Origin of the sequence: Microcystis protocystis FBCC-A270, from assembly GCF_050500235.1 — a bacterium.
GTDB classification, from domain to species: domain Bacteria; phylum Cyanobacteriota; class Cyanobacteriia; order Cyanobacteriales; family Microcystaceae; genus Microcystis; species Microcystis ichthyoblabe_A.
The window spans coordinates 3229950-3691322 of sequence record NZ_CP191407.1; the positions used below are offsets into that span (position 1 = coordinate 3229950).

Sequence of the window (461373 nt, forward strand, 5' to 3'; positions counted from 1 at the left end):
AAGTGGAACTTGATCGGTTCGATGTCGTGGATTTTCCAACTCCGCTGATTGCGCTCTACGATTTCGTCAAGTCCGTTGAGCAAACAACTCTCAAAGGCAAAAACGATGAGAGTTCAGCAGTTGGATACTGGCAGCGGCAAAAGGCGATTCAGTACAAAGAGTTTTTCGATTCTCTGGATTTTTATGTAAGGGAAGAAGGTATGGAGGGTTCCTCCGTGGGCTATTTCGACTACAACAACAGTCCAGACTTCAAGCTGCCGGACTAAATAAGATTAGGGTTCTTCTGGCTCTAGTCCCTAGGTTCGCAGGAGTATCAATGTAATTAGAACGAAACAACAATGTTAGTAAAAAAAATTGCCCTTCCACTGCTCTTTTGTGCCATCACTCTACTGTCCTCAATCGCCACTGCTGAACCTACCAGCAATTCCCTAACGACAGCCAGAAAACCTGTTTTACTCTACCTTACCCAGCTTCAGGACTTTGATGCTTTGCTGGTTCCCGCACCACGCGTGCTGGCTTATGGATATTTCAAAAACTTCCTCAAGCCTGCCTACGAGAGCCTGCAAGGAGGAAAAGTTGACCTGCCTGATTACAAGCTTCCCAACGTCGATAACGAGGGCAACGAGGGGGGGGAAAATGCGGTGATGACTCTGTCATTTTCGACGTTTCGGATCAGAATCGCGAAGCCGGTCTCATGGGAAGATGCCACCGACGCGGCTGTGGTCAACTTACGAAAAAATCGTCTAGCAGAAATTAGCATCAAGCAACCCGGGTCGCGCCGCGCCTTCCGCGTTTACGTTCCGACCGAGACAAAGCAGCTTCTCGATAACGCGATGCGTGATAATCTGAAACGTGCCAAGAAAGCTGAGGCGCTGCTATTGAACGTGGAAGTTGACCGGCTCGATGTCGTCGATTTTCCAACGCCGCTGATTGCGCTACACGACTTCGTCGAGTCTGAAATGAGCGATGAGACTTCGGCCGAATCCTGGCAAAAACAAAAGACGCTTCAATATAACGAATTTTTCCGTTACTTAGAATCACTCCTACAAAAAGCAGGCATAAAGTATCCATTCCTGAGTTATTTCAATTACAATAACAGTCCAGACTTCAAGCTACCGGACTAAATAGGTGCAATCATCGCTCTTTTCGTCACTTGGGGGCTGTTATTGGCGTAAATAAACCAAGAACAGCCCCTTTGTCTTAACCAGCACATTAAAGAGCCATGTTCAGACCCTCGGTCAGCTAATCAAGTCACGGTACAGTTACAGTTATTCGATCGATACGATAAACTAAACGATATCCACTCCAGAAAACCGCGATGGTTCAAGCGACCGAATATCTCTATATCGTTCGAGACGACGAGATCTTACACGGGGAACCAATTATCAAAGGAACGCGTACACCCGTCCGCGCCATCGTCGAAACTTGGCGTATGGGGGTCGCTCCCGAAGAAATCCCCCTAGGAATGCCCCATCTGACGTTAAGTCAGATTTTCAGTGCGTTGACCTATTACAGTGACCATCTAGAGGAAATTAACGCTTATATCGAGCATAACCGCGTTCCCGACGACTTAATCGATCCGCTGCTAAAAAATTCGTGAATAATCTCTTCGGCATAAAGGAACCCTTGTCACATCGAAACATTTCCTTAAGATATAAGACCGAAGGTCCAGTCTGGATACAAAATTGATATACCTAGAATCGCTACTCTGGCTCACCCTCTAGGCCATTCCCTTCCAGACTGCTAGGCTATTAGACAAGATGAATAACAATCAAACTCCACGGAAACAAGGACTATACGATCCCCAATTTGAACATGATGCTTGTGGTGTCGGTTTTATCGTTCATAAAACGGGGAAAAAGTCCCACGATATTGTTGAACAGGCCTTAACAATTCTACTAAACCTCGATCACCGTGGCGCGTGCGGTGCGGAAAAAAATACCGGAGATGGGGCGGGTATTTTATGCCAAATCCCCGACCTATTTTTCCGGAAAGTGACCAGTAATCTAGGTTTTACCTTGCCGGCAGCGGGACAATACGGGGTAGGAATGCTCTACACGGCCCCTGATGCCGAAATTCGCGGGAAAAGTCGCCAGGAATTCGAGAAAATCGCCGCCGAAGAGGGGTTAAAAGTTCTCGGTTGGCGTGATGTTCCCACGGATAACTCCAGTTTGGGTAATTCGGCCAAATCTACCGAACCCTTTATCGAACAGGTTTTCATCGAACGCGATGCCAATTTAAGCGATGATCTGGCCTTTGAACGCAAATTATACGTTATTCGCAAGCGTTCCCACCTCAGTCGTCAATCCTTTAATCGTTACTGGTATCCTTGCAGTATTTCTAGTCGTACCATTGTCTATAAAGGGCAATTAATGCCGGTACAGGTGGGCGACTATTTCCCTGATTTACACGACCCCGACTTTCAAAGTGCTTTAGGATTAGTCCATTCCCGTTTTAGTACCAATACCTTCCCCAGTTGGGAACGCGCCCACCCCTACCGTTATATTGCCCACAATGGCGAAATTAATACCCTGCGAGGTAATATTAACTGGATGCACGCCCGTCAGTCGATGTTTGCCTCACCCTTATTCGGGGAAGACATCAAAAAAATCCAGCCGGTCATTAATATCGAAGGTAGTGACTCCTTAATTTTTGATAATGCCCTAGAATTAATGGTTTTATCGGGGCGTTCTCTTCCTCACGCTGTCATGATGATGATTCCTGAACCCTGGGCAGCCCACGAATCGATGAGTGACGAGAAAAAAGCTTTCTATGAATACCATTCCTGTTTGATGGAACCCTGGGATGGTCCGGCCTCGATCGCTTTTACCGATGGTACGATGATGGGAGCAGTGTTAGACCGCAATGGTTTGCGTCCTTCCCGTTACTACGTCACCAAAGATGACCTAGTAATTATGGCATCGGAAGCGGGAGTTTTACCCATTGAACCGGAACGCGTCGCTTTTAAAGGTCGTCTGCAACCCGGCCGGATGTTCCTTGTGGATATGAAAGAAGGTCGTATCGTGGCCGATGAGGAGATAAAAGAAGGTATTGCCAAAGCCAAACCCTATCGTCAGTGGTTAAACGAAAATTTAGTCAATTTAGACGATTTACCGGCCGTTGAAACTGCTCCACCGGAAACTGCTGTTTCCCTAATTCAACAGCAAACCGCTTTCGGCTACACTTTTGAAGAATTACGTCTTTTATTAGCCCCCATGGGCCGGGATGGAGTGGAAGCAGTGGGTTCCATGGGTTCCGATACACCCCTAGCCGTCTTGTCCGATCGGCCAAAACTGCTTTATGATTACTTTCAGCAGTTATTCGCCCAAGTCACTAACCCCCCGATTGACTCGATTCGCGAAGAAATTATCACCTCTCCCATCACCACTATCGGTGCGGAGAGAAATCTTTTGGATCCGCAGCCGGAAAGCTGTCACCTGATTAAACTTAACTCTCCCATCCTCACTAACGCCCAATTAGCGCGTTTACAGGGCAATAGCGAATTTAAAACCGTGACTATTCCCATTCTCTTCGATCCCACTTCGGGAGTCGAGGGAATGCGTTGCACAATTGAGGCAATTTGTCAAGAGGTGGACGAGGCAATTTTAGCGGGCGCGAGCATTATTATTTTAAGCGATCGAGGTATCGATAAAAATCACGCCCCGATTCCCTCACTGCTGGCGGTTGCCGGTTTACACCACCACCTCATCCGGCAGGGAACCCGCACCAGAGTCGGCCTTGTCCTGGAATCCGGCGAACCCCGGGAAGTGCATCACTACGCCCTTTTACTCGGTTATGGTTGCGGTGCGATTAATCCCTATCTAGCCTTTGCCACCCTCGGCAGTATGATCGAGGAAGGTTTATTGGTAGGAGTTGACCACCAGAGTGCCTGTAAAAACTACATAAAAGCCGCCACCAAGGGCGTAATTAAAGTGGCCTCTAAAATTGGCATTTCTACCCTGCAAAGCTACCGTGGGGCGCAAATATTCGAGGCTATCGGCTTAAATCGATCGGTAGTCGATCGCTATTTTACTTGGACAGCTTCCCGCATTGAAGGGGCCGATTTAGAAATTATTGCCCGGGAATCCCTACTCAGACATGGCCACGCTTTCCCCGACCGGGATGTTAATGTGCATACCCTCGATATTGGCGGTGAATATCAATGGCGTAAAGACGGGGAAGCCCATCTTTTTAGCCCAGAAACCATTCATACCCTGCAACAAGCGGTAAAATTGGGCAAATACGACCTCTTTAAGAAATATTCCCAACTGGTCAACCAACAAAATCAAAAATTCTTCACCCTGCGGGGACTATTAACCTTTAAAAACCGGGAAAGTATCCCCATCGAAGAGGTGGAACCGATTGAAGCGATTATGAAACGCTTTAAAACCGGGGCCATGAGTTACGGGTCCATTTCCAAAGAGGCCCACGAATCCCTCGCTATTGCCATGAATCGTATCGGTGGCAAGTCGAACACCGGGGAAGGCGGCGAAGATTCCGAGCGCTACACTTGGACAAATGAACAGGGAGACTCGAAAAATAGTGCCATTAAACAGGTAGCTTCCGGCCGTTTTGGTGTCACCAGTCTTTACCTCTCCCAAGCGCGAGAATTGCAGATAAAAATGGCCCAGGGGGCAAAACCGGGCGAAGGCGGTCAATTACCGGGTAAAAAAGTCTATCCTTGGATTGCCAAAGTCCGTCACTCCACCCCCGGAGTCGGTTTAATCTCTCCCCCACCCCACCACGATATCTACTCCATTGAAGACCTAGCGGAGTTGATTCATGACCTAAAAAATGCCAATCGTGCGGCCAGAGTGAGCGTAAAACTGGTTTCTGAGGTGGGAGTTGGTACAATCGCCGCCGGAGTCGCTAAAGCTCACGCTGACGTGGTTTTAATCTCTGGTTTCGATGGTGGGACCGGAGCCTCACCCCAAACCTCGATTAAACACGCGGGTTTACCCTGGGAGTTGGGACTAGCAGAAACCCATCAAACATTGGTGTTAAATAATCTTCGCAGTCGCATTGCGGTGGAAACCGATGGCCAGATGAAAACCGGCCGCGATGTGGTGGTAGCGACGCTATTGGGGGCCGAAGAATTCGGTTTTTCGACCGCGCCACTGGTGACGTTAGGCTGTATTATGATGCGGGTTTGTCATCTTAATACCTGTCCGGCGGGGGTAGCGACCCAGGATCCGTTATTACGGAAGAATTTCATCGGAGATCCCGAATATACGGTGAATTTCATGAAATTTATCGCCCAGGAAGTGCGGGAAATTATGGCCGAATTGGGATTCCGCACCTTAAATGAAATGGTGGGGCGAACTGATGTATTAGAGCCGAAACAGGCTGTAGAACATTGGAAAGCGAAAGGAATTGACCTAACTCCGATTCTCTATCAACCGGAGGTAGATGCAGAGGTAGGACGCTATTGTCAGATTCCCCAGGACCACGGTTTAGATAAGTCCTTGGATATAACCGTTTTAGTGGATTTATGCAAAGATGCCATTGAAAAAGGCGAAAAAGTCAAGGCGACACTACCGATTAAAAATATTAACCGCGTGGTGGGGACGATTTTAGGCAACGAAATCACTAAACGTCACTGGGAGGGTTTACCGGAAGATACCGTACATCTCCATTTTCAGGGCAGCGCGGGGCAGAGTTTCGGTGCTTTTGTTCCCAAAGGGGTGACACTGGAGTTAGAAGGGGATGCCAATGATTATGTGGGTAAGGGTTTAAGCGGTGGCAAAATCATCGTTTATCCGCCCAAAGGTTCCACTTTTGTGGCCGAGGAGAATATTATCATCGGTAATGTGGCTTTATACGGTGCAACCAGTGGTGAGGTGTATATTTCTGGGGTTGCTGGGGAACGTTTTGGGGTGCGTAACTCTGGGGTGACTACGGTGGTTGAGTCCGTTGGCGACCACGCTTGCGAGTATATGACTGGGGGTAAAGTCGTTGTTTTAGGGCCTACCGGTCGCAATTTCGCCGCCGGAATGAGTGGTGGTGTCGCCTACGTCCTCGATGAGTCGGGGGATTTCGCCACTCGTTGCAATACCCAAATGGTAGCTTTAGAGGCGCTAGAAGGGGAAGAAATCGACGATTTACGCGAGTTAATTCAACGCCATGCTGATTACACCCAAAGTCAAAAAGCGTCCCTAGTTTTAGCAAATTGGTCGGAAATGTTGCCCAAGTTTGTTAAAGTAATGCCCAAGGATTATAAGCGGATGTTGCAGTGTATTAAAGAGGCGTTAGATTCTGGTTTAACCGGCGATTCTGCCCTCGATGCCGCTTTTGAAGCCAACGCCCGTGATGTGGCAAGGATTGGCGGTAGTTAGGGTTTTATGGGGGGCTGAATAAGCCCCTTTTTTTAATTGATGATCTAGAATCTACAGTAAATACTAACCATCTGTCTATAGAGGTGTATGATGAAAAAGTTTATTGGTTATGCCAGTGTTTTCATTGTTAGTTTCTCTGGTTCGGCTGGAGCTTTTGATAATGAACAATTAATCGCTTTAAATAATTCTGATATTGCGGGTACTTGCTGGAAAAGTTCTTTTTCTAGTGGAACTGTACAACGTAGGTTTAATTCTAATGGTACCTTTGAACAATTCCAGTTCAACAATAATCCTACAAGCGTAATAGTATGGCGAGGAGCTTGGAAAATATCTTCTAATGCAATTTGGGAAAGAGTAACAGATACAACTATTGCGGGCGTAACTCGTAGTGCGCCTAATAGTAAATGGGAACAATCTTTTGTAGTTAGTAATGGACGACTAATTAACAGTTCTGGTTATGTATTCACATTAGGTTGCAATTAGAAACAAAAAGAGATTTATCTAGAGGTCGGGATATTAAAAGTATCCAGTCGAGGGATTAGAAACGGGTTATAGTGTCGAGTTTTCCGATAGGTTGGGAAAAACGATTACTGTTGTCACCATGGACGAAAATTCCCTCCGTTTCCCCACCCCGCTAAGGACTCGTGTTAAACTGATTAATCATGCTGGTGTCTAGAAGCGACCTATGCCAAACTTAACCTTAAGCAACGAACAAGTAATCGAATTAGTCAAACAACTCCCCGAAGCACAGCAACAGGAACTATTTAGATTCCTCATCCAGCGTCAGTGGGGAAATATGGAAGCTATAACCGATTACGGAAGCCAACAGGCAAAAATCGTCGCAGCAGAACGCGGCTACGATTGGGATACCATGACGGAAGACGAAAGAGAAGAATTTATCGATGAAATCGTTCATGAGAAGTAGTGATTTATACTGTTGTCTTCGACACAAATATTCTCATATCTGCTGCGCTTTCTAAAGGCGGTAGCCCGAATAGTTGTTTTTCCCTAGCCCAAAGCAAACTGATTCGATCGGTCACTTGTCCAGAGATTTTAGGCGAATTATCCGAAAAACTTCTACTAAAAATCAAATTTCCTGAAGAACGAGTTAGAAAATACATTGAGGAAATTTGTGATGCTTCTAGCATTGTTTCTATAGGTGGAACACTTAGAGCCGTTCCCAATGATCCCGATGACGATATGATCATAGAATGTGCGATTGTTGGCAATGCGACCCATATTATCACGGGGGACAAACATCTTCTTTCACTGGTTGAATATCAAAATATTCAGATCGTGAAAGCAAAAGACTTTTTGGACTTTTTAGATCGAAATAATAACCATGAATTATGAACTTTACTCAATGGGATTTTATTAAAAGATATTCGCGAAGCAAGATTATCCGCAGGAGACGTGGGGACATTGGTAGAAAAACATCAAATCGAGGGATTAGAAACGGGTTATAGTGTCGAGTTTTCCGATAGGTTGAGAAAAACGATCGCCCTACCAAAGACGTTGAATACCGTACCGATCTAAAATAGTATCTACACTAATAATCGGAATATTTTCAACAATGGCTTGAGCTACCAGAAGGCGATCAAAGGGGTCTTTATGATAAAAAGGAAGGGTGATCAGCGCATCCGTATGTTCTGGTGTGATGGCAAGGATATTAAATTGATATTGATTAAGGCATACGTCGATAAAATCTTTGTAAGATTGATGTAAAATGAGTTTACCGATACTGATTTTGATGGCGATTTCCCAATAGGATGCTGGGCTGATTAATATTTCGTTATTTTGGTTAATAATTAGTTGATGGGCGGCGCTACTTAGTGGGGATTCGTTGAGTGTGTACCAAAGCAGAGTATGGGTATCGATTAGACATTTCAATGCAGATACTCCGCAAAGTCTTGTAAGTGTTCTTCATCATCGGCCACGATGGTAATCATTCCTTTACATAGGCCAGGCCCCGGACGTTGGGGAGATGTGGGGGTTTGCCCGATTAATTTGGCTAGTGGGAGATTATTATCGGTAATCAACAATTCTTCTCCCGGTTTGAGATTGTATATCAGTTCGGGCAGTTTGGCTTGAGCTTCTTGGAGAGAGACAATCATAATTTTACGGCAAGCGCGAAGATGAAAGGACTTTCTAGGCCGATAATTTCTCGATTCTAACCGATCGAAGCCCGGAAGGTGTAGGCGAACCGAAAACCTTCTCCATTGAGGACCGGTGTTAAACTGATTAATCATGCTGGTGTCTAGAATTGACCTATGCCGAACTTAACCTTAAGCAACGAACAAGTTATCGACTTATTCAAACAACTCCCCAAAGCACAGCAAGAATGAGCCTTAATACTATGAGCAAAATTTCGATCGAAGTCAGTCCCGAAGCGGCAGAAGTCTATCAATCCGCATCCCCGGAGGAACAAGAACGCGTCCGGGTTCTTGTCGATTTGCTAATTAGAAAGCCAGTTAACAGCGATATCGATTTCTTGAGAAAACTAATGGACGAAATTAGTGATGAGGCGGAAGCTAGAGGATTAACCCCCGAAATTTTAGAATCTTTACTAAATGAGCCTTGAATATTCTTTTATTCTCGATACCAACGTTTTAGTAAGCGCGCTTCTGTCGAAAAACGGCAAAGCTCGTCAGGCATTAGACAAAGCCCAAAATATCGGCAAGCTTTTAATGTCCGAATCTACTTTGTTAGAATTGATCACTGTTTTCAATCGTGCCAAATTCGATAGATATGCCTCCTCAGCAAAAAGGCGGCTATTTATAACGGCGATAGAAAGAACCGAGGAAATTGTCGTGATTCGAGAGAAAATCAAGGTTTGCAGAGATGAGAAAAATAATCAGTATTTAGAACTAGCGATCGATGGTCAAGCTACCTGTATTGTAAGCGGCGATTCTGATCTATTAGTTTTAAATCCATTTCGAGAAATCCCAATTTTAACGATTCAAGAATTTCTAGATCATGACTTTTCCCGTTAGCGATCAGTCCCCCCACCCACGAGCCGGCTAGAGACTCGTGTTAAACTGATTAATCATGCTGGTGTCTAGAAGCGACCTATGCCGAACTTAACCTTAAGCAACGAACAAGTGATCGAATTAGTCAAACAACTCCCCGAAGACCAGAAACAGGAAGTTTATAAAATTCTCATCCTCAGTCAGTCGGACCGATGGGAATCCTTGTCTAACTACGCCATTGACAAAGCTCGAATCGTAGCCAAAGAACGCGGCTATGATTGGGATACCATGACGGAAGAAGAAAAAGAAGAATTTATCGATGAAATCGTTCACGAACCATCATAATATCCACCGAATTTACAGAGTGTATTTTACCATGAATATTACCTTAAATCCCGAATTAGAACAATTAATTAACTCTCAATTAGCGACAGGAAACTATAACAGCGTTGAAGATTTATTAAAAGACGCTTTGTTAAATTTAGCGGACAAACAAAACCGTCAGACTTTAAGCCAAAAAGTTAAAGAACTCTTTGATAAAACTCAATCCTTACCCGGCGTTCAGGATATTACCGAAGAAGATATCGCCGCAGAAATTGAAGCCTATCGGAGAGGCGAATGAAAGTCGTGATCGATACGAATATTCTAGTTTCGGCAATTTTAAAAGGAAGGTTGCCGAGAACGGTTATACAATTCGTGATCGAGTCTAATAAAATCGAATGGATTGTTTCCGAAGCTATTTTAACTGAATATAAAGATGTTGTCAGCCGTCCTAAGTTTAAGCTGTCGGAAGGAGTGATAAGAGAATGGTATAGGATTTTCGATACAGTTCCTAGATTAATTGATGTTCACAGCACCGTTGATTTCCCTAGAGATCGATCGGATGCTAAATTTCTAGCTTGTGTGATGACAAGTGATGCTGACTTTTTGATCACAGGTGATAAAGACTTTGAAGAAGTAGATAATTTAGGATCGACAACTATAATTTCTGCCTCAGAATTTAAAGCACTCGTGATCGATCCCGTTGCGGATGAAGAATCTTGAAATCCTGTTGATCCCGCGATACTCGATCGAAGGAGTCTTTATGATAAAAAGGAAGGGTAATCAGCTCCTCCGTAGGTTCTGGTGTGATGGCAAGGATATTAAATTGATATTGATTAAGACATAATTAGCTGGTTATAATTAAATTAAAAATGGACTATGCGGAACTTAACCTTAAGCAATGAACAAGCACTCGAATTAGTCAAACAACCCCCCGAAGCATAGCAAGAATGAGCCTTAATAATATGAGCAAAATTTTGATCGAAGTCAGTCCCAAAACAGCGGCAGCCGATCAATCCGCATCCTCTGAAGAAAAAGAGCGTGTTCGGATTTTTATTGATCTGTTGATGAGAAAGCCGAGTAAAGACGATAGGGACTTTCTTGGTAAGCTGATGGACGAAATTAGCAATCGATCCGAAGCTAGAGGATTAACACCCGAAATCCTAGAATCTCTATTAAATGAGCCTTGAATATTATTTCGTTTATATATTGACTAATGCGACAACTTTTTCTAAGCTTATAGCACTAATTATTGAAATATTTCTTCCTCTTTTTTGTGGTTTTATTTCTCGATCTCTTTGGGCAATTAAGGCTCTAGCATAGAGTCTCAAAAGGGCTAAATTTACCCCCGATTCATCGATAAAAATTAGTTTTGATGCCTCAATTTTCCGAACTTGGAACCAGTACTCTACTCTTTTTTGCTATACCCTGTCACTTTCTTTTTCCGCCGCGTGTAGTGTTTTTTTTTGAAACTGTAATTGAGTTTTTGCGTCAGCCGTCCTAGGGTGGCTCTACTGACTTTCACCTGTGTCTTTTCATACAGTAATTCTGATAATTCTTCGAGAGTTGCATCATTGTTAGCTTCGATGATTTCTATTAAAATTATCAGTTGTTCACTATTTAACTTGGTTGGCGGACTTCCCCCTTGCGGACGAGGACGGATATCTCCTGTTTCTTTATATTGCTTCAATAACTTCTGAATAAAGCTTTTAGCCACGTCAAATCTCTGGGCTAGTCCTCGAATGGAAATTTTTTCTTTCTTCCAGACATCGATAATTTTTTGGCGAAAATCTACAGAATAGGGTCTCATAGGAAGCTGGCGAGTTCTATTATTTGTCTATTTGCTTTCTATTGTACCTCATAGCTCCAAGAATTTCTATAGACAAGATTTAGGATCAGAGTGATCGCTAGATTAAAGGTTAAGTAATGTTAAGATCATAATTCTTCATGAAGAAAGCGCATGATCGCCGAGTGACTGTAGCTAAGAATACCAAATTTTGCCCCAGTCACAATAAAGTAGGGATCAAGCGCATTCGATCGAAGCAAGAATTTTCTCCCCAGTATCTATGAATCAATCAGAAAGTTGCGGTAAGGTCTATCTCGTCGGTGCGGGTCCCGGGGATCCCGGTTTGTTGACCTTAAAAGCGAAAGTTCTCTTAGAAAATGCCGATGTTGTCCTCTATGATGCCCTAGTCAGCCCCTCGATTCTAGCCATGATTAACCCCAAGGCCGAACAAATCCATGGGGGTAAGCGTCGCGGTCGTCATTCTCTGGTACAGGAGGAAATCACCGATTTACTGATCCAAAAGGCCCAGACTAATGCCGTGGTTGTTCGTCTCAAGGGAGGTGATCCCTTTGTTTTTGGTCGCGGGGGTGAAGAAATGCTCGATCTGATCACCGCCGGAATTAGCGTCGAGATCGTGCCGGGGATCACTTCAGGAATTGCCGTGCCTGCCTACGCCGGTATTCCCCTCACCCATCGCGATTATAGTTCCTCCGTTACCTTCGTCACCGGCCACGAGATGGCGGGTAAATATCGTCCCCAGGTTAACTGGTCAGCGATCGCCCATGGTGCAGAAACAATTGTCGTTTACATGGGTGTGCATAATTTACCCCATATTATCGGCGAGTTAACCAAGGCGGGCAGAAGTCCAGAAACACCAATCGCCCTGATTCGCTGGGGAACAACACCGCAACAACAGCAATTAATCGGTACTTTCAGCACGATTATGGACCAGATCGAAGCCACCGGCTTTGAAGCCCCAGCGATCGCTGTTATCGGGGCAGTGGTGGACCTTAACGATCTCTTGCAAGCGGGACAACCTTTGCTCTCCAGGACAATCCCCCCCACCCCCATTTCTCCCTGATTCGGTTGCCATGCGTCAATATCAAAAATCCCTGACGATTACCACCAGTCCCAAGAATTTCCATCGTCTCACTGCTCCCATAGAAGCGATCGTGGCTGAATCGGGCATAACGACGGGATTATGCAGTCTATTTGTCTGTCACACCTCCGCTTCCTTGCTGATCCAAGAAAATGCCGATCCCGATGTTCTCACAGATTTGGCCAATTTCTTCGCCAAGTTAGTCCCGGAAGATAGCAGTCTCTACTATCACTCTACCGAAGGGCCAGACGATATGCCCGCTCACATTCGCTCAGTCCTAACCCGGACATCGGAACAAATCCCGATCGCTAGGGGTAAATTAGTTTTAGGCATCTGGCAAGGTATCTATCTCTGGGAACATCGTCAGAGTCGTCACCAAAGACAAGTGGTGGTTCATATCACCGGGATCTGAAGCTTTGCGTATAGTTTTGTAATAGAAACTTTACTCGTACCCCTCATCGGAGTAAGATTTTTTCCGTGTACGATCAAATTGTTCGCTTTTTGAACAAAGAACTTCATATTTCGTAACAAAAGGAAACAATTTATGCGAAAATTGTTCGCTCTGGCCCTGGTGCTATCCCTCTGGTTCACCTTTGCCGCTCCAGCGTCGGCTGATTTGTCCAATCTGACCCCTTGTAGCGAAAATCCCGCTTTCCTACAAAAAGCGAAGAGTTTCCGCAACACCACTCCCGACCCCGAATCGGGAGCCAAACGCGCTCAAATCTACTCCCAAGCTCTCTGTGGACCGGAAGGCTATCCCCACCTAATTGTTGATGGTCGTTGGGACCACATGGGCGATTTCTTTATCCCTAGCATCCTATTCCTGTACATTACCGGTTGGATCGGTTGGGTTGGTCGGGCCTATTTAATCGCCGTGCGCGACGACAAAGATGCCGAAATGAAGGAAATCATCATCGATGTTCCCCTCGCTCTCAGCAAAATGTTAACGGGTTTTCTCTGGCCTTTGGCGGCTTTACAAGAAGCCACTTCCGGTAAATTAACCGTTAAGGATTCGGAAATTACCGTTTCCCCTCGTTAATTTTTGTGTCAAACCCTTGACTTTTTATTCCCTAGGAGAACTCAGATGGAAGGACTTACTAAATTTCTCTCGTCCGCACCCGTGTTAATTATGGCGCTGCTGACTTTCACTGCCGGGATTTTAATCGAATTCAATCGCTTTTATCCCGATCTCTTATTCCACCCGCTAGGTTAAAGCCAATCTCAGGTGATTAAAAGGGATACAGAGTCCACTGTATCCCTTTTTAATGGCAATGATCACAGGGGAATATTAAGAAAAGAAAGACACTGGAGACGACAGGCTCTCAAAATCGATAAGATACAGGTATCTGCAACCCCAGAGGTGGGACAAACCATGCTGTTAGATAGAGATTTGATGCTAGAAAAGCGGCTGCGGTATCAAGAATTACAAGAAAAATTAAAAGAGATTTGGCAGGGAGAAAACGTTCTCGAATCGGATGAATGCGATTATGATATCCTAGTTATCCCTTCTTTTAGTATCGATCAGAGAGTCGGTCAAAAAGTGGCGGGGTTTTTACATTACGAAGAAAGATTATTATTTTCTCTGATTCGATTGCGACACCCGAAAACTCGTTTAATCTATGTAACAGCGCAGCCACTTTCGCGGATGGTGATTGATTATTACCTGCAATTGTTGCCTGGGATTCCTTTTTCCCATGCTAATAATCGTCTGTTATTACTGACAACTCACGATAACTCTTTTCAACCTTTAACCCAAAAAATTCTGGACAGACCGCGCTTAGTAGCAAGAATCCGGCAAGCGTTGCGTCGAGATCGGGCCTATATGGTTTGTTTTAATTCTACTAATTTAGAGCGAGAATTGTCTTTACAATTAGATATTCCTTTATTTGCCTGTAGTCCAGATTTATTGTATTGGGGTTCTAAAAGTGGCAGTCGCGAGATTTTTGGTCAAGGCAATATTCCCCATCCTGACGGTAGTTTACAGGTAAATACGGTCAAAGATTTGTTATACGAAGCCGCTAGTTTGTGGTCCCGTCAACCGCAACTAAAACGCATGGTAGTGAAGTTAAATGAGGGGTTATCGGGAGAAGGAAATGCAGTTTTAGATTTACGTCCTTTAGGGGAAATTGTTGATAGTAACAGCCTAGATTTAAGCGAGAAAATGAATCTCTTGGCTAAACTATTAGACAAGATGAGTTTTCAAGCAAGGGATGAAAATTGGGACAGTTTTTCTGGCAGAATTGCTGAATTAGGGGCAATTGTCGAAGCTTTTATTGAAGGAGAAGAAAAGCGATCGCCGAGTGTGCAAGGTTATATTACACCCACGGGAGAAGTGAAGATTCTTTCCACTCACGATCAAATTTTAGGGGGTCCCGATGGTCAAATTTATCTAGGTTGCCATTTTCCCGCTGATGAAAATTATCGCCTGCAATTACAGGAATTAGGTCTAAAAATAGGGGAAATTCTGGCAGCCAAGGGAGCAATTGAACGCTATGGAGTTGATTTCGTCGCTGTTAAAAATCCAGAAACTTTAGTCTGGGATCTACAGGCGATCGAAATTAATCTGCGAAAAGGAGGAACCACCCATCCTTTTATGACTTTGAAACTTTTAACTAATGGTAAATATGATCGAGAAACTGGATTATTTTTCAGTCAACCTCACCAAGAAAAGTATTATATTGCCTCCGATAATCTCCACAAACCCCAATACAAAGGTTTACTTCCCGATGATTTAATGGATATTATTGCTAAACATCACTTACATTTTGATAGTAGCAGTAAAACGGGAACGGTTTTTCATCTCATGGGTGCGCTGTCAGAATTTGGTAAATTAGGGTTAACTTGTATCGGCAATTCTAGTGAGGAAGCGGCGGCAATTTATCAGCGTGTGGAACAGGTTTTAGATTGGGAAACAGAGCCTAGTTCCATAAATTTAGGTTATTATTCTGGATTACCGATCACTTGGATATAACTAGACTGATTTACTGGGTATAATTTTTTGTCTGAGAGATTTAATCATCCAAGCAGGCAGTTTCTGGCAGCCAATGACCGATAGTTTTACCTTGGTTAAAAGTTGTCTTGACTGCGATGCACTTAACTGGTTTAAATGACCTCTAAATATTTGCTATCGAGCAGAAATGAGCCTCGATCGAATTTTACACCCCAATAACCCCCCGGCCGGCGATCAATCACCGTGCCTATATCGTCAATATTGAGCAGATCCGGCGGCCGTAACATAGGCATGGGATCGGCGGTTTTCAGGTAAGGGGGAATGGCAATCAGACGGACTTTTCCCCCGATGCTAATTTCACTCATGGTACTGACTAGATGCGATCGTGATAATCTTCCAAGTTAGCATATTTCAAATCATTCTCAAGATAGATTCCCCAAAGAATAGGTGTTGTGTAAGCTGTTCTCGTCACATTTTTCCCTTGGGTTGGGGTGTTGCCTGACCTAGCGGCGAGGGTGGCGATCGCTATCAGTACAACCAAAAAAACCAAAATCTGAATCGTTAGTTGGGGAGAAGAATGTAAAGATTTCTTAAATTGTATTTTTTGATACAGTTGTGGGAAGAGAAATGTGTAAAAAAACGTTGTCTCCCTTTGTTCTTGGGTTGGGGTGTTGCCTGACCTAGCAAAGAAACGACAAAAGTAGGCTAATAGCCTCAAAGCATAAGACTACAAGCTTACACACAAAAAACACTACTCAGGAATAAAAAGTGTCTGAAATCGACGAAGGGCAAGCTATAATTGAGGATTGCTCTCTCCAAAATAAAGTTTTTACTGGCGATGCTTTACACTGTCAGAAAAAAACAATCAGCTTAATAATCAAGAGTAAAAATGATTATGTTATCACGGTTAAAGGAAATCAGAAAAATCTTTATCAGCGAATACAAGACCTGAGTAATTCCTCAAAGCCAGAAAGTTGCTTTCTCAAACAAGATAATAGTCATGGACGAAAAATATCAAGAAAAATAGAAGTTTTTAAAGTGAGGAAAAATGAAAGACAAGGGTTTGAAAATCTGCGCCGAATTATTAAAGTAGAAAGAAGGGGTAGTCGCGGGGATAAAACTTATGAAGAAACAGCTTACTATATTAGTAGCCTAACCGCGTCCGCTCAAGTATTTGCTAAAATTATTCGAGGACATTGGAAAATAGAAAATCAGTTACATTGGGTAAAAGATGTAATTTTTGAGGAAGATAAAAGCGAGATAAGTGATTTTCAAGGGGCAAGCAATTGGTCAATTCTCACAACCATAGGATTGAATCTTTTCAGAGGTTTGGGTTTTCTCTCAATAACGGAGGGACAGAGGTGGTTAGCTGAACGTTGGGAAAAACTGATAGTTTTATCGACGTAAGAAGCAGAAAAATTAGCTAAATTAACAGGATGTACTCTCAGGGAATTTCACGAGAGATAGGCTTTTAGTGGCTTGATAAAAAGCTTTATCCATCTATTCATAATAAATATTGGCAGGGTATTAAAGATTAATTATTGTGACTAACTCTTTTGATTAGAGAAAGATAAACTTGAGAATTTTGAGTTAAATTTATTGACTCAAAATCAGCTGTACTTAATTTAAATGAAACAGCCCTAGGGAAGACAGGGAGAGGTGCGATCGAGTTTTGCCTGATATAAAAAACGACGAATTCGGGGAACTCCGGCAATGGTTTCGTCTGGGACTATGTTACTAAAACCACTCTGATTTTTTGGCAGTTCCGGGGGTGGGGGAAATCCGTCCGGTTGCGGGTAATTATTAAACTTACAAATCGAGATAAAATTAGGAGTATTTTGTAATTGTTTGGCTAGGGGTGGATAATCTTGACTGGCAGCGATGGGACGGAGGATATCTAAGGCGATAATTTGCGGTTCGTAGGGCAGTAATTTATTTAAAAGCTGCGATAATGCTTCTCCTGCGAGGGAACGTTTTCGATCGCTTCCGGGTATTGTTGGTCTTTTCATACCCATGCGATCTTGATAGGCCCAATCTTGGCGATCAATGGTAATAATTAATAATCTGTCATCGGGTTTATCTTTGGGTTTTAGTTGCATCAGGCGATCATAAATATTTAATTCTAAGGGTTCTAAAATTCCCGTTTCTCTTATTGCCAAGACTGTCATGGCTACGGCTAAACCTAAACCGAAAGTTAGAGCAAATTGTCGCCAATTTTGTTGTTTTTGAGGGGAGTTACTGAAACTATGCCAAGTGGGGGGTTCTTCGGTGGTATTGGGGCAAACTACGGGCAGCCAACTGGCACAGGGATAGTCTTTTTCCCAGTCATCGTGCAGATTTTTTTGGGCTTCATGTACGGCGCTATAGAGAGATTTATTATTGGTAAAAGCGGTTAAAAAGTATTGCAGAAATTTGGGAGAAACGGGATCGGGTAATTTCTCGCGCATAAAGATTAGATGGGGTAATGCCATCCCTTTTTCCCGTGATAGTTGTTGTGCTAAACCGATACCATCACAGGAGTTAAATATCGCTAACTTTAACCCGTTTTTAGTGGCTTCTCCCAGGGAAAAGCTAAAATCAGCTATCTTTAATTTATGAGTTTCTGTTAGTTGAATTTCGCAATCTTGGCCATCTTCTGTACTGGCACTATGACCGCTAAAAAAGAGAATATTCCAAGTTTCTTGACGCAATAACTGATTTAATTTTTGCGGGTGAGGGGCTTTTTCCCAGATAATTTCGGCTCCTGCTTTTCCCGCAATATCGTCTAAAGTTTTGCGATCTTCTTCGAGAAATCTTAAGTCGGTGGCATAGCCTAAAATGGCTAAAATCCGAATTTTTTCATGATTTTTTAATTGTCTGGTTAAGGTATCGTATTCCGAGACAATAATGGCTATATCTGCGCCGGTATTTTGGAGGATTTCCCATTTTTCCCAGGGGAATCTTTGCAGCCAAATATTATCGGTTTGTAACCAGATACGAAAGTTATTACCAGAGCGCAGAATTGCGGTTTTGATCGGTTCAAATTCTGGGCTATTATTCAACCATTTGTTTAAGTTATCCTCAAATAATTTGGCTTTTTCTTGGCAGTTTTTAAAAACTAAACTCTGCTGAGAACTATTGGTAATTTGTTGGGGATTACTATCTTTTAAGATTTTAAAAAATCCCTCTAATTCACTATAGTGACGTTGCCATTGACGGTAAAGAGTTAATAACTCTAAATTAGCTGGTAGCCTTGCTTTGATCACAGTTTGGGGACGAGAATTAAGATCGGGACGAATTTCTAATTTTACTTTAAATCCCCGATCGAATGTGCCATCTAGTTCGAGAGTTAAGAGTTTAATCATTAAGTTTTTCCTCGCTTATACTTGTAAATATTCGGTGACTCTTGCCGATTCTAAGGCCACTTCAATGAAGAATTTATCCCCCAATTCAGCATCAAATCTATAACGAATAAATTCATCGTTATCTGTGGCAATTACTTCTCGAAAAACCTGACCAGTTTCGGTGAGAATAGTTAATTTTAAATGGGGGGGTAAAGTGCTTGTTTCTCCCGTGGGGTAAACAGTCGCTTGCAGGCTAAATACTTCTTCAATTTTAGCGATAGTAATCATCAAAGCGAGGGGATTTCCCAGTAATTCTACTCCTAAATCTTTGATGCGTTTAATTTCTGTATTTTTGAAAGCTGTAACCAGTGACAGTGAGCTAAAATCGAGGATACTTTGCCAATCAATGGGGAAATTATCAGTAAACCAATTGGTTAACTTGACGGGGGATTTTTGCCGACGGGTAATTAAAATTTTTCTCCAGTTACTATTGACGATAACTGCTGCCCATTCCTGAAAAGTAACGGCTTTTCTGGGAAAGATTAACTGAGGATTAGCTAAGATGTCTAGTAAGGTTGTCAATCTATCTAAAGATAGTTTTTCTTCCATCTTTTCCCGTTCAATCTTCACTGGTTGTAATTGACACTCTCCCCATAAATCTAAAGAATCTGATCCTGATTGCAGTTGATTTCTCGGTAGAGAGTAGTTAAGATTACGCTTAATATATTGTCCTTTTTCCTTAATATCTTTATGGGTAGTAGAACCCCAAATTCTCAGATGACTTTCGGCAGTGTTTACCTGTACCGCTAGATAATAATCACCAATTAATTGAGGAATATCTACCCATTCTTGAGGAATTTCGATCGCTTCTAGATCCAGAGTTTCGCTGGCAATAACTATTACTGACTTTTCGCCTAATTTAACGGTAAAACCATTAACTCCTAGTTGCCAGAAATCCTCTTGATTTTCTACTAAGCTAACCCCAGGCATCCCTGACTGTAGATAGTTAAAAATAACTTGTTGACAGAGATAATTAATATAAAATCTCTGACGAATACTGGCATCAGTAAAACTGGCACTTTTTGCCCAACTTATCTCTTGAATATCGGCGGGTATTTCTAGCCAAATGCTATCAGGAGTTAGTTCTAACCAATCATTAACCATAATTAATCCTCCTGAGTTGTTGCGCTGGTTTGATAGTAGTATGTTAGCCATGGTTCTATTGCCTTACTAATAACTTCTCTATCGTGAGACTGGAAAGAAATATGCAGGTTTTCGCTGGCCCAGGGTAAAAACTTTTTAGCGAGGTGACGATAAACTTTATCCAGTTCCCTAGAAACCTGATATTGTTTGATAACCACCGTGGTAATTTCTGTAATCTTAGCGGCAATTGCCACTTGTCCCAACCCCAACCCATAAGTCATCTCTAGAATTAACTGAATTTGCGGATGCAGTTTTGCCTGTTGCGGCTGCTGACAAATCTGTTGAATTTCTGCCCCTAACCAAGCTAGAATTTTTTGGTGGTTTTGTTGCGACTCGCGAAAATTTTCCGCCGCTTCTAATTGCTGCCAAGGGGTATCATGGTCAGTATCTTCGATCATTTCCTCCCTCGTGCTACTTTCCTCACCCCCTAAAGGTTGCTGTAGAGAAATTGTTTTTCCTTGGGGAAATAAATAATCAAAAATAGCTTGTCCCGCATCCTTTAACCATCGGGTAATTGTCGCAGAATTGATTTTGATGGTAGAGTGGCTATCCGAGTTATAAGCAGCGGCGATTTTTTGCCAGATTTCTGGACTAGGTTCCTGAATTTTACCATCGGTTTTTATTTTTGCCTGGGCATAAATTTCTTTATAGTAATCCCAAGCTAAAAGGTAATTTTCGAGAGTTTCCCCCACTAATCCCCTCGCCTGGAGAGCTTGGCTGAGACGCGCTCCGGTAGAATTAAGTAGTAGGCTCCAAGTATTATGGCCGAATGCTTGACTAATCTGACGGATGCGATCGATTAAGCGATATTTAATCCTCTGAGTGGCAAAATTATCGAAGCGAGTGGAGAATAAAGGCTTAAAGTCGGCTAAGATAGCCTCAAAACCAAGAATTCCTTCGTTAAAGTAGTCTTCGATCTGATAATCTAGTTTAGCTTGATATTTTTGATAGATTTCGGCAGCAGCCCAGTAGCAAGGTTCCTGCAAATAAGCATATAAATGCCCACGAAAAAGATGATTTTTGGAACCGGGATTCTGATACTGTTGCTGAAAGAATAGGGACCAATATTCCTCGGACTCGACATTAGGATCGATTGGGCCATAGCTTTCCATGTTACGACGCAAACGCCGATCGCAATTCCATTCTGTCCTATTTTGCTGCAAAACTAAAAAGCAACAAAACTTCTCCAGCAAAGTCTCTCGTTTTTTCATCTAGCTAGTCCCCGTGGAGGTCAACTAAACTCTCTATCGTTCCACTTGCAGCTTTTATGCAGTATTTTGGCATTTTGTTACAAATTGATCATACTCGGTCGAGGAGAGTCACAGTAAATGGCTTTTTTACCCACTGCCAACCCCCAACAGCTAACCCCCAGGGAGGACTACGAGGGGCATCTTTTAAAAAAAACCTGTCCACTGTTCCTGAGAAACGTTAACATAAGTTAACAACCCCTTAACAACCGATAAGATCATCCTCAATTTATCAGGAGTTCGACAGCGTGAACAAAAACGGTAATAACAAAAAATGGCGCAATGCGGGACTATATGCCCTATTGTTAATCGTAGTCCTTGCCTTGGCCTCAGCTTTCTTTGATCGCCAGCCAGCAGTGCAACAAACTTGGAAGTATAGTGAATTTTTACAGGAAGTACGGGAAGGTAAAGTAGAAACCGTGCGCTTAAGTGCCGACCGGCAACGAGCGATCGTACCCACCCAAGATGGAGCAAATGTATTAGTTAACCTGCCCAACGATCCGCAATTAATCAACATCTTGGCAGAAAATAACGTTGATATTTCCGTACTGCCCCAAAGAGAAGAAGGAGTATGGGTAAGAGCCTTCAGTAGCCTATTTTTCCCTATATTGCTTCTTGTTGGTCTATTTTTCTTGCTCCGTCGCGCTCAAAGTGGTCCCGGTTCCCAAGCGATGAACTTCGGCAAATCGAAAGCAAGAGTACAGATGGAACCCCAAACCCAGGTTACTTTCGGTGATGTGGCCGGGATTGAAGGGGCAAAATTAGAATTAAACGAAGTGGTGGACTTCCTGAAAAATGCCGATCGCTTCACGGCAATTGGAGCAAAAATCCCCAAAGGAGTCCTTTTAGTCGGTCCTCCGGGGACTGGTAAAACCCTACTCGCTCGCGCAGTAGCTGGAGAAGCGGGAGTCCCGTTTTTTAGCATTTCCGGTTCGGAATTTGTGGAAATGTTCGTCGGGGTGGGTGCTTCTCGCGTCCGCGACCTATTTGAACAAGCGAAAGCGAATGCACCTTGTATCGTCTTTATCGATGAGATTGATGCTGTCGGTCGTCAACGGGGTGCCGGTTTAGGGGGTGGTAACGATGAACGGGAACAAACCCTCAACCAATTATTAACGGAAATGGACGGTTTTGAAGGTAATACAGGTATTATCATTATCGCCGCCACTAACCGTCCTGATGTATTGGATGCCGCTTTATTACGTCCGGGTCGTTTCGATCGCCAAGTGGTGGTGGATCGTCCCGATTACGCTGGCCGTAAGGAAATCCTTAATGTCCACTCCAGAGGCAAAACTTTGGCCCAAGACGTGGATCTCGATAAAATCGCTCGTCGTACCCCCGGTTTTACCGGTGCGGATCTGGCTAATTTGCTCAACGAAGCCGCAATTTTAGCGGCACGTCGCAATTTAACCGAGATTTCCATGGATGAGATCAACGATGCGATTGATCGTGTCTTGGCCGGCCCTGAGAAGAAAAATCGCGTCATGAGCGAAAAACGCAAAACTTTAGTTGCTTACCATGAAGCTGGTCACGCTTTGGTGGGTGCTTTAATGCCGGATTATGATCCTGTCCAGAAAATTAGTATTATTCCTCGCGGTCGCGCTGGGGGTTTAACTTGGTTCACTCCTAGCGAGGATCGCATGGAATCCGGGTTATATTCTCGCGCTTATCTGCAAAATCAGATGGCTGTAGCTTTGGGGGGTCGTTTAGCTGAAGAAATTATCTTCGGTGAGGAGGAAGTGACTACGGGTGCTTCTAATGACCTGCAACAGGTGGCACGAGTAGCGCGGCAAATGGTAACTCGTTTCGGAATGAGCGATCGCCTGGGACCGGTGGCCTTAGGTCGTCAAAATGGTAATGTTTTCCTAGGTCGTGATATCGCTTCCGATCGAGATTTCTCCGATGAAACTGCGGCCGCTATTGACGAGGAAGTGCGTAACCTAGTAGAACAGGCCTATCGTCGCGCTAAAGAGGTTTTAGTCAATAACCGCGCCATCTTAGACCAGTTAGCGCAAATGTTAGTGGAAAAAGAAACCGTGGACGCGGAGGAGTTACAAAATATCCTCGCTCATAACGAGGTGAAAATGGCGGCTTTAGCTTAAGTTTTGTAACATTTTCTTGACAAACAGCATCCTGATGGGTGCTGTTTTTTTGTTAAATGAAAATTAATGACAAACTTAATTTCTTGCTGATCAGCTGTTAATCAGCTTAACAGGCGTTGCTGATTTGAGATATGATACTAAATCCGTTGAGTATAGGCTACATATCAGGAAAGGCAAAAGGCAAGAGGCAAAAGGGGGGATAAATAATCAGTTTTTAATAACCAGATTTAGTATGAATCTTCTCTTGTGGGATTTTTAAAACCTAGACCCAAACTAACTTTTGGACACGATGCACAGTTGGCATTCATACCTTGATTCAGCAACGCCTTCTCAGTTATCAGTTATCAGTTATCAGCGATCAGTCAACAGCCCTAAATGAAACTGGCATTAACCTGATAGGAGATCAAATCTCCCTCGACAAAGAAGCTGAGGCCGTAGCGACCCGGTGTTAAATTCAAGGATAATCGATAGCTGTACTGAACCGAACCGACGACGGTGGCGACACCCTTACTATCGAATCGCACTAACTCGGTGATCACGTTGGGTTCGGTGGCGAGTTCCAAACGAAGGTTACGCGAAGTCCTGATCTTAGTCTGTCCACACTATCCCAAACGCCGCAGCGATTAGTTTCCCCTAAATGACCGTCAACCTCGAAGCTTTTGCCCGTCCTTGCGGTTCCCAGATCGAGCGCCCCGCCCCATTCCCGACTCAGATCCAGTCTGGCATAAATCTCGCCGTCCATTCCAGTAATGATGTCTCTGTTCATAATTCACCCTTGCAATTTCCCTATATCTACAGATCAAAAACTAGCGATTCCGTCGTCGCCATTCCCAGGGTGGCATCGGGTTTCCCCCGCAAATTCCCTTGCGGTTCGATCGAGCTTCGGTAAAAGCCCTTTCGATTTCTTTCCAGCTTGGACAGTTGCCCTTGAATCGATCGTAAGCCCAAACCATACCATCTTTTACCTGCTGCAGTTGAACTAGCTGACCGTTGGCGTACACCTCGGCCACGGTGCGCCCAAATCGATCTGTATCGATAGCATTGATAGTGACTTGGTTATTTGCCCGGTTAAGAAGCGATCGCAAGTGATCACGACTGGCGATGCCGTTTTCCTGTTTGATTTCTGGGGCATCAACACAAGCGAATCTGATTCTCTGCTCTTTTCCGTCACAATCGACCCTAATCGTGTCGCCGTCGTGTACCGAACCCCTGACCACCGTGCAAGTGCGGGTATTGGCTAAGGTTGAGGAGGGAAGGTTCTGACAGGACACCAACAGTAAGGCGATCGCTAAAAGGAAAAAACGCTTCATGGTTTTGGGGTGGTATTGCCGTCCATTTTAAGGTGGTGAGGATGTCAACGGCAAAATTTCCGTAAAGAGGTTGATTCCCATTGATTAATATGTCAAGTTCCCTGCCGTAAAGAATCAATGGATACTTGAGGCAATGATGATTACAGAATTAAATATCCGGTTAGAAGCCACCGAAAAAACAACCAGAGAAATAAGGCGACGGAAAGAGGCTATCGACCGGCAGTCGGCCGAGTTTAACCAGTGGATGACCGGAATCAAAGCAAGACTAGATGCGATCGCTGGTAAGATCGAAAAATAGCGAAGATTTAAAAGGGAATCCAATCAACTCGGTCAATCCATTCTTCTGCTTCGGATGCTTCCTAAATCAGATATAATTCTTCTGCCCAGATTTCTAAATTATACTTTAGACGTTCATAATCTGAGATTTATTAAACTTCTGAAATCGTAGAGTCAGCAAGGAATCCAGTTCTTTTTTATGTTTCAGATGGGCATCATTCAGACATTCATAAATGGCTGAAGAAAAGTCAGAAAAGTTTTCATAATATTTACCATGTAAACATTTCTTTTTGACAAATTTCCACAGCCTTTCAATTAAATTTAGATTAGGCGAATAAGACGGCAGATAGAGTAGCTCTATTGACAAAGAAAGAGCCAATTCTTCAACAATTTTACATTTCTGATAGCGGGCATTATCTAAGACTAGAGTGATGGGAATCATTAGTCCTAAAGCAGCTATTTTTTCAAGAAGTTCACAGACTTGAGTTGCCGTAATATAAGTGTCATTAGTAACTAGAATAACTTCATGAGTTATTGCATTTAATGCTCCTAAAACATTGAAGCGTTTACGCCCGCTCGGTGACTTAACAAAAAGTCTCTCAAAACACCAAACAAAACCGAGAAATGCTCCCATGACGAAGTGAGCGGCATCAACAAAAAAAACAGCCCTTTTTCCTTCTTTAGCCTCATTTAGTCTGGGTTCTAGCTTTTTTTCTTTGTAGTCTTCTTGTTCATCTGGGTCAGCTTTAGAAGGAAGAGAACCTATTTTTAAACATTTCATTCCCAAGGATTTTAAGAATTTCCTCACTTGGGTAGGACTTCGTTTTATCCCTGTCAATTCTTCTATTCTATATACAGCTTCATTTATTGTGGCTGGTGGATTTTTCTCGAAATATTTTTTGAGTGTTTCTCTTTGAGACTCTAATTCACTTTTAGGGCGATAGAAGTTGATTTCTTTTAATTTTTCTATTCCGCCCTCTTGATAATCTCGAAGATAGGTTAATAAGGTATTTGGCGAGATTCCTGCTAACTGACAAATTTTTTTGTGCGGTATCTTTTGGCTTTTTAACCAGAGAACTTCCATCTTCAGTTGAACCCGGGGATAAGGATGATGAAATCTTTCATAATACAGTGAGTTCTTTTCTTCTTCCGTGAATTCTAGGTTAATCATGTTTTTAATGAGTGCTTTGCTTCTAATTATGACTCTTGAACTATATTATTGTCTTTGAGTAAAAAATGCAAGTTATAACCGTGCAAAGTATAGCACTGGGACGCAACCATAGTAAACCCCAAATATGTCCCCCCTTATCCCAATGGTTTTTCAGGTGTCCGGGCATACTGCGACAATTATTTGGTAACTAACAACCGTTGAAATGATGCAACATAATCTAGGATTTCTGAGTCTAAAGTTCCCAGTGGTGGTGCATCGGGTTCACCTACTCGCAAAATATCGAGATTAGGATTCAATCGCAACAGAGATATTTTGAGGTCTGGGGATAAGTTTTCATCTAACAAAAACCGGATTCTCAGAAGAGTTAAAATAGTCTATAGTTACTTGCGCCATAAAAGCCCTTTTCTTAAAACCTGTCAGCTTTTTTGCCGCATCTTTCAAGCTTGATTTGATTTTTTCAGTCAGTTCAGTTACCATAGTTGAGAGTGGGAGTAACAAGTTGCTTCTCTAGTCTAGATGGTAATTTATTAATACGCAAGTCCCTTACTTTTTCGTAAGTCATCTTTCAATCTTAACTCTTAGACTATTTTATCCTATTTTGTCTAGACTTATGCAAGAGATCTAATCTTTAGGTTCTATCCCCAAGGCCCTTAACTGTTCCGCTAGGCGATCGGCTCGTTGTCGTTCCTGTTCGGCTCGTTGTCGTTCCTGTTGAGTGGATTCCTGGGAAGTTAACAACAAGTTACCTTCCCCATCCCACCAGCGAAGCCAGGGAAAGAACTGATTTTGGTATTCCCCTTGCCAAATTCCTAACTCTACCTTTAAAGGAGTAATGGGATAATGACCGCGCTGATTAGGAGTCATTTTTTGGTAACGACCATTAACTAACTGGTACATCTCGATCTGAGCCTTGTTAACTTCATAAATCCCATAAAAAGGAATTTGAATCGCTCGCTCATAGATCCAAAATTTACCCTTAACAGGCGTTTTATCCCGTTCTTCTTCACCATTACCAGAGACAAATTCTAAGGCAATAACCGGTTCAATGGTTTCTTTCCACATCACAAAGGAACGGCGAACTTGACCATCAATCGTTGTGGGGACATGGGGAACATAAAACCAATCGGGAGCAACAGCACCCTTTTCTAGGGATTCTGGATACTCTGGCAATCGCCAATAAATCCCACAATCTCGACCCAGACAGTAATTACCGTCAGGATGTAATTGTTCTAAAAGGGGTGTAATAGTATGCGTTAAAAGGTCTGCTTGGGGAGGCTCTTGATAGTTTTTCACAAAACTTCCATCTTTATCGGGGAGTTGGGTGTGGTCGGGTAAAGGGGAAGCGCAATACGCTGTGGTCGAAGGTTCCTGAATTGTGGTTGAGGGTTGTACAGTTTGGGTCATTGAACTCATCTTTAATTCCCCTATTTTTGTTATCTAGCTTTTATTCTATAACTGTTCTTCAAAACCTGCAAAAACTATGCCTGATCTCAATGCTATCCTCGGAATGACCGCTCTTCGCTCCCAGACAAAAGGCGATCCACGCATCAAAATCGCTGTTCTTGATGGACTAATTGATTTAGATATCGTCTGTTTCCAATCAGCAAATATTACCCGCCTTGATCCCTATTAGTCGGAAGAATTTACCATCGATCCGCAACACTTACAAGCCTTTTTAGATGTAGAAAAAAGTGGCAAAAGTGAGGAAGAAAAAGAGCATCTGTTCAAAGAAGAAATCCCCGAGGAAAACATCCGCAACAGTTTGCATTTGCGCTTCCATGCTAACCATATTATCAGCACCATTTGCGGCCAGCCAGATTCACCGCTCCCCGCTCCCCGCTCCTCTATACCTTCTCAACGGAATTTAGTATAACCACTGAGGCCAGGGTTAGCTGTCGATCAAATTCAATTATAATTAACTTCTTATTCAAAATTTTAGTTAATTATGCGTTACAAACTTTTAGGTAATAGTGGTCTGCGAGTTTCCGAACTATGTCTAGGGACGATGACATTCGGGGAAGATTGGGGTTGGGGAGCGGATAAAGAGGAAAGTCGGGCGGTTTTTCAGGCTTTTGCGGAAGCGGGCGGCAATTTTCTCGATACTGCTAATATCTACACTAACGGAACCAGTGAAACATTAGTGGGGGAATTTGTCAAGGGCGATCGAGAAAAATGGGTAATCGCCACGAAATATTCTCTCAACACCCGTCCCGGGGATGTCAATGCCTGCGGAAATCATCGAAAAAACCTCTTTCAGGCGGTAGAAGCTAGTTTAAAGCGTTTAGGTACTGATTATATCGATTTACTCTGGCTTCATATTTGGGACTCTCTCACTCCTATGGAGGAAGTGATGCGTGCTTTCGATGATTTGGTCAGGATGGGAAAAGTGCTTTATATCGGCATTTCTGACAGTCCTGCTTGGATTGTCTCCCAAGCAAACACCCTGGCCACCCTACGGGGATGGACACCCTTTATCGGACTACAAATAGAATATTCTCTCAAGGAACGCACCCCCGAACGGGAATTATTGCCTATGGCCAAAGCATTAAACATCGGTGTGACAGCTTGGAGTCCCCTGGGAGGAGGAGTTTTAACGGGAAAATATAATCAACCCAACCCCGTCGATGGTCGTTTAAGCATGACCGACCAACCTTTTCAAATTCTCGATCGCGATCTGAAAATTGCCGAGACCGTCCTAGAGATTGCCAGAGAAATCGGGAAATCACCGGCACAAGTGGCGTTAAATTGGCTCAGAAATCGCCCTAACCCTATAATTCCTATCATTGGCGCTCGAAGATTGTCCCAATTGCAGGATAATCTCGCCTGTGTGGATTTTAACCTGACTGGGGAACAGCTGCAACGACTTGATAATATCAGTGCCATTTCCCTCGGGTTTCCCCAGGAACTTTTAGCCAGTCAATTTGTTCGCGATATCCTATTAGGAGGAGTAGCGGCACAATTGGACCGATGATGGAAGTCTTTGTTTATGGAACCCTGAAACCTAAAGAGAGTAACTATTCTGCCTACTGTGCAGGAAAAGTGATCAACTCTAAAACCGCCTACACAAGGGGGCATTTATACCATCTTACCGCCCTCGGTTATCCCGGACTGACCGAGGGGGATGGCTGGGTGAAGGGAATTTTATTGACTTTTAACGCAGATTATGATATTGGGCTTTTGGATGGTTTGGAAGATTATCAACCCGGCAGATCTCCAGAAGAAAACGAGTATCAGCGTCGCAGAATCCTTATTTATAATCTAGAGCGAGAATTAATCTGCGAAGCTTGGGGATATATGATGACACCGGCAAAAATAGCTTTTCATGGCGGTGTTTGGCTGCCTTCCGGTTGGTGGACCAGTAGCGATCGAGAATAGGGATGAGGGGGCCGATTCTGTTAAGATATACAAATTAAAAGCTTAATCGTGAAAAAATTATGTATCTACTCCTAGAAGTGGCCAGTGGCAAATTCCCCGTTTATTTCGTGGCAGTTTATGTGGTCGGTTTTCTGGCTGCTGTCACCATCGGTTCGATCGCTTGGTATAATTCTAAGCGCCCGGTTGGTTGGGAAGATGCCCAAAGACCGGATATTATCCCCGAAGTGAAGACAGATATAGATTCTGATTCTCGATCCTAGAAAAAGGCAGTTATCAGTTATCAGCTTCTCAAGGCAAGAGGCAAGGGGCAAAACACAGAATCTGGCAATTCTCCTACCTAAAAAGAAGGTTAGAAACTAAGCACATCAAAGCTTTTAGCTTAACAAATTAGGTTTTAGATTCAGACCTTGTTATCAGATGTGGGTTTTCAGTTCACTGATTACTGATTACTATTTACTGACAGAACTACCCATTCCCTTCCATCTTCCCTATTCTCCATTTTGCTATGAAACTAACAGCGATGTCCTTTAATATTCGCTACGATAAACCCGATCCTGATGAGCGTAATTGGCGAGTAAGAAGGGAAGCAGTAGCGGCTTTAATTGCTCACTATTCTCCCGATATAATTGGTACTCAGGAAGCTCGCGCTAATCAACTATTGGATCTACACCGTTTATTGCCAAAATACCAAAGTTTAGGTAGTGATCGCAGAGGGACAGGATTAGATGAACATTGTGCGATTTTATATCAACCAAGTCGGTTAAAATGTTTAGAAATATACGAATTTTGGCTATCAGAAACTCCCGATGTTATTGGCAGTATTACTGAAGCTTGGGGTAATCCTTATCCCCGCATGGTAACGGGGGCTAAATTTCGCACTCTTGAGGGGCAAACTTTGCAGTTTTATAACACCCATCTCGATTACTATAGCGACAAAGCTAAGGACTTAGGTGCTAAGTGCATACAGGAGCGTTTTTGTCAACTAAATTTAACAGAAGATTACCTATTTTTAACGGGGGATTTTAATGTTAATTCTCAGCAATTACCCCGTCAGATTTTAACTCAACCTCTCCAGTCAGAAATTAAATTAAAGGACGCTTTAGCCGATTTGGAATTAGCGGAACAAATGAGCTTTAATAATTACACCGATACCCCCTATTTAGCCATCGATACCATTTATTATGATAACCGTTTGCAGTTAGATTGGGCTAAAGTCGATCCTTGCCGTTGGTTGAATCTTATTCCTTCCGATCATTATCCTGTAATTGCTGCTTTTACCTTGCCCTAGAAATAGATTATTTTTGTATTTAGCAAATATATAGAGGGTGAAAGCTTCAGCAGACTTTAGTAATTCAATGGTTAAATTTTTTCGGTGTTTTCAACAGGAAAAGACTCAAGAAGTGCTATTTTCGTGGCTATTATCGAGGCAATTCTGTTTATTTTCCTCCGGGGATTAGTTACCAATTATCTGTTTATTTGATTAATTCCACCCCATCTTTGCCGTCAATCTCCTGTAGATAAACTCTTACCTGTTCCTCGGCTGCGGTGGGGAGTTTTTTGCCAGTAAAATCTGGGTGAATTGGTAATTCCCGATGACCACGATCAACGAGGACTAATAAGCGGATTTTTTGCGGTCTGCCATACTCAATAATAGCATTAAAAGCGGAGCGGATTGTGCGACCTTTGTAGATAACATCATCAACTAAAATCACGGTTTTTCCCGTGACATCTAGGGGCATTTTGGTTTTAGCCGGAGTGCGGGTTTTAATGCGATCAAGATCGTCGCGATAGAAGGTAATATCGATCGCTCCCACGGGAACTTTTACCCCTTCTAAGCTCTCAATTTGACTAGCAATTAAATTAGCTAAAGGCACTCCTCGCGTGTAGATACCGATCAAAATCAAATTATTCAAATCGCCACTTTTTTCGATAACTTCGGAAGCTAAACGGGTAATAGTGCGACGAATTTCGTCAGCCGAGAGAATTTCAATTAACTGTGGGGTCATAATTTTCAAAGACAAGGGGGAATAGGGGATAGGGAAATTTTTACAGTAATGGTCTTTTTTTACTTTTTCTTTTAAAACCATCTCCATCACTAACGAATATAATTATTTTCACTTACCTATTTTAACTCGATCGCTCATGAGTGATGAATTATTGCAAAAATCTGCCCTAGAATTAGCCCAACTGATTCGCACTAAACAAATCTCCCCCCTAGAATTAACCCATTTATACCTCGACAGAATTGAGAAATTTGACTGTCAAATTGGTAGTTTTGTCCATGTCGCCAGGGAAAGCGCCCTAGCCACCGCGGGCGCCCAAACGGAACAATTAAGTCAAATCGCCGCTACTGCCGAATTACCGCCTTTTTTTGGAGTTCCCACCGCCATTAAAGACTTAAATGCCGTCGCTGGAATGCCAGTTAGTTACGGAGTCGCCGCTTTACAGGGAAATATCGCCCAATACGACGAAGGAATCGTCACCAGAATGAAAATGGCGGGTTTTATCCTTCTGGGCAAAACTGCCACTTCCCAGTTAGGGTCCTTTCCCTACACCGAAAATCCGGGTTTTTTGCCGACTCGTAACCCCTTCAACTGCGATTATACCGCAGGAGGTTCCAGTGGTGGCGCGGCGGCGGCGGTAGCGGCGGGTTTCTGCCCGATTGCCCAGGGTTCCGACGGTGGCGGTTCGGTGCGTACTCCGGCGGGTTGTTGCGGTTTGGTGGGGATAAAACCCAGTCGCGGGCGCGTTTCCTATGCCCCGGTGGGGGAATTTCAAAGCGGTATCGCCACTAACGGCACTCTTTCTAAGACGGTGGCAGATGGGGCGGCGCTGCTTACCGTGATTTCGGGCTATACGACGGGCGATCCCTACTGGCTACCCGATCCGCCCTTTTCTTTCCTAGAAGCCACTCAGAGAGGCGTAAAACCCCTAAGAATCGCTTTTTCTACTTCCATATCCCCCTTCGGCGAAGCGGCTGCCGTCTATAAAAATGCTGTGATCGAGACGGCTAAAATTTTAGAGGGTATGGGGCATCACTTAACGGAGTATTCTCCCGATTTACAGGCTTTAATCGCTCCTTTTCGCCGTATTTGGCAAGCGGGGACGGCAGCGGCGGCAATTCCCAGGGAGTTATTAAGTCCCCTTAACCAATGGTTATTGGACAATTCTGGCAGTGCGGGGGAATACCTGCAAGCGGTGCGGCAGATGCACGTTATTTCGCGGCAAATTGTGGCGATGTTTGATAATTTTGATGTCTTACTTTTGCCAATTTTTCTACATCAACCCCCCGGAATTGCTGAGTGGGAAAATTTACCACCGGAAGAAGCGGTTGATAAGATGATTCGTTGGATTGCACCTTCTCCGATTGCTAATGCGAGTGGTTTACCCGCGATTGCTTTACCCACAGGAGTGGATAGTCAGGGTTTACCCGTGGCAATTCAGTTAGTAGGTAAACCTGCTGATGAAATCACTTTGTTAGGTTTATCGGCACAATTAGAGGCAGCTAATCCTTTCGGTTTGATGGCTAATTTTAACTAGCAAGACTTTCGGTAAATTGGGGAATGGAAGCGATAAGTTTACGCGTGTAATCGCTTTGGGGAGAGTTGATAATTTCGTTAGCTGTACCGATTTCCTCAATTTTACCTTTATTCATCACCATAATCCGATCGCTCATAAATCTGACGACACTTAAATCGTGGGAAATAAAGATATAAGTGAGATTAAATTCCTGCTGTAATTCTTTGAGTAAATTTAAGACTTCCGCTTGTACGGAAACATCTAAAGCAGAGACAGATTCATCACAGATAATAAACTGAGGATTTAAGGCTAAAGCGCGAGCAATACACACCCTTTGTCGTTGTCCTCCCGATAATTGATGGGGATAGCGATCGAACCAAGTAGGATCGAGTTTAACTCGTTCTAATAAATATTCTACTCGTTGCCGTCGCTTTTGGGAATTGCCGCCAGTATGATGAATAACCATCGGTTCTAAAATTGCTTTACCGATGGATAAACGGGGATTCAGGGAGTTGTAGGGATTCTGAAAAACTATCTGTAATTCCCGTCGCAGTAGTCTTAATTTTGGATCGCTGGGATTTAATTTAGCGAGATTTTCTCCTCGGAAATAAATATTTCCGGAAGTGGCAGGAATTAAGCGCAGAATTGTCCTTGCTAGGGTGGATTTTCCGCAGCCCGACTCACCGACTAAACCGAGGGTTTCCCCCCGTTTAACGGCAAAACTGACCTGATCTACGGCATTAAAAAAGGTCTTTACTTGCCCGAAAACTCCCTTAACTGGAAATCTAACCGATAAATTTTCTACTGATAAAATATTCTCATGATTCTGTAAACCTGCGATTCTGCTTTCTTCCTCCTGGAGAGTAATAAATTTAACTGCTGGTGGAGTAATTTCCTGTAATTCAATAATCTTACCTTGAGAGTCTTTTTCCACTTGTAAAAAATCGCTGACGGTGGGCAATTTTTCTGGACGAGAGTTTAAGCGAGGACGACAGGCAAGTAAACCTTTTGTGTAGGGATGTTGGGGATAATTTAATACTTCTTCTTTAGTTCCCTGTTCGACAATTTCTCCTTGATACATCACGACAATTTGATCGGCAATTTCGTTAATAACTCCTAAATCGTGGGAGATAAAAACCATTGACATTTCTCGATCGCTTTTACACAAATCGCGTAATAATCTTAATATTTCTGCTTGGACAGTCACATCTAAAGCGGTGGTTGGTTCGTCAGCAATTAATAGAGTAGGATTACAAGAAATCGCCATGGCAATCATTACCCTTTGTAATTGTCCCCCCGATAATTCGTGAGGATAACGCTTGAGAATTGCTTCTTTTTGTTCTTGAATATAAGTTCTAATTTTTTCTCTAACATGACCCTTATTTTCTAAGGGAAAAGTTTCTATATATTTCTCCTCTAACTGTTGATCACTGGGTAATAAGCGCACTTCTTGCAGTAGAGAGATGGCTTGATTTTTTGCCTGTTCGGGGGTGACTTTTTGATGCAGTAAAATTGCTTCGGTGAGTTGAAACTCGATGTTATAGACTGGATTAAGAGAACTCATTGGTTCTTGGAAAATCATTGCCATTTCTCCCCCGCGATAATAACGAAATTCTTCCGGGGGAATAGATAATAAATCTACTACTTGCATTGACTGACCTTTTGCTGGACGAAAGCAAATTTCTCCCCCGGTAATTTTTCCCGGAGAGGGAACCAATCCCATGAGTGCGAGGGAGGTGACAGATTTTCCTGAACCCGATTCCCCCACACAACCGAGAACTTGACCTTTCTGCAAGCTAAAACTAATGTTATTAACGGCGACTGTTGTTCTTTTCTGATTGGAAAATTCAACGGTGAGATGGTGAACGTCGAGAATTTTGTTATCCATAGGTCTTTATTCAGAAAAACAGATTCGATTTACTTATTAAATATAGCTTTTTCTGTTCCCAGTAGCTGGGTGCAATTAATTGGTAGATAGCTGGGGGAATCTCCCTTGCAAGGGAGAATTTTGCCAGCATTAGTGAATATTTTCGTCTCTCAGCGATCGCCATTTACCGGAGACTGGCGACTTTTTTAAAGAAAAAATTTTCTTTCCTGTCTCCCCTTTTAGATTAGACTGGTAATTGAGAATAATTAGCATTTATTTAAGCGATCGCAAGTCTTAGACAGTTTCAAAACCGTTGACTGAGGCTGACAGTAGTGCAGTTCTCACCCTTTGGCTACTTCAGTAAACTCGATGAGCTATCAAGGAATTATTGTCACTCTTGAATGAAAGACCTTCATTACCTTTGGAGATAAAAAAAGCATGGACGATAAAATTAGACCTAATCAACCAGAAAAACTAGAAAAATCGCCAAATAAAGCCCAATTTTTCCGTTGGGGTGGTAAAAAGACAGAATTATATAATGTCACTCCCACGGGTAATGACTTGGCTGCCACCTATCCCCTCGCACAAGTGGAAATGGGAAAAACCGTCTGGTTAGTGGGATTTCAGGGGACAGGAGGGATCAATCGACTCCTAGGTATGGGATTAAACCCCGGCATTCAATTACAGGTAATTAGTTCCCAAGGGAGGGGATCAGTTTTAATTGCCATTCAAGACAATCGTATCGGTATCGGGGCAGAAATGGCCGAAAAAATCCTCGTTAGTGACAGTCAACCGAAAAAACTGGAACCCAAAAAAGACCTACCTGAAGTAAGAACATTTCTGCGGGAGATACCCATAGGAAAAGCGGGTAAAGTCGTCGGTTATGACCGAGCATTGCGCGGATACAAAGGAAAATTGTTATCAATGGGATTAACTCCGGGGACAGAGTTTACCGTTATTCGCGTCGCACCTTTGGGGGATCCCGTCGAGATTCGAGTGCGGGGATTTCATCTCAGTCTGCGTAAACAGGAGGCAGACACTTTAATCGTCGAAGAAATAGACCCAGAAAGCTAAATTTAATCATCTAAGCCTATTCGTAACTAAATATCCTAAATTATGGTCAAACCGATTATCGCCTTAATTGGCAATCCTAACTGTGGCAAAACTACCCTTTTTAATGCTCTCACAGGGGCCAATCAACGGACCGGCAACTGGCCGGGAGTAACAGTCGATCGCAAAGAGGGACGATTTCAAGTTAACGGGGAAGATATCACCCTTGTGGATTTACCCGGAGTCTATTCCCTCGATGTGGAAGAAGGGGAGACAGGAATGGATGAATTAGTCGCTAGGGACTATCTGCTGTCAGGAGAAGCGGATTTAGTGATTAATATCGTCGATGCTTCTAATTTAGAGCGCAATCTCTACCTTACTACCCAAATCATGGAGATGCGTTTACCGATGTTGATTGCCCTGAATATGATGGATGTGGCCAAAACTAGGGGTATTGTGGTTAATCCGCAACTCTTAAGCGCTCGCATGGATGCAATTGTCGTGGCGATTAGTGCGGTTAAAGGGGAGGGAATCGGAGAATTAAAGCAAAAAATTGGGGAATTAGTCGATGATATTAGCCATACTGCCGCTTATGTGGCTTATCCTGCGGTAATTGAGGAAGCTCTGAGCGAGATTGTTGCCTACATTAACGACCATAGCAGTAAAAGGATCGTTGAGCCAAGATGGACCGCTTTAAATCTACTGCAATACGAGGATCGCATCGCCCCAGAATTGCGCTCCCAGGAACTATTAAGCATTATCGTCAAGCATAGACGACAAATACACCAAGTTTTAGGGGAAGACCTTGATATTTTAATTGCTGATACTCGTTATGGCTTTATTCAACAAGTTACTCAGGGAGCCACTCAACGGACTGGACAAATAAATGATACCATGTCCGATCGCCTTGATCGGATTGTTCTCGATCGCTGGTTAGGAATTCCGATATTTTTGGGCGTAATGTACCTAATGTTCTTGTTTACCATCAATGTTAGTGCTGCCTTTATCGATTTCTTCGATTTAACTGCCCAGACTATCTTTGTCGATGGTTTTGGCCAAGTTTTACAAAAAATCCATACCCCAGGTTGGCTAATTGCTCTGCTCGCTGATGGAGCGGGGGGAGGTGTGCAAACCGTCGCCACTTTTATCCCCGTAATTGGCTTTATGTTCCTCTTTTTGTCAATTTTAGAGGATTCCGGCTATATGGCCCGGGCAGCCTTCGTCATGGACCGATTGATGCGTTTGGTGGGATTGCCGGGTAAATCCTTTGTTCCCATGCTAGTGGGATTTGGTTGCAATGTACCGGCAATTATGGCCACCAGGACCCTAGAAAATTCTCGCGATCGTTTAATGACGATTATGATGAACCCTTTTATGTCCTGTGGGGCCAGATTACCTGTTTATGCCCTATTTGCGGCGGCTTTTTTCCCCATAGGAGGTCAAAATATCGTTTTTGGTCTTTATATCTTAGGAATTCTCGCCGCTATTTTGACGGGATTGGTGATGAAAAAAACCCTACTCAAGGGAGAAGTCAGTCACTTTATTATGGAATTGCCTCCCTATCATCTACCGCGTCTGAAAGGGGTTTTAATTCGCACTTGGGAACGTCTGCAAGCGTTTTTATGGAAAGCTGGACGAGTTATCGTTTTAATGGTGATGATTTTGGGACTACTCAACTCCCTTAGTTTTGATGGTTCTTTTGGTAATCAAGACAGCGAGCGATCGGTTTTAAGTGCTACCAGTAAAGCTGTAACTCCTATTTTCTCACCCATGGGACTAGAACCGGAAAATTGGCCGGCAACAGTGGGAATTTTTACGGGAGTTTTTGCCAAAGAAGCGATGGTAGGGACATTAAACTCGATTTACAGCCAACTAGCAGGGGAAGATAACCCGAATAAGGGGGCAGCACAGGTAAAATTCGACTTTTGGGGGCAAATTAAGGAAGCTATCGCCACTATTCCCGCCAATTTAGCGGAATTACCCAATCAATTACTTGATCCCTTGGGTTTAAATATTGGTAATTTGCAAGATCAAAAAACGGCTGCCGAGAAGCAAGAAGTAGATTTAGGAATCTTTGGGGCAATGGCGAAAAGATTTGATGGTCAAGCGGGTGCTTTTGCCTATCTATTGTTTGTTCTGCTCTATTTTCCCTGTGTTTCGGCCACATCGGCAGTATATCGCGAAACTAATGCCGGTTGGACTGCTTTTATTGCCCTCTGGACCACAGGAATGGCCTATATTGTTGCCACTTCCTTCTATCAAATCGCTACTTTTTCTCGACATCCGGGATTTTCTCTCTTTTGGATAGTCTTGATGGGTTTAACCGTAGTCGGGGTTTTATTCACCTTAAAAAATCTCCGTCCCCGAAAAATCAATCGTCCCCTCTCCACTTCCTAACTCCTAAATTTACCTTTCTAGGTTGATAAAGATGATTTTAATTGATATACAGGCTTATCTTGCCAAAAATCAGAAAGCATCTCTGTCTGACTTATCCACACACTTTCGGATGTCAGCGGATGCCTTAAGTCCCATGCTCGATCGCTTGCTGAAAAAAGGGCGAATTCGCCTGATTTCCCTAGAAAAATGCGGAGGATGCAGCCGTTGTTCTCCGGAATCTATGGTTTTTTACGAATGGATTGAAGGCAATTCCGCAGGGACAAACAGATAAAAGTTTAATACTACAGAAGTGATCTAAGTAGGTAGGCGTTAAAAGTTGTCAGATCCCCCCGCCTATCGGCACCCCCCTTATCAAGGGGGATCCCCCCGCCTATCGGCACCCCCCTTATCAAGGGGGATCCCCCCGCCTATCGGCACCCCCCTTATCAAGCTATCCATTAGTCGGATCTTTCTTAACAAAAAGAGAAGAAACTTAAAAAAAGGGGAAACGATTGATAGGTATAGTTTTGAAAGAAGGAATTAAGGTGGAGGTAAGCAAAAAAATGGAGAAATGGGCAGCCCAAGAATTACAATATGCAGACCTGGGGGACACCAGAAGAAAGAAAAGGTTAATCAGTATCGTAGAAAACTTGGCCAGCCAACCTAGTACAAGTGTGCCACAAGCTTCGGGAAATCTAGCCGCAGCGAGTGCCACCTACGACTTTTGGAATTCCCCCTATTTTCACCCCTCAGATATAATTGCCGCCCAAGCCAAAAGTACAGTAGAAAGAATCAAAGAACATCCAATAGTTTTGGCAGTGCAAGACACAACAAGTTTAGACTTTACGACGCAAAAAGCCAAAAAAGGAATGGGTTATCTAGATTATAAAAAATCCTTTGGTCTCAAAGTTCATACCACCTTAGGAGTGTCAGCGCAAGGAATACCTTTAGGACTGATTAATCAATATGTCTGGGCAAGAGAAGAAAAGAATTTAGGGATTGCCAAGCAAAGAAAAAAAAGAGAAACCGAAGAAAAAGAAAGTCAAAGATGGTTAGAGTCTGTATCAGAAACACAACAACAAATACCCGAAGATATTCAAGTAGTAACAATCGGAGATTGTGAGGCAGACATATTTGATTTATTTGCCCAATCAAGAAGTCCTAACTCTCATTTATTAATCCGAGGAACTCATAACCGAAAAGTTAACTATCTCGAAGACAAGCAAAGGTCAGGGCATCCAGAACCTAAATATTTACATCAATCCATCAGAGAAATAAAAGCCTGTGGTAGCCTAGATGTGCAAGTAAAACGCAATCCTAATCACGAGGCTAGACTAGCTAAACTAACAGTTAGATTTGCCAGTTTTGAAATACAAGTACCTAAGCATCACTCGAAAGCGAACCCTCGTCAACCGGTCAAATTACAGGTAATTTTAGCTGAAGAAGAAAATCCGCGTCCTGGAGTTAATCCTATCAGTTGGCTCCTCTTAACTAGCCTAGACATTAGTAGCTTTGAATCAGCGATAACCTGTGTGCGCTGGTACAGTTATCGCTGGTTGATAGAACGCTATCATTTTGTTTTAAAAAGTGGTTGTGGATTAGAAAAACTGCAATTAGAAACGGGTCGTAGAATTGAGATGGCCTTAGCTACCTATTCAATTGTAGCTTGGAGATTACTCTGGTTAACCTATCAAGCACGCTTACACGGAGAGGAGAGTTGTGAAAGTTTTTTGGAAGAACATGAATGGCAATCTTTGTGTGCCACTATTCATAAAAAGAGTCCGCCACCTGAAAAGCCGCCCTCCTTTCGAGAAGCGGTCAGAATGATTGCTTCTCTTGGGGGGTTTTTAGGTAGAAAAGGTGACGGTGAACCAGGTGTTAAAACTATTTGGTTGGGACTGCGAAGGTTACATGATATCAGCCAGACTTGGAAACTATCTCATCAAATTAGTCCCCCCATAGAACCCCCTTGAGCCATCTTGCACACTTTTCTCTTTTTGTCAAATTTTATGTTAAGAAAGATGTGACTAATGGATAGCTTATCAAGGGGGGCAGGGGGGATCGAACCTAAAATCCATTTTTAATTTAATTATAACCAGCTACTTAACTATTAAGATAACTGCTGTATTATCAGTCGCTTTCAACGGGGATAGTTAATTTCTGGCGAGGAACCAAAGTCACTCAACCGCAGAACCTCAAGGTTGTATAATCTTTAAGAGTTATTAAGCTTTGTATCAGTTTGCTCGGCAGCATTTAATGAATATACTTTTGCTGACATCATCTTTAGGTTTACTCCTAGCGATCGCTATCGTCGTCTATTTTGTTTCCTCTCGCAAGTACCAATCGTCGGACTCGGTGGCCAACTCCTACGACCAATGGACCGAGGACGGGATTTTAGAATATTATTGGGGCGAACACATCCATTTAGGTCACTACGGTTCCCCACCAGAAAAAAAAGACTTTCTAGCGGCAAAAGCCGACTTTGTGGCGGAAATGGTCTCTTGGGGAGGTTTGGATAAACTACCCACCGGTGCAACTCTCCTCGATGTCGGTTGTGGTATTGGTGGCAGCAGTCGCATTCTGGCCCGCGACTACGGATTTGCCGTTACCGGTGTCACCATTAGTCCCAAACAAGTGGCACGGGCCAAAGAACTAACACCCCCAGATGTAAATGCTCGCTTTTTGGTCGATGATGCCATGGCCCTTTCTTTTCCCGACGAGAGTTTTGATGTGGTCTGGTCAATTGAAGCCGGTCCCCATATGCCGGACAAAGCCGTTTTTGCTCAGGAATTACTGCGAGTTCTCAAACCAGGGGGAGTCCTAGTGGTAGCGGACTGGAATCAGCGAGATGACCGTCAAAAACCGCTCAATTTCTGGGAAAGTCCTGTAATGCGCCAACTTTTGGATCAGTGGTCCCACCCCGCTTTTGCCAGTATCGAAGGTTTTGCCGAACAGTTAGCGGCCACGGGATTGGTAGATGGGGAAGTGATGACTGCTGACTGGACAAAAGCCACTCTACCCTCTTGGATTGATACCATTTGGCAGGGGGTGATTCGTCCCCAAGGTTGGTGGCAATTTGGTCTAACTGGGTTGCTTAAATCCGTCCGAGAAGTGCCGACAATTCTGCTGATGCGTTTGGCCTTTGGTACGGGTTTATGTCGTTTTGGGATGTTCCGCGCTGTTCGCGCTCAATCCCATCTGCAAGTAAGTCAGCAAGAGTCTCTTACCTCAGTTATCTAGCTGGTTATAATTAAATTGAAGATAAATCCCCCCTTGATCCCCCTTGATAAGGGGGGTGTCTGATAATTTTTAACACCTACCTACTTAAATTAATCTTTAATATTTAATTAATCTCTGAAAGATTAATAAGGTACGGTTCTAAACTCCACGCAATTATTACTAGGATTATAGAGAGTGTAAACTGCTTTATTTAATTCTTTACCAACGCTACCAACCCCAATTAAACGCTTATCTTGAATCGTCAAAGTTTGACTTGGTTGCCGTTTATCTAAAGTAGTAACAGTGCTAGTTAAATTAGCGGACTGTAAAGAATAATCAAAAACTTTTCCCGCACGACCACAAAATAGATTATTAACTCCCACCCGTTGCAGTCGATCTAAAATTTGCCATGGGGGAGTATCGGGGGTTAATTCTTCACTAACACTGACACTACTGCCATGAATTAATAAACAATCCAACTCGACAAAACCAAAATCGAGATTTCGTAACCATTGCACCGTTTCTAAAGAAACTGCATCCCAGAGTTGTTTAGTGCTGTCAATTCCATGTTTATCGATTAATTCCGTCGGTTCTCCTGTGGCTCCTAAACTGTGTAAAATTAAACATTGTTCTTCCCACCATCCCCGACAAACCTGTGGATATAAGTTATTTTTAGTGGGATAACGTATTTGTTCTACTAGCATTTCACTATCGGGATTAACACCGATAAAATCTCCTAAAATATATAAATTTTCTACAGTAACTGACCGTTGCTGAATATCTTCCAAGACCGCTTGATAGGCTGGTAAATTGCCTTGAATACCGCTTAAAATTGCCCACATAATTTCTTGATTTATCACAAATTAACGTTCGCAAACATGAGTCGGATCATCGGCTTTTTCCGCATATTCTAGACCCTTAGCCAATCGCCAAGCGAAAATAGGAGGTAAACCCGATGCTAAAATAGCCTGACAGGTTTCCTGATAGTTATAGGCCACTTCTCGCAGTTGTACCGCTGCCGTTTCTCGATCGTAAATCACATAGGTGGCATTTGGACGACCGTGACGCGGTTCTCCCACCGATCCCACGTTGATGATACGTTTAACCGGTGTGGTAAATTGCCGCGACTGTTCCCCATCGGGTTGATACACTTTTATTTGCAAGCTTCCCGCGTCGAGAGTGCGAATGTAGGGGATGTGGGTATGTCCACAGAATAAAACCTCTGTATCTACCGATAAAACCCGTTCTAAAGCCGTAAAAGCGTCCATTTCGGCTAAAAGATACTCATGGTTACTTTGGGGACTACCATGGACAAAACAGAGGTGATCTAGCTTAAAAATTTCGGGCAGTTTTGACAAATAATTACGGTTTTCTGGGGTGATTATTTGATTTGTCCACTCATGAGCTAATCTACCGCGTTTTTCTGCTAAAAGCGACGGATAACTGCACTCACAGGCATTTAATCCCTCGACGATATCCTCATCCCAACACCCTTGTACCGTGGTAATCCCCAGTTGACGGATTTTTTCCACCACTTGGTTAGGATGGGGTCCATACCCAACCAAATCCCCTAAACAGTAGATTTCTTGACAACCCTGTTGGTCTAAATCTTCCAAAACAGCATTAAAAGCGGGCATATTGCCATGAATACAGGATAAAACGGCTATTTTCATCAGATTAACTCCATTTCTGGCTCTAAAGATTCTTGAAATTGTTGTTGATAATACAAAAGTGCCTCATCGGACAGACAACAATCACTCAGGGTATCGGCAATTGTCGGTTTATCGAGATTGCGACCGACGATTTCAATCCCACTAAAGCGATTCGGTCTCCCATCGAGATTTAAGGGGAAATTTAAGCTTTGAAAGTCTTTTTCTGGCCATTCATCCATAAATTCCCCATAAATACACTGACCATCGATGATATCGAAGATACTTTTAACCCGCAGCACTTCCCCATAGGCCCCTTGGGTTAATTCTGTCCAAAAGGTGGTTAAACTGGAAAAATCGAGGATTTCTCCCGTTAAAACGGCTCTATAAATCTGTATTTCTCGTTTTTTTAACCATTGATCACCTTTTATGGTTGTTTTGACGGGACTGATGACTATTTCATCGACGGGAACTTGTCCTTCGGGGATTTCTCCGTCTGGAGACGTAATCGCTACCCGATGACAATTGAGGGGTTTTAGAAAGCTTTCGAGGGATTGCGTGTCTAAATGCCATGGTACTTCCATATAGATCGTGTTTTCCATGGATAAACTGCTCAAAAGGTCTTCTTCTTCCCTGGAAATAGAGGACAACTGGGGAAAGTCACTCTGTAAAGTGAGATGATCAATGGGAAAAGTTTCCGTCTGGGGACTAAAATATAGACTTGGCTGCTTGCTTTGGGCGATTTGTTGGCGAATCCAATGGGTTTTTCCCGCAGCTATACCCCCCGTCACCACGATAATCATTTTGCTCCTTCTTTATTGTGGTAATGATAATCATTCTAGCATAAGTCAGATTGGGGCAAGTAATCTTCCTTAAACCAATCCTCTAGACTTAGTAAGGTTATTTTGGGAAAAATTGGCGGTTTCTTGGGATATTAATCATGGTTATGGCTCTTTTCTCTAGGATACCATTGGCTTTGTCCATCGGGTAAATCAACTAAGATAATTCCCCTCATTTTTAATTGTGATCGCCGCTTCCGTAAAGTGCAAGGGTTTGCGATAATGAACTTAGAGAACAAAGAGATGTAAACCATGGGATCGAGGGTTCGTTAAATTTTAAAGTTTTTATCCATAAATTATTAGAGTTCTTGCATAATTAATTTTTGAGAGTTCAAAAACGACAAAAATAAGGATTAAATGGCATAAAATCTGTAAATAGACCATTTAATTGATTATTATTCATTCTTAATTCTCCTGACTACTGACTACTGGCTACTGACTCCTAACCCTAACAACGATTTTTGATTTCTGCAAGAGGTCTATTCATAGTTTGTGCTTTTTAATTTTTTGAGAACTAGCCAAGCATTCGTTTAGTTGTGTCAAGATTTCCTCTTTATTTAAATTTCTGCCGATAAAAACTAACTGATTCTGAGGAGATGTATCCCATTCTACCGCTTGCAGATCGTAACGAAGACCGCTCAATTGAAAAATATGTTTTAAATCGCTTTGTTGAAACCAGAGAATCCCTTTAGCTCGAAAAACATTTATCGGCATTTTTTCCGTGAGAAAAGGCTCAAATTTATCTAGATTAAATGGTTTATCGCTAACAAAGGAGACAAAATTAAAGTCTTCAGGAGATTGATTATCACTGGAGCTTTGGCGATTTTTTTGAAAGTCTCTCAACTGGACTTTATACAATTCTTCTTTAGTTAAACCTAGATCTAACAATAAACCCAAAGGAACCTGACCATAACTACTTTTTAGGAGTCTTATACCCTCTTTTTCTCGACGAATAAACTTTTCTAAATCATCTAATTTCTTGGGACTGACTCGATCTATTTTATTGAGAATTACCACGTCACCATAACGAATTTGACTAAGGGCAATATTACTATCAAAATGATCGGCAGTAAAGGTTTCAGAATCCACGAGGGTAATAATAGAATCTAAGCGAGTCAGATATTTTAATTCCGTGGCCAGGAAAGTGAGGATAATTGGCAAAGGATCGGCTAATCCTGTGGTTTCAATAATTAGATAGTCCACGGGTATTTCTTTTTCTAAGACCTTATAGACTGTCTCAATTAAACTATCATTAATCGTACAACAAATACAGCCATTACTCAATTCTACCATATCTTCATCGATGGAAACAAGCAATTGAGAATCAATATTAATATCCCCAAACTCATTGACTAATACGGCAACTTTTAACCCTTCTTTATTGTCAAGAATATGATTGAGTAAGGTGGTTTTTCCACTCCCTAAAAAACCAGTAATAATCGTCACAGGCATTCCTGATTTAGGTAAACAAGGGAGGGAATCGGAGAGGGGAATTATCAAAGAACTCATGGCAGCTAACCCACTTGTAAGTTAATTAATTGGCAGAAAATAGGCTTTTCTCAACCCTGTTAAATTCGTCTAGAGGGGATCGATCTCCACTAATTGCCGGTTTATACAAAAGTTTCAGAGATTAGTTTTAGATAGGATCGCCGTTTGCATTTTTTCTAATAAATCTGCCAGCGTCATCGAACCTAAATCACCCCCTTGTCGAGTGCGAACACTTAGAGTTTTACTGCTAACTTCTCGTTTTCCAATCACAGCTAAGACAGGGATTTTTTCTAGTTCTCCTGTACGAATTTGTTTGCCTAAACGCTCACCACTTTTATCGATTTCCACTCGATAACCAGCTTGTTTTAACTGCACTGCTACCTCTAAAGCATAATGCTGCTGTTCATCACTAACGGGTAATAAACGGACTTGAATAGGTGCTAACCAGAGAGGAAAATCTCCCGCATAATTCTCGATTAAAATACCAAAAAATCTTTCCAAAGAGCCAAAAATAGCTCGATGAATCATAATCGGTCTTTCGCGACTACCATCCCTAGCTACATATTGCATATCAAAGCGTTCTGGCAAGTTAAAATCGACCTGAATCGTAGAACATTGCCACATTCTACCGATCGCATCTTGAATTTTTATATCAATTTTCGGACCATAAAAAGCCCCACCTCCCTGATCCTCAATATAATCCCACTTTTTAGCATTTAAGGCCTCAATTAAAGCTGCGGTTGCCAATTCCCAAACACTATCGCTACCCACGGATTTACTGGGACGAGTCGATAAATTTACCTCATAATTAGTAAAGCCAAAATCGGAGAGAATTTTCTCGGTTAAGTTCAAAACTCCTAGAATCTCTGCGGCAATTTGTTCGGGCAAACAAAAAATATGAGCATCATCTTGAGTAAAACCTCTTACCCGCATTAATCCGTGTAAAACCCCCGATCGCTCGTAACGATAAACTGTGCCTAATTCTGCCCATCTGAGGGGAAATTCTCGATAGGAATGCAGGTCATTTTGATAGGTTAAAACATGAAAAGGACAATTCATCGGCTTAATTTGATAGCTTTGCTGTTCTAACTCGATCGCCTCAAACATATTGTCGCGATAAAAGTCCCAATGTCCAGAAGTTTTCCACAGATCTAAATTAGCTAGATGGGGAGTATAAAGAAATTGATAACCCGCTTCTAAATGAGCTTGGCGCCAATAATCTTCGATTAAATAACGCATTGTTGCACCCCGGGGATGCCAAAAAACTAAACCGCCACCGGCATCTTCTTGGATGCTAAATAATTTTAATTGTTGTCCCAATTTGCGATGATCTCGTCGCTGCGCTTCTTCTTTTTGTTGGAGATAATTTTGTAATTCTGCGGGGGTTTGCCAAGCTGTGCCGTAAATTCGCTGTAATTGCGGCTGTTTTTCATCTCCTTGCCAATAAGCACCCGCTACACTCTCCAAGGCGAAAGCATCTGGGTTAATTTCCCCCGTCGAGTTGAGATGGGGTCCCGCGCACAGATCCCACCAAAATTCTTCCGGGGGAGAAACAGCGCCATCAATTAACGAGGGTTCTCGTTCGCTCCGTCCTGCGTCCGGACTACCGATAAAATAACGGGTAATGGTTTCATCTGGGGGAATTCTCTCTAAAATTAACTTTTTGTAGGGTTGATTAAGGCGCTCGATTTCTGCGGCAATTTCGCTTCTTTCCAGCACTTCTCGGATAATTGGCAGGTTTTTCCCGATAATTCGCCCCATTTCTGCCGCTATTTTCTCCAAATCTTCGGGGGTAAAGGGTGTTGGGCGATCAAAATCGTAGTAAAATCCCGTTTCTGTCCAGGGACCAATAGCGACTTTGGTTTCAGGAAAGAGAGTTTGTACAGCCATCGCTAAGATATGGGCGCAAGTATGGCGTATTTTTACGATTTTTTGCGAATCTTCTTCGATAACGGAGCTTTCTGCTCGGGGGTACTTAATCTGATTGACCATTGCCAGCTAAAATGATAATGATTATCATCTTAGCAGAGGAGGGCTGATGTCTGAGAGAAAAATGCGCTCAAATCCTCTAGCGGCAAGCTCAACGCTGATAGCTTACCGCTCAAACTGGAAGTCTCCCTACTTTAAAAAGCAGGTATTATCGACGATATTCTCAACTTAACAGCCAGAATCCAGGTTATGATGACGAGAAAAGAAACTGAGAAAACAGGTTTCTTCAAGAAACCCATTTTCTGATTTTCCTGAATTTCTCGCTCAAAATCCCGACAATCGATCGCCTCTTCCGAAAAGGCACGCATTGGATGCACCGCACATTTCAAGCGATAATCTCCGGTACAAAAAACACAGCGACTACAGGGAATTCGATGCAGCTTTTGCAACTGCCGGCGCCCTTGGGCAACAGCAAGAAAAAGAGCAGTAAAAAAGAACAGCAGCGTTATCCAGATTGCGATCGGACAAAAGAGCGGTATTAGCCTTAACATAAATCTCGATTTTTGTCAATTAAGGAATAATTACAGTTTGCTCAGAAAGAAATTCCTGTGGAACTAGAGATCGCCAGAAACTAAAAATCTCTTGACTGACGCTGTAGGGGTGGGAATAGTGGAAAAAATAACGCCCTTTGTGACAACTCCAAATGCGATCGCCTGACTTTAACCAGGGTTGCCATCCCTGCAATAAATGCTGATCGATAATCGTATCGATATCTCCCCCACAGACTAACAGGGGTACGGGAACTGTCCCCGGGGGGAAATGGGCATTCTGATAGAGATTATGGGGAGAAAGGGACAATAATAAATCCTCTTCCAAGAGATAGCGATATTCTTGGGTTAAAGCGCAGGATTGATGACCAAAAAGATTGTGAACCGATTGATTGAGCAGAGTTTGACGAGAACAGGGTAGTAATTTTGATAGCACATAATAATGAGCTTGCCAATCGATCGCCGGATAGACTCCCACAGAGAGCAAAGTTAAGGATTTTACCCTTTCTGGATAACGACGCGCATACAGTAATCCTACTAATCCCCCCGTGCCGTGGCCGACTAAATGCAGCGGTCGATCGCATTGTTTCAGGTAATCTTGTATTAATACTAAGGCAATATCAAGAGAAGCTGGCTGATCAAGAGATTGACAGTATTGCCAATCAGCGATCGCAATTTCCCTGGCTAAACAATCCAACACCGGGCGATCAAAACGGCGAAAACTGGGGTTAACATTAATCCAAACTGCATCAGGTAATCGAGACATAATAATCAAGGATATAGGGGATTTTTTAGCGATCAGTAAACAGTAATCAGTAATCAGTGAAAAGAAAGCTGCGAACTAGCCACTTAATACTATTCACTGGTAACTGATAACTGATAACTGATTGATAGCTAACTAAACGCCAAATTCGCCCTTAAGTCCCGCGACCCAGGTTTTGATCCGTTGTTCAGTTAAATCGGATTGGTTGTCTTCATCGAGGGCTAAACCGACAAATTTGCCATTTTTTAGGGCTTTCGACTCGTTAAAATCGTAACCTTCTGTCGGCCAATAACCGACAGTTTTACCCCCCAGAGAGGCGATTTTTTCTTCCAGTATCCCCAGAGCATCTTGAAAGTTATCCGCATAACCGATTTGATCCCCCATCCCGAAATAAGCGACCTTTTTGGAGACGAAATCAATGTCATCCAATTCATCGTAAAAACCCGCCCAATCGCTTTGTAATTCGCCGATATTCCAGGTGGGACAACCGATAATCAGGGCATCGTAGGGGGCAAAATCCTCGGTAGAAGCGGAGGAGATATCGTGTAATTCTACAATTGCCTCACCTCCAAATTCTTTCTGAATCATTTCCGCCACCGTTTCGGTTTTGCCGGTTTGCGTGCCAAAAAATAAGCCAATTTTTGCCATAAAATTTGTCCTTGTTGCGAAATAAGTGAGTTTAACTCTTAATTCTCCTTGATAGGGAATAAAGCCCCTGATTACAGTTTTCTCTCTCTGAAACTGGCATTTCCTGCCGGCAAGAACTACAGTACCAATAAGAGCGAGAGCGTCCAATGTGATGCAGCAATTTGGTGTTACAACAGGTACAGTAAGGCATAAGGGACAGTTAGAAAGATTGATCAGCGGGGAAAATTAGGAAAATCGATAATTTATCCTAATCTTCCTTGAAAAAACTAGGCTTCTATCGCATTTAAGGCTTTTTCTACTCGTTTAAAGTCAAAACCCATCGCGCGTAAAGCGTGCCAGAGATGACCTTGTAAAAAGAAGAAAGCGAGGAAAAAGTGGGCATTAGCCAACCAACAGCGCGCCGTATGTACTCCAAAGGGCAATTTCACCGTGTCGGCAAAGTAGGGAGCAATTCCTAACTTCACTTCTAAAATTGGCCCGTAAAATTCGACTGGATAAGCGAGGGTATTTACCCCACAGAAATAGGCGGCCACGAAACCAGCTAGGGCAATTCCGCCCAAAGAATAGGATAAAATGGCTTCTCCAGAGAAAATCAGCACATTTCTCGCCCATTTGAGCGGGGGAACGATAATATGCCAGATACCGCCCCCAATTAACATTAAACCGACGTAGATATGACCACCGACTAAATCTTCGAGATTGTCCACAGTAGCGAAGTGGGTTTGATAGCCATAGATAACCCAAGGATCGAGGGTTGGTTCACTAACGACTCGGACAGCGCCGATAGTTGCGTCGTATAATCCCCCCCAGTACATAGCTTTGGCCACTAATAATAATGCAGCTATACCTAAAAAGAGCAGGTGATGACCGAGAATAACTCCTAATTGTCGGGGTTCACTCCAATCGAAATGGAATTTTTTCCCCAGACCAGAGGAATCTTTCAGGGTTTCTGGGACTCTTAACAGGTGAAATAAGGCTCCTGCTCCCAAAACTGCCGAAGAAATCAGATGAATTGAGCCAATCACGAAAAAGGGATAGATATCGATGATTTGCCCCTTTTCTCCGACTCCAAAGCCTAAAGTGGCCAGGTGCGGCAGTAAAATTAAGCCCTGTTCTGCCATGGCTATATCGGGGCGATACTGGGAAATTTCAAATAAGGTGAAGGCTCCTGCCCAAAAAGCGATTAAAGCAGCTTGGGCAACGTGGGCAACGATAAATAAGCCTGATTTATCGGCAAAACGGGCATTTCCTGCCCACCAGTCGTACTTGATCTGAGGATTGTCGTAGGTCTGCATGGCATCTTTTAACGAAAATAGAACCAAGCTTATTGATAATAATATGCAATAAGCTTTAAGTCTTAGTCTAGAATAATTCTCAATAAAGTCAAGTTAAGAATTGTTACAGTTGCTCGGTATCCTTTAATACATTAGTATTTTTAGCCGGTTTAGCCTTTGAAAATCAAGGCTTTTCAGCATGAATCTTGGATTGCAGCTAGAGTAATCTTCTCAAATAATTGAGAATAATTATTAATTAATTTTTTCTGAAAAAGGCCTAGAATAGGGTCAGGCAGAATGATCCGAGGCTGTGAGGCAGGAGTTTCAGGCTTTGTTGCCCCCTTTTCTTGTACCAGTTTATGTACTGTAAGAAGGATAATGCAAGGTTTTTGAAGGTTCCAATCCTATTTTCGCAGCATGAACATCGGATTTTAACAGGTCAAAAGCCTTATCTAAAAAGGGTTTTACCATTATTCAGCAAACCCTAATTACTTCCTCAGCAGTTCTTCGGCATTTTGGAGGATTTCGAGAACTTGTTCGGCACTAATCAAGCGTTTTAGCACCACTTGCCCGATAGTGGGGACAGCATCGGCAATTTCTGCACTCTTGGGGGCAACTTCCACCATAATCACAGTTTCTTCCACCTTATAAAGCCATAAAACCGGTTCTCCCTCTAAAATACCGATATTTAATCGCTCTATCTGTGGTGGTCGTCGCCAACTACTCGCATTGTCCCACAAACCACCAAATTCCCACACCCGTCCTATTGTCCAGCCTGCCGTTAAGAAAAAATATTTCACTTTGTTACTCAATCTAGAATCAATCTCTAGCTTTCTGGCTTAATTGGTTTTCAGCCGTCAAATTTTATCAAAAAACTGCTAACGTCCCGTTAATTTCACCACCCCAATGCCCCCAAAGTATAGACCCAAGACCGCCCCTGCTAACAGGGATTGGGTGAGAGGATCTGTGGAAGGGGTTAAAATCGCGCCTAAAATCACCGCACCTAAAACCACGAAACGCCAACCCGATAACATCGTTTGCGAGGAAATAATGCCCAAAAAGCTCAAAATCAATTGAATAACGGGAATTTGAAAGGCGATGCCAGTACTAAACAGTAAAAGTAAGACAAATTCAAAATAGCGCTCGATCGACCAAGCTTGTTCGACCACTTCCGCCCCATAACTGACAAAAAAGTTTAAAGCGGCGGGAATCAGGGCAATATAGGCAAAAAATAAACCAGCAAAAAATAAAACACTCGAACCTAACACTACCGGGACAATTAAACGCCGTTCGCGACGGGTTAACCCCGGCAGCACAAAGAGGATAATTTGCAAGAGAATGACGGGACTAGCCACCAGTATGCCGCTATATCCAGCTACTTTTAGGGAGACGAAAAAAAATTCTCCCGGGGCCAACTGCAAAAATTTTACCCCTTGGGCGGGGACTTCCAGCACTTGTACTAGGGGTTTAACGAAGATAAAACATCCCACCGCACCCACAGCCACGGCAATTAAACTATAAAAAATCCGGCGCCGCAACTCCTCCAAGTGGTCAAATAAGGACATTTCCACTTCTCCGGGCAATTCGTCGAGAAATTCGGTACTGTCTGGGGGCGGGGTTTTTACTTCTGTCGATGACATGGCTTTGGCTCGATCGTTCTCTACTCAAGCCTTTATCCTAGCATTGATAACCCTTAGCTATTAGCCGTCAGCTATCAGAATCATTCCAACATCGTCGGGTTTGCTCGGTGACAGGTTGCCAATCGAGTTTGAATTAAGTGGAAAATTCTCCCTGATAGCGATCGCACTATTCTCAGGGTTCAGGTGGAATCTGTAACTGCAAGTCTTCAATCAGTGACGGGATTTCAGCCTGAACCACATCCCATACAATATTGAGGTTGACATCATCATATTCATGTACTAACCGATTTCTCATTCCATTGATTTCTTGCCAAGCAATGTTGGGAAAGGTCTGGCGGGTTGTTTCGGAAACTCGTCTGGCTGCTTCGGCAATCACCAATAGCCGTCGAATGACTGAATCTTGAAGCTGCACATTGGCAACGAACTCAGCTTTTGAGCATTGAGCCGTGTAGGTTATGATCAGTTCTGCGGATTGCAGTATATCAAGCAGGAATTGAAGATCCCGTTGCATAAATCACCTGGGCAGAGGAAAGAATTTCGTGGCGACGTAAATAGTTACGGCTAGTTTCAATACCTTGACGGGTAATCAGATCAATGTCTCGGTCAAACATAGTTTTTAATTCTGCTTCCATCTGATCGAGGCTGCTGAAGGTGGGGTGTGCCTCTGGGTGAAACTGCACCATAATATCAATATCGCTGTCGGGGCGAAAGTCATCGCGCAGGACAGAGCCGAAAAGGGCAAATTCCATCACTTGCCAGCGTTGGCAGAAATCAGCAATTTTTTCTGTCGGCAGATCGATCGCAACGCTAGACATCTTCAGTTCTCCTCCTTGGGTTTCAGCTTGAAGACCAAGCTTGTTCAACCACTTCCGCCCCATAACTGACAAAAAAGTTTAAAGCGGCGGGAATCAGGGCAATATAGGCAAAAAATAAACCAGCAAAAAATAAAACACTCGATCCTAAGACTACCGGGACAATTAAACGCCGTTCGCGACGGGTTAACCCCGGCAGCACAAAGAGGATAATTTGCAGGAGAATGACGGGACTAGCCACCAGTATGCCGCTATATCCAGCTACTTTTAGGGAGACGAAAAAAAATTCTCCTGGGGCCAACTGCAAAAATTTTACCCCTTGGGCGGGGACTTCCAGCACTTGTACTAGGGGTTTAACGAAGATAAAACATCCCACCGCACCCACAGCCACGGCAATTAAACTATAAAAAATCCGGCGCCGCAACTCCTCCAAGTGGTCAAATAAGGACATTTCCACTTCTCCGGGTAACTCATCGAGGAATTCAGGACTGTCTGGGGGTGGGGTTTTTACTTCTGTCGATGACATGGCTTTGGCTCGATCGTTCTCTACTCAAGCCTTTATCCTAGCATTGATAACCCTTAGCCTTGAATCAGTTATCAGAATTCAGGAGTCGGGAGATTATTTTTAGGACTTATACCAAATTTCTAAATCCATGACAGACATCCACGCTCGAATGCTTGCCAAGCTTGCATTCGTTGTGACGCAAATAAAGAAAAATGGTATTAGAGGAGAGCATCTCACCTTTGTAACCCATATTCCGTACTGGTTAAGAGGAGGTAAAAAATAAACTCAGAAATAGCGACGGAATAGCTACAATCAAATCAACCAGTCACTCACCTGACAATGACTCAACTAACCGTTAAAAATCTCGACCATTTAGGCATCATCGCCGCTATCATTGATGAGCTAGGTATTGTGGACTATATGAATCAACAACTTGGAGAAAAAGACACCACCCACTCACTTAGGAAATCACCATGGAACTTTATCAACGAATAGCCGATTTTTATGACTCCTCTAGTGGACTATGGGAAAGGATTTGGGGCGAACATATGCACCATGGTTACTACGGTCGCGGCGGCAAGATTAAACTCGATCGCCGTCAGGCACAAATTGATTTAATAGAAGAATTATTAACTTGGGGTGGTGTCACCGGCGCTAATCAGATTCTCGATGTCGGTTGTGGTATTGGTGGCAGTAGTCTTTATCTGGCCGAAAAATTTCACAGCCAAGGAGTGGGGATTACCTTATCCCCGGTACAAGCCGCTAGAGCCAGCCAAAGAGCGCAAGAGTTCAATTTAGAAGAACAAGTGAGTTTTTGCGTGGCTGATGCCATAAAAACCCCCTTTCCTGAGAATAATTTTGATCTGGTCTGGTCTTTGGAAAGTGGCGAACATATGCCCGATAAAAGGCAATTTCTGCGGGAATGTTATCGGGTTTTGCAGCCTGGGGGGACTTTTTTGATGGCTACTTGGTGTCATCGTTCCACCACTTCCCTGGCTGGTAATTTAACGGAAGGAGAGATTAAACTATTAAACGAGATTTATCAGGTTTATTGTCTGCCCTATGTGATTTCTTTGCCAGAATACGCCGATATTGCCCGTGACATTGGCTTTCAAGACCTAAAAACCGATGATTGGTCTCTATCGGTGGCGGCCTTTTGGGATGTGGTGATTGACTCGGCCCTAACCCCAGATGCGATCGCAGGTTTGTTAGCCAGCGGTTACACTACTATCCAAGGGGCTTTATCTTTAGGGTTAATGCGGCGCGGTTACGAGTCGGGTTTAATTCGTTTTGGCTTACTGCAAGGGAAAAAATAAAGGCTGATCTCTCCATTTCTTTTTAACAAAACTTAACAATTATTGGCAAAATTTTGCTTGCTTTTCTGGGGAGATTTTGAGATAATATTTCTAAAAGATTTTATTCATAATGGAAGTATTGACAATCATCTAAATTGGCACAGATTCCCATTATAAAAAAAAGCATAACGCAAACCGCCGCCTAAGTCAATCCCTTTCCCATACTTATGGGTGCGAATTTCCAGAAATCAAAAAAAAGGCTTTGGTGGGGGGCAGTGATCAGGTAGAACCGGGGAACGAGATAATCTTCAAACAAGATTCTGTATTTCTAAAATTCTACACTTAGGTTTTCCTAAAATGGCTCAGGGCAGATTTGAACTGCCGACCTTGGGCTTATGAGTCCCCTGCTCTGACCAACTGAGCTACTAAGCCGTTGTTTACACAGTTACCAATCATAACACATAATCACCCAATTGCACAAGAGCAAAAAAGGGAAGATTTTTTCTTCCCTTTGGGGGCATCTTTAACGTCTGCCTGGCAGGAAAGCCATGGGATTAACTGCTCCCCGGCCGGAGGGGTGAACCTCGAAATGTAGGTGGGGGCCGGTGCTAAAGCCACTGCTGCCCATCTGGGCGATCGGCTCGCCTTGCTGAACAGTTTGGCCGCGACGCACCAGCAGACGGCTGTTATGGGCATAGAGAGTGGTGCTACCATCGGGGTGACGAAGTTTCACCAGATTGCCATAACCGCCAGAATTCCAGCCGGAGGAGATTACTTCACCGGCTGCCGCCGCCACAATCGGAGTCCCCACTGGACCGGCGATATCGATGCCGCGATGAGGTCTGCCCCAGCGCCAACCGAAACCGGAGGTTAATACACCTCTAGTGGGCCAAATAAAGCCGGTAAAAATCGGGGCGGGGTTAGGTAAATGCTCATCGGGATTAGTGAGGGGAGGAAGGGAAGGTTCTACGGTTTCGCCGACGGGAATTCGGAGGCGGTCATTATATTCTTCCACATTGGTAGGAGCCGAACCGATAATCTGGGGGGGGGTGCTTTGGTTAGAACGCGAACGAAGGGCAGTCCATTGGGGATTAGGGGTTATTTGCGGCTCATCGAGGGTTTCTGTGGGATTATCGACGGGAATAGCGATACTTTTCTGGGTTTCCGAAAGGTTAGTTTCCCGCAGATTAGCCACCTCTTGGCGCAATCTTTCCCGATAGCTGCCGGTGATATTTTCGGGGAATTCTTCCGTCCCCGTGGTGGCAGTTTCCGCGGGCGGATTTTGTCGATTGCTGGGGTTAAAGGACAACCTAGGGCGATCGCCGTCCAAAGGGGTAAGATTTTGATTAACTCTAGCGTTGGCAGAGCGATCGGGAACCACTAGGGTTTGATTAACTTTAATCCGGTTGGGGTTGTCAATGCCGTTTTCCCTAGCTAATTCGGCGGGGGTGATGCCGAGAGCGCGAGCGATCGTGTTTAAGGTATCTCCTGGCCGAACCCGATAAACTTGGTTTTCTGGGGGAACTATGACCCGAGGATTGGGAACGGCGGGAATTTCAGTCACAGGAGCCGGATTTCGTAGGGCAACGCTAGGAATTTCCGGTCTGCTGGTTAAGGGAGGATTAAGGGGAATTGTGGCTATCGGGCGATCGCTTTCAGGGGTGGGAACGGGAATCGGGATCACCTGACTGGTTGGTCGGGGGGATTCTTCGGGAGCAATAACGGGAATCTCGACGCTAGTTGGCGAATTATCGGGAACGAGAGCGGTAGTTTCGGTGACGATTACCGTTTCCCCGGAATTGGACTGATGGGGGTTTTCCTCGGTTCGCAGGGCGGCCAAACTTTCTTGGAGACGTTGACGGGTTTGACGGAGACTAGCAGAGGAACTATCCAACTGCTCAGGAGTTGCTGCCGGGGCTGCCGGGGGCAACTGCTCAGGAGTGGGAATTTTTAAGGTTTGTCCGATAATCAAATCGGATTGGGGGGAGAGATTATTGCGGGCAGCGATCACTGTGGGGGTGGTTTGATAGCTGTCGGCTAAACTCCACAGGGATTCTCCCGGTTTTACCTGATGCTCAACCACTGATGTGGCGATGAATTTGACGGTGGCGAGTGCTTGGGATTGGATTATTTGCGGTTCTTTTAGTTCTTTACCCGCAGCTTTGGCTTTTTGGGCCAGGTCAATCACTTCCCATTCTAAGGGTACAGAATTGGCGGCCTGGGCTGATTCTGAGGTGGAGTTGAGAATGCTAGGTACTCCCAGAGAGAGTGCTAATCCCAGTAGAGCAACTGAGTAACGGACTCGGTTAGACTCAGCGGTGCAATTCTGTTCTGGGGTAGCAGATGTCATGGGGTTGTGGATAAAAGTCTCTTTCAAACAGACCTCCTGTGGTGTAAAGAGTTAGCTAGAGCCAGTGGATTAAGCCGATGGGTCTAGCTTTCAGCATTAGCCTTGAGGCTAGAGTAGAAGTTAAGCAACTTTACTTTTTAGTCAAAATACCTAAAGGTGACTTTTAGGTGAGATTAACTTAGATTTTGAAATTATGCAAGTCTATCTCTGACCATTAGCACCGGGATCACGGCAAGTTGGTGACATTTTGAATGTCCAGATTGACGATGCTCTATCTCAGATGTTCCAAGCTGATCAGCATTTTTCGTCCTGCCAATTTTTGCCAGTTTTTTGATAGAAAATTTTTATCGGTTTTGCCGTTTACTAAAGAAATTATTAATGATTCGCCGCTCGCAAGGAGCAATGATGGCTATTGGGGGGGGCAATAATTAGGGTTTGCCCAAAAAGTTTTTCGTGGGGTGTGGGGTGTGGGGTGTGGGGTGTGGGGTTTTACCGAGAACAATACGGGGCGTTGATGTCAAAACAAATACAGCCTAACGCCTACCGGCTCTTCATAGAAATTCCCCAAGCTAGAGAAAATTATTGGGATGAGCCTCAAAGATATTATTGATGCGTTACCTGCGGGTTTTTGCACCCGACAAGAGCGGTGATCGTACTATCCTTATAGTTGGTATCCTAATGTTATCAACACAACATCTTCTAGTTGAGCTATTGTTTCAGTCCTAAGTAGTCCTAACCGCTGAATTAAACGGGTCTTATCTAACACTCTAATTTGAAAACAAAGTGCGACTGAATCCTGCGATAACCCGCCATCTCCCTGTCTAATCAACATACAGATTGGTAATAAAGCACGGCGTTGGTTTGTCGTTAGGGGAATAGCAATGGTTGTTGTGGAAAATTGAGAAACAATATCATTTTGAAAAATAATGATGGGACGAATACCTGCCTGCTCAGAACCTTGAGCAGGATTGAGGTTTGCTAACCAAACTTCCCCACGTTTAAGCTGTTCAGTCATTGATGATCTTCCTGAGCAAGCATCACTGCATAATCATCCATTCCAGCTTCGGCAAAGATACGGTCTTCCTCGGCGAAATCAGTCGCAAGGGAAACAAGTTGACTAGGATCGAGAATGATCCGGCGGCGTTTATCTTGGAACTTGAGAAAGGCAATGAAGTCAGCAACTTGCTGAAGTTGATCATTAGTTAGTTGGTCAAGGTCTTGCTTAAGAGCTTGGCGAGTGACTGGCATAGCAGCGAGTTAGAAGATTGTAAGCTTTTAATTTATTTTACCTTTTTCGTCCCTGAAACTGAACCTCTCTATTTTAACTTAAGCGATCGCATTTTCAGAAATTCATAGTTCTAGAGTAGCCCAAGTCAAAAAAGCCAAACATCTTCAACTTTTGATAACTGCTCTGAGTCCAGTTCACCTAATACCAATCGATTTTAGTTTTGATCCCCCCTGCCCCCCTTGATAAGGGGGGTTTGATCCCCCCTGCCCCCCTTGATAAGGGGGGTTTGATCCCCCCTTACTCCCCCCTTGATAAGGGGGGTTTGATCCCCCCTGCCCCCCTTGATAAGGGGGGTTTGATCCCCCCTGCCCCCCTTGATAAGGGGGGTTTGATCCCCCCTGCCCCCCTTGATAAGGGGGGTTTGATCCCCCCTTACTCCCCCCTTGATAAGGGGGGTTTGATCCCCCCTGCCCCCCTTGATAAGGGGGGAATCTGATAATTTTTAACGACTACCTACTTAACTCTAGGAAATGACAGGTTTCAATCATTTAATTAAAAAGAATACACGGCTGTTTTGATATTTTGGTAGTTATCATCTAGATCTGATTCTAGGAGAATAATCGCAGTAATTCTTCTCGTCATCTCGCTTACTTCCTGCACTTCTGCGATAGTTAATCCCCGTCCTAATAATTTTTCCTCGCGATAACTTAGCCATTTTTTAATAACTTGATAACCCCCGATGGTATATTCCCAAACCCGGGCCGGTATATTTTGCCAATAGGCTCGATCATTGAGATAAATATCATAGGTGGTCGTTCCTAATAATTTTCGCATTTCTGGGCTAATTACGCTCATTTCTGCGGTTGTATATTGTCTGGCGATCGCTTTTCCTTTACCCGGCATTGTCACACCATTTTTACCCCCATGTCCCCAACCGACGTTAATAATTAAATCCCCCTTATCTGGGTTTAAATTTCCCCCATCAGTGCAGGAAATCAAGGCGATTTTTTGCAGTGCAGGGGTCGGTTTTTTGGTGACTCCTATAACGGGGTTTTCTGTGTCTAAAAGAGATGCGATCGCTTGTCCTAGTTGGGCAGATTTAATTAATAATTCTTGGCTATTAGGAAGGGGAATTCGTGGGAAGTCTTGACGAATACCGTCGGCATTTTCCCCAAGATACAAGGGAGAGTACCCAATCGCTAATGCGTGCAGCCAAATTAAGGAAGCATTCTCGATATTTTCATCAAGATTATTAATACCCAGTTGATTTAAGTATTGACGAGATTTTTCTGAGAGATTGGCTTTTGTTTTAACAGTTGTATAACTTTCAACATTAAATAATTTATCTTGTTTTTTTGCTTCATGTTTCGCAGAAGGATAAATTAACATGGGAAATGCAACTGCATGACCTCTCATACAATCCCTAGCAAAAAGACTTTGAGTAAATAGAAATGGAATTCCTTCTGGTTGAGCAACTCCTTTAGAACGACTTAATAAAAATAAATTTTTATATGTGTATTGTACATATAAATCTGGCCTTACTCTTTTCCAAACATTAGGGGCTAAAGTAATATAACACCATCTTGTATCATAGGGACGGAAATTATATCTTTTCAGGTTATTTTCTTTAAACGAATCTAATTGATGTGCTTTTTTTCGTACAGTTTTAGCATCAAAAGACGCACTATCTCGACTTAACCCAGTTTTTAAAGTTAAAAATTCATCCCAGTCAGTTGTTTTATCAAAATACTTTTGCATTCTTAATGATAAAATATCTTGATCATAATCTATCAGTGCATTTGCACGATCTTCATCCATACCCTGTAATGGAATAATTAATGATGAATCTTGACAAGATAAATCTGTTAACTTTGGCCATGCTAAATAGTGAGAAGAAACATCGGAGGGACGGAAAGAATAACGATTAGATTGTTCTGGGTTAGAGACTTGATAAAAAGCATCAAAATCTTGATTATTTAAACTATCTAATAACTGTTCTCGTTTAGCAACTCCCCAGAAATGGCGAAAATAGACATCAACATTTTTATTCCTTACTTCCTTTCTTACCATTAGTCCGATAGTTGTCCCGACTCGAATTCCTTCCTTATTGTATTGAGTAGAAAAAACACTAGGATCTGGATTACCTTCAGGGGTTAACTTTCCCGTTTCGCGACTATCCCCATTGAGACAATCAAACCAAAGACGATCAAATTCTTGTAAAAATCTTTGTCGCATCACCACAAAAGAAGGATCACCGAGATAGGAAAAATTAGAAATATAACAAACAACTCCTTTACCAGTATTTTCTGAAATACATCTTTCCGCTAAACGAAAAAAGCGCACATATAACTCATCCAAATTAAACTTTTTAATCCCCCAATCGGAGATTAAACCCTGTTTATACACTTCCACTAAACCTGCTTCTTCCGCGGGACTGGTTCCAGCAAAAGCATTGTAGGGAGGATTACCGAGAATAACTAAAATCGGTTTACCGCGCTTAACTTCATCGGCTGCTTCTCGTTCCTTATTTAACTCTGGAAAACTCAATTGTAGCTGTTGAATTTTCTGTTTACTTTCCTCATCGGGAGGTTGCCAACCGGTTAAAGCATTAGTCAGATAAATCCCCACCCGTTCACTATCTTCTATTAAAGGTACACCCAAACTTTGCAGGAATAAACCTAATTGTAGATGAGCGACGACAAAAGGAGCGGTTAAAATCTCGAAACCGAAAATTCTTTCTATGGCTGCTTTTTTCACCAAAGCCATGGCTAAAGCACCCGCGCCATTTTCCTGTAAAGTATCGGTAATATAGCGCAAAACCTCGACTAAATAAGCACCAGTTCCACAGCAAGGATCGAGAACATAAACATCGGGATTAGCTAAACCGTCCTCGATATTTAATTCTTCTCGTAAAACTCGATCGACTCGCGCTACCATATAGCGAACAATTTCCGGAGGAGTGTACCAAACTCCCAATTCTTTGCGTAAATCAGGATCAAAAGCTTGCAAAAATGGTTCATAGAAATACTGTACCGCTTGTCCCTCATCGAATTGACGAAAAAATTCCTCTCGTCGCACTCGATTTAAAGCTGCACCGGTCCAGTTCAAAACTTCTACTAATCCCAAAGATTTTAACTTACTCGGTGCGGCGATCTGCTCGAATAGGATCGCTAACATGGGAACATGGAGATGGTGGGCTGCGGATTTCCAATCGAACTTATCCTCTTTATCCTCGCGATTGAGGTTTTGCTTGTGCCATAATACCCAAGCAGAAAATAAACCATAAAAGAGGGTTTGCACGAGGGTAGAACGGAAAAATTTATTCCCCTGTTCCCGTTCAAATTTGATACCTAGGGCATTTTCTAAAGCTTGACGAATATTGGCCAGAGCGGGAAGATCGGAATGATGTTCTAAGCGTGCTTTTGCGTCCCGCGCATAGGAAGCAAGAAACCAAGCAACATCGGCCGGTGAGGTGATAGGAGCCGCCTGTAAAAGCACTCTCTTTAGGTATTCTAAGAGGCTATCACCGTGTTCGGCGGCAAATTTGGATGGATTTGAGGTTTTTAGCCAAAACTCGGCTTCTGACGGGGCTAAACTATAGGCTTCTAATTCTACCGGTTGACCTTGGCTATTGCGACCGATGAGCAGAAAATCGCGATAATTGCTGACTAATACTTGACCGTATTTTTGCCAGTATTTTTGTACTTGCTCGCTGGCGGCGATTTTTTTGATATCTTCTTTGGTTCCCTTAATCTCGATCGCGCCTCTTTCGGGAAAAATCGCCGTAAAAGGTTCTAATTCTTGATTTTTGGGGAATTGATCGACGTTAAAAAGTCCCCCGTCCGGCAATCCCGCACCCTGATTTCTGAGGTTGATAATGCAGCGCACTCGCGGTTTTAGGGTTTTACCGATTTCGTTGAGGAGAGTTTCAAGAGTGCCGTAGTAAGAGGTTTCTTTTACTGCTGCTTGGGAGGAGTGGATTTCGTGCAGGTTGCGAAAATAATTAACGAGGGGATTCATTAGGAGTGTTGTAAAAATCAAAAATTGTTGTTAGGGTTAGGAGTCAGGAGTCGGTCGTCAGGAGTCAGGAGAATTAAGAATGAATAATAATTAACTAAATAGTCTATTTACATATTTTATGCCATTTAATCCTTATTTTTGCCATTTTTGAACCCTCAAAAATTAATTATCGGTCGCAACTAGCTTCTGAAGCCTAATCCTGGTCAGGCGTTTGCTTACTGGCCCTCTCTACTCGCACTTAGAAATTAATTGAATGGAAAGAGCTTCTACAGTACAGTGAAAGTTAACGTTACTGTTGGAAAAAACCTAATCCCATGAATCGTCGTGAATTTGTTGCCCTCGTTAGTGTTGGCGGAGCCATGGCCTGCGCCCCAGAAATACTAGGGACGGCTACCGACCAAGAGATGACCCCGGCCCAAGCGGCGGATGGCTTTGTGAAAGTGACGGGCATTACCCTCAAAGAATTGGAAGCCAAAGGCAGTTTTCTGGATAAAAAATCCCCGGTCGGCTCCTTGCTCCTAATCTGGGAGAAAAAGACGAAAAAGATCAGTGCAGTAAACCCGACTTGTACCCATGAAGGCTGTACGGTGAAATGGAATACTGGCGCACAGATTTTAGCTTGTCCCTGCCATCCGGGAAAATTTACCGCCACTGGAGTCGTCACGAATAAACCCCCAAAAGGCAATCTAACCACCTATCAAGTCAAGGTCGAAAAAGACGTTATTTTCGTGAAAAAAGCTTAACGGGGTTGACGGAATACCATGCCTTTGGTGACACGGGTAGAATTAGTGACTCTCTACTCGCACTTAGAAATTAATTAAATGGAAAGCCTCCATAAGGGAGAGGGACAAGTAATTTAGCTTCACTCTCGCCTCTAAGAAGAAATTAAGCTAGGGATTTAGTCAATTTGGTCAAGAATAATCGGTTAGAGATGAGAAATCAGACCCCTAATTTCTTCCCTGCCTGAAATCTCTCAATTTCTCAGACTAAATTTGAGTACCAAAATCAGGGTAAATAGCCCAAATATAAACTTAATAAAGTTTTAATAGACATTTAAGCCCTAATAGATTAATCTTAGTTTTTTTTAAGCCGATATGCTGCCTCGCTAATCCTTTTCAGACTTGAAAACTGGCTATTCTGTTAGGGGTTGGCCGTGAGAGAGGTCAATTTTCAAGGATAATTTGTAACAGAGTGTTGAAAATTCCCTTAATCTTAGTCATGAGCGATCGCCCACCAGAACTAACCCTAGCCGACCAGGCCCCTGCCAACCACGAATGTCGCTCCTGCGGCTACGTTTACGACCCCAGCAAGGGAGATAGTAAAACCAACACTCCCGCTGGAACCCCCTTCGAGGAATTGCCAGAAACGTGGCGCTGTCCCGTGTGTGGTGTGCGTCGTTCCCAATTTATCAACATCGGAGCTAAAGATGCTCCTTCGGGATTCCAAGAAAATCTTAGCTATGGTTTTGGAGTCAACCGTCTCACTCCCGCACAAAAAAATATTTTGATTTTCGGGGCTTTAGCGCTAGGATTTGTTTTCTTTATTAGTTTGTATGGTTTAAACTAACTCAAGCACTCATTATCTTTAAATCTAACGGCTCTTATGAGCCTGTAACTCATCGGGTACAAACCTTAATCCGTCCCGATTCCTTGACCAATACCTCTGAACCATTGATGAGAAAACTGAAACAATTTGTAATAGTTCTAGCTGTAGCCTTTTTCTGCTTTAGCTGTAGTAGTGTGCCATCCCTGAGCAATAGTCCTTGGCAAATCCTCACCCTCGACACTGACTCCACTTTTGCCGATATCGCCTTTACCGACGACCTGCAGCACGGTTGGTTAGTGGGAACCAAATCTACCCTCTTTGAAACCAGCGATGGGGGGAACAGTTGGCAGCAAAAAGTCCTCAACCTTGGCGACGAAAAAGTTAGCTTTAGCGCCGTCAGTTTCCACGACCAAGAGGGTTGGATTGTCGGTAAACCCTCAATTCTTCTCCATAGCGAAGACGGGGGCAGCAGCTGGTCCCGTATCTCCTTAAGTGAAAAATTACCCGGTTCTCCCTACGGAATTATCGCTCTGAACGACAAAACCGCCGAAATGGTCACGGATTTAGGCGCTATCTACCGCACCAAAGACGGAGGCAAAACTTGGCAAGCTTTAGTGGAAGGTGCTGTGGGTGTGGCCCGGACAATTGTTCGTTCCCATGATGGTAAATATGTGGCCGTTTCCGCACGCGGGAACTTTTATTCCACTTGGGAACCGGGGTCAACAGAATGGCAACCCCACAATCGTCTTTCTTCCCGCCGTTTACAAAAAGTCGGTTATGGTGAAAAAGGGGAATTGTGGGCCCTGGCCCGGGGTGGTCAACTACAATTTACTAGCCCCAATGATCTCGATACATGGGAAGATAAGGTATTCCCCGAGTTTTCCACCAGTTGGGGACTTTTGGACCTCAACTACCGCACCCCCGAAGAAATTTGGGTCGCTGGTGGTAGCGGCAATCTCTTGGTCAGTCATGACAACGGCCAATCTTGGCAAAAAGATCGCGCGGTGGAAAGTGTCCCCTCCAATCTCTATCGAATTGTTTTTATCAATTCCGACAAGGGTTTTGTCTTGGGACAAGATGGGGTTTTACTGAAATATAATCCCCCCAGCGAACCGGCCTAAAACTTGTCTCAGGGTCAACAAAGTCTCTATTATAGAGATTGAATTTTTCAAGTCCTATCATTCCGAGGAGAACCGTCCATGTCAGGTAGTACCGGCGAACGTCCTTTTGGCGATATCGTTACCAGTATTCGTTACTGGATTATCCATAGCATCACCATCCCCATGCTCTTTGTCGCAGGTTGGTTATTCGTGAGTACCGGTTTAGCTTACGATGTTTTTGGCACTCCCCGTCCCGATGAGTATTACACTCAAGAGCGTCAAGAATTACCGATCATTAATGATCGCTTTGAGGCCAAAAATCAAATCGAGCAGTTTAATCAGTAGTTTACTTTAATTAAGGATAAAAACAATGGCTAGTGGTAATCCCAATCAACCCATTTCTTACCCCATTTTCACCGTTCGCTGGTTGGCAGTTCATACCTTAGCGGTCCCCACTGTCTTCTTTATCGGTGCGATTGCGGCAATGCAGTTTATTCAACGCTAGGAGAACAATTATGGAAAGAACACCTAATCCGAATCGGCAAGCCGTCGAGTTAAATCGTACTTCTCTTTATCTAGGTTTACTCCTAGTTGCTGTCTTGGGAATTTTATTTTCCAGCTATTTCTTTAACTAATTAGTCCCGATTCATTGTCATCGCAATTAGGAGGTGTTATTCATGTTCGCAGAAGGTCGTATTCCTTTGTGGTTAGTCGCCACCATCGCCGGTCTAGGCGTTATCGCTGTGCTTGGTCTTTTCTTCTACGGAGCTTACGCCGGTTTAGGTTCCTCTATGTAATTCCATTACGGGTAATTTCCCCCAGCAAAAAGCCGTTAGTTATAGAAATAACTAGCGGTTTTTTCAGTATTCGGTGAAAAGTAAAGCTCGATCGAACTTTAATACCAAATCCGTTTTTAATAGTGTGATTAACTCTCAAGTTATGAATTGTTTTTCCCTGCTCCCCACTCCCTGCTCCCTTCTCCCCACACCCTGCCCCCACGAAAAACTTTTTCAGCATACCCTAATTAAAAAAAGGAGTCAAAGACTTGACTCCTTTAGTTATAGGGATGATTTAGCTAAAACTAAACTTCTTGTTTACGAGTGCTAAGATCACCCAATTTTTGGAATAAACCGAATTCCACTTGTTCTTCCAGATCTGGATCGACCCCGGCGAATACGTCGCGGTAGATGGTACGAGAACCGTGCCAGATGTGACCAAAGAAGAATAGTAAAGCAAAGACAGCATGACCGAAAGTAAACCAACCTCTTGGAGAAGTGCGGAATACCCCGTCAGACTTCAGGGTTTCGGTGTCAAACTCGAAAGCTTCACCGAGTTGCGCTCTACGCGCAAATTTCTTCACATCAGCAGGATCGCTGAAGACCTGACCATCGAGAGAGCCACCGTAGAAAGAAACGGTAACACCACTTTGTTCGATACTCAGTTTCGATTCCGCACGACGGAAGGGAATATCAGCGCGAACGATACCTTCCGAGTCAGTCAGGACAACGGGGAAGGTTTCAAAGAAATTAGGCATCCGACGCACGCTGAGGACGCGACCTTCGCCATCTTTGAACACGGGGTGTCCTAACCAAGATTTAGCGATACCGTCACCGCTATCCATGGCACCAGTACGGAATAAACCACCTTTAGCGGGGCTATTACCGACATAATCATAGAAAGCCAGTTTTTCGGGGATTGCTTGGTAAGCTTCGGCGATGGTGGCTCCATTGGCGATGCTGGCCTCCACACGACGCTCAATTTCTTCTTGGAAATAGCCCTTATCCCATTGGTAACGGGTCGGGCCAAAGAGTTCGATCGGCGTGGTAGCATTACCGTACCACATGGTTCCAGCCACGACGAAAGCGGCAAAGAAAACGGCGGCGATACTGCTAGAAAGCACCGTTTCGATATTACCCATTCTCAGGGCTTTATAGAGTCTTTCGGGGGGACGAACGGTTAAATGGAATAAACCGGCGATAATCCCGACGATACCCGCAGCAATGTGGTGAGCTACCACACCCCCGGGGTTAAAGGGGTTAAAACCAGCAGGTCCCCATTCCGGAGCTACGGGCTGCACATGACCGGTTAAACCGTAGGCATCGGAAACCCACATCCCGGGACCCCAAAGGCCTGTTTGATGGAAAGCACCGAAACCAAAGCAAAGTAAACCAGATAAGAACAGGTGAATACCGAACATTTTCGGCAAATCGAGCGCAGATTCGCCCGTGCGGGGATCGACGAATAATTCTAAATCCCAGAAAACCCAGTGCCAAACCGCCGCTAGGAATAGCAGACCGGATAAGACGATATGAGCGGCGGCAACGCCTTCAAAAGACCAGAAACCGGGGTCAACACCAGTTTCGCCGGTGACGCTCCAGCCACCCCAAGAACCAGTGACACCTAAACGGGCCATGAAGGGCAGCACGAACATTCCTTGCCGCCACATCGGGTTTAATACGGGGTCGCTGGGGTCGAAAATAGCAAGCTCATAGAGGGCCATGGAGCCAGCCCAACCCGCTACCAGTGCGGTGTGCATCAGGTGAACGGAAATTAAACGGCCCGGGTCGTTGAGAACGACTGTGTGTACTCGATACCAAGGTAGTCCCATTGACTACGCTCCTCCTATTGACAATTTAGTGTCCACTTAGACGCTTTTTATATTCAGGGTCAAAATATAAGCCCAACAATCTCGACTGTTAAGTGCAAGAGTTAGCCAACCTACATTATCCCTTGAAAAGTGTATCTATTCTAAAGAAGTGTAACTATTGTTAGAACAGATTTCAAGTGCTTGCGATCGGTCTTCCGCCAGAATATTCCAGATCAGGGTGTAGGGTGTAGGGTGTAGGGTGTGGGCTGTCGGGTGTGGGCTGTCGGGTGTGGGCTGTGGGGAGATGGGGAATTATGACTGATAACTGATAACTGATAACTGATAACTGATTACTTCCTCAGTAGTTCTTCGGCATTTTGCAGGATTTCGAGGACTTGTTCGGCACTAATCAAGCGTTTTAGCACCACTTGCCCGATGGTGGGGACAGTATCAGCAATTTCGGCACTCTTGGGGGCAACTTCCACCATAATCACGGCTTCTTCCACCTTATAAAGCCATAAAACCTGTTCTCCTTCCAAAATACCGATATTTAATCGCTCTATCTGCGGTGGTCGTCGCCAACTACTCGCATGGTCCCACAAACCCCCAAATTCCCACACCCGTCCTATTGTCCAACCTGCCGTTAAGAAAAAATATTTCACTTTGTTACTCAATCTAGAATCAATCTCTAGCTTTCTGGCTTAATTAGTTTTCAGCCGTCAAATTTTATCAGCTTTTTAGCCCCCAGCCATCAGTCAGAAAAGGCAATAGGCAATAGGCAATAGGCAATAGGCAATAGGCAATGGGCAATGGGCAGCTTTGTTCTCCCTGGGTGCATCCCACATTTGCAGAAATACCGACAATCAGTAATTATCAGTTGGATGAAACGGACTATCTGCTTTCCACAGAAGCTAACCGTCAACATCTCCAAGAGGCAATAGAATCTCTTAAAAATCCTGATAGTTATATTTATGTAGATGCTGCTAACTTATGAGGAAAGTCGCCTTTCTAACCCGAAGTTTTGATGAGTTTAACCAATGGCGATCGCAGACAAGAAAGTTTACGCTAAAATTGTCAGCCTTATTAAAGATGTTCAAAGAGAGCCTTTTTCTGGACTAGGAAAATCAGAAGCATTAAAACATAAACTATCAGGATTATGGTCACGACGCATTACAAAAGAACATCGCCTAGTTTATAGCGTGTCTGATTATGACACAAAAGCTAGAACCTCTGGAAATGCGTTGCAAGGGAGTTCCTTGCAACGAGATAGAAATGAGAAGAACCCTTTACTGATTAATTTTCCACAAAAGTAAATTTACCATTTTTACCATCGGCATCCATTTTAATTTGTGCCACGGAGAATTTATCCTGAATGATTTCCCCTTCGGGAGTAAAAGCAATATCTCCCAGGACAGTCACATACTTACCCGCTAAAATTTCCTGATTTAATTGTTGGCGAATTTGTTCGAGGGAAAGTGTACTGAGTTTATTTTTATCATCTACCCGTTTTAGGGCCTCGACAAAAACTTGAATTCCCGTAAAAGCTTGAGCGGTAAATTGGGGCGGTGCTTTTTTATTTTCTGCTGTATAATCGGCGACAAAATCCCGATTAATAGGATTATCTAATTCCGGGTTATAAGCTTGAGCGATGAGAATACCATCACATTGAGCTTGACAAACCGGGAAAATATTAGAAGTATTTAAACCATTGCCCCCAATAATTAACCCCTGATAGCCTAATTGTCGCAACTGTTTGACCAAATTGCCCCCGTCAGCAACCAAACCAGAAATAATCACTAAATCCGGTTTAATATTAATAGCGGCGGTGGCTTGGTTTTGAAAATCTGTATCGGTGGTTTGGAATTTCTGCACGGTGACAATATCAAGATTTAAACTTTTTAGGGTTTCTTGAAAAGTTTCCGTTTCCGATTTACTAAAAGCATCATTTTGGGCAAAAAAGACAGCCACTTTTTTAATCTTGGGATCGATTTTTAAAGCGGTTTTAACTGCATTGGGGGCGACCACAGCCACAGGAGCGGACACCCTACCCACATATTCACCGATCTGGGGAATACCTTTAGCCGTGTTAGACGGGCCGAGAATGGGAACTTTAGCTCGATCGGCGATCGGACTAGCGGCAAAAGCTTGCTGGGACAAGGACGGACCAAGAATACCCACCACCTTATCTTGAGTGATTAGGGTATTAATGGCGTTGATTGCGCCCTGTTCATCCCCGGCCACATCCTGGATAATAACTTTAATCGGTGTTCCATTAACTCCGCCCTTTTTATTAAAATATGTTTCAGCCATCTTGACACCGATCACCTGTTCCTGTCCCAATAGGGCGAGATTGCTGGTTTGAGCTAAAGCTGCACCGATGGGAATAGCAGCAGTGGCGGCGTTTTCTGCGGGACTGGGGTTAGTTTGACTGGTGGGAGTGCCGGAATTGCAGGCCACCACTAGACCGAAAGTGACTAGGGATAGTATTAAGGGGATTAATAAACGTTTTCTGAGCATCTTAACTCTCCGGGGACTGATATTGTTGATGACACTATTATTTCGCTAATCGGGTTGATTTCAGCGATAATTCTCGACGAGATCGAAGCAGATTTTGCTCCCTTAGCGCCTTTTGTTTCCCCTAATTTTGTCGATTAACCTCCCCGTCTCACCTCCCTTTTCAGAAAAACGATTTGCCTTTTCTGGTTCTGTCGCCTAACCTAGTAGTTAGGGAATTTATTATCGCCTTTCCCGTCCACAAACCCCGAAGCGAAAACATCCATTTAAGATTATGACTAACCCGGTTATTCACGCCTTTTTCCTCGGACGAGCGATCGCTGAAGTAGTCAGTGAACAGCTAGAAGATGCGTTTACCAACGCTTTAAGCGAATTAGGCAAATTTGATGCCGAACAACGGGAAAACCTGCGGCAATTCGTCGAAGAAGTGCAAATGAGAGCCGATCGAGCCATGGAAAAGGGAGTATATGCTGAGACAGACTCCAGTGGTTCCTCCAGTGCCGATGTGCAGGAAAACATCGACGAAATGCGGGCTGAAATCGCCCAATTGCGCTCGGAACTAAAAAACTACCGAAATTAACCAAAAACCCTCTTTTAGTCGCTTTAAAGCCCCAAAAATTGCGTGTCAGCCCTTCTACCCGTCCCCGTTACCCTAGAGTTAAACCCAGCAATGCCGGCCCTTCAAGTCGCCAAAAATAGCTATCGTTGGAATCAAGAAAACTATTCCATCAATCGTCGTCGTCTAGATATTTGGCGATTCGTTCTGACTGTACTTTATCAATTCTGGCTCAACGGTAAAAAATGGAGCTATAACGGCAGCTATAGCGAGGAAAAACTCGCCAGCAGACGCAGAAAACAAGCCGCTTGGATTCGGGAAACCATGCTAGAATTGGGACCGACTTTTATTAAAGTCGGTCAACTGTTCTCCACCCGGGCCGATCTTTTTCCCCTCGAATATGTGGAAGAACTCTCGAAACTACAGGATCAGGTTCCCGCATTTACCTACGAACAGGCCAGCAAAATTATCGAGGTATCCCTCGGTAAACCCCTCAATCAACTCTTTAAAAGCTTTGATCCTATTCCCCTGGCAGCCGCTAGTTTAGGACAAGTTCACCGGGCCCAACTGAAGAGCGGGGAAGATGTGGTGGTCAAAGTCCAACGGCCCGGATTAAAAAAATTATTTAGTATCGATCTGACCATCCTAAAAAAAATCGCCCAATACTTCCAAAATCATCCCAAATGGGGTAAAGGTCGCGATTGGACGGGTATTTATGAAGAATGCTGTAAAATCCTCTGGGAAGAAACCGATTATCTCAATGAAGGTCGTAACGCTGACACTTTTCGCCGTAATTTTCGCGGGGAAGATTGGGTGAAAGTACCGAAAGTCTATTGGCGCTACACCGCTCCCCGGGTTTTAACCCTAGAATACCTCCCCGGCATCAAAATCAGTCATTATGAAGCCCTAGAAGCGGCCGGACTCGATCGCAAATTGTTGGCTAAACTAGGGGCAAAAGCCTATCTAATTCAACTACTCAATAACGGCTTTTTTCACGCAGATCCTCACCCCGGCAATATTGCCGTTGATAGTGATGGCTCCCTAATTTTCTACGATTTCGGCATGATGGGACAAATTAAAACCAACGTGCGCGAAAAATTAATGCAGACTCTCTTGGGAATTGCCCAAAAAGATGCCGATCGCGTGGTCACTTCTCTGGTGGATTTAGGAGCATTAACTGCTAATGGTGATATGGGAGCAGTGCGGCGATCGATCCAGTATATGCTCGATAACTTCATGGATAAACCCTTTGAGGAGCAATCCGTGGCCTCTATCAGCGATGATCTCTATGAAATCGCCTACGATCAGCCTTTTCGCTTTCCCGCTACCTTTACCTTCGTCATGCGAGCATTTTCTACCCTAGAAGGGGTAGGCAAAGGACTCGATCCCGAATTTAACTTTATGGAAGTGGCCCAACCTTTTGCCCTGCAATTAGTAAATGATATGACAGGAAATAATGGCAGTAATATCCTCGATGAGTTAGGACGACAAGCAGCCCAAGTGAGCAGCACCGCCCTGAGTTTACCCCGACGCATCGATGATACGATCGAAAAATTAGAACGGGGTGATATCCGTGTTCGGGTACGTTCCAGCGAATCCGATCGACTTTTGCGGCGATTGGGTATGATTCAAATGGGAACCAACTATACTTTACTGATCAGTGCTTTGCTTATCTCAGCGACGCTTCTATTCGTCAGTGGTTTTGGTTGGTTAACTTTAGTACCGATGGCGATTTCGCTGCTGCCGGGGATAGCTTTTGTGAGACTCTGGCAGAAAATTGAACGTCAGGATCGTATGATGTAATCGATTGCGGGATAATAAATATTGTGTTAGCACCAAAAATTTCGATGAACAATCTTTCTTTTGGAGGAATGACTGATCCAGGTGTAGTGCGATCGGTTAATCAGGACAGTTATTATATCGACCCCGAGCAGCGCTTTTTTATCGTTGCTGATGGTATGGGAGGTCATGCGGGAGGCCAGGAAGCTAGTCAAATCGCCACTGAAACTATCCAAGTTCATCTAGAAGAACACTGGAATTCGCCCCTGACTGCTGGAGAATTGCTACAGGAGGCAATTACCGTCGCTAACGAGAAGATTATTGAAGATCAACTGAAACATCCCGAAAGACAGGACATGGGGACAACTCTAGTCATGGCTATCGTCCGAGATGATGGCTCTTGGTACACCCATATTGGTGATTCCCGTCTCTATCGCTTTCGTGAGCAAAAATTAGAACAGGTGACGGAGGATCATACTTGGATAGCTAGGGCGATCAAAATGGGTGATCTGTCCAAAGAAGAGGCGAAAAACCACCCTTGGCGACATATTTTATTTCAATGTCTTGGTCGTCGCGATTTGCCCCCAGTGACGGTATCTCCCCTCGATCTGCAATCCGGCGATAGTTTAATTCTCTGTAGTGATGGTTTGACGGAAGAACTGTCCGACCAGGAAATTAGCGATTATTTGCAAACTGGTGCCGATTGTCAGGAAATTGTCAAGAATTTAGTGGCAGCGGCCAAAGAAGCCGGCGGTTCTGATAATATCACCGTGGTCATGGTAACGCAGAATTGAGAGGAAATAGCGATCGCTGATCGCTAAACTTGCACTTCTACTCGATCGCTCCTGCTTGTTGTAATAAAGAAACGATCGCCTGATGGTGATTAAATTTAGCTAACATTAAAGCGGTCATTCCCCCTTGATTTTTCTGATTTAAGTTCACCTTTCCCCCGTCTAACAAAACTTTAACCGTGTCGAGACAACCGTGATAACTCGCCCACATTAACGGGGAAGCGCCGCTAAAATCGAGTTTATTGACATCAGCGCCGATATCGATTAACCAGCGCACCAATTGACTATTATTGCCCTCACAAGCTTTCATGAGGACGGTTTTGCCATCGGGATAAACGGCGTTGGCATTGGCCCCGTAGTCGAGGAGATAACGGCAGATTTCCGTAAATTGGCGCTGTAGAGCCAAAGTTAATGGTGTTTCTCCCTGCTGAGTTAGGTTAGGCTCCGCTCCCTGTTTTAACAATTCTAAAACGATCGCTTCGTATCCCTGCACCGTGGCAATGAGCAAGGGTGTATCACCAAAATGGTTGCGGTGATTGACAAAAGCACCGGCTTGTAGTAGGGCCTGAACGATCTCTAAATGTCCTTCGATCGTGGCTAAATGCAGGGCCGTTTCTCCGGCCTGATTTTGATTGTCAACACTGGCCGCCTGAGCGAGTAAAAGTCGGACAATATCGAAATATCCCTCAGCAGCGGCGAGCATCAGGGCAGTTTCTCCCTCCTCCGTGCTGATATTCGGATTTGCTCCCGCTTGCAGTAAAGTTTGTACGCTGCCGAGATTTCCCCTCTCTACAGCCAAAATGAGGGGAGTTTCCCCAGATAAAGTGGGAGCATCGAGAGGCATACCACGGTTAATAAACAATTGGAGGATTTCTGGACGATTAGCGTTGAGAGCCTCTAACCAAGCTTCTTGACGGATTTCTTCATCTACACCACTATCGAGCAGTAAACCGACAATTGCAGCGTAATTTTGGCTAATTGCTACAGATAAAGCCGTATCTCCATCCCGATCGCGCATATTGACCCGAGCGCCGGCGGTTAATAACTGTTCTGCGATCGCTGTATAACCCTTATAAGTGGCGATCATTAGTGCTGGTGTACCATCTTGATTAACCTGATTGACATTAGCACCGGCGGCGATTAATTGAGCGAGGATTTCACTGTGATTGAGGGCAGCCGCTAACATGAGAGGGCTTAAACCTTGAGGTTGTTTACTTTTGTTGATATCTGCCCCAAATTCTCGCAAAATTGCCACAATTTCCCGATGACCCCCCTGCACGGCATAGATTAAAGCCGTCGTATTTTGGCCATCGGTGGCGTTGACATTTGCCCCCTGACTCAGTAAAGCTTGAACCCGCGCCAGATTGCCCTGACGTGCCGCTTGTATTAACAAGATATCCCAATTAGAAGCCATTAACAGTGACCGATCGGCAGAAAGTATTTTTTCTATTATCGATCGTTATAGGCGGGTAAACGGACAGAAAAGCTACTACCCCGTTCTAATTCTGAGGTAAGGTAATTCTACTAGCTGTGGTACTTAGGGTTTGCTGAAAAAGTTTTTCCTGGGGGTAGGAGTCAGGAGTCAGGAGTCAGTAGCCGGTCGTTTCAGGCTTTGTTGCCCTTGTTTTTTGTACCAATTGATGTACTACAAGAAGGATAATGCAAGGTTTTTGAAAGTCCCAATCCTATTTTCGCAGCATGAACATCGGATTTTAACAGGTCAAAAGCCTTATTTTAAAAGGGTTTTACCATTATTCAGTAAGCCCTACTTAAGTGTTCTGATAATTAGAATAGCGATCGCAATATATTCGATATGCTATAATCTTGAACAGTTTCGTTAGGAGTTAAATCCATGCTAGTTTTAGCCGGTGATATTGGTGGCACTAACACCAGGTTGTGTTTGGTAGAAACGGACGGAAAAAATGAATCAACTCTCCGGGAAGAAATTTATCCGAGCGGCAATGAGGGTTTAGTTCCTTTAGTGCGACAATTCCTGGGTGATGAGTGTAATGTTTATAAGGCTTGTTTTGCTTTGGCTGGCCCTGTTCTGAACAACAAATGTAAAATCACTAATTTACCTTGGCCAGAATTAGATGCGGCCCGGTTACAAGAAGAATTGAACATTGCTAAAGTGAGTCTTATTAATGATTTTGTAGCAATTGGCTACAATATTGTCTTAGAAAAAAATAAATCTTTAGTTACTTTACAGGAAGGTGAATTTTTGCCTGATGCGCCGATCGCTATTATTGGGGCGGGTACGGGTCTGGGAAAGGCGTTTGCAGTTCCTGAAGGTGATAGCTATCGAGTGTTTCCAACGGAAGGAGGCCACGAAAGTTTTGCTCCTGATAATTTGTTAGCTCAGGAGTTATTAGCATATCTTCGGGCCGACGGCAAGGTTGATGTGGAACGGGTGGTTTCTGGCCCAGGAATTGTTGATATTTTTCGTTTTTTGCAGGATCGCAAGTTTGCTTCTGAAGATGCGGGTGATTTTTTAAGTCAACCTGATCCTGGGGCAGCAATCGCTAAAGGAGCAGCAGCAGGTCATTTTCTTTGTCAGCAAACAATGGCAATTTTTGTAGAAGCTTTTGGGGCTGCGGCAGGGGATATGGCGGTGAGTTTTTTACCGTTTGGCGGTTTATATATTGCGGGGGGAATTGCAGCCCAAAATATTGAATTGATGCGGAATGGCAGTTTTATTAAGGCATTTACAGATAAGGCACGGGTTAATCCTGTTTTGCTAGAAAAAGTTCCTGTCCATATTGTTTTGAATACCCTGGAGGGATTAAGAGGTGCAGTAAAATACGCTGCTACAAAAATGTAGAAGCATAGGATAGACAATCCTAGAAGTTGTCTTGATTGTGAGGGTATTCAATGCCCTTTTTGTTGATTTGCCCTCATAATTGCAAATCTACCATTAGTTACAAAACCCGCCTCAATAGCGTGTCGAGCTGCCCCCCACATGACAATGCTGTTATCTTGAAAAACTTTAACAGAAATGCCTTCGTTATAAGCTTTGAAATTTCCCTCTTTATCAATAAAGGCATTGATAAATTTGCCTTCTTTCAAGATTTCAATGGGAATATCAATACCGCCAATATAAACTCCGCCACTGGCTTTATAGGTAAGAGCCAAATTCCCTGCTTGCGCTCCCCAAATAGAGATAAAAAAATCCAAAACTTCTTTACATAATGGATTCCCTTCCTGGGCAGCTTGAATGATAGCATCAGCATCATTGATATTTGGCTGATTTTCCCATTCAGAAAGACTTTGAAAAAAATGATAAATTCTGGTTAAACCAGGAGCAGATAGAACATACTCATAACTAACGGGGCTATTATCCCCCTGCTCTTGTTTCAGTTCTTTCAGAAATTGTAAAAGTTCCCAATCTTTATCTATTCTAGCACCGAAGTCCGCATGACCACCTTCCGAGGAGATTGGTTTTAACCCTTTTTTTTCATCATGGCTATACCATAATGCTTGACCTAAACCTCCACTCACTAGCATTAATACTCGGCGATCTTCAGGATTTGGGTGAGATTTACCAGGATAAAGTTCTTTTAGCTGATCTTCTCCATTTCCCAAAAAAATACCATAGCCAATTGCTTCCATATCATTGATAAAAGAGACAGGAACATTGTTATAGGGAAGTTTTTGTCTGAATTCATGCTCTGTAAAAGTTGCTTTAAATTCCTTGCGATCAACTCTAGCCTCGCCATGATCAACAGGTCCTGCTATACCAAAACAAGCACCATAAATATCTTCATTATCACTATATTGCCCATAATAATATTGCTCTAAAAATGTCTCTATCATGTTTTCCAAGCCTTGAGCATAATCCTTAGTTGTATAAGTTTCATGGGCAATTAAGGCATCCAGCATCACTTTTTTTTGAGAGTCATCTTTTTTGTGAGTAAAAAGACCGAATTCGCTTTTATCACCTGCAATTTTGCCAGCGAGAATGACCATAAAATTGACTCCTTTATAGTAAATATATCTAAATGAAAACAGCAACCAAAAAAAGACTAAAAACCTAATTCTTCTAGCTCATTTTTAATCTCCTTAATTTTTGCTTGTGAGCGTGTTACAACCAGTCCTAAATTAATTCCATCAGGAGCGATAAAGCAAATAGCAAAAGGTGTTGTTAGTTCGACAAAATAAACCATCATCGTTCCCCCCGCCAATTTAAAAATTGAGTATGTGAGATTGCCAAAGGCAGTTACCTTGCCAAAATTATCTAAAGCTTCTTGAATCTTGCTGAGGGATTCAAATCCTTCAATTGCTTCTCCTACTGCATCACCACCGTCTGCAAAAAGAGCACGATAAAGCTCTGGATCATCAGATTTGAGTCGTTTATTGTGATACAGTGGTAGTCCATTCTCTAGATTAAAAATAAGGATTGATTTTAGGTGTCCTTTTGAGGTGGTAACAGTCTCGTCCAGAAGAACATCAAGTTTTTCTTGTTCGGGTCGTTGTTGTGTCATAAGAGAGATTCTCGCAATTTTAGTCTTGAGGAAGTTAAATACTAATTCCTGAAAATAATTTTCGTTTAAATTTTGATATTTGTCAAGTATTTTTCCGCATTCTTTTAGGGGTTCTTGGATTTGAGATTGGTCTATTTCCCCAAGACAGTATTGGTCGAAGGTAATAAAAATTCTTTGTTCTCTCTCAGGGTAAGAGCTATGGGGAGCAAGAGCAAAGTCAAATAGTTCTTGATAACTCCAGTTTTTGATCTGCGATCTAACAAGAAATTCTAGGTATTTACGGATATTTTCGACAGGAATATCAGACTCATTTACCCATTCTAAAAGCTTTTTTAAGGCAGCAGTTTGAGAGGTTGTCCATTGTAAAATCTCTCGGAGTAGAAAGTCAGAGTAGTTATTTTTCCCTTGTAATGATGGTCGAGAAGTTGTGATCAATGAAACAGCTTCAGATTGAACAGAAGGTGAAGCAGTTGTCCAGACTTCCGCCACTAAACTGGTCATTACAAATTTAATCTCTCCCTCCTCTAATGTCGGTGTAGGCTTTTTCCCTAGCCATTCTAGGGCCAGTTTTAGATCATTATTTTGTAATAAATAAGATGATTCTTGACGATCCGAATGTTGCCAATCTCGAAAAGCTTTTGTATAGGGACGGAGTCCCGCCATGACTTCCTTGATCCAGTTTTGATCTAGAATTTTTTCGTAAATCTTGTTGAGTATTCTTAAATTATGCTCCTTATCTAGAATTATAAAACACATATCTTTTAGTTTACGATGTTGTGGATTTTTTTCATCGAAGAGAATCGGCTCGTTTTGAGTAATTTTTTCAAAGAGAGAAATTAACTCAAAACTGTCGTCCTGATTTAAAAATTGGTCTCGATCTTTCTGAAACTGATCATATTCCTCAAAAAGATTGAGATGTGAGAAAACTAAATCTTCTAGCCGACCGTGAACTTCATTCTGTTGTAAATCTACAACGTTATTGTTTTTAGCAATAATATCAAAAATAATATTACTAAATTGATAAAATCCCCCTGTAAGGTTATTAATCGCTTTAACAATTGTTTCCCATTTATCCTCAGATTCGTTAGGAAAAATGTCCTGAACTTTATTCCAAAATTGCCTAGATTCTTCAAAAAATCTATTTTCTAAATGTCTAACGATGTTTTCATGGTCTTTTGCCCATTCTAAAGTACGTTTTAATATTTTTCCAGTAAGTAAATAAAGTTCTTTTTGCCGTTCATCAGCGTTATGGTAATTATCATAATCGTCTCTATAAAAAATAAATTCTCTTTGTTGAAGTTCAATCCAATTTAGATTGAAGATTTGTTTGTATATCTCACAATAAGGCTTAAGAACATGATCTTCTTCTAACACTAATCCCAAAAGCTTAAGCTCAATTTGCAGCATATCACTACTTTTTGAACGTACTGTAGAACAATTATTCAAGCTACTTAGCACGATTTCCTTGTATAAATCTAATAAATCCATAGACCTTTTGTTTGGTTCTGATAGAAATCTTATTATTCTCTGAAAATGCTCTTCACAATCTAAATTTCGCCAACCTCTGATAATTTTTTCTTCAACTAATTGATCAATATTGGTATCAGTACCAGTATTGGTGTTGGTACTTTCCTCAATAACTAATTTACAAAGGCAATGTGTTAAGTATGGGTGTCCATTTGTAAATGATAAAATTTTTACCATTGCCTCTGTAGCTTTAGCTTCAGAATAGTTAATCTCTTTGACTAATTTATCTTTCAAGGGAGTTATTTCGTGAGGTTGAAAGGGCCTCAATTTAATATTTTTGCCAACGTCAAAAGGACTAATCCTTTCATTTGGACATAGCTCTGAAGGAGTAGCAATACCAAAAAGTGCAAAAGTCAGACGTTTGTAATCGGCTGTCATCTCGCGACGGTTATAAAATAAGCGAATTAATTTAAAAAAATCACTCCGAGACTCGAAATTTAAAGTACAATTAATTTCATCAACAAAAATGACTAATTTTTGAGAAGTTTCTTGCAGTATAATATCAGTAATAAAACTTTTCAGACGATAAAGAGGACCTAGGCTACTCTTTGTCAGCCACCAGTTGTCTAGATCAAAACTCGATAAAATTTTATTTTCTGTTAAATTGTTTAATAATTCTTGACTAAAATCTCTATAAAATTCATCAGAAGTATAATTTATCTTTTCTACAAAAGTTAAATCTATTGATATACAAAGAAAGCCCTCTTTTTTCAAATCATTAAATATTTGAACCATAAGACTGCTTTTCCCAGTCTTCGGAGAATTTAGAACACAACAAAAATCCCCATTTCTAAGGGATCCGAGCAATTCTTCATCCGCATTGCGCTTGATATAATCAGGATGCTTATAAGGTAACGCAGAAGGTATAGAGGAAGTTGAAGGGTTTTGGGCGTTCATGCTCTTCTAATTGTATTTTGAAAGAAAATTCTATATAGCTCACAAGAAGGATCAGCATAATGGCTTCCCAACTTAATTAATCCCATCTCCTCTAATTCCTCCGCAATCAGGGGGCTTATGTAAATTGGTTTCGGTGTAGATATAACCCTATATAGTGCCTCTTCTAATGATTGATCACGGATAACTTGAATTTTTCTGAGTAATTTATTTAGATGCGGTGTATAAATACCTTCCAGTTCTTTATGCACTGCATCTAGTAATGATTGCTCACCTGGTGATGATTGCTCACTTTGAATTTTTCTGAGTAATTTATTTAGGTGATTTGGGTTTTTTAGATGTTCAAAAGATAAACTGATCAAATAAGGGTGTCCCCCAACTAATCGCATGATTAGGGAAATGGTTGTGAAATCCATCTGAATTTCATACTGACTGGCAAGAGATTGTACCTCATCAACAGTGAATTCAGGTAATCGAATTACTTTTCCCACACTAAAAGGAGATTCGTTCTCGTTCAGGACTGGCATTCTTGAGTGTGCAATAATTAATCCAAGCCTGCTCCAACTTCCGTGATCTTGAGTACTACTTCTTGCACATCTATTGTAAAACGCTCTTAGCATTGAACAAAACTCTTTATAGGTTGGATCCTTGTCAAGTTTGTTCAGATCGTCGATAACTATAACGATGGGAGAGTTTTTAGAAGGTAATAAAAACCTTTCAAAATATTGAATACATTTTAATTTATATCCTGAACTCCTTATGCTTTTCCAATCGTCTATAAAATTGTGGTGTAAATCTACTTTATTACTAATTTCTTGACAAAAACGATAGAAAAGCCTTCCCGCCTCAGCTTGGTCTTGTATATCGAATTCCTCCATGCTTAATAGAACCTTTCGATAATTGTTGGAATTGAAAGAATTAAAAATATGATTAACTAGCCGAGTCTTTCCCATTTTATCTGGGGCTTTTATATGGATCAAAGAATGTTCTTGGAGAAGTGATTGGTAGTTTTCTAAATAAGGAGCCGTGTTTATGTGGGGGCGGCAAATTACTGTTACTTTGTTGGCTGCTTCGATGACATCAGGCATTTTGTCTATGCCCGCTTCTTTCAATAGCGCTTCTAAAAGAGGTTTATTTTGCTCATCAGGATTATCCACTAAATCTACCGCTTCGTTGTGATCTTTTTCCTTAAGCTTTTTCTTAAGCAAACCCTTGAAGTAATCATAAGCATCCTTTGCCGCCATCTTGACAGGTTCCTGAACTGCGGAAGTTACCCCAGCCGCCAATGCTGTCAAAATAAGAGCTATGGGTTCCATTGCATTAACACCTCGACTTAACAAACGCTATTTTGAGTTATGGGTTTCAGTATAGCAAAATTGGGCAGTTCAGCAATTCCCCCTTGAAATACAGTTCTTCTCCAGAGCAACTGATCTTTACACCGGTTGCTTTATTACTTTGGCACAGCCAATTCCCTATTCGATAAACTTTTTGATCGCTGTGGACGAATCTGGTTAGAAGCGGGTAAATTTAGCTAATATAAACAAAATTTGGGAGCATCTCACCTTTGTAACCTTTAAATCAGGTTTTTATGTCAAGCTATTTTGAAAGCCTTGCTAGAAAACAGTTTTAGTGACAAGTATAATTACTCACCTGGATAAATGAGATGCTCCCCAAAATTTTGCCCGAAAAGGAGTTATAGATTTAGCTAAACAGGTTTTATTACTGTAACTGATGACCACAGCTACTACAAAAGCGATCGGTTGCCGCTACTTTTGCCCCGCATTGACTACAAAATCGCGTTTTACTGACGGTTTTTGCGTCTCCCATACTCATTTTCATATCTCCCATTTGCATTTCCATGGGGGTAAAATTCATCGACATATTACCCATTTTCATGGGTTGCATCGGTTGCATTGGTTGCATTGGTTGCATCGGTTGCATCGGTGAGGAGGAGAAACTGGTAGCAGTGGTCGATTGAGAGGACTGAGAAACTCCAGAGGTATGAGGAGAGGAAAAACCGATACTGCTTCCTTGAATTTGGATTCTGTGGGGTCCGGTTTCAGTGATAATTTCAATAATTGCCCCTTGGGGAATTATCTCTATTTGGGGTTCTTGTGTCCAAACTCCGGTGGCAAAACTACTGCTAGACTGCTGTTGTTGTCCCACTGCACCACTAGCGAGGGTTACAATCGTCTGCAGCCCTTGATTATCGAGATAGAGACGTTGTCCTGTGGGTAATTCACTATAAATAGCCATATTTTTGACAGTGAAAACTAAAAAGTAAAAAGCTAGTTAACACCCCTAGGATCCAGTCTAGCGAGGATAAAAATGTTAGAGGATTTTCTTAAGAATTTTATCGACAAAAAAAGGGTGGTTTTACCCACCCTCACCATGTCTCAAGAAAACAAACTTTTTAACGGACGCTACCGGCTAATTTATCGACCCGAATCGGTTTCATCAGGTACAATTTGAGGAATTGCCAAGCGTTAGAGGCGAAGATAGGCAATTTCTTCAGGAATTTAACTGGTGCGGCACTGTTTTCGCTATCGATCGCCCGTAATCCCTCGTTATTGCGAACACAAATCTCTAGGCGATCATAAAATTCAGGACTATCCACATCAAGAACAATCGGGAAGACGCGGCCGGCGGTTTCATTGGTCTTCTCGATTACATACTTATCGTACTCGCGAGCGTCCAAACCGAGAATGGCGTAGAAACCGGAACGCTGAGTATCATTGAGATACATCGTAGCGAAGACCGAAAGCAGGAAGAAACGACACCAGAGACGAGCGCGCCAATCATTAAGAATATCAGGCTGCGCACGCATGATCGCATCAAAGAAGTCCCCGTGACGGTTTTCGTCTTGACACCAATTCTCGAAGAAGTTAAAAATCGGATAAACCCGATCTTCGGGATGTTGTTCGAGATGACGATAAATGGTGATATAGCGCCAATAACCGATTTTTTCGGAAAGATAGGTGGCGTAGAAGATAAATTTCGGTTTAAAGAAGGTGTAGTTACGGCTTTTGGTTAAAAATCCCAAGTCAAGGGAGAGGTTAAAATCCGATAAAGCCTTATTAAGGAACCCAGCATGACGCGCTTCGTCCCGGGACATGAGGTTAAAGCATTCTGCGAGGACGGGATTTCTGTTTTTTAAACGTCTGCCGAGTTCTTTGTAGAGAAGAAAGCCAGAAAATTCAGCCGTGCAGGATCTTTCCAGAAATTCCACGAATAAGCGGCGAGTTTCGCCATCAATATGCTCCCAAGAGCGATCGAATTCTTGATTGCGAACGAAGTGATGCCGGTTATAATCGGTACGGAATTCCTCTAAAATCGCTTTCAGTTCTTCCTCGTTAGCGGCGATCGACATTTCCGCCATCGCTTCAAAATCAGTGGTATAGAAGCGGGGAGTGAGGATCGTTTCTTTAGCGGGAACTTTTATACCCGGACGGATTTCCTCGAATTCTGGTTTTTGGATCGTGCTGACCATAGGGATTATTGATTTTACTCTGGGATGATGATTGAGACGAGTAAAGGCTCTGAGATGATAATGACCAGCCGTGAAAAAACGGCTAGGATTCACTATAGCAAGCTCTCAGCCCTAGACTCCCTTCCTGTTCATTAAAAGTTACAACTCTTAATTAAGCTGTGTGAACAAACGCGGATTTTTCGCTGGGAGTCTTGACAAATGTTCGGGGGTGTGGGGTTTGTTCGGTGATTGGTAAACAGTCATGGCTCTCTTATTCTTTGTGTGATCAGTTTAACTTACATCGGATCGATCAATCTTTGTGTCCTTTGTGTCTTTGTGGTTCCTTCCACCCCCTCACTAGGAGGAATGTATCTTAGAATACATTTTACCCACCAAATCCAAGAGAGCCTTTAAACCTCTAGCTTGATCATGACTTTTCTGATAAATATCTTTTTCTGGCTTCTGTCTGGCTTACTGAAATATCAGTCTAGCACCGAACAAAATCCCCCCTTCACCTCTATTCCCCTGTCCTAATTGTGGTTCTCATTATATGATTAAGAATGGTTCTATTCATAATGGAAAACCCAAACGTCAATGTAAAGAGTGTGGTCAACCGTTTGTAATCAATCCCACTAATAAAACCGTCTCTGACGAAACCAAACAATTAATTGATAAACTCTTGCTCGAACGAATTTCCTTGCGAGGAATTGCTAGAGTAACAGGGGTAAGTTGGTCATTGTTACAAAATTATGTCAACAATAAACTGGCGGCTGTACCCCGTCAAATAAAGGTTTCGGACAAACTAAAAGGTAAATTAGTTATAGAATATGATGAGATGTGGTCTTTTGTTTTTTCTAAGACGATAAATATTTATATTTGGCGGTTAATTGATAGAAAAACAAGGGAAATTATTGGTTGCTATGCGCGGAGATAGGAGTTGTCAATCAGCTAAAAAACTTTGGGGCTAGTTTACCAGGTGTTTACCGACAATGCGCGGTTGCTTACACAGACTTTTGGGAGTCCTATAAGACAGTAATTCCTAGTAAACGTCATCGACCAGTCGGAAAAGAAACTGGTAAAACTAATCCTATTGAAAGATTAAATAATACCTTTCGACAAAGGATTTCTCGGCTGGTGAGAGAGAGTCTATCTTTCTCTAAAAAAATGGAGAATCACCTTGGGGAACCCTTTGGTATTTTATCCATGACTACAATGCACAGCAAAGCAAAGGATTAAGCCGCCATCACTACTACCGAATCACCACCAATAATCAGTCTTTAATAACCAGATTTAGTATTATCGCTCTTCCTGGACTTCTGGAAGGGCGATAACCCGAAACTCTCAACCACGGACAAAACCCTTTCAAGTCTATCAATGGCTAGGTGAGGTGAAGAGAATCAAACCCGACAGCAACCCCGAAAATCGTGTCAGAATAGATCAGTGTAGTCACTGATTATCTTTGAGAAAAATATTTATATGTTAGGACGGGACAACTACGATTTAATCATTGTCGGGGGTGGTATAGTCGGAACCACCCTAGCGGTGGCTTTAAAAAATACAGGATTAAATATCGCTATGATCGAGGAACGTCCCCTAGAGGTGGCCGCCTCCCGTCGTCAAGCTTATGCCCTCTCCTTGATGTCCAGCCGGATTTTTACAGGCTTGGGTATCTGGGATAAAATATCGCCCAGTATCGGTAAATTTCGTCATATTCGCCTTTCTGATGCCGATTTTCCGATTTTTGTCCCCTTTGTGGTCGATGAGCTAAAAACCGATTATTTGGGCTATGTGGGCGAACATCAAGTGATTTTAACCGCCCTGCACAATGCCAGCCAAGATTGCGATCGCATTGATTGGTTATCCCCTGCTAAAGTGTTAGAAGTGGAGTACGGAGCAGAAACAGCCACTGTCACCTTGGAAGAAGCTGGTCAAACCCGAAAAATCACCGCAAAATTAGTTATCGGGGCTGATGGAGCCAAATCCGCTATCCGGCAAGGGGCGCAAATTAAAACCAAAGGTTGGAAATATTGGCAATCCTGTGTCGCTTTCACCATTAAACATCAACTCGATCGCAACGATACCGCCTTTGAAAGATTTTGGCCCACCGGTCCGATGGGCATTTTACCGCTCCAGGGTAATCGCTGTCAGATCGTTTGGACCAATCCCCATGAAGAAGCGAAAAAACTGCAAGAAATGCCCGAAGCGGAATTTATCGACAAATTAGAAGCATATACAGGGGGATTACTGGGAAAAATAGCATTAGTTAGTCCCCGCGCTCTCTTTCCCGTACAGTTAATGCAGAGTGATACTTATGTTAAACCCCGACTGGCTTTAATTGGTGATGCCGCTCACTGTTGTCATCCCGTCGGTGGTCAAGGTTTAAATTTAGGCATTCGCGACGCAGCCGCTTTAGCGCAGGTATTAAAGGAAGCAGCGGAAAAGCAAGAAGATATAGGAGCGCTTTCTACCCTAAAATCCTACGAAAAATGGCGTATATCGGAGAATTTAGCGATTTTAGGCTTCACAGATTTTCTAGATCGCCTGTTCTCCAATAACTGGCCGCCTATCGTTCTCATCCGTCGTCTCGGATTGGCAATTATGCGCGGTTTCCCCCCGTTGAAATTGTTTGCCCTGCAATTAATGACGGGATTAAAAGGACGTATTCCCCAATTAGCTAGATAGCTGGCCGCTAATTCCGGGGATGGGGGAGAAAGGAAGAAAAAAAAAGCTTGCAAAATGCCGCGATTATCGCTATGATGGTTAAGGTTCAATATCGGGGCGTAGCGCAGCTTGGTAGCGCACTACTTTGGGGTAGTAGGGGTCGTGGGTTCGAATCCCGCCGCTCCGATTGCAGGAAAACAGAGAGTCAGGTAGGGATGCACCTAATCCCTACTTTGTTCTGTTTACTCGGAATTTTCTTAATTTATCAGCGTTTCTGATCAAGTTAGTTCACCATTAGAATCACTGCTTTAGTCGAAAATGTCTCATCAAATATCAGCTTACGGTTCCTGGAAATCACCGATTACCTCCGATCTAATTGTGGCAGCATCGATTAGTCTTGGTGGTGTAACTGTAGATGGAGAAGATATTTATTGGTTAGAAGGCAGACCACAGGAAAAGGGGCGAAATGTTTTAGTTAAATTAAACCCCGACGGCACAACTACAGACATCACTCCAGTGCCTTTTAATGTGCGAACTCGTGTCCATGAATACGGGGGAGGTTCCTATCTAATTGTTGCCGGAATTATCTATTTTTGTAATTTTGCTGACCAAAGAATTTATCGCCAAACTGCTGATAGTTTACCCCAACCTCTGACCCCAGAAAATTCCTGTCGTTATGCGGATTTAATTCTCGATAAATTTGGCAATCGTTTAATCTGTGTTTGTGAAGATCATAGCCAAAAAGATCGAGAACCAGTTAATAGTATTGTCAGCATCGATGTGGATACAGGAGAAATAAAAACTTTAGTATCAGGCGACGATTTTTATACCTCTCCTCGCTTAAGTGCCGACGGTTCTCGATTAGCTTGGATTAGTTGGAATCATCCTAATATGCCCTGGGATAGTTCTTTTCTCTGGGTGGCCGATATTAATAATCTTTATTTGAGTAATATTCGGGTCATTGCTGGTGGTGAAAATGAGTCAGTATGTGAACCGCGCTGGTCTGCCGATGAACAGTTATATTTTACCAGCGATCGCAATGATTTCTGGAACTTTTATTGCTTTAACCATGATGAACAAATCGAACCAGTTCTCGAACCAATAGAGGCTGAATTTGCCTATCCTCATTGGGTTTTTGGTTTATCTAACTACGGCTTTGCTGGGGAATCAAAGATTATTTGTAGCTATACAAAAGATGGTCGTTGGCATTTAGGAAGTATCGATACTGTTAATCGAGAATTTCAAGAAATTATTACTGATGATACTAACATTTCTTCCCTACAAGTTAGGGAGAGTAAAATAGTTTTTATTGGCGGTTCTTTCAGGGAAGTAACGGCGGTTATCTCACTGGATTTAGTGACAGGAATGAGAGAAATTCTCAAATCTTCCAGTAGTTTAACTATTTCTAGCGATTATTTATCGATTCCAGAAATGCTCGCTTTTCCCACCAGTCAGGGACTAACGGCCTATGCTTGGTATTATCCCCCCAAAAACCCCGATTATACCGCCCCCAATGGCGAATTACCGCCCCTTTTAGTCAAAAGTCACGGTGGACCGACGGCTGCGGCGACCTCTAGTTTAAGTCTGCGGGTGCAATACTGGACCAGTCGCGGTTTTGGCTATCTAGATGTCAATTATGGCGGTAGTACGGGTTATGGTCGTCAATATCGTCAGCGTTTGCTGGGAAATTGGGGAATTGTCGATGTCGAAGACTGCATCAACGGGGCAAAATATTTGGTTAATCAGGGATTAGTCGATGGGGAAAGATTGGCAATTTCTGGAGGCAGCGCCGGTGGTTATACAACTTTAGCAGCCTTAACTTTTCATGATACTTTTAAAGCAGGAGCTAGTTATTACGGAGTTAGTGATTTAGAGGTTTTAGCCACCGATACCCATAAATTCGAGTCGAGATATTTAGATAAATTGGTGGGACGCTATCCTGAAGAAAAGGAAATTTACTATCAGCGTTCGCCCATTCATTTTACCAGTCAGTTATCCTGTCCGGTGATCTTTTTCCAAGGTTTAGAAGACCAAGTGGTTCCACCCAATCAAGCGGAAATGATGGTAGAAGCTTTAAAAGCGAAAGGTTTACCCGTTGCTTACGTTCCCTTTGCTGGAGAACAACATGGATTTCGTCAAGCTGAATCGATAAAACGAGCATTAGATGCAGAATTTTATTTTTATTCCCGTCTCTTTGGTTTTACTCCTGCTGATAATTTAGAACCCGTAGAAATTAAGTAATCGTGCAAAGTTAATTTCCTAGGTCAGTAATCGGTGAACAGCAGCTCTAGACGTAATATTATCTAAAGACTAAAAGTCTTTTTAGTTAAGAAACTTCCCCGAATAGAAATAATTTTAATTGTCCCATGTTTTTCTTAGAGGATGTTTGAAAAGTCAGGAGACCACCAGGGGTAGTGTAGTGATATATAGCGGTTCTCACACCTGTGTGGCACAGTTAAACCTTTGCTAATTAAGCTTTTTAACATCGATAATATACCTCTTGCGAACAGGAAACGCTATAGGCGCTTTTAGGCTTCTGTTATTGAAAAGAGAGGCAATTTTTCGAGGTTGCTTATATTACAATGTTTCATTATACAGCTTTAAATACTTAGATGCTTGAATCTCAAGAGTAAATTCTTGCTCCACTTTTTGCCTTGCCCGAATGCACAATTGGTTATACCTTTCTGTATCTTCTAATACCCAATTAATTCCCTGTGCCAAGTCTTCCACCTACAAGGGTTTGGCCAGATAGCGTAGCCACTTAAAATGGAAAAGTCATAATCTGATTGATCCATTCCTCAGCCGTAGATGCTTCCCACACTAAGATAATTGCATCGATCGCTTCGCCGATTGGAAGATTCTGAGAAAGAATTAGAACACCAGAACTCGTTTGCGACAAGATGAATTGACCAAACTCAGTCGGCATGGTTTTGCGATCGTGCGTGACCAGCACCCTACCATCCCGTGCTGCAATGGTTAAAACTTCTGGATCTTTTATTCCTTCAAGCCCTGCTTCATTGGCTGACTGAAAATCCAGATTTGGTTGTCCGCGGATTGCGCCAGTCACAATTGCCTGTCTGAGATCGGCATCAGCTTGAAAGCGAATTTTTGTCATGCTGCTTTCTACTTCTTGGCTTGAGCCGCCTTCAATTTTTGGTACAGCAAAGGACTCTTTTCTCTACAAGACTGTTGTAGTCGCTGAAACTCGGCTTCACCCTTTTTCAGATAGGCATCGACAAGCTCTCGATTGGCCAGATAGAAAGCGATCGCACCATAAACCTGTTCGAGGGAAAGGATTGGGAAATTTTGGGCAATGCTTTCGGGCGATTCTCCGTTTAAGAAAGAATAGACAACTGAATCAAGGGAGATACGAGTTCCTTCGAGCCAATATTCTTCGTCTCGTTGCTCGATGTACTGTTTTGTTGGGATGGGGGCTAATTTCATAGGAGCAATGTTGCTGTTTAGCTAAAGGGATAAGAAATCGCATTACCAAGTAGGAATACCATTGCTAGGACTGGAGCATAGATTTTTGGAGATGTCTATTTCTTATGATGATATTAGCGTCGAGAACGAGGAATTTGAGTCTCACCCACCTAAATCCTTTCTCTGATTCGCTCTGTCCGCTTCACACATCTGACGAAACTCACGAACAATATCGTCCTCGGAAATTCCTTTTTGACTTAACAGGTACTCAAATTGAGCGGCCACCGCTTGTAAGGCAGCGATATCGGCGCTTTTACTCCTCTGTTTAACGGGGAAATAGAACCCAACAGTATGACCGTGACGTAGTACCTCAACGGGAGTCTCACCGTATATGTATTTAGGGAGTTCGCTCCGAAATTCTCGCACCCCAATTTTCTCAATGTCATGCTTATCCATAGTCTCTCTCGTTGTGTACACATTATGTACATAGGGTAGCACTATTTGAGAAAGGATATCAACAAACAACTTTACTCATGTTTTACCAGATTAAATTTTTAATCTGGTTTAAAGAAAATGCCATCCATTTGCAACATCCTTCCAAATTTTATTATTTTCATTTATTACTTATAATCTTTTTGATTAAGAGCTTCATTTTTGCTTTAGTTGCTTGAACAAGGTTTCCAATATAATAAAAATCTCTTAATTGTTTATAATACAGAAATCTCATCACGCTTTTACCCCTTCCCTGACAATGAATGCACAAAAATTTTATCTCTTTATTTAAATTTTTATTATATCCATAAGGAATTCCATTTTTGAATATAAGTTTTTTTAAACCAAATTGCATTTGGTATTCATCCTCTAAGTAATTAGTTGATGAATTAATATTGTGATCTAGTGTCATATTATTATTTATGACTGTAGTAAGATTAGCCACTTTGGGATTGTCTTTAGACCATAGATATAATAGAGTCATGTCTATAATTCCTCTTAGCTTATGATTATCAATATGCCATTGCCATTTAGCTTCTAGCTTATCTCGTATGTTTTTATTGCTGTATGCTTCAATACAAAAATCCGTAAAATCCTCCAATGCCTCAAGGGTTCAATATGAAAAATGAGGAGAAGATGCCCATCTAAAATTATCTTGATTTTTAGGAGTAGATGTCATTAAAGCAGCTATACAATCATTAGGTAAGATTGGATAAACTTCCTCTGAATAATTTGCAAAGGTCATGGCATCACTATCTACTAGAAATATTCATCTATGATCGTTCTCTTTCATCCATTTTCCCAACACAAACATACGTTTCCAAACGGGAATCTCATATTTTTTCGAGTAATCGGACATCTCAACGTAGCATTTCTGAAAATTTTCATATTTATCAAACTCTACTAGAGTGGTATCCCAATGATTTTGCCAAAAATCTTTATTAGTGTCATCTCCTATAAGCACAACTTTATTATTAAAGTTTGCCGCTGATTTCAAGGCAAATTTTAAATAATTTGGCTTACCGCCAAAATGGGCAATAATTACAGGAATTTCTAAGGTTTCTATTGATTTCACGGTTTAATAACCTCCATTTTTTGAATTAAGTTCTGAGTTCTGGAATCTGGTCGTTGCGCTGTTAGGACACTTCAAGGAATCAAGGTTATTGAGAATGATCGAGGAATTTATGCGCTTTTAGGCTTCTGTTATTGAAAAGAGAGGCAATTTTTCGAGGTTGCTTATATTACAATATCTCATTATACAGCTTCAAATACTTAGATGCTTGAATCTCAAGAGTAAATTCTTGCTCCACTTTTTGCCTTGCTCGAATGCACAATTAGTTATACCTTTCTGTATCTTCTAATACCCAATTAATTCCCCGTGTCAAGTCTTCCACCTCGAAGGGTTTGGCCAGATAACCATTCTCTTGATGTTTGATCATATCGCTCTTCTGGAACTTTCGGAAATCCCTGACCGAATCCAGATTCTGAAACCCTTGGTTGACGAGTGATCGCTAACTTTTTTTCTAATAAAAACTCAAATTTCGGGTTTCTGTTAGTTAGCGATAGCTTGAAGGTGGGTCTATTGGACTGATGGTGATCGGACTGGCTTGACTGGCAGCATGAATGATAAAATCTATTTTCAAGTCTAAACAAATCGGACTAGAAACATCCTGCTCAATTAACTCTAAATCGGTTCTATTCTGGTAAAACTCCAATCGTTTTAATGCTTTCTCCTTATTTCTGACTAAGCCAATAACTTTGATAGAAGAATGTCTTTTTTGTTCATTCAAATAGAGCAAGGTTTCCACGATGTAAGCTGGTAAAAATCCATTGGCTCCCGAAATAAAAACTGTTTTCCCTGCCAAAGTTTGCCAAGGTAAATCAGCTGCAATAATTTGCCTCAAATCTTGTTCAACAATTTTATGTCTCATAATTTTCTAACTCAGAAAAATATTGGTTTGTGATCCCGAATAATATCTAGTATCCCATCGAGGATAGATTTCCTTGTCGATGCTTTTAAGTCTAGCTGATCATTAGCCCAGATAAAACTTTCTAATAACCAACAGCCAAAAAAGCCTGTACCTCCGGTAATAAATATCCGCTGTCCCCGCAATTCTTCCCAGAGGTCTTTAGTGTGGGCAAGAATGTGATTTAAGTCATTTGTTAGGTTAGGTTGCATCTTTAGCCAATCCATTTCGTAGAAAAAGACAAATCGACACAAAAATCAAAAGCAATAGATTTTTACATTCACTTTATCCAATGGGATAAGAAAAGGGTAACTCAAAAAAGAGATAACAAACAAGTCTATTATATTGTCTAATCATAAAAAACATCCAAAAAAATAAAAATGTTCCAAAAAATGCCAACAATGCAAATTTACCTACTCTAACATCTCCTCCGTTAATCCTAGAAATACCCCGATCCAGAAGATACATTCTATGATTTTATCAGCATTTGACAAGTATGCTACAAGGTTTCTGGTTCAACGCCTAATTCTCTTAATTTTTCAGCTAATTTTTGTCTTAACATTCGCTCCTGTTCGAGTTGATATTCAGTTTGTGTGACTCGTTCACTCCCCCATAATAACAGATTTCCCGACTTATCCCACCAGCGCAACCAATTAGTAGTAAATTCAGCTTTGCTTCCTTGCCAGATACCGATAAACAAATTAAGTTCTTTTATCCAGTAACGATTATTCTCATCTGGCAACTGCTGCTCATACTTTCCTGCCACTAAACAATAAACATCTAATTCTCCTGTTTTTGGCTGAAATATTCCATAGACAGGTACTTGTAAGATTTGCTCGTAAAAATACCATTTTCCATAGGGATAGTGAGGGTTGATGGAATATTCACCCTCTTCGGTTTCCGAGATAAACTCTAGGACGATGGTAGGAATTTCTCCTTCAATGTGGGGAGTATAACTGCGCCGAATTGTTCCGCTAGGAATCGGTTTTACCGAGGGAATATAAACCCAATCAGGCGCTTTGACAACAGTTTGAGTTTTAACGGTAGCACACAAGCCAAAATTAGAGGCAATTAGCATCGATTCTAGAATTAATCCTGCTAATTCTAGGGATTCGCGTAAAGCTGCTGCTAAGAGAGGTTGCAAGTTGTTGTCCACAGGTTCGTCAGGTAGAATAAAATCATCTGGCAGTTTTTCCCAAGTAATAGTTGGTAAGGAGTTTGACTGAAGTAGTTGCATGGCTGTCATAAGTAATTTTACTAATTCAAATATCTAAAATGGGCTATAGATTCTCAGGATTAACTCCCAACTCTTTTAACTTTTGCACCAAACGTTGGCGAGAAATTTGTTCTCGCTCAAGTTCTAACTCAGCTTGTTCGGCTCGTTGCTTTTCCTGCTCGGTTCGTTGCTTTTCCTGCTCGGTTCGTTGCTTTTCCTGCTCTACTAACTCATTGCCCCATAATAACAGATTTCCCAACTTATCCCACCAGCGCAACCAATTAGTAGTAAATTCAGCTTTGCTTCCTTGCCAGATACCGATAAACAAATTAAGTTCTTTTATCCAGTAACGATTATTCTCATCTGGCAACTGCTGCTCATACTTTCCTGCCACTAAACAATAAACATCTAATTCTCCTGTTTTTGGCTGAAAAATTCCATAGACAGGTACTTGTAAGATTTGCTCGTAAAAATACCATTTTCCATAGGGATAGTGAGGGTTGATGGAATATTCACCCCCTTCGGTTTCCGAGATAAACTCTAGGACGATGGTAGGAATTTCTCCTTCAATGTGGGGAGTATAACTGCGCCGAATTGTTCCGCTAGGAATCGGTTTTACCGAGGGAATATAAACCCAATCAGGCGCTTTGACAACAGTTTGAGTTTTAACGGTAGCACACAAGCCAAAATTAGAGGCAATTAGCATCGATTCTAGAATTAATCCTGCTAATTCTAGGGATTCTCGTAAAGCTGCTGCTAAGAGAGGTTGCAAGTTGTTGTCCACAGGTTCGTCAGGTAGAATAAAATCATCTGGCAGTTTTTCCCAAGTAATAGTTGGTAAGGAGTTTGACTGAAGTAGTTGCATGGCTGTCATAAGTAATTTTACTAATTCAAATATCTAAAATGGGCTATAGATTCTCAGGATTAACTCCCAACTCTTTTAACTTTTGCACCAAACGTTGGCGAGAAATTTGTTCTCGCTCAAGTTCTAACTCAGCTTGTTCGGCTCGTTGCTTTTCCTGCTCGGCTCGTTGCTTTTCCTGCTCGGTTCGTTGCTTTTCCTGCTCTACTAACTCATTGCCCCATAATAACAGATTTCCCGACTTATCCCACCAGCGCAACCAATAGGCTGTCACTTCAGCTTTTTTTCCCTGCCAGACTCCCAAAAATAAGTTAATCTCTGCTATCCAGTAACGATTATTCTCATCTGGCAACTGCTGCTCATACTTTCCTGCCACTAAACAATAAACATCTAATTCTCCTGTTTTTGGCTGAAATATTCCATAGACAGGTACTTGTAAGATTTGCTCGTAAAAATACCATTTTCCATAGGGATAGTGAGGGTTGATGGAATATTCACCCCCTTCGGTTTCCGAGATAAACTCTAGGACGATGGTAGGAATTTCTCCTTCAATGTGGGGAGTGTAACTGCGCCGAATTGTTCCGCTAGGAATCGGTTTTACCGAGGGAATATAAACCCAATCAGGCGCTTTGACAACAGTTTGAGTTTTAACGGTAGCACACAAGCCAAAATTAGAGGCAATTAGCATCGATTCTAGAATTAATCCTGCTAATTCTAGGGATTCGCGTAAAGCTGCTGCTAAGAGAGGTTGCAAGTTGTTGTCCACAGGTTCGTCAGGTAGAATAAAATCATCTGGCAGTTTTTCCCAGGTGATTATCGTTGATTTTGTCGGTAAATCAATAGCAGATGGTGTCATGTTTATCTCTTTTTCATTAAGAAAAGCCAAGAATACTTAAAAAGTCGGTTTTCCCTTAATCACCCTTGTCAAATGGTTTATCTAGGCAATCAAGTGTTTTTTTGAATGACAATATATCGATTTTCAATGTCGTAGTTTCGGCTATTTTTTTTCGGCATTTCTCTATACATAGTCATCAAAAAATATCGAGGCAATAAAACAATGATCGGCTTTTTTGCGATTACTTGGATAATTTTTATCTACGCTTCCTCTAATTATCCTGATGAGCATTTTTATTCCCATCGTAAAATCTTACTCTGGTTTGCTTCTATACTTCTGGCGATCGCCAGCCTAGCCTATCTAAACTTGACTAAGACTTTCCACAGGATCCTCGCTCTAGTTCTAGCAATTATCATCGGCTATTCTATCGCAACTAATCTGTATTTTAATCAACGTTATCTTGCTAGTAAATACGGTTCCGAAAGACTCCTATCCGTGGCCGATACAGTGGAAATTATCAATCAGATTCCGGTCGGTTCAACCCTTTGCGATCCAGCTAAGAAAGGCAAAAGAAAAGAGCATGGTCAGTATGATTATATCGATACCTTTATGACCAAAAGAGAGCTAATGATCACCAATGCCTGCCCATCGGGTAGTTATTACATACAGCCGAAATTTAAAATGGCTATGCAAATGAACGATTTATTTCCAATTTTTACCCTCGTCAAAACTCCCCCTATCGCCCGATGACTTCCCTTCTGGAAACCCCAGAAGCCTATCTCTATAAAATCGAGTAGAAATACCTCAACCATGATAGCGGAATTTGCTTGGGATATTCTTAGGAAGTTTTCCTTTTAGGGAGTCGGTTGTCAGCAATTTCATAGCCAAGACGAAAAGTCCATTAAAAAGGGTGCATCTCAATAAACTCACTGACCACGATGCGCCCCTACCATAATATTATGGTAGGGGCGCATTGCATTCGCCCTCTTTTAATAACTGCTGCTGATCACTACAAGTACGAGAGAGCCACAAATATGAGATGCAGCCGATTAAAATGGACTAAAGTTCTTGTACCTAGTCGGTGACTGACTAGAGCCATCGGACAAAAAATAAATTCCCTAACTGCGGATGATTAGCTCACCTTGGCGGCGTATTATTGACAATATTGAGCGCATAAAGGCGAAAACGCTCTAGATCAGCTTGCAGGGTTGATTCCACCACTCGACCGAGGAAAAGATTATCCATCAATTTTCCTAACCAACCCGGTATAGCATAGGCTGCTGTCAGTCGCACAATACTCCTACCATGACGGTCATAAAAACGAATCGCCCCGCGGTTAGGCAACCCGTCCACGGATTCCCATTGAATCATCTGATGGGGGACAATTTTCATTATCCGTGACAACCAAGTAAATTCTAGACCACCACTGGCTAACTTCCAACGGGAAAGTTCTGGCTCCTCCTCGAGAATTTTCACCGATTCGATCCATTTCATCCAGTGGGGCATTTGTTCTAAATCTGACCAGAGTTCCCAAACCAGATCGATCGGCGCGTCCACTTCTACCTGTACACTATGTTCTAACCAAGTCATTCGTTAATTCTGGCGATGCTGAATATTTCTATGATAACGGCTATTAGTCTTTAGCTTTTCACTCAATGATAAAATAAAAACAATCTTCGAGGTTTAATTTTACTATGTTAATCAGAAAACTGCTCGAATGTGAGGAATTCATCGCCGGTGATCATACCCGATTGCGTGAGTTATTGCATCCCGATAAACAGCCGTTAAATCTACGTTATAGTTTAGCCCACGCGCGGGTAGATGTGGGGGAAACTTCTACTCCCCACGCTTTAAAAACTGCGGAAGTTTATTATATTCTCCAAGGACAAGGAGAAATGCACATCGATGAGGAAGTGCAATTAGTGACTGTCGGTGCTGCCATTTATATACCTCCTCTAGCTAAACAATATATTCATAATTGTGGAGAGGAACCCTTAATTTTCCTGTGCATTGTTGATCCAGCTTGGCGACTGGAAGACGAAATTATCTTTGAGTAAAAATAATGAATATTGGGATTATTGGACTGGGTTTAATTGGTGGTTCCTTGGGGTTAGATTTCCGCGCACAAGGTTATAAGGTTTTGGGAGTTTCCCGTCAACCATCCACCTGTGATATCGCTGTACAAAAAGGAGTGGTAGATGAATCTAGTATCAATTTAGAATTATTAGCCACTGCCGATTTAATCTTTATTTGTACTCCCATACATTTAATTGTGCCAACTTTGGAAAAATTAACTCCCTATTTAAAAACCGAAGCCATTGTCACCGATGTGGGATCAGTTAAAGGGGCAATTGTGGACAATTGTAGTCAATTATGGCCGAATTTTGTCGGTAGTCATCCCATGGCTGGGAAAACCGAACAGGGAATTAATGCTGCACAATCGGGTTTATTTGTCAATACCCCATATCTGATTACTCCCCTTGAATCTACTCCTAACTGTGCCGTGGAAATCTTAACCGAAATAGTACGACAATTAGGCTGTAAAATTTATTATTCCTCCCCCGAAGAACACGATCAAGCCGTGGCATGGATTTCCCATCTGCCAGTAATGATTAGTACCAGTTTAATCCAGGCTTGTGGGAAAGAACAAGATCCGAATATTCGCCAATTAGCGGAAAATTTAGCTAGTTCTGGTTTTCGCGATACCAGTCGCGTCGGTGCTGGCAATCCCGAATTAGGTTTAATGATGGCTAAATACAATCGTCAAGCTTTATTGATATCCTTGAAAAATTATCGTCAAAATCTTGATCAAATTATTGACTATATTGCAGGAGAAACATGGCAGGAACTAGAAGAAATTCTCATATCGAGTCATCAATATCGAGCCAATTTTCTTCAATCAAAATAACATTTTTTCTAACAATTATACCCCAGCACTGTATTATAGATTTATCCTCAGTAAATCAATGAAATAATATGAACACCTTTTTTGACTTTGAAGCCGAATTTGTTGAATCCTTACGTTGCATACCGATGGCCGTGAGAATGAAACTAGATACCTGTGGAGTTAAATTAAAATTATCCCATTGGATGCAGTTGAGTCAACCAGAAAGAATGGTGTTAGTTAATATGGCTTGTACGACGGCAGCAGAAGCTGCAATTTATCGAGATTTTCTACAAAAATTAATCACGGAAAAAACTGGCAATCCCGCAGGAGAACTAGCAATAGATCCCCATCCTCCTTGGCTAAATGATAGCCAGATTCCTGATACAGTCCGAGAAAAAGCTAGAGAATTACAGATTGAAATTAGTTTAGAACAATGGCAAAAATTGCAACCATTCCAACGTTTTGCCCTGATTAAACTCAGTCGTCCCAGTCACGAAAATCTCAACTTTTATCCAGCCCTCAAAGAGTTCCATATAGTCGATGTCTAACTCAAGAACCTATGCCAGATTAATTAAGTCCCTTCCTATCTTACTATCATGACAAGCAAAAAGGCGATCGAGTCGATAAATTAGTATTTTAGACCAGATCGATCTCGATTATACCGTTTCCATCCAGTCAAAAACTTGATTCAATTGCGACAAATCAATTAAACCGTACTGCCATAAAACCATCGGCAAAGAACCCACCGATGCTTCACAGAGACGCACAGCCATATCGAGGGAACGGGGGGAAATTGCTAATTTTTCCAAGAGGAAAGTGCGGAGTTGTTTTTGTTGATGAGCTTCCATGATTAAAGATCATTTATAATGACAATCTGATTATTGAATAACTTATCCTCTATTAAAAAGAGATGCTTCCCTCACGGGGATCACCCAATTGGGTGATTTTGTCCAGCAATCACAATAATTTAAGAATTTATCCATAATATGTCCTACTATCCCGAAATTGCTAGTGGGGATATCAACACTTTATTTACTTAGAAAAACGATAAAGGGGAACTTTTGGGATAAGCTATTGATAACCTAGTTTTTGCTCGAGTAGGAGAGAATTGCCCCCAATGAGTCATGCTCCTCAAGTTTCCGTGATTATTCCTTGCTATAATCACGGTCGCTATCTTGATGATGCGATCGCATCTGTTTTAGTGCAAACATACCAAAACCTTGAAGTCCTTGTCATTGATGATGGATCCACAGAACCAGAAACCATCGAGGTTTTACAAAATTATCAACAGCCAAAAACTAGGATCATCCGCACAGAAAATCAAGGGGTTGCCGCAGCCAGAAATCTAGGAATTGCCCAAGCGCAAGGAACTTATATTCTTCCTCTCGATGCCGATGATAAAATTGCCGATTCCTATCTAGAAAAAGCGGTTACTTTGCTAGAAAGTAATCAGCAATTAGGTATAGTTTATTGCGAAGCGGAGTATTTTGGGGATAGACAAGGAACTTGGCCGCTGCCTGAGTATAAATTTCCCGATATATTAGTAGATAATATGATATTTTGCTCCGGTTTGTTTCGGAAATCCGATTGGGAAACTGTGGGGGGATATAATAGCAATTTAATTTATGGTTGGGAAGATCACGATTTCTGGCTATCGCTGATCGAATTAGGTCGAGAAGTCTATCGTATCCCAGAAGTGTTATTTTTCTATCGACAAAAAGCTGATTCTATGAGTCGCTCAATGACCGCAGAACACTATATCTATTCCTACACCCAACTTTTTTATAATCATCCCCAACTTTACTCCCAAAATATCCAAGCCATTTTTGCTGCTTTAGTCACCTTAAAAGTTGATATATTCGCTCAGTTGGAACAGGCTAGAGAACGAATTAAACAATTAGAAATTCATGAACAAGAATTGCAACAAGACTTGCAAAAAAACCAATTAGATTATCGAGAAAGAGACGAGGAATTACAAAAAGCTGAGAGTAAAATAGCCGCCATGGAAAAAAGTAAATTCTGGCAAATGAGAAGGGCTTGGATTAAAATGCAAAAATTGCTAGGTTTGCTGGAAAAAGACCCGATTTACTCCTAAAAGTCAGGTAAAAATGGCCATGGATCAAGACGGGGGTGGGTTGCCCTTCCCTAACCCACCCGACTTTGTTAATCGACGGCAATTAAGGAACGATTGCGAAGATAAGCCAAATCTTTTAATAACTGTCCGCTATCACCACCGTTATTAAGATTAATCCCCAAAGCCGCTAAATCCGCATCTACCATTAATTTTACCAGTCCCTCGAACGTCACCGACGGCTGCCAGCCTAATTTCTCTCTGGCTTTTGTAGAATCTCCTATCAATAAATCCACTTCCGCTGGACGCAAATAACGTTGATCAAACTCCACATAATCCTGCCAATTTAAATTAACGTATTGGAAAGAAATATCGAGAAACTCCCGGATAGAATAGGTTTCATTGGTCGCCACCACATAATCATCAGGTTCTTGCTGTTGTAACATTAACCACATCGCCCGCACATAATCCTTAGCATAACCCCAATCCCGTTTAGAATCGAGATTTCCTAGATAGAGTTTTTTCTGTTGTCCGGCAATAATTCGGGCCAAAGCGCGGGTAATTTTGCGCGTGACAAAAGTTTCTCCCCGACGGGGGGATTCATGGTTAAATAAAATGCCGTTACAGGCAAATAAGTCGTAGGATTCCCGATAGTTGATTGTTTGCCAGTGACCGTAAACTTTGGCGCAAGCGTAGGGACTGCGAGGATAAAATGGCGTGGTTTCTTTTTGGGGAACTTCCATGACTTTCCCGAACATTTCCGAGGAACCTGCTTGATAGAAACGCACTTCGATGCCGGTTCTTTTTTGGTAATCCCGAATTGCTTCTAGTAATCTTAAAACTCCCACCCCCACAGCATCAACGGTGTATTCTGGAGCATCAAAACTAACTCGCACATGGGATTGGGCCCCTAAATTATACACTTCTACCGGTTGCACTTGTTCGAGGATACGCCGCAGGGTTGTCCCGTCGGTGAGGTCGCCATAATGAAGAAATAATTTAGCATCGGGCTGGTGGGGGTCAATGTAGATATGATCGATGCGATCAGTGTTAAAAGTTGAAGTACGACGGATGATACCGTGGACTTCATAGCCTTTTTCTAATAATAATTCGCTTAGATAGGAACCATCTTGACCGGTGATGCCGGTAATTAGGGCGCGTTTAGCTTCAGTCATCAGTAATTTACCTAATCGGAAAGAATAAAGACCAGGGCAGGGTCTGACTGCTTATAGCACACTTTAGCCCCTCATGACAAGTTTGGCGATTAGTTATCGGGACAGTCTTGACAAGATTCCCTGAACCTGAACTCAGGTTTGGCAGTCCCTTTAACCCTTAATCCTTTCCCATCTGTGGAGTCCAAATCCTGAAAATATCTCTTCTTGTCGGGAAAACTCTTGCCACAAATAGCACAAATCTGTTATGATGGTTTGTCTGTGTCCCGATCAACCATACCAGTATTGAGAACAAGAAACGACTGTGGCTAATACAAAGTCTGCACTCAAACGAGTCCAAATCTCCGAAAGAAATCGACTACGCAACAAAGCGTACAAGTCAGCCGTAAGAACCCTGATCAAAAAATGTCTTGTCGCTGTCTCGGCCTACGGAGCCAACCCCAGCCCAGAAGGGCTAGAAAGCGCCCAACAAGCTCTATCAGAAGCTTACAGTAAAATCGATAAAGCCGTCAAGCGCAACGTCTTGCACCGGAACAACGGTGCTAGAAAAAAAGCCGGTTTAGCCAAAGCTTTGCAAAAAGTTAGCCAAGCTTCCTAAGGAACAAGTAAGCTGTAATCAGGACAGACGCAACAAGCGATCGGGGGTCGATGCAATTAATAGATACGCACGTTCATCTGAACTTTGACGTTTTGCAAGCCGACTTGCCCGCTATCTCCGAACGTTGGCGAAGTGTGGGAGTCGTTCATCTGGTTCACTCCTGTGTTGAACCAGAGGAATTTGCGGCGATTAAAGCCATTGCTGATCAATTTGAGGAAATTTCCTTCGCCGTCGGTTTACATCCCCTAGATGCCCAAAAATGGCGAGATAATAGTGCCGAGCAGATCGAATCCCTAGCCCGATCTGATCGGCGCGTCGTGGCGATCGGGGAAATGGGGTTAGACTTCTATAAAGCGGATAACCAAGAGCATCAAAAACGGGTGTTTTGGACGCAATTGGAAATCGCCCATCGTCTCGATAAACCCGTGATTATCCATTGTCGAGATGCGGCTAAGGAAATGCGGGAGGAAATCAGTGCCTTTCGGCAACAAGTGGGCAAAATTCGCGGCGTGATGCACTGCTGGACTGGCAACCCCGAAGAAACTCAATGGTTTTTAGATTTGGGTTTTTACATCAGCTTTAGCGGCATTGTCACCTTCAAAAACAGTAAAACCGTGCAAGCTGCCGCCCAAATTGTCCCCAGCGATCGCCTACTGATCGAAACCGATTGCCCCTTTCTCTCACCCAATCCCCACCGAGGTAAACCTTGTGAACCCTCTTTCGTCTTCCATGTAGCCGAAACCGTCGCCCGTCTGCGCGGCTATCCGGTCGAAACCCTAGCCGAACAAACCACCCACAACGCCCGCAAATTATTTCAACTCCCCAGTTAAAAAACATAGTTTATTAGACAGGAGAAAGGAGTCAGGAGTCAGGAGAAAGCTTTCATTTATTCTCCGGTGTTCCCCTACTCCCCCATCACCCATCCCCTCACCGCTCACTGATATCCGACCGTCGCTATCGTGTCATCAGCCCTTGTAACCATAATGAACAATCTTACCTTTAACCTCTTACCCGACCTCATCGAAATCCAACACTCCAGTTTTCGGTGGTTTTTGGAAGAAGGACTAATCGAGGAACTGAACAGCTTTTCCCCCATCAGCGACTATACAGGTAAATTAGAACTACATTTCCTCGGCCAGGACTACAGACTCAAAGAACCGAAATACAACGTCGATGAAGCCAAACGACGTGATAGCACCTATTCCGTTCAGATGTACGTTCCTACCCGTCTAATCAACAAAGAAACGGGAGAAAACATCGAACAGGAAGTGTTTATCGGCGATTTACCCCTGATGACCGAACGGGGAACCTTTATCATTAACGGGGCCGAACGAGTCATCGTCAATCAGATCGTCCGTTCCCCCGGTGTTTACTACAAAGCCGAAATCGACAAAAACGGTCGCCGTACCTACTCCGCTTCCCTGATTCCCAACCGAGGAGCTTGGTTAAAATTTGAAACCGACAAAAACGGCTTAGTCTGGGTCAGAATCGACAAAACCCGCAAATTATCCGCCCAAGTTCTCCTGAAAGCGATCGGATTGAGCGATAACGAAATCTTTGACTCCCTACGCCATCCCGAATTTTACCAAAAAACCCTCGACAAAGAAGGCAATCCCACCGAAGAAGAGGCACTCCTCGACCTGTACCGCAAACTACGCCCCGGGGAACCTCCCACCGTCACCGGCGGACAACAACTGCTCGAATCGCGCTTTTTTGACAATAAACGCTACGATCTCGGTCGCGTTGGTCGTTATAAACTCAACAAAAAACTACGCCTCAACGTCCCCGATAACCAGCGCGTTCTCACCACCACCGACATCTTATCGGCGATCGACTACCTAATTAACCTCGAATTTGACATCGGCAACACCGACGACATCGACCACCTCGGCAACCGTCGCGTCCGTTCCGTGGGTGAACTGCTCCAAAACCAAGTGCGAGTAGGTTTAAACCGCTTAGAAAGAATCATTCGGGAACGGATGACCGTCAGCGAATCCCAAAACCTCACCCCCGCTTCCCTAGTCAACCCGAAACCCCTAGTAGCGGCGATTAAAGAATTCTTTGGTTCCTCGCAACTCTCCCAGTTCATGGATCAAACCAACCCCCTAGCGGAATTGACCCATAAACGCCGCATTTCCGCCCTTGGACCTGGCGGTCTGACCCGGGAACGGGCCGGTTTTGCCGTGCGCGACATCCACCCCTCCCACCACGGTCGCATTTGTCCGGTGGAAACCCCAGAAGGTCCCAACGCCGGTTTAATCGGTTCCCTGGCCACCTACGCTCGCGTCAACGACTACGGTTTTATTGAAACCCCCTGTTATGCGGTGGAAAATGGCCGAGTACGCTATGATCTCCCCGTTAAATACCTCACCGCCGACGAAGAAGACGATCTCAGAGTCGCACCGGGAGACGTGGCCACCGATGAAAATGGTTATATCCTCGGCGAAACTATCCCAGTGCGCTATCGGCAGGAATTCTCCACCACCTCCCCCGAACAAGTGGACTACGTTTGTGTTTCCCCCGTGCAAATTGTCTCGGTGGCCACTTCCCTGATTCCCTTCCTCGAACACGACGACGCTAACCGCGCCCTCATGGGTTCTAATATGCAACGACAAGCGGTTCCCCTGCTGCGTCCCGAACGTCCCCTGGTGGGTACTGGATTGGAAGCACAGGCCGCTCGCGACTCTGGCATGGTCATCGTTTCGCGTACCAATGGGGTCGTTTCCTACGTCGATGCTAACCGGATTCGCATCAAAGTGGCGGATGAAGACAAAGATATTTTTGGCAAGAGCGAGATCGAGTACGAAATTCAGAAATATCAACGCTCTAACCAAGATACCTGCCTAAATCAGCGTCCTTTAGTCTATCAAGGTGAACAGGTTGTGCCGGGGCAGATCCTCGCCGATGGTTCCGCCACCGAAGGAGGAGAAATCGCCCTCGGACAGAATATCCTCGTCGCCTATATGCCCTGGGAAGGCTATAACTACGAAGATGCGATTTTAATCAGTGAAAGACTGGTGGCACAAGACACCTACACCAGTATCCACATTGAAAAATACGAAATCGAAGCCCGTCAAACTAAACTTGGGCCAGAGGAAATCACCAGGGAAATTCCCAACGTCGGTGAAGATGCCCTGCGAAACCTCGATGAACGCGGCATTATTCGCATCGGTGCCTGGGTAGAAGCCAGCGATATCCTCGTCGGGAAAGTCACCCCGAAAGGCGAATCGGATCAACCACCCGAAGAAAAACTACTGCGGGCAATTTTCGGCGAAAAGGCCCGGGATGTACGCGATAACTCCCTGCGCGTTCCCAACGGCGAAAAAGGCCGGGTAGTGGATGTGCGCGTATTTACCCGCGAACAGGGAGATGAATTACCCCCTGGGGCCAATATGGTGGTAAGGGTTTACGTTGCCCAAAAACGCAAAATCCAAGTGGGCGATAAAATGGCGGGTCGTCACGGCAATAAAGGGATTATTTCTCGGATTCTGCCCCTAGAAGATATGCCCTACCTCCCCGATGGTCGTCCCGTCGATATCGTTCTCAATCCCCTAGGGGTTCCCAGTCGCATGAACGTCGGTCAGGTGTTTGAATGTTTACTGGGTTGGGCCGGCGAAAATCTGGGCGTGCGCTTTAAGATTACTCCTTTTGACGAAATGTATGGGGAAGAAGCCAGCCGTTTAACCGTTCACGGATTGCTAGAAAATGCCTCGAAAAAACCCAATCGCGATTGGGTGTTCAAGGAAGAACACGCCGGCAAAGTCACGGTTTACGATGGTCGCACCGGCGAACCCTTTGACCGTCCCGTTACCGTCGGTATGGCCTATATGTTAAAACTGGTTCACCTGGTTGATGATAAAATTCACGCCCGTTCTACCGGTCCCTACTCCTTGGTTACTCAGCAACCCTTGGGCGGTAAAGCTCAACAGGGTGGCCAGCGCTTCGGAGAAATGGAAGTCTGGGCCCTAGAAGCCTACGGGGCGGCCTATACTTTGCAGGAATTGCTAACGGTAAAATCCGATGATATGCAAGGACGGAATGAGGCTTTAAATGCGATCGTAAAAGGCAAGCCGATCCCCCGCCCAGGTACGCCAGAATCCTTTAAGGTTTTGATGCGAGAATTGCAATCCCTCGGTCTCGATATCGCCGTTCACAAGGTGGAAAATGCCCCCGATGGTACTTCCCGCGATGTGGAGGTGGATCTGATGGTCGATGTCGGTCGTCGCGCCCCCTCTCGCCCCACCTACGAATCCTTAACCACAGAAGACCTTGAGGAAGAAGAATCGGAAGTGTAATTTCAGTTATCAGTGAGCAGTAATCAGTAATCAGTGAGAAGTCAGGAGTCAGTAGTCAGGAGACAGGAGAGAATTTTCCAGGAAAAAGCAAAAAAAAGGACAGTAAAGTAAAAATTTGCCTATTCCCTATTCCCCGTTCCCTATTCCCTGTTCCCTTTTCTAACTGAATGCTGAATGCTGAATGCTGATAGCTAATAGCTGTTTACTTGTTACCCGGATCGAGATGTTTTATAACCAAACTGTTGACAAAGGAAAACTGAAAAAACTGATCGCTTGGGCCTATCAAAACTACGGTTCGGCGCGCTGTTCACAAATGGCCGATGAATTGAAAAACCTCGGTTTTCGTTTCGCTACCAAAGCAGGGGTTTCCATTAGTGTGGATGATTTAACCGTACCGCCGGCTAAACGACAAATGATCGAAAGTGCCGAACAGGAAATCCGGCAAACCGAACAGCGTTATGTGCGCGGGGAAATCACCGAAGTGGAACGCTTCCAAAAAGTAATCGATACTTGGAATAGTACATCTGAATCACTTAAAGATGAAGTAATTCGCAACTTCCAAGTTACCGATCCCCTCAACTCCGTCTATATGATGGCTTTCTCTGGAGCGCGGGGCAATATGAGCCAAGTGCGTCAGTTAGTGGGAATGCGGGGATTAATGGCTAATCCCCAAGGGGAAATTATCGACCTCCCGATTAAGACTAACTTCCGGGAAGGATTGACCGTTACCGAATACGTTATTTCCTCCTACGGGGCCCGCAAAGGTTTAGTTGATACAGCCTTACGGACGGCAGATTCCGGTTATCTGACCCGTCGTCTCGTCGATGTGTCCCAAGATGTCATCGTCCGCGAGGCCGATTGTGGCACCAATCGTTACATCGAATTAACCGCCATGACCGATGGCGATCGCGTGTTAATTCCCTTAAGCGATCGCCTATTAGGTCGTTCCCTGGCCGAAGATGTGGTGGTCAATGGAGAAGTGATCGCCACCCGCAACCAGATTATCGATGACGAAACCGCCGAAAAACTAGGGCGACTCGTCGATAAAATCAAAGTCCGCAGCCCCTTAACCTGTGAAGCGGCCCGCTCGGTTTGTCAAACCTGTTACGGTTGGAGTCTGGCCCACGGTCATCCGGTGGATATGGGGGAAGCAGTGGGAATTATTGCCGCCCAATCGATCGGGGAACCGGGGACTCAGTTAACCATGCGTACCTTCCACACCGGGGGTGTATTTACCGGAGAAGTGGCCCGGCAAGTGCGGAGTCCCTTCGAGGGAAGCGTGCGTTTTCTGCCGGGGTTAAGTATCCGTAACGTGCGAACTCGCCACGGAGATGAACGGGACCAGGTGGAGGCACCGGGGGAAATTAAATTAACACCCAAGGATAAAACTAAAGAAACTGTCACCTACTCTTTGACTCCTGGTTCGCTGCTATTCGTCACCGATGGGGCAACGGTAAGCGAGGAACAGTTACTAGCGGAAATAACCTCCGATAAAGTCCAAAAATCCACGGAAAAAGCCACAAAAGACGTAACCAGTGACTTAGCCGGCGAGGTGCTATTCTCCCAATTAGTCCCAGAGGAAAAAACCGATCGCCAAGGCAATACCACCCGCATCGCCCAACGGGGGGGATTACTATGGATTCTCTCCGGAGAAGTGTATAACTTGCCAACCGGGGCCGAACCTGTGGTCAGTAACGGCGATCAAGTACAAGTGGGGGATGTTTTAGCAGAAACTAAGCTGGTATCCACTAACGGCGGTTTGGTGCGTTTAGCCCCCAATAGCCGGGAAATCGATATCGTCACCGCTTCCGTGTCCTTGGATCAGGCCGAAGTAAAAGTAGAAAGTAGTGCCGGTCGGGAACAGTTTATTATTCATACGGGAGATGGTCAAAGCTTCCTACTGAAAACCACTCCGGGGACAAAAGTACAGAATCATGCCATTGTCGCCGAGTTAATCGATGATCGCTATCAAACCCACACCGGCGGCATGATTAAATACGTCGATATCGAAGTCGCCAAAGGCAGCCGTAAACAGGGTTATGAAATCACCAAAGGCGGCACGATCCTCTGGATTCCCGAAGAAACCCACGAAGTCAATAAAGATATTTCCCTCTTACAGGTGGAAGATGGGCAGTATGTGGAAGCAGGGGAAGAAGTGGTTAAAGACATCTTCTGTAACTGTAGCGGTGTGGTGGAAGTGATCCAGAAAAATGACATCCTCCGGGAGATTATTGTCAAACCAGGGCTGTTATTTATGGATATCGAACCGGAATCCTCCGGAATTGCCCAAGAACAGTTAATTTACCCCGGGACACAGTTGACTCCCGAAGTGACGATCGAGGAGTTACGGCAAGCGGAATGGGTGGAAACTAACGAGGGTTTGGGATTACTGCTGCGACCAGTACAGGAGTTCGCCGTAGAAGACCAATCCACTTCTCCCACCCAAGGTTCCGCTAACCAAGAAGGAGGACGACATATCGAACTGCGATCGGTGCAGCGCATTTTCTTTAAAGACGGGGAAAGAGTTAAATCCGTCGAGGGTTGTCAACTGATCAGCACCCAATTAGTCCTCGAAATTTCCAGCGAAGAACCAGAATCAGTCTCCCATCTGACGGCCGATATCGAGTTAGAACCGATTGAGGACAGGGATTGTCAGCGTTTACAGTTAGTTATTCTCGAATCCCTGGTGCTGCGTCGGGATAGTGATAATGATCCTTTAGGCGGTAATATTCAGACTCGCGTTCTCGTCCAAGATGGCGATGAAATCCCACCGGGGGCAGTGGTGGCCCGGACTGAGATTCAGTGTAAGGAAGCTGGAGAAATTCGCGGGATTCGCAAGGGTAGCGAACCGGTACGCCGTCTTTTAATTGTCAGTGACCGTGACGAGTTTATTCTCCCGCTCGCTGTTGCTCCCACCGTCAAAGCTGGGGATCTGGTAATCGCCGAAACCGAGATCGGCGCTGGAGTTTTAGCCCCCAATTCCGGTCAAGTGCTGGCCATTGACCAAACCACCACCGGCTATGAAATCCGTCTGCGTAAGGCCCGACCCTACCGAGTGTCGGCTGGAGCGATTCTGCACATCGATGAGGGGGATTTAGTCCAACGGGGCGATAATTTGGTGCTGTTGGTGTTTGAGCGCTCGAAAACCGGGGATATCATTCAAGGTTTACCCAGAATCGAAGAACTGCTCGAAGCACGCAAACCGAAGGAGGCTTGTGTACTAGCACGCAAACCGGGAGTTTGTCAAGTGGAGTATCAAGATTCTGAGATCGTCGATATTAAGGTGGTCGAGGATGACGGCACGATCAGTGAATATCCGCTTTTAGGCAGTCAAAACCCCCTGGTGAGCGATAATCAGCGTATCGATGTGGGTCAGGCGTTAACCGATGGTCAGGCTAATCCCCACGAGATTTTAGAGGTGTTCTTTAATTATTATGTGGATAGCTTGGGCAGTTACGAAGCGGCCCTAAAAGCCTTGGAAAAAACCCAGATGTTCCTCGTTGATCAGGTACAGTCGGTTTACCAATCCCAGGGGATCGATATTGCTGATAAACACATCGAAGTGATCGTGCGTCAGATGACTTCTAAGGTGCGGATCGATGACGGTGGTGATACCAGTATGTTACCCGGTGAATTGTTGGAATTGCGACAGGTGGAGACGGTAAATGAAGCCATGTCAATCACCGGTGGGGCGGCAGCTAAATATACGCCTGTACTACTGGGAATCACCAAGGCTTCCTTGAATACCGATAGCTTTATCAGTGCCGCCTCCTTCCAAGAAACCACCCGCGTCCTCACGGAAGCGGCGATCGAAGGCAAGTCCGACTGGTTACGCGGTCTCAAGGAAAACGTGATTATCGGTCGTCTGATTCCGGCGGGTACTGGCTTCAATGCCCACGAAAACATGGCGGGGGTCAGCGATTACACCCCCCCGGAGGAGGAATATAACTACAACAACAATCGTGGTTATTACGCTCCTCCCGGCGGCCTCGGTTTCCCCCCTCGTCCCGGTTTCGGCGACAGTAGTGAGGATAGCGATATGATTCTTGACGATCAAACCGCTCGCGCCTACGCTGAGGGTGATGTGGTCGATTTAGAGGATGATGAAATGGCTTTCCTATCTTCCCGCGGCAGCAGTCGCTTTAGTCGCCAACCCATCAGCGACAGCTGGTCAGAAGTCGATGAGGAAGGGGGAGAGGAGGATTTCGAGGGGGATTACGAAGAAGAATAATCGTCTGTAGATATCTTAAAAGGAGGAGTGGCAGGAAAAACCCTTGTTATTCCCCAAAAACCTCCTCCTTTTCCCGACAAACTCCCTAATTTTTTAGCTAACTCACCAGAGTTTGGCAATAAAAGAAGGCAGAATTTTTTGTCAACCAGAAAGGGTACAAGGTTGAGATTTGAAGAATTTTCTCTCAAGTCGGGATGACAGGATTTGAACCTGCGGCATCCTGCTCCCAAAGCAGGCGCGCTACCAAGCTGCGCTACATCCCGAAGTAAACTCTTTTTTTAGTATAGCCTAAGAGCCGCATTATTAATCGGGATACCAAAACATCCCTTTGATACCTTCGGGATCGAGAACAAAACCGAGACGACGATAGAAATCCACCACCTGCGGATCGGCGAAAAGAGTTATATTACTGATGTCCTCACCCCGCAACTTCCTGATCATAAATTTCATTAATGCTTTACCAAAGCCTTTACTTTGATAGTGAGGATGAACAACCACATCCCAGACCGTAGCATTAAAAGCGTGATCGGAAGTGGCACGAGCAAAACCCACTAAACGACGGCGATTACCTCGCACTTCCCACATCGACACCACTAAAAAACTACATTCGATCGCTTTTTTAACCTTGCGTAAAGGACGACGGGCCCAACCTACCGAGTCACAAAGTTCTTCTAACTCATATAGATCTAGCTCTCGATCGGTACTAAAAAATACTCGCGTCTGTCCGAGGTCATTCTGGGCAACCTCTACCAAGTCTCCCGAATAGTCAGGTGATGCAGTGACTTCCGAGCTATTAAATAATCTCTTCCAAAAAACCATGCCGGGGGGCTACTGCCTCAATATTATCCTTTTAGCCTAGTATATTTTATTTTCCCCTCTCTAAGAACAATCGGGCAACCGGAGTCCAAATGTGATTGGGTGAGTACGGAGAGGGTGGGATTTGAACCCACGAACCATTGCTGGTTACTCGATTTCAAGTCGAGCGCGATCGACCACTCTGCCACCTCTCCAAGGCAGCTAGACCTATATCCTATCATTAGATTCCTTGCATAAATCAAAAAATTTTCCGCAAATGAAAGGAAAAGGTGTGCATATTAGACCTCTTGCAGAAATCAAAAATCGTTGTTAGGGTTAGGAGTCAGTAGCCAGTAGTCAGTAGTCAGGAGAATTAAGAATGAATAATAATCAATTAAATGGTCTATTTACAGATTTTTAGCGTTGGCTGAATAAATCTGTTGGTGGAGTCAGGAGATAGGAGTCAGGAGTCAGTAGCCGGTCGTCAGGAGATAGGAGATAGGAGTCAGGAGTCAGGAGATTATTTTATTTATTCTCCCCACACCCCACACCCCACTTCCCACTTCCCACTTCCCACACCCCACACCCTGTCCCCACGAAAAACTTTTTCAGCAGACCTTGATTATGCAAGAGGTTTACTATCGGGTTAAAGATTAAAATTTCCCCTTTCCCCCTTCCCCGACTTCTGCAAGAGGTCTATTCTAGTACATTAGAAGTGTGATTAGGGGTTTCTGAGCAGGATGTTGGGCGGAGGCCGATAGGCCCGACTACTTCCCCTCACTACCCCCGCCGGGATGACCGACTTATTCCTTTAATTTCTGTAATTTTCGGCTTTCAAAGGGGAAAACTCAAATTAGAATAGGGAGGGGTGCCTTAAAATTGCTGTTTTGGCGTATAATCACCTCAATAAAATTTAGAAGCTCCTAGAGTTGATAGTTTTAAACATTTCTGTGAGGAAAATGTATTTATTATGAGTTCAATTATTGAAATCGGCGACCAAAAAATTAGCGAGTCAGAGGTATTGCCTCTTTTGGCAAAATATGGTATGTTACCCCAGTTAATCCGGGAAGTAATTATCGAACAAGCGATCGCCAATATCACCTGCAATCCCGAAGAAAGAAACGCGGCCTATTCCCGTTTCTATCAAAATAATCAAATTGCCAACGATGAGCAAATGAAATCTTGGTTACAACAAAACGGGATGGATTCCGAGCAACTAGAATATCTAATTCTGCGGGACATTAAATTAGAAAAATTTAAACAGGAGACTTGGGATAACAAAGTAGAATCCTACTTCTTGCAAGTCAAAAATCAATTGGATAAGGTGGTTTATTCCCTGATTCGGACAAAAAATATCGGCATTGCCCAAGAACTATTTTTCCGGATACAGGATCGAGAAAATAGCTTCGCTGAACTGGCCAAAAAATACTCCCAAGGATCAGAAGCGGAAACCGGAGGACTGCTTGGACCCGTGGAACTGAGCACTCCCCATCCCCAGATCGGGCAAATTCTCAAAGCAAGTAAACCGGGGCAACTGTGGCCACCGACGCAAGTGGGAGAATGGGTCGTGATTGTCCGGTTAGAAAAATATTTATCCTGTGAATTGGACCCTCCCACCCGTCAACGCTTACGGAATGATTTATTCCAACAATGGTTAATGACTCAAATGCAAACAGTGAAATCTATCCCCGAATCAACCCCAGTCAATAGCGAGCAGGGATCGATTACATAGCATTTCCTTGCAAAACTGGGTAAACCCAGTCTTTTCGCTTAATTATTTGTCAACTTAGTCAATTTTCGCCTAGCTAATGAGTTATACCACTTTAGATTTTACCGCCTTTCTGGAGACTGTACAGCCCTTTGATCGCCTGCCCGTAGAGGTTAGACGTTCCCTCGGTCAGAAATTACAACCCTTTCGCTATGAGATGGGCAATGCCATACTCAAGTGCGATCGCTTACCCTCTCACCTCGTTCTTCTCTACGAGGGAGAGGCCAGACTTTTGGGTTACGATGCTAGGGTTAACAATTCGCTGCCGGTTACTTTGGCTAAATTACAGCCCGGGGATTTATTCGGGTGGATGAGTCTTCTGCGCGGTACCCCCTGTGAAACGGTGATCGCTTCTTCGGAAGTCACGATCTGTTTAACCTTAAAAGAAGAGGATTTTTGGTCTTTAATCAATAATTACCCGGAATTTAAGCAATATTTCTTTGAACAAACCTCGATCGCTGAAGTTTATGCTGTCCTAGGTTCCTATCTTAATCAACAGGCCTGGGGTGGGGGAGACCTGAAAGAAATTGCACAGGCTCTTTTAAACAGAGCTTGTGTGTCCTACAACCAGATTAACGATGATTATCTCTGGTTAGTCAGCGAAAATACCGACAATTATCCTATCGGCACAGTCATTACCCAAAATAATCCGACTAACACCCGTTTATTAGGTCTTTTCTCCAATCAGTTAGATGAATTCTTCGACGTAGCTCAGGGCAAGTTCTTGACAGTTGCAGCCGAATCGGCTGCGGAAACAAAAACCGATGATATCCTGGAAACCCAAGTCATCAAGGGAAATAAACCTACCCAGGTATTAGATATACCTCAAGGGAAAATAAGCGACATCACCAGCGATATCGACCTTGAAAACACTGTCGAGAAAAACCGGAAATCCTATCCCTTTTTCAGGGGAAAAACGGAACTAGAGGCGGTGAGTGCCTGTTTTCAGATGATCTGCAAATATTTTAATATCCCCTTTCGCAAGGACGTGATCCAACGCATACTAGGGGATCAACTGCAAAGAACTGGCAGCCTTTCCCTGCCCCTGTGTGGGGCTGTGGCCGAGGTAGTGGGACTCCATAGTCAATTAGTGCCTTTACCTGCTACTTCCTTGCCCAATATCAACCCTCCTGCCCTAATTCGCTGGCAAGACAGCATCGTTATCCTCTACGAAATTAATCAACGGGAAACCACGATCGCTGTTCCCGAACGGGGGATAATTAAACGCAAAACCAGCGAATTTCTGGAATCTTGGGGCGAAAAAGGGGAAGTAATTCTGCTCAAACCCACCAAACACACCCAGCAACAGCGTTTTGGCCTATCATGGTTTTGGCCTTCTGTCAAGAAACATAAACGAGTCTTAATAGAAGTTTTTATTGCTTCTTTCTTCGTGCAGTTATTTGCCCTGGCCAATCCCTTGATGATTCAGGTGATCATCGATAAAGTGATCGTGCAGAATAGCCCAGAAACTCTGAATACCCTCGGGGTTTTCCTGTTAGTAATTGCCGTTTTTGAGGGAATTTTAACCTTTTTGAGGACATCCCTGTTTGTCGACACCACTAACCGCATCGACATGACCCTCGGTTCAGAAATTATCGATCACCTGCTGCGCTTACCCCTGAAATACTTTGAACGGCGACCTGTGGGGGAAATTTCGACAAGAATCAATGAATTAGAGAATATTCGGCAATTTTTAACGGGTACAGCCCTAACGGTGGTGTTAGATGCCATTTTCTCGGTTATCTACATCGTGGTTATGTTGATCTATAGCCCGATTCTAACCGTTTGGGCCCTGGGAGTCGTACCGATTTTAGTTCTGTCCACAGCTATTTTCGCACCAATCGTGCGGCGACAACTGCGAGCAAAAGCGGAACGAAACGCCGAAACCCAATCCTATCTGGTGGAGGTGATGACGGGAATCCAAACAGTAAAAGCACAGAATATCGAATTGCGTTCCCGTTGGCAGTGGCAAGAACGTTATGCTCGCTATGTGGCCGAAGGTTTTCAAACGGTAATGACCTCAACTTTGGCCGGTTCCTTTAGTCACTTCTTTAACCAATTATCGGGTTTATTAGTGCTGTGGGTGGGAGCAGCCTTAGTTTTAGACGGACAACTCACTCTTGGTCAATTAATTGCCTTCCGGATTATCTCTTCCTACGTTACCTCGCCGATTCTGCGTTTGACCCAACTCTGGCAAAACTTCCAAGAAACCGGCTTATCCCTGGAAAGATTAGCCGATATCGTCGATACTCCCCAAGAAGCGGAACTCGATCGCCAAAACATCCCCATGCCCTTAATTAAAGGCACTGTCACCTACGAAAACCTCGCTTTCCGCTTCAATCCCCACGGTGCCCTGCAACTATACAACATCAATTTAGAATTCCCCGCTGGCACTTTTGTCGCTTTGGTGGGAGAAAGTGGCGCTGGGAAAAGTACCATCACTAAACTATTAGCCCGTCTCTACGAACCAGAATCGGGACGGATTCTCATCGATGGCTATGATATCAACAAAGTGGAACTCTATTCCCTGCGTCGTCAAATCGGCATGGTTCCCCAAGAAACCCTATTATTTGACGGTACGGTACAGGAAAATATCGCCCTGACTAACCCCGATGCGACTGTGGAGGAAATTGTCTCGGCAGCGAGAGCAGCTGCAGCCCACGAATTTATTATGACCCTACCCAATGGCTATAATACCCGCGTCGGTGAACGGGGGGCATCCCTATCGGGGGGACAACGACAACGGGTTGCGATCGCTCGTTCCGTCCTGCAAAGACCGCAAATTCTCATTCTTGATGAGGCCACCAGCGCCCTCGACTATAACACCGAACGGCAAGTGTTTCTGAATCTCAAGGAAGTTTTCAAGGATCACACGGTCTTCTTTATTACCCATCGTTTAGCTTCGATCAAATCCGCCGATATTATTGTCATGATGGATAAAGGGACAGTAGCGGAGGAAGGCACCCACGAGGAATTAATGGCCAAAAAAGGCCTTTACTATACTCTCTATAAACAACAGGATTCGCAAATCTAGTTAGTCAGTTATCAGTTATCAGTTATCAGTTATCAGTAAACGGTTATCGGTTCACTGATTACTGTTTACTGTTCACTGCTCACTGAAAAAATAAATATAGGAGAATCCCCATGAACAGCAATTCTAATAACGGTCAAAACGGCAAGGGCAATGGTAAAAGCGATGAACTGACCCAAGCGGGTAAAAACGTGGCCACTACCACGAAAAATAAAAGTATTACCCCTTCTTTACCCACTTTCAGCCCACCGGAACAATCGGTGATTCTGAAACAATCGCCCATTTGGTCGCGGACGATTATCTGGACATTAATGAGTGTCACCACTGCCGCTTTAATTTGGTCAGTGTTCGCCAAAATCGAGCAGGTGGTCGGTGCCCAAGGACAACTTAAACCCCAGGGCAAAGTGCAAGAAGTACAAGCACCGGTGAATGGGGTGGTACAGTTCGTTAAAGTTAAAGATGGCGATCGAGTTAACAAAGGGGATGTACTGGTTTTAATGGATTCCAGTGCCTCGCAAGTGCAGTTAGAATCTTTGAAAAAAATTCGCGCCACTGCTGAGAAGGAAAATCAATTCTATCGTCTCTTAATGGCGCAGGATCTGACACCGGCAGCAGTGGAAAGTTCGATCGCTCAATTAAAATTACCGAGTGAAATCGCCGATTTAGCCCGTAATCGTGCCGCTTTGGTAGCAGAAAATCAACTTTATCAAGCACAGGTCAGTGAAGGTGCCTCTAGCTCTGCTCTACAAGGGGAAGAGTTAGCCCGTTTAGAGGTTGCCCAACGAGAGGCCAATTCTCGACAAGCGGCCGCTAGATTGGAAATGGAACAATTAGCAAAACAATTGAACCAAACCAGGGTACAGTTGGCCGATGCCCGCTCCCAATTAATCAATGATCGCTTCGTCTTAGAAGAAATTAAGACTCGTAATGCCAATTCGATGAAACAAGGCCAAGAAGGCTTGGATATCGAGCGTAATATTCTCAAAGATATTGAACCCTTGGGGGATGAAGGAGCGATCGCCCGTTATCAGATTAATAAACAAAAACAATCGGTAACTGATCGCCAGAATGAATTACAGCAGCAAGAGGCTAATGGCAAAATCGATCGAGAAAAACAAGAGCAAGAAGTACAAACCCGCATCGCCGAAATTTCCCGTTTGGAACAGGAAGAAAAGCGTTATTCCCTGTTGATCTCCCAAGCGCGAGAAAGGCTGATTAACACCACAGTAATCACGGAAAAAGATGTGCGTGATAAAATGGCGGATAATTACAAAAGGATTGCTGAAATCGATAGTCAGATCAGTCGCGTTATCATTGATAACAACAAGCGCATTGCTGAGTTAGATAGTCAAATTAGTCAAGCACAACAGACGATTAAATATCAAAAAATTACCGCCCCCATCGATGGTGTGGTCTTTGATCTCAAGGCGCGGCCTGGGTTTGTTCCCCAACCAAGTCAAGCGGAAGCATTGTTAAAAATTGTTCCCGATGGCTGTCCCACCCAGATCAAAGATGCTGCTAAAGGTTGTTTAGTGGCAGAGGTGGACGTGACTAACCAAGACATCGGTTTTGTGCGCGTGGGACAAAAGACCGATATTCGCATTGATTCCTTTTCCTACAGTGAATACGGCGATATTAAGGGAGAAGTAATCTCGATCGGTTCTGATGCTTTACCTCCCGACGAAAATCACCGTTTTTATCGGTTCCCTGTCCGGGTAAGCTTGAGCAGTCAAGAGTTAGTTTTGAAAGATAAATCTACTCTGCCGCTGCAATCGGGGATGTCTGTGAGTGTCAACATCAAAGTCAATGAAAATCGCACGGTTTTGGGACTATTTACCGATATGTTCAATAAACAGGTGGATACTCTCAAACAAGTCCGTTAGGCGAAAAAATTCGGGGGTAGATCCTGCCAACGGCCTGAACCGATCGCGCTAATCGCTTCCGAGAGGTTAACCGCACCGGTATAAAGAGCGCGGCCCACGATTACTCCCGTTACTCCCAAAGGTTCCAAAGACAATAAACTCAGTAAGTCTGTCAGGGAACTAATACCCCCGGAGGCGATGACGGGAATTTCGACAGATTCGGCTAATTCTCGCAAAGCGGCGAGATTCGGGCCAGAAAGGGTGCCATCTCGATGAATATCAGTGTAGATAATCGTGCTGGCTCCTCTTTTTGCCATATCTTGACCGAGTGCGATCGCATCTACTGAGGAAGTTTCTAACCACCCCCTGGTGGCTACTTTACCATCGCGAGCATCAATACCAACAATTATTTGCCCCGGAAAGCTTTGACAAAGTTCGCTGACCAATTCTGGCTTTTCTACGGCTACTGTCCCCAAAATCGCCTTTTCTACCCCGATTTTTAGGAGATTACTCACCGTTTCTAGATCTCGCAGTCCACCCCCCACCTGTACGGGAATGGCAATATCATTAAGAATTGTTTCAATGGTTGACAAATTAACCGATTTACCCTCTTTGGCTCCATCCAAATCGACTAAATGTAATCTGGTTGCCCCCTGATTGACCCATTCTCGCGCCACTATTGCGGGATTATCATTAAAAACCTGCGATTGTTGGTAATCTCCCTGATAAAGTCGCACACATTTGCCATCGAGAATATCAATAGCGGGGATAACTTCCATGTTTTTCTCAATATCTAACTAAGGAGCGTTTTTTATTATATATTACCAGCCTTGTCAGTTATCAGTTATCAGTTATCAGTTATCAGTTTTGAGTCTGAGAGGGGAACAATCCCTCTCAAAGCATTGTCCACAAAGATTTTGAGGCTCTTCAGTTACAAACAGACACATCGCTAAACCTTGTTGGATAAGACTTTTAGACTTTTTTTCCCTCAAAAAGTGCCAGCCATTGCGGGGATCGGGGGGAAAATTCCTGGACTTTTTCCCTGAAAATTAGGTAACTGACTACCTCAAAACTGGTAAAACCCCACACCCCAAACCCCATACCCCACTCCCAGGAAAAGCTTTTTGCCGCAAACCATCTATATTAAGTGTGCATGATCAAATGGCAGTAACAGTGCTGTCTTTTCACTGATTACTGTTTACTGATCACTGATTACTGATTATCGATTCCTAGGGGAAAAAATTCTTCTAGAATGATAAGTACATATACGAGAGGAATTATACTCATGTCTGCTGGGAAGTTTCAAACAGCCGCTTCATTATCCGATCGAGAGCTAGAAATACTCGATTTAGTGGCTAATGGTTTAACTAATCAAGAAATCTCGGAAAAGCTGGAGATTAGTAAGCGTACCGTTGATAATCATATTAGTAATATCTTGACGAAAACAAAAACCGATAATCGGGTGGAATTGGTGCGTTGGGCATTGCATTGGGGTAAAGTTTGTCTTGATGATATTAATTGTTGTATCCTTCCTTCCCCGGCGCTGACCGATGATCAGGTTTCCTAAACTTCTTCGACTTTTGCTTGCGGTTAATATCATCAGTCTGGGGGGATGTAGTGATGCGGGTTTTGTCACCCCTCCCCAACAGCTTTTAGGAAATACTTTAAATACCCCTTCCTCAGAAGATAATCCCCGTTTTAACTACGATGGTCGTTATCTGGTTTTTGCCTCTGATCGCAGGGGTCAACGAACGATTTATTTATTCGATCGAGTGGCTAATCGTTTAGTTCCCCTACCGGGGTTAAATCAAGCAAAAACCTATCAAGATCAGCCAGATATTAGTGCCGATGGTCGTTATATTGTTTATGTGTCGGAACAGTCCGGTAAACCCGATATATATATTTATGATCGACAAACTCTGCAAGCAAAAAATCTCACCGAAAATATCTTAGGAGAAGTGCGTCATCCGACGATTAGTGGTAACGGTCGTTTTATTGCTTTTGAAAGTAATCGTTTCGGTCAATGGAATCTGGAAATATTCGATCGAGGTGGCGAAATTTCTCCTTCTTTACCCCCGATAAATTCTTCCCCGTCCCGATAGTATTGGGAGAGAAGGGAGAAGGGTGCGGGGAACTCACAGGTGTAGGTATTTTACAAACCTGTGAAGAGAAGACAAGGAGGACAAGGAGGGAAAGTGGACAAGGAAGTTTTTAGGCGCAAAGAGCAAAAGTGAGATGAGGAAGTATTAACAGCAAGAGTAGATTTTGTCAGGGACTGTTGTGGAAATAAACCATTTAAAGAAATAGCGGCTCTTCTCATTTCTGTTCAGTATTTTTATCAGCTACTAATTGGGATTTTAAAGTATGATAACCTCTTTTACTACCCAAAAAATCTTTCTGTTTCTTTTGGTGGCGTTCCCTGGGAGTTTCCGTTACATCCATTACCGTTACGACCGGTATCTCTGCTTGATTTAGTAGAGCTTTTTTTCCTTTTAAACGGAAGTTTCCCGATGGTAAAAGCATCCGTCTTTTTGAATTGTTCATCTGGTAAGTTTTGATAATCCATACTTTTGCTAATAAACATAGCAAAAGTATAGATGATTTCCTGACCTAAGATCACATTTTATTCTTTTTTCCACTTCCATCTAAAAATCGAGAAAAAAGAAAAACGCTGCATTATACCATAAAAAAATTATGTAAGAGGTTTATTCTTTGACAATAGAGTTGAATTCCTTGCAGCTTGGCTAAGGAGAATTTGGGTTTAATGGGAAGGAGCAGTAAAGACATAAAACTCATCCGCAGCAAGCGATAAACAAGGATAGTTAAAGTCGTATGTTTTTCGAGACTGAGAAGATAACCATAGATATTATGAGTTAGTCTTAGATAACCATAGCGTCGGGTGATAGAAGATGGTTCATGAATAATTTTAATCTGATTGGTAACAACGACTAAATAGCCTTGATTTGCGTATCTTCGGGAAAAATCAAAGTCTTCGTAGTAGAGAAAGTAATCGGGATCAAAATGGGGACAAGTGGAAAAATTAGAGAAATTAATTAATAAACTGCATCCCGTCACCCAGTCAGGAATAAGATAGGGTTTATTTCCATAGTCTAAGGATTCCTCTACCACGTTAATTGTGCCGATTTTAGCATTAAATTTTCCCCAACCAAACCAGATTTTACCATCCGGTTCGTAAATTTCTGTACCAGCGATGGCAACTTCGGGATATTGCTGAAAAAATTTGCTTGCTTTCTCCAGAGAGTCCGGTAATAAGTAAGCATCGGGATTAACTAACCAAACGATAGCTTCTTTGTCTTGTTGATAAATCCAATCAAGTCCTAGATTACATCCTTTCCCAAATCCTAAATTTTCTCCCGCTTCAATAATCTTGACTCTTTGCGCTGCTAAAGATTGGATATTTTTATCTTCAGTGGAATTGTTAATAATGATGAGAGTAGCAGATAAGTTATCGTTGAGGGAAGCGATTAAACGCTTAATTAATGCCCCGCAATTGTAGTTAACCGTCAATAGATAAATCATTACAGATAAAAGGTAGGAGTCACTGGCAATTAATAATGGTTAGAGAATAGCTTTTCCGTACTAATTACTCTTTTTGGAGAGGACAGAGATTATACTTTTCAATTTTACTGGAAAAGGGTTGACAATTTTGGAAGTCAATCTCTAGATTTTCTTTAGCTAAATCCTTCCCTAGCTCTGGAGATTTGCTATTAAAGTCAGTCATCAGAATATAGAGATTACCCACGGGGGTTTCTGCGATAAACTTTTCAGCATTTTTTCGCATTAAAGTTCCCTCACTAACTCCCATATTTCCTCGCAATCGCACAAAACGAGTCGAAGCGGGAAAATGGGGAACTAGATAACCCGTTCCTTCATCTCCCCACATAACAATCGTGGAATTTTCGTAGGGTTTTAATGCTTGACTATCGATACCAAAGTAATTATCTGACCATCCCATTCTCCACCAGTCTAAGGGTTTGACTGTAGCGGCAATTAAGGCAAAAATAGCGATTGAGATTATAAAAACTGTCCTTTTATGAGGATAAAGATAGGCAATGATCAGGATAATTAAAACTGGTGTAATTAACTCTAAAACTATCAAGTAACGATAGATAGAAAAACCCTTTAACCAGATCAGATAGGCACTACAATAAAAAGGTAATAGAAATCCGAGAATGGGTACATGGACTAAATTATTTTTTTGCTCTAGAGAACGGCGAGAGGTGTACTGATAAATAATCACTCCCAGAAGAATGACAATTAAAAGATAGGCAATGGCAAAACGAGTCTCTTTAAATTTTACCTCAGCCACTAGGGTTTGTTCCTGCACAAAATAAAAGGGATAAAATAAAAATTGCCAAACATCTTTCGGTAAAAACCGGGTATCTTGCAGGTTAAAATCTGTTTCGATGTAGGGAGATTGAAAAATTTTGTTGAAAAAGGGAAAAAGGGGATTAGCAAAATTAGTCCACATCAGGATTATCCAATAACCCATCGTCAGGGAAAAACCCACAGCCATAGAGAGAATTAAAGTCAGAAGATTACGCAGCTTTTCTTTGATGGTATTGGTTAAAAAACTAATCGCCACGATTAAACTGATACTATACAGTGCCGTGGTCAATTTTAGTCCCGTTGCTAGTCCTAAAAGCAATCCTGCGAAAATTATCGTTTTAAGCTTAACTGGTTGATTACGACCAAGACAAGCGATAATCAAAAATAATCCTGCCAAAACAAAAACACTGCTGGTACTATCTCCGATACTGGTTCCTAATTCGGAAATATAGGCTGCGCCAAAAATACTGGTAATCGCTGCCGCTATGCTTAAAGTTATCTTGTATCTTTCGCAAACCTTATCAAAGGAGTGATAAGTGATTAAATGAACTAACCACTGATTTAAACCGTGAAATCCTCCCAAGAAAAACCCAACCACCACCGGAGGTAGTTTTAGGTAATAGATAGCAACAAAAAAAGGAACATCCATCAAAGGATTAAAGAAAGTTTGTATCTGTGCTGGGAGGACATCATACTTAAAACGTCCCGTTAATAACATATAGGGATTATAAAAATGATAATTGCGTAAATCCCAGCTAACATCTTGACCTAAGATAACTGATAAAATCCCTAGTCCGATAAAATAAACTACTGCCCAGAGGAGGGGATGAGTCAGGTTGAACCGTTTTAATAATGTCATAACTTAATCAATAATTCTGGTGAATTTGACGAGAAAACTAACCCGTTTTTGTGCCATTAGACTAATTAGTAGCTCTGGGACGAGTCGGACTTTTAGCTGATAGCTTTTTACTTGATATACCATGTTTGGCTAACAAATACAAACGGAAACTTTTAACTCCCAAAAACGTCCTTAGGCGAGTTGACCAAATTTTGATATACTAAGGTGATAAAGTTGCCCACCATACTGACTCGATCGCCCATGAAGTCCGAAAAAGGGTTAATCTCGGTCAAGCAAGCTTATCTAAAAATTCTATCGGTCATCCTAGTTCTGGCGATAATTGGTTTATCGGTAGTCGGAAACTATGGTATCACTTGGGACGAACCGATCGAAGTGGATATGGTCAATCATAATCTCGAATATATCCGAGAAAACAAGCCCATATCAGAAATGTCCCGTCATTACGGCTTTTATTTTAACTACATCTCCCAGCTCATCTACGAGAGCAAAGAAAAATTTTTCCCTGCTACCCCCAATCTTCCTCCCAATCCCACTGATAAGGATAAATGGCTATCGAGGATCTGGCAAATAACCCGGGTTAAGCACGTCGTCACCTTTCTTTTTTCCCTGATTGCCTATCTATCGGTGGTGGGAATCGTCGCTATCCTAGCAGGAATCGAATCCGCTTGGTTAGGTGCGCTAATTTTAGCCCTATTTCCCGCTTTTTGGGGTCATACCTTCTTTAATCCCAAAGATATTCCCTTTGCAGCCATGTTTACCCTCGGAACCTTCGCTGGTTCCCTATTACTAGATAAATATTTTCAGTCCGAAAATAAGGCTATTAAACTAGGATTTAACCGTTTAACCGTTTATTCTTGCCTCTACGGGATTCTCGCTGGTTTAATCACCGGAATTCGCATCGGTGGCTTTTTTATCCTCTTTTATCTCATCTTCGCCCATCTAGTGGCCCGTTGGGATATCAAAACCCTCCCAAAAACCGTCTGGCGTTTTCTGCCCCTATACGCAGTTATTATACTTTTTTGGGCAATAACCACCTATATAGTCTATCCTGCTGCTTGGAGAAACCCGATTACTTGGTTTATCGAAGCGATAACCCTCATGTCGAAGTATAACATCTGGGATAATACGGTTCTCTTTGACGGTCAAAATATCCCCGGTCGTTCCTTGCCTTGGTACTATCTACCCCGGCTATTTTCCCTCACCACCCCCGTCCTCCTGCAAATCGCCGTCCTATTGGGTGTAATGGGGATTTTGACAAAAATGACCAAATTAACGCCAAGCCAGCGTGCTTGCGCCATAATCACCCTACTGCAAGCGTTTTTACTGCCCACCTTTGCTATCCTGCGTCAATCCACTCTCTACGACGGCATCCGTCACTTTTTATTTGTCATTCCCGCCCTAGCAGCGATCGCATCTACGGCCATTATTTGGACATATCATAAACTCAAGCGAAAGTCAATAAAAATCTTTCTAACGACCCTGCTAATCCTCAACTTTAGCGTCATTGTCTATGACATGATCAGTCTGCATCCCTACGAATACACCTACTATAATCGCGCCTACGGAGGCTTAAAAGCGGTCCAAGGTCAACAGGAAACCGATTACTGGGGATTAAGTCTCAAGGAGGGGATGGAATGGCTTAATCAAAATGCCGCCGCTAACTCTACCATTGTGGTTGCCGGTCCGATATTTGCGGCGGAAATGGTAGAGAATCACCAACGAAACTTTACGATAATCTATCGAGATGACTTTGCTTGGGGAAAAGCTCCCGAACCCGATTATTACATGGGTTTATCCCGATACGATTATTTCCAAGCTTTCCCCCATTGTCCCATTGTTCACGCCGTCCAACGCCAAGACACCCCCCTAACCATCATTAAACGTTGTCCTCAGCTATGATCGAAATGACCGCTATTCCGCCGATTTCCTTGCAAAACTACCGTATCGCTGCGATTATTCCCTGTCACAACGAAGAACTAACGATTGCTAAAGTTGTCTCCCAATTCCAAACTTTTCTGCCAGAAGCGGCAATTTATGTTTATAACAACCGCTCTAGCGATGATACCGTGACCGAGGCCCTGAAAGCGGGGGCGATCGTGCGTCAGGAAACCCAACCGGGAAAAGGCAATGTTGTCCGGCGGATGTTTGCCGATATCGAAGCGGATATCTATATTCTCATCGATGGTGATGATACCTACGAAATTGCGGCAGTACGACGCTTAATTGAACGAATGCTGCGGGAACAATTGGATATGGTGGTCGGTGCGCGTCGGGAAGCGGTAAAATCCTCCCAGGCTTATCGCCGGGGTCATCGCGCTGGTAATCTATTTTTAACAGGATTCGTTAAATTTCTGTTTGGAGCGCGTTTAATCGATATGCTCTCTGGTTATCGTGTCTTTTCCCGTCGTTTCGTCAAATCTTTTCCCGCTTTGTCCAATGGTTTCGAGATTGAAACCGAGTTAACTATCCACACTTTAGAATTAAAAATTCCCTTCGCTGAAGAACCAACCCTCTACGGGGAACGTCCCGAAGGTTCCCAAAGTAAGTTAAAAACCTTTCAAGATGGCTGGCGGGTATTGGGAACCGCTATCCTACTTTTTAAAGAAATTCGTCCTTTTCTCTTTTTTAGCCTTGTCTCGCTAATTTTAGCGGTTATTTCCCTTCTCTTAGCGATTCCCATCCTGTTTGAATACCTCGAAACCGGCTTAGTGCCACGTTTTCCCACCGCTATTTTATCGGCCTCGATCATGCTTTTAGCCTTTTTAGGTTTGACCTCTGGCATGATCCTCGATTCCGTCTCCCGGGGACGAAAAGAGATGAAACGAATGGCTTATCTAGCTAACAGTTGGCTGAAAGCTTAGGGAAAAAAGCTCCCTAAACATACAAGTCTAGGTCACATCTCCAGTTAAACCGTCTCTAACCGTTGCAGCACGGAGGAGGGTTTTTTGTCAATAAATTCCGCCGGCGGAATTTGATATTTAATCAGATTGGCTAATTCCTGTAGTTGGCTGATGGCTTCCGCGCCTTCGAGTTTCATTAACTCTCGATCATCGCGCATTTCTGTCCAAGTGATGCCGTAATCGGACACGAGAAACCGAATTAGATGGGTTTCACCCAATCCCACCATAAAAGATGCGCTATTCATTTGACCGCCACAGGTGTAGCAAGATGCTAGATAACCTTGATTTTCTAAGGCGATCGCTAAAGCCTGTAAATCCATGACTAAGTCTTTGACCAGTTGGCGATGCTGTTCTGCAAGTCGTTTAAACACAATTTTCCTCCTGATAACACTCCTCAAGTATAAAACCTTAACACTTTTTTAAGATTCTTTTCTGAGAAAATAGGGTACGTGAACTAAGTTTTCTTACGGATGGTAAGTAACAAAATGTAAAGAACCCTAAATCTAGGGTAGCGTAAATTTCTGAGATAGCTAAGTATATATAACTACAGAGCCACCAGTTTATCTATCTTTCCACCCCCTCGATCCCAACTATTCCCATCATGCCTATTTTTAAAGTTTATGATCCAGTTTCGACAAAAAAGTTCGTAAATCTATATTGACAATTACATAAACCTATGCTTCTATGCCGGATGCGGAGGGGTGTGGGGTGTAGGGTGTGGGGTGTGGGTTGTGGGGTGTGGGGTGTGGGGTGTAGGGTGTGGGGTGTGGGGTGTAGGGTGTAGGGTGTAGGGTGTGGGGAGAATAAATAAAAATAATCTCCTGTCTCCTGACTCCTGATCACTGATCACTGATCACTGATTGCTGATAAGATTGTTACGAAAATATAAACACGAAATTCTATAGTTAGCCATGACCCAAAACGGAAGCTCGAAGTCGATCGTTGTCTCTCCCTCGATCCTATCGGCGGATTTTAGTAAATTAGGAGCCGATATCGAGGCTGTGGATAAGGCAGGAGCCGATTGGATTCACGTTGATGTGATGGATGGTCGTTTTGTCCCGAATATCACCATTGGACCCCTGATTGTCTCCGCTATTCGTCCCTATACGAAAAAACCTTTAGATGTGCATTTAATGATCGTGGAACCAGAAAAATATGTGGCTGACTTTGCGAAAGCGGGTGCTGACATTATTTCTGTTCACGCTGAACATAATGCTTCTCCCCACCTCCATCGTACTCTTTGCCAAATTCGCGAACTCGGTAAACAAGCGGGTGTGGTGTTAAATCCCTCCACTCCCTTAGATTTAATCGAATATGTGCTGCATTTGTGCGATTTAGTCCTAATTATGAGCGTTAACCCCGGTTTTGGTGGCCAGAGTTTTATCCCGGAAGTTGTCCCCAAAATCCGTCAATTACGTCAAATCTGCGATGAAAAAGGCTTGGATCCCTGGATTGAAGTGGATGGCGGCTTAAAACCAGCTAATACTTGGCAAGTTCTCGAAGCGGGTGCTAATGCGATCGTAGCAGGTTCGGCGGTATTTAATGCCCCTGATTACGCAGCAGCGATCGAAGGTATCCGTAACAGCAAACGTCCCCAACCTCAATTAGCCACCGTTTAATTGTCGCAGGGGTGGGTTAGCTGTTGATTAATTATCTTGCTATTCGCACTAACCCACTCTGCTGATTTGTTCTAAAACCTGCCGCCATAAACCCGAATTAGAGACGGCTAAAACTTCGCTAGAATCAGCTTGTAGGGGATTACCAGACCAATCGCTAATTATTCCGCCCGCACCTTCAATAATCGGGATTAAAGCACAAAAATCGTAGTATTTCAGGTCTGATTCTAGGATTACCATCGGCATGGCAGTGCAGCCAGTGGCTAACATCATATAGTTATAACAATCACCCCCAAAAGCGGTACGTTTACAGACGCTTTGCAGCTGACGAGCGATCGCTTGTTGTCGTTCTGTGATAAACATTAAGGGAGTGGTGGAGGCTAAACAGGCATTTTTTAAGGCAAGTTCTTGATCTTGACAGTAGGGATTAACAATCATCTGGTTATTATAAAGACTCCCTTTTCCCTTCACTCCTAACCAGCGATCGCCTAAAATCGGTTGATCGACAATTCCTAAAATCGGTTGATTTTCTGCCACTAGGCCGATTAAAGTCCCAAAAATCGGCAATCCCTTGACAAAAGAGGATGTGCCATCGATCGGATCCAATACCCAATAACGACCACTTTGGGAAGGAATATTGGCTCCTTCTTCCCTAATAACCCCATCTTCAGGCAATTCTCGCCGAATAATCGCCACCATCGCCTCCTCAGCTTCTTGATCGGCGATTGTTACTATTGAGGAAACTTGATCGAGTTTTGTTTCGGTTTCTAGATGAGGCTGCCGAAAATAGCGCCGGATAATCTCTCCAGACGCGTCCGCTAATTGATGAGCTAGTTGGATAGTGCGATCAATATTCATCAAGAAAAGTTATCCATACAGGAAAACAATAATATTTATTTATGGGAAAGGGAAGTGGGGAAGTGGGGAAGTGGGGAGATGGGGGATTTAGCGGAAATTTCCCTATCACCCTAAATCCCTATTGCCTCTTGGATAGTGCGATCAATATTCATCAATAAAAGTTATCCATAGTGGAAAACAATAATATTCATTTATGGTAAAGGGAAGTGGGGAGATGGGGGATTTAGCGGAAATTTCCCTATCACCCTAAATCCCTATTGCTGTGTCGAACCTAGAACTATCAGTGGGGAACAGCTTGATTTTGACTCCATAATTAAATTAGTCAACGATCAACTCAATCTCAAGACGAGAAAAAATTAATCTATTAGGAGTTTAGCTGATGACGGCTTTTACGGAAAATGACCTAAAAAGGTTAGAAGATTTGATTATCAATGGACAAAAAGCGATCGAAACTCGTTTAACCTCTCTGGAGAATGGACAAAAAGCGATCGAAACTCGTTTAACCTCTCTGGAGAATGGACAAAAAGCGATCGAAACTCGTTTAACCTCTCTGGAGAGTGGACAAAAAGCGATCGAAACTCGTTTAACCTCTCTGGAGAATGGACAAAAAGCGATCGAGAATAGCATCGGAGAGATCAAAAGAGAAATTCAGGTCTTAGAGATAGGACAGACGGAAATTAAGGGAGAAATCAGGACTTTAGACGCAAAAATCACCGGTTTAAATGAAAGAGTGCAACTCATCGAGGCATCCGTGGGAAAAATTCCCGATTTAGCTGAAAAAATTGGGGAGGTAAAAAACTGGAAACAGATCGGTATATCGATTGTGACTGCTTTTGTGGGTGGGGTAATTGGTTGGTTAATTCGGGGAAAATAAAACTAGGCAATGTAACATAGTATTAAGCATTTGTATATTTTTATTAATTTTTATGGAACAGACAGCTTTAAATCTGATCGCGATTACCGTTTTTTCGATCACTCTTTCCGTATTTGTCACCCCTTTGCTGTCTATTTCGCCTTTTGTCCCCGCTTTAGCTACTTTTAGCCTCTTGGGATTAGTTACCGTTGATACTCTCACCTTTAATAACCGAGGCGTGACTTTACTACTGGATGCTCTTTCTCCCAGTAAACACCGTCAAAGAGTTATTCACCACGAAGCCGGACATTTTCTCACCGCTTATATTTTAGGCATTCCGATCGCCAGTTATAGTTTGACCGCTTGGGAAGCCTTTCGTCAAGGCCAGGAGGGAGTCGGCGGCGTTCAATTTGACCTAGCAGATTTAGAGCAAAAAGTCAAGAACTTTACCGATTTTCCTGCTTTTTTAGAGCGAATTTCTACGGTGTGGATGGCGGGAATTGCTGCCGAAACCTTAGTTTATGGTAAAGCGGAGGGGGGAGAAAGCGATCGATTTTATCTGCAATCGGCCTTAAAATTAGCGGGGGTTCCTGAGAATAATTATGCCCAAAAAGAGCGCTGGAGTTTATTACAGGCAAAAACTCTTTTAGAAAAACAACAGACTGCCTATCAAGCTTTAGTGATAGCTATGGAAAAAAGGACCAGTGTGGAAGAATGCTGTCGGGTGATTAGTGAAAGTTTAGTATAACGGGAAAAGTAATCAGGGATGAATTTGATGATTTCCCCGTTAAATTATTTATGAATAATCAGAGCATTCAATCGGATCAGCGATTAGCTTTAATTGTGCGCGGAGCAGTACAAGGGGTCGGTTTTCGTCCTTTTGTTTATCGATTAGCAACGGAATTAAACCTAACTGGTTGGGTGAATAATACAGCAGCGGGAGTTTTTATTGAAGTTGAGGGCAATCGAGACAAACTAGAAACTTTTTTGACTCGATTATCTTTAGAAAAACCACCTCGATCGCTAATTGAAAATATTGAGACTCAATGGTTAAATCCTGTCGGTTATCAAAACTTTAGCATACGTCATAGCAGCGGCGGTGAAAAAAATACAATTGTTCTGCCCGATTTAGCCACTTGTCCCGATTGTTTAGCCGATATTTTTGACCCGAATAATCGTCGTTATCGCTATCCTTTTACTAACTGCACTAACTGCGGTCCTCGCTACAGTATTATCGAGAGTTTACCCTATGATCGCAGTGCCACAACTATGAGGGGTTTTAATCAGTGTCCCGAATGTCAAAGGGAATACGAAAACCCTCTGGATCGCCGTTTTCATGCCCAACCGAATGCCTGTCCTAGTTGCGGACCCAAAATTAGTCTTTTAGACAGTCAAGGCTCTGTATTAGCGGAAAAAGATCAGGCTTTAATAGCCACTGCTAGAGCAATTCAACAGGGAAAAATTATAGCGATCAAAGGATTAGGAGGATTTCACCTAGTTGTCGATGCAAGAAATACGGAAGCAGTGCAAAAATTGCGACAACGTAAACAGCGACTGGATAAACCTTTTGCCGTGATGTATCCTAATCTTGAGTTAGTGAAAAAGCATGGTTATGTATCTTCTTTAGAATCGCAATTATTGCAGTCTCCTGCTGCGGCAATCGTCCTGATCAAACAAAGAAAAAATTATCTTTCTGCTGCCGTTTCTCCGGGTAATCCCTATCTAGGAGTCATGTTACCCTATACTCCCCTACATCATCTTTTATTAGCAGAATTAGGCTTTCCTATTGTAGCAACCAGTGGTAATCTAGCCGATGAACCTATCTGTATTGAGGAAAAAGAAGCTTTAGAAAAATTAGGAACTATCGCCGATTTATTTCTAGTTCATAATCGTCCCATAGTTCGACCAGTGGATGACTCTATTATCAGGGAAATGGCGGGAAAAGCGATGATTTTGCGGCGAGCGCGGGGATATGCTCCCTTTCCCGTTAAAGTTAATGAGGGAGATTTCCCCCCGATTCTGGCCGTGGGAAGTTATTTTAAAAATACCGTGGCTATCTACCAAAAAAATCAAGTTTTTATTAGTCAACATATCGGCGATTTAGATACAGTTAATGCTGTTAATCATTTTGAAAATATCCTCGATAGTTTAAAAAATTTATACGAGTTTGCACCCGAAGTTATTGCCTGTGATGCCCATCCTGAATATCTAGCAACCAAGTACGCTTATAGTTTAAATTTACCCGTTATTCCCATTCAACACCATTACGCTCACGTTTTATCCTGCATGGCAGAACATCAGCTACAACCTCCAGTTTTAGGGGTTGCTTGGGATGGAACAGGATACGGTTTAGACGGCACAATTTGGGGGGGAGAATTTATCCATATTGCTGCCGATTCTTGGCAGCGAGTCGCCCATTTTAAACCCTGGCCATTACCCGGAGGAGAAAAAGCGGTTAAAGAACCCAGACGAGTGGCTTTAGGATTACTAGAAGTTATGGAAAATACTGATAGGATAAAATCAGCTTTTAGTGAACAGGAATGGTCGATTTTTAGGCAAATGTTAACAAAAAAAATTAATTGTCCTTTAACTTCTAGTGTCGGGCGTTTGTTTGATGGTGTGGCGGCGATTCTAGGTTTATGTTATCAATTAAGTTTTGAGGGACAGGCAGCAATGCAGTTAGAATTTGCCCTTGATGGCATTAAAACGGAAGAGTATTATCATTTTTCTTTATCCTCCGACTCCCCCATAGTTATTGATTGGAATCAGATAATTTTAGGAGTTGTTGAAGATTTAGAAAAACAAGTACAAATCGGCATAATTGCCGCTAAATTTCATAATAGTTTAAGTGAGATTATTGTAGAAATTGCTCAGAAAATAGGCAGAGAAAAAATTCTCCTGACGGGAGGCTGTTTTCAAAATCGTTATCTGACGGAAAGAACAATTAATCGCTTACAAGCTTCGGGATTTCAACCCTACTGGCAGCAAACAGTTCCCACTAATGATGGTGGTATTAGCCTTGGTCAAATTATCGGAGCTTTTTCTCAACTTAAACAGTTCTAGAATAGCCGACAATCTACCTTTTTATTAGGTTATGTCAGCAGCGTTAAAGATAAACCACAGAGACACAAAGAACACAGAGAGCCGATTTTTTTCTAGACTGTTAAACGATGCCACTCAACGATTTTATTGCCTACTTTCAAAATAATTGCTTGACCTAAACCGAGTTCTTGTGTCACATTAACTAGATGGGCGAAATTTTGACGAGTGATTGCTAGTCCCTGCAAACAGGCTAGAAAATCGAGACAGAGAACCGTAGAAAATTCCCAAGTTTGTCGGTAAACACGGCAATTATCCGGTAAAAAAGCCACAAGAGCGCGAAAATGAGTCAAAGCGGCTTTCTCAAAATTGGCGCTAGTGCAGTCAAAAGACGAGTGCTGATAGCTCATAAAAACTTTGCCTGATAGGGAGATAGCAGGGTTTCCCTCAGACTAGCACCTCGCTTCTGGGGATCACGTTCCCTTTAGAATTTCTCAATAGACTGGCAAATCCCCCCAGAGGAGTATCGTTACCCGCGAGCCAATTGCTAGAAGCTAGGTTTCTTCCCAGAGATAGTGTACTGTAGATATTGATGTCCTTCCGGCTGGCAAGATAACCTATAAATTTCCCCACTCGTCCCCAGCGATAAAAGGCTGTATTTAGTCAAAAATCAAGTGTTGACTTTGATGCCAAACTTGCCTAGTAAAAAATGATCACAGCCTCAAGTTGCCGCTTAACTAATTGACTACTTAACTGATAACTGGTAACTAAGATTATGAATAATGCAATTGTCAAACCGAGAGATGTACAAGTAGCACCTATTGCCGTCGATACTTTTGTCTTTCGTTCCCGCACTTGGGACCGGTTAAAATTCGAGATCGAATATGGATTACAAAAGGGAACTACCGCCAATAGTTATCTGATTAAAGGTGAAAAAGTCGCTCTTTTTGATCCACCGGGGGAATCATTCTCGGCTATATTTTTAGAGGCTTTAACTAAAAGAATCGATCCGAAAACTATTGATTATATTATCCTCGGTCACGTTAACCCCAATCGTGCCGTCACCCTCAAGGCACTTTTAGAAATCGCGCCTCAAGTCACTTTTGTTTGTTCTAATCCGGGGGCAATTTCCCTGAAAAAAATTCTCGAAACCGAAGCATTAAATCTGTTGGTTGTCAAGGGGGAAGAAATATTAAATTTAGGAGCAAACCATCAATTAGAATTTATACCCACTCCGAACCCCAGATTTCCCGATCAACTCTGTACCTACGACAGCAAAACCGATATTCTCTACACCGATAAATTATTCGGAGCGCACGTTTGTGGCGACCAAATTTTTGATGAGGGTTGGAGCGTTTATAACGAAGATCGGCGTTATTATTTCGATTGTCTCATGGCTCCCTATGCCAGCCAAATTAGCAACGCTTTGGAGAAATTAGCCGCTAAATCGCCCTTATTTTATGCTGTTGGTCACGGCCCTCTGGTGCGTTACGCGATGCACGAATTGACCCTTTCCTATCAACAATGGTTGGCAGTACAAAAGTATCAAGAGTTGACAATCGCCCTGATTTATGCCAGTGCCTACGGCAACACGACCACCCTCGCTCAAGCGATCGCCATGGGGATCACGAAAGCGGGAGTAGCAGTCACGGCGATTAATGCCGAGTTCGCTGAACCGGACGAGATCAAAACGGCGATCGAAAAAAGTGTCGGTTTTATCTTTGGTTCCCCCACTTTGGGAGGACACGCACCGACTCCCATCCAAACCGCCTTGGGGATTACCCTAGCAAATGGCGATAAAAGCAAGCTGGTGGGAGTTTTTGGCTCCTACGGTTGGAGTGGGGAAGCGGTCGATCTTTTAGAAGGTAAATTCCGGGATGGCGGTTATCGCTTCGGTTTTGAGCCAATTCGGGTTAAATTTAAACCCACGGAGGCAATTTTAAAGACCTGTGAGGAAGCAGGAACCGATTTCGCTCAAGCAGTCAAAAAAGCTCGCAAAAGCAGACAACCGAAAACTAATGTTAACCAATCCCAAAGCGATCGGCGATCGCAGGCTCTGGGCCGTTTGGTGGGTTCTCTCTGTATCGTCACCTGCGAATTGGGGGAATTGCGCGGCGCCATGTTAGCCTCTTGGGTGTCGCAAGCGACGTTCACCCCCCCCGGATTGACTATTGCCGTGGCGAAAGAACGAGCGATCGAGTCTCTGCTTTATAGTGGTACGCCTTTTGTCCTTAATATCCTCCAAGAAGGTCAACATTTGGCTTTAATGAAACATTTTCTTAAACCTTTTTCCCCCGGAGAAGATCGTTTCGCTAATATCGAAACCACTAAAGCTGAGAACGGTGGGCCGATTCTGGCCGAAGCGCTCGCTTATCTGGAATGTCGGGTGGAACAACGAATGGAGTGCGGTGATCATTGGCTGCTTTATGCGATCGCAGAAAAAGGCAAGGTTTTACACCAGGGTTTAACCGCTATCCATCATCGCAAATCCGGCAGTTATTATTAGTTTGTCGTTATGATCATTTCAGGGGGTGTTTTCAGGCAGGATAACCCACCCTGATTGGTCTAAAAATATATTCTTATGAAAAGCATTGTTTTAATTGTTGGCTTTGAAACCTTTAACAGTAATTTGTATCGGCAATCGGGCCTGTTGGCTAGTTCTAAATGTCCCGATTTAGAGGTAAAAGTATTCAGCGATAAATCCTTGACTAGCGAACCGGAAATAGTCGAGCAAGCTTTAGCCACTGCCGACGTTTTTTTTGCTAGTTTGATCTTCGATTACGATCAAGTTACTTGGCTGCGGCAACGAGCGGCAGAGATTCCGATTCGCTTAGTTTTTGAGTCTGCTTTAGAGTTAATGAGTTTAACCCGTTTGGGAGAATTTGCCATCGGGGATAAACCAAAAGGAATGCCAAAACCAATTCAATTTATCTTGAGTAAATTTTCCAGTGGCAAGGAAGAAGATAAGTTAGCTGGTTATCTCAGTTTCCTCAAAACTGGTCCGAAACTGCTGAAATTTATTCCCGCTAAAAAAGTTCAAGATTTGCGTAATTGGTTAATTATTTACGGTTATTGGAATGCGGGAGGAACCGAAAATGTTGCCGCTATGTGTTGGGTAATTGCCCAAAAATATCTAGGATTAAAAGTACAGGAAATACCCGAAGTTATTGAAACTCCCAATAAGGGACTATTACACCCAGATTATCAGGGTTATTTTCTCACTCCCCAAGAATATTTGACCTGGTATAAAAAAAATAAATCCCTTGATAAACCAGTGGTGGCGCTGCTGCTTTATCGGAAGCACGTTATCAGTAAACTACCCTATATTAATCAATTAATCCGTCATTTTGAAACGGCTAATTTAATTCCCCTACCCGTGTTTATTAACGGAGTGGAAGGTCATACAATTGTTCGGGATTGGTTAACCACAGACTACGAAATTCAGCAAAGAAAAAAAGGAATCATTGAAACTCCTTCTTTAAGTGAAGATGCGGTGACAGTAGATGCAATTGTCTCGACGATTGGCTTTCCTTTGGTGGGAGGTCCTGCGGGTTCTATGGAAGCAGGAAGACAGGTAGAAGTGGCTAAACGAATTCTGTCCGCTAAAAATATTCCTTATCTTATCGCTGCCCCTTTATTAATTCAAGATATTTATTCTTGGACAAGACAGGGAATCGGTGGTTTACAGAGTGTGGTTTTATACGCTTTACCAGAATTAGACGGGGCAATTGATACAATTCCTCTGGGGGGATTAGTCGGGGAAACTATCTATTTAATCCCCGAAAGATTACAGCGTTTAACTGGACGTTTAAATAGTTGGATTAAGTTACATAAAACCCCTCCGCAAGAACGCAAAATAGCCATCATTCTTTATGGATTTCCCCCGGGTTATGGGGCAGTTGGTACGGCAGCTTTATTAAATGTTCCCCGGAGTTTAGTTAAGTTTTTACAAGCTTTGCAAGCGCAGGGTTATAATGTGGGAACAATTCCCGAAGACGGGGAAGAAATTATTCAAAAAGTTAAATTTGCCGATGATGAAAATCTCTCTAAACAAAATCGTTTATCGATAGAAACTTTAGAAAATTGGCTGGGTTATCTGTTAACTTCTCGCATTGAAAAACACTGGAAATCTCTGAAAGATGCGGGGATAAAAACTATTGGCGACCAGTATCATTTAGGGGGAATTGAGTTAGGTAATATCTGGATTGGAGTGCAACCACTTTTAGGAATTGCTGGGGATCCGATGCGGTTAATGTTTGAAAAAGATTTAACTCCTCACCCTCAGTATGCGGCCTTTTATCAGTGGTTACAAAAAGATTTTAAGACCGATGCGCTCGTTCATTTTGGTATGCACGGAACTGTCGAATGGCTGCCCGGTTCACCCCTAGGAAATACTGGTTATTCTTGGTCAGATATTTTATTAGGAGATTTACCGAATTTATATATTTATGCCGCTAATAATCCCTCGGAATCTATCCTAGCTAAACGTCGCGGTTATGGGGTGTTAATTTCCCATAATGTGCCTCCCTACGGACGAGCAGGATTATATAAAGAATTGATGATTTTACGAGATTTGATTGCCGAGTTTCGAGAAAATCCTGAGAAAAATTACGCTTTAAGAGATAGTATCCTGCAAAAGATTATTGATACAGGTATCTCTAAAGATTGTCCTTTTCTGGAAGCAGAAAAACAGGGAATAGAATTCACTTTAGAAAATGCCAAATTATTTAGCCGCTATGCACTAACCGATTATTTTGTCAAGGTGTATAATTACCTACAAATCGTCGAACAAAGACTATTTTCTTCGGGTTTACACACTCTAGGAACTGCTCCCAATCAGGAAGAATTAAAAGGTTATCTTGACGCTTATTTCACCGATTTATCTGAGCGAGAATTTCAGCGAATTATCGCTGATGAAGCAACCAATGAAAAGCTTAAAGAAGGCATTGCTATTAAAAATTTATTAGGACAAAATAGCGAAGAATTAACTAATCTTTTGCGGGGATTAAATGGGGAATATGTACCACCGGCACCGGGGGGTGATTTACTCCGGGATGGTGCGGGAGTTTTACCCACAGGACGCAATATACACGCTTTGGATCCCTACCGAATGCCTTCCCCCGCAGCCTACACGCGCGGACGAGAAATCGCCAAAAAACTGCTACAACAAAACTTAACCGAAAAAGGAAAATATCCCGAAACTGTAGCAGTTTTACTCTGGGGATTAGATGTGATTAAAACTAAGGGTGAATCCCTGGGTATTCTCTTAGAATTAGTCGGTGCGGAACCAGTCAAAGAGGGGACAGGAAGAATTGTCAGGTATGAATTAAAACCTCTAGGAGAAATTGGACACCCGCGCATCGATATTCTGGCTAATTTATCGGGAATTTTTCGCGATACTTTTATCAATATTATCGAGTTATTGGATGATTTAATGCAGCGGGCAGCTGAGATAGAAGAATCGGAAAATGATAATTATATCCGTAAGCACTATTTAGCCTTAAAAAGTCAAGGGATTGACAATGCCAGCGCTCGTTTATTTTCCAATCCTGCTGGGGATTTTGGCTCTTTAGTTAATGACCAAGTAGTGGAAGGAAATTGGGACAATGACAACGAATTAGCGAAAACTTGGGAAAAGCGTAATGTTTTTAGTTATGGTCGTCAAGATAAGGGACAAGCGCGGCCAGAAGTGCTACAACAGTTATTAAAAACCAGTGAAAGTATTATCCAAGAAATTGACTCGGTAGAATACGGTTTAACCGATATTCAGGAATACTACGGCAACACGGGAGGATTAAAATTAGCCGCAGAAAAACAAAGCGGTAAACGGGTAATGACAAGTTTTGTCGAGAGTTTTTCCAATGATACAACTCCCCGCAAATTAGAGGAGGTTTTGCGCTTAGAATACCGCAGTAAATTACTCAATCCTAAATGGGCCAATGCCATGGTTAATCAAGGTTCCGGTGGGGCCTACGAAATCTCCCAAAGAATGACCGCTTTAATTGGTTGGGGCGGTACGGCTAATTTTAGTGACGATTGGGTGTATGATCAGGCAGCCGATACCTACGCTTTTGATGCAGAAATGGCGGAAAAATTGCGTCAAGCTAATCCCGAAGCTTTCCGTAATATTGTCGGTAGAATGTTAGAAGCACAGGGTCGCGGTTTTTGGCAAGCAGACCCCGACAAATTAGAGAAATTACAGGAATTATATCAATTGACCGATGAAAAGTTAGAAGGGGTTACTTAGGGTTTGCTGAATAAATCTAAAAACCTTCTTGGATAATATCTTTAGGCTTTTTTGAAATCAACAAGTGCCAGCGATTGGAGTCAGGTACTTTTTCCCCGAAAATTAGGTAATTGACTCCCTGAAAATTGGTACAACCCCACACCCTACACCCCACACCCCACACCCCACACCCTGACACCAGGAAAAACTTTTTGCCGCAAACCCTACTTAGAGTTTTCATCGCAACAGGGAATCCTTGTGATAATCTGATTTTCCTCCTGTTTTACTCAGCAGACGGATATTTTCAATCAGGATTGATTTTTCTAACGCTTTAGCCATATCGTATAAAGTCAAGGCTGCCACAGATACCGCCGTTAAAGCCTCCATTTCTACCCCAGTTTCCGATTTTGTCACCACTTCTGCGCGAATTTCGTAACCGGGTAACTCTGCTTTCGGGATAATCTGAACATTGATTTTTTGCAGGGGTAAGGGATGGCAAAGGGGAATTAAGGAGGAAGTTTGTTTGGCCGCCATAATTCCCGCTAGTCTGGCCGTCCCTAAAACGTCACCTTTAGGCGCATTTCCCTGTTCTATGGCTTCAAAAGTCTTTTTTAGCATTCTCACTTGTCCTAGGGCGATAGCAGTGCGTTTAGTGGGCATTTTCTCCGATACATCCACCATCTGGGCCTCGCCTTGGCTGTCGAGATGAGATAATTTTTCTTTACCCTCTTGCGTCATTGAATGAACCTGTGCTATAGTAGTTTACTGTTGAGAAAAACAAGGGCTTGTAGCTTAGTGGATTAGAGCGTGTGGCTACGGACCACAAGGTCGGGAGTTCGAGTCTCTCCAAGCCCGTTAGATACAATGGCATATACTACAGGAATTAGGGACCTATGGTTCCTAGTTTCTTTGGTTTTTTGCCCCATCTTCCCACTTTCCTATACTTTTTAAACAGGATTTAGTATCAGCAGCCAGTTTTGCTGGAGTATTTTTTACCCTCAAACAGTGAAAGAAACTAAACTTTTAGGATTGTATAATACTAAATCTGGTTATTAAAAACTGATTATTTATTCCCCCTTTTGCCTTTTGCCTCTTGCCTTTTGCCTGTCCTTATAAGTAACCTATGCTCAACGGATTTAGTATAATATGAATTCTCCTGCACCTGTGCCGACACCCTTTCAAGTTGCTTTAGAGCGTTACCAGAATGCTCTAAATTATTTAGATACTTCTCATAATAAATCTCTGAAAAAAGCACAGGCTTTAGAAATTATTACCGCCAGAGATGCTCTTCAGAAACGAATGGAAGCCGAGGCGGAAATTTCGGTTGATATGTGGTCAAAATTAATCGAACAAGATAATAGATTAAAACAGAAGAGTTACAAAATTACTCAAGTTATTGACTTAGCTGAATATCGGGAGACTTTACCTATGTCTGCTCAGGCTTGGTGGTGGCATTTAGAAAGTAGAGAATCTCTGCATCCTTGCAATCGCTTTGATTGGCTATGGAGAATCGGTAAACTGGTTTTATTAGGGGTTAATTTTACATTAATCGGAACGATTGCTACTCGGTTTCTTAGTGGTGGTTCAGGTTTGCCAGAAATAGGGGGTGTTATTTTTTCGACTTTCATTTCTTTATTACAAACTGAAAATGCTCTCACACGGACGCGCCAGAAGGGTTTTGTTAAGTTAATGAAATTTCTTGGGATTGCTGAACATTGGTATGAAGAAATACAGTTTTCTGTAACAGTAATAGTCTTTGCTTTTCTCTTGGGAATTTATCTAAATTTCTCTTGGTTTTCTGAGTTTTATAAGCAAGAAGGAAGCCATTTACAATCTCCTCCGCCAGCAAGTCAAGAACTTCCCAATTTAGCCTTAGCAGAAGAGAAGTATTTAAAAGCGATTGAGTTAGATCCAGATAATTTAGATGCTCATTATAAGTTGGCAACACTTTACGAAGAGTTACAGGATTTGACTAATGCGAAAAAACACTATTTAATCGCGGCAAAAGGTGGTTTTATAGATGCTTATAATAATCTCGCTTATTGGTATCTGCGCGATAATAAGAATGCAGAAGCAGTAGAGTTACTGGAAAAAGCCAAGAGATTATTAGCAGAAAAAGATGAAAAACTAGACCAATTTACTGAAGAGGAGAAACGCAATTTAGCAGTACAAAAATATAGTATTTATAAAAATCTAGGCTGGGCCAGATTTAAGCAAAATCGCAGTGAAGATGCAGTTCCTAATCTTTTAGTTGCTATTGGTATCGCTGAAAATCCAGCTTATCAGAAATTTATCCGCAATCCCGGTGCTGCTTTTTGTATTTATGCTCAACTTTTAGAAAAACAAGATAAGAAATTATCTCAGGAAAATTGGCGTAAATGTCTTAATTTAGCCGAAGGGAGGATAATTAATACAGAGGAAGAACAATGGTTATATGAAGCGAGAAAAAAATTAAAGTGAAGTAAAGTTTAGTGACTATTCTCTGAGTAATGCGCTAAATCCTTCTTGCTGAAAATGCTTATCAAAGGTTAAGATTTCATTGATTTCCAGTTGTCTCATAATCTGCATGGAAGCACAATCAGTTAAACTGTAACCTTTATCTAATCGTCTTTGATAAAAATCAAAAGCCTGCTGAAATTGTTCACTGGTTTGGGGAATGATTATGGTTTTGCTGTCATTGCGTAAATCATGAGTTAGACGAATAGCTGATTTACGCAAAAATTCCCCTCTACTGCATAAAGCATTGAGTAATTCTGTGAGAACCATTTCACTGGTAACACCTCTAAAGTTACGGAGTCGTCCTGTCATAGCTGTAGCTAATGGATTAAGATTATCGCCAAAATCAGCAAGAGCCTGTAAATAGGATGTATCTAAGAAAATTGTTCTCATTCTTCCTCATCTTCTCTCGGTGCGCCGTACATATAGTGTTCAAAATTACGCGCAAAGTCTGTAGGTAAGTGTTTTCGCCATTCTGATTGGGGAACAACTTTACCAATCTCAACAATTCTTTGCCAAAAAGGTTTTTTGCGAAATTCAGGGTCATTTTCTAGTGCATCCCATTTAGCATCGAGTTCTTCCATTGATAACTCAGGCTCTTCGGATGTGTTAGAGGTTGAATGATTGTTTAAGTTAGTCATGATTAAAGGTTCCTTAGTGATAATAGGTTACTTTTATCATAGCATTTTCGAGTTGGAGCGAGGTACGGAGATTATCGAGGGTAATTAACCACAGAGACACAAAGAACACAGAGATTATTCACCGATGTTATAATTTATAATGATGATGGCAAGAGAGCCGAATGTTTAACTGAAAGCTTGACATTATTTTATGTACAGACTATATTATAGTTATGGAATGGAATATTATATTTGATCCAGATTTTAGGTTCTGGTTTTATCAACAAGAACAGGGACTTCAAAATGAAGTATTTGCTGTTTTAACTGTATTGATGAAACTTGGACCAGCACTGGGGAGACCACGAGTTGATACCATTGAAGGATCTTCTTTTAAGAATATGAAAGAGCTTCGTATTCAGTATAAAGGTGAACCTTGGCGTGTTTTATTTGCCTTTGATCCTCATCGACAAGCAATTTTACTTGTTGGGGGGAACAAGTCAGGTAACAAAAGATGGTACAAAGAAAATATTCCTATAGCAGATCAACGTTATCAAAAATATCTGGAAAAACTTAAGGAAGAAAAGTCATGAAAGAATATACCAACTTCTCGGAAGAATTTAATAAACTTTGTGGAGAACGACAAGCAATTATTAAAGCAAGAGCTTCCCAAATTTATCTGGAGGAACTTACGCTTAAGTATTTGCAGGAAAAACTAGGTTTATCTTTATCAGAATTGGCAAAGTATCTTGAAGTACAGCAATCAATAGTACCTAAACTTAAACAAGAGCAAAATCTAGAGCTAAATACACTGCGCGAAGTAGTTAACGCCTTAGGTGGAACTGTCGAAATTATTGTCAAAATTCCCAACAAAGAACCTATAATTATTGGTGACTATTCAGAAACGAAGTGTAATTAACCACAGAGACACAGAGGACAGGTAGATTATTTGCCAATGTTATAATTTGTACTCAATAATAAAGGTGTTCGCTTTTGGAACACAATATTTAAGATGGAATTAACGGGAAGACTCCATGAACGCTATAAAGCAAAAATCTTAAATTGGTAAAAGTCTAATCCGAAAAATACGATCTGTCACTGACACAATTGCTCCCGTCTTTAATGCTTTTGTACAATCTCGTAAAACTATAGTTAAACGCTGATTAATTAGATTGTAGTTTTCATTGCCTAAACGGAATAGGATGACACTTGGTAAATTATCACCACTAATAGCGAGAAGTTGAGAAAAATCTAGATCGACAGTTAAAATTATCCGCTTTTATCTTTTTGCTTTGGCAAGAATTTCCTGATCAGATAAAGTTTGTAAGCCTTCATCTCGAAGATAAACGACATCATAAACTTGTTCTCTTAACCATGAGACTGTACGCAGAGAAATCCCCATATCGGCTAGAAACTCTATCTCCATTACTCGATTAATTCAAAATGATGAACTTGTTCTCTGGCTAACCAAGAAGCATATAATAAACATTGGTGAATATCTTCTCTTTCTAGGTCAGGGTATTCTTCTAAGATTTCCTCTATCGGCTTTTCGTTAGCAAGTAGATTAAGAATTAAAGAAACAGGAATACGCATTCCTCGAATACAGGCTTGACCTGCCATAATTTTGGAGTTAAAAGTAATTCGGTCTAATTGTTTTAAGGTCATATAGTTTCCAGAAATATGAAGATGATACCTGTGGTAATTTTATTATAGCTAATTCTATAGTTGCGAGTGGAAGTGGGAAATTACTCCTTCAGTGAGGGTGCAAAGCTTGTCTCCAACCCCATAGGGAAGATTAGGGAATGGTGAGGTTTTAAGTTGTAGTAGTATAGTATAACAAGTTAGACGAGAAAACGGTTTTTTTAAAAAAACCCGTTTTCTGAAATCGCACCGGATTATGACTAAAGTTCAACAACGAACCTAATTAAAGCCAAACCCCAATTGATTCAACCCATGAATAAATTTCTCAAACTCTTTACCCCCATTTCCCTGATATTAATTACGGTAGGATTTCCGGCGGCGACTTTTAGCAACACTGTTGGAGTTAACACAATTTTTCAGGTAAAAGGGAAAGTTACCGTTAAAAAACCACAATGGAAAAAAACCCTTCCCGCTTCTGTCGGACTTACCCTCAGTTTTGATGATAAGTTAGAAGTGGCAGCTAACGCTTCCGTTAAGGTTTATTGTAGTAATCTCAAGCAGTGGACGGTTAAAACAGGAAAGTATATTGTTTCTAGTGGCTGTCCTCGGGGAAATCCTGTGATTTCACTTCCCAATAGTAATAATCTTACCATCCGTCCAACAGGAAATAAAGAGAAAGTTTTAGCAAAATTACCTTACCTAATTACTCCCCGTGAAACGAATATTATTACCAATCGTCCTTCACTGCGGTGGAATGCTGTTCCGGGTGCAACTAATTATACTATCAAAATAGATGGGGTTAATTGGGAAACGCAGACAAATAAAACTGAGATAGTCTATCCCGGTGAACCTCCTCTGGAAGCAGGAAAGCGATATCGAGTAACAATAAAAGCTGATAATGGTGCGTCTTCTAGACGTGATGATGAAAACGTCGGGTTTACAGTATTAGATGAACAGACGAAGAAAACGGTTTTAGATGCTGTTAAAGCTGTTCAACAGCAGCAATTATCCCCGGAGGAAGCAGGGTTAGTTTTAGCGCATCTTTATCGAGGTTATGGGTTGTATGGGGATGCGGTTGAGGTATTAGAAGGATTGGTGAAGCAAAATAGTCAGGTTGCTACGGTTTATCAACTGTTAGGGGATACTTACCTTAAGATGGGTTTACCTCAGTTGGCAAAAAAACCTTATGAAAAGGCGTTAAAACTGGCAACAAATACGCAGAATTTGTCAGTGCAAGCGGAGATACAAGCGGGTTTAGGAATAGCTTATCGTATCTTGGGAAATAAGAATGAGGCGATACAGTGGTTAACCAAGGCGAAGGGGACTTATAATCAGTTAGGGGATACTTCGCAGGTTCAGGAATTGGCTAAAACAATTAATGAAATTTTAAAGAGGGAGTAAGGATGGAAGTTATAGCACTCCCGTAGGGGCGAAGCATTCGGGCAATAACCTATCGCTGAAACCGTAGATTTCTTATCCGAATGCTTCGCCCCTACAACTTATTTGAAATTACTATAAATTATGGATAATGGCTACTACTTTTGTACGGAGGTAATTACACAATGGATAAAGATAAACTCATAAAATATCGTCAAGCAGTGCAAAATTTGTTAAGTCGCTATGTAGCAGAAGATGTTACCGGTGAAGACGTAGAAGTACAATTAATATTTGATGTGGAACGGGATCATTATCAGTGGATGAATGTAGGATGGGAAGGTTTAAAACGAGTTTACCGCTCGATTGTTCATTTTGATATTCGTGATAATAAGATTTGGCTACAACAAAATTTAACGGAATTGAATCCAGCAGAGGATTTAATTTCAATGGGTGTTAAGAGGGAGGATATTGTTTTGGGACTGCAACCACCTTATAAACGGCCTTATACTAATTATGGTACTTAAAACAAATTCTCCTTGTCCCCTTGTTCCAAGGCAAAGCCTTGGAACACAATATCTAAGGCTCTGCCTTAAAGTAATGCTATAACTGTGGTGAGGTTGTTTTTAGTAGTGAAACAGCAGAAAAAATCAGAATTTTACTACAGCACAAGGCTCAACCCGACAAATCTATTCAAGTTGATGTTTTTGCCTATCAATAAACTCTAGGGATAAAAAACCAATGAAAGTATCAATCAAATCAGGGATAGCGGTTGTCGTCATTACCGGGATGATGGGATTATCGGGAGTCATGTTAAACCCAACGGTGGGACAGGTGATTTCTCAGGTTTCACCGCAAGATAAATTAGCCGAAGCAGAGAGGCTAACTCAGCAAGTTATTCAATTGTATCAGCAGGGGAAATATAACGAGGCGATTCCTCTAGCAGAACAAGCTTTAGCTATCAGGAAACAACAATTAGGAGACAACCATCCCTCTACCGCCACCAGTCTCAACAATTTGGCTGCACTTTACGAGTCTCAAGGAAGATACAGCGAAGCCGAACCCCTCTTAAAACAAGCTTTAGCTATCAAGAAACAACAATTAGGAGACAACCATCCCGATACCGCCATTAGTCTCAACAATTTGGCATTACTTTACAAATCTCAAGGAAGATACAGCGAAGCCGAACCCCTCTACAAACAAGCTTTAGCTATCAGGAAACAACGATTAGGAGACAACCATCCCTCTACCGCCTCCAGTCTCAACAATTTGGCTGCACTTTACGAGTCTCAAGGAAGATACAGCGAAGCCGAACCCCTCTACAAACAAGCTTTAGCTATCAGGAAACAACAATTAGGAGACAACCATCCCGATACCGCCACCAGTCTCAATAATTTGGCAGGACTTTACGAGTCTCAAGGAAGATACAGCGAAGCCGAACCCCTCTACAAACAAGCTTTAGCTATCAGGAAACAACAATTAGGAGACAACCATCCCGATACCGCACAAAGTCTCGGAAATTTGGCAGGACTTTACGAGTCTCAAGGAAGATACAGTGAAGCTGAACCCCTCTTCAAAGAAGCCTTAGCTATCAGAAAACAACAATTAGGAGACAACCATCCCTCTACCGCCACCAGTCTCAACAATTTGGCATTACTTTACAAGTCTCAAGGAAGATATAGCGAAGCCGAACCCCTCTTAAAACAAGCATTAGCTATCCATAAACAACAATTAGGAGACAACCATCCCAATACTGCCGTCAGTCTCAACAATTTGGCAGGAGTTTATCAGTCTCAAGGAAGATACAGTGAAGCCGAACCCCTCTACAAACAGGCTTTAGCTATCAGGAAACAACAATTAGGAAACAACCATCCCGATACCGCCGCCAGTCTCAACAATTTGGCAGCACTTTACAAGTCTCAGGGAAGATACAGCGAAGCCGAACCCCTCTTAAAACAAGCCTTAGCTATCATCAAACAACAATTAGGAGACAACCATCCCTATACCGCCACCAGTCTCAACAATTTGGCATTACTTTACGAGTCTCAAGGAAGATACAGCGAAGCCGAACCCCTCTACCAACAGGCTTTAGCTATCATTAAACAACAATTAGGAGACAACCATCCCGATACCGCCACCAGTCTCAACAATTTGGCAGGACTTTACAACTCTCAAGGAAGATACAGCGAAGCCGAACCCCTCCACAAAGAGGCTTTAGCTATCAGAAGAAAACAATTAGGAGACAACCATCCCGATACCGCCACCAGTCTCAACAATTTGGCAGGAGTTTATCAGTCTCAAGGAAGATACAGCGAAGCCGAACCCCTCTACCAACAGGCTTTAGCTATCAGGAAACAACAATTAGGAGACAACCATCCCGATACCGCCACCAGTCTCAACAATTTGGCAGCACTTTACAGAGTTCAAGGAAGATACAGCGAAGCCGAACCCCTCTTCAAACAAGCTTTAGCTATCTTCAAAAAACAATTAGGAGACAACCATCCCAATACCGCCACCAGTCTCAACAGTTTGGCTGCACTTTACCATTCTCAAGGAAGATACAGCGAAGCCGAACCTCTCTACAAACAAGCCTTAGCTATCTGGAAACAACAATTAGGAGACAACCATCCCCTAACCGCCACCAGTCTCAACAATTTGTCAGAACTTTACAGAGTTCAAGGAAGATACAGCGAAGCCGAACCCCTCTACAAACAAGCTTTAGCTATCCATAAACAACGATTAGGAGACAACCATCCCGCTACCGCCACCGGTCTCATCAATTTGGCTTTATTTTACCAGTCTCAAGATGATATTCCTCAAGCAATTAATTATCTCAGCCAAGGACTTGCAGTAGAAGAATACAACCTCTCAGAAAATTTAAAAATGGGGGATGACAAGCAAAAACAAGATTATATGGCAAAGGTTTTAGGGAGGACTGATGTGGTGATTTCCCTCAATCTTCAAGCTGCACCCAATAACCCAGAAGTAACCCGTCTCGCCTTGAAAACTATCTTAGAACGCAAAGGACGAATTTTAGATGTTTCAACCAATAGCTTACAAATTCTCCGACAACGTACTGATGACCCCGAAAGTCAACAATTATTAACTCAACTGATTGAAGTTCGGACTCAACTATCTAACCTGACTTTTAAAAAGCCTGAAGATATTAAAAACACAGAAATTTACCGTCAACAACTTGACGAAGTTACCGAAAAAGCAAAAGAAATAGAGGGTAAAATCGGTGTTCGTAGTGCCGAATTTCGTAGCCTATCCCAACCCATTACCCTGGAAGGTATTCAAAAACTAATTCCTGCTAATGCTGCTTTAGTTGAAATAGTCCGCTATCAACCTTATAATCCTAAAAATGATAGTTTTGGCATTCCTCGCTATGCTGTTTATATTCTCTATCCTAATGGTGACATCAAAGCTAAGGATTTAGGGGAAGCTAAACCGATTGAGGACAAATTAATTTACTTTCGTGACAATCTTGCAGACGCAGAAACTCCTATTCCTCAACTGCAAAAATCAGCGCGTCAACTTGATGAGACATTGATGCAGCCTATCCGTCAATTATTAGGCAATACTAAAACAATTCTGCTTTCTCCTGATGCTGCACTTAATTTAATTCCCTTTGAAGCATTAGTGGATGAAAATAATCAATACTTAGTGGAAAATTATCATATTACCTATCTCACTTCTGGACGGGATTTACTGCGTCTTAAAGATAAATTTGCTAGTCAACAATCTCCGCTTATTGTAGCTGATCCTTTCTACGGTAAAGCAGGGGAAAAAGTCGCTCTCACTCGTTCCATAGACCTGTCTGAGTTTACTTTTCCCGGTCTTCCGGGTACAGAACAAGAAGCTAAAGCGATTAAAAATCTCTTACCTCAAGCCACTGTTTTAACTGGTTCTCAAGCCACAGAAAACGCCGTCAAACAAGTTAAAAAACCGAATATTCTCCACATCGCTACCCATGGTTTTTTTAAACCAGAAAGCAATTTGAGTGAACGCAATCCGGGCGAACGCAATTCGCCCCTACAAGGTGAACGTAATGTGATTGAGAATCCTTTATTGCGTTCTGGGTTAGTTTTAGCAGGAGTTAAAATCGGTCAAAGTGCAGGAGATGATGGGGTTTTAACTGCTTTAGAAACTACCAATTTAAACTTAGTCGGAACCAAATTAGTTGTGCTTTCCGCTTGCGATACGGGGAGAGGAGATATTAAAATCGGTCAGGGAGTTTATGGATTGCGCCGCGCTTTAGTTATAGCAGGTAGTGAAAGCCAATTAATTAGCCTTTGGAAAGTATCTGATGACGCGACTAAAGATTTAATGGTCGCCTATTATGGACGCTTACAAAAAGGAGAAGGACGCAGTGAAGCTTTACGACAAATTCAACTAGGAATGCTCAAGGGTGAGAAGCAAAAACATCCTTTTTATTGGGCCAGTTTTATTCCTTCTGGTGATGCCACTTCGATGCAATTTGACTGATTAAGGGTTAGGAGTTAAACTTAGGGGTAAAATTATTGGTATCACAAACAATTACTAGGAGAGTCACACAATGGCAACATTTACAGAAAACGACCTCAAAGAATTAAAAGACTTTATTGTAGGACAATTCAAAGAAGTTAATGACAAAATAGACAAGTCATCTGAACAACTTAATGGCAAAATAGACAGATTATCTGAACAACTTAATAGCAAAATAGACAAGCTATCTGAAGAAGTGAATAACTTAAGAGTTGACCTAGCAAATATTAAAGGAGAATTAACAGGCGTGAATAAACGACTAGATAACTTGGAATTTACTAATCGAACCATCTTTGTTGCTATTGTTACTGCACTAATGGCAGGATTAGTTAAGTTATTTTTCCCAAATTTTCCTACTAATCCTTAACTGTGATTCAAAAAGAAAACGGATTTTTTGAAAAAACCCGTTTTCTGAAATCGAATTCAAAATAAGAAATAGCGCTGGGCCATGGGTAAAACCGTAGCGGGTTCACAGATTAATAATTCCCCGTCAGCACGCACCTCGTAGGTTTCGGGATTAACTTCCATGCGCGGTAAAGCGTCATTTAGCTTCATACTAGCCTTACTGATATTGCGCGTATTCGACACGGCCACGGCGGTTTTTTTCAGCTTTAACTTCTCAGGGATGCCCGCTTTCATAGCATATTTAGAAACAAATGTCAAGGAAGTTTTGGCGATCGCACCACCAAAAGAGGCAAACATGGGACGCATATAAACCGGTTGCGGTGTGGGAATACTGGCATTAGCATCGCCCATTTGCGCCCAGGCGATTAAACCGCCTTTCAGGACAATTTCCGGTTTTACGCCAAAAAATGCCGGTTTCCAGAGAACCAAATCGGCTAATTTGCCCACCTCGATGGAACCGACATAATCGGAGACACCATGGGTAATAGCAGGATTAATCGTATATTTAGCAATATATCGTCTTGCCCGCAGATTATCATTCTCTCCCGTTTCCCCGGTCAGTCTGCCTCGTTGTACCCGCATTTTGTGGGCAGTTTGCCAAGTGCGGATAATTACTTCCCCCACCCGTCCCATAGCTTGAGAATCGGAGGAAATGATGCTAAAAGCCCCTAAATCGTGGAGAATATCCTCGGCAGCAATAGTTTCGCGGCGGATGCGGGATTCAGCAAAAGCCACATCTTCGGGAATACTCCGGTCTAAATGATGACAAACCATCAACATATCGAGGTGTTCCTCTAAGGTATTCGTCGTATAGGGACGCGTGGGATTAGTAGAGGAGGGTAAAACGTTCATTTCCCCGCAAACCCTGATAATATCGGGAGCATGACCACCGCCGGCCCCTTCCGTGTGGTAGGTGTGAATGACCCGATTTTTAAAAGCGGCGATAGTGGCCTCGACAAAACCGGCCTCATTGAGAGTATCCGTATGAATCGCCACCTGCACATCGTACTTATCGGCCACGCTTAAACAGGTATCAATGGCTGCCGGAGTGGTTCCCCAATCTTCATGGAGTTTTAAGCCAATTACCCCCGCTTTTACCTGTTCCGCTAGTCCTTCCGGCTGACTGCTATTGCCTTTACCCAAAAAACCCAAATTCATCGGGAAAGCTTCGGCCGCCTCTAGCATTCGATAGATGTTCCATTCTCCCGGGGTGCAGGTGGTGGCATTAGTTCCCGTTGCAGGTCCGGTCCCGCCACCAATCATCGTGGTAATCCCCGACGCAATCGCTGTCTCAATTTGTTGGGGACAGATAAAATGAATATGGGCATCAATCCCCCCTGCTGTCAAAATCATCCCTTCCCCGGCTAATGCCTCGGTAGCAGGACCGATAATAATATCGACATTATCTTGAATGTGGGGATTACCCGCTTTACCGATTTTATAAATTTTGCCGTCTTTAATGCCCACATCGGCCTTAACGATGCCCCACCAGTCGAGAATTAAGGCATTAGTAATCACTAGATCTACCGCCCCATCTTCCCTAGAAATGGGGGATTGGCCCATCCCATCGCGAATTACTTTACCGCCGCCGAATTTTACCTCATCGCCGTAGGTGGTGAAATCTTTTTCGACTTCGATAAATAATTCCGTGTCTGCCAGGCGAACTTTATCTCCGACGGTGGGGCCGTAGGTTTCAGCATAGGTGCGGCGATCGATGCGATAATTCATAGGGGGAATTCTTGAAAATCGAGATTGATTATACGATCGATTTTCCGGCAATCATCGCTTTTTGGGGATTTTTTTCCATTTTTAATCTGGCTCATTTTCCAGGATTTCTTTGGCTTTCAGTAAAGCTTGGTGATGTTCTTCGGTGACGGTGGGATATCGTAAACCGAGGGATTCGAGGGTGTGATAAATAACTGCCCCCACAGCTAAACGGGTAAACCATTTGGGTTCTTCTCGACTTTGTGTGATAATTTTTGTCTATAGAATCATGAAGTGTTTACCGGAAAGACTTTTGGGACTATTTTGCTGAAGAAACTATCAGTATAGACCCCGTTTTTTATAATTGAGATATAGCGTTTCCTAAGCTAGTGAGGTACATCTATTTTTCTTCCCTTTTGCCTTTGGGGACTTGCGCTTTGATAATGTACCATTTAGGGCTGGTCTTATTCTTCTACAGAGCGATTTTCTGGCTGGGATATTATTCCCACGCAAGTCCCTTGGCCTCTTGCCTTTTGCCTAAAACCCATAACTTTTGTACCTCAGCAGACTGAAAAACGCTATAGTTTGTGCCGCTTAAATAAAGAGGTTTGGGTTTTAGACTTGGCGTTCAACGAGGATGCCTGTTCTACTCGTCAGGATTTTGCCCCTGCCCGCTCCCTGGTGGTGCTTGACATAAATTCCGCAATAGTGTTATAATAAAGGACTGGCTTAAGCCAAAGACAGCAGGTGCGAAACAGCTTAAATACCCTGCCGAGGTCAAAGCGAGAAAACAGCAGCCAAAAAGACTAAAGAGAGATTTTTTCTGTCTTGGTCGTGCCTGAACTGATTCTCTCCACTCAACCCCGGCGCTACAAGGGGTTATTTTTGTGCCTGTGGAACCGGTCCCCCGCATACAGGAGGTGAACAAGGGATGGGGAGAAGCAGAGAAAGCAAGGGAGTAATTCTAGAAGAATTAAAAACCTCCCTGAGCGAAGCTCAATTAACGATGGTCATCGACTATCAAGGTTTAACCGTCGCTGAAATCAGCAATCTACGCCGCAAATTGCGCCCCACGGGAACGATTTGTAAAGTCACCAAAAATACTTTGATGGGCTTGGCGATCGCTGAAGATAGTGGCTGGGAACCGATGAAAAGCCTTTTATCGGGAACATCCGCCTTTCTGCTCGTAAAAGAGGATATCGGTGGAGCTTTCAAGGCCTATCAAGAGTTCAAAAAAGAAAGCAAAAAAACCGAATTGCGCGGCGGTGTCCTCAAAGAAGGGACAAAAGGTCAACTGTTAACAGAAGATCAGATCAAAGCGATCGCTGATTTACCGTCGAAAGAACAGTTAATCGCTCAGGCCGCCAGAGCAATCAACGCCATTGCCACCAAACTGGCCCGCAGCATCAACGAAGTTCCCGCATCTTTGGCCCGTGCCGTCGATGCCGTGGCCCGTCAAGAAGAAAAAGAAGCGGCTTAATACCGCGCCAATCAATCACTTACAAACAATTAGGAGTCTAACCCATGTCTGCTGTAGCTGAAATCTTAGAAAAACTCAAAACTCTTACCCTCTTAGAAGCTGCGGAATTAGTCAAAGGTATCGAAGAAACCTTCGGAGTTAGTGCCGCCGCTCCGGCCGGTGGCATAATTATGGCGGCCCCTTGGGCCGCTCCCGCGGCTGCTGCTGAAGCTGTGGAAGAACAAACCGAATTTAACGTCGTTCTCGAAGAAGTTCCCGCCGACAAGAAAATTGCTATCCTTAAGGTGGTACGCGAATTGACCGGTTTGGGACTCAAAGAAGCGAAAGACCTAGTAGAAGCCGCTCCCAAAGCGGTTAAAGAAGGCACTAACAAAGATGATGCCGCCGCCATCAAGAAAAAACTGGAAGATGCTGGGGCAAAAGTTAGCGTTAAATAGATTGCCACTGATTCTGGGGATGTAGATTACATCCCCAGACAAGCTGAAAAGCTCATTTCCTGATACTATAGGATTGTTATAGCAGTCTTGTAGGATGTCTAACCATGGAAAGCGTCGCTTACATTTTAGTTTTAACTATGGCTTTGTCGGTAATTTTCTTCGCCATTGCCTTCCGGGAACCTCCCCGGATTCAAAAGTAAATTTCTTAACTCCGTTTAGGTTAATAATTTTCTTCCCTGAGCCGCCCGCTTGTCAAAAGCAGGTTAGCGGCTCTGGTTTTCGTATTTAAAGGCTTAAATTAAAGGTTCCCCTCACCGAGCGCCTCCTATGCAATGCCCTAATTGTCAGCATACCGATAGTCGCGTTTTAGAGTCCCGTTCCTCCGAAAACGGTCAGAGCATTCGTCGTCGTCGTGAATGCTTACAGTGTAAATATCGGTTCACCACCTACGAGCGCATCGAATTCGTGCCGATCACGGTGATTAAAAAAGATGGTAAACGGGAATCTTTTGATCGCTGCAAACTGCTGCGAGGGATCGTTCGCGCTTGCGAAAAAACCGGCATTCCTCACTCAAGATTAGAGGCGATCGTCAATGATATCGAATCCCGTCTGCAGCAAGACTCAAAACGGGAGGTAACAAGTCAGGAGATCGGTCAATTAGTCCTAGAATATCTCCGGCAAGAATCGGAGGTGGCCTATGTGCGCTTTGCTTCGGTTTACGGCAATTTTCAGGGAATTAGAGACTTTATCGCCGCTTTAGCGCTGCTGCAATCCTCCGAAATCGAACGCGCCTATCCTTCTTGGTCTCCAGTGGAAGAAGCCAGCGTGATCACCTCGTCTTAAATAGTTCCCGATTCAGTTATAATTAGGATCCCTTGTGCTATTTCAAGCCCAAGCTCTGGTTAGATTCTTAAAAGTCATTCTTGAGGCGGATTGCCTGCAAGAAAGCCGGATGCGGCAGTTCATCCCCTAGGCCCTACCTAGAAACTAAATTAGGAGGCATCTCCTTGATTTAGAAACTGTACATCACATAGGAGGAAAAACCTACGGAAATTCCGAGGCCCAAACAACGTACATGACCACCCAAAAAACTGCAAACAAAAACATAGGCTTTACCCATGAAGATTTTGCCGCCCTTCTAGACAAATACGATTATCATTTCAGTCCGGGAGATGTTGTCGCCGGGACTGTTTTCAGCATGGAACCCCGGGGAGCGCTCATCGATATCGGTGCTAAAACCGCCGCTTTTATCCCCGTGCAGGAGATGTCGATCAACCGCGTCGATAATCCCGAAGAAGTTTTACAACCCAACGAAACCAGGGAATTTTTCATTCTTACCGACGAGAATGAAGATGGACAGCTAACCCTGTCGATCCGTCGCATCGAATATATGCGCGCTTGGGAACGGGTGCGTCAATTGCAAAAAGAAGATGCTACCGTGCGATCGAATGTTTTCGCCACTAACCGTGGTGGAGCATTAGTCAGAATTGAAGGTCTCCGTGGCTTTATCCCCGGTTCTCACATTAGCACCAGAGAGGCGAAAGAGGATTTAGTCGGTCAGGAATTGCCCTTAAAGTTTTTAGAAGTGGATGAGGATCGCAACCGTCTGGTTTTAAGTCATCGTCGCGCTTTAGTGGAACGCAAGATGAACGGTTTAGCCGTGGGACAGGTGGTAATCGGTTCCGTGCGCGGAATTAAGCCCTACGGTGCTTTCATCGATATTGGTGGAGTCAGTGGTTTACTGCATATTTCCGAAATCTCTCACGATCACATTGACACCCCCCACACGGTTTTCAATGTCAATGATGAGTTAAAAGTGATGATTATCGATCTCGATGCTGAAAGAGGTCGCATTTCCCTCTCGACTAAACAATTAGAACCAGAACCGGGAGATATGCTCAAAAATCGCCCGTTAGTGTTTGAAAAAGCGGAAGAAATGGCGATTAAATACCGAGAAAAACGTCTAGCGGAAGCGGAAGGCCGGACCGTCTCGGAAGTAGTGGAAGAAATCGAAGTTCCCCCCGCCTTGGAGGAGGAAGATTTAGTTCTCGCCGCTACCGAAGAGTAGGTCAGTTATCAGTTATCAGTGATCAGTGATCAGATTTGAGTTTTAAGTGGACAGTGTTTATTCTCCAAAACCAGCACGGCTGGCAAATCCTGTGATTCCAGTCATCTCCTCACTACTATTGGCATCAAGGAAACGATCCAAGTGATCAAAAGTGGTTCCGTAGGTAATAGTTTTAGCGTCGTATCCTTTCAGACTGACGGTATGTGGCTCGAAAGCTTGGTGGAGATAGGGTAAACCGATGAGATGACTGTAGGTAGTGGCTCCGATGGCTAAATCCCTACCTATTTCTTTAGTGGCCGACTCTAAACGAAAAGCGGCGTTGACTGTATCCCCGATCGCTGTATAATCTGGATGTTCACCGCTGCCAGTATTGCCGACCATGGCATAACCAGTATTCACCGCCGCACCGATGCGTAATTTAAAGGGTAAGGGATATTGTGCGCTTAAGGCGCGAGTCATGTTATGTAGTTGTATAATTGCTTGGAAAATTTGCAGGATATCGTCTTGATTGACTTCCTGTTGGCCGTGAAACCAGATGGCCATGATCGCATCACCAATATATTTATCTACCCAACTGCCAGAACTGCGGACAATACCCCCGGCATGGCGAAACCAACTGCCAATCAGAGAAGAAAGCACTTTTTCGTCTAATTGCCTAGTTAAAGCCGTAAAATTCCGCATATCCACCACCATCACCGATGTTAAGCGCCGTTCATGGACGGAGGAGGTAGGGGTGTCCCATTCTAAATTGCGCGGTTGCTTGCCTACATTGGTGGGAGTAGCACGATAGAACTGCACCTCGGTTTTGCCAAAGGTGATCTGATCTGTGTTATGGATAGTCACGGGAATAGCTACCCTTCTGCCATTGACAAAAGTTCCATTGAGACTACCGAGATCGATCAGATAAAAATCTCCTGTTTCCGTGGATTGTAAAATAGCGTGATTGCGAGAGATACAGTGATCCTTAATCACGATATCGTTATCTTTGCCCCGTCCGATTGTCCAGTAAGATCTCCCCACGAGAGGGAAAAAACGCTGTCCCTTATCGGTATGGAGTAGTAAATAGGGATTTTCTCTTGGCAGTATATCCACAGGTACATGAGCGGCAATAGATAGACAGTCGCAACTACACATTATATAGCATATAGCAAGATTCCGCACATTTTCATCTATCTAAGTAAATAGATGGAAACGGGAATTAGCTAGGAAAACCCTTAAGCCAGAGAAGCGGTAATCCAAAATAAACCATCGACTAAAATTGTACTCAATACGGCTCCGCTAAATGCCCACCAATGACATACCCTTTTTTGCAAAGGATAAATACCGATCGCTAAGAGCAAGTTGAGCAGCACGATCGCCCAACTGATGCCCCAGGGGGTCTCAATTTGGGCCAAGGCGTTATGAAATATCGGCGATACTAGGTTGGGGTCTAGTTCCACGGTCATTAATTGTCGCCAGTAGGGAATTAGTCCCGTTAGATAGAAATATACATCGGTGATGGCAGTCCCTAACAAAGAACCCAGATAGAAAAGATTGCCCACTTTGCCGCGACCTTTGTATAGTCCCCAGAGAACAAAGGGCAGCCCGATCGCTTCCATGGGAATATGGATCAACGGTTCCCAACGCCACCAACCCCAGTAGAGAGAACCTGCTAACCAACTCCAACTAAAGCCCAAAAGTAAATCCCCCCAAAGACTGATTTTTTCTTGTTTGAGCAGCCAAACCCCTAACCCCACCCAAAAAAAGGTTAAACCTAGGCTAACTTCGGGATAGTAGCGCACTAGGGGCGCTTGCATGAACACGGGGACCGAGACCAGAAATGCTGCCGTCCAAAAGACGGATTGACATTTTTCCCAGTTGGGGACTAGGGGTTTCAGGCGATCGGGATTGCTGGGAACTAGGGTAGAGTTGAGCAAAGGATTTCAGAATTGTTACGAAACTTTACTTATATTAAGATACATCATTCTCTCTACACTATATCCCCTCTAGAAGATTTTGATAAAGTGAACTACTCTCAAGGTCGTTGAGAGCTTCCTATTTCACGGGGGATTGCCTCAAGACGGACTTTACACCCAGCTTTTGGTTTTACATCCCCTCTATGGGCAGTATCGCGCTTTTCCTAACGACAATACCCTTCGACGTAGCTCAGGGCAAGCTTCGGCTGGCTCTTTTGGTTTTTGTGTGTTAATTTTTGTTATGAATTAAAGCAAGCAAACAGCTTAATTGGTAAATTCATAACTTATTCTTTTAATAAGCTTTATTTTGGTATTCATTCCCTCAATTAATCCGTCGGTTGTATGATTTTCAAAGTAATTACAAATACCAGGCAAATGCTTCTGGATCATACTGGCACTACTTTGATATAATATCCCGCCTATTCTTATCCATTTTTCCAATTTTCTCTCAGCACCTCTGAACGTTCTACAACTTTGATAAATTTGTCTAATTTCTTCTTTCATTTCCCAGGCTATTCCCAAGCATGAATGTTCTTTCAGGATAACTTCTAGTTGTTGTTTTTGCTCGTGCTTTAAGTCCTCTTTATTCTTCCATAATAAATGAGGTAATCCTTTTTCATGCACCCCCATTAACTTTCTCAATTTATTAAGCTCGTCATTGATGATAGCCATTACATGAAAACGATCATAGATGATTTTAGCATTGGGAAATAATTCCTTGCTCACTGCTGTAAATCCTGACCACATATCGACGCTCACTTCTTTCACCTTCTCCCGAACTGTTTCTGGCTGTGCTTTTAAGGATTCCCAATTCATCTTGCTTATGTCCTTTAATCACATCTAGTAAAATTTTCTTGTCCAGATCTACGACCGTTGTTATGAAATCTTTATGTCCTTTTAAGTTACTAAATTCATCTAAGCTTATTCGTTCTGGTGCTTCCCACTCTTCCTTTTCTAGTTCTTTAGCACAGTGATTAAATATTAACTGAACTTCTGACCATCCTAACCCTTCTTCTCGACTTATTTCTTCGATACTACAATTTTTTACTCTCTCATAAATCATCGATTCATAGCGAATTGTCTGATGCTGTCTTAATCTCATAAAACATAGTCTTTCGCTGATATACTTTTGGCACTTTTGACAATGAAACTGGCGGCGTGGTACTTCCAAATATACTCGATTGCCTAATATTGACAAATCTCTGACTAGATTATACTCTGTCTGATTGATTCTGTCCAAGGTTTGATGGCAATTCGGGCATTCAATTGTTTCATTTAAAAGAGCGAGCTTTAGGAAAATTGTTTGAGTAATTTTTTGATAATTGACCACTGTTACATTTGGTAAATCGAGGAGTTGATCAAAATTTATCCACATAACTCACCTCCTGTTCTGTGTTACTATTATACCATGCTCACACAGAACCTAGAAAGGCCAATGCGTCTTAGTCTAGAATTGTGATAGAACAGATAGTAATCCCCTAAACCCTTGACAATAAGCAGCTGAACAATGGTATTAAGCTCCTTGCCCGTTCACGAATCATTTAGAATTGCTGTAGCTACTCAATTAAAGTAGTATTTGCCTGAAAGAGGGCAAAAAATCTAGAAAATCTACATAACTAAACCCAAAATCTAGGACAGAAATATGGAAACTCTGACGTTTAGTCAACCAATGCAGTTAACTGCATTACCCACCCAAGATGAACTTCCCTGCGATGATGGAGTACCCATGGAAACTCAAAGGCATAAATGGCAGATGGATCTGTTAATAGACAGTATATCCCCTTGGCTAGACCGACGAGAAGATGGTTATGCCAGTGGCAATATGTTTGTCTATTTCAGTACAGCACAACTGAAAAATCAAGACTTCAAAGGACCTGATTTTTTTGCCGTCTTAGGTGTACCAAAAGGGGAGCGAAAAAGTTGGGTTACTTGGGAGGAGGGAAAAGCCCCCGATGTAGTGATTGAACTCCTCTCGGAAAGTACCACTCAAATAGACAAAACTGAGAAAAAACAGATTTATCAAGATAAGTTACGAGTGCCTGAATATTTCTGGTACGATCCTTTTAATCCTGAAGATTTTGCCGAATTTGTCTTAGTTGATGGCCTATATGAACCGCGGCAACCCAACGAGAAAGGATGGCTAATCAGTGGTCGTTTGGGATTAGCTTTAGTTCGTTGGCAGGGAGAATATAGAGGGGTAACAACCGTCTGGATTCGCTGGGCGACTTTAGATGGAATGTTGTTGCCAACCCCGCGAGAGTTGGCTGAGGAAGCACAACAGAAAGCTGAGGCAGCACAACAGCAAGCTGAGGCAGCACAACAGCAAGCTGAGGCAGCACAACAGCAAGCTGAGGCAGCACAACAGCAAGCTGAGGCAGCACAACAGCAAGCTGAGGCAGCCGAAGAAAAAGCCGAACGATTGGCGGCTAAACTCAGGGAATTGGGGATTAATCCTGAAAGTCTCTGACTTCGTCTGGGTGGATTTTGGTAGTCCCACTAGCCTAGAGTTGACAATTTGGTCAGGCTGGGTTATGATGCTGCGAGTTAAAAGTAAATCCGTCTATGACTGACTTCCAACTGACCACTCCTGTGGCCTTCCTGATTTTTAATCGACCAGACACGACGGCGAGGGTGTTTGAAGCCATTCGTCAGGCGAAACCACCTAAGTTATTAGTGGTTGCCGATGGTCCGCGTCCTGATAGACTACAATAGTTTATGGACTACACCATTTAAGCCGAGGAGAGATTGTCAAGATGTTAGGATTTACCGAGATTGATGTTAGACAGATAGCGAAAACTCTAATATACAATAGAGTCTCCAGAAAGTTTTACGATACTTTTGATAAGCTAATGAGAACTCATATTTCCCCTGATATTCATAATTGGATAATCGATGTTCACAATAATCAGTATACTTTTGATCCTGAGTTAATAGGGATAGTACATATCCCGAAAACAGGAGGAACCTATTTAAGATATATATTAGAAAAGTCTAACTATTCGGCTAATTTTATTGGTATGGGTAAACATTTACCCATATCTATAAAATGTCCGCCTGAAAGATTTAAATATGTTGTTTTTTTGAGAAATCCTATAAATAGATGTTTTTCTTATTTTCAAATGTGCCAAAGAAATTCCAACATTCCCTGGCATAAATATTCAAAAGATATGCCAGATTTTTTCAAAAATTGCCGGGAGGTGCGAAATATGGCTTGCAGGTATATTTCTGGAAGGATGAAAGAAGTCGATTCGAGTTCTTTTGCCAAAGCTGTTGAAAATTTAAACAAAATGTATTTTGTTGGTTTATTTGAAGATTTTGAGTCCTCAGCCTTGGTGTTTTTAGATAAAATAAATTTAGACAATTCAAACAATGCCGCGCCACCATGCCAGACAAAAATAAAAGTTCCTCATTTGAATCAATATGATTATAAATGCAATGATATCATGCCCGAATCTACATATCATTTGATAGCCGAATATAATAAATATGATATTCTTTTGTATAATTATTGTATAAAAGAATATTTTCCAGAAAAAAGTAACTTTTTGATTAAAAATAACTAAGAGGATAGTACAGTAATGGATTATTTCCAATTAACAACTCCTGTCGCCTTCCTAATTTTCAATCGACCAGACACGACGGCGAGGGTATTTGAAGCTATCCGTCAGGCGAAACCGCCTAAGTTATTAGTAGTTGCTGACGGTCCGCTTACTGATAGACCAGATGATGTTGAAAAGTGTAAGTCTGCTCGTGCTATTATTGATGGAGTTGATTGGGATTGTGAGGTATTGACGAATTATTCTGATTTAAATTTAGGTTGTAAGAATCGGGTGTCGAGTGGTTTAGATTGGGTTTTCCATACAGTTGAAGAAGCAATTATTCTTGAAGATGACTGCTTGCCACATCCTAGTTTTTTTCGCTTTTGCCAAGACTTGCTTGATTATTATAGAAATGATAAACGAATTATGGCTATTTCGGGGGATAATTTTCAGTTTGGCAGAAAGCGCACGGAGTACAGTTACTATTTCTCTCGCTATAATCATATCTGGGGTTGGGCAACTTGGAGGAGAGCGTGGCAATATTATGATGTTAAAATGAAGCTATGGCAAGAAATTCGTGATGGTAACTGGCTTGAGTTTATTTTAGGAGAAACTCAGGCTGTCAAATACTGGACGAAGATTTTTCAAACTGCTTATGATAATCAAGTTGATACTTGGGATTATCCATGGACGTTTGCCTGTTGGATTCAGAATAGTCTAACAATCCTTCCCAATGTAAATTTAGTTAGTAATATTGGTTTTGGTGAAGATGCCACTCATACAATTGGTAGTAAAAGTAGAGTGGCAAGTCTTCCTGTTAAAGAAATGAATTTTCCGTTAAAACATCCTCCATTTTTGCTGCGTCATGTTGAGGCAGATGATTTTATTCAAAGAAATGATTATAATCTAAGTCTATTTACCAGATTGAATAATAGATTGAAGCGAATTATAACAAAAGCAAAGTAATTCTAACGGAAAATACCTATCATGAGTAATAATAAATGTCCAATTTGTCAATCAGGCAGAGAAAAAATTTTTAGAGCCAAACTTTTACAAAAATATGAAGTTGATTACTTTTTCTGCCAAAATTGTGGTTTCCTGCAAACTGAAAAACCCTACTGGTTAGAAGAAGCCTATCAAAATGCCATAGCATCTACAGATACAGGATTAGTAGTGAGAAATATTACTATATCAAAAAAATTAACTTGTATTTTGTATTATTTATTTGAAAAAAATGGCAAATATTTAGACATAGCAGGTGGCTATGGACTATTAACAAGGTTGATGAGAGATGTAGGGTTTGATTTTTACTGGTCAGATCTATACTGTCAAAATATATTCGCAAATTATTTTGAAGCTAGTAATACAAACAATGCTTTTTCGGCAGTTACTGCATTTGAAGTTCTTGAACACCTGTATGATCCTGTAGAATTTATATCCAAATCGCTTGAAAGTACAGAATGCAAAACTTTGATCTTTTCAACTCAGCTTTTTGATGGGCTTCCCCCAGCACCAAATGATTGGTGGTACTATGCCCATGAAACAGGTCAGCACATATCTTTTTTTCAGCATAAGACTCTCGATTTCTTAGCAAAACAAATGTCCTTAAATTTTTATTCTACTAGCAATTATGGTTTGCATATCCTTACTGACCAAACGATTAATAATCGATTATTCAAAATTTTATCTGGAAGGCTTTCTAAGTTGTTATATGCATATATTAGTAAACGAATGAAAAGCAAATTATTTTCAGATAGAGATATTATTTTAAAACAAATTTCAACAAAATAGATCACATAACTACAGACAAATTAATGTCATGAAAATTGTCTACGATCATCAAGTTTTTACCTTCCAAAAATATGGGGGAGTTTCTCGGTATTTTTACGAGTTATCCACACGAATGGCAAACTTCGACGATTGTGAAGTAAAAATTCTGGCGGGTTTATATATAAATGAATATTTAAAGCATTGTCCTCCTAATTTGGTTAATGGATGGAAAAGACCATCAATACCTAAAACAACTAGGATTGTAGATTTTATCAACGCTCTAATATCTAAAGTCTGGATAAAATCTGATACTCCTGATATTCTTCATGAAACATACTACACTTTTAATAGCATTGCCGCCAATTCATCTAAAACTAAAAAAGTAATTACAGTATATGATATGATTGATGAAAAATTCGCTGATTCTGCACCTAAATCTGCTAACTTATTCCTAGGGAGAAAAAAAGACTTTTCCTCTATTAAATTACAAGCAATTAAGAGGGCAGATCATGTTATATGTATTTCTAACAGTACTAAGGAAGATATGATAAATATTTTTGATATAGATGCTGAAAAAATAGCGGTGGTCTATCTTGGTTACTCTCTAATTTCTGCGCCTTCAGTAACTTCTAAATTATATAAGCAAAATTCTTATCATCCTTATATTCTCTATGTTGGACAGCGGGGATGGTACAAAAACTTTTCTCGATTAGTTAAAGCCTATGCCAGCCATTCTAGTCTTAATAGTAACTTCAATTTGTTATGCGCGGGAGGTCAGAAATTTTCTCAAGATGAACTTAATTTAATTGACGGTTTAGGACTAAGTGAAGATAAAGTTCTACATATTAATGGCAACGATCAAACTTTGGCAAAATTATACAGTCAAGCATCTGCCTTTGTCTATCCTTCTCTCTACGAAGGATTTGGCATACCAATCCTAGAAGCTATGTCATTTGGCTGTCCCGTTGTCTGTAGCAACACAAGTTCATTTCCAGAAGTGGCTGGTAATGCAGCCGAATTTTTCGATCCCTATGATATGGAGAGTATTGCTAATGCGCTAGAAAAAGTATTATTTGATTCAGATTTAACAAAAAAGCTTGTAGAATTAGGAAAGGCAAGGGTAAAGAGTTTTTCTTGGGAAAAATGTGCAGAACAAACCCACTCAATCTACGCCTCACTACTTTAGCTTGATCGAGAAAGTTGCTAAAATATGCTAAGCTATTACGATCAAGAATTATTATAACTTTTATTTATAAATAGCCAGAGTTTGTATAGACTTTTCTGATAGCAGTTTTCTTATCCACTCATCACTAGCAGCAATCTTACGACCACATATACGGTTAATTAACTATCTGTCATGATCAAAAAAACGATTAAGAAACTCTCCAGAAGTTTAGGAATTGATCTAAAAAGATACAATATCCAAACATCCGAAGCGGCGAAAATGCAGCGCTTGTTGGCCTATCACAATATTGACTTAGTATTCGATGTTGGCTCTAATATTGGGCAATATGCTAAATTACTGCGAGAATTAGGCTATTCGGGGAGGATAGTTTCCTTTGAACCACTGTCAAGTGCTTACTCTCAGTTAAAAGCTGTTAGTGAAAAAGACCCTCTGTGGGAAATTGCTCCCCAAGCTGCCATCGGCAACCAAGAAGGTGAAATTATCATCAATATTGCTGGTAATAGTTATAGTAGTTCAGCTTTGCCAATGCTGGATGCTCACTTAGAATCTGCACCGGAATCAGCTTACTCTGGCTCAGAAACAGTAAAATTGAGCAGGCTAGATACCATTGCCAAGGACTATATCAAAAGCGAAACTAAATCCATTTTCCTCAAAATAGACGTGCAAGGATTGGAAAAACAAGTGCTAGAAGGAGCAACCGCAATTTTGCCTTTGGTTAAAGGTATTAAGCTTGAATTATCTTTAGTCCCTCTCTACGAAAGTCAAGTCCTGTTTAAAGAAATGATTCATATCGTAGAAAAATTAGGTTACGAACTGTACGGTATTGAACCAGGGTTTACTGCCGAAAAAACTGGGAGGATGTTGCAGATGGATGGCATTTTCTTTAAACCAGATTAAAAATTTCATCTGGTAAAACATGAGTAAAGTTATTTGTTGATGTCCTTTCTCAAATAGTGCTACACTGTGTACACAATACATTGAGAAAATTGGGGTGCGAGAATTTCGGAGCGAACTCCCTAAATACATATACGCTGAGACTCCCGTTGAGGTACTACGTCACGGCCATACTGTTGGGTTCTATTTCCCTGTTAAACAGCAGGGGGAAATATGGTGGCATAAATTAGAGTTAGTGGTCTTCGGTGCCTCTGAACCAGTGAATCCGCCTGATTTCGGCTTAAAAACCCATTATTTAGGCAGATTAAATGATGATATTTCCCTAGCTTTAGTCTATGCCGCCGCCGATATTTTTGTCGCTCCCTCAATTGAGGATAATCTTCCCAATACAGTCATGGAAGCTCTCGCTTGTGCCACTCCATCTGTTGCCTTTAAAATTGGTGGAATGCCTGATATGATCGAACATCAAGAGAATGGTTATCTGGCTCACCCCTTCGAGGTGGAAGACTTAGCAAGCGGAATTAATTGGGTATTAGAAGATACAGAAAGGTATAACCAATTGTGCATTCGGGCAAGGCAAAAAGTGGAGCAAGAATTTACTCTTGAGATTCAAGCATCTAAGTATTTAAAGCTGTACAATGAAATATTGTAATATAAGCAACCTCGAAAAATTGCCTCTCTTTTCAATAACAGAAGCCTAAAAGCGCCTATAGCGTTTCCTGTTCGCAAGAGGTATATTATCGATGTTGAAAACCCTAATTAGCAAAGGTTTAACTGTGCCACACAGGTGTGAGAACCGCTATATATCACGACACTACCCCTAGTGGTCTCCTGACTTTTCAAACATCCTTTAAGAAAAACATGGGACAATTAAAATTATTTCTATTCGGGCAAGCTTCTTAACTAGAAAGACTTTTAGTCTTGAGATAATATTAGGTCGAGGTCTAATGACTCTCAAGATAAAACAGTCAGCATATTAGAGCAAATCTCTCAAAGCGACTCTAGAGTTAAAATTATCATTAACGCTAGGAATTTTGGCTTTGTTCGTTCTAGCTATTACGGACTTTTACAAGGAACTGGGGATGCGTTTATTTTAGTCTTCGCCGACTTTCAATATCCCCCCGAACTAATCGTCAATTTTTTGGAGAAATGGGAGGAAGGCTATCAAGTTGTTAAAGGAATTAAAGACAAAAGTACAAATGTGAAGACAAAAGAAGGAATTTATCCAGAAATGAGAGAGTTAGGTTTAAGTCCAGGAACTAAACTATTTTTGAAGGATGTCAATATTACAAAAGAGCAGGGATTTGGACAGTTTAACTTAGCGGGTAAGTGGAAAAAAACCTATGGGGGTTTTCAAACAAAAGAACCTTAATATATTCTGACAAATTTTGGGGATTTAGAGACGGCAATAATTGCCGATCAAAAAAGATTTGATATTGAGGAGATGTTCCGAGATTTTAAGTCGGGATGCTATAGCTTAGAAGGTTCTCAATTAGCACCGCAATACCTATCAAAGCTGATAATTGTTATAGCTATCGCCTATACAAGTGCCACACTACAAGGTAAAAAAATTAAGGATATGGGAATCCAAAAATATGTCACAAGACCCGAAAAAAGATATAAAGGTCAACGCAGACACAGCAGTTTTTATGTGGGTCAACATCTCTATCATTGGCTCCAGCTACATCAAATGTTCCTAAAAAATATAGAAGAGCTAATGCAAATTAGCCGCTATCGGTTGAAGGATTGCATCAAAGGACAAAGAGCAATATCGCTTGCCCTATCTACCTTCTAGCTCGCTTGTCCCCCTCTCAGGAGTTTTATGAGATTAAGACAGCATCATACAATCCGCTATGAATCGATGATTTATGAGAGAGTAAAAAATTGTAGTATCGAAGAAATAAGTCGAGAAGAAGGGTTAGGATGGTCAGAAGTTCAGTTAATATTTAATCACTGTGCTAAAGAACTAGAAAAGGAAGAGTGGGAAGCACCAGAACGAATAAGCTTAGATGAATTTAGTAACTTAAAAGGACATAAAGATTTCATAACAACGGTCGTAGATCTGGACAAGAAAATTTTACTAGATGTGATTAAAGGACATAAGCAAGATGAATTGGGAATCCTTAAAAGCACAGCCAGAAACAGTTCGGGAGAAGGTGAAAGAAGTGAGCGTCGATATGTGGTCAGGATTTACAGCAGTGAGCAAGGAATTATTTCCCAATGCTAAAATCATCTATGATCGTTTTCATGTAATGGCTATCATCAATGACGAGCTTAATAAATTGAGAAAGTTAATGGGGGTGCATGAAAAAGGATTACCTCATTTATTATGGAAGAATAAAGAGGACTTAAAGCACGAGCAAAAACAACAACTAGAAGTTATCCTGAAAGAACATTCATGCTTGGGAATAGTCTGGGAAATTAAAGAAGAAATTAGACAAATTTATCAAAGTAGTAGAACGTTCAGAGGTGCTGAGAGAAAATTGGAAAAGCGAAATATTATATCAAAGTAGTGCCAGCATGATCCAGAAGCATTTGCCTGGTATTTGTAATTACTTTGAAAATCATACAACCGACGGATTAATTGAGGGAATGAATACCAAAATAAAGCTTATTAAAAGAATAAGTTATGAATTTACCAATTAAGCTGTTTGCTTGCTTTAATTCATAACAAAAATTAATACAGGAAAACCAGGAGAGCCCGCAATTTAAATTACGAACAGCTTACTGCTGAACTCCCAATACTCACCACCAGAGGAGCCGATCCTTTAACAAATACAAAGAGACGATACCCCCTCAAAACCAGTTGATAGGATTATGGTAGTGACCGAAATCAACTTTTAAGAATCTATAATGGGCTTTATTGTCCATTATTATCTAATATAACGGCTTTAAAGCCTGTTATATGCACTTTTCCTCGGTATTATCATGGCCTATCCTCTCTACGTCGCTTTTATTTGGCATCAACACCAACCCCTCTACAAATCCTGTCAAACTAGCACCGATGCTTCGGGACAATATCGCTTACCCTGGGTGCGACTGCATGGAGTGAAAGATTATCTCGATTTAATCTTAATTCTAGAACGTTTTCCCAAATTACACCAAACTGTCAACCTTGTCCCCTCTTTAATCCTGCAATTAGAGGATTACGTCAACGGACTAGCTATAGACCCCTATCTTGCCCTCACCGTCACCCCAGAAGCGCAGTTAACCCTGGCACAAAAACACTTTATCCTCGAACACTTTTTCGATGCTAACCATCGTACCCTGATCGATCCGCACCCCCGTTACGCCCAATTATACGCACAGCGTCAAGAAAACGGTCATAGTTGGTGTATTAGCCATTGGCATCTCCAAGATTATAGCGATCTCTTGGCTTGGCATAACCTCGCTTGGATCGATCCTATCTTTCACAGTGACCCAGAAATCGCTGCTTGGTTAGAACAGGGAAAAAACTTCACTTTAAGCGATCGCCAGCGAATTATCTCCAAACAGCGTCAAATTCTGCGTCGTATCTTGCCGCAACACCGGTTAATGCAGGAAACCGGACAACTAGAAATCATTACCAGTCCCTACACCCATCCGATTTTACCCCTGCTGGCCAACTCGGAAGCCGGCCGGGTAGCGGTGCCGAATATGACCCTTCCTCGCCAATATTTCCACTATCCTGAAGATATTTGCCGCCATCTCCGGAAAGCTTGGCAAATCTATATCGATCGCTTTGATAAACAACCTCGAGGACTTTGGCCCTCGGAACAATCCGTTAGTCCCGCAATTCTCCCCGCTGTCGCTAAACAGGGTTTTCAGTGGTTATGTTCCGATGAGGGGGTGTTAGGTTGGTCTCTGGGACATTACTTTCATCGCGACGAAAAAGGCAATATTAGCGAACCAGAATTGCTTTATAGTCCCTACCTTCTGGAAACTAGCAACGGCAATTTATCGATGGTTTTCCGCGATCATCGTCTCTCGGATCTGATCGGATTTAGCTATAGTGGCATGAAAGCGCAAGAGGCCGCTACAGACTTAGTTAAACACCTAGAAGCGATCGCCGAACAACTGAAAACCAACGCAGAAACCACGACGCTAGAAAAACCCTGGTTAGTTACCATTGCGCTAGATGGCGAAAACTGTTGGGAAAACTATCATCAAGACGGTTTACCCTTCCTAGAGAATCTTTATCAACTTTTAAGCGACCACCAAGCGATCGAATTAGTCACCGTCTCGGAATATCTCGATCGCTTTCCGGCTAATGCTAAAATCCCTGTCAATCAACTTCATAGCGGCTCTTGGATCGATGCCAATTTTACCACTTGGATCGGCGATCCCGCTAAAAATAAAGCTTGGGAATATCTAATTTTAGCCCGTCAAACCCTCGCTAATCACCCGGAAGCGACGGAAGATAATAACCCCGATGCGTGGGAAGCATTGTATGCAGCGGAGGGTTCCGATTGGTTTTGGTGGTTTGGTTATGGCCATTCCTCCAATCATGACGCAATTTTTGACCAACTTTTCCGCGAACACCTAATCGCTCTTTATCAAGCTTTAAATGAGCCAATTCCCTCCTATTTGCTCGAACCGGTGGAAGAACACGGGGATAAACAAAGTAATCGTCCGCTGGCTTTCATTCACCCCATTATCGACGGTTTTGGGGACGAACAGGATTGGGATAAAGCTGGACGGATCGAAATTGGCGGCGCCAGTGGTACAATGCACCGGACTTCCTTAGTACAAAGGCTCTTTTTCGGTTGGGATCACCTCAATTTTTATCTGCGTTTCGATTGGAAACCGGGGGCAGAATTAGGCAAAGATATCCCGCCTGAAGTACATTTATATTGGTATTATGATGAAGTGCATCGTCTGCAAAGTCCAATTCCCTTAGCAGATATTCCCCCTCGATCGCCCCTCGATTACGGTTATCATCATCATCTAGGAGTTAATTTAATCACGGAATTTACTTGGTTAGAAGTCGCTCAAGAATATTTTACTTGGCAACGAGTTCCTAGTAGTGCCAAAGCTTCTTTTAATCAATGTTTGGAGATTGCTGTCCCCTGGGAAGGATTACACATTGAACCCGATGCTCGTCTCCATTTAATCGCAGTTTTAGCTAATCAAGGTCAATACTATGATTTCCTCCCCGTTGAAGAATTAATCTTCCTGCAAAGACCTTAAATCAGTGATCAGTGATCAGTAATCAGTAATCAGTTTTTTAGTTATCAGCTATCAGCTAGAATCATTTATTAGTAAGTGATCAGTAATAGTAGAAAGATATGTTTTAGCTTTAACTAATCAGATAGATGGCTCTCTTAGGTTTGGTGGCTAAAATGTATTCTAAGATACAGTCTTGGGGCAGTGAGTGGAACGAACCACAGAGACACAAAGGACACAAAGATCGATCACTAATATATAAGTTAAACTTATCACACAAAGAATAAGAGAGCCTCAATTTTTCCATTAATGCCCAATTTGCTCAAGAAGCGCAGGAGAAATTAAACGCTATCCTTGGGGAAATGGATGCGGATCACTGACAAATTCATCACATCTGTGCAGCGGTAAATTAGCTAGATATTCCCATGATCTAGCTTTTTCAGGGCGCTAAGAGCATGAAGACGGACGATTGCTTCCCCATCGGCTGCTAAAGTCAGCAAAATACTTTTATTGTCCCGATCTAATTCTCCTAAAGCGATCGCTAGAGACTGTTTAACTCCCGTATCAGTGAAGAGCGCCGGACGGGAGTGATAAAAATTACTGAGAATTTCCCCTGCTTGTTGGCGTAATTTCTGGCAGGTTTGCCGGCCGAGAATAGCGATAATTTCCCGACAAATTAGGACATTTTCGCTATATAAAGCCTTTTCTAGATAATTTAAAGCTTCTCTATCCTCGATCCAGCCCAATGCTCGCACTACAGTTAATTTTAAACTATCGGGAGTTAAGGAAGATTGCAGCAGTGGATTTAAAGCTTTAGCTGAGGTTGCTGTGCCGATACGACCGAGAGCGATCGCCGTTTCTTGACAGATCTCGAGGTGGACATCGAATAACAGCGGTTGCAGATGGTTAAGTAAATCTGCTTGGGGATAATTCGTCCCTAGGTAACTACTAGCTTTAATTGCTTCCCGTCGCACCTCGATGGCCGGATCCTGTAAAGCATCGAGGATAATCGCAGTAATCTGGGGATGGTGAAAACTGCTTAAAGCTTCGATCGCCATGGACCGAATGGCGCTAGATTGATCCTTAACTACAGTTAAAAGCGGTTCGATAATTTCCGGCCGGCGAATTTGTGATAAAGCTTGTACGGCTAAAAAACGGGTATTAGAGTCGGACAGTAATTGTCCTAAACTAGAGATGGCAGAACTGCCGATATTAGCTAAAGCAGCCGCAGCCATTTGGCTGAGTTCCTCCTCCTCCGATCTTTGCAATAATTGACTGAGAGCGAGAATACAGGCTCGATCGTCAAATTGACTGAGAATTCTCGCCAGAAACCAGCGCATTTCCCCATCTTGTTCCTCGGATTCTAACAGGGCAATTAGAGGAGCGATCGCCGATTGACCGATTTGAGGAAATAGTTTCGCTATCTCCCATCGCTGTTGAAAATCGCATTTTTGTAAAGCTTCTAGGGCTAAATCGAGGATTTCATCGTTAATAATCGGTTCAATCGCATCTTTTTGGTTTAAAAGTCGCTGTATGCTGGCGTTTACTGTCTCCCAGTCCTTTTTATTCAACGCTATCTGAGCTTTTTCTAGCAGAGCTTGCATCGTGAGAAATGGCCTCGATTTTCGTGCTACCTATCTCAAGAATGTCAGACTTTCTCGCTTTTGTCCTCTCTCATAATGCAAGAAACCGATAATAAATCTCCAAATTGTGCATCAGACATCAGTATAGGGGGCATCAGCGATCGCACAGTAGGGACGACTATAACAAAGGGGTGTTTCCAAGTCGTGTTGTTCCAAAAATTCCCGATTACTTAAAATCCTAGCGGTTTCTCCCTCAGCTACCACCTGACCACGACTTAACACCACCGTGCGATCGCATAGTTCTAAAGCCAGATCGAGATCGTGGGTGGCGATCACTTGGGTTTGGGGTAAAGTGGCCAACAGTTGTATTAATTGCCGACGGGACCGGGGGTCCAGTTGGGCGCTAGGTTCATCAAAAACTAAGACCTCCGGTAACATGGCTAAAACCCCTGCAATTGCCACGCGTTTTTTTTCACCCCCCGATAGATTCTGACTGTTTCTCTTACCGTAATGCTGGGAATCCAATCCCACCGCGTGTAAAGCATGATGACAGCGATGGTTTAAATCCTCTCCCCGAATTCCCTGATTCATCGGGCCAAAAGTCACATCTTCCCAGACAGTGGGCATAAATAGCTGATCGTCGGGGTTTTGGAAGACTAAACCGACAAAATTGCGGATATTTTCTAAATTCTCCGGTTTAACTTGGTACGGACCGACGGTGATTCTACCGGTTTGCGGCGGGAGAATACCGTTAAAATGCAGTAATAAGGTGGATTTTCCCGATCCATTGGCCCCTACCAAAGCCACCTTTTCCGTAGCTTCAATGGCTAAATTAATACCTTTTAACGCTTCTGTACCGTCAGGATAGGTATAAACTAGGTTTTCAATAAAAATCGGGTTGTGGTGCATGAAAAACGAGACTTTTACCTGAGTAGATGTACCATTTGACCCCAGAGGATCAGAATTACTATGGCAATTATAGCGAGATAATCTTTCAGCTTACTTTGGGGAACCTGTACAGAAGGCAAGGAACCAGTGTAACCCCTCGATAACATGGCTTGATAAATGCGATCGCCACGTTCGTAGGTGCGGATAAATAAAGCGCCGATCATGTGTCCCACTAGCAACCGTTGCCATCGGGGACTACTCATTAAATTGCGCGCAATTGCTGCCCTTCGCATGGAATTAAATTCAGTGATCAAAACAGCTAGATAACGATACATAGAAGCTAAAATTGCCACCAATAAAGGGGGAGTTTTCAGGGTAACTAAGGCTTGTAACAGGTCGGGAATTGCTGTGGTTAAAACCAGAATATTGACCGTACAAAGACAGAGAAAAGCTTTAAAGGCCACACTGCCTAAAACCAGCAATCCCTCGCTAGTTATCCGCAAAAATCCCCAAGACCAAAGAATTTCCCCGCCATCACGAAAAAGAGTTCCCAATAAAACCACACCGATAAAGACAAATTCGATCGCTACTCTTCGTAAAAGTACGCTAATAGTCACCCGACTGATCAGAATTAAAATAATTAATCCTAATCCGTAAATCCCCCAAGTTTCCCAGCTACCATTCGGGGTTAAGGCTGTGGCAAAAACTAACAAAAGAGTCACTAAAACCCGGGTATGGGGCGCAAGTTTCTGCCAAAAACCGCAATTTTGGCACTCATTTTCGCGAGAAAAAGTGGCAATGTGTAGCATTTATTCAGTTATCAGTTATCAGTTATTTAGGTATTTAGGGATTTAGGGAAATTTCAGCCAAATGCCGCACTACCCCACTACCCCACTACCCCACTTCTCGACTCCTATCTACTTATTCCTGATTTTGGGATTTTGGAATCACTAATTTACCGATACCCCAAGCGATGCCGAAAGTGGCAAGAGTTCCCAGAAAACCGGCGAGGGGAGTGGCGACACCTTCGGGAACACCTTTGAGGGCATAACCATCAAAAATTCGGGCGAAGGGTAAATGATTACCGAGGGCGTTGGGGTCTTCTTTTTGGCTAAATTGCAAGTCTTCCGCCACTCGATCGAGTCCGTCGGGATCGGGACTGGCAAAGGGAGAAAGAAAAACGGCAACAATTAGGGAGCATACCAGACCAATCAGAAAAAATTGGCTATTTTTGCGAATATTCATCGAATTAATTGCTTTATTGACGAGAAGCTTAGGAAGGGGAAACAGAAGTATTAACGGAATGGGGCGGATCGTAGAGGAGATCGGGACGAGTTCGCCAGATATAACCGACAGCGAAAACGGTAATCACCGCTTCCCCGATACCGATGAGGATATGCCAAGATAACATGGCCACAAGGGCGACTAAAGGCGGTACAGTCCCCGATAAAGCCAATTGCAGGGCGCAAGCCAACGCAGCCACCACCACACTTGTCCAAGCAGCGACGGCAACAGCGATCGCCATACTGCGCCAACGATGAAAACCGAAGGCTTTTCTAATCCCCAGATAGAGATAATAACCGCCAAACGTCCCGATCAGACCCATATTGACGATATTAGCCCCTAAAACCGTTAAACCACCATCTTGAAAAAATAAAGCTTGCACGATAAAAACCACCGCCATCACCAGAGAACCCGCCCAGGGACCGAGTAAAACCCCCGCGAGAGTCCCCCCTAACAAATGTCCGGAGGTTCCCCCCGGAATGGGAAAATTAATCATCTGGGCGGCAAAAATAAAGGCGGCACAAACTCCCATCAAAGGTACAGCCCGTTCAGCGTAGTGACCGCGCACTTTTTTGAGAGAAAAGCCAATCAGGACAACGGCAATTATCCAAGTAAATAGACTCACCGATGGACTCAAAAAGCCGTCGGGTATATGGAGGGCGAGATAAGGGGTCAGGAGAGGGTGAAACAAACCAACCCCTAGAAAATTAACAGACATTAAAATTCAGTCTCCTTGGCAATTTGGGTTAAAGATTTCCATAGAATTGCGTCGCTAGGACGGAAAAGTCCTCTCTTCTAGTAGATAACTAACCGCTTCATTTTACAATGCCCTCTCTGGGGATTTAAACCCTTTAGCTTCTTAAGAATTTCTGTTATTTTTCTGGTCGTCAGGGTTTAGCTATCAGCCAAAATCTCAATTATTCTCAAGCAGTCAAATTATTTAAATTATTATTAATTTTTCGAGGTTTTTTCAGTTTTTATGCTATTCCTTAATCAGTGAGCAGTTATCAGTTAGAAGAGGCTGGTGACTACATTGACTACGCGATCGGTAGTCAGGGTAGTGCTTTAATTGGTTTAGAGGTCAACTAATGATAAGCTATCAGAGATAACCCCCTCTTTTTCGCTTTTTCTAGCTTGGTATGAAACCGTGATCAACTCTGAAGAAAAAAGACCGACTTGGGACGAATACTTTTTAATGATCGCTAAATTAGCCGCCACCAGATCCACCTGTTTAGCTTTTCCCGTCGGTGCGGTAATTGTCAAAGATCGGCAGGTTTTAGCCACGGGGTACAATGGTTCCCCATCGGGAACGGTTCATTGTACTGCCCAGGGTTTTTGTTATCCCGGTTTGGGAACCTGTCGGGAATCCGGAGAAATTCCCTCTCGGGCAATTCATGCCGAAGCTAATGCGATCGCTCAAGCGGCTAAACACGGTATTTCTACCCAAGGAGCTAGTATTTACGTTACTTTAGAACCCTGTATTTCCTGCTTGAAACTAATTATTTCTTCGGGAATTAAAGAAGTTTTTTACGAAGCGGACTTTAATAGTGGGACAAAAGCCATGTTAAGGGATTCTTTTCTAGAAACGGGGATTATTAAATATAAAAAGATTTATTTATCAGAAGAAATGGCTAGTCATGCGGCCTTATTTTTATTAAATCCCATTTCGATCGATCTCAGGTAGTTAGGGACTTGCGCTTTGATAATGTACCTTTTGGGCGAACGCAGTTCGCCCCTACATTGTGGACAAAATCCGTTACTGTAGGGGCGCAAGCAACCTGCGCCCTCCGAAGTTACCGTTTAAATGTCCAAATCCGTAAGATTTAAACGCGGTCCGTGGGTTTCGATAAATTCTCGCCGGGGGGCAACTCGATCGCCCATAAGAATGGTAAATAATTCCTCTGCTTTGGCTGCGTCTTCGATTTCCACCCGTTTTAAAGTGCGAGTTTCGGGATTCATGGTGGTATCCCAAAGTTGTTGGGGCATCATTTCTCCTAACCCTTTAAAACGTTGGATTGTGTAGTTAGCATTGGAGGGAAATTCCGCTATCTTTTGCTGTAATTCTCGATCGCTATAGCAGTAGGAATGATTTTTACCGCGTTCCAATTTATAGAGAGGAGGACAGGCGATATATACATAACCTTGGTCAATTAAATTCTTCTGATAACGATAGAAGAAAGTTAACAACAAAGTTCGGATGTGTGCGCCATCCACATCAGCGTCAGTCATTAAAACAATGCGATGATAGCGCAATTGTGAGGGGTCGAAATCTTCTCCTTTAATTCCTAAACCGAGGGCGGTAATTAAGGATTGAATTTCCGTATTTTTGTAGATTTTGGCATCATCGGTTTTTTCGATATTGAGGATTTTTCCCCGCAGAGGTAGAATCGCTTGAAAACGACGATCGCGCCCCTGTTTGGCACTTCCGCCAGCGCTGTCCCCTTCGACGATGTAAATTTCTGACTTTTCTGGGTCTCTTTCGCTACAATCAGCCAATTTACCCGGTAAAGGTGAGGATTCCAAGACCGATTTCCGTCGTACTAAGTCCCGGGCCCGTCGGGCTGCTTCCGCCGCCTTGTACGCTTGTACTGCTTTTTCGATAATCGTGTCGGCCACTTGGGGATTTTGTTCTAGGTATTCGTTGAGAGTTTCCCCCACCAGGGAATCAACAATACCCCGGACTTCAGTGTTACCTAATTTGGTCTTGGTTTGTCCCTCAAATTCCGGTTCGGGGACTTTTACGGAAATAACGGCGGTTAAACCCTCGCGGACGTTTTCCCCCGCTAGATTAGGCTCGTTTTCTTTAATTTTATTGCGTTTACGAGCAACATTATTTAAAGTACGAGTCAGAACTGCCTTTAATCCTTCTAGATGGGTTCCCCCGTCAATGGTGCGGATATTATTAGCAAAACCGAGAATATTGTCGCTATAGGCATCTATACACCACTGAAAAGCCACTTCGATATTAATTCCCGTCTTTTCCCCCGATACATAGATAATATCTTTGTGCAGGGTTTCTTTTTCCCGACACATATAGGCGACGTATTCTTTAATACCCCCCTCATAACAATAGGTTTCGATGTGGGGTTCTTCGGGACGGTAATCGCTAAAGGTGATTTTAACACCCGCATTTAAGTAGGCTAGTTCTCGTAAACGTCCGGAGAGGGTACTGTAATCAAATTCGATGCCTTGGCTAAAAATTTCGGTGTCTGGCAGGAAATTAACCCTAGTTCCCGTTTTTTCCTCTTGACTGGGACTGCTGACCAATTCTGTGACGGGGATACCTCTTTCGTAGCGTTGGGTATGTACTTTATGATCGCGCCAGACTGTCACATCGACCCATGCAGAAAGAGCATTAACGACGGAAATCCCGACTCCGTGTAACCCTCCCGACACTTTATAACCACCACTGCCAAATTTACCGCCGGCATGAAGTATAGTGAGAACGGTTTCGAGGGCAGATTTACCCGTGGTGGGGTGAACATCGGTGGGAATACCCCGGCCATCGTCAGTGACGCTGACGGAACCATCGGCCTTGATATCCACTTCGATATGAGTACAGTAACCCGCTAGGGCCTCATCGATCGAGTTGTCCACCACTTCATAGACTAAATGATGTAGTCCCCGCGGCCCGGTCGTACCGATATACATCCCCGGCCGCTTCCTGACTGGTTCTAACCCTTCGAGAACTTGTATCTGTTCCGCGCCGTAGTTACTTGTCATAAAATTTCCCTAAAAAGGCTGTGATCCCTGATTGAACCTAAATGAATGGCAAAATCTTCAAAAATTGTAGCACATAAGGGTTAAAGACTGCTTAAATGCCTTTAGAGAGAATTTTTTATTAGGGATAGGACATAGGGAGACATTTTTGTTACAAGCTAAACCACTGGAAGGCAGCAAGGAGAGGAAATTCAATACCGTGTCTTTCTTCCCTGTCATTAGACCTCTTGCATAAATCGGAATTTCCGATGCCTGATTGAATAAAAGTTACAGCCATATTCAGCTTTAGAAAAAAGATCATTTGAAGAGGCTAAAAACCGCTAAGATGGGTGGGAACCTGTTGCACCTCTTTGTCTAGAATAAATGTATCGCCAATCTGAATTCGTTTCTCAGAAGACAAACATATCTCACGGAGCGGTACCTTCCTTCTCAGAAATCACCTAAAGAACACTATCGGTAGAAAATGAGCGAACCGTTAGTTCTAAGCGTTCTAAGCACTTCTGCTTATTGTAATTATGGGATGCTCTCCTGTACAATTACGGTAGCAGTATGTGTACAGATGAAGTTGAATCGTGGGTTGGGCAGGACGAGGCTTAACCGTGGTCTCCCCAAGGTCTTCAGTCCTTTTTTCTGATTTTACCTTGCCCACTTTAACAGAATTACATACACTACCAAGCAATGTTGCCAAACTAATCACCTTGAGATCAGGGGGTAGCAACTTCATCATGACAAATACTTCTCCACAATCTTGGACTTGTACAGGACATTCAGGTAAAACACACGATGAAATCGAGAATTGGGGAGATACCTGCTCTTTCCCTGGATGTCCAATGGTTCGTGGGCAAGACGGAAAAGCAACTTTACCCCAGCGAAAGCAACCTCCTAAACTACCAGTCAAACCTATCATAGCGGCAGCATTATTGTTAGCCGCGTTGGGTGTGGGTTTTCTTTTAAAAGATAAAATTTTTGGTGGTTCGGAATCTGCCGTTACTCCTACCCCTACCTCTACCATTTCACCTTCGACTCCTGGCACTCCTTATTCCCCTACTCCAACTACCTTTGACCCCACTTGGATCAGTGCTGGTGAGCGCACCTTAAATAGAACACAAGCCAATCCCTTTCGAGATCGAGGCGTAGAAGCATTTATAGCAGGGAATTTTGCTGAGGCAGTTACTCAGTTCGAGAAAGCAGTTTTAGGAAATCGCAACGATCCAGAAGTACAAATTTACCTCAACAATGCCAAAGCACGTCTTAAAGGCTCTCCTTTAGTTGTGGCAACTGTCGTTCCTATCGATAATCGATTGAATATTGCCCAAGATATGTTACGCGGAATGGCTGATGCTCAAACTCGCTTTAACGACGCAGGAGGAGCAGGGGGGCGTTTAGTCGAGATAATGATCGCTAATGATGGTAATGAACCGGCAAGAGCGCAAATGATTGCTCAAAATCTGGCTAATAACCCGAATGTCTTAGGAGTGATTGGGCATAACTCTAGCAAAGCAAGTCAAGCAGCCCTTCCTGAATACGAAAAGGTAGGACTAGCCATGATTTCACCAACCAGTACCAGTGATTATCTATCGGGTAATGTTTTCTTGAGAACGGTGCCTTCAGACGGAGAGAGCGTAAAAATACTAGCAGAGTACGCTAAAAATAAACTGTCGGTTCAAAAGATAGCAGTTTTCTACGATCCCAATAGCCCATTTAGCAAGAACTTATTTGAGGTTTTTGAAAACGCCTTTAAGCAATTAGGAGGTGAAGTCTACACGGCGATCGATCTAACTCGACAAAATTTAGATGTTAAGCAAGAAATACAATCCCTTCGCAATCAAGTCACTGCGATCATCTTGTTTCCAGACCCTAGTAACATTTCCAATGCTATTTCTCTCGCCCAAGCTAATGCTCAAGTCCCTGGAACGAAGTTTCAGCTTTTGGGAGGAAATTCACTGTATGGTTCTGATATCCTCACAAGTGGGGGAAATGCTATAGAGGGTCTAATCATAGCGGTTCCTTGGGTTGCCAATAATCAACCCTATGCCCAAGCTGCATATCAGCGTTGGGGTGGAGCTATTAACTGGCGAACAGCAAGTAGTTTTGATGCGACTATCGCACTGCTTAAAGCCTTGTCTGAAAATCCGACTCGCGCTAGTGTCTTACAAGACTTAAAAGCAACTAATCTACCAGCTTCAGAAACCTCTGGACAGCAGCTTCAATTTAATGCTCAAGGAGAACGACAAGAAGAATCAATGTTGGTCAAAGTCACCAAAGGGGCTCCTAATCGGCCCCCAAATGTTGATTACGGATTTCAATTAATTCAATAACAAATGATTTTACACACTCCTCAACCTGTTTGGCGTTATCCCTATTTTCAAATCCCAGCCATTTTGACAGGATTGTTTCTGATTCTTGCTTTATTAACTAGCTCTCTTAAATGGTTTCCTCCAAGTGTATCAGTACAAATAATGCTCGATCTGAGTTCAAGCACCTATCAATCAACGAATATTTTTCGAGGAACAGGAACAATTATGGCTGCAGAAATCGAAGCGGTTAAAGAGTACGCTCGCCAAAATGCTAGAGCAGAAAACCCTATTCTGCTATCTTTGTATGGGTTTGCCGATCAAGTAATTCCTATTACCCAAAACTTCTCTAATAACCCCAGAGAAATCGAGCAGTCTTTAGATCGAGTCGTGCAACCTAGTATAGCTTCTCTGATTGGAGGTGGAACGAACTTAAATATAGCTGTAGAAAAAGGACTAGAATCGCTCAAACTCCAAGTTGGAAGATGCAAAGAAATGTTAATTATTACCGACGGTCAGACTGAATTGGAGGAAAACTTGATTTCTCAAACTGTCAATAATGATGTTCGGCTTAATTTTCTGATTATAGGGCAAAACATTCCCACCAATTTAGCAGATATTTCCTCAAAAACTGGCGGTATTGCTTTACTCGCTAACGTTTCTAATATCCAAAAGTTAGTCAGCGAAGATTTTCGTCAAAAATTTAGTTCTAATTCCAAGCAAGTCAATTTTTTTCTAGGAGCAGCTTTCATTTCCTTGATGTGGATGTTGGTACTACCTATAGATCGATTTCTGCAAAACTATAGAAAAATGCCTTTTGATTGGACGGGAAGAATTGCCTTATGCAATGCCCTATTTTGGACAGTTTTTATCCTTTTGAGGATAGGCTTTCCTTTCTGGAGTGAATGTTAGAGTTACCAACTTTTATTAATGACGGAGAACATTATGTATAGCGTTACCCAAACAGATAGAAAAGATATTGTTCCTACTTTAGTTATTGGAGTAGGGGGAACCGGATTAGAAGTAATTTTGCGAGTTCGTCGTTTAATTACTGAATCCTATGGCAGTTTAAAAAATTTTCCCATTGTTGAATTTTTATATATTGATACTGATTCGGGTTATAAACCTTCAAATCCTCTGATGATTGGTCCTCCTTTAGAAGAAGGAGAAAAATACTATTCAAAAGTTACGCTTCCACAAGTTCAAACAATTGTCCAAGATCCCAGTGGATGGGACTGGTATCATGAGTGGCTGCCTCCTGAACTCATAAGTAATCCCCAGTTATTAGCCTCGCAAGAAGGTGCTGGGCAGATTCGAGCTTGTGGGCGCTTTTCCTTCTTTTTTAATCGTGACAAGATTGGAGCCGCTTGTCAAAGACTAAAAAAAGAGATTCGCAAAAGTGAACATATATCATTCATGCAAGAAAACTATCAATTAAAAGTCAAGTCTGAACTAAATGTTTTTGTAGCTTGTTCAATTGCTGGAGGAACAGGCAGTGGAATGTTAATCGATCTGGGATATTCTCTGCAAAACTGGTTATTTGGTAGAAAAGAAAAAGAACAAGGAGAAAAAGGAGACCTGACAGCAATTATTTGCACTCCTGATGCTTTTAGTAATGTCAATTCTAATGACAAAGTTCACTGTAACGGTTATGCTGCTTTAGCAGAATTAAACTATTTTTCTGATCGAGGCGACGATCCAAAAACCAGATTTAGTGTTCGTTACGCACCAAATGAAGGTTCTCGTATTGAAAACGATCAAGCTCCCTATGATTATACTTATCTGATAGGTTCAACTAATGGATCTGGCGTGAATCTGAGCTTAGATCAAGTCAGAGAAGTGATGGCTCAAAACATCTTTTTAGATTTAGTTTCAGATTTTTCACCTTATAAACGCTCAATTCGAGATAATATCAAACGAGCAGCTTCGGGGAGCAACGATAAACCTCCAATTGGACGTAGCTATCCTCGTAATTTCATGAGTTTTGGTTTAGCCAGCATTGAAGTTCCTATTCATCATATTCGCTCCCATCTAGCTTCTCGACTAGCAACTGATTTATACAAGTGGTGGCAAAATTCTGAAATTAAATTGCCAGCACAACCTGAAACAGTGATTACTTCGCAATTGCGAGAAATTAATCTTTTAAGAGATGAACTTCGTAAAGCAATTTTACGCGCTAAAGATCAATCTTTCCCTTATCAAGCAGTTGTACAAACTTGGCTAAGTCAATTACGTCAAGACATCATTACTAATAACCAATTGCAATGTTCCCAGGAAGGAATTGTTGGTTTCTTTTCTAAGGAAAAAGGTAAGATTGTTAACTTTATTGATCAATATCTCCGTCCTCAAGTTGAGGATTACAAGCGCCATTTTGATGATTCATCACCAGACAAAAGGACTCATGGTGATTACTTGCGCGTGATGTATGATAATCAAGCAATGGTAATTAAAAAAGCCGAAACTGAACTTCGAGAACAAATATACGCCAACTTAGCAGATCGTAATTTAGGACCCAAATTTGTTCAGCTAAAAATTGAGGAAATTAAGCGCAGCTTTGATGCTGATATTGAAAGACTTTCCAAAGAAGCAGAGAAGAATTGGCTAGTCATCGAGGAAGAGGCTCGTAAGCAGTATGAGGCTAGTTTATCTCGAATGAACGAATTGAGAGATCGTTGGGGATTGCAAAAAGAATCGCAAATGAATAAAGAATGTGACGATATTTTAAAATACTTAGGACAGAATTTAAATGCTTTCTTGGAAAGAAAATCAAGAATTTTAGCAGTTGAAGTTCTCCGTCGCATGAAAGAATATATTAATCAACTCGAAAGACAGTTTAATAAATGGCAAACTCGGATCGAAAGATTAAAAATTGAATCTGACACTCAAGCTAAAAATTTTATGAACCAAGCAGATGCTTTAGAAATTGTTGGAATTAAATTGTTTAAACGTCAGGAACTCAACGAATGGTACGAAGATTTTCTCGCTAACGTAGTCAATACAAACGAGATAAACCTCAAGGTTGCGGCGCAAAAAGGTTTAAATGTATTGTGCGAAAGATTGACAGAAATAGTTCTGGCAAACAGCAGTTCTTTATGGGTAGAAGATAGACCTGCTAACGCTTATTTCCGTCTTTTTGATATTGAGAAAATTAAAGACATTCAATATCCTGATTTTTCTCAAATTGTTTATCAGCAGACGCAGACTACTATCAAAAATGCTGGGAATAATACAAGGCTTGTCCAAAATATGGATGCTTGTACTTACTTTATGCAAGATTATCCCGACGAATTAGAGCAGAAAGCCAAGATTCAGGAGTTGTTTGAACAATCGAAACCTCTAGTAAGATTAGACCAAAATATTCCTCAAAACTCTGGATTTGACTATATTGATTTTGCAAAAGCTGGTTTGCTAGGAGGTGATAATCCCCAAGAGCCAGGAGCAAGAAAACAAGCTGATATTTTAAGGATATATTTTAATGAGCAGCAAGCGATCGCACCCCTGACAGAAAAAGAACGCCACAAAATTTTAGCCATTCATGAAGTGGGAGGATTTTCCCTGCGGTGTATTCAAGGAATGGATAAAATGCGCGAGTCATATCAACTCTGGCGAGGGCAACGTATTGAAGCCGAACGAAAAAGACTACGAGGGCAAAGGGCTGATCTTCCTCCTTCGGTTCATATTCAAAAGGATCTCGTTTTTTGGGACTTTATCCCCCCCGACTCTCAAATAGAAGAATTAGTAGTAATTTATCGAGCTTTAGAAATTTTGCTCGATGAGATTAACCAGAGTAACAATCAGCGTGTTATTCGTTACACAATAGAAGTTCACGGAGAACAAGAAAAAGTGACCCTGGCTGCTAATTGGGAAGATGCAGTTCAGGTTTTGCAACTTCCTGATTGTCGCAATGATAAAGAGGAATTAAAACGCCAACTTGATGAATTAATCTATACAGCGGAAACACCAGCCCAAAAGCAGCAAATCCAAGAAAAATTAGAATCATATCTTCAAAAACGGTTGTCTGATTTTCGCAGACAGGGAGCAGAAGATAATCCCAGATATTTACGAGAAAGAAATATTATTCGTGAATTCAGTACCGCTAATCGATTGAAACCCTCTCCTTCTTCTGATGCTCAATCGCCTACTAAAACTGAACGTCAACAAGAGAGTACCTCTTCATCTAATCCAGTTCTAGGTTTTGAGATTGACTCTGGCTACGAAAAATACGAACAATATCTCGCTCAACTATGGAATCTCAAAGTACCTCTGGACGCATTTATCAGTGCCGCTCGCTCCAAAGCTTCTGAATTACAGCTAGATGGGCAAAAAGCAGAGGCTATCTGGAATAAGTTTATCAACCCATCTCCGCCTCCTCTCACTCCTCAAGAAGTCGAATATGAAAAATATCTCGGTGACTTATCAAATCTGAATGTTCCCCCAGAGGCTTTTATGAGTTCTGCGGAAGCCAAAGCATCTGCTTTAGGGTTGGATTCACAAAAAGCAGATGCCATCCGAAATAGGTTTTTGAGCTAACCCTTGTTTTACTCAGATTATTGCATCAGACTGCTTAAATGCCCTTAAGGAGAATTTTTTATTGGGGTTGGGTGTGGGGTGTGGGGAGAACAAAGCTGCTTTTTGCCTTTTGCCTTTTGCCTTTTGCCTTTTGCTTACTGCCAATTACCGATCAATAGTTTCTAGATAATGTCATCCTCAAATTTATAACCGACACCGACCACAGTTTTGATAAAGATAGGATTAGCAGGATCGGGTTCTACTTTTTTGCGTAAGCGTCGGATATGGGTATCTACTACCCTTTCATCGCCAAAAAAATCATTTCCCCAGAGATTATCGATTAATTGGGTGCGACTCCAGACGCGATTGGGATAACTGACAAAGGTAGCGAGTAGATTAAATTCTAAGGTGGTTAAATCGAGGGTTTCCTCCGGCATTCCCTCCAATTTACGAAGAGCAGAATGTTGATCTAAGTCGATAATAAAATGACGGCTGCGATGGAGTTGCTGGGGTTGACTATCGTGTCTTAAACTACGTCTTAATAAGGCTCTTACGCGAGCGGTTAATTCCCGGGGACTAAAGGGTTTGACCATATAATCATCGGCTCCCGTAGATAGACCGATAATGCGATCAATTTCTTCTCCCCTAGCGGTTAACATTAAAATATAGGGGTCTTTTGTCCCCGGTTTTTGGCGAATTCTAGCACACAATTCCAGTCCGTCTAATTCGGGTAACATTAAATCTAAAATCACTAAGTCTGGTTGCTTTTGATAAAATAGTTCTAGTCCTACCCTACCATTATAAGCCAGATGACAAGTAAAGGACTCCCGCTCTAAAGTTTGCTGAATCAAATGGGCGATTTCAATTTCATCTTCGATAATAACGATATCCATACAAGGGAAAAAGTTTACAAATATCTAGGCACATTTTAACATATTAAGGGCTGATTCAAGTCTGAATTGCATCACTATCTGATCTACCTTTATAGAATACCTCATTGGGGGTCTGATAGTCAAGACATTTTCGAGGACGATTGTTAATCAAGTTGAAGCAGCAGCGATTGCTTTCTATCATCAACAAACTGATTGGCCAGTAGTGCAAACTCTGGTCTGTGATCATGCTTTCCAATTCAAATTACTGACTGATAATATTACTTTGTGTTGGGTACATGAGGAACGACATTATAAGAAGTTGACTCCTTATGTTGCTTGTCACCAAAAAGCTCTTGATCAATTGCTGGATGATTTCTGGGATTACTACCGAGACTTGCTGGCTTACAAAGATGCACCCAGTCAACAGATGGCAGCAAAACTCCGATCTGAGTTTTGGAAACTTTTCGATACTTAAAGCGGTTATCAACAGTTGAATGAGCGAAAACAATTAACACTGCTGAAAATTTCGGAGTTGCTTTTAGTCTTAGAGCATCCCGAATTGCCCTTGCATAATAATCCGGCGGAGTTAGCTGCTAGGACGATGGTGCAGCGACGTAATATTAGTTAGGGACTTGCGCTTTGATAATGTGCCATCTGGCTGGTCTGGTTCTTCTACAGAGCGATTTTCTGGCTGGGATATTATTCCTACGCAAGTCCCTTATGCTACTCAAACTCTGACAGGGGACTCAGGCTTGGGATGCTTTTATGTCCCTTGTTGCTACTACTCGGAAATTAGGAATCAGCTTTTTTGAGTATGTTCGTGACCGCATTTCTCAACTTGGTAATAGTCCCTCTTTGGCAACTATTATTCGTGAGCAGTCTTCTCTCAATCACCTTGCTTGTTCATGAATACCAGAATAACTCCTGACCCCGATATATTGAGGGGATATGGGAGATCGAACCCAAAATCTATCTTCAATTTAATTATAACCAGCTACCTAGCCAAAAATTTGGTTAGGTATTTTTTTAGTAAACTATCATAACTTCTACTGTTTCTCCTGCTTGTATAGTAGTTTTACCCTGGGGAATTATGACCAAAGCATTAGTACCCGCTAAATTAATTAAATTAGCTGAATTGTGTTGTCCAGAAGCGAGTTGAAATTGATAGACTCCCTCGATAATTTCTATTTTTCCCCAGAGATAAACTTCTCTTTGTCCCTTAGATTTGAGAGTATCGCGGGTGATAACTCGCAGAAATTTGTTCTGATAATCTGTCAATCCTGATAATTTTTTAATGGCCATTTGTACGAAGCGCCAACAGGAAACTAAAGCAGAGACGGGATTACCGGGGATACCAAAGTAAATACAACCGTTAGGAAAAGTAGCAAAGGTTAAGGGTTTACCCGGTTGAATAGCAACGCTGCGAATCAGAATTTTTCCCCCTAATTCCTCTAAAATTCCCTCAATATAATCGTAATCTCCCACGGAAACACCGCCGGTGGAAAGGACGATAGCACTAGAATTAATGGCTTTTCTGATAGTTTCTCTGAGAAGTTCGGGATTATCTTTGATTATACCTAAAGGTCTAGGAATTGCCCCTAAACTGGTGATAAATGCCGTTAAAGCGTAGCGATTTGAGTCAATAATTTGACCTTTTTGGAGGGTTTCATCGGGATTAATTAATTCATCTCCCGTGGAGAAAATTGCCACTTTCGGACGGGAAAAAACTGTTAATTCGGTAGCTTGTGCCGTGGCTAAAACTGCTATTTCTGGAGAATTAAGGGCAATACCGGCTTTTAATAAGGCATTTCCTGCTTGATAGAATGTGCCGCGTTGACGCACGAAAAGACCTATTTTTTCGGGAGGGATAAGAATCGCCACCCGCTCCCCTTTTTGTTGAGTATTTTCCTGCATAATAATCGTATCACTGCCGGTGGGTAACATCGCTCCTGTAAATATTCGGGCTGTTTCTCCCGGTTGAATAATTTTTTCGGGGACTTTGCCGGCGGGAATTTCGGCGATAATCTTTAGAGTAACGGGATTTTCTGGGTTAGTGTCTTTAACATCTTCGTAACGGACAGCATAGCCATCCATTGCGGAATTATCCCAATAGGGAAAGTCTAAATCACTGCTGATATCTTCGGCTAAAATGCGCCCAAAAGCTGCCTCTAGAGAAACTTTTTCTGTTTGCTTTTGGGGTTGAATTTGAGTTAAAATTATAGATTCTGCTTCTTTGACTGAGTACATGGATTAAAAAAATGAACCGATTAGCTAGATTAAGGGTGGAAGATATACAAGCTTGGATTGGGGAAGTGCATTTATTGGATAGGAAGGGTCAGACTCCCTATTATATACCGGTTTTGAACCGAGTTAATCCCGAGGTTTTCGCTCTTCAGATTCACTGTTTTGAGGGGGAGATTTTGTCTTGGGGAGATGAAACTGTAACTTTTCCTTTGATGAGTGTGATTAAACCTTTTTTGTTATTATATCTTTTAAACCATTTAGGGGAAGATGCTGTTTTTCGTCGCGTGGGAAAACAAGCTTCTAGTTATCCTTTTAATTCTTTAACTCAACTGCAAGAGGATAGCGGTTTTCCCCGTAATCCTCTGATCAACAGTGGTGCGATCGCTTTGGCGGATTTATTAGGAGGGGAAACGCCAGAATCTCGCTGTGAAAATTTGCTTTTATGGTTAAATAAAATGGGTAATTGTCAATTATTTCTTGATCGCTCTGTGCTTGAGTCTGTTCACTCTTATCCTAATGTTCACAATCAAGCTCTAAGCTTAGAATTAGAAAAAAATGGTTATATCAGTCATCGTTACTTAGCTCTGGAAACCTACAATCGAATCTGTTGTTTATCTGGAAAAATTGCCGATCTTACTAATTTAGGTAAGTTAATTTTAGCTGCTCCTTTTGGCAAAATTATTCTAGAAATCATGACTAATTGTGGACTCTATGAAGCTTCCGAAAAATTTGCTATTGAGGTGGGTTTTCCCACTAAATCGGGAGTTAGTGGAGCTTTATTATCTATTCTGTCAGACGAGGGAGTTATTGCTTGTTATAGTCCTCTGTTAAATGAGCAAGGTAATTCAGTTTTAGGTCTGGATTTATTAACAAAATTAAGTAATTTTTTCAAGGAAATTTAAGCCATGAAAACAAGATTGAACTTTTCAAAAAAACACCGATTCTATTTAGTAATTATCTTGCTGATATTTATGGCTTTATGCGTCACCAGTTTATTTTTTCCCCTACCAGAATCCCTCAACTATGATGAAGGTTATCATTATGAAAGTGGAGTAGAAATTCTCAGAGGTACGGCAGCGAAACGGGGCGATGAAGATATTTACCATCGCAATATTATGCCAGCTTCAGCACTGCATCCCCTAGTTGATCAAACAATACAAAATATTTTTCCTATCTCTAAATATCTAAACTTAGAAAATAAGTTTTTTGGACGGTTTGCTACGATTATTATCTCAGTAATTTTAGCCATATATGTTTTTATCTGGTCAAAACAACTCTATGGAGTGTTAGCAGGATTTTTAGCCTTAATTCTCTATGTTCTCGATCCTAATATTATCGGAAATTCACGGATAATTACTCAAGATTTATTCGGAGCAGCTTCAATTTTTATTGCCATTTACTATTTCTGGTCTTTCCTAAGATTTGGTAGCAGAAAAAATCTGGTTTTAAGTATATTAACTTTTGGAATTGCCCAGATTTGCCGCTTAACAGCCGTTTATTTAGCTCCCATTTATATAATTTTAGGTCTTGGTTTTTACCATCGGGAAATTATTCAATCTATTCAAACCAAAAATATTCGCGTAATTCAACGGGTAATTAAGCGCAGTATCTTCTATATACTAGCTCTGATTTTATCAACAATATTAATCATAAATATTAGTTATTCTTTTGAGAGAAGTGGCACTCAATTGCAGAATTATCAATTTCTCAGTCATAGTTTTAAGCAACTGCAAACCTATCCTGTCTTAAAATCTTTGTCGATTCCTATTCCCGCTGCTTATTTGCAAGCATTAGACTTCGGTAAGTATAAACAAGAAACAGGTTTTGGTAGTGGAATGCCCTATCTTTTGGGACAGTTAGGATTTATAGTTGATCCAGTACAAGGATTTAAAATTAAGGGATTTCCCCAATATTTTCTGATCACTTTTCTCTATAAAGTACCGATAGCTACCCAAATATTTATCTGGTTGGGATTTATCAGTTTATTTCTCTGGAGAAAACAGTTAAATTTTTGGCAGAATGAAGCTTTTTTGATTATTCCCAGTCTATTATATTTCATCTTAATGAGTTCTAACACTGCTCAAATAGGTATTAGATATATTTTAATGATTTTCCCCTTTTTATTTGTCTTTGCTAGTCGGATTGTTACCGGTTGGCCAGCTTATAAAAGACCCTATCGCATTTTAATTATTGTCCTGACCCTTTACTTACTAATTTCCAATCTTTCCTATTTTCCCCATTATATTTCCTATTTTAACGAATTAGTTATTGATCGCAAAATGAGCTATCAAGTTCTGGTCGATTCTAATTTAGATTGGGGACAAAATAAAAATTATCTGCAAGACTATCTCCAAAAACATCCCAACGCTCTCTTTATTCGTTATGACGGAGATAATAAACTTAATTTAGTCATCGAGAATCAAAAAGTTGCACCCTCACAGGTTTCTCTCGATAATCCGATTAATTTACTGGTGATAGAAGCTAATCAATTAATCGGTATTACCACCGATTCTAACCATTTTTACTGGCTGCGTTCTAGTCGTCAACCTATTGATCATCTTGCTTATAGTTACCTAATTTTCAAGATTTCCTCTCAAGACGCAGCCAATATTTTTGGTAAAAACTAGAAACTGTTCACCAATACTTTTTCTGATTTTTCTTGCCAAGTACCATAAAAAATGGGAGGGATAACACTGGGTAATTGCAGACAGCAAAGGGGTTCTTTTTCTAACTGCTGACTATCATAGATTCTCCCTTGGCTGCTGTGATTATTGCCGTCGTAAACCACGACGATTAACCATTCCGTTTCTGGAGATAAACCATCGCAGACAAAAATCGGTTCACTTCCATAACAGTTATTTTCTAGATAAGCAATAGTTAACTTACCCGTGGAGTGATTAGAGTTCTTAAGTACAGGGTGAGAGCATATCAAACGCTATTGACAATTGGCCAATTTTGTGATCCGCTTGCTGTGTGAGCATTTCAAGTGATACCAGTCAATTAGAATAGTTACGAAATCGACCAAATGGGTCGATTTTTGCTTAACAATTGAGATGGCAAATTCTCCTTGAATATGCCTAAATCGCACTCTGGGTAAGCAACTCACATAAAGTTCATTTTGTCAAGGATTGTTAAGATGCGTTTACCCTGATAATTCCAGTGATCAATTGGCTATCCTGATCATCTCTGGTGATTTTCCCGCAGCATAAATATCCCACATTGTCCGATAAGCTTTTTCTAAATTGCGGGTAAAATGAAGGGTCTCAAATAACGGATAAGTAAGACGATTTTGTGCTAGTTTCTGTTTAATTTCGTGCAATTTATCAGGAGATTTTGCTAAATTAATCGCTAAATTTTTATACTCCTCTAAATTCTTAGTAATTAATTCAGGTAGGCCAATAGCTGTCAGTAAACTAGCACCAACACGGGAAGGAAAAGTCTCCCCCAAACAAGTTATAATCGGTAAACCTGCCCATAAAGCATCACTTCCAGTCGTATGAGCATTATAGTATAAAGTATCAAGAAATAAATCAGCTAGTTGATGCCGCGCCAAATGTTCCGACTTAGGTTCGAGATGGGCAAAAATTAAGCGATCGCCTTCAATTCCTCGCGCTTTTGCTTCCCGACGTAGATTTGCTTCAGCTTCAGCTACTCTCGAAAATAACCATAATACACTACCGGGAACATTGGCCAAAATTTGCATCCATACAGTGAATATTTGCGGCTCAATTTTATAGGTATGGTTGAAACAACAAAAGACAAAACCCGATTCAGGAAGACCATAATGGGAACGAGTAACAGGTTTAGATGATATAATTTGTTGATAATCATTAGCCTGATAACTATCCGGTAAAATTACCAATTTTTCGGTAAAATTATCAGCAGACTCTGGTGGTGTAACTATGGCATCACCAATAATATAGTCGATAAAATCTGCTCCCATTGTCCCCGGATAAACCAAATAATTAACTTGAATCGGTGCCGGTTTTAAAGCCAATATTTGTGTCCGCGCTTTATCAATATATCCCATCAAATCAACTAAAATATGCACCCCATCATTGAAAATCCGTTGTGCAGATTCCGTAATTGATAAAGTAGCAATATCATAAAAGCGATCGCAATCATTAGCAATGCGATGACGATACTCACTACCATCATCAGGATCATAGGAATAGGCAATTATTTCAAAGTTATTGCGATCATGTAAACCAAAGACACTTTGCATCAAATGACTGGTAGGATGATTACGAAAATCATGGCATAAATAACCTATTTTTAATCGTCCAGATCGGGTGCGGGAATGGTTAAAGTTTAGGGGTTTAGTAATCAATGCTAATTGTCTTTTAATTTCTTGAGCATAGTTAGAAGCTACTTTTAACTGTTGAGTAGCAGACCAAGGTTTATATAAGCTATCAAAGGGAGTTACTGCGGTAGTTTTTCTCTCTTGTAACTGTTTTTCTGTTAATTGCCAAAGTTGAATTAAATCAGCTTCTCTTGTCTCCCAATTACAAGTCATTTCCTTCATAGAAAATAAGCAAGCAAAAGCCTCTGGGGAATTAGGTTGAATGGCTAAAGCTTGCTTAAATACGCTCATAGCTGCTTCTACTTTGTCCTGTCTTCCTAACGCTAAAGCTAAACTATTGTAAGCTTTAATGTATTTAGGATTAAGCTTAATTGCTGTTTGAAAATAAGAGATCGCTTCTTAAATTTTTCCCTGTAGTTGTAACACATTGCCTAAATTAAAGTGTGCTTCTGGATAATTAGGGTTTTTCCTGATTGCTTCTTGAAACTTTACCCCAGCATCCCCTAACTTATCCTGCATTTGTAAGACTAAACCTAAATTATTCTCAGCAAAAGCATAGTTTTGATCGCTACGAATAGCTTGGTTAAAGCAAATAATCGCCTCGTCTAAATCTCCCTTGCTAACTGCTATTATTCCTAAATTATTGTGGCTTTCTGCATAATTAGGGTTAATAAGTAAAGCTTGCTTATAAGCCAAAATAGCTTGATCAATTTGTCCTAAACTATCCATGATTACCCCCAACTGATGCCAAGCAGCTGCATATTGGGGAGATTGATTAATTAATTGTTGATAGAGAGCGATCGCTTCTTCAAGCTTAAGCTGTTTTTGCAAGGTGTATGCTTGCTGATAAAGGGTATCTGCTGGCGAAGTATCAGGCTGATTATTTGCTATATTTCCTCCAACTAAAGGAGAAATAGGATCGAGAGTAATAATTTTACTGATGTCATCATTTTGGAATCCTAAAGCTTGGGGACGTTTAACTCCTTCTAATACCAATTCTCCAAAGTCTGACTACAGAAGTTTAATCCCCCTAAATCCCCCTAAATCCCCCTTAAAAAGGGTGACTTAAATTCGATGTGTAGTTTTCATTTAGAGAAATGGTATAAGATTTGTATATCATAAAGTTCAGTCACTTCACCTTCTAAGCGTATCCAGTGAACAACTTCACCTGTTTTCAAATCAATAATTAGCAGACCACAGCGAGGTTCTGCTTCTTTAGCCATTAAATTATCATCTAAGATTAACCCCGAAAAAGTCTTATCTACCCCACGATTTTTAGATAATCCAACAATGGCATAATTTCCGACAAATGCTAAACCACGCAGAAAACCAGGACAAAAAGTAACAGGCTCAAAAATGCCCTTATTTTGATCAATATAACCAAAGTAACCCGTACCCGCATTTAATAACCATAACTTACCCTGATAAAATCGGGGAGAATGAGGCATAGATAAACCAGTAGCAATCACTTCATTAGACTGAATATCAATGACACAACCGCCAGTTTGTCTTCTGTCTCTCCACCCATCCACCACATCTGATTGACTACAAGCGGTAACATAACGCGCCTTCCCATCTACCAAAGCTAAACCATTGAGATGACAACGATCTTCATTGACTAAAGCGGAAATAAACGATGGTTTCCATAGGGGAATACAACTATGGCGATCGCTGACTGTCGCCAGACAATTTAACATCGTACTGATAAATATAATTCTTTCAGAGAGATTTTCTATTGCCAAATCGTGAATATCTAAATCCCCAGTAGTATAACTAATGCGGGGGATATAAAGTTTATCGTAACCATTATAAAGCTGTTCGGATGATAGCACATTATCTAGTTGCCAGATTTGATAGCGGGAACTAAGATAAATCCTTTCTGGGGTAGTATATAAACCCATGGCGCGGTCAAATATCCGCTCAAATCCCGACATCCCCCTGTGGGGGTTAACTCCTAAAAACATCAGTCGAGAACTTTGATAGGTAGTAAAAGCCAGACTAATCTGCTGAGACTCTAACCAATCAATGAAATTACGGGAAGCAATTATCTCTACGGGGATAGATTGATTAGTATTGGGATTTGATTGATTCATCATAACCACAAAGACACAAAGATTAGCCAGTAGGGTGTGAAGCGCGATAGCATAACGCACCAATTTAATGATAGAGGTGGTGCGTTACGGCGGCTTGTTAATTTTGGTTTTTTGACCGAATTGATGGCCGCAAATACGCACCCTACACCTAAATTAGGTGTGTCAGTCCACTACGATTTATGTTTTTGTTTGAGCGCGATCGTTTATAATCAAAATATCATTATTTTGGGGTAAAAGAAAAATGCGTAAACAGACCATTCAATATACATCATCTTTAGATGCTTTGATTGCTGTTGCCAAGCGACTTAGCGTTTATGAGAACCAACATAAAATGGATTCCGAAGATTTTTATAACCAATACAATCAGGGAACATTGTCAGATGATATAATATTTATAGAATCGGCAAACGATTATCGTCATTACCTTGCTTTGCGTCAAGAATTAGAACAAATATTAAATCATGCTGCTTAAACTTTTATCTGATTACCTCAATCAAGTAGAGCAAGCAATTGTGCAGCCAGTAGGGTGTGAAGCGCGATAGCGTAACGCACCAATTTAATGATAGAGGTAGTGCGTTACGGCGGCTTGTTAATTTTGGTTTTTTGACGGAATTGATAGCCGCAAATACGCACCCTACGCCTAGTTAATTAAACAAAGAAATTAGTCACTGGAATGCTTTCTAAAGCAGGTAAAGTCCCAGTAAATCCGGTGATATTTATTAATAAATCATTGCTGGATTGGAAGCCAGCCGCGCTATCATTAATAACGAGGTAAGTTCCGGCTATCGCACCAGTTGTTACCTGCACTAAGGCGGCACTATTAACCGCTAATTCTTGATTACCCGTAGTGGCTCCATTGGCATCAGTAAATACCTGATTGACTAAATTCTGTAAAGTGGTGACAGTGCTATTAGCAGCACGACTGAAACTAATCGGTGCATTGGTGGCGAGTCCACCTTGAGTTAATAAGTCAATTTTATCAGTATTGATGGCAAAATCTGTGATACGATCGCTGGCGGATATGGTAGATTGTCCAAATTGGAAGATAAAAGTATCTGCACCTGGACCACCGGTTAGAATATCAGCACCATTAGCACCATTGATTTGATTATTGCCACTATTTCCGGTAATAGTATTGTTGTTATTGTTACCCGTACCGTTAATATTATTAGTGCCAATTAGTTTGAGGTTTTCGACACCGTTAGGTAAAGTACGAGTGAGAATGCTTTGCCAAGTATCAGTAATGATAACTCCTGCTGTTTCTTCATCAGGATTAATGATAGCATTAGTCGCATTTGACAAGGTTACTGCAAAGACTTCATCCGGTTCATTAAGGTCATCATTGAGAATGGGAATGGTAATAGTAGCAGTAGAAGCATTAGCGGGAATGATGAGAGTTCCTGTCTGGCTAGTGTAATCTACATTAGCATTAGCATCAATGGGTGCAGTAGCATAATTAACACTAATTTGTTGTGGATTGGGATTATTTACAGTGACGGTGAGAACTGCATTACTATTTTTACCTTCGACAACAGTAATGATGTCGTTGATGGAGAGTTGGGAAAAGTCGTCATTGGTAATTGTCCCCGTCACTGCGGTTGGTGTACCTATTGTATAACCTGTCCCCGCAGCAAGAGTTAAAATAACAGTTTCGTTACTTTCTACTATTGTGTCAGCAGTGGGGTCAACGGTTACGGTAGCAGTGGATGAACCAGCAACAAAGGTGACTGTATTGGTAGTCCCTGTACGAGTGTAGTCGGTATTTAAAGTCGCTGTCCCTCCGAGGGTGTAATTGACTGTTAAAGCATTACTTGTTACTCCGCTACGGGTGAAAGTATAAACCAGATTATTTGTCCCGTCTTCGGTAACACTTCCAGGAGAGACCGCAAGAGTAACATTGGTATCATCATTATTAATCGTCCCCGTCACTGCGGTTGGTGTACCTATTGTATAACCAGTCCCCGAAGTAAGAGTTAAGGCGACCGTTTCATTGTTTTCCACTGTAGTATCAGCAGTGGGGTCAACGATTACGGTAGCAGTAGTAGCATTAGCTGCGAAGGTGACAGTATTGTTAGTCCCGCTGCGAGTGTAATCGGTATTGAGAGTCGCAGTCCCCCCAATACTGTAATTGACTGTCAAAGCACTTGTTGTTACTCCACTACGAGTGAAGGTATAAACCAGATTACTTGTCCCGTCTTCAGTTACGCTTGCGGGAGAAACCGCCAGGGTGACACTGGTATCATCATTTTGAATGGCTCCGGTGGCAGTAGCGGTAGTAATAGTAGCGCCGTTGGTGGCATTGGAGAGGGTAACGGTAAAGTTTTCGTTCGGTTCTACTGTTGTATCTCCCTGAACGTCAACAGTAATCACCTTACTGATTTCCCCCGTCGTAAAACTCACTACCCCACTGGGTAACACTCCCCCGACAAAATCAGTGGCATTGGCAGGATTGCTGCCGCTGCCGGTAACTGCCCAGTTGACGTTATTGCTTCCCGTGGTATTAACCGCACGAGTGACGGTGAAGGTAAAGGCTTTACTGCCACTATTGCCCTCGGTTTGATTGGCACTGGTGGCGGCAATAGCGAGGGTGGGAACTGCGGGCGTACCCACATTTAAAGCCCACAAGTCATAACCGTTAACGCCGTCATTGGCGCTGAAGTACAGGGTGCTGCCCACTACCCTCAAATTGCGGGGGTTAGAGCCATTGGAACCAGGGCGGATGTCGGCTACCAGAACTGTACCGGCCGCCGTGCCGTCGCTTTTCCACAATTCCTTACCGTTAACGTCGTCAAAGGCAGTGAAGTACAGGGTATTGCCCACTGCCGTTAGATAGCGGGGGAGGGAGCTAGAGTAACCAGGGCGGATATCTTTGACCAAAACCGTGCCGGCCGCTGTGCCGTCACTTTTCCACAATTCCTCACCGTTCACGCTGTCAGAGGCAGTGAAGAACAGGGTATTGCCTACTGCCGTTAGATTGTTGGGGTAAGTGCCAGGGATATAGGGGTGAGAAACGCCGATATCTTTGACCAGAACCGTACCCGCCGCTGTGCCGTCGCTTTTCCACAATTCTCTACCGTTAACGCCGCCGTAACCGCCGCCGTCATTGGCGCTGAAGAACACTGTGTTACCCACCGCCGTCAGATAGCTTGGGTTGGACGAACCGGGGGCGATATCTTTGACCAAAACCGTACCGGCCGCCGTGCCGTCGCTCTTCCACAATTCCCGACCATTTACGCCGTTATCGGCAGTGAAAAAGAGGGTATTGCCTACTGCTGTCGGAAAGCGGATGTTGGAGCCGTAGGAACCAGGGCGGATATCTTTGACCCGAACTGTACCGGCCGCTGTGCCGTCGCTTTTCCACAATTCCTCACCGTTAACGTCGTCAAAGGCAGTGAAGTACAGGGTATTGCCCACCGCCGTCAGATTGCGGGGGCCAGAGCCATTGGAACCAGGGCCGATGTCGGCTACCAGAACTGTACCGGCCGCTGTGCCGTCGCTTTTCCACAATTCCTCACCGTTAACGTCGTCAAAGGCATTGAAGTACAGGGTATTGCCCACCGCTGTTAGATTGCGGGGGTTGGAACTCAAGCCACCAGTGATAACGCCACCGGAGCTAGAGGAGCCGGGGCGGATGTCCTTGACCAGAACCGTACCCGCCGCCGTGCCGTCGCTCTTCCATAATTCCTTACCGTTCACCCCGTCATCAGAGGTAAAGTACAAGGTGTTGCCCACTACTGTAAGACTGCCTGGCGAGGAGCTAGAGGAACCAGGGCGGATGTCCTTGACCAGAACCGTACCCAGCGCCGTACCGTCGCTTTTCCACAATTCAGTGCCGTTATACTTTGCACGGTTATAACTTGCATTTTTTACTCAAAGACAATAATATAGTTCAAGAGTCATAATTAGAAGCAAAGCACTCATTAAAAACATGATTAACCTAGAATTCACGGAAGAAGAAAAGAACTCACTGTATTATGAAAGATTTCATCATCCTCATCCCCGGGTTCAACTGAAGATGGAAGTTCTCTGGTTAAAAAGCCAAAAGATACCGCACAAAAAAATTTGTCAGTTAGCAGGAATCTCGCCAAATACCTTATTAACCTATCTTCGAGATTATCAAGAGGGCGGAATAGAAAAATTAAAAGAAATCAACTTCTATCGCCCTAAAAGTGAATTAGAGTCTCAAAGAGAAACACTCAAAAAATATTTCGAGAAAAATCCACCAGCCACAATAAATGAAGCTGTATATAGAATAGAAGAATTGACAGGGATAAAACGAAGTCCTACCCAAGTGAGGAAATTCTTAAAATCCTTGGGAATGAAATGTTTAAAAATAGGTTCTCTTCCTTCTAAAGCTGACCCAGATGAACAAGAAGACTACAAAGAAAAAAAGCTAGAACCCAGACTAAATGAGGCTAAAGAAGGAAAAAGGGCTGTTTTTTTTGTTGATGCCGCTCACTTCGTCATGGGAGCATTTCTCGGTTTTGTTTGGTGTTTTGAGAGACTTTTTGTTAAGTCACCGAGCGGGCGTAAACGCTTCAATGTTTTAGGAGCATTAAATGCAATAACTCATGAAGTTATTCTAGTTACTAATGACACTTATATTACGGCAACTCAAGTCTGTGAACTTCTTGAAAAAATAGCTGCTTTAGGACTAATGATTCCCATCACTCTAGTCTTAGATAATGCCCGCTATCAGAAATGTAAAATTGTTGAAGAATTGGCTCTTTCTTTGTCAATAGAGCTACTCTATCTGCCGTCTTATTCGCCTAATCTAAATTTAATTGAAAGGCTGTGGAAATTTGTCAAAAAGAAATGTTTACATGGTAAATATTATGAAAACTTTTCTGACTTTTCTTCAGCCATTTATGAATGTCTGAATGATGCCCATCTGAAACATAAAAAAGAACTGGATTCCTTGCTGACTCTAAGATTTCAGAAGTTTAATAAATCTCAGATTATGAACGTCTAAAGTATAACGCCGTCAGCGGCGCTGAAGTAGAGGGTATTACCCACCACCGTTAGATTGCTGGGATTGATATCCTTAACTAAAAAAGGAGTTGACATGATTTTTTCCTGAATAAAGAGTAAAAATTAAACAATTAAGCCCCTAAAGAAGGCACCATCCACACCGATTGAGTGCCGTCGAGGTCGGTATCTCTCAAAGAAACCCGTTTTCTAAAGAAGTTCTAGGATTGGATTTTTGCCAAAGACTGCTTAAATTCTGCGAGAGAATTAGCGGTAGCTGCTAATTTTAGTAGCTCTTCTAAGATAGTAGGGTTAGTCATTTTGCCGATTATCTCTTCAATTTCTGAAGAAATCTCGCCAAACCGCACAGTTAAAACTGTTTTGATGTCATCACGGCTTTTTTGTAAAGCCCCAATTTCCTTGCCAATTTCCTTACCAATTTCCTTGCCTATTTCCTTACCGCGTTCTATTCCTCGTAACTCCATATTACTCATTAAAGGCATGGTTCTTTCCTCCTCAAATTGTTTAATTTTACTCTCTAAACTTGACTGCAATTCAGAGGATAAAGTCATCATATTGTCGATGATTTCAAACAGTTTAATTATCTGTTCTCTCTCGAACTCCTTTTCATATAATCCCCTGATTAACCTCCACTTCCACTGTTCCCGTTCTGGCAGCTTCCCAGTAGTCGCTTTTGTTTTCAGGTGTGCCATGACGATTATAGCAAAGGGATTGCTACTTGCTTCCAATTAGTCACTGATAACTGATAACTGATAACTGATAACTGATTAGTTGGTGAACTTCAGGAAAGAAGAAATGTAAAAACGCCTCAAAATACTCGGTTAAAGCTTCTTTCCAAGGTTCATCATAATTGGCAGTTGCTGGGTTCATTGGAGAAGAAAATTACTGAGACTATTGTTCTAAAAGTTGATGCAACTCATCAAAAGAATTAACGGTTAATGCCGATTTCAGTAACTCGTCTAAAATCGATAATACAGAAATTTTATCAACAGCTTGCTCAATTTCTATTGGAATGTCACCCAATCGCATTTTCAGCACCGTTTTAACATAGTTACGAGCATTTTCTAACGCTCCAATTTCCTTACCAATTTCCTTACCGCGTTCTATTCCTCGTAACTCCATATTACTCATTAAAGGCATGGTTCTTTCCTCCTCAAATTGTTTAATTTTACTCTCTAAACTTGACTGCAATTCAGAGGATAAAGTCATCATATTGTCGATGATTTCAAACAGTTTAATTATCTGTTCTCTCTCGAACTCCTTTTCATATAATCCCCTGATTAACCTCCACTTCCACTGTTCCCGTTCTGGCAGCTTCCCAGTAGTCGCTTTTGTTTTCAGGTGTGCCATCACTATTATAGCAAAAGGATTACTACTTGCTTCTAGTTCTGACCAGCTTTCCTCATAGTCCAGTAATTTAACCGTTGGGAATTTCAGACTCACTTCACAACCAGCGATAGTATAATTATAAGAATCTGGTCGCCAATTTACTCGTTCATCTCCTAATATAGCGAGACTGATAACTGGTTTCTGATACAAATCAAAGGCCCGATAGTTATAAATATACATCCTCTGAGGAAAATTTTCTTCGTATTGACTTTGAATTTCAATATGAATCAAAATCCAGACTTCTTCACCCCTGAGTAACCAGACTTTATAGAGTTTGTCAGCGAAACGTTTTTTTGTCTTTGCTGAAGCGGTAATCCGTTTAAGTTCTTTTTCTAGGGATTCGGGAGTTTTTGTCCAATCAATCAATTGGTGAACTTCAGGAAAGAAGAAATGTAAAAACGCCTCAAAATACTCGGTTAAAGCTTCTTTCCAAGGTTCATCATAATTAGCGGTTGTCTGTTTCATTATGACAATTTTAGTGGGTTGTTGTCAGAAGGTGAACGCTAACCTCAAAACTAAGCAGTTAAAGTATTTAACCAATTGATTAAATCTTTAACTGTAGAGAAATCGAATAAAGCTTCTGCTAATGCTTCGACATCATCAATACTTAACTCCATGATTTTAGTTTCTAATGAAGGATTAATCTCCCCTAACTTGCGTTTAAGTTGACGAAGAATCAATGTCTTTTCCCGTTCAATACCTTGTTCGATACCGCGTTCAATACCTTGTTCGATACCTTGTTCGATACCTTGTTCGATACCTTGTTCGATACCTTGTTCGATACCTAGTTCAATACCTTGTTCGATACCTAGTTCAATACCTTGACGCATCCAACTGGTGGTAATTTGCATGACTCCCTCCTGTACGGGTTGACTAAATGTGCTAATCTCTTCTTGAAATTGTCTCTCTTCCACCGGATTTAGATTGAGATATGTATCAATAAATCCAGAAATTAATTGCATTTTCGCAGGATTTAACCTTAAAGTAATTAACAAGCGCAGACATTCCGCTTTTACCTTGGCTCGCTCTTTCTCGGCAATGTTCATCTTCGCCATCAAAGCTGAAGCAACCGGATTCGGTTGATTAAGAAAATCTCGCCAATTTAATTGATTTAACTGCACTACTTGATAGTTAAATTCTAATACCTTAAAATCGGGAAAATCGACTACATATTGACTAATCGCTTCTCTTTTTGGCTTTGAATAAGAAAAAATTACAATCGGATAAATCGGTAAGACAAATTTCTCATGAAAGCGAGCAAAATAAGTAAACATTCGCCGATTAAACCACTTGCGGGAACTTTCCTGCGCCTCCAGATGAATCAGAAAAAAAGATTCTTTTCCTCTAAACTTAACTTGTGCGACTAAATCGCTTTCATACCTTTCTCCTTCCGTGACATCGGTAAATACTTCTTTGTCTAAAAAAGTAATCGAGTCCCTATCTAAATAATCCATCAATTGAGGAAAAAATAACTCGATAAATTCTACAAAAAAGGTGGAGATTAACTCCTTAAATAAGCGATCATGGTCAATATTGTTAGTCATGTAAATGTGTCTGTGATCGCTTCGATGGGTACAGTCAACAGTTCAAAGAACATGGCATTATGGGGAAAGTAGTCTAATTCTGGTAGATATTATAACACATAAAAGCCAGATCGAAAAAAAGTTTTCGATAACTCCGTCTTGAGGCAGTCGTAAGAACTAAGCAGTTAAAGTATTTAACCAATTGATTAAATCTTCAACCGTAGAGAAATCGAATAAAGCTTCTCTCTCACAAGTCCAGAAAACGGGTTTCTCAAAGAAACCCGTTTTCTAAATAGCGCCTTTTTCTGATTTTTCTTGCCAAGTACCATGAAAACTGGGAGGGATAACACTGGGTAATTGCAGACAGCAAAGGGGTTCTTTTTCTAACTGCTGACTGTCATAGATTCTCACTTGGCTGCTGTGATTATTGCCGTCGTAAACCACGACGATTAACCATCCTGTCTCTGGAGATAAACCATCGGAGACAAAAATCGGTTCACTGCCATAACAGTTATTTTCCAGATAAGCAATAGTTAACTTACCTGTGGAGTGATTATAACAAGCAGGAAGTCCGATAATTTCCCGACGAATATCGCTATCAGGACGATGGACAGCTAAAAAAGTATTTTGCCATTTTTGTCCCACCAGTTGCGGGGAAACCACTGGAAAATCACAGCTTAAATCCGAGAGAATTTCCTGATTAATCACTTTTGCTGATAGGGGATTAATAGTAATACTTGCCAATTTTCCAATGGCTAAGGTTTCGGTTTTACCCGTGGGAACTTCTTTTAAAAATTGATTAGTTTTAAAGTCATCATAACGGACAAAAACAATTTCAAGATTGCCTTGCTCATTCACACAACCATTAGCAAAGTGCCATTGAAACCATGAATCGGTAACACTTTCACTGACTAATTCCAGAGAATCTCGCTCAAAAATTAGTATTCTTGTTCCTAATTTTGGCTGCCACTGCATGGCATCACTAAAAGTTTTAAATCCCAACAGTATCAATAATTTATCCGCTTTTATCGGTGGAACGAAAAAGACCAAATACTGTCCTGCTAAAACAAAGTCATGCAGCAGAGACAATCTATCTAAATCAAAAGTTTTTTTGTGGATAATTTGACCAGTGGAGTCAGACTTATAGAGATTTAAACTAACTTTGGCACTGATTGTCACCCCGAAATTAAAAATCTCTCCTCTGGACAAATCTAGCTTAGGATGAGCGGAAAAAGTTTCCTTTGCTTGTAACCTAGATAAATTATCTAAACCTAGGGTTTCTAAAGATTGTAAATCTAATTTATGGGGAAAACCCCCTTCCCAGAGAGCTAATAATTTATCGGGTAAAGCTAACACCGAGGTGTTAGCGGCATTTTTTACCTCTTTTCCCCAATTATTCCAAAAGAAGCTGGGGGCATTCATGCCATAATTAGGAAATAAATATTGATTAGCGGTACTTTCTTGCTGATAACCAGCAGTCTGAACATAACGATAGGTGGCACTGGCTCCATTATCATGAAAATGTACAGCTAAAACTGCCCCATCTCCGTCAAACCAATGACCAACTTTTTGCTTACCTCTTTCTAATCTCCCCGGACCATTGCGATAGAGACTCCCCCGCAATCCGTCGGGAATTTTCCCCGATAGTAAGGTTAATTGCGTTTCAGAAAATTCCACTGCTGGTTTTTCTAAAGATTTTGCCCAAGCTTTCATAGATTTGCTTTTTTAGTAATTACATAGTTGAGTATAGCCCTAGACTAGGTTCAATGACAATAATTTCGGCAGTTTACCAGTTAATTAGTATTCGTCACAACCGATAAATTATATCATTATAAAGTATCGGGATCAATTCCCAGAGAACGGATATATTCGGCTAAACGTTCAGCTTTAAGATGCTCTTGTTCTAATTGTAAACTTGCTTCTTCAGCTTTAAGACGCTCTTGTTCCAATTGTAAACTTGCTTCTTCAGCTTTAAGACGCTCTTGTTCCAATTGTAAACTTGCTTCTTCAGCTTTAAGACGCTCTTGTTCTAACCTTTGAGATAACTCAAGAGAAGTTAAAAATTTCTGACCATCTAAACTATAAATTTCTAACCCATCTTCTCTCAAATCAAATCGGATACTTAACCGAGGACTAACCCATCCCTTAATCTCAGGTATAGAACTTAATAGTCCTTCCTGTCTCAACCATCCTTGAAAATTATGAGAATCGGGATCATAAAGATAGTATTCTTCCACTCCATAACGTTGATAAAACAGTAGTTTTCGCTCCATTTCTTCTAAGCTATTAGAAGGGGAGAGAATTTCAAAGACCACTTGAGGAGCAATGTTATCTTCTTGCCATTGTTTATAGGAACCCCGTCTTCCTTTCGGACGACCAAATACTACCATAACATCGGGAGCAACCGGTCCAGTAATTTTCTTATCTTGGACAGGATACCAGAGCAGATCTCCCGCAATAAAAACGTTAGGAGAATTAGCAAAGAGAATCTCAAGATTTTCTTTAATTTTCACGATCCATTCGTATTGTTCGGTGTTATCAGCCATGGGTTTACCGTCACTGTCGGGGTATTCAATATCTGGATCAATAGCTGGTGTAAAGGTCATAATTTATACTCCTTTAAATATTCATAAAGTATCGGGATCAATTCCTAGAGAACGGATATATTCAGCTAAACGTTCAGCTTTAAGACGCTCTTGTTCTAATTGTAAACTTGCTTCTTCAGCTTTTTGAGATAACTCAAGAGAAGTTAAAAATTTCTGACCATCTAAACTATAAATTTCTAACCCATCTTCTCTCAAATCAAATCGGATACTTAACCGAGGACTAACCCATCCCTTAATCTCAGGTATAGAACTTAATAGTCCTTCCTGTCTCAACCATCCTTGAAAATTATGAGAATCGGGATCATAAAGATAGTATTCTTCCACTCCATAACGTTGATAAAACAGTAGTTTTCGCTCCATTTCTTCTAAGCTATTAGAAGGGGAGAGAATTTCAAAGACCACTTGAGGAGCAATGTTATCTTCTTGCCATTGTTTATAGGAACCCCGTCTTCCTTTCGGACGACCAAATACTACCATAACATCGGGAGCAACCGGTCCGGTAATTTTCTTATCTTGGACGGGATACCAGAGCAGATCTCCCGCAATAAAAACGTTAGGAGAATTAGCAAAGAGAATCTCAAGATTTTCTTTGATTTTCACGATCCATTCGTATTGTTCGGTATTATCAGCCATGGGTTTACCGTCACTGTCGGGGTATTCAATATCTGGATCAATAGCTGGTGTAAAGGTCATAATTTCTGCTCCTTTAAATATTCATAAAGTATCGGGATCAATTCCTAGAGAACGGATATATTCGGCTAAACGTTCAGCTTTTTGAGATAACTCGATAGAACTTAAAAATTTCTGACCATCTAAACTATAAATTTCTAACCCATCTTCTCTCAATTCAAATCGGATATTTAACCGAGGACTAACCCATCCCTTAATCTCAGGGATAGAACTTAATAGTCCTTCCTGTCTCAACCATCCTTGAAAATTATGAGAATCGGGATCATAGAGATAGTATTCTTCCACTCCATAACGTTGATAAAACAGTAGTTTTCGCTCCATTTCTTCTAAGCTATTAGAAGGGGAGAGAATTTCAAAGACCACTTGAGGAGCAATGTTATCTTCTTGCCATTGTTTATAGGAACCCCGTCTTCCTTTCGGACGACCAAATACTACCATAACATCGGGAGCAACCGGTCCGGTAATTTTTTTATCTTGGACAGGATACCAGAGGAGATCCCCCGCAATAAAAACGTTAGGAGAATTAGCAAAGAGAATCTCAAGATTTTCTTTGATTTTCACGATCCATTCGTATTGTTCGGTATTATCAGCCATGGGTTTACCGTCACTATCGGGGTATTCAATATCTGGATCAATAGCTGGTGTAAAGGTCATAATTTATACTCTGAGGTTATTTGTTTGAAAATTAAATTCTAGCAGTGAGGTTATCTTTCCCCTCTAGTCCCAAAATAACATCGCCAATAAGATTGATCAAAATGTTTGTGTACTTTTGTTAAAAAGAAAAAGTTTTTTTGACAAAAAGAACAACTTGTGATAGGGCATAAATCTCTAACTTGACAAAAATTCCCCGCACTAGAAGCTGATCCAGGATAGCGATCGAGAGTTATAATCGAGCCATTACCCCGCGCTCCCAGTCGGGATGAGAAATCTATGATGACCGCTCTCTACGAGGAAGATTTTGTTCTCTGGACAGAAAAAACCGCCGAACTGTTAAAGCGAAAAGAGTTTGACCTGGTGGACTGGGAAAACCTGATCGAGGAAGTGGAGTGCATGGGAAAAAGCGAGAGACAGGCAATAACGAGTTTATTAACCGTTTTAATCGAACACTTGCTCAAACTATCCTATTGGGAATCGGAAAAAGAACGGAATGCCCGTCACTGGATAGTGGAGATCGCAGCTTTCCGATCGCAATTAGAACAAAAAATAGATAGTGCCACCCTCGTCAACCATGCCCGCGATTCTTGGGAAAAAGCCTATTTAACCGCCAGAAAATCCCTGATTAACGCCAGAATCGTCGATAAAAACGTGATTCCCCTAGAGTTTATATTCACTCTCCAACAGGTATTAGACGGGGACTGGTTCCCGATCGATATCGAACCTTTTTTGGAAACCCGTCCATAAATTGCAGTCATATCCCCGCAAAAAGATTAGGATTATCAGCGAATATAACCGAATATGAAAGATATCGAGCAAATCCGCCGCCAACTTATCGAACGCTACCAACAATTATCGGCACTCGATCAGGTGATCGTCCGTCTTTTTTCCCTAATCTATGAACCGATCGCCCGCAGCACTTTTCTAGACTGTTTAAATCAAGCTCATTACCGCGACGAGAACAACCGGCGATTTAACGGCCAAACCCTGAAATCCCATTTAGATATCCTCCTAGAAGCGGAAGTAATCACCCAGGACAAAGGCTACGGGCCGCGCTGTCATCCCCTCCTCGTCGAGATTGCCAGCCGTGATAGCGTTAGTAAGGGAGAATTCAAGCGTTTTGCCGAGATTATCAAGGCAAAACTGCCGCAACCCCGAACTCGTTGGGATGAAAGCCTAGTTTTTCAGGGAAAAGAGCAATTAATCCGAGAAATCCGTCTGGCCATCTATCGTCAGGATTTCGACTCGATCGAACAACAAATCGCCGATTATCAGAAAACCAGCTATTCTTCCTCAAAAACCAGCCTAGAAGACCTTCTCATCCTCATCTACGATAACCCCTTCGATGGGGATTGGTTACGGACGCAACCGACCAAATTTCAAGCCCTAGCACTAAATAGCATTCTTGTCAAGGCTTTTGAAAAAATAACTCGCGCCGATGGAGCTTTTTCCCTCCTAGAAGAACTCTGTCAAGACCAGACCAGTGTTTCCGAAGGCCATTTGTGGCTCGAACAGGCAATCATCCGAGGACAAAGCGATAAAGTGCGTCGGTATCTCGATCGCCCCTTCCCGGAAAGCCAAGCAGCAGCAATCGGGGCGATACGGGGTTGGATTGCCTTTCTAGGCGGGGAAAACAGCAAAGCGATCCAAGAATATACCCTCGCCCTTAAAGCCCTAAAAAAAGCCAAAGGAAAACAAAAAATCTATTTTTCTTCGATTAGCGGCTTCTCCTTTATTTTTGCCCTCCTCAAAGAAGGAACCCCCGAACGTCTCGCCGAAGCCGCCAGCTATACCAGTTGGGTGGCGCGTCAAAACGATCATCTTTTCAGTCCGATCTATGCCCGTCTGGAAAAAATCATCGCTGCCCGTCAGGGAGATATGCAGGCCAAAGACGCAATCATCGACGCGACGATCAATCCCTACCAAATGGGCCAGGGTCTAGAGACTCTTATCTGTAGTATCTGTCTCTACTGGATGAGTAGCAGCATCGCTAAAAAACATCTGCCCCGCCTATTGCTGCCCCTCTACAAAGATGCCAAGGCGGCTGGCTACCATTGGTTAGCCCTGGAAACCGGGGCCCTACTGTCCCGACTCGATCGAGCGCCGGAAGCGGAAGTGGTTATAAAATGGCATCTCCCTTCCCCCCTGGTGGATGCGATCGAACCCCAAGAAGCTTGGCAACTGTGCCTGAATGCCTTGACTAATCTCTGCGCGCCAACACCAACCCCGGGTAAATCCAACCCCGTCGTCCGCCTTGCTTGGTTTCTCACTATCCATTCCGAGGATTATTTCCTGCAACCAAAAGAACAGAAACTCGACGCGCGGGGTAATTGGAGTCGTGGCCGTCCCGTCTCCCTTAAACGTCTGCGAAAAACTGGGGAAATTGACTATTTAACCCCGCAAGACCTGAAAATTTGCGCCCATATCTTCGTGGAATCCAGTTACTATGGCCAGAACGAGTATCACTTTGAGTACCGGGCCATTATCGAACTGATCGGTCATCCCCTGGTGTTTTGGGAAGATTCCCCCAGAACGCGGGTAGAAATCGTCGCCGGGGAACCGGAATTGCGAGTAAGTAAGGAAAAATCGGGTAAATTAATCCTGTCTTTACTGCCCGATCTCAGCGATCACCAAGAAGTGCTGATTTGGAAAGAAACCCTCACTCGCGTTAAGGTAATCGAAGTCAAGCCGGAACACAGAAGCATCGCCGACATTATCGGCAAAAGCAACCGCTTAGAAGTACCCGACAAGGGCCGGGAAAAAGTCCTGGCCGCGATCAATTCCCTGTCCGGGATAGTGACAGTACATTCCGATATCGGGGGAGGAAAAGCAGCCCGGTCAGTGGCAGCCGATAGTCAACCCCGGATTCATCTCTTACCGGCCGGAGAGGGTTTAAAAGTGGCGGTTCTCAGCCGTCCTTTTGGGGCAGCTGGTCCCTATTTCCAGCCTGGAAAAGGGGGCGAAACAGTAATCGCCGAGATTGAGGGGGAACGGCTGCAAACAACTAGGGATCTGGCCCTAGAGAAAAAACTGGCCCAAACAGCGATCGATTCTTGTCCGATCCTGATCAGTTTCGAGGAAGAAAACGGGGAATGGCGACTAGAAAATCCAGAGGATTGTCTAGATCTACTGCTGGAATTGCGGGAATTAAACGATAGCGTCCTTGTGGAATGGCCAGAAGGAGAAAAATGGCGGGTGTCGCGTCAGCTTCGATTACAAGACCTACACCTAAATATCCACAGTCAACGGGATTGGTTTGCGGTCAGTGGGGAACTGCACATAGAGGAGAAATCGGTGCTGAGTATGCAGGAGTTGATGAAATTGCTAGAGGGATCGCCGGGGCGGTTTATTCCCCTCGGAGATGGTCAATTTCTCGCTCTAACCGAGGCATTTCGGGAACGGTTACAGGAAATGCGTGCTTTTTCGGAAAAGTCCGGCGACGGTTTGCGGTTTCATCCCTTCGCTGCCCCGATGCTCTCGGAACTCACCGAGGAAGTGGGACAACTCAAGGCCGATAAACGTTGGCGCGATAATTTGCAACGCTTTCAGGAGAGTCAGGATTTTACCCCAGAAGTCCCCTCAACTCTACAGGCAGAATTGCGCGACTATCAATTGGAAGGCTTTCGCTGGTTAGCTAGACTGGCCCGGTGGGGGGCCGGGGCCTGTTTGGCCGATGATATGGGATTAGGGAAAACTTTACAAGCTCTGGCAGTGATCCTAACCCGCGCCTCCGAGGGACCGACTTTAGCGATCGCTCCTACTTCAGTATGTTTGAACTGGATTAGTGAGGCGGAAAGGTTCGCACCCACCTTAAATATCATCCAACTGGGAACAGGCGATCGGCAAGCGCTACTCGATCGACTGCAACCTTTTGATCTGTTGGTCTGTAGCTATGGGTTATTACAGCAGGAAGAAGTTGCCACCATGTTGGCCGGGGTAGAATGGCGGACAATCGTTCTCGATGAGGCCCAAGCGATTAAGAATTTCTCCACCAAGCGATCGAAAGCAGCGATGAATCTGCGGGGGGATTTTAAACTAATCACCACGGGAACACCGATAGAGAATCATTTAGGGGAATTATGGAATCTTTTCCGTTTTATTAACCCCGGATTGTTGGGGTCTTTGGAAAGTTTTGATCGCCGTTTCGCCACCCCGATCGAAAAATACGGCGATAAAACCGCTCGCGAACAGTTAAAAAAACTGGTGCGGCCTTTCCTTCTCCGGCGCACCAAAAACCAAGTTCTAGCGGAATTACCGCCGCGTACCGAGATTTTAGTCCCGATCGAGTTAAGCGTCGAGGAGAAGGCGTTTTACGAGGCCTTACGGCGGCGTGCTTTGGAGAAATTAAGCGAGAGTGACAGTACCGCCGGAGCCAAACATCTCCAGGTACTGGCAGAGATCATGAAATTACGCCGGGCCTGCTGTCACCCGCAGTTAGTGGCTCCGGATTTGGATTTAGCCGGCTCGAAATTGTCCCGTTTCGGGGAAATTCTGGATGATTTATTAGATAATCAGCATAAAGCGTTGGTATTTAGTCAATTTGTCGATCATTTAGCGATTATCCGCAGTTATCTCGATCAACGGCAGATAAAATATCAATACCTCGATGGTAGTACCCCAGCCAGCGATCGGCAGAAACAGGTGAAAGCTTTTCAAGCGGGGGAAGGGGACGTATTTTTAATTAGTTTAAAAGCCGGGGGGACAGGATTAAATCTCACCGCAGCCGATTATGTTATCCATCTTGATCCCTGGTGGAATCCCGCAGTGGAGGATCAGGCCTCCGATCGCGCTCACCGCATCGGCCAAAAACGTCCGGTGACGATTTATCGCTTAGTGGCCAAGGATACGATCGAGGAAAAAATTGTCGATCTGCACCACCATAAACGCGATCTCGCCGATAGTTTATTGGAGGGGACCGACGCAAGCGGTAAGTTATCTACTGACGAATTATTGCGCTTAATGGCCGAGGGATAAAAATATCCCCGACGCAGTTTAGACTAACTTTTTGATAGCCGCTACTAACTGCTCGATTTCTGAGGGCAAAGTGAAATAATGAACACAGGCACGCACACAGAGGGGGTCGAGGAGAGTTCGCAGTAAAAACCCTTGTTTTTCTAGCTGTTGCACTAAATTTTGTGGGGTGATGGCCGAGTCAATTTGAAAGGAAACTAAACCGGATTCTGGCGGAGAATTTTTTAAACATTTCACCCCTTTAACCGTCTTTAATTCCCCCCAAAGATAAGCCGCTAATTGACAGATTTTTTCGTATCTTTGTCCCCCATCACCCCAGGCGTTATGTACCGCAATAGTTGCCCTTAAACCCTCAAATTGAGGATAGGCAGAAGTGGCCACTTCAAAGCGTCTAGCGTCCGGTTTCCAACCGATAGGCTGTCCTTGCTTATCTGTTTCAATACCGCGCCAACCGATAAAAGTGGGCTGTAAACTAGGGAAAATTTCGGGACGAATATACAATCCTCCCACACCGGCCGGTCCACACCACCATTTATGACCTGTAAAAGCATAACAATCGGCGGCAGTGGCGCTTAAATCCAAGGGCAAACAACCCACGGATTGGGCAGCATCCACCACCACTAAAACGGGTTTTTCGGTGACAGAATTATCATGACAAAGCTGCGAGATTTCCTTGAGGGGTAAAACCTGTCCAGTATTCCAGAGAACGTGACTGACCACCAAAACCCTAGTTTTTGGCCGTAAATGAGCGGAAATGACTTCTATCGGGTTGCCGTCGTTTAAAGTTTCCCGAATAGGACAAGTGGAGATTTCCAGATGATAACGACGGGCAATTTCCCGAACTGTGGCGATAATTCCGGGGTGTTCACAATCGGTTAGTAAAATATGTTCCCCCGCTTGCCAATCAACCCCCCAGAGGGCGATATTACAGCCTACAGTGACATCCTCGGTGATAGAGAGAGTTCTGGGGCTGATTCCCAATTCTTGCGCCATTTCTTGCCTGAGAAGTTCCGTTTTTTTGGTAATCCAATCGTTTACCTGTCCTGAAAAAGGCCCCTTTTGTTGGAGAAAATTATAGGTATCGATAATCGCTTCTAATCCGGCCTTGGGCAAGGTTCCCTGACCACCGAAATTAAAATAAACTTTATTGCTAAGTCCCCGAAATTCCTGTCTTTGTTCGGCTAAATCCGGTTTACTAGGGGCGCAATCGAGGCTATTTTCGTCTAAATTCTGCATAAGTGAGGAGATGGGGAGTCAGTTATCAGTTATCAGTTAGAAGGTGTTGGGTTTTGGGGTTTTAGTTGAATTCCCCATTGCCCCATTTTACCACTTCCTGACGACCAACTCCTGACGACTAACGGCTGAATTCTATCGACGGATCAAGTCGCAATTATCACAATAGTATTAAAGCAGAGGAAACATACTTGTGAATGTTTTCTTTTTTTAGTTTATTATTTTTTACCTTGAATGTCAGCCGGGAGGCTATGTATGTTTTACCGATGAGACGGGGCTTTTAAAGGAGCGAAGTAATTCGCCCCAGGGTTCCCCTCATGAAAAGCTGACCAGTATAGAACAGCACTTCGACACATTTCGCCACATTTTGATTCTCCAAACACTTATATTTATATTTATATTTATCGTCCTTATTAAATATACTCAAAAAAGCTAAGTAGTCGTGCAAAATAAATTTCCTAGTGAAGAAAGGCAAAAGGCAAAAGGCAAGAGGTGGTTAGATATGTGTAATTAATTTTGCTTAAGTACTTACGATAGGGCATATTGGAAACTGGCACCTCGAGTTGCGCTCGGTTCGACTACGCTCACCGAGCGCAAGGGGAGATTTAAGCTCTATCGCATGAGTGCGATGGGAGTGTCAACAAAATCTGGGCAGACAGGGCCTACCCGATCATAATTATTTCTGGGGAGGGTTGGAAGCGGAAGGACTGCGATCGATGACTTGATCGATTAAACCATAGTCTAGAGCCTCTTCGGCGGACATAAAGAAATCCCTTTCCGTATCCTCGGCGATGAGGTCGAGAGGTTTACCGGTATGACTAGCTAGGTGTTGATTGAGTAATTGTTTGAGATAGAGAATTTCTTTGGCCTGAATTTCGATATCGGTGGCCTGACCTTGGGCGCCGCCGAGGGGTTGGTGAATCATGATCCGCGAGTTGGGTAGGCTCATTCTTTTGCCCGGTTTGCCGGCACTGAGGAGAAAAGCCCCCATACTGGCGGCTAAACCAATACAAATGGTGCTGACATCGGGACGGATTTGATTCATGGTGTCAAAAATCCCTAATCCGGCCGAAACGGAACCACCGGGGGAGTTGATATACAAGTAAATATCTTTTTCGGGGTCTTCTGCTTCTAGAAAGAGTAATTGGGCGACGATTAGGTTAGCCAGGTCGCTGGTTACTTCTTGTCCCAAAAAGACGATTCTTTCCCGTAGTAGTCGGGAGTAGATATCGAAGGCGCGTTCGCCCCGGCCTGTGGTTTCAATAACGGTAGGAATCATTGCGCTTTCTTGTCTTGCTGCTGCGGTTGGTTTTTTGATTTTGACATACTCCCACCGTCAAGCTACGCTGTGACGGGGGATTCTTCCCATATCACTATCGGAAATTCCTTGTTCAACGAGACAGCTTAGATTCTCAATGTCTCCATTCAAAATCCAGAGGTCGGACTCTCCCAAGGCGTTTGGGTCGGTTTCTGTTTGCCCAACAGTACCGTTGAGATGATTTCCCAAATATTTCAACCCTTTTTTAAGAATATTTATTGCTGCATTATGATCCCTATCTATGACTGTTTGACAATTAGGACATTGATGAGTTCTAGTGCTTAAGGTTTTTTGAACTCTCGTCCCACAAACTGAACAATCTTGAGAAGTAAAATGCGGTGGTACAGCAACACAAACAATCTGATAAATCTTGGCAAAATAATTCAGCCATTGAGTGAATTGATACCAAGAAGCATCGGAAATCGACTTGGCGAGCTTACGGTTTTTGACTAAGTTTCTTACCTTTAAAGCTTCATAGACTACCAAATCATTAGACTGGACTAACGCCAAAGCCTCTTTAATTGCTTTGTCTTTACGTTGTCTTGATACTTTAAGATGAAGCCTAGCTACTTTTACCCGTTGCTTGTGATAGTTTTTAGACTGTTTCTTTCCTTTACGGAATTTCTTAGATAATCGTCGTTGTGCTTTTTGAAGTCGTTTTTCTGACTTTCTTAAATAACGTGGATTCTCTACAGTATTGCCTTGAGCATCGGTATAAAACTCCTTTAACCCTAAGTCAATTCCTGTTATTTGTCCCGTCGGTTTATGGTATTCTTGCCGTTCTACGTCAATCAGAAACTGGCAATAATAACCGTCAGCACGTCTAACAACTCTTACCCGTCTAATCTGTTGCTCTGAATAATAAACTAAGGTCTTTTGACTACACCATAAATCAAATTCTCCTGCTTTAAAGCCATCAGTAAATCTGATTTTACGTCGATCATCAGATAGTTTGTAGCCTGTTAGTTTGTATTCAACAGAACGACTATGCTTTTTGAACCGAGGAAAACCCTTTTTCTCTGGTATATTAGCATGACAATTCTGATAAAACTTACTAATTGATTGCCAGGCTCTATCAGCAGCAGATTGACGTGCTTGTGAGTTTAATTTATTAACCCAAGGAGTCTCTTTATTGTTAGCTAGTACCGAGCAAAGTTTTTGGAGATTATTGCGGGTTGTACCCTTATGATCCATCCAATAACGAACACAAGAATTACGCACAAACTGAGAAGTTTTGATAGCTTCATCAAGCCGGTGATATTGCTCTAGTGTCCCGTTTTTTAGCTTTGCTTCTACGACTAGCATATAACAATTCTCGACCATTGGTTAAGTAGATTATAACACAGTTTGTCCACAGATGGTGGAATTAAACCGATGCTCCGTTGCTAATATTCTGGTCGGATTTCATCCCCCGCTAATTTTTGTGAGTATCTTATCGAAAAATGTAGCGGGGGTATTCATCCGATATTTTAGGTAACTTAGAGAATGGGAAGTGGGGAAGTGGGGAAGTGGGGAATTTCAACTAAAACCCCAACACCCTAACACCTAACGGCTAACGGCTAAAAATAATCTTCTCGATGGCATCTAGGGCGGTTTCTAGGTCATCATTGACGATTTGATGGGGGAATTCCTCGCTGGCGGCCAATTCTTCTCGGGCGCGCTCCAGGCGACGGGCGATCGCTGTTTCGGCATCTTTGCCCCGGTCGCGCAAACGACGTTCTAATTCCTCGAAACTGGGGGGTAGGATAAAGATTCTCCTCGCTTCGGGGAAGCTTTTACAGACCTGTCTGGCTCCCTCTAATTCGATTTCTAGAATTACGGTCTGGCCTGCCGCTAATTGAGCGGCGATCGCTGATTGGGGTGTTCCATAGTAGTTGCCCGCGTATTCAGCCGATTCGAGAAATTCTCCGGCTGCCATTTTCTCCTCGAAACTGGGACGGTCGAGAAAGTAGTAATCTTCCCCCTCAATTTCACCCGGTCGAGGTGGGCGCGTAGTGGCGGATACGGACAGGTAGAGGTTAGGGAAACGAGTTAGTAAATGCCGTACTAGCGTACCCTTGCCCACACCGCTAGGGCCAGTAATGACGATTAATTGACCGGGTTGCATGGGGTTAATAACTTAGTTGCTACTATTAACAGGGGCTTCCTTGTTGACCACGAAACGGTGAGCCACGGTTTCTGGTTGAATGGCCGACAGCACTACATGACTAGAATCGGTGATGATCACCGCACGAGTCCGTCTTCCATAGGTGGCATCGATTAAACAGCCTTTATCCCGAGCATCACTGATGATGCGTTTGATAGGAGCCGATTCTGGGCTAACGATGGCGATAACCCGATTAGCGGAAACAATATTACCGAAGCCGATGTTGATCAGTTGTATATCCATAAGTTAACAAAGGTGCAGTCCTTTGTACAAAAGAGTGTGGAGGTATGATTACAATGTTATCGAGAAAGATTTAGCCTTACAACGCTAAAAATAACATTCTTAATCACATTTTAGTATTTTTTCAGGTTTTTTGCGATTTTAATTAAATTTGTTTACACGAGTCTCTATCTTAGGGAATAAAAAGGCAAAAGTCGGGAAAATTAGGGAATTTTGGGGGAATGGGGTGTAGGGTGTAGGGTGTGGGGTGTGGGGTGTGGGGAGATGGGGTTTAGGGTGATGGGAGCTTTTTTCAGTGATCAGTAAACTGAAAACTCACAACTGATCACTGATCACTGATCACTGTTAAGAATGTCCCCGGCAATGGCATGATAATTATGGTAACTAATAAGTATTCTCTATCCTTGGTGGGTGCGTTAGACTATGGGTTTTGCTGATCTATCGATCGCTGATATTGCGGCAGAGTACGATCTGGCCGATGAATCTGTGTTGTCACTTTGCGACCAATTAGGCATCTCCTATAAAGATCGGCAGACTAATCTCGCCCTAGAAGATGCTAAAGCAATTATCTCACTGATTTTATCCCAACGCTCAGGAGTAACCGCCTCGAAAACGGAAACGTCCCCTTGACTTTATTCCCCACTGCGATCTTCTCGGTGTCCGTGATCACTTAGAATCGATCGATACCCTCCCAGAGGAGAAAATTTTTTAGTCACCTTAAAATTCCCTTTCTTGGAACAATTGCGAGTAGGAGAACAATGATCAAACGTTTGATTGTGGCAGCGATCGCTGTAGTCTTTTTTGTATTACAATTCAATCTTAACGGCGCTAGTGCCTTAGAACTCGATGAAGAAAGCCTCACCATCACCCTCAATGATGCAGGGGAATCGGTGACTTTGACTTCTGAACAAGCGACGGAAGGACAGAAACTTTTTGTCGCCAATTGTACTAAGTGCCACCTGCAAGGTAAAACCAAAACTAATAATAACGTCAGTTTGGGTCTGGCCGATCTGGCAAAAGCGGAACCTCCCAGAGATAATCTGTTAGCATTGATTGATTATCTAGAACATCCCACCAGTTACGATGGTGAAGATGATCTCAGCGAATTTCATCCCAATGTTAGCCGTCCCGATATCTTCCCAGAATTACGCAATCTGACCGAAGATGATGTGTATAACGTCGCCGCTTATATGTTGGTTGCTCCCCGTCTAGACGAGCGTTGGGGTGGTACAATTTACTTCTAAATTGCCCTCCATATATCCCTCGATCCCTCTAGATTTCTAGGGGGATTTTTGATTAGACAGCAAATAGTTGTAAAAATTCTTTGAGTTCATTTAATACCTCATGCTCAAAGTTCCAAATGTCTTTTTTGGTTAAAGCATGGGATAAATTACAATATTTCTTAGCCTCTCTTTTTTCATTCTGTGATGGTGTATCTTCCCTGATATAGTTTTGAATCCACAATTTATCAATTTTTTTACGATTTATATCAATATTTTTTTGTGCAAGACAGGATCGCCAAGCTTCTACACAATCAGCATGGGGAGAATCTTGGGTTTTAATTTCTCTCAACACTGTCTCTAGTTCCCCCTGTTCATTAACATGAAGAAAATGACAACCTATTTGAGTATTCGTAGAAGCATTTAATTGAAATAGCTTTTGGGTATCATCTATCCTGGCTGCTTCTCTAAAAACTCTTTGAATACATTGACTAACCAGAGCAAGTCTTTCTTCTCTGGTTTGTTCATCTAAATCTAAAACAATACCTATCTTTTGAATATCATCTTTGAGCAGGGTGTCATTAAGTCGTTTCAGTCGTTGTTCAAGGCTACGATAATTTTCTCGTTCTATTCCGTCTAGAATATAAAATTCAACAATAGTTATCGTTAAATGATTCGATTCATTAATATGCTCAATAATAGCTCGTAAAAAAGCCGCATCATCTTGACTTTCAACAATTATTACATTAGCCACGATTCTACTCACCTCTGATTCGATCATTATGCTTGAGAGCGTAATCTAAGATATCTAATTCACTTTTAATACCGATAATTTTATCAGTTCTGGGACTCCTTGCTAGTTCAAAATAGGCCCCCTCTTCTGGATAATATTCTAACCCCACATCGGCAAAAGCTTGGATCATCTCTAAACTGTGGGTTGTGGCAAAAATTTGGCTATCTAGTTCGATAGCTAATCGGAATAAAGTTTTCCAAATATCTGGGTAAGCAGTATAGTGAAGACCATTTTCTATTTCATCGATAAAAATAATTTTTTTAGGATTGATGAGTAGAGCAAAAATCATCTCTATCAGACGATTAATAGCTTCACCAAACAGAGATATGGGTAGGCGTTTTCTCTCTTTTCTTTTCAGATATAAATTTGGTTCACCCAGAAAAAAACTTTCTATTTTTTCAATGGACGGATCGAGAATTTGTAGAGCTTTTAGCACTTCTTCTTCCTGTTCATTAAAAACTATTTTAGTATAGGACTCGCTCAATTCTTTCAAAGATTTATTGACAGATGCGGCAATGATTACTGGTTCCTCATCACCCCCATTAGGTAAAGCGAGTATTCCCTCAGAACTAGCAATTAAAAAATAGTTCAGTTGACCATCATTTGAGTCATTATCATGGTCAAAACTTGTGTGAATATTTAAGATAGAAATAACTGATTTATTTTTAGCGATAAAATCGTATAATTTTTGTAAGTCTTCAGAGATTCCTAGAATACTATCTTTAAGAGAACTAGAAATCGATATTTTTACCAATTTATCTCCTTGGTTAGATTGGGAGCCTTTTAACTCAATAATATTTTTTTTATCAAGATTGAATAATAAATCATCCCAAGCATTTTTGGGAACAGCCTGAACAACTGCTAAAGATTGCCTACGAATGATTCCTCTGATGTAGGGATGAATAGTATTTGGATAGGGATAACTATACAAAAATATTGCCTCTAACAGGGCAGTTTTCCCTGAATTGTTATTACCACCAATTAAATTAACTCGCTCAAAACCTTCAATTTTGGTATGCTCAAAACATCTAAAATTACTAATTTCAATATCCTTAATCATGTTGACCTCTGGGCTGAATAAACATAAACTTAGGGTTAGGAATGACCCGGGTAAGATGGGGATTTTTTTACTTAATTCTAGACGAGAATCCCCTCCAACTCTCAAACCGGTGACTATCCCCCACCGAAACTGCCGCCCTAAGAGATAATAGAGACAGGGATTTATTTACATTTCTTCATCATGGCTAGAGACTTACGAGGATTTATTAAGCTTTTAGAAGATCGTGGCCAATTACGCCGCATTAGTGCATCGGTCTCTGCCGATTTAGAAATTGCCGAGATCGCTAATCGGATGCTGCAGGTGGGGGGACCGGCCCTACTGTTTGAAAACGTGCAAGAGGCCGAGTTTCCCGTCGCTATTAACCTGATGGGAACGGTAGAACGCATCTGTTGGGCGATGAACCTGAATAAACCCGAAGAATTGGAAGATTTAGGCAAAAAACTCGCCCTCTTGCAACAACCGAAACCGCCGAAAAAACTCTCCCAAGCGATCGACTTTGGTAAAGTGTTGTTTGATGTCCTGAAAGCCAAACCCAACCGTAACTTTTTCCCTGCCTGTCAACAGGTGATTTTAGAGGGGGATGAAGTAGATTTAAAGAAAATTCCGATGATTCGTCCCTATTCGGGCGATGCAGGTCAGATTATCACCCTAGGGCTAGTAATTACTAAAGATTGCGAAACGGGAACCCCTAACGTCGGTGTCTATCGCTTACAGCTACAGTCTCACAATACCATGACCGTCCACTGGTTATCCGTGCGCGGTGGGGCGCGTCACCTGCGAAAAGCGGCACAAATGGGCAAAAAATTAGAAATAGCCATCGCTTTAGGGGTCGATCCTCTGATTATCATGGCCGCCGCCACTCCTATCCCCGTAGATCTGTCAGAATGGCTGTTTGCGGGATTGTACGGTGGTTCTGGGGTACAGTTAGCCAAGTGTAAAACCCTCGATTTGGAAGTGCCGGCCGACGCAGAAATCGTCCTCGAAGGAACAATTACCCCCGGAGAGGTATTGCCAGATGGACCCTTTGGTGATCACATGGGTTACTATGGCGGTGTGGAAGATTCACCCCTGATTCATTTCCACTGCATGACCCATCGTCGCGACCCCATTTATTTAACCACTTTTAGTGGTCGTCCTCCCAAGGAAGAAGCGATGATGGCGATCGCTCTTAATCGTATTTATACACCGATTTTACGGCAACAGGTGTCGGAAATCAGGGATTTTTTCCTACCGATGGAAGCTTTAAGCTATAAAGCGGCGATTATCTCCATTGATAAGGCCTATCCCGGACAAGCGCGGCGAGCGGCCTTAGCTTTTTGGAGTGCCTTACCCCAGTTCACCTATACTAAATTTGTCATCGTCGTCGATAAGGAGATTAATATTCGCGACCCCAGGCAAGTGGTTTGGGCAATTAGTTCTAAAGTGGATCCGGTTCGCGATGTGTTTATTCTCCCGGAAACCCCCTTTGATAGCCTCGATTTTGCCAGCGAAAAGGTCGGTTTGGGGGGGAGAATGGGAATTGATGCCACGACAAAAATGTATCCTGAAACTGACCACGAGTGGGGGGAACCTTTGGAGTCGGATCCGTCCATGGCGGTCAAGGTTTCCCAACGCTGGTCAGAATACGGTTTAATCGATATTAATTTACAAGAAGTAGATGCCAATAAATTTGGCTATGAAATGTAGATTTATTCGACTAAGCTGTCAGCTAAGAGGCATTTTAAAGGATTTAGAATCTTGTCTTCTGACAAAAGATTCGCAAACTTCAGCAAAAATGATTCTACAGATAATGGTAAACCAAAACGTCAATGTAGAGATTGTGGCGATCGATTTAACACTACCTCAATTTTCTCAAAAAAATCGACCCGCCGCTAGGCGGGAGACAAAGGGCAAAAGAGCAAAATAAGGGAGGGTTAAAGTCCTGGGAAGACACAGGCAAACCGAATGATAAAGGTGGTGCGTTAAAGCGGATTGTTAATTTTAGTTTTTTGACCGAATTGATAGCCGCAAACACGCACCTTACACTCTACTAAAAGTGGGAGGTTTTCAACCCAAATTTTCTGGTAAAATGATTAAGGATAATTGGCCAAAACTTTATGAGGATTTAAGCCTGTGATTATCAAAGAGTTAGAAGAGCAACTTCTTGCCCTCAAACCTAGCGAAAAAGTGCAGGTAATCCAGTTACTCGCTCAAAGTCTGGGTGGTGATTGGCAGGGAATTGAGAAAACGCCTAAAGTTTGCGGCGGACAAGCTTGCATTGCCAATACAAGAATTCCAGTTTGGGTGTTAGTAGAAGCTCGTCGTCTTGGTTATAGTGATGCTGATTTATTAACAAGTTATCCGACTATTAAGGCTACGGATTTAGCTAATGCTTGGGTATATGCGGCAGCTCATGAAGATGAGATTGATTTGCTCATTGAGCAGAATGAGGCAGTTTAGGGGATGGCACGTTTTTACGCAGATGAGCAGTTTCCTTTGCCGGTTGTGGAATTGTTGAGAAATTTGGGGCATGATGTTTTGACGGTGCAAGAAGCGGGAAATGCTAATCAACAAATTTAAAATAGAGACAAAATATTCTCATCTAGATGCCACATCATTTCATCTAGATGGAGAATATAAAAGTGAAGAAAAAAAAGAGAAAAAAGAAGAAGAGATTATCAAAGAAAGACCAATAATTATTACCAAAGTATATTCTCGTGACCATCGACCAGATTTGAAAGAATGCGTCTTAGACTTAATAACAACCCAGGATGGAGACGTACCATTATTTGTGAGAGTTGGAGATGGAAATGAAGAAGGGTAAGCTGTCTTTGGCAAAATCTTAGTAGAATTTAAAAAACAAATAAAATTTGACAGTATTATGGTCTGTGACAGTGCCTTATATAGTCAAGAGAATCTTTAACTAATTCAACATCTAAAATGGATAAGTAGAGTTCCCATGACGATAAAAAGAGCCAAAGAATTAGTCCAAAATGCAGAAATGGAAGAAATAGATGCCAAGGAAAGAGAAAAAAGGGCAGAGCTAAATTTCTGACAGGGGAACAAGCAAGCTGAAAAGCTTATTTAGCATGGAATACAGACACAGACTCCCAAAAAAGATAAGTCATATTTACTATGTATGACCTAGATAACGAAAATGATAAGTGAACTATACCAGAAAGTGTTAGAAAATGAACTGGGACGAGCCGGATATCTACTGTTGTTAATGATAGTTGGAACCTGGCAAATACTAAAGCAAGCTAAGTTAGAGATATTAGCAGAAGCACTACCAATACCAATCCTGTTTGAGAGTCGGAGAAAAAAACTAAAAAGATTTTTAAAGCTGGAAATTCTGAATATTGAAAAAATCTGGTTTCTCTGCCTAAAAGAGATGTTAAAACAGCAGCAGAGATTCACAATAAAAGGATTAGTATATATTGCCATAGACCGGACGAGTTGGGGAGCAATTAATATCTTGATGGTGAGTCTAATTTATGACAAGAGAGCCATCCCAATCTATTGGGAGATATTAGATAAAAAAGGAAGTAGTAATCTCGAAGAACAGCATCGAGTATTGGGGAAAATATTGACGGTGCTATCAGGTCATAAAATAGTGGTATTAGGAGATAGAAAATTTTGCTCGGTTAGTCTTGGAAAGTGGTTTCAGAAGCAGAGTTTATACTTTTGTTTAAGACAAAAACAAAGTACAAATGTGAAGACAAAAGAAGGAATTTATCAAGCAATGAGAGAGTTAGGAAATGAGAGAGTTAAGTTTAAGTCCAGAAACTCAACTATTTTTGAAGGATGTCAATATTACAAAAGAGCAGGGATTTGTCGAGTTTAACTTAGCGGGTAAGTGGAAAAAAACTATGGGGGTTTTCAAACAAAAGAACCTTGGTATATTCTGACAAATTTTGGAGATTTAGAGACGGCAATAATTGCCGATCAAAAAAGATTTGATATTGAGGAGATGTTTCGAGATTTTAAGTCGGGAGGCTATAGCTTAGAAGGTTCTCAATTAGCACCGAAATACCTATCAAAGCTGATAATTGTTATAGCTATCGCCTATACAAGTGCCACACTACAAGGTAAAAAAATTAAGGATATGGGAATCCAAAAATATGTCACAAGACCTGAAAAAAGATATAAAGGTCAACGCAGACACAGCAGTTTTTATGTGGGTCAACATCTCTATCATTGGCTCCAGCTACATCAAATGTTCCAAAAAAATATAGAAGAGCTAATGCAAATTAGCCGCTATCGGTTGAAGGATTACATCAAAGGACAAAGAGCGATATTGCTTGCCCTATCTACCTTCTAGCTCGCTTGTCCCCCTCTCAGAAAAACTTGACCAACTATTATTGGCTTACTTATTCTTAATTTGTTACTTTACTTTCCAAGGCGGATTTGGTATTACTTAGGCTGTTTGACCGCCTAGGTACTAGGCTATGGCTTTTCTACCAGCACTTTTTGAGAATTTACTAATGAGTGGGCTTGTGAGGGTTGAGGGTAATTCGAGTAAACTGAAAAGGTGTTATCATTTGGAGGTAAGTTGTTTTCGTTAACCACACAGCAAGCTATTAAGTCGGTTGAGCTTTGCCAAAGTCTCTCGGATGGATTTCGGGATATTGTTTTATTCCGATTTGACCCGTTACGGGGCGAAATTTATATCTTGGCAGGTGAAGACATTGAATTGATTATTTATGCCGATGGAAATTGGGAGTTTTTGCCAAATGAAGCCTAATTTTAACGAAATGAGCAAGTCCACTCTCAGAGCCTATGTTCTACAACACCGTGAGGATGATGAGGCTTTGCGGGCGTTGATGAGTCGTCGTGATCCGAATGCGATCAGGTATAATTTCCCTAGTACGGAGGAGGGTTTACGTCAAATGGAGGAGGTGATTCGCCGTAAAATTGAAGGGACTTTATAGGTATAGTCTTTTTTGCGGCTGACTCTGGGGTCTGGCAAATGCTGAAAATGCTGAAGAACAATCTTTCTCAAGAGCTTTGCTTCTTGTTGCTGCTGGCGGGTCAAAACTAGCTGACCAAAGCCTTTTGCCATAATAACTAACTGGGGAATGCCGACCGCTGTTCATTCTTAGGTTAACCCATTGAGTGTCTCCGAGACCGACTCAAAGGTTGTCAAGCTGGCACTCTATACTCCGTGTCGTTTGTCAAGTACAATTTGTACCAAAGTAAAGCAGTAATCTACCTACAAATATTTGAGTAACCTAACACAATGCAGTCATTTTTAACGATCTTCAACATTATTTGGGAAAAAGATCTATTTCATTGGATTACCCTTGCCGTTTTTTCAATTGCAACAGTATCGAAACTTAACGCCTAGTGAATTAGTAAATAGAGATAAATATACACTACCGCCTATCCCAATTTTTAGCGAATATATTGCAGAAATTTCTCCGTACTTTATCAAGAGCAATCAAGTAAATAGCGATACCGTTGATTGGTTATTGCGTTGCCTTGATCAAATGCCAGAGAGAGAACAAGCTTCTTCGGTTGATTTTATTTTAAGTAATCTTTCGATAGATATTGCTATTAAATTTCCACTATTAGTTTCATGGCTAAAAAATAATTATAACAATCATCAGAAACAAGCTCTTATTTCTCTAGTAGCTAGGCAAAACTTTAGAAATTTAATAGGAGCTATTAATTATAACAATTTTCGAGACTTAGTGAACTTAATTGTCAATAATATATACCTTGGAAATAATGATGAAAAGCAACTTAGAAATCGCCAGCTTTTCTGGAGTAATTATAGCAATAGTTTTATGAGAATAAAAATTTTACTTCCTGAACAAACCTATTCTATTATTGGCAATAAATTTAGGGAATATCAAGACATTCTGAAATTAGAAGATGACGGAAGCAATCCCACAGAGTTGTGTATATTTGATTTTTGATAGTGAAACAGAAAGTCTGTTGATATTAAGTTGAGTGCGATCGCTGATCTGGTAGATTGCGTTATACCATTTCTCTAAATGAAAACTACACATCGAATTTAAATCCCCCTTTAAGTTCCCCTTTTTAAGGGGGATTTAGGGGGATTAAACTTCTGTAGTCAGACTTTGGAGAATTGGTATTAGACAACAATCCCAAAATTAGGGGCGCAAAGAACTTGCCCCCTCTAGATATCACAGTAATTCCCCTGACCGTGGCTTCTAGCGGATCATTGCCCGGAGGGAACTAGAGAGTTGATTGGCTGCCCGTGCGGCCACCAATCCCGAAAGGGCAGCAACCACCACTGTAGCAAGGCAGGTTAGCTGGGCTGCCCCCGGCCCCCCCACCCCCAGCACCATCGCTACGGCAGTCAAAGGTAGGCGATAGCCACCAGCAATACCGGCCGCTGCCCCCGCCGCACCCGCCAGATCCCCCGAAATCTCAAAGGTGGTGGCGAACACCCGGCCACTGAGGTCGCCGATCGCCAGAAAAGGGACAAACACGCCGCCACAGCCCCCGGCTAAAACCGCAGCGGTGGTGGCCGCGGCCCGGAGCAGAGCTACCGCTAACAGATGGTAAGGAGTTGTTTTAATGTTTTCGGCCCAGTCGATAGCGGCTCCCCCCGGCCCAAAAGCCGCTGCCGGAGTCGCCACCCGTCCGATCACGATCGCCAAGAACAGCATCATCAGGCCACCAATGAGGAGACGAGTGGCGGGCCTGTCCCGTAAGCCTCTGGCCCAGTAGATCGCCTCACCAGTGAGGGCTGTAATCATGCCAGCGATCGCTCCGATCGATAAAGTGGCACCCACCGCATCCCAGAAGTCAGTCGGGGCAACCTGCGGCACCACCAGCCTGATCAGTTGCAGCTTAAAGGCAGCGTTGACTCCCCATCCCACCAGTCCCCCGGCTAACATCGCCGCTGCCCGCTCCGGGGTGATCGGAACCTGGCGTCGCTGACTCAACTCAAACATAAAAAAGCTGCCCACCAGAGGGATTCCCATCAGGGCAGAAACACTGGCCGCACCGCCACCGATGGCCAGAGGCCGCACCAGTTGACGCAGGGCTGGATTTATGCTACCCAACCAGGTTCCCGTCGCCACGCCAATATGAGCCGCCGGTGATTCTGTTCCCATGGGCGCACCCAGTCCAACGGTGGAGAGGATGGCCAGGGCGCGCAAGGGGGCTAGATTCCAGGGGAAGCGCTCTTCGGCGCCGGATGCGTTCACCACGTCACCGGTCAGGTCGGCGCGAGCAATGTCATGGGGGAAGGAGTACCAGGCCATGAGAGAACCCCAGCGGCCAGAGGCAGTGGCCTCGCGGGGAGCTAAGGTCTGCACAGGTTGGCCCTTACCCAGTCCAAACAGGACTAGCACTGCTAAGGTAACGCCCACCAGCGGCAGCAGCAGTAGCCAGACGTTGCCTAGGTCAGAGGCAATTCTCAGGGTTTGCTTAATTGCCTCAGTCAGCAGTACCGCAGCCAGAGAGCCGATCAAACCGCCGAGCAGACCAGCAACGGCCCATGGGCCTACCCTGGTTAACAGAAGTTGTAGTTTGTTATTTAGCATCGCGCACAGAAAGTTAAGCTTTTATTGTTCCGATAGCAAGTCCATTTGAGTCGTCAAGCAAAACACCCTGAAAGTCTTTACCTAAAATGTCGGCTTGAAGGCTCTTGACATCCTCACCGCCGTAAACGGACGGTGATTCCCAAACCTCACGATTTAGGTTTCTGCTTCTTTCCCGAAGGATTTTTCGCACCTGCCTTAACAGATTTACTCTGTTCTGGTCATCAGGTCGCTCTACAGACTGACACCGCAAGCCCTGCGGCCAAAATATTTTTACTTGCGTTAATATCTCGGTCATGGTGCGTCCCACAGTCTGGACAATCCCATTCTCGAACATTTAACGGCATTTTCTCAGCAATATACCCGCAATTACTACACCTTTTAGAGCTAGGAAACCATCTATCTATTTCGATGTAATTTCTCCCATACCAACGGCATTTATAGGCTAATTGTCGAGTGATTTCTCCCCAACTAACGTCAGATATTGCCTGAGATAATTTCGGGTTTTTGACCATATTCTTGACGGCTAAATTCTCAACCACAATCGTTTGGTTTTCACGAACTAATTGAGTGGTTAGCTTATGTAAATGGTCTTTTCTACTATCGGTGATTTGAGCGTGAATCTTGGCTACTTTGATTCTTGCTTTTTCCCGATTTTTTGAGCCTTTCTGTTTTCGAGAAAGATTTTTTTGCGCTTTTCGCAACCTCTGATAATGTTTCTTGAAATGCCTAGGATTAGATACTTTATCGCCGTCGCTGGTAATTACTAGGCTACTAATTCCTAAGTCAATTCCGATGGCTTTATCTGTTACTGGTAATGGCTTAATTGTTGGGTCATCAAATCTTATTGAAATATGCCAACGTCCAGACGGATGTAATCTGACTGTTACTGTGCTTGGTTCACAGCTTTCTGGGATTTGTCTTGACCATCGAATAGGTAAAGGTTCTGTGCATTTGGCTAAATAGATTTGTCTGTCTTTAAATTTAAAAGCAGATTTGGTAAATTCGGCACTTCCTCCCTGATGTTTTTTCTTAAAGTTAGGATACTTAGTACGACCAGCAAAGAAGTTAGTGAAAGCTGTTTGTAAATGTCTTAACCCTTGTTGTAAGGGTACACAGCTAACTTCGTTTAAAAAGTCTAATTCTTCTTGTTTTTTCCAATCGGTCAACATTGAAGAAGTTTGAGCGTAGCCTACTCTTTCTTGCTTTTCGTACCAAGCTTGTGTTCTGAGATGGAGAGCTTTATTGTAAACTAATCTTACACAGCCCAAAGTGCGCCGCAATAGCGACTCTTGTTCGGGTGTGGGGTAAAATCGAAACGAATAGGCTTTTTCCATACCTCACATTTTAGCATATATTTCGTAAACGATGCTCATATTTAACAGTAAAGCCGTCGTAGAACGACGGGGTTTCAGACCCAAATTTTCGATGAAACCGAGAGCCTTGAAGCCGACCAGCATATAACAGTGATGGAATTCAAGTCTGAATTCCATCACTATTTGATCTAACTTCACAGAATACCTCATTCGGGGTACGGCTCTCTTATTCTTTGTGTGGTCAGTTTAACTTACTATAGAAGCGATCAATCTTCGTGTCCTCTGTGTCTGGAGTGGTTCCTGCCACTCGCTCGCCAGCAGGACTATATCTTAGAATACATTTTACCCACCAAACCTAAGAGAGCCTCCTGCGTCTGGACTACTGATAAAATAATGGGTAATGGTTTCATCTGGGGGAATTCTCTCTAAAATTAACTTTTTGTCGGGTTGATTAAGGCACTCGATTTCTGCGGTAATTTCGAGGGACTACAGGAGAGTTCTTGGATAATTAATTTTTGAGAGTTCAAAAATGAGAAAAATAGGCATAAAATCTCTAAGTAGAGAATTTAGTTGATTAAAGCTCATTCTTGATTCTCCTGACGACCGAATACTGGCTACTTACTCCTCAACTAAGGGAAGATTTTTGATTTTGACAAGAGGTCTATACTTAATAGAGCCGTAGATTAATAACATTGTCGTTAAAGTTATGGCCATAATTAGGGGAGCGATTTTGGCTAACCAGAAAGCCACGAAGATTATGCCGATTCCGTCAGCGAGTAAGATGGGTAAACGTGGCCCTATGCCATGGTCAATAATTTTTTCTGTGCTTGGCTGCAGTTGAATCTTGGCTAAACATTGAAACCAAATTTGACTGACTAAAACTATTAAAGCTCCCCATCCTATCGAGAGGGCAGCCACATAAAAGCCCGCTAATTCTAAAACAATTGTACTAATTGTGACCATAAAAAAGCGATCGAGGCGAGGATCGCTGGTTTTTTGCTGAAATTGGGCAATTTCTGCCAAGTCCACCGCTGCCATGCGTGCCTGTTCTATACACATCCCCAGGATACCTAGGGCAAGAATAGCAGCGGATAGGTTTTCCGGTGAGAAGATTTGGGAGATTATGCCTAAACTAGCCGGAAAAAACAGTAAAAAAAGGATCGTTCGTCTCATCTATTCGAGGTGGGGTCAGATTAAGATAAGAAATGCTCTTGACTTACTCGTGCAATGTCTTGTTTGCCTCCTTTTCAAAATGCTCTCCTTCTCACCCAAGCTTTAACCCATCGTTCCTATGTCAATGAACAGTCGGAATTGACGGAAAATAACGAGCGCCTAGAATTTTTAGGCGATGCGATTTTGGCTTTTTTGGTGGGCGAACTATTGTATCAAAAATATCCCGCCATGAACGAGGCCGAATTAACCCGTTTGCGGTCAAATTTGGTCAAAGAAGAACAATTAGCGCAATTAGGCATTGAAATCGGCCTGGGGAAGTTAATGCGTTTAGGCAAGGGAGCAATTAAAGATCGGGGGCGATCAAATCCTACCCTATTAGCGGACACTTTTGAAGCGATAATTGGGGCTTATTATCTAGATTCGGGGTTAAATGCGGTTAAAAACTATCTGCACGGGCTTTTTATCCCTGTTGCCTCTCATTTAGTCTCTCAACAATCGGAATCGCCATCTTTTATCGATGCCAAAAATCTCTTTCAACAGTGGGCGCTGGCCAATTTCGCCTCTAATCCAGAATATGCGATCATTGATGTTACCGGCCCCCCCCACGCTAGGGAATTTACTGCCGAAGTGCGGGTTAATAACCTTCTCTATGGTACAGGTAAAGGCAAACGGAAACAGGATGCCACCAAAGCGGCTGCCGAAGATGCCTTAAAGCGCTGTCAATGGCAATAATAAATAAGGCCAAACCTACTTATCTTAGGGGCCACCAATTAACTTTATCTCTGGTGGCACTGTAAACTTCTTTTAAACCCTCGGCATCCAGTACCCGAATTAAATCCCCCGTCGATTCTGAGGCAATTAATCCCACGTTTTGCAATCCTTTTAATACCTGTTCGACGGTGCGTTGATTGAGTTGACAAGCGCGAGCAATCACATCGACGGATAAATCAAAAGTATAGATATTTTCGGCATCTGGTTGACTGCCTAATTCTCTTTCTTGATAGATTAAAGCTCTCAGTAAAGTGGCTACAGCTTGGGGTGGATAGCTACTGCAATTAAGCAGATGATACTCGAATTTTTGCTGTAATTCAAATAAAAAACAGTACCGTTGACGAAAACTTTCGTTATCGTTGTAAATCTTTTCTAGCGCCGATAAGGGAATTTTCAGGACGTGGGTAGTTTTATAGGATTCCACCAAACAGGGAAAAGCGCGACTGGCTAAACCATAACTAAAGGGTAAACTCCTCATACCAAAACAGCCACCGGGGTAGGTAATGGCAATAATCCGGTCGAGGGGGGTGCTGCGGACGACGATTACACCCTCATTCAAAATCACATACAAAACATCTAGAAATTCATCAGGCAGAAAAGCCGTATAGACGGGACGATTGGAAAATAGCGTCTCTAACTTGAGATTGTCGGCATCGAGATACTGACTTAACCAAGCTTCCTCTAGTCCGCGAAAGAGAAAACTCTGGTTAATCAGTTGTTGTAGGAGGGTTGTTTTTTTGGCTTTGACGCTCTTGCCCATAGTCTCAAACCTAGATGTAGCACTGATTTTATCTTCTCACAGTTTCCCTTGTTATCACCTTATTTCCAATTTGTTTTATAAATGTATTGAAATTTTATTTCCTGTGCTGTAGGATTAAAGCAGACCTGAAAACAGATACAACCTCAGAGTAAAGCTTAGGAGCGCCGCCGATGCATTCATCCCAGTCTTGTTTATCCCTACTCATGGCAACTGTCCTGACGGGAGGAATGCTGGCATCTTGTACCTCATCCCCCACCAATAGCGGCAATGACAGCCAAAAACCCGTGACTGTGACACTTGTTTCCTATGCTGTCACCCAAAGTGCCTACGAAAAAATCATTCCCAAATTTGTCGAGGAATGGCAACAAAAAACGGGGCAAAAAGTCACTTTTGAACAGAGTTATGGCGGTTCCGGTTCCCAAACTCGTGCCGTTATCGATGGTTTAGAAGCGGATGTGGTAGCGTTGGCTTTAGCTTTGGATACCAAGAAAATTGAGCAAGCGGGATTAATTCAACCCGGTTGGGAAAAAGAAGCACCCAATGACTCTATTGTTCATAAGTCTGTAGTGGCTTTTGTTCCTCGTGATGCCAATATTAAAATTAATCAATGGTCAGATTTAGCCAAGGATAATATTAAGGTTATTACTGCTAATCCCAAGACTTCTGGCGGAGCGCGCTGGAATTTTCTCGCTCTTTGGGGTTCGGTGACGCAAGCGGGAGGCAGTGAACAAGCGGCGCAAACTTTTGTCGAAAAAGTGTTTAAAAATGCGCCAGTTTTACCTAGAGATGCTCGCGAATCTAGTGATGTATTTTTTAAACAAGGCCAGGGAAATGTGCTGATTAATTACGAAAATGAGATGATTCTCGCTAACCAAAAAGGCGAGAAGTTGTCCTACACTGTTCCCACCGATTACAATATTTCTATTGATAATCCCGTGGCGGTTGTTGATGCCAATGTGGATAAAAAAGGTACGAGAAAAGTGGCCGAGGCTTTTGTGCAGTTTTTATTTACTCCCGCAGCCCAAAGAGAATTTGCTCAGGTGGGGTTTCGTCCCGTTGAACCGACGGTATTTAAAGAGTTTGAGAGTAAATTTCCTCAGATAAAAAATCTCTTTACCGTGCAGGATTTAGGCGGTTGGGATAAAGTACAAAAGCAATTTTTTGATGATGGAGGCTTGTTCGATAAAATTCTGACTAAAGCTGGTAAATCTTAAAGGATAAAAACCATGGATAATCAACCTCAATGGCAAACTATTAATCATCCCCAAAGTGACTTACATCTCGATCAATCTGGACTCGATCGCCCCACGTCCCGAAGAATAAAAATTCGGATTCCTAAACAATATATTAACGAGCCAATTATAGCACGTTTAGGGTCTTTTCCTGGTCTAAAAGTGAATATATTTTCCGCTTTGTTAGCTGCCAATAATAATCAAGATGGCTGGTTCGATCTACAACTGCAAGGCAACTCCCAAGGGATAGAAAATGCCCTTTCCTATCTGGCAGATTTAGATGTAGAAGTTTGGTATGATTCAGCACAAGTTCTTGAAGAAGCGGACAATTGGTAATCTCTAATCGGCACCCCCCTTATCAAGGCGGACCCCCACCCCCCTTATCAAGGGGGGCAGGGGGGATCAAAGGCAAAATTTATCTTCTATTTAATTGGAACTACTTACTTAGCAATAATTAACAATGGCTAACCCACAATTATCTTTATCTCCTAGTCAAACCCTGAAAAAAGTTTCTATTCCTTGGGTAATTACCATTAGTTATCTAGTGGTTTTGTTGGTTTTACCAGCAGCGGCACTATTTGCTAAATCCCTAACTCTTGGTTTTGCCGAATTTTGGCGCATTGCCACTTTACCGATTTCTTTATCCGCCTACCAAGTCACTTTTTTTACTTCCTTAATCGCTGGACTAATTGACGGAGTTTTTGGCACTATTATCGCTTGGGTATTAGTGCGTTATCGATTTCCTGGGAAAAAAATTGTCGATGCTTGTGTAGATTTGCCCTTTGCTTTACCCACTTCTGTTGCTGGTTTAGTCCTCGCCACAGTTTATAGTGATAACGGTTGGATCGGTCAATTTTTTGCCCCCTTTGGTATTAAGATATCCTTTACCATTTTAGGGGTTTTTGTGGCGATGTTATTTATCGCTTTACCCTTCATTGTCCGCACCTTACAGCCGGTTTTACAGGAAATGGAAAAAGAAATAGAAGAAGCAGCTTTATCCCTCGGAGCTTCCTCTTGGCAAATCTTTTGGCGAGTGATTTTTCCCACAATACTGCCCGCTATTTTAACAGGAGTTGCCCTCGGTTTTGCCAGAGCGATCGGTGAATATGGTTCTGTAGTTATTATCTCCTCTAATATTCCCTTTAAGGATTTAATTGCCCCAGTTTTAATCTTCCAAAGACTAGAGGAATATGATTACACGGGGGCGACAGTAATCGGCATGGTTTTATTGCTGGTTTCCCTAGGGATGTTAGTAGTAATTAATTTCCTGCAACAATGGGGGCAAAAATACAGAGTTAAGTAAAGAGTAAAAAACATTACAGTATGACTGGAGACAGATCAAAAATGCAGAATCCAAAAGCCTTAACTAAACAGAAAGAATGGGATTACAAACCCCTACTAATTATCATTGCCCTTGTCTATCTGGCACTGTTATTATTTATTCCAGCAGCAGCAGTATTTTACTATGCTTTTCGCAATGGATTCCAAGCTTTTTTAGAAGCGGCGGGAACCTCTGACTTTATCGAAGCGGTAAGATTAACAGTAATTATTGCCCTAATTACTGTACCCTTAAACACAATTTTCGGACTTTGTGCAGCTTGGGTAATTGCTCGCAATCAATTTCGTGGCAAAACGTTATTAATTAGTTTAATTGACTTACCCTTTGCCGTTTCTCCTGTGGTAGCGGGTTTAATGATTGTACTGCTCTATGGGCGCAATGGTTGGTTAGGTTCTTTTCTAGAATTTTTCGATATAAAAATACTTTTTGCTTTACCCGGAATGGTATTAGCAACTATCTTTGTCACCATGCCTTTTGTCGCTAGAGAAGTTATCCCAGTCTTAGAAGAAATTGGCTTAGAACAAGAGGAAGCGGGGCGCACTTTAGGGGCAAATGATTGGCAGATTTTCTGGCGCGTTACTTTACCTAATATTCGTTGGGGGTTGATGTACGGAGTGCTGTTAACTAATGCCCGGGCGATGGGAGAATTTGGGGCGGTTTCTGTGGTTTCTGGCAGTATTTTAGGGAGAACTGCCACCCTGCCAATTTTCGTAGAACAGGCTTATAAAAATTATCTCACTCCTGCCGCTTTTAGTGCGGCGGCTATTCTAGCTTTACTAGCGGGAGTTACTTTAATTATCAAAGAAATTCTCGAACGTAAAACCGCCCACAAAATTCACACTACCTAACTACAAAAAACCTAAAAATATGAGCGGGCGTTGGGTTTCATGCTTCAACCCAACCTACGTTCTACAAAAAACCTAAAAATATGAGTATTATCATCCAGCAAGTTTCTAAACGTTTCGGCAATTTTCAAGCCTTAGATAATATCAATTTAACCATTCCTGAAGGTAAATTAGTCGCCCTCCTCGGACCATCGGGATCGGGAAAATCCACCTTATTACGTTCAATTGCGGGATTAGAAACTCCCGACAGTGGCGCAATTATCATTAACGGACAAGATACCACCCATCTGGACCCTAGACGGAGAAATATCGGCTTTGTTTTTCAACATTATGCCCTATTTAAACATTTAACTGTCCGCCAAAATATTGCTTTTGGTCTAAAAATTCGCCAGCAAAAATCGCCGGTAATTAAGAAAAAAGTTGAGGAACTATTAGAATTAATTCAATTACAAGGATTAGGCGATCGCTATCCCGCCCAATTATCGGGAGGACAACGGCAAAGAGTAGCTTTAGCCCGCGCTTTAGCCATTCAACCGAAGGTATTATTATTAGATGAACCCTTTGGGGCTTTAGATGCAAAAGTCAGAAAAGAATTAAGGGTATGGCTGAGAAATTTACACGAAGAAGTTCACGTTACCAGTGTTTTTGTTACCCACGATCAAGAGGAAGCAATGGAGGTGGCCGATACGATTGTCGTGATGAATCATGGTAAAATTGAACAGGTGGGTTCTCCCGCCGAAATTTACGATCATCCCGCTACACCTTTTGTGATGCAATTTATTGGAGAAGTGAATATTTTACCTAATCTAGCAGGATTAGGAAAAGGGTATCATCAGGGGGATAATTCCACCGTCTTTATCCGTCCCCACGACCTCGAAATCATTCCCGAACAAGATGGGTTGAATAGTTGGGCAGTGGTAAAAAGAGTTATTCATTTAGGCTGGGAAATACAAGTAGAATTAATGTTAGCCGATGGGGAAATGGTGGTGGCTTATCTCAATCGTGAGGAGTACAAGCAATTACAGTTACAACCAGAACAAACGGTACATTTAAAACCGAGAAAAGCGACCTTACTCACAGATTTTGACAATAAAATTGAGAAATTTATCGATTATTCAATTTAAAAACCTTAGTTGTGTTACAGCTTTTCTCATCAGGATAAAGTACAACCTAATTTGCTATTGATGATCGACTCCCCAAAAAAACTTCCTGTCTCACCATTAAGATAACTGCTATAATGTTTGACTAAGACAATTATTTTTAAGTAATAGCCAATTCAAAAATGAAACGCATCAACCTCAATAGTTAACAAAGAAAGGCTGATCAGGTACTGTCCGATCAATACAAAAACAAATCAGAGCCTTATCGTTCTTGGGACAGGGGATTAAACGAGCAGATTAAGGGACTATTGAGACAATTTTTTCCCAAGGGTAACGAATTTTAAAATCCTTAAGCTAGAGCAGGTAGAAAGAGCCGTAAACTCTATTAACAATCGTCCTCAAAAATGTCTTAATTATCGTACCCCAAATCAGCTATTCTATGAAGGTAAATCGGACAGTGATGCAATTCAGACTTGAATTGGCTCATCATATTAATAATCCGCCAACAGTGAGTGCTTAAAAACGGATTTACTATCATAATGTGTTGTTTTCCTGATTGTCTGAAGATTGAACGCGAAAGGGAGGCGCAACATAATCGGAAGGTAAATAATTTTCGGGAATGGTTGTTGTATTTCCATCTCGTAGGGAGGTGTAACTGGGAGAAAGAATCTCAATCCCAGCTTCATTACACTTATCTTGAATATTTTGATGGAGTTCTGAATAAATGATTACCATTAAATTGGGTTGGTTAGTGTAAGCGTTCAATTGATAACTGATGTAAAAATTATCTAGGCTAGTTTGCAGGACAAAAGGTGCGGGTTCTTTGAGAATATGCTCGGTCTCTAGTGCAGCTTCAATTAAGGTTTTGTGGGCTTTTCGCCAGGGCAGATCGTACCCTAGGGTAATCGTTGTCTGAATAATTAGATTTCTGTTTAATTCCCGCGAGGAAATACTAAAGTTAATCACATTACTACTTAATAAAGATGAGTTAGGAATAGTAATGATTTTATTAGTGGGAGTACAAATGCGAATGACTAGGAAGTTTTTTTCAATTAGATCGCCAATTACATCTCCTACTTGAATGTGATCTCCGATGCGAAATGCCCGGGTATAAATAAGAATAATTCCCCCAATAACATTGGCGATTGCCGAAGTAGAACCAAGGGATAAAAGAAGACCAAGAAAAACAGAAACACCTCGGAAAGCAGGGGAATCAAAACCAGGCAAATAGGGAAAAGCAACTATTGCTGCTATGGCAATAATTATGACTAATAGGATATTGTAAGTCGGTTTAGCCCAATCAGTATAAAAACCAGGAATAACCAGATTTCCTCTTTCTATTGCTGTAAAAAATGGCTTGATTAGCCCGATTAAGTAGTAAGTGATAAAAATGATTATGGCAATAATAAAGGCATTGGGAAGATATTTGCCAATGGACGACAAAACCAGTTCTAATGATTGAGAAAAATAGCCTAAAATACTCTCACCAAAAACTCTTGTCCAGGGAAATAAACGAAGTACAAATGTGGCATAATTAAATAATAATAAAAACAGAACAAAGAAGCGAATTATGCGAAGAACTCGCAACCAAAAAAAGCTTATATTAGAGGAAGATATGATCTCAACATTCCCGATTTGAATGCCTGGCGTCAAGGATTCAATCAAACGTCTAATAAAGGGAAATAGCTTCCCTGAAATTTTGATAACTGCAAAGCTAATAATCAGGAAGGCAAAGCTGGCTATAACCGTATAAATGATGTTCTTAAGTAGTTGTTCGGGTTTTCGATCTTGGCGATATTGAGCGATAGCAACCTGAATTTTTTGTAAAGCTTGTTGAGCTAAAACCTCCGGCGTTGAACGATAGGCTTTTGCATCTCGCTCCGTCACCGTTAGAATTACTTCTTGATCTACACTTAAATAAAGTGAGTTATCATCAGGAATCTGCTTAATTGTCAGGTTCTCAACAGGAATAGAATCATTTTGAGCAATTCTTTCAATTCTCCGGGTAATAGCGCTAGCTCTCTCCTCCGCCGAAAATGAAGAAACTCCACGCCGGATAAAAAAGAGAGTTTTTCCATCTAACATAACTGGAAAGCCGTCAATTTTATTTTCCGGTTGTGTCGGATTTTGAGCTATTCCCAAAAGAGGGGAGGTTAGAGTCAGTAGTAAAACTACGATAAATATTACCAAAGTATGCCCAATTTTTTTCATCCATCCTCTAGCTTTAGATGCTGTAGTTGGCATTGAATATCTTTGATTAATATCGACAAACGGTACAAATTTCATAGGATTAAGTCAGATTTTTCTGGGTGTAGTCGGGTAAGGTTTAGGCATTAAGAAAAGCTAAAACCAGTCGCAGAGTAATTGTCCCCGGCAACATGAATACAATCAGGGCGACAATTATTTGACAGAGCCAGCGAATTTGAGTATAGCGTGGTTTTCTAGAGGTTTTTTGGCTCTTCTCGACTTTGTGTGATAATTTTTGCTTATGGAATCGTGAAATGTTGACTGAGAAGGACTTTTACGACTATTTTGCCGAAGAAACTATCAGTATAGGCTTCGTTTCCACACATAAACCAGAAGAGCCGGTTTTTTTGATCATAGATCAAAGCAGAATTATCCCTAACTATTCTCTCACAAAAATCCAGTGGGTAAATTAAGTGATCGCTGCTGGTAATTCCTGGCGACTGTACTAATACTAAATCCTGTTTAAAAGCCATAGGAGATTAGGGAGATGGGGGAGTGGGGAGATGGGGGAGCAAATGTCAGCAGAAAGTTAGCAAAATTATCTAGTCACACCAGTCAATAAAACGCCGTAGCAATTCTATCTATCCTAGTACAATTGCTCAGGAGCTACGATCAATTAACCTAGAAGAGTTAGCCAATAACCAAATTCAGGCGTTGACAAGTTTATGTCACTTTTCTCATCAACCCCTGGCAAAAGTCAAAAAGTAATCAATAATATAGCGGTTTTCAGTCTCATAAGGTATAGTAAATCCCTTGATAGATAGGCGTTTCAGCGTTTCAATCGGGACTCACTTCTGTGAAAACCGCTATAATATGCAGGGGTTAATTATTGCTACTATGGCAAGAGTACCTCTCGTCTGGCTTCCACTAGAAGTCTGTTGGTAGCTTCGGGAATTGTCAAAACCAAGATGTAGTTACTCATTGAACGCCACAAAGGCCAAAATATGGAGTATCGTTTATGAGCCATTTATCCCTATCCGAACAGATTAACGCGGAACTTCTGGCAATCCTGATCGAAGAAGAAGTCACCTATCCCTGGGATGTAACCGCTGTTGAGGGTAATGATCCCTTAGACGTGACAGAAACGCCTTTTTCTCTGTGTGAAGGACTAGAAGCGACGGCGATCGAGGCACAAGCTCATAGATTCTTTAGCAGTTTACACCAAAAATTCCCGACAGTTTCCCTTTCATCCCGGTCTAATATCTTTGATAAATTTGCCTCTTTACTGCCAGCCGAACATTTAAATCGTCTAGTAGAAAGTGCTGAAAATCTAGTTAATAGTCAATTAGATAACTTCGATCGCCTTGTTGTTTGTCTTAGCGAGCTTTTTCCCCAATGGTCTCCAGAAGATTTACAGGTTTTTGCCCGTCCCTACGCCTATACTATGCGTAATGGCCAGAGCAAAACCACTATAGACACCGAAGATTGGCAAAGTCTTTCCGAAATTGAACAAATTCGCCGGAGTGCAGCCATCGCCAGCCAGATTTTTCGCCACTTGTCTTCTCCTGAATAGTCATCTGGTTATCAGCCGTACTGCATTGAAACTGCCTATTAGACCTCCATCTAAATATTATAGTCATTTCAATTAGGATTGAGAATATCAATGCCAGAGTTCATAAGGGTTCAACCAGTCTAGACTGTATCAGAATTATCTGAAATGACTATATCTTAAGACTAAAAGTTTTTCTAGTTAAGGAATCTAAGCAAATAAAAATGATTTTAATTGTTTCATATTTTTTCAGTGAAATTGAATTAGCAACGATAGATACACATTTCAGCTTAGAACTACTCAGTTAGTACAAAAGCTAAAAGCAAGCTGTGACTGGGTTATAATTTTTGGAGATGTCTATTAGATATTTTAGTACAAATGCTCAAACTCTCTCTCCCCGCTCCATCTCCCCCTTCTCCCGTCTCCCCTTACCGATTACTGTTTACCGATCACTAAAAAAACCCCTACTCCCAATTCGGAGATACTGCTAGGGAAAAACGAAAAGTGCTGCCTTTACCTAATTCACTTTCTACCTCCATTTGACTTTGGTGTAATTCCACTAAACGACGGGTAATCGCTAAACCAATACCACTACCCCCAGAATAACGGGAACGAGAACGATCTGCCCGCCAAAAGCGCTCGAAAATAAAGGGTAAATCCTCTGCTGCGATGCCGATTCCCGTGTCGATAACGGCAATTTGTAGGTGATTTTTGTCCCTTGTCACTTGCAGGGTAATTGCACCATGATCGGTGTAACGAATGGCATTACCGAGCAGATTAACTAAAATTTGTTCGAGGCGATCGGGATCGGCCATGACAGATGGTAAATTGGGGGGACAATCTAACTGTAAAGTCGGTCCATCTTCTAATAATTGATCGGCAAATTTTTCGATAAGAGAATTTAACAAAGTTAATAAATTAACAGGTTGCAGTTTAATCGAGAGATAACCAGATTCCGCTTGCGATAGCTCCTGTAGATCGTGGGTTAAACGTTCTAACCGGCGGGTTTCTTTCACTAATTTCTGATAAAGTTCTGGATTAGGTTCGATCGCACCATCGGCTAATTCCTCCAGATATCCCCGTACCACAGTTAAAGGGGTGCGTAATTCGTGGGTAAGATCACCGATTAATTCCTGGCGCCGTTTTTCCACATCGGCTAAACTAATCGCCATCTGATTAAAACTGATGGCTAATTGATTTAATTCTGGGATTTCGCTTTCTGGAACTCGCGCCGATAAATCCCCTTCCGCAAAATTTTTAGTGATTTGTTTGATTTGTTTTACCGGTTTCATAATGCGTTGAGAAACCAAAAAACTCAGATAACCAGCTGCACTTCCTCCCGCAATAAATGACCAAATAGCACTACTATCCCAAGCCGTCTCAAAACCCCTAACCAAGAAAGTTCTTGCCGAGCGCACGGTAAAAAATCCCTGCCTTTCTAACTGTTCCAAACGCAAAACAAACATTCGGGGAGAAGATAATTTAGCAATGATAATAAAGCTACTCAATCCCACCACCATAACGAGGAGATGGGATAAAAATAATCTGGTTCCTAAGCTTAATTTTGGTGGCTGCATATTTGGTAAAAAACTCTATTTGTCGTCAATATTATTAACATTGTTTATCATAAAGATGAAGTATAACAGGATTGGGCATCGACGACCGACTCCCGAAAACAAAAACTTTGTACCTCACCATTAAGATAACAGCCATATATCCGGCTACAGCATCATAAAGAACTCTATCGGGTTCTTCCTGTGGAAGAATCTCCCCTTAAGCCATGCTGTGAGGGGAGAATAGGTCAAAACCTAACTTTTTGCCGCTCTATGCTATGGTATCAAGATGCGCTACTCTGTTAGGAGATGATTTTGCTTGAGTCATCTGCTCAAAGTAGCGTCTGTTTTTTTTAACCCTTACCCCCAAAAGAGAATCTTTTCTGTATGCTAGAGGCTAATAATCAGGGAGAGAATCAAATATTTCTCTATGAAGTTGTTTTTTCCGGTTCTTCTGGCTCTTTGCCTCAACGCTTCTCCCGGACAGTCCTGCGAGTACCTAAAAGCCGCATGAGTCAAGAAACACAGCGCCTCCTGCGCCAAGGTGCCAGGATTCTCAGTATAAAGCCTCTTGACCCAGAAACTGTCTCCATTAAGCCTAGTTTACCACCTCAACCCTGGTGGATAGAGATCACCACCACTCAGCCGAAATGTCTCTATTATTTCGGTCCGTTTGAGAGTTTTTCTGAAGCTTTATCCCATCAATCCGGTTATATCGAAGACCTACAATCGGAATCTGCCGTGGGGATTAACAGCGAAATTAAACAATGTCAGCCCGAGGTTTTAACTCAAGAAGATTTTTAATATATGGTATCTAATTATACAGATTTTTAGGAATAGTTAGTCTCCTTTTGTTTTCGTTGAATAATGCCTTCACCTTCACAGAATTTACAGGGGACGGATTCATTCTCTGTCTCTAGATAGATTCTTCCTTTGCCTTGGCAGTGGGAACAGATAACTTTTTCTTCCCACCAATAATTCTCTAAAAAAGCCTCATCGGTAATATAGGTAAAATCTTCAAACATTGGCTTGTCCTCTTATTGTTCAGATAGCTTAATCTGGGTTCACCTTTCAAGCTGAGAAATTGAAAATCAGTTTTACCCCCATAGTAAAAAAGATCGGGTTCATTCTCTTGGAAACTTAAATTACTTCATATTTATTCATATTTATTAATATAATAATGAGTGTTCACTATCAATCTTTGCTAAAGCAGCACCCCCTAATTGTATCATAGCAGACATGGCAATTAACGACCAACTATACTTTAGACGTTCATAATCTGAGATTTATTCAACTTCTGAAATGGTAGAGTAAGCAAGGAATTCAGTTCTTTTTTATGTTTCAGATGGGCATCATTCAGACATTCATAAATAGCTGAAGAAAAGTCAGAAAAGTTTTCATAATATTTAGGGTTGGCTGAATAAATGTGAAATGTAGGTAAGGTAAGGGTTTTGTGGCTTTTCTCGCCAAACAGGTGCAAGATTTTGAGAGAATCATGCTTCCAAACCTTGCGTTTTCATCGGCCCGCGTCCTGTAGGGGCGAAGCATTTGGGCATAACCTATCCGTGAAACCGGAGATTTTCTATCCGAATGCTTCGCCCGTACTTTTTGCCGCAGACCCTATTTAGTATTACAATCGATCGGATTTGGCGGATCTGAGTTTTTGTCCCTTTTGAGTTTCTCGATTTCTCGTTGATTGGCTTCCCGGTCCTCAGCCACCCATAATTGTTTATCTTCATCCCACTTGGATTCCGTGTATATTGCTTTTTCCCAAAAGCAGGCCGATTTAATTCTTTCTGGATAAAGATCCTCGGCTCCGAAGAGGTTGGCTCCGTTGAGGTTGGCTCCGTTGAGCTTGGCTCGGTTGAGGTCGGCTCGGTTGAGGTTGGCTTCGATGAGGTTGGCTCGGTTGAGGCTGGCTCCGTTGAGCTTGGCTCCCTTGAGGTCGGCTCCGTTGAGGTAGGCTCCGTAGAGGTAGGCTCCGTTGAGGATGGCTCCGTTGAGGTAGGCTCCGTTGAGGTTGGCTCCGTTGAGGTTGGCTCCGTTGAGGTTGGCTCGGTTGAGGTTGGCTCCGTTGAGGTAGGCTACCCAGAGTTTGGCTCCGTTGAGGTAGGCTCCGTTGAGGTTGGCTCCGTTGAGGTAGGCTACCCAGAGTTTGGCTCCGTTGAGGTTGGCTCCGTCGAGGTTGGCTCGGTTGAGGTTGGCTCGGTTGAGGTTGGCTCCCCTCAAATTTGTCCGACTTAAATCAAGAATTTTAATTTTATTAGAGTCATTTGTTTCAGCCAAATTATCCCCAGCTTGGTCATTCTCAACTTTACGCCGCCCGATTACCGTTAAAGCGGCCTGAACTGGAATACTCACGGAAGGGAGTTTTTCTAGGGCCTTCTGTCTTTCCTCTGGCTCCAGTTGTTCAATATTCGAGGGAATGGGGGAATTTTTACGAATGTAGGAAGTCAGCACTTCCATAATTGTCCATTGATCCTTGGGAGAATCTTTGGCAATTCGCTCTAGGGAGTAAATGCCGCCAATTACCACCTCCTCTTTAGGATTACCGATTTGCTCGACAGCTTTCGAGAAGCGCTCGGTAATCAGACGTTCCTGAATCAGTTGCCTTTCCGCTTGAGAATTGAGATAATTGACAAAAAGCCCAATTCCTGCCAAAAGGGTAGCAATTAATCCCAGGGCAGAAATAATCGTTTTGACCACATCAATGGCAAAGGTGCGGCTGTCTTTGTCTTCACGGGCAAAAAGCCCCGGTATTTGCTGAAATAGCCAGAAGGGAAAGATTAGCAGTTTCCAAGCAACTCTGACAAGAGACTGGAGCGATAGCAACAATCTTTTAATTAGCCTTTTTCCCCCGCGATAGGGCATCTTTAGATTCCAAGCAAGAATCGCTCTGGGATGTTGGCTAAAATATTCTTTCGCTTGCTGCCAGTCATCTATCTCATTGCCTTCTTTACCCGATGCCAGCCGTTGTTGATAAAACTCGTAAGCCTTGATCTGGTGCAATTCTAAAGGAATTCGTGGTGATTTTTTCGGAACCATGCAGCGTTTTCCCCACCAATAGATGGATTTTGCCAAGGGACTGAGGGACTGACAAAACTGTTTTCGAGGTTGGTTGAAATTCAGTAAAATCCAACCATTAAAGTTTATCTGTTAATCGAGTAATCGGCTCTCTTGGCTGCTGTGTAATCAACAGGATCGATCATCGAGATTGTCGGTATAGACTAGAGCCTAACATCAACCGTTGATCAAGCTGTTGGGATACAATCCAGCAAGGACAAGAGAGCCTGTTTAGAGAATCGATCGCTTTAAGTGGTGTACTCGGCGTTAATTTTGACGTAATCGTAACTAAGATCGCAACCCCAGGCCGTACCTGTTCCCGAACCGTTACCGATACAGATAGACATTAAAACGGTATCTTCTCGTAAATAAGCCCCGCTTGCTGCCGCTTTCAGGTAATTACTGGCACTAGCTCGATCGAACGCCAGAGGTTGACCATTTTCCATCATCACGAAGTCGCCTAACTTGATTTGCAGATCTTCTTGATGGAAGACAACCCCGGCCCGGCCCGCGGCCGCCGCAATTCGTCCCCAGTTGGGATCTCGACCGAAAACCGCCGATTTTACTAAGGAAGAACCGGCAATGGTGCGAGCAATCTGACGAGCGGACTGATCATCGGCCGCCCCCGAAACCCGCACTTCTATTAAACAGGTGGCTCCTTCCCCATCCCGGGCGATCGCTTTAGCCAAGTATTGACAAACTTCCGTTAACATGGCCTCTAACTTTTGGGCATCCCGGCCCATTTCTGTGATCGCCGTGGTGCGCGATTGACCATTAGCCAAGGCGATCAGACTGTCATTGGTACTGGTGTCCCCATCCACCGTAATCTGATTAAAACTTTTATTAGCCGCCCGACTTAACATACTTTGCCAGAGAACCGTCGATACTGCGGCATCACAGGTAATAAAGGAGAGCATCGTCGCCATATTCGGGTGAATCATCCCCGATCCCTTGGCAATTCCCCCAATTGTGACCGGACGACCATCGATGGTGGTTTGCAAGGCGATCGATTTGGGGACTAGATCCGTGGTCATAATCGCCCGGGCCGTGCTTTCGCCGCCATTTTCCGACAATAAACCCGCTAAGGTCGGTAAAGCGGCGGTTAACGCATCCATGCGAATCCGTTGCCCGATCACTCCTGTAGAAGCCAGCAAAATTGCATCGGCGGGAATCCCTAAAACTTGGCTCAAGGCGGCGGCACTATCGAGAGCATCTTGCCATCCAGCTTCCCCCGTGGCGGCGTTTGCTTGGCCAGCATTACACAAAATCGCCCTGGCGCTGGCTTTAGTTTGTAGGCGTTGACGGCAATAATCGACGCAAGCGGCCCGCACTTGACTGGTGGTAAAGACTCCGGCGGCGATCGCTTCTGTTTCCGAGACAATTAGGGCTAAATCGGGCAAACCGGACGGTTTTAAGCCCGCGGCCATCCCTGCGGATTTAAATCCTTTTGGGGCCGTGATCCCCCCCTCTATTTCCTGCCAATCGGCCATTTTCTCCCGTCTCCTACTCAAATTCGACACTCGATTATAGCAAGTAAAAAGCCAAAAATTAGCAAAGGGTTTGACCGTTTCGGGTTGGGAAGTGGGGAAAAAAGGCCGACGGCTGATAATTACTGGCTGCAAATTAGCCTAAAATACGATTAATTGACCAGGATTTTGGGGCGATAGTTTATGGAACGCGGTTTATTGTGGACACCTTTATTAATTCTGTTTATTTGGTTGGCTTGGAGTGGTTGGAATGAATACCAAAAAGTGGAAATCTATCGAGAATGGGCGGAAAACTTCGATCGAGCTAAGTATGATATATATTCTGTCTTAGGTCAAAAAGATAAAATTATCACTTGGGGAAAGCCAACTCGTAAGGGAGTGATCAATTTACAAACTTTTTCCCTAGAGGAGGTCAAAGAAATCCGTTTGTTAGTTAATAATCAAGTGGTGGATTTAGATGCTCTTCCCCCGCAGGGTTCCCCTTTTCTAGAATTTATTTTTAAGGAGCGATCACCTGAAAAAATTCCTTTTACTGAAGTTGAATTGGCTAGTCGGTGGGCGAAATTTTTACAACAACAAATCTTAATTTAATGTCGATAATTTCTAGCGCAATCTTCCTGATCGCAGGATACCGATAACTAACCATAAACCGATAAAACTAGCTGTAGCAAATAATACGGTACTAATAATAGTTAATTGCCGAGATTGGGTGCTGGCCGTAACAATAGCAGCCCCGATAATTAAGGAACCAATAATCACACTAAAAGCTAGTCGATTGGCGGAATTATCTAAACTGCGACGGAGATTATCTAATTCACGAATTTTCAGATTAACATTTAAAGTTTCCGAGGTTAAACCATCTAGTAAAACTTCAATTTGACGGGGATATTTCAGGGAAAAAGATTTCAAGTCTAAAACTGTTCTTAGGGCAGTTTGTAGGGGAGTGCTACCGATTAACTGTTGTTCAAGAATATTAGTTAATAGCGGTTTGACTTCTTCTAGGATATTAATATCAGGATTAAATTTTCGGGCAGTTCCTTCTAGATTGGCGAGACTTTTGGCGAATAAACCTAAATTACCCGGGAGTTTAATTCTATTGCGACGGGCAATTTGCAAAAGTTCATAAACCACCTCACTAAAGTTAATTTGATTTAAATTGAGGTTATAATATTTTCGCAACATCCGCTCATAATCTACCTCTAATTGTACTAAAGTAATCGGGACTACTGACTCGGACAGTTTAATAGTTAGTTGACTGCATCTTTTCGCATCTAAGTCAACAATTGCTAATAACAATTCTGTTAAAATTTGTTGAGTTTGCGGGTCTAATCTGCCCACCATACCACAGTCAATTAAAGCTACTCTACCATCGTCAAGATAGAAGATATTACCCGGGTGAGGATCGGCATGAAAGAAGCCATCAATATAAATTTGTTGAAAAAATGACCGAAACAAAATTCTAGTTATTTCGCTTTTTCTTTGGGAAATTGCTTGCTCAGTTGGCGGTCTAGAAACATCAGCCTCTAAAATTTGTTTTCCTTCTAACCATTCTAACACTAATAGCTTGGAATTAGTTAAGTGCCAATAAATTTTAGGAATAACTAACTGTTTGGGTTCTGACCACCGACTCTGGGTTAAATTATAGCGTAATTGGTCAGTATAATGACCTTCTTGGGTGAAATCTAATTCCGCATTAACTGCTTTAATAAACTCCTCTGCTAAGTCAACAACGTCATAACTTTGACCAAATTCTGTGAGGGCAACTAAATCAGCAATTCCCTTAATTAAGGCACTATCTTGGGCGACAATTTTTTCGATCCCCGGACGCAAGACTTTAATCGCTACTTCCTCCCCAGATAATAAAGTTGCCCGATGAATTTGCCCGATCGATCCTGCGGCGATCGGTTGGGTATTAATATACTTAAATACCTGTTCGATCGGTTTTGCTAACTGTTCGGTGATGACTATTTCTATATCTGTCCAGGCAACGGGAGGAACTTGCGCTTGTAGGGCAGTTAAAGCCTCGATATAATTAGCGGGTAGCAGATCGGGACGGGTACTAAGTAACTGTCCCAATTTGACATAAAAAGGACCCAATTCCACAAGGATTTTTTTGAGAACTTCTGGGGTGGGAATCTGGGGATTTTCTGTTTTTCCTAGGGTTAAAACCCCGCGCATATAGTCCCAACCATTGCCGAGAACTATCTCAAGGATTTCTTTTTGTCTTTGACTGGTTTGGGGGAGTGAGAACACGGTATTATCAGTTATCAGTGATCAGTTATCAGTTATCAGTTATCAGATTTGACTTTTAAGTGAGCAGTATTAAGTAGGGCTGGCTGAATAAATGTGAAATATAGACGAGGTAAAAATATGTGCAAGGTTTTGAGAGAATCGTGATTCAAAAGCTTGCATCTTCATTGGCGATTGTGTCCTGTAGGGGCGAAGCATTCGGGCGATAACCTATCGCTGAAATCCTAGATTTCCGATCCGAATGCTTCGCCCTTACTTTTTCAGCAAACCCTACTTATCAATCCTATAACAATTTCTCTAATTTGGGATCGGTTTGTAAGTGCTTGAGAACTTGTTTAATATCTTGGGTACGATCTTTGTGGACAACGAGAGTCGCTTTACCGTCGCGAACAATTACCAGATCTTTTAAACCAATAGTAACGATCACTTCTTCCTCATCACTAGCATAGATAATAGAGCCTTCCGTGTCCAAACCGACATGATTGGCCAGTTCAATATTTTTGCCCTTTGCTTCCAGTAATCTTTCCAGAGCATTCCAATCTCCCAGATCATCCCAACCGAAATTAGCGGGTAAAACGTAAGCGAGTTGGGTTTTTTCCATCAAAGCATAATCGATACTTTTTTTCTCTAAATCCTCATAGGCAGCGATGCCCCGATCGCTCAGAGGTTGTAAAATATTATTAGCGTGGGTTTTTAGCTCCTCTAAAACTACTTGTCCTTGAAAGATAAACATTCCGCTATTCCAGCTAAAAAGTCCCGTTTCTAGGAATTTTTCGGCCGTGGTGCGATCGGGTTTTTCCGTAAAACGACTCACTTTATAGACGGGTAAACCATTAAATTCGCCCTGATTTTCTCCCTGTTCGATATAACCGTAACCGGTGGAGGGATAATCGGGTTTAATTCCTAAAGTAACGATCGCTTTTTGGCTGACGGCCACTTCTACGGCCGCTTTTAAAGTGTTAATATAAGCCTCTTGATTACCAATATAATGATCGGCAGGAAAAAAACCGATCGCCACTTCTTTACCATAACGTTTTATCACTTCTAAAGTAGCCCAAGTCACAGCCGGGGCCGTATCCTTGCCCACCGGTTCCACTAATAGGTTACTCTCCGGTAAATCGGGCAGTTGTTCGCGGACACCATCAGCGATCGCACTAGCGGTAATTACCCAGAGATTTTCCCAACCTGCCCCTAAAGATAATAGACGATCGGCCGTTGCTTGTAAAAGACTGCGACCACTACCATCAAGACAGAGAAACTGTTTCGGACGCGCTAGACGACTGAGAGGCCAAAAACGTTCCCCTTTACCCCCGGCGAGAATGACTGGAACAAGCGACTGATTCATAAAAAATTGACACTTATCGGTTAAGCTGAACCGATTGTATCAGACGGCAGCGAGGGGTGAGCATTTTCCTGACTCAAAGCTAAAAAGCGGGCAAATAACCCGCTTTCTAGCAAAAATAACCGAAATATTGCGATTAGAAATTCATTTCGGCCGCTTGTACTGTTTCCACTTGTTTTTTCTTAATAACTAAGAGGATTTGGCAGAGCATAATACCACCGAGGAATAAAACCAATCCTTTGATCCGGCCGGGATTTTGTAGGACAACTTCCGTCTCTTTTTGACCAAAACCGCCAACATTGGGGTTACTGGTTAAAAATTGTCCCACTTCGATCGCTTGACCTTCCGAGACGATTAACTCAGGTCCTGGGGGGATATTTTCCACCACGGGGCCAGCTTCGGAAGTGATGGTGACTTCATAACCACCGGCTTCGGTTTTGCTAATCTGGCTAATTGTACCTGCGGTAGAAGCTTTGAAAGCGTTATTATTGCTGGGTTCACCGGTGGGGTACACTTGACCACGACCACGATTGGCCCCTAAATGCACAGCATATTTACCGAAGTGAATACCTTTATTTTGGCTAGGATCGGGGGCCAGGACGGGGAAAACGATTTCTTTGTATTGATCACCGGGTAAGGGGCCAACGATAACCACGTTATCTTGACCTTCTTTGTAGGATTGGAAATAGACTCCACCGAGTTTTTCCTGCATTTCTTCGGGAATGCGATCGGGGGGCGCGATTTTAAAACCATCCGGTAGCATTAAGACTGCACCGACGTTTAAACCCCCCTTGGATCCGTCTCCTAACACCTGTTGACTGGCGGGATCGTAGGGGATTTTTACCACTGCTTCAAAGACGCTATCGGGTAATACCGAGTGGGGGATTTCAATTTCGGCGGGTTTTTGGGCTAAATGGCAGTTCGCGCAGACAATCCGACCTGTGGCTTCTCTGGGGGTTTCCGGGGCGGTTTGTTGCGCCCAAAAAGGATATGCTTGGGCAGATTGGGGGTTAATGACATCGCTGGTTAGGAGTAGGGAAACGGTAGCGATCGCCACGAGGACGGCTTTCACTAGGGCCTGTCTGTGGACTTGCGGGAAGCTTAAAAAGTTGAATGTTCTCATCTCTATCGGTTGAATAATTCCAAATCTCGTCACATTGAATAATCTAGGACCACCAGGGTTCTTCGCCGGTGCGGAAGTCGGTTTCCGTCCAAGTGGAGAAGACGACTTTATCATTATCGGTGACGTTGGCATGGGCGAGGGCTAAGGATAGAGGCGCTGGACCGCGAACTACTTTTCCTTCGGCATTGTACTGGGAACCGTGGCAAGGACACATGAATTTTTCTTCGCTGGCATTCCAAGGCACCACACAACCTAAGTGGGTACAGACGGCGTTAATTCCGTAGTTGGCCAGGGTTTTGTCCTCTTGGACGACTAAATAGGTGGGGTCGCCTTTTAAGCCTTGGGCTAAGGTGCGATCGCCAGGGTTATGGGTGGTCAGAAATTGACTGACAATCACATCATTGCCTAGGGCATCTTTAGCGGTGACACCGCCACCCGTACCACCGGCCGAGGGGGGAATAAAATACTTAACAATCGGATACAAAGCACCCGCTGCTACTCCGGTAATTGTACCAAAGGTCAACAGGTTCATAAATTGACGACGCCCCAAATCGGGAACATCTGTACCGGAAACTTGACTCATTGCTCCTTATCTCCAAATGTAAATTTTTGTAAACTAATTCTCATCTAAGGGCGATTTTGTGCATCTCGATCAAGACGAAAACCCAGAGCTTAAAGAAGGTTTACAAGGGCTGTATTAGATTATTACAGATATTGAGTCACGGACAATTGCCACAGCAAAGCTGCGCCAAATGCGATCGCTGTTTGCTCGCTTTCAGTGCTAGAGGCAAATTATTAAAAAATTGACATAATGGCGGCTTGTCTGTTTACTTGACAGTTACGCTTCCTATCAGTCATACTATTAAAAATAGTTCAAAAAAACCAAAGATTAGGTTATGTGACTCTAACCAACACAATCAACTATTACCAGTGATTTACTCAAGATGATGACAGCTAATTCTGCTTATGAATTGTTAGAATATGCTTATGATAAACTCGATTTTAGTCAAGGCGACTTAGTGAGTTCAAAAGCGTCATTGTCAGAAATAACTTTAGAAGAGTGGATAGAAAAAGGAGATTGGTTAGAATTAGCCCAGCAAGTTGAAGCAGAAAAAGTTTTTTTTATTAATAATAATCCTGTGATTATTTTTGCTAAATGTGATACTCAAGAAGATGAAAAAGTACGGCAAATCTTTAATAAAATATGGTGTATGGCTAGACCAAGTTACCTATTTTTAGCGAAAGAAGGTGAACTAGCTATTTACGATCTAACCAAACCACCTGCTAGAAGTATAGAAGATTGGAAGAAAAATAATAGACCGTTAGAAGTTGCCCAAAACATACTTGAAGTAACTTCAAAACTTTATCAATACAGACGGGAACAAATCGAATCAGGGAAGCTTTTTGAGGATGAGCGTTTTGAAACATCTAATCAACGTGCTGATCAATCACTGATCAAAGATTTAAAAACAGTTCGTTTAGCCTTAATCCGTGAAGGATTAAGCGAAAATAAACGTAAATATGCTCATGCTTTAATTGGTAGATCAATTTTTATTCGCTATTTGGAAGATAGAGGAATTTTAACTCAAGAGTATTTTGAAGCAATAGCACAAAACAATGCAACATGGAAAGCCTTACTTAATGCTCCTGACGATCAGTTAAATATGGAAACTGAAGCTAAACAACATTATATCAAAATATTAAGTGATAAAAGTTTTACGTATGCTTTATTTAATCAGTTGAGTCAAGATTTTAACGGAGATATGTTCCCTTCTGATGAACAAGAAGCGGAATCTGTTGAGCAACGGCATTTATCTCTCTTACAAGAATTTTTACAGGGAAATATTGATCCACAAAAAAAATTATTTTTCTGGGCTTATAAATTTGATATAATTCCTATTTCTTTAATTAGTAGTATTTATGAAGAATTTTATCATGAGTCAAATACAGAAAATATTGATAATGGGACGCATTATACACCGAGTTCATTAGTAGAATTTGTCTTGTCTAAAGTTTTAACGTCAGATTGTTTGACAACTCATCCCCGTATTCTTGATCCTTGTTGTGGTTCAGGAATCTTTTTAGTGGAAGCATTTCGGAGAATTGTGAGACATCGAGTCTATCAAAATCAGGGACAGCGATTAAGTTGGCAAGAGTTAAGAGAAATCTTAAAAAATCAGATAGCTGGCATAGAAATTAATTCAGAAGCTATCAGAATTACTGCATTTAGTCTATATCTTGCTTTATTAAATTATCAAGAGCCTCGAAACATTTTATCACAAATTAAACGAGGTGAAAAATTACCCTTTTTAATTTATCAAGCGAATGGGTTATCTGAGGATAATCACTTTAATAATTTAGTCTGCGATAATGCTTTTCAAGAATTTTCTAACTCAGAGGATTTGATATTATCTAGAAATTTTAGTAGTCAATGTGCTGATGTTGTTGTCGGTAATCCTCCTTGGGGATCTCCTAAAACGAAGGATAAAAAAGGCACAAAAGACTTAAATATCGCTTTACAATGGTGTCAAGAACGTGATTATCCAGTCGGAGATAAAGAACGTTCTCAAGCGTTTATCTGGAGAGTATTTGATTTTTTAAAAGATAATGGATGGTCAGCATTAGTGGTATCAACAGGTATTTTCTTTAAGACCCATGATAAAAGCAAAGAATTTAGACAAAAATGGTTAAACAGTGTCTTATTAAAAGAAGTTGTCAATTTTGCTCATGTTCGTGATATTTTCTTTAAATCTGGTAATAAAAACCAATCTAGTGCCTCAATTTCTCCTTTTGCTTCAATTATTTTTCAGAAAGTCAATCAGACAGAGTTAACCTTAAAAGATCAAGTTGTCACTTATTGGTCTGCTAAAAAAACAGCTATGATTAAAAATGTGCAAGCTGTTATTTTGAGTGTTATGGATCGTCGTGGTATCAGACAAAGTGAACTATTTTATAATGATTCTTTATGGAAAATTTATTATTGGGGAAATCATCAAGATGCTGGTTTAATTCAAGGTATAACTTTAGCTCCAGCATTAAAAGAATTACATGATCCTAACAATAGTGGTCAAGGGTTTACAACTGGAAGTGCTTATTCAGCACCACAATGGCTATCTAAATATCAAAATCTACCGATTCCCAAATTTCAACGTTATTCTTCTATTCAAAAAGACTGGTTTACATCATCTCCCAAAAAAGTGCATCGTATAGCGAATGAATCTTTATTCTATGGTGAAAGATTATTGATTAAACATGGCATTAGTCAAGCATCTAGAAAAAAAGGAGAAATTATTGCTCGATTAGAATCAGAAAACTTCAGTTTTACAAATTCAGTAAATTGTATCAAGTTACATGATGTTGAAGAATGGAAATATAAAATTATATTAGGAACTTTATGGTCTTCATTATCTCGTTATTACTTTTTTCTGACTTCTAGCAAATGGGGAATATGGCATGATGGAATTTATAAGGATGAATATTTAAGTTTGCCGATTATTTTTCCAAAGGATCAAGGTATTCGGGAAAAAGTTATCGATATTGTTGAGCAATTACAGAATTGTAATCCTATAAAGTATAGTATTGAACATCCTGAAGGAAAAACTCCAGAAAAAATAGAAGCACAACTCACTGAATTAGAATATCAATTAGATGAGGCAATATTTGATGTCTATGATCTCACGATTGCTGAACGGGATCTCATTCGTGATATGTGTGATGTTGGGATAGAGTTTTACTATAATCATATCAACAGTAAAGCAGTAAAACCTGTTGAGAGCTATCCTCAACAAAATCAAGGACTTCTCAACGATATTAATAAAAACCGTCAAACTCAAAAAGGATTAGAAGGTTATTTACAAGCCTTTTTAGATATTTGGAATCGAGAATTAGAACCTGATGGTGAATTCAGTTGGCAGATTATTCGTCCTCAATTTCAGGGGTTAGAAAATCCTATGTTAGCCGTTATTTTCTCTACACAAGAGTATGGAGAAAAACCTCAACCTGTCTCCCAATCAGATCAAAAACAATGGATAGGAATTATTGCTCAATTAGCAAGACAAGAAAACGGTTTATTAGTTCCCTATAATAGCCATCAAATTTATCTTGATGGTTTAGTTCGTTCGGTTTCTGATACAGAAATCATTATTATTAAGCGTAATGAACGAAGATTCTGGACTCGTAGCATGGCGCGTGAGGATGCGGAGGCAACAATGCTTCAAATTATTAACTTACAAGAATCTCAAGAAAGGATCTAAACTTATGACAAAACCAAGTTTATTAAAAAAAGATATATGGGGTAATCATGAAAAGAGAGTTTTAGCTATTTTTAGGCTTGCTTTAGAAATGCTTCAAAAGAACCAAGAATTACCCCAAAGTGAAGATGAACTTAATCGAAAACTATGCTTTTTTGTCCGTTATGCCAACCAACAATTAACTATTTCTAATCAAGGAATAGAATGGCCTTGTATGTGTGAAGCCAATAATCAACCTGATGCTGATGATAGCATTGGAGCTAAACGAGAATATAAACGACCTGATTTTCAATGGGGAATCTGTGATACTAACGAAACAAATCCTGAAAGAATGGATAAATTTTACACTTTAGAGGCTAAAAGACTCGGTTCTCCATCAAGTTCCCAATGGATACTTAACAAAAATTATATTCTAAATGGGATTAACAGATTTATATTAGTTGAATGGGGTTATGGAAAATCCGTCAGTTCGGGAGCAATGATTGGTTATATTCAAAATATGGAATTAAGAGAAATTTTAAATGAAGTTAATAAGCATTGTTCACAACTAACCATTATAGAGTTAACTTTATCGCTGGAAGGATGGCAAAATGATGTGAGTCGTCTTGACCATCAACTAGAACGTCCTGATGTGCCACCTAGTCCATTTAATTTAAGACATCTATGGGTAGATTTACGAAGTAAAAAAACTGATAACAATGACGATACCTCATCATAAAAATTTATTCAAATTCTCCATTAAACGCTCATGAATCTCATCACCCCAAAACCGAACTAAGGAGAAACCTAGGCGATTGACCCTTAAAAACGCATCCTCAGCATCATAAACTGCTAATTCTAACTGATTCGGATTCATTAAAATCATCAATCTCCCTTTTAAGTCAACTCTTAGAAATTGCTAAAATAGGAGTAGAAAAAGCGATAGAAACCGATGAAGAAACGGCAACCGCTTGGATAAACCAACAACTAGAAAGCTTGGGAGTCAAACTAATCTGAGCAACACAAAAATAGAACTACCCTGGATTTTTACCAGAGAGGTTTATTTTTAACGGGGGAGAATGTCAACCCTCACTGCTAGACTCAACAGTATGGCCGACTTCGCTGATCCATTGGGCAATTTCTGCGGGGGATGCGGTGGTTTCTACGGTGACGATTTTATTGGCTACATCCACCGATATTTGGGCTGCTGGTTGCTGATTATTAATCGCTTTAGTAATGGTATTAGCGCAACCTTCACAGGCAATACTAGGCACTTTTAGGGTAATTGTCATTGTTGTAACTCCAGTAACTTTATAGCTAAAAACTAGCATAAATTGTCAGGGGTAGCTGATTTTTTAAGAGTTTATTTACCATTTCAGCACTGCCGCTTCGATCCCCTGTTCCCGACGCAGTTTACTATCTTTTTCTAGCCATTGAATGACCTGTTTATGGGTTAGCTCTTCTAGGGTTACTCCCGTATCCTCGGCGATTATTTTTAATAAGCGTAGGGAAGAAATCGTTAAACGAGTCAGGAATTTTTCGGGAGAAGTTAAGAGGGCAGCGTCCACATCTGCCGATTCTTCTGGGGTTAAAAATTGTCTGTTTTCGATCATAGTTTTATTTGGTTTCCATCCAATTGTCACCGGCTTTAATTTCTACCAAGAGAGGGATCGTCAAGGAGACAGCTTCTTCCATAGTCGTCTTGATTTTTGACTCTAGGGATGGCCATTCTTCCCTCGGTACTTCCAAGACTAATTCATCATGGACTTGCAGCAGTAATCTCGCTCGATAATTTTGCAGTACCTCGGCCAATTTTACCATCGCTACTTTAATAATATCAGCACTGGAACCCTGAATGGGCGCATTAGCAGCCGATCTTAATAATTGTGCTTCCTCGTTGTTGAGTTTGAGGCTATCTAAATCGATGTCATGTAAGGACAGTCCTCGCAGTCTTTTTAAGAGGGGATTATCGAAGTTAAAATAACGTCTTCTGCCCAAAATTGTTTCTACATATCCCTGAGCGATCGCTTGTTTTTTGCTATTCTCTAAATACTCAAATACTTGGGCATAACGTTGATGATATTTTTCAATAAATTTTCTGCCCTGTTCTACGGTTAATTTCGATTCACGGGCGAATTTTTGCGCTCCCATGCCATAAATAACTCCGAAGTTAATTGTTTTTCCTAAACTGCGTTCTTCTGGGGTAATTTCCCCTTTATCAAAGAGCAATTGAGCGGTGACTTTATGAACATCTTGATTACTACGATAAGCTTCTAATAAAACTGGTTCTTGACTGAGATGAGCCAGAATTCTTAACTCGATTTGTGAGTAGTCCGCTGATACTAATAAGTAACCATCTTCGGGAATAAAAGCTTGACGAATTCGTCTAGAAAATTCACTGCGAATGGGGATATTTTGTAGGTTAGGATTGGAGGATGATAAGCGTCCGGTGCTGGTAATGGTTTGATTAAAATCTGTATGTACTCTTGCGGTTTTTGGTTCGGCTAATTTCGGTAAAGCATCCACATAGGTGGATTTTAATTTAGATAAGGTGCGATGTTCAAGTATATAATCAATCAGGGGATGATCGCCTTGTAGTTTCTCTAAAACACTTTGATCGGTGGAGTAACCTGTTTTAGTTTTTCTGGATTTTTTGCGATTGAGTGCTAATCGATCAAAAAGGATTTCACTTAACTGTTTAGGAGAGCCAAGATTAAAAGTTTCTCCGATGGATTCATAAGCTTTTTTTTCTATGTCTGCTAAGTCTCTTTCTAGTTGCTGGGACAAGTTTTTTAGATAATTGATATTAATTTTTATACCATAATTTTCCATCTGCCACAGCACCATTACTAAGGGAGATTCTACCTCTGAGAATAATTGATATAAAGGGGGAATTTTAGTTAATTCTGCCTGTAATTTTTCTCGAAGTAAATAGGTAGCGTAGGCATCTAATCCGCAGTAGTTAGCAGTGGTGGTAATATCTAAATCAGCGATAGTTTTTCCCGTAGGAATACCGAGACTTTTATAACTAAGGGAACTGATACCGTCCAAATAGCGATCGCATAAATCTTCGAGATTATGAGTTAGTTCGGGATGGAGGACATAACTAGCCACCATAGTATCAAAAACTAGACCTTTAACGGTAATTCCTTGATGATAAAAAACATCAATATCAAATTTCGCATTCTGGAAGACTTTCGGATAATTATCACTGGCTAAAATTGGGCGTAATTTTTCGAGGACTATCTCTAGATTTAAATTATCACCGCTCTGGTGGCCGATGGGAATATAGGCCATAGAATTTAATTCTTTTCCCCAACAGCAACCGATCCCGACCAATTTGGCTACACGAGGATTTAAATCTGTGGTTTCGGTATCCCAAGCGACAGGAAAATGTGGATTAGTGAAAGTTGTTAATTTGGCCAGTAAAGCATCTAACTTAGGAATAGTATCAATAATTTCCGGAGCAATTAGAACTGGTGGAGAAATAGGGGGTAAATCAAACAGAGACAATTGATTAGAATCAGCATCGCTAGTTAATTCTAGGGTAGGAGTGCCACCTAGATGCTGTTGAATTTGATCGAGTTTCTGGAGAATTTTCTTTAATTCTAATCTTTCCAATAAAGGTTTAACTAAACGCCGATCAAAACCTCGGAGACGAAATTTATCCTCTTCGAGACTAACGGGGGCATCAAGGGCAATTTTGGCTAAATAGCGAGAACTTTCGGCGGCGGGTTTTCCCTCTAATAATTTAGTTTTTACCATTCCCTTGATCGATTCCAGATTGGTATATATATCGTCTAAGTTATCGTATTTTTTTAATAAATCTATCGCTGTTTTTTCGCCAATTCCGCACACCCCGGGGATATTATCAGACTTGTCACCGCAAAGAGCTTTAAAATCTACTACCTGTTTTGGTGTCACCCCTAACTTTTCCGTGACAGCTTGGGAATTAAATTCTGTATAACCCTGTCCCGATGTACTTTTGACCGCATTAATATCCAGATAGAGAATCGTGGTTTTTTTCTCCTCATCTACCAATTGGAATAAATCTCGATCGCCTGTTAAAATCTTGACTGTATAACCATTATCGCCGGCCTGTTTTGCCAAAGTTCCTAAAACATCATCTGCTTCATAACCAGGGGAAGTCACAATAGGAATATTCATCGCTGCCAAGAGACTTTGCAGATTAGTTAAATCGGGGCGAAATTCTTCGGGAGTTTCTTGCCGATTAGCCTTATAATTAACATCAGCTTCATGGCGAAAAGAAGGGACTGCTAAATCAAAAGCAACTGCTAAATAAGTGGGTTTTTGAGTTTCTAGTAACTGCAGCAGAGAATTTAAAAACCCAAAACAAACACTGGTGGGAATGCCGCTAGAAGTACGCAGAGGACCAGAACGAGACTTGGCAAAGGCATAATAGGCACGAAAAGCCAAAGAATGCCCATCAATCAGGATAAATAGCTTATTTTGCTCGGCACTGATCATAATCTAGTCTCAAATTTGCGTGTTATTTCCATTTTAAGGATTACCGAGCCATTATTCAGCCATTAGCCTTGAATCGGCGATCGCTGATAACACCCCGTCAAAAAAAATATTTGCCAAAAAGCCAGCGTAAGGGTATTTTAAGAATAATTTTATATGTTTACTTGTCAATTACATGAGAATCCTAGTTACAGGCGGTGCGGGTTTTATTGGTTCCCATCTAATCGATCGCTTGATGGAACAGGGTCATGAAGTGATCTGTCTGGATAACTTCTACACGGGGGTGCGCCGAAACATCGTTAAATGGCTAGGAAATCCTTATTTTGAGCTAATTCGTCACGATATCACCGAGCCGATCCGTCTAGAAGTTGATCAGATCTATCACCTGGCCTGTCCTGCTTCCCCAATCCACTATCAATATAACCCAGTAAAAACGATTAAAACCAATGTTTTAGGGACTCTGTATATGCTGGGCCTAGCTAAAAGGGTAAAAGCGCGATTTTTGCTCGCTTCTACCTCAGAAGTCTATGGCGATCCCGATGTGCATCCCCAAACGGAAGAATATCGAGGCAACGTCAACTGCATTGGGCCGCGTTCCTGTTATGACGAGGGTAAACGGGTAGCGGAAACCCTCGCTTTCGAGTATTATCGGGAGCATAAAGTCGATATCCGGGTGGCCCGGATTTTCAACACCTACGGCCCGCGAATGTTGGAAAACGATGGACGAGTGGTGAGTAATTTCGTCGTGCAAGCTTTGCGCGGTGAACCCCTGACGGTTTATGGTCAAGGTTCCCAAACCCGCAGTTTTTGCTATGTTTCTGACCTAGTGGAAGGGTTAATGCGTTTGATGAATGGGGACTTTATCGGGCCAGTTAATCTCGGCAATCCCGACGAATACACAATTCTGGAATTAGCGCAAGTGATCCAAGGCATGATTAATCCCGATGCCGAATTAGTCTATAAACCACTACCGGAAGATGATCCCAAGCAACGACAACCGGATATCACTCGTGCTAAAACCTATCTGGATTGGAGTCCCACTATTCCTCTAAGTCAGGGTTTAAAAATGACGATCGAGGATTTCCGTTCTCGTCTAAGCTAATCCCTAATCAATAAAATTAACTTAATTGTCACTGGAGTGATTATCATGCGTGTTTGTGTTATCGGAACGGGTTATGTGGGTTTAGTCACTGGGGTTTGTCTAGCACATATCGGCCATCATGTCATCTGTATTGACAACAATGAAGAAAAAGTCAAATTAATGAAATCGGGACAATCCCCCATCTATGAACCGGGGTTATCGGAATTAATGCAGTCTTCAGCAGCCTCTGGCAATCTGGAATTTTCCACGGACCTAGAAGCGGGAGTTAAACACGGTGAAATCCTCTTTATCGCTGTTGGTACACCAGCACTACCCACGGGAGAAAGTGACACCCGTTATGTGGAAGCGGTGGCCCGGGGTATTGGGGCCCATCTCAACGGTGGTTATAAAGTAATCGTCAATAAATCTACCGTTCCCATCGGTTCTGGGGATTGGGTACGGATGATCGTCCTCGATGGGGTGGCCGAGAGACAAAAAAATCTCGTGGCCGCTGGTGGCGGTATTAGTACAATAGAACGCATCGAAGCGGATTTCGATGTGGTCAGCAATCCCGAATTTTTACGCGAAGGTTCGGCGGTTTATGATACTTTTAACCCCGATCGCATTGTTTTAGGCAGTAATAACCCGAAAGCCATCGAAATGATGAAGGAATTGTACGCGCCTTTGGTTGAACGTCAATTCTCTGAAGATACCTCCTTGCCTCCCGTTCCCGTAGTGGTTACGGATCTCAGTTCGGCGGAAATGATTAAATACGCCGCTAATGCCTTCCTAGCCACCAAAATCAGCTTTATTAACGAAGTAGCTAACATCTGCGATCGCGTCGGGGCCGATGTCACCCAAGTGGCTAAAGGTATCGGTTTAGATTCCCGTATCGGCAGCAAGTTCCTCTCGGCCGGGATCGGTTGGGGGGGTTCCTGTTTCCCCAAAGATGTGTCGGCTTTGGTACATACCGCAGAAGACTACGGTTACGAAACGGAATTACTTAACGCCGCTATCAATGTTAACAAACGTCAACGGACAATTGCGATCGAAAAACTGCAACAGGAATTAAAAATCCTCAAGGGTAAAACCGTCGGTTTGTTAGGATTAACTTTTAAACCCGATACCGATGATATGCGCGATGCTCCGGCTTTAACCATGATCGAACAGTTAAATCGTTTAGGTGCTAAGGTAAAAGCCTATGATCCGATCGTTTCCCAAAGTGGTTTAAGTCACGGTTTAAGCGGTGTGATTATCGAATCGGATCCAGAAAGATTGGCCGATGGTTGTGACGCTTTGGTGGTGGTGACGGAATGGCAAGAATTCCTCCGTCTCGACTACGGCAAAATGGTTAAAACCATGCGCGAACCCGTGTTAATTGATGGTCGCAATTTCCTCGATCCTGCGGTGGTGACAGCAGCTGGTTTCCGTTACCTCGGTATTGGACGTTAATCCTAGGAATCCGCCTTTTCAGTAGGACTGACGCGGTTGGGGAAGGTACAAGAAGCAGCACCACTTACCCCTGCTCCTAGGGGCGAAAATTGCCCGATTATGCTGGCTGAAAAACGAAAAATTCCGATCTGACCATGGGGTTATTGGCTATAGTTAAATGATATGAACAGGAGCCACTAGAATCCAGGGGCGATGGGTAGAATTAAATTGAGAAACTAGAATCAGTTTTAGCAATACATACCTATGGTTAGCTCTGTTCAATACCGCTACACTAACGAACAAGTTAGGGACTGGTTACGGGGATTACTGACAATTGCCTGGTCTGATGGGGATTATAGCACCAGCGAGCAGGAATCGATCGCCCGTTTCGCTCACGAATTAGAATTAGATGACGACCACGTTCTCTATCAATCGATTAGTCCCGAAGAATTGGCCGCAAGTTTCGGTCATGACCCCAAAATATCAGAAAACTTCCTCCGCACGGCGGTTATGGTAGCGATCGCCGATGGCATTTATTCCCCCGCAGAAGCGCAATTACTGCGTAGTTATCGGGATGCTTTCGGGTTAGAAATCGAGGCCTTGTCAGCTTTAGAACATACTATCTGTGAAATTCCCGAAATTACCACAGAAGCGAATAAATCCGAGTTTATCAGTGCCGAACATCCCCACCCAGATCTGCTGCATCCCCTCAAAGACTGGTTAGATGGGGTGGAAATGCACGATCCGCGCTTGGCCCGGTTTATCTGCAAAATGGTGCCGCCTCAATGTCCTTTTGAACGCGATATCGTGCTGTTTGGCCATAAATTAGTCCATATTCCGCCTCTGTGCAAGTTAAATCCTCTCTACGAACAATTAGTCGGTTTACGTTTCCGCGCTCTATCATACTTAGCCGATGATTGTCAAGAGGATATTTCCGAGTATATTTAGCCAGTTTAACTAAAATTACGGCTAAAATGGTATAAATATCCTGCTGAAAGAAAACATCTCAGCCTCAAGGCTTTTTCTAGCCAATTCTTCCGTTAAAATTAGGTTAAGTCGCCGTTGACAGAGAAAATATGAGTAAAAACTCCCGACGAGTCGATTTTTCTGATTTACCCGGGCCAAAAAACCTGCGCTCCTATCAATGGCAGTGGCTGGGCCGAGATCTACTCGCAGGTGTCACCGTGGCAGCCTACGCTATTCCCCAGTGTATGGCTTACGGCGACCTGGCCGGGGTCGATCCCGTGGTGGGATTGTGGACTCTCGTGCCAGCCGCCCTAGTTTACGCCCTTTTCGGCTCCTCATCGCAACTATCCCTCGGACCAGAATCGACCACAGCAGTGATGACGGCGGCAGCGATCGCACCTCTGGTGAGCCTTCAAGGGGAAAATTACGGCAGTTTAGCGGCTTTTTTAGCCCTAATGGTCGGTTTAATCTGTTTTGTCGCTTACATCGCCCGCTTGGGATTTCTAGCTAATTTACTCTCCAAACCGATCCTAATCGGTTATATGGCGGGAGTGGCAGTGATCATGATTGCGGGACAACTGGGTAAAATTAGTGGTTTGTCAATCCGTGAAAATACGGTTTTTAAAGAAATTTTCGCTTTTTTCTGGGGAATAAACCAATGGCACTGGCCAACCCTTAGCCTAGCTCTATTGCTGTTACTATTTCTATTTGTCATCCAAAAATATTTTCCCAAAGCACCGGGTCCCTTGCTGGCGGTTTTACTGGGAACCCTCGCCGTCGCCACCCTCCATCTCGATCAAGAGGGGGTGGCAGTAGTGGGGAAAATTAGCAAGACTTTGCCCAATTTTGGCTTACCAACCCTAGATTTTTCCCAATTACTACCCCTAGTAACCGCGGCCGTCGGCATTGCCCTGGTGGGCTATTCCGATAACGTCTTGACCGCCAGAGCCTTCGCCGCACGTCATAACCAAGAAATCGATGCCAATCAAGAATTTTTAGCCCTAGGACTGGGGAATCTGGCGGCGGGTTTTTGTCAGGGATTTCCCATCAGCAGCAGCGCCAGTCGCACCGCGGTGGGCGATTCCGTGGGTAGTAAAAGTCAGCTTTACTCCCTGGTGGTGGCAGGGGTGGTGGTGGCGGTCATTTTCTTCCTCGGTCCAGTACTGGCACTCTTTCCCAAGGCAGCCTTGGGTGCGCTGGTGATTTATGCAGCCTGTAAACTGCTGGATATCGCTGGCGCTAAACGACTAAAAAGCTTTCGCAATAGTGAGTTTAATCTCGCTGTCCTGACCATGGTGGGGGTGCTAACCACGGGGATTTTAAGCGGGGTTGCCATCGCCATCGGTCTCTCGGTTATCGATTTATTGGCCCGCATTACCCGGCCCGATGATGCCGTCTTGGGTACGGTTCCGGGGGTGATGGGTTTACACGCGCTCCAGGATTGGCCGGAAGCGCAAACAATACCGGGGTTGGTTATCTATCGTTACGATGCCCCCTTATTTTTTGCTAATGCGGCCGACTTTAAACGTCGCGCTCTCAGTGCCATTGCCCGGGAGACAAAACCGGTAGAATGGTTTGTCTTGAATACGGAGGCCCTTGGGGAATTGGATAGTACAGCAGTGGAGATTCTTGAGGAATTAGCAGCAGAATTATCAAGACAGGGTATAGTTTTCGCCCTAGCGAGGGTTAAACACGATCTGTACTTAGAATTGCAACGTTCCCGCTTGTTAGATAAAATTAGCGAGGAGAGGATTTACTATACTTTGCCGGCGGCGATCGAAGCTTTTAAAAATCGTTAACTGATACTAAATCATTAGGGGTCGAGAAGGTCATCGCCGACCTCCCCTCCCATAAAGAACCTACCCGTGCATAGTTTTCGGACTTTATTGAAATTAGCTGATAGAGTTGTCTAAGTTGGGCTTCCGTCGGTTGCATTTAGTCATTATCGGCTTGATTTTAGATTATTGTTCATTTTTAGCATCATTAACTGAAAGTCACTTCCCTAACCTATTTAGGGTTTGCTGAATAAAGGTGAAATGTAGGCAAGGTAAGGGTTTTGTGGCTTTTCTCGCGAAACAGGTGCAAGATTTTGAGAGAATCGTGCTTCAAAACCTTGCGTCTTCATCGGCCCGCGTCCTGTAGGGGCGAAGCATTCGGATAAAAAATCTACGGTTTCACCGATAGGTTATTGCCCGAATGCTTCGCCCGTACTTTGTCAGCAAACCCTATTTAGCATCAGTTTAACCCATTTTTCAAGAATCTAGGCTAGAATATGAAGACAAGACGTATTGCTCTGGGTTAATCTACTCTGTAGAAGCTAAGAAGGTAATCAAAATGGCTAAATATTCGCCTCTTATCCATGTATCTCCTGAAACTATGAGTGGTGTTCCTGTTTTTTCAGGTACTAGAGTTCCGATACAAACACTTTTTGATTATCTTAAAGCAGGAGAATCAATTGATGATTTTTTAGAGGGTTTTCCAACGGTAACAAGAGAACGAGTTATTAGCTTACTTGCAGAATTTGAAAAAGAGCTTATTGATAGGGTAGCGTGAAATGAGGCTTCTTTTAGATGAATGTATTGACCGAAGATTAATGAGGTAGTTTACAGGTTATAATATCAAAACTGTTCCGCAAATGGGATGGACTGGGATCAAGAATGGTCAACTGTAAAGATAATTACAGAATCTACAATAAACTTATTTTCCTTCCAAGATAAATTTATCTCCTGAACCAAATCGATAATATTTTTTCCCTGTTAGTCTATCTTCTGCAATTTCGACATTCTTACAGCTTATCATTCCTCTAGGATCTGAATTACCAATACGACTGTATCCAAAAGCATCAGCATAACCTACACACTTACCTGCTGATATAGGTATTAAACAGTAATATCCATCTGAAAACAGAGAACCTGATATAGTAGGATTAACTCCGTTCCGCGTACATTCATACTGACGACGAGATTGGCTAATTAAAATATCATTACTCATATTGTTTGCTTGTATGGGAGCAGAATTAATTAATCCTACACCAATGAACATAAAGAGGATTTTAATGGCTCTCATAGTGAGTAGTTACTGCAAAAACAACCATGATAAGCAGAATCCTAACTAATAAGTTTAAACATTGTCAAGACGGAAAAAAACGGATATTGTCGGAGGTTTTGTTAACTATGTTTACAAATATCGGAAAATAACGGATAATGACGGTATTATGTCCCCAAATCTTAACATTACTCCCATGGATACCCAAGAAGTCTTCTCACTTATTGATAATCTGGTTTTTGACCACACGGGAAAGCATCTCGATACATTGCAATTAGGGATTTTAAAGAACGTTTTTGATGGTCAGAAATATGCAAAAATAGCAGAAAAATATAATTGTTCTGAAGGTCATGCCAGAGATAAGGCCTATGAACTTTGGCGCATTCTTTCGGAAGTGTTAGGGGAAGAATTAAATAAATCAACTGTTCGATCAGCAATTGAAAGATTTATTACCACGAGTAGTACCAATAACATAGTAAATTCCGTAAAAATTGATCAGGTTACTTTCTGTCATAACCCTTCTAATAATCGAGAAATAGAAAATTATCATATTTATAAAACTGAAAATAATGTTATTAAAGCAAAACTAGAAACTGTTCCCAAACTAATAGGATTAGGATTAACGATCGAACAAATTGCTCAAGCTCTTGATTTAGATATACAATTAATTTTAGATAGTCTCAAACTAGAGTAACTTTGATAACTTTATCAAGATATGGATGTCAAGCTGCTTTGATACAGAATTGACAAGGATAGGGAAATGGGGTTCTTTTGGATTTGGTGGGTAAAATGTATTCTAAGATACAGTCTTGCGGGCGAGGGAGTGGAAGGAACCACAGAGACACAGAGGACACAAAGATCGATCGCTACTATATAAGTTAAACTTATCACACAAAGTTGAGAAGAGCCTTATTTTCGCTTGATCGCTCCAGCATTTATGCTAAATTTACCTCGCCCACTTCAGTCTGTTAAACTCAACTGTTCATAGCTCTGAAAATTTCACGAACAGAGATTTTTTCGAGCCAACAACCTATAAAAAAGTTGTCTAGTCGTAATTCCTATAATTCAATTACAGCTGCTATTAATTTCCAGCAGGGAGCTTCTCCTTCCCAATTTGCCGAAGAGATCCAAGGCAGACTAAGACTGACGGTAACAAAACAGTTTTGCTGAGGTTGATAGCCTGTATTTAATTTCTCGACAAATACGGGATCAGTTATCTTTGCTTCTGTCAAACTGTTACCATTCGCTGTTGTAATTGTGCCACGCCACTCAAAATTTCCTTTTGAATTTTCTTTTTGATATACTCTAAAACTCTGCACTTGAATCAACTGGAGAGTATAACGTTGATTGAAATGTTTTTCAAATAAGAAGGATTAACATATTTAATTGAATTGTGCAGTATTTTTGTTGGGGTTCTACAATACTTTCCCAAATTATTGATATTGAATCTACCTACACATTTCCACTCACCGGGTAAAACGGAAAAATTTTCCGATTCAAACCCAAAATCATTGCCAGTATCAGCAAGGGGAATTTCGAGAATATCTAAAACTTTTGGTTCTTTACCAGAAATTAGTCTAACTGATCGTGGAACCCTGCCATCTTCTGGATAAAGAGAATCACACACAGGACGAACCCAATTTCCTGAACTAATATCAATTCCAGCGATACAGCGTTCATTTAATTTCCATGAATTAGCAAGACAGACAATTTTTTTCAGAGATGACATATATTGACATTCCCCCATTTATCCTTTAAATATTCGGCCACTAAACGACGGTGACAATTATGAGGTTTTGCCTCACTACAGAGTAAACAAGCGTTATTAATTACATCTGGAGAAACTTTTGTTTCAATCCTGCGGCTACTAATAAGTTGTCTAAATTTTTGTTCGTATATTGTCCAATCAACTTTTTTCTTTTTATATTCATCAAGAATATCTTGAGTTGGAGCTAAGTCTAAAACATGAACATAGTCAATGCCACCGATGACTTTTAAAAAATATTCTAGGTCAGCTTTTTTACTAAATCCTGCTAATTGGGAAACATTATTTAAACGAGTATCTATAACTCTCTTAACGCCAGCTTTTTGTAAGTCATCAAAGAACTTCTGTGCAGTCTTTTGAGTAAAGCCGATTGTAAAGAGATTGATTGTCCTGTTCATCATAATTACCACTTGTTTCTATATAAGCAATTGCATCACCCTGAAGCTTATAAGCTTTCTCCAAACATTCTGCTTTTGTGAGAATATTGCTATTTGGCTCGACAAATAAAGAAAGCTGAATTTCTTTTTGACTACTTGCTGAAAAATCTGTCAAACTATGTTTAAACAGCATTCTTTCTTCCAGATGGTCATGAGATTCCAAGTCACCATTTTTTAGAATATGATAAATATCTAAATCGCAATGACGTAGATGTTGACAAACCAGAATCGCTCTATGACATTCAATCGGGTCTTTCTCCGCACACATAAGGGCAATTCGATGTTTTTTCACTCCCTGTAAAATTCGTTCAATTCCATGATTAAAAGCTGATGTTTTAGCAATTTTTTCATATAAAGCCTTACCATTGACATAACATTCTTCGCTGCTCGGTCTGGCTCCTAATTCCTTGCCCAAAAACACATAGTAAATGCCTTCACTTTTTAAAGCATTTGACAATATTGACTGATTAAAATGCTTGAGAAATCGGCTATAAGGATGAGAACGAACATCAGCAAGGGCAGTTATATTATGCTTCTTAAGTAGAAGCATAAATGAGGCAATTTCGTGATTAGAGTGACCGATGGTGAATAACTGCATCAATATTATTATTCCTTCGATGAAAGCCTACAATAATCATTGTAGATCAACCATTGCCTAGACAGGGGAACACCATCGGGCTAGAAGTGACTCTATAGGCAGAATATCCTAACTTCTAACCCTGATTATCGGTCAGGGGTCGATGTTTCTCAATCAAATCGATCGCCTGGGTGACACTTTCCGGGAAAATTACCACTAAACCACCCTCAGAAACCGTGCTTAAAGCCTTCTCTAAAGCTTCCGTTTCATCGAGAATAACTTCCGGTCGCAAACTGGCATTTTCTTGGCTAATTCCCCGGAGAATTAAATCGGCCACTTCCCCCCGGCGGCGACCGCGAGTATCGTTATCTTCCTTAACAATAATTCGATCGAACATAAGCGCCGATAATTTCCCTAATAAAATTAAATCATCATCCCGTCGATCGCCCGGTCCCCCGACCACGCCGACTTTTTCTCCCGACCAATTGCCGACAAAACCGCCGACTGCTTCATATCCGGCGGGATTATGGGCATAATCGATTAAAGCGTGATGGTGTCCCAAGTCAAACAGGTTCATCCTACCGGGGGTCTGGGCCACGGAAGGTTTAAAAGTCCGCACCCCTTGGCGAATTAACTCGATATCGATACCATGCACAAAAGTGGCTAAACAGGCGGCCAGGGCGTTAGCAATCATAAAAGGAGCCATTCCCTGCATAGTCACGGGAATATTAACCGCTTCCTCAATTCTCAGCGTCCATTCTCCCTCTAGAATCGACAGATAGCCATTCTCATAAATGGCGGCCATGCCACCGCGACGGATATGGTCGTGAATAATCGGGTTATCGGGACTCATGGAAAAATAAGCGACTCTTCCCTTGACTTTTTCGGCCATACTAACGGTCAAGGGATCATCGGCATTTAAAACCGCGTAACCCTCGGCGCTAACCACCTCGGCCACAACGCTTTTTACCTTCGCCATTTGTTCGATGGTGTCGATATCACCGATACCCAAATGGTCGGCGGCCACATTTAACACCACCCCCACATCGCACTGATTAAAGGCTAAACCCGATCGCAGGATACCACCCCGGGCCGTTTCTAATACGGCAATCTCCACCGTGGGATCCTTCAAAATCATACTGGCGCTGTAGGGACCGGTGTTATCGCCCTTTTCTACCAGATAATCATCGATATACACGCCGTCCGTCGTGGTAAATCCGACTACTTTCCCCGTTTGTCGGCAAATATGAGAAATTAAGCGGCTAGTGGTGGTTTTGCCGTTAGTTCCCGTAATCGCCAGAATTGGCACGCGACTGGGAGTACCGGGGGGGAATAACATATCGATAACTGGAGCGGCGATATTGCGGGGTAAACCGCGACTGGGGGCGACGTGCATCCGAAAACCGGGAGCGGCGTTGACTTCTACGATTACCCCGTCCACTTCTTTCAGGGGTTTGCGGATATCCTCTGTCACCACATCGATCCCGGCAATGTCTAAACCGATTAATTTTGCCACTCTTTGGGCGATCCAGACGTTTTCGGGGTGAATTTCGTCGGTACGATCCACGGCGATGCCGCCGGTGCTTAAATTAGCCGTGGCCCGCAGATAGGCGATCTCTCCGTGGGCTAAAATGCTGGTTAATTCATAGCCCTGTTTCTCTAGCACATTAAGGGCGGTTTTGTCAATAGTTATTTTAGTTAAAACGTTGGCATGACCGTCACCCCGGTTGGGATCTTGATTAGTAATTTCGATTAATTCTTCTACAGTTGAGCGCCCATCACCGACGACGTGAGCGGGAATCCGTTCGGCCACGGCGGCGACTTTACCATTTATGACTAAAATTCGGTGATCACTGCCTTTATAATACCTTTCTACGATCACGCTGCGGGTTTTCGAGGCGGCACTGGCTAGATCATAGGCTTCCTCTGCTTCCTGTTGAGTTTTAACATCGATGCTGATGCCCCGGCCGTGGTTGCCATCGAGGGGTTTAATCACGATGGGAAACCCTCCCACTTCCTCGATTGCCGCTGACAACTCATCCAAGTATTGAATCACCGTACCCCGGGGGACTGGAATCCCACCATCCTTGAGGATAGTTTTTGTGCCTTCCTTGTCACAGGCCAACTCAACGGCTAAAATCCCCGAAAAACTGCTTAAAGTGGCTTGAATGCGCTTTTGGTGAACGCCATAGCCCAATTGCACCATGGCACGAGCGCTCAGGAGTAACCAGGGGATATTTCTAGCTTGTGCTTCTTTGACGATGGTTTCTGTACTCGGACCGAGGGAGGCATTATTGCATAAATCGCGTAAATCGGCTAAATCTTGGGCTAATTCTTGCTTAGGATAGGTTCCCGTATCGACAATCGATTGACACAAACGCACGGCAGCTCGACCCGCATAACGTCCCGCTTGCTCGTCAACGTACTCAAATACCACGTTATAGACTCCGGGGGTGGAGGTGCTTCTAGTGCGACCAAACCCGACGGGAGTTCCCGCCAATTCCTGCAATTCTAGGGCGATATGTTCGATGATGTGGCCCATATAAGTGCCAGTGCGGACTCGTTCAAAGAAACCGCCGCGATAACCGGGGGAGCAGTAATGTTCGACTAAACTGGGGAGAACGTCGATTAATCCCTCGTAAAAGCCGGGGATTTCATTCGATGGCTTCTCTGCGAGATCTTCGAGATCCAGACGCATAACAATGAGCTTGTCGCGACGAATACTCCAGTAGTTGGGACCGCGCAGGGTTTGGGTTCTGAGAATTTTCATGATATAGCTGATGTTCGCTGTTGAGAAGCACAAAGAAGCCGTTGTTTATTGTCTGGTTTTCTGAGAGCGGTAAACTGTTCATCGTGAACAGTTTTTCAGGAGTTTTTTTACCCCAATTTAGGGATCACTTGCTGTTTTTTGAGATGATAGCCATCACCGTAGGCCAGAATATGTACCCGCAGATTATGCAGACTCAGGGGTTCGTTAGCGGTGACGTGATGGTGGTTGGTGTGGGACATTTCCCTAGCATCAATTACCGTCACTGTACCGCAGCCGATTACTGTCATCGTGCCATCCCGTTCAAACATAGCGCAGGTATCCTCATCGATGCCAATTCCTAAACGTTCGGGATAACCGGAGATAGCACTCATTAGCCGGGCCATGCGGTTGCGATTGTGGAAGTGTTGATCGACAATGACTTCAGGAATGAGACCTAATCCCATGGCCATATCCACTAGGGCCCGATTGGGTGCTTCCCCACTGCTGCCCCCGGCAATCATGTGATGACCCATAACGGCAGCCCCGGCGCTAGTTCCGGCCAGGGTTAATTCTCCCTGTTGCACTCTTTGTCTGATTCTTTCCATCAGGGGAGTATCGGAGAGCAAACCGCATAAACGCAGCTGGTCGCCTCCGGTCATAAATACACCTGTACACTCTTCGATGTAGGCTTGAAATTGGGGGTCTTCTCCCTGTACGCGATCACGAATATCGATAACTTTGACGTATTTTGCCCCCATTTCCTCGAAAATCTTCTGATAGCGATCGCCGATTAAAACCGGTTCTCTGGAAGCGGAGGGAACAATAGCGATCACTGCTTCGCTACCCCCAGCGCGATTCCAAAAGGTATGCAGTATCTCTTTACCGTGGACTTTATCCTCGGCACCTCCAATGACTAAAATCGCCGTTTTGAGAGATACGGGGGTAGGATTTTGGTGGTGTTGGGTTTCTAGCTCGATGATCATGTCACTGAACGAATAGACATTTTTAGGGATGGAAGGTTTTTCGGGAAGATGGACAGGTATCTTGATCTTATTTTCCCTGAACGGTTGATGGAAAAAAATGCGGTTTAGGAATATTTTTCGGGACATCAAGCAATAGTAGAGGCGATTTTAGCAATTTTCTTCGATCCACTGGCAATGACGGACTGTTAGTTAACTTTTAGTCTAGGCTAGACTTCGATCACTCAAGCTAGAGCCAGAAAAACCCCTAGACAGTACAGGATAGTCTATCATGTTATTGAGATAGACTAGCGCCAAATTAGCAAGATTTTAACCGATCGAGCCGTGACAAAATGATACATTAAACACTATCCCAGTCTAGGCCTTAATTTTCCCCGTGCAGTTTGACATTATTACTCTCTTCCCCGATTTTTTTACTTCACCGCTGCAGTCAGGGTTGTTGGCAAAAGCTCTCGAACGCGACATCGCTAGGGTAAATTTGGTCAATCTCCGGGATTTTGCCCACGATAAACACCGTCGCGTCGATGATGAACCCTACGGTGGTGGTGTGGGAATGTTATTAAAACCAGAGCCAATTTTTGAGGCGATCGAGTCTTTAGAAACTTTACCACCCCGGGAGATCGTGCTGATGACTCCCCAGGGGGAACCTCTCAATCAAGCTTTACTGAAAACTTGGGCCAGTAGTTATCAGCAGTTAATTCTCATCTGTGGCCATTATGAAGGGGTAGATGAGCGGGTTTGTGAGCATTTGGTGACTAGAGAGGTATCTTTAGGGGATTTTGTCCTAACTTGTGGGGAAATCCCGGCTTTAGCGATTATTAACGGGGTGACGCGGTTGTTACCCGGGACGGTAGGTAAGGCAGAATCGTTGAAATTGGAGAGTTTTGAGGCAGGTTTATTGGATTATCCCCAATATACCCGGCCGCCAGTCTTTCGCAGTTGGCAAGTGCCGCCGGTTTTGCGATCGGGTAATCATCAGGATATCGCTGATTGGCGCTATCAACAACAACTCGATCGCACTAAGGAACGTCGTCCAGATCTCTGGCAAAAATGGCTAGAGGAACAGGATTAATCGCCAAAAATGCTCCTGTGGGCATGATGAATTATGAATGATAAATTATGAATATAGCGTTTCCTAAGCTAGTGAGGTACACCTATTTTTCTTCCCTTTTGCCTCTTGCCTAAAACCCATAACTCTTGTACCTCAGCAGACTGAAAACCGCTATATATAGTTTTCTCGACTGTCTCAAGAAACCCGTTTTCTTGTAATAAATATTAATTTCTGTTACAGGGGTATTGAAAAATTCGGGATTGTTGGGCTAAAACTGTTAGCAATAAACCTTTGCGGTTAACGTCATGACTTCTACCCTTTTGCCGAGCTTTCCTGCTATTGACGATGTTTTGTTCAATTTTGCTCAATCTGATGGCTTGAGTCAAGCTAATCGGGTGGATAGTGCGAGAAATCAGCGTTTAACCGCTACCGTAGTTTTCCTCGATGCTGGTGTTAGCGATTATCAAAGTCTCCAAGCTGGGGTAATTCCAGAAGTCGCCACGGTTATTCTCTCTCCCAATCAAGACGGAATCGAACAAATATCCGCTTTTTTACCACAAAATCCCCAGATTACCACCATTCACCTCTATTATTAAATCGGTGCGTTACGCTATCGCGCTTCACCCCTAAGAGTAAGCGGACAACTCAAATGAACCAAACAACAGCCAATTATGATGAACCCTGGAAAGAAGCATTAAGCGAGTATTTTGAAGCGTTTTTATACTTCTTCTTTCCTGAAGTTCACCAATTAATTGATTGGACAAAAATTCCCGAATCCCTAGAAAAAGAACTCAAACGGATTACCGCTTCAGCAAAGACAAAAAAACGTTTCGCTGACAAACTCTATAAAGTCTGGTTACTCAGGGGTGAAGAAGTGTGGATTTTGATTCATATTGAAATTCAAAGCCAATACGAAGAAAATTTCCCTCAGAGGATGTATATTTATAACTATCGGGCCTTTGATTTGTATCAGAAACCAGTTATCAGTCTGGCAATTTTAGGAGATGAACGAGTAAATTGGCGACCAGATTCCTATAATTATACTATCGCCGGCTGTGAAGTCAGCCTCAAATTCCCAACAGTCAAATTACTGGACTATGAGGAAAACTGGTCAGAACTAGAAGCAAGTAGCAATCCCTTTGCTATAATAGTCATGGCACACCTAAAAACGAAAGCGACTACTGGGAAGCTGCCACAACGGGAACAGTGGAAGTGGAAGTTAATCAGGGGATTATATGAAAAGGAGTTCGAGAGGGAACAGATAATTAAACTGTTTGAAATCATCGACAATATGATGACTTTATCCCCTGAATTGCAGTCAAGTTTAGAAAGTAAAATCAAACAATTTGAGGAGGAAAGAACCATGCCTTTAATGAGTAATATGGAGTTACGAGGAATCGAACGCGGTAAGGAAATTGGAGCGTTAGAAAATGCTCGTGATTTTGTGAAAAAAGTTTTGGAAAACCGACTAGGCGATATTCCTGGAGATATTGGACAATGTCTCAATGATGCTTCAGTTATTTCGGTTTTAGAAGAGATGTTAAAAGCCGCACTTATAGTAAATTCTTTTGAGGAGTGTAGGAAGTCTTTTAGTATCATCATAAATAAGTAGTGTGGGTAATACCTACCTTACTTAGTAAACTGTTTGAAATCATCGACAATATGATGACTTTATACCCTGAATTACAGTCAAGCTTAGAGAGTAAAATCAAACAATTTGAGGAGGAAAGAACCATGCCTTTAATGAGTAATATGGAGTTACGAGGGATAGAACGCGGTAAGGAAATTGGTAAGGAAATTGGTAAGGAAATTGGAGCATTACAAAAAAGCCGCGATGCCATAAAAACAGTTTTAACTGTGCGTTTTGGACAGATTTCTTCAGAAATTGAAGAGATAATCGGCAAAATGACTAACCCTACTATCTTAGAAGAGCTACTAAAATTAGCAGCTACCGCTAATTCTCTCGCAGAATTTAAGCAGTCTTTGGCAAAAATCCAATAATCTTATCCTAATATCTAGAAAACGGGTTTCTCAAAGAAACCCGTTTTCTAGGAATAAATGTTAATTTCTGTTACAGGGGTCTTGAAAGATTGGGGATTGTTGGGCTAAAACTGTTAGCAATAAACCTTTACAGTTAATGTCATGACTTCTACCCTGTTGCCGATTTTTCCTGCTATTTACGATGTTTTGTTCAATTTCGCTCAATCTGATGGCTTTTGGGCGAATTTAGAAACCGCTTTTGGCACAAGTTATGATGTGGTTAAAGCGACGCAATTACGACAGCAGTGGCAAAGTCGAGATTTTAGTCAACTTCCTGAGATTGAGGTTGTCAACAGCAGTGTTTTAGGTAGTGCAAATGGCGCTTATGGGATTAGCACCAATAAGATATATCTATCTGAAAGCTTTTTTGCTTCTGCTAGTTTAGATGCTTTGGTTGCGGTGATTTTAGAAGAAATTGGGCATTTTGTGGATGCTCAAATTAATAGGGTGGATACGGTGGGGGATGAGGGAGAATTATTTTCTCATCTGGTGAGAGGGGTTAATTTAACTGAGGCTGAGTTAACTTATATTCAAGCAGAAGATGATCGTTCTGTTATTGATTTAGGGGGACAATTTATAGGGGTTGAACAAGCAGCACCAATTACTTTAATTGTCAATACTACTATAGATGAGAATGATGGAAGTGCCACTATTGGCACTGGTTTATCTTTGCGGGATGCTGTTATTATTGCGAATAAGAATAGCAGTTTTAATACTCCCTATATTATTAAGCTGAAATCAGGAACGACTTATGAATTGACTTATGTTAATAATAAGACAACAGGTGATCGCAGTTTGAAGACACAAGGTACGATTACCATTGAAACTGATGGAACAGCACTAGCTTCTATTGTGAATAATTCTAGTCCTATCCCTGGGCAAAATGATGATAATTCTATTATAAATAACTCTTATAGTAAAATACTTGGAGTTACATTAAATAATCTCTATATCAGCAACAAAGCAGGAAGGGGAATTTACAACAGCGACAACGGCGGAACATTAACAATAACCAACAGTACAATAACAGGTAATACGGCTCATACCGGAGGGGGAATTTACAACGCCCACGGGAAATTAACATTAACCAACAGTACAATATCTGGTAATACGGCTGGTTGGGGAGGGGGGGGAATTTTCAGCGATGGAACATTAACAATAACCAACAGTACAATATCTGGTAATACGGCTAATGGCGGAGGCGGGGGAATTTTCAACATTGGAACATTAACAATAACCAACAGTACAATATCTGGTAATACGGCTAATGGCGGAGGCGGGGGAATTGGCAACTTCTTGGGAACATTAACAATAACCAACAGTACAATATCTGGTAATACGGCTAATGGCGGAGGCGGGGGAATTGGCAACGCTCTTTTACAGTCGCAGACATTAACAATAACCAACAGTACAATATCTGGTAATACGGCTAATGGCGGAGGCGGGGGAATTTTTAACAGCGACAACGCCGGCAACACGGGAACATTAACATTAACGAATAACATTATCACTAGCAATAGTGCCCCTTACGGTGGTGGTATTTACAATACCGGTACATGGAGTTCAAATAGTATTATTAGTGGAAATACTGCGAGCAAAGTTTGGTATATAGACCCAGATGGACATTCAACTATATCCAACTTCAGCGGGACTATTTACAACAAGATAGCAAATCCAATAGATCCAAAATATCCAAATATATATGATGAAGGCACTTTTACCGCACTCCCACCCACTCCTAATCCTCCACCTAAACCAACGATATCAGTCAGTAATGCGTGGGTCGATGTTCCCGCAGGGACTAATCAAACAAAAGTGCTTAAATTCGAGGTTAAACTATCCTCAGCCTATGATAAACCGATAACCGTTGATTACTATACCCTTGATGGAAGTGCCAATTCAATAGACTCTAAGCAATTAAAAGATTTTAACAATGTTGTCAAACAAACCCTCTCCTTTTTCCCAGGACAAACCAGTAAACAAATAGAAATTACCGTTTTAGGAAGTGCGCCTCCTACCGACCAAACCTTTGAGATTTTGGCTAGAGACACCGCTTATCGTGATTGGACAGATACGGACAAAGGCAAAGAAGTAGATAAGATCTATGACTATAGTGACCTGGGTTACGAAGGCTATCGTATCAATAAAGTTTTCAAAGATTCTACCACAGGATTTGATGCTTTTGGTTTAACTTCTGATGAAAAATTCTTTCTGGTTTTAGCCAATCCCCTTAATGCCAATGAATTTAAATCCAGTAGCAATAACTTACTGCAAGATATTGCCAATACTTCAGGCGGTAACAATACCGCCGCCTATACTGCTGGACAGAATCTAATCAACCAACTCACCAGCACCAAGCAATCCTATACCTTCACTGATGGCACAATTTATGACCTTGCTAAACCTCCTGTTTTAGCGATTCGGGGTACTGAATTCTCATCTGTTAACGATTTATTAAGTGATGCTGAAACCGAAGGAATTGGCTATAATCAATTTACTAACAATAAAGCCGCAGTCAATCAATGGCTTTCAGAAGTAACTAATCCCGTAAGCGGATTGACTCTAAAACCTAATATTACAGGTCATAGTTTAGGCGGTGCATTAAGTCAGTGGGTAGGGGGTAGTTATACAGGACAACTCGGAAAGATTGTTACTTTCAATAGTCCGGGTATTTCTCAACAACCCGGCATTAATTTTAACGCTACTAATAACTTAGGTGTCACTCATTACATAACTTCGGCCGATTTGGTTAGCATTGCAGGTTCAAAATATCTGAGTGGAGTCTGGAACTTAGAAAAATATTCAAAACTAACATCTGCAATTACTTTTGAAAAACATTCAGTTCCCGTCTTAAATCAAACTATTACAAGAACTAATTTGTCAAAGCCGACAGATTTAACCCGGAAAGTTGCCAACGGAAATACTACTGATTTAAGTAGTTACTGGTTTACATATTTGCCTGATGCTGATTATTTTGCCTTGCAAATGATGATTAGAGGATTGGGAAGCTTACCTATTCCTGGAATTGGATTAACAGGAACATATCTGGCAGCGGCTTTAACTTATCGTGGAACCGTTGAACTGAATCGACAAGCAATCGGAAGTGCCATTGATGGTCTTGGAAATATATCCGATGCAGTAACATCCGCTTACAACGCAGCTAAATCTTGGACTTCAGATGCGTGGGATGCGATTATTGGACAGTCTGACAAGAAACTTGGTTTATCTCCATCAACTGCAAATCAAAGCAATTCAACGCTAAAGCTTGCATCATCTTTTCTGGACACAAATAGCTATCAAATAGCAACAACAGCTACAGCATCACAGACAATTGATAACTTTTGGGATGCCATACCTGACTGGGGAAATAATGCTTGGCAAGCTACAACTAAATGGTCAGGAGATGCTTGGAAAAGTATTGATGAATGGACACCCCAAACTTGGCAAGCAACAACTACCTGGACAGCAGCCGATTGGAATAAACCATTCTTGACTATCTCAAATCCGACAATTGTAGAAAACAATTCAGGAACAAATAACCTGATATTTAAAGTTACATTGTCAACCACAAGTACCCAAACAATTACCGTAAATTATGCCACTGCTAATAACACAGCAACAGCAGGAAGCGACTATACAGCGAAAACAGGGACTCTCACCTTTACACCTGGACAAATCAGCCAAGATATTATTATTTCCGTCAATGGTGATACTGCAATTGAACCGGATGAGACTTTCTTGATTAACCTTTCTAATCCTAGCAATGCGCTGATTACAGATAATCAAGGATTAGGAACAATTACCAATGATGATGTCACCCTTCCTAATATCACTCTTGCGGTTTCTCCCGCAAGCGTTACCGAAGACGGGACAACCAACTTGGTTTACACTTTTACCCGTAGCGGTTCCACAACTAATGCTTTAACAGTCAATTACACCCTCGGAGGGACAGCTACCCTCAATACCGACTACACTCGTACAGGGACTACCAATACAGTCACCTTCGCTGCTAATTCATCCACTGCTACCGTAACAGTTGACCCCAAAACCGATACTACAGTTGAAAGTAACGAAACTATAGCATTAACTTTAGCTTCTGGGACAGGTTATACCGTAGGTACGACCACCGCAGTGACGGGGACAATTACCAATGATGATTTCTCCAAACTATCCATCAATAATATCACCGTTGTCGAGGGTAAAGATAATAATGCAATTCTTACCGTCACTGTCAACAACCCCAATCCACAACCAATTACCTTCAACTATACCACTGCACCCATTAACGCTACCGCTAATGTAGATTACACTAGCAAAACCGGAACTATCACCATTGCACCTAATACTTCCACTGCTACTATTAGCATTCCCATCCTCAATGATAACCTTAATGAGGCAAACGAAACTTTTGCCATTAACCTCAGTAATCCCGTCAATGCAACTCTTACCAATAACAAGGGAATTGTCACCATCAGCGACACCTTAACCGCTAATGTCACCACTACCCTACCCGCTAATGTGGAAAACCTCAGACTAATTGGCAGTAATAATATTAATGGTACAGGTAACGCCGGTAACAATAAAATCACCGGAAATAGTGGCAATAATCAAATCAATGGACGTGCGGGAATTGATACCTTAACCGGTGGTTTAGGTGCAGATACTTTTATCTTCCAATTTGGTCAATCTACCATATCAACAAGCGATCGTATCACAGATTTTGCCATCAATAGTGATAAAATCGACTTATTAACTCAAGCTGGAACTGCCATGAGTGCGCCTAGCAATTTCAGTCGTGCTGCTAATAGCACTGTCACCACTTTACAGAATTTAATCAATCAGGTATTTACTGATGCTAATGGAGCGATTACAGGTAATCAAGGATTAGGGGTTAATAGTGCCGCCTTAGTGCAGGTAACAACCGGTGCAATAGCTGGAACTTACCTCGTTATTAATGATAGCGCGGCTGGCTTCCAATCCAGCAATGATTTATTAATAAATATCACCGGATTTACTGGGACTTTACCAGCTTTAGGGAGCATTCCAGTGGGTAATTTCTTTGTTTAAGTTTCTAAGCTCTCCTTCTAAGTCACCTAGAAAAAGGGTTTCTCGGAGAAACCCTTTTTCTGTGTTAAAAATTGTCAGCTACCCCCGCCATTTATTAGTTACATATTTCTTAACATAAAGTTTGATAATAACTGTGGTATAACTTCACAAGAACTTGATATTAAGTAGGTAGGCGTTAAAAGTTGTCAGATCCCCCCGCCTATCGGCACCCCCCTTATCAAGGGGGGCAGGGGGGATCGAACCTAAAATCCATTTTTAATTTAATTATAACCAGCTACTTATTATTACAATAGTCTCAAAAACAATGATCGAATTAAGTCCCGCCGCCGCTAGAGAAATTGAACGTTGGAGTCAAAGCCGTCGCCTGACTGGTTCCTATCTGCGTTTGGCAGTAAAAAACGGTGGTTGTTCGGGACTTCACTATCATCTCGAATTAACCGATATGGCGGCAGAAAACGATCGCTTTTATCAAAGTCAGGGTATTAATATTGTAGTCGATCCTGACAGCGATCGCTACCTACAAATTTTAAAATTAGACTATTCAGAAGATCTCATGGGTGGTGGTTTCCGTTTTACCAATGCCAACACCCAAAATACCTGCGGTTGTGGTCTTTCCTTTAGTGCTTAATTAACTACTCCAAATAGCCAAGACAACTAAAAGCGCATTAACCAGATAAAAAGCTCCCACAATCTTCGTTTCCGTCCAACCACTTAATTCTAAATGATGATGAAAAGGAGCCATTTTTAATAATCTTTTGCCCTTGCCATCGGGTCCTTTTGTGGCTTTATAATAGATAACCTGAGCGATTACCGAGAGAGATTCCAGAAAGAAGAGACCACTAATTAAAAATAATCCCCAGAGATGTCCAGTAATTAAACCCACCGCAGCTAAAGCGCCTCCTAAAGCGAGGGAACCCGTATCACCCATAAAGACTTTAGCGGGGTTGCGGTTATGAAAAATGAAGCCTAGACAAGCACCAGCAAAACAAGTGCAGAAAATCGCCAAATCCGGATGACTAGGAGCGATAATAATACCTAAACCCAAAAAAGCGATCGCACCTGTTCCCCCCGCTAATCCATCCACCCCATCGGTGAGATTAGTGGCGTTACTTTCAGCCACAAGGACAAATCCCGCCAAAATCCAGAAGAAAAAGCCCAAAGGAATGACTAATCGACCCCAAAGGCCGATATCGGTACTCACCTGATTGAACGACATCCAGAGGCAAAAAAGCACCGCCCCCGTTATCTGTAAAATTAACTTCATCCGGGGAGATAGGCCTTTATTCGACTTATAACGCAGAATTTGCCAATCATCTAACCAACCGATACCCATGTAAGCAAAAGTCAGCAAAGCAACCGCCACCACATTAGGAGTAAATTTAGACCAGATTAAAGCGAAAATAAGGGCTACTGGCACAAAAAAGCTGCCTCCCATCGTCGGGGTTCCTGCTTTCTTTAAATGGGCCTGGGGTCCATCTTCGCGCATAATCTGACCCATTTTCAAGCGCCGCAGCATCGGTACTACTTGACAGCCAAGACCAGCACTGATTAACGTTGTGGCCATCAGGGGGATTAACAGGGAATTAGTGGACTGAAAAAAAACTACTAACAGAAATAGTAATCCCGTTAGTAGAATCAGGAGATGGGTTCCAGTGGGTTTTTTAAAGATAGGGGCGGAAAAAATGTTAGCGTTCACGACTAAAGCGTCAGATAAGGGTAAAATTTGCCAAAGAAGACAGGATTAATCTTCATCTAAGACTAATTCGTCCTCGTCGTCATCATAACCGATATCATCGACATCCATCAGTTCAGATAGTTCCACATCTTCTTCGAGAGTCAGATCCGGTTCGGCGATTTTATCCCGGGGAATCATGCGATTATTTTTTTCTAACCACTCGACAATGGAAGCGTCTTTTTTTAGGGGAATAACCGCGGCCGGTTCGTAGCGGGGTTCTTGACGAATAGAAGGATTAAGCATAATCACTCGACGATTAACAGCAATCATTTCGAGTTTACCATGTCTTTTAAGGCTCTGATAATCTCTTGATTGGCCGCGGGGAAAGTGTAATTATCTAGTTCCTGGATAGTTACCCAGCGGATTTCTTCACATTCGATCGCTCTTGCTTGGCCGCTGAGATAACGACAGTTATATACTTGTAGATTAACCCGAAAATGACTATAGGTGTGGTCGATGGTGATTAAATGACTATCCACTGCGATGTCAATGCCAATTTCTTCTAATATCTCTCGTTTAATACATTCCTGCACCGTTTCATTGCCTTCGATTTTGCCGCCGGGGAATTCCCAAAAACCGCCCAGGAGTCCCTTGGCCAGACGGCGATCGATTAAAATTAAATCTCGATCATCTCTAATTACGGCCACACCGATTTGTTTAGAAGCTAAAGAGTCTGTTTCGGGAATCATAGTGGTTATTGGCGAAAAAATCGGAAAAAATAGTTAAAAACTGACTGCGGAAAATTGAGTCAAAAGATGATATAATCGAGAATTGTACGATTAACGATTAACAATGACAGTCAGTTCCGAATCAAAGTTTATTTTAAAAGTATTGTGGTTAGATCAGAACGTAGCGATCGCTGTAGATCAGGTGGTCGGCAAAGGAACTAGCCCCCTCACCGCTTATTTTTTCTGGCCGCGCAATGATGCTTGGCAACAACTGCAAGAGGAGTTAGAAGCAAAACACTGGATTGATGAGTCCGATCGCGTTGATGTTCTCAACAAAGCCACAGAAGTAATTAATTTTTGGCAAGAGTTACGCAATCAAGGCCGACAAATCACCATGGCCGATGCACAGTTAAAATTCCCCGAAGTTGTGTTTAGTGGTAGCAATTAATCGGCTTTTTAGCCGTCAGCTAGATAATCTTGATAATAGGCAGAAAAATGGCTAAAAGCTGATTGCTAAAGGCTAAAAAATTAATCGGGTAGGTTTATATAAACCCGCCCGATTTTGCTTTAATTTAATTTGATTTGGTTGGGTTTAAACCGATACTAAACCGCCAGCGGCCTGGTATCTAGCGCGAGCTTTGCGCCATGATTGTTGCGCTTGGATAGTTTTGCGACGGTCATCCCCTTTACTGACTTCATCGAGACGAGTTTGGGCCCGTTCGTATTCGGCGCGAGCTTTTTCCTTATCGATTTTTGAGCCTAATTCCGCCCCATTAACGAGGACTTTGATCTCATTATTTTCGACTTCGGCAAAACCGCCCAAAACCGCGATATTTTCCCAGTCTTTCCCCGGTCGAATTCGCATTACGCCAATATTCAGGGCAGTTAATAAAGGAGCGTGACCGCTAAGAATACCTAATTGTCCCGTGGAACTGGGTAGGATTACTTCTTCGGCCACGTTATCCCAGACAATGCGATCAGGTGTAATAACCCGTACTGTAATGCTCATTGGTGATAATAACGATAATTTTGGCAGATTTCTGGGTTAAGTAACCGCTAAACGCGGTTACTACTGACTTTTAATTAGCCTTTTTTGAGTTTTTCGCCTTTAGCGATCGCTTCATCGATATTGCCGACCATATAGAACGCTTGTTCGGGTAAGCGATCGAGTTCACCTTTGAGGATCATCTGGAAGCCTTTGATCGTATCAGCGAGGGTAACGTATTTACCCGGAGAACCGGTGAACACTTCCGCCACGAAGAAAGGTTGCGAGAGGAAACGCTCAATTTTGCGAGCGCGGTCAACGGTGAGACGATCTTCTTCCGACAATTCGTCTAAACCGAGAATAGCGATGATGTCCTGTAACTCTTTATAGCGTTGCAGGGTAGATTGGACGGCGCGAGCGGTGCCGTAGTGTTCATCACCGACGATATCAGCCTGGAGCATGGTGCTGGTGGAACCGAGGGGATCTACCGCCGGATAGATACCTTTGGAAGCCAGACCACGGGATAGTACAGTTGTTCCATCCAAGTGAGCGAAGGTAGTAGCGGGAGCGGGGTCAGTCAAGTCATCCGCAGGTACATAGACCGCTTGGATGGAAGTGATCGATCCCTCTTTGGTGGAGGTAATCCGCTCTTGCAGGTCGCCTACATCAGTGCCGAGGGTGGGTTGGTATCCTACCGCAGAAGGCATCCGACCGAGGAGCGCCGATACTTCCGAACCAGCTTGCACGAAACGGAAGATATTATCAATAAATAAGAGTACGTCTTGCTTGCTGACATCGCGGAAATATTCGGCCATGGTCAAAGCAGAGAGACCGACGCGCATTCTCGCTCCGGGGGGTTCGTTCATCTGACCGTAAACGAGGGCAATTTTCGAGTCTTCGGGGTTATCAGCGTTGATTACCTTCGATTCGATCATCTCGTTGTAGAGGTCGTTTCCTTCGCGGGTTCTTTCACCCACACCGCCAAAAACCGAGACACCCCCGTGTTGAATGGCGATATTGTTGATTAATTCCATCATAATGACGGTTTTGCCCACACCAGCACCCCCAAAGAGGCCGATTTTGCCACCTTGACGGTAGGGGGTGAGCAAGTCAATTACCTTGATACCGGTTTCAAAAACCGTCGGTGTTACTTCAAGATCGACTAATTTGGGAGCGGGACGGTGAATAGGAGAGGTTTCGGTGACGTTAACCGGTCCTTTTTCGTCCACGGGTTCACCAAGAACGTTAAAAATCCGACCGAGGGTGCATTTACCCACGGGAACGCTAATCGCTGCGCCGGTATCCACGATATCCATACCGCGCACTAAACCATCGGTGGTACTCATGGCAACGGCCCGCACTTGGTTATCACCGAGTAACTGTTGCACTTCACAAGTAACCGATAGATTTTGACCGGCGGAGTTGGTTCCTTTTACGGTTAAGGCATTATAAATACGGGGCAGTTTGCCACTGGGAAATTCGGCATCGATGACAGGACCGATGATCTGGACGATTTTACCAACGTTAGTTTCTGTTGTCGCTACCATTGTTTATGTCTACTCTGGGTTTTAGCTGATAACTCCCACAAGGGGAAAGTCTTAATTTTTTGTAAAATTAGCCAATACACAGCTTATCACGCTAGGGGATCAGATCAGTTATTTTCGCTATCAGCCCTCAGCAGTCGGTCGTCACGAGACTCGGAGACAGGAGATTATTTTATTTGTTCCCCCCACTTCCCGCTTCCCACTCCCCGCTTCCCGCTCCCTGCTTGACAAACACAGGGGTTTGCCTTTAATTGAACGTTGCCTCATGTCTCAAGGAGAAGATGGCCACAGTGTCGAGGGTTTAATTGCTCAAGATATAGGTTGGGATTTTTAAGGGGAAACTTTCTTTTAAAATTGGCGTTTACTTTTGATTTTATTACTCAATCCAAGCTTTTGGGGGGTTGGGGGAAGTCGCTGAGTCTCAAATTAAATTAATTAAGCTTGAACAAATGCCAGAAAAAGCGACATTTTTTAAGGGATTACAGATACCAAAATACCATTTTAATTTCTATAAGTCATACAAAAATTTAGGTTAAGATGACCTCCGAGGATGAATTAATCTGATTTTTGACGCTTTCTAGTAAAAGTTGATACAAAAAATGAGGTGTTTTTTGATTGGCTAATTCCAGACTATTCTGATAAATTTTAACAGCAGATTCATCATTAATCATTCGATAGTGAATGATTTTTGTCCATTCTGGTGCAGTTATCATTAATTGAGGAATCACTTCAATAAAAGCCTGTATTTGTTGTTGGGGTTCAAAATCTTCTAAAAAATGCAATAAACTAAACATAATTTCAGGATGTTCACAGTTATCATCTAGGATAAGATGTAAGTCTTTTAAATCTTTATCATCAGGATATTTGGCAAGTTTTTCTAATGTTTCCTCAAATAAGTTAATTTCTTGGGGTGTTCTCATTAAGCGATTCTCTTGTAGGATTTTTATTAAATTCATGGGGTTGTTGCTCCTTGATCAAAAAAGGTTGACCAAGTAGTTTTATTAAGTTGAATGAGTTCTTGTAATCCCTTTCTAATATCTGCATTATATAATCCTTGACCTAGATAAATTGAGCGAATATCCCAAACTTCTTGTGCTAAGGTTTGTCGAGGGGAAAGAGTTAAGTCTGGACTTTTACCATAAGATAAGGTTTGACGATGACGACCTCCTTTTCCGGGGGATAAGTGTTCCATCATGATAGCAATTCCTTGATTAGTTGTGTAACCTTTGATTTTCGCTTTCATATACGCATTGGATGGTAGATGATGAGGGGTTAAGTTATCTCCTCTACGACCTAATTTTAACAAGTCGCCGTATGTCCCGACTTTTCCTTCTCCTGTCAGTAGTTTAAATTGAGTGATGTTGTCTCCTTATGATTATTTTAGGCCATAGGTTGATCATAGGTGAATAAAAATCTTATCACTCTTCTATCTTGGAAAATCCCTGTCAACACATAAGTGCTGAAACTCCTATTTTATAAGCGAGCGCTCGCCTATTTTCTAACAACAACTCGAAAATTTAGTTTCTGTTAGTTATTGATCACCCGAAAGCTTGCCCCGAAAGAAAGCTAGAATTTAGACACGATCAGAGCTTTTTCCTGATAATTAAGCTTTAATGACCCATTTTCCTCTTTTCCCCCTGCTCCCCTCTTCCCAACCCAAAAAAGTAAGGCAGGCCTTAGCCTACCTTAAAACAAAGCGAGGTTGATCAACTTTGAAGATGCCGATGCAGTGGATGGAATTGGACTCATACCATATATTGGCGATTATAACAAGGGTTTTGCTGGTTGCATGGATTCAAATAAAAAATAATTTAAAGCTTGACCATAGATTTTAGTCTATATACTGAAACACAAGAACTATCTCCTGTCAAATTTTCAAGGGACAGCTTTACTGAGACGCACTCCCTTCCCTCAACCGTCCGGGAGAATTGTGCTGTAAGATATCTTCAGTTTCAATTGTTTAGGCTCGCAATCGTAGATGAGAATAAATTTCGGTAGCTTTTGCGGCAATCTCAGGAAATTATCGGTTAATTATATGAATTCTGGTAAAATTATCGCCATTATCACGGGAGCGATTTCGATTTTAATCGCCGTTGCCTATTTAATCCTAGTTCAGATTCTGGACTTTCGCACCGAGATGATTCCCGCTCCCCTAGAAGTTATTTTTCCAGGATGATAAAAATTGGGGTTGAAAAATTTTCAACCCCGAAAAAAAGCAATTTTTGAGCGGATTAACCCACCGATTGTAACTGTAATTGCGAGAGAATATCGCTCTGCTCAGAGCGCTGATGACTAGAGACTGTCACCACACCGTCCGCAGTTACATCTAATAGCGCATGGTCTCCAGAATTGACTTTTCCCGATAACATCGCCTCGGCTAAACTATCCTCTAAGCGTCGAGTTAAGGCACGACGTAAAGGCCGCGCACCGTAGCTAGGATCATAACCCTCATTGATGACCAAATCCTTGAAAGCGGCGGTAACTTCCACAGAAATGCCTTTTTCTGTCAATTGTTTGGCTATATCTGCGATCAGAATATCGGCAATCTGGGTAACTTCTTCGCGAGTTAACTGTCGGAAAACAATGATTTCATCGAGACGGTTGAGAAATTCGGGACGGAAATATTGTTTTAACTCGTCTGTCACCCGATTAGAAATCTGTTGGTAACGCGATTGAGCAAAATCGTCAGCCATCTCGAATCCTAAGCTATTACCGCCTTTTTCGATGACTTTTGAGCCAATATTCGAGGTCATGATAATTAGGGTATTCTTAAAGTCCACCCGACGACCTTGGGAATCGGTCAAACGACCATCTTCTAACAGTTGCAGGAGAAGATTAAAAACATCGGGATGTGCTTTCTCGATTTCGTCAAACAAAACCACTCTATAGGGTTGACGACGCACTGCTTCCGTTAACTGACCGCCTTCATTGTAACCGATGTATCCGGGAGGCGCACCAATTAATTTAGAAACCGTGTGGGATTCCATAAATTCCGACATATCTAGACGAATCATACTGGATTCCGAGCCAAAGAGTAACTTAGCTAAGGCTTTCGTTAATTCAGTTTTACCCACTCCCGTGGGACCGGCAAAAATAAACGAGGCAATCGGACGGTTAGGATTCTTTAAATTTACTCGCGCTCGACGAATAGCACGAGAAACGGCATTTACTGCCTCCTGTTGACCAATAATCCGCTCGTGCAGTTGAGATTCCAGATTTAAGAGCGATTCTGACTCAGTTTCAGTTAATTGGGTAACGGGAATACCAGTCCAAGCGGCGACAATTTGGGCGATTTCCTCCGCATCCACCACCGGAATTAAAGATTCGGGGTTAATTAGGGGTGATTCTTCGCTAACCTCTGCGGGACTTTTACTTTGCAGGGAATAGCGTAGATGGGTGCGGGATCCCGCTTCATCGAGAAGATCGATCGCTTTGTCCGGTAAAAAGCGATCATTGATATAGCGCGAGGATAGATGAACAGCAGCTTCGATCGCTTTTTGATCGTATTTTACCTGATGGAAATCCTCGTAGGTGGCTTTTAAACCGCGTAAAATCTCGATCGCTTGCTCTTTGGTCGGTTCTCCCACCATAACTGGCTGAAAACGTCTTTCTAGAGCCGCATCTCGCTCAATATGCTGTTTATACTCATCGAGAGTGGTTGCCCCTAAACACTGTAACTCGCCGCGAGCTAAAGCAGGTTTAAGCAGGTTAGAAGCATCCATAGCTCCCCCCATGCTACCAGCACCCACAAGAGTGTGAATTTCATCAATAAACAGGATAATACTGCCCGATTTGCGAACTTCCTCCACGATACCCTTTAAACGTTCCTCAAAATCGCCGCGAAAACGGGTTCCCGCCAGTAAAGACCCCATATCGAGGGCAATTACCTGTTTATCCTGCAAAAGTTCGGGAATATCGCCACTATGGATGCGTTGTGCTAACCCTTCAGCGATCGCTGTTTTCCCCACCCCCGGCGCACCGAGTAAAATCGGGTTACTTTTGGTACGACGGCCTAAAATTTGGACAACTCGCTCGATTTCTGGCTCTCTACCGATTACAGGGTCAATTTTGCCATTTTTGACCTCTTGGCTTAAATTGCGACCATATTGGGCTAAAATACCGCCTTGTGGAGCATTTTTCTGGTCTTCATAGTCACTGCTTGCCGTGAAGCGACCACTAGCGACTTTTTCCCCAGCATTTTTCAGTAAAAGGCCGCGAAGTTTGATCAAATCAACACCCTGCATAATTAAAATTTTAGCGGCTAGGGATTCGGGATCGGCGGTGATAGCGAGTAATAGATGTTCAGGTGCGATCGCCTGTTCCCCTAATTGTCGAGCTTCCTGAAATGCTTGCTCGAACATCTTTTTCGCTTTCGGGGTAAAAGGGATATTAACGGGACTGTAACCGCTGCCACGGCCGGTCATTCCTTCAATCAGGCGGCGACTTTCGTGCAGGGTGACTTTTAAATCCTTGAGAATTAAGGCTGCGGCGGCGGTGGCTTCTCCTATCAATCCTAACAGTAAATGCTCCGTACCCACGACACTGTGACCGGCACGACGGGCTTCTTCTTGGGCGAACATCACCGCTTTGATAGCTTTCTGGTTAAAGTATTCAAACATGATCGACGGCTTCCTGGCTACTGGGCTCTACTTGTTACTGTAACGTTTTCTTTACATTAGCCGGAAGGGGGATATCCGTATCAGTAGGGTGGGTTAGTCAGTGGTGAGTTTGGGCGATGCTTAAAATCCTTAACAAAAATTAAGGCTGCTGGCAGTTATAACCTAACCCCTGTGCAACTGTCGCTCTACAAAACTAATGCAGAAATGATAATTATTGATGTACCATATAAGGCGCGATAACTGAGGACGTAAGGATTGAAAAGGCTGCCAGCCAAGTTTTTTCGAGCCGAAGGTGGGTCGGAGCCGGTCAAAGATTGGTGGAAAACTCTCAGCCGTGAAGATTGCCGGATTATTGGCAGCGATATCAAGGACGTAGAGTTTAGCTTTCCCATCGGCTGCCCCTGTGCCGTTCACTTTCATCAAGAAGTCCCAAAAAAAACCAAAACAGGAAATCGATTTAGCTCTCAATCGTAAGAAGGAACAGGAAAAATATGACCGCTAACCCCCATACTGGCTCCGATTTCGATGATTTTCTCAAAGAAGAAGGTCTAGGAGGACTGTAGTGCGGTGGCACTCAAACGGTTACGGTTGCGGCAGTTGGCTGAGGAGATGAAACGGCTCTCTCTGACGAAAACGGAGATGGCGGCGCGGATGCAGACCAGTCGAGCGCAACTTGACCGCCTCCTCGACCCGGAAAAGACGGGCGTTTCCCTCGATACTATCCAACGGGCGGCTTCTGTGGTGGGCCGCCAATTGCGAATCGAGTTGCTCTGAGGGAAGTCAGAAAGTTCGGAGTGCCGCAGATGAAATTACCCAACGGGGAACTGGCAGAAATCTCGATGGAAAAACTGATTGGCTATTGCTTAAATCCAGAACATTCCAGGGGAAAAAATAAAGCCAGAGTCTTTCGCTCTCGTCTGGGAATAACTGCCGAGAACGCTGAGGTTTTGCGACCGCTCATCGAACAGGCTGCCCTGGAGGGGGAAGTTGTGCAACAAGCAGTCACGGAATTCGGCCAGCAGTTTAAAGTGGATTGGACGATACCAGAACGGGTAAGGAACAGAACTGCGAACTATCTGGGAAATCAGCTTAATTAATCCCAACCCTCGCCTAATTTCTGCCTTTATCAAGTAAACTACCATGAAAGACATCAAACTTTTAGATACGGTTGCCATCCTCAACTCCGTCCCTCGGGAGCGATTGACTTTAGTTGAGCCAGATTATGAAGCTGTCCCCAGCTTGCCAAGCGGACAGGTGGGAACGGTGGTTGAGGTGTATGAAAAAGGTTCGCGCTATCAATATTTAGTGGAATTTTCTGACAGTCAGGGGCGGGAATATGCGATGGCTATTCTGCCAGGCGATGAGCTTCTGGTCTTGCATTATGAACTGGAGGCGGCGTGAATTCTGCTTAAGGGAAAACGCTATGGCTCAAGTAGCGGTTAGCGAAATTTTGAACCCTATTATCGAATCTGACACACCGCGCCACAATCTCTCACGGAAGGCGATAGGTCGCCTGAGAAGCAGTAAAACAGGGGAAAATACCTGAAACTCTTTCCCCTGTGAATCCCTAAGCTAGGGAGAAGAATATAAAGATTTATTAAATTGTAGCTTTTGCTACAGTTGTGGGGGGGGGAGTGTGTATGCTTCTGCTATCTCCCTTTGGTGTTGGGTTGGGGTGCTGCTTGATCTAGCTACGAGGGAGGACGATCGCACTACCCGCAATTTCAACAATGGCATGGGCAAGGATGCGCGAGTCTATCTCGATTCGATAGAAACACTACTAAAAAGATTAATATTCATTATGGGTTGGAGAAATTCACTTTTACTAACATTGTTGATTTTGGTTGTTGGCATTGGTCTTGGAGCGATTACAGGAAGTCCTATAATGCGTGGACTTGTCTTCTGGACAGCACTTTGGGCAGCAATTGATTCCCATAGAATAGAAATTCATAAGTATAAAATTACAGGATCATTCGTACCATCATTTGGTAATTCATGGTCAGTTTTTTTGTTTTTACTTCTCCTTTGGGTGTATTGTTTTCCTGCCTATTTGATTATTAGAGGAAAGATTCTTAAAGGAATTATACCTTTAAGAAACGAAGACGAATAAGGCTACCAATCAATCCAGACTAACTCCCCTCTCCTGCTCCCAGAGGGGTTGGGGGAGAGGTCAAATCATCAAACCATTATCTATCAACGAGTTGCTCATCGCCAAGAAATTTATAAATTTTTCCCTTAGTGCGATAACATGATCTTGTATGGTATTTTCTTCAACCGCAAACTAAAACCTTCCCAATATACCGAAAAAGAAACCACAAAAGCCAGCTAAATTGTTTCTAAAAATACCATAAATGCCCCTTCATTCAGTCAGTTGAGGAGGGGAATTTATATCGTATTTTTATGTTATCTTGGGGGTATCTATACCGTTTTGCGGAAGGCAAAAGTCTTATACCATAAACTTTTCACGTTCCTAGTATGTGCCTCACTCATTCGCAAATTGCTATATTTTTACAATCCAAGTCAATCATTTTCAGTCTATACTGTTACCAGTGTAAAATAAATAAGAGGGGTTATTCATAATGAGTCCACATCCGTATAACTTTGACAACCTTCTCTTCTGGAATAACCTGATAAACCAAACGATGCTGAATATTAATACGTCGGGAATAATAGCTCGCTAAATCGCCACTGAGTTTCTCATAAACAGGATAAGATTGATACGGATTTGACTTAAGAATATTTAATAACTCGTTAGCTTGTTTTGCCAACCCAGTACGAGCCAGCTTTTCAGCATCTTTTTTCGCTTGTTTGGTAAAAACCAACTGCCAATTATCCATTTAAAATTGCTCTGATACCCGCCTCATCCACACAATCTTCAATAGAAGTGTTGCCACCTTCAATAATTGAATCTACCATACCAGGAATAGAATACAAATAAAGCGTTTCTTGAATAGAGTTCCAATCTTCCTCAGCAATTAAAATAGCATTCTTTTTCGTACCAGATAACAAAATCGGTTGATGATTATCATTGGTATCATTCACTAATTCATCAATTTGTTCTTTGGCTTCAGTAACAGTAACAATTTTCATGTAACTATCCCTTAAATTAACAACAAGAGTGCAACCGATTCTAACACAAGTCAACTATTATTCAGGATAATAGCACCTTTTCTAAATATTTGTCAAATTTATTTTTGCTTATTCTCGTTGCCAATTCTTGATAAGTTGCCTTGCTCTGAAGAATGGTACATTGACTGATTGATTACTTTTCTGGGTGTTCCTAGTGGATTGAGTAAAGCACTAATAAAAACATTGGTATCTATAACAACTCGATTAGTCTGAGTAAAACTCCTAGTTTGGGTTGAAGCATGAAACCCAACAACTTCCCGGAATATTTTCACAATCTTGGTTGGGTTTCGCCTTGTGAGCCGATTGGTAATACCTGCTCAATAATGATAGCTCAACCCAACTACCTTGTTCCTAGAGATTTACACTTTTTGTTATCTCTGATCAAGGGTTGCGCTTGCTTTGGTTTAACCTGAGCGACTTAGTTTTTGCTGCGCTTTTTTCCGGCTTGAGATTTTGAGTTTTACGGCAACCGCTTGAGTTTTTTTGAATTACCCCTTGACAATCAAGACAGTCACTACGGCTGATAACTGATAACTGACTTCTAACCCAATTTTGGACAAAGATAAGCAAAAATTATTTATTGACTCCACAAACTTGAGAATATTTAAATTAACATTTCGCAATATTTACAAATTCTTAAGAATTAATTGAGAAAGATTTTTATTTAACAAAGATGTTATGAAGGTTACAGCGATTTGATAGAATTTCATAATGGGCTATTCTGTGCTTTTTTAGGCAGCAATGGTTGAAACCCTTGCCACATCTACAAAGTAATCCTAATTAAGACGGGTAAATTAGTCAATTTCACCCACAACGATGATCTTTTTTTTGTGTAGTTTTATTGCAAAAAAAAAGTTTTTTTGACCAAAAGCACAAAGCATGATAAGGAAGCTGGTGTATTTCTGGCTGCGCGTAATTATTGCAGAGTTAGGTCAAAATCAGGGGATTTTCTGTTTTCAAGTGATGAAATACAGAAAAGCAGCAATTCGATCGAGAAATCGATAAAAACAGCCTAGACTAGAAAAAGAATCCTCTATCCTGACAGCTATCCTGTGGAGATTACTTTTTTAGGAACCAGTTCCGGGGTTCCCACTCGTTCCCGTAATGTCTCTAGTATCGCCCTTCGTTTGCCCCAACGGGCGGAAATATGGCTGTTTGACTGTGGAGAAGGAACTCAACACCAGTTACTGCGTAGCGACCTGAAAAGTTCCCAAATCCGACGCATTTTTATCACCCATATGCACGGGGATCATATCTTTGGTTTAATGGGATTGTTAGCCAGTATTGGATTAGCCGGTTCTGCTCAGGATATTGATATCTACGGACCCCCCGGACTAGGGGACTATCTGCGTGCTTGTGCTAAGTATTCCTATACTAATTTAGCCAATCGGGTGCGTGTCCATCCCATTTCCCCCGGCATACTCTACGAAGATGAAGAATTTACCGTCTCCTGTCAGCTATTAAAACATCGTATTCCTGCCCATGGTTATCGTATCGCCGAAAAAGACCGTCCTGGACGTTTTGATGTGGAAAAAGCCAACGCTTTGGGTATTCCCCCCGGACCAATTTACGGCAAGCTGAAAAAAGGGGAAACTGTCACCCTCCCCGATGGCAGCAAAATTCGCGGTCAGTCCCTCTGCGGAGAAACGGAAATCGGCCGTAAAATTGCCTACTGTACCGATACTATTTTCTGTGAAGGATCGATCGAATTGGCACAAAATGCAGATGTGCTAATTCATGAGGCGACTTTTGCACACCAAGATGCCGGATTAGCCTTTGAAAGTGTTCACTCCACTTCGACGATGGCAGCCCAGGTGGCCTTGGCAGCCCAGGTAAAATTGTTATTAATGACCCATTTTAGTCCCCGTTATCTACCGGGGAATTCTCTGGATATTTCCAATCTGTTAGAGGAAGCGCGGGCAATTTTTCCTAACACTAAATTAGCCTACGATTTCCTCACCTACGAAGTCCCCCGCAACCGTCAAGAAATCGCCTTAGGAGTTAAGTAATTATGCCAGCAGCAGTAGAAGAAAAAAGCATGGTTCCCACGGTTTTAGTGGGTATTGGTGGCACGGGTAACGAGATTTTATCGCGCTTGCGTCGTTTAATCGAGGAAAGTTATGGCAGTTTGAGCAATTTTCCGATTGTCAGTTTTTTGGTGGTTGACACGGATAAGGATTATAAAATCAGTAATCCTGAAGCTGCTGGCAGTGCTTTTAAAGATAACGAAAAACACTGGGCCCGGGTGAGTGGAAAACAGGTACAGGAGATGGTATCTGATATGGATAGATATCCCTGGATTAATAGTTGGTTTCCCCCGGAATTAGAGAGAAATATTACTTCCCTGGAAGCGGGAGCGGGACAAATTCGCGCCTGTGGTCGTTTTGCTTTATTTTGTAATTATCATGAGATCCAAAGAAAATTTCTAGACGCGGTGAGACGGGTAAAGGGACAAGAAAACTTTATGCTTGATCGCTATGGAATTAAAGTTAGTAATAGTGCTATTAATGTCTTTACTACGGGGTCTTTAAACGGTGGTACGGGTAGCGGAATGTTAATCGATCTAGGTTACTGTATTCGTAATTGGTTACGAGGGGAAAGTAGTCCTTTGAGTACGGCAATTGTTCCGACTCCTGAAGCATTTGCGGGGATTAGTGTCGGCGATCGAGTTTTGGCTAATGGTTACGCTGCCTTGATGGAATTAAATTACTTTTCTGACTACAGAACTGAATATCAGCAACAGTTTAGCAGCGGTTTAGTCGATGAAGTGGTTAGTAAATTACCACCCTTTGATTTTACCTATTTAGTGGGGACAAAAAACGGCGAAGGTGATTTTAAACTCGGTCAAATTCGGGAAATGATCGCCCAAAATATCTTCCTAGATATGACCTCTGATTTTGCCCCCCATAAACGTTCTATTAGAGATAATATTAAGGGTTCTTGGGCGCAAGCTGACCCGGGGGGACGCGGTTATCCTAAGCAATTTATGAGTTTTGGACTATCAACTATTGAAATTCCTATTGCCCAAATTCGTACTTCCTTATCGGAACGTTTAGCCAAAGATTTAATTAATTGGTGGCTGAATGATTCCGTGATTTTACCCGCTCAAATGTTGGACTTAGTAAGAGGTGATATCCTCAAAAAAATGCGCTTGAGCGAAGGGGAATTAATTATGGATTTATGTGCCGACAAGGATCGCTCTTTAATTGCCATAATCTCCCAATGGATTAACGAAACTCGTCAGGAAATCAATCAAGATAATTGGCTATCTTGTACCAAACAGGGTGTTAATATTTTAGGCAACGAACAGGGAAAAATTCTGCAATTTATTGATGATTATTTAACGCCAAGAGTCGAGGAATTTAAACGCAATCATTTACTAGAATTGAGTCCCGATGAACGGATGCACGGCGATTACCTGAAAAAGATTTATAGTAATCGGGATGAAATTATTCAACGGGGTAAAAAGTCCCTAGAAATAGAGTTTTATAATATCCTTGAGGATCGGAACCGTGGGGTAAAATTTGCCGAGAGTTTTATTGTTTTAGTAAGACAAATCTTCACCGACATAGCAGAAAAATTCCGTCGCGATCAAGAACAGGTTTGGAGTCAAAACGAAAGTAAACGTCAACGAGAATACGACACAGCCTTGGCAGAAATTAATGATCTGAAAGATAAACTTCATATCTCAAAAAAAGATAAGATGGAAGAATATTGTGAACAAGCTTTAACGGGATTGGAAGGCTATTTAATGGCCAATATTCAACGAAAAACCAGAGGTGCGGGAGTAGAGGTTATTAATCGTTTACTGGAACATCTTAATCAATTAGAAAGCCGTTTTAATCGCTTTCGTCAGAAGTTAATTCAAAGTCGCGATCTATTTAATCTGCAAGCTAACCAACAGATTGATAGTGCCGATGCTTTGTTAATTAATGGGATTAAATTATTTGATAGACAAGAATTAAATGGTCTTTATCAAGACTTTATCGAACAATTTGCTTCGGGGATTGCTGGTAACAAAAACGCCTACGATACGGGTATGGATAACCTTTGTTTACCCCTCTCACAGGAGATTTTAAAGCAATCTAGTCCCCTCTGGAAAGAAACGCGGCGCTCCGATGAAAATATGCGTTTATTTGACATCACCGAGATTGCCGATATTCGTCAAGGTGATTTTCAAAAAGTTATCCTAAACCAAGCTAATCAACTCCTACAAAATGCTCCCGCTAGTAGTCGCATTCAGCAGGAATTAGCTGCTTGTGATCGCTTGTTAAAAATCTATAACAACGATGCCGATATTATCAATAATCTTCGCATTGCCTACCAAAAATCGCGACCCCTAATTATGCTTAATCCTGCGGTTTTGCGGGGAAAAGATGCGGGTTTTACACCCCAATTAAATCAAAATGTGGCCCTGATTGGGGGAAGAAATACCAGTAACCCGGCAGCCCAAAAAATTATTCCGAAACTGCGGGAATTTATTGCCAACGAAGACGATATTAAACCCTTGGGAGACGTGGAAAAATATCGTCTTGTCTTCGTGCAGGAAATTGGCGGTTTTTCCCTACGTTGTCTCGAGGGAATGCGAGAGTTGCGCCAATCCTATCAGGACTGGAAAGGAGAATTTATTCTCGCCAAACGCGCCCAACAAATGGGGGAAAATCGCGATTTACCCATCCCCGTGCATATCCAAAAGGAACCGCCTTTCTGGGATGTTTTTCCCGAAGATCCGAGTATTTATCAATTGGTGGTAACAGCCCGAGCTTTGAAAGTGCTTTTCCCAGAAGTCAATCGAGTCACTAATGAGAAAACAATTCGCTATGAAATTAAAACCGCAACGGGATTAAAAAAAGTCGATATCGCCACCAGTTGGGAAGATGCGGTACAGGTGTTAGAAGTAAAAGCTTGTCGCGAAGATAAGGAAAAAATTCAAAGTCAGGTGACAGCTAAGTTACAGGCTGCAGCTACTCCGGAGAAAAAACAAGCTTTGTATCGGACTTTCATTGAATATTTACAACAACGTTCCGAGGAGTTAACAGGAGGAAAAGACAATACAGAATATAAACGGGAAGATGCAATTATTTTGCAGTTAATCCATAACTATAAGTTGGATAGCGGTGGAGAAATTCCTCTTTCTCCGGTGACGGAAGTGGCTAACCCAGCTTTAATTATCTGCGGTAATTGTGGACATAAAAACCCTCCATCGTCTAATTTTTGTTCTAAGTGTGGGGCAAAATTAGTTAAGTAGAAATTAGATTTTGGGTTTGATCCCCCCTGCCCCCCTTGATAAGGGGGGTGCCGATAGGCGGGGGGATCCGCCTTGATAAGGGGGGTGCCGATAGGCGGGGGGATCCGCCTTGATAAGGGGGGTGCCGATAGGCGGGGGGATCCGCCTTGATAAGGGGGGAATCTGACAATTTTTAACACCTACCTAATTTAACAGAAAAAGTGGGGGTGTTAGCTGGACTAACATCCCCAAAATGAAAATTTTCGGGAAAAATTGCCTAATAGCGAAAAAACTGGATTATAATAAGGTCTTTACTCAAGATTTTTGCTAATCGCTAACTGCCATAAAACCCAATCAAGACCCCTGTTTATCGAGAGAAAAACCAATGGTAGCCACTTTAAAAGGACGAGATGTTTTAAGAATAACCGACATGAGTAGCCAAGAAATCAGCGCCCTACTCAATCTATCGGCACAGCTTAAAGCTGGTAATCTTAACCCTAGCTGCAACAAAGTCTTAGGATTGCTATTTTATAAAGCTTCCACTCGGACCCGGGTTTCCTTTACCGTCGCCATGTACCAGTTAGGGGGACAGGTGATCGATCTTAATCCCAGTGTAACCCAAGTGGGGCGCGGGGAACCCTTAGCCGATACAGCCCGGGTACTCGATCGCTATCTCGATATTCTCGCGGTTCGCACCTTTAAACAAGAGGATTTAGAAGCTTTTGCCAATTACTCGCGCATCCCGATTATCAACGCTTTAACGGATTTAGAACATCCCTGTCAGATATTAGCCGATTTACAGACTATCCAAGAGACTTTTCAGACTTTACGGGGAATTAACCTCACCTATGTGGGGGATGGTAATAATGTCGCTAATTCTCTCCTCTTGGGTGGTGCTTTGATGGGGTTAAATGTGCGGGTTGCCTCCCCTGCAAACTATCAACCCGATGGGGAAATTGTCGCCAGCGCCCAGGCTATTGGCGAGAAAACCGGTAGTAAAATCTTGATTACCGACGATCCCGTTACGGCCGTAAAAGACTCTCAGGTAGTCTATACTGATGTCTGGGCGAGTATGGGACAGGAAAGCCTCGCTGATGCCCGAATTCCCGTTTTTCAGCCCTACCAAGTCAATGAACAGCTAATGAGTCACGCTGACAAAGATGCGATTATTCTCCATTGTTTGCCTGCTCACCGGGGCGAAGAAATTACCGACGGGGCGATCGAGGGTGTACAATCAAAAGTCTGGGAACAAGCGGAAAATCGGATGCACGCCCAAAAAGCTTTAATGGTGAGTTTATTGGGATTAATCTAGCTGCAGATGCTCAGTTACCTAAAATAATTATTAAACTCGATCATCAATCATCCTAAGACCTGTCCGACACCGGAAGTTAACGCTAGGATTGATGGTAAGAGCAATAATCAGGGCAGCCTCCACACCTAACTATATGTCAGACACCTCCGCCGTTAAAAAATATCTCGCCCATTGGTTTCAATTGGGAAAAAAAGTTATTTGTCCCAAAAACCAAGCTATGCTATTTCCGCTGCCAATTTTCAATGCTGATCGCTATTCGTCGGAGTTTGAAGATTGTTGGCAAAAAATGCTTGATCCTGAAAGTGGCGATTGTTACCTAGAGGGTACTCAACAAACCATCCAAGACTTACTTTCCCCTCAATGGGAATTTCATCCCTGCGCTCGTTGTACTATACCTGTACCAATTGAAGTGCTGGGCCAATCGAGTTTATCCTGTCCCTGCCATGATTTGAGTAATTGGCCCAATTTAGAATTACCCTTACCCCATTTACCTGTCAATAGTCGAGAAAATCTCGATCGCATCCGGCAAAGATTGCTAAAAAATTCTCACCCACATTAACCAGACAAAAAGAGACGTTAGGGGTAACGTCTCGAAAAAAGGATTGATATTTAACGATTTCTGCCAAAAAGATTGACTAAATCTCGCAATCTCTCGCTATATTCTCCGGTTAAAGCTTCCTGACGATAGCGCCATGACCAATTCCCTTCTGCGACACTGGGGGTATTCATCCGCGCATCCGATCCTAAACCTAACACATCCTGTAACGGTACGATCGCCTGATTAGCCACGGAACTATAGGCCAGTCGAATCAGATCCCAAGCCACTCCCTGACCACTGGGAGCGCCAAGATATTGATATAGTCGCGCTTTTTCGTAGTCATTGGCGTTATCCTGAAACCAGCCCACAGTAGTATTATTATCGTGAGTGCCGGTATAAATCACACAGTTGCGTTCGACGTTAAAAGGAAGATAGGGATTACCCGCATCACCCCCAAAAGCGAAGTGGAGAATCTTCATCCCCGGGAAAGCAAAGTGATCGCGAAAATCTAGGACTGCTTGGTCAATATCGCCCAAATCTTCGGCAATAATCGGCAATTTACCTAAACGAGCGCCAATAGTATTAAAGAGATCATAACCTGGGGCCTTGAGCCAATGACCATTAATAGCGTTTTCCTGGCCAAAAGCCACGGCCCAATAGGCCTCTAATCCGCGAAAATGATCGATACGGATAATATCGACTAGGGAAAGAACCCCTTTTAAACGGCGTACCCACCAGTCAAAGCCCGTATTTTTGAGATAATCCCAGTTATAGAGAGGATTGCCCCATAATTGCCCCGTTTCTGAGAAATAATCCGGGGGAACCCCGGCCACTTCCAAGGGATTACCGGTTTGGGTATCTAGTCGGAAAACCTGCGGATTTGCCCAAACATCGGCGCTATTATGGGAGACATAAATGGGGATATCACCGATAATCTCGATACCGAGGGAGTTAGCATAGCGTTTTAGGGCTAACCACTGCTCAAAAAACTCAAATTGCAGGAATTTGTGCAGAAAAATCTCCTCTTGTAACTCCTGTTTCGGTGTTTCCAACGCACCCCAATGACGTTCGCGAATTTCTGTCGGCCATTCCATCCATGCTTTACCCTGGTAAGCGTGGGATAAAGCCATAAATAGGGCGTAATCCTCCAACCAATCGGCATTGCCAGCACAAAAGCCGGCAAACTGTTTGTAAAGAATTGTGTCAGAACCCTTGACAAAATTGCTCGCCGCCTTTCTAAGTAGGGGAATTTTCCAAGCGATCAATCGCTCAAAATCCACTTGATCGAGGGGAAAATCGGGAATATCCTCGAAATCTGCGTCACTAAGCAGGTTTTTCTCCCGAAGAAGATCGAGACTAATCAGGAGATGATTGCCGGCAATGGCGCTAAAACTCATGTAGGGAGAGTTACCGTACCCTGTGGGGCCTAAAGGGAGAATTTGCCAGAGTTTTTGACCACTTTGAGCCAAAAAATCGATAAATTGATAGGCTTCCCTACCTAGTTCTCCAATCCCGTAACGACCGGGATGACTGGTGGGATGAAGCAAAATACCGCTAGAACGGCTAAAAGCCATGAAAAAACCCCCTTATCAGTGATTCGGTTAGCAGTTATTAAGTGTTTAAAGCTGAATGCTCACTGCTATCTCCAAGCTAACCCGATCTCGATCGATAACGGCAATACTTAACAACTTTATTAGACCTATAGGACACAATCAGGCATTACAGCCGTACATTAACAGATCGTCTTTCCAGTGAAAAGGATTCCTTCGGATCACGTTCCACGTTACCCCGGAGGAAAAACCGATCGCTTGTCAGTTATTGCGCCAATGATAGGGGCGCATCGTGGTCAGTGAGTTGATCGAACTGCGTGCGCCCAAAATGTAATATAGATATTTCGACCAAATTGAGATGCAGCCGCCGAAAATTCAAGAGCGATTCACTTACTGTCAGTAAGTCCCACTTCTTGTAACCTCCTCTTCAACCCAGACCGGTTACTGTACTGCTCGTAAATCCGGTTCAGGCGCTCTTGGAAAACGGCCAACTGGTTTTGATATTCGGCTAAATCTCTTAATTTGACCAACAATTTAACAGCCTCATCGTAGGATTTAGACTGAGCTTTCTGAATTAGGGACTCGACTTGCTGCCAAACTTGCGCTTCCCGTTTAGCTAAAGTTTGTAGTTCCTCAATTCGCTTGGCTTTCGCTTCTTGTTGTCGCCGTTTTTCTGCCTTTTTTCCTTCCTCAGCAGCAGCCTCAAGAAGTTCTTGGATCGTGCGTCGAGGCTGGTTAGAAGCAGGAGAATTAGGGATTAATTGAGATAGCTTTTGTTTGAATTTAGCAGATAAATTATGTTCTCCTTTAGCCAATCTTAATAGGAAATCTTCGCGTTCAGAAGCCGATAATTGGCTAATAGCTTGTTGCCAAGTTTGCTCCGAGATAGTTGTTAGTTTACCACTGGATGCACAAGCAACATTTAATAAGTGTTCGTCCAATTCAAAGATTTCCGTAAAAGCCTTTTGAGCGGCAGAAAGTTGCCCTAGTCCGGGGGGTAAAGGAGGTTCTAGTTGGGTCTTATCGATGTCTATATATCCCTCGGATAAGTCAATAGCTTTCAGCCAGGCTAAATATAATCCTCGATAATCTTGCTGGAGAATTTCTTGGCGTAATCCTATCAATTCCGATAGAATCCCTTCTCCTTCTATCCAGTCATTAAAACCCTCTTCTTGACTAAATTCCCAATCTAAAATTGCCCAATCTCCCGCAAAAGATAAGCTGATATAATTATCGATACAGTAAAGTTCAATTGTTTCTCGGTTGATCAGGGATGTGGGAAAACGAAACATTAATTGCTGTGTTCCCCAGTTGGTGATGTAGTACATGATATCGAAATACCGAGCCAGCACCTGTTTGGGATCCCCGCGAAAATTGCCGTAACTATAGTTGAAACTGGCAGTCGTTGCCGTCGGTTTGACGCGACTCGATAGCTCGCAGATGGCAGCCCTTTCCTCTTGGGTGAGGGGGCGATCGATAGCTTGGAATTCGTAATATTGGTATTCGCTCATGGTGTGCAACCTATCTCAAGGTTTATGATCGATATGCTGATAATTGTACGGGGATAGTTAGGGTTTAAAGATAAATTCGACAGGACGGGCGCTCTCGGATGTATTAGGAATAGCAAGAATAGGCAAATCGCCCGATCTTTACCGATAAGGAAAAAGTTCGGGTGATCGATCGGTAATTTTCCCGCATCTGTTTTTTCGAGAAATCTAATCTATTCCTTTGGATAGTGGCACGGTCAAAATCGATAAGATTATAATTTCTTTTGTTAAGCACTTTAGCGATCGCTAGATATTTGTACGATTCATTGTCGGCTAATCGTTAAATTTTGTGAAAAAAAACTCATTGGTTGAGATTATCGGAGATAGAATCAGAATAGTTGAATAAGGGGGAAATAATTAGAGCCTTTTGGCATGGTTTCTCGATGGAGAATTCTATAGATAAAAAAGCACTGGGTCTGCTTTTCCCGACTATTACCGGAAGATCGGTTTGGCGGGTACGGCGGTGGCGTGTTTTTGAATTTAAAGTGTGATCGCTGTTCTTAGGGAGCAGTTTGCGGTGGGGACAGTGACGGCAAAGACTATTCAACCGAAGCCGAAGGGATTGTGATATCTGCACAAGAAGTGGCAACTCGTAGAGCCGTTTTATCGGTTATCAACAGTTATCATTGCTACTTGATTTTGGTGAAGATTAGCCGTACTACATAAGATTTGAGGTTTATTTGTACGCTGCGCCTGAATTAATTCTTTATTCGTTGCTGCATCAGCGACGGCTAGGAGATAAATTTTATACTGCTGCTTATCAGTGATTGAGGTAGTTCCTGTGGTAAATTTAAATCTATTACTATTAGGGGAAGTTTCTTCATTAGGTCGTTCTATTACCTCTCCTTGTACAAAGCAATCTTTGTCATATATAGTGCCTCTCTCTCCTCTTTCATTTATATATTCCATAATCGGTGAAGCAATTAGCCAAAGTCTTTTTTCTCGACAGGGACTTATTTCGCCTTCTACTATAAAATTACCATCTACTTTGTTGTTCTCGGAAGAAGAGTCTGGGACTGAGATATTCCCCTCACATTGTTTTAAGCGGTTATTATCTGCGGTGAGTTTTTGATTTTTTGTGGTGAGTTTGAGATTTTCTTCCTCTGATTTTTTAAATTTATTTTCTTTGACCTCATAATTATTTTTGCTTAAAACCACATTCCCACTAAATTCATGCACTGCTCTTGCAGCCGCAAATCCTAGACCAAAGGCAGCAACAAGACTTGTTAGTGCCACTACCATAGGATGGTCTGCAAGAAGCTCAGATACTTGTTCTATAAACCCTTTCTTGGTTGGTGGTTCTGTCATTTCAAATAAGTTCCTTAATTTAGTAATTTCCTCAAAACTCTATCATATATCTGGACTTCCCAGCAATTCTCATTTTAAGGTTTCATGACCTTAAAACCCTTGCACCTAGCCTGCGTTATTCATGAAAACTGGGGAAAATCCTCAAAAGCCTTGTTAGGAAAGTCATTCAGCGATATAGCTAAAAAACAGTCTGTTTTTTGAGAGCCTCTTATAACTGGACTTCCCCCATACATAAATAATAAATACTAAAAAATTAACAAAACCCTTACTGCGTGGAGCTTCTCAGAAAAAATTGAAAAGAGACTGCTGGGTACATTTTTCACTTGAAAATGGCTGTACCGTTGACTGTATCTGGAGTAGAGCGATTCCGTAGAGTTAGCTGTATAGTGATCGCTAACCTGATTTTAACAGATAGTGTCATTAATCTCTAGAGTAAGGGATTCCCTCTGTAGCCATGTTTTTGCTGATTTTCTGCCCCGAAACAAGCTATAATGGTCTAAAGGTCAAATTTGAAAATTTTTGCCTCAAACCCTATCTGCGTAAGAACTTCAGGATTTTGTGTTTAGTAGTTCATTTGTATTATATTGCTTGAACTCAGGCTCTGTAAAACTTTTAGCCATAGCTAGTATGTTTATACGTGGGAAGTCCAGTTATAATCAGGGTTTTGGAAATTGGTGAATAATGCAGGCTAGAGGGGTTAATAATTCTTAACGAATCTCTAGATCGCTGAAACAACGCAAAATCGTTTCAAAATGAGAATTGCTGCACGAGGACTCGCCCTCCCCAACCTCAAAGTATCTTACTCTTTTCTTCTTTTCCGGGAGAGGGGTTGGGGTTGAGGGCAATTAACCATCTCTGCCATTACTTTTGAAAAATGGCATTAGAGAGCGTTAGGCAGGGACAGTGACCGCCGAAATCAGCAAAGACCGTTCAATTCCCCCAAAACAGCCTGATGTTTCTGCCGCGCTGACCTTTCCTCGGTCGATGTGCGCTGGTTGCCGATAGTCGATAGGTGGATTTCGATAATCCCGTCAATTCTTTCGCTCGATGGCATCGAGTTCCCGACATATTTCGGCGGCCAGCCGATAATCCACACTTCCCGTTAAAGTAGCTCCGTCATAGTGGCTGCCAGCATAGCAGCCGGGGTTATGGCAGCGAGGCAGTTTATCCCAGTTAAAGGTTTGAAAACAAGGGAAGCACAAGGTAAACTAATTATGATAAAACATTAATATAGAGGTTCTCACACCTGTGTGGCACAGTTAAACCTTTGCTGATTAAACTTTTTAACATTGATAATGTACCTCCTGTGAACAGGAAATACTATAAATAAGCGGTAAAAATGAAAGAAATTTAAGGGAACAATTAATTATGCAACTAGAAGATTATTTTTTATTTATCTCCGAAAATGATATTAGAATCAAAGGTAATCGCCTCGGAATTGATAACGTACTCTTTTATTTATTGGAAGGCTATACCCCAGAAGAAATAAATGCTATCTATCCTGATCTAAGTTTAGAGAAAATCTACGCGACTATTACTTATTATCTCCAGAATCGGCAAAAAATTGATGCCTATTTATTGCGCCTCCAGAATTGGCGAGAGACTCACTACCATGAAGCACTAAAACATCCTTCACCTCAACGAGAAAAGATGAGAAGAATTAAACAGCAAAGGCAAAATTCTGTCAAGGTATGAAAATCAAGTTTTTACTCGATGAAACCTTATCCCCCCGCTTGAAAGTTGCTGTCTTAAGGTTAAATCCAGAGATAGATATTTTACGCATTGGAGAGCCGAATACACCACCGTTAGGAACTCTTGACCCTGATTATCTCAACGACTCTTAGTGACAGATAATCGTACCAGTATGCCTGAACATTTAGAGGAATATTGGCAAAAAAATCAACAAATCTGGGGACTGTTTTGGATTCGTCCCACAACAACAATGGAAAAACTAGCCGAAGAATTAATTATGATTTGGGAAACTACCGAAGCAGAAGAATGGATCGATATTGTCGATTGGATTCCTTTTTAATTAATGATATAATAAGATTATTACCGTCCTTTTTATGCTTGATTATTAATTTGAATGACTCGCCAAATTCATGACCAATTTGCTAAGGAATATTTAGAGGAATTACTAACACCTCTAGGGACGATTAGAAAAAGTAAGAAAGTAAAAAGTGAGGTTCAAGAAATCGATGTCTGGTTTGAACCATTTAGCTCACCTACTCCCACTGAGTTACCTTTAGGGTTACTTGGAAAAATGGCGGCTACTTCCTGTTTGTTTGAACCTTTCCGCAATCCCCCGACCGAGGTAGAGATTCGCAGTTGTTTGTCAAAGTTATACGCGGTTCATGGGGATGTCTTGAGAAAAGCGAAACGGTCAAACAAAACTCTAACAGAAGCTGAACTACCAGTTCTCTGGATTCTAACGCCCACCTTTTCAGCTAGAATGATTGAAGATTTCGGGACTCACAGCGATGAGAGTAATTGGTTAACAGGGGTTTACTTTTTAGCGAAGTCTCTCAAAGCGGGTATCATCGTCATTCATCAATTACCAGTAAATGAAGACACCTTATGGTTAAGAGTATTAGGTAAAGGAGGAACTCAAAAACGAGCAGTAGAAGAGTTAGTTGAACTGCCAGAACGCAATCCTTTTCGAGAGAATTTATTAGAAATTCTGGCCAACTGGCGCAAAAACTTAGAATTGAGAGATAATTTAAGTACCGAAGAACAGGAGGACATCATGAATCTATCACCAGCTTATTTACAACAAAGGGAAGAGTGGAAGCAAGAAGGTACTTTAGAGGGACAACTTTCGCTGATAGCCAGTCTTCTGGAAGGACGCTTTGGCAGCCTAGATTCGGAATTATCTGGTCTGGTGGAACGGATCGCCCAACTTCCTATCTCGGAACGCACCGGATTGCTTCTTTCTTTGGCAAATTTATCCCGCGAGGAATTGTTGGAAAGATTGTAAATTTCGTTTCTCGCTCTTCTTACAGTCGTTCAACGATAACTGTTTTCCTTTTGTTTTTGCCGATAAGCTTCAAATTCGGGGTTACTGGCAAGAATTTGACGGACACGCTCGCGACTTATGCCGTATTTATCCCCTATTTGCTGATAGCTCAATCCTTGTCTATGGAGTTCTAAAAAATCGTAGCTTTTTTGCAGTTTTTCCTTTCTCTGTGCATCTCGTCTTGGGGTTGGACTCTTATCGCTAAGGTGTCCTACTATTTCCCTTCCCAACTCAGTCAAAGAATATTGAGAATCGTGGAAACTAACCAATCCTTGTTTTTCCAATTCTTTAAGTATTTTATGTACTCTGGTTAAATTATGAGCAGTTGTTGCCAATTGCCGAGATGGTTCCGAAAGTATCCGAATTGCCGAATCGATCTCAATCGGATAATCTAACATCCCTTTCAGAATCTGTTTCTGTTTTGCTTGGAGATTAGCGATCATCTCTTCTAAATGTTGAAAGTCTTCATTTTTATCCATCGGAATTATCATTTCAATAGACCTTTCCCTAGTCTGATAAAATCACAATCAGGGGATATTGTCAACAACTAACCGTAGCTTACCCAGTCGTTTATGTCTTGCTGATGCACTTTTTTAAAAATGGTGATAAACTCAACTGTACTGGGTACACTCTCCCTATCGGATGAATTTGAGAAAAAATCGAGAGAAAAAAACGATGAACGAACGAGAAACATCCAACAAAATTGAGGCGGGCGGGGGTTTTCCCGTATTGCAATATTGGGCAGAAAAAACTCTCTCTCCTCAAGGGGTTAAACTCTGGCAAACCTTGAATCATAAAAGTGCCTGTTTAGCTTGCGCTTGGGGAACGGGAGGACAAAAGGGCGGTTTTGTCAACGAAGCGGGGGAAAGTCTGCAACGTTGTCTCAAAAGTGTCGAGGCAGTTACTTCCGAATTAATGCCAGGTATTAAAACCGATTTTTTTCAGACCTATCATCTCGCTCAATTACAGTCCTTAACCTCCCTAGAATGCGATCGCTTGGGTCGTTTCAGTTATCCCGTCCTCTTAAAAGCCGGAGAAAGTCACTATCAACGTATTAGTTGGGAAGAAGTGTATCGATTAGCCGAACAAGCTTTTCGTCAACCGTCCGAGACCATTGCCTCCTATAGTTCGGGACGTTCTTCTAATGAAGCCGCCTATCTCTTACAATTGTTTTTCCGGGCATTAGGAAGTAATAATTTAGCCGATTGTTCCGATCTCTGTCATGCCGCCTCGACCGTAGGCTTAAAACAGGTTTTCGGAACCGGAACTTCGATGGTCAGTCTGGAAAGTTTAAAACAAGCCGATTGTGTGGTGTTAATCGGTTCTAACGCTCCGGCTAATCATCCTCGCCTGATGAATGAATTAATTCAAATTCGTGATCGCGGCGGTAAAATTATTATTATTAACCCGCAAATTGAAGTCGGATTGGTCAAATTCTCCTCACCCGCTTTTCCGATTAAATCCCTATTGCGGGGCGGTTCCGATATTTCAACTCTCTACCTACAGCCGATACCGGGTAGCGATACTGCCCTATTCGTCGGATTACAAAAATCTTTAATTGAACAAAATTTAGTGCGGTGGGATTATCTCAAATCCCGTACAGAAAATTGGCAATCTGTTATAGATTATGCCCGACAAACACCCTGGGAAACCATTACTAAAACCTGCGGTTTGTCCCGAGAAGAAATTGAAGCAACCGCCGCCCTTTTCGGCAATTTAGAGCGTGTGGTTTTCGCTTGGGCAATGGGGGTTACACAACAGGAAAACGGGGTAGATAATATTATCAGTATTGCCAATACCGCTTTAATGACGGGAAATGCTGGCAAAATCGGAGCCGGAACCATGCCAATCAGAGGTCATTCTAATGTACAGGGCTTCGGTTCCATGGGCGTTACAGTGAGATTACGTCAGGAAATCGCCGAGGCACTTGCTCAACTTTTAGGAAAGCCATTAAATATAACCGGCGGTTATGATACCAGGGCATTAATTGAAGCTGCCGAACGGGGAAAAATTAACACTCTTTTCTGTTTAGGAGGTAATCTTTATGGAGCAAATCCAGATTTAACTCAAGCCAAAAAAGCCTTAGCTCAAATTGATACAATTTTTTATGTAGCTACTAAGCCAAATTTAGGACATTTTCAGGGATTAGCCCGACAAAATACGATAATTTTACCCGTATTCGCTCGTTTTGAAAATCCTCACCCGACAACCACCGAATCGGGCAATAATTTTGTCCGTTTTAACGAGCGGGGAAGCAGTCATCTACAGGGTTCCCATGTGGATATCATCTCGGAAGTAGAACTGTTAACAAATATTGCCGTCAAGGTTTTAGGCACAAACCCGATTGATTGGTCGAGATTACACGATACCGCCTATATTCGTCAGTTAATCGCCAAAACGATTCCTGGTTATGAAAAGATCGGGCAATTAGATCAAACCCAAACAGAATTTACCATTAGCGGACGGATTTTTACCGAACCCCATTTTCCAACATCGACTGGAAAAGCGCAAATGTCTGTCACGCTTTTACCCACTTTAAAAGCACCGCAAAAGCAAGATTTCAATCAACCAGAAAATGCACCAGGAATTGCTCTGATTCTCGGAACAGGACGCAGTTATGGACAACATAATACCGTCGTTTATCAAGTGGGCGATAAATATCGGGGAATGCCTCACCGTCATTGTTTATTGATCAACGCCGAAGATGCCAAAAAAGCGGGCTTTCAAGAACATCAACGAGTCACCGTTCAAGGAGATGCCGGCAAATTAGAGAATATCGAACTTATTTTCGGTCCGATTCGCGAAGGTGTTGGCTTTATGTTCTATCCCGAAACCAATGTTTTATTCAAAGCTAAAATCGATCCTCGCTGTGGGACTCCTGCTTATAAACGAGTTCCCGTCTGGGTTTTTTAGTTATCAACTCCTCTAATTTTCTTTTTTGGAAATAATGAAATAGAGTTAACCAAGCCAACCAACGAATCGAGCAGAAGGGCTTCCTGAAAAGTTATGGTCGATTTGATCGCATTTCTGTTATCTTCTTCTTACCGTCATTAAAATAAGTAGGCATGGGCGAGTTTTTGCTAACCGTATTAAGCATAGCAAGTTTGTTTGCTGTCGGGATGGCTACCCCTAGCATTGCCAGTCCCACATCTGCAGCGACAAACTTGCAACTAGCTCAACGTCCTAACTGTAACAATCCCCAGACTCAAAGCGAAATGAACATTTGTGCCAGCATCGCTTATCAAAACGCCGATCGCAAGTTAAATCAAGTTTATCGACAACTACTGCCAAAACTGTCAGCTGCTCGCAAACAAAAATTAATTAGCGCCCAACAAGCTTGGATTAAGTTTAGAGACAGCAGTTGCGAATTTGAAAGAAGTGCCTATGAGGGAGGCTCTCTAGCTCCCATGATTTACGGTTTTTGTTTGGCAAATGTCACCGAGCAGCGTACCAAAGATTTGCAAAGATATTTAGAAGATAGCGATCTCTAAGTCAGAATCGCCGTTGATATTACCGATAATTCCTTAGACGTTTACTGCACAACAGCCTAAGCGGGTGAGGGGAATCGAACCCCTATCATTAGCTTGGAAGGCTAGGGTTTTACCACTAAACTACACCCGCATTTTCTCAGTAGCTTTGTTAGCATAACACGAATTGCCGATTTTTGCAAGTAGGGATTTTCAGCTTGTGAATCGCCTCTAGATGGTCATAGATCGCCTAAAAATCCCGATCGCTCCTTTTTATCCCCGATTTGGCTAAAAGTTTTCTCCACGCGATCGAGGTCTAGTTGGGAGAAATTATCGATCGCCCAGTTGGACACTCTCTGCATAAAATGGAAGGGGTAGGTATGAGCGATTCCCACCACCTGCATTCCCGCTCTTTTTGCCGCTTCGCAACCGGCAAAAGTATCTTCAATCACCAGACATTCCCAGGGTTGCAATTGCAGATTAAAATTCCAACGATTGAATCTTTCTACGGCCAGTAAATAACCATCCGGTTGGGGTTTACTGGTGCTGATCTCATCACCAGTGACAATGACACTAAAGTAATCCCCAAGGCCCGCCTGTTGCAAGATTGATTCTACTTCCGAGCGTATTGCTCCCGTCACCAAACCGATTTGTAGATCCCTGGCCTTAACCCGTTTTAAAAAAGAGTATATCTCTTCATAAATAGGAAGTTTCTCTAATTTTTCTAATCTTTCTCGGTATAAACTCGCTTTTTTGTTAATTAACTTAGTCAGATACTCCTCGGTTACTTGACGACCGCGACGGGTGAGAACATTACGCAAACAGACGCGATCGCTTCTTCCCAGACATAACTCCGCAAATTCCGACCCTAGGGGCAGCAAATTTTCCCCGAGCAAGATTTCATTGATTAACTCTTGATGGATTGGTTCATCATTGATGATCACCCCATTAAAATCGAACAGAACAGCCTTTAACATCAATCTTAGACAGAAAAGCTAATAAATACTCAGTGTTCTTGATTATACTAAAGTTTTTCGTCGGAGCCTGGCGGGTCTTGCCCCTTACCCCATCTCAACAAACAATTTTAATCGGAAAATTGCCAAGGCCTTGACAAATTCCCAGATTTGCTCTATTATTTTGTTATAGTGGGAATCCGTGCTGCCCTGTAACCCCCCTATTTGGGGCTGAGATATTAGCCAAAAATATAACAAAAGAATTTAGGGACCTGCGTGGGAATAATATCCCAACCGATCGGAGGGCGCAAGCTTTGCGCCCCTACAGTAACGGATTTTGTCCACAATGTAGGGGCGAACTGCGTTCGCCCAAAAGGTACATTAATGTAGGGGCGAACTGCGTTCGCCCAAAAGGTACATTATTAAAGCGCAAGTCCCTTAGGCCATTGTTTCCGATACCCAACGACGGAATAATTCCACAGCAATCCGATAACGAGAGTCTTGGCATTCGATGACATGATGATTTTCAAGGGTTTTTAGGGCCCGGTCGAGAGTTGTGGCAGTTAGTCCGGTGCTGGACAGTAAATCTGCCCGGGTTAATCCTTGCAGATGGGGAGAAAGAACTATTAAAATCTCCTGTTGTCCGGCCGCATCTTGTTTAGCCTGTTTCCAGACACCCGTAAAATAATAATTCCCCCTTTGGAAAAACTCAGCATCGATGGCTTTTTCCACATCTTCCACCTGAAAACGAATATCTTGGGGACGTTGCAACTCAAAGACCTGTTTATTATAAAAACGTACCAGATGAAAGCCGATCAGTTGTACTAGATAGGGTTGACCGTGGGTAAGTTGATAAATTTTGTCCAAAGCGGATGGGGTATAGTCTAGGGGAAAATCCTCGTCTTCCCCAACGGGATTAGCGAGGATAACGCGAGTAGATTCAGGAGAGAGGAAACTGACCGGAATCGGGTAAATACTGCCAAAAAAAGGATGAAAATAATCGGCAGTCATCTCCTCTAGGGTATGTAATCCGGCAAAAACAAAAGCTAGACGCGGACTACTCTGGACAAGGGAACGCAGATAGCCGAGGAAATTCCGGGGGAGGGTATTCGCTTCGATTAAATCCTCAATTATCTCGAACTCATCGAGGGCAATAATTAAACCGGTTTTAGCTTTTTCCGGCAGAATCTGGCGCATCAGACGGTCTAAATAACGATTAAAATACATTTCTGGATGTTGGGAGATTTTTTCCTCTTCTGGGGCATCAATTGCCAAAGTTTGGGCGATTTCCTCAGCCATAGTCAGGAGAACTTCGGCTAGGCTGGTTACTGTGGCCAAGCGCTGTAAATTAATGTAGATAACCGACACATCTGGTGGAAGATATGCCTCCAGATTGCGTAGAATCGAAGTTTTACCCATGCGACGATGACCATAGAGAACCACGGAGGATAGGTTATCTCCGGACCACATTGACTGAAGTTCCCGCAGGATATCCTCACGACCAACAAAGCGTTTACCGATCACCGGATCACCGATAATGTAGGGATTAGGAATCGGTTGGGTAATAGTTACCGTTCCCACCGTTCCCGCGATGGATGCGCTAATTTCTGCCCATTTTTCGGCGATAGAAAGGATTAATTCTTTTTCTGCTTGGGGTAAATTGGCCGCCTGTTGGCCGGCTATATCCCTTAATTCCCCGATAATCCGATTAAGAGCGAGGGATCTGGTCTGTTGGGAGTAACTTCTCTGGACTAAAGCCATTTCTGTGATAACTAGATTTAAACTGCTGATAGCTTGCCAAGTTTGCGGACGTAATGACGGTTCTGCGGCAATGGGGGCAACCTCCAGGGAAGCGATACTATCGGGAGTTGCTGCCTGACTAAATCGGTGTAAAGTTTGGGCGAGGCTATACATTTCTTCCCCGTAGGCAAGGGAACGTACCACAGCAAAGGCTTTTTCGGCTTTTTCGGTGTCCTGTTGGTGAAGATACCAAAAACCGGCGGCGGCGGCGCGAGCAGGGGTATCGAGACGGATTTTGCTGAGAGGAAAAGAAAACAGTTTCGCGGACGCATATTTTAACAATTGCCAATCGGAGGGATTTTCTGCCAGACGGGACACCCGATAGATAATTTCTGCCTCTGGGAATTGCGATAAAACGCGGTTAACGGCGACAAGGACAGGAATAAACTGGCGGCTGTACCGAAGGTATTGATTGAGGTTATTAATAGCCGTTTCCCAGTCTTGCTGTAACCATTGTTGTAGAGTCGAGGTTAACCCCGGCAGCGGTAGAAGGGTAATACGGGGAAAAAGTCGCCCTTGGGGACCAGCCAAAAGCCCGATTAGCCAATTATCAAGACGGAAAAAGGCGAATATAAACCCCACGCCCAACACCACGCCCAACACCACGCCGTACACCACGCCGTACACCACGCCGTACACCACGCCGGACACCACGCCGGACACCACGCCCAACACCACGCCCAACGCCACGCCGTACACCACGCCCAACACCACGCCCAACGCCACGCCCAACACCACGCCGGACACCACGCCGGACACCACGCCGTACACCACGCCCAACGCCACGCCCAACGCCACGCCGTACACCACGCCGTACACCACGCCGTACACCACGCCGGACACCACGCCGGACACCACGCCCAACACCACAAAGTACACGCCGCCCCCCACGCCCCACACCACGCGCACCCAATTAACAGAAAGTCCTAAATTTGCCGCTATGCTACAGATAATGAGAGGGGTAATTACAGTTAAGAGAAGACCCTGAATCCCTAGACGCAATTGTACGGGATGGTCGCGGAGAAATTGTCTTTTATCGCGCCATGTTTTCTGTTCTTGGAATTTATCGCCGCCGCCTCTCGTTTCCACATACCAGCGCACTGCTTGGGGAAAATAAAACACCCAGTACAACAGCAAAAGATAATCAAAGGGATTCCATAAAGATAAATCGCGTTTGAGTTTAGGAGCGAGATTAATTCTGGGGACGGTGCTTTCCTTCATAATTTTTATCTCTAGCTATTTACCCGGTGATGGTTTATTAAGTAGTTAGGTGTTAACTGTCAAACACCCCCCTTATCAAGGGGGGCAGGGGGGATCAAACCAAAAATTAAATCAACTTATTGTTTAGTTATAACCTAAGTTCGGGATGCTGAGTTATTGACTTTGGTTTGATAAAGTTTAAAACAATTTTGCATCACCTCTCGCGGCTTTCCTTGACTTTGCCTAACAAGAGAACTTATTTCCTCCTCAGTAAAAGTCACTCCAGTTTGACTTAGACGATGACTAATAAACTCTTTAATTTTAGCTTCATCCCATAATTTAATCGGAAATTGTTGACAAATTCCCTCGAAAGGTGAATCACCTCCTTTGTTATCAGGAAATAAAACATCAAGGGAACGATTAGCCGCTACTACTAATCTTAAAGGTGGATCGGGACGATTAGCTAACTCTCTTAATTGACTTCTAAGCTGATAGCTGAAATATTTTTGAGTCATATTATCTACCACATCCAATAATAACAGGATTTTGTGTTTTTCTAATTCCCTAGTTAATCTAGTTCCTTTGAGCGGTTTATCGTAATTCGCATCTATACCAATCTGATGACATAATTCATAATAAAAATCCTTATCTCCTGCTAATCCTTCTAAGTTTAGATACAAGGGTTGTCGATGACTAAGTAAATACTCCCTTGCTTGATGGTAAATTCCCCAAAGCAGGGTGGTTTTTCCCGTTCCCCTTTCCCCGATAATAGCAGCACTACTGCCGGAATTTAAAACCTCAAAAATATCTTTAATTTCTTGTTCCCGGCCAAAAATCTGCTGAATTTCTTTAATACCTCCGGAAGTGGGTTTAAAAGGATTATGGGCATTTTTTTGGGGTTGTAATTGCGGAAAATATTTAAAAATAGTCTGAACTGGAATCGCTCTTCCTCCTAAATCACTGTACTCATCTCTGGTTATATTCACCACTCCGCACACTTTCCCCGTGCGTAAATTTACAAGCGGTGAACCACTAAAACCGGGTTGTACTTGCCCTAATTTAAACTTGATTAGGGGGTTTTCATCCCCCGTTAAACCTATATACTCAAAGTCACTAGGATCACCGTTCGGATAATCGTTGGTATAGCCAAAAGTGTATAATTTATCTGTTAATTGTAAATCGTGATCAAAATCGACATATTTGTGATCTAAAGACGAGTTTAATTGTAAAAGAGCCAGATCGATCCCGTCTAGATTCGGTAAGTCGATAATTTTAGCCCCAGAAATTTGACCTTGCCAAATTATCTCGATAGTCTCGTTATTATCCCGCGCATCTTTTACCACATGAAGACAGGTCAAAATTAACCCTTGTCCCACAAAAAAGCCTGTTCCTGACGCATCGATTAACTTTAACCTGACAGTGTACGGAGGTAGAGATTCCGGGGTAAGCATTTAATCAATTTATCCTCCCCATTCTAGGGTAATTTTTAAATTTCCCTTTCCTTCACCTTCCACAATTAAAGCGGTTAGTTTACCAGATTTTACCCTGACTTCTACCCCAAATTCTACGGTGGCCTTTTTGGGCTGCACTTTACTTATCGTAGCAGCGATCGATTCAGTAACTGCCTCAATTGTATCAGCCACACTTTGAAAGTCAAATATTTGATCGGATACTTCCCGTTCACCACCGAAACTTCTCGCTTCCACTAACATGGTGACATTTTCTTTAACTTTAACTGAAATAATCTCATATTTAGATTCTGGCATAAGGCTCCTTCAATGACCCATTTATGGTTTTCTCGATTGCTTCTCGGACAAACTTATAGCGGAACTAAAAAGGCTTATATATATTTCGGCACGGATTCCCATTATACTAGAAAGTATAGGTCAAATCGAGGGATTTTGTCAAGTCTTTTTTGCCATTAATCTATTTGTGTTATGCAATAGAGGGGGTTATAAGGAATGAAACCCCGATAGAGACAGACATTGCTGCGATTTTTGTCAATTGTTTTCGCTCTAGAACAAACTAATCAATTAAGTCTCTTGCCATATAAGGATTTAGTCAATTTATGCCCCTATATCGAACCATACCAAGTAACGAAGAACCTTCTTTTTCCTCTTCTTCAATCGCCGATTTCGGGACAATGACGACGTTAACCGATTCTTCTACTTCGTTGAATAGTTCTAAAACATATCCTTCCTCACCCCCCTTCGGATGGGCAACTATATCAACAAGAATCGCCGAATCACCCTGCTTAAGATTGTATTCGGGAACGTCGCGGGCTAGGGTCACTTCTTCGTATAGTTGCGCCATGTTTTATTTTTCCTTTCGGGGTTTGAGGGTGATAAATTGAAATTGATGATCTAGGTTTCGTTTTAGCCAAATCGTGACAACGGATAGGGGAACTTGATTACTGCTGATTAATTCCCCCTCGACTCTATAGAAGGTTCCGTATTCGATTCACCGATCAAGTGTATTAATTGATATTGTTTCAAGTTTTTTTTGGGGTTGTAATTGCAGAAAGTTTTTTGAAATAGTCTGGACTAAAAAGGCTTATATATATTTCGGCACGGATTCCCATTATACTAGAAAGTATAGGTCAAATCGAGAGATTTTGTCAAGTTTTTTTTGCCATTAATCTATATAATTGTCGGGCTGCTCACCAGTCATTGTCCTGAAAAAAATTATGCCCCGGTTTGTTAAACAAGCATATATGCAGCGTTTAATCAAGTCAGTCCCGATGAAAAAATTTTCACCCCCACAGATGAAAGAGGTTTCTTTCCCTACACCCCACACCCTACACCCTACACCCTCTTTCAAGTCAGGACGGGAGACAAAAACGAGTTATTGGACAGAAAGAGGCGATGGGATGTTATTATTTAAAGCCGATTCCCCGGAAGCAGCCGAATTGATCATCGGGCAGCATCCCCTGGCGAATAGTAGTGGAATAGGCTATTAAAGGAGTGAACCCTGTGCAAATATTCACAACAATCCCCGGTTTACGCACTTTTTTGGCTGATTATCGCCATGATCACAGTATTGCCCTCGTGCCAACCATGGGCGCTCTCCATAAAGGTCATGCTAGTCTAATTCGACGCGCAGTGACGGAAGCGGAGGTAACTGTGGTCAGTATTTTTGTTAATCCTCTACAATTTGGCCCCACAGAGGATTTTTCTCGCTATCCCCGCAGCCTTGACAGCGATCGCCAATTGTGTGAATCTTTGGGAGTTGCTGCTATTTTTGCTCCCAGTGCGGAAACTTTAGGAATTGGTGATTCTGAGGAGATAACCGCAGTTGTTCCCCCGATTTCTCTGACTAGCGGGTTATGTGGTGCTTTTCGTCCGGGACATTTTCAGGGAGTAGCCACAATTGTCACGCGGTTGTTTAATATTATTGCACCGACGATCGCCTATTTTGGCGAAAAGGATGCCCAACAGTTAGCGATTATCCGGCAATTAGTCAGGGATTTAAATTTAGCGATCGAGATTCGCGCTTGTGCTACAGTGCGAGAAACATCGGGATTAGCAGTTAGTTCTCGTAATCAGTATCTATCGGCCACAGAAAGGGAAAAAGCGACAATTATCGCCCAAAGTTTGCAATTAGCCCTCGAAAGTTTTCGTTTAGGGGAAAGACAAAGGGAAAAATTACTGGCTATTGTGCAAAAAAATCTCGACAGAGTAGCAGAATTTCGCTGTCAGTATCTGGATTTAGTCCATCCCCAGAGTTTACAACCGATCGAGCAGATCGAGACAGGGGGACTGTTAGCGATCGCCGGATCGATCGGTCAAACCCGTTTAATTGATAATATTATCTTGCGTCAACGTCGGGCAGTTATCGCTATTGATGGACCTGCTGGAGCGGGAAAATCGACAGTAACGCGCTTAGTAGCGGAAAAATTGGGGTTAACCTATCTCGATACCGGTGCGATGTATCGCGCGGTGACATGGTTAGTGGTGAATTCCGGTCTGGATTTGTCCGCAGAAGCGGCCATCGCCGAGTTATTATCTTTAGCGAAGATAGAAATAATCCCGGCCGATAGTCCCGAAAATGTGACTATAGTGAAGATTAACGGGCAGGATGTGACTTTAGAGATTCGCTCTCCCGCAATTACCTCGCAAGTGTCCAGAATTGCCGCTCAAAAAGCGGTGAGACAGCAGTTAGTCACCCTGCAAAGACAGATGGGAATATCGGGGGGAATAGTTGTGGAAGGTCGGGATATTGGTACTAATGTTTTCCCAGAAGCGGAATTAAAGATTTTCTTGACAGCGACACCCGAAGAAAGAGCCAGAAGGAGATTAAAAGACTTAGAAGCGCAGGGAAATGGGGGTATTAGTCTCGCAGAATTAACCCAAGAGATTGAAAAAAGGGATTATTTGGATAGTAATCGCTCCCTAGCACCCCTGCGAAAAGCCACAGATGCGATCGAAGTTAATACCGATCATCTCACTATTACAGAAGTCACAGAAAAAATCATTGCTCTTTATCATCAAGGAGAAGAAAATCAATGGAGAAGCCTCTAGTTTTTTTAGATACTGATGTTTTGATTTCTTATCTACGAGGAGATCTTGCCAGTGTGCATTTATTTGATCGAGAAATACTCGATCGCGTTTGTCTTGCTATTAATGCGATCGTTTTACAAGAGTTATTATTTTTGGCAGAAGTTCGTAATCATCCTGAAATAGTCGATCGGATTCAAGAAAAGGTGACTATCTTGGATTTTGATTTAGTAAAACTTGATCAATATTGGCAAAATGCTAGAGATATTCGCAATATTTTGGTACACTCGAATGATGTTTTAATTTTAAGTAGTGCCGCTAATTGTGATTATTTAGTTACCTATGATCAAAAACTTAAAAAAGCCTCTAGTTATCTATATAACTCTAAACCGATGGTAGTAACACCTGAAGAATTATTAGAGGTTATCGATCAAAAAAATATAGTCCCTTCTAGCCTCTCTTGCCAAGGATATAAATCCTCAAATTTCCCCTTAAACAAGGTGATTTAGGGAGATATTTATGAAGTTAAATTATCTGAATTTATCATCTATCTGTTTAACGGTAACTTCCTTGATAATTATCGGCAGTCCAGCTATATCTTTAGCCGATCATAGATCACCAATAACTTTAGCTTCTCGGGATTTATCAAACCAGCAACAGGGAAAAAAAATTATTCTTAATGGTCGTTCTTTGCCCGTTTCTTGGCGACAGTGGACATCAGCAAATAGTACCAGAATCGCCATGGGTGACACGGGAGCAAGACAATTATTCGGCATGGATTTTCTTAGCACAAATGATCCAAAAAAGCAACCGATAAACTGGTTTAATTTACAAACTTTATCGGCTAATTTGATCAATTCCGATCGCTGGCTGGATGTTACGGATATTTTACTAACAATGGGGGCAACAACCACTATTAATGGCGATAGTTTAACTATTAACTTTGCTGCTGCCCAGATTCAAGATATTCAGCTAGAAAATTATGGAGCAGTACAAAGGATTATTATTCAACTCGATCGCCCGACCTTTTGGCAAGTTAGTCAGGCAAAAAATGAAGCTGTGATTACTCTAGAAGGAAATGCCCAACAATCCCTTATCTCTAGGTTTCAACCCCAAACTATCAGCAACAGTAATCAAAATAACGATGAAGATGATCTAGGAAACTCTAATAATAACTTACCTACTCAGATCACTTCCTTAGAAAATAATGGGGTGATCAGTCGTTTAAAAATTAACCTTCCCACTGCCTACGGATTACAGATCAGCAGTGTGGATAATCCTCCCCGAATTATCATTGATTCTCGTCCCGATGCTATGGATGAAAAGCGCATTGTTTGGCAACCAGGGTTAATCTGGAATCAAAAATATATTCAGTTAGATCAAGATTGGTTTCCCGTGACTTGGTTAGAAATCGATCCCAGAAATCCTCAGATAACTATTAAACCAATTACCGCTAATTCCACCTCAATGCGCGGCACTAATCCCCTGATCACGATTAATAGCGAAAGTAACGCAGTAGCGATGATTAATGGCGGCTTTTTTAATCGTAATAATCAGTTACCTTTGGGAGCAATTCGTGTGGATGGCAAATGGTTATCTGGACCAATTTTAAACCGAGGAGCGATCGCATGGGATAATCGTGGTAAAATCAGGATCGATCGCCTCAGTTTAGAGGAAACCCTCATTACTGCCACCGGACAACGTTTTCCCCTAACCCATTTAAATAGTGCCTTCCTAACAGCCGGCTGCAGTCGTTATACTCGCGATTGGGGGAGTAATTATCATCCCCTCACCGAGCGGGAAACCGGGTTAGTCGTCCAAGGCGATCGCGTAACGGAGAAATTAAATAATCTTTCCCCACAGGATAGTATAGAAGTACCAGAAAATGGCTATTTAGTCATCTGCCGAAAGACAGATATTAATTTAAATATTGGTGAGACAGTCAACCTCGATAGCGTCACCCTACCGGGAGATTTTGCTAATTATCCTCAGATTTTAGGTGCTGGCCCCCTATTATTGCAGAATGGGCGCATAGTTTTGGATGGAAATGCCGAAAAATTTAGTCCTGCATTCCAAAATCAACAAGCTTCCCGCAGTGCGATCGCAGTTAGTCAAGAAGGAAAAATTTTGCTAGTTGCTATCCATAATCGCGTCGGGGGAAGGGGGGCAACTTTAGGCGAATTAGCCCGAATTTTGCTGTTAATGGCGGCAAAGGACGGTTTAAACCTAGATGGGGGTAGTTCCACTGGAATAACCTTAGGGGGTTATCTGCTCGATCGCTCTGCCGTTACCGCCGCAAAAGTCCATAATGGAATAGGAATATTTTTATCCCCGTCTCCTTGAAAGGTGTGAAAACAATGGATAATAGCGACTGGATTAAACAATTGCTGCTGATGGGTATTGGCACCACTTCCATGGTGGCAGAAAAGATCAAAGAAGTGAGCGACGAATTAGTCAAAGACGGTAAAATCAATTCTGATCAGGCTAAAAACTTTGTCGATGATCTGATGACACAGATGAAGTCTGAACAGGGGAGCTTCGAGAACAACTTAGAACGCTATATTCGCCAGATTTTGCAGGATTTAGGGGTTCCCCGACAATCGGAAATGGACGAACTGCGGGGAAGGATTGATAGATTAGAACGACAGGTGAGAGACTTAGAGAATAAACTCTGGCGTTAGGGAACTATGAAATCAATGCGCGAAATCTTGCTCAGTTTTGCTATCATTGCGGTTTGTGGCTTATTTTTAATCGTTGCTTCCCTCTTTGGTGGAGGGGAAAAAGCCAATGCGATCGCCGCAGAAATCGATCCACCCCCTATCACTCAAACTATTAATAAGGAAATCATCTCCATGGATTTAGATCAAGCAGTTACCACCGATTCGGGACTAAAATACATCGATATCGTGGAAGGAACTGGAGAAACTCCCCAAAAAGGTCAAAAAGTGACTGTTCACTACACGGGAACCCTGACAGACGGCAAAAAATTCGATAGTTCTAAGGATCGCAATCAACCTTTTACCTTTACCATTGGAGTTGGTCAAGTGATCAAAGGATGGGATGAAGGAGTCGCATCGATGAAAGTCGGTGGACAGCGTACCTTAATTATCCCCCCAGAATTGGGTTATGGTGCGCGGGGTGCCGGTGGGGTAATTCCTCCCAACGCGACTTTACTTTTCGATGTGGAATTGTTGGGAGTTAAATAGGTTTTTCCTCTGATTTTTCACTTCTACCCGCATCGATCCTGAATGCGGGTTTTTTGACAGATTGCTGGAAGCTAAAGGCCAAATCAGGAAGATTTAGTAAATTCTAGACCGTTTTCGCTACCGTAACGTTCCATAAAACGCATAAAACGATCCCACTCTGCGGGAGAATTAAAAATAACCGTAGCTTCGATCGCCGTGGGTTTACCGTTGATGAATTTGCCTTTTACTTCCCTGGTGACGATTTCTCCTTCTTCATCGACGAGATACATCCCCGTGATTTCCTCGGTTTGTTGATCTCCGAGGATAGTCGGTTGATCAAAATAAAATTTTGCCGATCCCTTCTCTCCCGTTTTAGTGCGACTTAAGCGGATATCGGGAACAACTGGTTCTTTTAACCCCCTGGAAAACTGAATTTCTGCCATTACTTTTCTTTATCCTTCTCATAAAATAGACATTTCTAGATCATCTCACACCAAGTCGCAAGTAAAAAGCAGATGGGACACCATAAACTTAAAGTATCCACGGTAAACTCGCGGGGGTGGGTTTGACTGATGAAAGATCACCTGTAAACCTCTCCCTTCCCACTGATAACCAATAACTGAGATGAGATGGTTTTATTAGAAGCAGCGGTTCATTCTTCCCTACGCGCTTTTTTACGCGAACAAGGACGCTTTTACTGGTCTCATCATCTCACTATGGGGCGACTGGTGGCTAGAGCTTTACGCTTAAAACGGTCCTCTCTCATACAAACTGGAACTACTCTGTCCCGTTATTGTCTCAGTTATCTCACCCCGGCTCTTTTGGGTGATACACCTGTTCTGATTGTTGCTCCAGAGTCGGAAGTAAACCTACTGTTAGAAGTGGAAATCCCCCATCTGCAAGCATGGTTACAAACTCAACGAGCTATCCTCAAAAGCGATCGCTTTCCCGCTAATTTTACCGGTTTACTCCTCACCACACCCCAACAATGGTTAGAGGATAAATTGGGCAATCTCGGTCATTTTCCCCAGAATATCCCCACTATAATCGATCGAGCCGAAGATTTAGAAACTTGTCTAGTAGATTATCTCACCGTCACCATTACTCCCGAACAATGGTCTGCTTTAGAGTCAGCATATCCCCAGCATAGAGAGTTTATAGACTTAATTAAAGCACAACTTAGCCAAAGTATTCTTGGTCATCCCATTAATCCCTATAATTGCTATCTTATTGATGCCAAGGAAAAAGAATATATAATTGCTCTCCTGCAACGCTTGCATCAAGACTTAACCACTGATTCTGTTTGGCAACTTTTAGCGGCAAAAATCCCCGAGCATAATTATCTCCTCTGGACATCAGTAGATCGAGATCGAGAAGAATTTACCCTAAAAATCAGTCCTTTGGAGGTGGCTAGTTTTTTCAAACCAATTTGGCAGCAGCAACCCTTTGTTTTAATCGGCAGTTTTTTAGATAGCGAAAAATCCGCTAATTTATACCGTCAAAATCAAGGTATCGGAGAAATTTTAACTCTAAAGTTTGCAGCTGATCGCGAAAGTGAATATATTCATTTATATCTACCCGATCGCATCAGCGCCCCCAATACCCCCGAATTTCAACCGATGTTATTAAAGCAAGTGCGGGAATTAGTTAGTGCTAATCATACCAGTGAACAACCGATAGTAATTCTGATTGAAGATGTTCCCCTCAAAGCACAAATTGCCACCCAAATCGCAGCCGATTACGGTTCGCGAGTACAAGTGGAAAAAACTGGGATTAATAGTAATACTATTCTGGTTTCTGGTTGGCAATTCTGGCAAACCCATCAAGAAAAATTTCTCACCCCCAGTTTATTAATTATCGCTACTTTACCCTTACCTTCCCCCGAAAATCCTCTTGTTGCTGGCAAAATTGCCTACTATAAACGACAACATCTCGACTGGTTTCGTGCCTATCTTTTACCCACAGCAGTGAGAGAAATTCAGCAATCTGTTCAGTCTCTCCGGGAGTGTCAAGGTTGTGTGGCTGTCCTCGATAATCGTGTCAATGCTCGCAGTTATGGCCGACAAATTCTCTCCGCTTTAGAACCCTATGCTAAAGTTAATTATCTCGATCAACAATTTTTTCAAGATAAAGATTAAATCAGTTATCAGTTATCAGTTATCAGTTATCAGATGGGGTGCATCTCAATTTTGTAGAAATATCTATATTACATTTGGGCGCACGCAGTGCGCCCCTACCATTGACGCGATAATATTATTGTAGGGGCGAATTGCATTCGCCCTCTTGGAATAACTTCTGCTGCTCACCAATATGTGAGAGAATGTCACCAATAAGAGATGCACCCTATCAGTAATCAGTTCACTGTTCACTGTTTACTGATCACTGATCACTGATTACTGATAAAATCTCCCCCAGAGCCATATTTCCAACTGTCTAAATAACGATGATAAAGATATTTTTGCTTGTCGGGTAACTTTTCTAAAACAGGTTTTAAGCTGGTTGCTAAGGGATATAAACCACTATACAAAGCTAAACTAAAATAATGTCCTGTCCAATCAATAAAAGGACTGATACCCACTTGCGGAATCATCGGTAAAACTAATTGAGGATTAACCAAAGGCAAAGTTTTTGAGAGGGAAGAAAACTGCACCACATCCTGTAAAAACGGTTTTAATACCTCATCTCCCAACTTATCCATTACCCGAAAAACTCCACTCATTAAGTCATTAATTTGATTGGGATTAGGGTTAGCAGACATGGCAACACTCATAGTTTTTTGAAATAGCCACGTTACCGATATATTCGGTTGATAGGGTTGTAAAAGGGCTAAATCTTCTCGGTTTAAAGCATCGATTTGTAAAGCTTCCTCGATGGCGAAAGTTAGCCTTTTTAAATGCCTAACCATTGCCCCAAAACCACCAAAACTGACCGGAGATTGACTACCACTACTATCTCCCACTGCCAGAATTCTTGACCAGGGCATCTTTAAAGGACTTTGACGATAGGCAGGGAAAAAACCCGCTAGAAAACGCTGAAAGTTTACCGCTTCTAAATCCACCTTTTGATACTCTGGCAGTAATCTTAAATACTCCTCCATCAAAAATTCTAAACTAAAGCGATCGGGATGGGTATCAAGATAGGTAAATAAATAAGTTGTCCGACCATCCCTAGCGGGAAATGCTTCCCAAAAGTATTGACATTGGTGCAAGATTGGGGTAAAAGAATAAATCAAATCACCAGTTTCATTACTGGGAAAACCCTGACCGCAACTACCCACCACTAAACAAACTCCATCGGGTTTTTCTCCTTTTCTTGCCTGTTTTGCAATTGGGGAAAAATGACCCATGGCATCGATTAATAAACGGGTTTTTAAAGTCATTTCTCCCGTTTTAACCATTACCCCGTCAGGATGAATAATTGCCCCGCTAAACCCGGAATTTTCTAATAACTTTCCTCCCGCTTGCAAAAACTTAGTTTTTAAAGTCTCTAGCAAATAAACCGGATCAACACCAATATTTAAAATATCTCTAACCCAAAGCTCATAACCTTGATAAAATCCCACCCTCCCAGGATTATATTCCGTCGCTATTGCTTGATTTAATTCCGCTTCGGTCAATAAATCTAACTCTAAAAAACTGCTTAATTCTAAACGGGAAATATTCCACTCCTGCTCACGACCGCGCAGAATACCTCTTTCTAATAATGCCACACGCCAGCCCCTAGTTTGTAAAGCAGCCCCGATAAAAATTCCCAGGGTTCCCCCCGCAATAACTAGATCAAAATCCGTCTCTCCTAAAGATTCTTGACTTTGATTAATTACCGTAGGAATAAGCGGATTTTCTAAACGCAAAGCTTGCCAAGTTCGATCGCTGGCTCGCAATTGTTGTAAACTCTGAGGAGATACTCGATCGAGTAAAGATGCAACTAAAGACATAATCTTATATCAGTTATCAGTTATCAGTTATCAGTTATCAGTTATCAGTTTTCAGTTTTCAGTTTTCAGTTCACTGACTGAACACTCAAAAAAGCTCCCTTCTAGCCGTTTCCTAACATTATAGACTGGCCATCTCACCATTAAGATAACTGCTCTATACGAGAAACCTATTTAGATTGGAAAAACTTTTTCCCTTCTTCAATGAGTTTATTAATATCCTTGAGAGAAACTCTAAAAATAGCTAAAACTCCCGTGAAAACTAATAAAAAACCGATAAAACTATTCCGATCATAGAGAAATAAACCCACTAAAACGATAAAATAGGGAGAGAGAATTTTACTAATATTTTCAACTACAGTAACCACCTCTGGAGTAGGAGTCTCAACAAGATTAATATCGGTTTTATCCTGATCTGGTTCAAGATTTTGCTTAATCGAAAACATCACCTCCTGTAGGTCTTTTACCTCCGGTGGGTTCGGTTCCTTCCCTGGTTTGCCAAACATTTTTAACTCCCTCGCCAATTTATCTATACCATCTATGGTAGCCAAAAAAAGGGCAAGCGGGAAAAGCGCGAGCAGGTCGAGAAATTCTCAGGGCAATTTTCCTTATAACCCCCTCGGCCTCGGCTGCTATAATCAGAGGAACAACTCCCAAGTTCGTTAACGGTACAAAAAAACTATGAATACCAGTCCAGACCGTGTGATTATCTTCGATACCACCCTTCGAGATGGGGAACAGTCCCCGGGTGCCGCTTTAAATGTGGATGAGAAGCTAACCATAGCACGCGCACTGGCACGACTGGGAGTTGATGTCATTGAAGCAGGTTTTCCCCACGCTAGTCCGGGGGACTTTGATGCGGTGCAGAAAATTGCCAGCAGCGTCGGCGGCGAAGCTGATAGCCCGATTATTTGCGGATTAGCCCGGGCTACTCAAAAAGATATCAAATCAGCAGCCGATGCGCTCAGACCCGCCGCCAAGCCCAGAATTCACACTTTCCTAGCCACATCTGATATACACCTCCAATACAAACTTAAGAAGACTCGTCAGGAAGTTCTTGAGATTGTGCCGGAAATGGTGGCCTATGCCAAATCCTTTCTTAATGATGTGGAATTTTCCCCCGAAGATGCCGGCCGCAGCGATCCGGAATTCCTCTACCAAGTCCTCGAAAGAGCGATCGCCGCAGGAGCCACCACCGTTAATATTCCCGATACCGTCGGTTATACCACCCCTAGCGAATTTGGGGCTTTAATCCGGGGAATTAAGGAAAATGTCCCCAATATCGACCAAGCAATTATCTCCGTCCATGGTCACGACGATTTAGGGTTAGCGGTGGCTAATTTCCTCGAAGCAGTTAAAAATGGCGCTCGACAGTTGGAATGTACCATTAACGGTATCGGTGAGCGTGCCGGTAATGCTTCCCTAGAAGAATTGGTGATGGCTCTTCATGTGCGGCGCTCCTATTTTAATCCTTTCCTCGGTCGTCCCCCAGAGTCCACGGAACCTTTAACCAAGATCAACACCAAGGAAATCTATCGCACTTCTCGCCTAGTTTCTAATCTTACCGGCATGATCGTGCAACCGAATAAGGCGATCGTCGGTGCTAACGCTTTCGCGCACGAGTCGGGAATCCATCAGGACGGGGTGTTAAAACATAAACTCACCTATGAGATTATGGATGCAGAATCGATCGGTTTGACCCATAATCAGATCGTCCTCGGTAAACTCTCCGGCCGCAACGCTTTTCGCTCTCGTTTACAGGAATTGGGTTTTGAGCTTTCGGAAACGGAACTTAATAACGCTTTTATCCAGTTTAAAGAAATGGCCGATCGCAAAAAGGAAATCACCGATCGCGATCTAGAAGCTATTGTTAACGATGAAATCGATACGGTTCCCGATCACTTCCGTCTCGAATTAGTACAAGTGTCCTGTGGAAATAGTGCCCGGCCCACGGCCACGGTGACGATTCGCACTCCCGACGGTAGCGAGTTATCCGATGCGGCCATTGGTACAGGACCGGTAGATGCTCTCTGCAAAGCGATCGATCGAGTGGTGCAGATTCCGAACGAATTAATTTCTTTCTCGGTGCGGGAAGTTACCGAGGGAATCGATGCTTTAGGAGAAGTGACTATCCGTCTCCGTTACGAAGGACGCACCTATTCTGCTCGCGCAGCCGATACCGATATTATTGTTGCCTCCGCTCGTGCCTACGTCAGTGCCTTAAACCGTCTCCACGTCGCACTGCAGCAGAAGGAAAAAACCCCAGAAATGGTACAAGTCTAGATAGGGTTTGCTCAACAATTTGGTCGGTGGGGTTAGGAGTCAGTTATCAGTTATCAGTTCACTGAGAAAACTCCCCACACCCCACACCCCACGGTGCTATTGGAGAAAATCTTAAATTTGTCTCGCAAATTTCTAAAATGTTGCTAAGTTAATATTATGAGCTTGCGCTCTAACAATTTTAATACACTTGTATTGAAATTGGATTCGCGTAAAAGCAATGAGGGATGAAATTTGTCCGTAAGAATCCGATCAAATTAAATACAATAGCTAAAGACTAAAGGAATTAGCCAAGGCAAATAGGGATTATGTTCCTCTTGCCAGTGGGAACAGTTAACCCATCCCATAATTCCTTTGATACTTAGCTATCTGGTCAACACCGCAGACAAACCGGCGATCGGATTCCAGTCCTCCAGCCATTTACCCAATTTTTGCAGGAGCCAGATTATGAGTTGACCGAGCTAAAACAGCATTCCGTGTCGCTAAAATCGCATCGACACAAGGAAATTTAAGCAAAAATCTTCTCCCATTTGTTGTAATTAAAGCTACAATCGGAAAAGTCTTTGCCCCTCTCGGATTTGAGACACAAATTTGTTCAGTATCACCTAGATTGAGATTCGATCTTCTAGTTTTGCACAGAAGGAGCAAGAGGAAAACGGCATGATGCAGGCCCACGATGTACTAACCCTTACCGAGCCGCCATTGGATTTAGATTTGATTGACCTAGACGAAGACTTCGATGATGAGGATATCGAGTTAGAGCTAGAAGAAACCAGCGATAGCAACGATGGCAAAAAAACCCGCCGCCTTGCCAGCGCTCGTCGTCGCGACGCCGCTAGAAAAAAACCCTATACAGAAGATTCGATTCGGATTTATCTGCAAGAGATCGGCAGGATTCGGTTATTGAGAGCGGAGGAGGAGATCGAATTAGCGAGAAAAATCGCCGATCTCCTGAAATTAGAACGCATTCGCGAAGATTTTTGCCTCTATAGCGATGCTGAATGGGGAAAACAGGTTTTCCTGTTCGAGCGCATCGAAAAAATTATCGTTGAAAAATCGGAAAAAGAGCCGAAACTATCGGATATTAAGGCTTATTTAGGTAAGACGGAGCTAACGGCTCCCCTGCTGGAAGAATGGCTGGCCAAATCAAAGGAATACTTATCGGCCTTTAAGCGTCGTTTGTACCATGGTCGTCGCGCTAAGGAAAAAATGGTACAATCGAACCTGCGTTTAGTGGTTTCGATCGCCAAGAAATACATGAATCGCGGTCTTTCCTTCCAAGATTTAATTCAAGAAGGTTCCCTCGGTTTGATCCGTGCCGCCGAAAAATTCGACCACGAAAAGGGTTATAAATTCTCCACCTATGCCACTTGGTGGATTCGTCAAGCCATCACCCGTGCGATCGCCGATCAATCCCGCACCATTCGTCTTCCCGTCCACCTCTACGAAACCATCTCCCGGATCAAAAAAACCACCAAGATTCTTTCTCAGGAAATGCGTCGCAAACCCACCGAGGAAGAAATCGCCACCAAGATGGAGATGACCATCGAAAAACTGCGTTTTATTGCCAAATCTGCCCAATTACCGATTTCTCTAGAGACTCCTATCGGTAAAGAAGAAGATTCCCGTTTAGGAGACTTTATCGAAGCGGATGGGGAAACCCCAGAAGATGAAGTTTCTAAAAATTTATTACGCGAGGATTTAGAAAACGTCCTCGATACCCTTAGTCCTCGCGAACGCGATGTGCTGCGGCTGCGCTACGGTTTAGATGACGGCCGGATGAAAACACTCGAAGAAATCGGCCAGATTTTCAACGTCACTCGCGAGCGCATTCGTCAAATAGAAGCCAAGGCCCTGCGGAAACTGCGTCACCCTAACCGTAATAGTATCCTCAAAGAGTACATTCGTTAATTTCCCGTCCTTAAAAAACTAGAAACTGAGTCTCATTGAGGCTCAGTTTTATTGTTATCTACACTTTCCTCGATCGAATTTATTATGATATGAATTAACAATAATTATAGCAGTTATCTTAATGATGAGGTACAAAGTTTTCCTTTTGGGGAGTTGCTCATCGATACCAAATTAGGTTAGACTTTATCTTGATGAGAAACACTATAAATATCTCATTGATTAGAATCAAGAAATGTATGATAATGTCTGTAAATTTCTCGCCGAAAATTATAGTCGTGACTTCGCCCAATGGTTATTAGGAGAACCCATCTCTTTCACCCAATTGAGTCCCTCGGAACTGTCTCTAGAACCGATTCGGGCTGATGCCCTGATTTTGTTAGAATCAGATCAGATAATTCTTCATCTCGAATTCCAGACCGATCCTGACCCAAAAATGTCCTTTCGGATGTTAGATTATCGCACTAGAGTCTATCGTCGCTTCCCCAAAAAAACCATGCGACAAGTGGTAATTTACCTGAAAGAAACCTCATCACCTTTGGTGCGGGAAAACGCTTTTATCCTTCCCAATACCCGTCATGAATACGAAGTGCTTCGTCTTTGGGAAATTCCAGCCGAGAAAATGTTAGGATTATCAGGATTGTTACCCTTGGCCAATCTAGGAAAAACCCCTAATCGTCCCGAAATTCTACGACAAGTAGCCGCAAAAATTGATAATATCGAGGGTAGAACTGAAAAAAGCAATTTAGCCGCCGCTACAGCAATTCTGGCGGGGTTAGTATTAAGTAAGGAAATCATCGGAAGTTTATTAAGGGAAGAAATTATGCGCGAATCAGTTATTTATCAGGATATCCGGGAAAGTGGAAAAGCACAAGGAAGAGAGGAAGGAAGACGAGAAGAAGCGGTTTCTTTGATTCTACGGCTACTTAACCGTCGTTTAGGTGAAATATCCTCGACTTTAAGCCAACAAATCCGAGAACTATCTCTAGAACAATTAGAAACTTTAGGAGAAGCGCTGCTCGATTTTACTAGCTTGACAGATCTGACCGCTTGGTTATCGGAGATAGAAACTTAAATCCCCAGAAGATGTCTGCTCGTCCTGCGTTAAATTTTTAAATACCGGCTTTTTTCCCGTATTGATTTAACTATGGCTACCAGCGATATTCCCCATTCTACTCACTCATCCCCAAAACCCCTGCCAAAACTGGGACTTTTCACCATGTTTCGCTTAGGACTCTTTCAGATGGGACTAGGTATTATGTCCCTGCTGACTTTGGGGGTTCTCAATCGGATTATGATCGATGAGTTAAAAGCCCCGATGGGTTACGCTACCGCTAACCCATCCTACAAATGATTGCGCCTCTCTACTTAAATATCTCATTGATTAGAATCAAGAAATGTATGATAATGTCTGTAAATTTCTCGCCGAAAATTATAGTCGTGACTTCGCCCAATGGTTATTAGGAGAACCCATCTCTTTCACCCAATTGAGTCCCTCGGAACTGTCTCTAGAACCGATTCGGGCTGATGCCCTGATTTTGTTAGAATCAGATCAGATAATTCTTCATCTCGAATTCCAGACCGATCCTGACCCAAAAATGTCCTTTCGGATGTTAGATTATCGCACTAGAGTCTATCGTCGCTTCCCCAAAAAAACCATGCGACAAGTGGTAATTTACCTGAAAGAAACCTCATCACCTTTGGTGCAGGAAAACGCTTTTATCCTTCCCAATACCCGTCATGAATACGAAGTGCTTCGTCTTTGGGAAATTCCAGCCGAGAAAATGTTAGGATTATCAGGATTGTTACCCTTGTCCAATCTAGGAAAAACCCCTAATCGTCCCGAAATTCTACGACAAGTAGCCGCAAAAATTGATAATATCGAGGGTAGAACTGAAAAAAGCAATTTAGCCGCCGCTACAGCAATTCTGGCGGGGTTAGTATTAAGTAAGGAAATCATCGGAAGCTTATTAAGGGAAGAAACTATGCGCGAATCAGTTATTTATCAGGATATCCGGGAAAGTGGAAAAGCACAAGGCAGACGAGAAGAAGCGGTTTCTTTGATTCTACGGCTACTTAACCGTCGTTTAGGTGAAATATCCTCGACTTTAGGCCAACAAATCCAAGAACTATCTCTAGAACAATTAGAAACTTTAGGAGAAGCGCTTCTCGATTTTACCAGCTTGACAGATCTGACCGCTTGGTTATCGGAGATAGAAACTTAAATCCCCAGAAGATGTCTGCTCGTCCTGCGTTAAATTTTTAAATACTGGCTTTTTTCCCGTATTGATTTAACTATGGCTACCAGCGATATTCTCCATTCTACTCACTCATCCCCAAAACCCCTGCCAAAACTGGGACTTTTCACCATGTTTCGCTTAGGACTCTTTCAGATGGGACTAGGTATTATGTCCCTGCTGACTTTGGGGGTTCTCAATCGGATTATGATCGATGAGTTAAAAGTTTTACCCTTTCTCGCCGCTGCTGCGATCGCTATGCACCAGTTTGTTAGTCCAGCACGCATCTGGTTTGGACAAAGATCCGACGGTAAAACTATTTTTGGTCATCATCGCAGCGGTTATGTCTGGATTGGGGCGGCAGTTTTTACCGCTTTAGCTTTTATTGCTTTGCAGGTAGTCTGGCAATTGGGACTTAGTATTCAAACTTCGGGATGGAATACCATTTCCTACGCCTGGATTGCCCTCTTAGCCTTAATTTTCGCCCTCTACGGACTAGCTTTAAGCGCCAGTTCCACCCCTTTTGCTGCCCTCTTGGTGGATGTGTCCGATGAAGATAATCGATCGCAATTAGTTGCTATAGTTTGGTCAATGCTGATGGTGGGAATTGTCGTCGGGGCGATCGTTAGTTCTCGTTTGCTGGATACTCCCAATATCTGCGGTACAAATATTTTGACCTATGATCCGACTCAATCAGCCCCCATAGCCAATATTCCGCAACTACAGGCGACAATTAACCCCGTGTTCACGATTATGCCCGCTATCGTCTTCGGTCTCTGTATTTTAGCGACTTTTGGCGTAGAAAAAAAATATTCTCGTTTTAGTAGTCGGTCCACTCTTGTGCAAAGAGAGGATCAAATTACCTTTAAGGATGCGTTACAGGTTCTCACCGCTAGTCGGCAAACCGGTTTATTTTTCACCTTTCTGCTGATGATGACTTTGAGTTTATTTATGCAGGATGCAATTATGGAACCGTTTGGGGGCGAGGTTTTTGGGATGTGTATCGCCCAAACCACCCAATTAAACGCTTTTTGGGGAACCGGAACCCTTTTTGGTATTGCTGCCACGGGATTTATGCTCATTCCCCGCGTCGGTAAACAAAAAACCACTAAATATGGCTGTATTTTTGCAACAATTTGTTTTATTCTCTTGATTTTTGCTGGCTTTTCTGCTGACCAAAGTTTATTAAAATCAAGCTTGCTCTTTTTCGGTTTAGCTTCGGGAATGATTACTGCTGGGGCTACCAGTTTAATGTTAGATTTAACCGCTGCCGAAACCGCAGGAACTTTTATCGGCGCTTGGGGATTATCCCAAGCGATCGCCAGGGGATTGGCCACGGTTTTAGGCGGTACGATTTTAAATATCGGTAAAGTTATCTTTTCTAGTCCGGTTTTAGCCTATAGCTTAGTTTTCCTCGTGCAAGCATTGGGAATGATCCTGGCAGTTTGGTTATTAAGTCGCGTCGATGTCAAGGAATTTAAGGAAAATGCCCGAGCAGCGATCGCTACGGTCATAAAAGGAGAGATCGACTAGCAAAAGCAAGCAAAAGTGAGATAACAGGAGAATTAGCCCGATCGGGGGAAGTTGATTAGCAGCTTTTTTCCTATCCTAAAAGTAGAGAAGAAAACGAAAGAGGAGGCTAAAACGATGAAAAGGACTTTAATGATTGCCCTAGGTTCCCTAGCTTCCTTACTGCTGATTAACCCCGTCGGTGCGGAAAATCCCCGACAGGTGCAACAATTATTGAATACGGGGGAATGTCCGGGGTGTGATCTCCGGGGTGCCGATTTAAGAGGGGCGCATCTAATCGGTGCAGATTTGAGAAAAGCGAATTTACAGGGAGCTAATCTCGAGGAAGCTAACTTAGAAGGCGCAGATTTGACCGATGCTAACCTAGAAGGCGCAAATTTGACCGCAGCTTTTCTGACTAATGCCAGTTTAAATCAAGCTAATCTCAATGGAGTTAATTTCACCAGTGCCATGATCTATGATGCTGATGTGACGGGTGCGTCAATGGGGGGAATTAACTTGACAAATGCTCAGATTTATGGTACTGGCATCGCTGTGGGTGGTGAAAATCCTTAGATGTTCTTGTCCTCAAAATATAGTTAATTTTGTAACAGATGCAGGTGTTGCGTCTGTTTTTTTATACACTTTTACTAAATAGTTTGAGTTATAAAATAACCGGCATGACTCAACCCACACCGCGCTCTAGTGTCTTAATTGTCGATGATTTGCCCAATAATGTGCGGCTATTGTCGATTATGCTCACCGAGAAGGGATATCAGGTACGCAAAGCGATTAATGGACAGATGGCCCTGAATACAGTGCGATCGCTAATTCCCGATCTGATCCTCCTCGATATTAATATGCCCGATCTCAATGGTTATCAAGTTTGTGAACAGTTAAAAGCTGATGAAAAAACCAGAGAAATTCCCGTGATTTTTATCAGCGCTCTTGATGATGTCTTAGATAAAGTCAAAGCTTTTCAAGTGGGAGGTGTTGATTATATTTCTAAACCTTTTCAAGGGGAAGAAGTCATGGCCCGCATTGAAAATCAATTAACTATTTCTCGTCAAAAAAAACAACTCCAAAACGAAATTAAAGAACGTCAAAAAACTGAGGAAACTTTAGAAATTTATCTTCATGCTGTCTCTCACGATCTCCGCAATCCCGTGATCGGGATGTCAATGATCTTAAATAATTTAATTAAAAATTCTCAGGGAGAAACTAAAGAAGTATCCCGGAAGATTTTACAACAGATGGCCAACAGTTGCGATCGACAATTAACTTTAATTGATTCTCTTGTCGAAACCCGACAAAATGATCTTTGGGGAGTTTCCCTAGCACTAAAGCCTTTATCTCTCTACGAAATCGGTCAACAGATCGGTCAGGAATGGGAGTTAAGATTAAAGGAAAATCAAGCAACTTTAATTAATAACTTTTCCCCCGATTTACCCTTAGTTAATGCCGACGCTCACCATCTCTGGCGAGTTTTTGAGAATTTATTAGCCAATGCCCTTAAACACAATCCCCAGGGGATAATTATCACTTTATCCGCTAGACTAGAGGGTAATTATCTCTGGTGTAGCATTGCCGATAATGGGGTGGGAATTAGCGAAACCCAGAGAAAACAATTATTTGATCGCTATCAACGAGGCAATAATAATAATCAGATTAGTTTAGGACTAGGTTTATATCTATGTCGTCAAATTATCCATGCTCACGGGGGTGAAATTGGCATTATGAATAATGACGAAAAAGGTTCACAATTTTGGTTTACTTTGCCCTACTAAGCTGTTGACTAAGTAGGTAGATGTTAAAAACTTTCAGACACCCTCCTTATCAAGGGGGGATCCCCCCGCCTATCGGCACCCCCCTTATCAAGGGGGGCAGGGGGGATCTATCTTCAATAGAACTCTTGCAAATTAATTATATGTTATAATGATGGGTTAACTAATTTTCCCCAAAAAATTAGTTAATCAGTACATTCGTCCTGAATGAAAACTTGAAGTTTAACTTTTAACTCAAAACTCTTTAGAGCTGCTTTAATTTGGTTATCAAAACCTCTTTATTTAAGCGGCACAAACTATCTCAATTATAAAAATTGAGAATAAATTCTCCTTGACTTGATTAATCTTTAGGCAACTTTTAAGAAGCTGCTATACCTATCCCTAACTCACAGTTATAAATAGCCGCCAACAAGTTAACTCTTAAACTATATCTTCGACGACGATTCCGATATTTACAGGATAAGATTTTAAAGATTTTGAGTTTCCTATTTATATGTTCAATGATAATCCTTTCTTTGGCTAAAGCCTTGTTATACTCTTTTTCTAACTCTGTTAATTTTCTATTTTTCGATTTCTTTTTCGGTGTATAACTATTACTATGGTATGCAGCTATTCCCTGATAACCACTGTCTTCTATGCTGGTAGTTAAAGGATGAAAACGAACTCGACTTTTTTTAAATAAACTAAAATCATGACCTCTACCTTTCCCACAGAAGACACAGATAATTTCCTCTGTATTTTGATCAGCTACTAATTGGGATTTTAAAGTATGATAACCTCTTTTACCCGAAAAAAAATCTTTCTGTTTCTTTTGGGGGCGTTCAATGGGAGTTTCCGTTACATCCATTACCGTTATGACCGGTATCTCTGCTTGATTGAGTAAAGCTTTTTTTCCTTTTAAACGGAAGTTTCCCGATTGTAAAAGCATTTTTTCCGTCTTATTTACAATCCGACATATAGTTGATTCTGATAGTTCCCAGCTTGTACCAATGTGAAAATATGTTCTATATTCTCGCCAATATTCTAACGTTACTAAAACTTGTTCTTCTATAGATAGTTTAGGTTTCGGTCCCCTTTTAGATGGTGAATTAGAGTCGGCTTCAACACTTTTTACTGATTCTACCATCTTTCTATATGTTTGTTTGTACACACCGAAACGGCGTTTGAATTGTTCATCTGATAAGTTTTGATAATCCATAATTTTGCTAATAAACATAGCAAAATTATAGATGATTTCCTGACCTAAGATCACATTTTATTCTTTTTTCCACTTCAATCTAAGAATTGAGAAAAAAGCAAAACCTTATATTATACCATAAAAAAATTATGCAAGAGGTCTAATTTAATTATAACCAGCTACTTATCTACATTACCCGTTAAGACTGTCTATGAGCAGGAAGAGCCAGTTTAAACATTTGTTTTTTCCTGTTACCAGGGAAAGAAACGGCTAAGATCTATTTAGATCAACTATCTTCACTTGCCATGGCCGCTAATGCCGACTATTCTGCCCATTCTAGACTTAACTTGCAACAACCTTGGCATACCTATCCGGTGGAAACCACCCTATCTATCCTCGGTAGTTCGGCTGTTAATGGCCTCAATAGGGAGCAAATCGCCCAAAGAATTAAATATTATGGCAAAAATGAACTAAAAGAACGTCCAGGGCGCAGTAATTGGCAAATTCTCCTAGATCAGTTTACCAATATTATGCTCCTCCTCTTAATTGCCGTGGCCATAATTTCCGGGGGACTAGATTTACTGGCATTGCAGCGCGGTCATCTGGCTAAAATTGGTGTTCCCTTCAAAGATACGATCGCTATTTTAACAATTGTCATCCTCAATGGTATCCTCGGCTATCTGCAAGAAAGTCGTGCCGAAAAAGCTCTGGCCGCTTTAAAAAAACTCTCCTCTCCCCAAGTTAATGTTATCCGCGAGGGTCAACGCAGAGAAATAGATGCGGTTAATCTCGTCCCCGGGGACATCATGCTGATTGAAGCGGGAACCCAAATCAGCGCCGACGGCCAAATTATCGAAGCTTTTAACCTGCAAATTCGCGAATCGGCCTTGACAGGAGAGGCAAATAGTGTTAATAAATCCGCCTCCATTGACCCCTTAGACAGGGATACTCCCCTTGGCGATCGCTTAAATTTTGTCTTTACTGGAACAGAGGTACTGCAAGGCCGGGCTAAGGTCATCGTTACCAATACGGGGATGACCACGGAATTAGGCAAAATCGCTCAAATGTTAGCAACAGTCGGCAATGAACCCACTCCTCTCCAAAAAAGAATGACTCACTTGGGCAATGTCCTTGTTGCTGGTTCTCTCATTCTAGTGGCCCTGACTATTACCATCGGCCTGATCAATGCCGGTTGGTCGGCCCTAGAGGAATTAGTCGAAGTTTCCCTTAGTATGGCAGTAGCCGTCGTTCCCGAAGGATTACCCGCAGTTATCACCCTAACTCTCGCCCTAGGTACCCAACGCATGGTCAAACGTCAGGCCTTGATTCGTAAACTGCCGGCAGTAGAAACCCTTGGTTCCGTTAATGTGATCTGTTCCGACAAAACTGGGACGCTAACGGAAAATAAAATGATTGTACGCGAGATAGAGACGGTTAATCGCAGTTTTTCAGTTACTGGGGATGGATATAGTCCAAAAGGACAATTTTTAGACTCCGATCAACGGGCGATCGATCCCAAAACCGATCTAGAATTACATCATCTCTTAATTGCCAGTGTCCTCTGCAACGATGCCAGTTTAAACCTCGATAACGGTCAGGATAGCATTTTAGGCGACCCCACAGAAGGAGCCTTATTAGTTTTAGGGGCGAAAGCGGGCTTAAATTTATCCCTAACCAAGCAAGAGTTCCCTAGAATCGCTGAAATCCCCTTTTCTTCTCAAAGAAAGCGAATGTCGGTCATTTGTCAAGGAGTCAATCCCGTACTATTTACCAAAGGTTCCCCGGAATTAATTCTTGAACAATGTCTCTCCTATCAATCGGGATTAGAAAGTCTTCCTTTTGGGGATAGGGAAAAAGAACAAGTCTTAGTCGCTAACAATGCTATGGCTAACAGGGGTTTGCGAGTCTTAGGATTAGCCTACAAAAACCTGATTTATCCGCCAGAATCAACTGAAATCAGCGAAGATGCCCTAATTTGGTTAGGAATGGTCGGTATGATCGACGCAGCGCGACCGGAAGTACAAATCGCCGTGGCTAGGTGTCGAGAAGCGGGAATCCGTCCGATTATGATCACCGGTGATCATCAATTAACCGCTCTAGCGGTGGCTAAAAGTCTTGGTATTGCCCAAGCGGGAGCTTTAGTGATCTCAGGGCGAGAATTAGATAAATTATCACCAATTCAGCTAGAAAACCTCATTGACAAAACTAACATCTATGCCCGTGTCTCCCCCGAACATAAATTAACTATTGTCCGCGCCTTGCAAAAAAAGGGTAAATTTGTTGCTATGACCGGAGATGGGGTGAATGATGCTCCGGCCCTGAAACAAGCAGATATCGGCATTGCCATGGGAATCTCCGGCACCGATGTCACCAAAGAGGCTAGTGATATGATTCTCCTCGATGATAATTTTGCCACCATCGTCGCTGCCACGGAAGAAGGGCGAGTGGTTTATAACAATATTCGCAGTTTTATTAAATATATTCTCGGCAGTAATATCGGGGAAGTGATTACTATCGCCGCTTCGCCTCTTTTGGGTTTAGCTACTCCTCTCACTCCCCTACAAATTCTCTGGATGAATTTAGTTACTGATGGTTTACCCGCGTTAGCTTTGGCAGTGGAACCCGCTTCTCCTAATATTATGCGTCGCCCTCCTTTTAGTCCCCAAGAAAGTATTTTTGCTCGCGGTTTGGGCAGTTATATTGTGAGAATTGGGATTATTTTTTCGATTATTAATATCACTCAAATGTTAATCGCTGTGCGCTTGGATCCGCTTTTTGGTAATACCGGTTCATGGAAAACTATGGTTTTTACTACTCTCTGTTTAGCTCAGATGGGTCATGCCATTTCTGTGCGATCGAGCGATCATCTTACCATAGAAATGAATCCTTTGACTAATCCCTATCTCTGGGTAGCAGTAACCCTGACGACAATTTTTCAACTGATGTTAATCTATGTTCCTGCCCTGCGGGATTTTTTCGGCACTCAATTTTTAACTAAAGAAGAATTATTAATCTGTTTGGGGTTTAGTACCTTATTATTCGTTTGGGTGGAGTTAGAAAAATTATTTACCCGTTGGTATCATCGGCGATAATCAGGGAGCTTTTTTCAGTGTTCAGTAAACAGTGAATTGAAAACTCAAATCCCATAACTGATAAACCCCATCCACAGGGAAAACCCTTGTTTGGCTTTTTCGGCTAAGATTTTTGCATAAGTAGCTGGTTATAATTAAATTAAAAATCGATTTTAGGTTCGATCCCCCCTTAGTCCCCCCTTAATAAGGGGGGTGCCGATCCCCCCTGCCCCCCTTGATAAGGGGGGTGCCGATCCCCCCTTAGTCCCCCCTTAATAAGGGGGGTGCCGATCCCCCCTTAGTCCCCCCTTAATAAGCTGTCCTTTAGTCACATCTTTCTTAACATTTCAAACCTTTGTAGCACAAGGCTTTCAAGACTCGGTTAACAATTTGTAATATTCCTTGTTGACACCCTTACTGACAAAGAAAAAACTGAAATCAAGTCAGGATAAGGGTTGGAGTGCTTACTGCAAAAATTGTTAAGAAAGATCCGACTAATGGATAGCTTAATAAGGGGGGTATCTGATAATTTTTAACGCCTACCTACATAAGTAGTCATGCAAAATAAATTTCCTAGTGAAGACAGGCAAGAGGCAATAGGCAAGAGGCAAAAGCTTTATCGAAATGTGTAATTAATTTTGCTTAGGTACTTAGTAATAATTTTAAGGCTTAGTGCCTTGGCCGTAAAATTCCAGTTCTCTAGCTGATTGCGATTTGGCTTACTATTAAAAATTGTTTTGATCTAAGATTGAATCAGCAATATTTTATTGGGAGTATCAAACAATGGAACCAGTTTCTCTGATTATCGCCGCCTTGACTGCCGGTGCGGTTGCTGCGGCTAAAGATACGGCGGAAAAAGGCGTTAAAGATACATATCAAGGTTTGAAAACCTTGATTAAGCGTAAGTTTGCTAATGATGCTTTAGCACAGGCAATGGTAGAGGCAAAACCAGAGGATATCAAGAAAGCTGAAGGTTTGTTAAAAGATAAAATTGTCGAAGCCGGGGTTGATAAAGATAATGAAATCACTAAATTAGCCCAAGATTTACTAGACAAGCTCCAAGAACAACCCGGTGGACAACAAATTATCACCCAAAATATCAGTAATGTTAAATATGCTGCTACCTCTGGCACGGGTAATGCTAGTATTAGCGGCATCACCGAGCATGGCACATCTAAGGATGACTGAGACTGTATTTTAATTAATCAGGATGGTTGATATGTCAGAACCAAGCGAAATTCAACAAAATATTACAGAAGCTCAATATGCTGCTACCTCTGGGACTGGCAATGCAACCATCACGATTACCAATTACTATTATCGAGAAGAAGCAAGAATAGCCCCTGCTGATTCTGCCGATGTTGCCGATGATAATCTGCCCTGTCCCTATCGTGGCTTGTTTCATTTTGGGCCAGGAGATGCAGAATACTTTTTTGGGCGCAAAAGCTTTATTAAAACCCTATTTCAGGCAACCCAAACCCGTAATTTTATCCCCCTATTAGGTGCGTCGGGAAGTGGTAAATCCTCGGTAGTTTTTGCGGGATTAGTCCCTAAATTGCAACAAGAAGGTCACTGGCAGTTTACCCATTTTCGTCCCGGTTCTGACCCTTTTCATGCCCTAGCTTTGGCATTAGTTCCCCTTTATACAACTAATCTAAATGAGACAGAACGCCTCGCCCAAGCGCGTCAGTTAGCCAATTATTTGCGTGATGGCGACATTCCTCTAGCTGACGTTGTTGCCCAAATCCAACAGAATTATCCCAGTGAACGGGTGCTGGTAATTGCCGACCAATTTGAGGAACTTTATACCCTCTGTCCTGATGAAACAATCCGTCGTAATTTTCTCGATAAATTAACTACATTCCCCTTTGAAAGGGTAGGAATGGTGTTGGTATTAACTATGCGGGCGGATTTCTTGGGGAATGCTCTTTCCTATCGTCCCTTTGCCGATGTCTTACAAAATACTGACTTGAAATTGGGGCCGATGAACCGAGAAGAACTCACAGAAGTTATTGAAAAACCGGCGCAAAAATTGGGGGTGACATTGGAAGCGGGACTGGTGAAACGCATCCTCGATGATGTGGAGAGTGAGCCGGGGAATTTGCCATTACTAGAGTTTGCCTTAACGGAATTGTGGCAGCGGCGACAGGGCAAAGAATTAACCCATCTGGCATATACAGAAATTGGCGAAGTGCAGGGTGCTTTGGCCCGCCATGCCAATGAAGAATATGACAAGCTGAGTGAGGCGCAACGGAAAGAGGTGCGGCGCATTTTCATCCAATTGGTACGCCCAGGGGAAGGCACAGAAGATACGCGGCGGCTGGCGACAAAAGCGGAATTAGGGGCGGTAAATTGGGCGCTGGTGAAACAACTGGCGGATGCGCGTTTAGTTGTCACCAGTCGCAGTGAAGAGGCACAGGTGGAGACGGTGGAAGTGGTGCATGAAGCATTGATTCGCAATTGGGGGGAATTGCGGGGCTGGATGGATACAGACAGGGTTTTTCGCGCTTGGCAAGAGCGATTAAGGGCAGGAATGTATCAATGGCAACAGATAGAAAATGGAGACGTAACTGGATGGGATGAAAGCAGATTGTTGCGGGGTACAGCGTTGGCGGAGGCAGAAGAGAAGCTGAAACAACGTCCAGAGGATTTGAGCGAAGGGGAGCTATTTTATATCCAAGTAAGTGTAAAACTGCGAGACAAAGAACAAAGGCGGCGAGAACGTGTAAGACGACAGACTGTTTATGTTTATGTACTAGCAGGAGGTTCGATTTTGATTTTAGCTTTGGGTATATTGATTCAATGGCAGAACGCCGAAAAGCGAAAAGAAATAAATAACCTTGAACGACAACTAGAGTACGAGATAGAGTCCGCGAAAGAACAAGTAGAGTCCGCGAAAGAACAAGCGAGGACAAGCAAAATTCATGAGAGAGGGAGAATGTGTTACCAACTCCTAAGAGATAGGAATTGGAAACAAGGTTATGGAACGGTTGAGGAGTATGAAGAAAACAAAAGAAGGTTTGATTATTGTGAGTCGGAATGGGGTAAATAAAAGTAACACCGTGTGCGACTTTTTCAAAACTCTGATTTCACAAGTATTTCAAAGATACGGACTTGGCACGTTATTAGTGTCAGTTTCAGTCCTGACGGCAAGACTTTGGTGAGCGGTAGTCGGGACAACACTATCAAACTCTGGAATGTAAAAACAGGCCAAGAAATTCGCACCCTCAAGGGGCATGATAGCTATGTCTATAGCGTTAATTTTAGTCCCGACGGCAAGACTTTGGTGAGCGGTAGTTGGGACAACACTATCAAACTCTGGAATGTAGAAACAGGCAAAGAAATCCGCACCCTCAAGGGGCATAATAGCCGTGTCAGAAGCGTTAATTTTAGTCCCGACGGCAAGACTTTGGTGAGCGGTAGTGTTGACAAGACTATCAAACTCTGGAATGTAGAAACAGGCAAAGAAATCCGCACCCTCAAGGGGCATGATAGCTATGTCTATAGCGTTAATTTTAGTCCCGACGGCAAGACTTTGGTGAGCGGTAGTTGGGACAACACTAAGTAGTCATGCAAAATAAATTTCCTAGTGAAGACAGGCAAGAGGCAATAGGCAAGAGGCAAAAGCTTTATCGAAATGTGTAATTAATTTTGCTTAGGTACTTATCAAACTCTGGAAGGTAGAAACAGACTCGAATTTATTGAATTTAGATGCTTTAATGAGGCGTAGTTGCGATTGGGTGCGGGTTTATTTGCAGAATAATATTAATGTCAGGGAGGAAGATAGGCATTTGTGTGATGGGATTGGTACAAAGAATTATCGGACTAAGGAGATTTTGCCATGACTTCCACGAAAGAATAGAGCTAACCAGCTAGGGTAAAATTAGGGTTTCGGCTTATCCTCAACTCAGCTTAACTAGGAATAGGCCGATTTATCTTGTTAAGGCTATATTTTGAGCAACTTTTGTCAATTTAGCCACAAACATAAACATAAATCGTAGGTGCGTTAGCCAAAGCGTAACGCAGCAATTTATAGCGTTTCCTGTTCGCAAGAGGTACATTATCGATGTTGAAAAGTTTAATTAGCAAAGGTTAACTTGTGCCACACAGGTGTGAGAACTGCTATAATGCTCTTCTGGGACTTTCGGAAATTCCTGACCGAATCCAGATTCTGAAACCCTTGGTTGACAAGTGATCGCTAACTTTTTTTCTAATAAAAACTCAAATTTCGGGTTTCTGTTAGTTAGCGATAGCTTGAAGGCTTACCCCATAAGAGAGCTAGAGTTTAGAGACTGTAAGACTTTTGCCAGAGTCCCAGAAGAGCTTTATACTAAATCCGGTTATTGAAAACTGATTATCTATTACCCGGATTTAGTATGAGATATTATAGAGAGGTCTCCAGAAGTCAAATCGTAATCAGGAGTTAGTATATGCAAGCAATCCTTTTAAGCCGTGAAGAAGTTGCTCAACGTGCAGAGAAACTGTACGAAAGCAGAATCCGCCAAGAGGTGGAAGTTGAAGAAAACATTGGCAAGATGGTCATCATTGACATTGAAACAGGTGACTACAAAGTTGATGAAAATGGCTTACACGCTGCTGACTTATTGAGCGAGAAACACCCCCATTCTCGGCTCTTTGGGATCAAAATTGGCTACAACGTTGCTGCCGCTGGTAATGATTCGGTAGTAGTGGCGTAGCTCTCTTGCTTACCTGGTATGAATTATGTAAAATATTTATTAATAAAAATAATTGGAACCCGATCAGTCTTTAAACCTCTAGCTTGATCATGACTTTTCTGATAAATATCTTTTTCTGGCTCCTGTCTGGCTTACTCAAATATCAGCTCTGGTAGGGTGCGTTCCCTAATGCAAGTATAGTTATGGTTTTCAGCGAATTGTGGGATGCCATGTCGCAGTAAGGTTTTTGCCTTGTGGTGATAGGCTATTCTCCCTAACGACCGTACAGCCGGCTTGCTTTTTGCTTCGGTAATATGGAATAAGATGATAAAACTCCCAATCGAACTTTCAAAACCCACTCCCCTCCGACGGCTGGCAATGGCAAAACACAAAGCCTGCTTGACCCACAGCGTGCCGAATGCCTTTGGTTAGCTATGGCTGTAGCCACTCTCTGGACGGTTATGCTGGGTGGAGAAGCGGAAAATCAATCTCCTGAACCCAATTTAGAGCAACTTCCCCCCCAACATACTGTCTTTAGTAAAACTCTCCACCTCAAACCCTTACGTCAGCTTTCTTGTTTTCTTCTGGGTTCTATTACCCTAGTTGCTGATTTACTGAAAGGTTTGTCGATTCACCTTCATCGGAAATTTTGGGTCTGAAACCCCGCCGTTCTAGGTTGGCTTTACGTTAGAATTAAAAGGCCAGTCTCGAAAACCAAGTGGACGGCGCAGCACCTTGAAAACTAGGCTTAGGGGGTTCCGACCAGAAAAGCTTGGCCGGGTAAAAAGTCGCGCGCAACAAGTACAAGAAGCTATAGGCGGTCAACGTACCGTGGGACACACGGAATCGGGCTTCTGAAATGGGGCGAAAGTCTGTGGACTCTGTGTAAGACAGTACATGGTTTTTTAACTGTGGTATGCGACGGTGGTGGAAGCAGAAACTTAAATCGTGAGGTTTAGGAATCGCCGCACTTTTAGGGCGGCGAGGATGTCAACGTTGAAGTTCTTTCCCTCTCACCCCCGTTGATGCTTTTTACTACTCCCCTTCCTCTTAGTTGTAAAATACCTACACCTGTCAGTCCCTATTGACCATCTCCTAAATCCTGAGAAGATTACCAAACAATGTTAGAATAATTCCCGTACTGTAGGCGCTTGCAGATTCTTGTGGGCGTGGCAGGGCAGGCGAAAAACGATTCCGTTAGGAATTAAACCAAAAAAGTTCCACTGGAAACAGCAGTAGATTTTATCTCACTGGGTTGACCAGTTGGCAGTTCGTCAAATTACGGATCAATACAAAATTATCATTTACAGATCTTTCTTGGTAACTTATGGCACAGCGTACACGCTTAGGTGAAATCCTTCGTCCCCTCAACTCAGAATATGGTAAAGTTTCTCCCGGTTGGGGAACTACCTTGCTGATGGGAGTGTTTATGGCTCTGTTTTTAGTCTTTTTGCTGATTATTTTACAGATCTACAACTCCTCCCTAATTTTAGAAGGATTTAATGTGGATTGGGGTCAGTAAGCAGATTCCAACAATCTTGTCGGCATTTTTGGCCGCAGAATTGTCTCTCGGACTTTAGCAGGTGGGTTATTGCCCACCGCAAGTTTTTTATTAGGAGCAAACACATGAATATTTTTGGGATTGGATTGCCAGAAATGGGGTTAATTCTCTTGATTGCCCTGCTAGTTTTCGGACCGAAGAAATTACCAGAAATCGGTCGCAGTTTAGGCAAAACTATTCGAGGATTTCAAGAAGCATCCAAGGAATTTGAAAGTGAATTTAAGCGAGAGGCCCAGCAGATTGAAGACTCGGTAAAAATCAAAGCTGAATTAGAAGAAAGTCAATCTACTAGGGATCAAACTCGTTCCAGTTGACAACTTTGTAGAGATGTAGAGTAGGTCAAATTCGAGGCTATCCGCTAGATTAACATCGAGAATGACCAAATCGAGATTAAATTGGCAGTTTTACCATAGACCTCTTGTAAAAATCAAAAATTGTTGTTAGGGTCAGGAGTCGGTCGTCGGTCGTCGGTCGTCAGGAGACAGGAGATTATTTTATTTATTCTTCCCACTTCCCCACACCCCGCACCCTACACCCCACACCCCACACCCTACCCCCACGAAAAACTTTTTCAGCAGACCCTAAGTAGGCAGAATATATCATTAGTTTGAGAATTCCCAGAAGGCAGGGAAAAAATGACTATTTCCTTGCTATAAGTATTGTAGATGTCAAGAGTGGTAAATGAATGTCTATAGTGGTATCCCCCGAACAAGTCCATCAAATCGTCAACAACCTCCATCACGATCCCTTTGAGGTTTTGGGGGCCCATCCCCTAGAAGAAGAAGGAAAAGTCAATAAATGGGTTGTTAGAGCCTATTTACCGAAAACCACGGCCGCCTGGGTTATTTTACCGTCCCAAAGACAAGAATATCCCATGACGACCGCTTATCACCCCCATTTTTTCGAGTGCGTTATCGATATCGGTGAACTGAACAATTATCAATTACGCATCCACGAGGGAGAACAGGAACGGGTAATCTATGATTCCTATGCCTTCCGTTCTGCCAAACTTAGCGATTTTGATTTACACCTGTTTGGGGAGGGCAACCATCATCGCATTTATGAAAAATTAGGGGCGCATTTAGCCGAAATCGAGGGTATTAAAGGGGTTTATTTTGCCGTTTGGGCTCCTAATGCTCGCAATGTCTCGATTATTGGTGATTTTAATAACTGGGATGGTCGTGATCACCAAATGCGGAAACGTAATAATATGGTCTGGGAATTGTTTATCCCGGAAATCGGTGTTGGCACTAAATATAAATACGAGATCAAAAATTGGGAAGGTCATATTTACGAAAAATCTGATCCCTACGGTTTTGCCCAAGAAGTACGCCCGAAAACCGCCTCGATCGTGGCCAATTTAGATAGCTATACTTGGGATGATAGCGATTGGATGGAAAAACGCCGCCATAGCGATCCTTTAACTCAACCGGTTTCCGTTTACGAATTACACCTCGGTTCTTGGCTGCACGCTTCTAGCGCCGAACCACCCCGTTTACTTTCCGGGGAAGGAGAAGCGGTTCCCGTGTCGGAATGGAACACTGGGGCCCGCTTTTTGAGTTACTACGAGTTAGCCCAAAAACTAATTCCCTACGTTAAAGAATTAGGTTACACCCATATCGAATTATTACCGATCGCCGAGCATCCTTTTGATGGTTCTTGGGGTTATCAAGTGACGGGTTATTTTGCCCCCACCAGTCGCTACGGCAATCCTGAAGATTTTATGTATTTTGTCGATCAATGTCACCAAAATGGCCTTGGTGTGCTAGTGGATTGGGTCCCCGGTCACTTCCCCAAAGATGGCCACGGGTTAGCTTTCTTTGATGGTACTCATCTTTATGAACACGGCGACCCGCGCAAAGGGGAACACAAGGAATGGGGAACCTTAATTTTTAACTACGGTCGCAACGAAGTCAGAAATTTCCTGGTGGCTAATGCCCTATTTTGGTTCGATAAGTACCATATTGACGGTATTCGAGTGGATGCGGTGGCTTCTATGCTCTATCTCGATTATTGTCGTAAAGATGGGGAATGGGTGGCCAACGAGTACGGTGGCCGGGAGAATTTAGAGGCCGCCGAATTCCTGCGTCAAGTCAATCATGTAATTTTTAGCTATTTCCCCGGAATTCTGTCAATTGCCGAAGAATCCACCGCTTGGCCGATGGTGTCCTGGCCTACCTATATGGGCGGTTTAGGCTTTAATTTGAAGTGGAATATGGGCTGGATGCACGATATGCTCGATTATTTCGGCATGGATCCCTGGTTCCGTCAATTCCATCAAAATAATGTCACTTTTAGTATGTGGTATAACCACAGCGAGAATTATATGCTGGCTTTGTCCCACGATGAAGTGGTTCACGGCAAAAGTAATATGATTGGCAAAATGCCGGGGGATGAGTGGCAAAAATTTGCCAATGTCCGGGCATTATTTAGTTATATGTTTACCCACCCCGGCAAGAAAACCATGTTTATGAGCATGGAATTTGGCCAGTGGAGTGAGTGGAATGTTTGGGGTGATTTGGAGTGGGGTCTTTTGCAGCATCAACCCCATCAACAGCTAAAACGCTTTTTCTCAGATTTGAACGCCACCTATAAGAGTGAACCTGCTTTATATACCCAGGATTTTGGTCAGGATGGCTTTGAGTGGATCGACTGTAGTGATAATAGTCATAGCGTCGTTTCTTTCCTGCGCTGGAGCAAAAATTGGCAGGAGTTTCTGGTGGTGGTCTGTAATTTTACTCCCCAACCCCACAGCCATTATCGCGTTGGTGTACCCCATCCCGGTTTTTATCAGGAAATCTTTAACAGCGATGCGGGTAAATATGGCGGTAGTAATATGGGCAACCTTGGCGGTAAATGGTCGGAGGAATGGTCCTATCATAGCCGTCCCTACTCGATCGATCTCTGTTTACCACCTTTAGGGGTTTTAGTTCTCAAAATCGGTCCTCATGCTTCTGGGGAATAGGTAAGCTTTTTTCAGTGTTGCCAAAGGCACGGCGTAGCCGTCCAGTAAACAGTAATCAGTGAACTGAAAACTAACATCTCATAACTGATAACTGAGCTGCCATTACTGTCGAGATGGCTAATACTAAATCCGTTGAGTAACGCACAGAAAACGGGTTTCTCGGAGAAACCCGTTTTCTACTCATGTAATAGGCAAAAGGATCAATAGATAATCAGTCTTTAATAACAGGATTTAGTCTGAACAGGTACAGACAAGAAAGTGCAGAAAGTGGGCATTTTCCTCTGGCGAGCATTGGAACCATAAACAGGCAAAAGTATCTGTATATTTAGTTACTAAATAAGACAGATTTGCCCTAGATGCAGACCGGGCAAAAGATGGTCAAAAACTAACCCATCAGGATCACCGTATCGATGACGTGGATCACACCATTATCCGCCTCGATATTACCCGCGACCACCGTGGCATTTTTCACCTCAAAACCTTCGCTACAATCGACGGGAATCGGTGAACCCTCTAGAGAAGTCACTACAGCCAATTTTGCCAAATCTTCCTGCATATATTTGCCCGCAGCGACGTGATAGGTGAGAATTCGGGTTAATTGGGGGATATTCTGCACTAGGGTTGTAATCGTCCCGGGGGGCAATTTGGCAAAAGCTTCGTCGGTGGGGGCAAAAACCGTGAAGGGGCCAGGACTTTTTAGGGCATCCACAAGATTAGCCGCTTGTACCGCCGTCACTAGAGTTTTAAAATTATCGGCACTGACCGCAATATCGACAATATCTGCCATAAACTTAACTCAATCCCTTAAAAAAATTATCTATTTCAGATTTTAAACTCAATCTTGTGGCTCTTCTCGACTTTGTGTGATAATTTTTGCTTATGGAATCGTGAAATGTTGACGGAGAAAGACTTTTACGACTATTTTGCCGAAGAAACTATCAGTATAGGCTTCGTTTCCACACAGAAACCAGAAGAGCCATCTTGTCCCAAAGATCACTTTACTAAATTGTGTGTCAAAAGTTGGTAAAGTAGCCTAGTCTCATAAAATAGCAACCGACATAGGCCATCCTTACCTAATGCCTTAAAACTGGGTAACTCTTGGGTGACTTTGATTTTTTTCCCGGTTTTTTCGTTGCGAGTAAAATAGGTGTGTTTTCTGGGATTTAGCCAAGAGTTCTTAAGTTTAGCCATAGTCTCAGTTTTAGCGGGTTTATTCGGGCAAATAGTCACCATTGCCTGCTGTCCTTTAGTCAAATCTTTCTTAACATTTCAAACCCTTGTAGCACAAGGCTTTCAAGACTCGGTTAACAATTTGTAATATTCCTTGTTGACACCCTTACAAAACAAAGAAAAAACTGAAATCAAGTCAGGATAAGGGTTGGAGTGCTTACTGAAAAAATTGTTAAGAAAGATGCCTATAAGGGATAGGAGGGTGTCTGATAATTTTTAACGCCTACCTACTTAACTAGGGTTTATAACTGGGAAAATCGATATAACCTTCCTTGTCAAAAGAATACCAATCCTTCATCTCAGCATCGGGATTAAGAGGCCAATTATTGGCGAATCTTTCCACCAAATCGGGATTACTGATATAGGGGCGACCGAAAGCAATTAAATCCGCATCTCCTAACTGAATAGCGGCTTCAGCAGTTTCTTTTGTATAACCGCAATTGCCGATTAAAGCACTATTAAAAACAGCCCGAAACTCGGATAAAAGCATCGGTTTACCCTTTTCATGAAAACCAAAAGCCAAGCCATCTAGCAGATGCAAATAAGCTAAATTGTACTCATTTAATCTTTGGGCAACATAGAGAAAAGTTTCTCGAAAATCCTCGGAACCCATGTCATTATAAACCCCATTGGGAGACAGACGCACCCCCACCCGATGACTGGGAAAAACAGTTAAAATTGCCTCGACTACTTCCTGTAAAAAACGATAGCGATTTGCCAAACTGCCACCGTACTTATCCTGACGCTGATTAGTAACAGATTGTAGAAAAGTATCGATTAAATAACCATTGGCCCCGTGAATTTCTATGCCATCAAACCCCGCTAATTTTGCCCTCTGAGCGGCTTGACGGTAATCGGCGACAATTGCGGCGATTTCCTCGGTTTCTAAGGCTCTAGGGGTCTCGTAGGGCTGTTTGCCGATGGGTGTATGCAACTCCCCCTTAATCTTAATTGCGGAAGGGGCAACGGGTAAAGCGCCATTTTCCTGAAAACTAGAATGAGAAGCGCGACCACAGTGCCACAATTGACAAAAAATTGGTGTTCCTTTTCTTTGGGCGATTTTTGTCACTATTTGCCATGCTTGCGCTTGTTCATCGGTGTAGATACCGGGGGTATTTTGCCAACCGTTAGCTTGGGGAGAAATTACCGTCGCTTCTGTAATCATTAATCCGGCGCTGGCCCTTTGCCGGTAATATTCGGCCATTATCTCATTAGCAAGACGTTTTTCTCCGGCTCGCGCTCGCGTCATGGGAGCAAGCACAAGACGATTTTCTAAGTTTAAATCTCCCAATTTAAATTGACTTAAAAGAGCCAGGGAAGTAGTGAAGGAAGTCATCGAATTTGCCGATAGAGAGTTTAGGTTAATTTTACCGCAGTTAGTTAAAACCAGACAATCGCACCCAAGTATGATTGACTGGCCATCTGCGAGATTGTTCCTCTGCTAAGGGAGGAGAATTAATCGGATCAACTAGCTGAATATAATTAATATTGGTCATAAATCTGACTATAATTACAAGTTATTTAATTTATTCATCATCCAAAATTAAAGAGACAGAAACTATATTTTCTGGTAGTTAAGTCATGATGGTTCGGTATAAAATAGTGTAATTACGCTTATGTTTATCTGACCAGAAATAGTCATTGTCGAGATGTCTAGTAACTGGTGTTTTACCGATCAAATAGACTTCCTAGTGACTGAAACGAAACCCTTACTATTCGGTGCTTGCGAATTTTAAGAGGGTTTTTCAGAATCAGCATTTTTTAGTAAACTTACCCAAAAATACCCAAAAGAGGCAAACAGCCTCTACATTGCATTGATAAAAATGGGAAAACAGGAGTTTTTAGCAAGCATCATTCATTTAATTGTGCTAATCTCCAAAAAATAGCTATTTTTTCATAATTTATAGCAGTTCTCACACCTGTGTGGCACAGTTAAACCTTTGCTGATTAAGCTTTTCAACCTCAACAATGTACCTTTTGTGAACAGGAAATGCTATATTTAGAACTAATTTATGAGTAAAAAAAAGTCTTGATCGACTTGGGCTTTGTGGCTAGTATGTAAAGCATCTAGCTTCTTCATTGGAGACACCTGAATGAAAGCCCTATTACTGTGGCCGCTGATGCCCAACTCCTTTTGGTCCTATCAAGAGACTTTAGATCTAGCCGGTTTAAGATCAACCAATCCGCCTCTGGGTTTAATTACGGTGGCAGCCCTGTTACCATCGGATTGGGAAATCCGGTTTGTTGATCGCAATGTCCGATTAGAAACGGCTTCCGATTGGGAGTGGTGCGATTTGGTCATCATCTCCGCCATGATCATTCAGAAAAAGGACTTTCAAGAATTGATTGCCAAAGGGTTGCAGTTGGGTAAAAAAGTGGCGGTGGGCGGGCCTTACCCCACCTCCTATCCAGAAGTTGCCCAAAAAGCTGGAGCAGATTACCTGATTCTGGATGAAGGAGAACTGACAATCCCGCTGTTCCTGGCAGCCCTGGAGCGGGGTGAACCGAGTGGTGTCTTTAGAGCCAGTGAGAAACCCGATGTCACCATGACACCGATCGCCCGCTATGATCTACTAGATCTGGATGCCTATCTGGCGATTACCGTGCAGTTTTCTCGGGGTTGCCCCTTTCAATGCGAATTTTGTGACATCATCAACCTCTATGGCCGCAAACCGCGCACCAAAACCCCAGAACAAATGTTGGCTGAGTTGGAGACGTTATATCAACTGGGCTGGAGGCGCTACATTTTTGTTGTGGATGACAACTTCATTGGCAATAAGCGGAATGCCAAGGTGTTTCTGCGGGAGTTGATCCCCTGGATGGAACAACACCAGTATCCCTTTAAACTGATTACGGAAGCTTCCCTTAATCTGGCTGAAGACAGCGAACTGATCGAGTTAATGGTCAAGGCCGGCTTTATGCTGGTGTTTATGGGGATTGAGACACCAGATACCGATAGCTTAATGGGCATTAACAAGGTTCAAAACACCCGCCAATCCCTGATCGAATCCTGTCACAAAATTACCCGCATGGGGCTGCAGATTATGTCTGGCTTCATTATCGGTTTTGACAATGAGAAACCAGGCGCAGGGCAGCGGATCAAAGATTTTATTATGGAGGCGAGTATTCCCCAGGGGCAGTTTAGCCTGCTCCAGGCACTGAAAAATACCGCCCTGTGGAATCGCCTGCAACGGGAAGGTCGTCTGGTAGATGGCATGGGCACTGTCCATCAGGGAGCCATGATGAACTTTGAGCCAACTCGCCCGGTGGAAGAGATTACCGAAGAATACATCGACGCTTTCTGGGAAATCTACGATCCTGTTAACTACCTGAAACGAACCTTCAACCATTTCATGATCATGGGGGGATGGCGCGGCAAATCGAACCGTAAATTAGATTGGCAACAGTGGCAATTGTTCCGTTCCTTGCTCTGGCGGCAGGGGATTGTCCGACCGACGCGGTTCCGTTTCTGGTGGCAACTGGCAGTGATTGCCTGGGTCAAACCCCGTCTGCTAGAAGAGTATCTAGCAACCCTAGGGATAGGTGAGCATTTTTTTGCCTATCGCTATGAAGTAAGAGAACAGTTACTAAAACAACTAGCCGATTTGAAGCAACAGAAAGCAAGGGTAGCCCAGCTGGAAAAAACGCTCAAAAGCTAGACAATAGCACCGACAAACAGTCAATGCAGACATTTTGGCGAATTTTTCTTTTGTACGATAGTTTTCCTGAGTTGAGATTCTCCCCCCTTACTTAAAGTAAGGGGGAAAAAAATCAATTGGCACGCTGTTCAACCAACAGTTGATAAGCATGATTAAAATCAGCCGTTGTAATGCGAATATCAGCCGGGTCAGTCATTCCCTGATGGCGATAACGACGAATTGCCATCAGTGCCGCTTGGTTACATAATAACGATAAATCTGCACCATTCCAGCCTTCCGTTGCCTCGGCCCAATAGCCTAAATCCACATCCTCTAAAGGACGTTCATCATTATGGACTCCGAGAATTGCTAAACGACTAGAGGCATTGGGTAAATCAACTTTTAACTGTAAATCTAACCGTCCCGCTCGCAATAAGGCTGGATCTAAGGCATCTGGGCGATTAGTGGCTCCAATCACTAAAATCGTTGCCGCCGTTTGCAACCCATCTAACTCCGTGAGGATTTGTCCCACAACCCGGTCACTCACTCCTGAATCTCCACTATAACGACCTCTTGCCGGTGCTAAAGTATCAATTTCATCAATAAAAACCACACAAGGGGCTGCCTGACGAGCTTTGGCAAACAACTCACGCACCGCTTGTTCGCTCGCCCCCACCCATTTACTCAAAAGCTCAGGTCCATTAATACTGATAAAATTAGCTCGCGCCTGAGATGCAACCGCTTTGGCCAATAAGGTTTTTCCCGTTCCGGGGGGACCCCAAAGTAAAATACCTTTGGGAGCTTGGGCTTTGGTTTGCGTATATAATTGCGGATGGAGTAATGCCCCTTCCACGGACTCCTGTAGGGTTTGTTTAATCTGTTCAAGTCCGCCAATATTGTCCCAGGCCACATGGGGAGATTCCACCTCCACAGAGCGCAATACCGCCGGTTTAACTTCTTTAAGGGCTTGCAAAAAGTCGGCTTGGACTACCGTCATTGTTTCTGGAATTCGCGAGTCAATCGTAGGAACCTGGCGCCGCAAAGCACTATAGGCCGCTTTCTGGCAAACGGCTTTTAAATCTGACCCGACAAATCCCACCGCGTTATCGGCAATCAGATCTAAGGAAACTGATTCATCTAGGGGCATGGAACGGGTGAGAATTTGCAGGATTTCTAAACGGCCCTTGCGGTCAGGCACCCGAAAGAGGACTTCTCGGTCAAACCGTCCAGGGCGACGGAGGGCAGGGTCAAGATGGTCGGGACGGTTTGTCGCCGCTAGAACAATCACCCCCTGGCTTTGGGCAAAGCCATCCATTAAACCCAACAATTGGGCTACCAGTCTTTTTTCTACTTCCCCTTCAACTTTACTGCGATCGGGTGCCATGCTATCAATTTCGTCAATAAAAACGATACAAGGCGCATTCTTACTGGCTTTCTCAAAAATTCCCCGCAGTTTTTGCTCAGCCTCCCCATAATATTTGCTGATCACCTCTGGTCCGACTAAGGCAATATAGTTAACACCGAGTTCTTCGGCCAAAGCACGGGCGGTCAGGGTTTTACCGGTTCCAGGGGGCCCGACTAAGAGAACGCCGCGAGTGGGTTCAAGTCCTAACTTGGCCAATAAGTCGGGGCGCTTCAGGGGAATGGCAATTAGTTCCTTGAGTTCTTTAATCACTTCCGTCAAGCCACCAACATCCTTCAGGGAAGCCGTGGTCGGTCCTTCGGGCGGTGTCACACTGTCTTCAACCCCTGAATCGGTGGGGGTATCGCGATTGCGATTAACCTCAAAATCATCCCCACCAGAATTGCTCGGGCGAGAAACTCCCCCTGAACGGGGAATACCGCCAGCACGGGGGATGTTACTCAAGGGACGAGAGTTAAACTGCACTTCGGTTTTAATTTCCCCTTTTTCCAGTTTTTCCTCTAAGGTTTTAGCCAGTTCGACTAATTGCTCAAAGCCTTTGAATAGTTCTACCATAAAATTTCTCCTGAGTCAAGTGAAGGATGGGGACTGGGTAATAGATGGGGTTAAGAAGTCCGACTTTAAAGACTAATTACCTTTAAAATAACAGATCTGCCGCGGCTTTGACCCGGGCTAGAGGTTCTACAGACCGAGGTAAACTGGGTAAGCGGATCAAAGTTTGATCTGGGAATAAATCCCGATCAATTTCCTCATTAGCATGATAACGATTCTGCACGACGTAACGTTGATAGACTCCCTTTTTTTTCAAAGATGCTGTCAATCGCAGTTGTTCGGCAACGATGGCATCTTGGGCTTGCAAAACTCCAATAAATTCTGTATGTTGGGGGTCTTTGAGTTTTTCCTGGGCAGACATCACCTGTTGTCTTAAGATTCGCAATCGTCCCATTAAATCTACACGCCCTAAGACATCTTTATACTTCATCCAAAGCTTAAAAATCCAACTTAACCAATCTCCTAAAGCCGTTGGCATTTCTAAAAATCGCAGGAGATGACCGGTAGGAGCCGTATCTAAAATAATCAAATCTTGTTGTTTCTGGTCTAATAACTCCATTACTTTTACTAGGGACAACATTTCATCAATTCCTGGCAGAGATTGAGCGACAATTTGCCGCCAAGCTTCTGGAGTATAAGCTAGTTTGATGTTCCCCTCTTCCTTACCTTCTCCACTAATCATTTCTGCCAGTTCCCATAAATAATCATCCCGAAATTTTTCTAAAATGATATTAGCATCAACTTCTTGACCACTTAAATTAGCAGTTAATTGTGTGGATTGATGTCCTAACTTTGTCCCAAAGGCATCTCCCAAAGAATGAGCCGGATCAATAGAAATAATTCTAATTTTTTGCTCGGGATGACGATTAGCTAAGGCCCAACCAATAGCTGCGGCAACGGTGGTTTTTCCCACTCCCCCCTTGCCACCAATGATAATGAGTTGGCGTTTGTCGTCAATAAAATCACTAAAACTCGGCAGAATTTTTTGCGGCCATTGAATAGGAGGCGGGGCCATAAATTCTACTTTTTCGATAATTTCAATTTGACTCATGATCTGATCTAATGCTTCACCTCCTAGGGGTTCTTTTGCCTGTTGGGGCAGGGTGAAAATTGTCTCTTGACCTGGAATTTTTAGGAATTTATCGAGGAGTTGCTGTTGCTCACTGTAGCGATCTAAATTTTGATTAGGATCCGTTAGAATGCGATTAATAAATAATCTGCCGCAGGGAATATTTAAGTGATGCAAACTATTGAGTAATCGTTCGGTTTCTAATAAACTCATCGGTTCGGCAATTGCCACAATTAAACAAAGGGTAAAATCCCGATCTTGTAGGATTCGTTTGCCTTCGGTTAATTCTGCTTGTGTTTTGACTAAAAAGTCATCCACATCATCGGCATTGTAGGTTTTTGCAAAAGTTTGCGAAATAACACGATGTTTTTCTTGAAACAACTCTAAAGAATTTAAAATAATCTCTAAAAAGTCTTTAATCCCCAATAAATTCAAGGTATGACCAGAGGGAGCCATATCAACAACAATTCGATCTACAACATTCTCTATTAGTAATCGTTGAATTTCTAATAGACCCATGATTTCATCTAAACCTGGCCAGTCTAAATCCCAAACAGGAGTTAAATCTTCTCCTTCAACAAAACTGCCCCGTTCTACTAAAAGTTCTAAAAATTTTCCGTATTTTTCTTTAAATTCTAAGAGCAATTTTTCCGCATCTAATGCCCTAACTTTTAAGTTGGGTAAGTCTTTTACAGGTGATGCTTGATCGCTAACTTCTGTTTGCAATACATCCCCTAAAGAATGAGCAGGATCGGTTGAGATTAACAGTATTTGTTCCTCGGGAAATAATTTAGCCCAACGGCGAGCAAATCCACAGGAAAGGGTGGTTTTTCCCACTCCTCCTTTGCCACTAAACATAACTAAATGTCGAGTGTCATAGCAACTTAGAGCGTTATTTACCAAGTTAAAGTTAGTCATAGAGAAATCAAGTTAAGTAAAGTGATAGGGGGGAGAAACTTGTCCTAATTGTAATTGCCAACGGGGGCAGGCTTTCTGCCAATGCAAGACTTGCTCGATTAGTAAAGGTTCTTCTTGAAAATTAACTAAAAGATAAATTCGTGATTCTGTCCCCGGAGCAGTAATAATCCTAGTTGACGGATAGCTTTGGGTCACTAAATGCCCGAGATTCTGCCATTCTGAACCTTGCAAAGTATAAAAATCTTGTTGGGCTTCATAAAGCTGTTTTTTGGCTAAAAAATATTGTCTGCCCTTGCTTTCAGAAGAGAGTACAGGCTCCTCTGGCTTACGGGGAATACATTTTAAAAGATATTCTCCTTTTCCCTCAAGTTCTTCAATTTTTTCTTGATATTCTTGGGCATGAGAACAAAGATGAGTCAGTAAATTTTCTGCCTCTAAAAAAGATGTGCCAAAACGTAAGGGTAAAATAGTGGTTTGTTGAAATAGTTCACAGATAACTCGATCATGACATAAAACCGATTGAATCAAGCGTTCATCATCATTTTGTAAAGTGTCTAAACCAACTTCGGGTTCGACTACGGCCGAGAGAGAGCCAACAGTTATCAGTAACAATGGGTTAGCCATTCCAACGGGTAATTTTAGGCTTTCTATGGGGGTTTTCAAAAAAGCGTAAGTATATAGATTGTACAATTTCATAGGGTTTACCAAAAGAAAATTGACGATTTTTTACAAATTTTTATATTGGGGCGTTGATATGCTAGAATATTCTAAGTTATTCAGGGATTGTTATGACAACCACTCGTCCACCCAGACCAATTAGATCTAAAATTAGCACCATGCCTCGGAAACAATCTGAAGCAGATCACCAACTTGAGCTTTATAAGTTAATTACTGAAAAACAACGTATCCAAGAAAAATTAGAAATGATGGAGCGGCAGCTTCAGCAATTAAAAAATCGTCTCACGTTTGTGACAGAGCAAATTGAGACTACAGAACAAAGTATTCAAAATTTGCGTACAGCCAACCCTCCTAGTGTAGCTAAAAAACCTGATTCCCCCAAAACTGTTGCTCACTCCTCTAATAATTCCAGTAATTTCCAAACTTTTTACCTAGAATATTAAGGCTTAACCAAGGGCTAGTTCTGACCAAGCTTCAACGAGTTCTCCAGCTTGTCAAATCCGCCCTTACTAAGCTTACAATCTGTGATTTTGTTCATGATCTATGTGGTGGGAAATATTGCAAGTTTAGAGAGAAGATTCAGATTCGTTTTCTGCCTCTTCTTCTTCTAAGGCTTGAATTTTTAATAAAAGTTCTTCCTCCTGAATTTCAAACTCCTCCTCAGAAATGTTGCCCATATCGTAAGATAGTTGTAAGGATAATAACAATTTGTGCAAATTTTCCGCCTCATCATATTCTATATCTGCACGCTCTTGAATTTTCTCCCCAATCCAGATCAGACCCCCAATAGGACCGGTAACAGGAAGAAATAAAAGATCGAGAAACATAACTAATACTCTCCTTAGACAAGTTGGGCAAAGGTATAGGGTGCGGTTAAATTGTTATAGCGAATTCTTAGGCGATCACCAAACTGCTGATCTATCGCTTCAACGTTTTGGCTAAATTCCGGCTCTTGCTCCCAGGGAATTAAATAAGCTGCATTGTAAATCATGTCATCCGTCATCGGATCGCTTTCAATCACCTCTTGGGCGCGATGATTTAATTGGTCTCTAAAGACTTGAATAATGTCTTGTTTCCGTTGCAATACAGTAGCTTCAATGAGTTGACCTATATGGATAATTTCTTCCATATTTAAGTTTTTCCCCATCATCGCATCCCGTTCTTGTTTTAACTTAGGATTAGACTCCAAAGCCGCTTGTAATTCCCACTTATTATCCCAAAAAATCTTAATGCTAACCTCTCGTTGTCCTGACAGTTTAGCAAATAATTCTTTCAGTTGGGTTTTATAGGGAGTAATTAGTTGTTCGGTGACGGATTCCCAGGTTTTGATAACTAAGCCAAACCGCAGGGGCAACAACGTTGTAAACCCTGCTTCCATGACAGTTTCTAATACTTTTTCATGGCAAATTAAATAGCGACGGGATGCCAAATACTTCTCTTTATGAGCAGCGGAGTAGAGAAAACTAAAACCATCAATCATCTCACTGTGAACCGGCTCATTATCAATCCCTTGCAAAACCAGTCCGTCAGGAACTGGTTCGGGAAATATGCCATACAAATAAAGACCCACTGTCATCAGTATTCTCCCAAATTAAACCGGCTGAGAAGTTAAAACCAAACGAAGCTTGAGGTGAATTAGATCTAGTTGAGCTAAACCCAGATCAACATTTCCTTCCACAACAACTCCTGTATTGAGAAGTCTATCCACTAATTCTAACACAGAGGGCTTAACACCCTCCTTTCCGGGATAATAACTCCCTGCTTCCGGTAAAAGAGTGCCAAACTCTCCTAGGTGGACATTTAACTCTTCTGGCTCAACCTCAAAAATTTCACACAAATGGAGAACTTGTTCTTGCAATTTTTGGATACTTTCTGCAGCTCTATCTAAATCAGACTCACTGAGAACCCCTTTTTCCATTCGGCGAATGATTTGGGCTTCGAGCAATTGGCGTACCAGTTCCACAACAGTTAACAGTAAAGGGGCTAAACCAGCTTGGCTATTACTTTCTGGAGGGGTCAGCAAGGCTTGATTATCAGAATCGTAAGGTGTGCAAGCAAGGGTCATGGTTGGAGTTGGTAAATGAGGAGTTCTTAAGGGTGAGTCTCTAGTGGGAGGCTTGGCCAAGAAATTTTATCTGAGGGAAAAAACGATGTAACCAAGCAATGTCAACTTCCCGCTGCCCTGTGAAGATTCTGGTGACGAATTTACCCGACAGGAGGAATGTGCTTGATTATTTTAACTGGTATCATGGCCCTCGATTGCCTCCGATTAGGGTAGGGATTTTAAGGCTTGAAGTTCAGCTGCCGGGGTTTCTGTTAATAAGGCTTGGGATTGGCTACAGAGATAGGAGCCGCTTTCCCAGCCATTAATTGCCATCTCCCTTGCTCTATCAACAGAGGCAATCGTTAACTACTGTAAACTTCTTGACCGTTTGAGGATTCAGTTGAGGAATTTCAATATATATGAGGAATGTGATTGATCGTTGGGACTGCCATCACGTCTCTCCACTACACTCCATTTAGTTAAGGATTTTAAGGTTTGAAGTCGGCGTGAAAGTTCCAGGTTTTCCGCGAATAAAGCTTGGCATTGGCTAGGGAGGTAGGGATAACCTTGCAAGCCGTTAACCGCCGTTTCCCTGGCCTTATCAAGGGGGGCAATCGTCTCGTGTAAATTTCCTAACCTTTGAGGATTCAGGTGAGGAATTTCACGCATCTGAGGAATGTGCTTCATCGTTCGGACTGGTATCATGGCTCTCCGTTGCACTCAATTGGTTTAAGGATTTTAGGGTTTCAAGCTCAGTTTCCAGGGTTTGGAGTCGGAGCGAAAGTTCCCGATTTTCTGCTAGTAAAGCTTGGGATTGGCTATGGAGGTAGGGGTCTCCTTCCCACCAGTTGATCCCCATTTCCCTGGCTTTATCAACAGAGGCAATTAACAAACGAATGCGGATATTTATAAGTTCAGTGGAGGCGATCGAAACGGAAATATCGCCGGCAATTACAATTCCTTTATCTAAAACTCGTTCGAGTATATCCGCTAAACTCGAACCTTGAGTTGCTGTTTTTAGGGAGTTGCTTGACTGGTTTTTGAGCGAGCCAGCAAAAGTGGAAGAAGTCACGGTTGGTTTCACTCAATAAGAGTATAAAATTAGTCTTTTCGCTGGGGCAAGTTGCCTCGCAGTAAAGATTGAATGGCTTTTAACGATTGATTTCCTGTCGAAGGCTCAGGAGTTGACGCTTGGGCATCGGAAGGCTCCGTTTCCTCTATAAAGGATAAGGATTCTAACGGATTGTCCTCGAGGATTTCCCATAAAATCGCTCTTGACTTATCAACAGATAAATTGGTGCGGGACAACAGAACATCGGCGCATATATCACGGAAGTCCGAGTCAGAGGAATCGGCCGCAATATCGTGAGAGGCGCAGACTTTAGCAATCATTAAACAAGAGCGCAAACCCGACGTTTTTTCAGTCCCAGTTTTCACCCGGAAGGTTTTGACAAGGTTGACAATAAATAAAGCATCTTCTCGACCAATTCCCGTTTTTTGAGCAAGAATTTCTGTCTGAGTTAGTTGGTCTGGTTCAGGCATATTGATAGTTACCAACCGATCCATTAAAGCATCTTGGGTGGCATGAACCCCACAGTATTCTTCTGGGTTGGAGGTGAAAATTGCCCGAAACTGAGAATTGACTTGTAGGTAATCGGGTTGATGGCTAGTGGGGGGCAGGGTGAGAATTTTTTCTTCCAAGGCAGAGAGTAAAACGTTGTTGACCTCAGGCCGAGAACGATTGAACTCATCATAAACTAGGGTAAACCCTTCTCGACAGGCCATTGTTAACCGAGAATCCACCCAATTGTGTTTTAGCTCGTCTTCAACCTTGAGAACGCTGTGGATATAGTTATCCATCAGTTTTTTATGGGTGTAGCCAGACTGGCTACCAATTAAATCGGAACTGGTAAAGTCATCATCGCCAAAGATTAGCATCACAGGTCTGGCTAAACAATTGGCCAGGTGCATTGCCAAGGTGGTTTTTCCCGTTCCTGCCGGACCACATAGATGGATGGAAAAACCAGCGTTTAGATAACGTAAGGCGCGAGTGGCAACTTGATCAATCGAAGGCGTAACAACAAATTGACCGGGGCGGAGGCTGAGGACGGATCTTCTTGTTTGAGTTTCAGTAAATGTCATAGTTGAAGTCTAGTAAATACCATTGATAATCCCCGCCTTGAGCGGACGGGTATTCTTGAGCTAACAATTGCCCGTTCAAATCTACCCTCAATAACCGATTAGGCAAAATCGTCTTCGGCTTTTAAGGCTTACCTCATAATATATAATATCCCAAAAGATCAGGAAGTGTCATCAATTACCTCTAGAACCTTGATTCTGAAGGTGTTTTTAGGATATTCATCAGTCAAGGGGCTAAGGGGCTACAATTCTTGTATAGATTACTTTTCAAGACTTAAACAATGAAAAGCCCAGATACAGTCCTTTTCCCTTACCTCCTTTGTCAATAAAAAACTACTAATCACGACATTAACTATAGACTGAGTGAAGCTTTATCATACTTTTTAGTTTACCAGAGACCTAGAGCGGACTAAATGGGAACCCAACACTACTAGGTTGAGTCTAGGGACTTAGAAAAGCAGGATCAGCATGGTAGGTTGAAAACCAAAGGCTTATTGTTTTATTCTCAGATAGTCCTCTAGTTTAGCCAGGAAAAGGGACTAGAGGGTTTTAACTCTAGCCCTAGGCTTAAGTGGGTTGGAATTAACCTAGAGATTTATTTGCCAAAAACGTAGATAGACAAATCTTGACGAAATTGACGCAATTCGTCTTTTAGCTGTTTCGCTTCAGCTAAACGTCGTTCTTGAAATTGACTTAAATCATCCTTCACCTGTTTGGCTCGATCTAGATGAAGTTGGCGTAATTCGTCCTCTAGCTGCTTCGCTGCCGCTAAACGCTGTTCTTGGAATTGACTTAAATCCTCTTTCAGCTGTTTAGCTCGATCTAGATGCTGTTGACGTAAGTCGTTCGCCAACTGTTTCGCTTCAGCTAAACGTTGTTCTTGGAATTGACTTAAATCCTCTTTCAGCTGTTTGGCTCGATCTAGACGCTGTTGCCGTAAGTCGTTGTCTAGCTGTTTCGCTGCCGCTAAACGTTGTTCTTGAAATTGACGTAAATCCTCTTTTTGCTTTTCCGCTTGAGCTAAACGCTGTTTTTGGGTAGCTGTTAAAAACAAGTGGCTTTCCTGTTGAACTTTTTGGAAAGACTGACGCAAGGCAGTTGCCTGTTCTTGCGCTTGTTTTTGTCTTTCAGTTTTAACATCCGACAAAAAAGCTTGGACTTCTTGCGAGAGTTTAGCTACCTCTCCAGCAATCGATAAACGCTCCTGGCGGAACTTTTCGATGAGAGCAGGCATGGGGTTGTCCTCAATTACTAAATACTATGGAATGGATTAGACCCAATCACCCGCTAGGAAAACCTTCACGGGGACTGGGGGGAGAGACAGTAGAGTCCGACTTTTCTTATCACCCCAAAGTTGAGATAGTGAACTACCCTATCAATTATAGACTATTGCGCCCCAAGAGAGGGGTAACTAAACTCAATAGGGATTAAAGAAAAGCCGAGAATCTAGAAAACCTGGTCGGGTTTTAACTGAGCAGATAGGAGAATCTGGGATCAATCCTTAAGCAGGAACCGCTGCAGATTGAGTCAGACCAACTGCTTCAGCATATTTGAGGTAGGTTTCAACCGAAGCGATAACTACACGAGCTTCAATCGCTAATAATTCGATTCCGACGAGAGATACGCGAGCCCAAGCATCAATAACGATACCTTTGTCAAGGATACGATCGATAACTTCAGCTAAGCTAGAGGAAGAGTTGGTTTTTTCGACTGCCATGGTAATAGACCTTGTTTGTTAGTTGTATAGAAAGTGTACAGTGCTGATCCCAAAGTTGATATATCGAGCTACCGCATCTCAGGGGCGCGGCTTCCTAGCCCAAGAATGACCTTCTATTCCGAAAAATAGTGAGTCTCACACTCTGGTGATAGGGGGTAAACCTAGCTACAAAGGACAAAATCACGTTTGCCGTGCCAACCTTGTCAATCATAGAACACTACGCCCCAAGAGAGGGGTAACTGGACTCAATAGGGATTTAAAGAAAATCAGAGGATCTGGAAAACCCAGTCGGGTTTTCACTCAGCAGATAGGAGAATCTGGGATCAATCCTTAAGCAGGAACTGCTGCAGATTGAGTCAGACCAACAGCTTCAGCATATTTGAGGTAGGTTTCAACAGAAGCGATAACTACACGAGCTTCAATCGCTAATAATTCGATTCCGACGAGAGATACGCGAGCCCAAGCATCAATAACGATACCTTTGTCAAGGATACGATCAATAACTTCAGCTAAGCTAGAGGAAGAGTTGGTTTTTTCGACTGCCATGTTAATAGACCTTTTTGTTGTTTGTATAGAAAGTTTACAGTGCTGATCCCGAAATTGATACATCAAACTACCGCATCTCAGGGGCGCGGCTTCCACACCAAAAATGACTTTCTATTCCGAAAAATAGTGAGTCTCACACTTTGGTGATAGGGGGTAAACCTAGCTACAAAGGACAAAATCACGTTTACAAAAATAATTTGTATGGGTCTAGCTTTGTTTTCGCTATCCGTTGCCGTGTCAACTTGATCAGTTATAGACTATTGCGCCCCAAGAGAGGGGTAACTAAACTCAATAGGGATCAAAGAAAAGCTAAGAATTTGGAAGCCCCAGCAGGGTTTTCACTGGGCTCAATCCTTAAGCAGGAACCGCTGCAGATTGAGTCAGACCAACGGCTTCAGCATATTTGAGGTAGGTTTCAACCGAAGCGATAACTACACGAGCTTCAATCGCTAATAATTCGATTCCGACGAGAGATACGCGAGCCCAGGCATCAATAACGATACCTTTGTCAAGGATACGATCAATAACTTCAGCCAAGCTAGAGGAAGAGTTAGTTTTTTCAACTGCCATGGTAGTAGACCTTTTTGTTGTTTTCATAGAAAGTGTACGGTGCTGAAGTCATGGAGGATTCAAAAACTTGTTTGTTTTTTTTGCCTTCATCACTTCAGCATATGAAAAATAACACCCTTTTTTTGTCGGTGTCAATAGCTAATCTCGATTTTTTCGTTAAGAAATGTAGTTAATTCTCAGTTTTGTGATTAATGAATGTAGTCAATTCTCAGAAAAGGCGGGTTAAGGTCGTTGCTGCTCCCCTTTTTTCTAAGCAAAACTTCCCATTGGGAGAGCAGGGCGAGCGCACCTAAAAACAAGACAAATACAAGAACCTTGGGGGATAACTGGACTTACCCCCCCAAGAAAAATAATCAAACCCTTAGAAACTGTTTGTAAACAAGTATTTAAATCGCCAAAGTCCTTACTTGACAAAGATCCTGAGTTTTTAGTTCATTTGCTCTATAAATCGCCAAAACCTTGACTTGGCGAGCTTTTTACATTAATTTACAAACGGTTTCTTACCCCAAGCTAGTCTTGGCGATTGTTCGACTACCCTTGATACCCTTGACTAGCTATAATCGACTCAGAAGGGTAGCTGGAGCCTGTTTTGATGGACACAGGACAAATAAACTAATAGTAAAAGCCTTGCTTTGCAAGGCTTTTAGGTGCTTAAGGCACGAATGTATTGAAATTTTAGTTTTAATGATCGCTATCTTAGGTGTTATTTGCGGGGACCAGGGGTGGACAGACTTGACAATCTAGCCATCACAATGCGAAGATGTGTGATGGGAAATTCTTGCTTCACAGAAACCTGCTTTTTGAGAGAGTCCCAACGAGTCTTACAGTCTCTCCACAAGCTTAAACTCCTGACTGCCCATCAGCATTTGTTGACAGGATTCTTATTCCTTCTGATCTTAAATTCTTGGCTGCATTCGTGATAGGTCTTGCATTCTGGACTTATTCATCTTTATATCATTTTTCAAAAGTAATGACAGACTTAGTTGATCATTTCAAAGCGCAATCCCTCTCGGAGAAAGGAATTGCACTTTCAGATGTTAGTCACGACTATTGAAAATTGGTATCAGCTATTTCTTCGGGGACTGTAGCCACTATTTTCAGAGATTGCTGTAATGGCGATTGGCTGACGTCCGTTTAGGTGGATTGACTGGCCAGAAATTGTCTTTGATAGTCTAAAAACTCGCCGTGCCATTCCGCAAAACGCCGCTCCCCATCTTTGACTAAAAGTTGGCGGTAGGCTTCCGAGGAAATCCAGGGCTTTGTTGGGCGTTGTTGGGCAGAACGAGCTTGGTATTCAGCCGTTGATTGACGGCATTGGTTGTGATAATTTTGGTGCCATTCCTGATAGCGCCGTTCTCCATCCCGCACGAGGGCTTGGCGATAGGCTTCTGAAGATAGACTCATGGTGTTACTCCTTTTCAAATCCCTTGATAGCTTGACCAGGATTATAACACAATGGGTGAACTACCGAGCACCGACCTCTCGTCAAGGTAAAATATAGGCCTTTGCCGTCAGTGGCAAGGTTTCCTTGCTATCCTAACTGCTGCATTTTGCCCCGCTTTGCGTTGCTCCCCTTTAACCAAATTTTGTACGACCAGCCAAGAAATTAGTAAAAGCTGTTTACAGGTGTCTTAAACCTTGTGGCAAACGGCCACAGCTAACCCCATTCAAGAAGTCTAGTTTTTCTGTTTTTTTCTCCTCGGTTAACATTGATCGTAACCTATAGTAGGTAGGATATACACTTTAGGTATCAATATATATGGTAATTTTTTGGCTCTCTTAGGTTTAGTGGGTAAAATGTATTCTAAGATACAGTCCTGCTGGCGAGCTAGTAGAAAGAACCACAAGGACACAAAGGACACAAAGATTGATCGCTCTTATATAAGTTAAACTTATGTTACAAGGAATAAGAGAGCCATTTTTGGGACTTTGGCGGCCTGATTTGGCAAAGAAATGCCATATTTCCATTACCCCCGTTACAAAAATCTCTGGAGAGTTGAGTTACTAATATGGTTAAAATTATCAGTCGTCAATCATTGGGAAGAAAACCCGTTTACGATATTGGTGTAAAGAAAGATCATAATTTTTTGCTGGGCAACGGGTTAATTGCCTCCAATTGTTTTAATAAATCTCACTCTACCGCTTATGCTTACGTCACCTATCAAACTGCTTATTTAAAAGCTAATTATCCTGTGGAATATATGACAGCGTTACTAACTGCTAGTAGCGATAATCAGGATAAGGTGGAAAAGTATCGAGAAAACTGTCAGAAAATGAATATCGATGTCGAACCTCCCGACATCAATCGATCGCAAAAACATTTTACCCCGATTGGGCGCAAAATTCTCTTTGGTTTGTCCGCAGTTAGAAATCTGGGCGAAAATGCGATCGAGGCTATTTTAAAAGCGCGGGAAGCAACAGGAGGAAAGTTTACTTCCTTAGGGGATTTTTGCGAGCGTGTTGATTTACGAGTGATCAACAAAAGAGCTTTAGAAACGCTAATTTATTGCGGTGCTTTTGATAAAATTCAACCGAATCGCCATCAATTAATTGAAGATTTGGAATTAGTAGTTGCTTGGGCGCAAAAACGCACCAAAGAGAAAGAAAGTGGTCAAATGAATATTTTTGATATGCTAGGAGGTAGCACAGAAAATAAACAAGAATCCGAGTTTGAACAGTCTCCCAGTGCCACCGCAGTAGAAGATTTTTCCCTACAGGAAAAGTTAAAACTGGAAAAAGAACATTTGGGTTTTTATGTTTCCGAACATCCTTTAAAAGCTTTACAAAGAGCCGCTCAAGTCCTATCTCCCATCAATTTAGCTGATTTAGAAGAACACAAAACCAGAAAAAAAGTCAGTGCCATTGTCCTATTAAATGCCGTCAAGAAAATTATGACCAAAAAAGGGACTCCCATGGCCTTTTTAACCCTAGAAGATGCCTCGGGACAGTCGGAAGCGGTGGTTTTTTCCGATAGCTACGAACGTCTGCAAAAATTATTAGTGGAGGAAGCAACTTTAATGGTGTGGGGAAAAGTGGATCGCCGAGATGATCGGGTACAATTAATTATCGAAGATGCGGAACCGATCGAAACCATTAAAATGGTGATGGTTAATTTATCGCTGCAAGATGTCGTCAACCAAAATCGTCAAAATCTTCTTAAAAGTATTCTGCAATCGGGAGACAAACAAAAGGCAAAAGTTCCCGTTATTGCCACCATCGGTGCGGGAACTCAGCGTCAATTTGTGCGTTTAGGACAAAACTATTGGGTAGAGGATGACAATTCGGTGGTAGAGTCTCTGAAAGTTGCCGGTTTTCTGGCTAATTCCGCACCTCTGATTAATCATTAAATGCTAACTGGCAATCACCCAAGGGCCATGATTGTGCCAATATTGTTCCTGTAAAACCTTTTCGATTTCCGGTTTCGATAATAATTCTTTTTCCACCCACAAAATCAAGATAAATATGGATTTTGATCACCTCTTTGACACTATTGCCACTCTTGTCCTCCATCATTCTCCTAGTGGGATGGAAACGGAAATCGATCGCTTTTTACTAGAACGCTTTCAAGAGTTAGGATTAGAAACATGGCAAGATCAAGCGGGAAATGTCATCGGCAAGATTAGAGGACGGGATTCGACTAAAAAAATTGCTATTACCGGTCATAAAGACGAAATTGGGGCTATTATCAAAGCAATTAATCCCGATGGTACTCTGCAAATTCGCCAACTCGGGGGAGCTTTTCCTTGGATTTACGGAGAGGGAGTGGTGGATATTATCGGTGATAAAGGAACCAGATCGGGGATTCTCTCCTTTGGTTCCCGTCATATTTCCCATCAATCCCCGCAAAAAGTGCAGCAGGAAAACACTCCCGTCACCTGGGAATCCGCATGGATAGAGACGAAATTGACTCCAGAAGAATTAGACGCTTGCGGGGTGCGCGTCGGTAGTCGAGTCGTGGTGGGAAAACACCGAAAACAACCCTTGCGACTAAAAGACTACATTGCCAGTTATACCCTTGATAATAAAGCTTCCGTGGCGATTCTTTTGGCATTAGCGGCCAGAATAATTAACCCTGCGGTGGATATATATCTGGTTGCCTCAGCTAAGGAGGAGGTAGGAGCATTAGGGGCCTTATTTTTTACCGCAAATAACCGCTTAGATGCTTTAATTGCCCTAGAAATCTGTCCCCTCGCTCCTGAATATCCGATTAAGGATGGCAGCAGTCCTGTGTTATTGTCTCAGGATGGTTACGGTATCTATGATGAGCAATTAAATCAAGAATTACGAATTGCGGCCGAAAAGGCGGGAATACCGATGCAATTAGCCATTATTAGTGGTTTTGGTAGCGATGCCTCCATTGCCATGAAATTCGGTCATATAGCTAAGGCCGCTTGCTTAGGTTTTCCCACCCAAAACACCCACGGTTATGAAATCGCCCATTTAGGAGCCATAGCCAACTGCATTAGCATATTACAAGCTTATTGTCAACTAATTTAGCTATTTTTAGCAAAAAACCAGAGCATCAATAGAATAATAGCGATCGCTAGTCCGATAAAAACAGTATTTTTATGCTGCTCTAACTGCATGGGTGCGGGGGGTTCTTCTTTTTTCTGTTTATTGGTTCCCTTTTTAAATTGCGCTGTGCTATCGGGAAGTTTCTCTAAATCGGGAATCTTCGTCATCCACTCATCTGGGCGTTTGAGACGGGGAGCTTCGATAATATAAAGCAGACGCTTGGCCTGTTCGCGAATTTGATAGATAGGATGGGTAATAAGTTGCCTACAGATTTCACTAGCTTTCTCCCCCTCTCCTAACCCCTGATGGGCAGAAATTAACCAAATTTGAATCTCACCCCCTGCTCGAGATCCTAAGGAAATTAAGGCTAAAGCCGCATTTAATTGCTGGATACTAAGACGATATTGTCCACGCTCAAAGGCACTGATTCCAGCTTGATAAAGGTCTTGAAAAGAAAGATTTTCGGCCACGGAGTCAAGATCGAGATAAATGAAATTTTACATAAGTATAGCAACAGGTAAGAAGCAAAAGGAAACTCTCGGCCATTGAGAATGAGAATCTTGACAAAAATCTGTTAGACTTTCTGCTAAACCTGTTAAAGCTGTGCGGCATGAAAGAGAGTAACTCCCTGTCACTAACTATATTAGTGATCGCCACCACAATAATTAGTGTAGTTTTGGGGATTTTATTTGACGAAAAAGCATCTTTATTAGGTATTTTGGCAGTTCCTGCCATGGTTGCTTCTTTTATCCATCCCCGTCTGGGATTATTAGCCCTGCTCATCTATCTTCCCCTGAGTAATACCGTCACTTTTGCCGTAGTGAGAGTTTTTCAGGTAAAGGGCAACTTCATTGGTGAAGAGCCATCCTATGCTCTCTACAAAATCGCCAAGGATGCCTTTTATTTACCAGCTTTAGCGGCAATTTTAATTAAAACCAAAACTTTTAAGCAATTAAGCCCGCAAATCAAGCCTTTTCTCCTCACGGCTTTAATTTTACTTGCCATCAGCTTGATAACTTTTCTTTTTGTCAATCTGCCCCAAGGATCAATTGTTGTGGGAATTGTGGGATTAAAAACCATCCTCGGTTATATTCCCCTGGTTCTCTGTGGCTACTATTTAATCGAGCAAAAACGGGATTTATTCGTGGTTAATCGGCTTTTAATCGTGATGATCTTAGTCTGTTGCAGTTTAGCTCTAATTCAATACTTTTTACTCCTCCAAGGCATCTGTCACAATAGTGAATTCTTCAATCAACTAGAAGTTAGTGCCCCCAAATCCGATACCCAATTTTATCCAGATATTACCGCCAAAGCCAGCTTGAAAGCTCAATGTTTTGTCGGGGGTTCGGTGTTGTATAATCCCGATCGAGGCTTAATTCGTCTCCCCGGCACATTTTCCGATCCTTGGCAATGGGGTTGGTTTTTAGTATCTAGTAGCGTCATCAGTTACGCAGCCAGTTTTAGTGATCCACAAAAAAGATGGCGCGTCGCTGGTTGGGTGGCCATAGTTTTAGTCTTCCTTGCGACTCTGGTTTCTGGACAAAGATTACCTTTTTTGCTAGTACATTTGTTTTACTTGGTTCTTTTTATTGCTACTAGCAAAAATAAGCAAAAGTTACCATTAAAATTGGTAATTGTGGCGATGCTTTCCCTGCTCGCGGTGATGTTAATTCCCTTTATTCGGGAAAGAGGGCTAAATTTTATCGGTCGCTGGCTATATTCGTCTCCCATTGACTTTGTAGGCAATCAAATGCAGTGGGCCTTAAGATATTTACAGCTTTTTGGTTTTGGTTTAGGCACAGCTACCACTGGCGCTCGTCATATAGTGGGGGAAGATGGGATAAGACTAATTGAAACCTACTACGCTAAACTTATCTACGAAATCGGTATCGTCGGTTTTATCACTCTTATGGCACTGGTGACAATTCTCTGTATTCTCACCTTTAAAGCCTATTTAAAAGTAAAAAATCCCGCTTTAAAGCATTGGGGTCTCTGTATCTGGATTTTTATACTTTTTATTAGCTATAATCCCTACTATTATCCTCTCTCCGTCGAGCCTATTTCTGTTTACTATTGGTTATTCGCTGGAATATTGCTAAAACTGCCAGAAATCAGCGATAAATTAGAAGATGAGGCGGGATTTCCCGAAAAAAATGAAGTGGAGAATTAAGAGGATTTTTATCGATAATTACATTATCTCTCGACTGATAGGAGTTAACCGCAATGACAGAAGAAACCATTCCCTATTCCCTCGAATCTGTCCTTAAGGAAATTAAAAATAGTATTCAAAGTGTTGATCGAAAGCTAGACACCTTACAGCAAGATGTTGATCAAAAGCTAGATAATCTCGAAAAAGATTTCGATCAAAAGCTAGAAACCTTACACAAATTGGTGGTGGGTTAATAATTGGGGGTGGGCGAACGCGGTTCGCCCCTACAGATAAACAAAATTGAATTTTTTGATTAATTCGATATTGGTGGTGGGCTAATTATTGGCTCTGGGCGAACGCGGTTCGCCCCTACTGTTTTATATTCTCGCTTAAAACAACAAATCTAAATATAATTCTTGTGATTGTTGATCGATTGGCAGATAATCTCGATCATTTGGCCAGTTTTTGGGATTGTTAATAATATATTCTCGAACAACTGCTAGATACTTTTCATCTCGAAGAATTGATTCATAATAATTGCGTTGCCAGATAGGAGTATCTGTGTTCTGTCGAAGCAAATTAATTCGTTTAGTAACCGCCGATTTAAACCCCGCAATACATGACGATAAAGAATTCGGTTTCTGCTGTAGGGGCGCATCGCGTGCGCCCAAATCTAGAGGCGCATCGCGTGCGCCCAAATCTAGGGGCGCATCGCGTGCGCCCAAATCTAGAGGCGCATCGCGTGCGCCCAAACTCTGATCGTCGCCAGAATAATCATTAATTATAACAATTCCATGAAAATGATTGGGCATAATAACTCATTCATCCAATTTAAAATTAGGTCGAATTTTGCAGGTTTTTAGCCATTCATCAGCGACAATTTTTCCTAATTGATTAAGGTATATTTGCCCATTTTTGATTTCTCCAAACCAGGATTGTTTTTGGTAGGTACAAATAGTGACAAAATATGCTCCGGGTTGGGAATAATCATAATTTCTGAGGCGAATAGAACGACGATGATGTTTTTCAGGATCAAAGGTCATATATATTCCCGCAATACTAACAAAACCTCTTATCAATTCCCATCATAAGCGATCGCAATTCACACCGACGTATTTTTCCTGAAACCCCCAAAAAACCCCCCCAAAACCCGTAGGGGCGCATCGCGTGCGCCCAACCCCCACCAAAAAACCCCAAAAAACCCAACCCCCCCAAAACCCGTAGGGGCGCACCGCGTGCGCCCAACCCCCACCAAAAAACCCCAAAAAACCCAACCCCCCAAAACCCGTAGGGGCGCACCGCGTGCGCCCAACCCCCACCAAAAAACCCCAAAAAACCCAACCCCCCCAAAACCCGTAGGGGCGGCACCGCGTGCGCCCAACCCCCACCAAAAAACCCCAAAAAACCCAACCCCCCCAAAACGCGTAGGGGCGCACCGCGTGCGCCCAAATCCCCTGATTAACCCAATTATTGCCGGCGGAACGATTATTGCCGGTGGGATAATTATTGCCGGCGGGCGAACGCAGTTCGCCCCTACAAAATCGACCCGCCTAAGGGCGGGAAAGAAAAGGAAAAAGAAAAAATAGGGAATGAGGGTAAAAAGGGAAAAAAAGGGGAAAAGGGTTACAGAGTCCTCCCAGCACCGCACACCACCCGAAAACCGTTGCTGCTGTTGTTGTCGTCGCGGCGGTCGTTGCTGCTGCGGCAAGCAGAACGGCAGTCATCCGGATCGTTGCACCAAGAACCGCCCCGCAGAGGAGAACCATTATCATCCCCATTTTCTATCCAGACACTGCCATCCGTCGGCGCACCGTCATAGTTATCGTGCCAAGTATCGGCGCACCATTCCCAGACATTGCCGTGCATATCGTACAGTCCGAAGGCATTGGGCGGAAACTGTCCCACGGGAGTCGTTTCTTGTCGATATTCTCCCTTCGCTTCCCCGGCGTAGGTTTCGCTGGACCTGTAGTTGGCCAATTCCCCGGTAATGGTTTCCCCAAAGTAGAATGGGGTGGTGGTTCCAGCACGACAAGCGTATTCCCATTCCGCTTCACTCGGTAGTCGGTATTCCTGTTTTGTTTCCCTTGATAGTCGTTTACAGAATTCCGTTGCTTGATACCAGTTGACTCTTTCTACGGGTAGCTCATCCCCTTTGAAGCGAGAGGGGTTTGTCTCCAGGTCGATATCTATTTTAGCGGTTGCGGCGATCGCTTTCCACTGGGCCTGGGTGATGGGATAACGTCCCATGTAGAAAGAAGAAACGGTTACTCGATGTTGAGGTCTTTCCGCTCTAAATCCTTGCCAGTTAAATTTTTTCACCAGTCTTTCGATTTCCTCGTCTTCCGTTCCCATCGTGAATGTACCCCCCGGAATGGCAACCATTTCTAAGGTGATGCCGTTGCCCAAATCTTCCCTGAAATATTGGGACTGTTTCGACTCTTTTTTGATTTGCTCACCCTTCGCATTTACTCGCACGATCTCAAAGTTAAATACTGATAAGGGTTGTTTTGGCTCTTCCGGTTCAAGCTTGAACTGATAGCCAATTGCTCTTTCTAGTTGCTCAAATCCGTCTTCTTCCCAATAATCAAGCCGGTGAATATCTCGCAGATTCAAGCCAACTTCTGACATTCGCAGATCAGGAATTTCGCATTCTTCTAACCTCATGGGAATAAAAAAAATTGTCCCCGGTAGCATCTCTCCGAAGGTATCAAGTGCAATCCTCAACTCCCGTTGGATATATCCCTGTTTATTAGCCGATTTCCCTGACAGACAGGCCAGAAAAATCTGACTAGCTTTAATCGCTTTCGGAATTTCATCTCGCCAAATTTGCCCCGGAATCAGGTCTTTTTTATCCAACCAAGGTTTATATCCCGCTTGCTTGAGGCGGTTATACAGTGCCAAAACTGCTGGTTTGTCCTCACTGGCATGGGCTAAGAAAATTTGGATCTCTGACTTTTTCATAACTTTTTCTTATGACCACAAGTAGGGGAGAGCCAGATTAACTGGCAGAAAATCTCTAAATAAACCATTTAATTGATTATTACTCATTCTTAATTCTCCTGTCTCCTGTTTCCTAACTACTGATTCCTCACCAACCAGGACAATTTGGGATTTTTACAGCAAGTCCACTTTCTCACTTTCCCCACCCGTGACCTTTTTCCGTTAGATTATAAATGGATACAAAACTTAACATTTTATCCAGAATCTACCGAGAGGGCAGACCGTGCGGCCAGATACCCTAGAAAATAACCAGCATTCAGCCGATAATTCGCTAGTTCCCGAAGTTATCGCATTTAAACCCGAACTTGAGCCAGAGAAACCCGAATACTCGCCAAAACCGACAAAAACCAACTCGTGGCTATCGGGAGGAAAGGGTTTATTTATCGGTGTGGGATTAGGGGTTTTATTGACCCTAGGGGCGACTCGTTTCGCTAATCGACCCCAAACAGCCCAAAACCCCAATACTCAGCCCGTAGCGGCAAAAAATGAGGCACCAGCACAAACAGTAACCACCACTAGGGTAGAATCCACTCCCGTGGCCCGCACCCTGAAAGCGACTGGAAGCGTGGCAGCCGATGAATTAATCCCGATTCTTTCCCAAGCGACAGGACTACAAATCAAAGAAATCTTTGTCGATGAGGGTGATATCGTTAGCCAAGGTCAAATTTTGGCTCGTCTCGATGATACCGTCCTACAAGCGCAATTAACCCAAGCACAGGCAAATGTCGCCCAATCCCGGGCGCGTTTGGCAGAATTGCAAGCGGGGAGCCGTAAAGAGGAGATCGCTGGAGCTAAACAAACTATTCAACGCATAAAAGCCGAAATTAGTCAAGCTCGATCGGATTGGGATTTGGCTAAAAAACGGGTCCAGAGAAACCAAAGTTTAGAAGCGGAAGGAGCGATCGCCCGGGATCGTCTCGATGAAGTCCTCAACGAAGAAAGAAACAAAGCGGCGATCGTACAACAGACCCAATCCCGTTTAGGAGAAGCAGAGCAGCAGCTGGCACAATTGCAAGCGGGCAATCGTCCCGAGGTGATCGCCCAAGCTAAAGCCCAATTAGCGGAAGCTCAAAGCCGTTTAGCCATTGTTAAAGCCCAATTAAACGAGACGCGCCTGATTTCCCCGGTCAGTGGCAAAATTGCCGAAAGAAATGGCCGCATCGGGGATACCACCAACGGTCAAAATGCTCTCTTTAAAATCATCGAAAACGGCCGTTTAGAGCTAAGATTGCGGGTTCCTGAGAATCAATTGCCCTTAATCCGCGTCGGAGCGCCCGTTACTATCACTTCCGATGCTAATAGCAGTTTAAAATTATCAGGACAGGTGCGCGAAATTAATCCCATCGTCGATGAGGCATCCCGTCAAGCAACGGTTAAAGTCGATTTAACCGACAATACAGGGTTAAAACCGGGGATGTTTTTACGAGGTGCGATCGTGACGAATACTAGCAATAGTTTAACCGTCCCCATGACCGCAGTTTTACCTCAAAAAGATAATCAAGCTCTAGTTTATTTAGTGGAACCTGATAACACCGTTACCGCCAAAACTGTGCAATTAGGTCAAATTATGCCCAATAACCGCGTGGAAATTCTCACCGGTTTACAAGCGGGCGATCGCATTGTGGTCAAAGGGGCAGCCTATCTCGGTGATGGCGACAAAATTACAGCAATCAGCGATCAGTAATCAGTAATCAGTGATCAGTAAACAGTAATCAGTAATCAGTGATCAGTGAAAAGACAGTAGCAAACTGCCATTTGATCAGGCTCACTTAATACATACTGCTCACTCAAAACTTAAAACTTAAAACTCAAATCTGATAACTGATAACTGATAACCGGTAACTGAAAACTCACATCTGGTAACTGATAACTTACCCACTGATAACTGATAACTGATAACTGAAATTATGGCTTTTAATATTTCTAATTGGTCTATCAAAAATCCCATTCCGACGATCCTGATCTCCCTGGTTATGGCATTAATGGGATACATTGCCTTTCTAGGATTAGGGATCGATCGCTCTCCTAATATTGACATTCCGGCCGTGATTATCACTGTTAATCAACCCGGCGCCGGTCCTGAGGAATTGGAAACCCAAGTCACCAAAAAAGTCGAGGATGCGGTGGCTGCTTTGGGTAATATCGATCAAATTACTTCTACCATCAACGAAGGCAGCAGCACCACCACCGTTAACTTTATCCTTGGCACTAACAGCGATCGCGCTACCAATGATGTGCGTAATGCCATAGCGCAAATTCGGCAGGATTTACCCCAAGATACTAATGATCCAATTGTCCAACGTTTAGAATTTGCTGGGGGTGCGGTGATGAACTATACCATCTCCTCCCCGAAAAGATCGATCGCCGAATTAAGTGATCTAGTTGATCGTCAAATTGGCCGCGCTTTAACGGGAGTGCCGGGGGTAGCACGAGTCGATCGCGTTGGGGGAGTTGATCGAGAAGTGCGTGTAGATTTAGATCCCGGCCGTCTGATCGCCTACGGTATCACGGCCACGGCGGTTAATGACCAAATTCGTAGTTTTAATATTAATTTACCCGGAGGGCGATCGGAAATCGCCGGCAGTGAACAAACTGTCCGCACCCTCGGCAGCGCTGAAACGATCGAAGATTTAAGAAATTATCAAATCTCTTTACCTAACGGTGATAGCGTCCCCTTAAGCAATTTAGGGACAGTTAGCGATAGTTCCAGTGATCCTCGACAAATGGCCCTCTTAGATGGGCAGCCAGTGGTGGGTTTTTCGATTTTACGGGGGACTGGCAGCACCTTGGTGACGGTAGAAACAGCAGTGCGCCAAGAAATCGAGAATTTAAAGAAAAAACTGCCAGAAGATATTAAATTTCAATTAATTTTTACCCGTGCCGACTCAATTCGTGCTAGTTACGAAAGCCTTCTTAGCGATCTCCTGATTGGTTGTATGATGACGGTGATCACGGTGGGTCTATTTTTAGGCAATTGGCGCGCCACGATTATCACGGGTTTGGCCCTGCCTTTGTCGATTTTCCCGACTTTTTGGGTGATGCAGTCCCTGAATTATACCCTTAACGGTATGACTCTACTGGCGTTAGCTTTAGCTTTGGGTAATCTGGTGGATGATGCGGTGTGTATGGTGGAGGACATCGATCAACATTTAGCTATGGGTAAAAAACCCCTGCAAGCGGCTTTTGATGCCTCAAAAGAGATTGGATTAGCCGTTTTAGCCAGTGCGGCGGCAATTATTGCGGTATTCCTGCCGGTTGCTTTTATGGGCGGTGTGCCGGGCCAATTCTTTCAACCTTTCGGCGTTACGGTGGCGGTTTCTACCTTGTTTTCCAGTTTGATCGCTGTCACCGTCACCCCGATGTTAAGTGCCTATATTCTACAGCCGAAAAAGCTCAAAACTGGTGATAATAATCCCTCCTCGCGCCCCCGTTTTCGTCCCTACAAAAGTTTGTTAACTTGGGCTTTACGTCATCGAATCCTGACTTTATTGGCGGCTTTGGCCTTTTTTATCGGTAGTTTACAGTTAGTTCCCTTGATTCCAAAAGGGTTATTTAGTTCTGGGGATACTGGATTAAGTACCATAAGCCTAGAATTGCCTCCTGGTGCGACTTTGAATGATACTGTTGCCGTGGCCAATCAGGTGAATAGTTTACTGCAAAAAAATCCCGCCGTCGCTAATGTTTTGGCTATTCCGGGAGATTCGGGACGGATAAATACGGGCTTAATATATGTTAATTTGGTTCCTAAGGAACAGCGATCGCTAACTCAACGGCAATTTGAGGAACAAACCCGTCGGGATTTCCAGAAGATACCGGGGGCTAGAGTGACTTTTCGAGCGCAGGGGGGAGCAGGAAGCACTAAGGATGTCGCTATTATTTTAAAAAGTGAAAATGGCGATATTTTAACCCAAACTGCCCAAAAATTAGAGCGACAAATGCGAGCTTTACCCGGTTTTGTCGAGGTCAGTTCTGGGGTAAGTTTAGTTAAACCGGAGATTATTATTCAACCGGATCCTGTCCGAGCTGCCGATCAGGGAGTCTCAGTCAGAGCGATCGCCCGTACTGCATCTTTAGCTTTAATCGGCGATAATGAGTTTAATTTAGCTAAATTTAACCTTGCTGACCGACAAATTCCCATCCGGGTGAAAATTACCAATGATGGACGCAGCGAGATAGAAACTCTGCAAAATTTGCGCGTTCCTAGCAGTAATGGGACGTTAGTTCCGCTTAACTCGGTGGCGACAATTAGCTTAGGTAGTGGACCTGCGGAAATTCAACGCTTTAACCGTCAACGTCAGATTAATATTGGAGCTAATTTAGAGGGAGTTTCTTTGGGAAGTGCGGTGACACAAATTCGCACTTTACCAATCATGAAAAACCTACCCCCAGAGGTGACAGAAGAACCCTTTGGTGATGCTCGTATTATGCGCGATATCTTTGCTCGTTTTTTGGGGGCGTTAAGTTTAGCAATTATTTCTATCTATGGGATTCTGGTCTTATTGTATAACAATTTTCTCTATCCCCTAGCGATTTTAACTTCCCTTCCTTTATCGATTGGTGGTACTTTAATCGCTCTTTTAATTACCCAAAAAGAGTTAGGTTTATACGCTTTAATTGGCATAGTTTTGCTGATGGGATTAGTCACTAAAAATGCGATTCTGTTAGTAGATTTTGCCCTGAGTGGCATTGAGTCAGGGAAACCGCAGTTTAAGGCGATGATTGATTCGGGAGTCTCTCGTTTACGACCAATTATTATGACCTCCGTTTCCACAATTGCCGGGATGTTACCGATTGCTTTAGCTTTAGGTGCAGATGGGGAAATTCGCGCACCGATGGCAATTGCTGTTATTGGTGGTTTTACCACTTCCACCCTGTTAACTTTGGTGGTTGTGCCGGTAATCTTTACTTACATCGATAGTTTTTACTATTGGTTGCGGGGATTATTTGTTAAACAAAAACCTAAGTCGATTTAGTACAGAAAACGGGTTTCTCGGAGAAACCCGTTTTCTTCTCATGCAAAAGTCAAAAAGGGGAATAAATAATCAGTCTTTAATAACCAGATTTAGTAGTAAAATATCTTGCTGAAAGCTTGAGAAAAAACCCAGAGAAACTAACCCATGAATCCCTTGACAGTCACACATCAAACTCTATCTCTTCCCCCCATGGGCTGCGGTACTTGGGCCTGGGGAAATCGTCTTCTCTGGGGTTATGATGAGAGTATGGATAGCCAGTTACAAGCGGTTTTTAATCTCTGCGTCGAGCGGGGTGTCACCCTATTTGATACGGGAGACTCCTACGGGACAGGCAAACTCAACGGACAGAGTGAGAAGCTATTAGGACGCTTTACAGGGGAATATAGCGGTTATAACGCTGATCATATCCGTATTGCCACCAAACTCGCCCCTTATCCTTGGCGTTTAACCCGTCATGCCATGGTGAAAGCTTGTCAAGCTTCGGCAACCAGATTAGGCCGCCCGGTGGATTTAGTGCAAATGCACTGGTCAACGGGCAATTATGCGCCATGGCAGGAGGGGGGATTATTAGACGGATTGGGGGATTGTCTGGAAAAGGGGTTAGTTAAAGGAGTCGGTTTATCCAATTTTGGACCGAAAAGATTGAAGTCTGCCTATCAAAAGTTTGCCAGTCGCAGCATTCCTATTACCAGTTTACAGGTACAGTATTCTCTCCTTTCTACCTATCCTCTCACTGACTTAGGATTAAAGGAACTATGTGATCAATTGGGCATTAAAATTATTGCCTATAGTCCCTTAGCTTTGGGTTTATTAACCGGGAAATATCGAGATAATAAAAACTTACCCACTGGATTACGTCGCTTCCTTTTTGGTCAATTAATTCCCGCTATTTCTCCTCTGATTAGTTGCCTAGAAGTTATCGCCCAAGCTAAAGATAAAACTATTAGCCAAGTTGCTTTAAATTGGTGTATCTGTAAGGGAACAATTCCTATCCCCGGAGCTAAAAATGTTCGGCAAGCTGAGGATAATTTAGGTGCTTTAGGATGGAGTTTAGACAGTGGGGAAATAGCAGAATTAGATAAAATTGCCGCGGGTTTGGATAAAAAAATGGTACAAAATATCTTTCAAACTAAGTAGGGTTGGCTGAAAAAGCTTGTTGGTGGGGTGTGGAACGAACCACAAAGACACAAAGGACGCAAAGATTGATCGCTTATAAGTTAAACTGATCAGACAAAGAATAAGAGAGCCAATTTCCCCCCGATTACTCGAAGAACTGGCAATTTTTGAGGTCAAAAAAGCCTAAAGATATTATCCAACAAGGTTTTTAGATTTATTCAGCAAACCCTAAGTAATACTAAATCTGGTTATTAAGAACTGATTATTTATTCTCCCTATTGCCTTTTGCCTCTTGCCTTTTGCCTATCCTAACCAAGAAGTTAATTTTGCACGACTACTTATCTTGAGAGACCAATTTTAAGCTAGGACGGGGTTGGATTGTTCCCCCGTAAGCGACGGCAGTATGAGGAGATAGGACAAGATGAGGAGATACACCCAAAGAAATTCGATAGATTTCCCCAGCTTTATCGATTAATTGCTGTTTAACTGGCTCTTTCGGCAAATTTTGCCGCCAAGCTAGGGGAATCCCCTCGATACCGTTGTACAATCCCGCCCAAATTCCCGCTAAAGTGGTGGTTAATTGCCGTTGATAGGGACTAGAATTAGCGCGACGCACGCTAACGGCGAAATCCTCGCTCGTTTGCAGAAAAGTATAAAGAGAAACTGCGATCGCAATTCCTAAAGGTGAGATATCTTTCACCCAAGCCGATAAAATGAACTCTAGGGGACGATTTTGCCCTAAAGCTGACTGAATCTGCTCTAATAGCTTATTCTTGGGGTTAATAGTTAGTAATTGCCCGATTAACTGATTTAAAGGCCTTTTTCCCTGTAATAACATACCTACCGCCTCTCCCCAAATTATCGCTTCTTGTCGGGTTAACTCGGAAATTAAACCCTTTTTCAGCCAAAAATTTAATCTAGCTTGCCAACGTTCTCCATGGTCAGGCCAGGTTAAAATTTCCGGCAACAGCACAAATAATAACGCCGATTCCGACTGCTGCCTAGCTGCGATCGCAATGGGCAAATCTTCCTGAGATTGCAGAGCTTGCAAAAGCAGGGTCGTCCTCGGTGTAGCCTCATAGTTAAAGGCTGGTATTAGGGGTTGATTATGCAAGGATTCCCCAATATATGCCCCGATTAACCCTCCCTGAAGGCGATCAAGGGGTGAAAAGACCTTCTGCATAAATTAGCTCAATTTGCCCGGTAGGTGACTTCCCCAACTTTGCCCGGTTGCCCCAGTTGTTTAGCATTGGCATTATTAACCGCAACGTAAACCCCGCCGGCATTACCCGCTCTCACGGTTAATTCTCGGTTTGCTTGCCAAGTGCGATGGCTTCCCTGGGGCAGCACACCCTCAAATTCTGTCTTGCCATCCACCACCACCCGCATCCAGCAGTCATCTTCCAGTTTTACCTCCACCACCAGCTGCTGATTATTGCTGGTTTTGTTGGCTACTGGTTGAAGGGGGTTGCTTTTCGGTTGGACAATTTGCTGTTGTGGTAAGGAAGGCGGTGGTAAGCGATTCGATTGCAGTACCGATTTTTGCAGGACGTGGGATAGGGTTTGTACGGAACCAATAACTAAGATTAAATAGAGAAAATAGAGATGAATCGGGCGAATTTGAAGACTCGGCAGCGATAAAGATGGTTTTGTTCCCCTGAAAAAGTTATTGACCTTGGTGGGAAAACGCCGGCTAATCGTCTCACCATCCAGGGACAGACTATCGGCAAATTGTTTGATTAACCAACGAATATAAATCGGTTCGGGCAATGCCTCAAGATTCCCCGCTTCCAGTGCTTCTAGGCGATGGCGCGGGATTAGGGTTTTCTGGGCAATTTCCTCGAGAGAAAGGGACTGTTCTAGGCGATTTTTTTGCAAATAAACGCCGATTTCCAGTAATTTGGTTCGTTGTTTATGCTGGGGATCAAGTTGTGATTGGAGAAGGCGAAACATATCGCTATTAGGGGCTGACTTTCAGCTTAGTTAATCTGGTTTTTTAAATATTTCAGTTCATCAAGGGTTAAAAAACGGTAATGACCCAAGGGTAAGGGGGAATTATTACCAGAGTTTAGTTTAATAGGACCGATGGCACTGCGATGAAGTTTCAGGACGTGATAACCTAATTCTTCAGCTACAGAGCGAATCTGCCGATTTCTTCCTTCCACTAAAATAACTTCTAGTAGGGTTTTTTGGTCGGTTTGCTTGAGTATCTCAACCTGTGCGGGTAAGGTTTTTTTTCCCTCTAAGAGGATACCTTCTCGCCAACGCTGGAGAGCAAGTGTATCAATCGCACCATCTAGCCAAACCCGATAGGTTTTGGGCAAATGATAACGGGGATGGGTGAGGGTGAGGGTGAGTTGACCGTCGTTGGTGAGGAGTAAAGCCCCAGTGGTGTTGATGTCCAACCTTCCTACGGGATGTAACCCCGTCTCGCTGGCGAGGGAGTCGGGCAAAAGGTCAATCACCGTCGGCCGGTTTTGTGGATCTTTACAGGTAGAAACCACGCCAATGGGTTTGTTGACCAGTATATACAATCTTTTGGGACGATTGGCCGGTTCAATTTTTTTTCCGTCTATCTCTAGGTGATCTTTTTCCGGGTCGGCTTTTTCTCCTAACTGCACGATTTTGCCATTCCGTCTGACTCGTCTGGCCACAATCATCTCCTCCGCCCTTCTTCGGGAGGCAATCCCCCACTGGGCAAGGATTTTCTGGACTCTCTCCGCCATTTTTTTTTAATTTTTAACCCTTTCTATCTCCTATTATAGGCATCCTAAAAGGGTTTTTTTCGCCCAAAAAGTGAAGAAAAACCGAATATCTCCGGCCGCCTCTTTGATTTTTTTCTTGGAAAACTTCTGAAAAAAAAGAGGAGTGATCCCTTGACTTGGGCGGCGGCTTCGGTTATACTTTTCTTATAATGAGAATCTTTGCGTTTTTTACTAGACTCCAAGACTGCATTATATATAAAGTCTTATAAAAATATTATGGCAAAAAGCCGTGAAAAAAGCAAGCAAAATTTTGCCGACAATTGTTAAAAAAGTCGGGTTAATTTTCCTGACGGGGGGATATGACTTTAAACGGGTTATTTCTCGGTTAAGTAGTCTTGCAAAATAAATTTCCTAGTGAAGATAGGCAAGAGGCAAGAGACAAAAGGCAAAAGCTTTATCGAAATATCTAACTAATTTTGCTTAGGTACTTATCCAAGCGGTAAACCTTGATTGATGATGAATTGGGGACGTAAATAACGGAGTTTGCGTCTCTTTGTTATAATTCAAAGGCTAGGCTATAATAACTCTTCATAAATACCGATAATTTTGGTCAAAGATGTAAAAAAATGAATATTCAACTCGTGGAATCTCTAGTTAATGCAATTAAATCCTTGTCCCTAGAAGAACAGGAATTGTTAGGAAAAAAACTCAAAGATCACCCCTCTTGGGAAATTGCATTAGAACGAATTGACGCAACTCGAAAAGCCATTTATGAACGTCGTCAGGGAAACCCATTTGAAACCGATGTTACTGAAATTATTCATCAAATGAGAGAAGAAAGAAATCGGCAATTGATAGAAGTGCGATGCCGAAGGCACTGCGTAGTAGTACGCCGATCTGGTAGGGTGCGTGTTTGCGGTTACTAATTCTGATGAAAAACTACAATTAATAATCCGCCGTAACGCCCAAATTTATCATCAAATTGGTGCGTTACGTTGTCAAATATCATCTTCAGTTAATCCTGAATCTTTGAGAATACCTTTTAATGTTCCTATCGGTAAATCTCGATTTACATGGGTTGGTATAACAATAATTGCAGAAACATTTTCGGTTCTTCGTTACTTGGTATGGTTCGATAGGGGGGCATAAATCGACTAAATCCTTATCTGGCAAGAGATTTAATTGATTAGTTCGCTCCAGATCGCAAACAATTGACAAAAATTGCGGTAATGTCTGTTTCTATAAGGGTTTCATCCCTTATAACCCCCGTCCATTGCATAACACAAACCGAAGAACCAGAAAATAGAAATAAATACATAGGGCAGCAATTCTCAATTTGCCCTGTAGCAAGGCTTTTGGGAGTTAGTTCGCATAATACGGGGTAAAATTCAATGGGATGGCGAATTTCATTTCACGAGTCTTCAGGCTTTTGAGATGATAGTACACCCAAAGTTGCCCCAAAAATCCCCCTTTAAAATGTTCTTTAAATCCCTAAAAGGCTTGCTCTAAAACTGAGAATTGCTGTCACTGCGGCGAAAAAAACCGAGCCGGACTCCCTAAAGACGTGGAAAAGAACGGCCACTGTGAGAGAGTAGTATCCATCGTCTCAGTCTTGAGATGCTCTGAAACTATGCACAACCACTGCTTGAGATATTTGTTTTTCGGCATTGCCTTTCACGATGCTCCTCTAAATCTCTAGCTTGATGTTCTCACCTTGAGTGTGTGACTGCTCACCTCTTTATAATAAACCTACACCTATCAGGGAGAAGGGAGGGGGGAGAAGGGAGAAAAAAGCTGATCGATTAGTGATCACTGATCAAGTCTCCTTCGGTGCTATGATCAAGGATGTAAAGTTTTATCAACACTACCTTAAACAAGCTCTCAAGAGAGGATATAAAGAACAACAGATGGCTTACACACTTCCCCCTTTACCCTACGATTACACTGCCTTAGAGCCTTGCATCACCAAAAGTACTCTAGAATTCCACCACGACAAGCACCACGCCGCTTATGTCAATAACTATAACGGTTTGGTCAAAGATACGGAACTCGATGCTCTCTCTTTAGAAGAAGTTATCGTTAAGGTTGCTGGTGATGCTTCTAAAGCTGGGGTTTTCAACAATGCCGCCCAAGCATGGAATCATAGTTTTTATTGGGACTGCATGAAACCGGCGGGTGGCGGTGCGCCTACTGGTGCTTTAGCCGCTAAAATTAACGCAGATTTCGGCAGTTTCGAGAAATTTGTCGAAGCTTTCAAAACCGCCGGCGCGACTCAATTCGGTAGCGGTTGGGCTTGGTTGGTTCTCGATAACGGTACTCTCAAAGTCACCAAAACTGGCAACGCTGACAATCCTTTAACCGCCGGACAGGTTCCCCTCTTAACTATGGATGTGTGGGAACACGCTTATTATCTCGACTACCAAAATCGTCGTCCCGATTACATCAGCGACTTTTTAACCAAGTTGGTTAATTGGGATTTCGTGGCTGCTAATTTAGCGGCGGCCTAAAAATTTGGCTCAGTTAATCAGTTATCAGTTATCAGTTATCAGTTATCAGGGGTTGGCGAGCAGAGAGAAACCATCCATAGGTTGGAGGTTAATACTACTCTTAAAACTGGCAAATCTCTCTAATATTAATTATCCTTAAAATAGATAACCAGAAAAAACTTTTTTAACATCGATCGCGCTTGTTGCACAATGGAACAACCTGTCAGTTGGATTATTCCCCGTCATCCCCGTCCCGATTATCCCCTGTTTGTATTTTTACCCGGAATGGATGGCAGCGGCCAACTATACCATCGTCAGATTAAAAACCTTGCTCCTTACTTCGATCTGCGTTGTTTGGCGATTTCCCCGCAATATCTCGGCGATTGGGAGGAATTAAGCGATTGCGTGATTGCTTTATTGGCACAGGAATTAAAGGGACAATCGAGAAAAGTCTATCTCTGCGGTGAGTCTTTTGGTGGCTGTTTAGCCTTGAAAATAGCGACAAAATCACCAAAATTGCTTAAAAAACTGATTTTAATTAACCCCGCTTCTTCTTTTAATCAAAGACCTCTTTTAAGCTTGGGAATCGGTATCACCCAGATGATGCCCGATTTCATCCATAGCAGCTCGGCACTAACTATTTTACCCTTTCTGGCCGCTCTGGGTCGAATATCCCGGGAAGATCGCCGCTCTCTCCTGAAAGCCATGCAATACGTCCCACCGAAGACGATTAGCTGGCGTTTATCCCAGTTACAACGGTTTCAGGTTAGTGCCAGCGAGTTAAAAAGTCTGCAATTGGAGGTGTTAGTGATAGCCAGTCAAGGAGATCGACTCTTACCATCGGTAGCGGAGGCTAAACGCCTAATTCAGCAGTTACCCGCCGCAAAATTAACAATTCTGCCCCATAGTGGTCACGCTTGCCTACTGGAAACCGATATTCACCTCAAAGACATTCTTCATCACCATGCTTGTCTCCCCCGAAGCTTACCCGCAAAAAGTCACTGAGGATGGTTCTTATACCTTTTTTTCGACCGAATTCGGCGAATGTTATCATTCTACCTCTGGGGCAAGGGAAGAAGCCGAGAAAAAATTTATCCTCTCCAGTCGTCTGGCAGCAAAAGCAGACCAGAGCAATAATCTGAAAGTTCTTGACATTTGTTACGGCTTAGGGTATAATGCCGCCGCAGCCTTGGCAGCCATTTGGCGAGTTAGGGGGGATTGTCGGGTAGAATTATTAGCGTTAGAAAGCGATCGAATGGTTCCCCTAGCAGCTATTAGAGAGAATCTCTTAAATAGTTGGAGTCAACCAATTCCCGAATATTTAAGTGATTTTGCCCATAATCACCGGCTGGACTTGCCTAATCTCACCGCTAAACTGTTAATCGGGGATGCGCGACAGACGATAACCAAGGTGATTGAGGCGGGTTTTCAAGCGGAGGCAATTTTTCTCGATCCCTTTTCCCCGGGTAAATGTCCGCAACTGTGGACGGTGGAGTTTTTAGCTTTAGTGGCCAAATGCCTGAGTCCGACGGGTTATTTAGTCACCTATTCCTGTGCTGCCTCGGTGCGAAGGGCTTTACAATTAGCAGGATTGCAGATTGGAGCCACCGATAGCGTCGGTCGGCGATCGCCAGGGACAATAGCCAGTTTTTTGTCCTTACCCCCATCTCTATCGGCACAGGAACGGGAACATCTGCAAACTAAGGCCGCTATTCCCTATCGAGACGAGACTTTAACCGACCCAGCCGAAGTGATTATACAACGTCGTCGCAGCGAACAGGCTCTCTCTGACTTAGAACCGACTAGCCACTGGAAAAAACGTTGGCAAAGAGCGGTGAGTTCGATCGAAATCTCGGAATGAGATTAATTGGGAAAGAATCCCCGGGCTAAAATTTGTTTGTATTGCTGATGCTGTCTCGGTTCTAGGGTTTGACTAGAGACAATTCTCGCTCGCGTTTTCCGAAAGTCCCACCCTATAGGAGTAATTTCGGGGCTGTCAACCAGAATAACTGACACTTACCTAGGGGATTTTGTTGATTGGGAACCTCTAGACCAATTATTCCCGCTTTTTTGACCGATAATTTTCCTTGAAACTTGCCCCAAACTAGCATTTCCGTCCAATAGCCTAAATCCGGTTCGTGGCCCACCAGTGCAATCGCGTTTTCCTCTCGCTGATAGTCGGACTTTTGCCACCACTGCACCCAATCTTGAATATTGCCATTGGGCGATAGGGGATTAAATTGCTCAATTTTACTGCTTAAACCCGCTTTTTGCAAAATTTCGGCGGTTTGCACGGCACGCACCAATGGGGAAGTGAGAATTAGGTCAAATTTCACCCCCAACTGTCCTAATCTTTGGGCAACTTTAGCAGTTTTTGCCTTACCTTCCTCGGTTAAAGGACGTTCCCTATCGTTGAGATAATCCTCCGATTGTCCTGCTAATCCATGACGCACAAAATAAAGTTTCATATCAGTGTCGGGTCGGTCTTGGCGATGATAATAGATAGCTGAGGTCTGATACTTAGGTGCGAATTACCTTTTCATCGGGGTTAACTAGATGGGAAAGTTTTTGTTTGATTTGGGTGTCATACATTTCCCACTTAAGTTTAGCGTATTCGGCATTATTATTAAAACCACCGAGGAAACCGATAGGAATTTCAAAACCTCCGGCCATATAACGGCCACCACCAAAAAAGCGACCTTGGTTATCTTGTCCGAAAGCTTCCTTAAGAAATTCATCGGGATCTAGGGTAATTTTACTGGTACGCATAGAACCAATGACTAACTCGATATCCTCATCTTCATCGTGAACGATACCATAAACTAAAGCCGTGTGAACATTTTCTTCTGTCACCAAAAAATCGGCAGCCTGGGGAATCGCATCTCGGTCATCATAACGCAAATAACCGACCCCGGCGATCGAATAATTATTTTTAATAATACGGTTTTTTAAGGCTCGTTCGATCACATCCATCACCCGTCGGGATCTGGCCGATTGCAGGACAGCGTTTAATAATTGAGCATCGTAGAAACGACTGAGATAACCAGCAGCAATAAATTCACACTCTTGCGCTTGCATTAAATTATTCGTATCCGATCGCAATCCGTGCATCAAAGCTGTGGCACACTTAACATGGACGGTATCGCTAGTATTAAAATTCAGTAACCCTTTTTGGATATATTGGGTTAACATCGTCGCTGTTGCCCGGATTTGGGGACGAATATCAACAAATTCCGCCTCTAGATCCCCTTGGCGAGTATGATGATCAATCACGGCAATAACGGGAATTTTTGCCTGTTTAACCAGAGTGGTTAACTGACTATTGGTTCCCTGACCATCGACAAAAACACAACCCTGATAAACCGAAAGATCTCTATCCTTGAGGGTATGGACTCCCCAACGTTTAGCTGGTAAACCTGTTAGTTTTACCAAAGCGACATTTTCCTGATGGGAGAGAGTACCCGCATAGACTATATCACAGTGAATATCGTACTGCTCGGCGATAATTTGATAGGCCCAGGCACTAGAAAGAGCATCGGGATCCGGGAAATCCTGCATCACCACAATTTGATTTTCGCCACGATGATTTTCCAAAGTACGTCGCAGGCGATCGATTAGGGAAATAAGTAGGGTATCATTACTAACCGTGACTGGAGGAAGGGGACATACTGCCGACGGTTCCCCTAACACTACATCGGTTTCGAGGGACTTGGCAGGAACTAGACTCAGTAATTCAGCCATCATTTTTAGAAAAGTTTGCTTAAGGGTAGATTCAGTCGGGATTTTTTGAGCTAATTAATTCTAGACGATATTCTGGCTCGATCGGTTCATCTCAAATATTAAGCTTTTCTTGCCACTAGCTCCCCACTGTCGGGCTATAACTCTAGTCTATCAAAAGACCTTTCCTGTTTGTTCTGGGAGAGCGGTTAGGAGTGAGGGCAATTAACCATCGCTGCCATTACCTGTGAAAATAGATAATTTAGATAGTCAACGCCTTACCATTAATCATGGATAAACCGATAGATATTGAAGTAGTTAGAACTGAAGCACTAAGAAAGCTAGGCAGAAATATAGTTAATTTTTCAAAGATTGAAGGTATTTTAAAGTATCTACTTTCAGTTAGTCAGATTGAGAGATTATCAACATCAACTTGTAACCAGTTCGTTGACAGTCATGAGAGATTTCGTAAGCGCACATTAGGTCAACTGGTTAAGGAATTACATAACACTGTGCTAGTGGATGATAGTCAGTCTGAACCTCAACTAGACTCTTCTGAGTTAGGTATGTCTTGGTCATTTAAGGCTACCTATAGTGACTCAGATTTCTTAAATGCTCAGAAACAGGCTCTCTCAGACATTGTGTTGGAACGAAACAAGTTGATTCATCAAGATTTAGCACTACTCAATACTAGCTCTATAGAAGACTATTATAAGTTAATCAGTTTTTTAGATGAACAAAACCCTCGATTATTAGCTCATCTTGAAGAGCTTGGGTGGATGCTAACCTCATTTATAGAGGGAATAAAAGACCTTCAAGAATTCATTAAATCACCAGACTTTCACCAGTTTATACACTCTAGCCAGTCCGATGCCTAACAAGTGCGTGTACAGGGAACGGCGGCAGACACTATCGGTTATGATGCAGACAGTTGGTCACACCCTGTCCCCAGGAAAAACTTTTTCAGCAGACCCTAGCTATTATACCGATAGGACGGGTTGGCTGGTAGAAATGGCTTTTTCGACGATATCGGCGGCCATTTTCACCCCTCCAGTCTTCTGTAGTGCTTTTTGCATTCTCAGGGCATTTTCTCGGTAACTGGGGACGGATAAGACCTTTTCAATCGCCTTTCGTAAACGGGGAACTTCTAGACGGGAAATCGGAATCACTTCCCCTGTCCCCGACCATTTTATCCGAGCAGATACCCCCGGTTGGTCGTTAGTGATGGGAATGGCCACCATCGGTACAGCTTGGGCAAGGGATTCTAGGGTAGTATTTAAGCCTGCGTGGGTGATAGTAAGAGAGGCTCTGGTTAAAAGCTCTAATTGGGGAGCGTAGGGAACAACTAGGGCGTTTTTGGTGGTTATTTGAATGTTAGAGTCGGTATTGCCCAAGGATAAAACTAATTGTACCGGCAAATCGGCACAGGCTTCGGCGATCGCATTAAAGGCCGATTGTAGGCGATTTTGAATTGTACCGAGGGAAGCATAAATCAAGGGTTGTCCGGTTAATTTTTCGTAGGGAAAAGGAATCGTTTTTCTGGTGGAGGAATCGTGAAAGGGACCCGTAAAGTGAAAGTGAGCGGGTAAATTTGACCGAGGAAACTCGAATTCGGCAGGTTGTTGGCTAATTTGGGCGATGGGTGAATAGCGTTGATTGATGTTTTGATAGGGAATTAACCCCCATTCTTGACGTTGCCGGTTGATTAACTCATTCAGAGGACGAGTCAGAGAGTCAAGGAGTTTATAGCCAAGTTTATTGCGAATAACCCCGATAAATGAGGGATTATAGTCCCAAGTAGTCATAAAGGGCGGAATAAGCGGGTCACGATTTAAAACCAATGCCCCAGCAAAACTGACAAAGGGAATAGCTAATTTTTCTGCGATTGTACCCCCTGAGGGGGAGACTTGATCGACAATTAGGGCATCAATTCCCAAGCGACGCATCTCTTGAGGGATAGTTTCAAAGAGGGCAGCGGTAGAATTAGTCACTGATTGTACCGTGCGACGGACGGCGGCTGTTCCCCGTAATTGACCAATTTCGGCTAAATTTTTGGCTGATGTGCCTTTCGGATATTTGTCGGGTGCAATTGCCTGAAAATCTAACCCGGCTGCTTGCACCATTTCTTCACCATCAAGAGTTAGAAAACAGGTAACTTTATGACCGCGTTTTTGTAATTCTTTTCCTAAAGGTAGGAGAGGATTAATATGTCCAGAAGCGGTGGGACAAAGAATGCCAAAATGAGTCATTAAACACCTCCACAGGTTTTCTTTAATTCTTCTAGATTCCAGAATGCTCCACCCAAGGCGGAGAATTGTATTCCTTCAAAGCAGTTACGCACAGCCCCCAAAGCGAGGGGATTAACTAGATAAATAAACGGGACGTATTCCTGTTGAAGTTGTTGAATTTCATTATAGATAACTTTGCGCTTCTCAAAGTCTAATTCTTGGGAACCTTTGACGTATAAATCGGCGATTTTTTTCTCCCAATCCGCCGCTTGCCAGCCTTGAATCGGCGGGCTGCCGGGTTGAGGTTGTTGGTTAAAAGCGTGGAGATTTCCATCTACATACCAAATATTAGGGGCGTGGGGTTCGTTATCACCAGTAAAACCTAAAATATGTGCTTCCCAATCTAGACTATTACTTAGTTTATCAACTAAATTGCTAAAAGCGATCGCTTGAAAATCCACTTGAATTCCTATTGCGGCTAAATCATTTTTAATTTGCGCCCCAATAGCTTCCCGGATTTTGTTACCTGCATTAGTAATCAGGTTAAATCTAACGGGATTATTATCGGCATCGACTAAAAGATTATCACTATTATACTTAAATCCCGCCTCTAATAATAATTCTTTGGCTTTTTCGGGATTATAATCGTAACCTTTCAGGGTTTTATCGTAAAAAGGCGATTGGATAGAAAGAAAAGAATTTTGTTCTTGTCCTAACCCTCGATAAATATCATCAATCATTCTTTGACGATTAATGCCGTAGGCAATAGCTTGACGGAAATTTAAGTTATTAAACCACCTGGATTTAATTGGCTCTACTAGGGGTTTTCCGTCGCGTTTGCCTTGGTTGAGATTAAAACCGATAAATTGGGTTCCGTAGGCAGGTCCGCCGTTAAAAATAGTGAAATTTCCTCTTTCTTCTTCGGTTTTTAAGAGGGAGAAAAATTCGGGAGTTACCCCAATAGAATCTAAACTTCCCGAACGAAATTGTAGTAAAGTTGTGTCCTGTGATTCAACAATTGCCCAAATTACTGAAGTTATATGGGGTAATTGTTGTCCACGGTCATCTTTTTTCCAATAGTAAGGGTTATTCTCAAAAATAATCCTTTGTCCCGTGATATATTCTTTTAGTTTATAAGCACCATTAAAAACAATTTTATCGGGAGGAGTATCTAACCCCCAAGTGGAGAGAAATTCTAACCTACCATCGGGGCTTTTTTTCTGAATAGTTTTTTCTAAAGCGTGTTTAGGTAAAATCGGTGAACTGACAGCATCTAAAAAAGGAGCAAAAGGTTCGGGTAGTTTAAATTCGATTCGGCGATTATCTAGTTTAGTGATAACTGGAAATTCTTTTTTTAATCCTATTCTTAAACTATCGCGGTAGTTGTTGGGAATATCAGGATTTAGATATAAATCTTTATAGGTAAAAACCACATCATCAACGGTTAAGGGTTGACCATCCGACCATTTTAAACCCTCTCTCATAGTAAAAATAATGTTCAAATTATCATCGGAAATTGTCCAAGATTCTGCTAAGACTGGTTCTTTTTTGCCAGTAATGGGATTTTCTGTTAATAGTCCTTCGTAGGTTAAACCAAAAATATTCGGGGATTCGGCCGATAAAACAGCATTAAAGGTTTTTGGGTCACTTAATACCGATATGACCACTTGATTGCGTCTAACTTGATTACCACAAGCAGTTAGGGAAATCAGCAATAAACAAGAAATTAAAAATACCGTTAATCTGCGCCAAAATTTCACCATAATCTTTAATATTTTTCTGTCCGACTATCTAGAAGTAAAGACCTTGTCTTGCTATATACACCGAAACTGACCAAGCTGAAAGCCGATGGACTGTTTCCTTGTCCCATCAATATAACAGGAAATGAGACAAAAAATCTCGCCTAGGAAAGATTGACAAAGGCGAGAAACCGTGTTTCCATTCAAAAATGGGAGATAAAATCTAAGAACGTTGTTCGATCGGTGTATAGGGGACTTCGTGTTGTCCGGTGTAGATTTGGGTAGGACGGAAAATGCGGTTAGCATTTAATTGTTCTTTCCAGTGGGCCAACCAACCGGCCACCCGGGAGATGGCAAAAATCGGGGTAAATAAATCACTGGGGATGCCTAATTTCCGATAGACCAATCCCGAATAGAAATCCACATTAGCATAGATACCTTTTTCGCCGTAGATATCCACCACTGCTTGTTCTAATTCTAGGGCTATATCGTAGTATTCATCGGAACCTAATTCCGCGAATAATTGTTCGGCAAGGTTTTGTAAAATCGTCGCCCGGGGATCCTTAACTTTATATACCCGGTGTCCAAAACCCATAACTTTTTGTTTATTGGCGATACATTTTTCCACATAGGGACGAACATTAGCCACCGAACCGATTTCCTCTAACATTAACAATACTTCCTCGTTTGCCCCACCGTGGAGGGGGCCGGCGAGAGTTCCCACTGCTGAAGCGATGACACCGTAGGGGTCGGTTAAAGTGGAAGCCGTCACCATGGCCGAAAAAGTCGAGGCATTCATGGTATGTTCGGCGTGGAGAGTCAAACAGACATCGAAAACTTTCGCCGCTAAATCCGTCGGTCGTTTTTCCGTCAACATATAGAGGAAATTGGCCGCATAATCAAGACTATCGTTGGGCTGAATGGGGTGATTACCTTTGCGAATTAATTGAAACGCCGCCACCATAGTCGGGATTTTCGCTAATAGCCGGACTACTGCCTGACGGATATAGTCGGGATTATCCAGGGCCCGCCTGGCATAGTATAAACCCAAAGCCGCCGCCGAAGTTTGTAGCGCATCCATGGGATGGCCTTTTTCGGGGAAGCATTTCATCATGTCTTCGATACGGTACTTGATGCGTCGATGATAACGGATTTCATCGGCAAATTCTTCCAGTTCCGCCCCCGTGGGCAGAGCACCCCAGATAAGGAGATAGGCGGTTTCGAGGAAGGTACTTTTTTCGGCGAGTTCCTCAATCCGAATGCCCCGATACTCCAAGATTCCCTTTTGCCCATCCACAAAGCTGATACTGGACTGGGCGGCGGGAATTCCTTCTAAACCTGGACGATATTCACAAACTGTCATAGTTCTACCTTTCCGTGGCGAAGATTAAGCCCTAACGCTAACTTACTTGATCTTTCCACCCTTACCGAAATTTTATAGAAATTCTTCGGTTCTGCCTCTCCTGTTCAGGATTGGGGAGAATTGGACGGAAATTAATCCTATTTAGCGATTGCTTCGTCGATTTAGTCAGCCCTGCCCTAGCGCATTTTTTCTGGGCTTACCGTTCCGACTCTAGCTAGTGGACTTGATATTTATCTACTTTCATTGTAGCGATAATTTTTTTAAGTTTCTTCGGGATTAATATTTAACTCCCGCAGTTTTGCCGCCAATCGTTCGGCCCGTTGCCGTTCCGCTTCAGCCCGTTGACTTTCCGCTTCAGCCCGTTGTCGTTCCGTTTCGGCCCGTTGTCGTTCCGTTTCGGCCCTTTGTCGTTCTTGGTTGTAACTGGTGAAAAGTTGACCATCGGGATAATACAAGAGTAACTCTGGTTGGGCTAATTGAAAACGAATGCCCAAGCGAGGACTGACCCAATTATCGAGATTTTCCAGACTTTCGAGCCGATTTTCCCGACGAATACAGCCACCCAAATCATTTTTATCGGGATTATAAATGTAGTATTCTTCCACACCATAACGGTCATAAAACAGTAGTTTTCTGGTCATTTCCGTTTGGGTATTACCCAGAGAGAGAATTTCAAAAACCACTTGTGGGGGGATATTGTTCTCTTTCCACTGTTGATAGGAACCTCTTTCGCCTTTTGGTCTGCCGAAAGCTACCATCACATCGGGTGCTTGTCGAGTCTTATTATCTCCCTCCACGGGATACCAGAGTAAATCACCGGCGACAAAAACATCGGCATCATTGGCAAATAACCAGTCTAAATTCGCTTTAATCGTCGTAATCCAGCGAAATTGTCTTGTATTGTCGGCCATCGGTTTACCATCGCTATCGGGATAGACGATTGTGGTTTTCGGGCTGTCGTCGAGTTGTCTAACCATTGCTTAACCCTAGAATTTCGTCTTTGCTTCCTTAATAGTATAACTTTACTATAAAAAATCGGAGCAAATATTTAGGGATGGTGATGGTCTTAAATGCTGTTTAAAAAGTATCGGGGAGTGGGGAGTGGAGAGTGGGTTTTGAAAGTTCGATTGGGAGTTTTATCATCTTATACTTTACAATACCAATTCTCCAAAGTCTGACTACAGAAGTTTAATCCCCCCAAATCCCCCTTAAAAAGGGGAACTTAAAGGGGGATTTAAATTCGATGTGTAGTTTTCATTTAGAGAAATGGTATAAAAACCTTTTCGGCAAACGTTAGGACAGATGAACTTCTTTCTTGCCTTTGATGTCTGTTTTTACAGATACGGGCTCTTCTAGGTTCTGTGTGATAAGTTTAACTTACTATATGATCGATCGATCTTTGTGTCCTTTGTGTCTTTGTGGTTCGTTCCACCCCCTCGCTAGGAGGAATGTATCTTAGAATACATTTTACCCACCAAACCTGGGAGAGCCAGATACGACTTAGCATTTGAGATTAGTCAAAAATAGTTTGACTAGAGAAAAAAGAGGTGTGTTAGATTTCATTAACTACCAGAGCGGCGTACTGCTACGCAGTGCCTTCGGCATCGCAATAGAGGAAATGCGATCGCAATAAATCCTCATCTGGCCAGAGACTTAATTGATTGACAAAAATCGCCCTTTATAACCCCGTCCATGGCCTAACACAAACCGAAGAACTATAAAGATTAGATTGAACATTTCTGGGATTTCTGTCTAACAGCAAAGTTAGCCTGCTTTTGGGGCAGGGATTAGCGCAAAGGTGGTGTTATACTCAGACAAAGTGCAGAAAGTCAAAATCCGTAACTTTCTTGAATCCATGCTGACAACTACTCAATTTGCGCCCCTGCTAAAGCAATTGTCTTACTCCGATAAGCTCTTATTACTTAACTTTCTTGTAGCCGAGTTGCTCAAGGATTCTGGTATTGTACCGATGTCTATTGAAGATGATCTCTCTAGACAAGGTTTACATGACTCTTTTGAGGCTGCCGCCATTCTTGCTCAAGCATTAAAAGAGAAACAAGAATTGACTCATGGCTAATAAGGTAAGATTTGCTTTCACCGAGGTAGATTCTAGTCTTGGGGCATTAAGTGCGCTTCCTTATTTACCATTGACATTAACTTATCAAAGTCAATCCTTGAATGTTTCGGGTCTCTTGGATACTGGCTCTAGTGTTAATGTGTTGCCCTATGAAATGGGTTTAGCTTTAGGTGCAGTCTGGGAAAACCAAAGGCTATCTCTGCCATTAGGAGGTAATTTAGCTAGATTTGAAGCTGGTGCATTGGTTGTTAAAGCTACTGTTGAGCAATTCCCCACCGTAGATTTAGCCTTTGCTTGGACACAAGATAAATATGCGCCGCTAATACTAGGACAGATGAACTTCTTTCTTGCCTTTGATGTCTGTTTTTACAGATAAGACTTAGCATTCGAGATTAGTCAAAAATAGTTTGACTGGAGAAAAAAGAGGTGTGTTAGATTTCATTAACAACCAGAGCGGCGATCGCAGTTTCACCTCAAGCGATCGCCCTATGAAAAGAGATTAATTTGTCTAAAGATTTGCTAAACTGAGGACAATAATCGCTTATTTTCAAGGTGTTAACTAAATGTGGTGGCAAAGTTCTCGGTTAGACCGTATTGAAGCCAGTCTAGAGGCAAGTCAGCAGCGAATAGAGCGAATAGAAAGCAATATTGACAGATTAGCAGAAATCAGTGAGGCAACGAATCGGCGTATTGATCGGTTTGTGGAAGCTACTGCTCAACAAATGGAGGAATCTAAGGCTCGTATTGACCAACTGCAACAAGGGATGGAACAGCTTCAAGGTGCAGTTGGCTATTTTTTAAGTCAGGACGGTAACTAACGATCGCCTTTTCAAAAATCAAAAAACCCCGTTAGCTTACAATAACTTGCTTCAATGAATGAACATGGTGCTACGGCTAGAGAAAAAAAGAGGTGCGTTACATTTCATTAACACACTCTACCAAAGCGGCGTACTACCAGAGCGGCGATCGCTAAAGGAGATATCCTCAATTATCGCTTACCCAATCAAGGTCAAGCAGCATTCAAGACTGTGAATTTACATTATCCGAAAGACCAAAAACCAGACCAACCACACTACTAATTAAACCACCTACTGCACTACCATATTTATGGGTTGATTTAAACGAGACATTATTTTAGTTAAGTCGGATAAATCATCCCAACTTCTCATTTGTGTTTTAAATCCTTCCCACTCATCATGTACTTCCTTAAACTGCGGATTCGCATCATACAGTTTAAGAAGTTCCTCTGTGTTAGCTTGAGCTACCTGTAGAACCTCATCGGGAAATGGTAGGATTTTGATATTTCCTGAACTTTCTAACTTCCTTATATCTCCAAGCGTCCGAGCGTTTCTTCGATCATATTCGGATAATATCTTTGTGTAGGTTTCATGGCAAACAGCCTCAAATATTCTTTGATACTCTGGGGGCAAATTTTCCCAAGCATCTTTGTTGACTTGCACATCAAAAGTTGTGCTTGGTTCCCACCATCCAGGATAGTAGTAGTATTTAGCTCCTGCTTTATGCAAATTTAACTGAAAGTCATCGTGCGGTCCAATCCATTCAGCAGCTTGTATAGTGCCTTTTTCAAGCTCGGTAGATATTTCTCCTATTGAGAGTGCTTTTCCAAAAATCTTTTTATCTGTCTTGATACCGAAATAATCTGATAATACATCTGCTCCCAATCCAGGAATACGCATAGTTAACCCATTGAAGTCTGCAACTGTATTAATCTCTTTCTTAAACCAACCTCCCATCTGTCCCCCTGTCGCTCCTGCTGGAAAAGGAATTACATTCAAACCTATTTCTCTGTAAAGACTTTGTATATAAGTTAGCTGGTCGTTAGGATCTTTTTTATATGAGAGCCAAGCAGTTTGTTCTTGAGGACTCAACCCGAAAGGAACAGCACAACCAAAGTAGAGGGGTCTATATTTTTCTTGTTCATAATAAATTCCACTAAATCCGCATTGAATATCGTCTCCCGCACTTACTTTTTGTAATATTTCCTCTGTTAGTATGTTTCCAGTTTTATCAACTTCGATAATAAATTGACCGTTGGTTATTGCTTTAATACGTTCACTAATCATTAATGGAGCGTCAAAAAGAATTACTTTGTTCTTTGTGCTTTCTCCTAAAAAGCTAACCATCTTCCATCGAACAGATGGTTGATATTGACGAGCAAACCAACCAGCCGTCCCAGTCGCAATGGCTGTAGCCGTTCCGATAGCTGCATACACAACAGTTCTACGGCTTACAGGTATAGGTTGTTTCGGTTGTTTAACCGGTGGTGGAGCTTCTCCATTTTCTGTAGCAATATTGACTGCAAGTGCTTTAAATCTGCCACCAGTAGTTGCAATTGTTTTAATATCGCTATCGTCTTCAGGAGTATTATTTACAATTGCTTCTAATAGCAAGGATAGCTCTTTTTCTTTATCTTCACCTATAGATTTACTAATGCTTTTGGGAAAATTTCTAGCATATTCCTGAAGTTCGCCCCACCTGCCATGATAGGGGTTGCCATTTCTAAGTTCCTGTTCAATACCCAGAAGGCAATCCCCTACTTGCTCAAAATACTTTATAACCCGTTTTCGATCTTCATCCTCAGATTGCTTCAAGCGATCGCTGACTTCAAATAATTTGGTTACAATTTCAACTAATTCTCCTAGCATTTCTGTATCTCAATATACTTTTTGCACAATTCTGCCGACTGTATAACACTGCTGAGAGTAAAGATAATTGGAAACTTTCAGCATATCACACCATTTTAGCGCCATCGCCGGAACTTTTCCCCATATCATAACCAAAAGCGTATTAGCCAGAGCATATCCCTAACAAGAAGCTGAAATAAAATAGACTTTTCGGGAAGTCTAGCACTAATTGCTTCAGTCCACCCCACAATTACCTAATTTTCGGGGAAAAAGTGCCAAAATTTTGCCTTTGATCGCTCTTATGTTCGGCACTTTTTGAGGGCAAAAAAATCTAAAAATCTTACCCAACAATGTTTTTAGATTTATTCAGCCAACCCTAAGTTAAATTTTGAGTTGATCGATTAAATCGCGCATGATTTTGGCCGAATTATGTAACTGTTGGGTTTCTCTGGGACTGAGAGCAAGATTCAGGGTTTTAATCACTCCTTTCTCGTTAACCACCGAGGGAATACTTAAACACACATCTTTGAGACCGTATTGACCATCGAGGAGAGTGCTAATAGTCAGAATTCTTTCTTGGGAACGTAAAATCGCTTTAACGATATCTGTGGTAGCTAAACCGATCGCATAGCTAGTATAACCCTTGCGTTTGATAATTTCATAGGCGGCGTTTTTAACCTGAAGAAAAATTTCTGTTAAGCTTTCTTGGTCGGTTGCGCTTAAATCCTGCCAATCTCCTTCTAGTAACCTTGCTCCTCCGATATTGGCCGAACTCCAGACAGCAAGCTCACTATCCCCGTGTTCACCGATAATATAAGCGTGGACGTTACGCGCATCTACATGGAGTTGGGTGGATAAAAGAGAGCGTAAACGGCCAGAATCTAGCACCGTACCCGAACCAATCACCCTAGAAGGCGGAAAATGGGTGATTTTCAAGGTAACATAGGTCATGATATCGACAGGATTACTCACCACCAAAATCAAAGCACTGGGGCAGTAAACAGCCACATCCTCCAGAATACGGCGAAAAATCGCCACATTTCGCTCAAGGAGATGTAATCTGGTTTCTCCCTCTTTTTGGGCGGCCCCGGCAGTAATAATCACCACATCGGCATTTTGTCCCACATCGGCCACGGTTCCCATTTTCAAGTCTGTGGGTTCAATAAAAGGCATTCCGTGCCTTAAATCCATCACTTCCCCTTCGACTTTATCCGTGGCGATATCTTGCAGAATTAATTCATCAAAACAGTCTTGAATTAACATCGAGTAAGCGCAGGCCATCCCCACCTGACCAACACCGATAATTACCCCCTTGCGAGGACGCAGAGGTGCGGGTTTTTCAGCGTAGGGATTGGGAGTAAATATTTTATCTAGCATAGATTTTTGCAGTTATTGCCTCGGTAAGCTCATTTTAAGGGGAAAAGGTTAATATCAGGTAAAAAGAGACTATCAAGAGATTTTGAGGCCGTTATCGGCAATTTTGTTCTGGTCAGTGGTCGGACAAATTTCTTGTCTTTATTCCCTGACCCCTAGTTTAAGAGAATTGAGGGACGCTGACAGCTTCAGGCTATATCCTAAAATTAGGAATAAGGTAACAGTAGGAGGCGAACCGATGATCTATCACATCACTACAGAAAGAGGTTGGCAAATAGCTCGTGAAATGGGGGAATATCGGGCGTATTCCCTAAAAAATGAGGGATTTATCCATTGCTCCACCTTAGAACAAATTCCGAAAGTTGTGGACGCTTTTTATCAAAATCAGCCAGACTTGCTGGTTTTAGCCATTTCTCTCGAACAATTGCAGGCCCCGGTCAAATGGGAGCAGCCCCAACATCCTAACCCAGAAAATGCCACTTTAGAGCTAGAAAAAGAGACCTTTCCCCATATTTACGGTGCTATCAACCTAGAATCGGTGGTTTTTGTCAAACCCTTACAGGAGTTGCTCAATTCCTAGAACTAAATCATCTAACTCTTGGTAATCGGGGAGAGTAGTATCGATGCTCAACCCGCGCCGAATCACAAGGCGATCCCACTGTGGTCGCGATAATAGCTCGCTAAAGTATCGCGCCTTGAAAATTAACAAATTTGCCTCTAGACCCGTCTTAATGCGCCCTAAATGGGGCAATCCGAGCAGATTTGCTGGGGTGAGGGTGACACTATTTACCCAGTCAGCGTAGGGTGTGTCGAGATGGGCAATCCGCACCGCTTGGGTAAAGACTTCTAAACCATCGTGATCCCCAAAACCATAAAAGGGATCGCGACAGTTATCACTGGCAAAAGCCACCGGAATTCCCGCTTTTTTCATCTCTTTTATCTTAGTTGTTCCGCGCCAAAAAGGGGTTTTTTCCTCTTGACGATCCTGTAGGTAGAGATTGCACATCGGCAAGCTAACGATAGCAATACCCGCATTTTTGACTAAATTTAGGGTTTCTTGGATTATTTCAGGGGATTGTACCGCTAAACTGCAACAGTGACCACAGATGATTTGTCCGTCAAATTGCTCTTTGATAGCAGTACGGGCGATCGCTGCTAAACAGGTGGAATCGGGGTCGCCGTTTTCATCCAGATGAAAATCGAGATTTAAGCCCCTTTCTTGGGCTAATTTGAAGGTAATATCAATTTGTGCCTGTAAATCGGGATTTGTGTAGGCTACTCCCCCTAATATGCCCCCAAATTCGGCAATTTTATCGGCTAAGGCCGCTCCCTCGGAGGTTTGATAGTAGTCAAGGGAAACTAGAGAAACCGCTTGCAGGGTGATTTTACCGGCCCATTGTCGTTGCAATTCTCCCAAAGCGGTTAAGCTAATCTGTGCCTGTTGACCAAAAGAGTCGATATGGGTGCGAATAGCGGCGGTTCCGTGGGCATAACTGCATTTAACGCCGAATTCCATGCGACGATACACATCCTCTAAGCGCCACTCCCGTCGGGAATCCTCTAGGGCCATTTTTAAGGCACTGTCAAAAGTGCCATCATGGTTAGGACAACGATGCCAACTATGACCTTTATCGAGATGGGTGTGCATATCGACAAAGCAAGGAAAAACAATCTTTTTTTTGAGGTCAATAACGGGAATATTATCTTCGGGGGGGATGGTTGAGGTGATGCGATTAATGTTACCGTCATTAATTTCCAGATTAACTAAGGTTAATCCCTCGGCGGTTTGGGGAGAAAACCCCTCATTTTCTAGCAGGGAAACGGGAATATGAGCATTTTTGAGCCAGTAGCGCTCGCTTGAGGGAATCATAAGACCTCTGGTAAAAATCAAAAATTGTTGTTAGGGTTAGGAGTCGGTCGTCAGGCGCTAGGAGTCGGTCGTCGGTCGTCGGTCGTCAGGAGAATTAAGAATGAATAATAATCAATTATGCGGTATTAAGTAAGGCGTGTTAAATGGCATTAACAGTGCTATCTTTTCCCTGATTACTGGTCACTGATTACTGATAAACCGGCAGACGCGGCTTTAATTCCCAGCCATAAACTGCTAAAAATTCCTTTAATTTATCGGGGTGTAAATGGAGGTAATCGGGATTAACTTCATCGATCAGGCCAATACCGCCTAAATCCCGCGCTCCTGCCGCTAAACAATCCAAGAGAAAAAGAGGATCAGGGACTAGATTCGGGGGAATTTGAATGACAATATCTGGGGGCAAAATTTCCCTAGCTTGTCTAACCAGATCGGGTAATTTTTGCAGATCAAAAGGGTTATTTTGCCACTGTTCTCTTTTACCCGGATTGTAGGGTTGTAGGATCACTTCTTGAATATGTCCCCAACGTTGATGAATAGTGGCAATAGTTTCTAAGGTCACTAAGCGATCGTATTCTGTTTCACCAATTCCTAATAATAAACCCGTGGTAAAAGGAATTCCTAATTCTCCCGCCCATTGTAACTGTTCTAAACGCAGGGATGGCACTTTACTGGGGGCATGACGATGGACAGTATCTAATAAAGTCACCGTCATTTGTTCTAACATTATGCCCATAGATAGATTGACATTTTTCAGGTTTTCCATCTCAGCAAAAGTTAAAATCCCCGCATTGGTATGGGGATAAAAACCCATATTTAAAGCCAATTCTCCCAAATTATAAATATGCCGAAACCATAACTCTCGATTGGCTGCTAAAGGATGAACTTCGCCGCTAAGAATTAAAATTTCCGTAATTTCCGAACCCTGCAAAGCAGTTAAAATCTCTTTGGCTTTTTCCAAACTTAACCAGCCATCAGTGCCTAAATCCCTGCGAAAATTACAATAACTGCAACGATTGAAACACTCGTAGGTAGGTACAAGGGTATGAGAGGGACTATAGGTGACAATTCTTGACATTTTTTTCGGGATTGCAGTTCATTACGAGCATTCAAGGGCGAGAAAATTTGCTATCGTGGGGAGAATTGCTGTTTTATTCACCTAAAAACGCTCTCCCTTTTCGTTTCCTCCTATGATTTTCGATCCTGCCAGTCTTCCCTCCCATCGTCAAACGATTCGTCCGATTAGCGCCACGGCTCTGCACGGAATTGTATTTCAAGATGACAAATTAATCGCTATCGACGCAAAAAACGGCTATTTATACCAAATTGCCCTCGATACTGGTCATACAAGCGTACTTAATTCCCATCGCTGGCAGGAATTCGTCGGGACGACGGGATTGGCAATCGATGATCAAAATAACCTCTGGTTTACTACTCGCGAAAATCTCTACTGCTGCACTCTCGAAGATTTTACCCCGAAATTTTTTACCCGTCTTCCCTACACCGCTAACGGAGTCGCCGTAACTGGTAACACAATTTATGTCACTTGTCAACGTTCTGGACAAATCTTTATATTTGATCGCCAATCGGGACAGGAAATTACTCGTTTATACGCGCCTGGTATCGGCATCGAAAATATCACCATTCGCGGGGAAGAACTTTGGTTAACGGATACCCTAGAACAAACGGTTTACTGTCTTGATCGCGCCACGGGAGAACAGCTTTTTAGCATGATAACTCCTTTTGAATCGCCGACGGGATTAGCATTTTATCGCGATGCTAACAGTGGCAAGGATATATTATATGTGGCCTATGCTTTCCAAGAACCCTGTATCCGCGATAATCCCAATTCTGAACAAGTTCACGAACTTAGTTATCGTCCGCGTACTTTTGTCCATCCTCTATATTTTCACTACGATCCCGCTAAAAAATACACCCTTTCTAACGGTTATCTGATTGAATTATCCTACGTCGAGGAATTAGAACCCCTCTATAATATCGAACTCAAAAATGTGGAATGGCGCATCGCTTTACCCTTAGAAACACCGCGGCAAAAAATTCGCAGCGTCGAAGCGGTGGGATTGCCTTTTATTGAAGAAATTCAGGACGGGCAGCGGGTAGCAGTATTTAAGTTCGAGCAAATAACCGGCAAACAACGTCATATTTTTGGTTGGAAAGTCGTATTAGAAGTATGGGGTATTAAATACCAAATTACCCCCCAAGATTGCGAAGATTTACCCACCTTACCCGCCGATTTTCCCGATCGCTATTTGATCGATAATGATGATCTGGCCATGAGTACAGAAATTATCCTCAATGCTGCCGAAGAAGCGACCGGTCGGGAAACCAATCTGCTCCGAAAAGTTTATAGTATTCGTAATTACGTCTATGATCAGCTTTCCTACGGTATCAAACCCAACATCGACACCCCTGATATTGCCCTGCGGCGCGGAGTCGGTTCCTGTGGGGAATATGTGGGTTTATTATTGGCTTTGTGTCGTCTCAATGGTATTGCTTGTCGCACGGTAGGACGTTATAAATGCCCACCCCATCCCCTCGAACGTAATTTACCCCTCGAACCAGATTACAATCACGTCTGGATGGAATTTTATCTTCCCTCTATCGGTTGGGTTCCCATGGAGTCCAATCCCGATGATATTTTTGAAGGCGGTCCCTATCCCAATCGTTTCTTTATGGGTTTAGCTTGGTATCACACGGAAATTGCCAAAGATATCCCCTTTGAACGAATGCTCAGTGAAGGACAACCGGTGTTAAAAACCCAAGTTCCCATCGGCGATTTAGCGATTAATCACGTTCAATTCATCATTCTTGAGGAATTAGCCCCAAAAGACTAGAATTCTGACCCATCATCTAGGATGCCCATTTCTCTATCTCTGGCTTCTTTGAGTTCTTTGACCATTTGTAAACCCGCACCCACACAGAAGCCCAGGGCTGCCCCGGCACCGGCAAAATAACGTCTATAGATGATTTGATAGTTATAGGGATTTCTATAGTTGACTTGGCTGGGATTGCGTTCAATGCGGCTAATGCCATAACCGATACCAGCACCAACTAAAGCCGTTACTAGGCCTGAAAATAGAACTAGACGAAGGTTCATGATCTTATCTCCCGATAGACTCTGACTTTAGATTATCGCTGAAAATTAGTTAATGGCAAGCTATCGCAATAATTCGTTATCAAGTGAACCAAATCGCCCACAAAGCTAGAACTGTGGATAGGAAACCATAGGATTTATCGAATCGCCAAAAAACCAATCTTTCCCTATAGGTAGTTATTGGTAAAAGTTAAGGTGATTTATCTATTACCAGACTTTTTTTACTCCTGTAGGTAAACCAACTCGCATAAAAAATCTAGCGAAAGCTTGAGATAAATGTTCACGATAGGGAGGACGTAAACGAAGTCGAGGTTGCTGTTTATTTTGCAAGAAGGATTCCAAAAAAGTCCTCGGTAAAGTGTACACATCATGAAAATCAACTATTCGATGAGTTAATTTTAGGTTGCCGATTTCCCCTTCGTTGAGCATAGAAAGATTCCATATATAACCATTTTTAATATCATCACAATATCTCCCCCACGCCTTGGCCGTAGGATTTTGTTTCATATTGTTCATTGTCTGTTCCCAATATTCTTGATATTGACTGAGAGCAAAGTGAGGGGAAAGGATGACATTATTGACTTTCTTGTTTTCTAAGTCGCAGCCTTGGGTGATAACAACCAGATCAATCTCAGCTACTTCCACTAAGGATCGAAGGGTTTCAATTTCTGTTTGATTGCTTACCTCAACAGATTTAGAAGCCCAACGAACCACAGGACAATTAAGAATAATATCCCCTTGGGTTAACTCAACATTTGCATCTACCGCCTCATACCAAAGGTCATTAGTTATCATCTTCGATTCGAGACTTATCAATTATAACACAAGGTTTCCAAGTGGATTTTTCCTGAGATTTAATGTTTACTTCTTCGGAAAATAAGATTTTCGGTTGATGAGAAACTACAAAAACTCCCCGACAATCCAGTTCATCATCATCATCTTCTGCTGCGTCTATCCGGCAAGATTCTGATGATAAAACTGTAGGTAATTTTACCACTTCTATTAGGGGTGGTTGTTCGTAGGAGGGTAATTGTTTACTGTCTGTTTCCACTTTCACGTTAACTGCCTCGTTGACTAAGTTGGGCGATTAATTAGGTTATACCTCAATATCTAGGCTAACTCAAGCCGGCGGGCCGATTTGCTCACACTTTACATCGCGTAAAATGGTAGCACTTCCCACCAATGGGGACGTTTTCCCGCTTACCAGCTAAATCGAGAATATCAGGGGCATTTATGCCTAAAGGGAGAGAAAATGTATTAGGCTAAAAACTAAACTATTTTGGCAAGATTTCTTTGAAGACCTCCTCAGCCTATTTATTGGTTTTCCACGGTAGTCGCGATCCGCGTCCAGCCATGGCGGTGACGCAATTAGCAGCCTTAGTTCAAGAAAAAATCAGTCAACCCGCCGAAAGATTAGGGAGTAAATCGGAGTTTAGCCCATCTCTAGCGGTTCTAGAAGCAGATAATCGGGTATTAGTCGGGACTGCCGCCCTAGAATTAGCGATAACACCGCTCCATCAACAAATAGAAGCTTTTGCCCAACAAGCACAAAGCCAAGGATGTAACCGGTTGCAGATTATCCCCCTGTTTCTCCTGTCGGGGGTTCACGTTAAAGAAGATATTCCCGCGGCCGTGGCCAAAGTGCGATCGCCGATCAAGCTAGAGTTAAAGCCCCATTTAGGCAGTTATCAGGGCATAAAATCGCTGTTATCCCGACAATTTGCTGATTTAAGCCCCCAAGACCGCATTTTACTATCCCACGGTAGTCGTCGCTCCGGGGGTAATCGGGAAGTGGAGAATCTAGCGGCGTTTTTTGGAGCAATTACAGCCTATTGGTCGATAGAACCGAGTTTATCCCAACAAATCGAGAGTTTAATCGCTCAAGGTAGCCAAAAAATCGCTATACTGCCCTATTTCCTCTTTGCTGGTGGAATTACGGATGCGATCGAAGCCCAAGTTTTTGAACTATCACAAAAGCATCCAAATGTCAATATATTTTTAGGTAAATCTTTAGGGGCGACGGGGGAATTAGCCGAGATTATTGTTGAGGAAGGATGTGGATGAAGCGAGCAGCGATCGCTCTGGGCAGTAATTTAGGAGATTCAGCGACAATTTTAGGGCAAGCTTTAGGGGAATTAGAGCGAGTCAAAGGAATTAAACTAGAAGCTCATTCCCAATGGTATCAAACCGCGGCCGTCGGGCTGCCTCAGCCCGATTATCTCAACGGTGGCGCCATTGTGCAAGTGGATTTATCGCCCCTAGATTTACTGCATAAATTATTAGAAATCGAGCAGTTATTCGGGAGAGTCCGACGGGAAAGATGGGGACCGCGTACCCTCGATTTAGACTTAATATTTTATGATGACCTGATCTTAGAAACACCCGAATTACAGATACCCCATCCCCGCTGCCGAGAAAGGGCCTTTGTGCTGCTTCCCCTGGCAGAAATTGCCCCCGATTGGCGAGATCCCGTAACCGGAAAAACTATCCTTCAGCTATTGGGTCAATTGGGATTGGCGGAGTAGGATGTTAGGTGTTAGGGTTTTAGTGGAAAACTTCGCTAATTTCTTTTCACTGATTACTGAAAAGTCTTCCCCTGGCCCCAGATAACCTCATCTCAGTTACCGCCCCGAAACTCTACAATAAAGGCAGCAGCATCAATAAACAGTTAAAAAATCAACCGTGACCAAGACCCCATCCCTCGAGGAAACTCATTACAATCAGGCTAAGGCTAGTTTACAACAGGCCTTAACTTGGTATGCCAGTTTTCGCCGCCATTGGAATTATCCCCCCGATCCCCAACTTCAGGCCGCCGTTAAACAGGATTTGCAGTCCTTAAAATCGGCCTTGGATAAACTGGATGAAACGGTGATTCGGGTGGCGGCCTTCGGGTTAGTCAGTCGCGGTAAATCCTCGGTGGTAAACGCTTTAGTCGGTCAAAAAGTCCTGACAACTGGACCCCTGCACGGGGTGACACGCTGGCCGCGATCGGTGCGTTGGACACCAGCCACGGGTAAAATTCAGATAGAATTAATCGATACCCCCGGATTGGATGAGATTGAAGGGGAAGCGCGGGCGAATATGGCCAGGGAAGTCGCTAAAAGTGCCGATTTGATTTTATTTATCGTCGCCGGGGATATTACCCGCACCGAATACGAGGCCTTAGAAGAATTGCGCCAGGCGAAAAAACCGATTATTTTGGTGTTTAATAAGATTGATCTCTATCCAGAAGCTGATCGCCGTCAGATTTTTCAGCAGTTACAGAGATTAGGAACCAATCGAGACGAAAAAACGTTAGAAGATTTGTTAACTAGCGATGAGATAGTTATGGTAGCCGCCGAACCGCAACCGATTCCCGTCCGGGTGGAATACCCCGATGGGAGCGTGGTGACTGAGTGGGAAACCCCTCCCCCCCAAATTGAGGAGCTGCAAGATAAACTCTTAACGATTTTAAATCGGGAAGGGCGATCGCTGCTGGCCTTAAATGCTTTAGTGCAGGGGCAAGAAGCGGAGGAAAATATCGCTAGAAAAACCCTGGAACTCCGGGACAGTCAAGCGGAGGAAATTATCTGGCAATACGCAAAATATAAGGCTTTAGCGATTGCGGCCAATCCGATCGCTATTTTAGACCTACTAGGGGCTTCAATCGTCGATTTGACTCTAGTTCGGGCTTTAGCTCGTTTGTACGGCCTGCCAATTACCAGTCACCAAGCTGGTCAACTCTGGCGGACTCTACTTTTGAGCAGTGGGGGGTTGCTGGTGGGGGAAATCCTCAGCACTGTGATTATCGGTTTGGGCAAAACGGCAGCGGCAGCGGCGAGTATTTTTGAAAATCCCACCTCTTTAACTCTCTACGGTAGCACCGCTCTCCTACAGGGAGCAATTGCTGCTTATGGAACCTATATCATCGGGAAAGCCGCTAAAATCTATCTAGAACGCGGTTGTAGTTGGGGGGCATCTGGACCGAGTACGGTGATTAATCAAATTCTCGCTCAAGTTCATCCGCAAACTATCTTATATCGTTTACGTCTAGAGCTAGAACAGTGATTTTAAGGTAAAAAGAAAAAAGGAAAAAAGGCGACAGTGATCAATTAAATATTTCCGACTGACTACTGATGACCGACTCCTAATTTTAGAAACTTAATTTTTGACAACGACCACTAGCTAGAAATGTTGAGAGAAAATCATGTCTGCTGCCCATAATTCTTATATTCCCCTTCCCGTTTCTCGCCCAAAAAGCCAAGGCAGTCAGCCTCGTCCCCAGTCAGCAGTAAATCAGACGACCCCAACATTAAAACCGACGACTAAATCGGTGGTGAGAGTTCCCGTGGCCCCAACACAAAAACAATTAGCCTCGCGTCAATTACGTTTCCTTTGCCTCCTAGAAAGAATAGTAGCTGTGATTACTTTTTGTCTGTTGGGTTCGACTCTGGGAATATATGCTTGGACGGTATATATTCCCAAGGTTTGGGACAAAGAATTTGGTAAACTGGAAACACTGCAACGTCACGAGCGCAATCTTTTGGCTACCAATGAAACCCTTAAACATCAACTAGCTGAACAAGCAGAAAAACCCGAAACCGGATTAACTCATCCCCAACCCTTCCAAACTATCTTTTTACAGCGTAAATCTGCTCCTAACCTGAAACAGTATCCCGCTTCTCAATCCCAATCTACCGTCAATTCTCAACCCAGAAGTGCCTATTAACAGTTATCAGTTATCAGTTATCAGTGGGTAAGTTAAAAGTTATCAGATGTGAGTTTTTAAGTGTGCAGTATTAAATAGAAGTTTCCTACTGTCTTTTTACCGATCACTGATTACTATTTACTGATCACTGTTTACTGATAACTGATCACTGTTTACTGATAACTGAAAGATACTGCTCATGACTGACACAAAAAGACCCCAATTTAGAAGCAAAGAAACTCGATCGCCCTCGGGCAGGATTCGGGACAGAAAGTCCTATTTAAACGACAAAAAAAGGCAACAACAGTCAAAAAAAATGCCTGTGAGTAACGGGCGATTGATGGCGGTGTGGTTGGTTTTAGTCATGGGTATTGTGGGTTTAGCTTGGCGCTTGTACCAATTGCAAATAGTACAAGCACAGGAATTACAAAAAAGAGCCAGACAACAGCAAACTACCAGTATTAGACCCTATATTCCCCGGCGGGCGATCGTCGATAGTAATGGTAATGTTTTAGCGACTGATCGCTTGATTTATACTCTTTATGTACACCCAAAACTGTTTGCTATTCCCCCGGCAGAAGTGGCTGATAAATTAGCTCCTTTATTAAATATTCCTACTAATCAACTGATTCAAAGATTTAAAGAAAAAGAAACAGGAATTCGTTTAGCCAATCAATTAACCGAATCCGTGGCTAGGGGCTTAAAACAATTATCTCTTGATGGTGTAGAATTAGAGGAAAAATACGCTCGTTATTATCCCCAAGACGATGTGGCAGCCGACGTGATTGGCTATGTAGATAAAGAACATCGTGGCCAGGCAGGATTAGAGAGAGGTTCCAGTCAGTTATTAGAAAGAGATCCTTTTTCTGTCAATACAAGACGCATGGGAGACGGGCGAATTTTACCGGCTTTTGTTCCCGATGGTATCTTTCAATTTGATGAATTACAGTTAGAAGTAACCCTCGATTTAAAACTACAAAGAGCAGCCCGGACGGCCCTACGAGAACAGCTAAAAAAATTTAATGCTAAACGAGGAGCTGTCATCGTCATGGACTCCCTTGATGGTTCTCTTTTAGCCCTAGTTTGTGAGCCAACTTTTAACCCCAATGAATACTATAAAGCCAATGTGGCTCTATTTAAAAATTGGACCGTAGCCGATCAGTACGAACCGGGGTCAACTTTTAAACCAATTATTATCGCCCTGGCCATGGAAGCAGGGGCAGTTAAAGCTAATACGGTAGTCAATGATCCGGGGGCGATTACTGTCGGTCCCTGGACGATTAAAAATGCCTCTAAACAGGGTAATGGGGCGCTAGATATGGCCCAAGTTCTGCAAACCTCTAGTAACGTGGCTATGGTGCAAATTGCCCAAAAAATGAGGCGAGTTGATTTCTATAAAAGTTTATTAGGATTGAAAATAAATCAAAGGGTTGGTGTAGATTTACCCGGAGAAGTGGCAGGATATCTCAAACCCGAACCAGAATTTCTGGATAATGCCATTGAATCGGCCACCGCTTCCTTTGGTCAAGGTTTATCCCTAACGCCTTTAAAATTAGTACAATTGCACGGTGCGCTGGCCAATGGTGGCACCCTGGTGACTCCCCATGTGATCAAAGGATTAGCCGACGACCGCGGCCGTTTGCACTGGCGGCCCGATTATCCCAGCAAAAAAGTCTTTTCTCCCACCGTGGCCCGGCAAGTGGTGGAAATGATGGAAACCGTCGTTAGCAAGGGGACGGGGGTAGCAGCCCAAATCCCTGGTTATCGCATCGGAGGTAAAACGGGAACCGCACAAAAAGCTAGTCCGACGGGGGGTTATCTACCTAACGCCAAAATTACCAGTTTTGTGGCGATTTTACCGATCGAATCGCCCCGTTATGTGGTTTTGGTGGTGGTGGATGAACCCAAGGGTGCGAATACTTTTGGCTCCACTGTGGCCGCTCCCGTGGCAAAAACGGTGATGAATACGCTCATTTCCCTCAAAGGTATCCCCCCCACCTACAAGGTCGTTCCGGCGGGTTCTGCGACCAATAAACCCCCGCGGCACGATTAATTTAAGTCTTGAGGAGAAAAGCCGCTAAATTGTCCGGTAACTCCCATTCTAAATAGGGTCTGCTGAAAAAGTTTTTCGTGGGTGTGGGGTGTAGGGTTTTACCGATTTTGAGGTAGTCAGTTATCTAATTTGGTTCTTCGGTTTGTGTTATGCAATGGACGGGGGTTATAAGGGATGAAACCCTTATAGAAACAGACATTACCGCAATTTTTGTCAATTGTTTGCGATCTGGAGCGAACTAATCAATTAAGTCTCTTGCCAGATAAGGATTTAGTCGATTTATGCCCCCCTATCGAACCATACCAAGTAACGAAGAACCTCTAATTTTCAGGGAAAAAGTGCCTAATTCTCCCCCCCGATCCCTCCCATATCTGGCACTTTTTGATTTCAAAAAAGCCTAAAGATATTATCCAACAAGGTTTTTAGATTTATTCAGCAAACCCTAAATAGGGTTTAACTATTTTGGGTGTTGCCGATTTCAGAGCCAATGGGAGAGTCGGTGGTCGGTCAAAGAGACACGCTCTCACGCGGTAAACAGCCTAAACTCTGGCCAGTATTGGAGCGGGTGTAGGGGTTCCAAGTTCCTAACTCCCGGGAGGAAGGACCACAAAGATAAGAGCACTCTAAATCGCTCAATACCCCGCAGAGCTGCGAACTGTAACTCGACTTTTTCAAGATAAGAGAATCGAGCAATTATTGGGAGAAGAAATAAAAACCGATTATATCATCATTGATATAATCGGGAGAGTCATGGATGACTTCAGAATTGTTGAATGATAGCTTCATAAAGTAAAAAAGCGACTGTCATATCACATTCCAGTCACATCTAACTTAATAATTGCTATTGTCATGATGCTAAACTCCTTTGGGAGGATTGTCAAAACAATCTTAAGAAGTTTGAGAGGGTTAGGGATAGCTCTCCAGAAGATTTAGTGGGGGAATCAGTGGCCGGAAAGCTTCATACCCCTAATTCGGTTAAATTAAGTACCTAAGCAAAATTAATTACAAATCTAAGCCGTCTCCCGTCCTGACTAGGAAATTAATTTTGCACGACTACTTATTGTTTTTGTCGTAACTTTGAAGCGATTCCCAACAGTCCGAAACCTAGCAATCCTAATATAGCGGAAGGTTCGGGAATGTCGGGAGTAGCGTCAAGGGTTATATTATCGAAACCTACCTGGGATCCATTTGAGGTCAGAACAATTCTTAAGTCCCCGGTCGGAAGAGTGCCGATACCTGCAGTGGTATAGCTAAAGCTGACATCTGCGAAGTCTCCAAGATTGGGAATAATATCATTCTTAGAGGCTAGAAGGTTAGCTCCGGCGTAAAGTTGGATATTGTATAAGCCCGAAAAGGTACTGACGATTCTTCTGCGTCCCACAGACGCGCTCAAAGTATATTTCGTGTCCGCTTGCAAAGTTGTTCCGGTAAGTGTCTGGGAGATAGTTCCCCCGTTACTGTAGGCTATTTGATTTCCATTAGGAGCCCCAACCCCTGGATTGTAAAAAGTGTTATTAAGGACAGTACCATTGGTGAAAGCAAAATTCTGAGCTTGGAATGGATTAAGAAGCCCCGCCAGCGCCGAACCTGTTGGGGTTACCACCCAGCCAGTGATGGTATTATCGTTGGTAAACCCCTGTGGGGCAGTGATGATCGGGGCTTCAAAGCTGTTATTCGCTACGGTAAGAAGTGCAGCCTTAACTTGCCCCTGCGGAACAATTACCAAAAAAGAAGATGCGATCGCTATCTTGAATAATCCTAGCTTATTGCTGCCAGCAAAAGACATTAATTTCGCTAATATTTTTTGAGTCATAATGTTGACACTCCAAAGGAAAAATCGGAAATTACTCTCGGCTCATCATAGCAACACCTCAAACTTTTAGCAACACCAAACAGTAGGGTGAGAGCATCTCAAAAGCTATTGACAATTGGCCAATTTTGTGATCCGCTTGCTGTGTGGGCATTTCAGGTGATACCAGTCAATCAGAGTAGTCACGAAATCCTCACATTTGGTCAATTTTTGCTTAACAATTGAGATGGCCAATTCTCCTCAAATATGCCTGAATCGCTCTCTGGGTAAGCAACTCAGATAAAGTTCATTTTGTTAAGGACTGTTAAGATGCGCTTACCCTGCACCCAACAATGATTGATAAGAGTCAATTTTGACTTTCTGTCTAATCTGCCTTTCTTCCTTGTTGTGACTCGCTTATAAGTTTTTGGGGATGTCTATTGATTGACCATAGAAATACTTAAGAATACTAATAGATTGAACGTTTAGGCTCCACACCCATGAGATTATACTAGAAACAAGCCATAGCCTGTGAAGAATAATGTTCCAAGAACTCGAAGCCATATTTGATGGGACAGTGCTTGAACCTGATGTTCCCTTAGAGCTAACGGTGGGTACGAGGGTAGGAATTCTTGTGGAGAGCGCATTGCCCAATCAAGTCAAACCGCCTAAAACGTTTCTTAAAACTGCCCGGTTTCTAAAATTGTAGGGTGAACCTGATTAGTCGGGGAAAATTGACCAATATTTGTCTGGGGAGTTACCAACTAATGCTTACTTCTCTTAATCGCATTTTCTCGCCTATAGTATCTGGCGTTTTGCTTACCATAATTATCTCCAGTTGTCAAGGTGCAAATGTATTAACTTCGGCGAATAATTCCCAGACCAATCAATGGCAAAAAGTGACCGTAATCGAGGGTTTAGAGCATCCTTGGTCGATGGTTTGGCTACCTAACGGGGAAATCCTGATCACAGAGCGTCCAGGTCGTTTAAGGGTGGTTAGAGAGGGCAAATTGCATCCAAAAGCCATCGCTGGAGTTCCCGAAGTTTTTGCCGTTGGACAAGGAGGACTGCTCGATGTGGCAATTCATCCCCAATTTGCCCAAAATCGCTGGATTTATCTAACTTATGCCCACGGAGACCAGGAGGCTAATCGTACCCGCGTCGCTCGTGCGGTTTATGATGGTGCAAGTTTGCGAGATCTGCGGGTTATTTTTGAAGTTTCCCAGACAAAAACCGGCTCTCAACACTTCGGTTCGCGGTTATTATGGCTACCAGATGGCACTTTATTGGTAGCAATTGGGGACGGGGGTAATCCTCCCCTACAATTAGCGGGAGATTTAATTAGAAAACAGGCACAAAATCGGCAAAGTCATTTAGGTAAAATTATCCGCATCAATGACGATGGTTCTATACCGAAAGATAATCCTTTTGGGGGTTCTAAAATTTGGAGTTATGGTCATCGGAATATTCAAGGAATCAGCTTTGATCCGATGACTAAAAGAGTCTGGGCAACCGAACACGGAGCGAAAGGAGGGGATGAATTAAATTTAATTGAAAAAGGTAAAAATTACGGTTGGCCAGTGGTTTCTGCCAGTCAAGAGTACGGCACTAATAACCCAGTTTCCCGCGAAGAATCTCGACTAGGTCTGATCAATCCGAAAACAATTTGGACACCTGCGATCGCTCCTTCGGGATTGGTCTTTTATACCGGTAATCGCTTTCCTAATTGGCAGGGAAATTTATTCGCCGGTGGTTTAGTTTCCAGGGATATTCGCCGTCTGTCAGTGGATAAATCGGGTGAAATTATCAATCAAGAAGCGATTCCCATCGGTCAGAGGGTGCGGGATGTGCGTCAAAGTCCCGACGGATTTTTATACCTGCTCACCGATGAAGGTAACGGTCAATTAATTCGCCTTGAACCGCCATCTAATTTGTAAAAGTTCACAGAAATTATTATGGAAACCTTGAAGATTTTTTAGCGACTTCTAGTATAGTTATGTTTGTACGGGAGTAAGCACTCGATTTATGAAGAAGATTTTACAGTTAGTGGGACTAGGTTGTATATTACCTATGTTCCTCGCCAGTGCGAGTTTAGCGGAAACAGTGGTGGAAAAAGTGGCTCGCACGGGATTTTTGACCGTAGGAACCCGTTTTGATGCGATTCCCTACTCCTACGTCAATGATAAGGGGGAATTGGTCGGCTATTCTATGGATGTGTTGGAACGAATTAGAAAACGATTGGAAACTCGTCTCGGTCGTCCCGTCACCCTGCAAATGATTGAAGCTAACCAACCCGGAGAGAAAATTAATCTCATTCGTAGCGGGGACATCGATATCGCTTGTAGTACGGCTTTTACTTGGGAAAGGGCGAAAGTTGTCGATTTTTCCATCAGTTACAGCATTTCTGGGATTAGGATTTTAGCCAAAAAAGGTAGCAATCTCTCCACTCCTCAATCCCTAATCGGTAAACGCATCGCCTTGGTTCCCACTTCTGCGGCCGTGGATGTGATTAAATTAGTACAACCGCAAGCGACAATTGTTACCACCTACAGCACTGTAGAAGAAGCGATCGAAGCTTTAAAAACCGGTAAAATTGACGCCATAGCGGGGGATAGCATTTCTTTAGCGGGAACAATCCTCAGAGATAACCCTAAAATCTACGAAATCGTCCCCGAAGAAGCTCTAGCTAATTTTGGCATTGCTTGCATGGTTCCCGAAAATAACTCTACTTTTTTGGATGATGTCAACTATGCCATTGTTAAAATGATGCAGGATTACATCACCAATGATACGGCCACCGTTAGTCAAATCGATCGCTGGTTCGGTAGTCAAGGCCTGGTTCCCATCCCCCCAGAATTATTAAAGGGGTTTTTTGCCTTCAAAGTTATCGAACACGCCCAAATTAATCCCCAAGAAGCCAAATAGGAGCATAAATTCAGGTGAATATCAGCAATAAAACTGGTTTAGTCGGCTTTCTTCTCGCTTTATCTGCCTTCGGTCTGACTAGCACCGCTCAGGCCGCCTCAGACGAGGCTAATCCCATTGAAGCGCGTTTAAGTCGTCTATCTAGCGCTGTACGCGAACGGGTTAACCAACTGCCGGAAGGTACTGCCGATCCTAGTTTACAAGCTTTAGGCTGGGGAGATGGTGGCAATCGCGGTTGGGGGAATAGTCGTGTCGGTGGTTGGGTAGATGGTCGCGGTGGTAGTTTTGTTAATGCGCGGCCCTGGGGCAATGGTTGGTCTGACCGTGGTGGTTTCTTTAATTCCCGACCGCGCTGGGGTAATGGTGGCGGTTTCTTAAATCGTCGGTAAGTAGGTTGGGTGAGGGGATAACTTTATCCTTATTATCCGGGAGCATCTCATTTATGCAAGTGAGTAATTAGGGTTTGCGGCAAAAAGTACGGGCGAAGCATTCGGATAGAAAATCTCCGGTTTCACCGATAGGTTATTGCCCGAATGCTTCGCCCCTACAGGACTCGGGCCGATGAAGACGCAAGGTTTTGAACGACGATTCTCTCAAAATCTTGCACCTGTTTCGCGAGAAAAGCCATAAAACTCTTACCTTGCCTACATTTCACATTTATTCAGCAAGCCCTAATTACAAATACCAGGCAAATGCTTCCGGATCATACTGGCACTACTTTCATATAATATTCCGCTTTTCCAATTTTCTCTCAGCACCTCTGAACGTTCTACAACTTTGATAAGTTTGTCTAATTTCTTTTTTCATTTCCCAGGCTATTCCTAAGCAGGGATGTTCTTTCAGGATAACTTCTAGTTGTTGTTTTTGCTCGTGCTTTAAGTCCTCTTTATTTTTCCATAATAAATGAGGTAATCCTTTTTCATGCACCCCCATTAACTTTCTCAATTTATTAAGCTCGTGATTGATGATAGCCATTACATAAAAACGGTCATAGATGATTTTAGCATTGGGAAATAATTCCTTGATCACTGCTGTAAATCCTGACCACATATCGACGCTCACTTCTTTCACCTTCTCCCGCACTGTTTCTGGCTGTGCTTTTAAGGATTCTCAATTCATCTTGCTTATGTCCTTTAATCACATCTAGTCAAATTTTCTTGTCCAGATCTACGAACATTGACCACTGTTACATTTGGTAAATCGAGGAGTTGATCAAAATTTATCCACATAACCCACCTCCTGTTCCGTGTTACTATTGTACCATGCTCACACAGAACCTAGAAGAGCCAAATGCGGTTGAGGAACTTTTCAACTTGTTAGCCAGCGAGCGTTCTCCACCTCAAAAAGACTTTGTACTATCTATCTAGGGCTTAAGGATTACTTTATTCTCAATAATCCCTGCTTCTTACTGTGACTAATTACGCCTATCCTAACCAAGAAGTTAATTTTGTCCTATTACTTACTATGTCTAACAACAATTCTGAACGAGTAGTGCGTCGTGGTCGAGTTTTTCCGGAGATTCAATCTACAGAGGAAGAAAAGGCCAAACATCGCGCCCGACAATTAGAATTTTATCATCGTTGTTGGCCGATTTTTCAGAGTTTACAGCCCCGGTTAATGAAACATTACTATGGTTGGTACATTGCGATCGAACCCGATAGCGGCGATTATTTTATCGATCCCGATCAAGAAGTGGCCAGTAAAAAAGCAAGGGCAAAATATCCCGACAAAATCCATCATATCTTTGGCATTAATGAAACTGGAGTTAGTGGCAGAATATGATTGCAGGGAGATTTGGAACCAAAGGACAAATTTATTTTGATATTGATTTAGTTGGCGATGATGGATTGATTCTACCCGCAGAAGTTATGCTGGATAAGGGTTTTACCGAGTTTTTAGCCATAAATAGTCAAGATGCTGACAGTCTTGATTGGCATTTTTTGCGACAAAATAAATTGATAACCGCCCAAGGCGAAGCATTTTTTGATATATATTTAGGCAGAGTAAGAATTGATGGTCAGGAATAGGAAATTCCCGTTTTTGCAGGGGAGGCAATTCAGGAGATTTTGTTAGGTTCGCGGTGGCTAAAACAATTTATCTTAGTAGCTAATTATCAACAAACACAGGTGACATTAGGATAATGACAAAAAAGGCGATTATTTTACTTTCCGGGGGATTAGATTCAGCGACAACAGCAGCGATCGCTATAGCAGCTGGTTATCAATTAATTGCCCTTTCTTTTCGTTATGGACAAAGACACGAGCGGGAATTAGCAGCGGCGAAAAAAATTGCTAATTTCCTCAATATTAAAGAACATCATCTGATCGAAGTCAATCTATCTTTGTGGGGAGGTTCCGCTTTAACGGATCAATCTATTGCTATTCCCCAAGAGGGAATTAACCCGAATATTATCCCGATTACCTATGTGCCGGGGAGAAATACAGTTTTTATTTCGATCGCTCTTTCTTTAGCGGAAGCAAGGGCAGCGGAGGCGATATATCTAGGAATTAATGCAGTGGATTATTCTGGTTATCCCGATTGTCGTCCCCAGTATTTAGAGGCCTTTCAAACTTTAGCTAATTTATCATCGAAAGCGGGTTTAGAAGGTAAAGCACCCCAATTAATTGCCCCTTTGGTGATGGATAGTAAGGTAGATATCGTCCGTCGTGCTGTTAGTTTAGGGGTTCCCATTGCTGATACTTGGTCTTGTTATCAAGGTGAAGTTAAACCCTGTGGTTTATGCGATTCCTGTCGTATCAGAGATCAGGCTTTAATTGAGGCTGGTTATCCCGAATTAGCCACTCGCCTATGGAAATAGTCGGGGAAAATAGGGAGGATAGTGAAAAATGGAGATAATCTAGGCAATTAAATGTTCAATAAGGATTTTACTGCCGATTAATATTAAAACTAAACCGCCGAGAATTTCCACCTTTTGACTAAATAAATTACCGAATTTATGACCGATAAAAACAGCTATAAAACATAAAGCAAAGGTAATGAAACCGATAATAGTGCAAGCTAAAAGTAAGGGAGTTTTAATCATCGATAAACCCAAACCAACTACTAAAGCATCGATGCTAGTAGCGATCGCTAATCCGATTAAAGTATAGGAATCTAGAGGATTAAACCTTTTTTCCTCATCATCATTTTGAACAGCTTCGTAGATCATTTTACTGCCGATCACCCCTAAAATAATAAAAGCGATCCAGTGGTCAAAAGAGGCGAAGAAATCCCGACAGGTTAGACCGATACCCCAACCGATCATCGGCATAATCGCTTGAAATCCCCCAAAAAACAAAGCTATTTTCAAAGCCTTATTAACATGAATATGACGAATCATCAGGCCACTGGTCAGAGAAACGGCCACGGCATCGGCGGCTAATCCCACGGCTACAAAAGAAATGGTCAAAAGTTCGAGTGAAGTAAACATCTATAGTTGTTTATCCTTTAATTTCCCCTTATCTTAACTAATTTTTCCTCAGAAAACTTTCATATTTGTCTCATGATCCTCTCATTTATCTATCATTTCTCTAACCTAAAAATTCACTGCTCGATTAGTGAGAGGAGCGAATTGAAAACGTTTAAAAGCACATTACTGGTTCCTCACCGATCGCCTGTACCTGATGGATTGCTTCTGGGGTAAAACTGATGCTATCCTCAGCTTCTAGGACTTTTTCGCCCGTTACTGCGATTTTATCGGGAAATTCAGCCAGAGGAGTCCGAGGAACCAGTTTGAGGAACCAGTTTTCGGAGTTAACTAACCAATGCTGCTGTTTCGTGAATTCCCCTGAATTTTTTCCCAGACAAAGTTAAGAAAGATACTTTTTCCCATCATCGATCATCCCGTCTGCTTTTCAGGTGGCGAATGCTACCCTATAGGAAAAGTACCAAGTAAAAAATTATGATAATTTCGAGAATTACCAGAGAATCAGAGGGGAGAAAACGGTGATAAAATTAGCTAATTGACTCCAGTAACTTAAACACCCAATAACCGCTCACCGAAAATATGGCTGATTTTTTTAACACCTATGGTTTTTTAATTGTTTCCATGATATTTGGAGCCAGCTTAGGCCTTTCAGTTTATCTGCCCTTAATGGCTGGTCAATTATCCTTAGCAACCCCCGGTTTTTACGCTTTAGGTGGTTATGTAGCCGCCATTCTTTCCACGAAAGTTTTTACTAATACCAGTAGCAATTATCCCCTTACTTTGGTCTTTTTAGAAATGTTAGTTGCTGGCATTATTTCAGGAATATTAGCCATAGTTTTAGGTATTCCTGTTCTCCGTTTGCGAGGTATTTATTTAGCTATTGCCACGATCGCCTGGGTAGAAATTTTGAGAATTATTGCCCTTAATCTCGAGATAACTGGTGGTGCAGTCGGTATTTTCGCCATTCCCCAACCTTTCACCACTCAATTAGCCTACCTTTGGCTGGCTTTGCCCCTCTTATTCCTAACTATGCTGTTTCTCTACCGGTTAGAAAACATCAAAATTGGTCGGGCATTTAATGCCATTCGTGCCGATGAATTGGCAGCTGCGGCTATGGGAATTAATCCCACCTATCACAAAGTTTTATCCTTCACTTTCGGGGCAGTTTTAGCGGCAGTTGTGGGGGCGGTAAGCGCCCATTTTCTCAATACTTGGAATTCCCGTCAAGGCACTTTTGATGCCAGTATTATTTTCTTGGCTTTCGTTTTAATTGGTGGTTCAAGAACTTTTATCGGTCCAGTGGTGGGAGGCATTGTTTTAACTGCTTTGCCCGAAGTTTTACGCGCCCTCGGCGGCGTGAATGGTTTACCAATTTGGTTGGGGAATTTCTTGCGCGATGGTCGTTTGATTATTTTTGGAATTTTAATTGTTTTGGGAACCATTTTTTATCCCCAAGGCTTAATCACACCTGAATTAATCAAAAAACTAATTCCTTTTAAAAGAGGTTCCTCTTCTAGTCAAGAAATTGATTCCTAATTACAGCAGATATAATTGTTAATAAATAAGCGGGAAAATCAAAGGTAATTAATTATGGAACTTCAAGATTATTTCTTATTTTTCAAAACTCATAAATATGTACGCGGATGACTCTTCAGGGAGTCAACCTTAATCTCTCCACATTTTCTCAAGCTAGTCAAATCCGAGAAGGAAGCATCTCACCTTTGTAACTCCTAAATTAAGTTTTGTGTCAAGCTATACCAAATAAGCAAGACGGATCACTACTACTAGCGAATCACTACCCAGTGAGAAAAAAAACGATCCGCCTCAAAACTATGGCAAAATTTCACTTTTTTTATTACAATGACTGGAAGTTAATTTACCCCTTGCAGAAAAATGTTAAAAATTCCTAACAAAGCCGCACTCTTAGTTAGCATCTGTAACCTTGCTTTCCTTGCCCAGCTTGTCCATTAAGCCTGTTTTAGCCCAAGCACCCAGTCTAGGAAATGCCATTCTCTGCGTTGCTAGGGGGAAGACAGACAAAGGAACGAAAATCTATTTTTATACCTCTGTCATTGATAACGCATCGATCCAGAGAAAACGGCCCGTTGCCGTAACAATAGTGGAATCAGTGACGGACATTGCCGAAGGAGACGTGGTGATTATCGACAAAGAACATCAATCTATCACGATTGATGCCTTTGGAGCGGCCACTCCCCCACAAATGCAACCCGTGGGACTAGCTCTTATACTGGGGTTTGCCACTAATCTCGACGAAGTACAGACAGCCTGCTTGCAGACACGAGTTCTGGATTGATTCCCCGTCTTCCCTCCTGACAATAAAAAATGGTTGATGCCAGTGTCAGGCAGATACTAATCAACACCCATTAAGATGACCTTCACAGATACTACAGAAAAAGTAATTGTCCAACCGGACATACTTAACGAAACCGCGGCAATTGTCCCCGAAGCTCACAGGTTTTCCCAGGACTATCAACTCCTTCACTCCGGTGGTGATTCGGTAGTAGTGATGGCGGCTTAATCCTTTGCCAGGTGTGCATTGTAGTCATGGATAAAATACCAAAGGGTTCCCCAACATGATTCTCCATTTTTTTAGAGAAAGATAGACTCTCTCTCACCAACCGAGAAATCCTTTGTCGAAAGGTATTATTTAATCTTTCAATAGGATTAGTTTGACCAGTTTCTTTCCCGACTGGTCGATGACGTTTACTGGGAATTACTGTCTTATATGACTCCCAAAAGTCTGTGTAAGCAACTGCACATTGTCGGTAAACGCCTGGTAAACTGGCACCAAAGTTTTTGGGCTGATTGACGACTCCTATCTCCGCGCATAGCAACCAATAATTTCCCTTGTATTTCTATCAATTAACCGCCAAATATAGACCTTTATCGTCTTAGAAAAAACAAAAGACCACATTTCATCACATTCTATAACCAATTTACCTTTTGGTTTGTCCGAAACCTTTATTTGACCAGGGACAGCCGCCAGTTTATTGTTGACATAATTTTGTAACCATGACCAACTTACCCCTGTTACTCTAGCAATTCCTCGTAAGGAAATTCGTTCGAGCAAGAGTTTATCAATTAATTGTTTGGTTTCGTCAGAGACGGTTTTATTAGTGGGATTGATCACAAACTGACGACCACATTCTTTACATTGACGTTTGGGTTTTCCATTATGAATAGAACCATTCTTGATCCTATGGTGAGAACCACAATTAGGACAGGGGAACGGAGGTGAACTAGGGGGGGTACTTTGTTCGGTGCTAGACTGATATTTCAGTAAGCCAGACAGGAGCCAGAAAAAGATATTTATCAGAAAATTCATGATCAAGCTAGAGGTTTAAAGACTGATCGGGTTCCAATTATTTTTATTAATAAATATTTTACACAATTCATACCAGGTAAGCAACAGAGCTACGCCACTACTACCGAATCATTACCTGACTTGAGAACTACTTAATTCTATACCTGTCTGTTCTGTCAGATAAGTGGCTAATCTTTTGGCTGTCCAACGGCCAAACTCATACCCCATTTCTTGAGGCTCTTTGTCAATTGTCTCTAATAATATTTTGATATACTCATCCGTCGCTTTTCGATAATTTCCCTCCATTCTCTTGTCTTTCAAGCTATCTAAATTATTGGCATCTCTAGGAATACATCAATAAGAGACTGTTCGCAGTGAACACCCAATGAGTTTGGAGATTTGGACTTGAGTTTTCCCGTCATTTAACAACAACAATATCAAAACTCTTTCTCTAATGTAAGGATTTTTTTCTTTTTTTATTGCTTTTTGTAACTTTTCTTTTTGTTCGGAATTCAAGTGATTAGGGGCTGGCATAGCTATTGATATTTGAATAGGTTACTGTTTCTATTATACGCTATTTAGATGCTGAACAGCTTATAATGCTCAAAAAGCATGGGCGACATACACCGTGCTAACTGCCCACCATCTGTTCTAAGAGTATGAGGTAATACCCGTGTCTAATTGATTTATCTCGCAAATACGCAACGCCAAATTTTGTTTTGCAAAGATGTCGCAGATTGTCCAAAATCCTCTAATGCTAATGAGTATCAGCTTATGAAATCATCTCAAACTGGTATTAATTTTCCCAATAACTCTGGTCGATTTCTCAGTGCTTTTCAGAGAAAACACTTAGAAAAAAGCCTAGAAAAAGGGTTGTCTAAGCGCCATTTTCAACGAATTCAAATTATGCTGCTGGCAGATGAGGGTAAAACTCAAACCCAAATTTGCCAAGAGTTGGGCTGTTCCCATAGTACAGCACGCCATTGGATAACCCTCGCCAAGTCTGGTCAGGCTCACCAGTGGAATAGTAGCCCAATTGGCAGCCAGAAAATCGGCAATCTGTTCCAGTTGCTCAATTTCTTCGTCCACTTCCCGCTCCCTCCAATCCCAGGCGACGGAATAGTAATCGCCCTTTTCCCCACTGTGCTTGAGGAAGGATCCTTGGAAGATGCCCAGTGCAGGTTCGCTGACTTTTGGTGTAATTCTAACCAAGTGTAGGAACAGCATAATTGCTATAACTACTGATCTGTTTAGCTTTCATCCACTAAATTTAACAGCCCATGAACGGGTAATCACCCATCATTCAGGAGTTTTTGCAATGCCAGGATTTCTTCCTTATCAAAAGATTAAAGAGCGGATCGATCAGAAATTATTAAACATATCAGACTTTGAACCATCTAACTTAGAAGCTTGCAGCTATGATTTGAGAATTGGAACAATTTTTCAACATGGTCAGATAATTAATAAAGCTCATGATAAACACTCTGAGCAGTTTGTAATAAAACCTGGTGAGGTTATTTATTTGTTGACTTGGGAAGAAATTAAGCTTCCAGAAAATATTTGTGCAACTGTTTTTCCACGAAATTTTGATAGTTCTGAAGGTCTTCTTGTTCTCAATCCAGGTCATATAGATGCTGGCTATGAGGGAGCTATTACTGTTACAGCAATTAATTTAAGAAAAACACCATTAGCTATACAAAGAGGACGAAATATTTTGACTATAGTTTTTGAAGAAATGCTATGTAACACATCAAATCCTTATAAAAGAAATATTAGTAGACAAGAGCGAGAAGATCAGTTTAATGCTGCTTTAGTAGCACAAGATACACACAATTTATCTGAAATTATAGCTCAAGGCTCAGATTCACCTTATCCCACTAAACAAGAAGTAGAATTTATGATTGTGAAGCATTGGATAACTGTGTTGACTCTTATTTTAACCGCTGTCGCAGCTTTAACGGGAATTATTGCAGTTTGGATCAGTATGCAACCGAAATCTGAGAATAATAATCAAAATCCAATTCCCTTAGAGAGTCCAAGTCCAACACCATCTCCAAAGGGAACTCAAGGTTAGTAATAATCAAGGTAATATAAAAATGGCTAAAAGTGGTCTGATTGTATTTGATTTAGATGATACTTTGCTAAATACCAGCAATGTTTATTGGCTTGCAAGAAAGCTTTTTGTGGAAAAATTATCTGAAGAATTACAAATTAACGAAGATAAATTAATTGAAGAATTTGAAAAAATTGATCATCTTCAAATGCAAAAACTAAAACATTCTCCTTATCGTTATACTCGTAGTATGATAGAAACTTATAAATCTGTTTCTCATAAGATAAATCATCAAATATCCGAGGAAACTTTAAAAGCTATTAAAGATTTTGGCCGTTTAATTTTAAAAAATACACCAAATACTATTAAGGGGGCTAAAGAAATTCTTGATTGGTCATCTCAAAACTATTCTCTTGCATTATTGACAAGAGGTGAAAATTCATTTCAAAAAAAGAAGTTACACAAAAATGAACTGTATAAATACTTTGATTTTATAAGAGTTGTACCTCACAAAAATGCTGAAGTTTTAAAAAAATTTATCCAAGATATAGGCTTTGATTGTCAAGATGTTTGGGTTATTGGTGATTCACTAAAATCAGATATTAATCCAGGCATTGAAATTGGAGCAAAGTGTATCTTGTACGGCTATCATCATCCACATTATCATTGGATACAAGATCATGAAAGTGTTGCATTAGGCTCTTTTTACAAAGTTGATAATTTATCAGATATTAGACAAATTCTTGAGTCAGATTCTAATTCTAATTCCGAATCGAGGTCGATGACCTGAAAAAATCCGATATTTTGCAGGACTGGCACTTGAAGCCATCGTAGGTTGGATTGACCTAAGGAAACCCAACACAGAATTAAATAACCAACTAAAATAATCTATACTAAGCCAATAAAGCCTGTTTTATTGGGTTTCCTGCCTCCTATTAACAGTAGGCTAAAACTAATAATTAATATCATCGTCGCAATCACTCGTGGACTGGAGACAACAACTAATTATTTTTACCCGTTATCCGGAATTGGGGAAAGTAAAAACCCGTATGATTCCAGCTTTGGCAGCCGAGGGAGCCGAAGAATTACACCGCAAACTGGCCGAATATACTCTCAGTAAATTAGCGGGTTTGAGGAATTTTCTCTCTCTGATCATTTACTACCATGGCGGCAGCGAGGAAAAAATGCGTACTTGGTTAGGTGTGCATTATTCCTATCATTCTCAACGGGGAAAAGACTTAGGAGAAAAGATGCAAAATGCTTTTGCTGATGGTTTTGCTCAAGGGATGACAGCGATCGCTATTATTGGCACAGATTGCCCAGAAATCGGGGAAAAAGAGATTTTAGCAGCCTTTGAAGCCCTAAAAACCCACGATATGGTTTTAGGGCCGGCGTTAGATGGAGGATACTACCTAATTGCTTTAAAACAGGTCTTTCCAGAGCTTTTTGACGGTATTCCCTGGGGGACGGGGGAAGTCTTGGCAAAAACTCAGACAATCGCCGCTAAACTGGCCTTAAAGACCGCTTATCTGCCTAAATTAGCGGATATTGATCGCCCGGAAGACCTGCCCATCTTAAAAAAATATCTGCCAGAATTAAGGTTGAACGATGACGGGGGTTCCCATGCGGACTAAATCAAACAACACTTTCACATCCCGATTCCGCATCCGCACACAACCATGGGAAGCGGCGCTACCGAGGGAATTTTCCGCAGGGGTGCCATGAAAACCGATGGAATTTTTGCCGTCACTCCAAAAACCGATCCATCTTTCCCCTAGGGGACTATTGGGACCAGGGGTGCTGACTTTTCCCGTCCAGGGACTTTTCCAGACGGGATTGCGAACTAATTCCCGCACTTCAAATTTACCGGTGGGGGTTTCCCAGCCTTTTTTGCCGACGGCGACGGTAAATTGTGCTAAAACTTGCTTATCTTGATAAACGTAAACTTTTCTCTCTTTCAGTTTTAGGACCAGATGGGTAGCGAGAGTTTGATTGGCTGCGGTATTCGGGGTGACGGTGCTGATTTGGTTAGCTTGGGCCGGATATACGGGTAAACAAGTTAATCCTAATCCGATGATTAAGAGGGTCAAATTTCGTTTGAACGCCATTATTCCCACACTCCTCAATTGCGATAGCGATAATTTTTAAGGATAGCAAATAGGGAACTGTTTGGAAGCTCAAGCCGCTTACACTGTGCCAGTTTTAGCTTCGTACTGCCGACAACCTTCACAGGGACCTGGGGGATTAACCGCACAACGCAAGTGGGGGGAATAGGCATTAAAACGACAACTAAGATCACCTATAAATGCCGGTTTATTTTCTGTCTCTACAGGGATTGACAAAAAATCACTGGCAATCACCGGGCTGTATTCGTGACGATGGCGAATCCCTCTCAAACGGTTGCTTAATCTCTGTTGGGATCGGTTAATTAACCAGAGACTAAGCAGAGAGGGAAAGAGAGCAAGGATAAAAACAAAGGTTATCCTGATCACGATTTTAGTTTAGGCGATCGCCAGTGCTGCTAACTTATTATCGAGGCCGGCGCTAGAAATTAGGCCATAACCAGGGAAGACTTAAGGGGTTCTTCCTTTTTGCTTTCATAAACTGCCGCAGGACCGGGGAATCCTCTGGTTAGTTCCCGCACTTTAATCTCACCTGCTTGCAGGGATTTGGTCAAAATTTCCATGGCAACCACGGGTTTACCGGCACCACAGAAGAATAAATCGGCGGCGAAATAGCCGTGTTCAGGCCAGGTGTGGATCGCGATATGAGATTCAGCTAAAGTCGCCGTCGCGGTAACTCCGTGGGGACTGAACTGGTGGACACACAAATCGATCAGCGTTGCTTCTCCTGCCGTAATTCCATCGAGGATAGCGCGACGAATGCGCTCGGGATCGTTGAGGAGGTCAGCAGGTACTTGCCAAGCATCGACAATCAAATGGGTTCCCAGTTTGGTCATTTTTTTTTCAATACTCCCTATCGAAAAACCTTCACAGATTTACCAGTATAACACAATTTTTCTAACTTGTGCAAAAAAGATCTGGTTTTTCTCGGTTACTTTCTCTAAAAAACTGGGACAGGGTGGGGGAGAAGGGTGTGGGGTGTGGGGTGTGGGGTGTTGGGAAAAGCGCAAAGGCCTAATTTTATCTAGGAGGGGGGACGGGATTAGTGGGGACGGTGGGACTGGGAGAAGCGGCGGGAATGGGTGGATTTTCGGGTTTACGGACTTGGGGGACGGGTAACAGATAGAAAAGTAGGGCGCAAGCGACAAGACTGCCTAATCCCGCCAAAAAAGGCACTGTTCGACTGGCCACCGATTCATTCACCTTATGGTAGCGACGGGAAACTGGCTGTAATTTCAGGGTTAGGTCAGGTAAAGTGCGAGTATCGGCAAAAAATTGGTCAATCGCTTCTATTAAATCGAATAACTGCACGGTACTGATTTCTATGTTGACTGGACTTTCCGGGATATTCAAGTCCGTTGATGGATACCAGACCAGACGATGGAGATTCTGGTCAATCTTTTCTAGGTACACATGATCTGGTTCATGGACGGGGTCTTGGGGATGACGAACACCACTCAAAAATTCTTGGGCATACTGACTGACCGCTTGTACCAAATTTTCCAAGAAAACCCGACCACCTTGCAGGACTTTATTGGCCCCGACTAACCGACATTCTACGTTAGTCAAAATTGAGAGTAAAGGTCGGCTATCCCCGGGGTTAGCCGGGGCGAAATCATCGCCGAAACCATCGAGAATCAGGGTACAATTGGGCAAGCTATACTGTCTTCTCATTTCTACACTATCTCCCCATCAAATAAACTAATCCAAAAGCGCTGCATTCCCGTCGTACCAGTACAAAATAATAACTGATCGAGGAGGGATAAAGCCAGTTCATTTAGGGCATTTTCATCAGCTAGATAAACCGATACTTTGGCCCGACGGGGGTTCATGCGACTGCGAAAATTGGAGCGAAATCTTTCTAGGTATTCTGATAAAAGAAAATTATTATCCACGGGTAAACCCTTTGATTCCATCTGTTGCCGCGCTAACAGTAATTGTCGGATGGATATAGCCAGGGGTTTGGCCCGATAACTGGCAATGATAACTAAAGCTTTTGCTTGGTCAAGGGTGAGACGGTCGAGGGTGTAGGAAATTCGCCAGGGATTAGTACAGCGTAAGCGCCAGAAAATAATCCGGTTTCTGACAATTTTATCAAGTCCTAGTTCTTTACAGAGGGCTAACAGGGCCTCCCCGGCACCGACTTCTAAGGATTCCAACGCTAACAGCATTAAATCGATATGCTGTTGGAGATGTAGGGCGCATTGCTGACTTGCAATCGGAAAATCGGGTAAAACGCTTAAAATAACCGGTTTTTCTGGGGCTGATGCTGTAGATTCGGGCGTTAGGCTAGTAGAGGTCATGATATAGGAGAACTAAAACACAAGGGCGATCGAGTCAGGGTATTGTAAATTGTATTGTATAGATAGCTGTCCCCCATTTTACGAGACACGGAAACCGAATGGATCTGAAATCACTGATTCGCGATATTCCTGACTTTCCCAAACCGGGTATTGTCTTCCGCGATATTACTACCCTACTCAATCATCCCCAAGGATTACGTTACACGATCGATACCCTAACGGCAAAGTGTCGCGATTACGGTTTATCCCCCGATTACATTGTCGGTATGGAATCGCGGGGTTTTCTCTTTGGTGTTCCTTTAGCATACCAATTAGAAGCGGGATTTATTCCTGTCCGGAAACCGGGCAAACTACCCGCCGCCGTTCATAGTATCGAGTATGATTTGGAATACGGAAGCGATAGCCTCGAAATTCATCAGGACGCGGTGGCATCCCATCATAAAGTCCTAATTGTCGATGATTTAATCGCGACGGGAGGGACGGCGAAAGCAACAGCCGATTTATTAGAAAAAATTGGTTGTGAGGTGTTAGGATTTGCCTTTATCATCGAGTTAATCGACCTCGGTGGTCGGGAAAAATTACCCGATTTACCGATTATTACCCTCATCGATTATTAGGTTTTTTTAAGTACCTAAGCAGAATTAATTACACATTTCGCTAACACTCTGGCAAGAGTGCCTATCTCAAAAATGGCAATTAATTCTGCGCGACTATTTGTCTCCTGACTCCTGAATTGGAGTCCCCACTAGGAAATTAACTTGGCATGATTACTTATGACGGCGACCGATGATAATTATAAGGCTAAAACCGCTCGATCGAGTGCTAATGGGTTACAATCTCTCCTAACTAGCGAAACTTTTTTGTATATTGTCAAGCGTGTTCTCCAGGGTTTATTAACTCTGTTGTTGGCCTCGGCTTTGAGTTTCGCTATTATCCAATTAACCCCCGGCGGTTTTCTGGCTTTGCTTGACCTTAATCCCAAGATTAGTCAGGAAACTAAAGAACAATATATTGCCCTTTTTGGTTTAAAAGACCCGCCGATTGTCCAGTATTTTAAATGGTTGTGGCAAGTGGTAACTCAGTTTAATTTTGGTCTGAGTTTTACCTATTTTCGTCCCGTGTCTTCCCTATTATTAGAGAGAATTCCAGCGACGTTATTAATGTCTTTGACTTCCATTATTTTAACCTGGGCGATTGCGATTCCCTTGGGCATTCTCAGCGCCGTCAAACAAAACCAATTTATCGATAAATTTTTCCGAGTTATCAGTTATCTTGGTCAAGGTTTTCCCAGTTTTATCACTGCCCTTTTACTGCTAATTCTCGCCCAAAATGTCTCGCCGCTTTTACCGGTGGGTGATATGACCAGTATTAACTATTCGGAATATTCCCCTATCGGTAAAGTTTTAGATATCGCTTGGCACATGATTTTACCAACTATTGCCCTGACAGTTACCAGTTTTGCAGGATTACAAAGATTGATGCGGGGACAATTATTAGATGTTCTGCGACAGGATTATATTCAAACCGCAAGGGCGAAAGGTTTACTGGAAAATAAAGTTATCTATGTCCACGCTTTACGCAATGCTATTAATCCCCTGATAACTCTTTTGGGCTTTGAATTTTCTAGTTTGTTAAGTGGGGCATTTATCGCCGAATTTTTCTTTAATTGGCCAGGATTAGGTCGCTTAATTTTGCAAGCTGTGACGGCTAAAGATTTGTATTTAGTTATGGGCAGTTTAATGATGGGTGCTACTATGTTGATTATCGGTAATCTTCTGGCTGATTTGCTTCTCAAAGCTGTAGATCCTAGAATTAAATTGGAGGATTTAAAGTAGGGTGATAGGGAAATTTCAGCTAAATTTCCCACTACCCAACGGGTGCATCTCACATTTGCAGAAATAGGGACAATCAGCAATTATCAGTGACCCTTAAATTATTACAGATGTATCAGCAGCTGCGTGTAAGCATCCCACCGAAAAACTAATGCGCGGGGGGTTTGGGGGCGGCGCCACGCCCCCAACGGGGGGTTTGGGGGGTAGAACCCCCCAAAGCTTGGATTGAGTGGTAAAATCGGAAGTAATGACCAATTTTAGAAGATAGTTTCCCTTTAAAAATCCCAACTCAGTAGATTTACAAAAATGGGATGTACCCCCACCCAACCCCTTTTTTCCTTTTCACTTTTCACTTAATAAACTATGTTAGCAACTACACATTATTTACTCAGGTCAAAACAAGACGGACAATACCTAGTAGCGCGTCTGAGAAAAGGTGAAAGCGAAACTCCGGCCAGTTATCTGCTTCTGTTTAAAGAATCCTATGATGCTTTAAGTTATATCAATACCCATGCTCAGGATTTAGCCAATAATTTTTCTGTGGAAACTCTCTCAGGAACACAATTAAAGGGACTGATGCAGCGATGGGGATTTGCAGGAATTGGTTTAGTTAGTGAACCGTTGGAACCACAGGTGCAGTTTTTAGCCTACGAAAAAGGATTTAATCTCTAAACTATGAAAACGCTGTTAATCACTGGAGTTAGTGGGTTTTTAGGTTGGCATATTTACCAAAAAACTCGCTCATCTTGGGCAAGTTTCGGTACATACCTTAATCACAATGTCAATAGTAATGACCCAAATTTAATTAAAATTAATTTAACAGACTTAGCCGCAGTTAAAGAACTTTTTCAACAGATTAAACCCGACGCGGTAATTCATGGGGCTGCCCAATCAAAACCGAATCTCTGTCAAGAATTTCCCCAAGCATCCGAGGCAATTAATCTGACAGCTTCTCTAGAAATTGCCCGTTTATGTAGTCAATATCAAATACCCCTAGTTTTTACCTCTACCGATTTAGTTTTTGATGGTAAAAATGCCCCCTATTCCGAAAATGATCCCGTTTCTCCAGTCAGTGTCTATGGTGAGCAAAAAGTAGCGGCAGAAAAGGGTATTTTAGCAATATATCCTCGGGCAGCTATTTGTCGAATGCCGTTGATGTTTGGTTCCCCTTCTCCCCGTGCTAATAGTTTCCTGCAACCATTTTTAAAAACCCTCCAAGAAGGAAAAGAATTATCTCTATTCACTGATGAATATCGGACGGCTGTTGGGGTTAATAGTGCGGTGAATGGGTTACTTTTGGCATTAGAAAAAGTGCAAGGGATTATTCATCTGGGGGGTAAAGAAAGAGTTTCTCGTTATCAATTTGGTTTACTAATGGCGGCAGTTTTTAAGCTTCCCAGGGAACAAATAAAACCCTGTTTACAGTGCGATGTTCCCATGAGCGCGCCGCGTCCGCAGGATGTTTCTCTTGATAGTTCTCTTGCTTTTTCTTTAGGTTATCAACCATTAAGTATTAAAACCGAATTAGAGGCAATTAGAGATGAAATTATCTGAACAAAAGCGGACTATATTAATTATCTTGCTCCTGTTTTTTACCGCTATTCTCATGACTAATTATTTCGAGGTAGGGATGACGGGAGTGTTAGCTTTTTTCGTTGCCTATCTTTCTAAAGGATTGCGAAAAGTTAAGTAGGGTATATTGAAAAAGCCTGAAATGCCGATAGGAAAAAGGTAAAATACCCTAAAAGTCCTGCACTTTTTTTATTCAGGACAGATGTATATAATCTCGGCGGCAACTCCATCAGAACCAGAATCATTTGAACTACCCTTTGCAACTTAATTGGCGTATTTACCTACTTATTTTCCCGAATTCTCTCCTATTTTAGTCTTTTCTTAAGTCATTTTTTAAGCATTTGGTTATAAACTTGTCGTGAAAGAATTGGGAAAAACTCTTTGCCTTGATAAAACTTTTTTTCATCTTCAAAGACAACTAAAATATAATGAGCTTTGTTATCAGGACTGACGATAATAGCCGCATCATTTCGATTATTAAATGTCCAGCCTATCTTAGCATAAAATTGAGTGTTAACGGGGGGAGATTGACCTAAAAAGTCTTGGATAGGATTAAAAGGTTTTTCTTTCCACGCTTGAGGATGTAAATCTCGTTTAATCAATTGTTTAATCGCTTGGCTATAAGCTGGTGAAATGGCTTGTTCTTGCTCAATTTCGATTGGAAATTTTCCAATTTTCACTCTCTTTTTTAAACCAATAAATAACATTTTTGGGTCTATTATACTGATCGTGATAAGTTTAACTAATCAATGATTGGCTGCTAACAGCGGTGAGTACAGATGTTGAAAATTTCTTAACCCATAAGTCTGACGCAAAATTACACGAATACGATTATTTAAAACTTATTTAGATGCTGAACAGCTTATTAACAAGTAATTTAGATAAGTCTCTTGCATAATTAATTTTTGAGGGTTCAAAAACGTCAAAAATAAGGATTAAAGGCTCTTCTAGGTTCTGTGTGATAAGTTTAACTTACTATATGATCGATCAATCTTTGTGTCTTTGTGGTTCGTTCCACCCCCTCGCTAGGAGGAATGTATCTTAGAATACATTTTACCCACTAAACCCAAGAGAGCCGATTAAATGGCATAAAATCTGTAAATAGACCATTTAATTGATTATTATTCATTATTAATTCTCCTGACTACTGACTTCTAATCCTAACAACAATTTTTGATTTTTACAAGAAGTCTGATGATTTGGTATTCTCAAAAGGTTTACTGGCTATGGTATGATTAAGGGGGGTTTGTTAGACTATGATATTTTTCATGATCATCTGTTTTTATCTGATATCATGTTTAGAAAAATTCACTCTCTAGATTTGGGTTTAAATTATGATAACTACACTTATCGAACGAGAAGCAGAACCAATTTTAATTAGTGACTTAACCTGGAGAGAATTTAAAGCTGTTGAACAGCTAATCGATCGCCCAGGGTTAAAGTTATCTTTTTTAGATGGAGTTTTGGAGATTAGAAAAATGCCAGGGAAAAAACACGAAACTATCAAAAAACGTATTGCTTCCTTAGTAGAAATTTATTTAGAATTTTTGGGATTAGATTTTACTCCTACTGGTTCTGTCACCTTAGAAAATGAATTTGAAAAGGTTAAAAGAGAAGGTGATGAATCTTATGAATTGGGAGCAAATAGAAAACATCCTGATTTAGTGATTGAGGTGGTTGTTAGTAGTGGAGGAATTAATAAACTGGAAGCATACAAACGGTTACAAATTCCCGAAGTTTGGTTTTGGATGAATGATGAGTTATTGTTTTATAGTTTAGGAAATGATGGTTATGAAGCTGTTAGTAAATCGCAACTTTTACCGAGTTTAGATGTAGATTTATTGATGCGTTGTATTGGTATAGAAAATCATGCTCAAGCGCTGGGAGAATTTAGAGCAGGGATTAAACCGAATTGCTTGGGTTAATATTGATAGAAAACGATTAAGAAATTATTGCTTCAGTTGCTGTGGATTCGTTGAAGCAGCAAATTATCAATCAGATTTTGGTTGAGAGAATTTCAGTATATTAAGGGGAAGAGAAATGTGAGTGACGAGCTTGTAAAATGGATAAAAGAAAGTTAGTGACTTTCTGAAAACATTCACGATCCCTTTGTAACATTAGGTATCCCTTGTGGATATATATTGACATGGGAATGTTGTATTGATTTAAAAAGCCTTTGCCAGTTGATTAAAATTTCATTAGCGTTTCCGTCCTGATTTTTTTGTAACCCAAGTATCACTTCAACAGTTCCTTGATAATTAGCTTGAGATATACTCTGGTGGTTAAGTTTACTTAAAATATTTTTTAAAGTAGCCCAAACTGAACTTACTCTAATAATTTCTATTAATGTATCTCCTTTATGAATTACTATTACAAGTTCATAGTTATCCTTTCGATTTTCTGAGCATAAAGATTCCCACTGGCTTGTTTTTAAGCGAATGATAGGATTGTTATAACTTATAGTTTTGACTTCACTGTAAATATTTTTACCTTTTGAATCTTTACACAAAAAATCATATCCTAAAGCTAAATAATCACTTTGTTTTTCAGCAAAATAACCTAGTAATTTATACATTCTTTTTGCTTTTCTCTCACCCCATTCTCCCCAATACTCTTTATTCTCACCTGTACCACCAGGAGAATAAACAAATCTAGAGTTATTAGATATATTTTTTTGATTTAGTGGTTCTTGGATATTTTCTGGAGGGGGCGTAAATTTTTCTTCTTCAGTAATATCCCCAATATCATAACCATTTTCTAGTAAGTATTCTTTGATGTCTTCAATCTCATCATCTAGTAACTGTAACATTAATTGCTCTGTAATTTTCACTTTATCTAACTTCAAAGCATCAAGTAAATGTTTACCCAAATTAACATTTTTAATACTATTCCACTTCCTTACATAATAAATAGAATTATTATCTTTATCATAGTAATTATGTAAAGACTCTTTATAGTCTATTAAACTACACATCATGAGAATTTTATGAGGATTATAAAATCGAATGTTATCTACTTTCTCTTTAATTTGCTCCTCTATTAAAATATTACGTTTTCCAGTAAGTAATATACCTATGAATATAGACCTTGCTTTAATTAAACCAGGTAGATAGTTATCAATTTCACTTTTATCCAAATTAATATCCATATCCTCAATAGTGATTTTTTTAACTCTTAAAATATCAAGTATTGTTTCAAATTGAGAACAATTTACACCAGAATCAGCAAATTTTACTAAACTAGAGTTGCGCTTAGGAGGTAATTTCAATGATGTACTAAAATAGAATAAATCATTAATAAAACGAAATTTACCATCATAAGTTAGTAATTTTCCACTATTTATCCAAGTTTTAATTTTTTCTTTATCTTCTTCATTTATTCCTTGTATAATACATCTTAAAAAATGTTCAAAGACTTGATTTAGTCGTCTATCATGTTTGTTGGTATGCTCAGTATATTTTTCAGCAATATCATCTAAGATAGTTAAACAACTTTCTACATTAAGCTCTCGCTTCACACCAATAAAATCTTCTACTTCTTCTTTCAAGCTACATATACATACATTGTAGCAATCTCCTACGAGTTCTCTGATTCGATTAGAGTATATACCCTCAGATGACTTATGGCATTTTTCATCAAAGCAAGGAATTGAGTAGTTATGTTTTACTGAAACTTGAAAATAGGAAATTACTTCTACTGGAATATTATTTCTCCATACTTTTGATTGCTGTCCTAAATTTAATCTATCCCAATTATCATTTATATACCTCCATATTTTCTGAGAAAATCTAAAATTATTAAAGTACAGATAATGGGGGTAATAAATAAAATTTTGAAAAAAGTGTTTTTGCTCATTAGAATCAAGTCCAATAACTCCTAAGTATTCTTTTTCAAATTGCGTTGAAAATTGAATTTCTCGCTTATCATTATATATCCAAAATCTGACTTTCTCTTCTACTCCTATATTTATAAAAAATTCCTTCCATTGCTCTTTATTAGATGATTCATGTTCGGAATATTTAGAACTAACAAATTGATAAAAATCAGTATCTTCATAGAAAGTTTCTAAATTTTGCTGGGGATTATAGTAATTTGATAAGTAACACTTTTTAGCTAGTGCTAAATTATTGTTTCTGACCAAAAGTTTTAATCCACATAATTTCTGAAAGTCTTCTTGAGTTAAATAGGTACGATATGTAAATATTTTTCTGCATATATCAACAGCATTTTCAGATGTTATAATCTCTGGGTTATTGAGGACTTGATAAATTTTCTCTCTAATTAAATCAACACCCTTTAAGTCAGATACTCCTAAGACACCAGTAAAAAACCTTTTCCATTCAATAATAGAATCTCCTTCTTGATAATATTTATTACTGATTAAATTAGGTAATGATACCTCTAATAGTGATATATCTTCCAACTCTTCATTTGTATAAAACTCAGATAAGTTACATTGACTTGCTACTTCTAATCCATTGTTAGTTAATAAAGGTAATTTATGAAGTGATTCAATATCCTCATTACTCAATGATAATGTTTTCCAAACATTAAAAATATATCTGGTAATATTAATGGTATTGGAATCATTAATTGCATTATTGGTAATCATAGGAATTATTGTGTTAGATATAATATCTAATCCATTAGGATCTTTAACACCTATAAATAAGAAAAAATCTTTCCAATTACTAACTGTAGCTGGAGTTTCACAATAATTATGAATAACAAACTTAAAATTTTCAATACCAATTAAATTTGCTACTTCCTCTGTTGGATATTGAGGTTTATAAAAATCGGATAAATAAAAATTACAAGCACAATCAAGATAATATTTATTATCCTTTGGATTACGATAAATTAATTGTAATTCATTTAATTTTTGACATTGTTCAGAATTCAGTTGAGAATAATATTTAAAAATAAATCTGACATAATTTATACAGTTATCTAAGGATAATTCTACATCTGGTTTGTATTTAGCTTGATTTATTCTTTCTTTCAATATTTCGTAACCATTAAAAATCTTAATTCTTAAATTATTTTTTGCCCATGCAAAGAGTTCTTGGTCTTGTCTAAGTTTTTCGTCTATATCAGGATGTATAAAATAAAAAATATCGAAATTTAATATTTCTTTTATTTCTTTCTCTGATTCAATAATTTGGAAATATAATAGATCAGGACTAGCCAAATTACTATTTTCATCCAAAATAAATTTTATAGAAAGTAATTCTCTATTAGATAAGTTTTTTGTTTTTAAATGAGCTAATACTTGAAAAATAAGCTGCGGGTTGCTTTTAACAATATTTTGGTAATGTATGGACTTCAAAAAACTACCAAGGGATTTTACATCAAAAATTTTAACACCAAAATTCTTTAGTTTTGTTTTATTGAGTAATGAATTACTTATAAAGTATCGTTTAGAATCAAAAGATGTTCTTACAGTTTCAACTGGTATTATTTTAGTAATTTCTGTCTCATCTAAAATAGAATTATTTACAGTTAATAATTTATTATCTTGTTCTGAAGGAATAAAAGCAATTAATTCTAGAGCTTGATCAAATTCTTGATTAAATGAGATAAAAGTTTCACTTTTAGCTAAGTTCAAAGAAAATTTAGATGGTAAAATATTAGTAACTTGGTTTCTATATTCTGTCTTTTTAGCAACTTCAGCTATCCATGTTAACGAGTAATAAGCTATATTAGCAAAAAGAAATATATTCCAAGGATTATCATGATGAATTTCTTGTCGGTTAGCTGTAGTTAGAAAATCAGCATTAACTAAAAAAGGTAATTTATATTCTTTTACATTGGTTGGTAAATATGTAAATAAAACAGAATCTTCTTCATTGACAGCAACCAGTTTATTATCTATAAGTTGAGCAGCAAAGGTAATTTTCGAGCGTTCAATTAATTTTAGTTTATCAGGTATTTTTTTATCGCTTTCCATTTTGTCTTTAACTTGTTTAGGCACATTAAAATCAAAATCCTGTACTAACCAATAAGTAATTTGGTTATTTCTACATATTTTGTATTTTCCTCCTTGCTTTTCTTTGGTGATGGAGACATCAACTATGTTGATATTATTTAAGCCTATAACATTTATATTTTGAACATGACGTAAAAATAAAATTAATCTAGGATCTTGAAATAATTTTTCTAACTTTGTTTTATATTCTTTAATTTTAGCTTGTCCCACATAAATAGCAGTTGCAACAGGAAAAGTAAAAAATTGTTGATACTGCTGAATTTCTACAGGATATTCTTTTTTATCTATCCAAATAGGTTTGATTTGCCAAGGAGTTTTCTCAAGGTTTTTATGTCTTTTGTCATTTCTATCAAATTTGAATGAAAAATTACCAGAATTAATATATACACATTCTGAATCCGCAAATACAGATTTAAACCCTATACCTTTATAACCTGTTTGCTCAGAATTATTGACTTTTGTACTTTTGGATATACTCGATATAGCGTCTACATTAGTGCTATCAAAAGGCTTACCATTATGCAAAATCAAAAAATGTTCGCGGAGAATGACAAATAGTACGTTTACTTGACCAGTTTCATTAGGTATATCATCAGCATTTTGCAAGAGTTCAAAGATAAATCGTTCTGTTTCTGTATACAAATCACCTGTAAGTCTTGTTAAAGCATTAGCAAGGTTTTCAGCATCTCTTTCAGACTGACCTGTTTCATTGAATATTTTCTCAATTAGTTGTTTAGGATTTTGCATAATTCTTTATTCGCAGGGAAATTTGGTCATTATTGTTACCTAATAAATCCAGTTCTAAGCAATTACCGAGTATATCGGTTACTCATTGATGATTTTATTGGGTAATATTGCCGTATCTATTTAGCATATCACTTTTTTATCAACTAACAACAATCAAAAATCTGACAGGGGGACAAGAAGGCTGAAATCCATATATCATAAGCTTTTCATGGTTTTAGATCGAAAAAGTCCGCCGCACCATCTCTCACTTATTAATAATAATTCCTAGTAAGCTCGCTCCTATTCCTAATTCTTTCGTTAGCTTTTTGCCTAGAATCGCTAGATCTATTTCTAGAATTTCTGGACTATTTTGTAATAATTCCTTGGTTCTTCGGTTTGTGTTATGCAATGGACTGGGATTATAAAGGATGGAACTCTTATGTAGAAAGGCATTTGGCGATTTTTGTCAATTGTTTTTTATCTAGAGCGAACTCATCAATTAAGTCTCTTGCCAGAGAAGGATTTAGTCGATTTATGCCCCCCTATCGAATCATACCAAGTAACGAAGAGCCATAATCCTTCATCTCTCAATCGTTTAATAATTTCCTCTGCGGATTCTCCTAGGTCAACAATTTTCGATAATACCTCTACCCAATTAATAATACTGATATAACACCCATTAATCAAGGCATTTTCTACAATTTCTGCTCCTGGTTCATCTCTAAGATAAGCTAAAAAGGCAGCAGCATCTAACACAGATTTATTCACTTAAATACTCCTGTCTGCGTTCTTGAATAAGTTCATCTACTAAATTTCTATCAGGTGATTTATCTTTTAATAAACCTCTTAATTTTTTAACTTGGTTTTTGAGACTAACTAATTGTAATATACCATTATCTTCCAGAGTTAAAATTAATCTATATCCAGATTCTAAATTAAGAATTTGTTGGATTTCTTGCGGTAAAGTTAAACGTCCTTCTGGTTCAATATCAAGTATGTATTGTTGAGAAAGTGATGAATTAGCAACTGTCATAACTTTATATTTCCTCGTTTTCTACCTATTTCTAGTTTAGCAAAATTCTCAAAGTTAATCCTGTAGGGTGGGTTAATGAAATGTAACGCAAACAGTAAGTTTTTAAAAGACTCACGCCCGAATCACAGTAATTCTATATTGATTTTCCGTCACCACAACTTCAGTTGATAACCTTTCTTCCATTGGTAAGGCATTTTTCCGCCTATCAAAGATAAATAACCAACCAAAATCTAAACCCAAACGCCCTAAATAAGATTCTAATTGTTCAATTTCATCAGCTTGGGGATCGCGTTTTTTATCCCGCCATACTTTTAATTCAATACCTAAAATTACATCTTTATAACGCAGACATAAATCCATTCTATCACTACCAATTGCATATTCCCTTTCTAAAACTCCCCCACCATTAACCACACGATGTAAAAAAGCCATTAATACAATATGGGGGGCAATTTCATGGTAAGCAGCACTACTTAATAATGGTTCGACCTGTTGTCGCCAAAACTTGAGAAATGCTGTTAATAAAGCATCTATATTTAATTCACCTTTTGCTGTCAACCAACTAGGACTAATTAAAGGTAAACTGTCCTGAGTTCCTTGGACTAAAACGCGGGGAATAACTTCACGATATATGGGGTTAGAAATAACTAATCCCCCCATCGGATCACGTCGTAATAATCCTAAATCTATTAAATATTGCCTATCATCTGCCAGGGTATCGGGTAAGGTTTGCCCTGCTAAAATCGGTTGAATAATGTTTTTAACTCGTTTTTCTCTGAGTTTTTCCGCTAAACTATCTAAATGAGTATCCTGACGATTAATTAATATTTCTTTGGCTGTTAAGATATGTTCTTTAGTAATAGTAATACTTCTATCTTTTACCATTTTTTCTACAATTTCTTTAGCTAAAGCATTGACTAGCCAAGGTTGTCCTTGGGTTAAATCATAAGCTGTTTCTATTGCTTCTGATGTGAAAATTTGTCCAGTTGCTGCTGTATGTTGTTGATATAATTCTCCCACTTCTTCGAGATTAAAATTTCTCATAGTCAGAGAAGCAACTTTGATATTAAAAGGACTGGATGTATTTAATCTGTCACTACCTCCCGATGCTACTTTATAATCTCTCACATCTCGTAAACCAATTAATCCTACTGACGAGGGAAAATTTTCTGGACGTTTAGGAAAACCATCTCTTAACTGTCGTAAAATAGAAATTAATGTTTGGTCTTGTAAAGAGTCAATTTCATCTATAAATAATACTATGGGACGATTGATAGCTTTTGCCCAACCTCTTAAAAAAGCCTTAATTCTGCTTCCTGGTTCTTCCTGTTGCCATTGTTTAGCAGGAGGTTGTAATTCGGTCGGTAAACTATCCTCAATTGTATTATACCATGCCCCTAAAATTGCTAATTCTGCGGCAGTAGGATCATGATTAAATGTACTTCCTACTTCTACAGATACCATGACTGCGGCATAATTTCCAGTATCAGTCAATTGTTTTGCTAGGGATAACATAGCGGTGGTTTTCCCCGTTTGTCGTGGTGCGTGAAGAACAAAATAACTACGTTGTTGAATTAGCTCCTCTAAATCTGGTAATCTGACTGTGGGAGAGAGCATATAGTGGATATCGTCTGAACAGGGATCTGCAATATTAAACCAGCGAGTCATAGAATTTTGGTAATAGATGAACTCTTTAAGTTTAGACATTTTTTATGCTCCCGATACATTATTAAAACCACTAAATTTGCTAATGAGAGTTGGTTAATTCGGCAATTAATTGTTCAGGAGTGATAATTCGTGGTGTGACAATGGGGAAATCTTGAGGATTACGGGTAATAATTGCATCCAATTTATTAACTACCGCAGTAGAGTATTGAATAGAATCTTCAAAATCCTGAAAATTGGTTGTGAAAGCCATTATAATTGCAGCCTGATTTACTGTAGCAATTTGACAAAAAGTAATTAACTGCTTTAAATAAGTAAGCGTCCAATCTCGACCTCTTGCCTTACGGATAATATAATACAAATCACTAAAAGTTGAGGCGGAAATATAACCTGCAATTGTGCCTTTTTCAATTAGTGATAAAACTTGTTCACTTGCATTCCAAAAAGGTTCTCTTTCTAAGGCATTATCAATAATGATATTAGTATCTATCAGGATTTTCACAGGTTATATTTCTCCTTTAAATATTCATATTTAGCTTGATCTGGATCAAAGTCTGCCGGAATGGCAGGGGCATTTTCAAATAAACCCTGAAATGCTTTGATCCTAGATTTTCTTTTTGGTGTTTCTGGTGCTGGTTCAGTGGTTGGGGTTGTGGTATGATCAAGGGTATCTGTGGCTGCCCAAACTACAATTTCCACATTTCCGGGGGGTAAATTCAGGGGTTCGGTAATCAGCAAGTTACCAGATTGATCAATTTTTCCTTTGAGTTTGTATGCTTGCATGATGTTTTTTATGATACTCTGTTTTTATATCATATCATAGTCAACAAAATTCACGCTCTAAATTTGGGTTTAAATTATGATAACTACACTCATTGAACGAGAAGCAGAACCAATTTTAATTAGTGACTTAACCTGGAGAGAATTTAAAGCTGTTGAACAGCTAATTGATCGCCCAGGGTTAAGGTTATCTTTTTTAGATGGAGTTTTGGAGATTAGAAAAATGCCAGGGAAAAAACACGAAACTATCAAAGAACGTATTGGTGCTTTACTAGAAATTTATTTAGAATTTTTGGGATTAGATTTTACTCCTACTGGTTCTGTCACCTTAGAAAATGAATTTGAAAAGGTTAAAAGAGAAGGTGATAAATCCTATGAGTTGGGAGCCAATAGAAAACATCCTGATTTAGTGATTGAGGTGGTTGTTAGTAGTGGAGGAATTGATAAACTGGAAGCATACAAACGGTTACAAATTCCTGAAGTTTGGTTTTGGATGAACGACGAGTTATTGTTTTATAGTTTAGGAAATGAGGGATATGAGGCTGTTAGTAAATCGCAACTTTTACCGAGTTTAGATGTAGATTTATTGATGCGTTGTATTGGTATAGAAAATCATGCTCAAGCACTGCGGGAATTTAGAGCAGGGATAAAAATTATTGAATCAACATAACAATATAAAATGGTAATTTTTTCTGCCTATATAAAGATTATGGGTTAACTTAACAGTTGCAGAATGCCGAGAATTAAATTCTCAATATTCCATCACAAGGGAACAAGTTTTTAACCGTTTCATCGCCTCCGTATTATTAGAAGAAAGACGAGCAGGTAATATTCCTGCTTGGGAAGGAATTAGGATTGTAAGAGAAAGAATTTAATAGCGATATGAATCCTTTGAAAGACAGTATTTTTTTGAAAATGCTCTCATTTGATCAACTCAATAACCAATCTAGATGATTCTGTAAACATTGTTTGAGGTCGTAGCGTTGCTTGATAGTTTCCCTGGCATTTAAACGCAGATTTTGCCAACCCTGGGGATAATCTAACACTTCATCCACGCGATCGGCTATTTGTTGGGGAGAAAAGAAATCCACTAATAAACCATTTTCCCCATCAGTAATTAATTCTCGCACGGGGGGAGTATCGGAACCAATCACCACGCAACCCATGGCCATGGCCTCTAACATTGACCAAGAAAGCACAAAAGGACGGGTAAGATAGATATGGGCCGCTGATGCCTGTAAAACCTGTTTATATTGACCGTAGGGCAGAGAACCGGTAAAATGCACCCGGGATAAATCCAAAGAAAGGCTTTCTAACATCAATTGTTTATAGGTTTTGCCGTCCGGTAGAGTTTTCCCATAAGCGACCCGATCCTCCCCGACAATCACGATATGACAGTTAGGCCGACGGGCTAAAATTAGGGAAACAGCCGTCATAAATTGGGGAAAACCGCGATAGGGCTCCATTCCCCGGGTTGCATAGGTGACAATCTCCTTAACACCCGATAAATCTAAACCTATCTCTGGAATCACTAACTGCACATCGGGACGGGGACAGAAATAGTCTGTATCGATGCCATCGTGTAAAACCGTCAGTTTCGAGTGAAATTCTGGGGGAAATTGTTGTTTTTGCCAGATAGTCGGCGATAAACCTCGATCGCAACTGACCAGATCGATGAGGATCGTCGCATTTTTAATTCTAATCCGGGCTTCGGCATCAGCATTGAGGGGATCCGCCGGATCAAAATCAGCATCGGAACCATGGGCATGATAAAACCATTCAAAATAGGCTAAAAACTTAGTTTTCGGGAAAATATCCTTGATAAATAGGCCCGGCACCCAGCCAGAATGTGCATAGACAATATCGGGATAAAATCCTTGATTTTTCAGTTGTTGGCAAACACCATAAACCGCTTGACCTTGTAAAACCGCACTTTCGAGGGGACGGACATAATGATGGGTTTGGGGAGAAACAGCGCGACTTTCCTTGTAAATAAATTTTTTTACCCCCGCTATCTCTCCCTCTTGCCGGGTAGTGCCGAAAATAACTTGATTTCGGGGGTCTTGAGCCAAAACCGTGCTTAAATGGCGAAATTGGGCGGGAAAATTGGAATGAAGGAATAAAAATTTCATCGCGGGTAAAGGTTTAGAAAAAGCGATCGCTAATCGTACATTGTCCCTGAAAACGGAGCAGATGATCGCATAATACCAAAGCCATCATCGCTTCTACCATTGGGACGGCCCGGGGTAAAACGCAAGGATCGTGTCTTCCTTTGGCTGCCAGGGTGGTTTCTTCCCCGCTGCGCGTCACGGTTTTTTGTTCTTTACCGATAGTTGCGGTGGGTTTAAAAGCGATGCGGATAATAATATTTTCACCGTTACTGATTCCCCCTTGGATACCCCCCGAACGATTGCTCGTGGTGCGAATTTCCCCGTTATCATCGATAAAATACTCGTCATTGTGTTCGCTGCCGGTTAAGAAGGTTCCCGCGAATCCCGATCCGATTTCAAATCCCTTACTTGCGGGTAAGGACATCATCCCCTTAGCTAAATCGGCTTCTAGCTTATCAAAAACGGGTTCTCCTAGACCTTTCGGCACATTTCTGGCTACACATTCCACCACACCGCCGATCGAGTCTTTATTCAGGCGAATTTGGTCGATCAGGGCGATCATTTGGTCGGCCGTTTCCCCGTTGGGACAACGCACTATATTACTTTCCACCTCGTCGAGGGTGACGGTGTTGGGGTCGATGATTGCCTCAATATCTTTAATTCGCTTCACATAACCGATAATCTCGACATTATAGACAGATTTAAGGATTTTTTTAGCGATCGCTGCTGCGGCCACCCGGCCGATGGTTTCCCGGGCCGAGGATCTGCCTCCTCCTTTCCAGTTGCGAATGCCGTATTTTGCTTCGTAGGTGGCATCCGCATGGGAAGGTCGGAATTTCTCGGCCATTTCGTTGTAATCTTGCGAACGAGCATCCTGATTCCGCACTAGAATAGCGATCGGTGTACCGAGGGTTTTGCCGTCAAAAACGCCCGAAATTATCTCACAAATGTCATTTTCTCGACGCGGGGTCACGATTCTGCTTTGTCCCGGTTTGCGACGGTCTAAATCGATTTGTATCTCCTCTTCGGAAATTTCTAAGCGCGGAGGACAACCATCGATAACCACTCCTACCCCACCCCCGTGAGATTCTCCAAAAGTGGAAACCCGAAATAGTCGTCCGAAAGTGTTACCCATAATCTCAATGTCTATTAAGCCTCAAGGTTTTATTGTACCTGAGCGGTTATCAGTTTTTCGGGAATAGGGGTTGGGAATTATGAATTATGAATTATGAATTATGAATTGGGTGGTGGAGTGGTGGGGTAGTGGGGAATTTAGCCGAAATTTCCCCATCTCCCTATCTCCCTAAATCCCTATCTACTGTCTTCAGGTTAAGATTCCCAAAAAAAGGCTATTCTTTACCTTATATTCCTCGGCAGAAATTTGATGACTCCCTTGTTAGTTCACACTTACCCTTCTCTTGTCAAGGGTATTTTAATTAAACGTTACAAACGCTTTTTTGCCGATATACAATTGGACAACGGAGAATTAATTACGGCCCATTGCGCTAATACCGGACCGATGACCGATGTATGCGTAGAAGGTCAACCGGTTTATCTTTCTCGCAGTGATAACCCGAAGCGAAAATTAGCTTATACCTGGGAGATGATTCAACTGGGGGAAACTTGGGTGGGAGTTAATACCAATCTTCCTAATCAGGTGGTGAAAAATGCCCTGTTGCAGGGAGTTTTTCCCGATTTGGTCAAAAATGACACCGAAGTGCGATCGGAAGTGGCCTACGGTCAAAATAATGGCAGTAGAATTGATTTTCTTTTGACCCATGAGGATAATTCCCTCACCTATATCGAGGTTAAAAATACCACTTGGAATCAGGGAGAAACGGCACTTTTTCCCGATACTGTCACCACGCGGGGACAGAAGCATTTACAGGAATTAATGGCTTTATTGCCGGCAGCGGAGGCGATTATGTTCTACTTTATTAATCGGGGTGATTGTGACCGATTTGCTCCGGGGGATAGTAAGGATGCTAAATACGGGCAATTATTGCGTCAAGCAGTGGCTAAAGGAGTCAAGGTTTTACCCTGTCGCTTCCAAGTGACACCCACGGGAATTTATTATTTAGGTTTAGCAGAATTGCAGCTGTGAAACCAGTGGTTTAGATGGGCCAGCTTTTGACAAAATCCCCTGAACCGCAACTGACCTTGAAAAGCTTAGAGACACAGTTACCTGTGCCTCTAATGGGGATTTTGTCGATACATATTTGGGGTAATTTGTCAAGGTTTTTGATAACTAATTCCGTGGCGCATTTTCTCTAATTTCTGTTGCACCTGAGCATCGAGAGAATGGAATAAAAAACGCCCTTTGGGACTTTGAGAAGAACTCTGGGATTTTCTCAGACGACGACCGGTTAAATCCACCTCGACTTCCAGACGTTGAGCGGAAATCCAGTGGGCCCCATAACCCATAACGGTCATTTTTTGGGCATTATCAGAGGTAGCGACGATAATCCGTCCGATAGCTGGGGCGCGATCGTGCCAAAAATCGGCGCAGGTTTTCTCGATATAGGTGTCGGCGGTTTGAGCGTGAGCGGTAAAATAAACCGATAAATGGTTAGTGTAGCGTTCTTGGCTGCCGGGGGTATCTTGAAGGTAGGAATCGAAGACGATTTGGGTTTGATAACCCTGATGGTGGGTGTAACCGATTAGGGTTTCAATTAACTTGTCTCGCGCTGGTTCGAGACCGTGGCGATCGCTAATTTTTTTCAGGGACGGCCAAGCGCCGATGACGTTGTAGCCGTCAACCAGCAGAAGGGAACGATCAGAAGAATTAACCATGGCTTTGAGAGTAATTGGTGTAGCATTAAGGGCAGTTCTAAAAAACAGCATCCTAATGATATTAACAAAAAATTTAAGATTCAACCGCCACACTTGCCAATAATCTCGCTTTTAAGTCTAGGGGATTTCCCCGATCCGTTACCTTACCCCCCTCTAACAAAAATGCCCCATCGCTGTAATCCAATTCCTCCAGGCGATGCGTCACCCAAAGGGCTGTAATCCCTCGGTTTTTGACCAATTTCTGCACTTGAGAGACTAATTCTATTTGGGTATCCCCATCCAAAAGGGCGGTGGGTTCATCAAAGAGCAAAACCTCGCAATGACGAGCTAAAGCCCCCGCAATGGCGATTCTTTGCTTTTGTCCGCCACTGAGAGCATAGATCGGTCGTTTTTCCATTTCTAATAAATTCACCGCCCCTAGGGATTCCCGCACCCGCGCCCGAATTGCCGGCGTGGATAAACCCTCGGATACCAACCCAAAAGCCACATCTGCCCCCACTGTTGGCATAACTAACTGATGGTCGGGATTTTGAAAAACAAAACCGAGGGGGTTAGGTATCTCTATTTCCCCGCGACTAGGTTTTAATAATCCCGCTAAGAGCCGCAGCAGGGTTGATTTACCGCTGCCATTTGTCCCCAACAACATCCAAAATTCCCCTCTAGGAACTTGTAAAGAGCAGCCATTTAATACTGATTTCCCATTCGGCCAGCTAAAGCAGAGGTCTGTTACTTTTATAGTCATGAATTATCAGTTATCAGTTATCAGTTATCAGTTAAGCTAAGACTTATTTAGGGCTTGCTGAATAAATGTGAAATGTAGGCAAGATAGGGGTTTTGTGGCTTTTCTTGCTCCCACAGGTACAAGATTTTGAGAGAATCGTGCTTCCAAACCTTGCGTCTTCATCGGCCCGAGTCCTGTAGGGGCGAAGCATTCGGGCAATAACCTATCGATGAAACCGTAGATTTTCTATCCGAATGCTTCGCCCGTACTTTTTGCCGCAAACCCTATTTAAACCGCTTATTCTTAATGATCAGCCCAATCTCCTCCAATCCCTTTACTGTTGCCTCTTGCAAGAGTGCCTCTTGACTCGTCTCAACGAGCAATTTAAATTATGAACAGCTTATCAGTTATCAGTTTTGAGTTTTGAGTTTTCAGTGGAAAGTGTTATCTAGGCGGTTGCCGTTTTCTTGTCACTGATTACTGATTACTGCTCACTGATAACTGATTCAAGAACTATTCTGTGGCTAAGGTGACAAACCCCGGCACTCTACCGGTGGATGCAGCCCCGGATTTTTGTGACACAATCACCGCACTGATCTGATCGCTCAAAACCGCCACCTTTTTATCGGTTTGTTTTTCGCAGGTTAATTCTAATAATTCGGGATTAGGCGATCGCATGGCGTTAATAATTGTTTGATACAAAGAGTCTGCTCCTGCTTCTTCCTTGCGCTGCACGGAAATGGGGATGGGCGAAAGTTTCAGGGTAATATCGATCGAATACATAGTTTAGCGTTCCCTTCCAAAAAACAAGTCAAAAACCATTGTATAGCAGGGGTTGGGAAGTCAGAGATCAGAGGTGAGTTTTCAGTTCACTGATTGCTGTTCACTGTGGGGATAACCCTAGCATCATAACCGATTGACTTTCATTCAGTAGTCGGTGTGCAGAGACGTTGTTAGCTGGCAATCACTTGCTTCAATGAATGTGCATGGTGCGTTCCCCAAAAATCTATCGGTGCAGCAGTAGGATCCAGATTAGGGAACGCACCCTGCATCGATAGCGATCGCACTATGGAGCGCAGCGGAATTGCCGTCCGCTGCAGCGCATTGTTGGGAGTCCATAAGTCTTTTGATCAGAGCATTACTCATTAGAATTGCTTTTTGGTGATCATTTTGTGCAATACTAATTACTTCTTCAGCATCTTCATCACTGATCATTTCAAATTGTTTCTGGCTTGGACATAGGCTATCGTTCAAATCCCTTGGTTCAAACTTGTCTAATTCATCACCATAACTTCGTTTATTTATTTTTATTATTTCCTGTCCAATATCACTGAGCAAATACACAAATAATTTATTAATACATTGTTCTCCGAATTTATTTGGATAAAAGGAATGAAAGCAGGTAAAATTTATTGCTGTTGTGAAATTGCGTATTACTTTTAACCTGCCCCTGCTAAAGACACCGAATAAAATTGGAGCCGGTTTTCTCTTTTCAATTTTGTACCAGGTGTTCCTTGTTTTTGTAAGATACCTCCCATGGTATCCCAATTTTTCGCCTTCTTTTATGTAATTTCGTATTTCAGAGTTGTCGTGATCTTTTACATCTAAACAATGGACTGGCTTATCCTCATTGTATAGTATATTAAAATCATGCTCAGTAAATACTGCTTTGCGGATTTGAGAGCTTTTTGTAATACACTTACAAATATTGTTATCACTTAACTTCCGTTGCTCAATTTTTGATTTTTTTAACGCAAAAAATTCATTTGCGCCAGTAGCAATACCTCTCGTAAACGTACCGTATAGGGACAACTTACAGAAGCCATTTGGAGATAGTTGTTCAGTGAACAATGATGAAATGATAGGTGTCCACTTTTGGTTGTATGGTAAATTCGATGGTTCGATTTCCCACTGATAGAATTTACTAATATCAGATATTTTATCTATTTCATCAATTTTTTTGATCTGTAAAATTTTAATGGTTTCTTTTTTTCCGTCATTTTTACAAAGAAGCACACAAACAGTTGTCGTTGCCTCTGGGAAAATTTCTTTTTCATTGGCAAAGATTATTATTTGCTTCAATAAATGATTTTCAAGGAGACTTTTTTTGATTTCTTTTCCGTAGCCAGTATTAAAAAATTCAAAAGGCATAATATACGCCAAGTTACCATTGATTTTAAGTTCTCTTAAAGACTTGACAAGGAATACGGAAGAGATATTAGAGTAACCGATAAGTTTCTTCCCTATTTTTTCTTCAATTTTTGGTAATATATCATGACGCTTAAGAAATTTCTGAAATCGCATATATGGTGGATTACAAATGATACCGTCAAATTTTTCAGTTTCAGCTTCGAGGTAATCACTATTGATAACTCTCAAATAAGGACTGTCACCATTACGATTGAGAAACTCAAATATATTTCTATCAATCTCATATCCAATGAAATTTACTTGATTACCTGAAGGTATTTTTATTGCTTCATCATAAAAAACGCCTAAGCCAAACGCTGGGTCTAATACTGTTTCTGGATTATCTTTTAAAACCCACTGTACCATGAGGCGAGCAACGCACATAGGTGTAAAAAACTGACCGTAATCCTTCCTATGATTAAGTGGAGTTTCAGCTATATATTTTAACTCACGCATTAATAACATCCCTTAGAAATATTTTATTATCAAGGTATCCCTTGCCGCCTGCAAAAGTCACATAAAAAAGCAGACGACCCCTGTCTAATTCTTTCAGAGCCGATTTATGTTCAGGCATATCAATTTTTCCAATGACTTCTTTTCCAATTTGCCCATTGATCTTGACAGATTTAAAGTTTTTTCGGGCTTCACTAAAGTTGACAATGTTGACGCTCATCATAGTTGTACATGGTTAAGTATAATTGTTATTATAGTTCTGTCCAAATCTGGTTGGCAAAACCCAAAGGCTTGGGGGAACGCACCCTTGAGATGCGATCGCTTGCTTAAAGTCCATAATCTTGGTGCGTTCCCAGGAATTTATTGGCGAAGTAATTAGGAGTTGTCGTGGGGAATGCAGCCTACAAGATCGGCGATCGCACTAAAGTTGACAATGTTGACGCTCATCAGAGTTGTACATAGTTAAGTACAATTGTTATTATGGTTCTGTCCGAATTCGGTTGGCAAAACCCAAAGGCTTCGGGGAACGCACCCTACAGCGATAGCGATTGCACTAGGACGGACGCACAACAAATCATAAAACAATTGGGGTATATTGATTAATTTGCTAGTCGCAAAAAACAGAATATCTGCTCTCAAACACTTTAGCTTAAAAATAAAAAAATGCAATTTTTAAACCAATTTATGACAAATATTCAGATATCACTTAACTGGTTTGTATCAAATAGTGAAGTGATCAGAAATGTAGCTCAAACCCTTCAGTCTATCGTCACCATTGTTGGTATTTTTGCCACTGCAATTTGGTTTTGGCAGAAAAGACAAATTCAACCCAAGGCGATAATTACTCACAAAATCACTCATCATTGCATTCATAGCAATATGCTACTAAACAACAAAATTTTGTTGATTCGTATTATTGCAAAGATAGAAAATATTGGTAATGTGCTAATAAGGATTGATCACGTCGAAGCAAGAATTAATTGGGTATCACCTATTATAGAAGATGTTATTTACTCTATCCAAGAAGCGGAACAATTTGAGAATTTACAAATCGATTTTCCAGGAATATATTCAAAAAAGGTAGATCTAAAAAAAAAGGTGAAATCATTGTAATTGAACCGGGGGAATCGGACGATATATACTGCGATTTCATACATAGAACAGATAAATATCCAGAGAAAATTAAAACTATAATGATTTACTTTTATGCTAGAAATATAAAATCTCATGGTCAACTGATGGGATGGTCTTTTGAGGAATGTTATAATTTTGACGATAGACCTGAAAATGGAGAGTTCTAATGTATGATTCTGGGCAAGAGTCTTGCGATTCTAAGCAAGAGTCTGAAAATATGAATGTTCTTGACAAGCTTGTTCGAGATTGGACAGAGTTACTAAATCCGACTAAGGAAATGCATCAGAAACGGGCCAAGCCGCCTTCCCCCCCGGTAGGGCAAAAAAAACCACCTGAGCAATATCCTCCTGAAAGTGACGAACCCAAGTCTGCCACATAACCATTAATTATACTGGGCGTTGCTGATTTTAAGGATGAATTGTCTTTGAGGAAATTCTTAAAACCAAAAACTGAGTTAACTTGTGGATACGATGCACAATCGCTTCCTTTAGTATTCATATCTCGATTCAGCAACGCCTTATACCGCCTCCTGCGATCGAGCAACCCCCTCTATATTATCCCACTTGCATAGATCCAACACCACTAAATAAAACCCAATACGACACTAGGCGGTTTAATCACCTCAATTTGGGCATAATTGCCGCACAGAGGGGTCTAGCATCCCACTCAAGCGGATTTTGCCGCATTTGCCAATGACAACAGCTTTGAGGGCGCGGGAAGTGATCTCCCGAAAAATTTTAGATTTTCTTAAGATCGACCTAAAAAATATTGGTCATTTTTTCCAATATAGTGTAAGTTAAGAAAAGTAAAGATTTCTCACAATTCTTCCACACATCTGCTCGCCTGCTCGGATAGATGGAGAAGAGAGGGCGGAATCTTAGCAATAATATACATTTTTCGGAGAAAACCCCCATGACCATTGCTGTCGGACGCGCCCCAGAAAGAGGGCTGTTTGATGCTCTCGATGACTGGCTCAAAAGAGACCGTTTCGTCTTCATCGGTTGGTCTGGTTTACTACTCTTCCCCTGCGCCTTCATGGCCCTAGGTGGATGGTTAACCGGCACCACCTTCGTCACCTCCTGGTACACCCACGGGTTAGCCAGTTCCTACCTGGAAGGCGGCAACTTCCTGACTGTAGCCGTCTCCACCCCCGCCGATGCCTTCGGTCACTCCATCCTCTTTCTCTGGGGACCGGAAGCCCAAGGTAACTTCACCCGTTGGTGTCAAATCGGCGGTTTATGGCCCTTTGTCGCCCTGCACGGTGCTTTCGGCCTGATTGGCTTCATGCTACGTCAGTTTGAAATCGCCCGTTTAGTCGGCATTCGTCCCTACAACGCCCTCGCCTTCTCTGGCCCGATTGCGGTGTTCGTCAGTGTCTTCCTGATGTACCCCCTCGGTCAGTCTAGCTGGTTCTTTGCCCCTAGCTTCGGCGTGGCTGGTATCTTCCGTTTCATTCTTTTCTTCCAAGGCTTCCACAACTGGACCCTGAACCCCTTCCACATGATGGGTGTAGCTGGTATCCTCGGTGGTGCGCTTCTCTGTGCTATTCACGGAGCGACCGTAGAAAATACCCTGTTTGAAGACGGTGAAGGTTCCAACACTTTCCGAGCTTTTGAACCCACCCAAGCGGAAGAAACCTACTCCATGGTCACTGCGAACCGTTTCTGGTCGCAAATCTTCGGCATCGCTTTCTCCAACAAACGTTGGTTACACTTCTTCATGCTCTTTGTCCCCGTGACTGGTTTATGGATGAGTGCTGTGGGTGTGGTGGGATTAGCCCTTAACCTCCGGGCCTATGACTTCGTTTCTCAGGAATTGAGAGCGGCGGAAGACCCGGAATTTGAAACCTTCTACACTAAAAATATTCTGCTTAACGAAGGTCTGAGAGCTTGGATGGCTCCCCAAGACCAACCCCACGAAAACTTTATCTTCCCTGAAGAAGTATTACCTCGCGGTAACGCTCTCTAAAGATGGCAAGAAAATTTACCGAATAGGGGGAAGGGTGAAGTTAAATCACCCTTCTTTTTTGTTGATTAAGGCACTTCAAGCACTACTACTCATTTTCTTGATACCCCTGTAAGATAAACTAGAGAATTTCTTGGAGATAAAAACAATGTTTCGCCAAATTTTATTATCTAGTCTCGGTTTGTTGCTAATTTATCCCCTGGGGAGCGAGCCAGCAGCGGCCAGAACCACGAGAATTAATTGTGAAAGTCAAAGCGGTCGCACTACTCGCTGTCCCGTCAACGCTAGACGGGCCCAAGTCAGATTAATCCGCACTCGCTCCGCTGCTCCCTGTGAGGGTAATTGGGATTTCGAAAACGGCAATATTGTGGTGAGAAATGGTTGTCGGGGCGAGTTTGAGGTACGCACCGACAACCATCACGGTAATTCTGGTGGCGGTTGGGAAGATAATCTTTACAAAGAATTTCGCCTCCCCAATATCGGTCGTTTTGTCGTCGATCGCCGCAGTTATTATGATAGTGGCAGAATTAGAGAATTTGATGCGATCGTTAATGGCAGTCGCGAACGTTGGTGGGCCAATTGTCGTGGTGGCGAACTCGGCAGCGGTAGTCGTCGCATCCGCTCATCCCGGGAAATCGATCGAGTAGTGGACTTTGTTTGTGAGGATCGGGGTTAAATATAGAAACCAAAAACCTATCTAAAACCTTTTGAAGTTACTCATTTATATAGCTAGATAGCTAAAATGAGTAACTTTTACTGAAGATAGATTTTAAGAACGTTATCAGGTAAGCTAAGACCCACTTTAACCGCCTATTTTTAGATTACCTGAATCTCTCCCAATCTCTTGACTTGCCTCGAACAGTGGCTTGAGAAAACTAAAATCCTTAAGATAACTGCTGTAAGAAACCCGTTTTCTTGATCTGCTGCTAGAATTCAAGTAGATTGGAGGAAAATATATGGAGCCGGCAAACACCTTAGATGCTCTAATGCTCAAAACTATCATCAAGGAAAGCGTCCGCGAAGTTATGCGGGAAGAATGGTTTAAATTCTTCGAGATGCTGATTCCCTATGTTGATGATATAGAACAAGCTGACATAGAAGCAAACTTTAATCCTGTTGATTACAAAGACGACCGCTTCGTTGATATTACAGACTGGTTTAATCGTGAAGATCAGAATCAGTAGATCAGCCAATAAATTTTTGGAGAAACTAGATGCCAATAGCCGAAAATCTGTTTTGACTAAAATTAGTATTCTCAAAACCTGCCTTGAAACTCAAAACGTTTATCCCCCTGAAGAACTTGATATCAAAAAACTCAAAGGTGAGTTGAAAGGATTCTCCAGAATTCGTGTTGGCAAAATGCGAGTTATTTTTGAAATCGGCAAGGAGACAGACGAAATCTTTATTTATGAGATTAACTTTAGAGGCAATATTTACGATTAATTAAGCGATTGGCAACGTTCGGATTTACCAATTATTTTCGATACTTCTTTCCGCAGCTATCTAACTTTCATGAGTTGATTTAGCAAATACTGCTTCTTCTTCGTCAGCAAAGTATCCAGCTTCGACTTGGGCCACTGCTTTCTTAATTTTCTCGCCAGCAGCCAGAATAATCACCCGATCTGGACGATTACTAGACTTCTGGCATAATTAACTTTTGAGAGTTCAAAAATGGGAAAAATAGGGATGAAGTTGCCTAAAATCTCTTTATGCCTAGTTCTCCTGACTACTGGCTTCTTACTCCTCTCTCTGAGGTTTACTGGTCACTGATTACTGATTAGAGAATACCCGCATTAGAAAGACCGAGAACCAGTCCCGCACCGAGAATATGGCCAAAACTCATGGTAGCCAATAATTCTGGCAGACCGAAGCTTTTTTTCGAGGCTAACTGCGGTAAGGGTAAAGCAGGGCCGGCCCCGGTATTTTGGATGGCAAAATAACCGATAACGAAGGCTACTAGGTTAGCTAAGGTCATGGTAATCCCGACGGATAAATTCCAGGGAATGGTTTGAGCAGTGGCTAAAAGTAAGGTGGAAGGGATCATTGGCACTCCAGTCTTGATAAGATTTTGTTAATCACAGGGCATTATAAAAAGCTCTTGACCCGAAACTGCTTTTTGTTTGAATACTTAACAGTTTTTGTAACGTTTTGTGAATAAGATTAAATGCGAATTAAAATTTGCGGCATTACCCAACCAGACCAAGGACAAGCGATCGCTAATTTAGGAGCTACGGCCTTAGGTTTTATCCTCGTACCAAGTTCGCCTCGTTACGTCAAAATCGAGCAAATTAACGCTATTATCGCCGCTATACCCGAAAAAATTGATTTTATCGGGGTTTTTGCCGACGAGCAACCCGAAATTATTCAGCAAATAATTTTTAAAACCCCCTTGACAAGTGTGCAGTTACATGGTAGGGAATCTCCCGAATATTGCCAAAGGCTGCGGCAATTATTACCCGACCGGGAAATTATCAAGGCTTTGCGGATCAAAGACAGAGAAAGTTGGGAAAAGTCGGCAATTTACTTCAATAGCGTCGATACTTTACTTTTAGATGCCTACCATCCCCAATTACTCGGCGGTACGGGACATACCTTAGACTGGCAAGCCTTAGCCAGTTTTTCGCCCCCCTTGCCCTGGTTTCTCGCCGGAGGACTCAACCCCGATAATATTGGTGAAGCTTTAACCAGGCTGCACCCCCAGGGTATTGATGTGTCTAGCGGCGTTGAGCGATCGCCTGGTGATAAAGATCTCAAAAAAGTCGCCCTCTTGCTAGAGCGACTGCAAAAAATCAGTGATCAGTGATCAGTTAGAAGGTTTTGGGTGTTGGGGTTTTAGTTGAATTCCCCCATTTCCCCATTGCCCTGACTAGAAGAAATTAGGTTTATGACGGATCAGGTTAAGATACTCCTCGCGGGTTTTCTGCTCGTCTTGGAAGACTCCTAACATGGCGCTGGTGACAGTCCAAGATCCCGGTTTCTGCACCCCGCGCATCACCATGCACATATGGGTTGCTTCCATGACTACCGCAACCCCTTGGGGGTCGAGAATTTCTTGAATCGCTTCGGCAATCTGACGGGTGAGGCGCTCTTGGACCTGTAAACGACGGGAATACATTTCCACAATGCGGGCCAATTTACTTAATCCGACCACCTTTTGGTTAGGAATATAGGCAACGTGGGCCCGACCCATGAAGGGTAACATATGATGTTCACAGAGACTAAAGAAGTCAATATCGCGCACTAATACCATCTCATTATGACCTTCATCGAAAATCGCACCATTAACGAGGGTTTCTAGGGATTGTTGATAGCCCTGGGTGAGAAACTGCATCGCTTCGGCCACCCGTTTGGGGGTTTTTAATAAACCTTCTCTTTCGGGGTCTTCCCCCACCGAGATCAGGATATTTCTGACCGCATCCATCATCTGTTCTTTGTTTTCGTCGCAAGTCGGATGAATTTGGGCGGTTTTGCCATTGTGGGTGTTGCGATCGGGGCGAGTGGTCACGCGTGCTTGGATAGCGTCGGTTAGATTACCGTTTAAACCGTTAGAAGAAGCTATGGTCATAATGAGGATGCCTGTAGGCGAATTGATTGATAAATAGAAGTATTTCGGGTTATAATGCCCCCGCACTGGGCATAATGGTCATCGTTTCCACTACGGCCTGTTTGGGCAGTAACACCGCTTGCAGAATGGCCTGAGCGATGATATCCGGGGTTAACATGGCCGAGCGATCGAAATCTGCTTTGACGCTATCGCTGTCCCAGATGGGAGTATTGACAGCCCCGGGGGTGATAATCGTGACACGAATGGCGTTGGCCCGCTCCTCGATCGCTAAAATGCGAGAAAATGCCACTAATCCAGCTTTGCTGACACTATAGGCCCCCCAATCAGGAAAAAAATTATCGGCGGCGATCGAGGAAACGTTAATGATCGTGCCTCCTCCCTGTTGACGCATAGCAGGTAAAATCCCCTGCACACACTGGTAAACACTGGTTAAATTCAGGTCGATCACCCGCTGCCAGTCTGACAAAGGTGTGTCAGCTAAGGGATTTGTGTAACCCATGCCAGCATTATTGATCAGGATATCGATCGGTCCGGATTCTTGGGCGATTTTAGCGATATTAGGAGCTACTTCCGGGATATCTGCCAAATCTAAGGGGTAAGCTTGGGCTGATACGCCTAAATCTGCCGCCATTGCCGCCACGGTTGCCAATTTTTGCTGATCGCGACCGATTAAAACCAGATTAATTCCCGCCTTGGCGAAAGCGAGGGCGGTTTCTTTGCCGATGCCGCTACTGGCTCCGGTGATCAGCGCTCGCTGTTGACGAATAACAGAGTTCATGGTATAGTTTGAAATCTCTTAATTCTTGGTAGTTAGGGCAAAATTTTGGCGGTTAGGGGGACCCTAGAAAGTTTTAAGGGAGTTGGGTTAGATCGGAGCAATTTTTCTCGCACCAAAATTGCTGCGGCCCACCCAGGCGGGGGGAAGCATTGACTATCGGGTAGGTTCAAGATTAAGAATCGTTACAAAATTTTACCTAGCCAATTATAGCACTGTTAAGTCAGGGATCACTAATCTTTGTGTATATTTAGATATCTAACCAGCGAGGGAAAAAAGCGGACTGGTTGGCAAGAATTGTTGAGGCTGCCTTGAAACTCCCTCCCCCCGCGCTGAAAACTACTCACCGGAGGAGATGGCAGCGGTGGGTTGAGTGCGATTGACAATCACCACTTGATCGCCGACAACGGGACTTCTAGCGAGGAGAATTCCTTCATTATCCTTCATTTCCAAGCGGCGAAAATCGAGACTTTGGCAACGTTGAAAAACCGAATTAGCCAATTTATCCTGTTGTGATGCCTCGAGACTATACCAATTATCGCCCAAAATAACTACTAGACGACTAGCCAAAAAGTCCGCTTCTATAGTAGAAATAATCCCGGTGGGATAACGAGTAGTTAAATCGGTAATTTCCTCTTGAATAGCTGCGACTAAACTTTGTTCGGGAGTTAATCGTGGTTTTGCTTTAGTAATCGGGACGGGAATCGGTGCCTCTGGTGCGGTTAATTCTGGGGGGGTTTCGATAATTTCCCCGGCTGCCGGTGGGAGACTAGGGATAACTTCGGGCATATTTTCGGCAATTTCCGCCGGATTTTTCGGTAAACTGATCACGGCTACTAAGAGGATAGTGACTAAACTTCCTGTTAACAAGCCGGTGATTAACCAATCGGGAATTTTTTCGCTAATTCCTGCCGGTAAAAGTCGGCGAATTTTGTTCAAAATTGCCGTCCACCAACCTTCCACCTGCTCGAAATCTGGTAAAATATCGTCGATTCCCTCGGCTGCTTCGATGGGAGAATCTGGGGTTAAACTTTGCTCAACTCCGGCGAATTCGTCTGGTTTTAAAGCAGCGGCTAACTGTTGCGTTGAGTTAAGAAGATTATCAATAGCAACTTTTGGGGGTAACACTATCCCCGTTCCCGTGTTAAGTTGGGAAACGATCGAATTTAACTGCTCGATCGCCTCTTGTAGTCGGATCACCGTTTCTGCTTGGCTGAAATTCTCTCGCTCATTTGGTTGAGTCATAATCTTTCTTAACTCGCTGCCATTCTTTTTCAAAATATCATTCTATGCGCCGTTTTCTCAGTTTTTTAACCAGTATTTTCCTTGTCTTCCTAACTGCTTGTGGTAGTGTCACTCCCCCCCAAGAATTTGCCCCCCCTGGAGAAATCGTCACCAAAGCCCTTTTATTACAATTTCGTCACACATCCGATCGCCTTAGTCAATCTTTACAGATCGATGAGCC

The 461373-nt window shown here is 42.3% G+C and carries 425 protein-coding genes, 6 tRNA genes, 34 pseudogenes and 1 other annotated feature (2 of these 466 running past the window's edge); of the genes and pseudogenes, 238 read left to right on the forward strand and 227 right to left on the reverse strand.

Annotated elements, in window-relative coordinates:
* From ACQY1X_RS15655 to ACQY1X_RS15690, 8 genes are all read left to right on the forward strand, one after another.
* Positions 1-266: the 3' portion of an STING domain-containing protein gene (locus ACQY1X_RS15655; RefSeq protein WP_430014860.1), read on the forward strand. The gene continues 850 nt to the left of window position 1, outside the view; 266 of the gene's 1116 nt are visible here — the last part of the coding sequence; its start codon lies off the left edge, out of view; its stop codon occupies positions 264-266.
* Positions 267-338: 72 nt separating this feature from the next.
* Complete coding sequence (locus tag ACQY1X_RS15660; RefSeq protein WP_430013099.1) at positions 339-1124, forward strand: STING domain-containing protein; 786 nt, start codon at positions 339-341, stop codon at positions 1122-1124.
* A gap of 194 nt (positions 1125-1318) precedes the next feature.
* Entirely contained in the window at positions 1319-1600 is a 282-nt protein-coding gene (locus tag ACQY1X_RS15665; RefSeq protein ID WP_430013100.1) for a DUF433 domain-containing protein, read from the forward strand.
* Between the two features lie 160 nt (positions 1601-1760).
* A complete protein-coding gene (gene gltB, locus ACQY1X_RS15670; protein ID WP_430014861.1) occupies positions 1761-6335 on the forward strand; it encodes a glutamate synthase large subunit in 4575 nt (1524 codons plus the stop codon).
* A 90-nt stretch (positions 6336-6425) separates the two neighbouring features.
* The gene (locus tag ACQY1X_RS15675; RefSeq protein WP_103113063.1) at positions 6426-6818 is read left to right on the forward strand and encodes a hypothetical protein; all 393 of its coding nucleotides are present in this window, start codon (positions 6426-6428) and stop codon (positions 6816-6818) included.
* A gap of 202 nt (positions 6819-7020) precedes the next feature.
* Positions 7021-7260: a hypothetical protein gene (locus tag ACQY1X_RS15680; protein WP_002750644.1), complete on the forward strand. Its 240-nt coding sequence runs from the start codon at positions 7021-7023 to the stop codon at positions 7258-7260.
* Positions 7260-7688, forward strand: coding sequence for a putative toxin-antitoxin system toxin component, PIN family (locus ACQY1X_RS15685; protein WP_125731734.1), 429 nt, complete (start codon positions 7260-7262; stop codon positions 7686-7688). The genes ACQY1X_RS15680 and ACQY1X_RS15685 overlap by 1 nt, the downstream gene beginning before the upstream one ends.
* Positions 7689-7748: 60 nt before the next feature.
* Positions 7749-7871, forward strand: a complete 123-nt coding sequence (locus ACQY1X_RS15690) for a hypothetical protein (RefSeq protein WP_235194812.1) — start codon at positions 7749-7751, stop codon at positions 7869-7871.
* Here ACQY1X_RS15690 and ACQY1X_RS15695 read toward each other — a convergent pair.
* Together ACQY1X_RS15695 and ACQY1X_RS15700 are read right to left on the reverse strand one after the other, a co-directional pair.
* On the reverse strand, positions 7839-8225 hold the full coding sequence (locus tag ACQY1X_RS15695) for a type II toxin-antitoxin system VapC family toxin (RefSeq protein WP_002750641.1): 387 nt from the start codon (positions 8223-8225) through the stop codon (positions 7839-7841). The genes ACQY1X_RS15690 and ACQY1X_RS15695 overlap by 33 nt on opposite strands.
* Positions 8222-8584 carry a type II toxin-antitoxin system Phd/YefM family antitoxin gene (locus ACQY1X_RS15700; protein WP_002750640.1) on the reverse strand — a complete coding sequence of 121 codons (363 nt, stop codon included), beginning with the start codon at positions 8582-8584 and terminating at the stop codon, positions 8222-8224. The genes ACQY1X_RS15695 and ACQY1X_RS15700 overlap by 4 nt, the downstream gene beginning before the upstream one ends.
* 107 nt (positions 8585-8691) lie before the next feature.
* Here ACQY1X_RS15700 and ACQY1X_RS15705 point away from each other — a divergent pair, with 107 nt between their 5' ends.
* From ACQY1X_RS15705 to ACQY1X_RS15730, 6 genes are all read left to right on the forward strand, one after another.
* Entirely contained in the window at positions 8692-8916 is a 225-nt protein-coding gene (locus ACQY1X_RS15705) for a hypothetical protein (RefSeq protein ID WP_002748889.1), read from the forward strand.
* Positions 8906-9328 carry a putative toxin-antitoxin system toxin component, PIN family gene (locus ACQY1X_RS15710; protein WP_002750637.1) on the forward strand — a complete coding sequence of 141 codons (423 nt, stop codon included), beginning with the start codon at positions 8906-8908 and terminating at the stop codon, positions 9326-9328. The genes ACQY1X_RS15705 and ACQY1X_RS15710 overlap by 11 nt, the downstream gene beginning before the upstream one ends.
* 78 nt (positions 9329-9406) lie before the next feature.
* Complete coding sequence (locus ACQY1X_RS15715) at positions 9407-9649, forward strand: hypothetical protein (protein WP_002737040.1); 243 nt, start codon at positions 9407-9409, stop codon at positions 9647-9649.
* 31 nt (positions 9650-9680) lie between these two features.
* Positions 9681-9926, forward strand: a complete 246-nt coding sequence (locus ACQY1X_RS15720; protein WP_002750632.1) for a ribbon-helix-helix domain-containing protein — start codon at positions 9681-9683, stop codon at positions 9924-9926.
* On the forward strand, positions 9923-10348 hold the full coding sequence (locus tag ACQY1X_RS15725; RefSeq protein WP_002750630.1) for a putative toxin-antitoxin system toxin component, PIN family: 426 nt from the start codon (positions 9923-9925) through the stop codon (positions 10346-10348). Before ACQY1X_RS15720 ends, ACQY1X_RS15725 begins: the two co-directional genes overlap by 4 nt.
* 242 nt (positions 10349-10590) lie before the next feature.
* Positions 10591-10815, forward strand: coding sequence for a hypothetical protein (locus ACQY1X_RS15730; RefSeq protein ID WP_002735305.1), 225 nt, complete (start codon positions 10591-10593; stop codon positions 10813-10815).
* Between the two features lie 15 nt (positions 10816-10830).
* Here the strand turns inward: ACQY1X_RS15730 and ACQY1X_RS15735 are convergent.
* Positions 10831-11435 (reverse strand): annotated as a pseudogene (locus ACQY1X_RS15735) (helix-turn-helix domain-containing protein); the annotation flags it as partial.
* 256 nt (positions 11436-11691) lie between these two features.
* On the opposite strand from ACQY1X_RS15735, the gene cobA reads away from it, so the two are divergent.
* The 5 genes from cobA (at position 11692) to ACQY1X_RS15760 (ending at position 15481) form a co-directional block, all read left to right on the forward strand.
* Complete coding sequence (gene cobA, locus ACQY1X_RS15740) at positions 11692-12492, forward strand: uroporphyrinogen-III C-methyltransferase (RefSeq protein WP_430014862.1); 801 nt, start codon at positions 11692-11694, stop codon at positions 12490-12492.
* 10 nt (positions 12493-12502) lie between these two features.
* Positions 12503-12922, forward strand: a complete 420-nt coding sequence (locus ACQY1X_RS15745) for a secondary thiamine-phosphate synthase enzyme YjbQ (protein ID WP_002748905.1) — start codon at positions 12503-12505, stop codon at positions 12920-12922.
* Positions 12923-13054: 132 nt separating this feature from the next.
* Positions 13055-13549, forward strand: coding sequence for a photosystem I reaction center subunit III (locus ACQY1X_RS15750; protein WP_002750624.1), 495 nt, complete (start codon positions 13055-13057; stop codon positions 13547-13549).
* 45 nt (positions 13550-13594) lie between these two features.
* Positions 13595-13723 carry a photosystem I reaction center subunit IX gene (gene psaJ / locus ACQY1X_RS15755; protein ID WP_002738148.1) on the forward strand — a complete coding sequence of 43 codons (129 nt, stop codon included), beginning with the start codon at positions 13595-13597 and terminating at the stop codon, positions 13721-13723.
* A gap of 159 nt (positions 13724-13882) precedes the next feature.
* Positions 13883-15481 (forward strand): peptide ligase PGM1-related protein, encoded by a 1599-nt coding sequence (locus ACQY1X_RS15760; RefSeq protein WP_123229974.1) that lies wholly within the window; start codon positions 13883-13885, stop codon positions 15479-15481.
* A 131-nt stretch (positions 15482-15612) separates the two neighbouring features.
* On the opposite strand, the gene sipA is transcribed toward ACQY1X_RS15760, so the two are convergent.
* Together sipA and ACQY1X_RS15770 are read right to left on the reverse strand one after the other, a co-directional pair.
* Positions 15613-15825 (reverse strand): regulatory protein SipA, encoded by a 213-nt coding sequence (gene sipA, locus ACQY1X_RS15765; RefSeq protein WP_002738252.1) that lies wholly within the window; start codon positions 15823-15825, stop codon positions 15613-15615.
* Between the two features lie 8 nt (positions 15826-15833).
* Positions 15834-16001: a hypothetical protein gene (locus tag ACQY1X_RS15770; protein ID WP_193745192.1), complete on the reverse strand. Its 168-nt coding sequence runs from the start codon at positions 15999-16001 to the stop codon at positions 15834-15836.
* 224 nt (positions 16002-16225) lie between these two features.
* Between ACQY1X_RS15770 and ACQY1X_RS15775 the strand changes: the two are divergent.
* A pseudogene (locus ACQY1X_RS15775) lies at positions 16226-16867 on the forward strand (ISAs1 family transposase); the annotation flags it as partial.
* 236 nt (positions 16868-17103) lie between these two features.
* Here ACQY1X_RS15775 and ACQY1X_RS15780 read toward each other — a convergent pair.
* The 3 genes and pseudogenes from ACQY1X_RS15780 to ACQY1X_RS15790 form a co-directional block, all read right to left on the reverse strand.
* Positions 17104-18804 (reverse strand): annotated as a pseudogene (locus ACQY1X_RS15780) (CHASE2 domain-containing protein); the annotation flags it as partial.
* A gap of 15 nt (positions 18805-18819) precedes the next feature.
* Positions 18820-19947, reverse strand: coding sequence for a DUF1822 family protein (locus ACQY1X_RS15785; RefSeq protein WP_430013103.1), 1128 nt, complete (start codon positions 19945-19947; stop codon positions 18820-18822).
* 2 nt (positions 19948-19949) lie between these two features.
* A complete protein-coding gene (locus tag ACQY1X_RS15790; RefSeq protein WP_430014863.1) occupies positions 19950-21197 on the reverse strand; it encodes an RNA polymerase subunit sigma-70 in 1248 nt (415 codons plus the stop codon).
* A gap of 284 nt (positions 21198-21481) precedes the next feature.
* On the opposite strand from ACQY1X_RS15790, the gene ftsH3 reads away from it, so the two are divergent.
* The gene (gene ftsH3 / locus ACQY1X_RS15795) at positions 21482-23335 is read left to right on the forward strand and encodes an ATP-dependent zinc metalloprotease FtsH3 (RefSeq protein ID WP_002737367.1); all 1854 of its coding nucleotides are present in this window, start codon (positions 21482-21484) and stop codon (positions 23333-23335) included.
* A gap of 371 nt (positions 23336-23706) precedes the next feature.
* Here the strand turns inward: ftsH3 and ACQY1X_RS15800 are convergent, their stop codons facing one another.
* The 3 genes from ACQY1X_RS15800 to ACQY1X_RS15810 are packed head-to-tail and all read right to left on the reverse strand — an operon-like array spanning position 23707 to position 24645.
* Positions 23707-23898, reverse strand: coding sequence for a hypothetical protein (locus ACQY1X_RS15800; RefSeq protein ID WP_130758344.1), 192 nt, complete (start codon positions 23896-23898; stop codon positions 23707-23709).
* Positions 23871-24101, reverse strand: coding sequence for a hypothetical protein (locus ACQY1X_RS15805; protein WP_430014864.1), 231 nt, complete (start codon positions 24099-24101; stop codon positions 23871-23873). The genes ACQY1X_RS15800 and ACQY1X_RS15805 overlap by 28 nt, the downstream gene beginning before the upstream one ends.
* A gap of 40 nt (positions 24102-24141) precedes the next feature.
* Positions 24142-24645, reverse strand: a complete 504-nt coding sequence (locus ACQY1X_RS15810; RefSeq protein WP_430014865.1) for a thermonuclease family protein — start codon at positions 24643-24645, stop codon at positions 24142-24144.
* 133 nt (positions 24646-24778) lie between these two features.
* Between ACQY1X_RS15810 and ACQY1X_RS15815 the strand changes: the two genes are divergently transcribed.
* Complete coding sequence (locus ACQY1X_RS15815; protein ID WP_430014866.1) at positions 24779-24943, forward strand: hypothetical protein; 165 nt, start codon at positions 24779-24781, stop codon at positions 24941-24943.
* A gap of 105 nt (positions 24944-25048) precedes the next feature.
* Here the strand turns inward: ACQY1X_RS15815 and ACQY1X_RS15820 are convergent, their stop codons facing one another.
* The 4 genes from ACQY1X_RS15820 to ACQY1X_RS15835 all read right to left on the reverse strand — a co-directional run bounded on the left by ACQY1X_RS15820 (position 25049) and on the right by ACQY1X_RS15835 (position 27505).
* Positions 25049-26092, reverse strand: coding sequence for an IS630 family transposase (locus ACQY1X_RS15820; RefSeq protein WP_430014867.1), 1044 nt, complete (start codon positions 26090-26092; stop codon positions 25049-25051).
* A gap of 176 nt (positions 26093-26268) precedes the next feature.
* The gene (locus ACQY1X_RS15825; RefSeq protein ID WP_002774733.1) at positions 26269-26436 is read right to left on the reverse strand and encodes a DUF5615 family PIN-like protein; all 168 of its coding nucleotides are present in this window, start codon (positions 26434-26436) and stop codon (positions 26269-26271) included.
* Positions 26426-26569, reverse strand: coding sequence for a hypothetical protein (locus ACQY1X_RS15830; protein WP_002736704.1), 144 nt, complete (start codon positions 26567-26569; stop codon positions 26426-26428). The genes ACQY1X_RS15825 and ACQY1X_RS15830 overlap by 11 nt, the downstream gene beginning before the upstream one ends.
* A 144-nt stretch (positions 26570-26713) precedes the next feature.
* Entirely contained in the window at positions 26714-27505 is a 792-nt protein-coding gene (locus ACQY1X_RS15835; protein WP_002735258.1) for a Uma2 family endonuclease, read from the reverse strand.
* A 67-nt stretch (positions 27506-27572) separates the two neighbouring features.
* Here ACQY1X_RS15835 and ACQY1X_RS15840 point away from each other — a divergent pair, with 67 nt between their 5' ends.
* The 5 genes from ACQY1X_RS15840 (at position 27573) to ACQY1X_RS15860 (ending at position 30755) form a co-directional block, all read left to right on the forward strand.
* Entirely contained in the window at positions 27573-27725 is a 153-nt protein-coding gene (locus ACQY1X_RS15840; protein WP_430014868.1) for an anacyclamide synthesis AcyG domain protein, read from the forward strand.
* Positions 27726-28037: 312 nt separating this feature from the next.
* Positions 28038-29063, forward strand: coding sequence for an aldo/keto reductase (locus tag ACQY1X_RS15845; protein WP_002742186.1), 1026 nt, complete (start codon positions 28038-28040; stop codon positions 29061-29063).
* Positions 29060-29467, forward strand: a complete 408-nt coding sequence (locus ACQY1X_RS15850) for a gamma-glutamylcyclotransferase family protein (RefSeq protein ID WP_430014869.1) — start codon at positions 29060-29062, stop codon at positions 29465-29467. The genes ACQY1X_RS15845 and ACQY1X_RS15850 overlap by 4 nt, the downstream gene beginning before the upstream one ends.
* Before the next feature lie 59 nt (positions 29468-29526).
* The gene (psb35, locus tag ACQY1X_RS15855) at positions 29527-29727 is read left to right on the forward strand and encodes a photosystem II assembly protein Psb35 (RefSeq protein WP_002737145.1); all 201 of its coding nucleotides are present in this window, start codon (positions 29527-29529) and stop codon (positions 29725-29727) included.
* A 245-nt stretch (positions 29728-29972) separates the two neighbouring features.
* Positions 29973-30755, forward strand: a complete 783-nt coding sequence (locus tag ACQY1X_RS15860) for an endonuclease/exonuclease/phosphatase family protein (protein ID WP_430014870.1) — start codon at positions 29973-29975, stop codon at positions 30753-30755.
* A 184-nt stretch (positions 30756-30939) separates the two neighbouring features.
* On the opposite strand, the gene pyrR is transcribed toward ACQY1X_RS15860, so the two are convergent.
* Positions 30940-31473, reverse strand: a complete 534-nt coding sequence (gene pyrR, locus ACQY1X_RS15865) for a bifunctional pyr operon transcriptional regulator/uracil phosphoribosyltransferase PyrR (protein WP_002736112.1) — start codon at positions 31471-31473, stop codon at positions 30940-30942.
* A 136-nt stretch (positions 31474-31609) separates the two neighbouring features.
* Here pyrR and ACQY1X_RS15870 point away from each other — a divergent pair, with 136 nt between their 5' ends.
* Entirely contained in the window at positions 31610-33007 is a 1398-nt protein-coding gene (locus ACQY1X_RS15870; protein ID WP_430013109.1) for an amidase, read from the forward strand.
* Here the strand turns inward: ACQY1X_RS15870 and ACQY1X_RS15875 are convergent.
* Complete coding sequence (locus tag ACQY1X_RS15875; protein ID WP_430013110.1) at positions 33000-34874, reverse strand: ABC transporter ATP-binding protein; 1875 nt, start codon at positions 34872-34874, stop codon at positions 33000-33002. The genes ACQY1X_RS15870 and ACQY1X_RS15875 overlap by 8 nt on opposite strands.
* Positions 34875-35291: 417 nt before the next feature.
* Between ACQY1X_RS15875 and ACQY1X_RS15880 the strand changes: the two genes are divergently transcribed.
* From ACQY1X_RS15880 to ACQY1X_RS15900, 5 genes are all read left to right on the forward strand, one after another.
* Positions 35292-35927, forward strand: a complete 636-nt coding sequence (locus tag ACQY1X_RS15880) for a FeoA family protein (RefSeq protein ID WP_430013111.1) — start codon at positions 35292-35294, stop codon at positions 35925-35927.
* A 42-nt stretch (positions 35928-35969) separates the two neighbouring features.
* On the forward strand, positions 35970-38300 hold the full coding sequence (feoB, locus tag ACQY1X_RS15885; RefSeq protein ID WP_430013112.1) for a Fe(2+) transporter permease subunit FeoB: 2331 nt from the start codon (positions 35970-35972) through the stop codon (positions 38298-38300).
* 31 nt (positions 38301-38331) lie between these two features.
* Complete coding sequence (locus ACQY1X_RS15890; RefSeq protein ID WP_430014871.1) at positions 38332-38571, forward strand: FeoC-like transcriptional regulator; 240 nt, start codon at positions 38332-38334, stop codon at positions 38569-38571.
* Positions 38572-38842: 271 nt separating this feature from the next.
* Positions 38843-40252, forward strand: a complete 1410-nt coding sequence (locus tag ACQY1X_RS15895; protein WP_430014668.1) for an IS4-like element ISMae7 family transposase — start codon at positions 38843-38845, stop codon at positions 40250-40252.
* A gap of 283 nt (positions 40253-40535) precedes the next feature.
* Positions 40536-41519 carry a methyltransferase domain-containing protein gene (locus ACQY1X_RS15900; RefSeq protein WP_430014872.1) on the forward strand — a complete coding sequence of 328 codons (984 nt, stop codon included), beginning with the start codon at positions 40536-40538 and terminating at the stop codon, positions 41517-41519.
* 122 nt (positions 41520-41641) lie between these two features.
* On the opposite strand, the gene ACQY1X_RS15905 is transcribed toward ACQY1X_RS15900, so the two are convergent.
* The 14 genes and pseudogenes from ACQY1X_RS15905 to tatC (ACQY1X_RS15970) all read right to left on the reverse strand — a co-directional run.
* Positions 41642-42340 (reverse strand): metallophosphoesterase family protein, encoded by a 699-nt coding sequence (locus tag ACQY1X_RS15905; protein WP_002760212.1) that lies wholly within the window; start codon positions 42338-42340, stop codon positions 41642-41644.
* 21 nt (positions 42341-42361) lie between these two features.
* Positions 42362-43171 (reverse strand): metallophosphoesterase family protein, encoded by an 810-nt coding sequence (locus tag ACQY1X_RS15910; protein ID WP_024970229.1) that lies wholly within the window; start codon positions 43169-43171, stop codon positions 42362-42364.
* Positions 43171-43950, reverse strand: a complete 780-nt coding sequence (locus ACQY1X_RS15915) for a hypothetical protein (RefSeq protein ID WP_430014873.1) — start codon at positions 43948-43950, stop codon at positions 43171-43173. The genes ACQY1X_RS15910 and ACQY1X_RS15915 overlap by 1 nt, the downstream gene beginning before the upstream one ends.
* 519 nt (positions 43951-44469) lie before the next feature.
* Positions 44470-45495 carry a CobW family GTP-binding protein gene (locus tag ACQY1X_RS15920; protein ID WP_430014874.1) on the reverse strand — a complete coding sequence of 342 codons (1026 nt, stop codon included), beginning with the start codon at positions 45493-45495 and terminating at the stop codon, positions 44470-44472.
* Between the two features lie 114 nt (positions 45496-45609).
* Positions 45610-47466 carry a threonine--tRNA ligase gene (gene thrS / locus ACQY1X_RS15925; RefSeq protein WP_430014875.1) on the reverse strand — a complete coding sequence of 619 codons (1857 nt, stop codon included), beginning with the start codon at positions 47464-47466 and terminating at the stop codon, positions 45610-45612.
* Positions 47467-47597: 131 nt separating this feature from the next.
* Positions 47598-47954, reverse strand: coding sequence for a hypothetical protein (locus tag ACQY1X_RS15930; protein ID WP_002736022.1), 357 nt, complete (start codon positions 47952-47954; stop codon positions 47598-47600).
* A gap of 19 nt (positions 47955-47973) precedes the next feature.
* Positions 47974-48717: an alpha/beta hydrolase gene (locus tag ACQY1X_RS15935; protein ID WP_430014876.1), complete on the reverse strand. Its 744-nt coding sequence runs from the start codon at positions 48715-48717 to the stop codon at positions 47974-47976.
* A gap of 132 nt (positions 48718-48849) precedes the next feature.
* Entirely contained in the window at positions 48850-49362 is a 513-nt protein-coding gene (gene fldA / locus ACQY1X_RS15940) for a flavodoxin FldA (protein WP_002735314.1), read from the reverse strand.
* Positions 49363-49628: 266 nt separating this feature from the next.
* Positions 49629-50657 carry a chlorophyll a/b binding light-harvesting protein gene (locus tag ACQY1X_RS15945; protein ID WP_103112113.1) on the reverse strand — a complete coding sequence of 343 codons (1029 nt, stop codon included), beginning with the start codon at positions 50655-50657 and terminating at the stop codon, positions 49629-49631.
* A gap of 467 nt (positions 50658-51124) precedes the next feature.
* Positions 51125-51436 (reverse strand): hypothetical protein, encoded by a 312-nt coding sequence (locus tag ACQY1X_RS15950; RefSeq protein ID WP_002774690.1) that lies wholly within the window; start codon positions 51434-51436, stop codon positions 51125-51127.
* Positions 51437-51514: 78 nt separating this feature from the next.
* Positions 51515-52276 carry a twin-arginine translocase subunit TatC gene (gene tatC, locus ACQY1X_RS15955; protein ID WP_002737652.1) on the reverse strand — a complete coding sequence of 254 codons (762 nt, stop codon included), beginning with the start codon at positions 52274-52276 and terminating at the stop codon, positions 51515-51517.
* Positions 52277-52448: 172 nt separating this feature from the next.
* Positions 52449-52787 carry a HepT-like ribonuclease domain-containing protein gene (locus ACQY1X_RS15960; protein WP_149106453.1) on the reverse strand — a complete coding sequence of 113 codons (339 nt, stop codon included), beginning with the start codon at positions 52785-52787 and terminating at the stop codon, positions 52449-52451.
* Positions 52759-53091, reverse strand: a complete 333-nt coding sequence (locus ACQY1X_RS15965) for a nucleotidyltransferase family protein (protein ID WP_002795251.1) — start codon at positions 53089-53091, stop codon at positions 52759-52761. Before ACQY1X_RS15965 ends, ACQY1X_RS15960 begins: the two co-directional genes overlap by 29 nt.
* A gap of 31 nt (positions 53092-53122) precedes the next feature.
* Positions 53123-53614 (reverse strand): annotated as a pseudogene (gene tatC, locus ACQY1X_RS15970) (twin-arginine translocase subunit TatC); the annotation flags it as partial.
* 318 nt (positions 53615-53932) lie between these two features.
* On the opposite strand from tatC (ACQY1X_RS15970), the gene ACQY1X_RS15975 reads away from it, so the two are divergent.
* Together ACQY1X_RS15975 and ACQY1X_RS15980 are read left to right on the forward strand one after the other, a co-directional pair.
* Complete coding sequence (locus ACQY1X_RS15975; protein WP_002735546.1) at positions 53933-54088, forward strand: DUF4277 domain-containing protein; 156 nt, start codon at positions 53933-53935, stop codon at positions 54086-54088.
* Positions 54067-54909, forward strand: a complete 843-nt coding sequence (locus ACQY1X_RS15980; RefSeq protein ID WP_430014877.1) for a methyltransferase domain-containing protein — start codon at positions 54067-54069, stop codon at positions 54907-54909. Before ACQY1X_RS15975 ends, ACQY1X_RS15980 begins: the two co-directional genes overlap by 22 nt.
* Before the next feature lie 337 nt (positions 54910-55246).
* On the opposite strand, the gene ACQY1X_RS15985 is transcribed toward ACQY1X_RS15980, so the two are convergent.
* The 5 genes from ACQY1X_RS15985 to ACQY1X_RS16005 form a co-directional block, all read right to left on the reverse strand.
* Positions 55247-55320, reverse strand: a tRNA-Met gene (locus ACQY1X_RS15985).
* A gap of 91 nt (positions 55321-55411) precedes the next feature.
* Positions 55412-57238: a peptidoglycan DD-metalloendopeptidase family protein gene (locus tag ACQY1X_RS15990; RefSeq protein ID WP_430014878.1), complete on the reverse strand. Its 1827-nt coding sequence runs from the start codon at positions 57236-57238 to the stop codon at positions 55412-55414.
* Positions 57239-57899: 661 nt separating this feature from the next.
* Positions 57900-58253: a type II toxin-antitoxin system PemK/MazF family toxin gene (locus ACQY1X_RS15995; protein WP_002735534.1), complete on the reverse strand. Its 354-nt coding sequence runs from the start codon at positions 58251-58253 to the stop codon at positions 57900-57902.
* Complete coding sequence (locus tag ACQY1X_RS16000) at positions 58250-58486, reverse strand: hypothetical protein (RefSeq protein WP_002737182.1); 237 nt, start codon at positions 58484-58486, stop codon at positions 58250-58252. Before ACQY1X_RS16000 ends, ACQY1X_RS15995 begins: the two co-directional genes overlap by 4 nt.
* Positions 58487-59018: 532 nt before the next feature.
* The gene (locus ACQY1X_RS16005; protein ID WP_430014879.1) at positions 59019-62486 is read right to left on the reverse strand and encodes a type ISP restriction/modification enzyme; all 3468 of its coding nucleotides are present in this window, start codon (positions 62484-62486) and stop codon (positions 59019-59021) included.
* 314 nt (positions 62487-62800) lie between these two features.
* Here ACQY1X_RS16005 and ACQY1X_RS16010 point away from each other — a divergent pair, with 314 nt between their 5' ends.
* From ACQY1X_RS16010 to ACQY1X_RS16040, 7 genes are all read left to right on the forward strand, one after another.
* Positions 62801-63229 (forward strand): ubiquinol-cytochrome c reductase iron-sulfur subunit, encoded by a 429-nt coding sequence (locus ACQY1X_RS16010; protein ID WP_430014880.1) that lies wholly within the window; start codon positions 62801-62803, stop codon positions 63227-63229.
* A 475-nt stretch (positions 63230-63704) separates the two neighbouring features.
* Complete coding sequence (locus ACQY1X_RS16015) at positions 63705-64052, forward strand: rubredoxin (RefSeq protein WP_002736293.1); 348 nt, start codon at positions 63705-63707, stop codon at positions 64050-64052.
* A 107-nt stretch (positions 64053-64159) separates the two neighbouring features.
* On the forward strand, positions 64160-65152 hold the full coding sequence (locus ACQY1X_RS16020) for a photosynthesis system II assembly factor Ycf48 (RefSeq protein ID WP_016516685.1): 993 nt from the start codon (positions 64160-64162) through the stop codon (positions 65150-65152).
* Between the two features lie 78 nt (positions 65153-65230).
* Positions 65231-65476, forward strand: a complete 246-nt coding sequence (gene psbE, locus ACQY1X_RS16025; protein WP_002737435.1) for a cytochrome b559 subunit alpha — start codon at positions 65231-65233, stop codon at positions 65474-65476.
* Between the two features lie 25 nt (positions 65477-65501).
* Entirely contained in the window at positions 65502-65636 is a 135-nt protein-coding gene (psbF, locus tag ACQY1X_RS16030) for a cytochrome b559 subunit beta (RefSeq protein ID WP_002736175.1), read from the forward strand.
* A gap of 10 nt (positions 65637-65646) precedes the next feature.
* Complete coding sequence (locus ACQY1X_RS16035; protein ID WP_002735805.1) at positions 65647-65766, forward strand: photosystem II reaction center protein L; 120 nt, start codon at positions 65647-65649, stop codon at positions 65764-65766.
* 42 nt (positions 65767-65808) lie between these two features.
* Positions 65809-65928, forward strand: a complete 120-nt coding sequence (locus ACQY1X_RS16040; RefSeq protein ID WP_002736108.1) for a photosystem II reaction center protein J — start codon at positions 65809-65811, stop codon at positions 65926-65928.
* A gap of 284 nt (positions 65929-66212) precedes the next feature.
* Here ACQY1X_RS16040 and psbB read toward each other — a convergent pair whose 3' ends face one another.
* Together psbB and ACQY1X_RS16050 are read right to left on the reverse strand one after the other, a co-directional pair.
* A complete protein-coding gene (gene psbB / locus ACQY1X_RS16045) occupies positions 66213-67739 on the reverse strand; it encodes a photosystem II chlorophyll-binding protein CP47 (protein ID WP_002735904.1) in 1527 nt (508 codons plus the stop codon).
* Between the two features lie 329 nt (positions 67740-68068).
* The gene (locus ACQY1X_RS16050; RefSeq protein ID WP_002749272.1) at positions 68069-68380 is read right to left on the reverse strand and encodes a hypothetical protein; all 312 of its coding nucleotides are present in this window, start codon (positions 68378-68380) and stop codon (positions 68069-68071) included.
* A gap of 140 nt (positions 68381-68520) precedes the next feature.
* Between ACQY1X_RS16050 and ACQY1X_RS16055 the strand changes: the two genes are divergently transcribed.
* The gene (locus tag ACQY1X_RS16055) at positions 68521-68712 is read left to right on the forward strand and encodes a hypothetical protein (protein WP_036397255.1); all 192 of its coding nucleotides are present in this window, start codon (positions 68521-68523) and stop codon (positions 68710-68712) included.
* Positions 68709-69031: pseudogene (locus ACQY1X_RS16060) on the forward strand (Txe/YoeB family addiction module toxin). The gene ACQY1X_RS16055 and the pseudogene ACQY1X_RS16060 overlap by 4 nt, the downstream one beginning before the upstream one ends.
* Here ACQY1X_RS16060 and ACQY1X_RS16065 read toward each other — a convergent pair.
* Positions 69012-70235: an ABC transporter substrate-binding protein gene (locus ACQY1X_RS16065; RefSeq protein ID WP_002774664.1), complete on the reverse strand. Its 1224-nt coding sequence runs from the start codon at positions 70233-70235 to the stop codon at positions 69012-69014. The pseudogene ACQY1X_RS16060 and the gene ACQY1X_RS16065 sit on opposite strands and share 20 nt — an antisense overlap.
* Positions 70236-70506: 271 nt before the next feature.
* Here ACQY1X_RS16065 and ACQY1X_RS16070 point away from each other — a divergent pair, with 271 nt between their 5' ends.
* The 3 genes from ACQY1X_RS16070 (at position 70507) to ACQY1X_RS16080 (ending at position 73361) form a co-directional block, all read left to right on the forward strand.
* Complete coding sequence (locus tag ACQY1X_RS16070; RefSeq protein WP_002792886.1) at positions 70507-70812, forward strand: DUF6825 family protein; 306 nt, start codon at positions 70507-70509, stop codon at positions 70810-70812.
* Between the two features lie 90 nt (positions 70813-70902).
* Positions 70903-72591, forward strand: a complete 1689-nt coding sequence (locus ACQY1X_RS16075; RefSeq protein WP_287230408.1) for an ABC1 kinase family protein — start codon at positions 70903-70905, stop codon at positions 72589-72591.
* A gap of 44 nt (positions 72592-72635) precedes the next feature.
* Positions 72636-73361 carry a Stp1/IreP family PP2C-type Ser/Thr phosphatase gene (locus ACQY1X_RS16080; protein WP_287230392.1) on the forward strand — a complete coding sequence of 242 codons (726 nt, stop codon included), beginning with the start codon at positions 72636-72638 and terminating at the stop codon, positions 73359-73361.
* A gap of 37 nt (positions 73362-73398) precedes the next feature.
* On the opposite strand, the gene ACQY1X_RS16085 is transcribed toward ACQY1X_RS16080, so the two are convergent.
* Positions 73399-74772, reverse strand: a complete 1374-nt coding sequence (locus ACQY1X_RS16085) for an ankyrin repeat domain-containing protein (protein ID WP_430014881.1) — start codon at positions 74770-74772, stop codon at positions 73399-73401.
* A gap of 438 nt (positions 74773-75210) precedes the next feature.
* On the opposite strand from ACQY1X_RS16085, the gene glk reads away from it, so the two are divergent.
* On the forward strand, positions 75211-76179 hold the full coding sequence (gene glk, locus ACQY1X_RS16090; RefSeq protein WP_419548205.1) for a glucokinase: 969 nt from the start codon (positions 75211-75213) through the stop codon (positions 76177-76179).
* Between the two features lie 47 nt (positions 76180-76226).
* On the opposite strand, the gene ACQY1X_RS16095 is transcribed toward glk, so the two are convergent.
* The 5 genes from ACQY1X_RS16095 to acsF form a co-directional block, all read right to left on the reverse strand.
* Positions 76227-77324 (reverse strand): glucokinase, encoded by a 1098-nt coding sequence (locus ACQY1X_RS16095; protein WP_287700705.1) that lies wholly within the window; start codon positions 77322-77324, stop codon positions 76227-76229.
* 56 nt (positions 77325-77380) lie between these two features.
* Entirely contained in the window at positions 77381-80263 is a 2883-nt protein-coding gene (locus ACQY1X_RS16100; RefSeq protein ID WP_430013125.1) for an AAA-like domain-containing protein, read from the reverse strand.
* Positions 80260-81576 carry an AAA-like domain-containing protein gene (locus ACQY1X_RS16105; RefSeq protein ID WP_430013126.1) on the reverse strand — a complete coding sequence of 439 codons (1317 nt, stop codon included), beginning with the start codon at positions 81574-81576 and terminating at the stop codon, positions 80260-80262. The genes ACQY1X_RS16100 and ACQY1X_RS16105 overlap by 4 nt, the downstream gene beginning before the upstream one ends.
* A 403-nt stretch (positions 81577-81979) precedes the next feature.
* Entirely contained in the window at positions 81980-82516 is a 537-nt protein-coding gene (locus ACQY1X_RS16110; RefSeq protein WP_430013127.1) for a zinc ribbon domain-containing protein, read from the reverse strand.
* Positions 82517-82673: 157 nt separating this feature from the next.
* A complete protein-coding gene (gene acsF / locus ACQY1X_RS16115; protein ID WP_002752007.1) occupies positions 82674-83750 on the reverse strand; it encodes a magnesium-protoporphyrin IX monomethyl ester (oxidative) cyclase in 1077 nt (358 codons plus the stop codon).
* Positions 83751-84279: 529 nt separating this feature from the next.
* Between acsF and ACQY1X_RS16120 the strand changes: the two are divergent.
* The 4 genes and pseudogenes from ACQY1X_RS16120 to ACQY1X_RS16135 form a co-directional block, all read left to right on the forward strand.
* Positions 84280-84946, forward strand: a pseudogene (locus tag ACQY1X_RS16120) (IS1 family transposase); the annotation flags it as partial.
* Between the two features lie 259 nt (positions 84947-85205).
* A complete protein-coding gene (locus tag ACQY1X_RS16125) occupies positions 85206-86411 on the forward strand; it encodes an FAD-dependent hydroxylase (RefSeq protein ID WP_430013128.1) in 1206 nt (401 codons plus the stop codon).
* A 92-nt stretch (positions 86412-86503) separates the two neighbouring features.
* A tRNA-Pro gene (locus ACQY1X_RS16130) sits at positions 86504-86577 on the forward strand.
* Between the two features lie 131 nt (positions 86578-86708).
* A complete protein-coding gene (locus ACQY1X_RS16135; RefSeq protein WP_430014882.1) occupies positions 86709-88631 on the forward strand; it encodes a S9 family peptidase in 1923 nt (640 codons plus the stop codon).
* Between the two features lie 520 nt (positions 88632-89151).
* Here the strand turns inward: ACQY1X_RS16135 and ACQY1X_RS16140 are convergent.
* The 10 genes from ACQY1X_RS16140 to ACQY1X_RS16185 all read right to left on the reverse strand — a co-directional run bounded on the left by ACQY1X_RS16140 (position 89152) and on the right by ACQY1X_RS16185 (position 95206).
* A complete protein-coding gene (locus ACQY1X_RS16140; RefSeq protein WP_002774633.1) occupies positions 89152-89505 on the reverse strand; it encodes a DUF5615 family PIN-like protein in 354 nt (117 codons plus the stop codon).
* An 8-nt stretch (positions 89506-89513) separates the two neighbouring features.
* The gene (locus ACQY1X_RS16145; protein WP_002738186.1) at positions 89514-89834 is read right to left on the reverse strand and encodes a DUF433 domain-containing protein; all 321 of its coding nucleotides are present in this window, start codon (positions 89832-89834) and stop codon (positions 89514-89516) included.
* Positions 89835-89975: 141 nt separating this feature from the next.
* Positions 89976-90269, reverse strand: a complete 294-nt coding sequence (locus ACQY1X_RS16150; protein WP_103113357.1) for a hypothetical protein — start codon at positions 90267-90269, stop codon at positions 89976-89978.
* A gap of 157 nt (positions 90270-90426) precedes the next feature.
* Positions 90427-90906 (reverse strand): hypothetical protein, encoded by a 480-nt coding sequence (locus tag ACQY1X_RS16155; RefSeq protein WP_271935263.1) that lies wholly within the window; start codon positions 90904-90906, stop codon positions 90427-90429.
* Between the two features lie 168 nt (positions 90907-91074).
* Positions 91075-91380 (reverse strand): hypothetical protein, encoded by a 306-nt coding sequence (locus tag ACQY1X_RS16160; protein ID WP_002774627.1) that lies wholly within the window; start codon positions 91378-91380, stop codon positions 91075-91077.
* Between the two features lie 481 nt (positions 91381-91861).
* The gene (locus ACQY1X_RS16165) at positions 91862-92236 is read right to left on the reverse strand and encodes an SDR family oxidoreductase (RefSeq protein ID WP_002774625.1); all 375 of its coding nucleotides are present in this window, start codon (positions 92234-92236) and stop codon (positions 91862-91864) included.
* 11 nt (positions 92237-92247) lie between these two features.
* Positions 92248-92484: a hypothetical protein gene (locus ACQY1X_RS16170; protein ID WP_002736310.1), complete on the reverse strand. Its 237-nt coding sequence runs from the start codon at positions 92482-92484 to the stop codon at positions 92248-92250.
* A gap of 287 nt (positions 92485-92771) precedes the next feature.
* Positions 92772-93518, reverse strand: coding sequence for a Uma2 family endonuclease (locus ACQY1X_RS16175; RefSeq protein WP_430013130.1), 747 nt, complete (start codon positions 93516-93518; stop codon positions 92772-92774).
* A 34-nt stretch (positions 93519-93552) separates the two neighbouring features.
* Entirely contained in the window at positions 93553-94362 is an 810-nt protein-coding gene (locus tag ACQY1X_RS16180) for a Uma2 family endonuclease (protein ID WP_430014883.1), read from the reverse strand.
* A 34-nt stretch (positions 94363-94396) separates the two neighbouring features.
* Positions 94397-95206 carry a Uma2 family endonuclease gene (locus tag ACQY1X_RS16185; RefSeq protein WP_430014884.1) on the reverse strand — a complete coding sequence of 270 codons (810 nt, stop codon included), beginning with the start codon at positions 95204-95206 and terminating at the stop codon, positions 94397-94399.
* 201 nt (positions 95207-95407) lie between these two features.
* Between ACQY1X_RS16185 and ACQY1X_RS16190 the strand changes: the two genes are divergently transcribed.
* The gene (locus tag ACQY1X_RS16190) at positions 95408-95935 is read left to right on the forward strand and encodes a hypothetical protein (protein ID WP_002774313.1); all 528 of its coding nucleotides are present in this window, start codon (positions 95408-95410) and stop codon (positions 95933-95935) included.
* A gap of 387 nt (positions 95936-96322) precedes the next feature.
* Here ACQY1X_RS16190 and ACQY1X_RS16195 read toward each other — a convergent pair whose 3' ends face one another.
* Entirely contained in the window at positions 96323-96775 is a 453-nt protein-coding gene (locus ACQY1X_RS16195) for an SRPBCC family protein (RefSeq protein ID WP_002774315.1), read from the reverse strand.
* Positions 96776-96879: 104 nt separating this feature from the next.
* Here ACQY1X_RS16195 and ACQY1X_RS16200 point away from each other — a divergent pair, with 104 nt between their 5' ends.
* From ACQY1X_RS16200 to ACQY1X_RS16210, 3 genes are all read left to right on the forward strand, one after another.
* Positions 96880-97242 (forward strand): cupin domain-containing protein, encoded by a 363-nt coding sequence (locus ACQY1X_RS16200; protein ID WP_002744462.1) that lies wholly within the window; start codon positions 96880-96882, stop codon positions 97240-97242.
* Positions 97243-97247: 5 nt separating this feature from the next.
* A complete protein-coding gene (locus ACQY1X_RS16205) occupies positions 97248-98093 on the forward strand; it encodes a prephenate/arogenate dehydrogenase (RefSeq protein ID WP_430013132.1) in 846 nt (281 codons plus the stop codon).
* 68 nt (positions 98094-98161) lie between these two features.
* A complete protein-coding gene (locus tag ACQY1X_RS16210) occupies positions 98162-98620 on the forward strand; it encodes a nitrate reductase associated protein (protein ID WP_103113360.1) in 459 nt (152 codons plus the stop codon).
* Positions 98621-98728: 108 nt separating this feature from the next.
* On the opposite strand, the gene ACQY1X_RS16215 is transcribed toward ACQY1X_RS16210, so the two are convergent.
* Entirely contained in the window at positions 98729-98920 is a 192-nt protein-coding gene (locus tag ACQY1X_RS16215; protein WP_002738067.1) for a DUF2949 domain-containing protein, read from the reverse strand.
* 269 nt (positions 98921-99189) lie between these two features.
* Between ACQY1X_RS16215 and ACQY1X_RS16220 the strand changes: the two genes are divergently transcribed.
* Complete coding sequence (locus ACQY1X_RS16220; RefSeq protein ID WP_430013133.1) at positions 99190-100167, forward strand: glycosyltransferase; 978 nt, start codon at positions 99190-99192, stop codon at positions 100165-100167.
* Positions 100168-100235: 68 nt separating this feature from the next.
* Here ACQY1X_RS16220 and gmd read toward each other — a convergent pair whose 3' ends face one another.
* Positions 100236-101318 carry a GDP-mannose 4,6-dehydratase gene (gmd, locus tag ACQY1X_RS16225; RefSeq protein WP_002737034.1) on the reverse strand — a complete coding sequence of 361 codons (1083 nt, stop codon included), beginning with the start codon at positions 101316-101318 and terminating at the stop codon, positions 100236-100238.
* Between the two features lie 301 nt (positions 101319-101619).
* Between gmd and rpsT the strand changes: the two genes are divergently transcribed.
* The 4 genes from rpsT (at position 101620) to ACQY1X_RS16245 (ending at position 110439) form a co-directional block, all read left to right on the forward strand.
* Positions 101620-101913: a 30S ribosomal protein S20 gene (rpsT, locus tag ACQY1X_RS16230; RefSeq protein ID WP_002737368.1), complete on the forward strand. Its 294-nt coding sequence runs from the start codon at positions 101620-101622 to the stop codon at positions 101911-101913.
* Positions 101914-101963: 50 nt separating this feature from the next.
* A complete protein-coding gene (locus ACQY1X_RS16235; protein ID WP_430014885.1) occupies positions 101964-102743 on the forward strand; it encodes a TatD family hydrolase in 780 nt (259 codons plus the stop codon).
* 153 nt (positions 102744-102896) lie between these two features.
* Positions 102897-106208, forward strand: a complete 3312-nt coding sequence (rpoB, locus tag ACQY1X_RS16240; RefSeq protein ID WP_430014886.1) for a DNA-directed RNA polymerase subunit beta — start codon at positions 102897-102899, stop codon at positions 106206-106208.
* A gap of 223 nt (positions 106209-106431) precedes the next feature.
* Entirely contained in the window at positions 106432-110439 is a 4008-nt protein-coding gene (locus ACQY1X_RS16245) for a DNA-directed RNA polymerase subunit beta' (RefSeq protein ID WP_430015744.1), read from the forward strand.
* 189 nt (positions 110440-110628) lie between these two features.
* Here ACQY1X_RS16245 and ACQY1X_RS16250 read toward each other — a convergent pair.
* From ACQY1X_RS16250 to ACQY1X_RS16260, 3 genes are all read right to left on the reverse strand, one after another.
* Positions 110629-110702, reverse strand: a tRNA-Pro gene (locus ACQY1X_RS16250).
* A gap of 40 nt (positions 110703-110742) precedes the next feature.
* Positions 110743-111258 carry a GNAT family N-acetyltransferase gene (locus ACQY1X_RS16255; RefSeq protein WP_002736326.1) on the reverse strand — a complete coding sequence of 172 codons (516 nt, stop codon included), beginning with the start codon at positions 111256-111258 and terminating at the stop codon, positions 110743-110745.
* A gap of 106 nt (positions 111259-111364) precedes the next feature.
* Positions 111365-111449: transfer RNA gene (locus ACQY1X_RS16260), tRNA-Ser, on the reverse strand.
* Between the two features lie 755 nt (positions 111450-112204).
* Between ACQY1X_RS16260 and ACQY1X_RS16265 the strand changes: the two genes are divergently transcribed.
* From ACQY1X_RS16265 to ACQY1X_RS16275, 3 genes are all read left to right on the forward strand, one after another.
* On the forward strand, positions 112205-112966 hold the full coding sequence (locus ACQY1X_RS16265; RefSeq protein WP_002791139.1) for a peptidylprolyl isomerase: 762 nt from the start codon (positions 112205-112207) through the stop codon (positions 112964-112966).
* A gap of 76 nt (positions 112967-113042) precedes the next feature.
* Positions 113043-116036 (forward strand): peptidase domain-containing ABC transporter, encoded by a 2994-nt coding sequence (locus tag ACQY1X_RS16270; protein ID WP_430014887.1) that lies wholly within the window; start codon positions 113043-113045, stop codon positions 116034-116036.
* Positions 116037-116146: 110 nt separating this feature from the next.
* Positions 116147-117916 carry an HlyD family efflux transporter periplasmic adaptor subunit gene (locus ACQY1X_RS16275; protein WP_430013136.1) on the forward strand — a complete coding sequence of 590 codons (1770 nt, stop codon included), beginning with the start codon at positions 116147-116149 and terminating at the stop codon, positions 117914-117916.
* Here ACQY1X_RS16275 and hisA read toward each other — a convergent pair.
* Entirely contained in the window at positions 117913-118674 is a 762-nt protein-coding gene (gene hisA, locus ACQY1X_RS16280; RefSeq protein WP_002736165.1) for a 1-(5-phosphoribosyl)-5-[(5-phosphoribosylamino)methylideneamino]imidazole-4-carboxamide isomerase, read from the reverse strand. The two genes, ACQY1X_RS16275 and hisA, sit on opposite strands and share 4 nt — an antisense overlap.
* A gap of 506 nt (positions 118675-119180) precedes the next feature.
* On the opposite strand from hisA, the gene ACQY1X_RS16285 reads away from it, so the two are divergent.
* A complete protein-coding gene (locus ACQY1X_RS16285; RefSeq protein ID WP_002737431.1) occupies positions 119181-119462 on the forward strand; it encodes a helix-turn-helix domain-containing protein in 282 nt (93 codons plus the stop codon).
* Positions 119446-119997 (forward strand): TolB family protein, encoded by a 552-nt coding sequence (locus tag ACQY1X_RS16290; RefSeq protein WP_002774341.1) that lies wholly within the window; start codon positions 119446-119448, stop codon positions 119995-119997. The genes ACQY1X_RS16285 and ACQY1X_RS16290 overlap by 17 nt, the downstream gene beginning before the upstream one ends.
* Positions 119998-120217: 220 nt before the next feature.
* On the opposite strand, the pseudogene ACQY1X_RS16295 reads toward ACQY1X_RS16290, so the two are convergent.
* The 3 genes and pseudogenes from ACQY1X_RS16295 to ACQY1X_RS16305 all read right to left on the reverse strand — a co-directional run.
* Positions 120218-120433 (reverse strand): annotated as a pseudogene (locus ACQY1X_RS16295) (IS5/IS1182 family transposase); the annotation flags it as partial.
* Between the two features lie 138 nt (positions 120434-120571).
* The gene (locus tag ACQY1X_RS16300; protein WP_002774343.1) at positions 120572-121435 is read right to left on the reverse strand and encodes a glycosyltransferase; all 864 of its coding nucleotides are present in this window, start codon (positions 121433-121435) and stop codon (positions 120572-120574) included.
* A gap of 64 nt (positions 121436-121499) precedes the next feature.
* A complete protein-coding gene (locus tag ACQY1X_RS16305; protein WP_002774344.1) occupies positions 121500-123104 on the reverse strand; it encodes a glycosyltransferase 87 family protein in 1605 nt (534 codons plus the stop codon).
* Positions 123105-123344: 240 nt separating this feature from the next.
* Here ACQY1X_RS16305 and ACQY1X_RS16310 point away from each other — a divergent pair, with 240 nt between their 5' ends.
* The gene (locus ACQY1X_RS16310; RefSeq protein ID WP_430014888.1) at positions 123345-125003 is read left to right on the forward strand and encodes a hypothetical protein; all 1659 of its coding nucleotides are present in this window, start codon (positions 123345-123347) and stop codon (positions 125001-125003) included.
* The gene (locus ACQY1X_RS16315; protein ID WP_430014889.1) at positions 125000-125965 is read left to right on the forward strand and encodes a glycosyltransferase family 2 protein; all 966 of its coding nucleotides are present in this window, start codon (positions 125000-125002) and stop codon (positions 125963-125965) included. Before ACQY1X_RS16310 ends, ACQY1X_RS16315 begins: the two co-directional genes overlap by 4 nt.
* A gap of 44 nt (positions 125966-126009) precedes the next feature.
* Here the strand turns inward: ACQY1X_RS16315 and ACQY1X_RS16320 are convergent, their stop codons facing one another.
* On the reverse strand, positions 126010-126375 hold the full coding sequence (locus tag ACQY1X_RS16320) for a DUF1815 family protein (RefSeq protein WP_002737496.1): 366 nt from the start codon (positions 126373-126375) through the stop codon (positions 126010-126012).
* A gap of 540 nt (positions 126376-126915) precedes the next feature.
* Here ACQY1X_RS16320 and rpe point away from each other — a divergent pair.
* A complete protein-coding gene (rpe, locus tag ACQY1X_RS16325) occupies positions 126916-127623 on the forward strand; it encodes a ribulose-phosphate 3-epimerase (protein WP_002736739.1) in 708 nt (235 codons plus the stop codon).
* A 48-nt stretch (positions 127624-127671) separates the two neighbouring features.
* Here the strand turns inward: rpe and hisN are convergent, their stop codons facing one another.
* The gene (gene hisN / locus ACQY1X_RS16330) at positions 127672-128478 is read right to left on the reverse strand and encodes a histidinol-phosphatase (protein WP_002738086.1); all 807 of its coding nucleotides are present in this window, start codon (positions 128476-128478) and stop codon (positions 127672-127674) included.
* Between the two features lie 379 nt (positions 128479-128857).
* Here hisN and ACQY1X_RS16335 point away from each other — a divergent pair, with 379 nt between their 5' ends.
* The 3 genes from ACQY1X_RS16335 to hypF are packed head-to-tail and all read left to right on the forward strand — an operon-like array spanning position 128858 to position 132394.
* Positions 128858-129352 carry a hypothetical protein gene (locus ACQY1X_RS16335; RefSeq protein WP_430014890.1) on the forward strand — a complete coding sequence of 165 codons (495 nt, stop codon included), beginning with the start codon at positions 128858-128860 and terminating at the stop codon, positions 129350-129352.
* A gap of 52 nt (positions 129353-129404) precedes the next feature.
* Positions 129405-130079 carry a hypothetical protein gene (locus ACQY1X_RS16340; RefSeq protein WP_002737425.1) on the forward strand — a complete coding sequence of 225 codons (675 nt, stop codon included), beginning with the start codon at positions 129405-129407 and terminating at the stop codon, positions 130077-130079.
* 50 nt (positions 130080-130129) lie between these two features.
* Positions 130130-132394, forward strand: a complete 2265-nt coding sequence (gene hypF, locus ACQY1X_RS16345) for a carbamoyltransferase HypF (RefSeq protein WP_430014891.1) — start codon at positions 130130-130132, stop codon at positions 132392-132394.
* A gap of 92 nt (positions 132395-132486) precedes the next feature.
* Here the strand turns inward: hypF and ACQY1X_RS16350 are convergent, their stop codons facing one another.
* Complete coding sequence (locus ACQY1X_RS16350) at positions 132487-132780, reverse strand: hypothetical protein (RefSeq protein ID WP_061431498.1); 294 nt, start codon at positions 132778-132780, stop codon at positions 132487-132489.
* Between the two features lie 365 nt (positions 132781-133145).
* Here ACQY1X_RS16350 and ACQY1X_RS16355 point away from each other — a divergent pair, with 365 nt between their 5' ends.
* Together ACQY1X_RS16355 and bchH are read left to right on the forward strand one after the other, a co-directional pair.
* Positions 133146-134876 carry a diflavin flavoprotein gene (locus tag ACQY1X_RS16355; protein WP_016514758.1) on the forward strand — a complete coding sequence of 577 codons (1731 nt, stop codon included), beginning with the start codon at positions 133146-133148 and terminating at the stop codon, positions 134874-134876.
* Between the two features lie 75 nt (positions 134877-134951).
* On the forward strand, positions 134952-138617 hold the full coding sequence (gene bchH / locus ACQY1X_RS16360; RefSeq protein WP_430014892.1) for a magnesium chelatase subunit H: 3666 nt from the start codon (positions 134952-134954) through the stop codon (positions 138615-138617).
* A 216-nt stretch (positions 138618-138833) separates the two neighbouring features.
* Here the strand turns inward: bchH and moaC are convergent, their stop codons facing one another.
* Positions 138834-139334, reverse strand: a complete 501-nt coding sequence (moaC, locus tag ACQY1X_RS16365) for a cyclic pyranopterin monophosphate synthase MoaC (RefSeq protein ID WP_430013147.1) — start codon at positions 139332-139334, stop codon at positions 138834-138836.
* Between the two features lie 43 nt (positions 139335-139377).
* Here moaC and ACQY1X_RS16370 point away from each other — a divergent pair.
* Both ACQY1X_RS16370 and ACQY1X_RS16375 read left to right on the forward strand, forming a co-directional pair.
* Positions 139378-139451 (forward strand) — tRNA-Arg (locus tag ACQY1X_RS16370).
* Between the two features lie 291 nt (positions 139452-139742).
* A complete protein-coding gene (locus tag ACQY1X_RS16375; protein WP_430014893.1) occupies positions 139743-141056 on the forward strand; it encodes a tetratricopeptide repeat protein in 1314 nt (437 codons plus the stop codon).
* A gap of 15 nt (positions 141057-141071) precedes the next feature.
* On the opposite strand, the gene ACQY1X_RS16380 is transcribed toward ACQY1X_RS16375, so the two are convergent.
* Both ACQY1X_RS16380 and ACQY1X_RS16385 read right to left on the reverse strand, forming a co-directional pair.
* Entirely contained in the window at positions 141072-141485 is a 414-nt protein-coding gene (locus ACQY1X_RS16380; protein ID WP_002754808.1) for a type II toxin-antitoxin system VapC family toxin, read from the reverse strand.
* Positions 141482-141733: a hypothetical protein gene (locus ACQY1X_RS16385; protein ID WP_024970586.1), complete on the reverse strand. Its 252-nt coding sequence runs from the start codon at positions 141731-141733 to the stop codon at positions 141482-141484. The genes ACQY1X_RS16380 and ACQY1X_RS16385 overlap by 4 nt, the downstream gene beginning before the upstream one ends.
* Before the next feature lie 212 nt (positions 141734-141945).
* On the opposite strand from ACQY1X_RS16385, the gene ACQY1X_RS16390 reads away from it, so the two are divergent.
* A complete protein-coding gene (locus tag ACQY1X_RS16390) occupies positions 141946-142302 on the forward strand; it encodes a type II toxin-antitoxin system RelE/ParE family toxin (protein WP_072926009.1) in 357 nt (118 codons plus the stop codon).
* The gene (locus ACQY1X_RS16395) at positions 142299-142628 is read left to right on the forward strand and encodes a helix-turn-helix transcriptional regulator (RefSeq protein WP_125731189.1); all 330 of its coding nucleotides are present in this window, start codon (positions 142299-142301) and stop codon (positions 142626-142628) included. The genes ACQY1X_RS16390 and ACQY1X_RS16395 overlap by 4 nt, the downstream gene beginning before the upstream one ends.
* Positions 142629-142766: 138 nt before the next feature.
* On the opposite strand, the pseudogene ACQY1X_RS16400 reads toward ACQY1X_RS16395, so the two are convergent.
* Both ACQY1X_RS16400 and ACQY1X_RS16405 read right to left on the reverse strand, forming a co-directional pair.
* Positions 142767-143135: pseudogene (locus ACQY1X_RS16400) on the reverse strand (DUF5615 family PIN-like protein).
* A complete protein-coding gene (locus tag ACQY1X_RS16405) occupies positions 143135-143374 on the reverse strand; it encodes a DUF433 domain-containing protein (protein ID WP_002736820.1) in 240 nt (79 codons plus the stop codon). The pseudogene ACQY1X_RS16400 and the gene ACQY1X_RS16405 overlap by 1 nt, the downstream one beginning before the upstream one ends.
* A gap of 288 nt (positions 143375-143662) precedes the next feature.
* Here ACQY1X_RS16405 and ACQY1X_RS16410 point away from each other — a divergent pair, with 288 nt between their 5' ends.
* From ACQY1X_RS16410 to ACQY1X_RS16430, 5 genes and pseudogenes are all read left to right on the forward strand, one after another.
* Positions 143663-144751 (forward strand): tetratricopeptide repeat protein, encoded by a 1089-nt coding sequence (locus ACQY1X_RS16410; RefSeq protein WP_430014894.1) that lies wholly within the window; start codon positions 143663-143665, stop codon positions 144749-144751.
* A 161-nt stretch (positions 144752-144912) separates the two neighbouring features.
* A complete protein-coding gene (locus ACQY1X_RS16415; protein WP_002735894.1) occupies positions 144913-145251 on the forward strand; it encodes a XisI protein in 339 nt (112 codons plus the stop codon).
* A gap of 74 nt (positions 145252-145325) precedes the next feature.
* Positions 145326-145445: pseudogene (locus ACQY1X_RS16420) on the forward strand (YgiT-type zinc finger domain-containing protein); the annotation flags it as partial.
* Between the two features lie 20 nt (positions 145446-145465).
* Positions 145466-149212, forward strand: coding sequence for a tetratricopeptide repeat protein (locus ACQY1X_RS16425; RefSeq protein ID WP_430014895.1), 3747 nt, complete (start codon positions 145466-145468; stop codon positions 149210-149212).
* 70 nt (positions 149213-149282) lie between these two features.
* Complete coding sequence (locus ACQY1X_RS16430; protein WP_272082906.1) at positions 149283-149618, forward strand: LPP leucine zipper domain-containing protein; 336 nt, start codon at positions 149283-149285, stop codon at positions 149616-149618.
* 56 nt (positions 149619-149674) lie between these two features.
* On the opposite strand, the gene ureC is transcribed toward ACQY1X_RS16430, so the two are convergent.
* Positions 149675-151384 carry an urease subunit alpha gene (ureC, locus tag ACQY1X_RS16435; RefSeq protein WP_002735350.1) on the reverse strand — a complete coding sequence of 570 codons (1710 nt, stop codon included), beginning with the start codon at positions 151382-151384 and terminating at the stop codon, positions 149675-149677.
* A gap of 81 nt (positions 151385-151465) precedes the next feature.
* Positions 151466-151606, reverse strand: a pseudogene (locus ACQY1X_RS16440) (polyphosphate kinase 2 family protein); the annotation flags it as partial.
* A 470-nt stretch (positions 151607-152076) separates the two neighbouring features.
* Positions 152077-152193 (forward strand) — a sequence feature (ribosomal protein L10 leader region).
* Positions 152194-152291: 98 nt separating this feature from the next.
* Here ACQY1X_RS16440 and rplJ point away from each other — a divergent pair.
* The 5 genes from rplJ to ACQY1X_RS16465 all read left to right on the forward strand — a co-directional run bounded on the left by rplJ (position 152292) and on the right by ACQY1X_RS16465 (position 155345).
* Entirely contained in the window at positions 152292-152840 is a 549-nt protein-coding gene (gene rplJ / locus ACQY1X_RS16445; RefSeq protein ID WP_069473827.1) for a 50S ribosomal protein L10, read from the forward strand.
* 44 nt (positions 152841-152884) lie between these two features.
* A complete protein-coding gene (rplL, locus tag ACQY1X_RS16450; protein WP_430014896.1) occupies positions 152885-153277 on the forward strand; it encodes a 50S ribosomal protein L7/L12 in 393 nt (130 codons plus the stop codon).
* Positions 153278-153381: 104 nt separating this feature from the next.
* On the forward strand, positions 153382-153477 hold the full coding sequence (locus tag ACQY1X_RS16455; protein WP_012267019.1) for a photosystem II reaction center protein T: 96 nt from the start codon (positions 153382-153384) through the stop codon (positions 153475-153477).
* A gap of 127 nt (positions 153478-153604) precedes the next feature.
* On the forward strand, positions 153605-154120 hold the full coding sequence (nrdR, locus tag ACQY1X_RS16460) for a transcriptional regulator NrdR (protein ID WP_002737459.1): 516 nt from the start codon (positions 153605-153607) through the stop codon (positions 154118-154120).
* 232 nt (positions 154121-154352) lie between these two features.
* Positions 154353-155345 (forward strand): 30S ribosomal protein S1, encoded by a 993-nt coding sequence (locus ACQY1X_RS16465; RefSeq protein WP_002737013.1) that lies wholly within the window; start codon positions 154353-154355, stop codon positions 155343-155345.
* Positions 155346-155402: 57 nt separating this feature from the next.
* On the opposite strand, the gene ACQY1X_RS16470 is transcribed toward ACQY1X_RS16465, so the two are convergent.
* From ACQY1X_RS16470 to ACQY1X_RS16480, 3 genes and pseudogenes are all read right to left on the reverse strand, one after another.
* On the reverse strand, positions 155403-156437 hold the full coding sequence (locus tag ACQY1X_RS16470; protein WP_419894489.1) for an FHA domain-containing protein: 1035 nt from the start codon (positions 156435-156437) through the stop codon (positions 155403-155405).
* A gap of 122 nt (positions 156438-156559) precedes the next feature.
* Positions 156560-157261 (reverse strand): DUF3120 domain-containing protein, encoded by a 702-nt coding sequence (locus tag ACQY1X_RS16475; protein ID WP_002736983.1) that lies wholly within the window; start codon positions 157259-157261, stop codon positions 156560-156562.
* Positions 157262-157539: 278 nt separating this feature from the next.
* Positions 157540-158675, reverse strand: a pseudogene (locus tag ACQY1X_RS16480) (ISL3 family transposase).
* A gap of 267 nt (positions 158676-158942) precedes the next feature.
* On the opposite strand from ACQY1X_RS16480, the gene ACQY1X_RS16485 reads away from it, so the two are divergent.
* The 12 genes and pseudogenes from ACQY1X_RS16485 (at position 158943) to ACQY1X_RS16540 (ending at position 169858) form a co-directional block, all read left to right on the forward strand.
* A complete protein-coding gene (locus tag ACQY1X_RS16485; protein WP_430013153.1) occupies positions 158943-159767 on the forward strand; it encodes a Uma2 family endonuclease in 825 nt (274 codons plus the stop codon).
* A gap of 95 nt (positions 159768-159862) precedes the next feature.
* Positions 159863-160003: pseudogene (locus ACQY1X_RS16490) on the forward strand (glycosyltransferase family 2 protein); the annotation flags it as partial.
* Positions 160004-160053: 50 nt separating this feature from the next.
* Complete coding sequence (locus ACQY1X_RS16495; RefSeq protein WP_430013154.1) at positions 160054-160863, forward strand: hypothetical protein; 810 nt, start codon at positions 160054-160056, stop codon at positions 160861-160863.
* Between the two features lie 15 nt (positions 160864-160878).
* Positions 160879-161805 (forward strand): glycosyltransferase family 2 protein, encoded by a 927-nt coding sequence (locus ACQY1X_RS16500; protein WP_430013155.1) that lies wholly within the window; start codon positions 160879-160881, stop codon positions 161803-161805.
* Between the two features lie 21 nt (positions 161806-161826).
* Entirely contained in the window at positions 161827-162630 is an 804-nt protein-coding gene (locus ACQY1X_RS16505; protein ID WP_430013156.1) for a class I SAM-dependent methyltransferase, read from the forward strand.
* A 28-nt stretch (positions 162631-162658) separates the two neighbouring features.
* On the forward strand, positions 162659-163795 hold the full coding sequence (locus tag ACQY1X_RS16510) for a glycosyltransferase family 4 protein (protein ID WP_430013157.1): 1137 nt from the start codon (positions 162659-162661) through the stop codon (positions 163793-163795).
* Between the two features lie 171 nt (positions 163796-163966).
* The gene (locus tag ACQY1X_RS16515) at positions 163967-164692 is read left to right on the forward strand and encodes an FkbM family methyltransferase (protein WP_430013158.1); all 726 of its coding nucleotides are present in this window, start codon (positions 163967-163969) and stop codon (positions 164690-164692) included.
* A 199-nt stretch (positions 164693-164891) separates the two neighbouring features.
* Positions 164892-165341 (forward strand): annotated as a pseudogene (locus ACQY1X_RS16520) (glycosyltransferase); the annotation flags it as partial.
* Between the two features lie 294 nt (positions 165342-165635).
* A pseudogene (locus ACQY1X_RS16525) lies at positions 165636-165911 on the forward strand (glycosyltransferase); the annotation flags it as partial.
* Positions 165912-166133: 222 nt separating this feature from the next.
* Complete coding sequence (locus ACQY1X_RS16530; protein WP_430013159.1) at positions 166134-166484, forward strand: hypothetical protein; 351 nt, start codon at positions 166134-166136, stop codon at positions 166482-166484.
* A 21-nt stretch (positions 166485-166505) separates the two neighbouring features.
* Positions 166506-167360: pseudogene (locus ACQY1X_RS16535) on the forward strand (ISL3 family transposase); the annotation flags it as partial.
* Positions 167361-167617: 257 nt separating this feature from the next.
* Positions 167618-169858, forward strand: coding sequence for a glycoside hydrolase (locus ACQY1X_RS16540; RefSeq protein ID WP_430014897.1), 2241 nt, complete (start codon positions 167618-167620; stop codon positions 169856-169858).
* A gap of 389 nt (positions 169859-170247) precedes the next feature.
* Here the strand turns inward: ACQY1X_RS16540 and ACQY1X_RS16545 are convergent, their stop codons facing one another.
* From ACQY1X_RS16545 to ACQY1X_RS16565, 5 genes are all read right to left on the reverse strand, one after another.
* Positions 170248-171438, reverse strand: coding sequence for a HEAT repeat domain-containing protein (locus tag ACQY1X_RS16545; RefSeq protein WP_430014898.1), 1191 nt, complete (start codon positions 171436-171438; stop codon positions 170248-170250).
* A 111-nt stretch (positions 171439-171549) separates the two neighbouring features.
* Complete coding sequence (locus tag ACQY1X_RS16550; RefSeq protein ID WP_430014899.1) at positions 171550-172326, reverse strand: energy-coupling factor ABC transporter ATP-binding protein; 777 nt, start codon at positions 172324-172326, stop codon at positions 171550-171552.
* Positions 172327-172340: 14 nt separating this feature from the next.
* Complete coding sequence (cbiQ, locus tag ACQY1X_RS16555; protein ID WP_430013163.1) at positions 172341-173114, reverse strand: cobalt ECF transporter T component CbiQ; 774 nt, start codon at positions 173112-173114, stop codon at positions 172341-172343.
* 112 nt (positions 173115-173226) lie between these two features.
* A complete protein-coding gene (locus tag ACQY1X_RS16560; protein WP_430014900.1) occupies positions 173227-173550 on the reverse strand; it encodes a PDGLE domain-containing protein in 324 nt (107 codons plus the stop codon).
* A gap of 28 nt (positions 173551-173578) precedes the next feature.
* Complete coding sequence (locus ACQY1X_RS16565; protein WP_002755902.1) at positions 173579-174307, reverse strand: energy-coupling factor ABC transporter permease; 729 nt, start codon at positions 174305-174307, stop codon at positions 173579-173581.
* A 429-nt stretch (positions 174308-174736) separates the two neighbouring features.
* On the opposite strand from ACQY1X_RS16565, the gene ACQY1X_RS16570 reads away from it, so the two are divergent.
* Positions 174737-175273, forward strand: coding sequence for a deoxycytidylate deaminase (locus ACQY1X_RS16570; RefSeq protein ID WP_110578255.1), 537 nt, complete (start codon positions 174737-174739; stop codon positions 175271-175273).
* A gap of 116 nt (positions 175274-175389) precedes the next feature.
* Here the strand turns inward: ACQY1X_RS16570 and gyrB are convergent, their stop codons facing one another.
* Positions 175390-177312, reverse strand: a complete 1923-nt coding sequence (gene gyrB, locus ACQY1X_RS16575) for a DNA topoisomerase (ATP-hydrolyzing) subunit B (RefSeq protein ID WP_024969908.1) — start codon at positions 177310-177312, stop codon at positions 175390-175392.
* Between the two features lie 722 nt (positions 177313-178034).
* On the opposite strand from gyrB, the gene ACQY1X_RS16580 reads away from it, so the two are divergent.
* The 3 genes from ACQY1X_RS16580 (at position 178035) to ACQY1X_RS16590 (ending at position 184133) form a co-directional block, all read left to right on the forward strand.
* Positions 178035-179627 (forward strand): ABC transporter substrate-binding protein, encoded by a 1593-nt coding sequence (locus ACQY1X_RS16580; protein ID WP_430014901.1) that lies wholly within the window; start codon positions 178035-178037, stop codon positions 179625-179627.
* A gap of 204 nt (positions 179628-179831) precedes the next feature.
* A complete protein-coding gene (locus tag ACQY1X_RS16585) occupies positions 179832-180515 on the forward strand; it encodes a VWA domain-containing protein (RefSeq protein ID WP_430014902.1) in 684 nt (227 codons plus the stop codon).
* An 18-nt stretch (positions 180516-180533) separates the two neighbouring features.
* Entirely contained in the window at positions 180534-184133 is a 3600-nt protein-coding gene (locus ACQY1X_RS16590) for a tubulin-like doman-containing protein (protein ID WP_430014903.1), read from the forward strand.
* A gap of 161 nt (positions 184134-184294) precedes the next feature.
* Here the strand turns inward: ACQY1X_RS16590 and ACQY1X_RS16595 are convergent, their stop codons facing one another.
* Both ACQY1X_RS16595 and ACQY1X_RS16600 read right to left on the reverse strand, forming a co-directional pair.
* A complete protein-coding gene (locus ACQY1X_RS16595; RefSeq protein ID WP_002737246.1) occupies positions 184295-185005 on the reverse strand; it encodes a response regulator transcription factor in 711 nt (236 codons plus the stop codon).
* A 1005-nt stretch (positions 185006-186010) separates the two neighbouring features.
* A complete protein-coding gene (locus ACQY1X_RS16600; RefSeq protein ID WP_430013168.1) occupies positions 186011-187231 on the reverse strand; it encodes a molybdopterin molybdotransferase MoeA in 1221 nt (406 codons plus the stop codon).
* Between the two features lie 11 nt (positions 187232-187242).
* On the opposite strand from ACQY1X_RS16600, the gene ACQY1X_RS16605 reads away from it, so the two are divergent.
* Both ACQY1X_RS16605 and ACQY1X_RS16610 read left to right on the forward strand, forming a co-directional pair.
* Positions 187243-188130: a glutaminase gene (locus ACQY1X_RS16605; RefSeq protein WP_287232232.1), complete on the forward strand. Its 888-nt coding sequence runs from the start codon at positions 187243-187245 to the stop codon at positions 188128-188130.
* A gap of 69 nt (positions 188131-188199) precedes the next feature.
* Entirely contained in the window at positions 188200-189855 is a 1656-nt protein-coding gene (locus tag ACQY1X_RS16610) for a glycosyltransferase family 39 protein (RefSeq protein ID WP_430014904.1), read from the forward strand.
* On the opposite strand, the pseudogene ACQY1X_RS16615 reads toward ACQY1X_RS16610, so the two are convergent.
* The 3 pseudogenes from ACQY1X_RS16615 to ACQY1X_RS16625 form a co-directional block, all read right to left on the reverse strand.
* Positions 189852-190127 (reverse strand): annotated as a pseudogene (locus ACQY1X_RS16615) (carotenoid oxygenase family protein); the annotation flags it as partial. The gene ACQY1X_RS16610 and the pseudogene ACQY1X_RS16615 sit on opposite strands and share 4 nt — an antisense overlap.
* 264 nt (positions 190128-190391) lie before the next feature.
* Positions 190392-192524: pseudogene (locus tag ACQY1X_RS16620) on the reverse strand (tetratricopeptide repeat protein); the annotation flags it as partial.
* A gap of 113 nt (positions 192525-192637) precedes the next feature.
* Positions 192638-193627 (reverse strand): annotated as a pseudogene (locus ACQY1X_RS16625) (TIGR03032 family protein); the annotation flags it as partial.
* 238 nt (positions 193628-193865) lie between these two features.
* Between ACQY1X_RS16625 and tumA the strand changes: the two are divergent.
* Complete coding sequence (gene tumA, locus ACQY1X_RS16630) at positions 193866-194096, forward strand: antitoxin TumA (RefSeq protein WP_002755114.1); 231 nt, start codon at positions 193866-193868, stop codon at positions 194094-194096.
* 176 nt (positions 194097-194272) lie between these two features.
* Here tumA and ACQY1X_RS16635 read toward each other — a convergent pair whose 3' ends face one another.
* The gene (locus ACQY1X_RS16635) at positions 194273-197449 is read right to left on the reverse strand and encodes an ELWxxDGT repeat protein (protein ID WP_430013170.1); all 3177 of its coding nucleotides are present in this window, start codon (positions 197447-197449) and stop codon (positions 194273-194275) included.
* Positions 197450-197552: 103 nt separating this feature from the next.
* Here ACQY1X_RS16635 and ACQY1X_RS16640 point away from each other — a divergent pair, with 103 nt between their 5' ends.
* Positions 197553-198596, forward strand: a complete 1044-nt coding sequence (locus ACQY1X_RS16640) for an IS630 family transposase (protein WP_069474877.1) — start codon at positions 197553-197555, stop codon at positions 198594-198596.
* A 217-nt stretch (positions 198597-198813) separates the two neighbouring features.
* Here ACQY1X_RS16640 and ACQY1X_RS16645 read toward each other — a convergent pair whose 3' ends face one another.
* The 9 genes and pseudogenes from ACQY1X_RS16645 to ACQY1X_RS16685 all read right to left on the reverse strand — a co-directional run bounded on the left by ACQY1X_RS16645 (position 198814) and on the right by ACQY1X_RS16685 (position 205475).
* Positions 198814-199305, reverse strand: coding sequence for a hypothetical protein (locus ACQY1X_RS16645; protein WP_430014905.1), 492 nt, complete (start codon positions 199303-199305; stop codon positions 198814-198816).
* Positions 199306-199345: 40 nt separating this feature from the next.
* Entirely contained in the window at positions 199346-199483 is a 138-nt protein-coding gene (locus ACQY1X_RS16650; protein ID WP_316577663.1) for a hypothetical protein, read from the reverse strand.
* 21 nt (positions 199484-199504) lie between these two features.
* Positions 199505-200467, reverse strand: coding sequence for a hypothetical protein (locus tag ACQY1X_RS16655; RefSeq protein WP_430013172.1), 963 nt, complete (start codon positions 200465-200467; stop codon positions 199505-199507).
* A 50-nt stretch (positions 200468-200517) separates the two neighbouring features.
* On the reverse strand, positions 200518-201546 hold the full coding sequence (locus tag ACQY1X_RS16660; protein WP_016514578.1) for a DUF4351 domain-containing protein: 1029 nt from the start codon (positions 201544-201546) through the stop codon (positions 200518-200520).
* A gap of 156 nt (positions 201547-201702) precedes the next feature.
* Positions 201703-201768 (reverse strand): annotated as a pseudogene (locus tag ACQY1X_RS16665) (DUF4351 domain-containing protein); the annotation flags it as partial.
* Positions 201769-201813: 45 nt separating this feature from the next.
* Positions 201814-203238 carry a carotenoid oxygenase family protein gene (locus ACQY1X_RS16670; protein ID WP_103112331.1) on the reverse strand — a complete coding sequence of 475 codons (1425 nt, stop codon included), beginning with the start codon at positions 203236-203238 and terminating at the stop codon, positions 201814-201816.
* Positions 203239-203354: 116 nt separating this feature from the next.
* A complete protein-coding gene (locus ACQY1X_RS16675; RefSeq protein ID WP_430013173.1) occupies positions 203355-204131 on the reverse strand; it encodes a Uma2 family endonuclease in 777 nt (258 codons plus the stop codon).
* Positions 204132-204152: 21 nt separating this feature from the next.
* The gene (locus ACQY1X_RS16680; RefSeq protein ID WP_430013174.1) at positions 204153-204824 is read right to left on the reverse strand and encodes a Uma2 family endonuclease; all 672 of its coding nucleotides are present in this window, start codon (positions 204822-204824) and stop codon (positions 204153-204155) included.
* 21 nt (positions 204825-204845) lie between these two features.
* The gene (locus ACQY1X_RS16685) at positions 204846-205475 is read right to left on the reverse strand and encodes a Uma2 family endonuclease (protein ID WP_430013175.1); all 630 of its coding nucleotides are present in this window, start codon (positions 205473-205475) and stop codon (positions 204846-204848) included.
* A gap of 276 nt (positions 205476-205751) precedes the next feature.
* On the opposite strand from ACQY1X_RS16685, the gene ACQY1X_RS16690 reads away from it, so the two are divergent.
* Together ACQY1X_RS16690 and ACQY1X_RS16695 are read left to right on the forward strand one after the other, a co-directional pair.
* Positions 205752-206222: a DUF29 domain-containing protein gene (locus ACQY1X_RS16690; protein ID WP_430013176.1), complete on the forward strand. Its 471-nt coding sequence runs from the start codon at positions 205752-205754 to the stop codon at positions 206220-206222.
* A gap of 54 nt (positions 206223-206276) precedes the next feature.
* Entirely contained in the window at positions 206277-210449 is a 4173-nt protein-coding gene (locus tag ACQY1X_RS16695) for a DEAD/DEAH box helicase (RefSeq protein ID WP_430014906.1), read from the forward strand.
* A gap of 18 nt (positions 210450-210467) precedes the next feature.
* Here ACQY1X_RS16695 and ACQY1X_RS16700 read toward each other — a convergent pair whose 3' ends face one another.
* The 5 genes from ACQY1X_RS16700 to remA all read right to left on the reverse strand — a co-directional run bounded on the left by ACQY1X_RS16700 (position 210468) and on the right by remA (position 215386).
* Complete coding sequence (locus ACQY1X_RS16700) at positions 210468-211682, reverse strand: aminotransferase class V-fold PLP-dependent enzyme (RefSeq protein ID WP_430013178.1); 1215 nt, start codon at positions 211680-211682, stop codon at positions 210468-210470.
* Positions 211683-212355: 673 nt separating this feature from the next.
* Positions 212356-212997 (reverse strand): ATP-dependent Clp endopeptidase proteolytic subunit ClpP, encoded by a 642-nt coding sequence (gene clpP, locus ACQY1X_RS16705; RefSeq protein ID WP_316578624.1) that lies wholly within the window; start codon positions 212995-212997, stop codon positions 212356-212358.
* Between the two features lie 18 nt (positions 212998-213015).
* Complete coding sequence (locus ACQY1X_RS16710) at positions 213016-214302, reverse strand: RNA-guided endonuclease InsQ/TnpB family protein (protein ID WP_069473965.1); 1287 nt, start codon at positions 214300-214302, stop codon at positions 213016-213018.
* A gap of 247 nt (positions 214303-214549) precedes the next feature.
* Positions 214550-215104, reverse strand: coding sequence for a guanylate kinase (gmk, locus tag ACQY1X_RS16715; protein ID WP_002736224.1), 555 nt, complete (start codon positions 215102-215104; stop codon positions 214550-214552).
* Between the two features lie 12 nt (positions 215105-215116).
* Entirely contained in the window at positions 215117-215386 is a 270-nt protein-coding gene (gene remA, locus ACQY1X_RS16720; RefSeq protein ID WP_002737924.1) for an extracellular matrix/biofilm regulator RemA, read from the reverse strand.
* Positions 215387-215806: 420 nt separating this feature from the next.
* On the opposite strand from remA, the gene ACQY1X_RS16725 reads away from it, so the two are divergent.
* Entirely contained in the window at positions 215807-216013 is a 207-nt protein-coding gene (locus tag ACQY1X_RS16725; protein WP_002735525.1) for a hypothetical protein, read from the forward strand.
* A 128-nt stretch (positions 216014-216141) separates the two neighbouring features.
* A complete protein-coding gene (gene psbV / locus ACQY1X_RS16730) occupies positions 216142-216627 on the forward strand; it encodes a photosystem II cytochrome c-550 (RefSeq protein WP_103112337.1) in 486 nt (161 codons plus the stop codon).
* 52 nt (positions 216628-216679) lie between these two features.
* Here the strand turns inward: psbV and ACQY1X_RS16735 are convergent, their stop codons facing one another.
* Positions 216680-217384 carry a DUF3226 domain-containing protein gene (locus ACQY1X_RS16735; RefSeq protein ID WP_430014907.1) on the reverse strand — a complete coding sequence of 235 codons (705 nt, stop codon included), beginning with the start codon at positions 217382-217384 and terminating at the stop codon, positions 216680-216682.
* Positions 217362-218456, reverse strand: a complete 1095-nt coding sequence (locus ACQY1X_RS16740; protein ID WP_430013180.1) for an AAA family ATPase — start codon at positions 218454-218456, stop codon at positions 217362-217364. The genes ACQY1X_RS16735 and ACQY1X_RS16740 overlap by 23 nt, the downstream gene beginning before the upstream one ends.
* Before the next feature lie 180 nt (positions 218457-218636).
* Between ACQY1X_RS16740 and ACQY1X_RS16745 the strand changes: the two genes are divergently transcribed.
* The 9 genes and pseudogenes from ACQY1X_RS16745 to ACQY1X_RS16785 all read left to right on the forward strand — a co-directional run bounded on the left by ACQY1X_RS16745 (position 218637) and on the right by ACQY1X_RS16785 (position 224356).
* Positions 218637-220142 carry a UbiD family decarboxylase gene (locus ACQY1X_RS16745; RefSeq protein ID WP_430014908.1) on the forward strand — a complete coding sequence of 502 codons (1506 nt, stop codon included), beginning with the start codon at positions 218637-218639 and terminating at the stop codon, positions 220140-220142.
* 426 nt (positions 220143-220568) lie between these two features.
* On the forward strand, positions 220569-220895 hold the full coding sequence (locus ACQY1X_RS16750; RefSeq protein WP_002774079.1) for a DUF433 domain-containing protein: 327 nt from the start codon (positions 220569-220571) through the stop codon (positions 220893-220895).
* A gap of 3 nt (positions 220896-220898) precedes the next feature.
* Positions 220899-221015: a DUF5615 family PIN-like protein gene (locus tag ACQY1X_RS16755; protein ID WP_002737600.1), complete on the forward strand. Its 117-nt coding sequence runs from the start codon at positions 220899-220901 to the stop codon at positions 221013-221015.
* Positions 220999-221484, forward strand: a pseudogene (locus tag ACQY1X_RS16760) (IS1634 family transposase); the annotation flags it as partial. The gene ACQY1X_RS16755 and the pseudogene ACQY1X_RS16760, both read left to right, overlap by 17 nt.
* A 132-nt stretch (positions 221485-221616) precedes the next feature.
* Positions 221617-222279 carry a hypothetical protein gene (locus ACQY1X_RS16765; RefSeq protein ID WP_242028722.1) on the forward strand — a complete coding sequence of 221 codons (663 nt, stop codon included), beginning with the start codon at positions 221617-221619 and terminating at the stop codon, positions 222277-222279.
* A 12-nt stretch (positions 222280-222291) separates the two neighbouring features.
* On the forward strand, positions 222292-222756 hold the full coding sequence (locus ACQY1X_RS16770; protein WP_242028721.1) for a hypothetical protein: 465 nt from the start codon (positions 222292-222294) through the stop codon (positions 222754-222756).
* Positions 222757-222966: 210 nt separating this feature from the next.
* On the forward strand, positions 222967-223179 hold the full coding sequence (locus ACQY1X_RS16775) for a DUF6888 family protein (RefSeq protein WP_036397117.1): 213 nt from the start codon (positions 222967-222969) through the stop codon (positions 223177-223179).
* On the forward strand, positions 223169-223366 hold the full coding sequence (locus tag ACQY1X_RS16780; protein WP_002736866.1) for a DUF6887 family protein: 198 nt from the start codon (positions 223169-223171) through the stop codon (positions 223364-223366). Before ACQY1X_RS16775 ends, ACQY1X_RS16780 begins: the two co-directional genes overlap by 11 nt.
* A 372-nt stretch (positions 223367-223738) precedes the next feature.
* A complete protein-coding gene (locus ACQY1X_RS16785) occupies positions 223739-224356 on the forward strand; it encodes an EH signature domain-containing protein (RefSeq protein ID WP_002774083.1) in 618 nt (205 codons plus the stop codon).
* A gap of 258 nt (positions 224357-224614) precedes the next feature.
* Here the strand turns inward: ACQY1X_RS16785 and ACQY1X_RS16790 are convergent, their stop codons facing one another.
* The 4 genes and pseudogenes from ACQY1X_RS16790 to ACQY1X_RS16805 all read right to left on the reverse strand — a co-directional run bounded on the left by ACQY1X_RS16790 (position 224615) and on the right by ACQY1X_RS16805 (position 228444).
* Positions 224615-225958, reverse strand: a complete 1344-nt coding sequence (locus ACQY1X_RS16790; protein WP_430013182.1) for a chloride channel protein — start codon at positions 225956-225958, stop codon at positions 224615-224617.
* A 146-nt stretch (positions 225959-226104) separates the two neighbouring features.
* Positions 226105-227292, reverse strand: a pseudogene (locus ACQY1X_RS16795) (RNA-guided endonuclease InsQ/TnpB family protein).
* Positions 227293-227295: 3 nt separating this feature from the next.
* Positions 227296-227448: a hypothetical protein gene (locus tag ACQY1X_RS16800; RefSeq protein ID WP_172963124.1), complete on the reverse strand. Its 153-nt coding sequence runs from the start codon at positions 227446-227448 to the stop codon at positions 227296-227298.
* A gap of 441 nt (positions 227449-227889) precedes the next feature.
* Positions 227890-228444, reverse strand: coding sequence for a hypothetical protein (locus ACQY1X_RS16805; RefSeq protein ID WP_430014909.1), 555 nt, complete (start codon positions 228442-228444; stop codon positions 227890-227892).
* Positions 228445-228498: 54 nt separating this feature from the next.
* Here ACQY1X_RS16805 and rnc point away from each other — a divergent pair, with 54 nt between their 5' ends.
* Positions 228499-229176, forward strand: a complete 678-nt coding sequence (gene rnc, locus ACQY1X_RS16810; RefSeq protein ID WP_130756530.1) for a ribonuclease III — start codon at positions 228499-228501, stop codon at positions 229174-229176.
* A gap of 19 nt (positions 229177-229195) precedes the next feature.
* On the opposite strand, the gene ACQY1X_RS16815 is transcribed toward rnc, so the two are convergent.
* Complete coding sequence (locus ACQY1X_RS16815) at positions 229196-229975, reverse strand: Crp/Fnr family transcriptional regulator (RefSeq protein WP_002794831.1); 780 nt, start codon at positions 229973-229975, stop codon at positions 229196-229198.
* Positions 229976-230145: 170 nt separating this feature from the next.
* Here ACQY1X_RS16815 and ACQY1X_RS16820 point away from each other — a divergent pair, with 170 nt between their 5' ends.
* The 6 genes and pseudogenes from ACQY1X_RS16820 to ACQY1X_RS16845 form a co-directional block, all read left to right on the forward strand.
* Positions 230146-231189 (forward strand): sulfate ABC transporter substrate-binding protein, encoded by a 1044-nt coding sequence (locus ACQY1X_RS16820; protein ID WP_430014910.1) that lies wholly within the window; start codon positions 230146-230148, stop codon positions 231187-231189.
* 12 nt (positions 231190-231201) lie between these two features.
* Positions 231202-231543, forward strand: coding sequence for an NIL domain-containing protein (locus ACQY1X_RS16825; RefSeq protein WP_002768372.1), 342 nt, complete (start codon positions 231202-231204; stop codon positions 231541-231543).
* Positions 231544-231667: 124 nt separating this feature from the next.
* Positions 231668-232510 carry a sulfate ABC transporter permease subunit CysT gene (gene cysT / locus ACQY1X_RS16830; RefSeq protein WP_430014911.1) on the forward strand — a complete coding sequence of 281 codons (843 nt, stop codon included), beginning with the start codon at positions 231668-231670 and terminating at the stop codon, positions 232508-232510.
* 41 nt (positions 232511-232551) lie between these two features.
* On the forward strand, positions 232552-233394 hold the full coding sequence (cysW, locus tag ACQY1X_RS16835) for a sulfate ABC transporter permease subunit CysW (protein WP_002736746.1): 843 nt from the start codon (positions 232552-232554) through the stop codon (positions 233392-233394).
* An 80-nt stretch (positions 233395-233474) separates the two neighbouring features.
* Complete coding sequence (locus ACQY1X_RS16840; RefSeq protein ID WP_430014912.1) at positions 233475-234515, forward strand: sulfate/molybdate ABC transporter ATP-binding protein; 1041 nt, start codon at positions 233475-233477, stop codon at positions 234513-234515.
* A 236-nt stretch (positions 234516-234751) separates the two neighbouring features.
* Positions 234752-234968: pseudogene (locus ACQY1X_RS16845) on the forward strand (transposase); the annotation flags it as partial.
* 57 nt (positions 234969-235025) lie between these two features.
* Here the strand turns inward: ACQY1X_RS16845 and ACQY1X_RS16850 are convergent.
* The gene (locus tag ACQY1X_RS16850; protein WP_287637777.1) at positions 235026-236777 is read right to left on the reverse strand and encodes a mechanosensitive ion channel family protein; all 1752 of its coding nucleotides are present in this window, start codon (positions 236775-236777) and stop codon (positions 235026-235028) included.
* Positions 236778-236977: 200 nt separating this feature from the next.
* Positions 236978-237211 carry a hypothetical protein gene (locus ACQY1X_RS16855; RefSeq protein WP_430013188.1) on the reverse strand — a complete coding sequence of 78 codons (234 nt, stop codon included), beginning with the start codon at positions 237209-237211 and terminating at the stop codon, positions 236978-236980.
* A 485-nt stretch (positions 237212-237696) separates the two neighbouring features.
* On the opposite strand from ACQY1X_RS16855, the gene ACQY1X_RS16860 reads away from it, so the two are divergent.
* The gene (locus ACQY1X_RS16860) at positions 237697-238251 is read left to right on the forward strand and encodes a hypothetical protein (protein WP_430014913.1); all 555 of its coding nucleotides are present in this window, start codon (positions 237697-237699) and stop codon (positions 238249-238251) included.
* Between the two features lie 440 nt (positions 238252-238691).
* Here the strand turns inward: ACQY1X_RS16860 and ACQY1X_RS16865 are convergent, their stop codons facing one another.
* Positions 238692-239804, reverse strand: a complete 1113-nt coding sequence (locus ACQY1X_RS16865) for a sensor histidine kinase (protein ID WP_430014914.1) — start codon at positions 239802-239804, stop codon at positions 238692-238694.
* 363 nt (positions 239805-240167) lie between these two features.
* On the opposite strand from ACQY1X_RS16865, the gene ACQY1X_RS16870 reads away from it, so the two are divergent.
* A complete protein-coding gene (locus ACQY1X_RS16870; RefSeq protein WP_002737782.1) occupies positions 240168-240584 on the forward strand; it encodes a DUF1816 domain-containing protein in 417 nt (138 codons plus the stop codon).
* Positions 240585-240610: 26 nt separating this feature from the next.
* Here ACQY1X_RS16870 and ACQY1X_RS16875 read toward each other — a convergent pair whose 3' ends face one another.
* From ACQY1X_RS16875 to argJ, 4 genes and pseudogenes are all read right to left on the reverse strand, one after another.
* Positions 240611-240805, reverse strand: coding sequence for a hypothetical protein (locus ACQY1X_RS16875; RefSeq protein WP_002737105.1), 195 nt, complete (start codon positions 240803-240805; stop codon positions 240611-240613).
* A 239-nt stretch (positions 240806-241044) separates the two neighbouring features.
* Positions 241045-241188: pseudogene (locus ACQY1X_RS16880) on the reverse strand (IS630 family transposase); the annotation flags it as partial.
* Between the two features lie 212 nt (positions 241189-241400).
* Complete coding sequence (locus ACQY1X_RS16885) at positions 241401-242825, reverse strand: pentapeptide repeat-containing protein (protein ID WP_430014915.1); 1425 nt, start codon at positions 242823-242825, stop codon at positions 241401-241403.
* A 266-nt stretch (positions 242826-243091) separates the two neighbouring features.
* The gene (gene argJ / locus ACQY1X_RS16890) at positions 243092-244333 is read right to left on the reverse strand and encodes a bifunctional ornithine acetyltransferase/N-acetylglutamate synthase (RefSeq protein WP_002736235.1); all 1242 of its coding nucleotides are present in this window, start codon (positions 244331-244333) and stop codon (positions 243092-243094) included.
* 180 nt (positions 244334-244513) lie between these two features.
* Here argJ and ACQY1X_RS16895 point away from each other — a divergent pair, with 180 nt between their 5' ends.
* Positions 244514-244921 carry a hypothetical protein gene (locus ACQY1X_RS16895; protein ID WP_430013190.1) on the forward strand — a complete coding sequence of 136 codons (408 nt, stop codon included), beginning with the start codon at positions 244514-244516 and terminating at the stop codon, positions 244919-244921.
* A 12-nt stretch (positions 244922-244933) separates the two neighbouring features.
* On the opposite strand, the gene ACQY1X_RS16900 is transcribed toward ACQY1X_RS16895, so the two are convergent.
* The 4 genes from ACQY1X_RS16900 to petC all read right to left on the reverse strand — a co-directional run bounded on the left by ACQY1X_RS16900 (position 244934) and on the right by petC (position 249628).
* A complete protein-coding gene (locus ACQY1X_RS16900) occupies positions 244934-246583 on the reverse strand; it encodes an ABC1 kinase family protein (protein WP_430014916.1) in 1650 nt (549 codons plus the stop codon).
* 280 nt (positions 246584-246863) lie between these two features.
* A complete protein-coding gene (locus ACQY1X_RS16905; protein ID WP_430014917.1) occupies positions 246864-247925 on the reverse strand; it encodes a mannose-1-phosphate guanylyltransferase in 1062 nt (353 codons plus the stop codon).
* Positions 247926-248058: 133 nt separating this feature from the next.
* Positions 248059-249045, reverse strand: a complete 987-nt coding sequence (gene petA, locus ACQY1X_RS16910; protein WP_430013192.1) for a cytochrome f — start codon at positions 249043-249045, stop codon at positions 248059-248061.
* A gap of 43 nt (positions 249046-249088) precedes the next feature.
* A complete protein-coding gene (petC, locus tag ACQY1X_RS16915; protein ID WP_061432350.1) occupies positions 249089-249628 on the reverse strand; it encodes a cytochrome b6-f complex iron-sulfur subunit in 540 nt (179 codons plus the stop codon).
* 361 nt (positions 249629-249989) lie between these two features.
* On the opposite strand from petC, the gene ACQY1X_RS16920 reads away from it, so the two are divergent.
* On the forward strand, positions 249990-253298 hold the full coding sequence (locus tag ACQY1X_RS16920; protein WP_430014918.1) for an HsdM family class I SAM-dependent methyltransferase: 3309 nt from the start codon (positions 249990-249992) through the stop codon (positions 253296-253298).
* Positions 253299-253302: 4 nt separating this feature from the next.
* Positions 253303-254013: a hypothetical protein gene (locus tag ACQY1X_RS16925; RefSeq protein ID WP_002736973.1), complete on the forward strand. Its 711-nt coding sequence runs from the start codon at positions 253303-253305 to the stop codon at positions 254011-254013.
* Here ACQY1X_RS16925 and ACQY1X_RS16930 read toward each other — a convergent pair.
* From ACQY1X_RS16930 to polA, 4 genes are all read right to left on the reverse strand, one after another.
* The gene (locus ACQY1X_RS16930; protein WP_228009614.1) at positions 254008-254151 is read right to left on the reverse strand and encodes a MerR family transcriptional regulator; all 144 of its coding nucleotides are present in this window, start codon (positions 254149-254151) and stop codon (positions 254008-254010) included. The two genes, ACQY1X_RS16925 and ACQY1X_RS16930, sit on opposite strands and share 6 nt — an antisense overlap.
* Before the next feature lie 205 nt (positions 254152-254356).
* Positions 254357-254605, reverse strand: coding sequence for a heavy-metal-associated domain-containing protein (locus ACQY1X_RS16935; RefSeq protein WP_002759990.1), 249 nt, complete (start codon positions 254603-254605; stop codon positions 254357-254359).
* A 36-nt stretch (positions 254606-254641) separates the two neighbouring features.
* Positions 254642-254887: a hypothetical protein gene (locus tag ACQY1X_RS16940; protein ID WP_002736270.1), complete on the reverse strand. Its 246-nt coding sequence runs from the start codon at positions 254885-254887 to the stop codon at positions 254642-254644.
* A 4-nt stretch (positions 254888-254891) separates the two neighbouring features.
* Positions 254892-257762 (reverse strand): DNA polymerase I, encoded by a 2871-nt coding sequence (gene polA / locus ACQY1X_RS16945; protein ID WP_430014919.1) that lies wholly within the window; start codon positions 257760-257762, stop codon positions 254892-254894.
* A 172-nt stretch (positions 257763-257934) separates the two neighbouring features.
* On the opposite strand from polA, the gene ACQY1X_RS16950 reads away from it, so the two are divergent.
* From ACQY1X_RS16950 to ACQY1X_RS16970, 5 genes are all read left to right on the forward strand, one after another.
* Positions 257935-258861: a UDP-glucuronic acid decarboxylase family protein gene (locus ACQY1X_RS16950; protein ID WP_002736922.1), complete on the forward strand. Its 927-nt coding sequence runs from the start codon at positions 257935-257937 to the stop codon at positions 258859-258861.
* A gap of 45 nt (positions 258862-258906) precedes the next feature.
* Positions 258907-260292 (forward strand): UDP-glucose dehydrogenase family protein, encoded by a 1386-nt coding sequence (locus tag ACQY1X_RS16955; RefSeq protein ID WP_024969850.1) that lies wholly within the window; start codon positions 258907-258909, stop codon positions 260290-260292.
* A gap of 243 nt (positions 260293-260535) precedes the next feature.
* Complete coding sequence (locus ACQY1X_RS16960) at positions 260536-261219, forward strand: Mo-dependent nitrogenase C-terminal domain-containing protein (RefSeq protein ID WP_002754710.1); 684 nt, start codon at positions 260536-260538, stop codon at positions 261217-261219.
* Positions 261220-261347: 128 nt separating this feature from the next.
* Complete coding sequence (locus tag ACQY1X_RS16965; RefSeq protein WP_430014920.1) at positions 261348-263036, forward strand: SulP family inorganic anion transporter; 1689 nt, start codon at positions 261348-261350, stop codon at positions 263034-263036.
* Between the two features lie 535 nt (positions 263037-263571).
* Complete coding sequence (locus tag ACQY1X_RS16970) at positions 263572-263790, forward strand: DUF433 domain-containing protein (RefSeq protein ID WP_002746174.1); 219 nt, start codon at positions 263572-263574, stop codon at positions 263788-263790.
* Between the two features lie 144 nt (positions 263791-263934).
* Here the strand turns inward: ACQY1X_RS16970 and ACQY1X_RS16975 are convergent, their stop codons facing one another.
* The gene (locus ACQY1X_RS16975) at positions 263935-264303 is read right to left on the reverse strand and encodes a hypothetical protein (protein ID WP_016517126.1); all 369 of its coding nucleotides are present in this window, start codon (positions 264301-264303) and stop codon (positions 263935-263937) included.
* 175 nt (positions 264304-264478) lie between these two features.
* Here ACQY1X_RS16975 and ACQY1X_RS16980 point away from each other — a divergent pair, with 175 nt between their 5' ends.
* On the forward strand, positions 264479-264976 hold the full coding sequence (locus ACQY1X_RS16980; protein WP_036397476.1) for a hypothetical protein: 498 nt from the start codon (positions 264479-264481) through the stop codon (positions 264974-264976).
* Positions 264977-264990: 14 nt separating this feature from the next.
* Here the strand turns inward: ACQY1X_RS16980 and ACQY1X_RS16985 are convergent, their stop codons facing one another.
* From ACQY1X_RS16985 to ACQY1X_RS17015, 7 genes are all read right to left on the reverse strand, one after another.
* Positions 264991-265173 carry a hypothetical protein gene (locus tag ACQY1X_RS16985; RefSeq protein WP_223211044.1) on the reverse strand — a complete coding sequence of 61 codons (183 nt, stop codon included), beginning with the start codon at positions 265171-265173 and terminating at the stop codon, positions 264991-264993.
* A gap of 167 nt (positions 265174-265340) precedes the next feature.
* Positions 265341-265601 (reverse strand): dual OB domain-containing protein, encoded by a 261-nt coding sequence (locus ACQY1X_RS16990; protein WP_430014921.1) that lies wholly within the window; start codon positions 265599-265601, stop codon positions 265341-265343.
* 5 nt (positions 265602-265606) lie between these two features.
* Positions 265607-266011 (reverse strand): dual OB domain-containing protein, encoded by a 405-nt coding sequence (locus tag ACQY1X_RS16995; RefSeq protein WP_430014922.1) that lies wholly within the window; start codon positions 266009-266011, stop codon positions 265607-265609.
* Positions 265999-266445, reverse strand: coding sequence for a DUF488 family protein (locus ACQY1X_RS17000; RefSeq protein ID WP_008206271.1), 447 nt, complete (start codon positions 266443-266445; stop codon positions 265999-266001). Before ACQY1X_RS17000 ends, ACQY1X_RS16995 begins: the two co-directional genes overlap by 13 nt.
* The gene (locus ACQY1X_RS17005) at positions 266381-267082 is read right to left on the reverse strand and encodes a DUF488 family protein (RefSeq protein WP_002794879.1); all 702 of its coding nucleotides are present in this window, start codon (positions 267080-267082) and stop codon (positions 266381-266383) included. Before ACQY1X_RS17005 ends, ACQY1X_RS17000 begins: the two co-directional genes overlap by 65 nt.
* 115 nt (positions 267083-267197) lie before the next feature.
* Entirely contained in the window at positions 267198-269831 is a 2634-nt protein-coding gene (gene cphA, locus ACQY1X_RS17010; protein ID WP_430014923.1) for a cyanophycin synthetase, read from the reverse strand.
* Positions 269832-269938: 107 nt separating this feature from the next.
* Positions 269939-270793 carry a cyanophycinase gene (locus tag ACQY1X_RS17015; RefSeq protein ID WP_002737451.1) on the reverse strand — a complete coding sequence of 285 codons (855 nt, stop codon included), beginning with the start codon at positions 270791-270793 and terminating at the stop codon, positions 269939-269941.
* A 373-nt stretch (positions 270794-271166) separates the two neighbouring features.
* Between ACQY1X_RS17015 and trmD the strand changes: the two genes are divergently transcribed.
* From trmD to ACQY1X_RS17045, 6 genes and pseudogenes are all read left to right on the forward strand, one after another.
* Entirely contained in the window at positions 271167-271862 is a 696-nt protein-coding gene (gene trmD, locus ACQY1X_RS17020) for a tRNA (guanosine(37)-N1)-methyltransferase TrmD (RefSeq protein WP_430014924.1), read from the forward strand.
* 284 nt (positions 271863-272146) lie between these two features.
* The gene (locus ACQY1X_RS17025; RefSeq protein WP_103112363.1) at positions 272147-272437 is read left to right on the forward strand and encodes a DUF4347 domain-containing protein; all 291 of its coding nucleotides are present in this window, start codon (positions 272147-272149) and stop codon (positions 272435-272437) included.
* 53 nt (positions 272438-272490) lie between these two features.
* A complete protein-coding gene (locus ACQY1X_RS17030; protein WP_069473913.1) occupies positions 272491-273453 on the forward strand; it encodes an Rpn family recombination-promoting nuclease/putative transposase in 963 nt (320 codons plus the stop codon).
* A 26-nt stretch (positions 273454-273479) separates the two neighbouring features.
* Positions 273480-273842 (forward strand): annotated as a pseudogene (locus tag ACQY1X_RS17035) (hypothetical protein); the annotation flags it as partial.
* Positions 273843-273983: 141 nt separating this feature from the next.
* Positions 273984-278948 carry a Calx-beta domain-containing protein gene (locus ACQY1X_RS17040; protein WP_430014925.1) on the forward strand — a complete coding sequence of 1655 codons (4965 nt, stop codon included), beginning with the start codon at positions 273984-273986 and terminating at the stop codon, positions 278946-278948.
* 304 nt (positions 278949-279252) lie between these two features.
* Positions 279253-279576 carry a HesB/IscA family protein gene (locus ACQY1X_RS17045; protein ID WP_430014926.1) on the forward strand — a complete coding sequence of 108 codons (324 nt, stop codon included), beginning with the start codon at positions 279253-279255 and terminating at the stop codon, positions 279574-279576.
* On the opposite strand, the gene mraY is transcribed toward ACQY1X_RS17045, so the two are convergent.
* From mraY to mutT, 3 genes are read right to left on the reverse strand one after another with little or no spacing between them, the layout of a single operon-like run.
* Positions 279577-280644 carry a phospho-N-acetylmuramoyl-pentapeptide-transferase gene (mraY, locus tag ACQY1X_RS17050; RefSeq protein ID WP_430014927.1) on the reverse strand — a complete coding sequence of 356 codons (1068 nt, stop codon included), beginning with the start codon at positions 280642-280644 and terminating at the stop codon, positions 279577-279579.
* A gap of 45 nt (positions 280645-280689) precedes the next feature.
* Positions 280690-280953: a DUF3134 domain-containing protein gene (locus tag ACQY1X_RS17055; RefSeq protein WP_002735746.1), complete on the reverse strand. Its 264-nt coding sequence runs from the start codon at positions 280951-280953 to the stop codon at positions 280690-280692.
* Positions 280950-281372 carry an 8-oxo-dGTP diphosphatase MutT gene (gene mutT / locus ACQY1X_RS17060; RefSeq protein WP_016514645.1) on the reverse strand — a complete coding sequence of 141 codons (423 nt, stop codon included), beginning with the start codon at positions 281370-281372 and terminating at the stop codon, positions 280950-280952. The genes ACQY1X_RS17055 and mutT overlap by 4 nt, the downstream gene beginning before the upstream one ends.
* A gap of 103 nt (positions 281373-281475) precedes the next feature.
* Here mutT and ACQY1X_RS17065 point away from each other — a divergent pair, with 103 nt between their 5' ends.
* Positions 281476-281799: a 30S ribosomal protein PSRP-3 gene (locus ACQY1X_RS17065; protein WP_002736597.1), complete on the forward strand. Its 324-nt coding sequence runs from the start codon at positions 281476-281478 to the stop codon at positions 281797-281799.
* Positions 281800-281943: 144 nt separating this feature from the next.
* Here the strand turns inward: ACQY1X_RS17065 and atpC are convergent, their stop codons facing one another.
* The 4 genes from atpC to ACQY1X_RS17085 form a co-directional block, all read right to left on the reverse strand.
* Positions 281944-282360, reverse strand: a complete 417-nt coding sequence (atpC, locus tag ACQY1X_RS17070; RefSeq protein WP_002735380.1) for an ATP synthase F1 subunit epsilon — start codon at positions 282358-282360, stop codon at positions 281944-281946.
* Between the two features lie 74 nt (positions 282361-282434).
* Positions 282435-283883, reverse strand: coding sequence for a F0F1 ATP synthase subunit beta (gene atpD, locus ACQY1X_RS17075; RefSeq protein ID WP_002737987.1), 1449 nt, complete (start codon positions 283881-283883; stop codon positions 282435-282437).
* Positions 283884-284407: 524 nt separating this feature from the next.
* Positions 284408-284836 carry an Imm30 family immunity protein gene (locus ACQY1X_RS17080; RefSeq protein WP_002774153.1) on the reverse strand — a complete coding sequence of 143 codons (429 nt, stop codon included), beginning with the start codon at positions 284834-284836 and terminating at the stop codon, positions 284408-284410.
* On the reverse strand, positions 284833-285123 hold the full coding sequence (locus tag ACQY1X_RS17085) for a hypothetical protein (RefSeq protein WP_002737970.1): 291 nt from the start codon (positions 285121-285123) through the stop codon (positions 284833-284835). The genes ACQY1X_RS17080 and ACQY1X_RS17085 overlap by 4 nt, the downstream gene beginning before the upstream one ends.
* 792 nt (positions 285124-285915) lie before the next feature.
* Between ACQY1X_RS17085 and ACQY1X_RS17090 the strand changes: the two genes are divergently transcribed.
* A complete protein-coding gene (locus tag ACQY1X_RS17090) occupies positions 285916-286056 on the forward strand; it encodes a hypothetical protein (protein ID WP_170863676.1) in 141 nt (46 codons plus the stop codon).
* A 55-nt stretch (positions 286057-286111) separates the two neighbouring features.
* Here ACQY1X_RS17090 and ACQY1X_RS17095 read toward each other — a convergent pair whose 3' ends face one another.
* Together ACQY1X_RS17095 and ACQY1X_RS17100 are read right to left on the reverse strand one after the other, a co-directional pair.
* Positions 286112-288499: an ATP-dependent Clp protease ATP-binding subunit gene (locus ACQY1X_RS17095; protein ID WP_430014928.1), complete on the reverse strand. Its 2388-nt coding sequence runs from the start codon at positions 288497-288499 to the stop codon at positions 286112-286114.
* A gap of 162 nt (positions 288500-288661) precedes the next feature.
* On the reverse strand, positions 288662-288919 hold the full coding sequence (locus tag ACQY1X_RS17100) for a hypothetical protein (RefSeq protein WP_043997184.1): 258 nt from the start codon (positions 288917-288919) through the stop codon (positions 288662-288664).
* Positions 288920-289150: 231 nt separating this feature from the next.
* Between ACQY1X_RS17100 and ACQY1X_RS17105 the strand changes: the two genes are divergently transcribed.
* From ACQY1X_RS17105 to ACQY1X_RS17120, 4 genes and pseudogenes are all read left to right on the forward strand, one after another.
* Positions 289151-289273 carry a hypothetical protein gene (locus tag ACQY1X_RS17105; protein ID WP_256094070.1) on the forward strand — a complete coding sequence of 41 codons (123 nt, stop codon included), beginning with the start codon at positions 289151-289153 and terminating at the stop codon, positions 289271-289273.
* A 29-nt stretch (positions 289274-289302) separates the two neighbouring features.
* Positions 289303-289633 (forward strand): annotated as a pseudogene (locus ACQY1X_RS17110) (DUF6883 domain-containing protein).
* Positions 289634-289639: 6 nt separating this feature from the next.
* A complete protein-coding gene (locus ACQY1X_RS17115; RefSeq protein WP_002794897.1) occupies positions 289640-289900 on the forward strand; it encodes a DUF4926 domain-containing protein in 261 nt (86 codons plus the stop codon).
* A gap of 235 nt (positions 289901-290135) precedes the next feature.
* Entirely contained in the window at positions 290136-290609 is a 474-nt protein-coding gene (locus ACQY1X_RS17120) for a hypothetical protein (protein WP_430014929.1), read from the forward strand.
* 460 nt (positions 290610-291069) lie between these two features.
* Here ACQY1X_RS17120 and ACQY1X_RS17125 read toward each other — a convergent pair whose 3' ends face one another.
* The 3 genes and pseudogenes from ACQY1X_RS17125 to ACQY1X_RS17135 all read right to left on the reverse strand — a co-directional run.
* A complete protein-coding gene (locus ACQY1X_RS17125) occupies positions 291070-291336 on the reverse strand; it encodes a Txe/YoeB family addiction module toxin (protein ID WP_002756029.1) in 267 nt (88 codons plus the stop codon).
* Positions 291329-291589 carry a type II toxin-antitoxin system Phd/YefM family antitoxin gene (locus ACQY1X_RS17130; RefSeq protein ID WP_002736246.1) on the reverse strand — a complete coding sequence of 87 codons (261 nt, stop codon included), beginning with the start codon at positions 291587-291589 and terminating at the stop codon, positions 291329-291331. Before ACQY1X_RS17130 ends, ACQY1X_RS17125 begins: the two co-directional genes overlap by 8 nt.
* A gap of 76 nt (positions 291590-291665) precedes the next feature.
* A pseudogene (locus ACQY1X_RS17135) lies at positions 291666-291894 on the reverse strand (putative toxin-antitoxin system toxin component, PIN family); the annotation flags it as partial.
* A gap of 786 nt (positions 291895-292680) precedes the next feature.
* Between ACQY1X_RS17135 and ACQY1X_RS17140 the strand changes: the two are divergent.
* The 4 genes from ACQY1X_RS17140 (at position 292681) to ACQY1X_RS17155 (ending at position 298726) form a co-directional block, all read left to right on the forward strand.
* Positions 292681-293637, forward strand: coding sequence for a ribonuclease Z (locus ACQY1X_RS17140; protein WP_002756024.1), 957 nt, complete (start codon positions 292681-292683; stop codon positions 293635-293637).
* Between the two features lie 2 nt (positions 293638-293639).
* Positions 293640-296876: a tubulin-like doman-containing protein gene (locus ACQY1X_RS17145; protein ID WP_430014930.1), complete on the forward strand. Its 3237-nt coding sequence runs from the start codon at positions 293640-293642 to the stop codon at positions 296874-296876.
* Positions 296877-297240: 364 nt separating this feature from the next.
* The gene (argF, locus tag ACQY1X_RS17150; RefSeq protein ID WP_002736751.1) at positions 297241-298167 is read left to right on the forward strand and encodes an ornithine carbamoyltransferase; all 927 of its coding nucleotides are present in this window, start codon (positions 297241-297243) and stop codon (positions 298165-298167) included.
* A gap of 133 nt (positions 298168-298300) precedes the next feature.
* Positions 298301-298726, forward strand: coding sequence for a hypothetical protein (locus tag ACQY1X_RS17155; protein WP_002735544.1), 426 nt, complete (start codon positions 298301-298303; stop codon positions 298724-298726).
* A 50-nt stretch (positions 298727-298776) separates the two neighbouring features.
* Here the strand turns inward: ACQY1X_RS17155 and malQ are convergent, their stop codons facing one another.
* The 4 genes from malQ to ACQY1X_RS17175 form a co-directional block, all read right to left on the reverse strand.
* Positions 298777-300279: a 4-alpha-glucanotransferase gene (malQ, locus tag ACQY1X_RS17160; protein ID WP_002737299.1), complete on the reverse strand. Its 1503-nt coding sequence runs from the start codon at positions 300277-300279 to the stop codon at positions 298777-298779.
* Between the two features lie 362 nt (positions 300280-300641).
* A complete protein-coding gene (locus tag ACQY1X_RS17165; protein ID WP_430014931.1) occupies positions 300642-301766 on the reverse strand; it encodes a hypothetical protein in 1125 nt (374 codons plus the stop codon).
* 639 nt (positions 301767-302405) lie between these two features.
* The gene (locus ACQY1X_RS17170) at positions 302406-303110 is read right to left on the reverse strand and encodes a hypothetical protein (protein ID WP_430014932.1); all 705 of its coding nucleotides are present in this window, start codon (positions 303108-303110) and stop codon (positions 302406-302408) included.
* Between the two features lie 1031 nt (positions 303111-304141).
* Entirely contained in the window at positions 304142-304312 is a 171-nt protein-coding gene (locus ACQY1X_RS17175; RefSeq protein WP_430013207.1) for a hypothetical protein, read from the reverse strand.
* 166 nt (positions 304313-304478) lie between these two features.
* Between ACQY1X_RS17175 and ACQY1X_RS17180 the strand changes: the two genes are divergently transcribed.
* The 4 genes from ACQY1X_RS17180 to ACQY1X_RS17195 are packed head-to-tail and all read left to right on the forward strand — an operon-like array spanning position 304479 to position 306087.
* On the forward strand, positions 304479-304805 hold the full coding sequence (locus ACQY1X_RS17180) for a DUF433 domain-containing protein (protein WP_430013208.1): 327 nt from the start codon (positions 304479-304481) through the stop codon (positions 304803-304805).
* The gene (locus ACQY1X_RS17185) at positions 304802-304954 is read left to right on the forward strand and encodes a hypothetical protein (protein ID WP_002796188.1); all 153 of its coding nucleotides are present in this window, start codon (positions 304802-304804) and stop codon (positions 304952-304954) included. The genes ACQY1X_RS17180 and ACQY1X_RS17185 overlap by 4 nt, the downstream gene beginning before the upstream one ends.
* Positions 304954-305142, forward strand: coding sequence for a hypothetical protein (locus ACQY1X_RS17190; protein ID WP_287636579.1), 189 nt, complete (start codon positions 304954-304956; stop codon positions 305140-305142). The genes ACQY1X_RS17185 and ACQY1X_RS17190 overlap by 1 nt, the downstream gene beginning before the upstream one ends.
* Before the next feature lie 54 nt (positions 305143-305196).
* Positions 305197-306087 carry a hypothetical protein gene (locus ACQY1X_RS17195; protein WP_069475148.1) on the forward strand — a complete coding sequence of 297 codons (891 nt, stop codon included), beginning with the start codon at positions 305197-305199 and terminating at the stop codon, positions 306085-306087.
* Positions 306088-306116: 29 nt separating this feature from the next.
* Here the strand turns inward: ACQY1X_RS17195 and ACQY1X_RS17200 are convergent, their stop codons facing one another.
* Positions 306117-306605, reverse strand: coding sequence for a sigma factor-like helix-turn-helix DNA-binding protein (locus tag ACQY1X_RS17200; RefSeq protein WP_002736581.1), 489 nt, complete (start codon positions 306603-306605; stop codon positions 306117-306119).
* Between the two features lie 196 nt (positions 306606-306801).
* Here ACQY1X_RS17200 and ACQY1X_RS17205 point away from each other — a divergent pair, with 196 nt between their 5' ends.
* Both ACQY1X_RS17205 and ACQY1X_RS17210 read left to right on the forward strand, forming a co-directional pair.
* Positions 306802-309039, forward strand: a complete 2238-nt coding sequence (locus tag ACQY1X_RS17205; protein WP_430013209.1) for an FdhF/YdeP family oxidoreductase — start codon at positions 306802-306804, stop codon at positions 309037-309039.
* A 152-nt stretch (positions 309040-309191) separates the two neighbouring features.
* Positions 309192-309617, forward strand: coding sequence for a lysozyme inhibitor LprI family protein (locus ACQY1X_RS17210; RefSeq protein WP_069475149.1), 426 nt, complete (start codon positions 309192-309194; stop codon positions 309615-309617).
* Positions 309618-309676: 59 nt separating this feature from the next.
* Here ACQY1X_RS17210 and ACQY1X_RS17215 read toward each other — a convergent pair.
* The 7 genes and pseudogenes from ACQY1X_RS17215 to ACQY1X_RS17245 all read right to left on the reverse strand — a co-directional run.
* A tRNA-Gly gene (locus tag ACQY1X_RS17215) sits at positions 309677-309747 on the reverse strand.
* An 85-nt stretch (positions 309748-309832) separates the two neighbouring features.
* Complete coding sequence (locus ACQY1X_RS17220) at positions 309833-310570, reverse strand: HAD family hydrolase (protein ID WP_430013210.1); 738 nt, start codon at positions 310568-310570, stop codon at positions 309833-309835.
* 414 nt (positions 310571-310984) lie between these two features.
* Entirely contained in the window at positions 310985-313567 is a 2583-nt protein-coding gene (locus ACQY1X_RS17225; RefSeq protein ID WP_430014933.1) for an AAA family ATPase, read from the reverse strand.
* Between the two features lie 134 nt (positions 313568-313701).
* Positions 313702-314997, reverse strand: a complete 1296-nt coding sequence (locus ACQY1X_RS17230) for a trypsin-like peptidase domain-containing protein (RefSeq protein ID WP_430014934.1) — start codon at positions 314995-314997, stop codon at positions 313702-313704.
* Positions 314998-315006: 9 nt separating this feature from the next.
* Positions 315007-315312, reverse strand: a complete 306-nt coding sequence (locus ACQY1X_RS17235; RefSeq protein ID WP_016516640.1) for a CU044_2847 family protein — start codon at positions 315310-315312, stop codon at positions 315007-315009.
* Between the two features lie 295 nt (positions 315313-315607).
* Positions 315608-315859, reverse strand: a complete 252-nt coding sequence (locus ACQY1X_RS17240; protein WP_272104709.1) for a DUF4926 domain-containing protein — start codon at positions 315857-315859, stop codon at positions 315608-315610.
* A gap of 3 nt (positions 315860-315862) precedes the next feature.
* Positions 315863-316003: pseudogene (locus ACQY1X_RS17245) on the reverse strand (DUF6883 domain-containing protein); the annotation flags it as partial.
* A gap of 229 nt (positions 316004-316232) precedes the next feature.
* Here ACQY1X_RS17245 and ACQY1X_RS17250 point away from each other — a divergent pair.
* From ACQY1X_RS17250 to ACQY1X_RS17275, 6 genes are read left to right on the forward strand one after another with little or no spacing between them, the layout of a single operon-like run.
* The gene (locus ACQY1X_RS17250; RefSeq protein ID WP_430014935.1) at positions 316233-316505 is read left to right on the forward strand and encodes a hypothetical protein; all 273 of its coding nucleotides are present in this window, start codon (positions 316233-316235) and stop codon (positions 316503-316505) included.
* Positions 316506-316518: 13 nt separating this feature from the next.
* On the forward strand, positions 316519-318066 hold the full coding sequence (locus tag ACQY1X_RS17255; protein ID WP_430013213.1) for a bifunctional pantoate--beta-alanine ligase/(d)CMP kinase: 1548 nt from the start codon (positions 316519-316521) through the stop codon (positions 318064-318066).
* A complete protein-coding gene (locus ACQY1X_RS17260) occupies positions 318051-318551 on the forward strand; it encodes a type II toxin-antitoxin system VapC family toxin (RefSeq protein WP_002803933.1) in 501 nt (166 codons plus the stop codon). The genes ACQY1X_RS17255 and ACQY1X_RS17260 overlap by 16 nt, the downstream gene beginning before the upstream one ends.
* A gap of 10 nt (positions 318552-318561) precedes the next feature.
* On the forward strand, positions 318562-320385 hold the full coding sequence (locus ACQY1X_RS17265; RefSeq protein WP_430013214.1) for a phosphodiester glycosidase family protein: 1824 nt from the start codon (positions 318562-318564) through the stop codon (positions 320383-320385).
* A gap of 14 nt (positions 320386-320399) precedes the next feature.
* Positions 320400-320723 carry a phasin family protein gene (locus tag ACQY1X_RS17270; RefSeq protein WP_002746237.1) on the forward strand — a complete coding sequence of 108 codons (324 nt, stop codon included), beginning with the start codon at positions 320400-320402 and terminating at the stop codon, positions 320721-320723.
* A 6-nt stretch (positions 320724-320729) separates the two neighbouring features.
* A complete protein-coding gene (locus ACQY1X_RS17275) occupies positions 320730-321248 on the forward strand; it encodes an FKBP-type peptidyl-prolyl cis-trans isomerase (RefSeq protein ID WP_002773862.1) in 519 nt (172 codons plus the stop codon).
* An 83-nt stretch (positions 321249-321331) separates the two neighbouring features.
* On the opposite strand, the gene psb28 is transcribed toward ACQY1X_RS17275, so the two are convergent.
* Positions 321332-321670 (reverse strand): photosystem II reaction center protein Psb28, encoded by a 339-nt coding sequence (psb28, locus tag ACQY1X_RS17280; protein WP_002755988.1) that lies wholly within the window; start codon positions 321668-321670, stop codon positions 321332-321334.
* Between the two features lie 186 nt (positions 321671-321856).
* On the opposite strand from psb28, the gene ACQY1X_RS17285 reads away from it, so the two are divergent.
* Complete coding sequence (locus ACQY1X_RS17285; RefSeq protein WP_287636596.1) at positions 321857-323365, forward strand: helicase C-terminal domain-containing protein; 1509 nt, start codon at positions 321857-321859, stop codon at positions 323363-323365.
* A 248-nt stretch (positions 323366-323613) separates the two neighbouring features.
* On the opposite strand, the gene ACQY1X_RS17290 is transcribed toward ACQY1X_RS17285, so the two are convergent.
* Positions 323614-325161: an FAD-dependent oxidoreductase gene (locus ACQY1X_RS17290; protein WP_430014936.1), complete on the reverse strand. Its 1548-nt coding sequence runs from the start codon at positions 325159-325161 to the stop codon at positions 323614-323616.
* A gap of 167 nt (positions 325162-325328) precedes the next feature.
* Positions 325329-325664: a hypothetical protein gene (locus tag ACQY1X_RS17295; protein WP_430014937.1), complete on the reverse strand. Its 336-nt coding sequence runs from the start codon at positions 325662-325664 to the stop codon at positions 325329-325331.
* 175 nt (positions 325665-325839) lie between these two features.
* Here ACQY1X_RS17295 and ACQY1X_RS17300 point away from each other — a divergent pair, with 175 nt between their 5' ends.
* The 8 genes and pseudogenes from ACQY1X_RS17300 (at position 325840) to ACQY1X_RS17335 (ending at position 334879) form a co-directional block, all read left to right on the forward strand.
* Positions 325840-327441, forward strand: a complete 1602-nt coding sequence (locus ACQY1X_RS17300) for a 2-isopropylmalate synthase (RefSeq protein ID WP_430014938.1) — start codon at positions 325840-325842, stop codon at positions 327439-327441.
* 657 nt (positions 327442-328098) lie between these two features.
* Positions 328099-329349: an RNA polymerase sigma factor RpoD gene (gene rpoD, locus ACQY1X_RS17305; protein WP_002755984.1), complete on the forward strand. Its 1251-nt coding sequence runs from the start codon at positions 328099-328101 to the stop codon at positions 329347-329349.
* A 232-nt stretch (positions 329350-329581) separates the two neighbouring features.
* On the forward strand, positions 329582-330421 hold the full coding sequence (locus ACQY1X_RS17310; RefSeq protein WP_024970292.1) for an Rpn family recombination-promoting nuclease/putative transposase: 840 nt from the start codon (positions 329582-329584) through the stop codon (positions 330419-330421).
* A gap of 72 nt (positions 330422-330493) precedes the next feature.
* A pseudogene (locus ACQY1X_RS17315) lies at positions 330494-330682 on the forward strand (MFS transporter); the annotation flags it as partial.
* Positions 330683-330743: 61 nt separating this feature from the next.
* The gene (locus ACQY1X_RS17320) at positions 330744-331571 is read left to right on the forward strand and encodes an Rpn family recombination-promoting nuclease/putative transposase (RefSeq protein ID WP_430013219.1); all 828 of its coding nucleotides are present in this window, start codon (positions 330744-330746) and stop codon (positions 331569-331571) included.
* A gap of 72 nt (positions 331572-331643) precedes the next feature.
* Complete coding sequence (locus ACQY1X_RS17325) at positions 331644-333116, forward strand: BCD family MFS transporter (RefSeq protein WP_430014939.1); 1473 nt, start codon at positions 331644-331646, stop codon at positions 333114-333116.
* A 114-nt stretch (positions 333117-333230) separates the two neighbouring features.
* Positions 333231-333668: a pentapeptide repeat-containing protein gene (locus ACQY1X_RS17330; RefSeq protein ID WP_430014940.1), complete on the forward strand. Its 438-nt coding sequence runs from the start codon at positions 333231-333233 to the stop codon at positions 333666-333668.
* Positions 333669-333772: 104 nt separating this feature from the next.
* Positions 333773-334879, forward strand: coding sequence for a hybrid sensor histidine kinase/response regulator (locus tag ACQY1X_RS17335; protein ID WP_430014941.1), 1107 nt, complete (start codon positions 333773-333775; stop codon positions 334877-334879).
* 355 nt (positions 334880-335234) lie between these two features.
* Here ACQY1X_RS17335 and ACQY1X_RS17340 read toward each other — a convergent pair whose 3' ends face one another.
* On the reverse strand, positions 335235-336092 hold the full coding sequence (locus tag ACQY1X_RS17340; RefSeq protein WP_002732125.1) for an IS5-like element ISMae4 family transposase: 858 nt from the start codon (positions 336090-336092) through the stop codon (positions 335235-335237).
* A 266-nt stretch (positions 336093-336358) separates the two neighbouring features.
* Here ACQY1X_RS17340 and ACQY1X_RS17345 point away from each other — a divergent pair, with 266 nt between their 5' ends.
* The 9 genes and pseudogenes from ACQY1X_RS17345 to glgB all read left to right on the forward strand — a co-directional run bounded on the left by ACQY1X_RS17345 (position 336359) and on the right by glgB (position 348326).
* The gene (locus tag ACQY1X_RS17345; RefSeq protein WP_430014942.1) at positions 336359-339145 is read left to right on the forward strand and encodes a cation-translocating P-type ATPase; all 2787 of its coding nucleotides are present in this window, start codon (positions 336359-336361) and stop codon (positions 339143-339145) included.
* A 762-nt stretch (positions 339146-339907) separates the two neighbouring features.
* Positions 339908-340312: a hypothetical protein gene (locus tag ACQY1X_RS17350; RefSeq protein ID WP_012266550.1), complete on the forward strand. Its 405-nt coding sequence runs from the start codon at positions 339908-339910 to the stop codon at positions 340310-340312.
* Between the two features lie 31 nt (positions 340313-340343).
* On the forward strand, positions 340344-342176 hold the full coding sequence (locus ACQY1X_RS17355) for an S-layer homology domain-containing protein (RefSeq protein ID WP_430013223.1): 1833 nt from the start codon (positions 340344-340346) through the stop codon (positions 342174-342176).
* Between the two features lie 69 nt (positions 342177-342245).
* Positions 342246-342969 (forward strand): annotated as a pseudogene (locus tag ACQY1X_RS17360) (WD40 repeat domain-containing protein); the annotation flags it as partial.
* 585 nt (positions 342970-343554) lie between these two features.
* The gene (locus ACQY1X_RS17365; protein WP_002737355.1) at positions 343555-343821 is read left to right on the forward strand and encodes a hypothetical protein; all 267 of its coding nucleotides are present in this window, start codon (positions 343555-343557) and stop codon (positions 343819-343821) included.
* 413 nt (positions 343822-344234) lie between these two features.
* Entirely contained in the window at positions 344235-344459 is a 225-nt protein-coding gene (locus ACQY1X_RS17370) for a hypothetical protein (RefSeq protein ID WP_002736478.1), read from the forward strand.
* 668 nt (positions 344460-345127) lie between these two features.
* Positions 345128-345322, forward strand: coding sequence for a photosystem II reaction center phosphoprotein PsbH (psbH, locus tag ACQY1X_RS17375; RefSeq protein ID WP_002736544.1), 195 nt, complete (start codon positions 345128-345130; stop codon positions 345320-345322).
* Between the two features lie 104 nt (positions 345323-345426).
* Positions 345427-345675: a TatA/E family twin arginine-targeting protein translocase gene (locus ACQY1X_RS17380; protein ID WP_002735474.1), complete on the forward strand. Its 249-nt coding sequence runs from the start codon at positions 345427-345429 to the stop codon at positions 345673-345675.
* 371 nt (positions 345676-346046) lie between these two features.
* Positions 346047-348326 carry a 1,4-alpha-glucan branching enzyme gene (glgB, locus tag ACQY1X_RS17385; protein ID WP_002737827.1) on the forward strand — a complete coding sequence of 760 codons (2280 nt, stop codon included), beginning with the start codon at positions 346047-346049 and terminating at the stop codon, positions 348324-348326.
* A 385-nt stretch (positions 348327-348711) separates the two neighbouring features.
* On the opposite strand, the gene ACQY1X_RS17390 is transcribed toward glgB, so the two are convergent.
* Complete coding sequence (locus ACQY1X_RS17390; RefSeq protein ID WP_002736196.1) at positions 348712-349113, reverse strand: fasciclin domain-containing protein; 402 nt, start codon at positions 349111-349113, stop codon at positions 348712-348714.
* A 54-nt stretch (positions 349114-349167) separates the two neighbouring features.
* On the opposite strand from ACQY1X_RS17390, the gene ACQY1X_RS17395 reads away from it, so the two are divergent.
* Positions 349168-349353 carry a hypothetical protein gene (locus tag ACQY1X_RS17395; protein WP_002747899.1) on the forward strand — a complete coding sequence of 62 codons (186 nt, stop codon included), beginning with the start codon at positions 349168-349170 and terminating at the stop codon, positions 349351-349353.
* A gap of 438 nt (positions 349354-349791) precedes the next feature.
* Here the strand turns inward: ACQY1X_RS17395 and ACQY1X_RS17400 are convergent, their stop codons facing one another.
* A complete protein-coding gene (locus ACQY1X_RS17400) occupies positions 349792-350892 on the reverse strand; it encodes an alkene reductase (RefSeq protein ID WP_430013224.1) in 1101 nt (366 codons plus the stop codon).
* 757 nt (positions 350893-351649) lie between these two features.
* On the opposite strand from ACQY1X_RS17400, the gene ACQY1X_RS17405 reads away from it, so the two are divergent.
* Positions 351650-353215, forward strand: a complete 1566-nt coding sequence (locus ACQY1X_RS17405; RefSeq protein WP_002737603.1) for a B12-binding domain-containing radical SAM protein — start codon at positions 351650-351652, stop codon at positions 353213-353215.
* Between the two features lie 112 nt (positions 353216-353327).
* Here the strand turns inward: ACQY1X_RS17405 and ACQY1X_RS17410 are convergent, their stop codons facing one another.
* The 3 genes from ACQY1X_RS17410 to ACQY1X_RS17420 form a co-directional block, all read right to left on the reverse strand.
* Positions 353328-355172 carry an AAA family ATPase gene (locus ACQY1X_RS17410; RefSeq protein ID WP_430014943.1) on the reverse strand — a complete coding sequence of 615 codons (1845 nt, stop codon included), beginning with the start codon at positions 355170-355172 and terminating at the stop codon, positions 353328-353330.
* Positions 355173-355254: 82 nt separating this feature from the next.
* Positions 355255-357156 (reverse strand): ArsA family ATPase, encoded by a 1902-nt coding sequence (locus tag ACQY1X_RS17415; protein WP_080601638.1) that lies wholly within the window; start codon positions 357154-357156, stop codon positions 355255-355257.
* 12 nt (positions 357157-357168) lie between these two features.
* Positions 357169-357852 carry a GvpL/GvpF family gas vesicle protein gene (locus ACQY1X_RS17420; protein WP_002735492.1) on the reverse strand — a complete coding sequence of 228 codons (684 nt, stop codon included), beginning with the start codon at positions 357850-357852 and terminating at the stop codon, positions 357169-357171.
* A gap of 92 nt (positions 357853-357944) precedes the next feature.
* Between ACQY1X_RS17420 and ACQY1X_RS17425 the strand changes: the two genes are divergently transcribed.
* Entirely contained in the window at positions 357945-358277 is a 333-nt protein-coding gene (locus tag ACQY1X_RS17425) for a gas vesicle protein (RefSeq protein WP_002755304.1), read from the forward strand.
* A 123-nt stretch (positions 358278-358400) separates the two neighbouring features.
* On the opposite strand, the gene ACQY1X_RS17430 is transcribed toward ACQY1X_RS17425, so the two are convergent.
* The 11 genes from ACQY1X_RS17430 to ACQY1X_RS17480 all read right to left on the reverse strand — a co-directional run bounded on the left by ACQY1X_RS17430 (position 358401) and on the right by ACQY1X_RS17480 (position 366254).
* A complete protein-coding gene (locus ACQY1X_RS17430) occupies positions 358401-358661 on the reverse strand; it encodes a gas vesicle protein GvpG (RefSeq protein WP_002736124.1) in 261 nt (86 codons plus the stop codon).
* A 14-nt stretch (positions 358662-358675) separates the two neighbouring features.
* Positions 358676-359410 carry a GvpL/GvpF family gas vesicle protein gene (locus tag ACQY1X_RS17435; RefSeq protein WP_110578359.1) on the reverse strand — a complete coding sequence of 245 codons (735 nt, stop codon included), beginning with the start codon at positions 359408-359410 and terminating at the stop codon, positions 358676-358678.
* 15 nt (positions 359411-359425) lie between these two features.
* The gene (locus ACQY1X_RS17440; RefSeq protein ID WP_002755316.1) at positions 359426-359899 is read right to left on the reverse strand and encodes a gas vesicle protein K; all 474 of its coding nucleotides are present in this window, start codon (positions 359897-359899) and stop codon (positions 359426-359428) included.
* Positions 359900-360274: 375 nt separating this feature from the next.
* Positions 360275-360583, reverse strand: a complete 309-nt coding sequence (locus ACQY1X_RS17445) for a gas vesicle protein (protein WP_430014944.1) — start codon at positions 360581-360583, stop codon at positions 360275-360277.
* Positions 360540-360950: a gas vesicle protein gene (locus tag ACQY1X_RS17450; RefSeq protein ID WP_002738199.1), complete on the reverse strand. Its 411-nt coding sequence runs from the start codon at positions 360948-360950 to the stop codon at positions 360540-360542. Before ACQY1X_RS17450 ends, ACQY1X_RS17445 begins: the two co-directional genes overlap by 44 nt.
* A gap of 29 nt (positions 360951-360979) precedes the next feature.
* Positions 360980-362020 (reverse strand): gas vesicle protein GvpN, encoded by a 1041-nt coding sequence (gene gvpN, locus ACQY1X_RS17455; RefSeq protein WP_069475168.1) that lies wholly within the window; start codon positions 362018-362020, stop codon positions 360980-360982.
* Between the two features lie 592 nt (positions 362021-362612).
* Positions 362613-363251: a gas vesicle protein GvpC gene (gvpC, locus tag ACQY1X_RS17460; protein WP_002736872.1), complete on the reverse strand. Its 639-nt coding sequence runs from the start codon at positions 363249-363251 to the stop codon at positions 362613-362615.
* 267 nt (positions 363252-363518) lie between these two features.
* On the reverse strand, positions 363519-363734 hold the full coding sequence (gvpA, locus tag ACQY1X_RS17465; protein WP_002735503.1) for a gas vesicle structural protein GvpA: 216 nt from the start codon (positions 363732-363734) through the stop codon (positions 363519-363521).
* Positions 363735-364064: 330 nt separating this feature from the next.
* A complete protein-coding gene (gene gvpA, locus ACQY1X_RS17470) occupies positions 364065-364280 on the reverse strand; it encodes a gas vesicle structural protein GvpA (protein ID WP_002735503.1) in 216 nt (71 codons plus the stop codon).
* 354 nt (positions 364281-364634) lie between these two features.
* Positions 364635-364850 carry a gas vesicle structural protein GvpA gene (gene gvpA / locus ACQY1X_RS17475; protein ID WP_002735503.1) on the reverse strand — a complete coding sequence of 72 codons (216 nt, stop codon included), beginning with the start codon at positions 364848-364850 and terminating at the stop codon, positions 364635-364637.
* Positions 364851-365984: 1134 nt separating this feature from the next.
* Entirely contained in the window at positions 365985-366254 is a 270-nt protein-coding gene (locus ACQY1X_RS17480) for a hypothetical protein (RefSeq protein WP_002736360.1), read from the reverse strand.
* Positions 366255-366859: 605 nt separating this feature from the next.
* Here ACQY1X_RS17480 and ACQY1X_RS17485 point away from each other — a divergent pair.
* Both ACQY1X_RS17485 and ACQY1X_RS17490 read left to right on the forward strand, forming a co-directional pair.
* Positions 366860-368197, forward strand: a complete 1338-nt coding sequence (locus ACQY1X_RS17485) for an OB-fold nucleic acid binding domain-containing protein (protein ID WP_430013228.1) — start codon at positions 366860-366862, stop codon at positions 368195-368197.
* 115 nt (positions 368198-368312) lie between these two features.
* Complete coding sequence (locus tag ACQY1X_RS17490) at positions 368313-369347, forward strand: M42 family metallopeptidase (protein ID WP_430014945.1); 1035 nt, start codon at positions 368313-368315, stop codon at positions 369345-369347.
* Here the strand turns inward: ACQY1X_RS17490 and ACQY1X_RS17495 are convergent.
* Positions 369344-369835 carry a hypothetical protein gene (locus ACQY1X_RS17495; RefSeq protein WP_002737371.1) on the reverse strand — a complete coding sequence of 164 codons (492 nt, stop codon included), beginning with the start codon at positions 369833-369835 and terminating at the stop codon, positions 369344-369346. The genes ACQY1X_RS17490 and ACQY1X_RS17495 overlap by 4 nt on opposite strands.
* A 140-nt stretch (positions 369836-369975) precedes the next feature.
* On the opposite strand from ACQY1X_RS17495, the gene ACQY1X_RS17500 reads away from it, so the two are divergent.
* Together ACQY1X_RS17500 and ACQY1X_RS17505 are read left to right on the forward strand one after the other, a co-directional pair.
* Positions 369976-371535 (forward strand): hypothetical protein, encoded by a 1560-nt coding sequence (locus ACQY1X_RS17500; protein WP_190538182.1) that lies wholly within the window; start codon positions 369976-369978, stop codon positions 371533-371535.
* Positions 371536-371588: 53 nt separating this feature from the next.
* Positions 371589-371768, forward strand: a complete 180-nt coding sequence (locus tag ACQY1X_RS17505; RefSeq protein ID WP_002736780.1) for a hypothetical protein — start codon at positions 371589-371591, stop codon at positions 371766-371768.
* Positions 371769-371903: 135 nt separating this feature from the next.
* Here ACQY1X_RS17505 and ACQY1X_RS17510 read toward each other — a convergent pair.
* Together ACQY1X_RS17510 and ACQY1X_RS17515 are read right to left on the reverse strand one after the other, a co-directional pair.
* Positions 371904-372557 (reverse strand): annotated as a pseudogene (locus ACQY1X_RS17510) (transposase).
* A gap of 580 nt (positions 372558-373137) precedes the next feature.
* On the reverse strand, positions 373138-374475 hold the full coding sequence (locus ACQY1X_RS17515) for an SUMF1/EgtB/PvdO family nonheme iron enzyme (RefSeq protein ID WP_430014946.1): 1338 nt from the start codon (positions 374473-374475) through the stop codon (positions 373138-373140).
* A 262-nt stretch (positions 374476-374737) separates the two neighbouring features.
* Between ACQY1X_RS17515 and ACQY1X_RS17520 the strand changes: the two genes are divergently transcribed.
* The 3 genes from ACQY1X_RS17520 to ACQY1X_RS17530 all read left to right on the forward strand — a co-directional run bounded on the left by ACQY1X_RS17520 (position 374738) and on the right by ACQY1X_RS17530 (position 380624).
* Positions 374738-376198 carry an efflux RND transporter periplasmic adaptor subunit gene (locus ACQY1X_RS17520; RefSeq protein ID WP_430014947.1) on the forward strand — a complete coding sequence of 487 codons (1461 nt, stop codon included), beginning with the start codon at positions 374738-374740 and terminating at the stop codon, positions 376196-376198.
* Positions 376199-376421: 223 nt separating this feature from the next.
* Positions 376422-379487: an efflux RND transporter permease subunit gene (locus tag ACQY1X_RS17525; protein WP_430014948.1), complete on the forward strand. Its 3066-nt coding sequence runs from the start codon at positions 376422-376424 to the stop codon at positions 379485-379487.
* A 144-nt stretch (positions 379488-379631) separates the two neighbouring features.
* A complete protein-coding gene (locus ACQY1X_RS17530; RefSeq protein ID WP_430014949.1) occupies positions 379632-380624 on the forward strand; it encodes an aldo/keto reductase in 993 nt (330 codons plus the stop codon).
* Between the two features lie 313 nt (positions 380625-380937).
* On the opposite strand, the gene ACQY1X_RS17535 is transcribed toward ACQY1X_RS17530, so the two are convergent.
* Genes ACQY1X_RS17535 through ACQY1X_RS17545 form a run of 3 tightly spaced genes read right to left on the reverse strand, consistent with a single transcriptional unit; the run spans position 380938 to position 383329 of the window.
* The gene (locus ACQY1X_RS17535; protein WP_430014950.1) at positions 380938-381786 is read right to left on the reverse strand and encodes a hypothetical protein; all 849 of its coding nucleotides are present in this window, start codon (positions 381784-381786) and stop codon (positions 380938-380940) included.
* A gap of 8 nt (positions 381787-381794) precedes the next feature.
* Entirely contained in the window at positions 381795-382556 is a 762-nt protein-coding gene (locus tag ACQY1X_RS17540) for a helix-turn-helix domain-containing protein (protein ID WP_002794969.1), read from the reverse strand.
* A gap of 26 nt (positions 382557-382582) precedes the next feature.
* Positions 382583-383329 carry a pseudouridine synthase gene (locus ACQY1X_RS17545; RefSeq protein WP_002755340.1) on the reverse strand — a complete coding sequence of 249 codons (747 nt, stop codon included), beginning with the start codon at positions 383327-383329 and terminating at the stop codon, positions 382583-382585.
* A gap of 605 nt (positions 383330-383934) precedes the next feature.
* Here ACQY1X_RS17545 and ACQY1X_RS17550 point away from each other — a divergent pair.
* A complete protein-coding gene (locus ACQY1X_RS17550) occupies positions 383935-384234 on the forward strand; it encodes a hypothetical protein (protein ID WP_430013236.1) in 300 nt (99 codons plus the stop codon).
* Between the two features lie 72 nt (positions 384235-384306).
* Here ACQY1X_RS17550 and ACQY1X_RS17555 read toward each other — a convergent pair.
* Positions 384307-384417: pseudogene (locus ACQY1X_RS17555) on the reverse strand (type II toxin-antitoxin system HicA family toxin); the annotation flags it as partial.
* A 798-nt stretch (positions 384418-385215) separates the two neighbouring features.
* Here ACQY1X_RS17555 and ACQY1X_RS17560 point away from each other — a divergent pair.
* The 3 genes from ACQY1X_RS17560 to ACQY1X_RS17570 all read left to right on the forward strand — a co-directional run bounded on the left by ACQY1X_RS17560 (position 385216) and on the right by ACQY1X_RS17570 (position 387655).
* Positions 385216-385815 (forward strand): superoxide dismutase, encoded by a 600-nt coding sequence (locus ACQY1X_RS17560; protein ID WP_002737286.1) that lies wholly within the window; start codon positions 385216-385218, stop codon positions 385813-385815.
* Positions 385816-386004: 189 nt separating this feature from the next.
* Positions 386005-386799, forward strand: coding sequence for an alpha/beta fold hydrolase (locus tag ACQY1X_RS17565; protein ID WP_002746955.1), 795 nt, complete (start codon positions 386005-386007; stop codon positions 386797-386799).
* A complete protein-coding gene (locus ACQY1X_RS17570) occupies positions 386759-387655 on the forward strand; it encodes a tRNA (5-methylaminomethyl-2-thiouridine)(34)-methyltransferase MnmD (protein ID WP_130758300.1) in 897 nt (298 codons plus the stop codon). The genes ACQY1X_RS17565 and ACQY1X_RS17570 overlap by 41 nt, the downstream gene beginning before the upstream one ends.
* Positions 387656-387767: 112 nt before the next feature.
* Here the strand turns inward: ACQY1X_RS17570 and sixA are convergent, their stop codons facing one another.
* Positions 387768-388262, reverse strand: a complete 495-nt coding sequence (gene sixA, locus ACQY1X_RS17575) for a phosphohistidine phosphatase SixA (protein ID WP_002735419.1) — start codon at positions 388260-388262, stop codon at positions 387768-387770.
* A gap of 52 nt (positions 388263-388314) precedes the next feature.
* Complete coding sequence (locus tag ACQY1X_RS17580; protein WP_016517103.1) at positions 388315-389538, reverse strand: DHH family phosphoesterase; 1224 nt, start codon at positions 389536-389538, stop codon at positions 388315-388317.
* Positions 389539-389801: 263 nt separating this feature from the next.
* Here ACQY1X_RS17580 and ACQY1X_RS17585 point away from each other — a divergent pair, with 263 nt between their 5' ends.
* Positions 389802-390389, forward strand: coding sequence for a hypothetical protein (locus tag ACQY1X_RS17585; RefSeq protein WP_430013237.1), 588 nt, complete (start codon positions 389802-389804; stop codon positions 390387-390389).
* 102 nt (positions 390390-390491) lie between these two features.
* Here the strand turns inward: ACQY1X_RS17585 and ACQY1X_RS17590 are convergent, their stop codons facing one another.
* From ACQY1X_RS17590 to ACQY1X_RS17605, 4 genes are all read right to left on the reverse strand, one after another.
* Complete coding sequence (locus tag ACQY1X_RS17590) at positions 390492-391760, reverse strand: glycosyltransferase (RefSeq protein WP_430013238.1); 1269 nt, start codon at positions 391758-391760, stop codon at positions 390492-390494.
* Complete coding sequence (locus tag ACQY1X_RS17595; protein WP_103112413.1) at positions 391760-393502, reverse strand: ABC transporter substrate-binding protein; 1743 nt, start codon at positions 393500-393502, stop codon at positions 391760-391762. The genes ACQY1X_RS17590 and ACQY1X_RS17595 overlap by 1 nt, the downstream gene beginning before the upstream one ends.
* 199 nt (positions 393503-393701) lie before the next feature.
* A complete protein-coding gene (locus ACQY1X_RS17600) occupies positions 393702-394841 on the reverse strand; it encodes a citrate synthase (RefSeq protein WP_002755096.1) in 1140 nt (379 codons plus the stop codon).
* A 260-nt stretch (positions 394842-395101) separates the two neighbouring features.
* Entirely contained in the window at positions 395102-395818 is a 717-nt protein-coding gene (locus tag ACQY1X_RS17605; protein ID WP_430013239.1) for a Uma2 family endonuclease, read from the reverse strand.
* Positions 395819-396696: 878 nt separating this feature from the next.
* Here ACQY1X_RS17605 and ACQY1X_RS17610 point away from each other — a divergent pair.
* The 3 genes from ACQY1X_RS17610 to ACQY1X_RS17620 all read left to right on the forward strand — a co-directional run bounded on the left by ACQY1X_RS17610 (position 396697) and on the right by ACQY1X_RS17620 (position 397736).
* Positions 396697-396918, forward strand: a complete 222-nt coding sequence (locus ACQY1X_RS17610; RefSeq protein WP_430014951.1) for a hypothetical protein — start codon at positions 396697-396699, stop codon at positions 396916-396918.
* Entirely contained in the window at positions 396911-397294 is a 384-nt protein-coding gene (locus tag ACQY1X_RS17615) for a hypothetical protein (protein ID WP_430014952.1), read from the forward strand. The genes ACQY1X_RS17610 and ACQY1X_RS17615 overlap by 8 nt, the downstream gene beginning before the upstream one ends.
* 187 nt (positions 397295-397481) lie before the next feature.
* Positions 397482-397736: a hypothetical protein gene (locus ACQY1X_RS17620; RefSeq protein ID WP_123230405.1), complete on the forward strand. Its 255-nt coding sequence runs from the start codon at positions 397482-397484 to the stop codon at positions 397734-397736.
* Positions 397737-398006: 270 nt separating this feature from the next.
* On the opposite strand, the gene ACQY1X_RS17625 is transcribed toward ACQY1X_RS17620, so the two are convergent.
* On the reverse strand, positions 398007-399584 hold the full coding sequence (locus ACQY1X_RS17625) for a TRAP transporter substrate-binding protein (RefSeq protein WP_002737884.1): 1578 nt from the start codon (positions 399582-399584) through the stop codon (positions 398007-398009).
* Between the two features lie 360 nt (positions 399585-399944).
* Positions 399945-400940 (reverse strand): L-lactate dehydrogenase, encoded by a 996-nt coding sequence (locus ACQY1X_RS17630; RefSeq protein WP_287637410.1) that lies wholly within the window; start codon positions 400938-400940, stop codon positions 399945-399947.
* 235 nt (positions 400941-401175) lie between these two features.
* Here ACQY1X_RS17630 and ACQY1X_RS17635 point away from each other — a divergent pair, with 235 nt between their 5' ends.
* Positions 401176-401517, forward strand: a complete 342-nt coding sequence (locus ACQY1X_RS17635) for a DUF952 domain-containing protein (RefSeq protein ID WP_002736818.1) — start codon at positions 401176-401178, stop codon at positions 401515-401517.
* Here ACQY1X_RS17635 and ACQY1X_RS17640 read toward each other — a convergent pair.
* Together ACQY1X_RS17640 and cofG are read right to left on the reverse strand one after the other, a co-directional pair.
* Positions 401494-402807 carry a cytosine deaminase gene (locus ACQY1X_RS17640; protein ID WP_430014953.1) on the reverse strand — a complete coding sequence of 438 codons (1314 nt, stop codon included), beginning with the start codon at positions 402805-402807 and terminating at the stop codon, positions 401494-401496. The two genes, ACQY1X_RS17635 and ACQY1X_RS17640, sit on opposite strands and share 24 nt — an antisense overlap.
* A 187-nt stretch (positions 402808-402994) precedes the next feature.
* Positions 402995-403882 (reverse strand): 7,8-didemethyl-8-hydroxy-5-deazariboflavin synthase subunit CofG, encoded by an 888-nt coding sequence (gene cofG, locus ACQY1X_RS17645; protein ID WP_002773761.1) that lies wholly within the window; start codon positions 403880-403882, stop codon positions 402995-402997.
* Positions 403883-403994: 112 nt separating this feature from the next.
* Here cofG and ACQY1X_RS17650 point away from each other — a divergent pair, with 112 nt between their 5' ends.
* Complete coding sequence (locus ACQY1X_RS17650) at positions 403995-405659, forward strand: transglutaminase domain-containing protein (protein WP_002737025.1); 1665 nt, start codon at positions 403995-403997, stop codon at positions 405657-405659.
* Here the strand turns inward: ACQY1X_RS17650 and ACQY1X_RS17655 are convergent.
* The 3 genes from ACQY1X_RS17655 to ACQY1X_RS17665 form a co-directional block, all read right to left on the reverse strand.
* A complete protein-coding gene (locus tag ACQY1X_RS17655; protein ID WP_002736422.1) occupies positions 405656-405922 on the reverse strand; it encodes a hypothetical protein in 267 nt (88 codons plus the stop codon). The genes ACQY1X_RS17650 and ACQY1X_RS17655 overlap by 4 nt on opposite strands.
* A gap of 204 nt (positions 405923-406126) precedes the next feature.
* Positions 406127-406714 (reverse strand): hypothetical protein, encoded by a 588-nt coding sequence (locus ACQY1X_RS17660; RefSeq protein ID WP_002738075.1) that lies wholly within the window; start codon positions 406712-406714, stop codon positions 406127-406129.
* A complete protein-coding gene (locus ACQY1X_RS17665; RefSeq protein ID WP_002736556.1) occupies positions 406704-406976 on the reverse strand; it encodes a hypothetical protein in 273 nt (90 codons plus the stop codon). Before ACQY1X_RS17665 ends, ACQY1X_RS17660 begins: the two co-directional genes overlap by 11 nt.
* Before the next feature lie 296 nt (positions 406977-407272).
* On the opposite strand from ACQY1X_RS17665, the gene ACQY1X_RS17670 reads away from it, so the two are divergent.
* The 5 genes from ACQY1X_RS17670 (at position 407273) to ACQY1X_RS17690 (ending at position 412659) form a co-directional block, all read left to right on the forward strand.
* Positions 407273-407983: a sirohydrochlorin chelatase gene (locus tag ACQY1X_RS17670; RefSeq protein WP_002737106.1), complete on the forward strand. Its 711-nt coding sequence runs from the start codon at positions 407273-407275 to the stop codon at positions 407981-407983.
* A complete protein-coding gene (folK, locus tag ACQY1X_RS17675) occupies positions 407980-408444 on the forward strand; it encodes a 2-amino-4-hydroxy-6-hydroxymethyldihydropteridine diphosphokinase (RefSeq protein WP_430015745.1) in 465 nt (154 codons plus the stop codon). The genes ACQY1X_RS17670 and folK overlap by 4 nt, the downstream gene beginning before the upstream one ends.
* Positions 408445-408601: 157 nt before the next feature.
* Positions 408602-409966: a GTP-binding protein gene (locus ACQY1X_RS17680; protein WP_002736290.1), complete on the forward strand. Its 1365-nt coding sequence runs from the start codon at positions 408602-408604 to the stop codon at positions 409964-409966.
* Positions 409967-410105: 139 nt separating this feature from the next.
* The gene (locus ACQY1X_RS17685) at positions 410106-410627 is read left to right on the forward strand and encodes a hypothetical protein (protein ID WP_271939591.1); all 522 of its coding nucleotides are present in this window, start codon (positions 410106-410108) and stop codon (positions 410625-410627) included.
* Positions 410628-410805: 178 nt separating this feature from the next.
* Positions 410806-412659, forward strand: coding sequence for a peptidoglycan D,D-transpeptidase FtsI family protein (locus ACQY1X_RS17690; protein WP_002738069.1), 1854 nt, complete (start codon positions 410806-410808; stop codon positions 412657-412659).
* A gap of 1057 nt (positions 412660-413716) precedes the next feature.
* On the opposite strand, the gene ACQY1X_RS17695 is transcribed toward ACQY1X_RS17690, so the two are convergent.
* Positions 413717-414472: a PEP-CTERM sorting domain-containing protein gene (locus tag ACQY1X_RS17695; RefSeq protein WP_430013244.1), complete on the reverse strand. Its 756-nt coding sequence runs from the start codon at positions 414470-414472 to the stop codon at positions 413717-413719.
* A gap of 743 nt (positions 414473-415215) precedes the next feature.
* Between ACQY1X_RS17695 and ACQY1X_RS17700 the strand changes: the two genes are divergently transcribed.
* The 3 genes from ACQY1X_RS17700 to grrA all read left to right on the forward strand — a co-directional run bounded on the left by ACQY1X_RS17700 (position 415216) and on the right by grrA (position 417762).
* Positions 415216-416385: a PQQ-dependent sugar dehydrogenase gene (locus ACQY1X_RS17700; RefSeq protein ID WP_430013245.1), complete on the forward strand. Its 1170-nt coding sequence runs from the start codon at positions 415216-415218 to the stop codon at positions 416383-416385.
* Positions 416386-416473: 88 nt separating this feature from the next.
* Entirely contained in the window at positions 416474-417373 is a 900-nt protein-coding gene (grrP, locus tag ACQY1X_RS17705; protein ID WP_002773743.1) for an extracellular substrate binding-like orphan protein GrrP, read from the forward strand.
* 14 nt (positions 417374-417387) lie between these two features.
* Positions 417388-417762 (forward strand): GrrA/OscA1 family cyclophane-containing rSAM-modified RiPP, encoded by a 375-nt coding sequence (grrA, locus tag ACQY1X_RS17710; RefSeq protein ID WP_002736677.1) that lies wholly within the window; start codon positions 417388-417390, stop codon positions 417760-417762.
* 285 nt (positions 417763-418047) lie between these two features.
* Here grrA and ACQY1X_RS17715 read toward each other — a convergent pair.
* A pseudogene (locus ACQY1X_RS17715) lies at positions 418048-418544 on the reverse strand (ISL3 family transposase); the annotation flags it as partial.
* A 293-nt stretch (positions 418545-418837) separates the two neighbouring features.
* Between ACQY1X_RS17715 and ACQY1X_RS17720 the strand changes: the two are divergent.
* The 3 genes and pseudogenes from ACQY1X_RS17720 (at position 418838) to queC (ending at position 420191) form a co-directional block, all read left to right on the forward strand.
* Positions 418838-419155, forward strand: a complete 318-nt coding sequence (locus tag ACQY1X_RS17720; protein ID WP_002736011.1) for a hypothetical protein — start codon at positions 418838-418840, stop codon at positions 419153-419155.
* Positions 419152-419514: pseudogene (locus ACQY1X_RS17725) on the forward strand (aspartyl protease). Before ACQY1X_RS17720 ends, ACQY1X_RS17725 begins: the two are co-directional and overlap by 4 nt.
* The gene (queC, locus tag ACQY1X_RS17730; protein WP_002742134.1) at positions 419514-420191 is read left to right on the forward strand and encodes a 7-cyano-7-deazaguanine synthase QueC; all 678 of its coding nucleotides are present in this window, start codon (positions 419514-419516) and stop codon (positions 420189-420191) included. The pseudogene ACQY1X_RS17725 and the gene queC overlap by 1 nt, the downstream one beginning before the upstream one ends.
* Before the next feature lie 39 nt (positions 420192-420230).
* Here queC and ACQY1X_RS17735 read toward each other — a convergent pair whose 3' ends face one another.
* Positions 420231-420803 carry a manganese efflux pump MntP family protein gene (locus ACQY1X_RS17735; protein ID WP_430013247.1) on the reverse strand — a complete coding sequence of 191 codons (573 nt, stop codon included), beginning with the start codon at positions 420801-420803 and terminating at the stop codon, positions 420231-420233.
* 576 nt (positions 420804-421379) lie between these two features.
* Between ACQY1X_RS17735 and ACQY1X_RS17740 the strand changes: the two genes are divergently transcribed.
* From ACQY1X_RS17740 to ACQY1X_RS17750, 3 genes are all read left to right on the forward strand, one after another.
* A complete protein-coding gene (locus ACQY1X_RS17740) occupies positions 421380-422336 on the forward strand; it encodes a branched-chain amino acid ABC transporter permease (RefSeq protein WP_430013248.1) in 957 nt (318 codons plus the stop codon).
* Between the two features lie 424 nt (positions 422337-422760).
* Positions 422761-423114: a hypothetical protein gene (locus ACQY1X_RS17745; protein ID WP_430014954.1), complete on the forward strand. Its 354-nt coding sequence runs from the start codon at positions 422761-422763 to the stop codon at positions 423112-423114.
* Positions 423115-423189: 75 nt separating this feature from the next.
* Positions 423190-423339 (forward strand): hypothetical protein, encoded by a 150-nt coding sequence (locus tag ACQY1X_RS17750; RefSeq protein WP_176721641.1) that lies wholly within the window; start codon positions 423190-423192, stop codon positions 423337-423339.
* Here the strand turns inward: ACQY1X_RS17750 and ACQY1X_RS17755 are convergent.
* The 3 genes and pseudogenes from ACQY1X_RS17755 to ACQY1X_RS17765 all read right to left on the reverse strand — a co-directional run bounded on the left by ACQY1X_RS17755 (position 423336) and on the right by ACQY1X_RS17765 (position 424659).
* A pseudogene (locus tag ACQY1X_RS17755) lies at positions 423336-424101 on the reverse strand (IS1 family transposase). The gene ACQY1X_RS17750 and the pseudogene ACQY1X_RS17755 overlap by 4 nt on opposite strands.
* A 156-nt stretch (positions 424102-424257) precedes the next feature.
* The gene (locus tag ACQY1X_RS17760) at positions 424258-424476 is read right to left on the reverse strand and encodes a helix-turn-helix domain-containing protein (RefSeq protein WP_338010218.1); all 219 of its coding nucleotides are present in this window, start codon (positions 424474-424476) and stop codon (positions 424258-424260) included.
* A 3-nt stretch (positions 424477-424479) separates the two neighbouring features.
* Positions 424480-424659 (reverse strand): helix-turn-helix domain-containing protein, encoded by a 180-nt coding sequence (locus tag ACQY1X_RS17765; RefSeq protein WP_080601636.1) that lies wholly within the window; start codon positions 424657-424659, stop codon positions 424480-424482.
* 240 nt (positions 424660-424899) lie between these two features.
* Between ACQY1X_RS17765 and ACQY1X_RS17770 the strand changes: the two genes are divergently transcribed.
* The 4 genes from ACQY1X_RS17770 to ACQY1X_RS17785 all read left to right on the forward strand — a co-directional run bounded on the left by ACQY1X_RS17770 (position 424900) and on the right by ACQY1X_RS17785 (position 427812).
* On the forward strand, positions 424900-425343 hold the full coding sequence (locus ACQY1X_RS17770; protein ID WP_430013250.1) for a helix-turn-helix domain-containing protein: 444 nt from the start codon (positions 424900-424902) through the stop codon (positions 425341-425343).
* Between the two features lie 100 nt (positions 425344-425443).
* Positions 425444-426199: a dCTP deaminase gene (locus tag ACQY1X_RS17775; protein ID WP_430014955.1), complete on the forward strand. Its 756-nt coding sequence runs from the start codon at positions 425444-425446 to the stop codon at positions 426197-426199.
* A 22-nt stretch (positions 426200-426221) separates the two neighbouring features.
* A complete protein-coding gene (locus ACQY1X_RS17780) occupies positions 426222-426968 on the forward strand; it encodes an HAD family hydrolase (RefSeq protein ID WP_288141686.1) in 747 nt (248 codons plus the stop codon).
* Positions 426969-427161: 193 nt separating this feature from the next.
* Positions 427162-427812 carry a TIGR04282 family arsenosugar biosynthesis glycosyltransferase gene (locus ACQY1X_RS17785; RefSeq protein ID WP_002737359.1) on the forward strand — a complete coding sequence of 217 codons (651 nt, stop codon included), beginning with the start codon at positions 427162-427164 and terminating at the stop codon, positions 427810-427812.
* Here ACQY1X_RS17785 and ACQY1X_RS17790 read toward each other — a convergent pair.
* The 5 genes from ACQY1X_RS17790 to ACQY1X_RS17810 form a co-directional block, all read right to left on the reverse strand.
* The gene (locus ACQY1X_RS17790) at positions 427774-428286 is read right to left on the reverse strand and encodes a L,D-transpeptidase (RefSeq protein ID WP_002735789.1); all 513 of its coding nucleotides are present in this window, start codon (positions 428284-428286) and stop codon (positions 427774-427776) included. The two genes, ACQY1X_RS17785 and ACQY1X_RS17790, sit on opposite strands and share 39 nt — an antisense overlap.
* A 78-nt stretch (positions 428287-428364) precedes the next feature.
* Entirely contained in the window at positions 428365-428670 is a 306-nt protein-coding gene (locus ACQY1X_RS17795; protein ID WP_069474381.1) for a DUF6464 family protein, read from the reverse strand.
* Between the two features lie 59 nt (positions 428671-428729).
* Entirely contained in the window at positions 428730-429137 is a 408-nt protein-coding gene (speD, locus tag ACQY1X_RS17800; RefSeq protein WP_002781248.1) for an adenosylmethionine decarboxylase, read from the reverse strand.
* Positions 429138-429321: 184 nt separating this feature from the next.
* Positions 429322-429975, reverse strand: a complete 654-nt coding sequence (locus tag ACQY1X_RS17805) for a DUF4335 domain-containing protein (protein ID WP_036399963.1) — start codon at positions 429973-429975, stop codon at positions 429322-429324.
* A 2-nt stretch (positions 429976-429977) separates the two neighbouring features.
* Positions 429978-430604 carry a DUF3038 domain-containing protein gene (locus ACQY1X_RS17810; protein WP_430013253.1) on the reverse strand — a complete coding sequence of 209 codons (627 nt, stop codon included), beginning with the start codon at positions 430602-430604 and terminating at the stop codon, positions 429978-429980.
* A gap of 98 nt (positions 430605-430702) precedes the next feature.
* On the opposite strand from ACQY1X_RS17810, the gene ACQY1X_RS17815 reads away from it, so the two are divergent.
* The 5 genes from ACQY1X_RS17815 to ACQY1X_RS17835 all read left to right on the forward strand — a co-directional run bounded on the left by ACQY1X_RS17815 (position 430703) and on the right by ACQY1X_RS17835 (position 434129).
* Entirely contained in the window at positions 430703-431221 is a 519-nt protein-coding gene (locus ACQY1X_RS17815) for an adenine phosphoribosyltransferase (protein WP_002737799.1), read from the forward strand.
* 156 nt (positions 431222-431377) lie between these two features.
* Positions 431378-432439, forward strand: a complete 1062-nt coding sequence (locus tag ACQY1X_RS17820; protein WP_430014956.1) for an ABC transporter permease — start codon at positions 431378-431380, stop codon at positions 432437-432439.
* Between the two features lie 360 nt (positions 432440-432799).
* Entirely contained in the window at positions 432800-433108 is a 309-nt protein-coding gene (locus ACQY1X_RS17825) for a hypothetical protein (protein WP_002737657.1), read from the forward strand.
* Between the two features lie 3 nt (positions 433109-433111).
* Entirely contained in the window at positions 433112-433990 is an 879-nt protein-coding gene (locus ACQY1X_RS17830; RefSeq protein WP_430014957.1) for an SDR family oxidoreductase, read from the forward strand.
* A complete protein-coding gene (locus ACQY1X_RS17835; protein WP_002737765.1) occupies positions 433977-434129 on the forward strand; it encodes a hypothetical protein in 153 nt (50 codons plus the stop codon). Before ACQY1X_RS17830 ends, ACQY1X_RS17835 begins: the two co-directional genes overlap by 14 nt.
* Positions 434130-434334: 205 nt before the next feature.
* Here the strand turns inward: ACQY1X_RS17835 and ACQY1X_RS17840 are convergent, their stop codons facing one another.
* Complete coding sequence (locus ACQY1X_RS17840; RefSeq protein WP_430013254.1) at positions 434335-434715, reverse strand: hypothetical protein; 381 nt, start codon at positions 434713-434715, stop codon at positions 434335-434337.
* A 627-nt stretch (positions 434716-435342) separates the two neighbouring features.
* On the opposite strand from ACQY1X_RS17840, the gene ACQY1X_RS17845 reads away from it, so the two are divergent.
* Positions 435343-435933, forward strand: coding sequence for a Uma2 family endonuclease (locus ACQY1X_RS17845; protein WP_430013255.1), 591 nt, complete (start codon positions 435343-435345; stop codon positions 435931-435933).
* Between the two features lie 173 nt (positions 435934-436106).
* Here the strand turns inward: ACQY1X_RS17845 and ACQY1X_RS17850 are convergent, their stop codons facing one another.
* The 6 genes from ACQY1X_RS17850 to ACQY1X_RS17875 all read right to left on the reverse strand — a co-directional run bounded on the left by ACQY1X_RS17850 (position 436107) and on the right by ACQY1X_RS17875 (position 444204).
* Entirely contained in the window at positions 436107-440744 is a 4638-nt protein-coding gene (locus tag ACQY1X_RS17850; protein WP_008204589.1) for a sacsin N-terminal ATP-binding-like domain-containing protein, read from the reverse strand.
* Positions 440745-441218: 474 nt separating this feature from the next.
* On the reverse strand, positions 441219-441491 hold the full coding sequence (locus tag ACQY1X_RS17855) for a PIN domain-containing protein (protein ID WP_008204591.1): 273 nt from the start codon (positions 441489-441491) through the stop codon (positions 441219-441221).
* A complete protein-coding gene (locus tag ACQY1X_RS17860; protein ID WP_002737947.1) occupies positions 441484-441756 on the reverse strand; it encodes a hypothetical protein in 273 nt (90 codons plus the stop codon). Before ACQY1X_RS17860 ends, ACQY1X_RS17855 begins: the two co-directional genes overlap by 8 nt.
* A 111-nt stretch (positions 441757-441867) precedes the next feature.
* On the reverse strand, positions 441868-443424 hold the full coding sequence (locus ACQY1X_RS17865; RefSeq protein WP_430015746.1) for an AAA-like domain-containing protein: 1557 nt from the start codon (positions 443422-443424) through the stop codon (positions 441868-441870).
* 79 nt (positions 443425-443503) lie between these two features.
* Positions 443504-443923 (reverse strand): type II toxin-antitoxin system VapC family toxin, encoded by a 420-nt coding sequence (locus tag ACQY1X_RS17870; RefSeq protein ID WP_002756819.1) that lies wholly within the window; start codon positions 443921-443923, stop codon positions 443504-443506.
* On the reverse strand, positions 443920-444204 hold the full coding sequence (locus ACQY1X_RS17875) for a hypothetical protein (protein WP_002755003.1): 285 nt from the start codon (positions 444202-444204) through the stop codon (positions 443920-443922). The genes ACQY1X_RS17870 and ACQY1X_RS17875 overlap by 4 nt, the downstream gene beginning before the upstream one ends.
* Before the next feature lie 76 nt (positions 444205-444280).
* Between ACQY1X_RS17875 and ACQY1X_RS17880 the strand changes: the two genes are divergently transcribed.
* Positions 444281-444871: a Uma2 family endonuclease gene (locus ACQY1X_RS17880; RefSeq protein ID WP_430013256.1), complete on the forward strand. Its 591-nt coding sequence runs from the start codon at positions 444281-444283 to the stop codon at positions 444869-444871.
* 259 nt (positions 444872-445130) lie between these two features.
* On the opposite strand, the gene ACQY1X_RS17885 is transcribed toward ACQY1X_RS17880, so the two are convergent.
* Together ACQY1X_RS17885 and aroC are read right to left on the reverse strand one after the other, a co-directional pair.
* Positions 445131-446333, reverse strand: a complete 1203-nt coding sequence (locus ACQY1X_RS17885) for a glycosyltransferase family 4 protein (RefSeq protein ID WP_430014958.1) — start codon at positions 446331-446333, stop codon at positions 445131-445133.
* A gap of 13 nt (positions 446334-446346) precedes the next feature.
* Positions 446347-447447 (reverse strand): chorismate synthase, encoded by a 1101-nt coding sequence (gene aroC, locus ACQY1X_RS17890; RefSeq protein ID WP_430014959.1) that lies wholly within the window; start codon positions 447445-447447, stop codon positions 446347-446349.
* A 249-nt stretch (positions 447448-447696) separates the two neighbouring features.
* Between aroC and sfsA the strand changes: the two genes are divergently transcribed.
* A complete protein-coding gene (gene sfsA / locus ACQY1X_RS17895; RefSeq protein ID WP_130757550.1) occupies positions 447697-448416 on the forward strand; it encodes a DNA/RNA nuclease SfsA in 720 nt (239 codons plus the stop codon).
* A 128-nt stretch (positions 448417-448544) separates the two neighbouring features.
* Here the strand turns inward: sfsA and ACQY1X_RS17900 are convergent, their stop codons facing one another.
* From ACQY1X_RS17900 to ACQY1X_RS17920, 5 genes are all read right to left on the reverse strand, one after another.
* The gene (locus ACQY1X_RS17900; protein ID WP_016516428.1) at positions 448545-449156 is read right to left on the reverse strand and encodes an NYN domain-containing protein; all 612 of its coding nucleotides are present in this window, start codon (positions 449154-449156) and stop codon (positions 448545-448547) included.
* 22 nt (positions 449157-449178) lie between these two features.
* Positions 449179-449847: an energy-coupling factor ABC transporter ATP-binding protein gene (locus ACQY1X_RS17905; RefSeq protein ID WP_430013259.1), complete on the reverse strand. Its 669-nt coding sequence runs from the start codon at positions 449845-449847 to the stop codon at positions 449179-449181.
* 492 nt (positions 449848-450339) lie between these two features.
* Positions 450340-450609, reverse strand: a complete 270-nt coding sequence (locus ACQY1X_RS17910; protein ID WP_123229920.1) for a hypothetical protein — start codon at positions 450607-450609, stop codon at positions 450340-450342.
* Between the two features lie 249 nt (positions 450610-450858).
* On the reverse strand, positions 450859-452472 hold the full coding sequence (locus ACQY1X_RS17915; RefSeq protein ID WP_430014960.1) for an HsdM family class I SAM-dependent methyltransferase: 1614 nt from the start codon (positions 452470-452472) through the stop codon (positions 450859-450861).
* Positions 452465-452692: an AccI family restriction endonuclease gene (locus ACQY1X_RS17920; RefSeq protein WP_002800619.1), complete on the reverse strand. Its 228-nt coding sequence runs from the start codon at positions 452690-452692 to the stop codon at positions 452465-452467. Before ACQY1X_RS17920 ends, ACQY1X_RS17915 begins: the two co-directional genes overlap by 8 nt.
* 461 nt (positions 452693-453153) lie before the next feature.
* Here ACQY1X_RS17920 and ACQY1X_RS17925 point away from each other — a divergent pair, with 461 nt between their 5' ends.
* From ACQY1X_RS17925 to ACQY1X_RS17945, 5 genes are all read left to right on the forward strand, one after another.
* Positions 453154-453582, forward strand: a complete 429-nt coding sequence (locus tag ACQY1X_RS17925; RefSeq protein ID WP_149977968.1) for a hypothetical protein — start codon at positions 453154-453156, stop codon at positions 453580-453582.
* A gap of 933 nt (positions 453583-454515) precedes the next feature.
* Entirely contained in the window at positions 454516-455571 is a 1056-nt protein-coding gene (psbD, locus tag ACQY1X_RS17930) for a photosystem II D2 protein (photosystem q(a) protein) (RefSeq protein ID WP_002737445.1), read from the forward strand.
* A 145-nt stretch (positions 455572-455716) separates the two neighbouring features.
* The gene (locus ACQY1X_RS17935; RefSeq protein WP_430013262.1) at positions 455717-456244 is read left to right on the forward strand and encodes a DUF3011 domain-containing protein; all 528 of its coding nucleotides are present in this window, start codon (positions 455717-455719) and stop codon (positions 456242-456244) included.
* Positions 456245-456524: 280 nt separating this feature from the next.
* Positions 456525-456752, forward strand: coding sequence for a hypothetical protein (locus ACQY1X_RS17940; protein WP_430013263.1), 228 nt, complete (start codon positions 456525-456527; stop codon positions 456750-456752).
* On the forward strand, positions 456709-457011 hold the full coding sequence (locus ACQY1X_RS17945) for a type II toxin-antitoxin system RelE family toxin (protein ID WP_430014961.1): 303 nt from the start codon (positions 456709-456711) through the stop codon (positions 457009-457011). Before ACQY1X_RS17940 ends, ACQY1X_RS17945 begins: the two co-directional genes overlap by 44 nt.
* A 334-nt stretch (positions 457012-457345) precedes the next feature.
* On the opposite strand, the gene psaK is transcribed toward ACQY1X_RS17945, so the two are convergent.
* The gene (psaK, locus tag ACQY1X_RS17950) at positions 457346-457612 is read right to left on the reverse strand and encodes a photosystem I reaction center subunit PsaK (RefSeq protein ID WP_002736399.1); all 267 of its coding nucleotides are present in this window, start codon (positions 457610-457612) and stop codon (positions 457346-457348) included.
* A 120-nt stretch (positions 457613-457732) separates the two neighbouring features.
* On the opposite strand from psaK, the gene ACQY1X_RS17955 reads away from it, so the two are divergent.
* Positions 457733-458371, forward strand: coding sequence for a phosphoribosylanthranilate isomerase (locus ACQY1X_RS17955; protein WP_430013264.1), 639 nt, complete (start codon positions 457733-457735; stop codon positions 458369-458371).
* Between the two features lie 63 nt (positions 458372-458434).
* On the opposite strand, the gene folE is transcribed toward ACQY1X_RS17955, so the two are convergent.
* The 3 genes from folE to ACQY1X_RS17970 form a co-directional block, all read right to left on the reverse strand.
* A complete protein-coding gene (gene folE, locus ACQY1X_RS17960; protein ID WP_002751379.1) occupies positions 458435-459133 on the reverse strand; it encodes a GTP cyclohydrolase I FolE in 699 nt (232 codons plus the stop codon).
* Positions 459134-459182: 49 nt separating this feature from the next.
* Complete coding sequence (locus tag ACQY1X_RS17965) at positions 459183-459911, reverse strand: SDR family oxidoreductase (protein WP_287700162.1); 729 nt, start codon at positions 459909-459911, stop codon at positions 459183-459185.
* Between the two features lie 336 nt (positions 459912-460247).
* Complete coding sequence (locus ACQY1X_RS17970; RefSeq protein WP_123230753.1) at positions 460248-461153, reverse strand: hypothetical protein; 906 nt, start codon at positions 461151-461153, stop codon at positions 460248-460250.
* A gap of 44 nt (positions 461154-461197) precedes the next feature.
* Between ACQY1X_RS17970 and ACQY1X_RS17975 the strand changes: the two genes are divergently transcribed.
* On the forward strand, positions 461198-461373 hold the start of the coding sequence (locus ACQY1X_RS17975; RefSeq protein WP_002737932.1) for a hypothetical protein. Its footprint extends 232 nt past the window's final position; 176 of the gene's 408 nt are visible here — the first part of the coding sequence; it begins with the start codon at positions 461198-461200; its stop codon lies beyond the right edge, outside the window.

Bases quoted from the DNA above. Each gene is read 5' to 3' on its own strand.
- ACQY1X_RS15660 (WP_430013099.1), top strand. From the start codon at position 339: ATGTTAGTAAAAAAAATTGCCCTTCCACTGCTCTTTTGTGCCATCACT.
- ACQY1X_RS15665 (WP_430013100.1), top strand. From the start codon at position 1,319: ATGGTTCAAGCGACCGAATATCTCTATATCGTTCGAGACGACGAGATC.
- gltB (WP_430014861.1), top strand. From the start codon at position 1,761: ATGAATAACAATCAAACTCCACGGAAACAAGGACTATACGATCCCCAA.
- ACQY1X_RS15675 (WP_103113063.1), top strand. From the start codon at position 6,426: ATGAAAAAGTTTATTGGTTATGCCAGTGTTTTCATTGTTAGTTTCTCT.
- ACQY1X_RS15680 (WP_002750644.1), top strand. From the start codon at position 7,021: ATGCCAAACTTAACCTTAAGCAACGAACAAGTAATCGAATTAGTCAAA.
- ACQY1X_RS15700 (WP_002750640.1), bottom strand. From the start codon at position 8,584: ATGATTAATCAGTTTAACACCGGTCCTCAATGGAGAAGGTTTTCGGTT.
- ACQY1X_RS15705 (WP_002748889.1), top strand. From the start codon at position 8,692: ATGAGCAAAATTTCGATCGAAGTCAGTCCCGAAGCGGCAGAAGTCTAT.
- ACQY1X_RS15710 (WP_002750637.1), top strand. From the start codon at position 8,906: ATGAGCCTTGAATATTCTTTTATTCTCGATACCAACGTTTTAGTAAGC.
- ACQY1X_RS15715 (WP_002737040.1), top strand. From the start codon at position 9,407: ATGCCGAACTTAACCTTAAGCAACGAACAAGTGATCGAATTAGTCAAA.
- ACQY1X_RS15720 (WP_002750632.1), top strand. From the start codon at position 9,681: ATGAATATTACCTTAAATCCCGAATTAGAACAATTAATTAACTCTCAA.
- ACQY1X_RS15725 (WP_002750630.1), top strand. From the start codon at position 9,923: ATGAAAGTCGTGATCGATACGAATATTCTAGTTTCGGCAATTTTAAAA.
- ACQY1X_RS15730 (WP_002735305.1), top strand. From the start codon at position 10,591: ATGAGCAAAATTTTGATCGAAGTCAGTCCCAAAACAGCGGCAGCCGAT.
- cobA (WP_430014862.1), top strand. From the start codon at position 11,692: ATGAATCAATCAGAAAGTTGCGGTAAGGTCTATCTCGTCGGTGCGGGT.
- ACQY1X_RS15745 (WP_002748905.1), top strand. From the start codon at position 12,503: ATGCGTCAATATCAAAAATCCCTGACGATTACCACCAGTCCCAAGAAT.
- ACQY1X_RS15750 (WP_002750624.1), top strand. From the start codon at position 13,055: ATGCGAAAATTGTTCGCTCTGGCCCTGGTGCTATCCCTCTGGTTCACC.
- psaJ (WP_002738148.1), top strand. From the start codon at position 13,595: ATGGAAGGACTTACTAAATTTCTCTCGTCCGCACCCGTGTTAATTATG.
- ACQY1X_RS15760 (WP_123229974.1), top strand. From the start codon at position 13,883: ATGCTGTTAGATAGAGATTTGATGCTAGAAAAGCGGCTGCGGTATCAA.
- sipA (WP_002738252.1), bottom strand. From the start codon at position 15,825: ATGAGTGAAATTAGCATCGGGGGAAAAGTCCGTCTGATTGCCATTCCC.
- ACQY1X_RS15785 (WP_430013103.1), bottom strand. From the start codon at position 19,947: ATGGTTAATGATTGGTTAGAACTAACTCCTGATAGCATTTGGCTAGAA.
- ACQY1X_RS15790 (WP_430014863.1), bottom strand. From the start codon at position 21,197: ATGAAAAAACGAGAGACTTTGCTGGAGAAGTTTTGTTGCTTTTTAGTT.
- ACQY1X_RS15805 (WP_430014864.1), bottom strand. From the start codon at position 24,101: ATGAACAGAGACATCATTACTGGAATGGACGGCGAGATTTATGCCAGA.
- ACQY1X_RS15810 (WP_430014865.1), bottom strand. From the start codon at position 24,645: ATGAAGCGTTTTTTCCTTTTAGCGATCGCCTTACTGTTGGTGTCCTGT.
- ACQY1X_RS15815 (WP_430014866.1), top strand. From the start codon at position 24,779: ATGATGATTACAGAATTAAATATCCGGTTAGAAGCCACCGAAAAAACA.
- ACQY1X_RS15820 (WP_430014867.1), bottom strand. From the start codon at position 26,092: ATGATTAACCTAGAATTCACGGAAGAAGAAAAGAACTCACTGTATTAT.
- ACQY1X_RS15830 (WP_002736704.1), bottom strand. From the start codon at position 26,569: ATGGTAACTGAACTGACTGAAAAAATCAAATCAAGCTTGAAAGATGCG.
- ACQY1X_RS15835 (WP_002735258.1), bottom strand. From the start codon at position 27,505: ATGAGTTCAATGACCCAAACTGTACAACCCTCAACCACAATTCAGGAA.
- ACQY1X_RS15840 (WP_430014868.1), top strand. From the start codon at position 27,573: ATGCCTGATCTCAATGCTATCCTCGGAATGACCGCTCTTCGCTCCCAG.
- ACQY1X_RS15845 (WP_002742186.1), top strand. From the start codon at position 28,038: ATGCGTTACAAACTTTTAGGTAATAGTGGTCTGCGAGTTTCCGAACTA.
- ACQY1X_RS15850 (WP_430014869.1), top strand. From the start codon at position 29,060: ATGATGGAAGTCTTTGTTTATGGAACCCTGAAACCTAAAGAGAGTAAC.
- psb35 (WP_002737145.1), top strand. From the start codon at position 29,527: ATGTATCTACTCCTAGAAGTGGCCAGTGGCAAATTCCCCGTTTATTTC.
- ACQY1X_RS15860 (WP_430014870.1), top strand. From the start codon at position 29,973: ATGAAACTAACAGCGATGTCCTTTAATATTCGCTACGATAAACCCGAT.
- pyrR (WP_002736112.1), bottom strand. From the start codon at position 31,473: ATGACCCCACAGTTAATTGAAATTCTCTCGGCTGACGAAATTCGTCGC.
- ACQY1X_RS15870 (WP_430013109.1), top strand. From the start codon at position 31,610: ATGAGTGATGAATTATTGCAAAAATCTGCCCTAGAATTAGCCCAACTG.
- ACQY1X_RS15875 (WP_430013110.1), bottom strand. From the start codon at position 34,874: ATGGATAACAAAATTCTCGACGTTCACCATCTCACCGTTGAATTTTCC.
- ACQY1X_RS15880 (WP_430013111.1), top strand. From the start codon at position 35,292: ATGGACGATAAAATTAGACCTAATCAACCAGAAAAACTAGAAAAATCG.
- feoB (WP_430013112.1), top strand. From the start codon at position 35,970: ATGGTCAAACCGATTATCGCCTTAATTGGCAATCCTAACTGTGGCAAA.
- ACQY1X_RS15890 (WP_430014871.1), top strand. From the start codon at position 38,332: ATGATTTTAATTGATATACAGGCTTATCTTGCCAAAAATCAGAAAGCA.
- ACQY1X_RS15895 (WP_430014668.1), top strand. From the start codon at position 38,843: ATGGAGAAATGGGCAGCCCAAGAATTACAATATGCAGACCTGGGGGAC.
- ACQY1X_RS15900 (WP_430014872.1), top strand. From the start codon at position 40,536: ATGAATATACTTTTGCTGACATCATCTTTAGGTTTACTCCTAGCGATC.
- ACQY1X_RS15905 (WP_002760212.1), bottom strand. From the start codon at position 42,340: ATGTGGGCAATTTTAAGCGGTATTCAAGGCAATTTACCAGCCTATCAA.
- ACQY1X_RS15910 (WP_024970229.1), bottom strand. From the start codon at position 43,171: ATGAAAATAGCCGTTTTATCCTGTATTCATGGCAATATGCCCGCTTTT.
- ACQY1X_RS15915 (WP_430014873.1), bottom strand. From the start codon at position 43,950: ATGATTATCGTGGTGACGGGGGGTATAGCTGCGGGAAAAACCCATTGG.
- ACQY1X_RS15920 (WP_430014874.1), bottom strand. From the start codon at position 45,495: ATGAGTTCTTTGATAATTCCCCTCTCCGATTCCCTCCCTTGTTTACCT.
- thrS (WP_430014875.1), bottom strand. From the start codon at position 47,466: ATGGTCAATCAGATTAAGTACCCCCGAGCAGAAAGCTCCGTTATCGAA.
- ACQY1X_RS15930 (WP_002736022.1), bottom strand. From the start codon at position 47,954: ATGTTAAGGCTAATACCGCTCTTTTGTCCGATCGCAATCTGGATAACG.
- ACQY1X_RS15935 (WP_430014876.1), bottom strand. From the start codon at position 48,717: ATGTCTCGATTACCTGATGCAGTTTGGATTAATGTTAACCCCAGTTTT.
- fldA (WP_002735314.1), bottom strand. From the start codon at position 49,362: ATGGCAAAAATTGGCTTATTTTTTGGCACGCAAACCGGCAAAACCGAA.
- ACQY1X_RS15945 (WP_103112113.1), bottom strand. From the start codon at position 50,657: ATGCAGACCTACGACAATCCTCAGATCAAGTACGACTGGTGGGCAGGA.
- tatC (WP_002737652.1), bottom strand. From the start codon at position 52,276: ATGTCATCGACAGAAGTAAAAACCCCGCCCCCAGACAGTACCGAATTT.
- ACQY1X_RS15960 (WP_149106453.1), bottom strand. From the start codon at position 52,787: ATGCAACGGGATCTTCAATTCCTGCTTGATATACTGCAATCCGCAGAA.
- ACQY1X_RS15965 (WP_002795251.1), bottom strand. From the start codon at position 53,091: ATGTCTAGCGTTGCGATCGATCTGCCGACAGAAAAAATTGCTGATTTC.
- ACQY1X_RS15975 (WP_002735546.1), top strand. From the start codon at position 53,933: ATGACTCAACTAACCGTTAAAAATCTCGACCATTTAGGCATCATCGCC.
- ACQY1X_RS15980 (WP_430014877.1), top strand. From the start codon at position 54,067: ATGGAACTTTATCAACGAATAGCCGATTTTTATGACTCCTCTAGTGGA.
- ACQY1X_RS15990 (WP_430014878.1), bottom strand. From the start codon at position 57,238: ATGACATCTGCTACCCCAGAACAGAATTGCACCGCTGAGTCTAACCGA.
- ACQY1X_RS15995 (WP_002735534.1), bottom strand. From the start codon at position 58,253: ATGACTGAACAGCTTAAACGTGGGGAAGTTTGGTTAGCAAACCTCAAT.
- ACQY1X_RS16000 (WP_002737182.1), bottom strand. From the start codon at position 58,486: ATGCCAGTCACTCGCCAAGCTCTTAAGCAAGACCTTGACCAACTAACT.
- ACQY1X_RS16005 (WP_430014879.1), bottom strand. From the start codon at position 62,486: ATGAATCCCCTCGTTAATTATTTTCGCAACCTGCACGAAATCCACTCC.
- ACQY1X_RS16010 (WP_430014880.1), top strand. From the start codon at position 62,801: ATGAATCGTCGTGAATTTGTTGCCCTCGTTAGTGTTGGCGGAGCCATG.
- ACQY1X_RS16015 (WP_002736293.1), top strand. From the start codon at position 63,705: ATGAGCGATCGCCCACCAGAACTAACCCTAGCCGACCAGGCCCCTGCC.
- ACQY1X_RS16020 (WP_016516685.1), top strand. From the start codon at position 64,160: ATGAGAAAACTGAAACAATTTGTAATAGTTCTAGCTGTAGCCTTTTTC.
- psbE (WP_002737435.1), top strand. From the start codon at position 65,231: ATGTCAGGTAGTACCGGCGAACGTCCTTTTGGCGATATCGTTACCAGT.
- psbF (WP_002736175.1), top strand. From the start codon at position 65,502: ATGGCTAGTGGTAATCCCAATCAACCCATTTCTTACCCCATTTTCACC.
- ACQY1X_RS16035 (WP_002735805.1), top strand. From the start codon at position 65,647: ATGGAAAGAACACCTAATCCGAATCGGCAAGCCGTCGAGTTAAATCGT.
- ACQY1X_RS16040 (WP_002736108.1), top strand. From the start codon at position 65,809: ATGTTCGCAGAAGGTCGTATTCCTTTGTGGTTAGTCGCCACCATCGCC.
- psbB (WP_002735904.1), bottom strand. From the start codon at position 67,739: ATGGGACTACCTTGGTATCGAGTACACACAGTCGTTCTCAACGACCCG.
- ACQY1X_RS16055 (WP_036397255.1), top strand. From the start codon at position 68,521: ATGGGCAATGGGCAGCTTTGTTCTCCCTGGGTGCATCCCACATTTGCA.
- ACQY1X_RS16065 (WP_002774664.1), bottom strand. From the start codon at position 70,235: ATGCTCAGAAAACGTTTATTAATCCCCTTAATACTATCCCTAGTCACT.
- ACQY1X_RS16070 (WP_002792886.1), top strand. From the start codon at position 70,507: ATGACTAACCCGGTTATTCACGCCTTTTTCCTCGGACGAGCGATCGCT.
- ACQY1X_RS16075 (WP_287230408.1), top strand. From the start codon at position 70,903: ATGCCGGCCCTTCAAGTCGCCAAAAATAGCTATCGTTGGAATCAAGAA.
- ACQY1X_RS16080 (WP_287230392.1), top strand. From the start codon at position 72,636: ATGAACAATCTTTCTTTTGGAGGAATGACTGATCCAGGTGTAGTGCGA.
- ACQY1X_RS16085 (WP_430014881.1), bottom strand. From the start codon at position 74,772: ATGGCTTCTAATTGGGATATCTTGTTAATACAAGCGGCACGTCAGGGC.
- glk (WP_419548205.1), top strand. From the start codon at position 75,211: ATGCTAGTTTTAGCCGGTGATATTGGTGGCACTAACACCAGGTTGTGT.
- ACQY1X_RS16095 (WP_287700705.1), bottom strand. From the start codon at position 77,324: ATGGTCATTCTCGCTGGCAAAATTGCAGGTGATAAAAGCGAATTCGGT.
- ACQY1X_RS16100 (WP_430013125.1), bottom strand. From the start codon at position 80,263: ATGAACGCCCAAAACCCTTCAACTTCCTCTATACCTTCTGCGTTACCT.
- ACQY1X_RS16105 (WP_430013126.1), bottom strand. From the start codon at position 81,576: ATGGAACCCATAGCTCTTATTTTGACAGCATTGGCGGCTGGGGTAACT.
- ACQY1X_RS16110 (WP_430013127.1), bottom strand. From the start codon at position 82,516: ATGGCTATTTATAGTGAATTACCCACAGGACAACGTCTCTATCTCGAT.
- acsF (WP_002752007.1), bottom strand. From the start codon at position 83,750: ATGGTCAGCACGATCCAAAAACCAGAATTCGAGGAAATCCGTCCGGGT.
- ACQY1X_RS16125 (WP_430013128.1), top strand. From the start codon at position 85,206: ATGTTAGGACGGGACAACTACGATTTAATCATTGTCGGGGGTGGTATA.
- ACQY1X_RS16135 (WP_430014882.1), top strand. From the start codon at position 86,709: ATGTCTCATCAAATATCAGCTTACGGTTCCTGGAAATCACCGATTACC.
- ACQY1X_RS16140 (WP_002774633.1), bottom strand. From the start codon at position 89,505: ATGACAAAAATTCGCTTTCAAGCTGATGCCGATCTCAGACAGGCAATT.
- ACQY1X_RS16145 (WP_002738186.1), bottom strand. From the start codon at position 89,834: ATGAAATTAGCCCCCATCCCAACAAAACAGTACATCGAGCAACGAGAC.
- ACQY1X_RS16150 (WP_103113357.1), bottom strand. From the start codon at position 90,269: ATGGATAAGCATGACATTGAGAAAATTGGGGTGCGAGAATTTCGGAGC.
- ACQY1X_RS16165 (WP_002774625.1), bottom strand. From the start codon at position 92,236: ATGAGACATAAAATTGTTGAACAAGATTTGAGGCAAATTATTGCAGCT.
- ACQY1X_RS16170 (WP_002736310.1), bottom strand. From the start codon at position 92,484: ATGCAACCTAACCTAACAAATGACTTAAATCACATTCTTGCCCACACT.
- ACQY1X_RS16175 (WP_430013130.1), bottom strand. From the start codon at position 93,518: ATGACAGCCATGCAACTACTTCAGTCAAACTCCTTACCAACTATTACT.
- ACQY1X_RS16180 (WP_430014883.1), bottom strand. From the start codon at position 94,362: ATGACAGCCATGCAACTACTTCAGTCAAACTCCTTACCAACTATTACT.
- ACQY1X_RS16185 (WP_430014884.1), bottom strand. From the start codon at position 95,206: ATGACACCATCTGCTATTGATTTACCGACAAAATCAACGATAATCACC.
- ACQY1X_RS16190 (WP_002774313.1), top strand. From the start codon at position 95,408: ATGATCGGCTTTTTTGCGATTACTTGGATAATTTTTATCTACGCTTCC.
- ACQY1X_RS16195 (WP_002774315.1), bottom strand. From the start codon at position 96,775: ATGACTTGGTTAGAACATAGTGTACAGGTAGAAGTGGACGCGCCGATC.
- ACQY1X_RS16200 (WP_002744462.1), top strand. From the start codon at position 96,880: ATGTTAATCAGAAAACTGCTCGAATGTGAGGAATTCATCGCCGGTGAT.
- ACQY1X_RS16205 (WP_430013132.1), top strand. From the start codon at position 97,248: ATGAATATTGGGATTATTGGACTGGGTTTAATTGGTGGTTCCTTGGGG.
- ACQY1X_RS16210 (WP_103113360.1), top strand. From the start codon at position 98,162: ATGAACACCTTTTTTGACTTTGAAGCCGAATTTGTTGAATCCTTACGT.
- ACQY1X_RS16215 (WP_002738067.1), bottom strand. From the start codon at position 98,920: ATGGAAGCTCATCAACAAAAACAACTCCGCACTTTCCTCTTGGAAAAA.
- ACQY1X_RS16220 (WP_430013133.1), top strand. From the start codon at position 99,190: ATGAGTCATGCTCCTCAAGTTTCCGTGATTATTCCTTGCTATAATCAC.
- gmd (WP_002737034.1), bottom strand. From the start codon at position 101,318: ATGACTGAAGCTAAACGCGCCCTAATTACCGGCATCACCGGTCAAGAT.
- ACQY1X_RS16235 (WP_430014885.1), top strand. From the start codon at position 101,964: ATGCAATTAATAGATACGCACGTTCATCTGAACTTTGACGTTTTGCAA.
- rpoB (WP_430014886.1), top strand. From the start codon at position 102,897: ATGAACAATCTTACCTTTAACCTCTTACCCGACCTCATCGAAATCCAA.
- ACQY1X_RS16245 (WP_430015744.1), top strand. From the start codon at position 106,432: ATGTTTTATAACCAAACTGTTGACAAAGGAAAACTGAAAAAACTGATC.
- ACQY1X_RS16255 (WP_002736326.1), bottom strand. From the start codon at position 111,258: ATGGTTTTTTGGAAGAGATTATTTAATAGCTCGGAAGTCACTGCATCA.
- ACQY1X_RS16265 (WP_002791139.1), top strand. From the start codon at position 112,205: ATGAGTTCAATTATTGAAATCGGCGACCAAAAAATTAGCGAGTCAGAG.
- ACQY1X_RS16270 (WP_430014887.1), top strand. From the start codon at position 113,043: ATGAGTTATACCACTTTAGATTTTACCGCCTTTCTGGAGACTGTACAG.
- ACQY1X_RS16275 (WP_430013136.1), top strand. From the start codon at position 116,147: ATGAACAGCAATTCTAATAACGGTCAAAACGGCAAGGGCAATGGTAAA.
- hisA (WP_002736165.1), bottom strand. From the start codon at position 118,674: ATGGAAGTTATCCCCGCTATTGATATTCTCGATGGCAAATGTGTGCGA.
- ACQY1X_RS16285 (WP_002737431.1), top strand. From the start codon at position 119,181: ATGTCTGCTGGGAAGTTTCAAACAGCCGCTTCATTATCCGATCGAGAG.
- ACQY1X_RS16290 (WP_002774341.1), top strand. From the start codon at position 119,446: ATGATCAGGTTTCCTAAACTTCTTCGACTTTTGCTTGCGGTTAATATC.
- ACQY1X_RS16300 (WP_002774343.1), bottom strand. From the start codon at position 121,435: ATGATTTATCTATTGACGGTTAACTACAATTGCGGGGCATTAATTAAG.
- ACQY1X_RS16305 (WP_002774344.1), bottom strand. From the start codon at position 123,104: ATGACATTATTAAAACGGTTCAACCTGACTCATCCCCTCCTCTGGGCA.
- ACQY1X_RS16310 (WP_430014888.1), top strand. From the start codon at position 123,345: ATGAAGTCCGAAAAAGGGTTAATCTCGGTCAAGCAAGCTTATCTAAAA.
- ACQY1X_RS16315 (WP_430014889.1), top strand. From the start codon at position 125,000: ATGATCGAAATGACCGCTATTCCGCCGATTTCCTTGCAAAACTACCGT.
- rpe (WP_002736739.1), top strand. From the start codon at position 126,916: ATGACCCAAAACGGAAGCTCGAAGTCGATCGTTGTCTCTCCCTCGATC.
- hisN (WP_002738086.1), bottom strand. From the start codon at position 128,478: ATGAATATTGATCGCACTATCCAACTAGCTCATCAATTAGCGGACGCG.
- ACQY1X_RS16335 (WP_430014890.1), top strand. From the start codon at position 128,858: ATGACGGCTTTTACGGAAAATGACCTAAAAAGGTTAGAAGATTTGATT.
- ACQY1X_RS16340 (WP_002737425.1), top strand. From the start codon at position 129,405: ATGGAACAGACAGCTTTAAATCTGATCGCGATTACCGTTTTTTCGATC.
- hypF (WP_430014891.1), top strand. From the start codon at position 130,130: ATGAATAATCAGAGCATTCAATCGGATCAGCGATTAGCTTTAATTGTG.
- ACQY1X_RS16350 (WP_061431498.1), bottom strand. From the start codon at position 132,780: ATGAGCTATCAGCACTCGTCTTTTGACTGCACTAGCGCCAATTTTGAG.
- ACQY1X_RS16355 (WP_016514758.1), top strand. From the start codon at position 133,146: ATGAATAATGCAATTGTCAAACCGAGAGATGTACAAGTAGCACCTATT.
- bchH (WP_430014892.1), top strand. From the start codon at position 134,952: ATGAAAAGCATTGTTTTAATTGTTGGCTTTGAAACCTTTAACAGTAAT.
- moaC (WP_430013147.1), bottom strand. From the start codon at position 139,334: ATGACGCAAGAGGGTAAAGAAAAATTATCTCATCTCGACAGCCAAGGC.
- ACQY1X_RS16375 (WP_430014893.1), top strand. From the start codon at position 139,743: ATGAATTCTCCTGCACCTGTGCCGACACCCTTTCAAGTTGCTTTAGAG.
- ACQY1X_RS16380 (WP_002754808.1), bottom strand. From the start codon at position 141,485: ATGAGAACAATTTTCTTAGATACATCCTATTTACAGGCTCTTGCTGAT.
- ACQY1X_RS16385 (WP_024970586.1), bottom strand. From the start codon at position 141,733: ATGACTAACTTAAACAATCATTCAACCTCTAACACATCCGAAGAGCCT.
- ACQY1X_RS16390 (WP_072926009.1), top strand. From the start codon at position 141,946: ATGGAATGGAATATTATATTTGATCCAGATTTTAGGTTCTGGTTTTAT.
- ACQY1X_RS16395 (WP_125731189.1), top strand. From the start codon at position 142,299: ATGAAAGAATATACCAACTTCTCGGAAGAATTTAATAAACTTTGTGGA.
- ACQY1X_RS16405 (WP_002736820.1), bottom strand. From the start codon at position 143,374: ATGACCTTAAAACAATTAGACCGAATTACTTTTAACTCCAAAATTATG.
- ACQY1X_RS16410 (WP_430014894.1), top strand. From the start codon at position 143,663: ATGAATAAATTTCTCAAACTCTTTACCCCCATTTCCCTGATATTAATT.
- ACQY1X_RS16415 (WP_002735894.1), top strand. From the start codon at position 144,913: ATGGATAAAGATAAACTCATAAAATATCGTCAAGCAGTGCAAAATTTG.
- ACQY1X_RS16425 (WP_430014895.1), top strand. From the start codon at position 145,466: ATGAAAGTATCAATCAAATCAGGGATAGCGGTTGTCGTCATTACCGGG.
- ACQY1X_RS16430 (WP_272082906.1), top strand. From the start codon at position 149,283: ATGGCAACATTTACAGAAAACGACCTCAAAGAATTAAAAGACTTTATT.
- ureC (WP_002735350.1), bottom strand. From the start codon at position 151,384: ATGAATTATCGCATCGATCGCCGCACCTATGCTGAAACCTACGGCCCC.
- rplJ (WP_069473827.1), top strand. From the start codon at position 152,292: ATGGGGAGAAGCAGAGAAAGCAAGGGAGTAATTCTAGAAGAATTAAAA.
- rplL (WP_430014896.1), top strand. From the start codon at position 152,885: ATGTCTGCTGTAGCTGAAATCTTAGAAAAACTCAAAACTCTTACCCTC.
- ACQY1X_RS16455 (WP_012267019.1), top strand. From the start codon at position 153,382: ATGGAAAGCGTCGCTTACATTTTAGTTTTAACTATGGCTTTGTCGGTA.
- nrdR (WP_002737459.1), top strand. From the start codon at position 153,605: ATGCAATGCCCTAATTGTCAGCATACCGATAGTCGCGTTTTAGAGTCC.
- ACQY1X_RS16465 (WP_002737013.1), top strand. From the start codon at position 154,353: ATGACCACCCAAAAAACTGCAAACAAAAACATAGGCTTTACCCATGAA.
- ACQY1X_RS16485 (WP_430013153.1), top strand. From the start codon at position 158,943: ATGGAAACTCTGACGTTTAGTCAACCAATGCAGTTAACTGCATTACCC.
- ACQY1X_RS16495 (WP_430013154.1), top strand. From the start codon at position 160,054: ATGTTAGGATTTACCGAGATTGATGTTAGACAGATAGCGAAAACTCTA.
- ACQY1X_RS16500 (WP_430013155.1), top strand. From the start codon at position 160,879: ATGGATTATTTCCAATTAACAACTCCTGTCGCCTTCCTAATTTTCAAT.
- ACQY1X_RS16505 (WP_430013156.1), top strand. From the start codon at position 161,827: ATGAGTAATAATAAATGTCCAATTTGTCAATCAGGCAGAGAAAAAATT.
- ACQY1X_RS16510 (WP_430013157.1), top strand. From the start codon at position 162,659: ATGAAAATTGTCTACGATCATCAAGTTTTTACCTTCCAAAAATATGGG.
- ACQY1X_RS16515 (WP_430013158.1), top strand. From the start codon at position 163,967: ATGATCAAAAAAACGATTAAGAAACTCTCCAGAAGTTTAGGAATTGAT.
- ACQY1X_RS16530 (WP_430013159.1), top strand. From the start codon at position 166,134: ATGTTCCGAGATTTTAAGTCGGGATGCTATAGCTTAGAAGGTTCTCAA.
- ACQY1X_RS16540 (WP_430014897.1), top strand. From the start codon at position 167,618: ATGGCCTATCCTCTCTACGTCGCTTTTATTTGGCATCAACACCAACCC.
- ACQY1X_RS16545 (WP_430014898.1), bottom strand. From the start codon at position 171,438: ATGCAAGCTCTGCTAGAAAAAGCTCAGATAGCGTTGAATAAAAAGGAC.
- ACQY1X_RS16550 (WP_430014899.1), bottom strand. From the start codon at position 172,326: ATGCACCACAACCCGATTTTTATTGAAAACCTAGTTTATACCTATCCT.
- cbiQ (WP_430013163.1), bottom strand. From the start codon at position 173,114: ATGCTACACATTGCCACTTTTTCTCGCGAAAATGAGTGCCAAAATTGC.
- ACQY1X_RS16560 (WP_430014900.1), bottom strand. From the start codon at position 173,550: ATGAATATTCGCAAAAATAGCCAATTTTTTCTGATTGGTCTGGTATGC.
- ACQY1X_RS16565 (WP_002755902.1), bottom strand. From the start codon at position 174,307: ATGTCTGTTAATTTTCTAGGGGTTGGTTTGTTTCACCCTCTCCTGACC.
- gyrB (WP_024969908.1), bottom strand. From the start codon at position 177,312: ATGACAAGTAACTACGGCGCGGAACAGATACAAGTTCTCGAAGGGTTA.
- ACQY1X_RS16580 (WP_430014901.1), top strand. From the start codon at position 178,035: ATGACAAATACTTCTCCACAATCTTGGACTTGTACAGGACATTCAGGT.
- ACQY1X_RS16585 (WP_430014902.1), top strand. From the start codon at position 179,832: ATGGCTGCAGAAATCGAAGCGGTTAAAGAGTACGCTCGCCAAAATGCT.
- ACQY1X_RS16590 (WP_430014903.1), top strand. From the start codon at position 180,534: ATGACGGAGAACATTATGTATAGCGTTACCCAAACAGATAGAAAAGAT.
- ACQY1X_RS16595 (WP_002737246.1), bottom strand. From the start codon at position 185,005: ATGGATATCGTTATTATCGAAGATGAAATTGAAATCGCCCATTTGATT.
- ACQY1X_RS16600 (WP_430013168.1), bottom strand. From the start codon at position 187,231: ATGTACTCAGTCAAAGAAGCAGAATCTATAATTTTAACTCAAATTCAA.
- ACQY1X_RS16605 (WP_287232232.1), top strand. From the start codon at position 187,243: ATGAACCGATTAGCTAGATTAAGGGTGGAAGATATACAAGCTTGGATT.
- ACQY1X_RS16610 (WP_430014904.1), top strand. From the start codon at position 188,200: ATGGCTTTATGCGTCACCAGTTTATTTTTTCCCCTACCAGAATCCCTC.
- tumA (WP_002755114.1), top strand. From the start codon at position 193,866: ATGCGTAAACAGACCATTCAATATACATCATCTTTAGATGCTTTGATT.
- ACQY1X_RS16640 (WP_069474877.1), top strand. From the start codon at position 197,553: ATGATTAACCTAGAATTCACGGAAGAAGAAAAGAACTCACTGTATTAT.
- ACQY1X_RS16645 (WP_430014905.1), bottom strand. From the start codon at position 199,305: ATGGCACACCTGAAAACAAAAGCGACTACTGGGAAGCTGCCAGAACGG.
- ACQY1X_RS16650 (WP_316577663.1), bottom strand. From the start codon at position 199,483: ATGAACCCAGCAACTGCCAATTATGATGAACCTTGGAAAGAAGCTTTA.
- ACQY1X_RS16655 (WP_430013172.1), bottom strand. From the start codon at position 200,467: ATGAAACAGACAACCGCTAATTATGATGAACCTTGGAAAGAAGCTTTA.
- ACQY1X_RS16660 (WP_016514578.1), bottom strand. From the start codon at position 201,546: ATGACTAACAATATTGACCATGATCGCTTATTTAAGGAGTTAATCTCC.
- ACQY1X_RS16670 (WP_103112331.1), bottom strand. From the start codon at position 203,238: ATGAAAGCTTGGGCAAAATCTTTAGAAAAACCAGCAGTGGAATTTTCT.
- ACQY1X_RS16675 (WP_430013173.1), bottom strand. From the start codon at position 204,131: ATGACCTTTACACCAGCTATTGATCCAGATATTGAATACCCCGACAGT.
- ACQY1X_RS16680 (WP_430013174.1), bottom strand. From the start codon at position 204,824: ATGACCTTTACACCAGCTATTGATCCAGATATTGAATACCCCGACAGT.
- ACQY1X_RS16685 (WP_430013175.1), bottom strand. From the start codon at position 205,475: ATGACCTTTACACCAGCTATTGATCCAGATATTGAATACCCCGATAGT.
- ACQY1X_RS16690 (WP_430013176.1), top strand. From the start codon at position 205,752: ATGATGACCGCTCTCTACGAGGAAGATTTTGTTCTCTGGACAGAAAAA.
- ACQY1X_RS16695 (WP_430014906.1), top strand. From the start codon at position 206,277: ATGAAAGATATCGAGCAAATCCGCCGCCAACTTATCGAACGCTACCAA.
- ACQY1X_RS16700 (WP_430013178.1), bottom strand. From the start codon at position 211,682: ATGCAGAATTTAGACGAAAATAGCCTCGATTGCGCCCCTAGTAAACCG.
- ACQY1X_RS16710 (WP_069473965.1), bottom strand. From the start codon at position 214,302: ATGCTAGTCGTAGAAGCAAAGCTAAAAAACGGGACACTAGAGCAATAT.
- gmk (WP_002736224.1), bottom strand. From the start codon at position 215,104: ATGCAACCCGGTCAATTAATCGTCATTACTGGCCCTAGCGGTGTGGGC.
- remA (WP_002737924.1), bottom strand. From the start codon at position 215,386: ATGGATATACAACTGATCAACATCGGCTTCGGTAATATTGTTTCCGCT.
- ACQY1X_RS16725 (WP_002735525.1), top strand. From the start codon at position 215,807: ATGGGTTTTGCTGATCTATCGATCGCTGATATTGCGGCAGAGTACGAT.
- psbV (WP_103112337.1), top strand. From the start codon at position 216,142: ATGATCAAACGTTTGATTGTGGCAGCGATCGCTGTAGTCTTTTTTGTA.
- ACQY1X_RS16735 (WP_430014907.1), bottom strand. From the start codon at position 217,384: ATGATCGAATCAGAGGTGAGTAGAATCGTGGCTAATGTAATAATTGTT.
- ACQY1X_RS16740 (WP_430013180.1), bottom strand. From the start codon at position 218,456: ATGATTAAGGATATTGAAATTAGTAATTTTAGATGTTTTGAGCATACC.
- ACQY1X_RS16745 (WP_430014908.1), top strand. From the start codon at position 218,637: ATGGCTAGAGACTTACGAGGATTTATTAAGCTTTTAGAAGATCGTGGC.
- ACQY1X_RS16755 (WP_002737600.1), top strand. From the start codon at position 220,899: ATGGCACGTTTTTACGCAGATGAGCAGTTTCCTTTGCCGGTTGTGGAA.
- ACQY1X_RS16780 (WP_002736866.1), top strand. From the start codon at position 223,169: ATGAAGCCTAATTTTAACGAAATGAGCAAGTCCACTCTCAGAGCCTAT.
- ACQY1X_RS16790 (WP_430013182.1), bottom strand. From the start codon at position 225,958: ATGCTAAATAACAAACTACAACTTCTGTTAACCAGGGTAGGCCCATGG.
- ACQY1X_RS16800 (WP_172963124.1), bottom strand. From the start codon at position 227,448: ATGGAATTCAGACTTGAATTCCATCACTGTTATATGCTGGTCGGCTTC.
- ACQY1X_RS16805 (WP_430014909.1), bottom strand. From the start codon at position 228,444: ATGAGACGAACGATCCTTTTTTTACTGTTTTTTCCGGCTAGTTTAGGC.
- rnc (WP_130756530.1), top strand. From the start codon at position 228,499: ATGTCTTGTTTGCCTCCTTTTCAAAATGCTCTCCTTCTCACCCAAGCT.
- ACQY1X_RS16815 (WP_002794831.1), bottom strand. From the start codon at position 229,975: ATGGGCAAGAGCGTCAAAGCCAAAAAAACAACCCTCCTACAACAACTG.
- ACQY1X_RS16820 (WP_430014910.1), top strand. From the start codon at position 230,146: ATGCATTCATCCCAGTCTTGTTTATCCCTACTCATGGCAACTGTCCTG.
- ACQY1X_RS16825 (WP_002768372.1), top strand. From the start codon at position 231,202: ATGGATAATCAACCTCAATGGCAAACTATTAATCATCCCCAAAGTGAC.
- cysT (WP_430014911.1), top strand. From the start codon at position 231,668: ATGGCTAACCCACAATTATCTTTATCTCCTAGTCAAACCCTGAAAAAA.
- cysW (WP_002736746.1), top strand. From the start codon at position 232,552: ATGCAGAATCCAAAAGCCTTAACTAAACAGAAAGAATGGGATTACAAA.
- ACQY1X_RS16840 (WP_430014912.1), top strand. From the start codon at position 233,475: ATGAGTATTATCATCCAGCAAGTTTCTAAACGTTTCGGCAATTTTCAA.
- ACQY1X_RS16850 (WP_287637777.1), bottom strand. From the start codon at position 236,777: ATGAAATTTGTACCGTTTGTCGATATTAATCAAAGATATTCAATGCCA.
- ACQY1X_RS16855 (WP_430013188.1), bottom strand. From the start codon at position 237,211: ATGGCTTTTAAACAGGATTTAGTATTAGTACAGTCGCCAGGAATTACC.
- ACQY1X_RS16860 (WP_430014913.1), top strand. From the start codon at position 237,697: ATGAGCCATTTATCCCTATCCGAACAGATTAACGCGGAACTTCTGGCA.
- ACQY1X_RS16865 (WP_430014914.1), bottom strand. From the start codon at position 239,804: ATGCAGCCACCAAAATTAAGCTTAGGAACCAGATTATTTTTATCCCAT.
- ACQY1X_RS16870 (WP_002737782.1), top strand. From the start codon at position 240,168: ATGCTAGAGGCTAATAATCAGGGAGAGAATCAAATATTTCTCTATGAA.
- ACQY1X_RS16875 (WP_002737105.1), bottom strand. From the start codon at position 240,805: ATGTTTGAAGATTTTACCTATATTACCGATGAGGCTTTTTTAGAGAAT.
- ACQY1X_RS16885 (WP_430014915.1), bottom strand. From the start codon at position 242,825: ATGGTTCCGAAAAAATCACCACGAATTCCTTTAGAATTGCACCAGATC.
- argJ (WP_002736235.1), bottom strand. From the start codon at position 244,333: ATGGCCGATTGGCAGGAAATAGAGGGGGGGATCACGGCCCCAAAAGGA.
- ACQY1X_RS16895 (WP_430013190.1), top strand. From the start codon at position 244,514: ATGGAACGCGGTTTATTGTGGACACCTTTATTAATTCTGTTTATTTGG.
- ACQY1X_RS16905 (WP_430014917.1), bottom strand. From the start codon at position 247,925: ATGAATCAGTCGCTTGTTCCAGTCATTCTCGCCGGGGGTAAAGGGGAA.
- petA (WP_430013192.1), bottom strand. From the start codon at position 249,045: ATGAGAACATTCAACTTTTTAAGCTTCCCGCAAGTCCACAGACAGGCC.
- petC (WP_061432350.1), bottom strand. From the start codon at position 249,628: ATGAGTCAAGTTTCCGGTACAGATGTTCCCGATTTGGGGCGTCGTCAA.
- ACQY1X_RS16920 (WP_430014918.1), top strand. From the start codon at position 249,990: ATGATGACAGCTAATTCTGCTTATGAATTGTTAGAATATGCTTATGAT.
- ACQY1X_RS16925 (WP_002736973.1), top strand. From the start codon at position 253,303: ATGACAAAACCAAGTTTATTAAAAAAAGATATATGGGGTAATCATGAA.
- ACQY1X_RS16930 (WP_228009614.1), bottom strand. From the start codon at position 254,151: ATGAATCCGAATCAGTTAGAATTAGCAGTTTATGATGCTGAGGATGCG.
- ACQY1X_RS16935 (WP_002759990.1), bottom strand. From the start codon at position 254,605: ATGCTAGTTTTTAGCTATAAAGTTACTGGAGTTACAACAATGACAATT.
- ACQY1X_RS16940 (WP_002736270.1), bottom strand. From the start codon at position 254,887: ATGATCGAAAACAGACAATTTTTAACCCCAGAAGAATCGGCAGATGTG.
- polA (WP_430014919.1), bottom strand. From the start codon at position 257,762: ATGATCAGTGCCGAGCAAAATAAGCTATTTATCCTGATTGATGGGCAT.
- ACQY1X_RS16950 (WP_002736922.1), top strand. From the start codon at position 257,935: ATGAGAATCCTAGTTACAGGCGGTGCGGGTTTTATTGGTTCCCATCTA.
- ACQY1X_RS16955 (WP_024969850.1), top strand. From the start codon at position 258,907: ATGCGTGTTTGTGTTATCGGAACGGGTTATGTGGGTTTAGTCACTGGG.
- ACQY1X_RS16960 (WP_002754710.1), top strand. From the start codon at position 260,536: ATGGTTAGCTCTGTTCAATACCGCTACACTAACGAACAAGTTAGGGAC.
- ACQY1X_RS16965 (WP_430014920.1), top strand. From the start codon at position 261,348: ATGAGTAAAAACTCCCGACGAGTCGATTTTTCTGATTTACCCGGGCCA.
- ACQY1X_RS16970 (WP_002746174.1), top strand. From the start codon at position 263,572: ATGGCTAAATATTCGCCTCTTATCCATGTATCTCCTGAAACTATGAGT.
- ACQY1X_RS16975 (WP_016517126.1), bottom strand. From the start codon at position 264,303: ATGAGAGCCATTAAAATCCTCTTTATGTTCATTGGTGTAGGATTAATT.
- ACQY1X_RS16980 (WP_036397476.1), top strand. From the start codon at position 264,479: ATGGATACCCAAGAAGTCTTCTCACTTATTGATAATCTGGTTTTTGAC.
- ACQY1X_RS16995 (WP_430014922.1), bottom strand. From the start codon at position 266,011: ATGTCATCTCTGAAAAAAATTGTCTGTCTTGCTAATTCATGGAAATTA.
- ACQY1X_RS17000 (WP_008206271.1), bottom strand. From the start codon at position 266,445: ATGAACAGGACAATCAATCTCTTTACAATCGGCTTTACTCAAAAGACT.
- ACQY1X_RS17005 (WP_002794879.1), bottom strand. From the start codon at position 267,082: ATGCAGTTATTCACCATCGGTCACTCTAATCACGAAATTGCCTCATTT.
- cphA (WP_430014923.1), bottom strand. From the start codon at position 269,831: ATGAAAATTCTCAGAACCCAAACCCTGCGCGGTCCCAACTACTGGAGT.
- ACQY1X_RS17015 (WP_002737451.1), bottom strand. From the start codon at position 270,793: ATGATCATCGAGCTAGAAACCCAACACCACCAAAATCCTACCCCCGTA.
- ACQY1X_RS17025 (WP_103112363.1), top strand. From the start codon at position 272,147: ATGACTTCTACCCTTTTGCCGAGCTTTCCTGCTATTGACGATGTTTTG.
- ACQY1X_RS17030 (WP_069473913.1), top strand. From the start codon at position 272,491: ATGAACCAAACAACAGCCAATTATGATGAACCCTGGAAAGAAGCATTA.
- ACQY1X_RS17040 (WP_430014925.1), top strand. From the start codon at position 273,984: ATGACTTCTACCCTGTTGCCGATTTTTCCTGCTATTTACGATGTTTTG.
- ACQY1X_RS17045 (WP_430014926.1), top strand. From the start codon at position 279,253: ATGATCGAATTAAGTCCCGCCGCCGCTAGAGAAATTGAACGTTGGAGT.
- ACQY1X_RS17055 (WP_002735746.1), bottom strand. From the start codon at position 280,953: ATGATTGCTGTTAATCGTCGAGTGATTATGCTTAATCCTTCTATTCGT.
- mutT (WP_016514645.1), bottom strand. From the start codon at position 281,372: ATGATTCCCGAAACAGACTCTTTAGCTTCTAAACAAATCGGTGTGGCC.
- ACQY1X_RS17065 (WP_002736597.1), top strand. From the start codon at position 281,476: ATGACAGTCAGTTCCGAATCAAAGTTTATTTTAAAAGTATTGTGGTTA.
- atpC (WP_002735380.1), bottom strand. From the start codon at position 282,360: ATGAGCATTACAGTACGGGTTATTACACCTGATCGCATTGTCTGGGAT.
- atpD (WP_002737987.1), bottom strand. From the start codon at position 283,883: ATGGTAGCGACAACAGAAACTAACGTTGGTAAAATCGTCCAGATCATC.
- ACQY1X_RS17080 (WP_002774153.1), bottom strand. From the start codon at position 284,836: ATGAATTTAATAAAAATCCTACAAGAGAATCGCTTAATGAGAACACCC.
- ACQY1X_RS17085 (WP_002737970.1), bottom strand. From the start codon at position 285,123: ATGAAAGCGAAAATCAAAGGTTACACAACTAATCAAGGAATTGCTATC.
- ACQY1X_RS17090 (WP_170863676.1), top strand. From the start codon at position 285,916: ATGAATTCTGGTAAAATTATCGCCATTATCACGGGAGCGATTTCGATT.
- ACQY1X_RS17095 (WP_430014928.1), bottom strand. From the start codon at position 288,499: ATGTTTGAATACTTTAACCAGAAAGCTATCAAAGCGGTGATGTTCGCC.
- ACQY1X_RS17100 (WP_043997184.1), bottom strand. From the start codon at position 288,919: ATGAAAGTGAACGGCACAGGGGCAGCCGATGGGAAAGCTAAACTCTAC.
- ACQY1X_RS17105 (WP_256094070.1), top strand. From the start codon at position 289,151: ATGCAGACCAGTCGAGCGCAACTTGACCGCCTCCTCGACCCGGAAAAG.
- ACQY1X_RS17115 (WP_002794897.1), top strand. From the start codon at position 289,640: ATGAAAGACATCAAACTTTTAGATACGGTTGCCATCCTCAACTCCGTC.
- ACQY1X_RS17125 (WP_002756029.1), bottom strand. From the start codon at position 291,336: ATGGATAATTGGCAGTTGGTTTTTACCAAACAAGCGAAAAAAGATGCT.
- ACQY1X_RS17130 (WP_002736246.1), bottom strand. From the start codon at position 291,589: ATGAAAATTGTTACTGTTACTGAAGCCAAAGAACAAATTGATGAATTA.
- ACQY1X_RS17145 (WP_430014930.1), top strand. From the start codon at position 293,640: ATGCCAGCAGCAGTAGAAGAAAAAAGCATGGTTCCCACGGTTTTAGTG.
- argF (WP_002736751.1), top strand. From the start codon at position 297,241: ATGGTAGCCACTTTAAAAGGACGAGATGTTTTAAGAATAACCGACATG.
- ACQY1X_RS17155 (WP_002735544.1), top strand. From the start codon at position 298,301: ATGTCAGACACCTCCGCCGTTAAAAAATATCTCGCCCATTGGTTTCAA.
- malQ (WP_002737299.1), bottom strand. From the start codon at position 300,279: ATGGCTTTTAGCCGTTCTAGCGGTATTTTGCTTCATCCCACCAGTCAT.
- ACQY1X_RS17165 (WP_430014931.1), bottom strand. From the start codon at position 301,766: ATGAGCGAATACCAATATTACGAATTCCAAGCTATCGATCGCCCCCTC.
- ACQY1X_RS17170 (WP_430014932.1), bottom strand. From the start codon at position 303,110: ATGACAGAACCACCAACCAAGAAAGGGTTTATAGAACAAGTATCTGAG.
- ACQY1X_RS17180 (WP_430013208.1), top strand. From the start codon at position 304,479: ATGCAACTAGAAGATTATTTTTTATTTATCTCCGAAAATGATATTAGA.
- ACQY1X_RS17185 (WP_002796188.1), top strand. From the start codon at position 304,802: ATGAAAATCAAGTTTTTACTCGATGAAACCTTATCCCCCCGCTTGAAA.
- ACQY1X_RS17195 (WP_069475148.1), top strand. From the start codon at position 305,197: ATGACTCGCCAAATTCATGACCAATTTGCTAAGGAATATTTAGAGGAA.
- ACQY1X_RS17200 (WP_002736581.1), bottom strand. From the start codon at position 306,605: ATGGATAAAAATGAAGACTTTCAACATTTAGAAGAGATGATCGCTAAT.
- ACQY1X_RS17205 (WP_430013209.1), top strand. From the start codon at position 306,802: ATGAACGAACGAGAAACATCCAACAAAATTGAGGCGGGCGGGGGTTTT.
- ACQY1X_RS17210 (WP_069475149.1), top strand. From the start codon at position 309,192: ATGGGCGAGTTTTTGCTAACCGTATTAAGCATAGCAAGTTTGTTTGCT.
- ACQY1X_RS17220 (WP_430013210.1), bottom strand. From the start codon at position 310,570: ATGTTAAAGGCTGTTCTGTTCGATTTTAATGGGGTGATCATCAATGAT.
- ACQY1X_RS17225 (WP_430014933.1), bottom strand. From the start codon at position 313,567: ATGAAGGAAAGCACCGTCCCCAGAATTAATCTCGCTCCTAAACTCAAA.
- ACQY1X_RS17230 (WP_430014934.1), bottom strand. From the start codon at position 314,997: ATGCTTACCCCGGAATCTCTACCTCCGTACACTGTCAGGTTAAAGTTA.
- ACQY1X_RS17235 (WP_016516640.1), bottom strand. From the start codon at position 315,312: ATGCCAGAATCTAAATATGAGATTATTTCAGTTAAAGTTAAAGAAAAT.
- ACQY1X_RS17240 (WP_272104709.1), bottom strand. From the start codon at position 315,859: ATGGCGCAACTATACGAAGAAGTGACCCTAGCCCGCGACGTTCCCGAA.
- ACQY1X_RS17250 (WP_430014935.1), top strand. From the start codon at position 316,233: ATGCCCCGGTTTGTTAAACAAGCATATATGCAGCGTTTAATCAAGTCA.
- ACQY1X_RS17260 (WP_002803933.1), top strand. From the start codon at position 318,051: ATGGAGAAGCCTCTAGTTTTTTTAGATACTGATGTTTTGATTTCTTAT.
- ACQY1X_RS17265 (WP_430013214.1), top strand. From the start codon at position 318,562: ATGAAGTTAAATTATCTGAATTTATCATCTATCTGTTTAACGGTAACT.
- ACQY1X_RS17270 (WP_002746237.1), top strand. From the start codon at position 320,400: ATGGATAATAGCGACTGGATTAAACAATTGCTGCTGATGGGTATTGGC.
- ACQY1X_RS17275 (WP_002773862.1), top strand. From the start codon at position 320,730: ATGAAATCAATGCGCGAAATCTTGCTCAGTTTTGCTATCATTGCGGTT.
- psb28 (WP_002755988.1), bottom strand. From the start codon at position 321,670: ATGGCAGAAATTCAGTTTTCCAGGGGGTTAAAAGAACCAGTTGTTCCC.
- ACQY1X_RS17285 (WP_287636596.1), top strand. From the start codon at position 321,857: ATGGTTTTATTAGAAGCAGCGGTTCATTCTTCCCTACGCGCTTTTTTA.
- ACQY1X_RS17290 (WP_430014936.1), bottom strand. From the start codon at position 325,161: ATGTCTTTAGTTGCATCTTTACTCGATCGAGTATCTCCTCAGAGTTTA.
- ACQY1X_RS17295 (WP_430014937.1), bottom strand. From the start codon at position 325,664: ATGTTTGGCAAACCAGGGAAGGAACCGAACCCACCGGAGGTAAAAGAC.
- ACQY1X_RS17300 (WP_430014938.1), top strand. From the start codon at position 325,840: ATGAATACCAGTCCAGACCGTGTGATTATCTTCGATACCACCCTTCGA.
- rpoD (WP_002755984.1), top strand. From the start codon at position 328,099: ATGATGCAGGCCCACGATGTACTAACCCTTACCGAGCCGCCATTGGAT.
- ACQY1X_RS17310 (WP_024970292.1), top strand. From the start codon at position 329,582: ATGTATGATAATGTCTGTAAATTTCTCGCCGAAAATTATAGTCGTGAC.
- ACQY1X_RS17320 (WP_430013219.1), top strand. From the start codon at position 330,744: ATGTATGATAATGTCTGTAAATTTCTCGCCGAAAATTATAGTCGTGAC.
- ACQY1X_RS17325 (WP_430014939.1), top strand. From the start codon at position 331,644: ATGGCTACCAGCGATATTCTCCATTCTACTCACTCATCCCCAAAACCC.
- ACQY1X_RS17330 (WP_430014940.1), top strand. From the start codon at position 333,231: ATGAAAAGGACTTTAATGATTGCCCTAGGTTCCCTAGCTTCCTTACTG.
- ACQY1X_RS17335 (WP_430014941.1), top strand. From the start codon at position 333,773: ATGACTCAACCCACACCGCGCTCTAGTGTCTTAATTGTCGATGATTTG.
- ACQY1X_RS17340 (WP_002732125.1), bottom strand. From the start codon at position 336,092: ATGTTTATTAGCAAAATTATGGATTATCAAAACTTATCAGATGAACAA.
- ACQY1X_RS17345 (WP_430014942.1), top strand. From the start codon at position 336,359: ATGGCCGCTAATGCCGACTATTCTGCCCATTCTAGACTTAACTTGCAA.
- ACQY1X_RS17350 (WP_012266550.1), top strand. From the start codon at position 339,908: ATGGAACCAGTTTCTCTGATTATCGCCGCCTTGACTGCCGGTGCGGTT.
- ACQY1X_RS17355 (WP_430013223.1), top strand. From the start codon at position 340,344: ATGTCAGAACCAAGCGAAATTCAACAAAATATTACAGAAGCTCAATAT.
- ACQY1X_RS17365 (WP_002737355.1), top strand. From the start codon at position 343,555: ATGCAAGCAATCCTTTTAAGCCGTGAAGAAGTTGCTCAACGTGCAGAG.
- ACQY1X_RS17370 (WP_002736478.1), top strand. From the start codon at position 344,235: ATGGCTGTAGCCACTCTCTGGACGGTTATGCTGGGTGGAGAAGCGGAA.
- psbH (WP_002736544.1), top strand. From the start codon at position 345,128: ATGGCACAGCGTACACGCTTAGGTGAAATCCTTCGTCCCCTCAACTCA.
- ACQY1X_RS17380 (WP_002735474.1), top strand. From the start codon at position 345,427: ATGAATATTTTTGGGATTGGATTGCCAGAAATGGGGTTAATTCTCTTG.
- glgB (WP_002737827.1), top strand. From the start codon at position 346,047: ATGTCTATAGTGGTATCCCCCGAACAAGTCCATCAAATCGTCAACAAC.
- ACQY1X_RS17390 (WP_002736196.1), bottom strand. From the start codon at position 349,113: ATGGCAGATATTGTCGATATTGCGGTCAGTGCCGATAATTTTAAAACT.
- ACQY1X_RS17400 (WP_430013224.1), bottom strand. From the start codon at position 350,892: ATGACTTCCTTCACTACTTCCCTGGCTCTTTTAAGTCAATTTAAATTG.
- ACQY1X_RS17405 (WP_002737603.1), top strand. From the start codon at position 351,650: ATGAAAGCCCTATTACTGTGGCCGCTGATGCCCAACTCCTTTTGGTCC.
- ACQY1X_RS17410 (WP_430014943.1), bottom strand. From the start codon at position 355,172: ATGGTAGAACTATTCAAAGGCTTTGAGCAATTAGTCGAACTGGCTAAA.
- ACQY1X_RS17415 (WP_080601638.1), bottom strand. From the start codon at position 357,156: ATGACTAACTTTAACTTGGTAAATAACGCTCTAAGTTGCTATGACACT.
- ACQY1X_RS17420 (WP_002735492.1), bottom strand. From the start codon at position 357,852: ATGAAATTGTACAATCTATATACTTACGCTTTTTTGAAAACCCCCATA.
- ACQY1X_RS17425 (WP_002755304.1), top strand. From the start codon at position 357,945: ATGACAACCACTCGTCCACCCAGACCAATTAGATCTAAAATTAGCACC.
- ACQY1X_RS17430 (WP_002736124.1), bottom strand. From the start codon at position 358,661: ATGTTTCTCGATCTTTTATTTCTTCCTGTTACCGGTCCTATTGGGGGT.
- ACQY1X_RS17435 (WP_110578359.1), bottom strand. From the start codon at position 359,410: ATGACAGTGGGTCTTTATTTGTATGGCATATTTCCCGAACCAGTTCCT.
- ACQY1X_RS17440 (WP_002755316.1), bottom strand. From the start codon at position 359,899: ATGACCCTTGCTTGCACACCTTACGATTCTGATAATCAAGCCTTGCTG.
- ACQY1X_RS17445 (WP_430014944.1), bottom strand. From the start codon at position 360,583: ATGATACCAGTCCGAACGATGAAGCACATTCCTCAGATGCGTGAAATT.
- gvpN (WP_069475168.1), bottom strand. From the start codon at position 362,020: ATGACATTTACTGAAACTCAAACAAGAAGATCCGTCCTCAGCCTCCGC.
- gvpC (WP_002736872.1), bottom strand. From the start codon at position 363,251: ATGCCTGCTCTCATCGAAAAGTTCCGCCAGGAGCGTTTATCGATTGCT.
- gvpA (WP_002735503.1), bottom strand. From the start codon at position 363,734: ATGGCAGTCGAAAAAACCAACTCTTCCTCTAGCTTAGCTGAAGTTATC.
- gvpA (WP_002735503.1), bottom strand. From the start codon at position 364,280: ATGGCAGTCGAAAAAACCAACTCTTCCTCTAGCTTAGCTGAAGTTATT.
- gvpA (WP_002735503.1), bottom strand. From the start codon at position 364,850: ATGGCAGTTGAAAAAACTAACTCTTCCTCTAGCTTGGCTGAAGTTATT.
- ACQY1X_RS17480 (WP_002736360.1), bottom strand. From the start codon at position 366,254: ATGAGTCTATCTTCAGAAGCCTATCGCCAAGCCCTCGTGCGGGATGGA.
- ACQY1X_RS17485 (WP_430013228.1), top strand. From the start codon at position 366,860: ATGGTTAAAATTATCAGTCGTCAATCATTGGGAAGAAAACCCGTTTAC.
- ACQY1X_RS17490 (WP_430014945.1), top strand. From the start codon at position 368,313: ATGGATTTTGATCACCTCTTTGACACTATTGCCACTCTTGTCCTCCAT.
- ACQY1X_RS17500 (WP_190538182.1), top strand. From the start codon at position 369,976: ATGAAAGAGAGTAACTCCCTGTCACTAACTATATTAGTGATCGCCACC.
- ACQY1X_RS17505 (WP_002736780.1), top strand. From the start codon at position 371,589: ATGACAGAAGAAACCATTCCCTATTCCCTCGAATCTGTCCTTAAGGAA.
- ACQY1X_RS17515 (WP_430014946.1), bottom strand. From the start codon at position 374,475: ATGAAAAAGTCAGAGATCCAAATTTTCTTAGCCCATGCCAGTGAGGAC.
- ACQY1X_RS17525 (WP_430014948.1), top strand. From the start codon at position 376,422: ATGGCTTTTAATATTTCTAATTGGTCTATCAAAAATCCCATTCCGACG.
- ACQY1X_RS17530 (WP_430014949.1), top strand. From the start codon at position 379,632: ATGAATCCCTTGACAGTCACACATCAAACTCTATCTCTTCCCCCCATG.
- ACQY1X_RS17535 (WP_430014950.1), bottom strand. From the start codon at position 381,786: ATGCAGAAGGTCTTTTCACCCCTTGATCGCCTTCAGGGAGGGTTAATC.
- ACQY1X_RS17540 (WP_002794969.1), bottom strand. From the start codon at position 382,556: ATGTTTCGCCTTCTCCAATCACAACTTGATCCCCAGCATAAACAACGA.
- ACQY1X_RS17545 (WP_002755340.1), bottom strand. From the start codon at position 383,329: ATGGCGGAGAGAGTCCAGAAAATCCTTGCCCAGTGGGGGATTGCCTCC.
- ACQY1X_RS17550 (WP_430013236.1), top strand. From the start codon at position 383,935: ATGAATATTCAACTCGTGGAATCTCTAGTTAATGCAATTAAATCCTTG.
- ACQY1X_RS17560 (WP_002737286.1), top strand. From the start codon at position 385,216: ATGGCTTACACACTTCCCCCTTTACCCTACGATTACACTGCCTTAGAG.
- ACQY1X_RS17565 (WP_002746955.1), top strand. From the start codon at position 386,005: ATGGAACAACCTGTCAGTTGGATTATTCCCCGTCATCCCCGTCCCGAT.
- ACQY1X_RS17570 (WP_130758300.1), top strand. From the start codon at position 386,759: ATGCTTGTCTCCCCCGAAGCTTACCCGCAAAAAGTCACTGAGGATGGT.
- sixA (WP_002735419.1), bottom strand. From the start codon at position 388,262: ATGAAACTTTATTTTGTGCGTCATGGATTAGCAGGACAATCGGAGGAT.
- ACQY1X_RS17580 (WP_016517103.1), bottom strand. From the start codon at position 389,538: ATGATGGCTGAATTACTGAGTCTAGTTCCTGCCAAGTCCCTCGAAACC.
- ACQY1X_RS17585 (WP_430013237.1), top strand. From the start codon at position 389,802: ATGGATAAACCGATAGATATTGAAGTAGTTAGAACTGAAGCACTAAGA.
- ACQY1X_RS17590 (WP_430013238.1), bottom strand. From the start codon at position 391,760: ATGACTCATTTTGGCATTCTTTGTCCCACCGCTTCTGGACATATTAAT.
- ACQY1X_RS17595 (WP_103112413.1), bottom strand. From the start codon at position 393,502: ATGGTGAAATTTTGGCGCAGATTAACGGTATTTTTAATTTCTTGTTTA.
- ACQY1X_RS17600 (WP_002755096.1), bottom strand. From the start codon at position 394,841: ATGACAGTTTGTGAATATCGTCCAGGTTTAGAAGGAATTCCCGCCGCC.
- ACQY1X_RS17605 (WP_430013239.1), bottom strand. From the start codon at position 395,818: ATGGTTAGACAACTCGACGACAGCCCGAAAACCACAATCGTCTATCCC.
- ACQY1X_RS17610 (WP_430014951.1), top strand. From the start codon at position 396,697: ATGCTGACAACTACTCAATTTGCGCCCCTGCTAAAGCAATTGTCTTAC.
- ACQY1X_RS17615 (WP_430014952.1), top strand. From the start codon at position 396,911: ATGGCTAATAAGGTAAGATTTGCTTTCACCGAGGTAGATTCTAGTCTT.
- ACQY1X_RS17620 (WP_123230405.1), top strand. From the start codon at position 397,482: ATGTGGTGGCAAAGTTCTCGGTTAGACCGTATTGAAGCCAGTCTAGAG.
- ACQY1X_RS17625 (WP_002737884.1), bottom strand. From the start codon at position 399,584: ATGCTAGGAGAATTAGTTGAAATTGTAACCAAATTATTTGAAGTCAGC.
- ACQY1X_RS17630 (WP_287637410.1), bottom strand. From the start codon at position 400,940: ATGCTAGATAAAATATTTACTCCCAATCCCTACGCTGAAAAACCCGCA.
- ACQY1X_RS17635 (WP_002736818.1), top strand. From the start codon at position 401,176: ATGATCTATCACATCACTACAGAAAGAGGTTGGCAAATAGCTCGTGAA.
- ACQY1X_RS17640 (WP_430014953.1), bottom strand. From the start codon at position 402,807: ATGATTCCCTCAAGCGAGCGCTACTGGCTCAAAAATGCTCATATTCCC.
- cofG (WP_002773761.1), bottom strand. From the start codon at position 403,882: ATGTCAAGAATTGTCACCTATAGTCCCTCTCATACCCTTGTACCTACC.
- ACQY1X_RS17650 (WP_002737025.1), top strand. From the start codon at position 403,995: ATGATTTTCGATCCTGCCAGTCTTCCCTCCCATCGTCAAACGATTCGT.
- ACQY1X_RS17655 (WP_002736422.1), bottom strand. From the start codon at position 405,922: ATGAACCTTCGTCTAGTTCTATTTTCAGGCCTAGTAACGGCTTTAGTT.
- ACQY1X_RS17660 (WP_002738075.1), bottom strand. From the start codon at position 406,714: ATGATAACTAATGACCTTTGGTATGAGGCGGTAGATGCAAATGTTGAG.
- ACQY1X_RS17670 (WP_002737106.1), top strand. From the start codon at position 407,273: ATGGCGGTGACGCAATTAGCAGCCTTAGTTCAAGAAAAAATCAGTCAA.
- folK (WP_430015745.1), top strand. From the start codon at position 407,980: ATGAAGCGAGCAGCGATCGCTCTGGGCAGTAATTTAGGAGATTCAGCG.
- ACQY1X_RS17685 (WP_271939591.1), top strand. From the start codon at position 410,106: ATGTCTGCTGCCCATAATTCTTATATTCCCCTTCCCGTTTCTCGCCCA.
- ACQY1X_RS17690 (WP_002738069.1), top strand. From the start codon at position 410,806: ATGACTGACACAAAAAGACCCCAATTTAGAAGCAAAGAAACTCGATCG.
- ACQY1X_RS17695 (WP_430013244.1), bottom strand. From the start codon at position 414,472: ATGACTCAAAAAATATTAGCGAAATTAATGTCTTTTGCTGGCAGCAAT.
- ACQY1X_RS17700 (WP_430013245.1), top strand. From the start codon at position 415,216: ATGCTTACTTCTCTTAATCGCATTTTCTCGCCTATAGTATCTGGCGTT.
- grrP (WP_002773743.1), top strand. From the start codon at position 416,474: ATGAAGAAGATTTTACAGTTAGTGGGACTAGGTTGTATATTACCTATG.
- ACQY1X_RS17720 (WP_002736011.1), top strand. From the start codon at position 418,838: ATGTCTAACAACAATTCTGAACGAGTAGTGCGTCGTGGTCGAGTTTTT.
- queC (WP_002742134.1), top strand. From the start codon at position 419,514: ATGACAAAAAAGGCGATTATTTTACTTTCCGGGGGATTAGATTCAGCG.
- ACQY1X_RS17735 (WP_430013247.1), bottom strand. From the start codon at position 420,803: ATGTTTACTTCACTCGAACTTTTGACCATTTCTTTTGTAGCCGTGGGA.
- ACQY1X_RS17740 (WP_430013248.1), top strand. From the start codon at position 421,380: ATGGCTGATTTTTTTAACACCTATGGTTTTTTAATTGTTTCCATGATA.
- ACQY1X_RS17750 (WP_176721641.1), top strand. From the start codon at position 423,190: ATGACCTTCACAGATACTACAGAAAAAGTAATTGTCCAACCGGACATA.
- ACQY1X_RS17765 (WP_080601636.1), bottom strand. From the start codon at position 424,659: ATGCCAGCCCCTAATCACTTGAATTCCGAACAAAAAGAAAAGTTACAA.
- ACQY1X_RS17770 (WP_430013250.1), top strand. From the start codon at position 424,900: ATGAAATCATCTCAAACTGGTATTAATTTTCCCAATAACTCTGGTCGA.
- ACQY1X_RS17775 (WP_430014955.1), top strand. From the start codon at position 425,444: ATGCCAGGATTTCTTCCTTATCAAAAGATTAAAGAGCGGATCGATCAG.
- ACQY1X_RS17780 (WP_288141686.1), top strand. From the start codon at position 426,222: ATGGCTAAAAGTGGTCTGATTGTATTTGATTTAGATGATACTTTGCTA.
- ACQY1X_RS17790 (WP_002735789.1), bottom strand. From the start codon at position 428,286: ATGGCGTTCAAACGAAATTTGACCCTCTTAATCATCGGATTAGGATTA.
- speD (WP_002781248.1), bottom strand. From the start codon at position 429,137: ATGACCAAACTGGGAACCCATTTGATTGTCGATGCTTGGCAAGTACCT.
- ACQY1X_RS17805 (WP_036399963.1), bottom strand. From the start codon at position 429,975: ATGAGAAGACAGTATAGCTTGCCCAATTGTACCCTGATTCTCGATGGT.
- ACQY1X_RS17810 (WP_430013253.1), bottom strand. From the start codon at position 430,604: ATGACCTCTACTAGCCTAACGCCCGAATCTACAGCATCAGCCCCAGAA.
- ACQY1X_RS17815 (WP_002737799.1), top strand. From the start codon at position 430,703: ATGGATCTGAAATCACTGATTCGCGATATTCCTGACTTTCCCAAACCG.
- ACQY1X_RS17820 (WP_430014956.1), top strand. From the start codon at position 431,378: ATGACGGCGACCGATGATAATTATAAGGCTAAAACCGCTCGATCGAGT.
- ACQY1X_RS17825 (WP_002737657.1), top strand. From the start codon at position 432,800: ATGTTAGCAACTACACATTATTTACTCAGGTCAAAACAAGACGGACAA.
- ACQY1X_RS17830 (WP_430014957.1), top strand. From the start codon at position 433,112: ATGAAAACGCTGTTAATCACTGGAGTTAGTGGGTTTTTAGGTTGGCAT.
- ACQY1X_RS17835 (WP_002737765.1), top strand. From the start codon at position 433,977: ATGAAATTATCTGAACAAAAGCGGACTATATTAATTATCTTGCTCCTG.
- ACQY1X_RS17840 (WP_430013254.1), bottom strand. From the start codon at position 434,715: ATGTTATTTATTGGTTTAAAAAAGAGAGTGAAAATTGGAAAATTTCCA.
- ACQY1X_RS17845 (WP_430013255.1), top strand. From the start codon at position 435,343: ATGATAACTACACTTATCGAACGAGAAGCAGAACCAATTTTAATTAGT.
- ACQY1X_RS17850 (WP_008204589.1), bottom strand. From the start codon at position 440,744: ATGCAAAATCCTAAACAACTAATTGAGAAAATATTCAATGAAACAGGT.
- ACQY1X_RS17860 (WP_002737947.1), bottom strand. From the start codon at position 441,756: ATGACAGTTGCTAATTCATCACTTTCTCAACAATACATACTTGATATT.
- ACQY1X_RS17865 (WP_430015746.1), bottom strand. From the start codon at position 443,424: ATGACTCGCTGGTTTAATATTGCAGATCCCTGTTCAGACGATATCCAC.
- ACQY1X_RS17875 (WP_002755003.1), bottom strand. From the start codon at position 444,204: ATGCAAGCATACAAACTCAAAGGAAAAATTGATCAATCTGGTAACTTG.
- ACQY1X_RS17880 (WP_430013256.1), top strand. From the start codon at position 444,281: ATGATAACTACACTCATTGAACGAGAAGCAGAACCAATTTTAATTAGT.
- ACQY1X_RS17885 (WP_430014958.1), bottom strand. From the start codon at position 446,333: ATGAAATTTTTATTCCTTCATTCCAATTTTCCCGCCCAATTTCGCCAT.
- aroC (WP_430014959.1), bottom strand. From the start codon at position 447,447: ATGGGTAACACTTTCGGACGACTATTTCGGGTTTCCACTTTTGGAGAA.
- sfsA (WP_130757550.1), top strand. From the start codon at position 447,697: ATGACTCCCTTGTTAGTTCACACTTACCCTTCTCTTGTCAAGGGTATT.
- ACQY1X_RS17900 (WP_016516428.1), bottom strand. From the start codon at position 449,156: ATGCTGTTTTTTAGAACTGCCCTTAATGCTACACCAATTACTCTCAAA.
- ACQY1X_RS17905 (WP_430013259.1), bottom strand. From the start codon at position 449,847: ATGACTATAAAAGTAACAGACCTCTGCTTTAGCTGGCCGAATGGGAAA.
- ACQY1X_RS17910 (WP_123229920.1), bottom strand. From the start codon at position 450,609: ATGTATTCGATCGATATTACCCTGAAACTTTCGCCCATCCCCATTTCC.
- ACQY1X_RS17915 (WP_430014960.1), bottom strand. From the start codon at position 452,472: ATGCGTGAGTTAAAATATATAGCTGAAACTCCACTTAATCATAGGAAG.
- ACQY1X_RS17920 (WP_002800619.1), bottom strand. From the start codon at position 452,692: ATGATGAGCGTCAACATTGTCAACTTTAGTGAAGCCCGAAAAAACTTT.
- ACQY1X_RS17925 (WP_149977968.1), top strand. From the start codon at position 453,154: ATGACAAATATTCAGATATCACTTAACTGGTTTGTATCAAATAGTGAA.
- psbD (WP_002737445.1), top strand. From the start codon at position 454,516: ATGACCATTGCTGTCGGACGCGCCCCAGAAAGAGGGCTGTTTGATGCT.
- ACQY1X_RS17935 (WP_430013262.1), top strand. From the start codon at position 455,717: ATGTTTCGCCAAATTTTATTATCTAGTCTCGGTTTGTTGCTAATTTAT.
- ACQY1X_RS17940 (WP_430013263.1), top strand. From the start codon at position 456,525: ATGGAGCCGGCAAACACCTTAGATGCTCTAATGCTCAAAACTATCATC.
- psaK (WP_002736399.1), bottom strand. From the start codon at position 457,612: ATGATCCCTTCCACCTTACTTTTAGCCACTGCTCAAACCATTCCCTGG.
- ACQY1X_RS17955 (WP_430013264.1), top strand. From the start codon at position 457,733: ATGCGAATTAAAATTTGCGGCATTACCCAACCAGACCAAGGACAAGCG.
- folE (WP_002751379.1), bottom strand. From the start codon at position 459,133: ATGACCATAGCTTCTTCTAACGGTTTAAACGGTAATCTAACCGACGCT.
- ACQY1X_RS17965 (WP_287700162.1), bottom strand. From the start codon at position 459,911: ATGAACTCTGTTATTCGTCAACAGCGAGCGCTGATCACCGGAGCCAGT.
- ACQY1X_RS17970 (WP_123230753.1), bottom strand. From the start codon at position 461,153: ATGACTCAACCAAATGAGCGAGAGAATTTCAGCCAAGCAGAAACGGTG.